The organism is Fructobacillus pseudoficulneus (genome assembly GCF_900108455.1).
GTDB lineage: Bacteria > Bacillota > Bacilli > Lactobacillales > Lactobacillaceae > Fructobacillus > Fructobacillus pseudoficulneus.
Genome location: NZ_FNWS01000001.1, coordinates 57672 through 428050 on the forward strand (window position 1 = coordinate 57672; position 370379 = coordinate 428050).

The following is a 370379-nucleotide window of genomic DNA, read 5'->3' on the forward strand; positions in this document are numbered from 1 at the left end:
ACTAACTCAGTCATGACTGTCCCTCAATTTCTTGCTCATCTGGAAAAGCAAAGTCTTGCCATGCCGTTCCTCGAACATAATGATCTGGTTCGATTTCTGTCAAAGTATCAGCAACATCTGCGTCAACCAACTTTTGGTCTAACCATGGTACACGTTGCAAGAACAAATCCTTGTGATGGTCCATTTCGGACAATGATGGTACCGTTCCAGGAATAGCATAGAGTTCACCACCCGCTTGCACATTTTCAGGATCTGCACGCAATAATGAACGTGTATATGGGTGCTTAGGATTATTAAATAGTCGTTCAACCGGCGCTTTTTCAACAATCTGACCGGCATACATCACGGCCACTTCATCCGCAATTTCAGCCACAACGTCCAAATTATGAGTGATTAAAAGCACACCAGCACCCTTCTTTTGTTGGATTTTTTTAATCAAATCCAAGATTTGTGATTGGATGACTGCATCCAAAGCGGTTGTTGGCTCATCAGCAATAATTAAATCTGGTTCATTAGCCAATGCCATTGCAATCATGACTCGTTGACGCATCCCACCAGAAAGTTCATGTGGGTACTGCTTTGCCACTCGGTCACTATCGGGAATACCAACTTCCGTTAACAAATTTAAAACATGTTCTGACACCGACTGAGCTTTTCCATTATGCACAGTTATTGCCTCGGCAATTTGTTCACCAATTCGCATCAATGGATTCAGACTTGATAAAGGATCTTGAAAGATCATACCAACAGAATTACCGCGATATTGATCATATTGTTCTTCTGTCAATCCAATTAGCTCTTCGCCATTCAATTGAATCGACCCCGTTACCTTAGTCAGTTCAGGATTATGGAGGCCCATAATGCTCATCGCAAAGGTTGACTTTCCCGATCCAGATTCACCAACCAGAGCTAAAACCTGACCACGGTCAATTGTCAAATTAACCCCAGCCAAAGCCGTTTGGTAAGTACCTTTAATCCGAAAATCAACGGAGACATCACGCGCTTCTAATAATTCTTCCGCCATTAAAACAATCTCCTTTGAGTTATTATTAGAAAATTATACATTATTTCTAATTTAACAATAACCCCCTATTGATTATTTTAATTTTTATTTAATGAGCGTGAAACTTACTTGTAACACAAAAATCCCGTCTGCTTTTTTAAACAGGCGGGACTACTTTTAGACAAAAAACAGCACTCCGAAGAGTGCTGGGTAGGTAGATAGATAAACTACCTCAGTTGGTTGCTCTTAGTATAACACCCTAACTTCAACCGGGCAAGAGCTGGTTAAAAAAATAACGATTAAAGATAGTAATTGAACTTTTCAATCCCAAAAGTCGAGCTTAGAAAGCGACTTCAGCAGCAGCACAAGCGCCAATTATTACACAGATTTCCAAACAAAACTTGATTTCAGTGCTTTTTTTCATTATTTGTTGAAAAATATGTTACAATGATGTCATAGATTTCAAGGGGAAATAATTAGAATGAATACAGAATTAATGCATAAAGCGCGTCACTTAATCGGCATTGAAGCACTAGTTTTTATTGTGATTGGTGCACTAATCACCTTTTTACCAGGAATGACTGCCAATATTGCCGCTTCAATCATCGCTACGATGATGATCATGATTGGCTTATTCAAAATAGTTCACGCCATCGAAAATGATTTAGCATCTAGTTGGAACAAAGCCGGTTCCATGCTGCTTGGTTTCCTTTATTTTTTTGCCGGCTTGATCATTTTCTTAAACCTGAGCATGGCCTGGTTACCATTTTTCATTTTGGTTGGTACCAGCGTCGGCCTGGCTTGGCTAATTGAAGGGATCCTTCAGTTATCATTTGCCAGCAAATTTGGTGAACATCAAGCCTGGTTTACCATCGCTGCGATTTTAAACATCATTGCTGGTATCATCTTGTTAATGAGTCCTTTGTTCGCCGGAACCTTCCTCTGGTTATTTGCCGGAATCACCCTGGTATTGCTAGGGCTCTACCACTTATTCTTATACTTCCGTTTGCAAACAAAATAAATAAAAATCCGGTCAACCATTGATATGACCGGATTTTTTTATATCATTTTATGCCCAACCTAATTCACTAATGGTGCTTTGAATTAAATCAGTTTGGAAATTTTCACCCAAAGCGAGGGTGACCAATGCTGACTGGAAGACTAGCCAAGACTCCATTTGATCTTTTGACAACAACCCCGTCATCGTCAAAACCAAACTCTTATCGCCTGCCTGATCCGCTAAATTAGCCAAAATCAATTCCAAATCGGCTAAGTCAATTTCTGCCAAAACATCCGTACTCATTTGCAAATTAATCACGGCTGCTCCTGTGGCTGAAGCGGCAGCAAAGGTTGATTGAATCGTATCTGGACTGGCATCGTAGACCGTTTTAGTCGCAATCACCGGTACACCGACCTTTTGAGCGACGGCAATCACCTTCTCCTGCAAATTTTCATCCAATTCCTCTGGTAAATAGACACCAGCAAATTGGTCACCACCGGCCTGCAAAGCAGTTGCGAGGAAATAGGCCTGGTCAGCATGGCTCAACTCCCCGCGACCACCAGCAGCCTTACTGGTGTAGGCCAACAGCATCAAGTGGTCACCGGCTGTTTCCAAGGCGTTGTTTACTAACTCGCCAACAATTTGCTGGTGAATAGCTGGCCAATTGCTCAAGAATTCCTGGTAAGCCTGGTCTAACTCGGCCTTCATCGAGGCTTTCTTCATCGCCGAAACATCGCGTTCATCAACTGCTTGTGCCCCACCGTCTTTGACTTGATCCCAAATAACTTCTTTTGAAAATTCATCCGCAATGGCGTCAGCCTGCCAGATGACTGCATCCGGATTTTTCTGATCAAGTAATTCCTTAAATGGCGTAAACTTGTCATTTGGTCCCAAGGCCATTGGGACTGCTAATGCAGATTGCGCAATTGGTTTCTTTTGTTCAAATAATTCTGTAATTTTCATTGTCTAATAAATCCGAAAGCCAGCTGGGTTAGCAGCTGGCTTATTTACTTTCATTAAGTCTTTGTTTAGAAAAAATTCATAGAATATGAGCCAGTGAACGTATCACCCGCAGCCAAAACATTCACACCAAACTTTTCCTTGAAATTACCGGTAGCATCCACCGTATCAGCAATTCCCCACCACGGTTCAACGGCAATAAAGGGAGCATCCTTCCCTGCCGGCGTCCAAATACCAACGAACTGGGCGTTGTCAATCGTCATTTCCATCCCATGTTGGTTGGCCAAGCGGGCGAGCAAGAATGTTGTTTTTTGCCGGTCTAGCTTCAAAATAATCGCGTCATCATGATAATCTTCCTGGCGCAACCGTAACGGAATATTTGAGCTAAATGGTGTCGGCACGTTTGGGTTAGAGTATGGGCCAACCAAACGAATCCGGTCGTAAACCTTTTCAGGAGTCACGGACAAGTAATAGTCCGAAAACTTTCCACCATCAAGTGGCAAATTAAAGGCTGGGTGCCCGCCGACTGAAAAGAACAGCGACTCTGAGCTAGCTGGGTTTTGCACCACGTATTCAACCTTTAATGATGAATCAATCAAAGTGAAAATCACATCAAAAGTAAAGGCAAATGGGTAAACTCGACGAGTCGATTCGGAATCCTCAAGTCGCAAGCGAACCGCATCATCTTGCTGGTTAATCACCATGAAGTCCATATTTCGAGCAAAACCGTGCTGGTTCATATAATAAGTTTGCCCAGCTAGTTCGTATTGGTCACCCTGTAGGCGGCCAACAATTGGGAATAAATTAGGAGCATGACGTCCCCAATACTTGGGGTCAGCATACCAAATATATTCCAACTCAGCCTCTTTATTCCAGGCAGAGACTAATTCAGCACCATGCTCGCTGATTTCAACCTTTAATTTGTTATTTTCCAGGATTATCATAACTTTATTTTACTATCTCTCAAAAAGAATAACAATTTAATTTCACAAACAGAATTGGTCAAAACGTCGGAGAAAAATCGCTAATCCTTACTTTCGTTTTGCCCGAGGAAAATAGTTCTGATAGGAATTTTGCAGCATCGCCTTCGAGACGTGCGTATAAATTTGTGTAGTTGACAGGTTAGCATGTCCCAAGAGCTCCTGAACCGTTCGCATATCGGCCCCGCGATTGAGCAAGGCGGTTGCAAAAGTGTGGCGTAGCATGTGCGGGTGAATCTTACCGGTCAAAGTCGTCTTCTCCATCAACTGGTTCAAAATATACGTGACCCCAGCCGGTGTTAGTGCCCCACCTTGAGAATTTAGAAAAGTATTTTGGGGCAAGTCTGCCCGCTTATTTTTAGCAAGTAATTCTGGCCGACAATTTTCCAAATAATCCGTCAACGCTTTCTTCGCATAAGAACCAAAGGGAACAAAGCGATCTTTGTTTCCCTTCCCATGAACCAAGACCAGACGCTGGTTCAGGTCAATTTGATCAACAGCCATATCGGACAACTCTGAGACACGAATCCCCGTTGCAAATAAAAACTCCAACAGCGCCGCATCTCGCCGCCATAGCGGATGATTATTTTGATCGTACGCCACTTGAAAAAGTTCCTGAATCTCATTATCGTAAAAGAATTCCGGCAAATGTGCCTGATGCTTTCTTAAAGCGACCCCATCGAAGGGATTATCCAAGACTAATCCTTGGCTAACCATGTAGGCATAAAAGTTCTTTAAACTTGACACTTTACGAGCAATAGTGGTCCGGGCTAGCACCTGGTCATACAGGCTGGCTAAATAGACTCGAACGTCCAGACTTTGAACGGCAGAAAAACCTTGAAAACCGCCATTATCAGCTAAATAAGCCTGAAATTCATGAATGTCCTTCAAATAAGCCTTAACTGTTTGGGCAGAATACCCCCGCTCAGCCTGTAGGTATTGTTGGTATTGTGCAATTGCGTTATCTTTCATAACTTCATTATACCGTTGCAAAAGTTAAGAAGACCTTAAGATGCTTATGATTCAGGTAATCTCGTCTAGTTTAAGCCAAACATCTGCAGACAAGTTGTATAGTAGAGGTCAGTTAAGGATTTCATACGGAGGCTTTTTATGAATTTACCAGTTACTTCAACATCAGATTACTTGCGTCATGTAATGTCATTGAAGCGGGTCAAATTTGACGCCTTCTTCTTACGTTTCCGTGATAACATTTTAAATAATCGTGACCAACGTGAAGCTTGGAAAAAGGGACAAGAATACCGACCAAGACATCATGAAGCACAAGATCTGTTAAATAAGCGCGTTGTCGCTAATAATGACCGCTATTCTTACGGTAAACGTGCTGAACACAGTCATGAACATATTCACTTTTAAAAAGACCCCTACTGGGTCTTTTTTCTTACTCAAATCACAGCAAAAAAAGAACAGCCCTTTGACGGATTCGTCATTTTGGCTGTTCTTTTGATATTAATTCTTAAATGAATGAATTGGTGCAGGGACATGGCCCCCACGGTTAATAAAGTCTGCAGAAGACTTATCGACAACTGGCATTACTGGCGCGGTTCCGAGCAAGCCACCATAATCAACCATGTCGCCAACCTTCGTCCCATTTGTTGGCAAAATCCGGACAGCAGTTGTCTTATTGTTTTGAATTCCAATAGCCGCTTCATCAGCAATCATCGCCGAGATAGTGGTTGCTTCCGTCTCACCTGGAATGGCAATCATGTCCAAACCAACGGAACAAACGGAAGTCATTGCTTCCAGCTTAGCTAATGACAAAGTACCAGCCTTAACGGCGTCAATCATCCCCGCATCCTCAGAAACTGGGATAAAGGCCCCTGATAAACCACCGACACCTTGTGAGGCCATCACGCCACCCTTTTTAACGGCATCGTTTAAGAGCATCAAGGCTGCCGTTGTTCCGTGCGTTCCAACCTGCTCCAAACCGATTTCTTCAAGCACTTCAGCCACAGAGTCACCACGAGCTGGTGTTGGTGCCAATGACAAATCAACGATTCCAAATGGCACACCCAAACGTTCAGAAGCAATCGTTCCGACCAACTGGCCAACACGAGTAATCTTAAAGGCCGTCTTCTTGATCGTTTCGGCAACGACCGTAATCGATTCACCCTTAACTTGCTCCAAAGCGCGCTTAACAACCCCAGGGCCAGAAATCCCAACGTTAATCACAACGTCTGGTTCTGAGACACCGTGAAAGGCACCAGCCATGAACGGATTATCTTCCACCGCATTGGCGAAGACGACCATTTTTGAGTTGGCCGTATCTGACTTATCGGTAATCACCTTAATGGTTTCACCCATCAACTTCACGGCATCCAGGTTAATCCCGGCCTTTGATGAACCGACGTTGACAGAAGACATCACCACATCAGTTTCCGTTAGCGCATTTGGCAATGACTTAATCAACGCCAAGTCGCCATGAGAAAAGCCCTTTTGCACGAGGGCAGAATAGCCACCGATAAAGTCAACGCCGACTTCCTTAGCAGCATCGTCCAAAGCGTGAGCTAAAACCAAGATTTCCTTTTCATCGGCATTACCGGCAATCAAAGAAACCGGCGTCACCGAAATCCGCTTGTTGGTGATTGGCACACCGTATTCGCGTTCAATTTGTTGACCAACCGCTACCAGGTCCTTGGCGTAAGTCGTAATCTTCTTGTAGACATTCTTGGCCGTTTCCTCAACAGAACCGCCAACTGTGTCTAACAAAGAAATGCCCATTGTAATGGTCCGGATATCAAAGTTATCCTCTTTGACCATTTGAATCGTTTCTCGAATCTGTGTTGTATCCATGTTATTTGTTTCTCTTATCCGTTTTACTTTAATTATTCAAAATTAAATGTGGGCCATTGTATCAAAAATCTCTTGGCGTTGAACGTGAACCGTCACACCAAGGCGAGCTCCCTCTTCCTTAACGGCCGCATAGATATCATCAAAGCTATCAGCAGCATCAAGGGCCACAAGCATTGACATTGTAAACGTTTCTGACATGATGGTCTGTGACATATCCAAGATATTCACACCATGCTTAGCCAGTGTCGTTGCGATTCCAGCAACGATTCCAGTTTGATCTTGACCAACAACGGTAACAACTGCTTTAATCATTTTTAACTCCCCTTAACTATCAAAGGCCCACTATCCAAACGAGTGGGCCTTGTTATTTTAACAAATTTATTAGATGACTTCACCATCATATGGCAATTTTGGCAAGGCTTCCAAATCATAGTCAGCCAAGTCTTCAATCTTGTGCAAATAGGCAGTCAAAGACATTGCCAGCATCAAGTTCAAAGTTACATCATCTTCTTTGATGATCACGATTGGCATTCCCTTAGCATGAGCGTAACCAATCTCCCATGCTGTTCCAGAATCCGTATCAGCGTTATCAAAGTCAGCCAAAGCCACGATCATATCAGCGGCATCAATCGCATCAACATCAGAGCCGTAGGCAGCGTGACGCCAAGGTTCTGAGAACAACTCAAATTCTTTGTGTTGATGCAATCGTGGTGAGAAAACATCCCCCACTTGTGGATGTGCTGCGAGCACTTTTTCTAAGCGTTCAGCCTTCGCAATTTGCGTGTCTGAAAAGAATGGGCCAGCTAAATAAATGCGCTTTGCCATGGGAATTTTTCTCCTTTATTTGTCCTATTGATTTATGTCTCTAGTTTACCAAAGCTAGATGACACTCGGATAACTTTCTCCATGAAAAAACGCCACAAAAGATGAACTTTTATGGCGTTTTGTTATTATTGTTTGCTTTTAGCTAAAACGGTAACGTCGTTGCCCGTCCTGCCAGCCGACAAATTGGCATAAGCCCGTCCCGTCAGGGGCATCACTTTCTTGATTTTTGCTTGAATCAAAGAGCTGAGACTGGAAGATGGCCTCATACTCGGCCACCGAAACGTTTTGGCGTTGGGCTAATTGCGCTAAGACGTCTTGTCCAGCAACAGCCTTGTCAAAGCCAGGTACCAATTCAAGCGAGAAGAGCTCCGCTTCCGCTCCAGAGCCATAGGAAAAGACGCCCAGTCGCTGACCATCGGTTAATTGCCCTTGTTGAAGCAATGAAAGTAGGGCTAAATAAACCGATCCCGTATAAAGATTACCGACCTGGCGGTTATAGACTTGTGAGGCGGTTAATTGCTCGCGTAAGAACGCCTGCTGTTGATTATCAGCCTGGTCCATAATTTGGTCCAAGGCCTTCTTCCCCATCTTCGTATAGGGCAAATGGAAGGCAAAGCCAGCAAAGTCGGCCAGCTCGTGCCCCGTTTGCTCTTGATAACGCTGCCACAAAGTCAAAAACATTTCCTTGTAAACATCCGTTGAAAGGTGGCCATCGACCAAGGCAGTGGTGGAGTCAACCGGCCGCCAAAAATCAGCAACGTCTCGACTCATATATACTGAATCGTCATTGATGGTGGCAATTGCTGGATCAGCACTAACCACCATGGCAATCGCACCGGCCCCTTGTGTCACTTCACCAGGCGTTTTTAACCCATAACGAGCAATATCACCGGCAATCACTAAGACCTTCTTATCCGGGTGCAGGGTGACAAAGTCCTTGGCCTGCATCAAGCCATAGGTTCCGGCATAACAGGCCTGCTTCATTTCAATTGTCCGAATAAAGGGTGACAAACCAAGAAGCTCCTGAGCAAAGACAGCCGCTGACTTAGAATTATCAATGCCGGACTCCGTGGCAAAAATCAGCATTTCAATCTTAGCTAAATCGTCCTCAGTTAAGATTTCTTTGGCAGCATTAACCCCCATCGTCACCACGTCTTCATAGTTTGGCACAACAGTCTGGACGGACTGACCAATCCCAATCGTATACTTGTCTGGCTCATCACCACGGGCCTTGGCTAATTCCACTAAATCTAGTGCCAAAGATGGTGTATAAAAGCCTAATTTATCAATACCAACAGCCATATCTAGTCTCCTTATCGCTGACTATAAACAAAAGGACGCTCGCAAGCGCCCTCTCTCTAGCTCTTTTACTAAGCTTAATCGTACAATGCTTTTACTTTTTCTTGGATACTGTCAGAACTAATGAACTCATCATAAGTCGTATCCAAACGATCAACAACACCCTTAGCTGATACTTCAACAATGTGGTTGGCCGTTGTTTCCAAGAATTCGTGATCGTGTGAAGTCATAATGACTGAGCCCTTAAAGTCGGCAACAGCATCGTTTAATGACTGAATTGATTCCAAATCCAAGTGGTTGGTTGGGTCGTCAAGCAACAAGACGTTGGCCTTAAGCAACATCAGCTTAGCCAAGACAATGCGGACTTTTTCGCCCCCGGACAAAACCTTAATTTGCTTCAAGGCATCATCACCCTTGAACAACATTTGACCGAGCATCCCACGCAAAGTGGTGTTATCCTTTTGCTCTTCTTCGGCGAAATCACGCAACCAGTCCAAAATAACCATTTCTTGGTCATCGAAGTTGTCGTTCAAATCCTTGGCCAAGTATGACTGACTAGTTGTCACACCCCAAGTAACCGTTCCTTCATCGGCTTCCATCGTTCCTGCTAAGATTTGCATCAAAGTGGTCGTTGCCAAATCAGACCGAGATAAGATAGCCAACTTGTCGCCTGGGCGCCCCGTAAAGGTAATGTTGTCCAAAACTTTTTCGCCATCAATCGTCTTTGAAACACCTTCCACTCGAACCAAATCATTACCGAGTTCACGGTTCAATGGGAATGAGATGTATGGGTACTTACGTGATGAAGGCTTGATATCATCAAGTGTAATCTTATCCAGTTGCTTCTTACGAGCAGTGGCCTGCTTTGACTTAGAGGCGTTGGCAGAAAAGCGCGCCACGAATTCTTGCAGCTGCTTAATTTGCTCTTCCTTCTTTGCATTTTGCTGTGAAGCCAAACGCTGAGCCAATTCGGCTGATTCACGCCAGAAGTCATAGTTTCCAACGAACGGTGTGATTTTACCGTAGTCAACATCCAAGATGTTCGTTGAGACAACGTTCAAGAAGTGACGGTCGTGCGAAACAACAATCACAAGGTTTTCAAAGTCTGCCAAAAAGTCTTCCAGCCAGGCGATCGTCTGAACATCTAGCCCGTTGGTTGGTTCGTCTAGCACCAAGATATCAGGGTTACCAAAGAGAGCTTGGGCCAACAAGACCTTCACCTTATCATTTTCAGTCAAATCACCCATCATGCTGTGCTGCATCGATTCATCGATACCCAACTTCGTCAGCAATTGTGCTGCTTCAGTTTCGGCATTCCAACCGTCAAGCTCTTCAAATTCAGCAGAAAGGTCCCCAACCCGAACACCATCTTCATCCGAAAAGTCGGGTTTAGCATAAATGGCATCCATTTCAGTCTTAACCTGGTATAGGCGTTCATGACCCTGAATCACCGTATCCATGACCGTGAAGTCGTCAAAGGCAAAGTGGTCCTGCTGTAAAGAAGACATCCGGTCATTATCGCTAATGCTGATGACCCCTTCCGTTGGCTCCAATTCACCTTGAAGCAACTTCAAAAAGGTCGACTTACCGGCACCGTTGGCACCAATAATCCCGTATGTATGGCCGGGAACCAATTTTAAGTTAACGTCCTGGTAAAGTTTCTTACCAGAAAATGAAAAGGACATGTCTGCAACAGTAATCACGAATGCTTCCTCCAAGGGGGTACAAAGTAAAAATTATTCTCTTAATAGTTTAACAGAAAAACGCCCCAATTTGGGACGCTTCGATTGGTTTCTTTATAGATTTTCATAGCCGCCATCAACTGGGACCAAGTTTTCATCTGGGTCAGACCGCGTATCCGACCAAAAAGTAAAGACGGTCAACACGAGATAAAGGCCAGCCAAATAGTAGCCGTACTCGTTATCAACCCATTCGCCAAGCCAAGTGGTCACGATGGCAAATAACAAAGCTTGAGCAAAAATCCAGTAAAAGCGCATCCCCTGCTTGCGAATTTGGTAACCAAAGTACAAAGCAAAGCCACCATTTAAGACAAAGAACAGCCAAACAACCTGGCTGATGTCTGACCAGTCAAACTGATCTGCCAGGTAAGGTAAAATGACTGTTATAACGACCATCACCAGCAAATTATAGAAGAGAGCTGAATGGCTTAATTTGTTGAGCAAGTTGCGCATTAAAAAACCTCATTATTGGAAATTGTTAAGTTAAATTATAGGCTGTTTTTCACATTTGAGCAAGTTTTTTCGAAAACTTAACAAACTTTGGCCTAGTCCAGTAACTCCCAAATAGTCGACAATGCAGCCAATGTGTATAGGGGTGCCGTCTCGGCGCGTAGAATTCTTGGACCTAAACCGGCCGGTTCGTAACCCGCTTGTGCCAGCTGATCGATTTCATTTTCAGACAAGCCACCCTCTGGACCAAAGACCGCCACAAAGTGGTCCCCCGCCTTTGCTTGTCGCGCCTTTTGAACCAAAGTTGCACTCTCACCGTGTTTCGCCGATTCTTCCCAGGCAACGATGCCTTGCCCTTTTTCTAGCGACAAAACCTCGGCAAATGTTCCCTGTCGAATGACCGGTACCTGCAGCCGGTGAGATTGTTCCGCTGCGTTTAAAGCGATTTTATGCAAACGTGTCAGACGCTTGTCGGCCTGCTTCCCCCAATCAACGACGGTCCGTTCCATTTTAGCTAAAATAATTTGGCTCACGCCCATTTCAGTCGCCTTTTGAACCAGCCAATCCGTTCGATCATTTTTAACTGGTGAAACCACCAGGGTCACAGCAACCGGCAGTTCAACGGCTTGATTTAATTCTTCAACAACGGACACAACGGCCTGTTGCTCATCTAAGGCCATCACTTCACCAACGACCAGCCGCTGTTGCTGGTCAACAAATTCCGCCTTCGTCCCCGCCTTTGCCCGCAAAACCCGGACTAAATGGTGATAGGTTTCCGATTCTGCTGGCAAAGTAAATTCTTCAGCAATTTCTTCGTTTAAAAAATAACGGTGCATACCGGTACTCCTCTTTCAACAAACTTTCATTCGATTATTCTTCCACTGGCTTTTGGGTAATAAAGGCATGCCAGGTTCCCTGATTCAAATGTTGAACGATATTTAGTCCCTGAGCCTTTAAGGCCGTCACAATCTCTGCTTGGACATCATCATAAATACCAGAAACCAAGAAATAGCCACCAGCCTTTAACCGTGGATAGACCTGCGGAATTAAGGGCGTAATCACATCAGCCAAGATATTGGCCAAAATCAAGTCAGCGTCTGACCAGTCCGGCCCCACTGCTTGCATCAAGTCGGAGGCAATCACCTTGACATCCTTAGCTACTGGATTCAGGGCAAGGTTGGCCTTCGCCGTCTCAACCGCTTCTTGGTCAATGTCGGTCGCCAAAGTTGGCCCGACACCAAGGTGTTTGGCCGCTACTGCCAAGACACCAGAGCCAGTTCCGACGTCAATCGTCTTCTCACCACCACGGACAACCGCTTCAAGCGCTTGAAGCATTAATGAAGTCGTGGGATGAGTGCCGGTCCCAAAGGCTTGGTCTGGATCCATGACAATCAGCTGTTCCTGCTCTTGGGCAGGCTGATAGTCTTCCCAGGCCGGTACCACCGTAAAGTGATTGGTTACTCGGCTGGCATGGTAGTAGTTTTTCCACTCATTAGCCCATAGACTGGCGTCCAAGCTCTCTTGCAAGATTGGCTTGGCTGTAACGGCTAGGCCGCGTGATGCCAATTCTGCCAAGGCTGCCTCATAAGCAGCCACTTGATCCTGCCAACCTGCAACCGATGTGTCTTGGTAGACCGTAACCGTTGGCTGCCCACTTTGGTCTTGCCCCTGTTCAGCACCATCAGCTCCCGCTGCCACTAATACAGCAATCACAATGTCTTGCAATTCACTTGGCACTTGCCAAACCACTTTTTGATATGTCAGCATCTATCTTCCTCTTTTACCACGAAAAAGCCGGGGACAAAGTCATCCCCGGTTGTTTCTCATTTTATCCTTACTCGACATCAACTATTGTTACCGGAGCAACATCGTTGGCGGCCGTTTGTTCAACTTTATTGGTCACCTGAGCATCGACCAGGTAATCAATGACGACCTTCCCCATCGTGTGATGGCCAGCCACATCCTGGTTAGCCAGACGCACATTTTCAGCGCTCAAGCCTTGATAAATCTTTGTGACTGTTGGTTGCAAAACGCCTTGATCTAACAAATCTGCCACAGCAGCCAAAATTGCGCCTTGCTCATCTAAGCGAACTTGTTCATTCCCACGAGCCAACATAAAGACCCAGGTAAAGGAAGCCGATTTTGACTTCAGATCACCTAGTTCAACAGGCGCTGTGCTTTCAACAATCGATGCAATAGCACCATAGGGCTTCAAGACGGCAACCATCAGGTCCCAATAGGCATTCGTGTCTTGCAAATTAGCAATGTAATCAACGGTTGGATAATCAATGGCAGCCATCTGTTCAGCTAAGTCCTCATGGTAATCCAAAACAAAGTCGGCACCAAGGTTTCGCACCCAATTCTTTGAGTCGGTATTACCAGCAGTAGCCAAAACCGTCAAGCCCAAGTACTTAGCGAGCTGAATCAAAACTGAACCAACACCACCGGCACCATTTAAAATCAACACCGAGCGACCGTCACCACTATTGCGTTCAACAGGCAAGTGAAAGCCGTGGTGCAAGATATCATGGGCAGTAATCGATGTCAGTGGCATCGCTGCTGCATCGGCATTATCCAAGTTCTTGGGAGCTGGTGCTACCAAATCAGCCTGAATCACTTGATACGTGGCATCAGCTCCGCTTTGGTGCTGAGTAGCTGCATAAAAAACCCGGTCGCCAATGAAGTAGTCCTTGACGTCCTTTCCAACAGCTTCCACAATCCCAACCACATCTAAGCCAAAGACACGAAAGTCACCAGTCTGAGCGTAACTAGCCCGCATCTTCGTATCCACTGGATTGACCGCCGTCGCTAAAATCCGCACCAAAACTTCATCCGGCTTTGGACTAGGCTTTTTGATTTCCCGTTCAGTAAAGGCATCTTCATCCGCCAGTGATCGGTTATCGGTGACGCCAACAGCCAGCATCTTTGGATGAAAATGGTCAACAATATTTTTAAAGACTTTTTTTAAGGACATGGGTTTTCTCCTTGGTAAAGTTATCGTAACCTTATCGTAACTTTTATCACCACTTTTTTCAAATTAAAGGGCGATTAGTTCCCACGAGCATACTTTTCATCATCATCCGTTTGTAAGACGGCCATAAAGGCTTCCTGTGGCACCGTTACGGTACCGACCGCCTTCATTCGGGCCTTTCCACGCTTTTGCTTATCCAGCAACTTCGCCCGTCGATCGGGGTCACCCGTGTGAATCTTAGAAGTAACGTCCTTACGGTAAGCTTTAATGTTGGTCCGGGCCAAAATCTTATTGCCAATGGCTGCTTGGACCGGAATTTCAAAGTTTTGTCGTGGAATAATTTCCTTCAACTTAGAAGTAATCACTCGGCCACGCTCAGCCGCAAAGTCACGGTGCACAATAAAGGACAGGGCATCGACCTTTTCAGAGTTCAGCAAGATATCAATCTTAACCAAATTAGCAGGACGATAACCGTCGATTTCATAGTCCAAGGAGGCGTAGCCCCGTGTTGATGACTTTAATTTGTCGAAGAAGTTAAAGATAATTTCGGACAATGGCAAGTAGTACTTAACATTGACCCGGTTTTCATCCAAATATTCCATCGTGTCAAATTCGCCACGCTTGCGCTGAGCCAGTTCCATGACTGCCCCGACGTATTCATTTGGCACCATGATATTGCCGTGAATAAAGGGTTCTTCAATTAGCTTGATTTGTTGACTTTCAGGCAATTCCGATGGGTTTTCAATCATCAAGACTTCCCCATCAACGGTTGTTACCCGATAGGTAACAGATGGAGCCGTCGTGACCAAATCAAGGTCAAATTCGCGTTCCAACCGTTCCTGAATCACATCCATGTGTAACAAGCCCAGGAAGCCAACACGGTAACCGAAGCCAAGGGCCTGTGAGGTTTCCGGTTCAAAGGTCAAAGCGGCATCGTTTAATTGCAGCTTCTCAAGGGCCTCACGCAAATCACCGTATTTGGCATTATCGGATGGATAAAGTCCGGAATAAACCATTGGGGTCATAGGCTGATAACCTGGCAATGGTTCGTCAGCCGGGTTGTCAACCAAGGTCACCGTATCACCGGAATGCGTCGTTTGAATGTCCTTAATCGAGGCTGTCAAATAACCGACATCCCCTGCCATCAAATAATCACGCTTTTGAGCATCGGGTGACATCACCCCGACTTCAGTTACTTCGTATTCCGCCCCAGTGTTCATCATCTTCACCCGGTCACCAGGTTTAACGATTCCTTCGCGGACTCGCAAATTGACCACAACACCACGGTAGGCATCGTACTGGGAATCAAAAATCAAAGCGCGCAAAGGTGCTTCCAGGTCACCATCTGGCGCCGGAAAATCAGAAACAATTCGTTCCAAAAGTTCAGGAATACCGATTCCCTGTTTGGCAGAAACCAAGACGGCATCCGAAGCATCAAGGCCAATCACGTCTTCAATTTCGCCCTTAACCTTGTCAGGGTCAGCTGCCGGCAAATCGATTTTGTTAATGACGGGCAAAATTTCCAAATCGTTATCGATGGCCAAATACACATTGGCCAATGTTTGAGCTTCAACACCTTGAGCAGCATCCACCACTAAAATTGCCCCTTCGGCCGCCGCCAAAGAACGGGAAACTTCGTAAGAAAAGTCCACGTGTCCCGGGGTATCAATCAAATGGAAAATGTACGTTTCACCATCATTGGCCTTGTAATGAACCTCGACCGCATTCAGCTTAATGGTAATCCCACGTTCCCGTTCCAAATCCATGGTATCCAGCAACTGGTTTTGCATGTCACGTTCGGCCACGGTCTGTGTCTGCTCTAAAATTCGGTCGGCAATCGTCGACTTCCCGTGATCAATGTGAGCCACAATTGAAAAATTGCGAATGTGCTTTTGCCGTTCTTGTAGTGCTGCTAAAGTAATTTCTGCCATGAATATCCTGCTTCTTATAAAGTGAGTTCTTACCTAACATTTTACAGGAAAAAGGCGGTGAAACCAAGCGGTTTACCCAACTAACAAAAGAAAAAGAATCGGTTTCATCCGATTCTTTTTCTTATGCAGTCACGATTTATCCAAATTAAAATTCATCAATTTCGTTATTCTCTTTTAATTCAGTTTCCTTAAAACGTTCCTTAACCCAGCGGCAAAAATGAACGATTAGCATTGGCATGATTGCCGGTAGAATGAATAAGATATACCAAGAAGAAATCTTCCCATTAGCAAGCATTTGGTAATCCATATAATTCTGGTAAAGAAAATACAAGACAAAAGATAATATAATCGTCCCGATAATTATCAAATAATTCTTGATTTTTTCGCTTTTTTTGGTTGTTGTGAAATCGATTGGTAAGATAGCCACCGCAATCAATGCCAATTCAAGGGAAACCATGCTATTCCCAGTTAAACCATCTAATTGATACTCGGGAATAATGATTGGCAAGAAAATAGCAGCGAAAAGAAAAATATATCTAGAATTTAACCGCACTTTTTCATCCCTCCAATCTAATTTAATAAACCAACATTAAAACATACTTTTGATTTCAGCGCAAAAAAAGACCTAGTTAAAAAACTAGGTCTTCTAAATCATCTATTTTAAAAATTAGTGCTTATTTTTCTTAGTCAAGAAGAATCCCGCTAACAAAGTCGAAATACCAAGTGTTAGAAATGCTTCCGAATTGTCACTTTTTTGCGACTTTGAACCAGTTTCAGGCAAACCACTAGCTACAGAAACAACATTATTACCCTGGCTTCCATCAGAACGGACATCCCCATTCGAATTTGTCTGACTTGGAGCAACAGCATCCTGTTGATACTCCACAATAATGTTCTGATTCGTATCTGCTGTTAAATCGTATGTCAACGTACCAGCCACAGTTGCTTGGCTTGGTGAGTGATACCCATCAATTGCTGGTGATGTAAAGCTATAATCAGCTTTTCCATTTTCAACCGAAATTGTTGGCGTTCCAACTGCTTTGCCAGTTTGAACATCGGTTGGTGTACTAATCGTGTAAGTAACCTCTTGCGACTGTGATGGTGCCAAAATACGACCATTCTGGTCTTGGTAATTAACAGTTACCTTTCTTGTCAAATGAGTAATTACATTTTGGACATCATCTTTCTGATAGGTCACAACAATCTTTTGATCAGTGTCCGCATTTGGGTCATATGACAATGTTCCTGCTACTGTTGCTTGACTTGGTGCGTGATAACCATCTACAGCTGGCGATGTAAAACTATAATCTGCCTTACCTGCAGTTACAGTAGTCGCATCATTAACTACAGCACCAGTCTGACGGTCCGTCTGTTTAGTATCTGTGTAAGTAACATCTTGACTTTGATCCGGCGCTAATGTCTTGCCCTCACTATCTTGATATGAGACGGTGATTTTACGAATCAAGGTGCTAGTAGTGGTATCAATATCATCTTTTTGATACGTGACAATAATGTGAACGTTATCCGGTTGACTTGGATCAAAGTTCAACGTGCCCGAAACCGTTGCTTGACTTGGTGAATGATAGCCACTTACTGATGGCGAGGCAAAACTATAACTGGCTGAACCACTTGCAACAGTTGCAGTTGAATCGCCAACCCAACCATTTGTTTGTAAGTCCTTTGTTCCCGTAATCAAATAACTTACATTCTGACTCACATCAGGTTTTAGTTGATTACCATTAGCATCCTGATATGAAACAGTCACAGAGCGATTAGCTGTTTTCGTGGCTGTTTCGTAACGTTTCACAACATGAATCATCCGCGAAACAGTGGTTGTCGAACCGTCACTATTGGCAACTTGATAAGTGATTTGATAATCACCAGCTGCCAAAGACCCTTGTCCGTTACTTGGATAACCATTCAAATTGGTGACAGTAATGTTGTCAGCCGAAATAGCGGAGTTATCCAAGCCATTAAAGGCTTCGATGCCAGACTTCGGATCAAAATTTATTTGTTGGTTTTGATCAAGATCAACCGTGACATCCGGTGCGACAAACCAGGCATGACCATTAGCATTCACAGGATTTAATACTGTATATGCACTCCCCTGCGAAATATATTGAGTATAAGTCTTGCCGTTATGAATCCAAGTCAACCAACCATAATTATAATTAGGCACCTGAGATAGGTTGGAAAATGGTTGGTAGGCAATCAACTTAACAATGCTATGCGTATAAGTCGAGTTGGAAAAATCAGCTGTCAACGTCAACCCATCAGCACTAACGCTGATATTAACACCATCTGCATGGGTAATGTCCTCAAAGGTTGTTCCGGTGCTAGAATCAGTTTCTTTATAGAAATAGACATTGTTAGCATCAAACGGAATATTTGAGCTCTTTAATTCAATTTTACTTCCTGAAAAGTTCTTATCCGCTGCTTGGTTGTAGACCGCTTCAGTCACAAAGTAAGGATTTCCTGCTGCGCTAAGAACAGTCGGATTATAGACAGAGGCACTCTGACCACCTTGTGTATTGGAGACATAGCCGGTCGATCCCTTTGGATAACTAGCTACGGTTGGAATCCCAGAATCCGCAATCCTTGTTGATAACCAGGTGTTGGATTATCTGTATTTAATTTCTCAGCCGTCGCCTTTGGAGTTGGTGCAATTGCAAAATTAAGATTACTTGCATTAAAGTTGCTAGTTAAGCTATTTCCTTGGTAAATGAACTCTGCATTTGCCGTAATGTTGAAATTATTAGGAGTTTCCTCATTATTAGAGTTATCCCAATTCCAACCAGGATCAGATAAATTAAAAATAGCTTGAAGATTTTGAGAACTTGGATACTGATCAGCAGTTGTTGTAATGGTTAATGTATTACCACTAAAATTGGCAGAATAGTTATTGGCTAAAGCACCTGCAGCATTTAAACCTGAGAATGACAATTCCTTACTTAAGTCTGTCCCAGCCGGACTGTTGAATGTAATTTTAATCACGGTTCCCTTGGGAATAATCGCACCATAGGGATTGTTATTTGTTAAATTGATATTATAAATTTGAGCAGAACCAGGATTTTTAACAGCTGCCCCTGCTTGACTAACACTAGCAGAAACAGTATCTACAGAAGCAGGGACTGCATTGATATTGATGTTACTCGAACTGCTGGTTGATGACTGATTTTCTCCATCAGCGCTCGCATAATGATCAGCAACCGTCAAGCCTCCAGCACCAAGAATTGAAAATGAAATCAATGAAACGGTGACCCAATTCTTCTTCACTTTCCTTAACTTCTTACGATCTACTAACTTAGTGGTAGCAACTTTTCGACTTCTCATAACGCAAAATACCTTCACTTTGTAATTATTTAAACATTCGTTCATAGGTATTATACACTATTTAGACATGTATGTGAAACAATATAGAAATAATTGGATATATAAAGGCATTTTGATTATTTTTATATCTGTTTTACAACTTTTTAACTTAATTTATGATTTATTCGACAAAGTTAAAAATAAAAAAGCATACCCTCGGTTAATTAATCCCGATGATACGCATTCTACCTTGTTATTAGTTCTTCTTATTACGCTTTGACAACCATACTGATCCACCAAATAAAGCAGCTGCGACACTTGCAATAATCCAATTACTGGATTGCTGAACTGCATGAATCGCGGCCTTTGGTAATTGGCTACCACTATCAGTCTTTGCTACAGTCGTCCCCTGCTTCTGAGTTGAATTGTTTGCAGCAGTGTTTTGACTAGCGCTACTTGTATCACTCGTCTGATTGTTAGCGCTATTATTATTTGAACTTGGATTTTCAGGTGTTGGTGCTACCTGAGTATTTTCAGCCTTTTGGATAGCACTATCCACTGAATTAGCAGTTTTAGCATAAGCAGTGTATGAAGCTGACGAATAATTAGCGGCAAGCAATTGCTGCTCCACCGTAGCCAGAGCTGTTAGCTTAGCGCTAACTTGATTAGCAGTCAAGCTAGTATCAGCCTTCACTCGACTAATCGCGGCATTTACAGCAGCTTTAATTTGTACTTCAGCTTGGTATTCACCCCGAATTTGACTAGTATAATCGAGAAGTTTCCCCCATACGGCACCATAATATTGATCCATATTATTGGTATAGTTGGCCGGATCAATTGACAAAGCACTATTAAAAAGGTTTTGGCCAGCTTGAAGCATCAGTTGCTTGGTTGAACTATCAAAAAGAACACTCCTATTAATCTCTTCCTGCGTCTGGGTAGAAATCAACTGAAACAATGTTTGCGTATACTGTTTTGCTGCTGTCGCATCCAGTCGCGGATCAGCTTGTTGATCAATTGTCGTCGCCTGATCCATTAATGACTTTGTACTCAATATATTGTCTATCTCATCCTTACTCTGCGCCAAGTCCACCAGCATGGAAAGGTAATCTCCCTCTTGGTTTAAACCAATACCTTGAAACAAACTAGCACTAGAATAACCATTCCAACGACCATCTGCAGGTAACTGGCTAATAGCAGTTTTGATTTCAGCCTGTATTGTTTTGATGGCATTAGTTTTAGCCGCACTTAAACCAGACAAAATTGTTTGCGCCTCTGTATAGGCAGCTGTGGCTTCGCCTGCCGTCGTTGCATTAGCAACTTTGGCCCGTTGTTGGGCAATAATCGTTTGGATTACTTTTTGCTGGGTATCATGAGTGTATTCTGGAAACCCAACAGAATAAGTTGTAATTGCATTAATCTCAGTGCTTTGTAAGGTGTCCAAGTTAGTATTGGCTTGTTCTTGAGCCGCTTGTAATGAACTGCTATCCTGATCATCGGCGGAAACATTGGTTTCGGTTAATGGATTAATATGTTGATCACTCGACATAGAAAATCCGCCAATCAACATAAATGCTCCAGCTGCAACCAACCAACTTTTGCTGGATTTATACATTTTGTCATCTAACATATTTTTACTCCTTGAAACTTTCGTATTTAAAATAGATTATATCGGCAACATTGTAACACAACATGTCAATAAAATCACTTAACCGTAAAATAAATTAAAATCAGAATAAAATAACTTATCTTTTAAAGTAATTTTTTTAATTACTCGTATGCCTAAAAAGCAACCAATAAAAGACTATCATCTTGCCTTTCAAAAAATAATTTTTCATTTTCTAAATCAAAAAAACATTTCAATAATTATTTTAATATGTTAAAATTTTGTTAAATCAGAAATGATTGAAATAAAAAGAGAAGTATCTCTCGTCTGTTAATTATTTTTCCCCACAAAACTCATATCTGCTTATAACATTTTTCGATAATGACAGGCGAGTCCCGGCGTGAGCAGGGCTTTTTATTTGAACATTTCTGCGATAACTTTTCTGCAAAAACAAAAAAGCGACCATGATTTTATCACGGTCGCTTTTAATGTTGACTTATAAGTCTACTTATTTAATAACAATCTGTTCAATGTCCCCTAGTCCATTAATCAAAGTGCTCAAAGCATTCAACTGAGCGTAGCGGTTATTCTTAACCGCCTTCTTTGGATCATTGACCAAGGTATTGTCAAAGTAAGCGGCGATTGGTGCTTGCAAGGCTGCTAAGGCTTGATACAAGGCTTCCGCCCCTTCTGCTTCCAAATTAGCCAAGTCCAAATCCTTGCTTGCTTCATACAAGGCCTTTTCCTGGTCGTTTTCCAGCAGGTTAGGCTTAACTGGCGCTTCGACTTTTTCCTTGCTTGCCAAACGGGTCACCCGAGACAAGGCTTCCATAACATCACGGAAGTTTGTGTCTTTAGCGTGCTTAGCCAAAACGTTCGTCCGGTCAGCAACATAAACCAAGTCACCAGTTACGACATTTGCCGTTCCAGCCGTCACAATGTCCGAACGCACACCGCTGTCAGCAGCTAACTTACGGACACGGTCGGTCAAGAAGTTAATAATTTGAGCCAAATCCGTATCAGCAACTTCCTTGTTTTGCTTACTAAAGTTGGCCAAAATGTCTAGCAAGTTCAAATGCCAGTCATGGGCTTCCAACGTTCGCACCACCCCAGTAGCTGCTCGACGCAAACCATAAGGGTCGTTAGCACCTGATGGAATCAAATCAGCAGCAAAGAAGGTCACGATTGAGTCAAGCTTGTCAGCAATTGCCAAGACAGCGCCAATCTTTGAATCTGCCACTGCCCCAGTCGCAGAGGTTGGCAAATAGTGCTCCAAGATTGCATGGGCCACTACATCATTTTCACCAAAGAGCTTGGCGTAGTGTTCACCCATCACACCTTGCAATTCGTCAAATTCACCGACCATTCCGGTCATCAAGTCGAACTTGTAAATTTCAGTTGCCCGGTTCAAATCAGACAATTCTTCGTATGAAAGGCCCAATGCCTGTCCCAATTGACCGGCCAAACCGCGGACACGCATCATGTGCTCGTAGACCGTTCCAATCTTTTCATGGAAGACAAGTTTCTTAACTCGTTCCATGTAGTCATCAATGCTCTTTTGTTGGTCTTCTTGGTAGAAGAAGACGGCATCTTCCAAACGTGCAACCAAAACCTTTTCGTTACCCGCAACAACGTTGGCCAAATTCTCTTCATTTCCGTTTCGAACTGAGAAAAAATGTGGCAAGAGTTCGCCTTCATCGTCCGTAACGAAGAAGAAGCGTTGGTGGTCACGCATTGAAGTAATCAAAACTTCCTTTGGTAAGTCCAAGTACTTCTTGTCAAAATTACCAGCAAAGGCAGTTGGCCATTCCACGATGTTATTGACTTCTTCAAGCAGGTCTTCTGCTTGGTCAGTCGTCAAATCCAAGTGCCACTTTTGGTCCTTAGCAATCTGTTCCAACTGCTTCGTGATGGTTGCCTTACGCTTTGTTGCATCAACAACGACAAAGGCAGCTTCTAGGTCTTTTTCATAGTTACTTGCGGCGGTTACTTGTACGTTTTCTGTTGACAAGAAACGATGACCACGAGTGGTATTACCGGTTTTAACATCCAAAACGGTGAAGTCAACGACTTCTTGGTCTAACAACGCGACCAACCAGCGAATTGGGCGAATGTATGAAAAGCTGTGGTTCCCCCACTTCATATAAGTTGAGAAGGTCATCTTTTCGACAACCTCTTCGCCTAACTTAGTCAAAATCTCAGCTGCAGATACGCCCTTAATTTCGGTCTTAGCCCACAAATAACCATCCTTTTCGACCAACTGTTCAGGGGTCGTCTTTTGGCCACGAGCAAATCCCTGGGCTGCCTTTGACCACTCACCATTATCATCCTTGGCCCGATCAATGGCAGGACCGCGTTTTTCATCTTGAACAGCTTCTGATCCAGCTGCCAAATCCGTCAATTGAACGGCCAAACGACGTGGCGTTGAAAATGGCTTAATTTCCTTATAACCAAGGCGATGGTCAGCCAAAAAGTCTGATACACGGTCAACCAACTGTTTTTCTGAGCTCGTTACCAAGTGGGCTGGCATTTCTTCCAAGCCAATTTCTAAAATAAAATCTGCCATTAGTCCTGGTCCTCCTTCTTGGCGTACTTCCCCTTTGCACCCAAGTACTTTTCACGCAAGGCTTCGTCCTTTAGCAATGGAAAACCAAGCTTTGCTCGTTCTTCGATAAAGACCTTCGATACCTGACGGGCCATAGTTCGAATCCGATGTAAGTAACCAGCTCTTTCCGTGACGGAAACCGTTCCGCGGGCATCGAGCAAGTTAAAGGTATGTGATGACTTCAAGATGTAGTCATAGGCTGGGTGTACCAAGCCTAGCTCCAAATTGTGCTGAGCTTCTTTTTCAAAATCATCGAAGTGTTGCAAGAGCATCTTCTGATTTGATTCCTCAAAGGCATACTTTGAGTGTTCGTATTCCGGTTCCTTAAAAATGTCACCGTACAAAACGCCGTGGCCCCATTCCAAATCATAAACCGTTGGGACGTCTTGAATGTATGAAGCCAATCGTTCCAAACCGTAGGTGATTTCGGCAGTCACAGAATCAACTTCGATTCCACCAACTTGTTGAAAGTAAGTAAACTGAGTAACTTCCATTCCATCAAGCCAAACTTCCCAACCGATACCGGCAGCACCCATTGATGGGTTTTCCCAGTTATCCTCGACGAAGCGGATATCGTGCTCTAATGGCTTGATACCCAAGGCTTCCAATGAGGCCAGGTAAAGTTCTTGGATGTTATCGGGTGATGGCTTCATCACCACTTGAAATTGGTGGTGCTGGAACAACCGGTTTGGGTTGTCACCATAACGACCATCGGCAGGACGCCGTGATGGCTGAACGTAAGCAGCTCGCCATGGTTCAGGACCATTGGCCCGCAAGAAAGTATAGGGGCTCTGTGTTCCCGCCCCAACTTCGTTATCGTAGGCTTGCATCAAGTTCGCGCCCTTTTCGGCCCAAAACTCTTGCAGTGTCAAAATAATATCTTGTACTGATAGTTTTTCACTAGACATTCGTCTTCCTCTTTATCTAAATCTAAATCTTTACAGTGGCAATCATCAAAGCTGGTTAAGATGATGATTTGCCGGACTCATCATCCGCTAAGTCAGCAAATTTGGCAATCATCGTTGGATTGTCCTTCGTCAGCCGCTTAACCGTCAAATCTTCCAACTTATTGTTGGCCAACCGGATTTGGTTCTCCGACGTCGTTAAGCTCTTTTTCACGTTTTCCATTTGGCTAATGGCTCGATCAATCTGCTCAATTGCCTTTTGAAAATTATTTGAATAAGAATTGTAGTTCTTGGCAAAGCGGTCCTTGAAGACATTGATATTATTTTCAAAGTTAGTAATATCAATATTTTGATTGCGCTCAACTTCTAATTCTTTTTTGTACTGAACTGAATTTAAGGCTGCATTCCGCAAGAGACCAATGAATTGAATAAAGAACTGCGGGCGAATCACATACATCTTTTCATAACCGTTCACTTGGACGATTCCAGTATTATATAATTCGCTATCGGCTTCTAGCATGGAAACTAAGACAGCATACTCTGTCTGTTTCTCTCGACGATCTTTATCGAGTTCCTTGAAAAAGTCTTCGTTTTTATGCTTCCGTTCCGTCCCATCAGCTTCGTTTTTCATATCAAACATAATGGAAATAAATTCTACGCCATCTTGATAATCACGAAAAATGAAATCACCCTTGGAACCACTTTCCTTGGAAACATCATTATCTTTTTCAAAATAAGCATTCTGAAAGGCAATCGACCGAACTTTTTCAAATTCCTGGTGAGCGTAAACTTCTAAGCTTTCACCAATTTCTTTCGTTGACTGCTTGGCCTTAAAGTCCTTATAAAGTTCAACTTGTTCTTGAGCAAGCTTTAATTGTCCCTCATACTCAGTTTTCACTTGAGTTACAGCCAATTGCTGATCGCGTTCCTGGTTTTGAACTTTATTTTTTAAATCAGCCAACTGCTTTTCTAGCTCAACCTGAGCCGCAGTAGCAGCCTCTTTTTCACGCTGGTAATCCGCTTGCAGTTTTTCCTTTTGCTGCGACAAAGCTAAGGCAGCTTCTGATTCCTGTTGCTTTTTAACGGCAGTTAAATCAGCCTTCATGGTAGCCAATTGTTCCTGCAAACGGGTTTTCTCTGCCTGAGCTTGGTCTTTTTCAGCCTGCTTAGCCTTTTCCAAATCAAGATCTGCTCGACTTTGAGCCTGGTCAAGTTGCCGCTTGAGATCAGTCAGTTGGTCTTGGAGCTTATTTTTCTCAACTTGGGCTTGGTCCTTTTCAGCTTGTTTGGCTTTTTCTAAGGACAAACTAGCCTTTTGCTGTTCCTGAGCTAACTGCGCTTGTAAAAGCTCTTGTTGATTCTTGTCCCAGTCCGCCTTTTCTTGGGCCAGTTTTTGTTCAATTGCTGCTTGAACGGCACTACCCAGTTGACTCGTGTCAACTTGTTGCTCATCTTTTAAATCAAGCGTATCGCCAGCCTGACCAGCCTCATTTAAGACTAAAACGGTATCCGATTCCAAATGGTACTTTAATTTGGCCATCACTTCCTCCTAACTAGACAAAAAACCGCGGCCAACGGCCTAATGTCAAAAATTGACATCAGGACGCTGACGCGCGGTTCCACCTGATTTCCAAAGGCAATTTTCATTGTCTTTGACACTTTCACGATTCAAAGCTCACCGGGTGCCAAACCGGGTCATTGCCTTAATTTATTCTACCCATATTATCCCTTTTTTCAGAAAAAAAGGCAAGAAAAAACCACCAGTAATCAAATTACTGGTGGTAAAGACAATTAAATCGTCAACAATTCTTTTTCTTTTTCAGCAACGATTTCATCAATCGCCTTCGTGTTGTCGTCAGTCAGCTTTTGTGCTTGATCTTCGGCATCATGAACTTGGTCTTCGGTCAATTCTTCGTCCTTCTTGATGGCATCCATAGCATCACGACGAACGTTACGAACAGCAACCTTTGACTTTTCGGCTTCTGCCTTGACTTCCTTCACCAATTCCTTACGACGTTCTTCAGTCATTTGCGGAATAGCCAAGCGAACAATGTTTCCATCAGACGCTGGGTTCAAACCTAAGTCTGACACGTTAATTGCTGTCACGATGGCTTCCAAAGCCCCTTTGTCAAACGGCGTAATCAATAGCATCCGTGCTTCAGGCACAGAAATTGACGCCACTTGATTCAAAGGAACCATAGCTCCATAATATTCGACTTCCACCCGATCCAAAATCCGTGGATTAGCACGGCCCGTTCGAATTTCGGCCAATTCACGACGCAAGGCATCTTGAGCACCCTGCATCCGTTCCTTTGTACTTGTAAAATCAAAAGCCATTATTTTTCTCCAGTCACTGTGGTTCCAATTGTCTCACCCTTGATGACCCGTTGAATATTACCAGGTTGGTTCAAGTTAAAGACAACAAGTGGCATGTTGTTTTCCATTGAGAGTGATGAAGCCGTTGAGTCCATCACCTTCAAGCCCTTTTTAATGATATCCAAATGCGTCAACGTTTCAAACTTTTGAGCATCAGGGTTAGTGTTTGGATCCGAGTCATAAACCCCATCCACACCATTCTTAGCCATCAAGATGGCATCAGCATTAATTTCATTAGCACGCAAAGCGGCCGTTGTATCCGTTGAGAAGTATGGTGAACCGGTTCCAGCGGCAAAAATGACAATGCGCCCCTTTTCCAAATGGCGAATTGCGCGGCCACGGATGTAAGGTTCTGCAATTTGTTGCATCGTAATCGCAGTTTGCACACGGGTATCAACACCAGCACGTTCCAAGGCATCTTGCAACACCAAGGCATTCATCGTTGTACCAAGCATTCCTGTATAGTCAGCTCGTGAACGTTCCATTCCAACACGGGCGGCTGGTTCACCGCGCCATAGGTTTCCACCACCAACAACGATGGCGATTTGGGTACCCATATCATGAACTGCCTTGATTTCCTTGGCGATTTGAGCAACTGTTTCTAGGTCAATTCCTTGTCCCTTTGGTCCAGCTAAGGCTTCGCCTGACAGCTTCATTAAAACTCGTTTGTATTTCGTATCCGTCATGGTTCTCCTCTTTCTTATCGCTATCTATTATAGCAAATTCGGCGACTTGATTCCGAAAAAAAAGTATCCAAATCAATGGATACTTAATTTTTAACTTAGTTGTTGATTTGCTTAGCTACTTCTTCAGCCAAGTTCGTCGTTTGCTTTTCGATACCTTCACCAACTTGGTAACGAACGAATGACTTAACCGTCATATCGTTTTGCTTAACGAAGTCAGCAACCTTTTGGTCACCATTCTTAACAAAGTCTTGGTCCAACAAAGTAATGTCAGCCAAGAACTTCTTGATACGACCTTCAACCATCTTTTCTTTGATATTGTCAGGCTTACCGTTCAAGTCTTCAGAAGCCAATTGAACTTCCTTTTCCTTAGCGATAACATCTGCTGGTACTTCATCATCTGAAACGTATTGTGGTGCAATGGCAGCGATGTGCATTGCTACGTCACGAGCAACTTCTTCGTTTGAACCAGTCAAAACAGCCAAAGCAGAAATTGAGCCACCCATGTGTGAGTAGGCACCGAAAACTTCGCCTGCAGTCTTTTCAGCAGTTGCAAAACGACGCAAAGTAATCTTTTCACCAGTGATTTGTGACACGTTAATGATCTTGTCGTTAACAGTACGGTCTTCTTCACCAGCAACTGGCAAAGCCAAAGCAGCTTCAACGTCAGCTGGTTGCTTTTCCAAGATTGTCTTCGTTACAGCAACCAACAAGTCATTAAATTCCTTGTTACCAGCAACGAAATCAGTTTCTGAGTTCAATTCGATGATGGCAGCCTTGTCACCGTCAGTCATAACATAAGTCATTCCTTCGGCAGCAACACGGTCGCCCTTCTTAGCGGCCTTTGCCATTCCCTTTTCACGCAACAAGTCGATTGCCTTCTCGATGTCACCTTCAGCTTCAACCAAAGCCTTCTTGGCATCCATCATTCCAACAGATGTCTTATCACGTAATTCCTTAACCAACTTTGCAGTAACAGCCATGCAAATGCTCCTTTAGCTTTCTTAAATTCACTATTAATATTATAGCATAGAAAAAGCCGCTCAGCGTCCCAAGCAGGTCCACCGGAACGGCAAATCATTTAACTAATCTGATTAGTTGTCTTTTTCAACAATCGTTGTAATTTCTTCGATTGATTCCGTGTTTTCGTCACCTTCGATGAAAGCATCTTCAGCAGCGTTATCTTGACCTTGACGACCTTCGATAACGGCATCAGCCATCTTAGCAGTGATCAAACGGATGGCACGGATAGCGTCATCGTTTGCAGGAATCTTAACGTCAACATCATCAGGATCGGCGTTAGTGTCAATCATAGCAACAACAGGGATGTTGAGCATGTTGGCTTCCTTAACGGCAATTTCTTCCTTCTTAGGGTCGACAACAAACAAAACGTCTGGCAAGTCTTGCATGTCTTCAATACCACCTAAGAACTTTTCCAACTTTTCGCGTTGCTTGTTCAACAAGACAACTTCCTTCTTTGGCAAACGTTCGAAAGTACCATCTTCGGCCATTGCCTTCAAGTCCTTCAAACGCTTAACACGTGTCTTGATTGTGTTCCAGTTAGTCAAAGTTCCACCCAACCAACGATGGTTGATGTAGAATTGACCAGCACGTGAAGCTTCTTCAGCAACTGCATCTGACGCTTGCTTCTTAGTACCAACAAACAAGATGTTAGCACCATCAGCAGAAGCATTACGCATGAAGTTGTAAGCTTCATCAATCAACTTAACAGTCTTTTGCAAGTCGATAATGTGAATGCCGTTACGTTCCGTAAAGATGTATGGTGCCATCTTTGGGTTCCAACGACGAGTTTGGTGTCCAAAGTGAACCCCTGCTTCGAGGAGTTCCTTCATTGTAATAACTGCCATAGTGGCCTCCTAGGTTTAACCTCCGGTAAATTCTTGGTCCGTACTGACAATTGCTTGCACCTGTACGTTCTCGTTTACCGTGTGTATTTTCGTTGTATTCACAACAGATACTAGTTTACTAAGATAAGCAGTAAAAAGCAAGCAATTTTCCCGGTTTTATCCTGAATTTGAGCAATAAAAAAGTCAAACAACAAATTTGCTTGACTGAGGGTGATCATTAATCTTGCTAATTCTTCTTCCAAATGGTTTTAGCGACCCCATGTTCCTGCAAAAAGAGTTCTTTTTGGGCCCGCGTTAAGTGCTTGAAGGTGGCCTCGGCCGACAAAGCCTCGTGTTTCGTTTGAAAAGTTTCTTGATAAATCAGTTGCAAGGGATGCCGTGACTTGACCCGAGTGAATTTAGCGCCCTTTCCAGCCTGGTGTGTTTTAAAGCGACGCTTGGCATCATCTGAAAAGCCACCATAAAAATAACCATCAGCGGTGTAAAGCACATAAAAGTCATATGTTTTTTCACTCGAATTCGTCATTTTCCCTCGCATCTCATCACCTGCCCTAACCTACTTATAGCTGCCAGGGTTGGCCATAAAGAATTTCTTGCACCTGATCCGTGTATTGATCATCTGCCGTATAAGCAATAATTGGTGGCAAAACCCGAACACCACCAGAACCGCCACCTTTAATTGCCTCCACTAAAACCATATTGGCCTCTCGCCCAGGTTTACCATAGACAAATTGCAGCCGCTTAACTTCTAATTTGCGGGCAGCCAAAGCCGCCATAATATCGTTTAACCGGTCAGGCCGGTGTACCAAATAAAACTTACCATTATTTTTTAGCAGCTTGTTAGCCGTTTGGGCTAAGCGCGGCAAATCAATCGCGATTTCATGGCGGGCTAATTGATAATGCTCATCCAAATTTTGCTTAGTCGTTTCGTTCACTGAAAAATAAGGAGGGTTTGATAAAACGGTGTCCACGGAACCCGGCTTAATTTGGTCGTAAATTGCTTGCATATCCGCATTAATCACCTTGACCCGGTCAGACAAGCCATTTAACGCAACCGACCGGCCGGCCATCTCGGCTAAGTCCTTTTGCAGTTCAACTAGGGCCACCTGCCCAGTTACCTTCTGTGCATAAAAAAGCCCGATTGCACCTGTCCCCGCACCCAAATCAACCGACAGCCCACGGCCCTTTTTACGGGGCTTAGCAAAGTAGGCTAATAGGACTGCATCTAATGAATAAGAGAACATATCCGGATTTTGAATAATTTGAATTTGCTGTGATGGAAGGCCATCTAGTCGCTCTCCTGGTTGAAGTTGAATATCTGTCATTTGCCTTTATTGCCTTTTATAAGTAAAATTATCCTGTTAAGTTAATTAGAAAGGGACAAGCAGATGTTATTCTATCGCTTTATCCGGGTCTTTACAGTGACCTTTGTTGCCATTATTAACGGGCGTGTCACCTACCTCCACAAGGATCGTCTTCCAAAGGACGAAAACTTTGTTTTGGTCGGCCCTCACCGTACTTGGTGGGATCCCGTTTGGTATGCCATGGCAGCGTATCCAAAGAAATTTATTTTTATGGCCAAGAAGGAACTTTTCAAAAATCCCCTTCTTCGCAAATTGATTGTGTCACTGGGTGCCTTCCCTGTTGACCGTCACAATGTTGGGACCGATACGATTAAGTATCCAATCAATGAATTGAAGAACGGTAACCGTTCCTTAATCATGTTTCCAACTGGGTCACGGCATTCACAAAAACTGAAGTCAGGTTCATTGGTGATTGCTAAGTTATCAAAAAAGCCAATCGTACCAGCCGTTTACCAGGGCCCCGTGAAGTTTTCGGACCTCTTTAAACGAAATAATACCACAATTAGTTTTGGTGAACCAATCTATATCAATCCAAAGGACCGACTGACTGATGAAAAAGTTGTTGAGTACAACGAAAAAATTCAGGCCAGCTTCGACGCCCTTGATAAAGAAATTGATCCTGATTGGGTCTACATTGATCCTAAAAAGCAAAAAAAATAAGCCGGTTGGCTTATTTTTTTTGTGCCTTAGCACTTTGGGCCTTCATTTGAGCCATCATCTGGTTCAACTTCTTTTGTGAAGGCTTTTGTCCCATTGACATCATCATCGACTTCATCATTTCTTCAGAAATTGGTGGGTTTTTTGCCAAATATGACTTCATTGTAAAGCGGGCTAGGAAAAATCCCCCCACTAGACCTACAACCAAGGCCAAAATTCCTACTAATACAACCATCACGGTCTCCTTTTGCTACGAAAATCTATAAAATATTATAGCACAAAGCCAACAATAAAAGTTGACTTTTCCCCAAGAAATTCTAAAATGGACGATAACTTCAAGAAAACTCCATCTTATTCACTTATTTTAAAGGTTTTCCACAAGAAGTAAAATTTTTTAAGATTTCTTAAGAAAATCTCACGAACATTTGTTTGCTTTCCCGAACAAAATCCGCTAAGATAAACATAGTAATAACAGGTAGGAAAGTATATATGGCAAGTTCTGATTCAAAACAAATACAAGTACTAAGATTCATCCACGAATACCAAGAAAAGAATGGGTTCCCACCAACCATTCGTGAAATTGGTGAGGCTGTGGGTCTTTCCTCTTCATCAACCATTCACGGTCATATTGCGCGTTTGATCAAAAATGGCTATTTGGAGAAGAAGGGCGAAGGAACCAAGGCCCGAGCAATCGAAGTGACGCCTGAAGGATTTGAAATCCTCGGTATCTCAGCGACTGCCGGTAAGATTCCAGTTCTTGGTCTCGTTACAGCCGGTCAACCAATTTTAGCGGTTGAACAAGAAGCAACGGAATTCTTCCCCATTCCAGAAAATTTGATTCCCTATGATGGCGATTTGTTCATGCTCAATGTCCGTGGTGAATCAATGATTAACATTGGTATTCTTGATGGTGACAAAGTCATCGTTCGCCGTCAGCAGAATGCCGATAACGGTGACATCGTTGTCGCAATGAACGAAGATAATGAAGCAACTGTTAAGCGCTTCTTCCAAGAAGGCAGTCACTACCGCCTTCAACCTGAAAACGATACAATGGCACCAATTATTTTGGATTCCGTTTCAATTTTAGGAAAAGTCGTCTCACTCTACCGAGACGCAATTTATTAAAAAACTTTAGAACCCCACTTGCCAGGGGTTCTTTTTTATTGAAAATTGCTAACAAAAAGGACGACCACTAATGGTCGTCCTTTTTTCTTGTTATTTTGTAAAGGCTGAATCGGCTGGTACTCGAACTAAGTCCATCTTGACCAATTCTTGAGCAATTTCAACCGTGTTCCAAGCTGCACCCTTCAATAAGTTATCAGAAACAATCCAGAGGTGGAAAGCACCTGGATTTTCCAAATCGGGACGAATCCGACCAACAAAGGTTTCCCGCTTTCCTTCTGCCAATAATGGTTGCGGATACGTCTGAGTGGCTGGATCATCTTGGATAACCACGTTATCGACGCTAGCAATGGCAGCACGAATTTGATCAGTAGTCACGGCTTCATCACCAGTATCAATATAGACACTCTCACCATGACCAATCATGACCGGTACACGGACAGCGGTACCAGTGACCTTGATTTGCTTGGCGTTCTTGTCCCCAAGAATAATCTTCTTGGTTTCATGAATCATCTTGTATTCTTCGTGGGTGTACCCTTCTTCTTCAAAAACATCAATTTGTGGCAACAAATTAAAGGCCAATGGGAAATGCTTCTTGTCACCCTTAACAGGCAAAACGTGAGCCAACTCCCCCATGTCTTCCCCCAACAAACGAGCCTGCGATTCAGCCAAAACCTCATCCATCGCTGCCTTACCAGCACCAGATGCGGCCTGATAGGTTGAGATGATTACCTGTTCCAAGCCAAATTGCTGAAAGACTGGGTTTAAAGCCATCACCAATTGTGTTGTTGAACAATTTGGGTTAGCAATAATCCCCTGATGGTCCTTCAACGCATCTGCGTTGACTTCCGGTACCACCAATGGCACTTGATCATTCATTCGCCAATATGAAGAATTATCAACTACGACCGCACCGGCCTTGACTGCTGCTGGAGCCAAAGCCTTAGAGGTTGAGCCACCGGCTGAGGCCAAGACAATATCAACGTCATCAAATGAGTGCTCGTTAGCCTCTTCAACGACTAATTCGCCATCTTGAAATGGCACCTTTTGACCAGCTGAGTGGGCTGAAGCCAACGCCTTAACTGAATCAAACGGAATCGTTGATTGCGCCAATTGTTCCAAAATTCGCCGCCCCACGGCCCCGGTTGCACCGAGGACGGCCACATTATAACTGTTTTTTGCTACCATAATAAATTTCCTCCTAAGAAATTAGACGAAAAAAAATCAAAATTAATTAATGCTTTAAGGCATTTTCAATAGTGGATTGAATTTGATCAGCACGAATAATGTCACGATGACGAATAGGCTGTTCAAATAACGTCTTGACCTGCTGTGGAATAGACGTCTTGGTGATAGCAGCCAAAGCTGTCAAACCACCGGCACCCGCCACCACTTCTTCACCCAACGCTTCCAAAACTGTTTGTGGGAACTTATAAGGGCTAGCGGTTGTGGCTAAGAGCGTCTGATGCTCACCATCATCTTGGTATTGATGGACAGCCACAGCGGTATGTGGGTCAAGCAAGTAAGCACTCTTAGTATAAGTTTCGGCAATGGTCTCTTCCACCTGCTTTTGACTGGTCCAGCCCGCTGAGAACTTAGCTAAGCCTTGGCGTGTCTTGTCAGACAACTGATAAACACCCTTTTCTTGCAAGGCCTGCATATCCTTGGCAATCAATTGACTATCTTGGCCACTAGCAAAATACAGCAACCGTTCCAAATTAGATGAAACCAAAATATCCATGGCTGGTGCATTGGTCACCTTAAAGTCACGGTTACGGTTATAAACTCCGGTTTCAAAAAGTTCAGTTAGAACATGGTTTTCATTTGAAGCCACCGTAAAGTGATGCACTGGCAAACCAACTTGACTGGCATAAAAGGCCGCCAACATATTACCAAAGTTTCCAGTTGGGACTAAGACATCGATTGGCTCCCCAACCTTGATTTGGCCCTTTTTCAATAGTTGCCCATAACCATAAAAATAATAGACAATCTGCGGGATCAACCGACCAATATTAATGGAGTTAGCGGATGAAATTTGTACGTCTTGCTCCTTTAAAAAGGCTCCAAACTTTTCATCACCAAGCAAGCCCTTGACCGCTTGTTGGGCATCATCAAAATTACCCTCGAGTCCGTATACATAAGTATTTTTACCGGGCTCTGAAACCATTTGCTGGCGTTGAATATCTGAAACTCCAACCTGTGGGTACAAAACTGCAATTTTTGTCCCGGCAACATCAGCAAAGCCTGACATCGCTGCTGTTCCAGTATCACCTGAAGTTGCCGTTAAAATGGCGATTTCCTTATTGAGGCCCATTTTACGAGCAGCTGTCGTCACCAAATGGGGCAAGGCTTGCAAGGCGATGTCTTTAAAGGCCAAGGTTGGCCCATGAAAGAGTTCTAAGTAGTGTAAGTTGCCATCATCATGGACGGGCACAATGGTCTCCGTATCCCACTGTGAGCCATAAGAGGCATCCACAACTTCTTGAACTTCCGCCAAGGTAAAGTCCGGTAAAAAGGCTGACAAAACTTTCACCGCTAGTTCTTGATAGGATAACTGTGCTAATTGATCTAAATCAAAATCAAGTGTCGGCCACTGATCGGGTACGTAGAGACCACCATCGGTTGCTAATCCCTGAAGAATCGCTTCTGCGGCTGATACAGCAGGCGCTTTTCCTCGGGTTGAGACATAATTCATGACGTGCTCCTTTAATCTCATAGTATTCTAATAATATTATAACAAAAAGATTCCTTTTTATGCAGGAAAATGTTAAGGTTAATAATAAATTATCCTTACTTGACAGTAAAAAACGATAGAAGGAGACCAAGATGACGATAAAGATTGGACTTTTTGGCTTAGGGACCGTCGGAAGCGGTTTATTAACCTTATTAGCAGAGCAAAATAACAAAATCAAGGCCAGCACCGGCTTAGATTTTACGGTTAAAACCGCACTTGTTTCCACCCTAACCAAAGACCGACCTGGTCTTGATCCCGCGATTCAACTCACAACTGATCCAAACGATATTTTAAATGACCCAGAAATTGACCTAGTAGTCGAAGTTGCCGGTGGAACTGGTTCAGCTAAGGGCTGGATTAAGAGCGCCCTTTCCAGCAAAAAACCAGTGATCACGGCAAATAAGGACCTGATTGCCACTGCTGGGCAAGAACTAATTGAATTGGCTAACAAGGCCCAAGTTCCCTTGTTGTACGAAGCTGCTGTTGCTGGTGGCATTCCAATCATTACCACCCTCCAAAACTATTATCGAACTGATACCATTCGTTCACTGGCCGGCATTGTCAATGGCACAACCAACTACATGTTGACCCAGATGGCTCAAAACGGTCTTTCTTACGAAAAGGCCCTCAAACAGGCCCAAGAATTAGGCTTTGCTGAAGCTGACCCAACCAATGATGTTGCAGGTTATGATGCGGCTTATAAGGCCATTATTTTAGCGCGCCTAGTATTTGGCTTGGAAAGCACCTTGGATGAACTGGCAATTACAGGCATTCAAGAAATTACAGATGATGACATTGCTGCCGTGAAAGTTCTTGGCGGTCAATTGAAGCTGCTCTTTACGATCAACCAGGTTGGCGAAGACTCAATTGCTCTTTCTGTCTCCCCTCAAGTCATTTTGCCGGACTCCCCACTGTCACAGGTCCACAATGAAAACAATGCTATCGTTGTTAATAGTGATAATCTCGGGCAAACGATGTACTATGGTCCTGGGGCCGGCGCACGTCCAACTGCTCAAGCGGTCTTAGCAGATATCCTACTGGCGGCCACAGCCACAAAAGAGAGCCATCAAGTCTTTTCATCAGAAAATATGAGATTAGCCGAGCCAAATGTGCAGGCCTACTGCTGGATTTTAAATAGTAAGACTCACGAAAGTATTGAATCTGCTGTTCATGAATTGGATGATGAACTAAACGGTTATATTGTGCGCCAAGGCAGCCATGAAAATAGTAATAACGGCAGCCAGTTAGTCTTATATACTAAGGAAATTACGACCGCTAACCACGATCGCTTACTCAAAGAATTGACTCAAAAAAGAACCTTAAATAAGGAGTTCGTAATTTATCCATGTTAACGATTACTGTACCAGCAAGTTCGGCCAATCTCGGTCTTGGTTTTGATTGTCTAGGCTTAGCCCTCGATTTAAACCTCACGGTAACTGTTGGTCAAAAAACTACTCAATGGGAAGTCATTCACCCATTTGGTGTCGACATTCCTGCCGACCGCCACAACCTGATTGTCAAAACCGCCTTGCTAGTTGACCCAGAAATCCAGCCCCACCAGCTGACCGTCACGAGTGATATTCCGTTGGCTCGCGGACTGGGTTCTTCTTCGTCTGCCCTCGTTGCTGGACTAGCTTTGGGCCACTTTTTAGCCGAAGGTAAAATTAACCGGCAACAACTTCTAGGAGAAGCTGCGGCCTTGGAGGGCCATCCTGATAACGTGTCCCCCACCATCTTTGGTGGTTTACAACTGACAAACGAAGACTTTCACGACGTGAAAAGTACCCGTTTACCGCTGGATGACGATTTAATTGCCTTTACCTTCATCCCAAACTATCCATTAAAAACGGACGAAGCCAGGGCTGCTTTGCCAGCCGAATATGGCCGAAAGACCGCTACTCTTCAAGCAGAACGGTTAGCTAACCTAGTGGTGGCTGCTTTTCAGAATGATTTAACTGCTTTTCAGCACTTAGTTGAAAAGGATCTCGTTCATGAACCCTACCGGGCCAAATTAGCACCGGAGTTTTTGACAATCCGAAAATTCGCCCATGAACACGGCCTGGCCGGTACTTATTTGTCAGGGGCCGGCCCAACCGTGGTTTCACTACAAAAACCAGCGGATGCAAAGCGCTTAGAAAGTGCCGTGCAAGCATTAAATCTGGATGGTGAAATTAAGCTTTTAAGCCTACAACAAAGTGGCTTTCAAGTTTCTGGTCATCTCAACTAAACGATAAAATGAAACAAATGAAAGGAGCGCCGGCCAAACGGTCGGCAGCGCTATGAAAGTAACAAAATTTGGTGGTTCCTCTTTAGCAACCGGTCAACAATTTGACCGTGTCATTAACATCTTGAATCAGGATTCTGATCGTCAAGTTGTTGTCACCTCTGCTCCTGGACGGGCAGCAGAGTTTCCAATGAAGGTAACAGATCTCTTAATTCGCTATGGTAAAGAGGTCATCGAAGACCGTGACAGCAGCAAGACAGTTCAAGATTTAAAGAAGCGCTACCAAGCAATTGCCGACTACTTTGCCCTCCCAACAGAGCAATTTGCCACCATTTTGGATCAAATTGATGACTTACCAAAGCACCAGTATCGGTCTTATACCTACCTGAGAGCAACCTTTGCTGCACACGGTGAATACCTTAATGCCCAACTGCTTGCGCTGATTTTGCAAGAAAAGGGTCAAAAAGCTGTGTTCGTAGATCCAAAGCAGCTCCACATGGTAACTGACGCCAACTTCCCAACCCTAGATGAAGATGCAACTTATCAAGAATTAGGTAATTTTGAAATTGAAGAAGGTACGCGTTACATCTTCCCTGGTTTTTTTGGTTACAACGACCGCGGCGAAATGGTGACGTTTTCCCGAGGTGGTTCAGACATCACGGGAGCCATCCTGGCTCGCGGCTTAATGGCTGATGTCTATGAAAACTTTACCGACGTTGACGCCATCTATGCCGTTAACCCCCGTTTAGTTAAAAATCCAGTTGCGATTCACAACATGTCTTACAGTGAAATGCGGGAACTTTCCTATGCCGGCTTTGCTGTCTTCCACGACGAAGCCATCATTCCAGCCATTCAGGGTCAGGTGCCAATTAACGTCAAAAATACGAATGACCCCGACGCACCTGGAACCTGGATTGGCCCAGCGGAACAAAATAAACCCGAACGACGGGTTACTGGTATTGCTGCCTCAGATAGCTTCTGTGCCCTTTACCTGCACCGCTACCTGCTGAATAAGGAAGTCGGCTTTACCCTCAAAATTCTTCAAATTTTGGCCCGCCATGGTGTTCCTTACGAACACATGCCATCTGGTATTGATGATTTAACAATTATCTTCAACAAGAAGAGCCTAAATAAAGAGCAAATTGAACAAATTCAGATGGATATCGAACGCGAGATTGCCCCCGATACCATGGCCTGGCATGAAGACTTTGCCATTGTGATGATCGTTGGTCAAGGAATGAAAAACCGCGTTGGAGCCTTCACTGAAATCGTCACCCCACTACGTGACGCAGGCATTTCACTGCAAATGGTGAACCAAGGGGCTTCCGAAATTTCGATCATGCTTGGGGTTGAGGTAGATGATGTTGATAATGCTGTCAAAGCCATTTATTATAACCTTTTCGACGATGAACAAAAATAAGCAAAATAAAAAGGGCTTGCGTCCTTTTTTATTTTGTCTTAATTATGCCTTTTGTGACTGAGCGTATGCTTCAGAAACTGGCTTCGTCACGATTTCGTTAATTTCACCAAGCAAAGTGTTCAACACTTGTTCAGCAGCCATCAAGTTCTTGATTTTTTCATTTTCTTGAACTTTCTTTGCCACGCCGTCCCACTCTTTTTCTTGGTCAGGTGTTGGCTGTTGCTGTGCTTGCATCATTTGTTGCACAGTCATTTGGATTGACTGGAATTGCTTGAACAAGTCCTTAGCTTCAGCATCGGCTTGAACAGCATCAAAGGCAGTTTGCCATGCTTGATATTGATCAGTTTCAACCAATACTTTTGCCATTTCATTTGCGTTATCGTAAATATTAACAGTCATCTGCTTTCCTTCCAAAATTACCTTACTGGTAACTTTTCACCTAGTTTTTATTAAATGCTCCGGTAATAGTATCCCATACTTTGGCAGCACCAGCAACAGTGGTATTTACCCCATTATTAAAGCTGTTGGCCGCGTTTTGGAACCAGTTACTATTACTACTATTTGAACTTGAATTTGTCGTACTGCTTGCCTGACTAGCATCCTGAACAGTAAATGAACTTTCGGATGTATTCGGCAAGATTTGTCCCAATGACGTCTTGACGAAGTAACCAATCGTTCCCATCAGACCAATTGGCAAGGAACTAGTACTATTGCTTCCTTCCAAACCTTCCCAAGAAACTTGGACAATATCCTTCGTATAAGCAACGGCCCATGAATCCTTTGAAGAATTAGCATTGTTTGGATCATTTGGATTTTCAGTTGTTCCAGTCTTTCCGGCAATCTTGTAGCCGGAAGGCGCTGCCCCAGTACCAGTACCACTGGTATAGGTTCCAAGCATCATCTTAGTCATGTTATCAGCAACCGACTTTGAGATTACTTGAGTCTGCTTGACCTTTGGTTGAGAAACAATCACCTTACCCGTTGAATCGACAATCTTGGTAATATAGTGAGCCTGAGACATCGTTCCATCGTTGGCAAAGGCCGTATAAGCCGAAGCCATTTGCTGAGGCGAAACCCCGTTGGTCAAACCACCCAAGGCCAATGAGAAATTCTTATCAGAGTCTACCAATGGCAAACCAAACTTCTTACCTGAGTTCCAACCAACGTTAACACCAAGCTTGTTTAAGAGATAAACAGCTGGGATGTTATATGAGTGTTCCAAAGCTTCATACATTGGCACATCATCGGTCTGAACGTTCAAGGCATTATTTGGTGAGTAGTTATTGGTACCAAAGTTCATCTTCCTGTTTGGCAACTTGGTGTCAATCTTATAACCAGCTTGCAAAGCCGGTGCATAAACAACCAACGGCTTAATAATTGATCCTGGCTGTAATTTAGACTGGGTTGCCCGGTTGAAGCCACGGAAGGTATGCTGCGTTTCACGACCACCAATAACGGCACGGACACCACCGGTTTGTGCGTTCAAGACAATCGAAGCAGCCTGAGCCTGTGACTGATTACCAAACAAACGACCCTGCTGGAAGTCCTTTTGCAAGTTTTCCTGGTCCTTTTGGTTCAAAGTCGTATAAATCTTATAACCATGGTTCATGATATCCTTTTCATCCAAACCATACTTATTAACGGCTTCGCTAATCACAGCATCGAAGAACCAAGGGTACTTATAAGAATCCTCACCCGTATAATTATCATTTAAGACAATATCGGTCGCTTGAGCAGCCTTTTCTTGGTCCTTGGTCAACTTCTTATTTTCATACATGGTCTGCAAAACCAAGTTACGACGAGCCTTTGATCGGACTGGATTATCAATTGGGTTGAAGCCAGCTGGGTTCGTCAACATTCCAGCCAAAGTTGCCGCCTGCTCAGTGTTCAAGTCCTTGGCATGGACACCGAAGTACTTTTCAGAAGCATCTTCAACACCCCATACACCGTGACCAAACCAGGCATTGTTCATGTACATAGTCAAGATCTGGTTCTTTGAATAAACCTGTTCAACCTGCATTGACAAGAAGATTTCCTTAGCCTTACGGGTGAAGGTTTGCTCTTGTGTCAAATAGGCGTTCTTAACCAGCTGCTGGGTAATTGTCGAACCACCACCAGAAATCACATGTGAGCCAGTCAAACGGTTACGAACAAACAAGAACGCTGCCCGACCCAAACCAGATACTGAAAAACCATGTTCTTTATAGAAGTTACGGTCCTCAATTGATAGAACAGCATCTCGCATGTTTTGTGAAATCTGGTCATACTTCACGTACGTTCCCTTTTGTGAATAAAGAGAACCCGCTTCCTTACCAGAATTATCGTAAATATTAGTTGTTTGTGACAAAGACGTCTCCAGCTTTTGCACATGAGACGTCTTGGCAATTGCTACCAAATAAACAGATGTCAGTAAGAAAATCGTCATAAAAGACAGAATCAATAACCGACCTAATTGGTACCGGTCCCAAACTGGCTGAAGTTTGCGCCAGAAAGAGCTATTTTTAAAAGAAGCTTTCGTTTTCATTCGTTTTCCTTCAACCATCAAAGCGGTGGCTGTCACTAATACGCATAGAGAGTGATTATCAAAAAAGAATTTTACATTTCTTCAGGTGCCTGTACCCCAAGGATAGCCAAGGCATTCGTCAAAGTCGTTGAAACGGCCTTTACCAACGCCAAGCGACCGTTAAGGTTTTCATCATCTGCCAAAATCTTTGAGTTGGCATAGTACTTGTTAAAGGCCCGAGCCAAAGTCAAAGCATACTTGGCAATCACAGATGGTTCGCGGTTAGAAAAAGCACGTTCAACCGTGGCTGGATAGTTTGACAAGGCCGTCACGATGTCCCAAGTTTGTGGGTCATCAAGAGCGATGCCGTTTTCATCAACCGCCACATTTGCCTTGCGCAAAATCGACTGAGCCCGCGCATTCGTATACTGCACGTAAGGTCCAGTATCACCTTCAAAGCGCACCACTTCATCTAACTTGAAGTCAAAGTTATTTGTTCGATCATTCATCAAATCGTGGAAGACAACGGCACCAGCACCGACCTCTTCTGCTACCTGGTCCTTGTTGGCAAGGCCTGGGTTCTTATCGTTGATTTGTGACAAGGCCAATTCATGGGCGTCATCCAAAACATCCTTCAACAAAACAACGTCACCCTTTCGAGTTGACATCTTCTTGCCGTTAAAGGTAATCAAACCAAAGGAAATATGTTCAACATCGTCAGCCCAATCAAGGCCAAGCAATGACAAAACTGCCTTCAATTGAACGAAGTGCTCACGCTGCTCACCACCGACAACATACAGTGACTTCGCAAAGTTGTATGTGTCCTTACGGTAAATAGCCGCAGCCAAATCACGGGTCATATACAAAGTGGCTCCGTCGGTCCGCTTAATCATAGCAGGCGTCAAGTTTTCGTTGATTGAACTCAAATCAACAATTTGTGCCCCTTGTGATTCTTGCAACAGGTCCTTGTCTTCGAGCATGTTGACCACTTTGTCCATCTTATCGTTGTAAAAGGCTTCCCCGTTAAAGGAATCAAAGGTAATGCCCAAACGATCGTAGATTTCAGTAAATTCCTTCAATGACTCTTCGCGGAACCAAGCCCACAATTTTTGTGCCTCGGGATCACCATCTTCCAACTTCTTGAACCAAGCACGACCTTCATCATCAAGTGATGGGTCTTCCTTGGCCTTGTCGTGGAATTCAACATAATACTTCAGCAAAGTTGCGATTGGGTCAGCCTTAACTTCTGCTTCAGATCCCCAAGTCTTGTAGGCATAAATCAACTTACCAAACTGAGTTCCCCAGTCACCCAAGTGATTGATTTTCACTGGTTGGTAGCCATTTTTAGCAGCCAAATTAGCCAATGCATTTCCAATCACCGTTGAACGCAAGTGACCCATTGACATTGGCTTGGCGATATTTGGTGATGACATATCCAAAGTAATTGTCTGTCCATGTCCGTCATCGTTTTGACCATAGTTTTGGCCAGCTGCCAAAACGGCCTTCAAAGTTTCAGCCGTCATGCTTTGCTTATTCAAAAAGAAATTGATGTATGGTCCGGTTGCAACAACCTTTTCAAAGGCGCTTTGGTCCATCTTTTCCACCAAATCAGCAGCAATTTGCTGTGGGGCCTTGCGCAAAACCTTAGCCAAAGTAAAAGTTGGAAAGGCCAGGTCGCCCATCTTAGAGTCTTTTGGTGCTTCGATTTTTGCTTCAATTTCTGCGGTGCTTAAATCTGGTAAAACCGCTTGTAAAGCGGAGGTAACTGCTTGGTTCGTTGCCATTTTTATTTCCTTTTATTCTATTAATTACTATTTTTTGTAAAAGAGGACTCGTCTCTTAAGAAAAACAAAGAGACGAGCCCTGCCCGCGGTACCACTCTAATAGCCATTTTGGCCACTTTTGTTATCAAATATCTGAGCAGAAAAAGCCGCGCGGGCCAGGTCCAACCCCCAACTCACACTATCGTTGAGGTCACTGCCAAGATGGGTACCTGCCTTCATTCTTTTTCAATTAGTCTTCCTTGTCATCATGAGGGGCTGCTTGAATCACTTCCACCTCTGACATCCGGACAATTGCTCGATGGTTCATTTCGTTGACTGCTGGTTGGTCAGCTGGGTCATTTTCAATGATTTCAACTAGCAATGAGTTTTCGTAGACCTTTTCGACTTTACCAGTAAAGGGCTGTTCCAAGTTACCGTAAGCAGGTGCAAGTAATACATCCCCCACGTGGTACTTAGATTCTTGTTCTTCGTCTGCCTTGCTCATCTCAGCCTCCCGATTTGTTTCATTAGATTTACATTATACCACAACTTGACCACTTGTAAGTAAAGCAGCCACCGCAGCAATAATATCTTCCGCTAATTCCGTCTTCAGCTTTGCTTCGACGGCAATTGGTTCATGATTATTGGCAACCAAGGTTACCTGATTTGTATCTTTGTTAAAGCCAGCCTTGTCATCCAAAACATTGTTGGCGACAATCAAATCGGCGTGCTTACTTTGCAGCTTCTTTCGCGCATTTGGAATTAAGTTTTCGGTTTCAGCCGCAAAGCCGACAACCACTTGGCCGGGCTTTTTCGCCTGACCCACCGTCTTTAAAATGTCAGGGTTTTGGACTAAGTCCAGCACCATGTGCTCATCCCCCTGCTTTTTGACCTTGTGATCAGCAATTTCTGCCACACGAAAATCGGACACCGCTGCTGCACCAATAAAGACATCCGCATGGTCCATGTTGGCAACAACGGCAGCCAGCATTTCTTGCGTTGATGATGCGGCAATCACTTTAATCCCAGCACTAACGGGTCGGTCCGTGGCCGCAACCAAAGTCACTTTTGCCCCAGCAGCCAAAGCCGCTTCGGCTAGCGCATAGCCCATTTTACCAGACGAGCGGTTCGTCAAATAACGAACCGGATCAATGGCTTCTTTCGTACCACCAGCAGTCACGACCACATGCTTACCAGCTAAGGACTGGGTAGCTGTTACGGCATCAACACTTCTTGCCAATTGTTCGGCCACACTGGCCAAAATTTCAGCCGGTTCGACCATCCGCCCCTTGCCTTCGTAGCCTTCAGCTAAAAAGCCGGTCGCCGGTCCGACAAAGGTCCAACCATCAGTAGTCAATTGCTGAACATTACTTTGAACGGCAGCGTTTTCCCACATTTGGTTATTCATGGCTGGGACCGCCACCTTTGGCGCTTGGCTAGCCATCACAGTCGTCGTTAAGGCGTTATCGGCCAAACCAAGGCTCAACTTAGCCAAGCTGTTGGCGGTAGCGGGTGCGACAATAATCAAGTCGGCCCACTGGGCCAAGTGAACATGGTCAACTGCAGCAGAAGCTTTCTGCCAGCTTTGATCGGTCAAAACCGCCGCCTTTGACAAGATGGCTAAAGTCTTAGCCGGAATAAATTCCTGGGCTGCATCAGTCATGACCACGCGCACCGCTGCACCAGCCTTAATCAAAGAGCGGGTGATTTCTGCCGCCTTATAGGCCGCAATCCCACCGGTCACCGCTAGTAAAACTTTTTTATCTTGGTAGAAATCAGTCATGGTTATGCCCCCGTTACTAAGTTCTGACCAGCAGCCAAAGCCGCTTGACACTCCTTTACCGCAGCGTAATCACCAATGTAGGGTGTATCAACGCCGTTAAGCTTTTGGTATGGGTCCTCACCCTTACCGGCAACTACCACCAAATCGTTTGGCCCTGCCGCATTAATTGCCTGGTGGATTGCCGTAATCCGGTCCATTTCAAAGTGAACCTGAACATGGTCATTGGTAATCCCGTCAGCGATTGTCTCGGCAATCACACGTGGGTCCTCATACTGTGGGTCATCGGCCGTCAAGAAGACCTGGTCGGCCTTGGCTGACAATACCTTGGCAAAGTCAGCTCGACGGGAAACCCCCTTATTACCAGGTGCACCCAACACCACAATGACTTGACCATCAGGTGACTGAGCCTTTGCAAAGGCCAACAGTGATAAGAGTGAGACGTAGTTATGGGCATAGTCCACAAAGGCCACCCCGTGTCCCGCTAGTGTCAATGATAACATCCGACCTGGAATCGTCACCTCATCTAGGCCAGCGACCATCGCCGGGTGCTTAGCACCGGCTAGGCCAACCATCATCAAAGCGGCGACCGCATTTTCCTCGTTAAAGTCACCAGGCAAATTCAACCGGTAAGTACCGGCGGTTTCCATTAAGTCGGGCACCGCTTGCCCTGGTGTCACCGTAAAGTGTGATTCATGCAAGGCACTCTTCTCACTGGTAAAACGCACCAAAGCCGGATAATCACGGTCAGTCCGACCATAAGTCAAGACCCGGTCGTGGTGAGCCGCTGCCCGTTGATAAATTTCATCAAAGTGGTCCATGCCCGAATTCAAGATAACATGGTCAGAATTGTCCAAAAGCATTTCCTTATGAGCCAAGTAATCGGCAAAGGTTGGGTGCTCATTTGGGCCGATATGATCGGGTGAAATATTTAAGAAGGCCCCAACATTAAAGCGCAGCCCGTATACCCGGTTACGCAAGTATGCCTGTGACGAAACTTCCATCACCAAATGGGTCATCCCATTATCGACCGCCCGGCGCATATCCTTAAAAAGCTCGTATGATTCAGGCGTCGTTAAATCAGATTTTTTCTTGTCTTCCGCCTTTGGGCCAACAATCCGGTCCACTGTTGAGAAAAGAGCCGTCTTACCGTCAGTATCCTCTTGCAACATCGTATAGGCAAAGTAAGCAGCGGTCGTCTTTCCCTTGGTTCCAGTAAAGGCGCCAATCCACAGCTTTTCTTGTGGGTAATCAAAATAGGCCATTGCCAAGATTGACAAAGCCTTTTGGCTATCCTTCACCAAAAATTGTGGCATTGGTCCAGCCAGACGCTGTTCCGTCACCAAAGCATCGACGCCACCAACGCCGTCGAGGTATTCAGCCTTAAAGGCTCCCTTTACAACAAAAAGTGTATGGGGCTTAACCTGACGGGTGTCATAGTGGACATGGTCAAAGGTTAAGTCGACCTTCGGTGCTTCCACCAATAGGTCGTGTTTTTCTAATAATTCAATTACTGCTTGTCTTGATAATTTCATAGATTCATTATAGCATAGCTACCAAAATTTGGACTGGGTAAAGTGTTGATTTGAAGCTGTTTTCTAGAAAAAAGTTAGAAAAAATTGGTTGACCACCTAAGGTTTCATCTGGCGCAAATGAGGCTTGAGCGCAATCGGTGTAAAAACCGTCGTCAACAAGATAACAAAGGTCAATAAGGCGTAATCTTGTTCGGACAAAGCCTTTGCCGTCAACGCCAAATCCGCAATCACAATTGCCATTTCACCCCGAGACACCATGCCAATGCCGACAATTTGAGCATCGACCGTCTTTAAGCCGGCCACTTTGGCACCCAAGAAAGCACCGGACCACTTTGTTAAAATGGCTAAACCAGTCAGTAAGGCAATCAGCCAGAGGTTCGCTAACTGACCGGCAAAGGTCACCTTCAAACCGATGTTGACAAAGAAAATCGGAATAAACAGGCTTTGACCAAGCAACTGGATTCCCCGTTCTAAGCCCTTTGCGTTTGGCTGGCGCGACAAGGTCACGCCAAACAAAAAGGCGACAATTGCCCCGGAGATTTTAACTAACTCGGCTAAGTCAGCGACCAATAGAATCAAGATTAGCGTTACTGCCAGGCTTGCCCCAGGTACCGACAGACGGCTCACTAATCGGAGCAGCAGCGGAACTACTTTGACCATCACAAGCAATACCACAAATAAAAAGGCCAACATCCAAATCAGGGTCAACCACAACGGCTGATTACTTTGCCCACCAATGCCAAAAACCGTTTGGTAGATTGTCCACATCAAAATGGCCAGGAGGTCATCCAAAACCGCCGCGCCCAGAATCGTTGCACCGGCATCGGATTGAATTTGGCCGGCTTCACTGAGAATTTGAGCGGTAATCGACACTGAAGTAGCCGAAAATAGCACGGACCAAAAGAGCGCTTTTTCATCGGAGATGCCAAACACTAGTCCAAAGAGCCAAAAGACCACAAAGGGTGTTACAACCCCAGCCAAAGCAACGGCAACTGATTGGCGCGCATGACGCTTTAACAAAGTTAAGTCGGATTCAATCCCAGCCAAAAACATCAGTAACAAAACACCAATTTCGGCCCATAAGTTCAAATCGTGTCCCGGCACCAACAAGTGCAGGGTTGCCGGTCCTAAAATCACCCCCGCCATGATTTGGCCAACCACCCGGGGCAAGGCAATTCGCTCTGCTAGCCAACCACCAATGAAGGCTCCAGCTAGTACGATAACAATCGTCAAAATGCTCATTTTCTTCCTCCTTTTCCAAACAACACACCTGGAAATGCCCAAAGAAAAAAGGCCCACTCCAAGTGGCCCTAACTCCCCCGTTAGGACGCGCCTTGAGTATGACCTCAACCAAAAAATTATTTTCAATAGTTTAATTATAACATACAGACAAATTGCTCCGTCAAATCAGTCCTCATTTGACGGCAAGCAAGTCGCCAACATGTTCTTCTAACAATGCTCGCACTTCAGCCGTTGTATGGGTTTCCATCAACAGCTGTCGCAACTTAGCCGCGTGCGAGAAGCCACGCAGGTAAATCTTGAAGTAGCGCTTCAAAGCCTCGAAGTTTTTCTTGTTGGCCGTTTGATTGACCTCATCGAAGAGGTCCAACTGCAATTCCAATAATGAAATTGATTCGGCTAGTGTATGATCGACAACTTCTGATTCGAAGGCATAAGGATTATTCAAGACACCCCGACCAATCATAATTCCATCAACGCCAGGATGGTCTTTAGCCAACTGCAAGCCGTGCTCGTAGTCCTTGATATCACCATTAATTTGCAACAAAGTATCTGGTGCAAGTCGGTCGCGCATGGCCACAATATCATCAATTAATTCAAAGTGGGCATCGACCTTTGACATCTCTTTGCGAGTCCGAAGGTGGATTGTCAACACTTGAATGTCCTGATTAAAGAGCATTTCCAGCCAATCATGGTATTCGTCCGTCTTATAAAAGCCAAGACGAGTTTTAACGGAAACAGGAAGACCGCTTTCCTTAGCTGCCGCAATCAAGGCGGCTGCTCGATCTGGGTGGCGAATCAAGTCCGAACCGGCATCATTTTTCACGACAGTCCCATCAGGACAACCCATATTCAAATCAACCGCTTCATAGCCCAATCCAGGCAATACTTTGGCAGCACCAGCAATTGCTTCGGGCTTTGATCCCCAGATTTGCGCAATCGGCATCTGCTCGCCGGGTGCAACGGCCAAGCGGCCCTGAACAGAAAACTTAGCTTCCGGATGCACCATTGAGGCGGCATTCGTGAATTCCGTATAGTAGACGTCTGGTCCGCCAGCCTGGGCAACTACCCGCCGAAAAATGGTATCCGTTACAGCTTCCATTGGTGCCATCGAGAAAAATGGTCGCTGGTTGCCATCCTTATCCTTGGCCTGATCAACAATCTTTTGCCAGTAGGCACTCTTTGCAGTGGTCATAAGCCCTCCTTTCGACCCTGAAATGGGTCCAGTAAAATCAACCTTACCATTTTAGCACGGTTATCTGTCTTTTTCAAAAATCGTTATTTTTTCGCATAAAAAAAGAGCTTAGCGCTCTAATGATTTTACTTCAATTTCTTTAACCAGTTGCGCCAGGGCCCGTGATCGGTCATGGTAATTGACCACTTCTTCCAAAGACATCTCAGACAAAGTCTTCCCGTTTTCGGCTTCCATGATGTCATCGAGACCACCAATCAAGTCCCCGGACCGAGCCTCCGTTGCCACCTTGATACCACCGCGGCCTTCAGCCGTCCAAAGCTCGCCAGCCGGACTAACAGCGGCCAAAACGGCTAAGAGATAAGCTGACCGATCTTGACCATCTTGATAAAGGCTCAAGATATAATCAATCTCCGCCTGGGTGCCCTTCACCCCCAATTGGTGAAACTCCCGTGAAGAAGTCACACCAAAGCGATCAGGATAGGCCTGCAAATACAGCCCAGTATCATCCGCCAAAATCCAGTGATTTGGCAGATGTTCATGCACAAATTTTGCCTTGACCTTGGCGTTTTCTAATTGCGAGTCGGTCGTTTCCGCTGGAAAATCCAGTTTTTCACCAAGAACCTCACGGTAATTAATGATTTGATGACCCATTTTTTGGGCCAAAACCGCCATTTCTTCAGTCTTAGCTGAATTATTCGAAGCAAAGATGAATTTCATTTTCCGCCATCCTAAAGGTTGAGATTTTCTAACAGCTTGACCTTGGTCACCTCACCAGCATAGAGCGTTTGGCTGCGACCCGTTTCCGAGTTTAGCAAGACTAAACCGCCCTGATCACTGATATCTTGCACCACACCAGTCAGCGTTTCTGTTCCAACTTTAACAGTTATCGCATGGTCAATCAAGATAGACAAATCCCGATACTTTCCTAGGTAGCAACCACTGCGGTAAATTTCAGCCATTTCCAGTAATTCAATTAAAATCTTGGCCAAAAGTTGGTTTAAATCAACGTTTTCTTCATCCTCGAGTAGCACGGAACCAACTTTACTGGCTAGCGCAGCCGGCCATTGTACCGGTAAAACATTGATGGCAAAGCCAATAATCACGGCCGAATATTGCTGGCTTTCAAAGTTAAAGACTCCTTCAGTAATCACACCACCAACCTTGTGTTGGCGTAAAATCAAATCATTGACCCATTTTAATTTAAAATCTTGCTGAGGAAAGAAAGCCTGCAAACCATTGACTAAAGCAACTGCCGCTGACGTCGTCAAGAGGCTCGGCACTAGGTCCTCACCCGTCTGAATTGGCAAAGCCAAAGACACATACAGCCCAGCATTCTTCGGCGAATAAAAGTCCCGTCCCTGACGGCCATAGCCGCCTGACTGCTCACGGGCAATAAAGGCGCGTGGCTGCAGGCTAGGATGCTTACCGACATACTCTTTGGCGTAGGTTTGTGTCGAATCAATTGTGTCAAATAAGTGAATTTCTGGCAATGGCAGTAACTGCGTGTCATACTTTTTCAGCCACTTTGCTAAGACGGCCTCCTCTAGTTGACCACTTTGCTGGTAGGCATAACCAGTCTTTTTCTTGCTTAAAATGTGATGGCCATCCGCCTTTAACTTTTGAATGGCCTTCCAAATTGATTCCCGGGAAACCCCGACCTGCTGAGCCAATTCATCCCCAGAGACGTAGTCACCATGTTGGTCCAACAAACGTGACAATACTTGTTCCTTTGTCGACAAAACCCGTTTTGTCATGGATACTCCTTAGTGCTGGTTGGCTTCAAATAAGGCCCGGCTGAGCAAAACTGCCAAGAAAACTTTAATTAAATCACCTGGAATAAAGGCAAAATTGGCCACATAGGCTGACCAAAAATCTAGTCCCTGATTAAGGTGTAGCCACAAAGCCCCAATGCCATAAACAATGATGATATCAACTGCCGCCAAAAGGACAAAGCCTTGCCAGCAGCTTGGTTCATCACCCAACTTCTTCTTAAAAATCAAACGGTTTAGGCCCCAGTAGGCTGATGGGAAAATCAGCCAAGACCAGAGGTAACCACCAGTTGGGCCAAACAAAATCGCTAGGCCACCACGACCGCCCGACAAAACTGGTAGGCCCATTGCCACTAATAACAAAAAGGCTGCCAGAACCAAAGTCCCTCGCTTAGTGCCTAAAATTAAAACAATCAACATCACGGCCAAATTTTGGACAACAATTGGTACTGGCAAAAAGCCAAGTGGAATACCCGGAATCATTGCAAAAACAATCATGAGGGCTAAGAAGATTGCCCCCTTGGTTAATTCTTGTAACTTTGAATTCGTGCTCATCTTACTTCTACTCCTTTAGTAACCTTTTCTATTTTATTACGGTTACTAAAAATTTTAGCAAGATTTATTTCGATTGTCAAAATAAAAAGGAAACCCTACACGGATTTTCCTCAGATTATTCTTCTGATTTGCGTTCCTTAATAGTAAAGTTACGCTTCTTTGGCCGACTTTGCTGACTTCTGTTGTTGGTGCCATCGTTCGCTTGTCGCCTTGGCCGCCGTTGGCGGGGCTTTTGACCAGCCTGGTTCGTACCTTTGTTTCCCTGGGTCTGATCGCCGGACTTGTTAGCACCTTGCTTTGTCAGGCTATCCTTAGCCTGCTTTGGCTTCCGTTGATTGCTTGTTTTTTTACTTTTACCTTGGCTTGGTTTTGCTTGCCCCTTCGGCCCTTGTTGCTTGCCTGCATTTGATTTTCCGGTATTTGCCTTCTTAGTTCCGGCTTGGGTCGTTCGTTCTTGTTGCTTAAATTGGTGCTTACGCTTATTACTGCCACCATTTTTCTTAGCACGAGTCCCGCTCTTTTGATTGGCAGCGGACTTTTGCTTACTCGTGTCAGCCGTTTCATTTGAATTAGACTTGCGATGATTAGCCGATTTTTTCTTATTATTTGTCTTATGATTGTTGCTTTTCTTTGGATGGTCCTGTTCCCAGTCAGCCAAGAAATCATGAACCTTCACCGGACGAAATGCCGGAGCATTGTTGGCTAAGACGAAGTAAGGCGCACCAAAGTTGACGTATTCGTACAAATAATCAGCTAAAGCCGTAATCTTTTGGTCAGCCGTAACGTCACGATCTTCCTGATAAAAGCCCCGCAGGCGCAACTGGTCAGCAGACAAGTCACCAACAATATAATCATATTGCTTGAGCAATGGCGTATAGCGGACGGCCAACTTAGTTGGGTCAAAGGCATCCTTAAAGTTTTCCTGTAAGGTCAACTTTAGGCCATCAATCGTAATTTCATCACCAAATACGCTGACCTGAAATTCCTTTTCCCGTTCAGCTTGTTGGTTAATTGTCCGTTCTTTAAGACTTTCGTGATCCATAAATCCTCTTATAGCCGTGCTTTCTCAACATTGACCGCTGAGTCACGGTGCTTTTGATAATATTGTGCGAGCAATTCTCGCAAAAAGATGTCGAGCCGAATCTTAGCCGGCGCCTCGTCCAAAACATCGAAAAAGTCCACCCACCGGTAATGATCCAGGGTTGCAATTTGGTACTTTTCAGACGCCACAACGATGCGACCATCATAGACGAGATCACCGGCTGCATTTCGTCCCATTCCCCGGACTAATAACTGCCCAAAGACTTGACCACGAAAGCCTGATCCCTTAACTTTTTGGTTGACCAATTTGGCCTGATCGCGTTCAAATTCTGACCACAATTCTTCTAATTCACTGCCGGTTAAAGTCACCACCATTGGGTGAATGGCGTGCGGCACTGACTCCAAAAAGTCTTCGGCCGTGGTCATCCCCGCTGGTAAAGGCTGCAAAAAGAGCCCCGAAGAACAAAAAGCAACCGGTAAATTAGTACTCTCTTGTAAGGCGGATAGGCAAGCCTGCCCTTGCTCTGCAACTGTTTGCATTTGATCAAAGTAAACCACTTGATGCGACCGTTCTAACGCAGCACCTTTGTCATGAATGGCTTTGATTGTGGCTGCATCACCTGGTTCAACCGCCAGTTGATCAAAAGGGATTGCCTGAGCAACTTTATCGACCACCTGGTGGTTGTCATCTAGCGTTAAATCAATTTGTCCGACATGGTCCCCATAGCGCCCTGCAGCGGCTAAGAGAGTCCCATTCTTTAATTCACCTTTTGGTAAAACATGGTGGGTATGGGCACCAATAATCACATCGATGTCGTATTCTTCGGCCAGTTCCCGGTCAGTTGGCAAACCCAAATGTGATAGTAAGACCACCAAGTCGGCTTGTGCTCGCAATTCTGGTAGAAGCTGGTCTAAGACCGGCTTGACCTCTTTGGGTTCCCAATTCAATGACCGGTAAGTCAGCTCGTAAGGAGCAGTCAGACCAATCACAGCGACTTTGGTACCAGCCGCGGTCGTAAAAATTTGATCAGGCTTCGCCCATTTTGGTTGGCGTTCACCTGGCATTTCTTTTAAATTTGCTAATAAAACAGGGTAATTGGCATCATCATAAAGGTGGTTCAAATCATCATGAGACATCCCCAGGCCTTCGTTATTACCAATCGTCACAGCGTCATAATGGACTGCATTCATATACTCAACATTTGCCCGACCAAGGGTCGCATCCGTTAAAGGATGAAACCGGTCGAGGGCATCGCCAATATCAAATTTATAAGTCGTGTCTGCCATTTTTGGTGATTGCAAAAAGCGAGACACCCGTGGCCACGATTCAAAGTGAGAATGTAAATCATTGGTATGCCGAATCTGAATGGTTTCCATATCTTTCCCCCGTTATCTTATCTTATCATCAAAGAGCCATTTTCAGAAAGCTTTTATTAAAAAAGTCCCCATCAAATGATGGGGACTTCTTTTAATTAAGAAACGACACGGTCAAACTCTCTTCTATTTCTTTTTTCATCATAACTTCTTTGCCCCCAAAACCACAAAAAAGCCGAACTCAACTGAGTTCGGCTTCACTATTTTTAATTGATATTAATCAACTGGCAAGACAATCAAATCTTTTGGCAAATCAGCCGTCAAAACTTCGTGACCGTCCTTTGTAATCAAGACATCGTCTTCGATTCGAACGCCACCCTTACCGGCCAAGTAGATTCCAGGTTCTACCGTCAACAAGTTACCGACTTCAACTTCGTCGCTTGAACGTGATGACAAATATGGTCCTTCGTGGATATCAAGTCCAGCACCGTGACCAGTTGAGTGTTGATATTCTTCACCGTAACCCTTTTCAGTGATGAAATCACGGGCAACGCGGTCAACTTCAGAAGCAGAAATACCAGCCTTTAGAATTTCAATCGTATTTTCGTTAGCTTCCTTGACGATTTCATAGATCTTCTTCAATTCAGGATCAACTTCGCCCATGGCAAATGTCCGAGTAACGTCTGAAGTATAACCGTCAACGTAGTAACCAAAGTCAACCGTCACCAAATCACCGGCTTCCAACTTCTTGTCACTAGCCATTCCATGAGGCATGGCTGAACGGTAACCAGAAGCAACAATCGTTTCAAATGATGGCTTTTCCCCACCAAATTCCTTTTGCAAAACATCCAAACGGTTAGCAACTTCGCGTTCCGTCATCCCAACTTTAACTTCCTTCAACAAAGCTTTGAAGGCCTTAATTGATGCCTGAGCGGCCTTGCGCAAAGCAGCTGCCTCTTGTTCGTCCTTGGTTTCGCGCAATGCTTCCACTGCCCCAGGAACCGCATCAAAACTAACGTTGGCTGGCAAAAGATCATCCAACTGTTCGTAGAATGAGTATGGCAAATCTGATTCAAAGCCCAACTTTTCAATACCAAATTCACGGGCAACTTCCACTGCCTTCTCATAGTATTGACGGGTAATCTTCAATGATACGCCGGCTGGCAAAGTACCATTGTATTCATTTTCATAACGAGCATCCGTGATAAAAGCTGCATCAGCCAATGAAACAACTAAAACACCATCACCGGGAACACCAGCAAAACCAATCAAATACTTCATATTTGAAGCATTCGAGATAATCATTCCTTGCAAGTCCAACTTCTTCAACAACTTTTGAAACTTTTCCAAACGTTCTTCGTAAAATCCCACGGTAAAGCCCTCCAAATTTTAATTTATCATGCGGCTATTGTAACACAATTTCGACTCCTTCTAAAAGAAAATTCTCATTTTTCTTTAAGAAAGTCAACTTTGCTGCCATTAGCCGATTTGGCTTTTTGAGCACAAAAAAAGCAGCCAAAGCTGCTTTTCTACAAAAAGTTAGGCGTTAGCAAGTAACTGATTGTATTCTTCCCGAGTATAAACGGAAACTTGGCGCTTGTCGCGTCCCTTGCGTTCAAACTTAACCACACCGTCAGTCAAAGCAAAAAGTGTGTCATCGCCACCCTTTTTAACGTTTTGACCTGGGTAAATGTGAGTACCGCGTTGGCGGTAAATGATTGAACCAGCAGTCAAAGATTGTCCATCAGCGACCTTCGTACCTAAACGACGACCAGCTGAGTCACGACCGTTGGCAGATGATCCCCCCCCCTTGTGGTGGGCAAAGAGTTGCAAGTTATCTTGATTCATCAACATAAGTCTATTCTCCTTTAACAGTGATGATTACGCGATGGAATCAATCTTCACGCGTGTATATGGTTGGCGGTGTCCCTGCTTTGTGTGGGAGTGCTTCTTAGGACGGTACTTAAAAGTAACAACCTTCTTTTCCTTACCCTGCTTTTCAACAGTTCCAGAAACCTTAGCACCTTCAACAAATGGGGTACCAATCTTTGAGTCAGTCAAGACGACTTGGTCGAAAACAACCTTGTCCCCTTCTTGTGCGTCCAACTTTTCAACAAAGATGGTATCGCCTTCAGCGACTTTGTATTGCTTGCCGCCAGTAACAATAATTGCGTAGGCCATTATTGGATTCTCCTTTTATACTTAGACTCACCATCCCTTGGTGACTATTTCTAGCTCTTAAGACCTGAGATGTGTGGTTGTAGCTGCGCTAACAACTAATTAAGTTTAACAAAAGTATTAAGAATAATCAAGTTTTCAGCCATTATCAGTGCAAATTAAGACTCAAAATCAAAGAGCAACAAACCAGTTTTCTTAGTACGCGTCATCGTTACTCGCCAAATTTCTCGGAATTCATCCAAAATTTCGTCATAGGTCAAAGCCATTGAATCGCGCAGCCAAAGAGAAACACAGGCCCAAAAGCCAGCCATGATGATTTCCCATTGATAGATTAAGTGCATTCGCGCCCGTTCATCATCAATGTCAACTAGCAACTGATTTCGTTGTTCGCGCAAAGCCGCCATTAAACCGGTCATCAGCTCTGGGTCTTGGTCGTCATTTAAAACAGCATTATAAAGGATTCCTTGCTCAGAAATCACTTCTAAGACTTGTCGAACCCGAAATTTACCAACCGTTTTTTCGGTTAACTCACGAATTAGTTCCTGATTCACATCGTCAATCAAGTCCGCTTTATTATTATAGTGTCGGTAGAATGTTCCTCGAGTGACATGCCCCTTTACCAACAGTTCGGCAATCGAGAAACGGTCCGTCTTAGCTAATAGTTCAATTGCTGCTGACCGCAATACTTGTCTTGAGCGCAACACCCGTGCATCTGTTAACTTTCTTGTCATCTGAAACTTCTCCAATCGGTTTTAAAAGGATAAAGTAAATCAACTTGTCTTGATTATAGCAACAATGACCGTCATTAGTTCAATTAACCGTTAAAAATAGCAAAAAAGGTTGGATTTTTGTCATAACTGACATTTTCCAACCTTTTTACAATAAATATTCTTATAACTACTCGCTACCCTCAGGCAGCAGTCTCTGATTTAGTTGCTCGAGACCAAGGTGAGAAGAACAAGCCAATCACATCGTTACCTAAATACAAGATGTATGTGGCAAACAATACCCAGTTGGCGTCACCTTGCAATGCCGTCAGTCCCCACAAAGAAACTGACATGACCCCTTGCAATGTCCACATCCAATATTGAGAATGGAACTTTCCAATCGTCAAGGTAGCCCCAGTCACACCAATGGCCGCTGAGAAAGCATCCATCCATGGCCGTGGTGAAATCAAAATGTGAGTATCCATCATGTACAACAAGAAGAACGCAACAACGAAAGTAATAATAGCCAACAACCAACCATTGGTATTCATCGCCTTGATTTTACGATTTTGCCATGCATTTCCAAAGAACATAAAGTTCAAATCAAGCGTGATTACATAAACCATCTGCATCACGATGTCCGAATAGTTCTTAGAATGAAAGGCCACAATTGAGATCAAAATAGCTGAAATGAAGCCAAGCAAACCATTAATTCGCTTATTGGCTGTAATGGCCAAAGTACAAGTGAAACCAATTGCCCCACCAATCATTGACAGAATTGACATTGTGTCTAATCCGTGCGGGAAACCGGTAGCCGCAATCACTACTAGACCAATTGCCAACCAAATGTATGATTGCTTATCCCAGCCAGAGAAACCTTCCTTGTAATAAGACCAAGTAAAAATCTGCTTGATGTTTGCCTGAACGTCTTGCCAACTATAACCAGACGTTGCGTTTTCGTGTGTCATATACTCTCCTCAGTGGCTCAAGAATAGGATTTCCCGAACCTTTTAATGTATGCGCCCAAAGATGTTAACCAAAACCACACCAAGGACTAAAAACATTAGTCCAAGGATAGTTTGCCAGTTCAAATGAACCTTGAAGAAAACAACGCTTAAGCACGTGATGATTAGTATACCACTTGCTGACCAGATTGCATATGACAGATAAACTGGAATCGTTTTAACAACAATTGCCAAAAGGTAAAACGACAAGGCATAACAGGCTAATGTTAAAATTGTCGGAATAATCTTCGTAAAACCGGCAGTGCTGCCAATCAGCGCTGTACCGGTAGTTTCGGCAATTACTGCTAGAAAAAGATAAAAATATGCTAACATTTTCCCTCTCCTTTCTGACTTCTTTCTCATTATCAATTGCTAAGCTAAAGATAGCAAGGTTTTTCAAGCAAAAAACAAGCTCGTGTTTGATTCATTTTTATCGAATTTTCAATAGTAATTCTATTCATTTTTTGCTATTCTTAATAGTGTTCTGCTAAACCTTTTTGCACCGGTAGCTCAGCTGGATAGAGCAGCCGGTTTCTACCCGGCAGGTCGTGGGTTCGACTCCCTCTCGGTGCACTAATAATGTTGATATATCAGCGTTTATAAGGATTTACAAGTAACTAAATAAAAACACTCCAGTTCATTTTGAGTTGGGGTGTTTTTTATTTTTTACGATGAATCGATTATCATTTCTCTCATTAAAAAGGTAAATTTAACTGCCTCCTGGCGGTCACTCTTATTTATCGATCAATTTTATTCAAAAATAGAATAATATTGATCGAATTTGGACCGATGCTACCCCCTATTTTCAAACCATCAATCAGCCAAAAACCCCTTCATACCAGTGATTACCCCTCTTTTTAGGACGTGCTATATTAAAGGCAGATAAGGAGGTGATAGGATGCAAAAGTCAAAAAATCATCAATTGCGTTCACCCAATTTCATTAACAGAAAATTACTACCTGTTCGCCTATCCCAACAAATTTCTTTTGTGTGGCTCCCTCTTCTCCGGTAGTCTCTACCAAGCAGACCTTGTCACACAATTATTTGGTAAAGGAGAAATGATGAACAATTTTAAAAAGTGGGGACAACTAAGTGTACTAACCTTAACCATGTTACTGGGCGTGCAAATGACGAACAACCATGCGGATGCCTATGTTTTCGACACCGCTAAGTTTCAAAAAGGACAGGTTCCCGATACAAGGCAAGCGCCTTTTTCTTCAATTGTGTTTATTGTCGATGGTGAAACGGGTGATTCAGCCAGTGGTGTCCTCATTGCCCCCGACACGGTTTTAACCGCCGCCCATGTCGTTTTGCGTGAACGCGATGGTGCAGCCGCAAACCCTTCTGATTGGCCACGACAGTTAATTAATCCTAGCTCATTATCAATTCGCCCAGCCTATGGTGGTGATTCTGGTGCCACAGCTGAGCGATACCCATTTGGTTGGTATTATCATGGTCAAACCGTTTCCATTCCGGCCGAATACTTTGAGGCAGCACTACGCCCCGGTGGTGATGCGGGCGATAACGATATTGCACTCATTCACTTAAACCAACCAGTACAAGGGGCTCCGACACTATCTTTAGCCGAATTTCGCCCTCAAGATGTCAATCGCGAAATTGTCTCAGTAATTGGTTTCCCAGCAACACTTGGACCTGGAAATAATGCTGAACCAGAAAACCTAGAAAATCGAATGTACGCTGATTATGGCACCGTTGCGACAATCACCGGCCGACAATTGTTAACCACTAACGTGAATTGGTCAAACGGTAATAGTGGCGGGCCAATGCTTAATGCATTTAACCAAGTCGTTGGCATTGTCAGTGCATCCAATTCTTACGGTAATTTTGCCACCCGAATTGACTCTGGCTTAAATTGCTGGATTCAAGAACGAATGCATGAACATGAGCAAGCTTTAGCGCCTGAAAATTCCAGCGGTCGTTGGCGTCAATTAGGCAATCAGCGTGTTTATTTTGATCAGAATGGTGAGGCAACAGCTATTGTTAGTCAAGAAAACGAGGACAACTTAGGCGTCTTAGACTTATCTCTTCCAGGTCGATCAAATCATTCGGACTTATAACATTGAAATTCAGCAGAGCTACCGAATATTTAACTTCTGCATGTTGAATCAAAAGGCTGGTCAGATATTTTCTGACCAGTTTTTTAAATGATGACCAATAAGCTGGCTCACTTTAATAATATGAAGCTTACAAAAGCAAAACATGTCAATCATTTCTTAAAAATCGACATATAAATGATGAAAGTGACTTTTGTAACTAGAATTATTTTACTTTCTTTAAAAAAAACAATACAATGTAAGCAGTGAAATATTTTTTTAATTCAAATACATTTAAGAACGAAAGGAATGCTCATGGTCCAATATAACTTAATTCTGGCCTCTGCTCGGGTAGAAACCGATGTTAAACTGCCCATCACCCCTCGTCGTGGTGATGTGATTTCATTAAGCACTGGTGTTAATACGCCGCATTACCTGGTACAGCGTGTGGAACTCTTCGCTGATTCCGACATCGTCAATTTACATGTCCAACGCTTCCCTGATCAACTTTCGGCCAAATTAGCAATTGATGGTTTCCGCAATACCCGTCAATTTCTTAAAGATGAAGAATAACTAAAAAAAGCTGGCATTTTGCCAGCTTTTTTATGTCCACTTTTTAGAAGTGAGCTTTAACTTTATAGATGGGTTGGCCCAATGCCATAAACTTTTGCTCGTACTCTGTTTCAACATTGCCTTCAACCTTGGCTTCATCAGCATGTAGGTCTAAGGTGTAGTCTTCAGGTGCCCAGCGCATACCAAAGTCCATGAATGAAACTAGAGAGTATTCAAACAAATGACGATTATCCGTCTTGAATTCAACCTCCCCATGGTCTGGCAGGACTGCCTTGTAAGACGACAAGAACGTCTTATAAGTCAATCGGCGGCTTTCATGTCGCGTCTTTGGCCATGGATCTGAAAAGTTCAAATAAATTTTTTGAATTTCAGCCTTTTCAAAGTAAGTTTCCACACCGGAACCGTTTCCATAAAGATAGCGTAAGTTAGGCAAAACACCAACCGCTTCAAAAGACTTCCGGGCAGCAATGGCCACGGCCGTTTCTTGAATCTCCATTCCGATATAGTTGATGTCTGGGTTCTTTTTGGCCATTTCCATGATGAACTGACCCTTACCAGAACCAATTTCAACATGAATTGGTTGGTTTTGATCAAAGAGGTCCTGCCAATGACCGCGCTGCTTTTGTGCGTGTTCTTGGTCAATCACCAAGTCAGTGTGTGCTTGAAGCCAAGGCTTTGCCCAGGGCTTTGAACGTAAATGCATAAGATATCCTTTTTTATTTCTAATATGATTGTTTCATTAGTGCTTTTGGTAACCAAATCCAATTCAGGATGGCCACCATCAACAGTCCCGCTAACAGAACCGTCAATGCAATGGCGATACTATCGATAATGACAAAGATGGCAAAAATTAGGCAAACAATTGTGACCGAGATTTCTGCCAATACCAGCCGAAAACGTTTACTCTGTTCAGCTTTGTCTGGCAAAATCAGCCGCGACCATAGGACGGACTGACTTTGACCAAAGACGGGCAAGAGCTGAAAGTTGACGAGGTAAATCAACAACAACATCCCCCCACCGAACCAGTACAATTCCTGCTTTGGTAGTGCCAATAAAATCAAAGTCCCCACGATACTAATCCGCACCGCCAAACTTAACTCATCGCCACCACGAAGAAGCTTAATCCAAAACAGACGCCGGACCGGGTCCTTTTGGAAACTAAAGTGAGCTAAGAGGTGGTCAAAGGCGCGTCGGCGTTTCAACATGACTCCCTGGCTAGGAACCTGAGCAAACAGACTGTAAAAATGCCAAATGGCCTGATCATGCTTGCGACTCATTTGCAAAGCCCGGTGCCAGTCGATGGTCTGTGCTTGCGATCCGCGCTGTTGCTCAAAGCGCCAGTAGCCAAAAACGCCGACCGTCACAACTACTAGCAAGGCTGTTAGGACCAGACGCAGACCCTGATTAGCAAAGAAATTCACTCCATAAAACAAGCCGGGAAAGACCAATCGAAAGCCTAATGGCCACCAGCGACTAGAAAAGAATGACCGCCATTGTAAGGGCTTTAGCCTTGCGCTAGCAAAGGTCAAATCTAACAGCTTAAAAGCTACCTGTACAAGCAAAATGCCCAGACAAGTCTGCCAGTCACCGGCACCACTCATTTGCAATAGTGGCCAAGCCAAAGCGACAAAGCCAATTTGCCATAAGCTGGCTAAGGCAAAAGACCACAACCAAGCTTGCTCTAAGTACCTGCCCGTCAAGAACCGGTCTGCTGCCGCCAAAAACAAACGATCAGCCGGCTGCAGGTAAGTCACCAAAGAACCAAATTGCAGGCCTAGAATCAGCCAGGCAACAGCTAAGATTGCTGTGTAGGCTGGCCAACCGGCAGGCGCTGAAATATTTTGCCGCTGTAGTGACTGCAGGGCCAAAATAACGGCGCCGGCCATCAGTAGGAGAAAAACAACGAAATGATCATTGAAAAGGAGGCGTAGGTAGCGTTGATTGCGCTTCTGGACACGACGAGCCCGATCTTGATACAAAGATTCGATATCAATTGTTCGTTCTTGTCCTGTCATTCAAACAACTCATCCATTTCCGACAGATTTAACTGGTGGCGCTCAGCCAAAGTAGCTGGACTCGCTTGGTCAACCACTTTGCCTCGATCAAGCAAGACGAACTGATCGACGTAATCAACGGCTGCAGTCACCAAATGGGTAGTCAAAAGAATGGCTCCCCCAGCTTGAGCGCGGTCGCGCATTAGCTGAACCAGTGATTTTTGAGCCAACACATCTAAACCGATAAACGGTTCATCAATCACCATCAAGGGCGCTTCCAGTGCAAATGCGGACACCAGCATGACCTTTTGTTGCATCCCCTTTGAAAAGTTTTGTGGTAACCAATGCAACTTATCCGTTAAGCGGAATGTTTGCAATAGTGCCATCACCTTCTGCCAGTGATCTTGATCATCGAAACCATGGCTAGCGAGCATTAAATGCAGGTGTTCTGCCAGGGTTAATTCCGGGTACAAAATCGGCTGTTCTGGTACATAAGCCAACTGTTGCTTGAATTCGGCTGGTTGCTGATTTAAATCGACATCATTTAACTTAATCGAACCTTGCAAAACTGGCCGTTCACCAATCACATGTTTCAGTGTCGTTGACTTACCCGCGCCATTCAGGCCAATTAAAGCCACGATTTGCCCATTGGTTACCGTAAAGGAAACATCTTTCAGGACGTCTTGTCCAGCATAACCACCATATAAATTTGTAATCGATAGTCCCATAAGCTTTATTATACCAGGTTCGAATGGTACGCGGCAGTTTGGCGTTAAATTTTGCTATAATATAGAATAAAGAAAACAGCAGGACAAAGGAGGCCACCATGGCAGATATTTTTGACAAAATCATTGCGGGAGAAATTCCCTCTTATAAGGTTTACGAAGACGACGATTTACTCGCCTTTCTCGATATTTCGCAAGTTACCCCTGGGCACACCCTCTTGATTCCAAAAAAGCACGTTGACGATATTTTCGCCTATGATGAAACGGCACAAAAAGTGCTGTTGAAGTTACCAGTTCTGGCCCGAGCCATCCGTGACTCTGACCCAACCATTACTGGGATGAACATTTCATCTAATAACGGTCCTTCTGCCGGCCAAACTGTCATCCACTCCCACTGGCACTTAATTCCACGCCGTGACCAGGATGGTCTAAATGACGCCTTGGCCCCAACCATTGATAATTCCGATAACTATGATGAAAGTCAGTATGAAGCGCTAGCCAATAAAATCAAGCAAGCATTGGAGCAATAAAATGGCCTTTACTAAAGTAAAAGAAACTTGGGCCGACATCAAAAAGATTGTTCAGCTAAGCCACCGGGCACAAAAGCAGGTCCAGGTGCTCCAGGCAAGTTTGGCTGAAAATCAAAAAGACCTGGCGGAATTAAGTCGCCACGCCAAAAAGATCCAGTATCAAAATCAAGCTCATTTTGACCGGATTGCAGAAGTCCGGGAAAAAATGGCTGAAGACCGCTCGGGCCATTCAAAACTATGATAGAATAGTCTTTGTATCATTTATTTCATATTGGAAGGAAACAAGATTCTTATGCATCGCAAAATTATCTGGGGATTCATCGCCCTTGTCTTCTTCGGTGGAATTGCTTACTTAGGATTCGCTACCACGAAGACGTTAGCTACAACGGACGCCGGTAAGATTACCCAAGAAGAATACATCGATAAGGTCAAGTCATCATCTGCCGGAAAACAAGTCTTTGCCCAAATGGTCATCGACAAGGTTTTGGAAAAGCAATACGGTAAGCAGGTTTCAAAAGCCGACGTCAATAATGCTTTCACTACCTCAAAGGCTCAATATGGTGACTCATTTGCCACGATGTTATCACAATCTGGCATGAACGAGCAGCAATACCGTGAATCATTACGCGAAAAGCTTGTGATGAATGCAGCGGTAAAGGCAAACTACACTGTGTCAAAGGACAAGTTAAACGATGCATATAATAACTATGTTCCTGACACAACGATTTCTTTGATCACTGCTAAGGACCAAGACACTGCCCAACAAGCAATCGATGCTTTGAACAACGGAACTTCATGGGATGATGTCTACAAGCAGTACTCATCAAAGAATTCACAGGCAACTAAGTCAGGTCAATTGCCTGCCTTTGACTCAACCAACACCACGGTTGATTCAGAAATCCGTAAGGCTGCCTTTAACCAAGATGCTGGTTCATACTCATCATCACCAGTTAAGGCATCATCTGGTTCAAACTACTACGTTGTTCGGACTGACAAGATGATTGATAAGCCAGCCGAAAGCAAGGTTGAACAAAAGTTGAAGGATAAGTTGACCAACGACTTTATCAATGATTCGAATAATTCAAGTGATATTCAAAAGATTATTGGTAAGATCTTACGCAAGGCCGATGTCAACATCAAAGACTCTGACTTGAAGACCGCCCTTTCAGCTTACCTGACTGCCGGTGTTTAAAATATTAAGCAAAGCAAAAGCGATTCCATTTAATGGAATCGCTTTTTTGTGTCTTGATTAAGCTAGCTTAGAAAAGCGAACTTGGGTCAACCGGCTGCTCGGCTGGTGCAGACTCATTTGAATCAGCGACTTGCTGACCGTCCTCAGGCCGATAAAAGGAACGATTGTCCAAAGCAAAGACGCGCTTTGACCACTCACCAGGAGCGGTTTGTTCCATTGCTCCAGTCATCATTTGCATCGAGGCATCCATTTCATCCAGTTGGTGTAAAATTTCAGCTTCCATGACCTGTGGACGGATTGGTGAGCCGTATTCTTGCAAACCATGGTGGGCCAAGACAACATGGCGCAACAACAAAACGTCCTCTTGATTCAAGTCCATGCCCAAGTCATGAACCGCCAAAACCAGCTGCTCATCAACCAAAGTAATGTGACCAATCAACTTACCAGCCGTTGTATACTCCGTTGCCACCGGTCCAGAAAGTTCAATCACCTTGCCTAAATCGTGCAACAATGCGCCTGCTAACAACAAGTCGCGGTTAAGTTGCGGATATAGGCCGCTCACTGCTTCAGCTAAGCGCGCAATCGATAGGCTATGAAAGGCCAACCCTCGCGCAAAAGCGTGGTGATTCACCTTTGCGGCCGGAAACTCCAAGAACTGTTCCTTGTACTGCTTGAATAAGTGCCGCACTAAGCGGTTCCAGGTTGGTTGCGTAATCTTAAATAACGTATCCGTTAATTCCGCCTCTAAATCATCCTTTTTCACCGGCGCACTTTTGATAAAATCGGCAGCACTAGTGGGTTCACCCGCTTCAGTTAGCCGTAATTTACTAATTTGCACCTGTGGTGTCCCCTTAAAGGAGCCACGGGTTCCCTCGACCTTAACAATTTGACCAGGTTGAAAGCGGTCAATATCAGCTTGACTGGCGTCCCAGAAATTCCCAGAAATATCACCAGACCGGTCGGCAAAGGTTAGCGCCAAAAAGTCCTTACCAGTTTTTGTCTGTCGCACTTCCGCCTTTTTGAGTAAAGCAAAGGCATCAATTGCATCATTTTCTTTGTACTGTAATAATAACTTAGCCATTTATCTCCCCTAACTTGATCTGTTGACTACCAGTGGGATTTGCTTCATCAAATGTCCAAAAAAGAACCTGTTGGTCGACTGCTAGTTCCTGAATTAAGGCTAACACTTCTTCCCTACGGCTGGCATCAAAATTAACAAAACCATCGTCAATCAAAATTGGCAGTTTTTCCTTTAGTGGCAAACTTTTCACCAAGGCGAAGCGGACGGCCAAATAGACCTGATCAATCGCTCCGGTCGAGAGCTCACCAATAGCAAATTCTTCGCCATTTGACTGGATTACCCGAACCTTTTTATCCGTTAAAATTAAGCGGTTATACTTTCCCTGTGTAAGGCGTGCTAAATAATCACCCGCTTGCTCAGTCACATTGGTACTTAATTCCACGTCTTGGCCGCTAAAGGCGGTTTTTAACGTTTGTGGCAACAAAGACGCTGTCAGGTACTGGGCAAATTGCTCCTGCAAATCGCTTTCAGCATTGGCGAGCTTTTGCGTTAAAGCTTGGTATTCTTCTGCAGAAACCAAGGATGCCTGGCGGACCTGGAGATCTTGTTGCTGCTTTTGTAGGTTGGACAATTCGTCTTGGCCTTGCTGGCGACTTTGTGCTAACTGGCTTTGCGCGGTTTCAATAGCAGCAAGGCTCTGATACTGGCCTAGTTTAGCCAAAGTCGCCTTCCCTAACTGCCCTTCAATATCCGCAATTCGCTGCTGCTTAGCGGCTTGACCACCCTGCTCTTGCAGCGTTTCTGCCAGTTGCTTTAAGTCAGTCAAACCAGTTTGGTGAAGCAGCTCTTGAATGTCAGCCTGCACCTGGTCCTTTTGCTTGATCAGCGTTTGCTGCTGGTGAAGCATATCGTCCAAACGAACCCGGTCCGAAACAGCTTGCTCCGGTCGCCGCTCTTCACTAGCCATTGCATCCTTAGCAGCAACCAAAACCCGGTCGATATCCTCGATGCCGCTATAAGTTTGCAAATAGGCAAATTTCTTGGCATCAAAGTCTTGCAAATCATGGACCAGCTCTTTAATCAATAACTGCTGTTGCTTGACGCCTTCATTTAGTTCGTTTTGTGCATTGGCCGCTTTTTGCACCTGATCTTGTGAAGATAAGATGGTGGCAACCGATAATGGTGCATAATCAGCCCGAATTTTATGCGCTTTTTGACCACGAACACTGGCCATAAAGGCAAAACCGATGGTGGCCAAGGCCAAGGGACTTTGAATCAAGACCGATTGAATAATCGCTGCACTCCCTAACAAGGCAACAAAGCTGACGATGGCCGTGGCTACCCAGGGGTTAGTTCGTTCTAATAAGGCACTTTGCCGGCGAGTTAATGGTTTTGGTATCGGACCAGTAAAATATTGCTGAAACCGCGTCAACTGACCAGTCAACTTATTAGCTTTTTCCTGGTTGGCAGCTAAAATAGCTGAATTAGCTCGAATTGCCTGCAGAATCCCGGCTATCTCGTCATCTTGCTGCACCGTCTCCCGCCGCTTTTGCTGTGCCTGTAATTGCTGCTGAATTTGTTCCAACTGCTGGTTGACCCAATTTAAATCAAGTCCTAACTTTTGGCCACGTTGGTAGTCCGCCTCGTTAACATTAGCAGCCGGTCGTTGCTGACCAACGCCGTGTCGAGTTGCCTGTAGCTCTTCAAAGAGTGGCCACGTTGCTTGTAAGGCCTTTTTTTCTTGAATTTCTTGATTAATTTTTTCAACTTCACGGCGCTTTTCCGTCAATTTGCCTTGAATTTGGCTCAATTGACGATCATTTTCAAGGTACTCAGCAAGCGAATCAGCCTGACTTTGTCGCTGATCCAGTAAGTCTTGGTACTCTTGGTTGGCAACGTTTAACGGGCGTTTCCCGGTTTTTTGCCTTGAAAATAACTGTTGACCTTGACTGGCTTCTTGGTCAGCCCAATTCAACCAGTTTTGAGCTTGAGGCTCCGTGTAAGTCAATAAGCGCTTTTCCAAATCAGGACCGGTCAGTTGGGACACCTGACTTAAATCTTGTTCATTAAAAGCAAAAATTTGCTCATAGTCCGCCTGGGTTAATGGATTAAACAGTTCAGTCAAAAATCCCTCTGCATCGGCTTCAACTTGACCGGTGTCAAGGTTGGTCACCGTTAAAGTAGACTTTGTGCGGTTAATCCGACTAATTCGGTACCGACCAGTCTTTGTCTCAACCACCAGGGCCCCACCGTATTGAGCACCAGAACGAGGAATATATTTTTGGTCACCACGAAGTGAAAAGCCAAAGAAAATCCCCAAAATAAAGGCTTTCAGCGTCGATTTACCAGCCTCATTGGCCCCAGTAAACACCTGCCAATCGGCTAAGGAATCAATGGTTGTATTTGTCCAGCGACCAAACCCAGTGATTTCGATTGTCCTAATTTTCATTTGGGTCCCTTTCTGCAATCAACCGCTGCAACCGACTTTGTAGATCCTCTTGTCCGGCTTTTGAATAAAAGTAATCACGCACCTCGATTGGCACCTGTTCCGACAACAATTGACCAATGTTTTCTGCATTGACAGTTGCCGCAATTGCTTCGTCCAGTGCCACATCAGCGGGCAACTGAACCGGTTTCACGTCAGCTTCAGTTGGCTTAACTAAATCAACTTTGATTGGCCAATACTTAGCCGATGACGGGCAACTCTGTTGCAACTTTTCCAGCAAGAGCCCCCAGGAATCATTTTCACGCAGTTCCTGACCGACCGTTCCCGTCAACTGGATGGACAAGAGCGTTGTTTCATTAAAGTCTCTTGCGCTGAGCTCTTCTTGTAGCGTTGCCAAATCTGGACAATCTGCAATTGCCAAATTTTCCCAGACGACGGGTGCTACCGAACGAAATTCTGCTTGCAAACCAAGGCCCGCTTCATCCGACACCAAATAAAAGCCCTTCGGACCGGTTTCGTTCCGGTTGAGTCCTTGAAGGTTACCCGAGTAAGCAACCATTGGGTTTTCATGCAAAACTTGCCGGATGTGAATGTGACCTAATGCCCAATAATCATAGCCTTTCGCCACCATTTCATCCAAGTTAAAGGCAGCGTATGCTTCGCCATTTTGACCGATAGCGCCATGATAGAGACCCAGATGATAATCTTCCAACTGGCTGTCTTTAACCGGAAAGTCCGGCAAAGCAGACTGCCGTTGAAAGCGATCACTATAGGAAAAACCAGTCAGGCTAACTCGGTCACCGGACCGAACCATAATCTCCTTGGTTTCAACCTTGGCATCAAAAACCATGACGTGGTCTGGCCAAGTCGGATGGGCCAGCTGGCTTTGCTGAAAATCATGATTACCAAAGGAGACGGCCACCCAAATATCAGCCTGGTCTAACTTGCGAAAGGCTTGGAGCAGTCGCTCTTGAATCAAGGCCGAGTTATCACTACCGTGAAAGAGGTCCCCAGGAAACAAAACCAAGTCGACCTTCTCAACAATCGCAGTCTCAACCAGTCGGTCCAGTGCAGTAAAGGTTGCTTTTTGGATGGCAGCCTGAAAATCAGTCCTCAAATGCTGACTAAGACCGGTAAATGGGTTACCAAGATGAACATCACCGGCATGAATAAATTTCAGCATCATAACCTCCTTTTTGACCAGTCGGCTGGCCTTTTTGTCTATGTTACTTATAGCTACAATTATACCGAAAGGCCGGCAAAACGAGCAAATAAAAAGACGACCTTTCGGTCGTCTTTTTGATTGTCAATACGATTGATTTTAATAGTTATTGAAGTAGTTATCCAATTCCCATTGTGAAACAAATTGACGGTATGAAGTATATTCAATCTTCTTCGCTTCAATGAACTTATCAGTGATGTGAGTACCGATAGCATCGATGATAGTATCATCATTAGCCAATTCTTCAAGGGCAGCCAGCAATGTATCAGGCAAGTTGACGATGCCTGCCTTCTTGCGTTCGTTTTCATCCATCAAGTAGATGTTCTTATCAACATGAGCTGATGGTTCCAACTTGTTATCAATTCCATCAAGTCCAGCAGACAAGATAGCAGCCAAGGCAGTATATGGGTTCGTTGTTGGATCAACTGAACGCAATTCCAAACGAGTAGCCAAACCACGTGAAGCTGGTACTCGAACCATTGGTGAACGGTTAGAAGCAGACCAAGCAACATAAACTGGCGCTTCAAATCCTGGTGTCAAACGCTTGTATGAGTTAACTGTTGGGTTAGCCAAAGCAGTCAAGGCTGGGGCGTGCTTCAAAACACCACCCAAGAAGTGCATTGCTGTATCAGACAAGCCCAAGTTCTTGCTTTCATCATGACCGTCAAAGACATTACCGTCCTTGTCAAACAATGACATGTTGGTGTGCATTCCAGATCCGTTAATTCCTGAAACTGGCTTTGGCATAAAGGTTGCATAGTAACCGTTTTGACGAGCAATCGTCTTCACAACCAACTTGAATGTCTGAATCTTATCAGCCATATCAACGGCATCAGAGTACTTAAAGTCAACTTCGTGCTGACCAGCAGCCACTTCGTGATGAGCTGCTTCAACTTCAAAGCCCATCTTTTCCAAAGTCAAAACGATTTCACGACGAACGTTTTCACCACGATCCAATGGTGCCAAATCAAAGTAGTTTCCATGGTCATTTAATTCCATGGTTGGTTCACCCTTTTCGTCCAACTTGAACAAGAAGAATTCTGGTTCAGTTCCAACGTTAAAAGCAGTGAAACCTTCTTTTTCGGCACGCGCAACAGCGTCCTTCAAAGCAATTCGTGGGTCACCCTTAAATGGCGTCCGGTCCTTTGAATAAACATCTGCAATCAAACGTGCAACCTTACCACCATGTTCATCAGTTGCCCATGGGAAAATCATGAACGTTGACAAGTCTGGGTACAAGTACATGTCTGATTCGTTAATGCGAACGAATCCTTCAATTGATGATCCATCGAACATGAGGTCATTATCTAAGACCTTGTCCAGTTGTGAAACTGGTACTTCGACGTTCTTGATTGCGCCCAAAACGTCAGTGAATGTCACACGAATGAATTCAACCTGTTCGTCTTGAACAATCTGCTTAATGTCTGCTTTGGTGTAAGAAGGTTTTGCCATTAGAAACTCCTTTACTTGGCTGCTATCTGGGTACATTTTATTTTTTCTTGGCCAAAGGCTCTCTTCGACCAAGTTCGTGTTAATTTAAGTTTTTAGGGATTATTGAAGCGGGCAATCTGAGCAAATTCGTCCTGCAAAGACCGGCGGAGTGAATTGTCTGTTCCTAATTGCGCCTGGTTCTTGCGTTCCGCCTTTGCAAAGAGCTCTTTAATGTCAGCAGTTGAATCGCCGGCATCGAGATAGTCCTTGATTTGGAGGAGGCGATCAATATCGTTGAGTGAAAAACGCCGTTGACCACCCTTGCCCCGTTTTGGAGTAATCAATTCATGTTGCTCATAATAGCGAATCTGTCGATCGGTTAAGAGCGTTAGCTCTCGGACGGTTGACATCGGTAAAACGGCTCGGTTACGTTGTAATTCTGAACTTGACATTGTTACTCCTTTCCAACGGTGGCAGCAGTTATTTGGCCTCGTACCAAGTTGGACCAGAATGGTCTTCAACCTTGAGCGGTACGGACAGTGAAACAGCGGAATCCATGACGGATGTGACTAACTCTCGGACTTGTTCTAACTCCTCTTGTGGACATTCAAAGACCAATTCATCATGGACCTGAACGAGCATTTTCGCTTTCAAATTTTGTTCTTCAATTGCTTGATTAACTTTAATCATCGCAATTTTAATAATATCGGCTGCCGACCCTTGAATTGGTGAATTCATGGCCGTTCGCTCTGCAAATGACCGACGGTTGAAATTTTTAGAATTAATTTCTGGCAAATAACGGCGGCGGTGTTCAATTGTTTCAACAAAGCCATCCCGATGAGCCTGTTCTTTAATTTGTTCCATCCAGTCATGAATCTTTGGGAACTCCCGGAAATAGGTTTCAATAAACTCTTTAGCATCTTTGCGAGAGATACCGAGATTTTTTGAAAGACCGAAGTCCGAAATCCCATAGACAATTCCAAAATTAACGGCCTTGGCTGTTCGACGGTGGTTGGCATCAACCTCTTCATCGGGCCCCAGGCCAAAGACGGCCCGCGCCGTTTCGGCGTGAATGTCGTCGTCATCCATGAAGGCTTTCTTCATGTTGGGGTCACCGGTAATGGCGGCTAAGACCCGCAATTCAATTTGCGAATAATCGGCCCCAAAAATCAAATAATCCGGTTGGCTTGGCACAAAGGCGTGACGAATTTTTCGGCCTTCTTCCGTTCGCATTGGAATATTTTGCAAATTGGGATCAACCGATGACAGACGGCCGGTCTGAGTCAATGTTTGTAAGAAACGTGTATGAATTTTTTGATCAACCGGGCTAACCACCGCCAGCAGACCGTCAACATAGGTTGACTTAATCTTAGCTAATTGCCGGTATTCCAAGATATGACTAACAATTGGCGCCTGCGGTGCTAATTGTTCCAAGACCTCAACAGCAGTTGAATAACCTGTTTTAGTCTTTTTAATCACCGGCAAGTTCATCTTTTCAAACAATAATTCGCCTAATTGCTTCGTGGAATTGATATTAAATTCTTCACCCGCAATTTGATAAATTTGATCCTTGAGTTGGGCAATCTTTTCGTCCAACTCTTGTCCCATCTTACTAAGGCGGTCTTCATTAACCATAAAGCCTTGGGCTTCCATCTTCGCTAACACAAAGGAAAGCGGCAACTCAATGTCATGGTAAAGATGACTTTGTTGGTGCTCCTCTAAGTCAGCAAAGGCCTGATCACGAAGCGTATCAATTACTTCCGCCTTATGGCCCAAATGGTTATAAAGCAGTTGATCATCGGTTGGAACCGCAAATTTGGCCCCCTTACCATAAACTTCTTCGTCTTCTGGTAAATAAGCACCAAACCGTGAGGCCAAGGTTGCTAAGACATTGTCATTGCCAACTGTGTCAAGCAGATAAGCCACGAGCATAAAATCAAAGTCAACACCGGCCAACTTAAGGCCTAAGCGGTGCAATAAGACCCAGTGCTCTTTCGCATTGAATAAACGAACCTTCTTGGCTGGGTTTTCAATCAAAGCTTTTAATTGATCATTTTCAAACCAAGAAAAGTCACGGCTGGCAAAATAACCAACCTTATCATTTCCAATTGCAAAGGCAATCAAATCTGCCGTGTGATAATTATCAGAGGTCGTATCGATTTGTAAGGCGAAGCTATCAACCGTTGCTAAGGTAGCGACTGCGGCATCATCTAGTTCACGAACTGGATGAAAGTTAGAGCTTTCAGCTTCCGCTGCCTCAACCGAAGTATCATCCTGGTCAACTAATTGGTGAGCCTTCAACTTGTTTAAAGCCTGCTTAAAGTGCAACGTCTCAAAGAGTTCGACCAAGCCCTTTGTCTTTGGCCCATCGTACGTCAAATCCGTTAGGCCAATTTCGAGGTCGGCGTCCGTAATAATGGTCGCTAACTTCTGGGCCCGATAGGCCACGTCCTTATCAGCAATCAAATTTTCCTTCATCTTGGACTTCTTCATCTCATCGACATGAGCATACAGGTTGTCCAAGTCATGGTATTCGGTTAACAGCTTCAAAGCTGTCTTCTCACCAACCTTGGTAACACCCGGATAATTATCCGAAGTATCACCCGTCAAGGCCTTTTTATCAATGATTTGTTCTGGTGTCAGACCAAATTTTTCCTGGATGTGAGCTGGTGTGTATTCTTCAATCTGAGTCACACCTTTTTTCGTAATCTTAACGGTGACATGGTCAGTTGCTAGCTGGGTTAAATCTTGGTCTCCGGTAATGATGAAGACGTCATAACCAGCAGCTTCTCCCTGTCGAGACAAGGTTCCAATAATATCATCGGCTTCTAAGCCAATTTGTTCGTAGTTATGCAGGCCGTGGGCCTCAACCATTTCACGTAAATATAGAAATTGTTCTTTAAACTCAACCGGCGTTTTATCCCGGCCACTCTTATATTCCGCGTATAAGTCGCCACGGAAGGTTTCCTTACCTGAACGTGCATCCCAAGCCACTAAAGCCAAGTCGGGTTGCATTGGTAAGATAATTGTCTCTAAAAAATTGTTAAAAGCCACGAGGGCATTGGTGTGTAATCCCTCTGGTGTTACCATTCGGTCTAGCTGTTGGTACATAGCGTAGAAAGCCCGAAACGCCAGCGAATTTCCATCGATTAAAAGTAGTTTTTTAGTCATTGGTTAGTCCTTATTTAACTTGTTTGTAGTTTAGCACAAAAAAAGCCCGCCGAAGCGAGCAATGTTAGTTTTTCTGACACGTTAATTTCGGTTATCGCCGAATAACTGAATCAAAGCATAGAAAATGTTCATGAAATCAAGGTAGAGCATCAAGGCACCAGAAACAGCTAAACTAGTTGTCTGTGTCTCACCTGCACCATTGGCTGACAATTGTACATATGCTTGACGCAAAGTGTTATTATCATAGGCCGTATACAAGGCGAAGACGATAACCGTCGCAATTGAAATCAGTGCTTGGAAAGCAGATGATCCCATAAAGAGGTTAATCACAGAAGCCACAATAATTCCAATCAATGCACCAAACAAGATTGGCTGCATTGAGGTCATTGAGCGCTTTGAGAAGTAGCCGTAGAGCGCCATTCCGCCGAACAAGGCAGCGGTTGAGATAAAGGCTGCTCCAACAGAGGCAGCAGTATAAATTGCCAATAGCAATCCTAACGTCAACCCTTGCACAGCTGAGAAGGCCATCAACAGTCCAAAAGACTTGGCGGGGTTACCGGCAAAGGAAGCGTTGCGAATCATTGCCACAATCACCAATTCGACTACCATCACGGCAGCAAAGCCGACCCAGCTACCGATAAAGAGGCGTGCTACTTGGGCCAAGAAGAAGTGCTGCACGATATAACCGGCAACAGCTGTTACGGTCAAGGCAATGGCCATGTAGCCGTAAACACGCTGGAAGAAGGACTTCATGCCTTCATCAGCACCCGTCACGTCGCGGCGAGCATTCATATCAAAATTATCCATCATATACCTCCAATAAATTGGTATTTAGAATCCAGTTTTCAATCCTTACTAAATTATAATTGAAAAAAATTAAATTAAGATTAAAAAAGTTAATTCAGATCAGGTTGAATTTGCCCTAACAACTTTTCATAGGCAAATTCATACTTTTGAATGTCCCCCGCTCCCATAAAGACCAAAACGGCATCATGGTGCTTGAGCAGTGGCGAAACATCCTCTTCTTTCAAGATACCGGCACAGGCTGGTAGCTCATCGGCAATATCTTGGGCCGAGACCGTTCCTTGCGTTTCACGTGCTGAACCAAAGATTGGCGTCAAATAAACCGTATCAGCGGCAGACAAGGCCTTAGCAAACTCATCCTTGTAAGCAATTACCCGGGTGAAGGTATGTGGCTGAAAGACTGCCACAATTTCCTTATCCGGATACTTTTGCCGGGCCGCATCAATCGTTGCTTGAATTTCCGTCGGATGGTGAGCGTAATCATCAATAATCGTGATGTCTTGAATTTGCTTCTCTGAGAAACGCCGCTTGACTCCCGGGTAAGTCAGCAAATACTGACGAACCAAAGCCAAATCAATTCCTTCAAGGTAAGCAATGGCGATTACGGCCGTTGCGTTGTAGACATTATGCTGACCAAAGATTGGAATAGCAAAGTCACCAAGTTCCTTGCCTTGGAAAGACACTTGGAAAGTTGAGCCCGTCGTGCTCTTTTGAATATCGTGAATCAAAAAGTCGTCACGACCATCCTGGTCGCCATAATAATACATTGGCACATCAACCTTGATGGCCTGCAAACTTGGGTCATCACCCCAGGCAACGATTCCCTTTTTCACACCCTTAGCGAAGTCTTCAAAGGCTGACTGAACATCGGCTAGGTCATGGTAGTAATCCGGATGATCAAAGTCAATATTCGTTAAAATCGCATAATCGGGATGGTAGGGTGCAAAGTGGCGGCGATATTCATCAGCTTCTAAGACAAAGAAGTCTGAATTAGCCACACCATGACCAGTACCATCACCAATCAAGTAGGAAGTCTTTTCCACGTTTTTGAAAACATGGGCCAACAGACCGGTTGTTGAAGTCTTGCCGTGAGCACCAGCAACGGCAATTGTCGTTGCTTGATCAATTTGTTGAGCCACCGCTTCCGGGTATGAAATCATTTTCACCCCGGCATCAAGCGCCGCCCGAACTTCAACTTGGTCATCCTCAAAGGCATTTCCACGGATAAACGTGGCGTCCTTATTGGCTAAGACGTTTTTAGCATCAAAGGGCAAAATTTTAATACCGGCTTTTTCAAGGGGAGCCTGCGTATAGGTAAATTGGTCAATATCAGAACCAAGTACCTGATTGCCTTGATCATGTAAAATTTGAGCTAACGGACCCATTCCAGTCCCCTTAATCCCAATAAAATAGTATTTTTCTGACATAATTGCCGTTCCCTTTTAGTAGTTTGTATCAATTAAGCCGTCCGCATACAAACTTTGGGCAGCAGCGAAATCAAATGCTTGACCAATTTGGCCAAAGTCGGCTGGCAAAACCAACGCTCCTGGCTTATCAGGAGCACCTGGTAATTGCAATTCCCGACCAGAAACAATCATTCCGGCAGAAGGAACACCACGCAAGGCACCATCCCAAATAATTTCGCCAGAAGGCATCATTGAACCCGGCTTAGCAACGACGACACGAATGCCCTCTTTCATATTGGGTGAGCCAGAAACAATTTGCAACTGGGCTGCTTCACCAACATTTGCCTGAGTAACGTGAAGGTGGTCCGAATCAGGATGTGTCGTCATTTCAACAACTTCTCCAACCACTAGGTTAGATGCTTCAACCTGAATTTTTTCTTCAAATCCAGCTGTTTGCAAGGCCTGGTTAACTTGAGCAACTTGGTCAGCGTCCAAGAAAACTTGACCGGCCTCTGCTGATAGGCCAAGGCTTTGACCAAGCCCTTGAATATTAAAAGCAATTAATTGCTTTGTCTCAGTGTCAGCGACCTTTGTCACTGGCCCGTTAGTTGTAATGGTAACTTTTCCGGCAGCCGGTGCGAAAGTTAACATCAAAATATCGCCGACGGCTGCTTGGTTATAAACTGCAATCATGTTTATTATTTCCTTACCTAAAATTTTATTTTTAAGATTCAAGACAAATCAAAAAATCAACTCTTACGCTTCTTTCTTTTCCAAATAAGATAAGAGTAACTGCGCTGATTGGCGACCAGCCTCGACAACGTATTCATCGAAGACGACTGAAGATTCGCCGTTAGCCAAATCCGAAACACCGCGCAAAACGATGAACGGTACCCCAAAACGATGAGCAACTTGGGCAACTGCAGCCCCTTCCATTTCGGCCACTAATGCCTGAGAAAAGTGTTCCTTAATTGCTTCTTTTTGCTTTTGTTGAACAAAGCTGTCACCCGAAACAATCAAACCAGATTGGCTAGACGTTAAGGCTGTAAATTCCTTTACCAGGGTTGCATCTGATTCAAACCGGGCTGGTTGACCAGGCAATTGACCAAATTCATAGCCAAAAACAGTCACATCGGCATCAGAATAGGCCAGTTCACGGCCAATCACTAAGTCACCAACGGCCAATTCTGGCTGCAAAGCCCCTGCTGACCCCGTGTTAATCACGACGTCAACTGCCATAACTTGAGTCAAAATCGTGGCTGCAGTTGCGGCAGCAACCTTACCAATCCCAGATTCCGCCAAAAAGACTTGGTGGCCAGCATAATCTCCTGTCAAAACAGACAAGTCACCAAACTTTTTTTCAACGGGATTTTCAATTGCCGCAATCAATGCCTTCTTTTCTTCTGGCATTGGGGTGATAATTCCAACCTTCATTTACAACTCCTCAGACAATTTATTAATTAAAATTCACAAAGAAAAAGAACAAATAAGTCGCAACAATCAAAAGGGCAACAAAAATCATCCCCCGGTTATAACGGTAAGCCAAACGATCAGTCCGACCCTTTTCAGTCAGTTGACCATCTGATCCTAATTCAAACCGGCCCTTCTTCGTCAAACGCATTTCAGCTCGATTTTCGGGCTGAACCACGGTGATTTCATCCGGGTGCTCCTTGGCATATTCTTTTTCAACTTGCTGGCGTAACTTCGCCCGCTTCTTTTCTTCTCGACTCTGACGAGAGCGAGTGAAAAAATTATTTTCTGCCATTTTTCAATCTCCAATTAGCCCAAAATAAGTAGGCCGTAATGGTTTTTTGGTCGTTTAACTGAGCCGACTCATACAAGGCGGTTAATTCATCAAAGGAAACCGTCTTAAGGTCCAGGGACTCACCATGGTCCCGTGGTAATTGGTCGGCATCGGTTAAAGGTGCCATATCACTTGCCAAATACAGGTTAATCCGTGAATCGGTGAAGCCAATTGCTTCATAACCAGAGGCAAACTCAATCAACTTACCAGGGTGAAAGCGAATCTCTTCATTCAATTCCCGAATGGCAGCGGCATGGGCCGCTTCCTGTTCGTTGCCGTGATCACGTTGATCAACCTTACCGGCAGGAATTTCCAAGACAAAGTCGTTAGCAGCAGCCCGCCATTGACGCACTAAGATGGCATGATCAGCATCAACTAAAGGCAAAACCCCAACTGCCAGCATGTGATGCACAACATCACGCTGAGCAGTTGTTTTATCTGCTAATTGCACTTTTCGTTGTTCCACCGAAAAAATTGGTCCTTGATAGACCGTTTCGCTGGTCAATAGCTGCTCTTTTTCCGCCAACCTATGCCTCCTCGTTCACCACTTGAACTTGAGCTGCTTGGAAGGCATCCTTGCCCTGCACCAAGACATACTCCACTCGTTGACCAGGTTTTAATGATTTAAAGCCATCCCCTGCTATCCCGTTAAAGTGGACATACACATCAGGCCCCTTTTGATCTGGTTCGATATAACCATAACCACGATCGGCCTGCCAAATTTTTACTGTTCCATATTTCATACCTATATTATAGCAAAAAACCAGGGCACCCGCTGATTAAAAGTCCCTGAGCCAGTTGAATCAACCTTTTTTGGCCATAAAAAAAGACGACATTCACTGTCGTCTTTTACTAGGTTTAAATAATGGCAATCAAGATAAAGTTAATCAAGAAGAAGGCCGTAATAATCAAGAGAATTGGTGACAACTTCTTAAATTGCTTTTGAGCAATCTTAACTACGATGTAAAAAATGAATCCGGCCGCAATTCCATAAGAAATTGAATATGAGAAGGCCATGAAAATTGACGTGAAGAAGGCTGGAATAGCAACTGCCGTATCCGCCCAATCAATCTTCTTAAATTCGGCCATCATCATAATTCCAACCACGATCAGCAATGGCGCAATTGCAGCAGTTGGGACAACGGAAACCAATGGTGCCAAGAAAAGCATCAAAGCAAAGCCAATTGAGGTCACAATGTTGGCCAAACCTGTCCGACCACCAGCAGCAACACCCGTGGCTGATTCAATAAAGGTGGTGGTGTTTGAAGTTCCAACAGCACCGGCCAGAGTGGTCGTAAAGGTATCAACAACCAATGCCTTATCCATCTTTGAATTGAAAGAGTTATCCGCCACGAAGGCTTCTTGATCTTCCTTTGAGAAGATCCCCGTTTGGTTACCAATCCCAATCAAGGTTCCGATGGCATCAAACAAACCAGTCAAGCCCATGGCAAAGATGGTGACAATCGCCAAAAGCGCCTTTTGCCAATCAGTAAAGAGTGATTGCATTCCTTGGTGGCCAAAGGTTGCCCCAAAGGTTGATGAAAATTCTGAAAAGGCATGTGGCAAAGAAGTTGCCGCTGACAAATGCGTATTGGTAACACCCATTGGAATTCCAATCAACGTTGTAGCAATCAGGGTAATCAAGAATGCTCCTGGCACCTTTTTCACCAACAAGAATGTCAGCAAAACCAAACCAATCAAGGCTAACAAGGCTGGTGATTGGGTAAACTTTGTCAATTCAGGGGTCACACCACCCGAAGCCAACAATGAGGTCAATGGGCCGTGAACTGTCCCACCATTATAACTCTGGTCATTCACTGTAATCAGGTTTTTACCATCAATGACAAAGTTAATAAAACCGGCATTCTTTAAACCAATATAGGTCACAAAGACACCAAGGCCACCACCAATGGCAGCCTTCAGTTCCTCAGGGATGGCTTTGACAATCGCTTGACGACCGTGTGTCAAGGTGATTAAGACATCTAAAATCCCAACCAAGAAGACGATTGCCAGGGCCTGCTGCCACTTAAAACCAAAGCCAAAGACAATGGTGTAAGTAAAGTAAGCCTGCATTCCAATCCCTGGTGCTAGAGCGAAAGGAACGTTAGCATACAAGCCCATGAACAACGTCCCAAAGACCGCCACAAAGATGGCCGCAATAAAGACTGACAAAGCTGGAATCCCTGTTTGACCCAAAATTTGTGGGTTCAAAAAGAAGATGTAGGCCATCGAAACGAAAGTCGTAATCCCGGCCACAATTTCACGTTTTACCGTGGTATTGTTTTCCTTTAATTTAAAAAATGATTGCATGGTATCCGGCTTCAAAAGTGCCGGCTCCTTTTCTTATTTTTTTGATAACTGCTGATATCCGCCACAGCAGGTCCTACATTATTCTAACTATCTCACGGTTGATTTTAAAAATCAAACAGTGACAACTGATTTTCATCCGGCAAATCCGAAATCACGGAATGCAAGGTCAAAAACTCAATAATCGTTTGTGATACCTTACCGCGCTTTTTCAAATCTTCCTTACTGATAAACTTCTTTTCGGCTCGAGCGGCCACAATTTGCTTGGCAACGTTATCCCCTAGCCCAGGAATTGTGGAGAATGGTGGAATCAATTCATTACCATCAATCACCCAATCCGTCGCTTCAGATCGGTACAAATCGACCATCTTAAAGGAAATCCCACGTTCCAAGGCCTCATTGGCCATTTCCAAAACCGTTTGTAGGTCCTGGTCACCCTTGGTAGCATCATTACCCAAGTCTCGAATTTTGGCAATAGCTGATTTGACGGCTTCCTTACCGCGAGCCATGGCGACCACATCAAAGGCAGAGGCCCGAACTGAGAAGTAAGTAGCGTAATAAACAGCTGGGAAATAGACCTTAAAGTAGGCAATCCGCAAAGCCATCAAGACATAAGCCGCCGCATGGGCCCGAGGGAACATATACTTAATCTTCAAACAAGATTCGATATACCATTCTGGCACGTCATGTTCTCGCATCAGGGCCTGGTACTCATCGGTAATTCCCTTTCCCTTACGCACCTTTTCCATGATGTTAAAGGCATCTTCGGAGGGCAAACCATAGCCAATCAAATCGGTCATGATTTTATCACGGGTTCCAATCACAGTCGCGATCGTTGCCGTCCCGTTTTCAACCAAATCATGGGCATTGCCCAACCACACATCCGTTCCGTGGGACAGACCAGAAATCTGTAGCAATTCCGAATAAGTATGGGGTTGGGTATCTTCGAGCATGCCCCGGACAAAGCCGGTTCCAAATTCCGGCAAACCAAGTGTCCCGGTCTTTGAATTAATTTGTTCTGGCGTTACCCCCAGGGCCTCCGTCGAAGTAAAGAGGCTCAAGACACCAGGATCATTGGCGGGAATTGACTGCGGATCAATTCCAGACAAATCCTTCAAAGTTCGCACCATAGTTGGATCATCATGCCCCAGAATATCCATCTTCAACAGGTTATCGTGAATCGAATGGTAATCCATGTGAGTCGTTTGCCAAAGCGCATTTTGATCATCGGCCGGATACTGAACTGGCGTAAAGTCATAAATATCGTAGTCAGCCGGGACAATCAAGATACCACCGGGATGCTGACCAGTCGTGCGCTTAACTCCCGTAATTCCAGCAGCTAACCGTTCGACTTCGGCCCCCCGATAATGTTTGTCATGGTCCCGTTCATAGGCCTTGACGTAACCAAAGGCGGTCTTTTCAGCCACCGTGGCAATCGTTCCCGCGCGGTAAACCTTCTTTTCACCAAACATCACCTTCATGTAGTTGTGGGCAATCGGTTGGTAATCGCCAGAGAAGTTCAAATCGATATCGGGCACCTTATTTCCAGTGAATCCCATGAAGGTTTCAAAGGGAATATTTTGCCCATCCCCAATCAACATCTCGCCGGGATGATTAGGGTCTTCTTTGTCCGGCAAATCGTAACCAGACCCGTACTTCTTTTCGTCGGCTAATTCAAAGTAATCCCCGTGGGCCGACCGGTAATGTGGTGGCAGTGGGTTAACTTCCGTGATTCCAGACATTGTCGCCACAAATGACGAACCAACCGAACCACGCGAACCAACCAGGTAGCCATCCTTATTGGACTTAGCCACTAGTCGTTGCGAAATCATGTAGTGTGGTGCGAAACCGTTCCCGATAATCGACTTTAATTCTCGGTCAATCCGCTCTTGAATCAATTCAGGCAACGGGTCACCATACATTTCCTTTGCTTTGGCAAAGGTCTTGTCACGCAGTTCATCCCCAGCTTCTGGAATTTGAGGTGGATACGAGCCTTCCTTCAACGGTGCAATGGTTTCGACTAAGTCAGAAACTACGTGCGTATTTTCAATCACCACTTTCTTGGCCAAATCTTCACCCAAAAAGGCAAATTGGTCTAAGAGGTCTTGTGTCGTCCGAAAATGTAAGTCAGGTAAATTTGTTCGATTCAGGGGGTTCCCTGGTTGTGACCCAATCAGAATACTCCGATAAATCTTGTCTTCCGGATTGGTGTACTTGACATCCCCAGTGACTACTACCGGCTTATCAAGTTCTGACCCGATTTGAATCATTTCCTTGATAATGCTTTCAAGCTTAGCCGGATTAGCAATTAATTGACTATCCAACATGGGCTGATAATTAGCCAATGGTTGAATTTCGAGGTAGTCGTAAAAATCAGCCTTCTTTTTGGCCGCTTCATAACCCTTTTCAATCAGAGTCACGATTACATCACCGCCAGTATCACCAGTTCCAATCAGCAAACCTTCACGATACTTTTCTAAGACGGACCGTGGAATCCGCGGTACCTTGTTAAAGTACTCAACATTTGAGGCCGAGACAAGGCGATAAAGGTTTTTCAGTCCCACTTCATTTTGCACTAAAATTGACACGTGAAATGGTCGGCCATGCTTCCAGGCCCCACCATCCAACATGTGGTCATTTAACTGATTAAAGTTCGTTAAATCATAGCGTTCTTTGGCTTCCTTCAATAACTTCCAAGCCAAGTGTCCAGTGGTTTCCGCATCATAAATCGCGCGGTGAGCCTGTTCCAGCTCAATGCTAAACTTCTTAGCCAAAGTCCCCAATCGGTAAGACTTATAATCCGGATAAAGCCAGCGAGTCAAGGTTAGCGTATCAATGACCGGGTTTTCAATTGGATGTTGTTGATAACGAGCATAAGTGGCATTCAAAAAGTCCACATCAAACGTCACGTTATGACCAATCAAAATGGTGTCCTTTGACCACTCACGAAAGGCTGCAATCACCTCTTCTTCGGGTTTAGCATTGGCAACCATCGCATCGGTGATTGAAGTCAAGTTAGTAGTAAATTCAGACAAGGGGAAGCCGGGGTTGATGTATTCCGAAAACTTATCAACCACGTTACCCAATTCCATTTTAACGGCTGACAATTCAATAATTCGGTCAGAAACCGCCGACAAACCAGTCGTTTCCAAATCGAAGGCAACATAGCTTTGGTCTTTGGCCAACAAGTCTAAGTCCTGTGAATTATAGGCAATCGGATCACCGTCCTCCACGACGTTACCTTCCATACCATAAATCATCTTCAGCTTTTGACTCTTAGCTGCCGCGATCGCCGTCGGATAGCCCTGCACATTACCGTTATCCATCACGGTCAACGTATCTTGGCCCCAGGCACTGGCTAAGGCAGCCACACCAGCAAAGTCGGTTACCGCGTCCATCCCGGTCATGTTGGTATGAACATGCAATTCGATGCGCTGTTCATCACCCTCATAGCTTTCAGCCCGCTTTTCATGGTCAACAACCTGCAAATCATAAATGTTGAGAGCCAATTCGCGCGCATAGGTATCCTCTTGGACATTCCCGCGAACTTTGACCCACATACCATCCTTTAATTCGTCAAAGACTGCCTCATCTTGTTCATTATTTGAAAACTTCTTAGCCGTAATTGATGATGAATAATCGGTTAATTTCAAAGTCATTAATTTGCGACCAGACCGTAATTCTCGGACTTCTGAGGCAAAAATATACCCTTCAACCGTAATCCGAGATTCTTCACCATCAATGTCTTCCAAACGAGTAACCGGCGTATCGGGGTTAATCGCCCGACCCAAGCGCAGGGCTACCCCACCAGCAGCCTGTTTTGGCTTAGCGGCGGCAGCCTTTTCAATCGCTTGGTTAATCGTGTTTTGTACATTTTGTTGGTGTGAATCAAACTGCTCACGCAATTGGTCTTGCATGGCCGAATCAACCGCCACGGAAAAGGTCAATCCAGTTAAGCCGCAACGATCGTAAGCTTTCGCTAGTTCGGTTAGGACCTCCTTGGTTAAGGATGCCGCCAAATTAGGTACGGCCATGGCAATCGTTGCCTGTCCTTGCCCTGTTAATGACAGCCGCGATGAAGCGGCAATTTGCTGGCAAGTAGCAAAATTTAGGCTAGTTTTAGCTAAGGCAAAGTGAAAATAAGCTTGCACATCGGCCTCGGCAAAGCCAGAATTTTGGGTTTGAACCACTAAATCAACTGCTTCAACATGTTGAAAATTAGCCTTTAAACCACGGTCAAAAGACAGGTAAGCCGCAAAGGGCAAAACCTGTTTGACAGAAACAACAAAGTGCCAAGACTTCTTTTGTGGGTTAACTTGCACTGCGACAAGTTGACCACCTCGAAAGTATTCCTTGACCTCATCTGGTTGCTTAGTCTGGTTTAACAGCTGATCCAATTGTTCTGCTGGATTAAGTGGCATAACTTACCTTTCTTTGACCTTAAAAAGCCGACTTCCATCGGCTTTTTAATCATTACTCTTCGTCTGTTTGTCCGTTTAACAAAACAGCAATTGATTCATTAACTTCAGATAGACGCATTTCAAAGTTTGAACCGTCGGCGCGAACAGAAACTTCAACAATTTCTTCACCCGCCTTTTTACCAACCGTAATTCGAATTGGCAAACCAATCAAGTCCGCATCAGCAAACTTAACGCCGGCACGTTCCTTACGATCATCAACCAAGACTTCTAATCCTTGGCTTGTTAGGGATTCTTCCAATTCAGCGGTAACCCGAACTTGGTCGTCATCCTTTACGTTCACGGGTACCAAGTGCACATCAAATGGTGCCACGTTAGCAGGCCAAACCAGTCCCTTGTCGTCGCTCTTTTGCTCGGCAATCGCTGCCAACAAACGAGAGATTCCAATTCCATAAGAACCCATGATCATATCGGTTGCGCGACCATTTTCATCCAACACTTGGGCCCCTAAGGCCTTTGAATACTTCGTTCCTAATTTGAAGATGTGACCAATTTCAATTCCCTTAGTAAATTGCAACTGTCCCTTACCATCAACAGCTAAGTCACCTTCGTGAGCCGTACGGAAATCTGCAATTTGTTCTTCGGTCAAGTCCACATCGCGGTTCCAGTTGACGTTTAAGTAGTGCTTGCCGTCTTCGTTGGCACCGGCGGCAAAGTTTACCAGGTCAGCTGCTCGTTCGTCGACCAGCAACTGGACATTTTCTGGTAGGCCAACAGGACCCAATGAACCAAATGAAGCACCAACAGTTGCCTTGACCTGAGCTTCATCGGCCAATTCAACATCTGAGTAACCAAGGAAGTTTTGTACCTTAACCAAGTTCACCTCAAAGTCACCAGTCGTGACAACGGCCACTAATTCGTTCTCAGGGGTGACAACCATAATGGTCTTCACCAAGTTTTCAGGCTTTTCGTCCAGCAAATTGGCTAATTCATCGATTGTCTTAGCGTGTGGTGTATCAATCTTTTGCAAATCAGCCAAGTCAATACCAGCTTGTGGGTTGTCCTGACGGACATAGAAATCCTTAGCCATTTCGAGGTTGGCAGCATACTCGCTCTTGTCAGAGTAGACAATGGTATCCTCACCGGCAGCAGCAGGAGCTGAGAATTCCTTTGAATCAGAGCCCCCCATTGCCCCGGCATCGCCAACAATCACTCGGTAGTCAATGCCAATCCGGTCAAAGATTTTGACGTAGGCTGCTTCCATCTTGGTAAAGGCAGCATCCAAGCCTTCCTGATTGGCTGAAAATGAGTAAGCATCCTTCATGATAAATTCACGAGTTCTCAGCAAACCAAAGCGTGGCCGACCTTCATCACGGAACTTAGCCTGGATTTGGTAAACCAGCAATGGCAACTTCTTGTATGACTTAATGTCATTAGCAAAAAGTTCCGTAAAGGTTTCTTCATGGGTTGGACCTAAGATAAAGTCACGATCCTGACGGTTCTTAAACTTATACAAATCTTGACCGTACGTTTCATAACGTCCTGACCGCTGCCAAAGTTCGGCAGGCAAAACTTCCGGCACCAACATTTCGTTGGCATCGATACTGTCCATTTCTTCACGGACAATTGCTTCAATTTTATTTAAAACACGCTTAGCCAAGGGGAGGTAAGCAAACATTCCAGCCGTAACGGGTCGGATGTAACCGGCCTTTAAAAGCAACTGATGTGATTTCACTTCAGCATCGGCGGGAATTTCTCGCAAAGTTGGCATGAAAAGCTGTGATTGTTTCATAAAATCCTTCTTTCGGTAGCTAAGTTTATGTACGGAGTGACAACCCCGTTATGAATGTTTTTATTTTTAAATCTTATTGACCTAAGTCCTTGATGGTTACTAAAATCATCAAAACGACCAGCAGAGCGGTTCCGGCACCAGTTAATGCCTTTGAAATCCACGCTGGTGCAGGCCGGCGGAAAATTCCCTCAATTAGGTCTAAAAAGATTTTACCACCATCGAGCGGTGGAATTGGTAAAAGATTAATTAAGCCAAGGTTAACTGACAACAAGCCAAGCAAAGCCAAGACAGTAATCCAACCTTGGTGAGAGGCCTCTGCCGTTGTCTTAGCCAACATCACTGGTCCACCCAGCTTATTAATTGAAAAGCCGCCTTGGAAGAGGTTGGCGATCCCTTGGCCAACCTGAGTAAACCAGGTTTGCGTATTGACCCAGGCAAAACGCAACCGTGAAGCGGGATCTTGGTAACCCTTCACCCCAACCCCGATGCGAATTTGCTTTTGACCAGCAACCGTAATCTTTTCTGGTGTGACGGTTTTAGTCAAAGTCTGACCATCACGGCGTAGCGTCACGGTCAATGGCTGATCAGCTTTCGCCGCTACTACCGTGGCAAAGTCGGTAAATGTCGACACCTTTTCCCCATTAACAGCCGTAATCTGATCGCCAGATTTAATCCCAGCCTTCGCAGCGGGCTCGTGTTGCACCACCTGACCAATCGTTGGTTCATTAAAGTGAACGGCAGGCAGGGCAAAACTCAAAACACCGGCGGCTAAAATGGCTAAAATAAAGTTCATCGCTGGCCCAGCAAAGCTAATCAAGAGTCGCTTCCAGACCGGGGCAGATTCCATCCAAGTTGGCCGTGGTGCTACTCGCGTCGTAATCCCGTCCTCACCAATCCGTAGGGCGTCTGGAGAAACCATTAAAGTCTCCTTTTCGGGCTGACTCTGGCGAAAACCAGTAACCGTCATTGTATCCACTAAGTCGGCTTGGTCAACTTGAAAGAAAATCCCCTCACCGTCTTGGTTAGCCCGCTCGTCAAGCGAAATCACCTGACCAGATTCGTTTAAAATCAGGCGCAAGCGCTGCCCTGCTTCTAATTCATCCTTTTCCAATTCACTGGCCATTCGGACATAGCCACCAACCGGCAATAAACGGATTGTATAGGCGGTTTGATTCTTGTACCAAGATAAAATTTTAGGGCCCATGCCAATGGCAAATTCACGGACAAGAACGCCCGATTTTTTAGCCACAATAAAGTGACCAAATTCATGAAAGCCAACCAATAGGCCAAAAACAATTAAAAATGCAAGAATTGCCGTAATGCTCATCATTCGCCCTCCACTTAATATTAGACGACTTTTAAGTATCGATAACTTACTTTAACATTCCTAAAACAGCCATTAATGGCATCACGACTAACATTGAGTCGAAGCGATCCAAGATACCACCGTGACCAGGCAAAATCCGACCAGAGTCCTTCACGCGGAAGTGACGCTTCAAAGCAGATTCGATTAAGTCACCAATTTGGCCGGCCAATGACAAAATCAAGGCAAAGATAGCCAAATCAAGGGCGTTATACTCCAACCAACCGGTTGAGACATACAAGATGACAACCACCACAATGGCAATCACAGAACCACCAACAGAACCTTCCCAGGTCTTATTTGGTGACAAACGTGGTGATAACTTATGCTGACCAAAAGCCTTTCCCACAAAGTAAGCAAAGGAATCCGTCAACCAAACCGTCAACAAACCAAAGAACAAGACTGGTAAGCCACGGTAATCAGCCTGGTAGAAGTAATGGAAACCAGTTCCGATATAAACCATTGCCAAGTATAAGGTTCCAGCGTCTTGGAAGTTGAAGCTCTTTTTAGCAAAGACCGTCCGGGCCAAGAACAAGAAGGCCAGCCCATAAATCACCGTCTGGCTGTTGACCGTTGAGGGCCAAAAATCATTGAGCCAAAAATTCTTCGGCAAAATAATCGCAATCACACCAATGTATGAAATGGTCGCTTCAAATGAAACCAACAACGTATGCGTCATCCGCAAAACTTCGCTCATAGCTACCATTCCTAAAAGGATTGTCAAAACCAACAATGGTAACTTACCAATAATCACTAACGGTACAAAGACCAACAAGGCCACAACGGCCGTAATAATCCGCGTTTTCATCGGAATTCTCACTTTCTCAATCTATTATTTAACTTTTCCAAAGCGTCGGTCGCGCTTGGTATAGGCATCTAAGGCCAATTCAAATTGTTCTTGGTCAAAATCAGGCCACAAAACCGGCGTGAAGTAGAACTCCGAATAGGCCGCTTGGAATGGCAAGAAATTTGATAAGCGCTCTTCACCAGAGGTCCGGATAATCAAATCAGGATCGGCTAAGTCGCCCAAAAAGCCAGTTGTTAATTTGGCCGCAAAAGCCTCCTTGGTGATGGCTTCAGGAGTTAAGGTCCCCTGTTGCACTTCAGTAGCCAAGGCTTGGGCCGCTTCGATAATTTCGGTTTGACCACCGTAATTCAAGGCAAAGTTCAAGACCATCCCGGTATTTTTGCCGGTCTGCTCCTTGGCGTCTAAGACCGCCTTTTTTGTTGAAGCTGGCAAAGCGTCAATGTCACCAATTGTTTCAACTCGAACATTTTCTTTGATCAATTCAGGGACAAAGGTATCGAAAAAAGTTACTGGTAACTTCATCAAAAACGAAACTTCATCCTGTGGTCGTGACCAGTTTTCCGTTGAAAAGGCATAGACTGTTAAGACCTGGACCCCAGCGTGCGAGGCTAACTTGGTCACCGTTTTAACTGTTTCCATTCCCTGCTTATGGCCGGCTACCCGTGGTAGGTGGCGTTTTTTAGCCCAACGACCATTACCATCCATAATGATGGCTAAGTGCTTTGGCACCTTTAAATCATTGAGCACCATATGGTGGCCAACTCGGTGCTTTTTTTGTTTTGAAAATAAGCTTGCCAAAAGGCTCATGCTACTGTCTCCATCCGACTTTTTACATTTTATTCATTCCCAACTATTCTACCAAAAATTAGGCAGACAAACAAAAAAAGCCGGCTAAATTAGCCGGCAACTTTTGTGGTAAAAGCTTTTATTCGTTTGAAATTATTGGACAGTCACTGACTTAGCCAAGTTACGAGGCCGGTCAACGTCCAAACCACGATCCAAAGTAGCATAGTAGGCAATCAATTGAGCCGGAATAACGGCCAAGATTGGCATCAACAATTCATTAACTTCAGGCAAAACGAAGGCATCCCCTTCCTTTGCCAAACTTTCAGAAGCCAAGATAATCGTATTGGCGCCACGGGCAGCCACCTGAGCGACTTCACCACGAAGCAAGCCAGCCGTCTTTTCTTGCGTGAGCAAGGCAAAGACTGGCGTTCCATCTTCAATCAAAGAAATCGTCCCGTGCTTCAATTCTCCAGCTGCAAAGCCTTCCGTTTGCACGTAAGAAATTTCCTTCAACTTCAAGGCCGCTTCCAAGGCCACCGCAGCATCTAGGCCACGGCCGATGTAAAAGGCAGACTTTTGTCCCTTCAAAGCCGTCTCAGCGATTTGCTTAAAGCTTTCCTTTTCATCGGTAATCGCTGAAATTTCAACCGCTACCTTGGCCAATTCAGCCTTCAAATCAAAGCCGGGATTGCCAAGGGCAGAAGCCAAAATTGCCTGGACCAAAACCTGAGCAGTATAAGCCTTGGTTGAGGCAACGGCAATTTCTGGACCCGCCAAAACTGGCAAGGCAAAGTCAGCTTCACGTGTCAAAGTCGAATTCATCACGTTGGCCAACGTCAAAGCTGGGTATCCCTGCTTCTTAACGTTATCCAACACTTCCCGTGAATCAGCCGTTTCCCCAGATTGTGACAAGAAGATGAAGAATGGCTTTTCTGACAGCATTGGTTGATCGTAGGCAAATTCAGAAGCGATATGCACTTCCGTTGGAATCTTAGCCCACTGTTCAAAGTAACGCTTACCGACCAAACCAGCGTGATAAGAAGTTCCGGCCGCAACAATGTAGAGGCGGTCAGCTTCTTGCATCCTATCAGTGATGGCACAACCGATTCCCTGAAGGTTACCATCTTCGTCAAAGTAGTGAGCGGCAATGTTGCGAGCAACAACTGCTTGTTCATCAATTTCCTTCAACATGTAGTATGGGTAAGCACCCTTATTCGTGTCTTCTGGGTCGATTTCTAGCGTAAATGTCTTGCGATCAACTGGCTTTTTATCAGCATCAAAGACTTCAACTGAGTCAGCCTTAACGATTGCCACATCCCCATCACGCAATTCGATAAAGTCCTTGGTAATATCAATCATGGCAGCGGCATCAGAGGTCACCACGTTGCCATGGTCAGAAACACCAACCAGCAAAGGTGACTTCTTCTTAGCAGCAAACAAAGTGCCCGGCTCCTGGCTATCAACCAACAAGAAGCCGTATGCTGAATTGCCGTCCAACAAAGAAATCATCTTGCGGAAGGCTTCCACATTTGACAAACCCTCTTCAGTAGCAAATTTGTCGACCAATTGGACAGCCACTTCAGTATCCGTTTCAGAAACAAAGTGAACGTTTGGCAAATATTCTGCCTTCAATTCTTGATAGTTTTCGATCACACCGTTGTGAACCAAGAAGAACCGGTCATCGGCTGACTTTTGTGGGTGCGCGTTTTCAACCGTCACGTTCCCGTGGGTTGCCCAACGAGTGTGAGCAATTCCGGCTGTTCCGATAAAGCCGTTGGCCTCTGCCTTTTTAGCCAGCATTGAAACCCGGCCCTTTTCTTTGATGTAGGCTTGACCGCCGTTGTTATCCATCAAATAAACTCCGGCAGAATCATAACCTCGATACTCAAGCTTTTGTAGACCATGCAATAAGCAAGGCAATGCTTGATCAACTCCGGTTACACCGACAATTCCACACATACTAATTTCTCGCTTTCAAATAAAATTGGTTTGGTAATACTTTTTAAGTTAACAATTGCTATTTTATCAGTTTTATCAGTGGTGTCAATGAAAATTGGTCTAATTGGTATAGACAAAAACAATAAGATTTTCTTCTGGTCTTTTTTAACAAGTAAAAGTCATTGTCGAGCCGAATCAGAAAGATCAAGTAATTTGTGCTAAACTGGATAAAATTAATCACTACTAAAGGAGTTAATCATGTCTCAAACAGTCGACTACCGACTTCACGGTGGCCAAGTATTAAATGTCTTTAACCAAGAATTTGTCAAAGAAGATGTCTGGATTAAAGACCAGCAAATTGTTTACTTAGGCGACGACAATGATGATTTAGTCGCTCAAACCACCATCGACTGTCAAGGACAGTTCATTGTGCCCGGGCTGATTGACGCACACCTTCACATTGAATCTTCCTTATTAACCCCATCCGAATTTGGGCGACTATCCCTGCAAAATGGGGTGACTCGGATCTTCGCCGACCCACATGAAATTGCCTCGGTCGCTGGTGTTTCCGGCATTCAATATATGCTTGATTCCGCTAAGAAGACACCTCTGCATATCCATTACATGTTGCCTTCTTCCGTACCAGCAACCCCCTTTGAACATGCCGGGGCGACTTTGGATGCCGATGCTTTGAAGCCTTTTTACCAACATCCAGAAATCGCCGGTTTAGCCGAAGTCATGGATTACCCTGCCGTAGCCAATGGCGATGCTGACATGCTACAAAAGATTCAAGACGCCCAAGACGCTCATCGCCACGTTGACGGCCACGGAGCTGGTCTTGGACCTGCCGAATTAGCCACATACCGAGCTTTTGGTATCGATACTGACCACGAAGCGACCAGCAAAGAAGAAGCCCTTGACCGGGTGAACGCCGGCATGGCTGTCTTCCTACGAGAAGGCACGGTGGAGCGCGATGAACTCGCCTTGTTACCAGCCATCACCGCCGCTAACCAGGGCCACTTTGCCTTTGCGACGGATGACAAATCAGCTGCTGATATCCAAAAAGAAGGCTCCATCAATTTTAACGTGGCCTTGGCAATCAAGAATGGCATGAAACCGGAATTGGCATACACCCTGGCCTCATATAACGCTGCCATGGCCCACCACCTACAAAACGTGGGTGCCATCGCCCCTGGCTTTGTCGCTGACTTGTTAATCCTAAACGACCCCGCCACCATTGATATTAAAGACGTCATGGTCGCTGGAAAATTCTTTCAAAACCAAAAAGAACCAGTCTTGCTCTTACCTGGTCAACAAATCAACCTGACCTTTAGCCAAGCAGATCTCGCCTTAGCACTGGATGCCAGCAAACCAGCCCACGTGATTGAAATTGAGCCCCACCACATCACCACGAAACACCAAGTCGAAATGGTACCAGTTAATGCTGAGGGGCGGTTTGTTGCCAATCAGACGTATGCCAAGGTGGCGGTCATCGAACGCTACCACGACCTCGGCCATGGCCTGGGAATTTTAAAGGGACTAGACTTAAAAGCCGGTGCAATCGCTTCAACCATCGCCCATGATTCTCACAACTTGATTGTGGCCGGAGTCGATGATGCCGACATGGCGCTGGCTGTCCAGACCCTAAAAGAAATTGGCGGCGGTCAAGTAGTCGTTCACCAAGGGCAAGTCACAACCTTACCCCTACCAATCGGTGGCTTGATGTCCGATTTGCCATTTGAAGAATTGATTCAAAAGCAAGATGAGTTAAACAGTGCTTTTGCGCAAATTTCAGACCTCGCCTTTGACCCCTTCCTAACCCTGTCATTTATGGCCCTGCCCGTGATTCCATCACTGAAAATTACCGACCAAGGCCTCTTTGACTTCGATCAGTTTAGCTTTATTAAGATTCAGGACTAACAATTATGCAAGCAATTAACATTACCCCCGTTGATCTCCTCAACGTCCTTGCCGGACAAGAGGTCACCGCTGACGAAAACATGACCGGACAGTTTCTCCTGGTCGCTAAAGAAAATAGCGAAAAGCACTTACCATCAGCCATGGCCGGCGCCATTGCGGACATCGCCTTGGGCCAAGTTCAACTGCAAAGCCTTGTTCATCCAATGAAGATTGCCGTTGATTTGCCCGACTGGACGCCCTACCAGGTCGAAGAAAGCTTTCTGACCAAGGAACCACACAACTGGTTTGGCCCGGAAGCCATTGTGATTGAGAAGCGCTTTGATGACTTTACCAAGGAATACTCCGGTAGTCGTGACGACAAGGGTGGCATCCCGCAAAGCCAGATTCCGAAAAACATCGCTGAACCGCTCTTAATTGAGGATGCCTATTGGGCCGCCTATAAAAACTTTGTCAATGATCCGGATGGCAGCTTTGCCGAACAAATTACGCCATTCTTCACCAAATAATCAAATAAAAAACACACGCTGCAACTTGAACCTCATTTTTGAAGTCCAAATCAAAGCGTGTGTTTTTTTATTCTTCTGGTTTTTTCGTCACGTTCACTTGACGTGGTCGCGCACCATCCGCCGGGCCAATATAACCCGCGTTTTCTAGGTCATCAACCAACCGGGCTGCCCGGTTATAACCAATCCGGAAGCGCCGTTGCAAAAGCGATGTCGATGCCTTTTGCTGGTCAATCACAAAGTCGAGTGCCTCGCCAAAGAGTTCATCATCTGAATCGCCACCATTGGCGCCGGCATCATCTTGAGCGATTTCTTCGTCCGTAACGGTCATTTGGTCATCGTAAGCAGCATCCTGCTGACTCTTAACAAAGTCAACCACCGCCGTCACGTCGGCATTGGAGATGAAGGCGCCCTGCAAACGCTTGTGAGGCTTTCCTGGTGGGGCGAAAATCATATCACCCCGACCAAGCAAGGTTTCAGCCCCGTTTGAGTCCAAAATCGTCCGTGAATCAATTCCAGAAGCCGTCCGGAAGGCAATTCGTCCCGGAATATTCGACTTAATCGTCCCGTTAATCACCTTCACATCCGGCCGCTGAGTTGCCAGAATCATGTGAATTCCGGCAGCCCGGGCCTTCGCTCCCAAGCGAGCAATCGAAACTTCAATTTCAGAACCGACCGTCGCCATCAAATCGGCAAACTCATCGACAATCGCCACAATGTAAGGCAGCTTTGTCATGACGGCATTGCCCGTTTCCTTGGCATGGGCGTTGTTTTCCTCGACTGCATCGTTGTACTCACCAATGTTTCGCTTACCAAATTGGGCGAGCAAATCATAACGGTTTTCCATCTCGTCTACCAGCTTTTGCAAGGACTTAGCTGCCTTGCGGGGGTCAGACACCACTGGCGTCAACAAATGTGGAATCCCATTGTAGATTGATAGTTCCACAACCTTAGGGTCAACCATCATCAATTTGACTTCAGATGGCTTAGCCTTCAACAACAGCGAAACAATAATTCCGTTTAATCCAACCGACTTTCCTGATCCAGTCGAACCGGCAATCAACAAGTGCGGCATGGCCGAAAGGTCGACCGAAACAATGTTACCAGTCACATCGCGCCCCAATGGCACCGTTAGTAGGTCTTGTGACCGGGTATCCGACTGTTCAATCATCGAACGGAAGCCGACCACAGCCTGGGTATCGTTTGGCACTTCGATTCCAACGTAAGGCTTCCCTGGAATTGGCGCCTCAATTCGAATCGACTTCGCTGCCAAGGCTAAGGCTAGGTCGTCCGCCAAATTAGCAATTCGATTGACCTTAACACCCTGACCCGGCTTCAACTCATACTGAGTCACTGTAGGCCCAAGGGAAACCGAAGAAACCGTGGCATCCACGCCAAAGGACTGCAAAGTATCATGAACCAAACGCGATTTAGCGTTTAAGCTTTGTGCTTCCTTGGATTGGTCCGTTGGCGTCGTCTTCGTCAGCAAATCCGTTCCCGGTAAGCGATAATCATCATCAGAAACTGAATCGTGGTTGAGTTCAACGTCATCGTTACCCTTCCGAACGCTCGGTACCGGTGGAACTGGCGTTGGGGCCTGCCAGTTAATCGTTGGCTCAACCGGGTCAGCGCCCAGGTTAGTTGCTTCTTCCACGGGCAAATCAGTGCCGTCTTCGGCCAAATTGTTGGCCGGATCACCAAAGAATGGATCGTCACTTGGGTTAGCCGCAGTTGGCTCAGTCTTACTGAGTCCAAATGGGTGATCGCCAAAGTCAGTCAAATCCTGCTGTTCTTTTTGTGCTAATAATTGCCGCTGATCACGCTTTTTTGCTTGTTCGACCTGAAACTCATTAAAGTTCTCATGGGCCTTGGTAATCCCCTTTTGCGCCATATCACGAGCAGGCACTCGGAAGGTCACAATTACACCAGCGATGTACAAGACGACAATGATGATTGTCACACCCACATTTGATAAGAGCGTGAAGGTCAGCTGGTAAAGCAAAGCGCCCAGCATTCCGGCCCCAACCGGCGTTGAGCTTGACTGATTCGTTAAATCTTGCGCGATTAAGCGAATCACTTGGGTACCATAACCGCCGCCGGGTAGCTCATTTTGTGTGAAAAAGAGCATCGAAGACAGCAAAACCGTCGCCAAGTACAGCATTGCCACCCCAAAATACACATGGGCCTTAATTGGGTAGGTTTTGTCCATCACCAAATAGATTGCCGCCCAGGCAATCAGAGGCAAGAGCGTGATTTGGTAAAGATTGCCAAAGAAGAAACGGACAATATCTGCCAAATAAATTCCAAACAAACCAATCTTAAAAATCGCAAAAATCGAAAGTAAGATAATTGCTAACAAACCAACAATTTGGCCAGCGGTCGATGCCCGGCTAGCCTGCTTTTTTTGACTACGGCGTTTTGCTTGTTTTGCCATTGTCCTCTCCTTAATTTAGGCCAGTAAAAGGACCTAAAAGTCTAGTCTACTTTATCTATCTTAGCACAGTCCTGCCGGGCGCTCTACCCTTGTCGAATCCTTTTCCAGACAACAAAAAAGCCGCAACCGAAGTTGCGACTTTTTTAGTAGCTCGTGAGAGAATCGAACTCTCGATTCCGCCGTGAAAGGGCAGCGTCTTAGCCACTTGACCAACGAGCCATGGTCAGTTGTTGCAAGAACTCTCGCTCAAACAACTATATTAGTATAGCAAGGAAGACGAAATCTGACAACCCTTTTTTCAAAAAATTATTTTAATTTATCCTGCTCATAGGTATGAATCTTATCCAAATGAGCAAAGTCCTGCTGGCGCAAGGCTTCATACAGAACAATGGCAACCGTATTTGACAGGTTCAGTGACCGGATATGGTCATCATTTTGTGGAATTCGGATAGCCTTTTCTGGGTTTTGCCGCATGAAGACTTCAGGCAAACCAGTCGTTTCTTTTCCAAACAAGAAATAATGGTCGCCACTTTCGTCGGCATAATTTGGGTCAGTATAGTCTTGATTGGCAAACTTTGACACCAAATACAGCTGATCGGTTGGCTTTAAGGTTGCCAAAAAGTCTGGCAATGACTTGTGCATCACCAAGTCAACATGGTCCCAATAATCCAAGCCAGCGCGCTTAACCGTCTTATCTGAAATTTCAAAACCCAAAGGTTCAATTAAATGTAAAACAGCATTCGTTCCAGCTGTAGTTCGAGCGATGTTACCGGTGTTAGCGGGCATCACGGGTTCAAAAAGTACAACGTGGTTCGTCATTCTTTTTCTCCTAATTCTTCTTTAAATAACTTGGAATTGGTCCGCCACCAAGTATAGAGGTGCACGACCAAAACCTTCAACACAGCATAGCCAGGCACCGCCAGGATAAAGCCAAGTAAACCAAAAATCTTACCAGCAGCCAACAAGACAACAATGACTGTCACTGGATGAATGTCTAAGGCATCCCCCAAAATCTTTGGTGTAATCACATGTCCTTCCAGTGGTTGCTCAATTACCAAGACAATGGCTGCCAAAAGGGCCATCTTCACCCCACCGGTAACAAAGGCCACGGCAAAGACTGGAACTTGGGCCAAAAATGAACCCAGGTAAGGAATCAAGTTCAAAACCCCAGCCAACAAGGCCAACAAAATACCAGATGGCAAGCCAATAATCGTATAACCAATGGCAAACATCAGCATCACAGAGGTTGCTACCCCAAGTTGCCCCCGGATATATTTCGAAATCTGGCCAGAAAGTTCTGCTAACAATCTCTTGGTTGATGGTCGTGCCTTTGGTGGCAGCTTATCAATAATGAAGTGTGGTAACCGACCACCATCGACTAGAAGGTAGTAAAGGATGAAAGGAGTCGAAACCAAAACGACCCCTGCTTCACTCAAACCAGCGGCGATTTGGCCCACACTGGAAATACCAGCACCAAGGTGCGACTGCACCCAAGTAATGGCCGCATGGTTAATTTGGTCGTTCGAAGTGACCAAGACATTGCGCAATTGATCATACTGATCACCCTTAAAAGTATCGCTAATCCAGTTCTGCCCTTCTTTCAAATAACTTGGCCAGTGCTTGAGTAATTCCGTCACTTGCAACGTCACCACCCGGCCTAGTAAGAAGATGGCCAAAGCCAACAAGGCAATGAAAATTACCAAAACGCCCAAAACAACGTAATTACGCTTCCAGTTCAAGCGCTTTTCAACGGCCGTCACCAACGGATTGAGCATGTAGTAAAAGACACCAGCAATGATAATGGGGGCACCAACAGCTGCCACAAATGACTCAATTGGACCAAAAATAAAGCGAACTTGGTAGCCAAGCCAAATAATCAGCAAGACCAGGACAATGGCCGTGAGCGCCTTTAGCCCCCTTGTCGAACTTAGTCCGCTTGTCTTCGTTTTATTTTTTTCAGACATAACTGCTCCTTTTATCACAAAAGATTAATTCTTCTTATTTTACCATAGGCCGGCTTTAAAAAGGTTCTGGCACAACAAATCAGGCCATTTCCCGCAAGTAATTCCTACCGTAGTCATTCGAGGCCCTTGGCAAAATGTGCTACAATGACCCTGATTAGAATTTAAATAAAGGAGTGATTTGAACATGACCGTTCATCGCGTACTATTTGGTACTTACACCCGCCAAAGTTCAAAGGGTATTTATGAAGCTAATTTTGATTCGGCCACAGGACAACTCGCCGATCCTAAAGTCGTCTTCGAAGGAACCAGCCCCACTTACCTCGCTATTTCTGCGGCTAACAATGTTTACGCCGTTGAAAAGCGTGGCGACCAAGGTGGCGTCGTTGCCTTGGATAACGCTACTCGGCCAATGGATGAAATTGGTGTTTATTTAACCGAAGGGTCATCACCCGCCTATATCGCAATCGATGAAGACCGTCATTTTGTCTTTGCTGGCTACTACCACCGCGGTACTGTTGAAATTTACAGTATGCACGAAGATGGTGCGCTCACATTAAAAGACACTTGGCATAACAGCGGTTCTGGTCCCCGTCCCGAACAAGACAGTTCCCACGTTCACTACGTTAACTTAACACCAGATAACCGTTTGGTGGTTGTCGACCTCGGAACCGACGAAGTCATCACTTTAGACATTGATGACGAAGGTCTCTTGACTGATGTTGCCCGTTACAAGGCAGAAGACGGCTTTGGCCCTCGCCACCTCCGCTTTTCACCGGATGGTCAGTATGCTTACGTGCTGGGTGAACTTTCATCACTGCTTTCCGTGCTGAAGTACAGCGCTGAAGATGGTACATTTGCCCACGTGATGACCATCTCAACGATTCCAACGGATTGGGACGAACACAACGGTGCCGCTGCTATCCGCCTATCAAGTGATGGCCGGTTCATCTATACCTCAAACCGGGGACATGATTCCGTTTCGGTTTACCAAACATCAAACCTCGGTGCTGAAATCGAATTAATTCAAACAATTTCAACAGAAGGTTCATTCCCTCGTGATATGAACTTTGACCCTGAAGAAAAGTTCTTGGTCGTCGCTAACCAAAAGACTGACAACGTTTCCGTCTTTAGCCGCGATACTGAGACCGGTGAATTGACCCTTGTCCAAAAAGACTTCCCAATTCCTGAAGGTGTCCGCGTTAAATTTGAAGGTTAAGACCACGAAGCTGCTAGTCAGCTCCTTTTTCTTTGACAATTGACGACAACATAAAAGCGCCACCACTAGCAACGACTAGTAGTGACGCTTTTTCAATACAAATAATTAACGAGCCATCCGCCGTTCCACAAAGCCCAAGGCCCGTGAAATTGTAAAGGTCAAAACAAAGTAAATCATTGAAGCGATGAACAAAGGCATAAATGGTTCAAAGGAAGCCCCCTGAACGACCCCTGTTTCATACATCAATTCCCCAACACCAATGACCGAGATCACCGATCCCTCCTTGATGACGGAGACAAATTCATTTCCCAAGGCTGGCAAAATTGTCCGAACCGCTTGCGGCAAAATAACCAGACGCATTGCCCGACCATTCGACATTCCAAGCGACCGGGCCGCTTCCATTTGTCCCCTATCAACTGATTCAATTCCAGAACGGATAATTTCAGCCACGTAGGCAGCTGAATTCAAGCCCATGGCCAATGAGCCCGCTACAAAGGCGGACAAATGCAAGCCCATGGCCTGCGTTCCAAAGAAGACCATAAAGGCCTGCACCAACAGTGGCGTGCCCCGAACATATTCAACGTAAATGTTTCCAACCGCCCGCAACAGGAAGGCAGAAGATAACTTCAAGAGGGCAAAGACAGTCCCCAAAGTTGTTCCAATCAAGACCCCAATCACGGCCAAAGCCAAAGTAATCCAGGTTCCTTCAATAAAGTAGTGGCCATACTTTTGCCAGTAGCTCTTGTCTTTAGAAGCAAACATCTGCTTTTGTGCCTGCTTCTTCCAACCATCAAACTGGCCGTTGGTTGTCACCTTGTCAATCACCGAATTAATTTGGGCCACTAAGGCTGGTGAGTTTTTTGACACGGCAATTGAAGACGTTCCAGTCGAGTTAGACGAAAACTTAGGTGTCACCACGGCAAATTTTGAATTCTGGTCGGCATAGGCCTGTGCAATCGTCTTTTCGGCAACAACGCCGGCCACGACCCCTTGTGACAGTTGTGAAATCAAATTAGGGTACTTTTGTAGCGAAACGACCATAGCACCCGGGATTGACTTAGCTGCATCTTCTTGTATCGTTTGAGTCTGTGCCCCAATTTTTTGCCCAGAAAATGCCGATAAATCACCACTACGGTACTTACTTTCATTGGTCTTCAAAACCAACATGGTTTGCGGTGACCGTAAGTAGACGTGGGAAAAATCAACCTGTGATTCCCGCTCCGGCGTGTCAGAAAAGCCAGAAGCAATCATATCGATTTTCCCGGTCTTCAAAGCACCAAGCAAGGCATCAAAGCCCATATCTTGAATCTCGAGCTTAACACCTAACTTTTTGGCAACGGCCTTAGCCAAAGAAACATCAAAACCAACAATTTGGTCTTTACCATTAATCTGGCTATGGAATTCATAGGGAGCGTAGTCGGCTGACAGACCAACAGTTAACGTTCCCTTCTTTTGAATCCGTTCCAAAGCCGGATCCGTTTCAGCCGCAGTAACACTGCTTTTAAATGAAAAAGCCGTTATTAATAATAGCGGGAGCACCAAGGCCAACAGTGTCCCCCAGGTCAAAGCTTTTTTAATCAATTTTGTCACCATGAATTTTGTCCTTCATAACGGTTTGACCGTTACTTATTTTATATCTAGTAAATATTTAGTAATGATGCCAAATGATTCGGCCTCACCAATTTTAATCTTTCTCTTTTGGAGCTTCTCCAAACAGCAATATCCATTTTACCAATAAATGACCATAAAAAAAAGCCCACACAAGTGTGGACTCCCTGCAGTAGATACCTGTAGGCCATGTTTTGTTCCAGTACTTAACAGGGATCAAGTACCTTCAGTAATCATCTATCTAAGCGTTACCGCCATACCAACCATCGTTTCAGTTCACTAGGTTAGCCGCCCCTACCAAAGTTTGGGTTGCCCGCTTGTGGGGTTTACCTCGTCTCAAGCCTTAAGCTTTCGCCTAAGAATACGTTTCTATGGCACTTTCACACCTATTTTGGCATAGCAAAGCCGTAGCCATTTCAGTTGCCGTAGTAACTTTCGTTACCCCTGGGTTTATTCTTTATCCCAGCACAAACACTACACCCATCGCAGAGTGTGCGAGCATGGACCTTCCTCACATGAGAAATATCATGCGCAATTACTCAGTATCTACCATTAGTATTCTAGCACGTTCTGCTAAAATTTACTGATAAAAATTGTCTTAGTTATTGGCGTTATTTTCAGTTCCGAAAACGGCCCGTTCCAAGTTAGCAACGCGCTTAATCAAGTCCAAGTTAGTTGGTGTCGCTGGTTCTTCGACCACTGGGGCAACCGGTGTTGGAGCTGGTGTCGATACTGGTTCAGCTTGACGAACTGGTGCTTCAGCTGACAATTCTTCTTGTGCCTGCTTCAAAGCATTTTGCAACTGACCAACTTGGCTTTGCAATTCTTCAATCCGCTTTGAGAAGACACCATAATCAGCGATGATGTCATCCAAGAAACCATCAACATCTTCTGGGTCATATCCCTTACCAACGCGCTTTTCTTTGAAAACGCGGTTATAAATGTCTTTTTGAGTATATTTCACTTGTGCCACAAGAAAACTCCTTTGAATTCTTTGAATTAAGCTAATCATACCAGTAACAACTGGTAATAGCAAACTAAGTAGTCATGCTAGTAACATTACTGTAACCGGCTAAGATTAAACTGACGTTAATTTTTTTATTTTCAGTCAAAATATGTTCTTAATTAGTTTGATTTTCCTGGTAGTCATTCGCAAATTCTTGCAAATCATCCATCCCCACTAACTCCAGTGGGTACGGCGACTTCTCACGTAAAAGCTGGATAGCTTGGTAATCGTACTGTGATTTGCCTTGATAATCCAAGTCATAAAACATCACGGCACCATCAGTATGGCCAAGTAAAAAGTCTTGGTACTGGCGCAATTGAAAGGGTCCTTGATAGTCTTCACGGTGGACCTCGGCACAGAAATCAACCTTTTGTTTTAACTCGGCCAACCGTGTCTGGCTTGCCTCTTGCCACTGAGAGCCAAAGTGGCCAAAGGGTAAGAGCATTGCCACCTGTAATTTCGGATAATCAGCCTTCAGATCCAGTGCCACCTCTGCCGTCCAAGTTTCAACGCCAAGTTGACCACCTGTGATGACCCATTGCAGGCCCTGCTCGATTTGTTCAATCATTGTTTTTTTTAAGGCGTACTTTAGAACCTCAACCTTAGGATCTTTTTCTTTAAAAACTCCTAATTCATAAGTCCGATAGCCCGTAAACCAAATCCGGCTCATGATTAAAGCCTTCCTTTTTGCCTTCTAACATCATCACTTGGCTGACCGATGCGTTTTCCAGTCGTTAAATCTGCTAAGTAGGCATCAACGGCCGTCAAGTAATCCAAACTAGGTGTTAAGGAGGGCGAAACTGGATACCCCTCCGCTACAATCACCTGATAGGATAGGGACTTATGTCCTCCTAACCTTTGCCAGTCACGCACCAATTCCGGTGCTGGATATAAGTAAGTTTCGTTTAAAACCGTAAACTTAATCAAGACAAAGCCAACCCCACCCTGAGCCACAATGTTTGCTAAGTGGTGAACTTGATGTTCATGAAAGTTTTTCATCGGAAAAGTCGTCTTATTTTTGGTTTCCTTGGCATCAAAGTCCAGGTACCGTCCTTGATAAACGCCATTGTAATCGGTCGTTGACGGTTTTTGAAAGTAGGCTTCTGTAATTTTAGCCGCCGACCGGGCCGGATAATCAACGTTGACGATGGTCACCGGGGTTGGTTTTTTATAGATAACTGCCAAGTGATTGGCCAAGTAATATTCATTGGCTTCATTAATTTCACTTTCTAAGCCCATCCCTCTTCGGCCAAATAACAAACCTTTTTGCGTCGTTTTACCCGTTTTGATTTGATTTTGGATTGGGCCGGCTTCGCCGTGAACGCCCTTTGGATAATTGACCATAACTGCATCCTCAATATCTAAACTGTTTTTAACTTTTCCCTATTTTATCATATTGGCCAAAAATCCGATTTCAATAAAAGAATGATAATCCCCTTGACTTTTTCTCATTTTATTCTAATATAATAATTAACAAATAAGTGAAAGAAGGAATTTGATGATGACCAAAACAAAAAAAGAAGACCTCGACTTTAATAACCTAGGCTTTGCCTATCATGATTTGCCCTATCGCTATAAGGCTGAATATCATGATGGCCAGTGGCAACCAGGCGAATTGACAACGGACTCAACTGTGCAATTGAGTGAATCAGCCGTTGTCCTTCACTATGGGCAAGAAGTTTTTGAAGGATTGAAGGCCTACCGCCGCAAGGACGGTGGTGTGAACATCTTCCGCCCTGACCGCAATGCCCATCGAATGCATAACTCTGCTGAGCGCTTGCTGATGGCGCCATTCCCCGAAGACGAATTTGTGAAGGCAGTCAAGGAAGTCGTCAAGGCCAACCAAGACTTTATTCCTCCTTACGAATCAGGTGGATCACTTTATTTGCGACCATTGTTGATTTCAACTTCACCTGAAATCGGTGTCCATCCGGGCCATGACTTCCTCTTTACAATCTTTGCCATGCCCGTTGGCGCCTATTATCCAGGTGGTTTGGCACCAACTGCCTTTGTTACTTCGGAATTTGACCGGGCCGCTCATGGTGGAACTGGTCAAGCCAAGGTTGGTGGAAACTATGCTGCCTCAATGCTCCCTGGTGATAACGCCCATAAGGCCGGCTATTCCGACGTCGTTTACTTGGACCCACGCGAACACGAGTTTATCGAGGAACTTGGTTTCGCTAACTTCTTTGGAATTACCAAAGAAGGACAGTTCAAGACGCCAAAATCACCTTCTATTTTACCTTCTGTCACAAAATACTCACTTTTGGCTTTGGCTGAAGAAATGGGCATGAACCCCGTTGAAGAAGCCATTTCCATCCATGATTTGGACCAATTTGCAGAAGCCGGTGCCATGGGTACGGCCGCTGTCATTTCACCCGTTGGCTCAATTACTCATGAGGGAAACAAGCATGTCTTCTTCTCTGAAACTGAGGTTGGTCCAAAGACCCAAGCCCTTTATGACCGCCTGATTGGTATCCAATACGGCGACGAAAAAGGACCTGAAGGCTGGGTTCAAGACGTTCCATTGCAGTAATCGTCATCTTTCAAATATTAACAAAAGTCGTTAAAACAAAGTTTTAGCGGCTTTTTCTTTGCAAAAAAAGAGCTGAACGTCAGTTCAGCTCGAATACATCATATTAAACCTTGGCAAAGGTGGTTCCGTCAGGCGTGAGGCCTTGTTGGTCTTTAATCTTCAAAACACCAAAGCCAGTTACGTAGACTTTGTTGTCCCGAATGGCATAGTTACTTGAGCCAATCAGTGTATTTTGGACAGTAAAGCCAACATCATTCCCAGAAAAGGTAACCTTAATTCCCCCCGCTCCAGTCATGTTGGGGTCGGTGTAGTCAAATGACCCCGATATTTGATCAGCAGCCTTAAGTTTCTTGCTACTGTTAAAGACAACTGGGATGTTGGTCTTTGGGTCTATTAAAATAATATTTTTGTGAGTGCTATCAAATGAGCCGTCCATGGTATCGGAACCCAGTGTCACCTTAAAGGTACCCTTCTTAGTGCTCGTCATTTTGTAAGTACCAGTCTGACTATCCTTGGTCCCATCGGCCGTTACGACAACCTTCTTGTTGCTAGTAAACTTCATGTGTTGCGTCACGTTATTCGCACTACCATCTTGGCGGGTTAAAACATAGGTTCCAGTGGGATTCTTTGGGTATTGGCTGCTTTGATAACCCACCGTCGCCATACCAGCGATTACTATCACCAGCACAACAACCGTAATCCAAAGACCCTTGTGATTAGCAATTTTATTCAACATTGATTTACTCTCCATCCACGTTTTTCTCAATCTGTGTCATATTCTATCACAAATCATGAAACCAGTACCTTTACATTCTTTGGCTGGTCAATCTGAATTTGAGGGTGTGCCAGCAAATAGTTAGCAATCAACTCGGCCACGTCCGTTTGGACTTCACGAACAATTTTGTCATGACTGAAGGCAGCATTTCCCGCCCCACCAGCACGGTAATTATTGATCACGACTTCGTATTCAGCCGTTAAGTCTAATGGCTCACCGGCCACTTGGACGTCTTGAATCCGGCTTCCCTGTTGCTTTCTCAAATCAAGCGTGTAAGAAACCCCACTCCAAATATCATCATTGTAGTGTTCCGTCTTTGGAAAAAGATACTTGTCATTAACAGCAGGTTGGCCATCTTTGACATCGAAATAAGCGGCATTATTTTCCAGTGCCTCTAACAACTGCGCACCAGTTAGCTTTTCCACCACCAAAGTGTTCGGATAAATGTAATTGGTCATCACATCACGGACCGTTACCACATCATCGAGCCCCCGCATTTCATCATTAAAAATCGCGTTTGCTGAAATCGATGCCCCAGTCGCAGCCATCTGAACCTGATTCACTAGCTCGGTAAAGGAATGGCCATATAAGCGTGCCTGAAAATGATCGGTAATCCGCATATTTGTCCCAACATGACCAACCGGCTTGTCTAACCAGGCGTTGACCCGTTCATACATTGGCTTCACGATTCGACTGATTTCACTGTCTTCAGCGGCGGCTGCCGTTGGCAAAACAGCTGCTTCATTTTTGCCGTCTTCATCCAAAATGATTCGGCCAACATGGTCGCCTCGATAACCGGGCTGAGTGGTTGGTTTGCCAGCGACTAGGTCCGCCAATGTCCGGTGCTGGTGCCCCGTAACCAAGGCATCGACCCCATCGATGGCTAATAAATCAGTCCCCTGATTTTCAGTAGTGATAGGCTCAATCGCCTCACCCGTGGCTAAATCACGGTTAAAACCACCATGATAAGCAACGACAATTTGATTCACTTTCCCCTGCAAATGCGCAACTAAATCACGGACGACAGTGACCGGGTCTAAAAAGTTCAACCCCGGAATGTTTGCCGGCTTTTCCCAGTGAGGAATGTATTGCGTCGTCACACCAATGACAGCAACCCGTTCACCATTTTTCTCAAAAATACGGTAGGGTTGACCAATAAATGGTTGTTTTGTTTTTTCATCCACGATATTCGCATTTAACAGTGTTTGATTGCCGGCAAAAACCTTTTCAAGATAATCCCGCCCATAATTGAATTCGTGATTACCAAGGATGCGGACATCATAGCCGACCGCTTCGGCCAGTTCGTTGTATAACACAGCCTCATCGGGTACGACTTTTTCAATGTAATTCGTCAGCGGAGAGCCCTGGATAAAGTCGCCATTTTCAATTGTAATCACCAGTTCACCGTCACCAGCCTTTTCTCGTTCGCGACGAATAACCGTGGCAGCTTTGGCCAGGCCAAAACCCAAATCTTGCAGCGGCCGGCGAAAATCATCTGCTAAAAAATAACCATGGACATCTGATGTTGATAAGATTGTTGTTTTCATTTGGCTTCCTTACTTAACAAATGATAGTGAAAAGGTGGCATGCTATGCACACCACCCTCACTTGATCATTAAACTAAACGCTTACGAATTTGCCCTGAGATGAAATCAATGGCCGTCACCATCACGACAATTCCAATGAGGATAATGCCGACTCGTGGCCATGAACGCGTCGAGAGCGCAAAAATCAATGGCGCTCCGACCCCACCAGCACCAACAATTCCAAGAATTGATGCTGATCGAACCGAAATTTCAAAGCGGTACAACGTGTAGTTCATAAACTCTGGCAAAACCGCTGGGAAAGTGGCCATCGTCAAACCATCTAAGGCAGAACCGCCGGCAGCAGCAATGGCCTCATTTGGCCCGCGATCAATGTTTTCAATCGCTTCAGAGAAAAGCTTTCCCATCATTCCAACCGAGTGAAAGCCAAGGGCTAAGACACCGGCATAGGCACCAGGACCAACCGCCTTGGTAAACATGATGGCCAAAACTAATTCTGGGAAAACACGGATAACTGTTAAGAGCAACTTACCAGTTGCTGACTTTGGTGAAAAGAACTTCCGTGTCGTCTTAGCAGCCCAAAAGGCAAGCGGAACGGCTAAGATTGCTGAGATAAATGTTCCCAAAAAAGCAATTGCCAAGGTTTCAAGCAAAGCCGTAATCAAATCTTCGCCATCACCTGAATACACATAGGACCAATCTGGGTGGAATAAACCATTTAAAATTGATCCCAAAACTTGACCAGCCGTTGACTTGATTCCATTCAATGGAATACCAGAAAATCCCCAAAGGAAGATTCCTACGACAACAATGGTAATCACCCAAGGTTGAGATTGCTGCCATAAACTTTTTTTCTTAATCATTATGCCAGTGCCTCCCGTAGTTGATTTGAAATTGTATCAACAATCACGACCACCACCAAAATAGACAAAATCACAACGGCTGTCCGGTCGTAGCGGAACAATTCCAATGTTGTATTCAAATACAGACCAATACCTCCGGCACCTAAGTAACCAAGCACAGTCGAGGCACGAACGTTGATTTCAAGGGTGTATAAGAAGAAACTCAAGAATTGGTTAAAGACCTGTGGAAAGACGGCAAAGGCAATCACCTGGATACTATTAGCACCAGCGGCCCGCATGGCGTCAATCGGTCCTTCGTCAATCGTCTCAATCGCTTCATAAAGGAGCTTGAAGACCATTCCAAAGGAGAAGACTGCTAAGGCACAGACCCCCGAAAAGGCACCAATTCCCACCACTGCGACAAACAAAGCGGCCAGCAGCATTTCTGGCAATGACCGCGTCAAATTCATCACAAAACGAACAAGGCCGCGGACAATTTTACTTTTCACAATGTTGCTAGCAGCTAACAGAGCGACCGGAATCGCGGCTACCCCACCAATCAAAGTCCCAACAAGGGCCATTTGTATGGTTTGCGCAATTGGATTCAGGATAGCTGGTAGGTAACTCCAGTCAGGATTAGACATCTTAATCCAAAGGTCAAAGAACTGATCCCAAGAAAAGTTCTGGCCAACACCGGTCTTCTGACCAGATAACATCATTAAGATAATAAAGAGCAAAAAGAGGGCAAAGCCGATAACGTGCCATTCCTTTAATGCACTACGCTTTGGCAAATTTGGCATCATTGGTCACCAACTTCCGCATAAATGTCTTTAAAGTCGTCCAAATTGACTTCAGAGATTGGCTTGTCATAAACCAGCTTACCGGCTTTCAAACCAACAATCCGAGTGGCATAGTCCATTGCCAGTTCCATTGAGTGCAGGTTAGCGACGACGGTCAAGCCATCTTCTTCATTCAAACGCTTCAAGTCATCCATGACCACCTTGGTCGTTTTTGGATCCAAACCAGACACTGGTTCATCAGCCAAAAAGACCTTTGGTTCTTGCATCAAGGCACGGGCGATTCCGACACGTTGTTGCTGACCACCCGATAAATCACGGGCACGCGTATAATACTTGTCCAACAAGTTCACCCGCTCCAGACTTTTGGCTGCCCGTTCCTGGTCTTCCTTGCTAAACAAACCAAGCGTTGACTGCCAGGTTGAATAGTAACCTACTCGACCAGACAAAACATTTCGTGCCACTGTTGAACGCTTCACTAGGTTATAGTTTTGGAAAATCATCGCAATATTGCGGCGCAACGTGCGTAATTCCTTACCTGAAGCCTTGGTGATGTCTTCACCATCGATTAAAATGTTACCCGATGTGACATCGTGGAGTCGGTTCATTGCTCGTAACAACGTTGACTTTCCGGCACCGGAAAGCCCAACTACCACTACAAACTCACCGGACTCGATTTCGAGGTTAATATTATCTAATCCAACGACGCCGTTTGGATAAACCTTCGAAACGCCTTCCACTTTAATCGTGCCCTGCTTTGACATGTACAAATCCTCTTCTTGTTCCTAATTTAAAATTATTCCATTATGTAAAAATCGCCACCATCACAAGATGGCGGCGATTTCTGTTATAGCATGGCTAGATTACTTAATCTTTGCCATTGTGCTATCGTAATCACGAATATCATCAAAGTTTGAATCCTTTGAGTCGGTTACACCGGCCCATGAATAAACATCGTTAAAGACTTTCTTTCCTGCATCAGTCTTTGAAACTGCGATGATGGCTGCCTTGATCTTGTCTGAATCAGAACTTGAGATACCCTTACGCAAAGTAATTGTATCGTTTGGAATACCCTTGGTGTAGTAAAGAACACGTGTGTTCTTAAATACATCAGGTTGATCCTTCTTGACCACGTTACGTGCGTCATCGAAGATAAAGGCTGCATCAGTGTCACCGTTTAATACTGACATGACACCTTGGTCGTGACCCTTAACCTGAACAAGGGTTGAATCCTTCACGACGTTGACACCCTTCTTGTACAATTCAACAGTTGGATAGATATATCCGGCTGATGAAGTTGCTCCTTGAACGGCAATCTTCTTTCCCTTCAAGTCCTTGATTGACTTGATTGATGAATCTGCGCGTACAAGAACCATTGACTTGTAGCTATTTACTAACTTATCAGTGTTAGCACCTGTGTTATCATCCTTCATACCCAAACGAGTAGATTGCAAGATAACCTTTGCCCCATACTGCTTGTGGGCTGTTACATAACCATCAGGTGGCAAGAATCCCATGTCCACCTTCTTTGATCCCATCGCTTCAATCACGGTGTTGTAATCCGTTGAAATTGAAACGTGCACTGGGATTCCCAATTGCTTGCTCAACAAGTCTTCCAATGGCTTTGCCTTGGCCAAAATAGTATCAGCCTGTGATGAAGGAACAAACTGAATGTTCAATTCCTTCATAGACATCTTGCTACTGCTTGATGAGTCGGTCGATGAGTTTGAATGCTTTGATCCGGTAAAGACAAAGAATCCCCCAATTACGACCACTAGCACAACAACTGCTGCAATGATCTTCTTCATAGCGCTATTTTGCATGATGCGTTCTTTCACTCCTCTTTACGACGATACGATAATAGTGCAACTGCTGATTGTTTGTTGACGATTAAGTAACTGGGCAAAAACCTAATTAACTTGTCCGTAACAACTAAATTATCACTTATATTAAATGAATATTCAAGTATTTTTGTACATTTTGCTGCTGAGTTTTCTAAAACCGAACAATTCCCGAACAAAAGGTCAATAGTTGTCCTTATAGTTTTCAATTAGTCTAGACAAATTAGACCATTTTGTCTAACAAAACAAACCGCTGACTTAAAATTATTTGAACATAAGAAAACCCCGAAACTTGGTTTTATCCAAATTTCGGGGTTTAAATCATAATATTCAGTGTTTTTTACTTCACTAGAAAAGCCCTATCAACTTATTCCCATTCAACCGTTGCCGGTGGCTTAGCCGTAATGTCGTAGACGACGCGGTTAATGTGGTCCACTTCGTTAACGATTCGTGAAGAAACCTTTTGCAAAACATCCCATGGCAAGCGGGCAAAGTCAGCTGTCATTCCATCCACTGAGGTAATGGCACGGACAGCGACAGTGTACTCGTAAGTACGGTAGTCACCCATCACACCAACAGACTTGTTGTTCGTCAAAACAGTAAAGTACTGCCAAACATCGCCTTCCAAACCAGCCTTGGCGATTTCGTCACGCAAGATGAAATCTGATTCACGGACCGTCTTCAAGCGGTCTTCCGTGATTTCACCCATGATGCGAATTCCAAGACCTGGTCCTGGGAATGGTTGACGCCAGACCAACTCATGGTCCATTTGCAACTCTTCACCCAAGGCACGAACTTCGTCCTTGAACAACTTGTTCAAAGGTTCAATCAAGGTAAAGTTCATTTCTTCAGGCAAACCACCAACGTTGTGGTGTGACTTGATTGTTTGGGCCGTGTCGGTTCCTGATTCAATCACATCAGTGTACAAAGTACCCTGAGCCAAGAAGTCAACGTCCTTCAACTTGATGGCTTCATCGTTAAAGACTTCGATAAATTCGTTACCGATAATCTTACGCTTTTGTTCTGGATCAGTAACACCGGCAAGCTTTGACAAGAAACGATCCTGGGCGTCAACCTTGATGATGTGCAAACCAAACTTGCCACCCAACATGTCCATCACTTGTTGGGCTTCATTCTTCCGCAACAAACCGTGGTCGACAAAGATACAAGTCAATTGGTCGCCAATTGCCTTTTGCAACAAGACACCAACGACAGATGAGTCAACCCCACCTGACAAACCAAGCAAGATCTTCTTGTCACCAACTTCGGCGCGAATTTTTTCAATTTGTTCATCAATGAAACCAGCCATTGTCCAAGAAGCATCTGCTCCAGCAATGTTGATAACAAAGTTCTTAATAATTTCTTTTCCGTGCTCTGACAAAGTCGTTTCAGAGTGGAATTGCACGCCGTACAAACGATCATCATCATTGGCAATTGCTGCAATTGGTGTCTTTTCAGAACCAGCAGCAACAACAAAGTTGTCGGGCAACTTCGTTACGTTGTCAGAGTGTGACATCAAGACAACTTGCTCTTCTGGTGTACCAGCAAAGAGCTTTGAAGGGGCAGTTTGCTTGATAACAGTCTGACCAAATTCACCGTTTCCAGGGTTGGCTTCAACCTTACCACCCAAGTGTTGGGCCATCAGCTGCATCCCATAACAAACACCCAAGACAGGGATTCCCAACTTGAACACTTCAGGGTCAATTGAGTAAGCATCATCGTCATAAACTGACTTTGGTCCACCAGAAAGAATAATTCCCTTTGGATTGTATGCCTTAATTTCGTCAATCGTCATCTTTGATGACTTCAATTCGGAGAAAACTCCGAGTTCTCGGACACGCCGAGTAATCAATTGATTGTATTGTGACCCGTAGTCCAATACTAAGATTTTGTCATTACCTGTGGTCATGGCTTAGTCTCTTTCTTGTTCAACGTAGTTTGGTGCTTTTTTGGTAATTTCCACATCGTGTGGGTGTGATTCTTTCAAGCCATTATCCGTGATTTGGACAAACTGTGCTTTCTCTTTTAAATCAAGTACCGTATGTGAACCAGTATACCCCATTCCGGCCCGTAATCCACCATCAATTTGGAAAACAGCATCGGCTGGGACTTCTTCTTTCACCAAATAATCGGATACCATCACCAAATCGGCACCGGCAGCCAAAGCCTTGACCACGTCACCAGAATAGTGAATGCCGCCTTGAGCAACCACCGCCTTTTGCAATGGCGTAGCAACAGCAGCAACACCCATAACAGTCGTCAAGAATGGAAAGTGAATGTCATCGGCTTGCTTTGAATTAATTGAACGACCAGCAATTACGGCATCAACGCCAAGGTCATACAACTTTTCGGCAACTGCTGGGTCTTCAACCGTTCCAACAGCTAAGGCAACTGTTGGGACAGCAGCTTTGAGGTCCTTAATTTGAGCAGCAGCTTCATCGTTAAAGTCGCCATTCAAATACAAGAACAAGGCAGCCACACCGGCATCAACCAAGGCCAAAGCGCGTTCCTTCACATCAGCAGTCAACCAGATTTCAGCCCCAAGGGCGTAGCGACCAGCGGCATCAGTCAAAGTCTGTGGGTTCTTGTCCAAATCAACCGCAGATTGCTTCACTGCTTCCACGGCGGCAACCTGGTCAGCAATCTTTTCACTGGCAGCCACTAAACCAAGTCCACCAGATTGAGCAATCGCTAAAACAAGGTCAGTAGCGTTAGCGTCAGGGTTCAAAGTTGCCCCAGCTAATGGGTTATTCAAGGCTAAATCACCAAGACTAGTCTTCAAATCCACCATATGTGGCAAGACATTTGAAGCGGCTGGAACCAACAATGTTTCATCGTAACCCAAGCCGTGTTGTACGTTTGTATCAGTCATCATTTCTCCCAATCAATCTTTTATCTCAATCAGTTTTAAATACTACTTACTGCTTACAAAGAAGCTTGGTAATCAAAGACAGTCGTTGTTCTTTGAACATTATCAGCTTGGTCAATGGCTTCTTGAACATTCTTGACGCCGGCTTCGGCCATTTCATTCTTCAAATGATCCAAAATTGGCAACAAGATATCAGCCAAAGTTCCCTTATAAGCCACGCGGGCTTCGATACCTTCTGGTACCATCTTCTTGGCTTCATTCACTTCACCTTGGAAGTAACGGTCCTTTGACCCATTTTCCATGGCAGCAATTGAACCCATACCGCGGTAGAACTTAAACTTCTGACCGTTGTCTTCAAAGACTTCACCGGGAGTTTCCTTGGTTCCTGAGAACATTGAACCAAGCATAACGGCATTACCACCCATGGCAATTGCCTTCATGATGTCATCAGGTGTCTTGGCTCCACCATCGGCAATAATTGCCTTACCGCGGCGCTTAGCTTCCTTCGCAGCATCACGAATGGCTGACAATTGTGGCACACCAATTCCGGCAACCACTCGAGTAGTACAAATTGATCCAGGACCAATTCCAACCTTAACCACGTCAGCACCAGCATCATATAAGTCAGATGCTGCGCCTTCAGTAGCGATGTTTCCAGCAATAATGTTGACGTCAGGGAAGGCGTCTTTAACTTCGCGAACCTTACGCAAAACCCCTTCTGACTGTCCATGAGCAGAATCCAAGATAATCGCATCGGCACCGGCATTCACCATGGCAGCAGCCCGATCAACCGTGTCATTAGTTACCCCAACGGCACCAGCGACAATCAAACGCCCCTGTGCATCAGTGGCTGAATTGGGAAACTTAGCCAAATCAACGGCAGCTGCCTTGACCTTAGCAACTTCCGCTGCCTGATCAGCAATCGTCATGTTCTTGTGAATCACACCAAGTCCACCAAACTGAGCCAAGGTAATGGCAAAGTTCGCTTCCGTAACCGTGTCCATTGCGGCTGATAGCAAAGGAATCTTCAGCTTTAAGGTGGGTGTCAACTCCGTTTCTAAAGAAACAGCATCAACTGATACTTCGTCATGCTTCGTGTCTGCCATTTTCATGTCATCAAATGTCAAACCCATTGGGACGAACTTATTTTTAATATTAAATTCTGCCATGATTCTCCTCACCATCCTGCAGATATAGGCAAAAAAAGAGCATTTTGCAGCCACACAGCTCCGCAAAATGCTCCCTAAAAATACTTTAGTTGGCACTCACGGATAGTCACGACTTTTGGGGCGTGGTAGAGACTGCTGGCCATTTTCCAGCGATATATCTGTAAATTTCTGTTAAATTGTTATTCACCATTGTACCCGGTTTTTTCTCATTAAGCAATAGAAAAATCCGAACATTAAATAAGAAAAAAATGAGGAATTAATCCTCATCTTTTAATTGATTCAATTGGTCTGCCAACTGCTGTTCTGCTTCCAGTTGCGCATCAATCGTAATAGCCTTTGGCGCCATTGATTTCTTCATTTGAAGCTGACGGTCAGCATCCCAGAACTCACCAGCAACTGAAACCGTCGACAAGAAATTGATGAAGGCTTTGGGGTCTTCATGACGGACCGTTTCTTGCATTTCAAAGAGTTCAAACCGCGAGATAACCATCATCAAAGTCGTTGACTCACGCTTAGTATAAGCCCCCTCAGATGGCAAAATTGTAATTCCCCGAATTAAGTCACGGTGCAAGGCGTCGATCACCTCGGGACCCTTGGTCGTCACAATCATCGCCGTTAACTTCTGGTAACCAGTATAAATCGCATCAATTACCCGACCAGTAGCGTAAATCCCAATTAGGGTATAAAGGGCATTTTGCCAACCAATAAAGGAACCGGCAATCAAAACAATCACAAAGTTGACTGCATTGTTAAATGCACCGATTGACTTCCCCGTTCGCTTTTGAACTACCATCGAAATGATGTCAAAGCCACCCGTTGAAAAACCATAACGCAAAGCAACACCAACAGAAGCCCCAACCAAGAGCCCACCAAAGAGCGAAGCTAAGAGTGGCTGAGTTGTAAATGGGTGCACGGGCACGAAAATCAACATGAAGGAAACGACCACCGCGTTGATGAAGGAAACAATGGTGAACTTACCACCAATCATCTTCCAGCCCATGATTCCAATTGGAATGTTAAAGATTAAGAAAAAGAGTCCAGTTGGAATCCGAAAATGCCAGATATTAAAGACTAATAAAGAAAGTAACTGAGAAATACCATTAATTCCAACAGAAAAAATATCGTTGGGAATTAAGAAGTAATTTAGTCCAAAGACTTGCAGTCCAACCGAGAGAATAAAGACGGCAACCGTTAAGGTATTTTTACGCCAATTTTTTTTCCGAGATTGCATAGCAAACCCCTCTTTCACAAAGAATTTATCACTGACCTTCATCATATCACAGAAGACAGCGACAATCAGTCTTGCGCTGCATTTTTTTCGAATAAGTGACAACAAAAAAACCAAGGCTTTGACCTTGGTTTTTGTAAAAATTATTCACTCTTTGTATTTGGCCGTTGTCCGCGGGACAAAACTTGCTTTAAAAGGCCAAAACGGCGGTATAAGACAAGCAAAACAACCAGACCGGCTAGGACAGCCAAGCCCGTCGAAAGTCCGGCTCCGACCTTGCTATCGGCTGCTAAGAGATAAGTTTCTGACAGCCAAGCCACCAAATAGGCGACTAAGGCCATTGCAATTGATGCCAAATACGTTTTTAACAGCGTACCGTGAATCGTTGCAAAAGAGACATGGTAGTTGTTCTTGAGAAAACGCAACATCAAGCCTAAGGACCAGCCTAAACCAATAGCAGTAGCAATCAACGCCCCCATTCCCTGGAAGAAGTACAGCAACGGTGCTTGGATAATCAGCTTGATCAAAAATCCCCAACCAAAGGCCCGCATCACCTCTCGTCCATGAGACAACGCCTGTAAAACAAAGGCGAGCAACATGAACAAAGACATAATAATCGTCAAAATTGCCGAGAATTGGAGCAAATAAACCCCTTCTTGGACGGTGTGATCAATTGGATAGAAGAACCGGTACAAAGGACCTGCAACGGCGTACATCCCCAATGCCGCTGGAATCAAAACCAACGACGTTAAGCGTAGAACGGCAATTAATTGCGTCCGTAATTCGGTGAAATTCCCCTCTGCCTTTTTGGCCGCTAAAATTGGCAAGGCTGTGGCGGCAATACTAGTAGCAAAGGAAATCACAATCATCACCAACTTATTTGGGTTGGCCGAAAAAAGGGCAAACTGTATTTGCAGTTCACTTAAGCTTGTATGAAAGAAAGCTTTCATCAAGGGGAAGAAAGTGTACTGATCAACAAATAAGAACAGGTTGGTTGAAGAACCAATCACCACAAAGGGCCAAGACTCCTTCAAAATGTTGCCAACCATGGCTAACGTCCGGCTGCCAGTTGCCTGTTGGTCAACATGGCGGTGCCGGCTTAACGTCGTTGCTTGACTGTTTGAATCATTCAAGTTTTGTCCCGGGACTCCGGAGGCCGCTGGATGAATCAAGCGCGCGTAGCGCACCCAGCCATAGCACAAGACGGCTAAGGAGAATAAGGCCCCAATGAAGGCGGCAAAGGTCGACTGAACGACGGCCCCGGTCCAGTTGCTGCTATCATGACTCAAGACCAACCAAGTCGCCGCCAACAGATAAATTACCCGGCCAACCTGTTCTAAGATATCGGACAAAGCCGAGATATGCATCAACTGGTGACCCTGAAAGATTCCCCGGATCATTGACATGACCGGAAAGACGAGGACGGCCGGTGCCAATGAATGCAAGACTGGCACCACTTCGGCGTTGCCATTTGATAACCAAGGGGCGGCCACATACAATAGCAAAGAGAAGACCAGGCCAAGAACAAGGCCAATTTGTAGGGACTTTTTCGTCAAAGACCACAGGCCTGCTTGATCTTTTTTAGCAATCAACTGGGCCATTACCTTTGAAATCGCCGATGGGAAACCAAAGGTCGCAATCGAAAGTAAAATCGCATAAATGTTGTAACCCTGTGAGAAAAGCGCATTTCCCTGGTTAGCGGCCGCACCCAGCATGGCGAGCCATGGCAAAATGTAGACCGCCCCCAAAAGCCGGGACACAATGTTTCCCAATGAAAGCCAAAAAGAACCCTTAACCAGGGCGTTATCCCCCGCATGAGCATTTTGACTTTGATCAATTGCCTGGCCGTCGCTAGCAGACTGTCCGAGGTTCGCCACCGTTTGATCGGCTAGCGCACTAACATCCACTTCTTGGTCGGCCAAAGTACTGAGATCAACTTTTTGTTCTTTCCAGTCGCTAACGACTGGTTGGTCAGTGGCTTTAGCCTGGCTTGAATTGTCCAAATGAGCAACTCCGGCTGGTCGCTTGAACTTTGATGTAGCAGCCTGGCGCTGCTGCTTTTGTTTGTTATTCGCTTCTTTTTTCTGATTAGCAGACCAAAAACTCTTGGCCTTCTTACCCCGACTCCGTGGGCGTAAGTTTCCCTCGAGCTTAGCAAGCAATTCATCGGCTGTTAAATAATCTTCAGCCCGTTGACTATCCTTTGACAAGTCCCCTTGTCGCTTTGAATCATGGGTCATGACGTTCCCCTTTAAATATGTACCCCACCAGCCGTCATTTGCTGGTGGGTTGTCTTGGAAAATTTAGTCTAAATCAGCTAAACACCAAGATAACACGTTCGCCCTTACTTGGCAACAATATTGACGAACTTCCCTGGAATGGCAATAATCTTTTTCACATCAAGCCCTTCCAAGTTCTTTTGAATTTTTTCATCTGCCTGAGCAGCCGCAATCAAGTCATCTTGGCTGGCATCGGCTGGCAAGACCTGCTTTGACCGCACCTTACCGTTTACTTGGAAAATAATTTCCTTTTGGTCATCAACGATGGCCTTTTCATCATAAGTTGGCCAGGCAACATAAGTGATTGATTCCTTTGAGCCCGTCAACTTTTGCCAAAGTTCTTCTGCCAAATGTGGCGCAAATGGTGCCAACATTTGAACAAAGCCTTCCATGTAGGCAGCTGGCAAATGGTCAGCCTTGTAGGCATCGTTAACAAAGATCATCAACGTGGAAATAGCCGTATTGAAGTGCATGTTTTCCAAGTCTTCTGTGACCTTCTTGACCGTGGCATTGTATTCCTTCTTCAAGGTGTCATCGTCTGCCTTGTCGGTCAACTTGTCCGTGATTGAACCATCATCTTGCACAAGCATCCGCCAAACACGGTCCAACCAACGACGGGTTCCGGTTACCCCTTCTTCAGACCAAGGCTTGTTTTGAGTCAAAGGACCCATAAACATTTCATAAATCCGCAAGGTATCGGCACCATATTCGTTCACGATATCATCAGGGTTCACCACGTTACCCTTTGACTTTGACATCTTTTCATGGTTGGCTCCCAAAATCATTCCCTGGTTAACCAACTTGTGGAATGGTTCCTTTTCCTTCACCACGCCAAGATCGTACAAAACCTTGTTCCAGAAGCGAGCGTACAACAAGTGCAACACGGCGTGTTCAGCACCACCAACGTACAAATCAACATTCTTCCAGTAAGCTAGCTTGTCAGTGTCAGCCAGGGCCTGGTCGTTTTGAGCATCGATAAAGCGCAAGAAATACCATGATGAGCCGGCCCACTGTGGCATCGTGTTGGTTTCACGGCGGCCCTTGACACCGTCTTCACGGGTCACTTCCAACCACTCCTTGGCATTGGCCAATGGTGATTCACCAGTACCAGATGGCTTCAACTGTTCTTCCGTCATCTTTGGCAAGCGCAATGGCAATTCATCTTCCGGTACCAAAGTTTGTGTACCGTCTTCCCAGTGAATAACAGGAATTGGTTCACCCCAGTAACGCTGGCGTGAGAAAATCCAATCCCGCAAACGGTAGTTAACCTTCTTTTCACCGGCATCGTGTTCTTCCAACCAATCAATCATCTTATCAATGGCTTCTTGCTTGTGCATGCCATCAACAAAACCAGAGTTGATGTGAACGCCTTCACCGCTATAAGCTTCCTTGCTGATGTCACCACCTTCAATGACTGGTGTAATCGTCAAATCAAACTTCTTGGCAAAGTCGTAATCACGTTGGTCATGGGCTGGCACACCCATCACGGCCCCAGTTCCATAAGATGCCAAAACATAATCGGCAATCCAGATTGGCAACTTCTCACCGTTAACCGGGTTAGTAGCATAAGCACCGGTGAAGACCCCTGACTTATCCTTGTTCAAATCAGTTCGTTCCAAGTCAGACTTCGTTGCAATTTCTTCTTGATAAGCTGCAACGGCTGCCTTTTGGTCTTCAGTAGTGATTTCATCAACCAAATCGTGTTCTGGTGACAAAACCAAGTATGAGGCCCCAAATAAAGTATCTGGACGAGTTGAGAAGACCTCAATTTGCTTACCAGCATGGTCTTGGACGTCAAAGCGAATTGATGCACCAACTGAACGGCCAATCCAGTTTCGTTGTTGTTCCTTGATGGCTTCAGGCCAATCCAAGTCATCCAAGTCATCAATCAAGCGGTCGGCATAGGCTGTAATCCGCAAAACCCACTGCTTCATTGGCTTACGATAAACGGGATAACCACCACGTTCTGTCTTACCATTGATAACTTCTTCATTGGCAACGACTAAACCACCACCCGGGAAATCAGGCGCCCAGTTAACCATGATTTCGTCTTCATAGGCCAAGCCCATTTCATAGAGTTTTTCAAAAATCCATTGGGTCCACTTGTAATAGCTAGGATCCGTCGTGTTAATTTCACGGTTCCAGTCATATGAGAAACCGAGTGACTTAATCTGGTTCTTAAAGGTTTGAATATTTTGGTTCGTAAAAGTAGCAGGGTTATTTCCTGTCTTTAAGGCATATTGTTCCGCTGGCAGACCAAAGGCATCCCAACCCATTGGGTGCAAAACGTTGAAGCCGCGAGCTCGCTTAAAGCGTGATACGATATCCGTGGCAGTATAGCCTTCTGGGTGCCCAACGTGTAGTCCCTGACCTGATGGGTAGGGAAACATGTCTAAGGCATAAAACTTTTCCTTTGCTGAGTCGTCTGGTGCTGCAAAGGTTTGGTCTTCATCCCAAAACTTTTGCCATTTCTTTTCAATCTGTTGATGATCGTATCCCATTTTTAATCCTCCATGTACTAAAAAAGCCCTATGTTAAGCCAAAAAAGCCTAACATAGGGCGATAATAATCGCGGTACCACCTACGTTCGTTCAATTACTTGAACCTCGAAGTTGCCTTAACGCAGCAAGACGTACCGACTACTTCGATTCACCGGTAGGGGTTTCAACCGAGTTCGTGATTTTGGTTGGTAAGCTCACAGCCCCGCTTACTTTCTGACGCTCCGCCATCATTACTAGTTGTTGAAAAGTACCCTTATTATAGCACAAGCACGGCAAAGTTCGCTATACTATTAGTAGTAGAAAAGAAAAGGAGTTCGTATGCAAATTTCGAATCGTCACTTTATTCAAAGCACACTTGAAAGTCTCATCGAGCCGGGCAACCTGGTCCTCGACGGTGCTGCCGGAATCGGTATTAACACCCGTTTTTTTGCGAGCCGAGTTGGTGCAAACGGTCACGTACTTTCATTTAACGAAAGCAAAGAAGACGCAAATAAAACGGCTTCTTCCCTCTTTATGGCTGGCCTACAAGACCGAGTCGACGTCATTAACGGGGCAGTCACTAAGGACAAATTAGAAGCCGAGATTGGTAGAGTTACCAAGGTCGATGTAGCCATCTTGGACTACGGTTCTGACACCGGTACCTCCTTACCCACTCGGGAAACTTTAAACGAGCAAATTAATCTCATTTGGAACCAAATTAAAGATGATGGCCTCCTAATTGTTAATCTGACTCGCAATCAGCAAGCGGCCAACTTTGATGTGTCCATCACTGACGATACCAATAAGGCCAGTTATCAAACCTCATCAGACCTAACGTATTTGTTGGAACGTAAAAGTGAGAACTAAAAAGTACAGATAGAAAAACCAACATGGTATAATAAGCGCAAGAAATGAATGGAGGTGGAGAATATGGGACGAATCGTAAACCAAGAAGAACACATCAATACCCCTTTAGAAGAACTAATTAACATGCCAACTGTTGATAGTGAACAGGATAAAGTTGACCGTGCTAAGGCACTAGGCCAAATCAAAAAGAACTAAAGATAGCAAAAAGGTGCCGAACCATTACTGGTTCGGCACCTTTTTTGTTAATTAATTTAAGCAAAAGAAAAAAGTCCACCGAAGTGAACTTTTTGAAAAATAATAATTATTCTTCGATTTCAGTAACAGTTCCGGCACCAACAGTGTGGCCACCTTCACGAACAGTAAACTTCAATCCCTTTTCAATGGCAACTGGTGCGATCAATTCAACGTCGAACGTTACTTGGTCACCAGGCATAACCATTTCAACACCTGCTGGCAATTCTACGACACCAGTAACATCAGTTGTGTGGAAGTAGAATTGTGGACGGTAGTTAGTGAAGAATGGAGTGTGACGTCCACCTTCTTCTTTAGTCAAGACATAAACTTCAGCCATGAACTTCTTGTGAGTCTTGATTGAGCCAGGAGCAGCCAAAACTTGACCACGTTCGATCTGGTCACGATCAACACCACGAAGCAAAGCACCGATGTTATCACCAGCTTGAGCTTCTTCCAAAGTCTTACGGAACATTTCGATTCCAGTAACCGTAGTCTTTTGGATTTCTTCCTTCAAACCAACGATTTCAACTTCAGTACCAGTAGTCAAGACACCACGGTCAACACGACCAGAAGCAACAGTACCACGACCAGTGATCGTAAATACGTCTTCGACAGGCATCAAGAATGGCTTGTCATCTTCACGGGCTGGAGTTGGGATGTATGAGTCAACAGCATCCATCAATTCCATGATAACCTTAGCTTGTTCAGGATCACCTTCCAAAGCCTTCAAAGCTGAACCCTTGATAACAGGAATGTCATCGCCTGGGAAATCGTATTCTGACAACAATTCACGAACTTCGATTTCAACCAAGTCGATCAATTCTTCATCGTCAACCAAGTCAGTCTTGTTCAAGAAGACAACCAAGTGTTCAACACCAACCTGGCGAGCCAACAAGATGTGTTCGCGAGTTTGTGGCATAGGACCATCAGTTGCGGCAACAACCAAGATGGCACCATCCATTTGTGCGGCACCAGTGATCATGTTCTTAACGTAATCCGCGTGACCTGGGGCATCGATGTGGGCGTAGTGACGAGCATCAGTCTCATATTCGATGTGAGAAGTGTTGATCGTGATACCACGTTCCTTTTCTTCAGGAGCGTTATCGATTTCAGCGAAATCAGTAGCAGTTCCACCATCTTTTTCTGCCAATACCTTTGAGATAGCAGCAGTCAAAGTAGTCTTTCCGTGATCGACGTGACCGATCGTACCAATGTTAACGTGGGGCTTATTGCGAACGTAAGTTTCCTTAGCCAATGTAGTTTCCTCCAATTTTGTCTCTCAGTTTTTTGTCCCGAGAAAATCGTATGTTTATATTTTACAACGCTTGGGCCATAAAGGCAACCATATTCAGCGTTTTTCTGGCACTTAAGCCGACACTTATTATACTAATTCCCAGGTTCTTTGTAAACACCCTAGGATTATGAATTTATTCCACTCCTAATTGCAACAATGCTTGATGAACTTGCCCGTGAATTGCTTGTTGCTCAGCGCTTTCAGTCACAGCGTCTTCTTGATAAAAAGCAGCGACATCTGCCTCAATCCAGGCCACCGGATCAACCACACTTTCTGCCAATCTTGGGAAAATCAGCATCGTTTCCAGACGGATTTGGTCAAATAAAGCCTGGTAAGCGACCGGATCTTCTTGGCCAACCTGTTCGTCCAGCGCCGCCATCATGGCCACGAAACGGTCATCAGCAAATGCCGTAGCCAATTCGGTTAAATTAACTTGATATCGTTGACCGTCCAGCCATTGGTATTGAACGGCTTCCTTAACGGCCAGTTGCTGCAAATCAGCCAGCAAAGTGGCCCGCATTAGTGGTGTGGAAAAAGGGTCCACCAAGAGGAACTTTGCCCCCGTAATAAAGGTAGCCACCGGCAAATGAAAGGCCTGTTGATAACGTTCTTGTTGTGCTGACAGATTTTCATCGCTCAAATGGTAAAACTGTTGGGCGATTGTCTTAAGTGTTTGACTTTGCTGGTCTTCTGCCTGCTTTTCTTTGGCCCGAATGTCTTCCAGCAATTCCTCCCGGTCACGCTCGCCTTGTCTTTGCATTGCCCACTGTTGCGCAAAAACAAAGTTTTGCGTTTGTAGGAGCAAGTTAAAGTAAAGCAAAAAGAGATTTTCATGTTGGGCATAGTCTGACAAAAAATCACTAGCGTATTCTCGAGCCAGTTGGTATTGCTCATCAGCCTGCAGAGCTAAAACGAGCTGGCGGTTCAAAGCCAAACTCTGCTCTTCTTGATAAACGACCGCAAATAGTTCGGCAGCCTGGCGGTAGTTTCCCTGGTCAAATTCAGCCTCGGCCCGTTCTTTTTGTTCCTCAATCGATTCTACCAAATGCACTCTCCCTTATCTTTGTTCATTATTCTAACAAATTCTAATAAAAAAAGCCCTTCCGGGTCTTTTAATTATCCTTTGGCTTAGGAGCCTCGGTTGCTTTTTTCTTACCTTGGTTAGGGTTCTTAGCTCCCTTTCCCTTAGCTTGATTCTTTTGGTTACTCTGGTTCTTTTGGTTTTTCTTACCGTTGTTACCAGTGTTTTTCTTATTATTCTTGTTGTTTTGCTCTTGTCCCTTACCGTGGTGCTGTGGCCGACGGTTTTGGTTGACTTCCATCACCACTGGCATCACCATTGGGCGACGGCGCGTTTCGTTGAACAAGAAGCGTGACAACGATTCCCGCACACCATTTTTTAATTCATTCCAGTCGAATGACTTTGAATTCTTCAAATAGTCTTCAATGGCATCAATCGTTAGCTTACCGGCTTCCTTCATCAGGTCGCGGTTGGCTTTCACGTAGACGAAACCACGAGAAGTCATCTTGGGCTTTGAAACGACCTTACGCTTCTTGCGATCAATCGTCACCACCGTGACAAAGACGCCGTCTTCCGATAGGATGCGGCGGTCACGCAAGACAACGTTACCAATATCGTTTAATGAATCCCCATCAATCATGGTTTCACCAACGGTAAAGCCATTCTTCTTTTCAAAGGTTTCGCCATCATAAACGTATTGGTCACCACGCTTAGCCAGGATAATCTTGTCGCTTGGAATGTTAACTTCCTCAGCGGCCTTCTTAGCCGTGACCATCACACGAAATTCTCCAGAAACTGGGAAGAAGAATTCCGGCTTCATGAAGTTAATCATCATTTGAACGTCTTCGGCTGAAGCATGTCCCGATGACCGCAAATCAGCTGAAATTTGCTTAACGTCAGCTCCCTGACGGAAAAGCAAGTTTCTGGTCTGCGCCACGTAAGATTCGACTGCAAACGATGGTGTCGTGGCGATAAAGACCAAGTCAGAGTCACCCAAGGTGATATTAGGGTTTTCACCCTTCGCCATCTTGTGCAAGTTCTTGACTGGCTCACCCATCTTACCAGTTTCCAAGACCACGATTTGGCCGGCTGGCAAAGTTTCCAAGTCAGACAACTTGGCAAACAATTCCTCCGTAGGCAGTGGCAAGTTCAACTTTCCCAACTTCAAGGCTGAATGGACGATTTGTTCCACATCTTGTCCTGAGAAGATCAAGCGACGGTGCGTCTTGGCCGTTGCGTCGATAACTTGCTGAACACGTTGAATGTTCGAAGCCACAACGGCAACAATGATCCGCTTGCCCTTCGCACTGACAAAGGATTCCTGAACGTACTCATGAATCCGCTTTTCGCTTACCATTGGCTTACCGGTATCTTCGGTGCCAGCAGAATCAGCCAACAAGGCCAAAACTGGCTTAGAACCAATTTCAGCCAAACGAGCATAGTTTGTTTGGTATGCATTTTCAGCCGTTTGATCAAACTTAAAGTGACCAGTGTAAACGATTTGACCTTGGTCCGTCCCTAAGACAATTCCCAAGGCTTCCGGAATTGTGTGTGTCACGTTGAAGAATGAAACCTTTACCGTGCCAAAGTCAATTTCAGTATTTTCATTAACCGTGTGGAAGTCGTCAAAACTCTTGAGCGACTCCTCTTCTTGGATGGCCAACTTAGCCAAGTCAATCGTTAATTCTGAACCAAAAATTGGCACCTGTAATTGCTGCAACAAGTAAGGCAAGGCCCCAATTGAATCGGCATGGCCGTGCGTCAAAAAGATTCCGGCGATCTTGTCTTGGTTGGCAACGAGGTACTCAAAATCAGGGATGACAACGTCAATCCCGAGTTGTTCCGTTTCGGGGTACTTGAGTCCTGCGTCCAAGATGAAAATTTCATCGTTGACTGAAACGGCATAGATGTTTTTGCCGTTTTCACGCACTCCCCCAAAGGGAATGATACTTAAATCTGTCATGTTATTTCCTTTAGTAGTCGATTTTTTAAAGTGAATCATCTTGAGAAAACGGTACTTTGACCAATGTTTTCTCTTGTCTCGATTTCAATTACATCTATCTTAACATAAAAGGCTGGTGCTTTGCAGGCCAGAGAGGAATCTCTTCGAAAAAAATCAGATTTAAGCCACAAAAAAAGACCTGGTTAATACCAGGTCTTTTTTTAAGACTAGCTCAATCGAATTAACGATCAACCTTAACAGTCTTTTCAGTAGTTGCTGCGTTACGGTCTTGGACCAAAACTGAACCCTTTGACAAAGCGTCCTTTGCTTGTTCAGCAATCTTAGCAAATGTGTCAAAGTCAGATACGGCCAAATCAGCCAACATCTTACGGTTCAAATCGATACCGGCCAAGCTCAAACCGTGCATCAACTTTGAGTATGACAAACCGTTCATCCGGGCTGCGGCATTGATCCGTGCAATCCACAACTTACGGAAGTCGCGCTTGCGGTTCTTACGATCGCGGTAAGCGTACAAGTATGACTTGTAAACTTGTTGCTTAGCAACCTTATAATTGATGCGACGTTGACCACGGTAACCCTTAGCCAACTTGATAAACTTTTTGCGACGTGCGCGTGAAACTGTACCACCCTTAACTCGCATGGGTAATTCCTCCTAAAAATAGTATTAATTAAACGACCCTTTAAATTAGAGGGTAGACAACAACTTAGCGTACTTCTTGATGGTTGTCTTGTTCATCATCCGAGTACCACGCAACTGACGACGTTGCTTCTTTGTCTTACCGTGGAAACGGTGTGATGTGTAAGCTGAGGCTGACTTAAAGCCACCCTTAGCTGTCTTCTTGAAACGCTTTGCTGAAGCGCGGTGAGTCTTCATCTTGGGCATGAGTCCATATTCTCCTATCGTTTTTCAAGTATCCTAGAAACCAACTGTTATTGGCTTAACCCTTTTTAGGAGCTAAGACCAAGAACATTTGCCGGCCATCCATCTTAGCGCGTTGTTCAACCTTGGCAATATCGTCCAATTCGTTGGCCATCCGTTCTAAGACTTCTCGTCCAATGTCTTGGTGAGTGATCATTCGACCACGGAAACGCAAGTTCAACTTCACCTTGTTTCCCTTTTCAAGGAACTTGATAGCAGCCTTCTTTCGCGTTTCAAAATCACCAGAATCAATCACTGGTGACATACGAACTTCCTTCACCTGGACAACCTTTTGGTTCTTGCGTTGTTCTTTTTGTCGCTTTTGCGCCTCGAACTTTGCTTTTCCCCAATCCATGATTTTAGCAACCGGTGGAACAGCGTTGGCCTGAACAAGCACCAAATCTTCTCCCAAGTCATCGGCAATGTTTTGAGCATCGCGCGTTGACATTTCTTCTTGCTTACCGTCATGAATTAATAGAACCCGACTTGCTCGGATATTATCGTTGACTAAATCAACTTGTCGTGGTTGACGTGCTATGGCTAGGTACCTCCAAAAATATTTGTTGTGAACAACGAAGAAAAAAGTGAGTGAACCGAAGTCCACCCACTTTACCTGACTGTACAATTAAGTACAACGTGTATCTGCCTAGCAACAACAATCGTCACGAGGCGAGAAGCGGGTGCTCCTACTTGTTCAACACATAGTACTATACGCACTTTGCCAATAATTGTCAAGCATTCCCCGCTTATTTTTATTTTGATAAAAGACTATTTTTCAAAGTTTTGCCCCTGGATAGCCAAGTTGGCCAACAGCCGCCCACCAAAGTGGTAAACGACTAGGATGGCAAACTGTGCTGCCGCAAACAACAAAACAAAGGCGACCATGTGAGCCGAGACGGCCCCTTCCATATAGGCCAAGACTAATTTGAAGTTCGTGAAGACATCCCAGGAATTCAACCGCAAGAAGCGACCAAGATAAATACCAAAGGAAGAAATCAGTGAAACCACGCCCAAAGTAAACAAGACCATCAGGGTTCCCTGCTTTGGTAGGAACTTACGCATCATGATCTCCAGAGACAAAATTCCCAAGAAAACCCCTACAAAGATTCCAGCGGCCAGGATTGAGTAATTAAAGTACTGGAAACGAACATCTAACGAATCACTAATGTACTGTAAGTGGATAAAATCTGTAATCATGTACATGGTATTAGGGAAGAAAAGAAACCACAAGAAGGAAAAAACTGCCTGAAGAATTTTTGGCTTTGAGATTAAAACGAGTAAGGCAAAGTCCAATGGCAACAAAGCCAAGAAAACATTCCACATCAAAAAGTCAAAATGAGTGGGCGCCACCAGGACAAACAAAATAAAGGCCAACACAACTAAGTGCACCATTACCATACTTTTAATATTTTGCTTGACCATCTGCATCTGCTCACCTTTTTATCAATACCCTAAGTGGCCCTAACGTCAATTAAAGCCAGCTATTCATACCATCTATTCTAACAGAATTTACCCCTTTCGTTAAGCCTTCGGCCGGCATTATTTGCCAAAACAGTCAAAGGAATCTTTGCATTATTATTGACATTCATTCATAAGTTCGATAAACTTAACTAGTTGATAAATTGGACCGAAAGGAGGTGCCAGCATGGCTACCCCATCAAACAAGAATTCTAAGTCTCACAAGCGTAACCGCCGCGGACACATCGGTTTGAACGTGCCAAACATTGTTTTGGACAAGACTACCGGTGAATACCGCGTTGCTCATCGCGTCTCCCCATCAGGGATGTACAACGGTAAGCAAGTGACCGAAAATAAGTAATTGATTGAAAGCCTCGCTGAAAAGCGGGGTTTTTTGTTGTCTTTTAAAGAGACTGCCCCTGCCACTAGTGGCTTGCTTCCGTTATAATAGAATAAACATCCCTTTTTAGGAGGAACTCCCATGCCCCTTGACGGCCTCTTTGTCCATTCCTTGGCCAAAGAATTAAATGAACAATTATCTGGTGGTCGTATCACTAAAATCCACCAACCCTATCCAAACGAAGTCATTATGGTAGTCCGCAATAATAGTAACAACTACCCTGTTTTATTATCTGCTAACCCCGCCTATGCGCGGGCTCAGGTAACTAAGATTCCCTACCAAAACCCTGCAACTCCACCGAACTTTGCCATGTTCTTGCGGCGGAACTTAGAGGGAGCTCGGTTGCAGTCGGTCAGTCAAGTGGCCAATGATCGAATTCTGAACTTTGCTATTAGTACCCACGATGAATTGGGCGACGACCAAACTTTGGTCTTAACCCTGGAAATGATGGGTCGGCACTCAAACCTCTTTTTGATCCGCGAAAAAGACCAACGAATCTTAGAACTCATCAAGCATGTGCCCGCTGACCAAAACCGAGTACGATCGTTAATTCCCGGGGCAACCTATGTTCAGCCACCGGCTCAGCACTTAATTGACCCCTTTGACACCGACTGGCAGGCATTAGCGCCAATCTTGCTCGACCAAGATCGAGATGATTGGGCAAAAGCTATCCAAAAGACTTACCAAGGCTTTTCCACGGTGGCGGCCGGTCATCTGGCTCAAGCACTCGAAACCGGTGCCGATTCCATCCAGACTGCTAAGGACTGGTTAGCCAACTTTGACCATGCCAAACCAACGCTCTACCAAATGGACAAAAAATTTGCTTTTGCTGCCTTTGATTGGGCACCAGAAGAAAGTAGCCAGTCTTTTGCAACTTTGGGAGACCTACTCGATGCCTACTTCCAAGGGCAAGCGGAAGCAGACCGAGTGAACCAACAAGCGAGTGCCCTCGTTCGTCTGGTTAAAAATGAACTAAAGAAAAATCAAAGTAAAGAAAAGAAGCTACAACAAACCCTGACTGATTCTGAAAATGCTGAATCTTTCAAGATTAAGGGTGACCTCTTAATTACTTATCCGCACTTAGTTCATAAGGGAATGCAATCAGTAGAAATCGAAAATTACTATGATGATAACCACTTACTAACGATTGCCCTAGACCCTCGTTTTGACGGCCTACAAAACGCCAACCGCTACTTCCGTAAGTATCGCAAGCTCCGGTCCGCCAAAGACTATGTCCTAGAACAACTTGAAGCAACCAACCAAGAAATTGATTACTTCAACCAAATTAGCACCCAGCTAGCAGTTGCCTCGCCAAAGGATGTTGCTGATATCAAGGTCGAATTGATTGAACAGGGCTATCTTCGCGAAAAAACAAAGGTTAAAACCAAGGGAAAGCAGACTAAGAAGCCTAAGCATGTCTTATCAACACCGGACCAATTTACCGCCAGTGACGGCACCTTAATTGAAGTCGGTAAGAATAACTTGCAAAACGACAAGCTCTCAATGAAAAAGCCCAACCGACAAAACATCTGGCTTCACGTGCAAAAGCTACCTGGTTCACACGTCATTATCCATTCTGATAATCCATCTGATGAAACGATTGAAGAAGCCGCTAAGTTAGCCGCTTACTTCTCTAAAGCCCGTGACTCAGCCAACGTACCAGTCGACTATTTGCCCGCCGGTAAACTCAGAAAGCCCAACGGGGCTAAACCTGGCTACGTGATTTTTGAAGGCCAATCAACCACTTACGTCACGCCGGATCCAATTTTGGTGCAAAAATTGAAACATTAGTGTTACAATAGATCCATTCGAAGGAGGAGAATTTTCCATGCATTTTGTTCAAGATTTTAAAGACTTTATCAACCGTGGAAATATGATGGACCTAGCCATTGGGGTCATCATTGGTGGTGCCTTTTCAGGTCTGGTTAAGTCATTAACTGTTAACCTGATTAATCCCCTCGTTGGTCTCTTCACCGGTAAAGGTAGCACCCTTTCAAGCATGAAATGGGTTGTATCAAAACACCTGACCTTCACCTATGGGGCCTTCTTAAACGACTTAATTAATTTCTTTATCACGGCACTCGTTGTCTTTTTCCTGATTAAGTTTATTCACAAATTTGTCATTCAACCTAAAAAGGAAGCAGCCCCAGCTCCAAGTGACGAATTGCTCGTTTTACAAGATATTAAGAAGTTGCTCGAACAACAAAGCCAAAGCAAGTAAAAAGATCTCCTCTAACGAGGAGATCTTTTTTTATTGCTTATTAACGTAATTCCTGCAAAGCCGTTTCGATTTGTCCCAAGACAATCTTTTGGTTTTCAGGATCTTCCAGGTCATACTTTTGCAAGTCAACCCGAATCTTTGGTGATTGGTCATAGCTATCAAACCAACCTTGGTAAGCTTCCCACATCTTGCGGTAGTATGACTTCAATTCGTCATTATCTTCGAATTGCTCGTAATCACGACCACGCTTCTTGATTCGCGCCAAAATCGTATCAAAGTCGGCATCAGCATAAACCATCAAGTCTGGTGCCTTCTTTGGCAAGGCATGTAATTCATCCATCATCCGCGTCAACAAGTCATGATAAACGTCCATTTCCATATCAGAAATGTTGCCATCCTTATGGTTTTCTTCCGTGAAGAGTTCATCTTCATAAATTGACCGGTCCAAAACGTTATTATCGTCTGCCAAAGCCTTCTTAATCATCTCAAACCGGCGGTTTAAGAAGAAAATTTGCAACAAGAAACCGTATTGCTTAGGGTTTTCATAGTACAAAGGCAAAACCGGATTATCACCAACTGGTTCAAAAAAGGCCTGTGTGCCAAAGTGGTCTGCAATTAATCCTGTCAACGTTGTCTTACCGACACCAATCATTCCTGCTGTAATTATCACCATACCTGCTCCTCTACAGTTTTATCTGAGTGTCAAACACTCTCATGCGCTCTTTTTGAACAACGGTTGCTTTCACCGTTTGGATACTTTGTCCGTTTTGGTTAAGAAACCAGCAATGCCAAGGCCTGTGAAATCAGGTCTTCGGTCGCAGCATTGACACCAGCCAACGCCTTCTTCACCTTTGTAATATCCTTTTGGGCATACCCCAAGGCCTCTAAGGCCGCCAAGGCATCGGCTAAGTTTTGATTGTCAGCGGCAGTCAGTGTCTTCTTTTCCCCAGCTAACTGAGCTTCAGCACCTTCAGCCAAATTAGCAAAGTCGCCCATCTTCCCCTTCAAGTCCAAAATGATTTGCTGGGCGGTCTTTTTTCCAACTCCTGGGAACTGGGTTAAGTAGGTCACCTCATCTTGATCAATTGCAGCGACCAATGAGGCTGGGTCTGCCCCTGCCAAAATTGCTAAAGCCGACTTTGGACCAATCCCGGAAACGTTCAATAACTTGTTGAACAATCCCTTCTCGGTTAGTGTCGCAAAACCATACAGGGCTTGTTCAGTCTCGCGGACAATCTGTTCGACATAGACCGTTGCCGATTGGTCAACCACAAAGTGGTAAGGATTCGCTGGAAAAATCTTATAGCCAACGCCATCCTTGCTTTCCAAAACAATATAACCGGGCCGCACGTCAGTGATCAACCCCTTTAAGTATTCAAACATTGTTACTCCCGTTTATCTATTTTAACCGCTAAAAGATTACGGTGCTAAGTTAATTTTTTGACTTTTTGTATCAAAATAGCTCACTTCAGCGTTACTTGCGTCGGCCCAGTCATCAAAGCCAACGAACTTAGCACTGGTAATAATCCGCTTGGTGGTATCTGGGAATAGGCAAGTCACAATTGTTAGCTTGGCCTTGTCTTCATCCCGGGCATTGGGATCAAGAACTGAGACGTCATCTTGTGAAACACCATCCTGACCCGTAATTTGATAACGGAAAACCCCGTCGCCATTTGCCAAATAAATGGTTTGCCCATTTAGCCAATCAGAACTACCAAATTGACCATTGGCATAGTACGGCGCATTTTGCTTCAGCTTTTGTTGGAGGGCTGAAAACGCAGTGTAACCGTTGTTCCAGTTGTGAGCCGCTAAGGTGTAGTTTCCCTGGCCCATCGTAGGGACGGGTGTCCCCTTCTGGGCAGTATTTGCCCCAAGGTTCAAGGCCTTGGCTGAATAGGCATTATCATAAATTGGCAGTAAAATTGATAGTTTTGGAATGGCCACAAAACCTTGCTTCGTCAAACTATTAGCTGTTTGATCCTGGGCAGCAATCGTTCCTGCAATTTTCTGTCGGTCTGTTTGACTATATATCTTAGCCTGACCAAATAATTGCTTTGGCACCGTTTTAACCGGACTGAGGGCCGGCTGCGACATCGACCAACGGTAACCCAACCAACCCAATAAAACGACTAAGACTAAAATTAAGACGCGGCGAATCCACTTTCGCATGCGATTTGTCATTTGAAACTCCCTCCTGACGGCTAATTTATCCCGTAAATTTATACTATAAACAGTCGCTTTTAGCATAAATCCTAATGCATTTATTATAGCATAACCGACACGAACTCTAATTTCTTTCAATGCAGGTAAACTGACACAAAAATGCCGGCCAACACGATTGGACCGGCATTTTATTATCGATGCATTACAAAATATCAGCTAAAATCGTCTTCAAAACACCATCATGATTCGAATCCGAAATCGCCACTTGGTAATCCCGTGTCAATAATTCCGAATCGGAATTTGGCATGGCATAAGGCTGGCCAACTAGTTCCAGCATTTCCAAGTCGTTTAAGCCGTCACCAAAGGCAGTCATTTCTTCTGGCTGAATCCCAAGTCGTTGACCCAAGTCCTTCAATGCCACTCCCTTGTTCACCGTTGGATTGACTAAGTCAATCGCTCCGTAACCAGAAGTCGTCACATGCACCGGCAAATCTTGCTCCGTGATGGCCGACATAAATTCGGGTTCATAGTCTGGAAAATCGGCCGTCATCTTCAAAATTGGCTCCGAAATTTCAGCTAAGTCATCAATCATCACCAAATCTTTAAAGTAGAACTGAGCCTTCCGCTCACCAAGGCCAAGAGCCGCCATCTCCTTCAGCATAAAGGCCTTAGTGATTCCAGTAAAGACCAAGCCCATTGAGACGTGGTCTTGGTGGGCTTTCACCGTCTGAACCACTGGGGCAAAGGCACTAGGGTCAATCGCATAGGTTGTTAAAATCTCTCCCTGACTAACAATTTCTGCGCCATTATTCGCAATCAAAATGAAGTCCTGATTGGCCCCTTCAAAATATTTTTTGACCTTATCCGGATGGTTACCAGTAGCCACCACAAAGGTAAGTCCCCTTTGCTTGGCTAAATTCATCATCACATCATAGGCCTGTCGGTCAAATGTTTTATCTGCCCGCAAAAAGGTGGCGTCTAAATCGGTTGCAATTAGTTTAATCGTCATCGTTTTTCCTATCAGTAGCTTCGTCTCTAAACCGGATAGCCAAATTCACTACCCCTCCCTACTAATTTAACGCATCAGCGGGAAATTCAAAAATTTTCGTTATTTTTGCTAACTATTCACAATCGAATCGTCTATTTTTTACCACGTTTTTTCTTTAATTTTTTCACCTTACGAGCAGCTTGCTTCATGGCAAAATTTTGAACCTTTTGACCAAAATTACCTGTTGGCATACCACCCATGCCGCCCATCATGGCGTTCATGTCCATCCCAGTTTGGCCCATCATTGATTCCATACCAGAGAAGTTTCCATTTGATGCTTGATTCATCATCTTGCGCATCTGGTCAAATTGCTTAATCATCTTATTAACTTCAACAATTGGCCGACCAGCACCGGCCGCTAAACGGCGGCGACGCGATGGATTTAGTAAATCAGGATCTTCTCGTTCGGCCTTGGTCATTGATGAAACAATCGCCTCCATGTGAGTAAACTGCTTTTCATCAATTTTCAAGTTGGCCAAAGCAGGATTGCCGGCCATTCCAGGAATCATCTTAATCAAATCTTCCATCGGTCCCATGTTTTGGACCTGGTGAAGCTGTTCGATAAAGTCATTGAAGTCAAAGGTGTTCAAGCGCATCTTTTCGAGTTGCTCGGCCTGCTTCTTTTCATCCGTTTCGCGCTGGGCCTTCTCGATTAGGGTCATGATATCACCCATACCAAGAATTCGTGAGGCCATTCGATCAGGATAGAAGACATCTAAGTCCGTTGGCTTTTCTCCCTGTCCAACAAACTTAATTGGCTTTCCTGTCACATCGCGAATTGAAAGGGCAGCCCCACCACGGGTATCACCATCCAACTTGGTCAAAACGACCCCAGTTAGGCTTAATTCATTGGCAAATCCTTGAGCGGTTTCCGTGGCGTTTTGTCCGGTCATCGCATCGACCGTCAGCAAAACTTCGTCTGGCTGGGCAATCTGCTCGATGTCCTTTAATTCGGCCATCAATTCCGCATCAATTTGCAAACGACCGGCCGTATCAATCAAGACATAGTCGTTCTTGTTGGCCTTAGCTTCTTGCAAACCGGCCTTAACGATTTCACGCGGATCAACGTCCGTTCCCTGTGAAAAGACTGGCACGCCCAAGTCCTTCCCCAAGATTTCCAACTGATCGATGGCAGCTGGACGGTAAACGTCGGCAGCAATCAAAAGTGGACGGGCATTGTCTTCTTTCTTCAACTTATAAGCCAACTTCGCAATGGTCGTTGTCTTACCAGCCCCCTGAAGTCCGGCCATCATAATTGTTGTCGGAATCTTCTCAGACTTATTCAGTGGAACCGCTTCTTCACCCATCAAAGCCGTTAATTCATCATTAACAACCTTAATAACCTGTTGGGCCCCGTTCAATCCATCAAGGATTTCAGTTCCCTTAGCCTTTTGGCGAATTTGGTCGATGAACTTTTTAACCGTTGAGTAAGAAACATCGGCCTCAAGCAAAGCCAGGCGGATTTCACGTAAGGAAGCTTGGAGGTCTTCCTCGTTAATCTTGCCCCGGCCTGTTAAGTTTTTCAGCGCTTTCGATAAGCGTTCTGTCAAATTTTCAAAAGCCATTTTAGCTTATTAGCCGTCTTGATGAATCACCAAGGCGACTGCCTCCTTAATTAATTTCTTCGTTAACCAATTGGTCTAAGATGGCCCGCAAGTGTTGGTCATCTTGATAGTGCTGACTGACATAGTCCAGCAAATCCTGCTCTTGTTGCTGCCGTTTCAGCGAGTCACGATAGAGAAAAAGCAAACTTTCGTAGTGTTCTAGGGCTTCGACCCCTCGCTTCAGGTTATCAGATACCGCTTGGCGACTAACCACCTCAGCTTCGGCAATTTCAATGATTGAAAAATCATCTTCAAAGTAAGCGCGCAGATAACTTTGCTGCTTCTCCGTGAGGAGTGGCTCATAAAAAGGCAGCAATGCGTTGACCTGATTCTTTTTATCGAGGTCCATTATTTGTTAACAACCAAGTCCTTAAACATGCCATAAACAAAGTCTTCGGCGGAAAACGGCCGTAAATCGGTCGCCTTTTCCCCAAAGCCAATCCACTTCACTGGCAAATGTAGACTATCACGAATGGCAAAGACAATTCCACCCTTTGCCGTACCATCCATCTTGGTTAGGACAATTCCGGTCACTTCTGATGATTGCTGGAATAACTTCGCCTGTTGCAGGGCGTTTTGCCCAGTCGTCGCATCCAAAACAAGTAAGACTTCCTGGGGTGCATCCGGCAATACCTTTTGCACAACCCGATTAATCTTTGACAGCTCTTGCATCAGATTCACGTTATTTTGCAACCGACCAGCCGTATCAACAAAGAGCACATCAAAGTTTTCATCCTTCGCCTTGGCCACCGCCGTATAGACGACAGAAGCTGGGTCAGCCTTTTCCGGTCCAGCAACGACGGGCACATCCGCTCGGTCGCCCCATTCTTGGAGCTGCTTAACCGCTCCGGCACGGAAGGTATCGGCCGCAGCCAATAGGACCTTCTTGCCTTCTTTTTTGTAAGAGCTAGCGAGCTTACCAACGGTTGTTGTCTTACCAACCCCGTTGACACCAACAAAGAGAACCACAGTTGGCTGACCAGCCGGTGCAAAGTGCATTGACTGGTCTTCACCTTGCCCCTGTTGATCATATTGACTCACCATTTGTTCAATGATTAAGTCGCGAATCTGGTCCTTGTCCTTGATGTTTTTCACCTTGACGGCTTCTCGGACCTGGTTTGAAATTTGGATTGCCAATTCAAAACCAAGGTCAGCACCGATTAGAGTGTCTTCTAACTGTTCAAAGAAGTCCTCATCAACAGAACGAAAATTCGACAAGAATTTATTAAAGCGGTCCGCAAAGCCCTGCCGGGATTGGGATAAACCTTGGTCATAAATCGCTTGGTTATCCGCTGTTTCACTAGCGGCCTCTGACTGGTTGGCTTTGTCTTTGGTACCGGCAGCACTGGCATTGTCAGTAGCGGCCTGCTGGGCAGCTGCATTTTCAACCGACTTGTCTGCCTGAGCTGGTTGGTCCTCTTGTTGGACAGCTTGGTCTGACGTTTCTTCGTCACTTTTTTTCTTAAAAATATCAAAAAGTCCCATCGACTACTCTCCTTTTATGCGAGTTGCTGGTGTGCTTCTTCCAGGTTAACCGCCACCATCTTGGAAACCCCAGCCTCTTGCATCGTGACCCCGTAAAGAACTTTGGCAGCGACCATTGTTCCTTTACGGTGAGTAATGGTAATAAATTGCGTATCACCGGCAAAGTTTTTCAAATAAGCGGCGAAACGATCCACATTGGCTTCATCCAGCGCGGCTTCGGCTTCATCGAGCACCGCAAATGGCACTGGGCGAACCTGCAAAATGGCAAAGAGCAGAGAAATGGCCGTCAAGGCCTTTTCCCCACCGGATAGCAAGGACATCTGCTGGAACTTCTTGCCAGGCGGCTGGGCCTTAATGTCAATTCCAGTTGTGAGCAAATGCTCTGGTTCGGTCAATTCAATCTTGGCCTGACCACCAGCAAACATCTTCGTAAAGACATCAGAGAAGTTTTCAGCTACCGCATCAAAGGTTTCCTTGAAGCGGACTTGAACTTCTTGATCCATCTCATCAATCGTATCCTGCAGCGTTTGCTTAGCATCTTTCAAGTCGTCGGCTTGCTTGGTCAAGAAATCATGGCGGTCTTTAATCTCGTCATACTCTTGAATGGCCGCAATGTTAACCGGTCCCAAATCATCCAATGCCCGTTTGTTGGCCGACAACTGCTGGTCAACTTCACTATCCGTCAACTCGGATTCAACCAAATCAGCTTCGGTCGCAACAGTCAAACCATAGGCCTGACGCAACGTTGAAATCTGCTTAGCAAGTCGTTCTTGACTCGTTTGTAACTGGTGGTTAACCGACGATTGGTCAACCAGGCCAGTATTCAAGGCCTCTTGAGCCTGAGCCAATTGATTTTCTTTTTCCTTGACCAGGGCAGAGAGGCTCGCCCACTTTTCGGCGAGGCCTTGAGCTTCCTGCTGGGCCTTGTCTAAACCAGCCGTCAAATCCGTCACAGCCTGGCCAAGCTCTTCGGCACTCTGAGCCTGGTCCAAGGTTGCCTGCATTTGTTCTGCTTTCGCAGCCAAATCGGTTAATTGAGCCTGGGCCTGCGCCAAAGTTTGAGTCAACCGTTCCTGGTTTTCTTCTTGAGCAGCCTTTTGTGCCTGAACCTTGGCTAATTCCGCTTGAAATTCGGCCTTTTGGTCCTGGTAAGCCTGGTGATCTTGGTTCAATTGTGCCAATTCTTCAGTTAAATCAGCACTTTGACCTTCAGCAGCGGCCTTTTGTTCTTCACTTTGGGCCAAGGCTGCTTGAGCCTGATCTTGCTCACTTTGCCCGTCAGCAATCGCCACCTGCAAGTCAGCAATATCCAAAGACAGCGTTTGCACCTCAGTTTGGTACTTCGCTACGGTGTCCTTAAGGCCGGCCAATTGATAGTCAACTTGCTGCCCTTGGGCAACGAAATCACGACTCTTTTGCTGCAAGTCTTCTAATTCAGCCTGCAGGGCAGTCACCTTGTCTTGTTGCTGGTCGCGCTGACCAGCCAAGGCAATCACTTCTGCCTGCTGCTTTTCTAAGGCAGCTTCTTTTTCCTTCAAATCATTTTGCCGTGACAAAACGGAAGGTCCCTGACGGAAGTTGGCACCACCGGTAATTGATCCACCGGCGTTGACCAACTGGCCGTCTAAGGAAACAACCCTCAGGCGGTTTTGGCAGGCTTTGGCTACTCGAGTCGCCGCATCCAAATCTTCGACCACCAAAGTCGTCCCCAATAGGGCCGAAAGAATATTATCCATTCCATTTGGCATTTTGACCAAATCGGCCGCCACACCAATGTAGCCCTTTTCCCGGCTAGCAGCAGCGATATCACGAGCCGACCGGGGCTTAATTGTATTGATTGGGAGCAGGGTCACCCGACCCTTCTTGTTTTTTGTCAAATAAGCAACGATGCTCTTAGCAGTCTGGGTAGAATCAACCACCACCTGCTGTAAAGCCCCACCCAAGACAGTTTCCACCGCCTTGGTATAGTTCTTTGGCACCGTCAGTAATTCGGCGACCACGCCCTTAATCCCAGGGAAGTTCTGTCGCACCTTAGCGTGCATCAAGTTTTGCACACCCTGGTAGAAGCCAGCGTAGTCATCCAAAGAAGCTTCCGCTTGATAACGGGACTGCGCTTGTTCTAAGGCGTAGGCTGCCTGCTGCCAGGCCTTTTGCTTGTCCTGGTAGGATTGCTTAGCCGCTGTTAACGCATCCTGTGTTTGTATTGTTTGACCCTCAAATGGGTTCTTGCCATCAACTTGACTAGGATGCTCTTGTTCATAAGCAGCTTGAGCTTGCTTGGCTTCGTCCAACTTCGCTTGAGCCGCCGTAAAGGCCGCTTGCTTTTGCTCTAACTGGACCTGATTTTGTTCCAAGGCCTTTTCTTGGTAGGTCAACTTGTTATGCAAGGAAGCCAATTCCTGCATTGTCGTCACGTAAGCATTACGGTTCTCGTCCAATTGACTCTGAACGGCCGTAATCTTGGCCGAACCGTGTTCTTGGTCGATTTGATGTACCGTCTGCTGCAATGTTTGCTCTTGTTCGATTAGAGCGGCTAATTGTTCTTGGACACCGGTCAAATCAGTCTGCGCGACTTCGGCCTGATTTTCTTCATTGGCTTGTTGCTCTTGCAAATTAGCCAGGTCACGAACCAACGTAGCCTGCTCCTGTGAGGCCAACTTTTGGTTTCCAATTAACTGCTCTTTTTCCTGAGTCTTAGCAACAATGTCGGCCTGTAAGGCATCGCGGTCCTGTTGCAAGTCGTCCAAATCTTCACGCGTTTGATTCAAGTCGGCTTGTGTTTGGCTCACGGCTGCCTGCTGGTTAGCAACGGCTTCCTTGGCCTGCTGGGCTTCTTCACCCTGCTTTCCGACCTGACCCTGCAAAGCCAAGATTGACCGGGTCAGACGAATTTGATCCAACTTTTCAAAGCTTTCCCGCTTCGCCAGGTAGTCCTTGGCCTTGACAGCTTGGTCAGCCAATGGTGTCAACCGGCCTTCAACTTCTTGAATAATATCATCGACACGGGCCAAATTATCTTCGGTCGCAGCCAAATCCTTTTCGGCCTTGTCCTTATTTTGCTTGTACTTGTAGACACCGGCGACTTCTTCGATGATTCCCCGCCGTTCTTCTGGCTTGGCAGAGAAAATCTTTTCAACTTGCCCCTGCGAAATGATTGAAAAACCATCCCGGCCGAGACCAGTATCCATAAAGAGTTCATGAATGTCTTTTAACCGGCATTCCGTCCCGTTTAATTGATAAGAAGATTCCCCGGTCCGGTAGAGACGGCGGGTAATCCGAATCTCAGAAAAATCTGAGGCTATGTAGTGGTCCGAGTTATCAAAAGTGATTGATACTTCGGCCCGGTTTAAGGCTTTCCGATTATTCGTTCCACCAAAAATAACGTCAGCCATCTTGTTTCCACGTAAGTCTTTGGCTGACTGTTCACCCATCACCCAGCGGATGGCTTCAATAATATTTGATTTTCCCGATCCGTTTGGGCCGACAATACCAGTCATTCCTTGCTGGAAGTCGATCACCGTTTTATTGGCAAATGATTTAAAACCAATAATTTCCAGTGTTTTTAATTTCATAGGCGAATTTTATGCTCTTTATTCTTATTTTGCTGTCAAATCTTGGTAAGCCTTTTGGGCAGCCGCCTTTTCGGCATCCTTAATTGATTGACCAGACCCGTGGGCCAAAACCTTGCCGTCAACTGCGACCGAGACCTCGAAGAGTTGACTATTATCCTCATTGCGAATTTCGTTTTCAATCGTGTAGTCAATATCAACTGACCCTTGTGCCTGTAACTTTTCTTGTAAGCGTGACTTAAAATCGATGAATTGATCAAAGAAGTTTTCGTCAATGGCAGCAAAGACCGTCTGTTGTAGTAGTGAAACCACGGCAGCTTGGCCTTGGTCTAAGTACAAGGCCCCGATAAAGGCTTCCCAGATGTCTTCTAGCAATGATGGCCGTTCACGGGCCCCATTCATTTCTTCCCCTTTTCCAAGGCGAATTGCTTCATTCAAATGAATCACGCTTGCAAAGTGGGCAAAAGACTTCGTTTGCACCATCGTAATGCGCATTTCGGTCAATTGACCTTCATCCCATTCGGGATAGCGCTTAAACAGGTATTCCGTCACGGTGGCCTGCATGATGGCATCCCCAAGGAATTCCAAACGCTGGTAGTCGCGGCCCTTTTCCTTTGGATGCTCGTTTAAGTAGTTTCGCTGGGTTAACGCCTCTTGCAATAGAGGCAAATGATTAAAACTAATTTGGAAGTTTTCTTCTAAATAGTTTCTAAAGTCAGATGGTGACAAGGTAGTTTCCTTTCCAAAATTCAGTTGTTTTTATTATAACAGATTTGACCGACTGCTTTTAGAGCAAATCACAATAAAAAATAGCGTAAACATGTTCTGTTTACGCTATTTTAAATTTACTTTTCTTGGTTAACAACAGCGACGATGCTGTCAACATAAGTATCAACCAATTCCTCGGTCTTAGCTTCCGCCATGACCCGGATAATTGATTCCGTCCCAGAAGGACGGACCAGCACTCGGCCGTCACCAGCCATTTGCTTTTCGACTTCTTCAATCTTGGTCTGCAAAGCTGGATTTTCCATCATGGCGTTCTTATCAGCCACCTTGATGTTGACCAACTTTTGCGGGTAAAGGGTTACGTCACTGGCCAATTCAGACAATGGCTGACCAGTTTCCTTCATAACGTTTAACAACTGCAGGGCGGTTAACAAACCATCCCCCGTCTTGGCCCAATCACGGAAAATAATGTGACCGGATTGTTCTCCACCAAGGTTGTCATCATCCGCGACCATCTTTTCCATAACATAACGGTCACCAACTTGCGTCTTAACGGATTGGATGCCTTGCGCCTCCAACGCCTTGTAGAAGCCAATGTTTGACATCACCGTTGAAACCACCGTTTGGTGCTTCAACCGGCCCTGCCCATTCATAAAGCGGGCAGTAATGTACATAATCTTGTCACCATCGACAATTTCACCATTTTCATCAACCGCAATCAGGCGGTCGCCATCGCCATCAAAGGCCAAGCCGGCTGAATAATCACCGTCTTTGACCATTTGAACTAAGGCTTCTGGGTGAGTAGAACCCACTTGATCATTGATGTTCAAACCATCAGGTTCCGTTCCCATGGTATCAAAGTCCGCCCCTAAGTCGGCAAACAACCGTGGCAACAAGTCATAGGTGGCACCATTCGCACCATCTAAGGCTAATTTGTAACCAGACAAATCCGTTGGGATTGTCTTTTGCAAGAAGGCCAAGTACTTTTGGGCCCCTTCTTGATAGTGTGAAACCGTACCCAGTCCCTTGGCGCTTGGACGTGGCAAATCATCATCTTCATCATCTAAGATTACTTCGATTTCAGCTTCTAATTCATCTGAAAGCTTGAAACCATCGTTACCAAAGAATTTAATCCCATTATCCGCTGCCGGATTGTGAGAGGCCGTAATCTGAATACCGGCATCGGCTTCTAGACTTTCAACGAGGTAAGCCACCGCTGGCGTAGTAATTACGCCCAAGTTTAAAACATCAACTCCAACAGAAAGTAAGCCAGCAATCAAAGCTTCTTGCAACATTTCTGAGGAAATTCGGGTATCCTTTCCAACAACAACGACCGGTTGACGGTCTGGGTTGTCGTTATGTCGGGTCAAGATGGCCCCACCAGCCCGGCCTAATTTCAAGGCCAGTTCCGGTGTCAAACCTTGGTTAGCAATGCCGCGAACGCCATCGGTACCAAAGTATTTTAAGTTTGGTTCTGTCATGTTAATCTTTTCTCCAATAATGGTTGACCTGCCAGCAAACTAGTCCGTCAACTACTTCGGACTAATCGTGACTTGCACGCTTTGATCCGATAACGAGTCGACGCCAGAAGGCTTGGTTAAGCCAATGGTCTTGGTCACTTTTCCAGTGATATTTGAGACATCAATGTTCACTGGAATCGAGCTGATGCTATTAAGTGTATCACTTGAACCATAAATTGTCACCGTGTTCGGACTCATGGTAATCGTGTAATTATCAAGCGAACCAGAAGCTGCTTGGGCTACTAGGTTAACACTTTTACTGGTGCTGCCCGAAGACGAAGAAGAAGAGCTGCTGCCCGTAATCGTCAGGGAAACCTTCGTGGTTTGCTGTGACAAAGTCACTTGAACGGGCTCGTTATTCTTGTCGTAAGCCGTTAATTTGGCAGTCTGGTTAACATTGCTCTTGGTGTTTTTATCCAAGCTAACATCCGCGCCAACGTGGTCGACCGCATCAACATTATCCTTTGGTCCAGTAACCGTGACCGACTTCACGTCTGCCGTCGCATTACTTACTTGGTAACCAGAAGCAATCTTACTGCTGTCGTATTGTACCTGAACGTCCTTCTTAGCTGAATCCTTTTCAGCCAAGGTGACCGTCACGGTTTGTGGGTTGACAGTCGCCGTTAGCGAAGAGCTCACGCCGGTCAAAGCAACGTTCACCGTATGCTGACCAACACCTAATCCGCGCAAATCGGCTACAGCCTGAATTTCATTATGTCCTTGCGCTGCGGTAACCAAGGCAGATGAACCTTGCAGGCCAACACTAACGGCGCTTGGTGCCCCGACAATCACATAATCATCTGAATTAAATTGGACAGTCAACGGTGCTGAGATTGTTGCCTTCTTTTCGGGTAACAAAGAGCTGTACTGGTTGCCACTATTTGACCCAGAATAACTAGGCTTTGTTGATAGGACATAGGCGGCAATCAGCAGAGCCATCAAAAATGAAAACATGAGGTTGACTGCTTTTGATGAACTCCATTTTTTCATAATTTCTTCCCCCGGAATAGGAAGCGAAGAATTGGATACTTCCGCTTCTTTTGTACTGGTTCAATCCACTGCTTCTCAAAGAAGTTTAGGTATGAATCGCGATCCATGTTCCGTAGTAAGTCGCCGCGTTGCGTAATCGAAATCTCACCAGTTTCTTCTGAAACAACGACCGTCACGGCATCCGTTGCTTCTGAAATTCCAACGGCAGCACGGTGCCGGGTTCCTAACTCTTTTGGAATGCGAGTCGATTCTGACAGAGGCAAGTATGCGGCTGCCACCGCAATTTTATCGTTATTGATGATTACTGCCCCATCGTGCAGTGGTGTATTTGGAATAAAGATATTAATCAAAAGCTGACCAGTCACCTGGGCATCCAGGACAATTCCAGTCTTAATGTACTCTTCCAACGTATCTTTTCCGTTGATGGTAATCAAAGCTCCGATACGGCGCTTCGACATATATTCCAAGGCCATATCCAAGCCCTTAATCAGTTCATGCGCCTGCTCATTATCCAAATGATGGCGACGAACCGTTAGACGCCGGCCCAGGTTTTCTAAACCGCGGCGGATTTCTTGCTGGAAAATCACCACCAAGGCGATTGGCGCCCAGGTAATCAACTGATCCATCAGCCAAGAAACAACCACTAAGCCGGTATACCAGGCAACGACTTTAATTAGGAAAATCGCCCCAACACCAAACAGAATTTGCAAAGCGCGCGTGCCTTCAACGAAGGTAATTACTTTGTATAACAAAAACCAGATAATCAACACGTCCAACAAATGAACTAAGTTCGTACTGGTCATGTAAGCCCAAATACCCATTTTTTACTCCTCTTACTCCTCATTACGGCCAACTAAGACCCTCGTCTCCGCGTAATTAATCACTTGTCGCAGATTGATACTAGTCTGCCGCGAAATTCGCTTCTGCTCATAGAGCTGCTGCGTAAAATCACGTTCGGCATTCAACGCCTTTAACTCTAATTCAAGGCGCATCCGATCATCCTCCTCCTGCTGATCAAAAGTTGAGACCTTTTTAGTTTTCTCAATTTGAAAGCGGTAGATTGTAATCAAATTATACGCTTCTTGGCGCAAAATGCGCTGCATGACCGTGTCACCAACCTGCATGGCCACGTAATTTGAAATCGCCTTAATGGCGTCCTTCAACATTTCACGCTTGGCAAAGTTACTTTCTTCTCGGACCTTATCTGATTCTTCATCCGCCAGCCAAATGCGGAAATTAGCCCACAACCGTCGGTAGAGCCAGAGCAGACGCTTCTTTGCAAAGAAGGCCTGACTCGAGCCCAAGTCCGCCTCAAACTGGTCCAAATAACGAGCCTGCAAGGTGTAGGTGATTGGTGAAATTTTTTCGTCCACCAATAATTTGCGCAACTGGTCACGTTGCGCCCTGAGGGAAACTTCCTGCAACTCAAGGTCTTTTTCAGCAGCATAATCCTGTTGATTTTGGTTTTCATGCAAACTTAAGCGCAATTGGCGCACCCGCTTTTGCCGGCGCGCGACTAATTCGTGGACAATCCGCCGATTTTCATCCGTTTGCAAGTCACGCAGCTGTTGGATGCCGACTCGGGTGACCCAAAGTCGTGCCCGTTCTTCCGAGACATCCCCCGGATGCCCCTCTGGCAAATCGTCATCAACTTCCGTGGTTCCCTCTGGCTGGGTAAAGTCGTGCTTAGTACTTTGCTTCGTGACCGAGGGTAACATGACTGAGGCCACCAGCAGTGAGAAAATCACGACTACCGCGGCAATAAAAATCACCAAATCTCGGCCAACAAAGGCATCACCCTTGTCCGTCACTAAGGGAATCGTTAGAACCGCAGCCATCGTCACGGCCCCACGAACACCAGTCAAGCCCGAGACAATCGCTGATTTAAAGGAAACCACCCGGTCTTGGTGTCGAACCTTTTGACCCCATTGAATGGCATAGGCCCATAAGACCCGCAGGGCAAAGACAATCAACCAAACCAAGAGGCCATAGCCCAAAGCCTGCAAATTTGAAATGTTGGTATCTTGCAAAATGTTGTGTAGCGCATTTGGCAAGGTAACCCCGAGTAAGACGAAAATCAAGCCGTTTAAGACGTAGACAATCACTTCCCAGGCGTGAACGGAAACAATCGTTGCTTCCGCCGATAGCATGCCAACATGACGGTCATTCATCAACTTCGCCGTAATTCCACCCGTCACAACGGCGATTAAACCAGAAGCGTGCAGTGGGAATTCGGCAATCCAATAAATAATAAATGGTAGCAAAACCGTGATGATCGTATAGAAAACCACGTCAGCGAGACCAAAGCGCGATACCGAATCTCGCAGCCAAATGATGGCTGCTCCGACCACGATTCCAATCGCAATCCCGGCCAAAGTCATCCAGGCAAAATTGAGGATGGCATCCGACAGCAAGAACGTTCCTGCCACCACGGCCTTAATCGCCGTGTTAAAGGAAACCAAACCGGTGGCATCGTTAACCAAACTTTCACCTGTCACAACATGTAGCAGGTTTTCCGGCAACTTCACCCGCTTGGCAATCGCTTGCACGGCCACCGGATCGGTTGGTGATAAGACAGCGGCCAGGGCCAATGAAACGGCCAATGGCAGCTCCGGAATCAACCAGTGAATGGCAAAACCACCCACAATCGTGGTCACTAAGACCAATAAAATTGCATTTCCCAAAATGGGAACGCGTAACTTCCATAACTCTCGTTTTGGAAAACGCCAGGCATCATTAAACAAGATGGGCGCCACAAATAACATCATAAACCAATGCGAATCAACTTCGACATAGGCACCGCCAATAACGGCTAGTAAAAATCCGATCAAAATCTGAAAAAGCGAAATTGGGATGGCTGGGATGAAGTGTGAGATGATGCTTGAAAGCGCCACCCCAATCACTAAGACAATCATTAACTCAATTATATCCATGGGTTACCGGTCTCCTAAAATTCGTACTTCGGGTTCTAATTGAACTTGATACTCCTTATAAACTTTATCTTGGACAAGGTGAATCAAGTCCTCATAATCATTACCAGTCCCATGATCAACATTGACCATGAAACCAGCATGCTTGGTGGAAACTTCAACGCCGCCGACCCGGCTCCCCTGCAAGCCAGCATCCATGATGAGCTTACCTGCAAAGTGGCCCGTGGGGCGCTTAAAGACAGAACCATTGGATGGCCATGACAGCGGCTGCTTGCTAGCCCGAGCGTAGTTGACTTCATCCATCTTCTGCTGAATCAAGTCTTGGTCCCCTGACGCTAAGTCAAAGGTTGCCTGAGCAATAATTCCACCATTGTCTTGAAAAACAGAATGGCGGTAAGCAAATGCTAGCTCGTCTTTGGTAAAGGTCTGCATTGACAAATCCGGCATAATCGCCGTCACTGAGGAAACGACCATATCCGCCTGGCCACCATAGGCCCCGGCGTTCATGAAGACAGCTCCACCAACTGATCCAGGGATTCCTGCCGACCATTCTAAGCCGGATAAGCCTCGTTCTTGGGCGACAGCAGCCAACCAGATAATGTCACAGCCTGCATCAGCAATCAATTGCGTTCCGTTTTGTTGGACAGCCTTTAACTCAGTGGTTAGAATCACTAAGCCACGCAAACCACCAGAACGCACGACCAAATTCGACAAGCGACCAAAAACATGGACCGGCAGCTGACGCTCCTTGGCCCAGGCTAATAGGTCTGTCAATTCTTCTAAGGAATGTGGGACCGCCAAGTAATCAGCAACACCACCGGCCTGTGTATATGCATAGGGTGCAATTTCTTGCTGTTCTTTTATCAGTGTCTTTGCAATTTGCATATCATTCTCCATTTGTATCCTATCCCCTCTATCATAACAAATTTAAACCTACTTATTATGACGAAAACAGACGACCATAGTGGTCGTCTGTTTTAATAGGTCGGTACTCTAAGTATTTTGATCGACTTAACCGCGATATTTTTTGCCCATTCCTGCTAGTAATTTACGCAAGTAACGGTCACCGGCAGGCCGGTAATTACGGTGATCTGGCCGACGCAAAATTGCCGAAAGTTCCCCATTAGAAATTTTAGCTCCGGCCAAAGCTAACAAGCTTTGGATATCATCTGAGGTATAAGACATGGCAATTTTAATTTTCTTAATCGCCACATTGTTGACCAAATCAGCCGCAGTCATATCAAAGGTTGGCGCTACCACTCGGCCATCCTTATCAGTCCGCTGGCCACGCTTATCAATGACCAAGCCATTCAAAAAAGCTTCCAAATCATGGGCCGACAAGTTTTGGTCGGGCTTGTCATCGTCTTCTTGCTTGGTCAAAATCTTGTCTAATTGTGCCTGGTTAATCTTTTGACCACCAAGGGCAAAGATGGCTTCGATTTCTTGGTTTGATAACGAGAGCGCATAGCGCAATCGAATAATCACATCGTTATAATTCATAGTTATTCCTAAAGAACTCTTTCGTAGCTACAGTCGTTCATATTTAGAATGGGTGGGTATCATAAGTTTGCCAAGATTCATGTGAATCTTGAATCCGCTTAAACATCCGTTCCATTTCAGTCAGGGTAAAAGAAGTCAAAACTGGGCGACCATGCGGACAGTTATACGGGTTTTCCGCCTGAGCCAGGCCGTGCAAAAGGGCCTTGGCCTCTTCTGTTGAAATGTGCCAGTTAGCCTTGATGGCCCGCTTACAAGACATCATGATAGCGGCCTTCTCGCGAAAGGCTGCTACCGTTAGCTTACCATCATGTAAGACCCAGTCAATCATTTCTTGGATTGTGTCTGCCGCCTGGTCGGCTGGAATCCAGGCTGGGTGCTCATAAACTGCAATCGTATTCGGACCAAACTCTTCCACGTTCAAGCCAACCCCGGTCAAAACGTCTTGGTAATCGGCGATTTTTAGCATATCAGCCGTGGAGTAAGTCAGCGTAATCGGTGCTAATAATTGCTGCTGATTATCGCCGACTTCACCGACAATCCGCCGGTAATATTCATAATTAATGCGCTCTTGAGCGGCGTGTTGATCAACCAGGTACAAATGGTTTTGATCCTGGGCAAAAAGAAAGGTTCCATGCATTTGACCAATATAATCCAAAGTTGGAAAGCCATGCTGTTCGGCCGTTTGGTCTTCCAAATCTAAGTCCTGGTTGACTGGTTTAGGTTGCTTTGCCGTTGGCTGATTATTTGTTGGTTGACTATTTGAATGAAGCACGTCGTTTTCCGCTGCCACCATTGGCTCAACCTGGTTGTCAGCCGATAGTGTCTGATCAACAGCGGCTGAACTGGCTGCCGTTGGATAATCCATGGTTGGTTCAGCAGCCTTGGCTTCATCAGTGAAGGCTGGCTGATAGGATTCGGCGGCATAGCGGTCAGCAAAGCTTTGAACGGGTTGTTCTGCCAATTGATCTTCGGCATTAATTTCAATCACGTGTTCTTTGGTATTGGCCACCTCAACTGCAGCCGGTTCGCCAGGTTTGACCACCGGTTCTACCTTTTCTGGTTCTGTCGCTGCAGCTTGCGCGCCATCCGCTTCTTCCCGGCCAAGGTTATCCAGGGCCTTTGGAATCAAGTTTTCTTGACTCAAACGGTCACGAATCACCGCTGTGATAAGGTCTGTGAGCTCACCCTCTTCACTGAGGCGAATTTCAGCCTTTTGGGGATGAACATTGACATCAACCAGCAAGGGGTCCAATTCAATGTTAATCGCCCCAATTGGGAAACGACCGACCATTAGCTTGGAACCGTAACCAGCCGTAATGGCATTTGAAACCGAAAAGTTCTTAACAAAGCGGTGGTTCACTAGGACGGCAAAGTAAGACCGTGATGACCTCGTTTGCTCCGGTAATGACAAGTAACCATTGACGCGGAAGTGCTCGGAAGCGCCCTCAAAGCCAACCATCTTTTCAGCGGTTTTGCGGTCATAAACAACCGCCAACACTTGGCGTAAATCACCGTTTCCAGACGTTTTCAGTAAGGTTTTCCCGTTATGAGTCAACGACAGCGCCAAATTAGGATAAGCCATGGCCAAGTGGTTGGCCGTTTCGACAATCAGCGACATCTCGGTCTGAGGCTTTTTTAAATACTTTAACCGGGCCGGTGTATTGTAAAACAAGCTACGAACCGAAACAGAAGTACCAAAGCGACCAGCTGCTGGCCCTTCTTGAGTCACCTGGCCTCCCTTAATTTGGTAGAAAAAGCCAGTGTCGGCTGTCGCCGTACGGGTCTGCAAGGTCACATCCGCAACGGCCGCAATCGATGGCAGCGCTTCACCACGAAAGCCAAGGGTTAAAATTTTAAATAAATCATGGCGGTCTTGTATCTTAGAAGTCGCATGACGGACAAAGGCTAGCGGCACCTCATCACTGGTAATCCCTTCCCCGTTATCAATCACTTTGATTAAATCTAAGCCACTATTTTCAATAACCACGTCGACCTGAGTCGCATGGGCATCAATGGCGTTTTCGACCAGTTCCTTCACAACCGAAGCTGGCCGTTCGATCACCTCACCGGCTGCAATCTGGTTCGCCAGTAGTTCGGATAACTCATGAATTTTGGCCATCATTTGACCTCATTTCTTGTAATTTTGCTACTAAGTTCAAGGCAGCTAAAGGAGTTAATTGGTTTAAGTTCACGCGGTCCAGTTCATCCAAAGCCTTTTGGTCAGCTGGGTCCAAACTAGCTGCGACCGTTGATACAGGTGCTTCAACTGGTGCTGGTCCGATGTTAAAGAGCGGTACTTCTTGGGCAAGACCATCCGTGATTGGTGCTGCGACCGTTTGGCTTGACGAAACAACAGCATCCCCCTCAACTTGTCCGGCGCCCTGAGCCTCCAAGGCCTGCAAAATCTGCTCGGCGTTATGCAAGAGCGACTTTGGCAAACCAGCGAGAGCCGCTACCTGAATTCCATAAGAACGGTCAGCCGCCCCTGGCTGGACTTGGTGTAAGAAGTGCAGCTGACCGTCAGCGGTCAACTGGGCCCCAACATGGAAATTTTGAATGGCCGGATGGTTGTTGGCCAAGGCCGTCAATTCGTGATAGTGGGTCGCAAAAATCGTTGTGGCATGCAGGTTGGTATCAAGGTATTCAATAATTGCCTGAGCCAAAGCCATTCCGTCGTAAGTAGCCGTTCCCCGACCTAATTCATCAAATAAAATCAAGGACTGGGCAGTGGCATCCTGCAAGGCCAAATTGGCTTCCGCCATTTCGACCATGAAGGTTGACCGACCGTTTACCAAATCATCGTTCGCCCCAATTCGGGTAAAGATTTGGTCAAAAATTGGCAAGATGGTCTCATCGGCCGGCACAAAGGAACCCATTTGCGCCAAAACGACCACTAGGGCAACTTGACGCATATAGGTTGACTTACCAGCCATGTTTGGCCCAGTTACCAACTGAATCTTCGTGTCATCGGCAAAGGTAACGTCGTTTGCCACGTATTCCCCAGGACCTAACAGTGATTCAATCACCGGATGGCGGCCCTGTTTAATCATCAATGACCGGTCTTCACCTTCTTTGAAACTTGGCTTAGTGAAATGACGATTTTCCGCTACATCAGCCAAGGCTGCTAGGACATCCAAACGGGCTAACTTCTGTGCCAGGGTTTGCAAACGGGTAATTTCTTCCTTGACCTTGGCCCGGACTGACAAGAACAACTCGTATTCCCGGTCAAAGCGCTTGGTTTGCGCAGCGAAGATTAAATCTTCGTGCTCCTTTAACTCTGGCGTCGTGAAACGTTCCGCATTGGTTAACGTTTGCTTGCGGTGGTAACGACCCTCTTCCAACTTATCCAGGTTAACCTTGGTGACTTCGATGAAGTAACCAAAGTTCTTGTTATACTTGACCTTCAAATTGGAAATTCCGGTCGCTTCTCGTTCCTGCTGTTGATAGGCAGCCAGCCAGTCCTGGTTATCCGCCAAGGCTTGGTTGTATGAATCAACTAGCTCATCGTAGCCCGGTTGGATCAAATCACCGTCTCGAACTGAAATTGGTGGTTCAGGCACAATCGCCTGGTCAATCAAACTGGCCAAATCCAAAAGTGGGTCAATGGCCCGACCTGCTTCTTGCAAAATTGGATTGACATGCTCTGCTAACAAAGCCGCCTGCAAATCAGGCACCGCCTGCAATGACCGCTTGAGCTGAACCAGATCACGGGCGTTTAACGTGCCCAAAGCCGCCTTAGCCGCCAAACGTTCCAAGTCATAAACATACTTTAATTGATCTTGAACCGTTCCCCGGGTGAAAAAGTCATCTTTAAAAGCAGCCACCGCATCCTGCCGTGCCCGAATCGCTTCTAAGTTTTTCAAAGGCTTAATCAACCACTGCTTTAATAACCGGCCACCCATGGCAGTTTTGGTTTCATCCAGCAGGGCAAAAAGCGAACCTGCCTTTTGCTTCGTTCGCGCATTTTCGACCAAATCCAAGTTGACCCGAGTCACCTGGTTAAAGACCAAATAAGCCTGACGCTGATAGGTCTGCACCGGCATAATATGGTCCAAAGACCGCTTTTGCGTATCAAATAAGTATTGGAGAAGTAAGGCCGTGACATCCTGTCCCGCCGCGCTTTTCAACTCCTTGGTCAAATAAGTAATCGTCGCTGATGGCTGAACGGTTCCTTGATAAGAAACGACCCAGCCGCGTTCACCGATGGCATCAGCCAAAGCCGGCGTAGCCCGTTCACCCTCACGGGCTAAGACAACCTCTTTAACCTCCAAAGCCCCTAATTCATCGATGACGGCATTCTGCTCGTCTAATTCGGTTGCCTTTAATTCCCCAGTCGAAAGGTCAATGTAAGCCAAGGCAAAGGCGGCCTGGTCCGCATCCCCTGGCCGTGCACCGGTGGCGACAACCGCCGCCAAAAAGTTATTTTCCTTTCCATCGCCAGTCTTACCAGACATTTTGGTGCCGGGCGTAATCAACTGAACAACGTCTCGTTTGACCATTCCCTTGGCCGTGGCTGGGTCTTCCATCTGTTCTACGATGGCTACCTTATGACCGGCATCAACCAAGATATCGATATAGGCCGCCACCGCGTGATGCGGGATTCCCGCCATTGGGATTGGGTTTTCTGAATTTTTATTTCGGGCCGTTAAGGTCAGTTCAAGGATTTTAGCACCCTTAATCGCATCATCTTCAAAGAGCTCGTAAAAATCCCCCATCCGGTAAAAGACAAAGGCATCGGGATATTGGTCCTTAATCTGATGATATTGCACCATCATGGGTGTCTGTTCTTTTGTCGCCATGGGGAAACCTCCAAATTTACTCTTGATTAATTTTAGCCACCTTGTCTGCTTACTCAATTAGACGGTGCTGGCCAAGATTTTTCATGCCTTATTCATGAATTTGGTAGCCGTTTTGAAGCATTGTAGCAAATGGAATGACGGGCTCTGGCTGATCTGGATGTTCTGTCAATGACTTTTCCATCCAAGCCAAGTCGTACCAAGTACCAAACTTATAGCCAATCTTGTTGAATTCACCGACAAAGTGGTAACCCAAGTGCTCGTGAAAATCACGGCTATTATTAGTTAAATGATCGTCTTCGACCTTTGGAACGGCAATGCAGGCATTCAAATTAATCACGTTTTGATCGTAGGAAACTTGCTCAATCAACTGGTACAAACGTTTACCCAGACCATGGCCACGCTCATCTTGGCGCAAGTAAATCGAAGTCTCAACGGACCAATGGTAGGCCTCTCGTGATCCCATGGCACTGGTGTAAGCATAACCTAAAATTTGACCATCCAAAACAGCCACGATGTAGGGATACATGGCCAAAGTCTTTTCAATACGCGCTGCGAATTCCGCTACCGTTGGCACCTCATATTCAAAGGTGATAGCCGTTTCTCTGACATATGGCGCATAGATGGCCACTAACTCGGCGGCATCGGCTGGCGTTGCTGGGCGAAATGTAATTTGATCTGTTGTCATACTGCCTTCCCTTTCTAGTGACAAAAGCCTACTTGTCGTTTTGACAACTAGGCTTTCTTCGTAAATACTGCAACTGCTTCCACGTGGGTGGTTTGTGGAAACTGGTCAACGGGCTGGATTGGCCCATCAATTTGATAACCCTGGTCTAATAACCCTTGGGCATCGCGGGCCATCGTCGCTGGATTACATGACACGTAAACCAAACGCTTTGGGGACATCACCCCGACCGCTTCAATAAAATCAGCCGTCAAACCCTTTCGTGGTGGATCAACAAAGACAACATCCGGCTTCAAATCAGCTTCAGCCCATTCGCGCATTTGGCTTGGGGCATCGGCCGCAATAAAGTGGGTGTTGCCCACCTGGTTTAACCGGGCATTTTTCTTGGCATCCTCAATGGCAGCATCAACGACTTCGACTCCGTAAACTTCGGCAACAGCGTCCGCCACGGTCAAGGCAATCGTTCCAATCCCACAATAGGCATCGATGGCAATATCAGTTGGTTGCAACTGAGCCTTTTCCTTGGCCAACTGGTACAACTTAGCAGTTGTGACCGGGTTGACCTGATAAAAGGAATTAGGGCCAATTAGGTACTTCTTACCCAATAAGACGTCTTCAATCGCATCTTTTCCCCACAAAATCTGGTTCGTGCGGCCCATAATCACATTGGTTTGGGCAGAATTGACATTTTGCACAACCGATTGCAAATGTGGCAGACGTTCGCGCAAGCGAGCAACAATTTCATCCGCCTGTGGCAACTTCTTGGTCTTAGTAACCAACACAACCATTAATTCACCGGTAGCTTTGGCAATTCGGGCCATCACGTGGCGGACAACCCCGCGGTCGCTTTCTTCATCATAAGCGGCAATCTGCAAGTCTTGCAGAATATCCCGGGTCACCCGGACCGCTTCATCGACGGCTGGGTCTTGAATGTAAAAAGAATCGGTTGGAATCAACTTGTGTGAACCACGGCGGAAAAAGCCAGTTTCCAAACGGCCATCAACCATTCGTGCCGGTACCTGGGCCTTGTTACGGTAATGAGTTGGATCATCCATCCCCACCGTTTCGACAACCGTCACATCCAACTTCGCTTTTTTAAACAATTCCTGAACTTGGCGCTGTTTCCAGGCCAATTGCGCTGGGTAGGCTAAATTAGCTAACGGCGCAATTCCAGTCGTCAAAGCCAGTTGATCAGCTAGGTCAACTCGGTCGGGTGACTCTTCTAGCAGAGTCTGAACCCGGGCAAAACCATAGTTTTTCAAGACCTTTGTCACCAAAATTTCGGCTTTTTCACCGGGTAAGGCATTGGTCACAAATAATGGAAAACCATCAATCTTTGCCACCCCTAGGCCTTGGTAGGTTAAGTCCGTAATCTCGGCTGTGACAAGCTCATTCTTGTGAACCGGCGCAGCCTGTTTAATTGTGCGATTGGCTTTGGCCATTCTTAATCCTTTTCTTCTTGGTCGCTGTCACCCTTGTGGGTAGAAGCTTCCATTGCTTCAACTTGTTCAACAAATTCTTCTTGAATCTTAGCCGTTGTCGCATCAACGCTAATGGCTGAGAGATCAGCAACAAACTCAATGTGTTGCTTCAAGTTGTTAAAGGTCATCGGTGCATCCCCACCGTATTCCCCATCCAAGTTTACCTTGATTGGGTGGTCTTCTGAGAGTGGCGTGATTTCAACCTTTGACGTCTTCTTATAAATCAATTGTGGGTTATTAATGTGAGAACCGTTTAAGACCTGGGCAGCCAATTGGGTAATCTGCCAGAGGTTGGCCTCCTTCACAATCAGCAAGGTGAACTCACCATCATCTAATTTGGCATCGGGCACGATTGATTCAAAGCCACCAACTGAATTGGTCAAGGCCAAGAAAATCATCGAAATATTACCATCGTACTCCCCATCGTCATAAACGACTTTGGCTTTAACGGGTTCCAACCGGGTCAATAACTCGGCGCCCTTCACCAAATAAGCCAAGTAACCGTAGAGTGACTTCATCAAAGATGGCACGGCATAGGTTACCTCAGAAAGGGTTCCCAAGGCGGCAATGTTAATAAAGTAGCGGGCATCAGCAGGCGCCACAATTTGCCCTTCTTCTTCAACCCAACCACCACGCATTGAGACCTGACCAATATCCATCTTAATGGTCTGCCCCTTCAAAATCACCTTAGCCGCTTCCAAAGGATCATCACGCGAAACCTTTAGGGCCCGGGCATAATCGTTGGTTGTTCCGGCTGGAATAATCGCCATCTTTGGTCGGCGCCTCAAGGGCGCAATCCCATTAACCACTTCATTAATGGTACCATCCCCACCTGCCGCAACAATCAAGTCAAAGCCTTCAAAGGCGGCCCGAGTGGCCTCATTTTGTGCTGATAACGGTTCTGGTGTTGTGGCAAATGTTGATGTTTCATAACCAGCCTGTTCATAAACTCGGATAATGTCCAACATTTCCCGCTTAACGGCCTCACGACCAGAGCTAGGGTTATAAATAATACGTGCTCGTTTCATGCTTCATCAGTGGAGAACCCGACTCATCCACGCCGGTAATCCCCAACTTCCTCCTAAAAAATATGTACGAAAGGCCAAAGGCCCTCCATTTAAGTTAGCGTGATTAGTCGTTGAACACAACCAACAATCAGCCGAACTTTATCGCTTATTTAATTCAGCCATCAACAATTTGTTCAAGACACCAGGGTTGGCCTGCCCCTTTGACTTCTTCATCAGTTGCCCAATCAAGAAACCAACGGCACGGTCCTTACCACCCTTAAAGTCTTCAATTGACTGTGGGTTGTCGTCCAAGACTTCGTTGACCATTGGTGTCAAAACTGCTGGATCTGAAATCTGAACCAAACCTTGAGCCTTGGCGTAAGCTTCAGGTTCTTCACCTTCCATGATGGCCTCAAAGACCTTCTTGGCTTGCTTGGTTGAAATGGTGCCATCTTCAATCAACTTGACCATACCGGCCAAATTTTCTGGTGACAACTTCGTGTCCTGCAACTCCACCTGGTTTTTGTTCAAGTAGGCGTTCACATCACCAATCAAGTAGTTGGCCACACGCTTAGCAGCGCCCTTTGAATCAGCCCCTGCCAAAACAGCGGCATCAAAGAAGTTAGCCATCGCCAAAGTCTGCGTCAAAACTTCGGCATCATATTGTTCCAAACCAAGGTCAGCCACATAAGACTTTTGCCGGTCTTCAGCTGACTTTGGCAAGTCGGCTTTGACACGGTCAATCCAGTCTTGGCCAATTTGGATTGGTGACAAATCAGGTTCTGGGAAGTAACGGTAATCATCCGCCACTTCCTTGACCCGCATCAAGACCGTTGACTTGGTTGGTTCGTCATAACGACGCGTTTCCTGGCGGACCTGGCCACCAGAACGGATGACCTTGGCCTGACGCTTTTCTTCAAATTCCAAAGCAGACTGCACGTAGTGGAAGGAATTGATGTTCTTCATTTCCACTCGGGTACCGTAGGTGTCAGAACCATAAGGGCGAAGTGAAACGTTGACGTCGGCACGCATTTGTCCCTCTTGCATCTTGGCTTCTGAAACACCAGTAAACAAGATTACCCGGCGCAACTGTTCCAAATAAGCGTAGGCTTCTTCTGGTGAAGCTAAGTCAGGCTTTGAAACAATTTCCACCAATGGTGTTCCCTGACGGTTCAAATCGACGTATGAGTAACCGTCATCCCCGTGGGTGTTCTTTCCGGCATCTTCTTCGACGTGAAGTTCTTCGATTCCAATTCGCTTGACCGAACCGTCGGGCAAATTAACATCCAAATAGCCGTTACGGCCCAATGGGGTTTGTTGCTGAGTCGTCTGGTATGACTTTGGGTTATCCGGGTAAACATAGTTCTTCCGGTCCCAACGAATTTCTTCTGTAATATCGGCATGCAGGGCCAAAGCAACGCGCATCCCATAGTCAATGGCCCCCTTGTTTGCCACTGGCAAAACCCCAGGGTAACCCCAGTCAATCACGTTCGTGTTGGCGTTTGGGGCATCCCCATAGTGAACGGGGGATGGTGACAAAAGCTTTGACTTTGTCTGCATTTCAACGTGGACTTCAAGTCCAATGGTGGTTTCAAAATTTTCGTTTCCCATTGTGTCCTCTCCTTAGTCCGCTACCGCTGGGTGTTGTTCAAAGAAACGGTTTTCTTGTTCGAACGCATAGGCGGCCTGGTAAATGGTCGCTTCATCAAATGGCTTTCCAATCATTTGCAAACCGATTGGCATACCACCGTTAAAGCCGGCGTTAATTGAAAGTCCTGGCAAACCAGCCAAGTTAACAGGAATGGTCAAGACGTCACCCAAGTACATTGCCTTTGGATCATCGATTTCTTCCCCAATTCCATAGGGCTGAGTTGGTGTGGTTGGACCAACAATCAAGTCGTAGTTTTCAAAGACCTTGTTAAAGTCATCAATAATCAAAGTTCGGACCTGAGCGGCCTTCTTGAAGAAGGCATCGTAAGCACCAGCTGACAATGAATAAGTTCCCAACATAATTCGGCGCTTGACTTCATCACCAAAACCGTCCGTCCGAGTGTCCTTGTAGACTTCTTCGAGGGACTTAGCTTCTGGTGAACGGAAACCGTAGCGGATTCCGTCATAACGCTGCAAGTTTGATGAAGCTTCTGAGGCCATCAAAACGTAGTAAGCAGCCACCCCATACTGAGTGTGTGGCAAAGAAACCTGGTCCACTTGGGCACCCATAGCTTCTAATTGCGCAATCGCTGCCTTGACCTGAGTGGCAACTTCCGTGGCAATTCCTTCTTGGAAGTATTCTTCAGGAACGGCAATCTTCATCCCCTTGATGCTTTCACCCAACTTGGCAGTAAAGTCTGGTACTTCAAGTTCGGCTGAAGTAGAATCGCGCTTGTCAAAACCAGCAATCGCATTCATCACCAAAGCGTTGTCCTTGACTGTTCGCGTTAGTGGACCAATTTGATCCAATGATGAGGCCATCGCAAAGAGACCAAAACGAGAAACGCGACCATAAGTTGGCTTCATGCCAACGATTCCGTTAAAGGCTGCCGGCTGGCGGATTGATCCACCAGTATCAGAACCCAAGGCATAAGGAACTTGCCCAGCGGCAACGGCTGCGGCAGACCCACCTGATGAACCACCGGGAACTTTAGTGTAGTCCCAGGCATTCTTAGTCTTCTTGTAGTAAGAAGTTTCGGTTGAACCACCCATGGCAAATTCATCCATGTTGGCCTTACCAACCACCACAGCACCAGCTTCGTTTAGCTTAGTCGTAACGGCAGCATCGTAAACCGGCTTGAAGCCTTCCAAAATATGTGAAGCACCGGTTGTTTCCAAACCGTTCGTGGCAATATTGTCCTTCATTGCCATTGGAATCCCAGCCAATGGGTTTGAAAAGTCACCCTTTTCGTCAATGTCACGAGCTTGGGCCAAGGCCTCTTCTTCGTGCAAACGAATAAAGGCTTGCAAGTCAGCATCAGTAGCAGCAATGTTGGCAAAGGTATCCTTGGTCAACTGTTCGGCCGTCACCTTGCCTGATTGCAACGCTTCGTGCAAATCATCCAAGTTTGTATCGAAATAGTTAAAAGCCATGCTGATTAGTCCTCCCCGTTCAAAATAGCGGGCACCTTGATCAAATCAGCCGCCTCTTCTGGCGCTTGTTCAAGTAACGCCTTCTTTTGATGCCAATCTTCCGCAACATCTTCGCGCAAATGGTTCACATTTGCCGTAACGGAAAAGGTTGGCTTGACACCTTCTGTGTCAACTTCTGCCATCTTTTCACACAATGCGACGATTTCCTGGAGTTGTCCGGTGAAGTGTTCAAGTTCCTGGTCTGAAAAGCTGAGCTTTGCCAAATCAGCAACGTGGGCCACTTCTTCTTTTGAAATTGATGTTGCCATGGGTTCACCTGCCTGAAAAAGCCTTGTAATCACGCCTTTTTCACGGCTATCCTTTCCAATGTAATTACTTATCCATTCTACCATACATCCCCAGTCTTGCCCCTTCTAAATGGCAGATTCCATTCCCTAATTTGGCTAAGTCTTTGGCAAATGTGCCCCGTCGAATTGCCGCCCTTGATTTTTCCTGAAAATCCCGTATAATTAGGCTTGTTGTCAAAACAACTGTCCAAATCCTTAGATTTACGTCTCACCGTCGTTTTTCTCAGCATTTGGAGACATTTAAGAAAGGTGGAAATGATTATGGCCCTTACACAAGAACGTAAGAACGAAATCATGAAAGAATATGCCCGCCACGAAGGCGATACTGGTTCAGTGGAAGTTCAAGTTGCAGTTTTGACTGCTGACATTAACGAATTGAACGCCCACATGGAAGCACATAAGCATGATTTCCATTCACAACGTGGTCTTTTGAAGAAGATCGGTCGCCGTCGTAACTTGCTTCGTTACCTCCGTGGTACTGATGTTCCTCGTTACCGTGAATTGATCAAGCGCTTAGGTTTGCGTCGTTAAGCTTTTGCTTACAAATAACCAGAATCAAATTTAAGGAGACGGACATATGCCAATTATTGAATCATCAATTCAACGAGTTCGTTTGAGTGCTAAGCAGCACGATCGTAACGAACCACAAAAGTCAGCTTACCGCACTGCCGTTAAGCGCTTCTTGAAGGCTGCTAAGGCCGGATCTGCTGATACTGCTGAAATGTACAAGCAAGTTTCATCAGCAATCGATCATGCCCAATCAAAGGGATTGATCAAGAAGAACAAGGCTTCACGTCAAAAGTCACGTTTGGCTAAGTACGTAAAGTAATCAATTATTATTGATAACGAAACACCCCCAATTCGAAAGAGTTGGGGGTGTTTTTGTTTATCGATTAATCTAAAAGTTATTTAAATGCCGCAAAGGCTTGGTCAATGGTCTCAAACTCAACTGCGCTAAGCGTCACGTCAGTAGCCTTCAAATTAGCAGCGACCTGGTCCGCATTGCGCGCACCTGGAATAACGGCCGTAATGGCTGTGTTCGCCATGTACCAAGCCAAAATAGTTTGGGCCACCGTCACTTGGTGTTCATCGGCGATTGCCTTCACTTGGTCCAAAGCTGACAAAACTGCCGCAAATTGTTCCTGACTGTACTGCTTTTCAAACTTTGAATAGTCAGCACTCGTATACTTACCAGTTAACAAGCCAGAAGCCAATGGGAAGTATGGGACAAAGGAAATTTGGTGTTCCTTCAAATAAGCCCATTCTTCTTTTTCGGCAGCGCGATATACCAAGCTGTAGTGATCTTCCACAATATCAACTTGATTATTCTTGTTGGCTTCCTTAATTTGATCAAGGCTAAAGTTTGAAACACCAATCGCGCGAATCTTTCCTTCTTCCTTCAACTCGTTCAAGGCCGCCACCGCTTCACCCTTTGGCGTGTCCTGGTCTGGGAAATGAATGTAGAAGATATCAATATAGTCCGTCTTTAAACGCTTCAAGGAGTCCTCAACGGCCTGTTTCAAGAAAGCAGGGGCATTGTTCGGCTTGTTGCCGTTATTGGCATCCTGGGCCCCTTTAGTGGCAATCACAATCTTTGATCGGTCATAGCCTTGGATAACGTCACCAATGATTTCTTCTGACCGCCCTTCCCCATACATATGAGCTGTATCAATTAATTGAACGCCGGCATCCAAGGCCTGCTTGACCAAGGCGTAACCATCTTCGTCCTTTAATCCTGGGAATAAGTTGTGTCCCCCGACCTTGTTGGTTCCTAAACCAAGCTTGGTCGTTTGAACGTTTGTCTTACCAATTGTTACTTCTGAAGTCATATTCTTCCTCCTAGAATCAATAGTTGTAACTTTAAAAAATCACTTTACTATATGATAACGAATTTAAGAGAGAATTTAAAGAACGATTATAAAGAACAAAAAAAACATAGCCACGAGAATTCGCAACCATGCCTATTTTGTAAATATTTTACTTTAATGTTGGAGTACAGATTAACTTCACACAGTTGGCTTGTTTCTCACTGTAAATAAAGTTGAACAATTCTACTTAAAACGATTTTTAAATCGGTACGTCCTCATTTCAGGCGCATTGGTTACATATTCATTGTAAGTACTTTTACCGCCGTTCTCAGCGATTAATGAAGACGAATAAGTCTTTTCGGAAGCCTTCTTCAAACGTTTAATTGTATTTTTGACTGAATAATTATATGACTCTGGTTTAATTTTCTTAAAGCCATCTGCGTTATAAAACTTTAATAAGTTTTCTGTATTTAATCGATCTGAAACTGCTAACTTTAATTTTGCTTGTTGATTATATGTCTTTACAGCCGCCTTTTGACTAGCCGTCAGTGTAGTCAATTTTTTACCTGTTTTGACATCCCAAATTGCATTTGAAGTCGAAGCTAACTCGGGGGTAACCCAATCACCATTTCTCATGACCACTAATTGTGAACGGTTTTTCGATAGTAAATCTTGCCCTAGCTGCAAATACTGATCTGTTGAAATCCCTAATAAATGTTCCAAAGTTGGTGCGATATCCACTTCGCCACCATACGTATGGTCAATACCCCCATTAGTCATACCTGGAATATGAATAATAAACGGCACCTTCTGTAGGTTTTGAGTATCGAATCCTGTCCAATCGGTTTTACTCTTAGATATAACCGTTGACAAAGCTTTATAATCAGTTTGAGAAATACCATAATGGTCACCATATAAGACCACCACTGTTTTGTCATATAGACCCGATTTCTTTAGATAATCAAAGAACTCTTTAACAGCTTCATCCAGATAATGGTTAGTAATAAAGTAATTGTCCACTAACTTACTTCCTGAATTACTGGTTTTGAAATTGGAATCTTGGTCTTTTTTGTCAAGTAGGTATGGAAGATGATTTGTCACAGTTAGATATTTCGCATAGAACGGTTGTGGCAATCTTTCCAAATATGGTACTGATTCCTTCAATAGTAATTTATCTTTAATCCCAAACGTTGCAATATTTGCTTCAGAATTATCAAAGTAGTCAGAGGAAATAAAATTCTGATAACCCATTCGCTTATAAACAGTATCTCGATTATAAAAGAATGGATTATTAGCATGGAACACAGCTGAGGAATAGCCTGCTTGCTGATTTAATATACCAGGTAAGGCTTGAAAAACTTGGTTGGAACCATATTGAGAAAACAAAGATCCTTGTGAAAGTCCATAAGTTGACGTTTCGAACAGGTTTTCAGCATCTGATGTTCTTCCCTGGCCAACTTGATTATAAAAGTTATCAAAAGAAATTGAGCTATTGCTTTTATATAAACAATTCAAAAAAGGAGTAACTTCTTGTCCATTAATTTTCAAATTAATGGACGAGAATTGCAACGATTCAAGATGAATGACAACAACATTTTTACCCTTAGCAACACCAGCATAAGTTGGATTTAAAGCTGGCTGATTTTGTTGATATAATTCTGCACACTTTTTATATCTTGCTTGATTTCATGTTGACTTAAATTATTTCGCGTTTTGTTGAACTCATGTGAATTGTAAGTATCAGCAACAAAAAATGGAAATAAACCGATATTCCGCACAATATAAAAGCGATTAAAATTCTTACCGTAATTATCCGGTTTAGCTATAAACGAAATTGAAAATTGTAATAGAAGGCACAAAGCCCCAATGCCAGCCACACTAAATATGGGCCACCTTGGTGCTTTTATTTCCTCTTTTTTTCTGAAAAAGACAATTGCACTCACCAGCACAAACGTATCAAAACAATAAATGAAATCATACCACTTAATGGTTAAAGTTTGCGCTAACGCCCCAGCCTGGCTAACCGGAGCATATAGAATTGTATTAATGGATAAAAAGTCAAAAAAAGCACGAAAATATAAAACAAATGCATATAAAAAATAGAAAGTGCAATCTGCATAATGACTAACACTAAGTTAGCCACTTTCTTTTTTTTAATCAAAAACGGAATGGCAAAATAAACCAATAAAAAGCTAAAGGGGGTAACCAAAATAATCAAGTGTTGCCAAAAATTAGTCACTTGCAAGCTATTAAAGGTTCTTGCATATGCCACTTGCGTTTTCGCCCAAAATAATAATACAGTTAACCCATAGAGATATATTTTAGAATTACCATTGTAAATCTTTTCTTTAAGAGTTGTAAAATATTGTTTGACCATTGTTTTTTAATATTATGTTATTTAAACCCCAAAAGCAAGCACTTTTGTAAGTTACATCAAAACAAAATAAAGACAATAATAACGACACTATATTGCCCGCTAAAATAGAATATTCGAATTAGTAGACCGCCAACAATCCTTATTGATTGCAAGATTAAATCAATATCGCTTTAAATTTAAAAACGGAACTTAGATCAATCTTGATCCAGGTTCCGTTCGGAAGCAACATCAACACTTAAAGTGCTGATGTATTAATTATTCGTTTAATTGTAGCTTCAAATTCTGAATTGCTCGGCGACCACCGACTTGGTTAACATAATTCAAGACCTCTGGAATTGAAGCCCGATACTGTTGATCATTCGCCTGACTAAAGCTAAGTGGCTTTGGATCAGATTGAGGGGCCGCCGAATTAGACATATCAAAGTGGTAATAAGCACCAGCAGTGCTTGAGCTGTCCCCTGTCGCTTTGGCAACAAAGGTTGGACCATTCTGACTAGTAACCTTTGACATGACAATTCCCTTCTTTTGAACGGTGTTCAACCGTTGCCAGGCACCATCTCCATGAGCTAGGCCATACAAAGCTATAGACCGATAAGCGACATCATCACTATCCCGAAAATCATCCTGAGTTAAAGTATTACTCGATGCATTCGATTGCCCCTGGTTACTCGTATCAGTTGTTTGACTTTGACTCTGAGTACTTGCTCCACTTTGGTTTCCAGTTACTTGATCGGTGCTAGCAGGCTTCGCGTTATCTTGGTCAGTTGACTGGGCCGCCTTACTTTTTTTCGTTGGTGATTTTAACTGTTCTAAAACAGAGCTGTTACTAACAGCATTTACGATAAAAGTGGTGGCCCCAAGGCTTAAAACGGTAGCGATTGCTACCGTCGTTAGCAAGATTTTCTTGTTAGCAAACATCTTGCAAACTCCTTAATTAAATTCGATTTATCTTGTACATTTCTCCTCATACGAAATTGTAATGTAACTTGACGTGTCAAGTATATAGCCTTTATTACAGCAGGTCAACGTCTATTTAGCAATTTTAAAAAGAATTTTCTGCGCCTTCTAAACAAAATAAAAAAGCCTAGAATTCTAGACTTTTTTGTGACTATTTGTTTATTTTAACCTTGATTGATTCAATTTTAAGTAAACGACTAATAGTTACTTAATTATCTAACTTTTGTGCTTTGGCACTGAAATATTTCTTATTATCAGTCAAAACACCCTGACCCAAAACTTTATTATTAATCATTGTGGTTTGGTCACCATCAATTTTCAATAAGTAGCTTGGCGCAAAAGTACTGTTTTTCTCAAATGAAGTCACGACAAAGCGATCATTTTTATCATTACCGTTTGGTACGACAAGATAAGAGTACGTGAAACTGGTTGGATTAACACTCTCACCCTGACCAGCAATTACTAAGCCATTTGAGTTCAATGGCTTATACGTCCCATTAATGCCCTCATCTGAACTGAAACCTAGCAAATAGGAGTTCTTTGTAATCTTTTCATTATCGGTTGCCATGTGGAAGCCCCAAGTTGAAGTAAAGACGTACCAGCGACCATTATGCTTAAACAAATTAATTCGCTCCAACTCATCGTTGGTTGCGTTTCCGGTAACCATTGGTTGCATCACCTTCTTAATCGAAAAGTCTTTATTCAATTCAACTTTCCCAATGGCGCCATTAGCAAAGTAAGTTTTTTCATATTCTGCTGTATTTTTATTGGCCTGTAAACGTGCAGCATCCTGCCTAAAGAAGGCAGAACTGCCATAGTACGCTTGGTTGGTGAAGTTGTTTTGCCCTTGATAATTATGTTCAGGACCGGTATTGCCTTCAAAGGCCAAGTAGTACTTGTCTCCATCTTGAACAAAGTGTGGGTCACGAAGCGTGATATCATCACTGAAGTAAGTACCCTTGCCTTCACCCTGCGCGGCAGTTTGATAGATCTTACCATCACCAGAAAAGACCGTTTTTCGATCAGTAGTCTTCGTATGATCAATCGTTAGACCTGATGACCAGTTTTTACTATCCTTCGGATTAACTGTGATTTGAGCGGTTGTTAGAACTTGAGCTGTTCCGCCATTACCTCGATATGCATTCGCATAGAAGACTCGCAGAGTATTATCCTTAGTACTCATCAAAACGGTTGAACCAGACCATTCACCAACAGAGTTTTGTAAATATTGATCATAATCTTTATCAGCAATTCCCTCAATCTTTGAATTAAAGACATAGCCAACAAATTGCCAAGTACTCAAATCATCTTGTTCGGCATCATTTTTCTGTAGGAACAAGCCCATCTTCGTTGGAGCACCTGAATAGCGGCCATTTTTGGCTGTTAAACCAACCACTAGACGGTAACCATGATAATTAGCAACTGTACCGTCAGGGTTCGTTACGGGCCAAGAATCCCAAGCGTCCATTGGTACCGTTTTGCCAGTAGCTGTATCATAAACCTTGGCTCCAGGAATTTCTTGTTGTAGGAATTGATGATCAATGGTCGGAGCAGAATATTTTTTATTACCCAATAATTCCGCAATTTTATTCATATTGGTTCGAGTGTAGTGAGCTACTTCTCCAATTTTGTCATCGGCTTTCGTAACTTTTACCACCTCATCCTTAGGTTCAAGGAAAATAAAAACGGCAATTCCTGTACCAATAATTAGGAAAGCAAAACCCAGTAAAATCAATAATTTTTTTCTTTTAGTCATAGTTAATTATTTAATGTCCCATTTTAAATGGGCCTTTCGTAAAAAATCACACAATAATCATGATAACAGCAATTATCAACATGCATTTTCATTATTTTGTTACAAATATTAAGTCTGATGCATGAAATATAGTGATTTGATAGATTAATACTAATACAGTAGATCAATTCACTTTAAAAGAATCTTCTTTCCCTTGTATACAAAATAAAAAAGCCTAAAATTCTAGACTTTTTAAAAAATTATTCATTAATTTTATCTTCAATTGCTTCTTCAACTTCTTTAAAGATATAGAGTTTACTTAAAACATAATTCGAAATAATAACAAAAATATTTTGAATTCCATTCCAAATCAGATCATTTTGATGCAGCGTATGCACACCGAACATCAAAATCAGCCATCCAATCACGCCAGTTACAATTCTCGCTAAATAAAATTGCCAAACTTCTCGGACAAGTCCCTGAAAATCAGTTACCTGTGAACGAAAAACCCAAATTCGATTGGTGAGATAAGCAAACAGTACTGCTAAAAACCACGATGCCACATAAGATAAGGTTGGGCCCCACTGCAAAGCGACTGAAAAAAGAGCATACGTTACCACTGAAACAACAAAAGTTGCTCCTCCGAAGAAAAGGTATAAAATTGATTCTCTATAGCGATTAAAAATTGCTAATATCTTATTCATATCATTCCTACTTTCATTAACAACATCCAAAATTGATTCTGAAAATATTTATTTCTAAAAAATAAATATATAGCGACCAATACACATTTGAAACTACAGAATCTTGAAAAAATACTTGTAAAACACTCTTTGATTATAATGTTTCTTGATTATAAACAAATTCAATATATATAATAGTTCTTAAAAATTAAAATAAAAATAACGAATTTTAGCTTTTAAATATTTATTATTTAATTTATTTTATCAATCATATCTGGCTTACTTTTTTAAACATGAAAATATTAAAATAAAAATTTAATGCTAAAGTCGCTATTTTTATCAATATTTTAAAAACATTATTTACTCTTAAGCATCCTTTGTTTACTGAATGTTAATTTGATGAGAATCAAATAGAACAAAACTGCAACTATACTACATAACGAAATCACCAATAATAGGCCATTTTCTGATCCTACGGAAGCCAACTCAATTTCATGTGTTCCAGATGATAAGAATAATTTTACGACGTTAACAGATTCACTCGATACAGACTTTCCATCTAATGTAATCACATATTTGAAATGATCATACATAACAGCTGGTAATGTAACAACCTCTCCTTTGTTTACATTGACAGTATATTTAACCGAATTCGGAGTTCTGTCTATTTCCGTATACTTTCCAACACTGGTTCTTTCGTATGTCAAACCATATACATAACCATCAGATTTGGAAACTGGTCAATAATCATGTGTATTCGACTTATTAGTTATAACATATTCATAATTTCCAGATGTTAATTTTTCATGATTATCAGTGTTAATGTAATTTTGATGGGTTTGATAAAATCCAAATAATGAAAAAAGACACATAAACAAGCTAATAGTCAAAACTGTTGATTTTCTTAGTAACGATTGATTAGCGTATAGGCAAGCTCCAACAGCTAACATCAATACTATAATTAATTCTAAACGACCCAAAAACTGAATCAATGATGCAGACGTATTCAATAAGTTATCCCAAGGTAACCAATTGAACATTAACAATGTCAAAATATTTGCACCTAAAACCCAGCTTTTCCACTTATAATTTCGGGTCGTTTTAACGGCTATTACAGTCAATACTATCTGAAGTATAAAAAGTGGCAATCCATATGTCCAAGCTGGTTTTTCATTTAAATTATTTTGTAACAATGAATCAAAAAACAAGCCTGGATCCAATGGAACTAAAATTTTATCCGGAGCCAAAATTTTAGCCTTCGTATATACCGAAAAAATATTAAATAATGAATAGGACCCGATAATTAAAGATAAAAAGACTGCTTTCCCTAATTCAACAAAGTTTTTAAAACGAATACTTTTATTAAAGATTTGCACCAAAATATACACTATGATAAAAACGAATGCCATAATCAAAGAAAGAACATGACTATTAGCAAGCATGCCCATTGCAAACCCCAGCACCCAAGCACCCAAGCACCCATTTTATCTGACTTACCTATTTTTACTAGTCCTAATACAACCAGGGGCATCCACGCAAAGCCAAATGATTCACCTACAGCCGTTCGTGTATATAAATCAATAAAATGAAAATTATTAAATTCATAGATAATTATGCCTAACCAAATATACAACTTTTTATTGGTGAACTCCTGCAAAAGGAATTTCATATTAAGCATAGTAATTGCATTTAGTATGTAGAAACCAATAGCTAATGCTATTAACTGATTTTTAATAATCACTTGTGGAATAATAAAAATCAATCCGGATATCCATGGGTACATGGAATTAATTGCTACTCCCGGTTGACTGTTGCTAGGATCATACAAGAAATTAAATACAGATGGCCATTCACCATGCTTTAATGATGCAGCAACGTTAGCAAATCTTTCTAAATGAAAAGCCCCATCAATTGATAAATTATAATACTTTCCAGCAAATGCTGGTACAATAGCGAGAAATGAAAAAAGAATAATCAAAACAAAATCAGAACTTAAAAACCTTTTACTCTTAATAAACGTTGTATAAACAGCTGAACTCATGAATCTCTCCCAAATAAAATTTATCACGAATAATATTCTACATTATAATGGAAGGCATAACTATCCCATAATGTATTAAATTTAATTTAATACTAACCTTTATTTTAAAAATTAAAAAAACCAGAAAAGTATTTCTGGTTTTAATTAATTCATTAATTAATATCTCTTTAATTTTAACATTACTAACGTTGTAATGATAATTGATAACATCGACAAATAAAACAATGCATAATTTCTTGAATCAACAGTCTTCAGAACCAACGTATGCTTTCCTTCACTGACATTAATTTTAACCAAATTCGTCATTTGACTATTAACATTTTTTCCATCCAACAAAATGTCATACTTAAATCCATCATACATTACCGCCGGCAAAGTTACAGTTTGACTTTTACTTGTAGTAATCAAGTACTCTACTGAATCAGAAGTACGCTTAATTTCCTTATAATTGTCTGTAGAGAATGTCTTAACCGAATCACCAACTCCCATTGGCTTACCAGTTGCTTTATCCACTGGCAAATAATCAATGGCCGTCATTGCCGTATTTAGTGTGTGATAATAATTTTTAGACGTTAAATTATAGTGTGGAGGCGTTTGAACATAAGCTCGGTGCATCTGATAGGTACCTACTAGTGAAAACAAACAAACAAAAAGTTCTAAAATTAAAATTTTATACTGTTTATTTTGTTTTGATCTAGCAAAGTAAATAACAATAGCAACTGTCAGCAATAAAACAATTATTACTTGTAGACGTGCTAAAAATTGCAAAAGAGTTAATGGTGTGCTTTGTAACTTATCCCATGGCAACCATGAAAACATTAGCAGAGTAACAATGTTAGCACCAACTAACCAAGATTTCCATTCTGAAAATTTATCTGTATTCCATGCAATAACAGTTAATACAAGTTGAACAAGTACTAAGGGTAATCCATAAGTCCAATAGGGTTTTTCACTCATATCATTTTGTATTAGAGCATCAAAAAATTGTACAGGATCAATTGATACCAAAAAATGACCAGGTTCTAAGAATTTTGCATTCAAGTAAAGCATAGCAATATTATATAGCGTATACCCACCAATTAAAATTGCTACCAGCACTGCTATCAAGAGATTCTTAACATGTGTTAAATCAAAATTCCGCTTAATGATTTGTAACAGTTCAAAAAGTCCAATAAAAATAACAGCAAAAACAATTGATAGAACATGACTATTAATAATCATTCCAACAGCAAAACCTAATATCCAAGGCCCCACCTTTGAATGTTCTTTAATCTTTAATAGTCCCAATAAAACCAAAGGCATCCAAGCATATCCAAATGCCTCACCGATGGCTGTTCTAGAATAAAGATCTACAAAATGAAAATTATTAAACTGATAAACAATAACACCAAGCCAAATATATAAATCTCTTTTAGTAAAGAAACTCATTAACGCCTTCGCATTGATAATTGTTAAAGCGTTCATAAAAAAGAAGCCAATTGCTAAAGCTATCAGCTGATTTTTAACAACCAACGCGGGTACAACAAAAATTAATCCAGATACCCAAGGGTACATCGCGTTAATAGCCACCCCAGGTTGGCTGTTAACAGGAGCGTAAGCAAAATTAAATAAAGACGGAATCTTTCCTTCTTTAAAAGACTGAGTAACATTCGCCAATCGATCTAGGTGAAAAATACCATCAAATGAAAGACTATAAAAATGCCCAGCAAAAGCTGGAATAACTGAAATTCCAGCTAGTAAAATAATTAATAGACCATTAAGTACTCTTTTATCTATTTTTTTACCGTGAAAAATTTTTTCTAAATAAAACACACTATTCCCCTAACAACTAAGCGTTAACCATTTGTTTCTTTTTTCTTATTACTAAATACCATCAACATTAACACAAATGGCATCACAGATACGATTCCTAGTGTATACCGTTCAGAATTTGCAAGTGGAGACATTGCAGAAATTGCAATTTGCAAAGCAGCTGGAAGAACTAATGTAAACCGAGAAAATGATGTCATAAAAGCAGGAACCATTAAAAGTAAAACAACAATCCAAAAGTTTCCATGCAATAAGTAACCGACATACTTATTATTAAATAATTTAAAGACCATCTCAATAGCTTTTGTTCGAACCTTATTATGGTATAAGTGATATGTCCATTTAGCATCTGTCATGCTACCATAACCATGGCCAATAGTATCGCTAGGCATTGTCAATGCATAATCGGCTAAAGGTATACGTGATGGAACGACATATGACCCAACTTGTGCCACTGTCGCATCAATTGCAATCTGGGGATTTCGTTTAACAACAGACAACCAAATTTTATTAAAGTTTTTCCAATCCGATTTTTTAACAGTACGATAACGATACCCCAATTTACTAGTATCAGTGAAATTTCCACCTCCTGATGATTTAACAGGATCAGAAATAGCCGGACTATATAAATTACCAATATTATTCATATCAAAAATTTTATTTAACTCTTGATATTCTGATTTAGTTAATACACTTGGATCATCATGAACATAACGTGCTATTTGCTGTATTTGTATTCCTTTTGATTCGATTGGATCATCCTGCAACACAACACCTTGGTGAACCAAAACCATTAATGATATTTTTAACAAAAAAATTGGTAAAAACATTGATATAAGAACAGGCTTTAATGCAACTTTTCTATAAATAACTAAGTAAATCAATGCAATAATTGCATATACATACAGCGCCCATTTAACAGCAACTACACCGATAAAAACAGCGGTAAACATATTAATCATCCAACTCTTGCTTACTGCACCATTCGAACGATAAATTTCAAACATTAGAACGAAAAATAATACAAATGAACTAACAAACAATGGATTTTTTGAAAGAGAGATTGTGTTCAAAAAAATCATAGGATTAAAAATAATTAGAGCAAGACCAACTATTTTTATGATTAAATTGTTAATATTTTTTTGAAAAAATACAATTGCCTTTGTATAAGCATATACTGCAAAAGAAAAATGAAATAATCCTAGAAAAAGGTAGCCTGGCAAATAGGACTTAGTAATAATCCAACTATACTTAATTGTTAGTCCATAGAATGCCGTTAAGAATGCCCCATGCTGATTCGTCCACATGGTTGTTGATCCATCTGTTAAATAATTTGCAATGGGATAGATATTGAAAATATTTTTTGCAAAATCTGCAGAACGTGTATCGATAACCTCATGCATCGACCCAACAATGTCCCAGCCTGATACCACTGGGAAAAATGGCAAAAGAAGCACCCCCCAAAAAATAATTAGGAAAAGAGCCGTTTTTAAGGGGCTTTCAAAATATGTAGATATTTTTATAAAAAAACCACTTTTGAATTCATTCTTCTCTGAGCTAAACGAACGAGAAACGAAAATTAAGAAAATTGACGCCACACTAAATAATACAAATAAAATTATAAACAATAAAAGGTGTCTTACAGTGAAGGTCCCGTTCATTGTACCCCAACCACCATCATTCAAAACAGACAAAGCGAAACTGTTAAAGAATGACAAAATAAGACTAATTGTTATTAAAGAAACCCATTGCACAACATTAATATTATTTATAATATTCTTCATATTTTTAATCATTCTTCAACACCTTCTCTTGATTTTCAGCATCTATCAATGCTAGCTCAAAATTTCTCTTATCATTTGTTTGAATAGCTCCTAAAATAGAACCCGAAAAGAAAGTGATGAAAGACAAAACTAACAAAATCATCGACACAATCAATGACGGAAAATTAGGAACAGTATGATCAGCAGAATAAGGTAGTATGACACGCCAAACAAATAAAATCATAGACATAAGGAAAAAGCAGGATGAAAAAACTGAATAAAAAGCAAAGGGATGATAACTTCTGAAAAGATTAATCACTGTCTTAATAACCCGAAGACCATCACCATAAGTATCCAATTTAGATTCAGATCCCTCAGGGCGATCACGGTAGGTAATGACTTGGTTTTCAACTAACATTCTTTTTTCAGTTGCATGAATTGACATTTCAGTTTCAATCTCAAAACCTCGTGATAAAACAGGAAAAGTTTTCACAAAACGATATGAAAATGCTCGATAACCAGTTAAAATATCACGGATATTTGTTTTAAATAAGAAATTAATTAATCCGCGAACAAGACTATTTCCAACATTATGAAAAGGTCGCTTATTTTCTTCAAAATATGTTGAAGATAGCCGATCACCAACCACCATGTCAACTTGACGATCAATAATCTTATGATACATTTCTGGTATTGCTTCTACTGGATAAGTATCATCAGCATCAATCATAATGTATGCTTCTGCATCAATTTCTCGGAACATTCTACGAATTACTGCACCCTTACCTTGTGCATATTCATGACGCACAACAGCACCAACTTTTTTGGCTAATTCCGCTGTATTATCCTTCGAATTATTATCATACACATATACAACTGAACCAGGAATATTCTCGATTACTCCCTGCACATCTTTTACAACTTTTTCTATAGTCTGTGCTTCATTGTATGCCGGTATTAAAATTGCTAATTTATCCATTGCCCTTTATACCTTTTCTCACTTTATTTTTTCTTGGATGTATCCGCAAATTCAATAATAGGATTGAAAATTTTTCCTGCTTTCATTCCTTTTTTCATTACTGCTAGCTTTTCAGACTTTCGATCTGTTTTAGAAAGCTTAATTTGCCAGTATTCAGCCAACGTGCGAAGACGTGCACGATTCTTTCGATACCAGTCTCGCTTACGAATATAATAACCTTTATTTCGATATGAGTAGAAATAACGTGGTGTCCGTTCCGGCCCATCATTTAAAAGGCTTGATCCGACATTTGATCCCATCTTATGCGTTACTTTAGCAGATGGTACGAAGTACCCTGGGGCCACACGACCAGCACGCTCAGTATATTCAATATCATCTCCCCAGATAAAGAAATCAGTAATTGGAAGACCAATCTGAGCCACCACACTGCGACGTACTAGAAGCGAAACAAAAGTTGCATTCTGCAAACGAATTGGTTCAACTTGATTCTCAGGAATAACTTTCAATCGATTCATAGGCGCAGGCTGATTCATCTTTGCCCGATGTCCATCGGTCCAACGAACATCTGATGCCAAAAAACCAAAGTTTGGTTCAACGTTAGCAAATTTTAGTAAGTTTTGTAGAGTATCTGGATGAACAACAGTATCATCATCCATCACCCACACAAAGTCATCATCCGTATTTTCCATGAAATATCGGATACCTCGGTTGAAACCTCCCGCTCCACCAAGATTTTCCCCAAGACGGACATAATCGATTTGGTTTCCAAGTGATTCCAAATATTCTTTCGTATCATTTTCACTAGCATTATCAACAATAATAATGTGACTAACTGGTTCAATTTGCTTTTGTAAACTTTCAATTACTTCTTTCAAAAGTGTAAGTCGATTGTATGTTACAACGACTGCTGATACTTTTTTAGTCATTTTTATTTCCTAATCTCAATTATTTTTTTTCTTTAGCAATATAAATTGGTCGACGCTTCGTCTCCATAAATATGGCAGCAATATATCGGCCAATCACACCAAGACTCAACATCTGGATTCCACCAATGAATAACATAATGGTAACCATTGACGGCCAGCCAGCAACCGAACTATTTGAAATTAATGCACGAATAACAATAAACAGGCCACCAATGATAGAACCTCCAAAAGAAAGCAATCCTAAGAAAGTTACAATAGTTAATGGCATCGTTGAAAAGGAAACAATCCCTTCAATTGCATACTTAGCAAGATTCCAAAACGACCATGATGTTGACCCAGCAACTCGTTCGCGGTTTTCATACGGAATGTACTTAGTTTTGAAACCAACCCAAGTAAAAATTCCTTTTGAAAAACGCTGATTTTCAGACAATGACAAAATTGCATCGACCATTTGCCGTGTCATAACACGATAATCACGTGCACCATCAACCAGGTGTGTCTGTGAAACTTTGTTCATCCACTTGTAAAATTGGGCTGAAAACCAAGAACGTAATTTAGCTTCACCTTTTCGATCTGCTCGACGAGTACCAACAGCATCAAATTCACCACTTTTAACATCTGTAAGCATCTCTGGCAATAGTTCAGGTGGATCTTGCAAGTCCACGTCCATGACAGCTACATAGTCACCTTTGGCCTGTTGAAGGCCAGCATACAAACCGGCTTCTTTACCAAAATTTCGTGAAAAGGAAACATAATGAACATGACTATCTACGTTAGCCAACTCACGTAAAATAGTTAATGTATTATCTGTTGATCCATCATCAATAAAATGAAAGTCAATTTCAGCATCAACTTCAGGACTCACCTTTTGAATTGCATCATAAAAAATCTTGATTGTGTCCTCTTCATTATGGACGGGCACAACTAATGATAATAGAGCAGGTTGATTATGTTCAGCCATTGTTCTTCTCCCCTTTTTAAGTTATGTACGATGCCTTTTTACAAGCATCTTATCGTATTTTTTACTTCACATCATCATGCGCGAAGTTGAAATCATCTGACACACCAAATTCCTGGCGAACAGTGTTAAAGGCATCATTGAAGACTTGGTCCATATCGAAGTAACGATACTTACCCAAACGACCACCAAAGAGCACTTCAGAAGCCTCTTCACGAGCAGCCTTCACATATTGCTTATACAATTCTGTGTTTTTATCATCGTTAACTGGGTAGTACGCTTCCTTTGAACGGTCCCAGTCCTGTGGATATTCACGTGTGATGATTGTCTTACCTTCATCAGCTAGGCCATCAAAATGACGCCATTCCATCTGACGAGTAAATGGTGTTTCAGCATCCGTATAATTGATAACAGCATTACCTTGGTAATTATCAGAATCAATCGTTTCGCTTTCAAAGCGCAATGAACGGTATTCCAATTCACCAAACTTGTAATCAAAGAATTGATCAATCATTCCCGTGTAAAGAACACGTGGAAATTCTGACATGAATTCATCTTTGTGGTCAAAGAAATCTGTGTCAGTCAAAACATCGATCAAACCATTTGAACGCTCAACCATGTTTTCGAAAATTTGAGTATAACCACCCACAGGAATTCCCTGGTAACGATGGTTAAAGTAGTTGTTATCGTAAATAAAACGAACTGGCAATCGCTTAATAATGAAGGCTGGCAATTCAGTTGCCTTACGACCCCATTGCTTTTCTGTATAGCCCTTAATCAAGGCTTGGTAAATGTCAGTTCCAATCAATGAAATAGCTTGTTCTTCCAAGTTACGTGGTTGACGATCACCTAGTTCTTGCAATGCTGCAGCCTTTTGTTCTTCAATCTTGGCCTTGGCTTCTGCAGGAGTCTTCGTTCCCCACATTTGGTAGAAAGTATTCATGTTGAATGGCAAGTTAAACAACTTACCGTTGTAGTTAGCAACCACCTGGTTTTGGAAGTTATTGAATTCCGCAAAGTTTTGCACGTAATCCCACACTTCCTTGTTATCCGTATGGAAGATGTGTGCACCAAAATCATGAACAGTGATTCCGTTTTCAACGTGGGTATGGGTGTTACCACCAATAAAACCACGCTTTTCCACAACTAATGAACGCTTACCGCGCTTAGCTGCTTCATAAGCAAAGGTCATACCAAATGGTCCAGCCCCTACTACCAAGTAATCATAGTTTTTTGTGTTAAATTTATTTGCCATTAGAAATGTACCTTTTTCTTAGAATTTGGAAGAAACTTCCGCTTCAAAAATTGTGTGCCCTTGTCAAACCAGTTTGTTTTTTCCAAACTAATGACTGGCACATCAACGTGTGAATAATTACGTGTATTCAGCCATGTATCCATCAAACGTTCTGATAAGAAACCAAAAACCCGTGAGTCTTGTCCATGTAAGGTGGATAAGTCAACTTGTTGTTCAACCTTATCCAACACACCAAAGACAAAGGCAGCATAATCATTAAAAGCATCTTTCTTCATAATAAACATATTAAAAAGATGAGCCTTCGTTGATTGTTCCATCCTCTGAAAAGCTGGATAAAAGTCTGCGTAATCCTCACGAATTAACTTTTCCATTATCTCATAAGGCTTATGTGCGTGCGCATGAAGATAATGATTACGCTGATTTTCAATGAAATAATTCCGCTGTTTGGGCAAAATTACGTCGTAATTTACTAGCAAATCATGAATTTGTTTTTCATTCAAACGCCCTGCAAAATCATGTCCACCCTTTTTTCCTAGATAACGACGATAATGAACCAAGCCAGTGACCTCTTCAGTGGAATTCTTCCACATCCAGTATAATCCGGTTAATTCGTTAAAATTAGGATTTTTGGCAGAAATGTTATCGTTCTGATCGTCACGTTGATAGCCAGTTGGCACTTTATCACGTAATGTAGCACCAACCATCAAAGGTTGGTACAAGTCATCTTTTGGCATCTCATATTTTCTGTGAGTTGCAATATAAATTTTCATTATTTCAACTCCTCTTCCAAACGAATGATGTGCTTCCGATAAAAGAAGAACATTAACAAGTACGGCCACAAAAATACTTGAATAACAAAAATTGATGAAAAAGCCTCTAAAATAATCATGGTGATAAACGAAATAATAAGTCCACGATGCCAGGCCATCTGATTTTCAGATAATTCAATCTTTTCTAATTGATGTTTCACCAAAAAAGTACGAGCGATCAAACGGAAAAATAGCCACATGGCCGGAATCATAATAATTAATCCAAATGAAGCAAACCATCCAAGAAAGTCCGAAAGATTTGGATATCCAAACTGTGAATATACATGCTGAAATTCAAAGTTATCAGTTGTAGAGATTGGAACATTTTTTAATATGAAAAATGAAGTAAAACCATAACCAACACCAAAAATGGGATGAGTTAAAAAGGTCAAAGCCAAAGCAATTGTTCCACCTAAACGATTATCCGTTCCCTGTTTAGCAAACAAAAACTGGTTCAAAGTATTATGAATTACTCCTACCTTAAGGTAGGCAACTGCAATTAATATGACACCCACTATGGCCAACAAAACCAAATTGCGACGTAATTTTTTATTAGCAAAAACAGCCCACAAAACATAAGCAATCCCTGCCGTTAAAATTCCCGTAGTAGTTTTGGCTAAGAACAAAACGACAAAAATCACCAAAGCAAAAACGGTATTCACTACTTGATCGGACATTTTAGACTTTGTCCAGTTCCAAAATTTTTGTCCTGTCGCCGTTAATCCGATTAAAATTGGAAGGTAAACAACTCCGATTAGGTTGGCCAAAAAAGCTGCTTCTGGTTCAAATCCGTTTACTCTTCCTTCAGTAGTAACGTATGATCCATTTGCATAAAAATTATATCCCTGATGAGTCCGCCAATGCCGCTCAAAAAGCTGAGCAATTTCATTAACATAGCCCTTAAGTCCTGCAAAGTGAAAAGTAACAAGAATCTGTGGCAAAACGGTTAGCAATAAATAAATGGCTAGAGCAATTAAGCCAGACTTCAAGAAAGACCTTTCATCTTTTTCGGAAATTATGGTTAATTGTATAATTGCCCATGCTACATATACTGTTACCGTCCAGCCAGCCAGAATAATACCCGAATGAATAATTCCAGTGGTAAGAATCGTTTCACCAGTGACACTGTAGGACCATGCCATTGTTCCCAACTGAATTAACCAAAAAAAGCCAGTCAAACCTATGGCCATTTTTGAGGGCACAATTAGCTTTAACCGGTCTGGATAACGATATAACTGAATCAAAATGATGGCTAGAAAAGTTGGAAAAGCAATCATCGCCACCGTTTCAGCTAATGAGTTAGTATAATTTTTCGAAAAAAATGTAATTGGTAAGAGAAAATTAACCATAATCCCTCAGATTATCCTTGTTCTTTTGCTAAACGATAATTTTTCTGAATTCCTGAAATCAAAATGATAACTGAAGCTACCACAAAGCCAAATACAGCGCCGAACACCGTTAACTTTTTAGCATTCTTCAACGCGGACTTTGTTACATCAGAACCTGTAGCCTTTGACAATACATCTGGTTTTCCCATATCTGGATAAATAGTGGGACCAACTGAAGCAAAAGTTTCAGCATAAACGTTTGCTAAAGTTTTAGCACGGTAAGTATTTTCACCGGAAGCCTGAAAATTTAGTGCTAATGTACTATCAGGATTTTGAATTTTAACCGCAGAAATAATGTCACTTTTACTCATACTAAAAGGCAATGCTGCCTGCACTGCTGAAACAACCGCATCATCTTGAGCAACCTTTTCATAGGTTGGAATCAATAATTTATCTGCTTGAATACGTGAATTTGGGTCTTTAACATCAGTATTATTTTTAGCAATCAAAACAGTTCGACTGGCAGAAAAATTAGTAATTACTTTACCCGACTTAGCATAAGTAAAGCCCGCTCCCGCAAAAACAATAACTAACAAAATAATTAACCAAGCATAACGCCAAAAACGTTTAACCAAATCAGTTAATGAAAATTCCATTTTTATTTCTCCTCGTTGGAAATGTATTTTTTAAAAGGCCCCATCACCCTTGAAAATGGCAACCACTGTTAAAAACATGATTTTAAAATCGAGTCCCAAGTTCGCACGATCAACATAATCTAGTTCAATTTCAGCTCGTTCAGGATAGCCAATATTTGAGCGACCAGATGCTTGCCATAAACCAAAAACGCCTGGCTTTACCGAAAGAAATTTATCAATTCTTTTTTGATCACCATACTCAACCAGCTCACTTTCCACCACTGGTCGTGGACCAATAATGGACATATTACCAATCAGAGTATTCCAAAATTGTGGTAGTTCATCCAATGACGTTTTACGAAGAACTGCTCCGATTTTAGTAATGCGGGGATCCTCCTTCGTCGGTAATTTGTAACCATTATCAATGAATTTTTGATAGAGCGCATCGTTAGAACGTAAAATCTGATCGGCATTGTCAATCATCGATTGAAACTTATAAATTTTAAAGTGCTTACCCCCCTGGCCTACTCGGTCCTGGGTATAAAAGACATGGCTCGTCCCCTTGTTGCATTTAATAATAATCATAATCACCAAAAAAACAGGCGAAAGAATAACTAAAGCACAAAGTGACACAACAATGTCTAAAATTCGTTTGGGAAGGCGATAAAACAGAAACTGTTTCAAAACCCCATCCTCCAATATTTCAAAATTTAGTGCATAACAATATTTATTATACCAGACAACTCAGGTTAGCGAAAGGAAGCCCTGTCTAATAGCTTTTTTAAAATTGGCGCGCGCAAAATAAAAAGTGCAATTGCATATACCAAAACACCAATAACGGCTTCCATTAAGGTACTTTTGATGCCGACACTATGCGTTTTAACAAACACATTCACAGCAAAGTACATTAACACTCCAGCAAGCAGATAACGCCATACCCCCTTAAAATGAGCCATAACATTCATATCCTTGCGAGTGACTACTAATTGATAGGCAATAACAGCAAACTCAGAAATAGCGGTTGCAACAGCAGCTCCTTCAACTCCCCATAGAAAGATTAAAAAGAAATTTAGGAAAACATTCAAGATTGCTCCAAAAGTAACCGACCACGTATACTCACTTAACCGTTTAGTCGGAATTAAGAATTGATTGCCAATCACATTGGACCAACCAATAAAAACAATAATCGGTGTCAACAAAACCAATGCCGATCCAACGTCACCCCATGATTTTCCAAGGAACCAAAGCATTGCCGTGGGCCCAACTGCCGCAATTCCAAAGGCTAAAGGTACAGCAATTGCTGAAACAAAATCCATTGACGAATGAATCGCCTTCTTCATTTGATCATGCTCACCAGCCGCATAATGCGCTGACATTCGTGGCAACATCACCATTCCGACTGAGGTAACTAAGGCTAAACAGACTTTGATAATCTTATCTGCATTGTCATAAATACCTGACGATGCAGTCGCACCCGTAATAAAGGGCAGCATCGTTTTATTTAATTGCAAATAAATCTGCGTAGCAATTGTTGGCAAAAACATCATAAAAACGGGATGCCAATGTGGCTTCAAGTTTAAATTTTTTAACTTTGGTAAATGAAAATGGCCAATCAAATAAAACCACATTGATAGATTTCCAAAAACCTGCGACAAAGCTAACAACAAAATGTAAGCACCAATATCATTTGGTGTCTTAACAACAACAAAGATTAAGACTGTCATCGCTAGCTTAATCATCATATTTCGTAAGACAGTTTTCTTAAAATCTTCCAAACCAATGAAATACCAGGAAATATCAAAAATACCGGAAAAGATGACCCAAATTTGATACCACAAAAAAAGTTCATTTTGATGAATTCGATGATTAAAGGCACCACCAGCATAAATAAATGCTATATACAAAATCAAAGCTACAAATCCAGCGATAAAGTGAATCGTTTGAATTTCCCAAAACTTTTTTTGCCTTAATGATTCATTTTTATGAACGTAAGCGATTTCTCGAGAACCATAGGTAACAATCCCTAAGCTCGCAATTAATAGAAAGTAGGTGACCAGAGAGTTTGTCCATGAAGCAACACCGACACCATTTTTACCTAGCACTCGTGCTAAATACGGTAAGGTAATGATTGGTGCAATAATATTTAGCAACTGATAGGCTGCATTATAAAGATAGTTTTTCGCAACTTGCATGCTTAACAAAACTCACTTTCAATTAATAATTTTTGACTAAACTGTACGACGCAAATATGGTATTTTTCGAATAATTACTACTATGAGGAGACTAGCCAGCCAAACAAATATCGGCATAATTAATATGTGTTTCAAAGAATTAGGCGCTAAGTGATATCTTTTTTCCAAAGTATCAATAAAAAAGTAATGAATAACGTATACATCTAAAGATGCAGATGCCCATCTTCTTAACAAATTTTGGACTTTTTCACTAGGATTCCAATTTATAAAGTGTTTTTGAAAAAAAGTATAAATTGCAGCCGACCAAGTCAATCCGAAAATTCCCCAAATGCTGTAAACTTGCCGCTGATACTGACCACGATTATGTGACAAAAGGATAGTCATGGCAATCATAATGATCAAGGATATGATGCCTCCCACGTACAGGAGTTTTTGAATTTTATCGTTTAACGGGAAATGCTTTAAATACCAACCCAAGACAAAGAAACCAATTGATCCTGAGACACCAATGCTGATGCCACCAGAAAAAGCAGCATCCGGTTGATTTTTTAATCCATAATAGTAACCAAGCAAAGCCACAAAAATTAAGTTTATTAAAAGTAAATATTCAACTGTCTTTTTTTGCTGAACAGTAGTTATTTTGGATAACAGAGGTGCTGACAGATAAAAACCGATTATTACATAAAAGTACCAAAAAATTGGTTGGGCAGAACCATGCATTATTGAGTCAAACAATCGTAAATATGTATTTAAAGAGCGCCATGGATGATGCCAATATTGAATATTATTATAGAAGAACCATACTATCGACCAAAAAATGAACGGAACAACTACCCTTGAAAATCTTTTTTTAAAAAATAAAGAGGTCTCTTCACGTTCACGATAATCCAAAATATTTGCACCAGAAATCATAAAAAAAATTGGAACTGCAAAAATGAAAGCAACTTGAATTGCAACGGTTAAATCCCAGCGGAATCCACCAATATTGCTAAATGCTAAATTAGATGAATGCAACATGACAACTGCAAAGGTAGCCAATATATTTAATAAATCCATATAATGATAACGCTTCATAACGAAAATACCACTCCTACATTAAACTTAAATTATTTTTCAGATAGATTCATTTTACCTCATTCCACTCAAAATAAAAAAGCTTTTACACCTTTTGATGCAAAGCCTTTTTATTTTTAGTCTGCTTGTTTTATCTTAGATAATAGGTTCCGTCATTACCAAAGTTATATACCCTCCCATTGATAATTTGACTACCTTGAACGGCACGACCATCGCTATCCGTCCAGTAAGTATAACCCCAAGCTTGACGCCAACCTTCATTTTGACGCACACCGTTCACAAACCAATAATAAGTTCCCATATAATACCGGAAACCTGTAAATAATTGTCCATCTTCATACCAACGATAACCGCCATTATACTGTGAACCATCCCAAATATAGCCAGACCAAGGTACTAATTCACCCGTATTGTCATCACTCCGGAATTCTTGATTGTTAAAATTGAAAATTTGGCCCTTACGTAGGAAATATGTGCCATCATCACCAAAGTAATATTTTTTTCCATCAATTGTCTGCCAACCTTGAACAGCACGACCATCACTATTTGTCAAGTAGGTATAACCCCAGGCCTGACGCCAACCTTCATTTTGACGCACACCGTTCACAAACCAATAGTACGTCCCATAATAAAAACGGAAACCTGTAAATAATTGCCCATCTTCATACCAACGCCAACCATATGATGAACCATCTGCAATATAACCTTGCCATGGCTTTATAACACCACTATCGTCTGCCTTAAAGTGTTGATCTCCATTTGAAAATACTTGATTTTTACGAAGATAAAATGTATTATCATCGCCAAAATAGTAGCGATTACCATCTATTGTTTGCCAACCCTGGACGGCCCGACCATCTGATCCAGTATAATAATCATTTCCCCAAGCTTCATGCCAAGCATTGTTGGAACGTACCCCATTTTCAAACCAATAATACGTTCCCATATATGATCTGAATCCAGTGAAAATTTGGCCATTTTCAAGCCAACGCCAACCCGCCATCGTATTGACATAACCGGAAACAGAACCCAAATCGTAGTTTTGATAATTATCAATAAAGTTGCTTGGATTATTTCGGATAGCCGAAGTAATTTTTTCACCAATTAATTGATATGTGGCATTCGTTGGGTGAACGCCATCTGGAATTGTTTGGGTATGATTATCATCCGTAACAACGCCCGCATCAATTACGGTTAATCCTAAATTGTTCCCAATTTCTTGGAGGGTTTCCTTTAACTGGTTCATGGAAAATCCACCAGGACCGATGCTATCATTATTTTTTCCTTGCCAGTAGTCGCCCTGTGGCAACAGAATGAAAATTTGCGCATTTGTATTAGTAAAATGAAGTCGACGAATATTATCTTGGAAAATTTCGGCTAATTTATTTAAAGGAGCGGTTCCCCCAAAATTAATATCGTTTACACCTAACGCAATCACAATCCTTGTTGCTTTTTGAAATAGGGGGTCAGCAACTGCCTTATCAGTCATCCAACCCATATCAGCTTGAATCTGAGTCCCGGAAACAGCCGAATTATTCAAATACTGCATATCGAGATTTTCTGCAGCGTAATAATCATAAGATTTACTGTTATCATTGTAGGAATTCCATCCAACAGTAGTTGAATCACCAAATCCCCAAATTACACCGTTTTTAGCTGTTAATTTCCCTTGACTGTCAGCACTAAAAGTCACATTATCAATCTTTTGATTAGTAAAATTAGTTTGCAGAATATTGCTTTGATTATCAAAGTAGTATTCATCAGAACCAATTACTTGGATACCCGAGACCGCTTTGCCATCGCTCCCAAAAAAATATGTCACACCATTAATTGTTTGCCAACTATTTGTCACTTTCAAACCATTAGCATAGTAAAAAGTGCCCTGTTGGCTAACTATTAAACCATTTTTAGCAGTCACAACACCATTTTGATCAGACGTATAATCTAGGCTATTAGTAGTAAAATTAGCATTTTTTTGTAAAGCATAATCAGATCCAAAATAGTACTGATTACCATTAATTGTTTGTAGACCAGTTACAGCCTTACCATTTGCATCGAAATAGTAACTATTACCACTTGAATCTGTTGCAAAAGTGCTTTTTTGCTGGACTCCATTGATTAGATCGACTAATTGACCATTGATTTGTTGAACACCATTGTTAGCATTTTGCTGTGTGACATCTGCTGCATCTGCCAAAGAGCCTTGATTACCAACAGCAGCCATACCAAGTGCCCCGGCGATAATCATAAAACCAATTACCCAAGTTTTACCACTTTTATACATTTTAAAACGCATTATTCTCTCCCAAACAGTTTTATGTAGTAAAAAAAGGCACAAACTAATGTACCTTCTTTAAATTACCGTAAATAATAGGTGCCATCATTGCCAAAGTAATAGTTTTGGCCATCAATATTTTGCCAACCTTGAACAGCACGGCCATTACTATCTGTCCAATACTTATAACCCCAGGCACTACGCCAACCGTCATTTTGACGCACACCATCTATAAACCAATAGTAGGTTCCCATATAATAACGGAATCCCGTGAAGGGTTGTCCATTTTCATACCATCGCCAACCTGCTGATGATCCATCAGCAATGTAGCCTTGCCAGGGACGCAAAATGCCCGAATCATCTGACTTATACTGTTGATTACCATCATTTACAATTTGATTTTTACGCAAATAATAAGTGCCATCATCACCAAAATAGTACCGCTGACCATCAATTGTCTGTAGTCCCTGAACAGCTCGTCCATTATCATCGGTCCAATATGAGTAGCCCCATGCTTGACGCCAGCCATCATTTTGACGCACACCGTTTACAAACCAATAATAGGTACCGTAATAGTAACGGAAACCAGTATATAGTTGTCCGCCTTCATACCACCGCCAACCATATGATGAACCGTCTGCAATATAACCTTCCCAAGGTTGCATCACACCCGTATCATCAGATTTATACTGCTGATCACCATCAGTAAACACTTGGTTTTTTCTTACACTAAATGTTCCATCATCGCCGAAGTAATAACGTTTACCATCAATTGTTTGCCAACCTTGAACAGCTCGACCATCAGAACCAGTATAGTAAAGATTACCCCAAGCCTCATGCCAAGAATTGTCGGAACGATAACCATTATCAAAGTAATAGTACGTGCCCATATAGAAGCGGAAGCCTGTGTATGGTTGACCATTCTCTAACCAGCGATAAGCGTGTACAGATGAATCCCATACATAACCCGTTGGCAACGTAGCCATTCCAACGTAATCAATGGATACATCAAATGTTCCACTAATACCCCAGAAGCCAGCATTCGAAGACCATTGCCACATTCCATACTGAGTATTCCACAGATCGCTAGACGAAGGGGTATAAGGATATTGAGCCATCCAAACACGGTTATTACCAATAAAAGATGTATCTAAATTTGTACTATTTTTATAATACAAATAAGTGTACAACGCACCGTTTGAATATCCTCTGTTTTTCAGTTGATCATTAAAGGCCGAACTATTAGCAGAAACGCCACCATTACGAGTGGAAGACGCTTCAAGGTCGTTAACCATTAAATCAGTACTTGAAAATCCTAATTCGTTAGCATAATCCGCAAAATAATTGGCTTCTGCACGAGCACTATTTTGATCAGTATATGTTGAATAGTGGTAAGCAGAAACTTTCAAACCGGCCGCCTTTGCATTAGCAATTTGACTACCAGCATAAGGATTTCGATAATATGTTCCTTCCGTTAACTTAACATTGATTCCTTTAACACCATTGTCACGCATAATTTGAAAATCATTAGTGGAAAGATAACCATTGTTCGATGAAACGTCTACAACGTCCATTCTTGGCAAACCGATCTGACCACCAGTCACCCGCTCAATATCGGCAGCATGTACATTCATATGTCCTTGATTAGCCACAACACCAAAGGCAGACACCGCAGCTAACGTTAATAACGTATTTCTTAAATTCATGGTTCTATTCGTCCTTATGAATGATAATTCTGTTTAGCATAATCAACCGGTGAAATCCCTTGTTGTGACGCCTGTGTAATGATTTTAGTAATGTCACTTGGTGCCCACTGGTCAGCAGGCAATCCAGCAGCCTTCAATTGAGCAGTCACCTGCTGAATCATATTCGAATCAACAGTCTGACCGCTTAATGTTTTATTAGGATCATAGTTACTAGAATCCTGTGGATTAACAGCCTTTTGAGAAGTCGATGAAGATGCTGAAGAGCTTGAATTATCATCACTAGTAGTACTCGTTGTCATCGATGACGAAGAACTTGTTGTATTTTTATCACTTCCATGATTAGTACCCAAAGCGAAGCCACCAAAACCAACAACAGCTGCTGCAATAATAATTCCGACAATTGTTCCAATTTTTTTCATGAGTTTTCCCCTTGATTGCTCATTCTGAAAATAGCCAAAGTAAACTTGCAACTTTAGCCTACCATGAAACATTCTACAACATTACGACTTTTTTTTCAGTAATATTTCATCACAATAGCTGAATTTAATATTGATTTAAACTGATAGAGTTAGAAAACAACAAACTTTAATCTATTTTTTACTTTTCCACAAAAAAAAGAACAAAACAATTAATTTTGCTCTTAAAGTCGATTAACTTTCACTTATTATCTTAAATAATAAGTACCATCATTTCCAAAATTATAGGTTTTTCCATCGATGACTTGTGTTCCCTGAACAGCACGTCCGTTATCATCTGTATAGTAAGTATAACCCCAAGCTTGACGCCAACCAGCATTTTGACGAACACCATTAACAAACCAATAGTAGGTGCCCATGTAGTAACGGAAGCCAGTAAATAGCTGACCATTTTCATACCAACGATAACCACCATTTTGGCTCGAACCATCATAAATATAACCTGTTAGGTTTCGTTCATAATACGTTCCATCATTACCAAAATTATAAACCTTGCCATCAATCGTCTGAATTCCCTGAACAGCACGCCCATTGTCATCAGTATAGTAAGTATAACCCCAAGCACTACGCCAACCAGCGTTTTGGCGAACACCATCAATAAACCAGTAATATGTCCCCATGTAATAACGGAAACCAGTAAATAGCTGGCCGTTTTCATACCAACGATAGCCGCCGTTTTGACTGGAGCGATCAAAAATGTAACCCGTAGAACGCAAGTAAAAACCGCCATCATTACCAAAGTCTAAACTTTGGCCATCAATGTTTTGCACACCTTGAACAGCACGCCCGTTTGCATCAGTGTAATACCAATGTCCCCATGCTTCATGCCAAGCATTATCAAAGCGAACACCGTTCTCAAACCAATAATAGGTGCCCATGTAATAACGGAAACCGGTATATCGTTGACCATTTTCAAACCAATACCATTGACCGTCAGTATCTAATAAATAACCTGTTTTTGCATTGGCCATGCTGACATAATCAGATGAAACATCAAAATTTCCAGACACACCAGGGAAAGAAACTTTTGAAGACCACTGCCACATACCATAGTCAGTATGCAACTGGCTAGTAGGATTGTCTGGATAATCCGCAATCCAAGTTCGGTTTTTCCCAATAAAGGAAACATCCAAGCCCGAAGAATTAATGTACCACGGACCAGTATAAAGGCCGGTGTTTGCAAACCCGCGAGCATGTAACTGGTCGTTGAATGCTTTGGCATTATCTGTAATACCACTAACCTTGCTATCACTTGATTCCAAATCATCCACTAATAAGTCGCTACTAGTAAAACCAAGTTTTGCTGCACGGTCTGCAAAATAATTTGCCTCATCACGTGCTTCACTTTGACTAGTGAAATGAGCATAATGGTAGGCTGAAACCCTCATTCCTGCCGCACGGGCATTATTAACCTGAGTTGCATCGTAAGGGTTTGTATATGACGTACCTTCCGTCAACTTAACAACAACACCCATCACACCCTTGCTACGCATTGCTTGAAAATCTTGGACAGAAAGGTTGCCTTGATAAGAAGAGACGTCCACAACATCAGTTTTTGGTGTATTTGATTGTCCAGCGGTAATATAAGGTTCCGCATGTGCGATAATTGATTGCTGTTCAGCAGCCACTCCAAACACCGAAACTGCGGCTAATGTCATCAGGGTATTTTTTAAATTCATTGTTTTCTTGTTCCTATACCTTCTCTTATTTTAAATAGAAAAACTTTTAAATAGAAAAATGATTAAAACTTTAATTCATTTTTTATAAAAATTTTTACTCGTACAATATTTATCTTACAGGATATGTTTTCTTTTTTCAGCATCAGTGTTTATTTTAATAAAAAAATTATAATTACACATTAAATAACTAAAAAAGATTAGCCAAGAATAGCTAATCTTTTTATTTTCCTACAAAACCATCCAACATCCCCGCCGCAATCGCGAAGTAAATCAAGATGGCCAGCCAATCACAGACCGTTTGGACCAACGGCCCATTCACCACGGCTGGATCAACCTTCATTTTTTCAAGTACAGCTGGCACAATGTGCGCTAACAGTGAAGCAACCAGAATTGAAGCCGCCAAGGCTAAGCCAACAGCAACAGCCAAGCCACGGCTGCCTTGCCAGAAGTAGACAATGCCAGCCAATAGCAAGCCTGCTATCACCGCCAAAGTCACTGCCGCTATCAATTCCGCTACCAAAGCCTGACCAACTGATCGGTCACTTCCATTACCGAAGCGCCGAACTGCCAAGGCCAATGACTGGGTTCCGGCGTTACCAGCCGTCCCCGCAATCAATGGGATAAAGGCCGCCAAAATCGGTGCCTGACGGATGGTTGGCTCAAAGGCGACTACTAAGGCGGTTGATACCAATCCAAGCACCAACAGCGCCAATAACCATGGCAAGCGCTTTAAGACCGATTGCCAAGGGGAATCGTCCGGATCAGAGACATCAACTGCCGCCAAACCAGAATATTCTTCCACCGCCTCTTCATCAATCACGTCCACAATGTCATCGACTGTGATGATGCCCAGCAAATGTTGGCCATCATTTGTGACCGGAATCGAGAAGAAGTTATAGTCGGCCACGACCTGGGCGACGTCCTTTTGGTCATCCCCCGCCTTCACCGAAATCACCCGGGTATTGGTGATTGATTCAATCGTCATTTCATCCGGATGCGTTAACAAGTCCCGCAACGAAACAATACCGACCAAGCGGTTTTGCCCGTCAACCACATAAACATAAATGATTGACTCGGCTTCTTCCGCCTGCTTTTTCACCTGGGCCAAGACGTCCTTGACCTTGGCGCCCGCCTGGACTGCCAAATATTCGGTGGCCATTAATGAGCCGGCCGTCTGTTCTTCATATTTGATCAACGAATGGATTTCTTGTGCTTCCTCATTTGGCATCAAGGCCAAATAAGTCGCCACCAGCCGTGATGGCATCGCCTGGAACAAATCGGCTTCGTTGTCCGCAAACATTTCCATCAAGATGTTGGCACCCTTTTGTGGTGGCATTTCCTGTAGTAAGTCGACGATTTCGTCGGGGTCAATCTCCAGGTTATCAAAGACGGTGGCCAGCGTTTCGTCATCCATTACCCGCCAGGCCACTTCACGAATGTTTTCAGCGAAGCCGGCGTAGACTTGGCCCTTTTCGAAATCGTGTAGGGCGGTAAACTCGGTCATAAACTCGTCGTCTTGCCCATTTTCCAAGCGGTCCGTTAAAGACTGCACGGCCTGTTTGACTTGTTGGTCATGATCTAATTCCATCGAAAAATTTCCCTTTCGCTTGACTATTCTTCTTTGAAAATACTACAAATAAAGTTTTCGTTCAACCGCAACGAAGGACTAATCAGCCTTCAATGTCCTTCAACGCCTGCAAATCTTCTGGTAGGTCCGTTTGCAAATGGCGGTAATCCTCGATAAAGGGGTCGTAGAAGGTCATTTGGTAGGCGTGTAAGGCTTGCCGCTTTAATCCATACCAAAGTGGCCCACCGTACAAATCATCCCCCACCAGTGGAAAGCCAATGTGGGCAAAGTGGACCCGGATTTGGTGGGTCCGACCCGTATGCAGCTGAACCTTCACTCGGGTCATCGGCTGGTTTTCATCGTTCGTATAACGATGTTCGACCCAGTACTCGGTTTTAGATGCCTTACCGTCCGGCGTCACCGTTCGCTTGATAAAGTCACCTGGCAACCGGCCAATTGGTTCTTCAATGATGCCGTGGTCCTCTGGCAAATGCCCTGAGACATAGGCCGTGTAAAACTTTTCAACCGAGTGGTCCTGTAATTGCTGGTCTAAAACAGCATGAGCAAAGCGGTGCTTGGCTAACAAAACAATCCCGGAAGTATCACGGTCAAGTCGGGTTACCACGTGCGGCACCAAGTCCTCGGCACCCTCATCAAGCAAGTGCCCCTTCACCTGGTTAACCAAGGTGTGCAACCGGTCGGCATGGCCGGGAACGGTCGTCACGCCATAAGGCTTATCAACAGCCAAAAAGTGGTCGTCCTCGTAAATCACATCCAAAGGGGTAAAGTCGGGCACCACTAAGTCGTTTCCCTCTTCAACTGGCATGACAATCGTCACCAAGTCGCCATCCTTAATATAGTCGGATGTATAGACCTGCTTATCGTTGACTAAGATTGCCCCACCGTTGTGCTTCATTTGGGAAAACATGCGGTGAGAGACGCCGTGTCCCTGCAAAAAGGAGCGAACCTTGCGGTCTTCATCACCCTGGTATGTCCAAGAAAATTTCATATACTACATTTGCCGGCCATTAGCAGCCGGCCTCCTCATTCTTCTAATGAAAACAGCGCCCTCTATCAAAGCGGTCGCTGCTTAAAAATCGTCAAACAACTTTGTTAGTCCATTGGGTCGGAGATAAAGGCCTGTTGGACCCGGCTCCAAAACTCCAAATGACGGAAGGAAGCAAAGTGAACTTCCTTTTTGGCGACTTCAAATTCCACCGCCACCACGTCTTCTGCCAAAATTTCCAGCTGATCACAGGTCAGCAAGAAAGAATTGTGCTTGGGCTTAATCGTAATCTTTTGCCCGGACGGCACAATCAAAGGCGACCCTAACGTTCGAAAGACGCGGTTATTAATCGAGGCAATTTCAGACATTTGAATCGCCTTGAGCGATGGGTGTAAGACTGCCCCACCGTTCGCCTTATTGTAGGCCGTCGATCCGGTTGGCGTGGCAATTGCTACCCCATCCCCTCGGAAGCCTTCAAATGGATGACCACCCAGGCAAATGTCGGCCACCAATGTCCCGACTGGCTGCTTGATAGTGGCTTCGTTTAAGGCCAGGTATTCTTCACGACTACCGTCGGCCGCCACCGTGGTCATCTTCAACAAGGGGTAAGAAACCTTTTGGCCCCGATCAGCCACTAAGCTGTCGACCAGTTCCTTGACTTCTGTCCCGAGCCAATCCGTGTAAAACCCTAGATGACCGGTGTGCAAGCCAACAAAGCGTAGGTCGTCATGACCATCAATGTATTCATGAAATGCGCCCAAAAGCGTACCATCCCCACCAACGGAAATGACTACCTCCGGATTAATGGCATCCAGGGTAAAGCCCCGGGCCAGCAATTCCGCTTTCAGGTCGGCCACAATCTTGAGCGACTGAGCCTGGTCATTATTGTATAAGGCAACTCTCATAGCCTTCCTCTCTAACATCCATTCTCGTCTGGTAAGGAAAAGGCCGGGTTTCCCCGGCCCCCTCGGTTAATCTTGTTCTTTAATTTCGGACAGCTCCTGCTCCAAAGCAAAAGTCTGTTCTGAAATTTCAGTTAACTGCTCTGCCATCTTTGGCGCGATTTCACCATGCTTATAGCGCAAATCGTGTTCGATGGTCGACCAGAAGTTCATCGCCAAAGTCCGAATTTGGATTTCAGCCAAAACCTTGTGCTCCCCATCCAATAATTGGACTGGGTACTCAATCACCATGTGGTATGACCGGTAGCCCGAAGGCTTGGCGTTCATCACATAATCACGTTCTTCTAAAATCGTAAAGTCGGTGCGCTTACGCAGTAGTTCCACTACCGCATAAATGTCATCGATATACTTGGTCATAATCCGCAAACCAGCGATGTCTTGCAAATCCAAAGCCAGTCGGTCCTCATGCAGGTGCCGACGAACAATTTTTTCTTCAATTGATGCTTGGGATTTAACCCGACCCGTTACATATTCGACCGGCGTAGCTTGCCCGGCCTTTTGATATTGTGCGCTGAGATAATTCAGCTTCACCTTTAACTCTGCGACGGCCTGGGTGTATGGTTCAAAAAAGCTTTCCCATTCCACTACTTGGTCCTCCTTGAAACGTTGGCAATTCACTTGCCAAGATCACCTCCTATTTTACCATAAGTTTTTTACATGTCTTTAGACAATAAAAAACAAACAACCAGGAGTTGTTTGTTAAAAGTGTTTTTTTAGTTAATTTGTTCGTAAACTGCTTACTTTGCCAATGAAGCGGCACCGATAACACCGGCATCATTACCCAATTCAGCCAACTTAACAGAAGTTGAAGTCCGAACTGTTGGGAAAGCAAACTTTGTCCAGTTCTTTTCCACGCGTTCGCGCAAGAATTCACCGGCTGCAGCCACACCACCACCGATAACGATAGCAGATGGGTTCAAGATGTTTGAAATAGTAGCAGCGGCATAACCCAAGTAGTATGCTAACTTATCAACAGTTTCGTTAGCCAAGTAGTCGCCTTCCTTAGCCAAGTCAAAGATAATCTTTGAAGTGACTTCGTCACCGTTATCAATCATCTTCTTCAAACGTGATTCACCAACGTATTGTTCAGCGAAATCTTGGGCCAAGTGAACGACACCAGTGGCAGAAGCATATTGCTCCAAGCAACCGTGGTTACCACAAGTACACAAGTAACCATTTGGTTCCACGATCATGTGGCCAACTTCACCACCAGCACCGGCAACACCATGAATCAATTGGTTGTTGGCAACCAATCCACCACCAACACCAGTTCCAAGCGTGATGAATGAAACGTCGGCATCGTTGTTTCCGGCACCCTTCCAGGCTTCACCCAAAGCAGCCACGTTGGCATCGTTATCGATAGTCAAGTCGAAGCCAGTTCCGGCTTGGATTGGTTCCTTAACGGCTTGTTCGTCAGCCCAGTTCAAGTTGTAGGCACCCTTAACTGTTCCAGCTGTGCGATCAACTGTTCCAGGAGTTCCCATTCCAATTCCAATCACACGGTCCTTATCCAATTGGTAAAGGTCCAAGTGATGGTTAATTGATTCAATAATGTCAGGGACAATGTGCTTACCATCTTCCAAAATGTTGGTCTGAATTGACCACTTTTGTTGCACTTCGCCATCCTTAGTTAAGATTGCAAACTTAATGGTGGTTCCACCAAGGTCAACTCCGATTAATTTATCTTTTGCCATGATTTGATTTGGCGTGTGGCCAGATACAGCACACTGCCATCCTCCTGTGTCTTAGATTACTCAATTATTTTAACAAAGTTCTTCACGTTTATGCAAGCGTTTACAAAAAACTTTTCATTTGCCTTGTGAATTTGTCGAAGCAAAGGCCGCTCGGTCAGGCTGGCCGACCTGACGGCCTTTTTACCGACCCAAATCCGCTCGCACCAAAGTTTTTTCACCAGAAAAATCCTGGGTCAGCTTAGCTTCTTCGGCATGTTCCTTGGCCAAAATTTTCTTCATCGTTTGGTAGTCATCATCGCTGATGACATCGGCCCGATACAAGTTGTCGACCTCCAGGGCAGCCATTTCAATGTCCCACAACCGTTTTCCAACGTGAATAAAGACATCGTAAGTCTTCAAATACTGGAGAATATCATAAAAATTTTTCATTACATTGGCTCCATTTCGACCAGTTACTGGGTGAATTTTGGCAGCAAGGCGAACCTGCTACCCTACTTTTCTGCCATTATACGCTGCTTTATCCCCTGACAAAAGGGCGAGTCACCATCAAATCACCAGCAGCTGTCGGCCAGCCAGCAAAATCAAAGTTGGCGCTTGAATCATATAGTCCGGGTACTCCCGCTGCAAAGCCTGCTGGTATAAGCGGACTTGACCGGTATATTGCCGGCGGATTTTAGCCAAGCGCTCCTTTTGCCGCGGACCAGCAGTTCGAGGCAGGTAGTCCGTCTTGTAATCAAAAAGCGTAATTGTCTTACTACTTTCATCCAGGTAGTAGCCATCGATAATTCCATGAATCAAGATGGGTTCCTGGTCGGCCAAATCGGGATAGACCTGATTGGCCGGTACCAGCATGGCAAAGGTGGCTTCCCGGTGGAGCGTGGCCGCATGTTGGGCAATTTGCTGGGCCATTTCACCCTGCAAAAAGTCTAAAATTTCGTCCAAATCAACCAGGGCCGCCACCGCTGCTTCAACCTTGCCCTGGTCAACCAGGTTAGTGAGGAGGACCTGCAAATCAGCCAGTGTCTGCAGCTTGGTAAAGTCCACCAGTTGCAAGATTAAATGGGTTGCAGTTCCAACCGCCGTCGGTGCTGGCTTACTTTGTCCGTCTTGGTCAAAGGCTGGCATTGGCAATTGATTGGTCGTGAGAACGTGAGCTCGCGGATTGAGCACCTGATTGGCTTGGCTCGGTTCCTCCGCGGTGTTGTCACTAATATCGTCCCGGCTAACTTGATGATTGGCCGGTGAAACTTGCTCAGCTGACAGCACTTCTTCATCAAGCTCCGGGTCCCCAGCTGCTCTGGCCCGACCACTATCATCTAGGCTCAGTGTTGCCAATCGACTTTGGTCGGGATCTTCAAATAACGATTTAATTTCTGAAACCGATTGATAGGCAGCCGTTCGGGTACCACCCTGGTTAGGGTACTGGTATGACAGCTTTTGGCTCAAGTCAGCGATTGTTGCAGTAGAAGCAGACGGTGTCACCACAGCCTCGGCCTGGCTAGGCGTCACTTCTTCAGCCTGCGCCGGCTTTGACGACCAACTCTTTTTCAAAGCTGGAATTTCCTCTTCCGCCAGCAGTTTTACCTGAATTTTCCCGTTCTTTGGTGTTTGTGCCGATGGCAGGTATGGTCGGTCAACATCCCCCAACCAGTCCGTTAGTTCCGGCAAATTCAACCGAGCCAAGGTAATCAGGAGCCAGTCAAGGTAGGACTTTGACCGTAGCCGAAGGTCTTTGGCCAGATACTGCCCCTCCATGCCACGGGCATCGTGAAAGAGACGCTTTTGGGCTGTCGTGTCCTTTTCTTGGCTTGGCACGGTGGCCAGCAAGAAGAGCTGTTGCTTGGCCCGGGTCAAAGCCACGTAAAAGAGCCGCATTTCTTCAGACCACGCCTGCCGTTTCAGTGCTTCTTTGACGGCATACTTTGGCAAAGTCGGCAACTTGACCTTGGCATGGGGCTCAACAAAGTCCAGCCCCACTCCGGCATCCTTTTGCACTAAAAAGTCGCCCTTCAAATCCATGGTGTTAAATTCTTTTTCCAGTTCGGGCAGAATCACAATTGGAAATTCCAATCCCTTGGAGCCGTGGATGGTCATCAAAGCCACCGTTTCATCGGCCGCTTCTTGGGCAACCTCACCGACCTTCTTGTCGTTCTTTTGAATTTCTTCAATATAACGGATAAAGGCGTACAAACCGGCCTGACCGTTATCCTGAAAGGCTCCGGCCTTTTCATAGAGGGCGTGCAGGTTGGCCTGGCGCTGAGCCCCGCCTGGTAGACCGCCAACATAGTCCAGCCAGCCAGTCTTCTGGTAAATCGCCAGCAAGAGACCGACGAGGTCATTTTGCCGGGCAAATTGGCGCCAATGGCGCAACTGACTTAGCACAGCCTCGGCCCGCTGGTCGGTTTTAGCATAGGCTTGCAAAGCCGTGTAAAAATCATGTTGCTGGTCGGCTAAGCGCACCTTGGCCAGGTCGTTTTCCTTAAAGTCAAAAATTGGTGACCGTAAGACTGCGGCCAGTGGAATATCCTGGTGCGGGTTATCAATCACTCGCAAGAGGTCCAGGGTCAAATAAACTTCCATCACCTGATAATAATCACCAGCTCCGGCTGCCTGAATGGGAATCCCGGCCTGATTACCCATCCGAACCATGTCAATGTAGCCCGTCTTTGACCGGGTCAAAATCGCAATATCCGAATACTTAACCGGCCGCATCATGCCAGCTTTTTGGTCATAAACTTCGCCGTTTTTCACCAAGTCTTGGATCTTTTCCACCAAAAAGCGGTACTGGCTTTCCCGTTTTTCAAGTTCTTGAGCATCCTTGGCAGCCTGGTCATCAGCGCTATCACTGCCACCATCACTGGCACCAGCTGCGCTACTATTAGCCGCCGGTTGCTCGATCAAGTCCAATTCAAATACTGCCGGCACCTGGTCAGGATAAGACGCCGCCGCAATCAACTTAGCGGAATCCTGATAAGGAATATCGCCCAATTCCTCATCCATCAACTGGGTGAAAATTTGGTTAATCACCGTCGTCACATTGTTTTCGGATCGGAAGTTTTCGGCTAATTCAATTCGCTCATCCTGATTGTCTTCTTTGGCAAAGTCAAAGTACTTGCCCGTGAAGAGCGAAGGGTCAGCCTGACGGAAACCATAGATACTTTGCTTCACATCCCCGACCATGTACATGTTGTGCCCATTTGACAGCCGCTTCAAAAAAGTTTCCTGGAGACGGTTAATGTCCTGGTATTCATCAATTAAAATTTCTTCAAATTGGCGCTGCACCAAATCCCGGACGTCATCCTTTGCCAACAGTTCCAGTGAAAGGAGTTCTGCATCAGCAAAGTCCAGCAGGTTGTCGGCCCGCTTTTGGGCAGTAAAGGCGGCCAAGAAGGCCTGGGTCAGTTGGACCAGGGTCGTGACCAGGGCATCGCCGCGCTGGTTGACCAACTGCCACTGCTTTTCCGTTAAGCGGAACAAGCCATCCTTCAGGGTGCTAATCTCACCCTTTGAGGCAAAGTAAGTATTCTGGACCGCCTTCATTTCATCCAGCAAGTCCCCCAGTTCGGGTTCTTCTTTAATCTTACCGGCCTTACTTTGAGAACTTTTTGGCCAATCGTTGATGATCAGGGCCCGAATGTCATCGTAAGTCGCCTGTTGATCAATGAAAGCCGCTAAAATTCCCTGCAGCCGTTCCTGCCATTTCAATAAGACAGTGAGGGACTTGTCGAGTTCAGCGACCCCCTGCAAATCATGGGCAGCTTGGTTCGTATCCTTTAAAGCCCGCTGAAAGAGTTCCACAATCCCCGGCTGGATTAACTCGCGGTAATCTAGCCGGTCACGCAGCCCTTCGTTAGTAGCCGAGCTCTCTGCCTTGAGCTGTTCAAGCCACTGGTTGCCATCTGGGCGAGCCAGGGCAAAGTCGGCTAACTTCAGAACCTTGTCCTTCAGCGCGCCATCATGGTTTGGGTCTGCAAAGTTATTGACCAGATTCAAAAAGGCCAAGTGGTTGGGATGTTGCTGGTCATAAAATTCGGCAAAAACCGCATCAACGACTGTATTTTTCAACAAAGTCAGTTCGGCTTCATCCGCCAACAAGCGGTAGCTCGGGTCCAAACCAATTTTGTAGTAGTAAGTATCAATTAACTTAAGGGCAAAACTATCGATGGTCGATACATTTGCTACCGGTAATAGGGCCAACTGATCCAGCAAGAACCGTCGTTGGTCGCCTTCTGCCACTTGAATTTGCTCGTTTAAGGCAACTTCCAAACGTTCCTTCATCTCGGCCGCCGCCGCACTGGTGAAGGTCACAATCAAAAACTGATCAACTCGGGCACCGGCTAAAATTTTGCGGACCAAACGTTCAATCAAAACGGTTGTTTTTCCCGAACCAGCGGAAGCAGCCACCAGGATATTATGACCACTATGAGCAATGGCCTTACTTTGGTTTTCGGTATACTGTCTAGCCACGGTCATCCTCCTTTGCTGCTGCCTGTTCACGAATTTTCTTCATCACGGTGCTATTCTTCCCGGTAAAGTCGGGCAAGCGGTAGCGGTCCCCCAGCACCTTGTCAAAGCGAATCACGTCTTTAAAGGGTGAGTAGGTCAAGGCACTTTGGACCGGTCGAATTGGGAAATGACCGGCCTGAATTTGCTGGGCCGCTTCTTGCAAGAGCGACCGGTTGCGGGCCGTCAATAGATCAAAGTCAGCCGGCGCAATCACATCTGCATTACTATCTGGCTGGCCATCGGCCTTCGTTTTCAGCTGGTAGTAGCGAGCGCTTTCCTTGGGCGCTAACCGCTCCAATTCGTCCAGATAGTCGGGCTGGTTGACCGCCAAACCGCGGTATTTGAAGGTCTGACTAGCCTCCTTACCGGCTAACAAATCATCAATTTCCCCGGTAAAGTCGGACAAATTAACCGTCTTGGGCGTAATTGGGGCAAAGAAGGCCCCACCAACACTCTTTATCCCCAGCTTAGCAGCATTTTCCTGCGCCGCCTGCCAGTAGGTCAACAGCTGCAACTGCAGTCCCGACCAGGCGTCACTGTACTTGAAAGTTTTTTCCCGGGTCTTGTAATCAACCAAAGTCCCGTACTGACCCTGGCCATCTTGGAGGTCAAAGCGGTCAATTTTTCCACGGACAACCACTTCTGAATCACCGGCCGCCAGTGTCAAAGCTTCTAGGTCGCCTTGCGGGAAACCAAAGAGGGTTTCGACTCGTTCTGGTCGACTCTGGTTGGTAGTGGCTCCTTGCTTGAGCTTCAACAAAACCGCCTCGGCAATCTCAGCCAAATAATTGCCAATCGCTTGGCCTTGACCTGGTTCTTGCAGTTTAGCAAATTCGGGTTCGGCTACCATCTTGGCCAACTCCGCCGTGACAAAGTCTTTGGCTCGGCTATCATCCAAATCACGCAGCGATTCCTGCTGATCAATTAGCTTTTGCACGGCCTTTTCAAAGAGGTCATGATAAATAATCCCCGTTTGCGCCGCATCCAATTCGGCACTGGGCCGTTCTTGTAGGGCTAAGCCATAACGAAGGAAGTACTCATAGGGATTTTTGTAATACGTTTCAATCTGAGAAATCGAGACCCGCAGTGGCAAATGGAAGAGCTGGCGAGCCACCGCCGGTTCCAGGCTTTCGGCTCGGTTAACATAGGTCCGGCCCGCTAAGACCCGGTCCGTCTTTTCGCCAAGGCCTGCTTGGTTCAAGGCTTGCTTGAATGCAATAAAGGTCGGATCATTCTCAGCGATATCCGTCAACTTAACCAATTCGGACAAAGTCGATGACGGACTACCCAGGTAATTTTGACTAAGGTCCGTCAAGTTTTCGGGCCGCCCGGTCACCGTTTCTAGTTCAACACCAAAGTGGTTCAATAACCGGCTATAGTAGGGTGAAATTTCATTAGGCCGGCCATCCTGGTTTAACAATGGATACGACAGGACTACTTTGTCGCTGGCCGCTTGCAGGGCCCCATAAAAGACCAAATTTTCCTCGGCCATTTGCTGGGCCGCCGTTTGTCGAAGGTAGCGTGGCTGGTCTTGGTCAGCCAAGGCTGGCTGAACCAACAACCGGTCCTGGTCGGTCAAAACCGTCTTGTTTTTCACCTGAGCCGGCAAAGCATTCCGCGTTCCGCCAATGAAGTAAAGCACCTTGTACTGCTGGCTTTGGACAATTCCGGCTTCTGACACCGTCAACTGGTCCAACTGGTTGGGAATTCCGGTAAACTTACCCCCGGCAAAACCAGCCTGCAGGGCTGCCAAAAAGACCTCGCGGTCGAAATCCTGGTCACCAGCCACCTGGACTACCTGGTCTAAAATATTGACAAAGAGTTGCCAAACTTCCATGACCTGCTGGGCCTTCACCAATTCACCACTGTCGATTAACTGGTCGCGCTGCTGCAAAACCGCCTCGGTCACCTGGTACTTTTGCAAAAAAGATAAGAGGAACCGGGCTCCGTCAGCAAGGGTGTCTGCTCGGTCGAGGCCAGCCTTAACATCGTCAAAGGCCTTCGTGACAAAAGCTTTCAAATAGTTCAACCGGCGGTTAATTTGGGCATCGTGAGCAAAACTTGGGTGATCTGGGTCACCAGCCAGCTGAAATAGTTCAAACTGCGCCTGATCATCATGCCAAACCCGGGCTGATGGTCGGTGCCCCGCCAGGTAGTTATCTAAGTAAGCCACAATTTCAAAGTATTCATCGTCGCCCACCAACTGCCCGGCTTGGATTGGTCGCAAAAAGCCGGTCTTTAAGACCGTTAAAACATTTTGTGACTGAAAGAACTGGTTAGCCGGCCCCAAAAGTTTCGTGACCAGCTCAACCAAGGGGTGGTTCCCCATTTTAATATCATTATCTAGGAAGTAAGCCAGGTCAAATTGGTTCATCACCGCCGGCAAATGTTTCTCATACGGACCCAAGTCGCGGGCCAAAACCAAGATATCGCGCAGATGGAGGTCCGGATTACTTTGCAGGTCCTGACGAATTTTACGAGCAACAGCCTCGAGCTCAGCGACCGTGTTCGTCGCCACAAAGCCCTTCAAGGCTAATTTATCCTTGACTGATGCTAACTGGCCGTAAGCACCAAGTTTTTCCCAGGCAGCCAGGATGGCTGGCCGAACGGCTTGCCCCGCTTGCTTGCCGGTCTCAACGCCAGCCCCTACTGCATTTTCCGCCTGATTACCAGCTGGTTGACCATCCTCCAACTTTAAATCAGCCTCTGATTGTTGGGCTTGGCGCATCAAATTCAGCGCCGTCGTCAATGGCTTTTCAAAGACATCCCCCAGCTGGAAAGTCCGCAAGTCGCCCTGGCTACCAAGCATAGCAAAGGTCACGTCGGCCTTGCGTAACAGCAGGTTCACCACGGCCCACTCGCCCGCGGTAAAGCCGGTAAAACCTTCAAAATAGAGGATGCTGTCGCTCAGGTCTAAGTCCTGACTTTGCTCCACAAAGTATGGCAGCGATTCCTGAGCCAAAATATAGTCATCTGCCAGGGCCTCGTTAAAGGCATCGGCGACCACCGCCAAGTCGCGTAATTTTTGACTCAAATTTTGTACTAGGAGTGGACTCTGGCCACTATCCTGACCAACCTGATCCAAGATGGCCAACAGGTCTTGCGGAGTGATTTCTGCTCCCCGTAATTCAGCTAACTGCGTCACCAAATTTTGCACGAAACCGCGCTTGGCCTGCATCCGCGCAAAGGTTGGCAAAACGGCGGCATGTTCCTTTAAGATTTGGGAAACCAAAACAAAGAGTCCCGCCTCACCCAAAACGGGTGGCTGGATTTTTCCTTGTTGCTGTAAGAAATGCCAGGCCAACCGGGTGAGCGAGTAAACCTGAACCTGTGACTGGGCGTAGGTATCAGCGGTGCTAAAGCCTTGAATGGCCCGCAACCGCTTCAACACGTCGACTTCGGCATCGAACTTAACGTGGTTGGGGACAACGTAAAAAATTGACCGCTTTTCACCTTGGTCAAGTTGCTTTTTAATCCTTTCAACCAGCATTTGCCGGCTATCAACCTGCCCCGGGTTAAACAAGATTGTTACAGCCATACGTCTCCTACCTTCTCGTGTGATTTACAATCATTATACAAAAAAAGGACACGTTTTACGTGTCCTTCTTTGTTAGTCAACGACGATCTTTTAACCGCTGTTGCATCAAATATTGGTAACGAGAATACCAAACATCAACATACCCCTGAGAAAAAGGTCCATCCTGATTGTTAATCCAATCAACCAAAATTTTGACATGTTCCTTCAAAATCTTATCGATTTCTTTGGGGTAGTGCCATTTTTTACTGTGCGCAGCGTACTCGTCAGCATCCAGTAGATGCCTTTCGCCGTCCGGGAAGACCTTCACATCCAAATCGTAATCGATGTACTTCAGGGCTTCCTTATCCAGCGTGTATGGCGAGGCCAAGTTACAGTAATATGATATTCCGTTATCGCGAATCATCGCGACGATGTTAAACCAGTACTTTTTATGAAAGTACAAAATGGCAGGTTCTCTGGTCACCCAGCGTCTACCGTTATCTTCTGTCACTAAAGTATGGTCATTTAAACCAATAATAGCGTTCTCGCTAGTCTTTAAGACCATCGTATCCCGCCAGGTTCGATGCAGCGAGCCGTCATGCTTATAGCTTTTGATCGTGATGACATCCCCTTCGCGCGGTCCGCGACTTGGCTTATCAACAATCATGCTCGTCCCACTTTTCTGACAAAAATTCCTTTTCGATTATATCATATTTTCATAACAGCGACTGCAAATTTGTCAAAACTAGGTTAAAACATGACGAGAACAAGCCACAAACCACCTTATTCCTGGTCATCAAAGTCAATTTGCTCTAAGGCCCAGTCAATTACCTCACCCCGATAGCCCTTGGCATACAAATTGCTTTTCACCTTATAATAACGGTCCTTAGCGGCCAAACGGCGGTGGTGGTTCGCTAGCTTTTCAGCCTGGCGCAAGGCGTTTTCCTGCTCATCTTCTGGGTCATTTTCCAGGTCTAATTCGTTAATCACCTGATTGGCTAAGTCAAAGGAGAAGCCCTTTTGGACCAACCCCTGGACAACTTTTTGTTGGCGAATTACCGTCGAATCACGGCGGTGGGTCTTGGCCATCTTCTCGGCCATTTTTAATGCCACATCAAACTGACTTTCCTCGCTGTAGTCCAACAAGGCCTCGTCCACGATTTCCTCGGCCACCCCGGCCTGCTTCAATTCTTGGGCAATTCCCCGCGGTCCCTTGGGATTAAAGACCTGCTTGGTCGCGACAAAGTGCTTGGCATAAACCGCATCATTTAAGAGTTGTTGCCCTTGCAAATGCGCCACGACCTGGTCGATGACTTCTTCGTCAACCTTCTTTTGCTTGAGTCGGTCACGGACTTGCTTTTCCGTCCGTAAGGCCGGGCTAAGATAATTTAAGGCAATCTTTAGCCCCTGGTCAACCAGCTCGGCCGCCTTAATGGTCTCAATCATTTGGGCATCGAGTTGCCGCCCTTTAATCAGGCCAAATTTGGCAATGATATTTTCGGACACGCCAAAGGCAAAGTGGCCATCGAGGTCCAGATTGTAACGGCCAGCCCGTTTTTGGGTGGCAATCTTCGTAATCGTCTTCATGCCTCTATTTTACGAATGACGTCATTAAATTGCTAGGAGTCATGTCAGAAAATTAGAAAAAACTTAAATTGTTTAGAATGAATCTATTTTTCTTCTCTTTTGCTAGTCGTTAGCGTATACTAAAGAAAGCAAAATTAGGAAGTGAGGATTTATTACCATGCCAATCAACCCGAAAGTAGCCCAGGATGTCTGGAAAGATATCGGGCAAAGTGTACAGTTTACCGTTTTAAAGTTCAAGGACTTGCCACAGGCTGACTTACACGATGCCATCGTGGACTTCGCCGACCGTTCCCAAGCGATTATCCGTTCTTTGCGGATTCGCGACGGTCAAAACGACGGTTCCCCTTCAACTTTAAAAGTTGCCTTTGGTTTTTCAAACCATGCTTGGGACCTACTTTTCCCAAATTCACCAAAGCCTAAAGAATTAGAAGACTTTACCGGTGTTAAGGGACCAAAGTATTCGATGCCAGCCACAGAAGGCGACTTATTCTTCCACATTCGCGCCAACAACCAAGCCGTTGTCTTTGAAGCCCAAACTCAATTTATGAAGTTTTTGGAAGACATCACTGAAGTGGTGGATTCAACTCAAGGATTTCGCTACTTTGAAGGTCGTGCCATCATCGGCTTCATCGACGGAACCGAAGCCCCCGCCCCAGAAGACGCTGCCGACTACGCCATCATTGGTGATGAAGACGCTGATTTTATTAACGGATCATACGCCTTTGCCCAAAAGTGGCGTCACAACATGGACTTCTGGAACAAGATGAAGACCGAGCACCAAGAAAAGGCTGTTGGTCGTGAAAAGTTTTCTGATTTGGAATTAGAGGATGAAGACAAGTACGAAAACGCCCACAACGTGGCATCTAAGTACGAACCTAACGGCGAAGAACAAAAGATTATTCGAATGAACGTTCCTTACTCTGACCCCGCCACTGGCAATACCGGAACCTACTTCATGGGTTACGCCCGCCACTGGGAAGTCACAAAGGGAATGCTGACCAACATGGTTGACCGTTCTGACTTCTTATTGACCTTCTCAGAATTGCTGAGTGAACAGCTCTTCTTTATCCCATCACGCGATACCCTTGGACAAATTGCCGATGGTGAATTCAACTAACAAATTAGCAACAAAAAGACCGCCGCTTCTAATACGAAGCGACGGTCTTTTTTTATCATAAGTTACTACTGTAAGAATTGGTTGGCACCAACTAAAAATTAACCATGAATTCTTCAAAGAGAAAGACTGGGTCAACCGTTTTTGATTTCATCTGAATTTCCATGTCTAAGATCGACAAAAATCCGGCTCGAATCTTGGTTGGTTGGTAGCGGCCCAACGACTGCCGGGCTAACTTAACCCGGTAAGGATGGACCTTTAACAACTGGCCAACTTCCTGGTCACTGCCCTGAGACCCGGCAACCTGCAAAAGTAAGCGGAACTGGCCGAGCAAGAGGGCGTTTAAACGCAATGGCACTTCACCGTTCTTAATCAAATCATGGTAAAGCTCGAGTGCCGCGCCCTTTTGCCCCTTGAGCACTAAGTCAGCCAAGTCAAAGGCCTGCGCGGTTGATTCCTTGGGAACCAGACCCATCACGCCGGCTAGGTCAATCGTCTGACTTTCCTTGGCATAGGCTAACAATTTCGGTAATTCCGCCAAGACTTTGGAATAAGAGGCCTGAGTCCGCAACAGTAATTCCGCTTCAGCAGCGTTGTCCATCGTTACCTGCCGCTGCTGCAAAAACTGTTGGATGGCCTGCTTGGTTTGCCGTTCGTTGAGGGCCGGCAGGTCCAAGAGTTCGGCCTCCTTCATCACCGCCTTGGTGACCTTCTTGCGCTTATCTAAAGTCGCATCATCCGCAAATAAGACCAGCAAGTTGCCGGGTACAGGCCGCTCAATCGCCGAGAGAAAGGCCTTTTCTTGATCGGCATTCAACTTCGAACCGGCCGTTAAGAATGTCGGGTTTTCCACCAGAACCAGCCGGTGGTCCCCAAAAAACGGGGCACTAAGGTAGTCGGCTAAAATCGGGTCGATGCCAACTTCGGCAAAGTCATAACTAGCCTGGTTCATTTCCTGTTCGGCTGGATCAATAATCGAACTAAAAAGACGGTGGGCTTTTTGAATTAAGGCGGTCTCAGTTCCAGTCACCAGGTACATAAAAGGTAGGGCGCCCTGGTCAATTTGTTGTTTCAACGTTTGTAAGGTCATGGTTGCTGTTAACTTGGAAGTATCCTTTTTTCGAGCTGTAATATACATATCTTAGCATACCTTGCCGCCGAGTATCATAAACAATCATCCGGTTTTTAGCGGCTGTTTCCAGGGTCTCCTGGTTGGGATGACCATAGCGATTTTCCCGCCCTGCCGAGATTAAACCATAGCGCGGTTGCCAGAAAGCAAAGGCCGCTGGCTTGGTCGAGGTCTTGGACCCGTGGTGACCAAATTTGACCAGATTTGGTCGGAAATCCGGGTACTTTTGGCGAATTTTTTCCTCCCCCGCTTGGTCCAAATCACCGGCGGTAAAGAGGGTTAATGGACCAACCCGACCCGCTAAAGCAATCGAATCCTCATTTTCACCGATTCCTGGTTGAAACGGATGTAAGACCACTAGTGGCAAGTTCTTGACTCGACTGTTGTCGGTCACCTCAATCACTTTTGTCCCCTGCAAATACGGTTGAATTTTCCTTTGAAAGGCAGGTTGCCCCCGCATTCCCGCTGGCACCAGCAGCTTATCAACTCGAAAATTTTCTAAAATAACGTGAGCATCCCCGATGTGATCCTGATCTTGGTGAGACAAGGACAAGGTTTGCAAATGACTCAGTCCACGGGCATGCAGGTATGGCACAATCACCGACCGAGCCTGCCCCTCATTGGTCCGCGAATCTACTGCGGTCGCTCCAGCCTTTGACCGTAAAAAGCCCCGGCGCTGAAAGCTCACCTTCCCGCCTGTATCAATTAGGGTCGCCGTTTTGTTGCCAGGTTCAAGCAACAAGGCGGCATCCCCCTGACCAATATCAAAGGTGGTATACTCACCCGGCTGAAACCAGTGTACCCTGACAAAGCCAAGACAAAGGGCGATCAACCAGACCATTGTCAATCGCTGTTGCACCTGTCTACTGGCGCGCAGGATAAACCAAGGCAAGACAAATAAGACTAAAAAGATTGGCCATGTTAAATCGCCGATGACCACCTTTCCTGGCCATGACCCAACCCAGGCGACCGCAGTATCAAAGACTCTCACCACCAGATTGGTTAGTTCAGTCAACGGAGCCAGATGAATGAAATAGCCAGACAGAACAACCGGGAGGATGACTGTTCCAAAGACGGGTACCGCCAACAGGTTGGCGGCACTTTGCCAAATGTTCCAGGTATATTGCTGGGCCACAATCAATGGAAAGGACAAAACCGACAAGAAAAGTCCTTTTTGCCAGTTAGCCCAATCGGTCGGTACCAGAGTCAACGCCAGGGTTAAAGCAAAGGATAATTGGCCGCCAAGCGTTAATAGAATCAAAGGCTGAACAAAGAGGGTCCCTAATAGGGCGGCCGACCAGACTCGTAACGGACTGATGCGATGATGAAAGGCCTGACCGAACAAGCGTAGTTCACCGGCAAGCACTGCCCGCACCAAAATTGGTGGACAAGCCGTCAGCAAGTAAAAGCTCGGCAAAGCGACGACTAAAATCGCCAGGGTGACTTCACGATAAAGTCCTAACCGTTTACCAAACCAAGCCAAACAGCCCGACAAGAAGGCAACGTGAAAGCCAGATAACGAAAAGAGATGAATCAAACCCAGTTCTTGAATTTTGGGATTATCGCTGTAGAGACTTTGGTCTTTGGCCCCTAACAAAAGGGCCAAGGCATAGTTCGCTAGCGGGTTGGGCAAGTGGTGGGCCCACTGTTCACAGGCAAAATGCCAGGTCCGAAAGCGAAAGTTTACCGCTTGCCAAAGATTTTTCGACTGGGCCGGCTCCAAATTAGCCTTTTTCAAAATCAACTGGTGACTAATTCCCTTTGTCTGTGAAAAAGCTTGAAAGTCAAACTGGTAAAAGTTAGTCGCCGGTAAAATTCGTCGGTCATCACCCCTGCCCCGGACTAAAACTGGCCGGCGAACAATCTGCCAAGCCTGAAAGTCACCGATATCCTTGGCTTGGTAAGAAAACCAAACCTTCTCCCCACTCGATAGAGTTCCCTGCCCGCGAATCCGTCCCGTATCCGTTAGGACCAGATCATCTGGGTAAATTAACAACTGAACGGCGACATTTTTCTGCCCCGGTCGGCTCTCCTGTTGACTTAAGAAGTGTTGGTGGCCGGCAAAGCGCAAAGCAAATAAACAGACTAAGGCGAGCAACCACAGCCACTCTCGCCGCCCTTTCAGCGTTAATAAACAGCATACCAGCAAGACAGCAAGCGTGATTGTCAAAGCGTTCAACCGAAAAAATAGCAGTGATAAGGCGCCAACCGCTAATGACAGTAAGAACTGGGTTCGCACCGATATCATACCGTCACTTGATCCTTTAACTGCTCAAAGCGCTTGGGGCCAATTCCACCAACCTCCTTCAGGTCTTCGATTGATCGAAAGGGATGTTGCTGCTCTCGAAAGGCAACAATTTGCTCCGCTTTCTTCGGCCCAACCCCATCCAAAGTCTCTAGCTCCTTGGCACTTGCTTGGTTGAGGTTAACTTTGGCACTGTTGCCGCCACTGCTGGGCAACTTTGCTCCACCACCAACGCCGACGGCCGCTGCCAGAGTTGCTGGAGGCTGCTCCCCCGGTCGCACAATATAAATGACCTGGCCATCTGCTAAAACTTGGGCTAAGTTAATCGCATTGACATCTGCTTCTGGCGACAGCCCACCCGCCTTTTGGATGGCGTCCTGCAAACGACTTTTAGCCGGTAAGGCCACTAATCCTGGCTGATGGACCGCTCCCTTAATATCAACCATAATCGTCTTGGCAGCTGGTTCCCCATTGCTGGCTTCACCACTACCCGTTGACCGGCCACTTCCCTGACTGCTGACTGGCAGAGTCGGATTATCCAGCGCCGGTGTGCCGGCACTTGACCGACCGTGAAACAGCCCTAACTTCCACAGCAACACCACCAACGCCAGCAAGCCCAGACTAGCTAGCAATAGATAACGCCAATATTGCCGGGCTAGTTCTTGTACCTTTTGCCAATTCAGATTTTTTAGCATTTCATCACCTCTATTGGATTAGACGAAATACCAACAAAAAAAGCTCACCGCAGTGAGCTTTTTAATTAAGATTGGAAATGCTTTTGTAGGGCTTTGACAACTACCGGTGGCACAAAGGCGTCGAGTTTGTCCGAACCAAATTTGGCAATTTCTTTCACCATTGATGACGAAACGTTTTGATTTTCCGGCTTAGCCAGCAACAAAACCGTTTCGACCCCAGACAAGACCGAGTTCACCTCAGCAATGTCGCGTTCATACTCAAAGTCCTTGGTATTCCGCAACCCACGAACCAGGTATTGGGCGCCAATTTCGTGCATGTAATCAACCGTCAAGCCTTCGACCTGACCGATTTTCACGTTTGGCAAATGACCAACCGCCTCTTGCACTAAGGTCAACCGTTCGGCCGGACTGAGCAAGCCACTTTTGTTCGTGTTGATTCCAACGGCCACGACCACTTCATCAAACAAGACAGAAGCCCGTTGAATAATATCTAAATGTCCCTTTGTTAACGGATCAAATGATCCGGGAAAAACTGCTTTTCTCATCAAGCAACCTCGCTTTACTGTTACGGACGGTATTGGTACAGCGATACACGGGTAATCCCGTAATCTTTTTGCTTTATCAATTCTAAGTTATGACTAGGTTCTGGTAAATCGGCCACCTGATCGGATTCAATCATAATCACGGCGCCTTCGGCTAAGAGGCCACCAGTTTCCATTGCCAACAAATCAGCCTTCAGCTTTTCTTTGGCATAGGGTGGGTCCAGCAAGATCAAATCAAAGACCGCCCCCTGGCTTGCCAATCGCGTCAAAGCTGCCGCTGCCGGCACCTTCAAGACCGTAAAATCATCCTCATGGTGCGTCTTGGCAATATTTTTTTCAATAACTTCGATTGCCGCCTTTTGCCGGTCAACCAAAGTCGCGTGGTCCATCCCCCTAGACACGGCTTCAATCCCTAAACCACCGGTTCCGGCATACAGGTCGAGGACCTGACCGCCATTCAAATATGGCATCAACATCGAAAAAATGGCTTCTTTAATCTTATCAGTCGTTGGCCGAGTTTCACGCCCCTTAACCGCATCTAAGCGTAAGCCACCAAAGTTTCCTGCAATCACCCGCATTAGGCCTGCCCTCCTGTTGAATCGGCAGACGCGTTGTCCTGAGCCTTGTCTTCTTCAACCACCAAATTTTGGTCAGCTTCTGACGATGCTTCACCATCTTGCGCCTGGTCATAGGCTTCAAAGAAGACATCATCATGAACGTCACCCAAATCCGGATCAATCTCAGGTCGGGGCGAAGTCTTCACGATTTTGACAAAGCGGTATTGATTTAACTTTTCAACCACCGTTGCCACCTGATCCTCATCAACGTACAGCTCCACGTATTGCATCTTCTTGGAGATGTAGGAAATGTCACCAAATTTCTTCATTTGTTCCAAATGCTTCAGGCCTCGTAAATAGACAAAGATGGCCCGGCGTTCTTTCATTGTAAACATCTAACGTTTCAGTTCCCTTCGTGCCGTATAATCCAGCGGGTTTGGTTGGGCGGGTTCCACATCCTTGGCCGAAACATTCAAGGCTAAGCCAACGGCTGCTGAGAAAAAGACAAAGGAGGAACCACCACCCGAGATAAAGGGGAAAACCACCCCGGTAATCGGTAGTAATCCCAAGACCCCACCCAGGTTAACAAAGGACTGCATCAACAGCAGGCTTGCCAACCCGTATAAGAATAAGCGATTATATTGGTTCTTTTGTTTAATACCAACGTAAACCAGCCGACCAATCAAAATTAGCAAGAGCAACAAGACGATTGAGACAAGGACTGCCCCAAGTTCTTCAGCCGCAACGGCCATAATAAAGTCGGTATTAGATTCTGGCAAGTAAGGCTTGAGCAAAGAATTTCCCAAACCTACCCCAAACAAACCACCATGGGAGATGGCATAGTAGGCGTACAAAAGCTGCCGGCTCTGGTCAATATTATACCAGGGATTCACGAAGTTCGTCAGCCGTCGAACGGCATAAGATGATGATTCACCAAGATGAAAAATTCCAATGATATTTGGCAAAAAGAGCAAGGTCAGGAAGAAAAAGAGCAGCCAAATCAGACAGGTCTTAAACGACATCCCCGATGCCATAAACATCATTAGTAAGACAGCCATGGTAATAAACATATTACCCAAATCGGGCATCAAGAGGTTCATCGCCAACATGACCACTGGTAAAACGAGCTTTTGCCACATTCCTGGCGCTATCCACTGCCGAATTTGCCGGCCGAGACCTGCTCGAGGAACCCAAGGCTTCTTTTCGAGCCAATGGGCAAAGTACAAAATCAAGACAATTTTGGATAATTCAACCGGCTGCAAGGTCACCGGACCCAAGTTAATCCAACCGTGAGCCCCGTTAATCGCTGGCGCCATCCGGGCCACGATTAACAATCCTGTTGTAATGACCATCAATGCGTTCAAAACGGATTGCGACCGCAAAACCGACCGGTTCAAACGAAAGGCCAAAAAGGCCACCGCCCAACCCACAATCACGAAAATTGCCTGCTTAGCAAAGGACATCACGGGGGCCAAATAGGCATTTTGCGTCGCTGAAAAAACCATCACGATTCCGATGGCTGATAAGGCGGCATATGGGACCGCAATCCAGTAATCTAGGCGTTGAAGTTTTTTAAACATTACCGCTCCACAATATCTTTATAAGTACTTTCATCCAGCGACTTGGCAATGGCAACTACCAAAGCCTTCGCTGCTTCAAAATCAGGAATTGACCAAACTGTTTCGTGAGTGTGAATGTAGCGTGAGGCTACCCCAAGGGCAACTGATGGTAAACCAGCGAACTGTCCCTGGACACCACCAGCATCCGTTCCACCCTTTGAAACAAAGTACTGGTAAGGAATATGGTTATCTTCAGCCGTTTGGAGGATAAATTCCTTCAAACGAGGTGAAGTGACCACTGTTGGATCAAAGACACGAATCAACGTTCCCTGATCCATCACACCCTGGCGGCCGACAGTGCCATAAACGTCATTGGCAGCTGATGAATCAACCGCAAAGAAGATGTCTGGCTTCAATTGGTTAACTGCTGGCTTTGAACCGCGCAAACCAACTTCTTCTTGAACATTGGCACCAGCAATCAGAGTATTGGGCGTTTCAACTCCTTGCAACTCTTCGAGGGCAGATAAGATTGTCACAACGCCAAAGCGGTTATCATAAGCCTTGGAAACCGCCCGGTTCGGGTTGGCCAATCGCTGTGTTTGCGTCTTGGGCACAATAAAGTCACCTGGGCGAACACCAAAGCTCTCGGCCTGTTCCGCAGAAGCAAAACCAGCATCAAAGAGAATGTCGTCAATCGTTAATTGTCCCTGTCCTCCAGCCTTGCCGCGGAGCAAATGTGGTGAGACGGAAGATGAAACAACCGGATATTGACCGTTCTTAGTGAAGAGGGTGAAACGATGAGCTGACACCGTCATTGGATTCCAGCCACCCAGGGCAACAACCTGCAAGGCTCCCGTTGGCAAAATACCAGAAACCATAAAGCCAACCTCATCCATGTGAGCAGCAAACATTACTCGCGGTTCGTTTGAGGCTTCATTTTTGACCCCAAAGACACCACCCAAGTTGTTCTGATAAACTTGGTCAACTAAAGGTGTCAAATCCTGCTTGAAGGCAGCGCGCACCTGGCCTTCTTGCCCTGAAGTCCCCTGAAGTTCCGTATATTTCACCAATTGTTCCCACGTATGCTGATCCATAACATCCTCCTGATTACTATTAATATGTACAAAGTTACTTTATTATAGCCCAGTTGCTTAGAGCTGGCAAAAATTGCTCTTCACAATTTTAATGAAAAATAACGATTAAAATATTTGCACCGAGATTTCAGCAGTTTTGCGACCTGTTTTAAACAAATGACAAATGATTGCCACTTTGTAACTAAAATTCATTCTAAGTAACCGTAAATTAACGTTCATCAAATTAAACCAGGATTAAACTTAAGCTGTTCTTAAGATTTAGAAAGTTACATATAGGAGAAACATTATGGATCGTAAAACATTGTATGCGAAACCAAATAAGAAGCGTTCATATAAAAAATGGGTTGCAATGGGAACTATTGGGGCCTTATTCGGATCAGTGGTGGCATTCGCTGATGCACCGAAATTGAGTGACTATTTTGACAATGGCGCTAGTAGTCTAGTTAGTATCATTAATAACATTGATCAACAATTGCAAACTGCTACAACTCAATTGAAGAGTGCAACAACTGCACTTCAACAAGAAAAAGCTGCTCACGCTTCTGATAACAACAAGGCTAATATGGCAGTAGCAAATATTAGTGCTGGAGCTTCTAGTGCCTCAAATGATGCCCAATCAGCATCATCTGCCGCTAAAGCTGCCTCTACTGCAGTGGGCAATGATTATGTATTCGGATCTGACGGAAGCACTCCTGTCGTTTCATCGGCAAACTCATAAGATTGACACTTTGTTTGAAAACTTTTGTTCCACAACCGTTGCCTTTTATTAAATTAATTTAACGCATCTCAGTAAGAAAGCATCCGAAGTTACATCGGATGCTTTTTTCTATTTCATTCTTTCTTAAATAACGTCTGATAATCGTCTACCACAGTTAGTCTGTTTTACAAATTTTTCACACTTGCATTTTCACAAAACCAACAACTCCCCTGATTTTCGTTTTTATTTAGAAGCACAATAATTGTCTCCCCGTCTAACAACCTTTTTCCGATTTTATTTAGAATTAGAACCATTCGCGTTAATGTTAAATAAAACGTGAACTTTCACTTTTACTTTGATTTAATGTTCGGTTTTCTAGACAAGAATTTTAATTTTATCTCGGACACCCTCTTTTTTTCCTGCTAAAATATTCATGTAGGAAAAATATTATAAGGAGACTCTTATGTCCTTCATTTCATCATATTTCCAGTTTGATAAACTGGGCACTTCTTTCCGTAAGGAAATTGTTGCTGGTTTGACGACTTTTGTCGCCATGTCATACATTCTGTTCTTGAATCCAACCGTTTTGGGTGATGCCGGCATGAACAAGGGAGCGGTCTTCACGGCCACTGCCATTGCTTCTGGTATCGCTACTATCTTCATGGGATTGGTTGCTCGTTACCCAATCGCCATTGCCCCAGGTCTTGGTGTCAACGCCTTCTTCGCTTATTCCGTTGTTATCGGAATGGGTGTTAAGTGGCAAACGGCCATGGCCGGTATCTTGATTGCCGCCGTTATCTTCTTGCTCTTGACGATGTTCAAGATTCGCGAAAAGATTATCGATGCTATCCCTTCTGATTTGAAGATTGCCATCGCTGCCGGGATCGGACTGTTCATTGCCTTCATCGGTTTGCACAACGCCGGTTTGGTTGTCGCTGACAAGTCAACGATGGTCGCAATGGGTAACTTGACGAGCCCAACTGTCTTGTTGGCCATCTTTGGTATCATCTTGACTTTGGTTTTGTTGTCAATCAACACCCCTGCCGCTATCTTCGTTGGAATGATTGGAACAACAATTGTTGGTTTGATCTTCGGGCAAATCAAGATGCCAAGTTCAATTATTGGTGCCGTTCCTTCTTTGAAGCCAACTTTTGGTGAATCATTTAACTACCTTGGTCACATCAACACCTTCCAAATGTGGGTTGTGGTTTTGACTTTCTTGATTGTTACTTTCTTCGATACTGCCGGAACTTTGATTGGTTTGGCTGAACAAGCTGGCTTCATCGAAAACAACAAGATGCCACGTGCCGGTAAGGCTTTGATGGCCGATGCCGTTGGAATGACTGCCGGAGCTGTTTTGGGAACTTCACCAACTTCAGCCTACGTTGAATCATCATCAGGTATCGCCGTTGGTGGTCGTTCTGGTTTGACTTCAGTCGTTACTGGTTTGCTCTTCTTCGCCGCCTTGATTTTCTCACCATTGTTGACGGTCGTAACGGATGCCGTTACTGCCCCAGCCTTGGTTATCGTTGGAATCATGATGGCTAAGAACTTGAAGAAGATCAACTGGGATGACTTTGCGGTTGCCGCTCCTGCCTTCTTGGTCGTTGTGGGTATGCCATTGACTTATTCAATCTCAGATGGAATCGCTTTGGGATTCATCGTTTACCCAATTACGATGATTGCTACTAAGCGTGCTAAGGACGTAAACTGGTTGATGTACCTATTGGCCATCATCTTCGTCTTCTTCCTTTATTCAACACACAGCTAAAATTATGAACCAAATAAAAACTGCCGGAATTTAATTCCGGCAGTTTTTTATTGCTTTTGCTAAAGCATATCTACTTGATAGTGTTCCTTTAAATCACTGAAAATCGAATAATCCAGATAATGATCTTTTTGCAGACGTCCTAAAACAATACTTGGCAATGTCTCATTTTCACTAGCAAAACGTTTAATCGCGACTTCCGTAAAAGTATTCTTCTGAACAAATTCTTGATAATTGTCCTCTGAAATCAAGTGACTTTGTGCAAATTTATCTGCTCGTTTCTCTTCTTGATTATATTCACCTGCATCTGTATGTGAATAAAAATCTTCATAATAGATATGACCAAGTTCATGGAAAAGTAAAAACCAAAAAATATCCAATTGCTTATTTCGATCTGTAATAGTTAAGAGCACCGACCCATCTTTGAATTTCTTCGTTGCACCATTTAAGCTAGCCCCTGCCAGCGTCGGCATTCCAACCAAAATAATACCGGCTTCTTGTAGCAATGATTGTAACTCTTTATATGGATTATCAGCGTTTTGTCCAACTAATCGCTTTAATCGAGGTAAAATTGCTTCCAACTTTTTCCGATTGTATGGCTCAGTATCAACAGACCGTGCTTGATTACTGGCAATTTCAAGCGTAACATTCGAATTCACTACTGCCTTGGACGTTTCTCTACTTCTACGATAGCTAACCAATGGGTTAAATTCTGTTAGTTTGGCTAAATTTGTCCAAGCAAGTAGCTCGCGTAAAGTAGCAATTTTTTCCTCTTGTGTATACCTTTTATTTTCAACAAAACGATATTTTTTCAGCGTCTGAAAATCAATCATTTTTGCCACTGACAGCTCATCTTCCGCCATTTGATTATTAATTTCAATGACCTTGCCATCATATCTTCCTTGAAGATTTAGCCAAGTCATCACTGATATACCAGTTAGCTTGGATAGTTTATTAGCTAACTCATTGCTTAATCGGTCTTCGCCACTGATTAATTTACTAACAGACTTAGCAGTTGTTCCTAACCGTTCTGCAAATTCTGCCTGCGTAATATTCAACTCTTCTACTATTTCTTCAACATACGTTCCAGGATGAAAAGCAATCAAATCCTGGTATTCAACACTTTTACTCATAATGATTACTCACCTCCTTTAAAGAAATCACATGAATCGCTGCTGCCTCACTAACAATGTCACTTTGACTTTGTTCATCAAATTTAACAATGAGCCTGTAGGAAGAGTGCCGTCCATCAATATCCATCGCATAATATTCTTTAAGCGTTCCTCGTAAAGAATGAAAGTGTAGTGGTGGATAGCGAATAATGTCTCCCAGGTTTTCAACTGTTTCCAAAAGATTAATTACTGAATGTAATTTTCGAGCAACCTTTTCTGGAAAATCTTTTTTAGCAATCGTCAGTTTGGTGCATTGTTGTTCAATTTTTTTATTTAAGTAGACAATTTCCATGCGGATTCCCCCGACGTGTAAAATTACCCATTTGGTAATTTCATGATAATATCAGAAGACTTCCTTGTCAATCAAAAAAAGTCGAAATTTTAACAAAATTTCGACTTTTTTTATTTTATTAAGCAATCCCTTTAACTTTGTGCCTTTGCCCGCAGATCCTTGGCATTGGCCAAGGCTGCATCCGTGACCTGGTTACCAGACAACATCATCGCAATCGCAGCATCACGGCGGTCTTCCGGCAGGTCATGAACCTGGGTCGCCGTCCGCTCATTTTGGTTAAACTTCTCGATCAAGAAGTGGTGGGTCGCAGCGGCCGCAACCTGTGGCAAATGCGTAATCGCCAGCACCTGGGTCTTCGCTGCAATTGTCTGCATCTTAGCGGCAATGGCTGAACCAACTCGACCTGAAACACCCGTATCAATTTCATCAAAGACCACCGTTGGTAGTCCTTGCTGAGCAATAAAGATGGTCTTCAAAGCCAACATTAGTCGAGAGGCTTCTCCACCAGAGGCAGCCTTTTCTAACGGCTTGGTGCCTTCACCCTGGTTGGTTTGAACAAAGAAGGCAACTTTATCGGCACCAGAAGCCAAGTACCCGTTAACGGGCGTGAACTGAACCTCAAAGTAGGCCTGCTCCATCAAGAGGTCAACCAGCTCGCGGTTAACGGCCTGTTCCAATTTGGCAGCGATATCCTTGCGCGTCTTAGTCAACGTGGCCGCAGCCTGCTCAATTTGCCCCTTCACGGCTTCTTTTTCCTTGGTGAGGGTTGCAACATCAAATGAACCCCCATCGAGGTCAGAAAGCTCCTGGTCGACCTTAGCCTGGAAGGCCAAGATTTCTTCGACCGAGTCGCCATACTTGCGCTTCAGATTATGAATCACCTGCAAGCGATCATCGATAGCCACCAGGGCCGCCTCGTCAAAGGACAGGTTGGAAACCGCCTCATCCAACTCGCGGCCTGCATCCTGAGCGGCATAGTAGGCTTCTGACAGTGACTGTTCCAAATTAGCAAAGTCATCATCGTAGCTCGCTGCCTGGGTCATCGCCTGGTGGGCCGAAGCTAAGAGGTCAATCGCCCCGCCATCTAAGCCGGGGTTGAGAGCCTGCTGTGCCTGGTCCAAGGCATCGGCAATCTTCTTATAGTTAGCCAACTTAGTTCGGTCAGCGAGCAACTGCTCTTCCTCGCCCGCTTGCAAATTGGCTTCCTTCAGCTCCGTTTGCTGAAAGGACAAGAGGTCCAGGCGCTGGTTAATATCCTGACGCCGGTTCTGCAAGTCATCAATTTTCTTGGTTAAGTCGCGGTAACGGTAAAAGACTTCCTGATAGGCTGCCTGAGCCTGCTTTAATTCCTTCCCACCAAAGTCATCTAGCAAAGACAAATGATGGTCTGGATTGAGCAACAACGAAGTGTCGTGCTGCCCTTGGATTTCCACTAACTGTGAACCCAAATCAGAAAGCACCTTTAAGGGAACAATCACCCCATTAATCCGGACGACCGACCGACCCTTTTGGTTGAATTCACGGTAGATGACAACCTGGTCGTCTTCTAATTCAATGCCGGGTGCTTCAAATTGGGCCCGCAGGGAAGCGGCTTTGTCACCAGTAACCGAAAAGACGGCCTGCAAAACCGCTTTGTCAGCACCCTTACGAATCATTTCTGTACTAGCTCGGCCACCAGTGACCATGGCGAGGGCATCGATAATAATCGACTTTCCTGCACCGGTTTCACCAGTTAGCACTGTTAATTGGTCATCAAAAGACAAGTCAACTTGGTCAATAATCGCAAAATTTTGTATGGTTAATTGTTCAAGCATCATGCATCCTCTCTACCGTTTTTAATTTAATTGCCAGTCTGGTCTAGCTGGCTGTGGGCCTCTTGCACTGTTTGGGCCATCGAAACGGCTGGGTCAATCATGGCGTCATCCGTCCGCTCAAGCCAGGCCAAAAATTCAATGTTTCCTTGGCCACCCTTGATTGGTGAGAAGGTTAGTCCCTTCACCGTAAAGCCGTTCTCGACCATCATTGGCAGTGTTTGTTCCAAAACCTGCTGGTGCACAGCGGGGTCTTTAATAATCCCGTGCTTCCCAACCGCCTCTCGGCCCGCTTCAAATTGGGGCTTAATCAAGGCCGCAACCTCGCCGCCCTGGGCCAAAATATCCTTTAGGGTAGGCAAAATCAGGCTCAGTGAAATGAAGGAAACGTCAATCGTTGTCCGAGTTGGCTGCCCTTCCATGAAGTCAGCCAATTTGGCATAACGGAAATTCGTATTTTCCATGACCGTGACCCGGTCGTCAATTCGCAACTTCCAAGCCAATTGGTTGGTCCCAACATCCAAGGCATAGACATGCTTGGCCCCATTTTGTAGGGAAACGTCGGTAAAACCACCAGTTGAAGAACCGATGTCTAAGACAATCTGATCCTGCATGGTCATTCCAAAGGTTTCAATCGCCTTCACCAGCTTGTAGCCGCCGCGGGAAACGAAGGGTAAGGGTTCACCCTTAAAGTGTAATTCAGTTGTGACAGGGATTTTTTCCCCTGCCTTATCGAGACGCTCCTCGTTGGCTCCCAGGATTTGGCCGGCCATAATGGCCCGCTTTGCCTGTTCGCGTGAGGTAAAGAGTCCCTGTTGGACGAGTAACACGTCCACCCGTTCTTTTGCTACTGCCACAATTTACGCTCCAATTTGAGACAAAATACTTGTTAATAGTTCTGGATCAAAGCTGACTTCGCTTTCAACCAAGCCAGCCAAGGCCGTTTCTGCTTGAATTTTTAGCTGCATCACCAAATCCTGGGCCTGGTCCAGGCCAACGAGGTGAACCAAGGACACAACGCCTTCGGCAGCATCCTGGTCATAGTCATCCAAATCGTCTTGTATTTGGAAAAGCAGACCAAAGGCTCCGGCAAAGTCAGCCAAGTGGCCCAAGCTCTTTTGGTTCAAGCCCAGGTACTGGCCACCAATCAAGGCTGCCGCCTGCAAGAGGTCGGCCGTCTTCTTCTGGTAAACCTGGTCCAAGACCGCGGCTAAGGCGACTTTGTCTTCATTGACGGCATGATTATCCATGTCCAAAACCTGACCCAATACCATACCGTTGGCGCCAGCCTTTTGCGACAGGGTGGCAATCATCGCCACCTTTTGCTCGGCCGACACTTCAGTCAAACCAGCTAACAAAGAGAAGGCCCCAGCCTGAAGGGCATCCCCCACCAAGACCGCACTGGCCGGCCCATACATGGCATGAACCGAAAGTTGGCCTCGCCGGTAGGCATCGTTATCCATCGCTGGTAGGTCATCGTGGACCAAAGAATAGGCGTGCACCCATTCCAAAGCCGTCGCCGCCTGAATGGCATCCTCATCAATTGACTGACCAAAGGAGTCAATCACTGCCAAGGCCAACAGTGGCCGCAACCGTTTACCCGGCGTCAGCAAAGCATAGGTCAGCATTTCCTGCCAAACTTTCGGTGCTTGTTGGCCCGTCTGCTCAAGCACTTCCGCCTGCAAATCCTGGTTAACGCGTGGCTGATATTCTTTTGCAAATTCTTGAAACTTAGTCATTATTCGTCAATTCCAAATCCGTCAAACCACCGTCATCATCCATGACCTTAGCCAAGGTCTTTTCGGCATCCTGCAAAGTCTTTTGCAGGTCCTTTACCAAGGTTACCCCGGTTTTAAAGTCGGTCAAAGCCGTCTCCAAAGGACGGTCACCCTTTTCTAGGGCAGAGACGATTTCTTCTAATTGTTTTAACTTATCTTCAAATGATACTTTTTCAGCCATTTTACTCTCCTCTAATCTGGGCAGGGACATCCCCGTCAGCAAAGGTCAACTGCACCTCATCGCCAACCTTCAAATCGCCCTTCTTCTTAATGACTTTGTCAGCCGGTCCCCTAACAATCGTGTAACCGGAAGCCAAAATCTTCAAAGGCGACACGAGGTCTAGCTTGGCAGATGCCAAGGCCAAGGCCTCCTGGTAGGGCCGCAAAATCTGTTGTTTTTGCTGCACGAGGCGGCCGCCTGCCTTCGTAAAGCGGTATTGTTTTTGGTCCAACTGCCGTTGAAAGCCCCGCGACAACCGGTCGACCAGCTGGTCAACTTCCTGTTGGTAGGCCGCGTACAACCGGTCTGGTTGCTGCATAATTGGTCGGTTCAAGATTTGATCCAGCCAATTCTGCCGGTCTTGTACCGTTTTCTTTCCCGCGACCACCAACCGTGTCTCGAGCTCAAAGAGTCGGTCGACAATGTTTTGCCGGGTGACTGGCGTGGCCAATTCAGCCGCTGCCGTTGGCGTCGCTGCCCGACGGTCAGCTACCAAGTCAACGAGGGTATTATCTGTCTCGTGACCAACCGAGGAAATAATCGGTGTTTTTAAGGCTGCCACCTTCCGGACTAAGGCCTCGTCATTGAAGGCCCAGAGGTCCTCAATCGAACCACCACCACGGCCAATAATCGCCGTGTCAAAGCCTAATTGGTCAACCCGGTCTAGCTGCTTCAGCAAGGATGGCACAGCCCCCTCACCCTGAACGACGGCCGGTAACAAAATCACCTGCGCCTGTGGCAACCGGCGCTCCACCGTCTTCGCCACGTCTTCGACGACAGCCCCAGTTGGCGAAGTAATCACCGCGATTTTCTTGGGCAGTAGTGGTAACTGCCGCTTTGGCTGGGTAAAGAGTCCTTCTTTGGTCAGCTTTTCCTTTAGCTGAGTCAGCGCCATGAAGAGGTCACCGACACCATCCGGGGTCATTTGTTCTAGAATAATCGAATAAGACCCTGAGGGCTCATAGACCTGGACGCGGCCAATGGCGAGGACCTTCATCCCCTCCTTTGGCTCAAACTTCAACCGCGACGAATACGAAAACATCGTCGCCCGGATGACGGCCTTGCCGTTGGGGTCCTTAATTGAAAAGTAGAGGTGACGGCCCTTGCGATTACCTAAGTTGGAAATTTCACCCGTCAAATAAACCTTACCAAGGTAAGGATCCTGGTCAAATTTCGCTTTTAAATAGCTGGTCAAAGCGCCAACCGTTAGGTACTTGGACGATTCTGCCATCAAGGCCTCCCGCACTACATTCTTATTCAATATTATACCAGAGAATCAGACCAATAAAAAAACAGCTAACCGAAGTTAGCTGCTTAGTTTGGCATGCCAGATTCGCTCTGACGGGCGACTTGAACAAAGTCCAAGTAAGTCTCCGTCACCACAGTCAAAGACTGTTAGTCATGGTGAGGTATCGGAATTCCACAATACCGGTACCACCTACGCCAAATCCGTGGCTTGTAATTAAATACAGTAGGCCGTGTGTGCGTCCTAAAAGACGCGTTCGACTCATCGCATACTTCTATTATGACAGCTTGCGGGACAAAAAGCAAGTCAGCCCCAGAACAAAGCACCTTTACAGCCTCAGCCCGACCCCGTATAATGAAGCACATGATTATGATTGAAGCTATTAAAACCAAAGAGTTGGTCCAAATGGGCCCCGCCAAGGACCGCGACTGGGAAGACTTGGCCCTACCAGACTTAGGCCAAAGTCCAAAAGAGCTGGTCTTGGCCGTCATTGCGGCCTATGACCTCGGCGAACTTATCAGCCAGGCCCATACTTCTAACCCAAAGGTGCTCAAGGCCACGGTGGAAAAGGACGGCACTTCCTATCACTTATCCGCCAAAATTCATTTCGACTAAAAAAACAGCCATCTCTGGCTGTTTTTTGTTTGCTTTTAGTCGTTATCTAATGGTCAGTCTTTCTTCTGGTCTTGACCATCGGTATCAGCAGCTTCATCTTCAGCCTCAGCCGCTTCTTTTTCGGCCTGAACCGCGGCTTCCTGGTTTTCTTGGATCACCTGCAATTGGTCATCAAACCAGGCAGCAGCCTTGGCCATTACCCCATCCGGGTCGTCAAGCAAGGCGGCCAAAGAAGATAGCTTGGCAATCTTCAACTGTGACTTGGACACGTGTGGGTTATCGATAATCGTGTAAACCTGCAAGTCGTAGTCTTGATCTGTATAAACCAACTTCTTTTCCTGGTTAGCGTAGCGCAATGGCAAATTAATCACATTGGCTTCCAGTGACAAAGTCGTTCCCCCGGCTTCGATACCGCCATCCACGAGCAAGGCAGCCCGGGCTAGATTTTCCTTCTTTGCCAGTGGCAAAAAAGCAGTTAGGAGCGCTTCCAAATCAATCGTTTGCCCGTCTTTGGCATCGAGGCTTTCTTGTGCGTAAGTTTGTTCTTCAATTTGTTCCACGATGGCTTGGCCATTGATTTGCATAGTGCGTTGATCTCCTCTTGTCTCAATAAAAAAAGTATAGCATAGGCCATACTTTCACAAAAGTTTTTCTTGATAAATTAAACGAGTGGCAGGCGCCGTTGTAGCGTGTACTCGATTGATGGGAAGACATAAACCAGGTCGTTAAGTTGTTCCTTGGTCATCTTCATTTGGATGTAAGGCACAATGGCGTTGATGGTATTGTCGGCGTTATTTGACTTTTCTGCCGCACCAACCAACTGGTCGGTCTGCTTGTCAAAGATTAAGGCTAACTGGCCGCCCTGCTCGTTTTCCACTTGACGGAACCAATCCCCATCATAGGAGGCTTCGGCCACTTCATAACGGTCGCTATCGGCCAAAGCAGCATCCAAATGAACCCCCACTTGGGCAATCCGTGGTGAGGTAAAGACAATTTCTGAGATGGCTGGGTACTTGATTGGCTGGTCGTTCGTCCCCTTGAAGCGTGCCGTCAAATAGCGTGATTCAAAGGCAGCGGTTGGCGTCAACTTTGGAATCGTCTTGTCAATCGCATCCCCCGCAGCGTAAATATTTGGCACTGAAGTCTGCAAATATTCGTTGACCTCAATCCCGCGGCTATTTGCCTTGACCCCAATGGCGTCCAGGTTCAACTGATCGTGGTTTGGTACGCGACCGGTCGCATCCAAGACGTAGTCGGTCGTCAACGTAAATTCGTGGTCACCGGTTAAGGTAATTTGGCCATCAGCCGTCTTGGCGGCTGAGTGAATATTCATATCTGGAATAAAACGCACGCCCCGAGCCTTCAGGTCAGCCTTAACAGAATCAACGTAACTGGCTGGGAATTGACGCAACAAACGATTTGAGCGAGTAATCACGTCCACTTGGGCACCAACGGCGTTGGCAATCGTTGCAAATTCGATGGCCACAAAACCTCCACCAAGTACCGTCACATGTTTTGGCATATGGGGTAATGATAAGAAGTCCGTTGAGTTGGCAAATAATTCATTACCGGGCACGTCCAAAACGTGTGGACGCAAACCGGTCGCAATCACGATGTTGTCGGCCGTATACTTTTGGCCGTTGACCACTACCGTGTGGCTATCAACAAATTCCGCATGGCCAGTAATCGTGGTAATTCCGACGTTGTACAACCGTTCCTTCCCGTGTGCATCCTGGGGAACAATCAGCTCATGCTTATGAGCCATCAGGTCTTCCCAGTTGACACTTGGCACACCGTCCAAACCGCGGCCCTGCATGTCCTTGACCCGTTCAATCAATTCCAGTGGCTTGTCCAAAATAATTTTGGCGTTGCAGCCCTTGTTCGAACAAACACCACCGTATTGACTTTCTTCGATCACGGCCACTTTTTGGCCTGACTTTGCCAGAGGAACGGCTCCGTTCCAACTTGCTTGGCCACTACCGATGTAGAGTACTGAAAAATCCATCGACTATCTCCCTTTCATTTACACAAATTACCGTGCCCTGATTTTACCTTCAATCAAGTGCTTGTGGTTCATTACCATCTTACCACCATCGGTTGGTTCACAGTTTATCGCAACGGTCAGTTCCTTTTCAACCTTGACGACCATGGTGACAGCCACCTTCATACCTACCTGGCGTTTACCATCAAAGTGACTCCGCCAGTTTTCAAAGAGACCTTCCTTGTCCGCTAACAATATTGGTATAGTTGTAATAATACAATTAAAATTATATCTAAAAACAGTCAAATTAGCAAATTATCCAAAAATTATTGGAAAAATAAAAAGGATAGGTTTCCCTATCCTTTTTTGTGGGGCATTCTATCCCAAAAATCATCTTTATTACTTTGCCGGCTCCGAGCAATCCCCATTTGGTGGAAGGCCACGTCGTCTGTGATGGTCGAACCAGCAGCGGTGATGCTTTCATCCGCCAGGTTCACTGGTGCAATAATCTTGGTATTGGATCCGATAAAGGCCCGGTCACCAACCGTTGTGTTGAACTTATGAACGCCGTCATAATTGACAAAGATTGTCCCGGCCCCGACGTTAACGTCCGCCCCAAGGGTGGCGTTACCAACGTAAGACAAGTGGCCAACCTTGGTATTCAAACCAATCGTTGCCTTCTTAACTTCAACAAAGTTACCCAAATGAGCCCCGTCCAAAACCTCGGCTTCAGGACGTAAATGAGCATAAGGACCAATGGTCGTTTGATTGTGGACCTTAGCGCCTTCCATCTGAGACGAAGTAATCACGTTACCGTCACCCATGATGGTGTCTTCCAGCCGTGTTCCAGCGGTCAAAACGTTGTCAGAACCAATCACCGTGTTGCCCTTAATCGTGACGTTGCCTTCAATCAAGGTATCCTTACCAATTTGCACGTCGGCATCGATATAGGTATTATCCGGATCAATCAGTTCCACGCCATTGCGCATGTGGTAGCGGTTAATGCGGCCCCGCATGATTTTATTGGCCGTTGCCAAGGCCACGCGGTCGTTAACCCCCATTGATTCCGAGAAATCCATGGTCTGGTAGGCGCCAATTTGCTGGCCCATTTCGCGCAAAATGTCCAAAGTATCTGGCAAGTAGTATTCCTGCTGGACGTTGTCATTACCGACTTGGGACAAAGCCTCAAAGAGTAGCTGGTTATCAAAGATATAGACACCCGTGTTGATTTCTTGAATACGGCGTTCCGTCACGGAGGCATCCTTTTCTTCAACAATCTTCATCACCATGCCATCTTCGCCACGGACAATTCGGCCATAACCCGTTGGGTTTTCGGCAAAGGCGGTCAAGACCGTGACGGCATTCTTGGTGCGGTCATGTTCGTCAAGCAAGGCCTGCAAGGTTTCAGAAGTGAACAAAGGCGTATCCCCTGACAAAATCAAGGTTGCCCCCTTACTCTTCGCCAAGGCCTTCTTGGTCTGCAAAACCGCATGCCCAGTTCCCAGTTGTTGTTCCTGGACAACAAAGTCGGTTTTTCCAGACAAGTGGTCCTGCACTTGTTCAGCACCAACACCGGTCACCGTTAAAATTTTAGTTGGGTTCAGTGGTAAAACGGATTCCACTACCCAATCAACCATCGCCTTACCAGCGACTTGATGAAGGACCTTTGGCAAGTCTGCCTTCATCCGTGAGCCGTTTCCGGCCGCTAAAATCACGACATTCGTTGCTTGCATGACTTATTCCTGACCTTTGTAAATTTCTTCAAAGTAGTTTCCTGGCTGAACATTGATTGCTTGACCAGAATCCAAATTGGTTTCAACGTGCAAGAGAGAAGTATAGTCTTCAAGCAAACGCACATTTGACCGACCTTCGGCAAAGACGGCTGTTCCGACAACCGTTCCACCAAATTCGCGGACCAAAGTCTGCATTCCTTGAATGGTTCCACCGGCCTTCATGAAGTCATCGACAATCAAGACCCGGGCGCCAGCCTTCAAAGACCGCTTTGACAGTGCCATCTTTTCCACTCGCTTTGATGAACCAGTCAAATAGTTCACTGAAATCATTGACCCTTCCGTTACCTTGGCGTCGTCACGAACGATCACAAAAGGAACGTTTAATTGGTCAGCGACCGCTTGGGCCAAAGGAATCCCCTTGGTTGCGGCCGTCATCACGGCATCGATTTCTTCACCAACATACTGAGTGGTAATCAAGCGGCCAGTTTGGCGCAACACATTTGGCTGGCCAAGCAAATCAGACAAGTAAACGTAACCACCTGGCAAAACGCGAGAATCATCATTGACAATTTCACAAATGCCATTAACGAATTCCTTGGCTTCGTCGGCAGCCATCATTGGTGTGTAGTAAACACCACCGGCGGCACCGGGATAAGTCTTGACTTCACCGGTCCCACGGGCCTTATAGGTCCGCCGGATAATCGACAAATCTTCTGAAATTGATGACTTAGCGGCCTCATAGCGGTCTGAAAAGAAGTTCAATGAGATCAATTGGCGGGGGTGGTCCAAGAGATAATGGGACATGTCAACCAAACGGTCAGCTCTGCGTGTTTTCATAATGTTTTTTTGGGTAAAACAGCTACCCTTCCTCCTTTTAGAAGTAAAATTTTATCTTGACCAGTATAACACAAAACCGGAGTCAAAAACGAACATTCGCCTTTGGCTCCGGTATTTTTTAATAATACGATTTAATCCGGTCAGCTAGCCCCACTTAATCCTTAGAAAGCCAGATAGAGACTAGATAAATTCCAACCTCAATCACGGCAATAAAGACAGAAGTCGGCAAATTTGTCAGATAGGCCAAGGCCAAACCGGTCCAAGTTCCGAACAAAGCAAAGAAAACCGAGAGGGCCATCAGAGCAGATACCGAACCTTGGTAGTAGCGGGCCGAGGCGGCGGGCAAAGTGACTAAGACAAAGATTAACAATGACCCCACCAACTGTGACGAAATCGAAACCGAGAGCGCCATTACAATTAAAAAGATAATTTTCAAAGTCGTTTTCTTGGAATTACGCACCAACAGGCCGGCCTCATCAAAGGAAAGCAGGCGCAATGGCTTGTAAAATAGGAAAATCACGACCAAGACCAAGACGGCCATCCCCATCAAGATCAGGATATCGGCGTGCGAAATCCCCAAAACCGAACCAAACAAGATGCCGGTCGCGGCCGAATTAGAGGTGTGACCCAAGGCAAGGAACAACACCCCTAAACCAATGGCCAGAGCCGACACCGCTGAAGTCACGTTATCCTGACGGGCCTGGGCGTTTTCCAAACCACCAATCGCCAGCGCCGCTAGAATCGTGAAAATCACCATCCCCAGCAGTGGTGGCCAACCGGCAAAGAAGCCAAAGGCCGCCCCCGCAAAGGCAATTTCACTCAAAGAATGACTCAAAAAGTTATAAGAACGCGCCACCACGAAGGTCCCGACGATCCCAGCCACCACCGAAATCAAGGTACCGGCAATGAAGGCGTTTTGCATAAAAGTTTCTTCAAACATGGTTCACCTCCTGGTGATGGTGTGAGGAAGCGTGGTCCGGCAAGTCTTTAGCCAAGCCAAAGTCGACCTGACCATCGTGCAGCCACAAGTAATCATCCGCAAAGTCTTTGACCCAAGAGGTATCATGCGAGATCCACAAAACGCCAATTTGCCGGCTTTGTTGCAAGTCTCGAACCCGCTTCACCAAGGCTAGCGCGTGGTTGGCATCCAAAGCAGCCGTTGGTTCGTCCAAAATTAGCAGGTCCGGGTTTTGAACCAAGGCTTGGGCAATATAGGCCCGTTGCTTTTGACCACCGGAAGCATCAGCTAGTCGTTGTTTTGCCAGGTCAGCTAAGTCAACTTGTGCTAAGGCCGTCTGAATGGCTTCTTTTTCTGTTTTGGTCAACCAGGGACGCAGTCCCTTCTTCAAACCCAGGGCCACAAAGGATGCGATTGAAAGTGGATAATCATCACCAAGGTCACGAAATTGTGGAACGTAGGCCAGGTTTTGACTGTTAACCCGAATTTGTTCATGATGACTTTGACCACGACCAGTGGTCTTGGCACCAAGGACTGTTTGAATCAGTGCTTTAATCAGGGTCGTCTTCCCGGCCCCATTTTCACCAACGATCACCGTAAACTGGTGGGCTGGAATACTAAAAGAAACGTCATTTAAAATTACACGGTCTGAGAAAGCAGCAGTAAAGTGACTCACTTCAACTTGTTGCGCCATTTTGTTTCTCCTTTTTAGTTATGTCAGCGAACAAAAAAAGCCCTTGCGGGCTTTTTTATGTATTTTCTTAATCGGCAAACGTGATGTCCACGTTGTTCGTTAAGATGTCTGTGTAGCTGTATGAAGCGCGTTCGAAGTTTGCTTCTTCATCCAATTCTACAACAAACAATGATGGAAAAGTAGAACTCAAAATTCCGGAACGTTCCGTGAATTTCTTTCGTCCTGCTTGAGAAACTACAGTAACTGATTCACCAAGGTGCGCGTCTAATCGCGACTTAATATCTTCCAAAGTTGACATATTGACCGCCTTTCTCATTAAACAAGAATTATTATAACATGGCAGTAATAAAAGTTCAACCTTTGGTAATATTCAGTCATCAAATGCGACATTTATCATCTATAGAAATTCTCTTCCATCAGGGCTAAATACAAGTCCGTCAGCTGGTTTAGGGTTAATCGCTCGGCGCGAATCCCCGGTTCAATTTTTGATTGGTCTAGAGCTCTTGTCAAACGTTCTTTAATTTTCTCATCTTTTCCAAATTTTTGGAGCAGGTTATTCCAAAGTGACTTACGGCGGTGAGCAAAGGCCGCTTTGACCAACGAAAAAAGTTGGTCTGGTTTTTCAACCGGTTGGTCTGGTTGCTTTGGCGTCAATGAAACGACGGCCGAATCCACATTTGGTGCCGGGTTAAAGGCAGTCCGTGGTACCTTCAAGGCAGTCGTCACATTGGCATAATAGGCCAGCATAATTGACAAGACGCCGTACTCCTTGGTCCCCGGTTCAGCAGTCAAACGGTCGGCGACTTCTTTTTGCATCATGACCACCAGGTTCGTCCAGTTAATCTTAGCCTGCAATAGGGCCAAAAGAATTGGCGTGGTGATGTAATACGGCAGGTTCGCCACCACTTTGACGGAACGGTCAGCACCAAAGTGCTTGGCTAAGTCCGCCTGCAAATCAACGGCCAAGACATCTTCATTTAAGATCGTCACATTGTCATATGGCGACAAAGTTTCACTCAGCACCTTGACCATGTCTGGGTCGATTTCAAAGGCGAAAACCTGGTCGGCTGCCTGGGCCAAGTATTCGGTCAAACCACCGATTCCGGGCCCGATTTCCACCACCGCATCTTCTTTGGTTAACTCAGCTGCAGCCACAATTCCCGTCAGGATATTGGCATCCGTCAAAAAGTTTTGACCAAATTTTTTCTTAGCCCGCAGGCCGTACTGGTTTAAAATCGCTTGCGTCCGCATTGGACTAGCAATCTTAATCGATTTTTCCATCAAAAGTTCCTTTCAAGGCGGACAACACATCAGCCTTTTGTATGCCATAGGCCTGCAAGCGTTGGTACAGTTGCTTACCATTGGCGTAGCCAATTTGCAGTTGCTCACCCAAATACTGCCGCTTTTCTACCGCCTGGGCGCCACCGATCAAGCCCAAGTCAATCAAAAAGTCACGATCAACATCAGAGCTTGGTCGGTCTTTGCCAACCCGGGCATCCGCTTCTTGCAAGCATTGCGCCAAAACGGCCAGCGGAGCGTGTTCCACGCCCAACGACTTGTGCGGGTTATCCTTGCTAGCCCGTCCCTGGTCTTGGCTAATCGTCGCTTGCGTCACTTCCGGCACGGCCGCTGAAATGAGCCGCCGCAGGCGGTTCCCATTAAAGTCTGGATCCGTGAGGACAATGGCTCCCCGGTCTTTGACGGCTAGACGAATTCGTTGCAGCACCTCGGGTCCCAAGGCAGAACCCCGAGTCTCAATCGTGTCGCAATCAACCGCTTGGCTTAACCGCTTGGTGTCCGACCAGCCTTCCACCACGACCATCGCCTTAATTTTTGGTCGGTCAGTCATGGTTCAAAAAGATCCGGTGAGCATTTTGCTTGGTTTGCCCGGCCAAGTCATCGGCCGTCATGCCCAGCGTTTCTGCCAGGCTGTCGATGACGTACTTGGTCCAGCCAGGTTCATTGGTCTTGCCTCGGTTAGGGACCGGTGCCAAATATGGTGCATCCGTTTCCACCAAAATCTGCTCCAGTGGCACAACCTTGGCTGCTTCCCGGACTTCTTCCGCCTTTTTAAAGGTGACAACACCGGAAAAAGAAATGTAATAACCAAGGTCAGCAAAGGCCTTGGCCTGTTCTGGCGTGCCGGAGAAAGAATGAATGACCGCCTTTTTAACATCGTTTTCTGTCAAAATTTGGTATACATCATCGAAGGCTTCCCGGTTATGAATCACAACCGGCAAATCGTTTTCTTTAGCCAACTTGATTTGAGCTAAGAAGGCCGCCTTTTGTATCGCTGGATCCGTATCCCAATGGTAGTCCAAGCCGGTTTCACCAACAGCGACCACCTTATCTTCGTGTAATTGCGCTGCCAACACCTTCAATGCTTCTTCATCGAAGTCTGGCGTGTCTTCTGGTTGGTAACCCAAAATGGCATAAACGCCATCATTTTCTTGGGCAATGGCCAAAGCGCGTTCGTTACCGACTTGGTTATAGCCAACGATATTCATTTCCAAAACCTGAAATTCGTGGGCCCGGCCCAGGTAAGCTGGCACATCAAAGAAAAGTTGGTCATCGTTTAAGTGGGTATGACTGTCATAAGATGGTGCTGGTTGTTCATTTGGATGATAAATCGCCATAACGGCCTCCTTATATTCCCTTTATTCTAACATAGCCCTTCTTTTTCAAGGCAAAAGGCCGTCATATGTCAGAGTTTTCATTCAATCTTTTCATAAAAAAAGACTGCCACGGCAGTCTTCTTATGCACCAACCGGCGCATAGTTTTTCAAAACACCATTGACGAATTGTGCATCCTGTTGGCTCGCAAATTCCTTCGCCAGTTCAACAGCCTCATCCACAACCACCTTGTAGGGGGCCGGTTCTGCTAGCTGCAATTCATAAACCGCAATTCGCAAGATGACCAAGTTGACGCGGGCAATCCGGTCAATCTTCCAGCCAAGGGCCAAGTGCTTCGCGATATCAGCATCTAAGTCCTTCTGTCGGGCTAAAACACCGTTTACCAACTGGGGCAAAAAGGCGTCATACTCAGCATCGCCAACAACCAAGTCGTACACCTGGTCAAGTTCTGCTTCGTCTGGCATTTGCTTGGCTGCGGCAAATAAAATTTGCACGGCCGCTTGCCGTTCTTCGTGTCGTGATAATTGAGTCATTAGCTGGGCTCCTTTGCCAGGTCATGATCAAACAAATGGTTTGGGTCAAGAGTTTCATTTTCGTGTTCAGGCATCAAACCGGCAATGGTCACATTGACTTTCGTCACTGTCAGGCCAGTTAAGTCAGCCAAATTCTTCTTGACTGATTGTTGGATGGCAAAGGCGACCTTTGGCACAACCACACCATATTTCAAGACAACGGCAATATCAAAGACCAAGCCGTCGCCTTCTTGATGCAAAGTCACACCCTTGGTCTTTGACATGGTCGTCAAAGACTTTGGAAAGTGGTCATACACCTTTGATTGCATGGCAAAGACACCAGCAACTTCTTCGGTTGCTGCCTGTGCGATTAATTCCACCGCTTCTTTTGCCACCATTGTTTGGCCATCTGCTTGTGCTTCAGCGGTCAACAAAAAGTTCTTATCAGTTAGTGTAGCTTGCTTAGCCATGGACTCCTCCAATCAGCCGAATCGTTTCGACACCAATTAAATACAAAAGACTGCTTCGTTAAACAAAGCAGCCTAAGAAACCTTAGGCCCGACCCTTGTAGGACCCATCTTCAGTATTAACGATAATTGTTTCACCTTCGTTGACGAAGTCTGGAACAGTAATTGTTGCCCCAGTTTCAACAGTTGCAGGCTTACCTGAACCAGTTGCTGTTGCACCCTTGATACCAGGTTGCGTTTCAATAACCTTCAACGTGACAGTTGATGGCAATTCAGCACCCAAAACTTCTGAACCATACATCGTAATCTTAACTTCCATACCTTCAAGCATGAACTTCAAAGCGTCTTGCAAGTTATCATCTGAGATGTTGATTTGTTCGTATGATTCCGTATCCATGAAGACACGACCATCATTTTCAGCGTACAAGTATGACATTGGGCGAGTTGAAATCTCGGCCTGTTCAAACTTATCACCAGGACGGAAAGTTACTTCGTTAACTGCACCCGTCCGCAAATTCTTCAACTTAGAGCGAACAAAGGCCGCTCCCTTTCCAGGCTTCACGTGTTGGAATTCCAATACACGCCAAATTGAGTTTGAGTATTCAATCGTCAAACCTGTTTTCAAATCATTCATGCCAATTGCCATGAGTATATCCCTCGTTCATTTAGTAATTATTATTTATTATAACAAAAATTCACCTAGGACGCACTGTTCTTTCACAAAAGAATATTCTCTCTTGCTAGTGGCAGTCGTGATTGTCCAGTTAATTTGCACAAAGTAGGACCAATTATCCAACAACCAGGTTCGTCAAGTGACGACTAGTGATTCCTATTGGTCCTCTTCTCGGTCTGCGAGCTGATATTTTTCAACCGCTAAGACACGGACCAGCATTTCAACAGCGAGGCCTAATAGTAGGACATCAATCAAGACGATGGCCCACAGTGGATAATCATGATTATTCATATAGAACAAAGATCCCATTAAAATCAGTACGAGTGTTACCCGAACGATTAAACGTTGTGATTTCATTTGCAGCCCCCAATCGATTGATAAGTGGCTCCCAGTGTAACAAGCCCGCTTATCCTTGGCTGCTAAATCCAACGACAATGAGATAACATTTTATTGAAAGTATTGCGTTTTGATTAGCACCAACACGGATTAGCCAAGAAAGTTTCAAATCATTTCATGGAGATGAAAAAAAGATTAACCGACAATCTTTTTGAGCAAACTTGCCGTATTAAATCAACCTGTAGCAAATGTGCCGACAATTGAACAAAGCATTTGGCCAGTTTTCTTGCCGGTCAGTCAGCCTCTCCTTTTGAACAAAACAAGGAAAAAGGAAATTGTTGGCCGAGGTTTTGGAAAAGACCAGCAAGCCGGCTCTGGCTGTGGTAAAATAGAAGTTAAGGTTTTCGTTCGTGATCAATAAAAAATTAAACTTGGAGGAACACATGGTTTACAAAGTTTACTATCAAACAAGCAAGGACCGCAATCCAAAGCGGGAAGATACACACGCCTTTTATATTGAGGCTGAATCACAACCGGCAGCACTTGCCGCCGTACAAGCAAACACAGATTTCAACATTGAAACAGTTGAAGAACTTTCTGACGCAGCACTGGTGTACGAACAGGCTAGTCCAGAATTTAAGTTAACGACCTTCGCCTAATGTCAGCAGTTGATATTAAGCCCAACGAAGTCGGCGTTTATGCCCTTGGTGGACTTGGCGAAATTGGAAAAAACACTTATGGAATCGAATATCAAGATGAAATCATCGTCGTTGATGCTGGAATTAAGTTTCCAGAAGATTCTCTTTTAGGAATTGACTACGTTATTCCTGACTACTCGTACTTAGTCGAAAACATTGACAAGGTTAAAGCTCTGGTAATCACCCACGGACACGAAGACCACATCGGGGCGATTGCTTATTTCTTGCAAGCCGTCAATGTTCCAGTTTATGCCGGCCCTTTGGCAATGGCCCTCATTCGCAACAAGCTCGAAGAAAAGCAGATGCTTAATCGAGTGGAGTTGCATGAAATCACGGATGGTTCTGTGATTGAATTTGACAAAACTTCTGTCGAATTTATCCGGACCACCCACTCAATCCCAGACGTTTTTGCCGTTGCGGTGAAGACACCAGTGGGAACAATTGTCGAAACGGGTGACTTCAAATTTGATTTGACCCCCACGACCAAGCAAAAGCCAAACCTTTGGTCAATGGCTCGTGTTGGTGAAGAAGGCGTTTTGCTTTTGATGTCAGATTCAACCAACGCTGAACGGCCCGAATGGACCAAGTCAGAAGCTTGGGTCGAAAAGACGGTTCAAAAGTTATTTGAGCAATTAAAGCACGGTCGGATTATCTTTGCGACCTTTGCTTCCAACATGAACCGAATCAAGATGGCCACTGATGCCGCTATCAAGCACAATCGTAAGATTGCCGTCTTTGGTCGGTCAATGGAATCTGCGATGGCAAACGGTCGCGCCCTGGGTTACTTAAACATCCCAGATGACGCCTTGATTGAACAGTCACAGATTAAAAACATCCCAGATGATGAACTCTTGATTCTTTCAACTGGTTCTCAAGGGGAATCAATGGCTGCCTTGGCTCGAATTGCCAACGGTACCCACAAACAAGTCCGCTTGAAGCCAAATGATAATGTGATTTTCTCTTCTTCACCAATCCCCGGTAATACCGCTTCGGTTAACGCCGTGATTAATAAGCTTGAAGAAGGTGGCGCAAACGTCATTCATGGAAAGCTAAACAACATTCACACTTCTGGTCACGGTGGCCAAGAAGAACAGAAGTTGATGATTTCTTTGATGAAGCCCGAATACTTCATGCCAGTCCACGGTGAATACCGGATGTTAAAGGTTCACGCCGGCCTCGCTGAAGAATTAGACGTGCCAAAGGATCACACATTCATCTTGGAAAATGGGGACGTCTTGGCACTCGATGGTGTTAACCCACCACGGATTGCTGGACACTTCCCTGCCGAAGATACTTATATCGACGGCTCTGGTATTGGTGACATTGGTTCAATCGTCTTGCACGACCGGTTGAAGTTATCGCAAGATGGTTTGGTAATTGTGACCGCGACAATCGATTTGAAAAAGAAGGAAATTCTTTCTGGTCCCGATATTCTATCACGTGGTTTTGTCTACATGCGTGAATCCGGTGACCTGATTAACGATGGTCGTCACGTCATTTTCAATACCATTCGGAAGGCCATGGCAGCCAAGAATGCTAACGAATCTGATATTCGTCAGGCAATCATTGATGACTTATCAAAGTATTTGCATAAAGAAACGGCTCGAAAGCCAATGATTTTGCCAATGCTAATTATGATTTAATAATTTTTTTAAAAAATGTTGACACAATTTGCTGTGTCAGCGTTTTTTTTCGTTCAAATCTGCTATTATTAGATAGTAACGTTAATAATTAAGATTGTTTTGCATTAAATGTTCGTATTTTACGAAGCAACAGGAGTTCAACCATGCCAGACCGAAAAATTCCAGCCATTATGGGAACCCAACATCCCGATAACGCCAATGCCCCCTTCTGGGACACGGCCCAGCAGCCCTTCATCAGTGCTTACCGGGAAACCGATGAGGCCTTCGCTAACTATCAAGTTTTGGATGTTGATGAGTATATGTGGGACTGGGAAGGCAAGCATGCCGATGCTGCCGTTCTCGACCGGCTTTTTTCTACCCACTACGACTATTTCAAGGAAGAACAGCTTGGTCGCGATAAGTTCTTGACCTTCCGCTTTCCAAATATTTGGGAAGAAAAGGGCTACAACTTAATGCAGGCGATGACGGCCTTCTTGAGTTCGGAAGACTTTGCCCATGACCTTGGCTTTGACCAACGCCCCCTCTTTGAAGCCATCCTTCCAATGGCCCAACGCGCTGATCAAATTTTGGAAATGCAACTGTTGTTTGAAAAGTTGGCGACTTTTAAGGATACTACCTTTACGCCAACAGAAGAAAACAAGACTTATATCGAAATGATTCCCCTTTTTGAGGAATTTGAAACCCAGTACCATGCACCAGAAATTCTAAAAGAATACCTTGACCTCCATGAGCAACACTTTGGTTTTCGACCAAAGTCACTGCGGGTCTTCTTGGCTGGGTCTGACTCTGCCCTGTCTGCCGGCTTCATGTCTTCGATTATTGGGAACAAATTAGCCCTGGCCCGTCTGCACCAATTTGCTAAAGAAGAAGGAATTGAGATCTATCCAATCTCTGGAACTGGGTCTGCCATCTTCCGCGGTGGTTTGTCACCCCTGCGGGTCGAGCGCTATGTTCGTGAATTTGCCGGTGTCCGCACGGCCACGGTCCAATCCGCCTTCCGCTACGACTTTCCGCTTGAAGAAACCAAGGCCGGCATCAAGTACCTCAAGGAGCACCTGCCAGCAGCTAAGCCAATTGAAATCGACGCAGCGGATGAGACTGTCCTATCAGAAATTGCGCAAAAGTCTGCCGCCTTTTACCAGGACACTTTGGAGCAAATCGTGGTGGATGTGCAACCAATTTTCAAGGCCTTTCCAAAGCGCCGCGACCGCCGTCAACACGTTGGTTTCTTGGGCTACTCACGATCCGTTGACAATGTTGAATTGCCTCGTGCCATCAACTTCACCGGTGCCTTTTATTCAATTGGTTTGCCACCCGAATTTATCGGCTTCGGTCGGGCCTATGCGAGCCTGAACGATGACCAGCTCGCTGTCTTAAAACGCTACTACCCAAGTATGCAAGAAGACTTCAACGAGTTGTCCCACTACGTCAATTTGGACTCCTTGGCCATCTTAAAGACACAAAGTCCCGCCTGGGCCGAGGTCGAAGAAGACATCAACATCCTCAAGGAGGCCTTCGATCTAAAGATTGGTCCGGAAACACTGGCGCAAGAACAGCATTTTGAGATTGCCTCGCAGGTTGTCCAAATGAAGGAAGGCGCACCAATTGCCATCACTGCCTTGATTAACCGGATGGCGCAACTACGTCATTTCCTCGGCTAGACTGGGTCTAAATGGCCTTTTTGCGAAATTTCTGCTATAATTGTCATATTCAGAAAACAAAAGAATTTTGTTAACCTTTTAAGAGTTTTGACTCGGGGCATGCGTAGGCATGCCTTTTTTATCGACAAGAAGCAGATTTGAAAATTATGACACAAGCACATTTTATTATTGATACCACCATTATTCGTCACAAGGACCTGGGCGCACTCGATCAAATTCAAGGGCAACTCACCCAAAGCAACTTGGTTGAAAGCTTTCAAAAAGTCACCAAGCAAAACCCGGCCTCAAACCTCGCTAAGCGACTCGTCAAGACGATTAACTCTGAAGAAGTGGTACCCCTTGTCATCATTGGTAACCAAGCCACGATGAACGCGATTTTAAATGGCCTTTTGGCGGTTGATGAGAACATTCGCTGGCCTTTGCTGCTGATTGACTGGCCGGCTAAGGACGTCAAAGCTGAACAAATTTCCGGACAAATCCTTGCCTCATTGCACCAAGAACAAATTCAGCAGGTCCGACTCGGACGCCTTGATGGCCTGGTACCAAAGCAAGGTAGCCAATTTTTCTTGGATAACTTCCAAATTGGCCCAGACTTTTTCGCTGTGATGCCTAAATTTGACCAAAAAATTTCATTACGAAACGCCAGCCACCAATTATTGCACTTCTGGAGCGACCGTTCTCGGAACCAAAGCAAGGTGACCTTCTCCTGGACCCTACGCTTTGGGGCTACCTATCAAAATCATAGTAACAGCCTTGGCTTGCAAATTATGCTTGGTGAAAATGATCAGGATAATCAAGTCCGGATCATTAACCAACTGCCTTGGCCAAGATTGTTCATGACCTACCTCCGTGGTAAAAAAGGGGCCGATAATCCCGGTCGTCGTGGCTTTACTACTTTGACGTTGGGACAAAACGAACCGGCCGACTTTCACATTAAGGATATCCAAACCGTTAAGGCCGACAGCCGTCTCCTACCTTCCGGAGCCTACTCCTTTACATTGACTAGTCACGACCACTACCCAATCTTAGTGGCTGCTACTAGTACTCAAATTAGCAAATAAAAAAATGCTGCCTCATTAATTTGAGTCAGCTTTTTTGTTTTAATTTAGTACTTTTAGTCAAGGGCAGCCTTGATGTCTTCAACCCGGTCCAACTTTTCCCAAGGTAGGTCTAAGTCAGGGCGGCCAAAGTGACCATAAGCAGCCGTTTGCTTATAAATTGGACGACGCAAGTCCAATGTATTGATAATGGATAATGGTCGGAAGTCAAAGAGCTTTTCAACCACCGCTTCAATTTTATCCTCGGCCACTTTGGCAGTGCCAAAGGTTTCAATGTTTAATGAGACGGGCTTGGCCACACCAATAGCATAGGCAACCTGCAATTCAATCCGGTCAGCCACACCAGCCGCCACCAAATTTTTAGCAACGTAGCGAGCGTAATAGGCAGCAGAACGGTCGACCTTAGTAGCATCCTTACCAGAAAAGGCCCCACCACCGTGATGAGCGGCCCCACCATAAGTATCCACAATAATCTTTCGACCAGTCAAACCAGAATCTGCTTGCGGTCCACCCAAAACAAAGCGGCCAGAAGGGTTAATGTAGTACCTGGTTTGTTCATCAACTAGGTCAGCAGGCAAAACGGGATCAAGAACCAGGCGCTTGATGTCTTTTCGTAATTGGTCCAAGGAAACCGTTTCATCATGCTGCGTTGACAAGACAACGGCCGCAATCCGCTTAACTGAGCCATCATCCTCTAATTCCAAGGTAACTTCGCCTTTGGCATCGGGACGCAAATAAGGTACTTGAACTTCTTGGCGAACCTGCTTGATTTGACGCATCATTTGATGAGACAAGTCTAGGGCTAGGGGCAAATAGTCGGTCGTCTCATTGGTAGCATAACCAAAGACCATCCCCTGATCGCCGGCACCCAGCTGGTCCGGGTCATCTTCGGCAGCATCGACCGCCTGTGCGATGTCTGGTGACTGTTCAACAATCTTATTTGAAACGTTGATTGAGTCGGCTGAGAACCCATATTCTGGTTGGTCATAACCAATCTCTTTGATGGTGTCGACCGCGATTTGACGGACGTTGACGTAGGCTGAGGTTGATAATTCACCAAAGATGGAAACATCACCAGTTGAAGTCGTCACCTCAATGGCAGCCCGGGCCTTCGGGTCTTCCGCCAAAACCGCATCCAAGATGGCATCGGCAATTTGGTCAGCTACCTTATCGGGGTGGCCATTAGCGACTGATTCTGCAGTAAAAAATTTTGTCATTTCTTTTTCTCCTTTAAATTAACTAACAATTAAGAGACAAAAGAAAAGCGCTCAGGGACAACCCAAAGCGCTTTGCAAGTTGCCTATCTTACAGAATTACCACCGTGCGAATGCCGGTTGGTGCAGGTTCACCGTGCTGTATCACTTCCCTGCTCTTGATAGTTATGTAATTTATAATTTATATTCTACATGATAGAATAAGAAATAGCAATTATCCTCGAGGTTCTAATGACAAAAGAAGAGAACACACAATATGCTGCCGACCAAAGCAATTCGGGTGCAAGCCCCTCGGCAGAAGAACATTTACAAGACAAAACGGCCGATTTCTTTTCCAGGTCCAACCGTCGCCAGCAAGCAAAAGGCGGCGGCAGTAATGCCAGGAACCAGCAGCAGTCGGCAACGAGTATTCCAAGTCCAAGCCCTTATACCATTCCGGCGGTGACAATCGGGCTCAACATTGTCTGGTGGCAGCAACCGCTGATTTACCACCAAGCCTGGCAAAATGCACAAAACTGGCACATTTGGTCATTAATTGCCTACTCACTACTAACCGCTCTAGCACTAGCCTTTCAGATACAAAACCGCTTTGGTAAGACCGACCACCGCGCCTGGTTGGCTTTGGCCGCTTCACTAATTGTCGTGGTCAATTCACAACTGCGGTCACGGTTTGAAATTCTCTTTTTGCTTCTGCTCTTTATCGCTTTTTTGCTGATTTTGCCAATCCGCTCACTGCAGCTGCAAAACGCCTTGGGGATGTTTGGGCTGAGCGTCCTTTTGACCTTTACGGTGCCAATTTGTATTACTTACTTGGCCAACAACTATGTGTCACCGGAGTTTTTGCAACAATCTTGGCTCTTAGTCTTTGCCAGCCTCTTTTATTTTACCCCGCTCTTTCTACCATCGGTAAAGGGCCGGCAGTTGGAATTATTGACGGCGCCACTCTTCTTAATTGCCCTTTTTTGGTCACAAGGCTTTGGCATCTTGGCCGGTCTGGCAGCTTTCTTTGCTATCGCCGCTTTCTTGTTAACCTTTATCCGGCCGCTAACCTATCAGTATCAGCCCATAATGGCGGTCTTAGGCCTGATTGCGACAACCATGCTCTTTTACCACTAAACAAAACAAAACCCGCTAATCAGTTGATTAGCGGGTTTTATCTTGCTTTAGTAAAGTCGAGTAATTGTATAAGACTTATCATCCGACTTACGGACCAAAATAGCTTGAATTTCGTTAGCCGTTTGCACCTTAATTTGTACCGGTGCCGATGAAGGCAAGAACTTCAAGGCAGAGGCTGAAATATAATCGGTAAAGGCGTTGATTTCAGTTTGTGAATAGAACTGGGTTGTCACCGTGACGTTCATCGATGACAGCTTGTTATTCGTAAACTTCGCCACGGCGGTTGCACCAGCGATATTTGGGAAGAAATTCGTAATATCGTTCTTAAAGTTGGTAAAGCCAGAATTTTCATCCGAACCAAGGGTTGATGTATCCGTTGATTCCTTTGGTAAGACGATTGACTTTTCATTAATGCTTGACCAGTCACCCAAGTCCGTCCCGGACTTAGAAGTGGCTTCGGCGTAGAATGATCCTGGAGCCAAAGAATCCTCTGGTGCCGTATCATACATCGCCAAGACAATCGGAATATTCTTACCAACACCCTGTTGTTCACGAATCTTCTTGATCAACTTGGGCGCTATCTTTTGCCCATAAGCAATCCGGTCTTTGTCTGAGATGGTTTGATAATAAGTCGTACCATACTGTTCCTTTTGGTAGGCATCCTGGCTGTTCATCGCCACACCAACAACCATACCGGCCAAGCGCAAGTTATTGCCATCCTTGGTCATGAAGTCTTGTTCCGTTAGCGTCTGAACGTAGATTGGGTTACGACTATCATCCGTCTTGCCGTTATCCTTTGGATTCAAACCATCGGAATCGCTATCCGTTTGCCGAGCCAACAAAGAATTCACAGTATCAGCATCCAAATACTGGCCTTCCTGGAAAATGTAGCGACCAGTCTTAAAGTGTGATTTTGATAGGTTCAACAGTGAAGATTCAAAATCCTTTGTGTCGAGCGTGTTATTTAACGAGGTCGCCGTGATTCCACGGGCAGCCGACGTCAAATAATGACCATCCTTAATCACCGTTTGGTAATCACCAGCTGAGTTTTGCGTCAACTGGATTCCCTTGGTCTTTGAGGTACTCGTCCCCACCTGACCTAAGTTAATAAAATAAAAGAAGGCCCCTAAGATGATGATGACCGCCAGGCCAATCATCAGATAGCCACGTTTTGAAATCCGTTTTAACATTGTTCTTCCTCTAATTTTGCCTCAACCGGCCGACTAAGCCGTGAAACAGCAGTCAGCAAACTGAGACGAAGTCAATTTGACTCATCTTGTTGCGCATTGATTAAATCTTGTTCACTCCAGACGGTGACCCCGAGGTCTTCCGCCTTTTGTAACTTTGATCCAGCATCACTACCGGCAATCACCAAGTCCGTTTTCTTGGAAACGGAACCAGCTACATTGGCGCCATGAGCCTCCAACCAGTTAGCTAGCTCACTTCGCGAGCTCTTTTCTAGTTTACCAGTCAAGACAATCTTTTTACCATAGAAAAATGAATTTTCATCGACTGAACCATTATCCGACTTGTACGCCAGATTCACACCGGCATTGGCCAACTCGGCCAACAAGGCCTGCGATTGTGGCTCATCAAAGTATTTTACCACGGAATCAGCAATTGCTTGGCCAATCCCGTCAATGGCAACGATTTTTTCCACATTTGCCTGGGCTAAAGTTCCCAAATCGTTCAATTCGGCCATCATCGTCTTCGCTGCTTTGGCACCGACAAGGCGGATACCAAGGCCAAATAACAGACGGTCAGCCGAGTTTTCTTTGGAATTTTTGATAGCCTGAACCAGGTTATTAGCAGACTTTTCCTTGAACTTATCCAGGGTCAGTAGCTGATCGACTGTCAGTGAATAAATTGAGGCAACGTCGGTCACCAACTTTTTCTCAAGCAGCTGACTGACAATCTGTGGTCCCAAGCCATCAATGTTCATCGCATTTCGGGAAGCAAAGTGGGTCAACCCTTCTTGCAGCTGGGCTGGGCAGGCGGGGTTAATGCAGCGCAAAACGACTTCACCCTCAACATGGACCAAGTCCGCCCCGCAGGATGGACAAGTCGTTGGAATTGGATACTTTTCCGCAGTGGCTGCTCGTTTGTCCAGAATCACTTGCCCAATTTCTGGAATAATGTCCCCGGCCTTGTGCAGCGTAACCGTATCGCCAACCCGAACATCCTTCATTTCCAAGTAATCGGGGTTATGCAGCGAAGCCCGTTGCACCGTTGTTCCGGCCAACAAAACGGGATCCATCACGGCGGTTGGGGTCACCGCCCCAGTCCGACCAACGGTCCATTCAATATCGCGGACAACCGTCTGCTCTTCTTCCGGTGGAAACTTATAGGCAATTGACCAGCGCGGCACCTTGACGGTATTACCCAGATCAATTTCTGAGTCGATTTCATCAACCTTCACGACCACCCCATCAATTCCATAGGGCAGGCTATCCCGCTTTTCCGTGTACTCGGCAATATAGTCAGCAATTTCTGCCATTTTGCCGATTACCCGGTTATCGGTGTTGGTTGGCAAGCCTAATTCAGCAAAACGCCGCAGCACCTCGGATTGCTTGGTCACACCCAAGCGGTCCGCTTCGGCTGTGTAGTAAATAAAGGCCGACAACTTGCGCTTCTTGGTTTCTTTAGCATCCAACTGGCGCAAGGAACCAGCCGCGGCATTCCGCGGATTAGCAAAGGGCTCTTGGCCCTGGTTTTCGCGCTCTTCATTTAAGCTGGCAAAAGAAGCCTTGGGCATGTAGATTTCACCCCGGACCTCAATCGTAAGGGGTTCGTTCAAAGTCTTTGGCACGTCGTTAATCGTCCAAACGTTGGCCGTCACGTCCTCACCGATTGACCCGTTACCACGAGTCGAGGCTTGGACTAATTGACCCTCTTCATACTTCAAGGAAACCGCCAAACCATCAATTTTCAATTCCAAATTATAACTGGGCTGACTACCAAGGGCCTTGACCGTCCGGTCTTCCCATTCCTGCAATTCTTCAAGCGAAAAGACATCCCCCAACGACAGCATTGGAACCGGATGTTGGACCTTGGCCAAACCAGACTTGGTTTGTGCTCCACCAACGTTTTGCGTTGGCGAATCCGGTGTCACAAATTGAGGAAAGGCCGCTTCTAAGGCCACTAACCGGGCATACTTAGCATCGTAGACGTGGTCCTCGACTAAGGGCGCGTCCTTTTCATAATAGGCAATACCGTCATCAATCAGCTCATCTTGCAACCGACTGATTTCAACCTGGGCTTCCTTGGTCGAAAGCTTTGAAATTTCTGGATTATCTGCCATGCAAAATCCTTTCTCACCTGACTGTTCAATACATTAATTTATTTTTTCAATTGGGGCAAAGGCGGCCAAAAGCTGCTTGATTCCGTCTTCTGGGAAGGCAACCTTTAGTTCTTGATCCGTGGCTTCACCCGTTACCGAGACCACCGTTCCGACTCCCCACTTTTTGTGAGAAACCTTATCACCAGCCTGCCACATGACCCCTTCGGCACCAGTGGTGTTCGCCGTTTTCTTTTGCACTGGACTAGCCGTTTTTGCCCCACCTTGGTAAGTGGTACTGGTTGCCCGCAAGAACTTTGACGACAAGCCGGCTTGCACGCCAGAACCACCAGCCGGATAGGCTTGATCAATCAATTTTGGCGAAATTTCGTCAATAAATCGTGACGGCTGGTTGGCCTGCGTTCGGCCGTAAAGCAAACGAGAGAAAGCGTTCGTCAAATACAGCTTCTTTTCTGCCCGAGTAATCCCAACATAGGCCAAGCGCCGTTCTTCTTCCAATAAATCCTCGTCTTGAGCCGACCGGCCTAATGGGAACAGCCCCTCTTCCAAGCCAATCAAAAAGACAATTGGGAATTCCAGTCCCTTGGCCGCGTGCAGCGTCATCAGGGTCACTGACCCACTATCTTCCTCGACATTGTCCAAATCAGCCATCAAAGCCGTCGAACCAAGAAAGTCGGTCAACGGATTAACTGCATCCTCGGCCTGGGCATCATACTTGTCATCAAATTCCTTGGTAACCGACAGGAATTCGTCCAAGTTTTCCAAACGAGATTGTGATTCTGGGTCTGATTTGTCCTGCAATTCCTTGCGGTAACCAGACTGGTCCAAAATCAAATCAGTTAATTCAGAAACGGTTAAAAACTCAGCCTGTTGCGCAAAGTTATGCACCATTTCGGCAAAGGCCAGCAACTTTGTCACCGCCGCCGGGCGAATGTCCTGGGCCAATTCAATTTGATCGATGGCCGCTAACATTGGCAAATCCATCTGGTTAGCAAAGCTAAAGAGACGGTCAACCGTTGATTGGCCGATCGCCCGCTTGGGCACGTTGATAATTCGTTCCAAGGCCGCGTTATCGGCTGGGTTGGCAACCAAGGACAGGTAAGCCATGATGTCCAAGATTTCCTTACGGTCATAGAACTTATGACCACCAACAATCGTATAGGGCATATTGGCCTTGACTAAGGCTTCTTCCATTGCCCGCGACTGCGCGTTGGTTCGGTACAAGATGGCAAAGTCAGATAGCGACTTCTTGTCTTCGCGCTGCCCCTTTTGAATTTGGCCCAAAACATAGTAGGCTTCATCCTGGGCTGACTGGGCCCGGTAATAGGTAATCTTATCGCCAGTCCCATTTTCCGTCCAGAGCTTCTTTGGCACCCGTTCGTTATTATGGTTAATCACATCATTGGCGGCATCCAAAATCGACTGCGTTGACCGGTAATTTTGTTCCAAGAAAACCGACTTCGCCTGTGGCCAGTCTTTTTCAAAGTTCAAAATATTTTGCATGTTGGCCCCACGCCAGCCATAAATCGACTGGTCGGCATCCCCAACAACCGCCAAATTCTTTGAGCCCTGGGCCAGCATGTTGACAATCTTATACTGGGCATCGTTAGTGTCCTGGTACTCATCAACGTGAATGTAGCGGAACTGGTCTTGGTAGCGTTGCAAGACCTCCGGCGCTTTTTCAAACAATTCGATGGTTAACATAATCAAATCATCAAAGTCGACTGATTGAGCCTGACGGAGTGCCTTTTGGTATGAAAAATAAACTTCCGCCACTCGTTCTTCATAAAAATTAGCGGCTTGTTCTTGGTAATCCTTCGCCGTTAACAAGTCGTTCTTAGCATTAGAAATCGTTCCCAAAATCGTTCGTGGATCATACTGGCTGGTATCCAAATTCAAATCATTGATAACCCGCTTCACTAAAGTCTTTTGAGCCGAGCCATCTAAAATCGTGAAGTTCTTACCCAGACCAATTTGCTCGCCATCTCGACGTAAAATGCGGACGGCCAAGGCGTGGAAGGTCGAAACCCAGATTGACTGGGCCAATTCGGCATCCACCAGTCGACCAATTCGTTCACGCATTTCACGGGCAGCCTTATTGGTAAAGGTGATGGCCAAAATCCGCCATGGTGCCACGTTCAAATCTTCAATCAAGTGGGCGACCCGGTGGGTCAAGACCCGGGTCTTACCAGACCCAGCACCAGCCATAATTAAAAGCGGCCCTTCCGTAGTTGCGACCGCTTCGGCTTGCTTGCTATTCATTCCCTGTGTTAGTTCTTCAACAGTCATTTTGCCATCCTAAATCGTTTTAATCACTGGTCCTATTCTATCATAATTGGCCGCTATTTTTGTGGCCGGACCCGTGCTAAGAAAAGCAGTTCATGATTTACTTTTGCGCCAATTTCCGTTATTTTAACAGTAACTGAAAGGGTTAAAAAATGGCAGATACAGTACCAACAATCCAACTTGGCAAAACATTTTACTTGAAGCGACCAATTAACGCTACAATCGACCAAATCTTTGCACCGCACTTGCTCCTGGTGGGCCAAACTGGTGCCGGTAAATCAACCACGCTCAAGCAAATTAGTCGACAACTCTTCGCCAACAAGGCCGGGCAAATTATTTTTGACCCCACTGGCGAATTTGCGGCCCAAGAAAGCCAGCAAATCAAGTATATTTTGGGTGACAACGTCTTCTTTGACCTGAGCCGACTGAACGCTAACGAATTAATTGCCGCCCTCGACCTACACTGGGATAATTCTTTGGCCGACCGCCTCAGCCATGCTCAATCAGGATTACGAATTGCCCGCTACATCCTCGCTGGTCAAGAGACCCTCTGGGATGGACAAAAGCATACCAATGCGGAGTTCTTTGACCTCAAAGAACAACTCTTTGCCAGTCAATGGGATTATCCCCTTCATCTTCTCGCTCAGCAAATGCAGCAAGACCTAGCTGCCGACCAAGCTCAGAACCGACTGACCGAGCAGCAATCGCGCAACTGCCAACAAGAAATCAACCGCCTCGCCGACCGCTTGAGCGACCCTCGTTTGAAAACGATTGCACCAAACCAAGACCAATCAAAAACCAAGTACGACCTGGTTTATCTCTTACAGTTAGCCGCCGCTAAAGCCAACTATGGCGCCAAAATCACCATCAACTTAGCTCAACTAAAGGAACTCGGTCCCCTTCAGGCAGCCATTATGTCTGCCGCTTGGCAACAGCTTTTGCTTTTCCAAACAAAGGCCAACAAGAAAAAGGCCGTTTACCTTCTGATTGATGAGGGGCACCGCTTTTTAACCGCTGACCAAGAAGACCGGCAAAACGGCTTAGCCCAAATTTTGCGAGAAGGGCGTAAGGAACAACTCTTCGTTGCCTTTGCCTCCCAATCACCGCTCGACCTGCCACCAGCTTTATTGGGACAGTTTTCCACCCTGATTTGCCATCGCCTGGTCAACCCAGCTGAATGGCGGCAATTGCCGCTACTATGGCCAACGGTACGCTTAACAAAAAAGATTGCCCGCCTCGAAACCGGTCAAGCCTTGATCAAACTCGGCCGACAAAAAGAAAAGTTCGGACAAATTGAACTCTAAATCAAATAAAAAACACGTTGACAGCCAACTTGAACGCAATCACTTTGCTGGCAAAACGTGTTTTTTATTTACTTTTCCGGTCAGTCCCCATTTTTTCAGCTAAATCAAAGCGCTGCAGGTACCAATGCTCAATCACTTGTACCAATTTTTCAGCATAGGACGGGTCAGTGGCATAACCATCCTGAACCAGAGCCGCAGCGGCGGCCTTATAGTCCTTGGCGGCAATCACATGCTCATATTGGTTGGCATTCCACTGTGTGCCCTTGGAGAGCAGCTGGGCATGGGCCTCCATTGACTGTTGCCAAGTTTTGTAGCTGGCAAACTTTTGATCAACTTCAATCCATTTGCCATTTTCATATTCCTTCGTTGGCACCACGACACCAGCTTGGTCGGCCGAAGCCTTAATCCCGTAAAGATTATTATTGTCTTTCGCTAGCGATGACTGGTTCCAGTCCGATTCGAGGATTGCCTGGGCTAAAGAAATTGAGGCAAAAATATGGTATTTGTGCTGCATCTTTTGGGCATAGGGTGCCCAGGTTTGGATTTGCTTTTCTTTTTGTTGAGTCTGAATCACAATTTGGTCTTTTTTCGCCGTCATCGACTGGCTTAAGAGGACAGTCGAGCCAATCAGGCCGGCAAAAACCAAGAGGACCATGTAATGAATCCGTCGTTTTTTCTTCGCCTTTGGCAAAGAAAACCACTTTCTCTTTTTTCGCTTCTTCGCCAAAAGTGCCTCCTAACAATTAGAATGATTTTATCGTGAATAGAATATAGCTAGTATACCCCTTTCTAAAATTTTTGCCAAAGTTTAGATTCAAAGAAAAAATCCAACGAAAATGTTGGATTTACTCATCAAGATTATTTGGAAAAATCTAGCAAACGCGCACCAGTCTTAAAGCTCTTTCAACTGGCCGCGGAAGTCGTCCAAGGTCTGATAACCCTTAGCGGCCATGATTTCCTTTAATTCGGCTGCTAGGCGGTCGTAGACGCCAAGTCCTTCCTTCATCACCTGAGTTCCCACCGAAACCAAGTCCGCTCCACACAAAATGTGGGCAAAGACGTCGGCCCCAGTCGTCACCCCACCGGTTCCCAAAACCTTAATGCTTGGGTTTAACCGTTGGCGCAAAGCGCGAACATTGGCTAAGGCAGTTGGCAAAACCATGGCCCCACCAAGGCCACCAAAGCCGCCCTTGGCCTTGGTCACCACTTGTTCCTTTTCAACATCGACCCACAGCCCATTCCCAACGGAATTGATGGTATTGACATGGGTCAATGGGTACTTGTTCAAAACTTTAGCAATTTGATCAAAGTGAACTAAGTCAAAGTATGGTGGCAACTTGACCCCAAGGGGCTTCGTGTAAAAACTAAAGACCTCGCTCAAGACCTGATCAGTAGCCTCAAAGTCATAGGCCAACTGCGGTTCCCCAACAATGTTTGGACAAGAAAGGTTTAATTCGGTTGGCCCTTGGTAATCCGAAGCCTGCAACTTCTTTAGCAAGGTAATCGCATCGGCAGCAGACAGAGCAGCAACCGACAAAATCGTTGGCTTTTGCTGGTCTTCTAGGACATAGTCCAGGTAAAAGTCATAACCCAAGTTAGGCAAGCCCATTGAATTAATCGAACCATTGGCCAAATCATGGTAACGCGGATTTGGATTTCCCTCACGAGCTTGGAGGGTGGCAGACTTGGTCACCATCGCCCCCAAATTACTGGTATTGGCCAGGTCGTTTAATTCTTCTTTGGTTTGGCAGTGCACGCCAGAAGCGTTCAACAATGGGCTCTGTAAACTTTGGCCAAACAGGTCGGCACTCAAATCAATTTCCGTCATGGTTTATTCTCCCAATGCTTTTACAAAGTGTGTTTCTTCTGGTAATTCGAGGACAGTCAGGTAGGCATCAATTGTATCCATGGCCGTAAAGAGGGCGACTTCATTGACAATCGCTGCTGCCCGGACTGGGCTTTCCCCAGACAAAGCCTTGTCGGCCTGGTCCAAAGTATTGACCATTACCTGAATTTCTTCTTGGGCCATTGCGGCCGGTAAATCAGCTGGTGCAGCCGTAGCGGCCACACCATTTTCCTGCAAGAAGGCCAAATTAGCGCCGGTAGCAACCAAGTCAAAGCCAAGGGCAGCAAAGCGCTTGGCAAAGGCTAAGCCTTCTGCCTGGTCAGCTTCAGCCAAATCCCACAAAACCTTGCTTTGGTGCAAGATTGGTAGTCCCGCTCCGACCATCGCCTTAGCCAATGCCTGATCATAGCTTGGTGCGGTCCCCATCACCTCACCGGTTGACTTCATTTCTGGGCCAACCGTTGAATTCAGACCGGCCAACTTCGCAAAGGAGAAGACCGGTGCCTTGACGTGGACTTCGGCTGGTTCTGGTACCAAACCAGGTTGGTAACCGAGGTCTCGCAAGGACTTACCAAGCATAATTTGGGTAGCCACCTGAGCCATCGAAATTTCCGTGACCTTTGACAAGAATGGCAACGTCCGTGATGCTCGTGGGTTGACCTCGATTACATAGGCAATTTCATCATGAATCACATATTGGATGTTCATCAAGCCAATCACGTTTAATTCCTTGGCCAACTTCTGGGCAGATTCAACGATTTGCTGCTTGACGTTTTTAGACATTTGCTGGGTTGGGTAAACCGCAAATGAGTCACCTGAATGAATCCCCGACCGTTCGATGTGTTCCATCACACCCGGAATCAAGACATCAGTCCCATCGGCAATTAAATCAACTTCGGCTTCTTGCCCCGTCAAATAATCATCAATCAAAACCGGATGGTCATTTGAAACTTTAACCGCCTGCTCCATGTAGGTCTTAAGGTCTTCATCGGAGTCAATGATGGCCATTGACCGACCACCAATCACATAGGATGGTCGAATCAAAACGGGATAGCCCAGGTCGTTAGCGGCCTTCAAGGCCCCTTCTTTGGTGGTGGCCGTTTCACCCTTTGGCTTTGGTAACGCTAATTTGTCAATCACCTTAGCAAATTCGTCTCGATCTTCCCCGCGGTCCAAGTCAGCGACCGTGGTCCCCAGAACTTTAACACCAGCCTTTTCCAAATCCGCTGCCAAATTAATCGCCGTTTGGCCACCAAATTGCACAACCACCCCAATCGGTTGTTCCAAGTCAATAACGTTCAAAACGTCTTCCAAAGTGAGTGGTTCGAAGTACAATTTGTCAGAGATGGCAAAGTCGGTTGAGACAGTTTCTGGATTCGAGTTTTGAATAATGGCTTCATAGCCGGCCCGTTGGATGGCCTTAACGGCGTGAACCGTGGCATAGTCAAATTCAACTCCCTGACCGATCCGAATTGGGCCAGATCCAAGCACGAGAACGGATGGACGGTCACTCACAATCGACTCATTTTCATTCTCATAAGTCGCGTAATAGTATGGCGTCTTCGATTCAAATTCTCCGGCAACCGTATCGACCATCTTAAAGGTTGGTAGTAAGCCCTGGTCCTTCCGCCAAGCGCGGAAGGCTGCTTCACTTTTACCGGTCAACTTAGCCAACCAAGCATCCGAGAAGCCGTATTCCTTGGCCTGCTGAATCGCTGACCAGTCAGTTGGGTTCGCCTGAACCGCCTGTTCAATTTCGACAATGTGCAAAATCTTATCAAGGAAGAAGAGGTCCATCTGAGTAATCTCATGAATTTCTTCAATCGTGACACCCCGGTGAATCAATTCAGCAATGGCAAAGAGGCGGTCATCCTTGGCTGGCATCAACTGAGCTTTCAAGTCAGCCGTTGAAACGCCATCAAAATAGCCGGCGGACAGGTCCTTTTCGTCAATTTCCAACGAGCGGACGGCCTTGAGCAATGATTCTTCCAAAGTGCGGCCAATCGCCATCACTTCACCAGTTGCCTTCATTTGCGTTCCAAGCGTCCGGTCAGCGTGTTCGAATTTGTCAAAGGCAAAACGCGGAATCTTCGTCACGACATAGTCGAGGGCTGGTTCAAAGGCGGCCCAGGTCGTCTGCGTCACGGGGTTTTTAATTTCGTTCAAATGCAAACCAACGGCAATCTTAGCGGCCATCTTGGCAATTGGGTAACCCGTCGCCTTTGAGGCCAAAGCGGATGAGCGGGAAACCCGTGGGTTCACTTCGATGATGTAATACTGGAAAGACCGTGGGTCCAAGGCCATTTGGATGTTGACCCCACCCTCAATTTTCAAAGCGCGGATAATCTTTAAGGCAGAGTCCCGCATCATTTGATAGTCACGGTCTGACAAGGTTTGGGTTGGGGAAACCACGATGGAGTCCCCGGTATGAACGCCGACAGGGTCGATGTTTTCCATCCCCGCCACAATCAAGGCGTTATCGGCGGCATCCCGCATCACTTCAAATTCGATTTCCTTATAACCGGCAATCGACTTTTCAATCAAGACTTGGGTCACCGGTGACAATTCCAAACCGTGAGCCGTAATCTCTTCCAATTCGGCCTGGGAGTAAGCAAAGCCACCCCCAGTTCCGCCCAAAGTATAGGCTGGGCGGACAACAACTGGGTAACCAATTTGTTCAGCAAATGCCTGGGCCTCGGCGACCGTCGTGGCAATCTGTGATTCTGGCACGGGCTCGTTCAATTCTTCCATCAAATCCTTGAACAATTCGCGGTCTTCGGCCTGTTCAATCGCTGGCAACTTTGTTCCCAGCAATTCAATTCCTAATTCCTGCAAAATGCCAGAATCAGCCAAATCCTTGGCCATATTCAAACCGGTTTGCCCACCTAAGGTTGGCAAAATGGCATCGGGCTTTTCCTGGTAAAGGACTTCCTTGACGAAATCTAAGGTAATTGGTTCCAAGTAAACCTTGTCCGCAATCTTCTGGTCCGTCATGATGGTGGCTGGGTTCGAGTTAATCAAAACCACCTGGTAGCCCTCTTCCTTTAGGGAAAGGCAGGCTTGTGATCCTGAATAATCGAATTCAGCCGCTTGACCAATAATAATTGGCCCTGATCCAATCACCAAAATTTTCTGAATGTCATTTCGCTTGGGCATCTTAGGCTCCCTTCTTTTCCATCAATTTTCCGATGAAGTTGTCAAAGATATACTCGGCATCGTGTGGTCCTGGTGAAGCGTCCGGGTGGAATTGGACTGAAAAGGCTTCCTTATCCTTCAAGCGGACCCCTTCGACTGTTTCGGCGTTAATTTCTTCGTGGGTCACTTCCAAATTAGTACCGGCCAGTGACGCACGGCCAACAGCATAACCATGGTTTTGAGAAGTAAAGTACTTGCGTTGGTGGTCCACATCCGTCACGGCGTGGTTAAAGCCACGGTAGCCAAACTTCATCTTGTAAGTCTTGGCCCCGTTAGCAATGGCAAAGAGCTGGTGTCCAAGGCAAATACCCATGATTGGATAACGATTTTGCAATTCCAAGATGGTCTTCGAAGCATAACCATACTGGGTTGGATCGCCAGGGCCATTTGATAGCAAAACCCCGTCCGGGTTGCTGGCTTCAATCACCGAAGCTGGTGTTTCTCCTGGGAAGACGGTCACGGTTGCGCCGCGCTTTTGCAAGGCCTTAACGATTGAGCCCTTGAGGCCAAAGTCAAGCAAGGCAATCTTTGGTCCATCAACGGCACCCGCAAAGGTTTCAATCGCCGCTTCCTTCTTGGCCCGAGCCAACAAGAGTGATGGATAATCCTCGGCAAAGAGAGCGTCAATCTTTTCTTGATTTAATTCTGATACCAAGACGGCGGGCATTGAACCGTGGTCTCGAATTTCCTTAGCTAATTTGCGCGTGTCAATGCCAGTCAAGCCTGGCAAATCTTGTTCCTTGGCAAAGTCTTCCAAGGTCATCACTGAACGGAAGTTGGCTGGGCGACGGGCCAAATCCTTGACGATAATCGCATCGACGGCGGGCTTACTGCCGGCACCTTCGTTATCGTCGAGGTTAATGCCGTAATTACCAATCAGTGGGTAAGTAAAGACCATCGTTTGCCCAAAGTATGATGGGTCAGTCATTGTTTCCTGGTAACCCGTCATCCCAGTTGAAAAGACGACTTCTGTTAACAAATCTTTGTCGGCACCAAAACGCTCACCGGCGTATACGGAACCGTTTTTCAATACTAAGTAACCCTGCATTGCCTTACTCCTTCTTTGCTTGATAAACCAGGTTGCCATCCACAAAGGTCTTTAAGACCTTGCCGTAAACTTCCTGGCCGGTAAATGGGGTGTTTTTCCCCTTTGATTCAAATCTTTCTGGGTCGATTTGGTAGGGATGAATTAAGTCAAGCAACGCGATGTCCGCTTGGTCACCTACCAGCAACTCACCGGCATTTTCCAAGCCAAAGACTTCCTTTGGCTTTTGGACGAGCCACTTCAAAGCCGTTTCCAAGTCGACCAGGCCACTTTTGACAAAGTGGGTATAGACAAGTGGGAAGGCCGTTTCCAAGCCCACAATGCCAAATGAGCAATCGTGCATCGAACCAGCTTTTTCTTCCTGGCTGTGAGGCGCGTGGTCGGTTGCAATCATGTCAATCGTGCCATCCAGCAGCCCCGCAATCAGAGTCAATCGGTCTTCCTTTGACCGAAGTGGTGGGTTCATCTTGAACATTGGATTGTCGCTTTCAATCATGCCGTCATCCAAAAAGAGATGGTGGGGTGAAACTTCGGCTGTGACGTTTAGCCCCATTTGCTTGGCCAAGCGCACCTGGGCGACCGATTCCTTAGTTGAAATGTGTGCCACGTGGTAGCGGACGCCTGTCTCCTTGGCCATTACCAAGTCGCGCGCCAATTGGGTTGACTCCGACAAACCTGTCATGCCCGGTAAGCCGAGCCGGTCAGCCGTTGGACCCGCATTGATGACCCCACCCTGAATCAAGCTATCATCCTCTAGGTGCGCTGAGATTACTCGGTCAGCAGCCTTGGCCGCTCTCATGGCCTCCAGCATTGTTTGAGCATCTTGAACACCATGGCCGTCATTGGAAAAGGCCATCGCACCGGCCCTAGCCATCGCCTTTAGGTCAGCCGCCCCCTGGCCAACGAGGTCGGCTGATAAAGCACCATACTGGGCAATCTTGACCAGGCTATTTTCCTGGTTCAAAGCAACCTGGGCCGCAACTTTGTCGACGGTATCGACCACCGGCTTCACGTTTGGCATAGTCATTACGGTCGTAAAGCCACCATGAGCGGCCGCGTGTGACCCAGTTTCAATCGTTTCCTTGTAAGTCAAACCGGGTTCACGGAAGTGCACGTGAACATCAATCAAACCGGGAATGGCAGTAGCTCCCTGCGCGTTAATTTCTTCATCGGCGGCCGTTTCGATTCCGCGGGCAATCTTTTGAATTTGCCCATCTTGGATCAAAATGTCTTGGCAGCGGCCATTGATAACGGCATGTTTAATTAATGTTCTCATTTTGTTTCCTCCATCAAGCCGCGACTCTGCAAGACCTTCGTTAAGATGGCCATTCGGGCGTAAACACCGTTTTTCATTTGGGTGAAAATTCGTGATTTTGCACCATCAACCAAGTCTGAAGCAATTTCGACATTGCGATTCACCGGTGCTGGGTGCATGATAATGGCCTTTTCATTCAAGAGCTTGGCGCGATCCGCTGTTAAACCACACTGCTGGTAATAATCAACGGCTGTAAAGGCATCGCGGTTCGCTTCGTCAAACCGTTCCAACTGAACCCGCAACATCATCACCACGTCTAGTTCAGGTAAGATTTGGTCCAGCTCACCGTAAGTACCAAGGTCATCAAAGTCTTCGCTGTACCAAGACTTTGGTCCACCAAAGTAGAGGCTGGCCCCCAACTCCTTTAAAATTTTCGCATCGGACTTGGCCACCCGGGAGTGGGCCAAGTCGCCAATAATGCCGACCTTCAGGCCCTTGATTTGGCCAAATTCATTTTGAATCGTCAGCAGGTCAAGCAAGGTCTGGGAAGGATGGACACCCGCCCCATCACCGGCATTCACCAACGCTAAGTTGACATAAGGGTTTTCGACCAAGTCCTGGTACCAACCGGTTTGGCTGTGGCGGATGACCGTCAAATCAATACCAATCGCTTGCAAGGTCCGGACCGTGTCAGCCAAAGTTTCACCCTTTTGAACGGATGACGTGGCTGGGTTCACCTCGATTAATTCGATACCAAGCTTCTTTTCCGCCATCTGAAAGGATGTCTTGGTTCGAGTTGAATTTTCAAAGAAGAGGTTGGCGCCGTATACCGGCCGGGTCAGCACTGGTGCGCTAGCCCCTTGCTGGTAAGCCGCGGCTAAATCAATTAGTTCTTGCAATGCCGGCGTTGACAAGTCAGCAAGGTCTAAACAGTTTTCCCAATTGGTCATCTTTTTGCCCCTTTTTGCTTCTGGCTGCAAAGTTTCCAATAAAAAACGCCCTGATCTTGCGATCAGAGCGTCAGTGGTGGAGGTGGTCTGGGATCCTTGCGTGTGCTTAGAACTTTAGACCGTCCCCTTATTAACAAGGCTATCCAGGGTCTCGCCCAGGGGTCGGTCTTCACCGGCCATTGCCTTGTTGCATTTTCCACCTTAGCGACTCTCCGGTCGGCTTTAAAGGATTGCAACTTATATTTGCTTGTTAATATCTTATCACCGAATATAATCTCTGGCAAGCAATATTTTTGAAAAAAGCAACCAGCTTTCAAAACAAAAAAGACAGCCAATCCTGGCTGTCTTTTGCTTAATTAAAGTTTGAATCATCGTCCAAAAAAGTATTCAATACTTCTTCGACCATGTTCCATTCTGCATCATCTTCGATTGGCAACAAGTCTTCCTCTGTTGCATCCCCATCTTCTGTTGGGTTAAAGATGTAAGCTTGAACATCAACCTGTTCATCTTCTTCGACACCATCTGGTACCAACAAGATGTATGAACGATCAAATTCCTCTGAGTGGAACGTAAACAAAACTTCGTATAAAGTTTCGTCACCGTTTTCATCAACCAAGGTAATCTTATCGATTTCTGGGTTTTGCTTTGCCATAAAAAATCCTTTATTTCTCTTAATTGGCCTAGCAACGAATCATTAAAGCTTCGTTAGCTTGCCGTTTGCATCTAAATAGTTTTGTAAGATAAACTCGGCCGCAATTTTATCAATCACTTTCTTGCGTTTCTTACGGGAAACGTCCGCCTCTTCAATCAGCATCCGTTCCGCCTGAACAGTCGTTAACCGTTCGTCTTGAAAGTCAGTTGGTAAAGAAAAACGTTCTTCCACCATTTGCGCATAGGCCCGTGAAGCTTCCGCCCGCGGTCCCTCAGTATTGTTCATATTCTTAGGTAGACCCAAAACAACGGCCTTGGCCCCCGTTTCTTGAATAATTTCACCCAAACGGTCTAATCCAAAGACTTTTTCGTCCTCATTGATGCGAATGATTTCGACCCCTTGAGCCGTCCAGCCCATTGGGTCAGAAACCGCTACACCAACAGTTTTTGAGCCTACATCAAGTCCTAATATCCGCATTACTTATTCAAATAGGTGTGCACGAGCTCCTCGATGATTTCATCGCGCTCATGTCGCTTGATTAAGTTACGGGCATCATGAAGGCGAGGAATATAAGCCGGGTCACCAGACATCAGGTAACCAACAATTTGGTTGATTGGGTTATAGCCCTTTTCTTCCAATGCAGCGTATACCAAAACCATCGTTTCATGGATATCTTTGGGCGCTTGGTTACCAAAATCAAAAATTGCTGTCTTATCATTTACAGTCATCGCACACACTCCTTTCTTTCTGAAATCTAACTTTCGCGTAACTCTAGTTTACCACGGTAACCCAGAAAATGCTGGTCACCAGTCCGTGAGTTAAAGTTAGTCTAACACAACTTGGCCAAACTGTCAGGCAAATTGGTCTAGTTAGTTATTTTTGTGCCAAAATTGCCTTTGCTTGATCCAAGGCTTCTTGAATTTTGGCCTGGTCTTTTCCACCGGCTTGAGCCAAATCAGGGCGGCCACCACCGCCACCGCCAACAGTTGGGGCAATAGCTTTGACAACATCCCCGGCTTTCACACCAGCAGCATTGGCAGTCTTATCAGCGGCCACTAACAAGTTGACCTTTTCCCCAATTGCAGCAGCTAGGACCAAGACGTTTGATGCAGCCTTATCGCGCCAGACATCGGCCATTTGACGCAATCCCTGTGCGTTTTCAACCTTAACCTGGGCTACAACCGCAGTCAAATCACCGAATTCTTCTGGCTTGGCAAACAACTCACCAGCCTGCAAGGCAGCCAATTGTGATTGCAAGGCTTCAATTTGTTGGTTCGCTGCCTTCAAATCTGCTTGGACTTCTTCGACTCGGTCTTTGACGGCCAACAGGTTTGGCACCTTCAAATTAGCGGCTACCGCGGCCAAGGTCTGTTCCTCGGCCTCAAAGCGGGTAATGGCCGGAATTGACGTCAAGGCTTCAATTCGGCGAATTCCAGCACCAATTCCTGATTCGGAAACAATCTTGAAGACACCCAATTCTGCCGTTGATTCAGCGTGGGTTCCCCCATCGAATTCTTGGTTGTAATCACCAATGGAAACAACTCGAACGGTGTCCCCGTATTTGTCATCAAAGACAGCCACGGCACCAACCTTCTTGGCCTCGTCAATCGACATTTCCTGCCAAGTGATTGGCAAGTTCTTGGCAATTTGTTCGTTCACCTGGTCTTGAATTTGGTTCAAGGTTGCCTGGTCCACTGGGCCTTCATGGTTGAAGTCAAAGCGTAAGTATTCTGGTTCCACTAATGAACCGGCTTGGTGGACATCCCCACCAATGATATTGCGCAAGGCTTGGTCCAACATGTGTGTGGCCGTGTGGTTCAATGAGACGGCCCGGTTGCGATCCAAATCAATCGCCAAATCAACTACCTGGTCAACCTGCACATCGGCCAAAACCTGGACAGTATGGATGTGTTGCCCATTTGGTCCGTTTTGCACATCCGTCACTTCGGCCAAGATGTTATCTTGCTGGTCTTTCACCGTACCAAAGTCGGCCACCTGACCACCCATTTCCGCGTAGAAAGGCGTCTTATCAAAGACCAACCAGGCAGTTTGCCCAGCATGAGCTTCATTGGTTAACTGCGCAACACCATTTTCATCATGGACCAAAACCGCAACGACTTTGGCACCCAAGACGGCCTTATCCGTCCAACCGACATAGGTTGATGGTACCTGCAAATCTGTCAAAGCGGCATTTTGAACACCCATGGCATGGTCGTTTGAGCGGGCAGCGCGGGCACGATCACGCTGTGCCTGCAAAGCCTCTTCGTAAGCTGGCAAGTCAACTGACAAACCAGCTTCCTCGGCCTGCTCTTCCGTCAATTCGATTGGGAAACCGTACGTATCTGACAACTTAAAGGCATCGGCTCCAGAAATTCCCTTCTGACCCTTTTCCTTGGCTTCAGCAATCACTTCATCCAAAAGTGACAAACCGGCCTTCAGCGTCTTATTGAAGCGCTTTTCTTCTGCCAAGATTGTCTTTTCAATCGTTGTTTGGTTTTCCTTCAATTCTGGGTAATAAGAATCCAAAGTCCCGATGACGGCCGGAACTAATTTGGTTAAGAAGTCACCTTGAATCCCGAGCTTTTGTCCGTGCAAGACGGCCCGACGCAACAAACGGCGGATAACATAACCGCGTCCTTCGTTACTTGGCTTGGCCCCATCAGCAATCGCAAATGAAATGGCACGAATATGATCAGCAATCACCTTGAAGGAAATGTTTTCAGTCGTATCCTTCGTTTCATCATAGTGATAGCCGTTGGCCAACTTTTCCGTTTCATGGATAATTGGCAAGAACAAATCCGTATCAAAGTTTGTGCGACCGTTTTGGAAGACAGAAACTAGTCGTTCAAGACCCATCCCCGTATCAATGTTTTTATGTGGCAATTCAGGGTAAGTACTATTATCCGTCAAACCAGGCAAATGGTTAAATTGTGAAAAAACGATGTTCCAAATTTCCAGGTACCGTTCATTTTCACCACCAGGATACATTTCAGGATCATCGGCTGGCAAGTCGGCAAAGGCTTCCCCACGGTCGTAGAAAATTTCAGAATCGGGTCCAGAAGGTCCTTCCCCAATATCCCAGAAGTTATCCTCGACTTCATAGACATGGCCAGCTGGCAAATCAGTCTTTTCTTCCCAAATCTTACGAGACTCTTGGTCCTTTGGGTAAACCGTCACGTAAAGCTTTTCCTTGTCCAAGCCGTACCATTCAGGGGACGTCAACAATTCCCAGGCCCAAGGAATCACTTCTTCCTTGAAGTAATCACCAATCGAGAAGTTCCCCATCATTTCAAATAGGGTATGGTGGCGGGCCGTCTTTCCAACGTTTTCAATATCGTTGGTTCGGATGGCCTTTTGGGCGTTGGTCAACCTTGGCTTTGGTGGGACAACAGAGCCATCAAAGTACTTTTTCAAAGTGGCCACCCCTGAGTTAATCCAGAGTAATGATGGGTCATTGTCTGGGATTAATGACTTGGGTGGGACAACCAAGTGATCTTTACTAGCAAAAAAGTCTAAGAACATTTGCCGAATTTCGGCTGATGACAATTCTTTCATGAAATCTCCTCTAATCATGATAAAAACAAAAAAAGACCAAAACAAAGAGCGGACGCGTGACCGTGGTACCACCGCTATTTGTAATGATCTTTGCAATCTTTACCTTTAAAATCCTGATAACGCTCGGAAGCGGCCGATTCATCGGCATCATTCACTGGGAGCACAAAGTCACCGCCCTAGTGCTTTTCATCAACCAACACCTTGCTAAAAGGACTAAATTACTTTGCATATCCAGTTGCTAAGGTCAATTATAACACAATTTTTTCAGGGGAAACTAGGCGATTACCAGCCAATTGCTCGGTCCTTTGGTAGGTCTGGCAGAGTCCCTGCATCCGCTTCGGCAAAGACCTGGTCAAAGGCATCAAAGACTTGGTTCAATTGCTCATCGGTGATGACCAAAGGTGGCTGAAAGCGCAAAATGAAGCCCCGCAGCGTAATCATCACTACCCCAAGCTCATAAAGGCGGAAAATAATCTGGCTGGCTAATTGGCTGTCACCCTGACCATCGGGCCCAACAATATCAATCCCGCCATCGAGACCATAAATCCGCACATCACCAAGACAAGCAAACCGCTCTTGGGCGCTGTCAAAGTAATCACGGACCCGGTCCCCCATTGTTTTCGACCGTTCGACCAAGTTTTCTTCTGCCAAGACATCCAAACCAGCCATGGCCGCCGCGGCCGCCACCGGGTTTCCCCCGGTAGTAAACAAATGACCGGGAGCAGCTAGTGAGTCAACGATTTCGGCCCGGCCAACGACAGCAGACAGTGGCAGCCCAGAAGCAATCGACTTGCCAATCGCCACTAAATCAGGCACGATGCCGAAGTGATCAATCGACCACATTTTTCCTGACCGGCCCAGTCCTTGGTTCACTTCGTCAACCGCAAAGACAATCCCGTGGTCACGGGTAAACTGATAAAGCATGTCCATATACTCTTGTGGCGCCTTCACGATGCCACCATCACCCTGAATTGGTTCAATCAAAATGACGGCCGTTTCATCAGCCGGCACATAACTTTCAAAGATTTGTTCCAATTCCTTGAATTTTCGCACTGAAAAATCGTGGTCCGACTCACCTTCAAAACGAGCATGAGAATCCGGAAATGGTGCCTTGTAAAAGCCGGGCATCAACGGTCCGATTTTGCGAACCTGGTTCAAGGAGATTGCTGAAGCCGTCGCTGCAGCAAAGGTCGACCCATGCATGGCGCCAGTAAAGGTCAGCACATAGGGCCGTTTTGTATAGGCCCGGGCAAACTTAATCACCGCTTCGTTGGCATCTGAACCAGAATTGCCTAGCGCCACCTTCTTTGGAAAGTCTCCAGGTGTGATTTGTGACAACCGGTCTAGCAAGGCAGCGGTCGTCGTATTGGCAAAGTAAGCCGGCGTATACAAAATCAATTTTTCAGCTTGGTCCTTAATCGCCTGAACGACCTTCGGGTGACAATGGCCAAAGTTAATCGCTGAGGCCGAAGCCAACAAGTCCAAATAAGTTTTACCGTCAGCATCCGTAATCGTTGCACCACTAGCTGAGTCCACAACTAAGTCAAAGTACTTAATGCGGGCAGACTCATTTCGACTTTGATCTTCCTTTGCTAAAATGTCTTGATTCTTACTCATAGGCGCCTCCGGCACTTTCTCTCATTTATTTTTAATCATTATACAATAAAAGCCCGGGAAAATCCCGAGCTTTCAATAAAATCTATTAAAATTTTTACTTATGAATCCGTGAGTGGCGTGAGCCATAGGCCATATAGACAATCAAGCCCAAAACAAACCACAACCCGGCGTAAACACGTGCTTGAACATCCAATGACCAGAAGATGTAAACGGCACCAGCTGCACCTAAGGCAGGCAAAACTGGGTACCAAGGCATCTTGAAGCCTGGCTTTGGCAAGTCCTTGCCTTCACGAGGACGCAAGGCATAAACTCCGATTGAAACCATGATAAAGGCAATCAAAGTTCCTGCTGAAATCAGACCAGCCAATTCGTTGAATGAGAAGACAGATCCAACCAAGACAGCAATCACTGTCAAAACAAGCAAAGCATTGTTTGGCAATCCCTTACCATTAACGTCACCCAAGAACTTTGGTAGCAAACCATCACGACCAAAGGCATAAAGCAAACGTGAACCAGCCAACATCATGCCGATAATCGCCGTAAACATACCAGCCAAGGCAACCACTGACAAGACGTTTGAAACCACTGGATGTCCAGCCTTTTCCAAAGCCCAAGCAGCAGGCGCTGCGTTGTTAGCATATTCAGTATAGTGGAACATTCCAACCATAACCATCGCAACCGTCACGAACAAAGCCGTCGCAATCAACAAAGAACCGATAATTCCACGAGGCATTGTCTTTTGTGGGTTCTTAGCTTCGGCTGAGTTCGCAGCAATGGAGTCAAAACCAATATAAGCCAAGAAGATTTGTGAGGCACCAGCTGAAATTCCTTGCCAACCACCAAATGTTGTACCGGCCTTGTGGGCAGGAATGAAGTTAGCATAGTTAGAAGGATGGATAGCTGTTGCACCAACCACGATGAAGAGTAAGATAACCAAAACCTTCAAAACAACCAAAGTATTTTCAACCTTAGCAGTGGTGTTGGTTCCCTTCCAAAGCAGGGTTGCCACAATCAAAACCGCCAAAAGTGAGAAGAGGTCAATCACACCACCGTTACCGGCTGCAAAAGATCCGTTTAGGGCCTTTGGCAAAGACAAACCGAAGTTTGCCAAGAATTGGTGGAAGTTGGCTGACCAACCTGAGGCAACGAAGGCCACGGCAATAAAGTATTCTGCCAACAAAGCCCAACCGGCAATCCAACCAAAGACTTCACCAAAGACCACGTTTGCCCATGAGTAAACGGAACCAGCAAATGGCAAGACCGAAGCAAATTCCGCATAGGCAAAGGCCGTCAAACCAGACACAATGGCGGCGACGACGAATGACAAAGTCACGGCCGCACCGGCATGGTTAGCCGCCACGATACCTGGCAAGGTAAAGATGGCCGTTGAAACAATCGTTCCAACCCCCAAGGCCAACATTTCTTTAACACCCAAAGTTTTCTTTAGATGGGCATCACTTTGTTCAAATGCGGATGGATCAGCTCGGCGGAACCAACCGCTCATCCCACTTTTCTCTGACATAGGCAAATCTCCAATGTAAATTTTTTGTTTTAAGAAACTATCAAAAATATTAACATTTTCTCATTTAAATGTCAAACCCCTATTGATACAACATTTTCATTAAAATTATCTTCTCATTTAGACCCTTTTATTCAGAATATTATAAAATAAAAACAAAAAAGAACCGGATAAATCCGATTCTTTTTCTTTAAACGAACATTAAAGTTCACGTTAGTCGACTTCAACCGTATCATTGATACGCTTTGCCCGGCGAAAATGCTTGGTAACCAAGCGTGATCCGGTTCCCCAGAAGTAAAAGCCTAGGGCAACGATGATAATCATGACAAAGTCCAATGGGTACTTAACCAAGCCAATTCCATTAAATTGGTGTGAACCAATATAAGATTCAATTGACAAGGCAACAAGGTACCAAAGCAACCATGAAGATCCCTTTAGTTGTGCCTTGGCACGGTCAAATGACCAGCCCTGCTTCCATTCATAGAAGAAGTAGAATGGCAAACCAAGAACAATAATCAAAATAACTTCAATTGTGGTTGGCCACATTGCCCAGTAAGTGGCCAATGAAGCCAAGACGAAGGCCAATGGTGCCATGTACTTCATGCTCTTTGACTTAAATGGTCGGTTAAATTCCGGCGCCATCTTTCGCAATGACATGACCGTCACCGGACCAGTCAAATAGGCAATCAAGGTTGCCGTTGAAATCACGGCTGCCAAGGTTCCCCATGAGCGGAAGACCGAAACCATAATCATCGATAAGATTGCATCGGTAACCATAGCCATTCGTGGAATTCCATACTTTTCATTAATCTTACCCAAGTATTGAGGAATGTGCTTGTCGCTTGCCATGGCGGCCAAAACGCGACCCGTTGAGGCGGCAAAGGAAACACCCGTTCCAAATGGTGAAACAAAGGCATCCGTATACAACAGAATTGATAACCAGTTCAAACCAAGTAAGATCGCCAAGTCGGCAAATGGTGATTGGAAGTCGATTCCGTGCCAACCAAACTTTGCAATTTCTGATGGTTCAATAGCCGTAATAAAGGTTGATTGAATCAAGATGTACAAGATGGCGGCAATTCCAAGTGAAATAACAATTCCCCGTGAAATATCCTTGGTTGGGTCCTTAACTTCCGATCCAAAGTTAATAATCGTTTGGAAAGCGTTAAAGGAGAAGATAATTCCAGAAACGGTTGTGGCAGCAAAGATTGGTGCCGTACCGTAAGGCATAAACTGATGAACAGTTGAACCATAGTTTCCGGGGTGGAAACTTGAAATAGTCAACATCAAGATTGTTAACAACGGTACCCCAATCTTCAAGAATGAGATAGCTGAAGTAAAGCGTGTCAACAAAGTCACGGACCAGTAGTTCAACAAAGTGAAAATAAGAATGAAGCCAAAGACGACTAACAAACCTGGTGTCGTAATTTGACCATTACTGAGGAAGTGGTGCGTCCAGTTCGCCCATTTCCATGGCCAAGTTGACATATACTGAACAGCAGCCACCGCTTCAATAGGGATTAAAGTAATTAATGAGACCCAGTTCGCCCATGAAGCAATAAAGCCCAAGAGTGAACCGTGGGTATACTGAGCGAACTTTGACATTCCCCCAGACTGTGGGAACATTGTTCCCAATTCGATGTACGTGTAGGCAATCACACCAATCACAACCGCCCCAATTACCCAAGAGATAATTGCGGCAGGTCCTGCGACCCGTGTCGCTTCCCAAGAACCAAAGAGCCAACCGGAACCGATTAGAGACCCTAGTCCGAGAAGAACAAGCTGTAGTAAACCAATTTTATGAGATTTCATAATATCCTTCCATGCATTTGTTAAAAGTGACCACTCGTAAGTGTTCTACCAATGGTCACTATTGTACCAGAATGATTACAGATTGCAACTCTATTATACAAAAAAACTGCCGGTTGTTAATAACCAGCAGTCTTAAAATATTTAAACGAACAGCGCCGTCAAAATCAAGATAATAATCAAACCAGTAATTGAAATTACTGTTTCTAGTACCGTCCAAATTTGGAAAGTTTGCTTAACAGTTAGGTCAAAGTATTCCTTAAAAATCCAGAAACCAGCATCGTTAACGTGTGATGCAATCAATGAACCAGAACCGATAGCCAAAGCTACCAAAACCAAGAGCAAGTCACCATGTGGGTTAGCAGCCAAGATACCGTTCACAACCCCAACGGCCGTGATACCGGCAACTGTAGCAGAACCAACGGCGATTCGAAGCAATGAAGCCACTGCCCAGGCAAACAAGACAATTGTCACGGGTGACATTGAACCAGATGATTGGAACAAGTCAGCGATTTGCTTTGACATTCCTGATGTCACCAAGACACCACGCAAGGCACCACCACCACCAACAATCAACAAGATACCGGCAACGGAGTTCATTCCTTCATTCAAAGATGCGCCAACGTCCTTCATGGTCCGCTTCTGGCCAAGACCCATCGTAAAGATGGCCAAAACCAATGAAATGGTCATCGCAACGGCTGGGTTAGCCAAGAAGTCAATTACGCGGTAGAAGGCATCAGGGTTAGCCGGTGCCTTACCACCTGAAACAACCAACTTATAAATCGTAGCGATAATCATGAAGACCAATGGGAAGACAGAAGTCAAAACAGACATCCCAAAGCTTGGTGACTTGTCTAGGTCGTATTCCTTGACGTCACCAACGGCTTCGATGTGTTCCTTGAATTGGAAAGCATCTGGTGCATACTTTTGGGCCAACTTAGTGAAAAGTGGTCCGGCAACCACAGCCGTGATGATTGATACGAACAAACCAACCAACAACATCAAACCGATGTTAGCACCCAATTGTGAGGCAACAGCAGTTGGTGCTGGTTGTGGTGGCAAGAATCCTTGAGCTGATGACAAGGCAGCAGTCATTGAAATTCCAAGGTAAAGCAATGGCACACCGGCTTCAATCGCAACCGCAAAGACGATTGGGATCAACAAAACCATTCCAACTCCAAAGATCATTGAAATTCCAATGATAAATGAAGCCAGCAAAACTGCCCATTGCAACCGCTTCAAACCGAACCAAGCAATCAACGTCTTGGCGATTCGGTAAGATCCACCAGCATCGGCAACCAAACGACCAATCATTCCACCAAAGATGAAGATGACGGCGTTAGAACCCAGGATGTTTCCCATTCCTTGCGCGCCTAAGACGGCATCTGGAATCTTTGAAGGGTTCATGCCCAACAAGAGGGCCAAAACGAAGGCCGTAATGACCAACGATACGAAGGTGTTCAACTTAAACTTGGTGATCAAAATCAGCAAGAGCAAGATGGACACGAATAACATAACAAATTCCATTTATCCATATGAAGGCCAGCGGCCCTCTACTCCTATTATCTCTGTGCCTTACTTCATGTGCTTGCGCTGGAAGTCGGCAATGTTATCATATTCAGTTTGCAACTGTCGTGACAAACGAATAAAGATTGGGGCTAGTTCACGGTAAGCTTCAAAGTTTTCTGGATCTGGTTGGTAAGTATTTGACTTACCAACATACTTTGAAATTTCGTACAAATCATCGATTTGTCCCAAGGCCTTTTGTGCAACCACAACGGCTGCCAAGGCACCTGATTCGAAGGCTTGTGGGACTGTTACGGGTTGTTCAAAGATATCCGCAAACATTTGTCGCCACAACGGTGAACGAGCGAAGCCGCCAGTGGCTTGAATGGACTTCAATGAGCCAACCACTTCTTCTAGGGCCAATGACACCATGTAGACGTTGAAGGTAATTCCTTCAAGGACGGCACGGATCATGTTGGCACGGGTATGTGAGTGGTTCAAACCGAAGAATGAACCACGCGCATTGGCATCCCAGATTGGTGCTCGTTCACCACCCAAATAAGGATGGAAAAGCAAACCATCAGAACCGGCTGGAATCTTAGAAGCGACTTCCGTCATCAAGTCATAAGCGTCTTGGCCAAGCAAAGCAGCCGTTGACTTTTCGGCATCAAAGAGGTTGTCGCGAGCCCAACGGAAGACATCCCCACCGTTGTTCACCGGTCCACCAACTACCCAGTGATCCTTATCCAAGGCATAGGTAAATGTCCGGCCCTTTGGATCGATAACGGGCTTGTCAGAAACAACACGGATGGCACCAGAAGTACCAATCGTAATCGCTGCTACACCGGGCTGAACTGCGTCCACCCCAAGGTTTGACAATGGTCCATCACCAGCACCGTAAACAAACGGTGTATCAGCAGGAAGACCAAGTACCGTTGCGTAATCGCTCTTCATGTTCGTTTCATATTCATAAGGTGAAACGGTCTCTGGCAACTGGTCCTTTGTCACACCGGTCACTTCCAAAGCCTGGTCATCCCAGTCCAAGCTGAAGATGTTAAACAAACCAGTTCCTGAAGCAATCGAAATATCCATCTTGTTTGCACCAAACAAACGGAAGAACAAATATTCCTTAATTCCCAAGTAATGCGCAGCATTCTTGTAAATTTCCGGACGGTCGTTCTTTAACCAAAGTAACTTTGACAAAGGTGCCATCGGGTGAATTGGCGTTCCAGTCTTTTGGTAGATTTCCATTCCTTGCCCAGAAGCCTTGAGCTCATCGGTATAATGAACGGCACGCGTATCGGCCCAAGTAATTACTCGAGTCAATGGCTTCCAATCCTTATCAAATGCAATCAATGAGTGCATTGCTGATGAGAATGAAACGGCAGCAATCTTATTACCCTCTGACAACTTAGCCTTGCGGACAACCGCAGCTAAAGCGTTTGTAAAGGCAACGAAGATTTCTTCCAAATCTTCTTCGGCCATGTCCGCTTCATCACGATAGAGCGGATAGCCAACGTTGGACTGAGCCACCACTTGGTTTTGATCATCGAACAAGACGGCTTTTGTAGAAGTCGTCCCCAGATCGATACCAATCATATAATCCATGATTATTTCTCCATCCATGCGGTCAGTTGTTCATACTAAACAACTAACCATGGTTCTAAATGATGATTATTCCACAATGGAATAATCCCTTCTTCATAGAAAAAGCCCCCTAGAGCGGGAGCAATTTTTAAATCAAATGTTTAATTACTTGGCAGCATCCATGGCGTGTCCACCAAAGCCGTTACGCAATGCTGAAACAACCTTTCCAGTGAACGTGTCTTCTTGCAATGAACGGTAACGCATTGCAAGTGACAAGTAGATAACTGGTGCGGGAACTTCCAAATCAAGTGATTCTTCAACTGTCCACTTTCCTTCACCAGATGAGTGCATCCGGCCAGAAATCTTTGACAACTTTGGATCCTTGGCGAATTGTTCTTCGGCCAATTCCATCAACCATGAACGAACAACTGAACCGTGGTTCCACAACTTAGCAACGGCTTCGTAGTCGTAGTCGAATTGTGAGGCTTCCAATACTTCGAAACCTTCGGCGATGGCTTGCATCATACCGTATTCGATTCCGTTGTGAACCATCTTCAAGTAGTGACCTGATCCCAAACGACCAGTGTAAAGGTAACCATCTTCAAGGGCGATTGAAGCAAACAATGGTTCGATAACCTTCCATGCTGCTTCGTCATCTCCACCAATCATGAAGTTTCCACCGTTACGTGCACCTGACATTCCACCAGATGTACCGGCATCGAAGAACTTCAAACCAGCTGCAGTAGTGCGCTTGTTTTGTTCCAAGTTGTCCTTGTAATTTGAGTTTCCACCATCAATGATGATGTCGCCCTTGTCCATCTTTTCAATCAAAGTGTCGATTGTTGAGTTCGTTGGTACACCGGCTGGGACCATTACCCAAACAACCTTTGGTGATGGCAACTTAGCCAACATGTCATCGATTGTGTTAACACCTTCAACCTTGTCTGAGTAAGCATCTGCTTCTGCAACAAAGTCTTTGTTCAAGTCGAATGCTACAACTTCGTGACCATTGTCAACGGCGTTCTTAACCAAGTTAAGACCCATCTTACCAAGGCCGATCATGGCAAACTTCATGTGTATTACCTCTTTTAGATTTTCTTCTTTATCAGTTACAAGTTCTATTATATGAAAATCATTTACATCATGCAAGTGATAATTGAAAATAAATTTCAGGTCGGGTATAGTATTCTTATCAAGAGGCTTGACGCCAACATTCAGAGAGAAAATTATGAAAAATTCTATTTTTGCAAAACTTGGGCAAAATCCGGCTGGCTACAACCAAACCGAGACAAAATTAATTGCCTACATCAGAAAAGAGCCTGATCAGGCCGCCGGTGGGACCATTCGAGAAATGGCCGACCATACCGGCGTTTCGACCGCTTCCATTTCACGTTTCGTCAAAAAAATTGGCTTTGAGTCCTACCGCGACTTTTCAGTCGCCTTGGCTTCCTATAATCAAAGTCGTCCACCGGTGGACCTCTTTGGTGAAATCGAGGATGCCGATAATACGGAAGCGATTACCAAAAAAGTTTTCGCTGGTGCGCAAAATGCCCTCTCAATGACCATTCAATCACTCGACGCCAGCCAGCTCGACTTGGCAGTCAAGTGGTTAACTTCGGCTAAGCGCGTTGGTTTTTTTGGAATCGGTGGTTCATCGATTGCCGCTTTTAACGCCTACCACAAGTTTTTGCGAACCCCAATCGACGTGATTTCCCATCCCGATTACGACATCCAATTGATGCAAGCCGTTAAGCTAACCCCACAGGATACCGCTGTGGTCATCTCCCATTCCGGCCGAAACGAAGACACCCTCTTCGTGGCCCAAAAGCTCAAGGAAAACAAGGTCCCCTTCATCGCCATTACTTCCTTTGCCAACTCACCCCTGGCAAAGATGGCCGATATCGTCTTCTTATCTTTGGCTGAAGAAATTAACTTCCGTTCGGAATCGATGTCTTCTTTGGTTGCCCAATTAACCATTATCGATACCCTCTTTACGCTAGCAGGATCTAAGATTCCGACGCAAACCCAACACGTTGTTGATACCATGCGTGACGTGATCGAAAGCACACGAAAGCACTAAAAAAGGCTCTTAACCAAAATGGTTAAAAGCCTTTTTTCCTTACTTTTCTTCTTTTTCAACCATGGCAATGGCCTGATTCATCAACATATCGATGGCCACGAAGTTTTCGCCACCTTCAGGAACGATAATGTCAGCATAACGCTTGGTTGGTTCAACAAATTGGTTATGCATTGGCTTAACCGTTGCCAAATACTGTTCAATCACACCTTCAACAGTCCGGCCACGTTCGTGAGTATCCCGTTGCAAACGACGGATAAAACGGATGTCATCATCCGTATCAACGAAAACCTTTAAATCCAACAAGTTGCGGACACGCGCATCATTGAACAGCAAAACGCCATCAACAATAATCACGTCTGCCGGTTCGATGTGAACCGTTTCGTTTGATCGCGTGTGTTGGGCATAGTCATAAACGGGAATATCAACTGCTTGATATTTCATCAACTTTTCCAAATCAGCGACGAAGCGGTCGGTTTCAATCGAGTCGGGATGATCATAGTTGGTCTTAACCCGCTCTTCCATCGGCTTTTCGGATTGGTCTTTATAGTACACATCTTGTTGTAACAAGATTGGCGTATTTGCACTGAGGCGAGTAATCAGGGCCTTTGAAACGGTGGTCTTTCCTGAACCAGACCCACCGGTAATCCCAATCAATAACGGTTTCTTTGCCAAAATTGCCTCCAACGGGCATCCCGTGCCCACTAAATCATTTTTCTTATCTCGTCTATTTTACGTGATAATCCGGGGAAAAGCTAGTCTAACTTTGTTTCGACAAAAAAACAGCGTTACCGCTGTTTTTTCTTTTATTCTGCTTTTTGAACCTTAATCCGACTAGCCAACAAGTAACCAGACAATGGAATTAAAATAAACCAAGCAGCAGTTTGATTTAACGAAGCACCGTATGAAACGGTTTTACTAAAGATACCAATCAAGATACTAGCCACCAAAATTGAGCTGGCTCCAATCACCTGGCGCATCGTGGTGATAATCGCCGTTCCGTGTGAAACCAAGTGTGTTGGCAAAGCATTGTTAGCTGCTGTAACGGCTGGCATCATAATAAAGGCATTGCCACCTTCAAGCAACATCGCCCCCAAAATAGCTAAGAGCAAGTACCGGGTTCCAAAGACGGCCAGATCCAAGTAACCCAAGACCATCATCGTTGATCCAAGCAAGACCAATGGACGCAAACCAATCTTTTCAAGTAGGCGACCAGCCCGTGGGTTCAATGATGAAAGGAAGACAGCCGCTGGAATCATCAATAACCCTGACAATACCGGCACCAAACCGTAAACCTTTTGGAAGTACAAAGGCATCAAAACCGTTGCGGTAATCAAACCAGAGTAGGACATCCCCGTCAATAGCATTGCTGGCAGGTAGCCCGCATGGCGAAAGACCCGCAGGTCCAAGAATGGTGTTTTTTCTTTCAACTGACGAATCACAAAGATGGTCAAAAAGAGAATGGAGACAACCAACGTTGTAATCAAAATCCAGTTCCAACCAGTGGCTGGTAGGACCGAAATCGTGTACAAGATACCGGCAAAGCCAATCAGCAAGAAGGCCGAGAGAAAGTCAAAACTGCGCGGTGCCAATTTGTGCGTATTTTCAATCTTTGATTGCATCGACATAATCAAAACCAGCAAGACCACAAAAAACAGGCCAAACAAAATCCGCCATGAACCCCATTGCAAAACAATTCCTGACACGATTGGACCAACTGCTAAGGCAGATCCCATGACCAGGCCAACCGTTCCCATGGCTACCCCACGGTCTTCGGTCGGCGTATTTTCAATGATGACCGCCTGATAAGTTGGGAAAAGTGCACCAACCGCAATTCCTTCCAGCAAACGACCAATCACAACCCCGATGAAGTTTGGTGTCACCATGGCATATAACGTTCCAGCAAGAAAGATACCGACAATTAAATTCAGTAGTTTTTTTAATGGAATGTTATCAAGCAACCAGGGAGAAAGTGGCATGATTAAGGTCATCGCCACCATGAAACCAGAAGTCACCCATTGGACGTTCGCGGCGTTAATCCCAAATTGCTTCATCAAAATCGGATAAGTCGTCGTCATCGTTGATTGTGAAATCGACATCGTAAAGGATGTAAATAACAAGACCAGCGAGAACGGCGACAAGCTCTTAATATTTTTCAAGGAAATCCCCTCCTCTTGTAATTATCCTTTTATTTTATAGAAATAATTGTCAAAAATCAAGTAATTTATAATCATTCTAAACAAAAAGAGAAACCTTAGAATGGTTTCTCCTGCTTGTTAATTTTTTCTAGTTGAGCCCCGACTGATCAGAGTATATGGCAATTTAATTTGTGTATCGTCTAATTTTTCGCCATTCATGAGCTTGGTTAACATCCGCATCGCTACCGCTCCAATATCATACTTAGGTTGGTCAATCGATGACAACTCTGGCCGAGCCATCAACGCATAATTGGTATTATTGGATGTCACAATTTCCAAGTCATCTGGCACCTTGTAGCCATGGTCTTGGTAGTAATTCAAAATTGAAACGGCCAGTTCATCATCATAAGCCAAAACGGCCGTGACTTCTTGGGCCATTAAATCGGCTGCCTGAATCGTTCCGGCCGCATAGGTCCGGGCCTTCGCAAAGACTAAGCGGTCATCAAAGGCCATTCCCGCCTTTTCCAGGGCATTCTTGTATCCCAGCAAACGAAAATCTTGGTCAATGGCTCGGTCGGTCGAACCAATCACCAGGGCAATCCGTTGGTGACCGCGGTTAATCAGATTAGTGGTGACCGCTTCAAAGGCTGCCACGTAGTCAATATTAACAGATGGCAACTGACCGGCATGATCAACAGAACCAGCCAAAACAACCGGAGCGCGCAAGGCCGAAATAGCCGACATAACGGGCTTGGATAGCTTAGTACCCATGTAAATAATGCCATCCACCTGCTTGGTCAATAGGTTTTTCAAAGCAGTCACGGCTCGATCTTGGTCGTCATCCGTATTGGTTAGCAAGGCATCGTATTGATACATTTGAGCGATATCATCAACACCTCGGGTTAATTCCGAATAAAAAACATTGGTTACATCTGGCATGACCACCCCGATGGTGGTTGTTTTCTTGGAAGCCAGTCCTCGGGCAACCGCATTTGGCTGATAGCCTAATTCATCAATTGCTTGCAGGACCTTTTCTCTGGTTGTCTGACGAACATTGTTATTCCCATTCACCACCCGAGAAACGGTTGCCAGTGAAACACCAACTTTTTCGGCAACATCATAAATTGTTGCATTCTTTTTTTGTTCCGCCATGGCCGCCGACTCCTTGATATATGTCTACTCTAAAGTATTATCATAGCAAAAAAAGACCGGTACTACAAACGCTTACACCGGTCTAATTCTAAATTATGATTTTGTTTCTCGGTGGTCTTCCGTCAGACTCTCGCGCTGATAGTGAAGATACGTCAACAACATAAAGCCTAAACTACCAACTACCAGCAAGGCAAAAGCCGCTAGCATGGTGACGCGCACCGGCCAACCATGGTTTGCCGCCCATAACAGGGCGACTGGATATGATGCTAGAATCAGAAAAACCCAAGCAAAACGCATTGCCATTGTTTATGCCTCCTCTTATTCTCACCACCCATATTGTGCCTGAATTGGTACTAATCTTCAAGCCCCGGCACCATTTTTTCGACTAGGCGGAGTCGACTCCGGCACTGGCCACAGCGATAACGGTCAGTATCAACCCGCCGCTTCCGGTAAAAATCATGACCATTTGTACACTGATAATGCCAGCGAAACGGTTGCTGCTTAGCAGGTCGAATCGCTGGAGCGTAGCGTGAGCCACCCACCTGGGCTAAGAGTCGTTTAAAGTCGGCATCCCGGTGCTGGTAGCCGCGCTGAGCCAAATGCAAATGATAATGCGTCAGCTCATGCTTCACAATCCCAATGAAGTCTGAGCGGTGGGCCATCTTGGGGTTAAAGTCGATGTGATGATCTTTTAAGTGATAGCGGCCACCAGTTGTTTGCAAGCGGCTGTTATAAACAGCTCGATGACGAAAGGGTTGACCAAAAAATTCAAGGGACACTCGTTCAACAAAGGCTTGCAAATCTGCTTCATCCAAATTGGCTAAAGCACCCGTCTGAACTTCTCCAGCATTTTTGACTGCTGCGTGCTTGTGCGATTGGGTTGGCTGTTGTTTACGCTTGATGAACATACACGTAATCAACTAATTCCTGCATCGTTGCCAATGAATCCAGTTCATTATCAGGAATTTCTAAGTTGTATTCGTCTTCAATTTCAAGGACGAGTTCAACGACATCGATTGAGTCAGCACTCGTGTCCTTGGCAAAATTTAAGGCTGGCGAAATTTTTTCTTTTTTCAATGAGAAGCGATTGGCCGCTTCCTTTGCCAGCTGTTCGTAAATTTGCTCTTTTGTAAAAGCCATCAGTAACTCCCTCAGCGATTGCTACTTGAACGACAAGCAGCAGGCTGACCATTTATTTTTCAATTTTCTTTGCTTTCAAAGAATCTGCGTTTTCCTTAATGAAGGCAGTGGTCTTGCCAACCAAGTCTTCTTGAACCATCTTTTCAATTTGACCCATTGTATTAGCAACGGCATTTGCCTTAGCAGAACCGTGGGTCTTGACTACTGGTGCCTTAACACCCAAGACAACGGCACCACCCTGTTCGTTAAAGTCCATCTTATGCTTCAATGAGCGCAAAGCGGGCTTCAACAACAAGGCACCCAAAATACCACGGAAGCCAGTCAATTTAATAGAATCCTTCAATTGATCCATCATTGTCAAGGCAGTCCCTTCCATAGCCTTCAAAGCGGCATTTCCAGAGAAGCCATCGGCAACGACAACATCAGCCGTTCCCTCCAAAATTTCACGAGATTCAACGTTGCCCAAGAAATTAAAGGCTGTGGCTTGCTTCATCAATTGGTGAGCTTCCTTGTGGGTTTCATCCCCCTTGTCTTCTTCACCACCGTTGTTGAGCAAACGAACACGTGGGTCCTTGATGCCCATCACTGATTGGGCGTAAAAACTACCTAAAATACCGTATTGGTACAAATGGCTTGGCTTGTTTTCTGCATTGGCCCCCAAGTCCATGAAGACAAATGAATCATTTGGTCCACCAAATGAAGGAATGGCAGAAGCCAAAGCTGGGCGATCAACCCCCTTGATGCGACCAACAATAAAAATGGCCGATGACAGGATGGCCCCAGTGTTTCCAGCTGAGAACAAGGCGTCGGCGCTACCTTCTTTAACAGCTTGAGCGGCACGAACCAATGAAGAATCCTGCTTGTTCTTCATCGCTTTAACAGGTTCTTCACCCATTTCAATCTCTTCGGTCGTTGGAATTAAGGTAATGCGGTCATCGTTTTGAATCAATGGACGAACCTTATCGGCAGTTCCAAATAACTGGAATTCCAATTCAGGATAACGGTCACGGGCAATCTCTACCCCCTTGACGATTTCATCAGGGGCAAAGTCCCCACCCATCGCATCAATAGCAATCTTAATCACAATTTTTCTCCTCGTTTTTCAATAGTAATTAATCATTTTTAATCAAAATGGCGGAACTGCGCCATCGTTTGGGATAAGTAAGCCACCAAGGCCTGGTTATCCTCTTCTTGGTCCCAGCCACTTTGACGGACCAAGGCTAATGCCTCTTGCTGCGCAATCGTCAGCATCGTTAGGTCCTTGACCGGGTCACCCACCTGAAATTCGGGCATCCCCGACTGCTTGGTTCCAAGGATATCCCCGGCACCACGAAGCTCTAAATCTTTTTGGGCTAATTCAAAGCCATCCGTCGTTTCAACCAAAGCGTTCAGGCGCTCTTTTCCATATTCCGTTTTCGGGTCTGCCACCAAAACGGTGTAGGACTGGCGGTCGCCTCGCCCGACTCGGCCACGCAGCTGATGAAGCTGCGCCAAACCAAAACGGTCAGCATCTAATATTAACATAATCGAGGCGTTTGGAACATCGACTCCCACCTCGACCACAGTCGTTGCCACTAAGACCTGAATTTGATTTTCCTTGAAGCCTTGCATCAAGGTGTCCTTATCTTCCTTTGGCAGGCGGCCATGTAGCAATCCGACCGTGTAATCCGGCAAATCAGCCTGCAGGCTTTGGTAAACCTCCGTGACATTGCGAACATCCAGGGTTTCGGACTCTTCAATCAGCGGGGTCACTACATAGGCCTGGGCTCCCTTGGCTAGCTCAGCTTTAACTAGAGCCAAAGCTTGATCAAATTGCCGCTCCGAGAGCTGGCTGGTAATAATCTGCTTCCGCCCTGCCGGCAACTCATCAATAATCGAAACTTCCATTTCGCCGTAAGCAGTAATCGAAAGCGTTCTGGGAATTGGCGTGGCCGTCATCGCTAAAATGTCTGGGTTCATCCCACCTTCGCGCAACTTTGATCGTTGCTTAACCCCAAAGCGGTGTTGCTCATCAATCACCGCCAAACCAAGGTGGTGGAAAAAGACGTCATCTTGGACGAGGGCATGCGTCCCGACGACAATGTCAATCTCACCGGCTTCTAGGTCAGCCAAAATTTGCCGGCGTTGGCTTGCCTTGAGACCCGATGTCAGTAATTCCACCCGCAAATCGATGCCGGCCTGATCAAATAACTTAGCCAAGCTCTTGGCGTGTTGCTGGGCCAAAATTTCGGTTGGTGCCATCATCGCTGCCTGACAACCGGCCGTCACCGCTGCATACATAGCAATCGACGCGACCACCGTTTTTCCAGAACCAACATCACCCTGAAGTAGCCGGTTCATGTGCCGGGGAGCGGCCTGGTCGGCCAAAATTTCACCAACGACCCGGTCTTGGGCTGCGGTCAACTGGTATGGCAGGGCCTGAATCAGTTGGTCCACGGCTGCTTGCTGATACTGGAGTGGTTGACCGCCAAAGGATTGGTCGGCTTGTTTCAACAGCTGGAGCCGCATTTGGAAAATAAAGAACTCTTCAAAGGCGGCTGACCGGCGCCCTGCCTTGGCTTCGGCGGAGTCTTTTGGAAAGTGCGTCCATTCGACTTGTTGATTTTTGTCCAACAAACGGTACTTCTCGCGCAAAGTGCTGGGCACCAAATTGGGCAGCTGGCCCCGAAATAGTCCCCAGGCCTGCTCAATCAAATCGGCGATGGTTTTCGCCTTAACCGACTTGGTGGCCGGATAGATTGGGTCTAACACATTCGTACTAGCCGGTACTAATTTGATAGCCGTTAAGGCTGCTTTGGCGGCGTTATAGGTACCATAGACAGCGACTTCCTGGCCAACTTCGATATTTTTGGCCACCCACGGCTGGTTAAAAAAGGTCACCCGGATATTCTCGCGGTCAATCAACAACCCTAAAACGGTCTGCGACCGCTTACCGTAACGCCGCACAATCGCTGGAGTGGAAACAATCCCTTTAAAGGTTACCTTTTCCCCATCAAGGGTTTCAGATGGCAGCCGGGCGCCTAAATCCTCATAACGAAATGGATAATAGGTTAATAAGTCTTCAATTGTAAAAATTCCTAGCTCGCGCAAGGCATCCTGCCGTTTTTGGCCAACACCCTTCAGCGTGGCAACGGAATCCGTTAAAGCCAGTGACATCAACCCATCCTCTCTTTTTGATAAATGTTATTTTACCACCATTGCCCCTTAAAATAAATATTCTAGTCACTGCTGAAAATGGCAAAAATGATCAATAAAAAAACGCCCATAATGGGCGTTTTACAAATTTTTTTAGTGAATGAAAACCGTGACAAAGGTCAGCATCCCGAAGAAAATTCCGGGGATGTTTGAGATGATGATTGGCCAATCCTTATAGGTCTTCAACCAACCATAACCAGTCCACAGCGAGGCATTAATCATCGCAACTGCGGGCTGCAATGGATTAACGGGATTACCACTGAAGTTTGAGATAATCTGAGGGAAGTACGATACATACATCAAGATGTTCATCACTGTTGCAACCTTCGAAAAGATTTTCAACATCTTAATTCGTCTAGCATCGACCTCCTTTTTTTCTTCCGGTGAAACATAATTATCAACACGCATGCCCATATTTTGTATCTCCTATTCCATTATTCGCTGAATAATTGTGTCAATTATAACACACTCAAATATTTTGCAAGGACAATACACCACGAACTGTTGGATAAGACGGGCTTATCGATAAAAAATAAAAAAGTCCTGGCAAAATGTCAGGACTTTTTATCAGAGATGGTAACCGGAGTCGAACCGGCGATCAGGGTGTTGCAGACCCGTGCCTTACCACTTGGCTATACCATCAAAAGGCGTTAAACAACGCTTTTAATTATAAAGAAAACCGTCACAAAATACAAGGTTATCCGAGCAAAAATCCGATCAACCGAGTTTATTATCAAGCAAGATTTGCTCCATTTCTTCCTCAATTTCGGCTGGTTTCACCCATTCATCAAAGTGATCCGCTTCCAAGGGCAAGAAGTCAAAGTGTTCGTTGATATACGCCTCGACCTTTTCCACGTGGGAAGAGCGCGGAATATTCATCTTTAAAATTCGAACAGACTTGATGAAACCGTGCTCGGCAGCATACTCCGCCCGTGAATTTTCAGAAATATTGCCCAACTCATAGTAAATTGACCCGTCATTGCGGGTAATTTCCTCAATCAAATTAAACATCTGATTCATGAAGTAGTTTCCGTCCTTCCCGTTGATAACCCCGTTCTACCAAGAAAGTTGAGAACCAGATTGACAGTAAAATCCCAATCATCCCCAACAACATCGTCGCCACTTCCATTACCAGAAGCTTGGCATTGATAAATTCAGCTAACGTATAGTGCAAGCGCAAATACCAAATCAATAAGGGAATATTGGCACCAAGCATCCCAAAAAACAGGGTATTGATGGCAGTGCCCAAAATCTGGCCCCCAATGGTTTGAGCGTGATCGCTCAGCGATTCAACCGTAATGTTTGGTGAACGTTCAATCACCTCAAACAGGTCTGCCGTAATCGCCATTGAGGCTTCCGCCACCGCTCCCAAAGCCGAAATAATCATCACGATAATGACTAAATGGCTAAAATTCAAACCAATGTTCAGGGACAACCCCTCTAACTCGTCCGAGTTTTCCAAAGTATAACCTTGAACTTGTGCAAAATACTGCGTGAAACAAGCTAAAAGGCCGACCAAGATTATCACAACAACCGAGGTTTGCCAGGCAATCGCCATCACCCTGGCCCGGCCGGCTGACAAATAAATCGCCACCGATAAAATCAATAATGAAATCACGGCCGTCACCAAATACGGATTAAAACCCCAATTGACCAGGATGATTAAGACAAAAATTAGGGCAAAGTTTAAAATCAGACCCAAAAAAGTTTTGAGCCCCTGCTTGCCCGCTACAACCAGTAAGGAAAGCAGCAATAAAATGATCAATAATCCAATCGCATTCATTTGACTGCCTCCTCTTCATCACGGTGTTGCAACAACCAAGCCGTCATTACTGACGTCACTGGGACCGCCCAGACGATTCCAATGGCTGAAACCACCGTCTGCAAGATACCCAGGTTCATCACTTGGTCCAAAATGTAGGACCAATTGTTACCATTTCGCAGCATCAAAATCACCATTGGAATGGTTTCAGCAATGAAAATCATAAACAAAACGTTCGTCAGTGTTCCAAGAATTTCCCGACCAACCGACAGTCCGGCACGCCAGTAGTCCTCAAAGGGACGATGTTGTGATTCCCGGTGTAAGCCAAAGAGACCGGCGACGATATCGGCCGCCTCATCCATGACCGCCCCCAGGACACCGATAATCGCCTGAGCGTAAAAAATTGGCGCCGGTACTTGGGTCACAAAGGACATTGTCTCAAAATGAACCCCGAGTCCGCCGGTTAACTTTAAGGCTAACCACATCACCGAAACGGCTAAGGCTGTGGTCACAATCGTTGCATACAAAGTAATCCGGGCCTGCTTGGTACGCCCAAGCACTAAGCCAAGCGACAAGGCCGACAAGACTACGGCAATCAGAATAAACCAAGGTACCACCGGCAAATTTTTAACATGAACATCCACAAATAAGGCAAGGACAAAGAGGACAGCATTGGCCAGCAGTGATAGCATCAAAAAATTGGTTTTTTTGCGCTTCACGTAGACTCGAACACTCGTAAGCAGCATGACCGTTAGGGCCAACAACGTTGAGTCTCGCTTAATCGTATCAATTTGATAGTCACCGCCCTGCTTTTTTAACAGAATTTGGTCGCCCACCCGGTAATTGGTTGTCATCGTTTGAGACTCCATTACCTGATTTTGTATCTTAATTGTTTGATTTGACCGGTTGAGCAGTTTAATTGTGAGGTCTTGCGTCTTTTGTGCATCTTGGTTATCAAACTCATCCGTGGTTGCTTGCTCGGTTGTTTGGTGGATTGACACCACCTGGCCCACGGGATTTTGATATAAAAAGCTGTCAAAACGACCAATAAAGTAAGCCAGGACCGTCGCCAGTAAAATAATAGCGATGCGGCCTAATTGTCTTTTCACGATACGCATCCTTCCATAAACATCATTCGCCTGATGTCAGCCACTTAGCGAATGAAAAGGCTGCGATCCTAGTGGTTCACAGCCCTCAGCTTTTCATTAACGTTGCAGGCGAAGGTTCTTACCAACCATCGCCACTGGTTGAGCCAGAAACAAGAAACGTTGCATCAACCTGGCTGCCTTACCAGGCTCTTTTCCTTCCTTGGTCTGTCCTAAATACTCCTCTAACGAGTTTAAATCAAAATTAGAAGTGAAACAAGTTGTTAGCTCATTTTGCATCCGGTATTCCAAGATGACCGACAAAACTGAGTCACGCGACCAGGCAGAAAGGTTGTCCGTTCCCATATCGTCTAAAATCAGGACTTCCACGTTCTTGGCTTGGTTCAAAATATCATCCGATTGGTCATCACTATTCCGATTAAAGCTGGCCTTTAATTGCTCGATCATCGAGGTCCAATGAATCATCGCCACGGAAATTCCATTGGCCGACAAGGCATTGGCCAAAGCCCCCATCAAATAGGTTTTGCCGACACCAAAGTCACCATAAAGGTACAAACCAGAGACAAAGTTATCGCTTTGGTTTTCATGCTTTGAAGCCAGGGCATCAAAAAGTTGCACGGTTCTGGGCACGGCTGGTCCACGGTCCCCGCCAGCAGCAATTACTGCCTTTAAATCAGCTTGGCGCACGTCCTTGGGTACTGAAATAAATTGCAGGTGCTTTTTTTGCAGAAGGGCTTTTTGAGTCGCCTCGTCTGCCTGATAGGCCACGTGTGGATAACCCTTTTCCAGTGTTAGTACTGGAAAATAACCAGGATAGAGGGCTGACTTGGGATCGTTTTGCTTGTTTTTTTGCACGACAAATTCATACAAATCCATCATCGATACCGTCAAAGCATCGGGCTGAAGCTGACTTTGGTTTTCCTGCCAAAAGTTGCGAATATCCGCATCGGCTTGAATGGCTTCCAGTGCCTGAGCCAACTGGCCATTTGACATTTCTGGATGCTTTTCTTGGAAGTCCTTTAAAACAGTTCCTAAATCTTTCATCTTTATCCTCAGTTTTTAGTCCGGCGGTTCTTCAATAGGGCCATCAATTCATCTGCCCCTACTGATGCGCTGGTTGCTTGCTGAATCTCATCATTCTTTGCCATCTTCGGCTCGGTCTTGGTTGGCCGGCTCTGCCAATTTCGGTTAGCAGACCGGTTATTATTGTTGGCTGGCCGCTGGCGGTTTTGGTGCTTTTCAATGGCAGCAATCGCCTCTGGTGCCGTCTTCACCTGACTTTTAGCCCAGTCATTGGCAATCGAATCCATTAAGTTCCGTTTCAAATCCGGATTGTCCATGTTAACGAGGACTTGCCAGACCAAAATGTTCAAGACGGGTACCGGCAAGATGTTCTTACTCAACAAATCAGACAAAATCTGATTTTCCGCCTTGGTAACGTACCCATGGTTATTTTCTTTAATTTGCCGCAAAAAGTCAATTGGGCTCAATTGATTGGCTGCCTGGTAAAGGCTAGCCAACGCTTTCGACTTCCGGCCAGTCCCGGTTGTAGCAGCATCGTTGACGGCTGCTTCGTCTGGCTGAACTTGCCCCTGGTCAGGCGTGGTTGCTGACAATTTTTCCTGCTTATTTTGGGCCCAGTTGTTTTGCAAATAGGTCAAAAAACCAGCGCGATTCAAGTCATGGTTATCCAAATTAATATTGCGCGTAATCGCAGTCGCCAATTCCGCCTCGTTCAATTGGTACAAAACCTGCTGGGTCACAATCAATTGGCGGTGCTTAGCGAGCATCGCTGCCGTCGTCCCATGCGTCAAGGCCACCATCGCCTCAAAATCAAAGCTGGTTTGCTTCAAATCAAGGTCAGCTGGTTTGACTGCCTCATCGATTTTAACTTCCGGCCGGACAGTCTTCGCACTGGGGTTATCAAAGAGTTCCAGGAAACTAGTCGATAGGTCCTGGACGTTGGCCCCCTGTGCAACCTGGCTGCCGCGCCCTTGATAGCGCTTCGTCAAATCCAAGAACCGGTCTTCACCGGCATAATAAAAGAGCAAACCAGCCAGCAAGTCTTCCTCAAAGAAGGCCTTCGCCGACATTGGTGGCTGAATTTGATATGTATACCCCCGCTGAACCCCTTCTGCTTGATAATAGGTCTTCAACAGGCCAACGGCTTCTAAGGCTTTACGAGCATGTACCAAATCTGGCAGTGACAGCGTCAGGGTATCGAGCAGTAGGTAATGGTTGCCCCACCAATCAACCCCGGCCTGCACCTCGTCAACCAAAAAATGGTACAACGAGTAAGACTTTGGACCTAAAAATGGTAAGTAGAGGTTAAAAACCCGGTCCAAGTCGGCTAAGGTCATCGGAGCAGTCAAATTCAAATAAGCCGGTTCTTTTGCTTGAAATTCAATTGTCCCTGCATCCATTGCCATAAATTATCCTTTTTTTAGTTCATCGAGGTAAGCACGAACCTGCTTGGCTAAGTCTTCCTTGCTACCATTATTATCAAAGACTCGGTCGGCTAATTCGACCTTTTTTTCAATCGAAATTTGTGACTTAATGCGACTCTGGGCAGCATATTCGTCCAAATGATCACGGGCCATCAACCGGTCCAATTCAATTCTTGGGTCAGTGGCGACCACAATCACTTCTGAGAGCCAGTCCGACTTGTCATAGCCTTGTTCATACAAAAGTGGAATGGCAACAAAGACAATCTTTTCGCCCTTCATCTTGAAAAAGTTCAGTTTATCTTCAATCGTGGAATAAATAATCGGACTCGTAATGGCCGTGAGCTGCTTCAACAAGGTTGGATTGCCAAAGACCAGCTGGCCTAATTTGGCCCGGTCTAAGACACCGTTTTTAACGACACCATTGCCAAAAGTATCCTTAATTTTTTCCAAGGTAAACGTACCGGGTTCAACGACTTCTCGGGCCACCTGGTCGGCGTCAATCACGCGGTAACCCGCTTCGGCGAGTTGCTTCGTAACGGATGACTTGCCCGTCGCGATGCTTCCAGTTAATCCAATAATTTTCATGATACCCCTCCCTGTAAAGCTTGTGCAAATACTTGGCTGGAATAAACCACCCGACAAGTATTCAAATATGGCACGATGAAAATGTAGCCCAGACCAAGAGTCACAATGCCCAACAAATGCCAGCCAATGAAGGACAACTCAAGGTTAAATAATTCCATCTTCCGGCCATTCATCACCCGTCGTGAAATCGAAATATAGTCGGTTAATGACTTTTGCTGGCGGTCAAAGAGCAAATCCATCTTATAGGCATAGTAGGTTTGTGAATATGAAAAGGGTTTAACAAAGGCTGGAATGACTAGCAATGACCACAAAAAAATCAGAATATTTTGGACCAAGGCCAGCATGGCCGTGGCAAAGAAGTGGGCCAGTTGAAAAGCCTGAACGCTTTGACGCCAGCGGATCTTTGCCTTTGGCTTTTGAAAATAATCAATAATTGTCCACTTAGCCGACCAGGTAAAAATCATCGCAATAGTGCTGGTAATCACTGTGGAAAAAAGACTACTTTGCTGGTTGAAATACAAAATTTGGCCGTCCTGTAAGTAGGCCACCGTCAACAAGTAAGCGTGCAGCAGCAACAAAAATGTTTGGAAAACAGTATATAAAATCACAATGATATTGGCCTTAATGGCATCCAAAAAATGACCGGCCAATTGTTTTTTAGCAGTAAATTTCACTCGTTTGCGCGAAATTGGTGTTAAAGTTCCCATGATATCCTTTCACAGCCAGGAAGCAAATCCGGTTGCTGGGGGTTAGATTCCTATTTTTTCACTTGGCAAACGGGGCAATAGGTCGTTCCCCGTTGGGCGACCTTGATTTTCACCAAGGTTTCGCCGCAGCGCCGGCAAGGTTCGCCAACCCGACCATAGACGTCTAATTCGTTTTGAAATTGTCCGACTTCACCAAAGACGTTCGAGAAAGAATGAACAGTCGTGCCGTGGTGGTCGGTGGCGCGCTTAATTTCGGCAATGATATTGTCCCGCAACCGCTCAACTTCACTTTCATTGAGTTGATCGGTCAACGTTTCCGGATGGATTTGGCTTTGCCAGAGCACTTCATCCGTATAAATGTTGCCGAGACCGGCCAAATTAGCCTGATCAAGCAAAAACGGCTTAATCTTGCGGTGACTTTTGGCTAGGATGCTCGACAAATAAGTTACATCCAAGTCGGCCTCGGTTGGTTCCGGACCGATTTTGCTCAAGCCAGACACCTGCTGGTATTCCGTCCCGGTTTCGACCAACTGCATCCGGCCAAAACGGCGGGTGTCGTTGTACATCAGATCCCGCTGATCAGCCAAAGTGAAGATCACTTCGGTATGCTTATGTGGCGTGTCCCCTTCCGGTTCGACCGAATATTGGCCCTCCATCCGTAAGTGCGAGACCAGCGTCTTTTGATTCGAGAAACGAAAGAGCAGGTACTTGCCGCGCCGATCAATTTTTTCAATCACGGCACCAACCAGGGCTGTTTTAAATTCCTGCAAATCAGAAACGATGGCCTTTGGATACGGCACCTGAATTTTATTCACCTGTGCACCCTGCACAAGAGCGGTTAGGCCCCGACGGACCGTTTCCACTTCGGGCAATTCTGGCATAATTTCCTCCAAACTTTCATCAAGAATTTAGATTAACGCGGGCCTCAGCAAACTTCTGAGACTACCGCTCCTCACGTGGCCCCTGAGCCCACTTTGGCTTACCCTTATTCTTTTTCTTCCGGGCTTGGTGCTTCTTCTTGGCCTTCGCAGCCTGCTTGGCATCCATCACCGTTTGTTCGGCTTTCTTAGCCCGTGAGGCTTTCTTTTGACCGGTCTTTGGACCGCGAGGCTTTGAACCAGCTTCCTGATTTTCTGGCTGGTCAGTTGCCTTCTTTGGCAAATAAGCGTCGATCACCTGAGCATCTTCTGCCAAATCATCTTCTTTGATTAACCGTTCCGCAACCTTTTGTACCGTTGGTTTTGCCCATGAGAACTTTGACAAAGACATTGTTTCAGGCAAATACTGCTTCAACTTCCGAATGTCATGGTCATTTCCCAAGTTCAATACCTGACCAGGCAGACCAGCTCGACCAGTCCGGCCAGTTCGGTGCAAATAGGTCGTTAAATTATTTGGAATTTGCGCGTTGACGACCAGGGGGAGCCCCTGAATATCGAGGCCACGGGCAGCCACGTCGGTTGCCAGCAATAAGTCTAACTTGCCCGACTTAAAGGCTTTAAGGGCATCCGCCCGCTTCAAATGTGACTTTTCATTGTTTCCAACAGACATCACCGAAGCATGCTCGTGACGCAAGGCGGCCTGTGCGGATACCAAGGCCCCAATGGTATTGAAAAATACCAGTGCCTGCTGGTGGCGCCGGGCTAACTCAATCAAAACCTTGTGGTTGGCGCGGGCATCGACGTGCAAATAGGTATGGTCAATGCTTTCGGGTGCGTGGTTGCCGACCGAAACCGGCTTGACGGACTTGCCAAAGAGCCGTTCCAACCAGGCCAAATCAACACCGGAAGTAGCTGAAAAAAGGGCCACCTGGTCTAAGTCAGGCAAAGCAGCAGCCAAATGCTCCAAGTCCTCGGCGTGTTCTTCGACTAAAGTCGCATCGGCTTCATCGACAATCAGCGTTTTAAGGTACTTCGTCTTCAAGGCCCCACCATCAATCATGGTCAAAACCCGGCCCAAAGTACCAACGACGACCGCTGGCTTTTCCTTCTTTAATTTGTCGGCCTGACGCTTCCCGTTGGCTCCACCAATCAAAGCAGCGACCTTTACACCAACCTTGCTGGCATAGGGACGGATAACTTGGGCGAGTTGGGCGCCCAGCTCCTGTGATGGTGCCAAAATCAAGACCTGACTTTGCTTGGCCGTCAAATCAATCCGTGACAAAACTGGCAAGGCAAAGGCCAAAGTCTTCCCAGACCCCGTTGGTGCCAGGCCAAAAACGGATTCGCCATCAGCCATTCGCTCAAAAAGCGCTTCTTGGATGGGCGTCTTTTCCTTAAATTGTTCGTTAAAAGCTTCGATTAAAGCTGGTAAAATCATTTATTTTTCCTCATGTGGTAAAAAATCTACCCGTGGCATTATCTCTTCTATTATAGCAAAAGCCCAGCTGGCTGTTCACCAAGCAGGGCTTTTTTTCTGAATAAGAAAAGCCTGACTAGCAGGCTTATTCTGAATATTCAAAGACAAAATTAGTATTGTTAATCCGGACGTCATCGCCATCCTTCGCACCAGCTTCGCGCAATTTGTCATCAACACCCATGTGGCGTAACTGACGGGCGAAGCGCATGATAGTGGCTTCACGTTGCAAGTTGGTCATAGCGGCCAACTTTTCAACTTCTGGTCCAGAGATCAACCAGCAAACCAGTTCATCATCCCATTCAACTGAGACTTCTGGCTTTTCTTGCTTAAACTTGTAAATCTTTTCTTCGATTGTCTCTTCTTCTTGCTGATAAGCCGTTGGTACCGGTGCTTGATCAAGCAAATCGGCGGTCTTACGCAACAAGTCATCGACACCCTGGTGGGTCACGGCTGAAATTGAGACAATTTCAGGAACCGCAGCCAAACCAGAATCGGCCTCAACCTGCTTTTTGAATTCTTTAAAGAGTTCAGCAGACTCTGGCATATCCATCTTGGTTGCGACGACAATTTGTGGCCGTTCCAAGATAGTTGGGTCGTATTCTTGCAATTCGGTCAAAATCTTCCGGTATTGTGTATAAGGGTCTTGCCCTTCAATCCCAGACATATCCACCAAATGCAAGATCACCCGCGTCCGTTCCACGTGACGAAGGAATTGGAAACCAAGGCCAACACCCTGTGAGGCCCCTTCAATCAAACCAGGCAAATCGGCCATGACAAAGTCACGGTCATCCCCCAACCGAACCATTCCGATATTGGGGTCAATGGTCGTAAAGTGATAGGCTGCAATCTTGGGCTTGGCATTTGACACGACCGAAAGCAAAGTCGACTTACCAGCAGACGGGAAGCCAACCAAACCAACATCCGCCAAAACCCGCAATTCAAGCTTGATTTGACGAACTTGTCCCGGTTCACCGTTTTCAGACAGTTCCGGTGCCGGGTTGGCAGGAGTAGCAAAGCGGATGTTACCACGACCACCACGGCCACCTTTGGCAACGAGCAATGTCTGATCAGGGCGCACTAAATCACCCAGCACTTCACCAGTATCGGCGTCGGTAACGATTGTTCCTTGGGGAACCTTGATAATCCGGTCTTCGGCTGAAGCCCCAGTCATCCCCTTGGTACCACCCTTACCACCGGCCTGGGCCTTAAAGTGACGGTTATAACGGAAGTCCATTAGTGTGCGCAGTCCCTCATCAACTTTTAAGATGATTGACCCACCATGGCCACCGTCCCCACCAAAGGGGCCACCCATGGCCACGAACTTCTCATGACGGAAGGAGACGATTCCGTCGCCACCCTTTCCGGCTTTTATTTCAACTTGTGCTTGATCAACAAATGCCATATATTCCGCGCCAAAACGGCGCTCACTCCTTTTTTAAAACAAATAAATCTAGACATTTAAGTCTATCACAGAAAGATTACTTTCACCACCGGCAAATTGGCATTTCTAACAATTTCAAGACTGTTGCTCCGAAAGTGACCAATGAATCAATTGCGCCACCTTGCTCGAAATTCCCAGTGATTCGATTTCTTCTGTGCTGGCTGCCTCAATCTTAGTAATAGAACCAAAATTAGTCAAAAGCTTCTGCCTGGTCTTAGGGCCAACACCCGCAATCGCATCCAGCCGTGATGCCAAGGACTTCTTTGACCGCGACTGGCGGTGGAAGGTAATGGCAAAGCGGTGAACCTCATCTTGGATTCGCTGAACCAAGAAAAAGCCCTGCGACTTATGGTCTAAGACGACCACCTGCTCGGTTTTGCCATCAATCAAATCGGCGGTCTTGTGCTTATCGTTTTTGACCATGGCCGCAATCGGAATATTTAGTCCCAACTCATCTTCCAGAACTTCTTTAGCCGCATGGAGCTGGATAATTCCCCCATCCATCAAAATCAAATCAGGAAGGTCGGTTCCTTCTTTCAGCAAGCGTGAATAACGGCGGCGGATGACTTCTTGGGTTTCCAGCCACTCATCGGCGTGGTCCGTCGACTTAATCTTGTACTTTCGGTACATATCCTTGTTTGGCCGGCCATCTTCAAAGACCACCATTGCCGAAACAATTTCTTCTCCCTGGGTATGAGAGTGGTCGAAGGCCTCAATCCGGTGGCCCATGGAAATCCCGAGGGCATCGGTAATTTCCTTCATCGCCCCGGAGGTCTTTTGTTCGTTTAGCTCCATCAAACGGAATTGCTCATCGAGGGCAATTTTAGCGTTCTTCTTCGCCAAATCCAACAAGGCCTTCTTTTCACCACGAACCGGTGTCCGTACCGGCACGCCCAAGGCTTCGGACAAAATATCGTCATCGATATTCTTTGGTACTAAAATTTCTTTTGGCTTTTGGATATTCTTTTGCAAATAAAACTGTTGGATATAGGTGGTCAACTCATCAACACCATCGCTAACAACCGAGAAGGTCTGCTTGCTTTGCCGGATTAACCGGGCCTGGCGAATAAAGAGCACCGAAACCGTAATCCAGCCCTTATCAAGGTAAAAGTTAAAGATATCGCGTGGCGTCGAATCATTCGATAAGATTCGCTGGCTCTCAACCGTTTCGTCAATATACTTAAGCTGGTCGCGCAAGTCGGCCGCCCGCTCGAATTCCAGGTTTTCGGCGGCCTCATCCATTTCTTTTGTTAACCGGCGCTTGACCACTTTGGTATCGCCGGACAAAAAACGCTTAATCCGTTCAACTTGAGCATCGTATTCCGCTACTGGCACCGTCTTAAAGCAAGCCCCAAGGCACTGCCCCATCGAATAATAGAGGCACGGCCGTCCTTGATGACCCTTACAGCGGCGCAAGGGGTAGTTTTTTTCCAAGAAATGCAACGTTTCCTGGGCGGCATAGACGTTGGGATAAGGGCCAAAGTAAAAGGCCCCATCCTTTTTGACTTCGGAAACCAGCGCCATCCGGGGGTCGCGCTCACGCGTAATCTTGATATAGGGATAGCCGGTTCCATATTTCAACCGAATATTATAGTAAGGCTTATACTTTTTGATCAATTCATTTTCGAGCAAAAAGGCTTCCTTATCGGAATTGGTCACAATAAAGTCAAAGTCGACAATATTGGCCACCAATTCGGCCGTCTTACCGGTATGGTCTTGCTTAAAGTATGACCGCACCCGATTTTTCAAATTTTTGGCCTTACCGACGTAAATAATTTTACCGAGGCGGTCCTTCATTTGGTAAGAACCAGGTTCGTCAGGTAAGAGGAGCAGTTTTTGTTCAAGATGTTGTGATAAATTGGCTAACATAATTTTATTATAACTCCAGAACTTCTATGTACGAAAAGGCCGCCAAGACTTTGGCGACCTTTTTATTAAACAAATGTGAAAGCAAATTACTTTTCGTTGTAGGCTACAGCAGCAGTGATGAAGCTGTTGTACAAACCTTCTGGCTTATTTGGCCGTGAGATGAATTCTGGGTGGTACTGAGCAGCGATGAAGAAGTCATTCTTTGGATATTCGATTACTTCCATCAACTTGTTGTCAGGTGATGTGGCTGAGAAGACCATGCCGGCCTTTTCAAATTCATCGCGGTACTTAATGTTGAATTCATAACGGTGACGGTGACGTTCTTCGACTTCAGGCTTGTTGCCATAGGCGGCAGCCGTCTTTGAGCCTTCCAACAAGCAAGTTGGGTAGAAGCCGAGACGTTGCGTTCCACCCAAGTCTGTCACTTGGTTTTGGTCATCCATCAAGGCAATGATTGGATGAGTCGTTTCGGGGTTCAACTCGATTGAGTTGGCATCCTTGTAACCCAAGACATCGCGGGCAAATTCAACTGAGGCCAACTGCATTCCCAAACAAACACCCAAGAATGGGATGTTGTTTTCACGGGCATAGCGGATTGCTTGAATCTTTCCTTCCGTTCCACGAGGGCCAAAGCCACCAGGAACCATGATACCGTCCATGTCCTTCAACAATGAGGCAACGTTTTCTTCCGTCACTGTTTCGGAATTAATGTGGGCGATTTCAACGTCCGTATCCTGTGAGTAACCACCGTGCTTCAAGGCTTCGTTAACTGAGATATAAGCATCTTGCAAATCAGTATACTTACCAACAACGGCAACATGGATGGTCTTCTTTGGATGCTCGATGGCATCAACCATGGCCTTCCATTCCGTCATGTCGGCTTCTGGCACATCCAACTTCAACTTATCCACAACCACTTGGTCCATCTTTTGTGCTTGCAGGTTCAAAGGAATTTCGTACAAAGTGTCCACATCGCGTGATTCGATAACAGCTTGTGGGTTAACATCCGTAAAGGTTGCCAACTTGGTCTTCATTTCATCTGTCAATGGGTGTTGTGTTCGCAAGACCAACATGTCTGGTTGGATACCCAATGAACGCAAAGTCGTCACAGAGTGTTGCGTTGGCTTGGTCTTAGCTTCACCAGCCGCTTGCAAGTAAACAATCAATGAAGTGTGCAAATAAAAGACATTTTCGCTACCAAAGTCTGACTTCATTTGGCGCAAAGCTTCAATAAATGGCAATGATTCGATATCACCAACCGTTCCACCAACTTCAACGATAACCACATCGGCATCCGTTGATTCACCGGCCTTGACAATCTTATCCTTAATCGCGTTGGTGATGTGTGGGATTACCTGAACGGTTGCCCCATTATAATCACCCTTACGTTCCTTGGCCAAAACTTCTGAATAAATCCGACCAGTCGTCACGTTTGAGTACATGTTGGTGTTGATGTCCATAAAACGCTCGTAGTGGCCCATGTCCAAATCAGTTTCAAGACCATCACCGGTTACGTAAGTTTCTCCGTGTTGGTAGGGAGACATTGTACCTGGGTCAACGTTGATGTAGGGATCCAACTTTTGTATTGCCATCTTCAAGCCGCGGTTTTTCAACAAGCGACCCAAAGAAGCGGCCACGATTCCTTTTCCAAGGGATGAAACGACCCCACCCGTGACGAAAATGTACTTGGTTTGCTTCTTTGCCATAATGCCTCCTATATTTTGCCTGACACAGCGAATTTTCCTATGGTTTTAGGACAAATTCATTAAATAAAATAGAAAAACTCCCAAGCAGAGCTTGGGAGAAATAAAAGTGTTTCACATTAAATGTGAGCCCTAATATATATTACAGACTACCCCTGTTAATGTCAACACTCGATCGCAAAAACATCTAGACCAAAGGCAGCTTAATTTTGTTAGTTGTTCTTTGCATCCCGACGGTGCGTCCAGAAGTACAAAAGCCCCATGAGGAATAGGAAGGCAAAGCCAATGGCCAATGGTACTCGAGTCGTTGGATTAATCACCATGAAAACCAGGGTAATTAATAAGAAGAAAATTGCAAAGTAATTTGACCATGGCGACAAGGCCAACATGAATGGGTGGCCCTTCATCAAATCAGGATTTTGCTTGCGGAACTTAATTTGCGAAATCAAGATGACAAACCAAGGCACCATTCCTGGCAAAGTCGAGGCGGAATAAACCAAGACAAAAATGTTTTCTGACCCCTTCCAGAAGAGTGGCAAGACCGCATTTAAGATGATTCCAAGTAAGATTCCAACCGACATGGCCAAAACCGAAACATCTGGGACGCGGTTCTTTGACAACTTCAAGAAGACAGGTGGCAATTCCTTTTGCTGGGCCAGTGTGTAAAGCATCCGCGATGATGAGAACAGACCTGAGTTCAAGGCTGATGCGGCGGCCGTCAACATCACAAAGTTAATAATTCCAGCCGCAGCGGTAATCCCGACCTTAGCAAAAGTTTCAACGAATGGTGAACCAACCGTATCTAATTTGTCCCATGGATAAATTGTCACGATCACGAAAATCGCTCCAACGTAGAAAATCAAAATCCGGGCAACGATTGACTTGATTGACTTCACAATCGCTTCTTGTGGGTGGGCCGCTTCACCAGCAGTAATCCCAATAATTTCAATGGCCTGATAAGATGTCACGACAATCGACAAGTCGAACATGAAGCCCTTCAAACCATGAGCAAAGAATGGTCCGTGTGACCAGAGGTTTGAGAAGCCAATGGCATGACCATGGTTACCAAAGCCAAAGACAATCATCAATAGTCCCAAAATGATCATAAAGACAATCGTCAACACCTTAACGATTGAGAACCAGGCTTCCAAGCGGCCATAGGCCTTAACCGTGACCAAATTCGTCAACGTCAGTAAGATCAGCACAATCACACCCGTTACCCAAGTTGGTACACCTGGCCACCAGTAGTGCATGTAGTCCCCAACGGCAATCGTTTCGGAAATCCCAACCGTCAGCCACTGGAAAACATTGGCCCAAACGGTCAGATAGCCGGCAACCGGGTGAATGTATTTCGTAGCGTAGTTGGCAAATGATCCAACGATTGGCTTGACGTAAAGCATTTCACCCAATGCCCGCATCACGATATATAACACTAGCCCTGCCAGTAGGTAGGCCAGGAGGACGGACGTTCCCGTCCACTTGATGGTGGATGATGAACCCAAGAAAAGTCCAACACCAATTGTTCCACCAAGCGCAATCATTTCCATTTGAAACGATGACAATGATCGCTTTAATTCTTTTCCATTTTCCATTTGTTTCTCTCCTTACGCGGCTGGCCAATAAAAAAGCGCCCCTAGAAATCTCTAGGGACGCTAAATTGCGTGGTACCACCCGTGTTTTGCTCAAGTAAAAAGACTCGAACAACACTCTTATGCCAGGATAACGGCTGGCAGCCGGGCTTCATTTCACGCATTACTCAAAGGCCACAACTGAGGGAGTTTTCATCGCATTAGCCCGCCACTTTCACCAACCGTGACGTCTCTTTTCAACTAGTAGCAATTACTCGTTCTCATGAATAGTGTTAATTTTAAGCGCATCTTTTCAGAAATGCAAGCCTTTTTCGTCAAGACAGGTCTAGACAACTCAATCAATTCACAACAATTGTCCTAACAAATGCGGTTTAAGACTTAATTTGGTCGTACTGTGACAGGTTCATCACCTTCCAAATGAGTAAGGCCACGGCCCATGCTAAGATGAAAATGGCCACCAAAATGATGCCTAATTCGTTAAAGTCGAGGCTAGCCGCCCAATGGGTTAAGAAGTTATCAAAGTGGAACATGGCACTCAACGACTGAATCAAGTCAACTAAGCCGATAAAGCCGGCCGCGATGATCGAAATGCTCGTCAAAATCAGGTTAAAGTAAACCTTGCGGTAGGAAGTTGAAATAATCCAGTTATAAGTTGATGACATGAAAAAGCCGTCTAAGGTATCCATCAGGCACATCCCCGCCGTAAAGAACAGAGGCACAGACAAGATGGCATACCAGGGCACCCCAGCCGAGGTAGCGGTGGCTGAAGTGGCCAAGACCGCTACCTGCGTGGCGGTATCGAAGCCAAGACCAAATAAGAAACCGACAATGGCCACCTGCCAGTTGTGCTTAATCATCCCGAGCAGCTTCATAAACAGTCGATAAATCCGTGATTCCGCCGCCAGCTGCTGGTTGTCTGGATCAAGCGTTTTTTGCTTCATGTGGCGAAAATTTTTCCAAATGCCCCGCAGGATAAAGGTATTAAAGCAAGCTAAAAGTAAGAGCATCACGGCAGCAATCATCGTACCAAACATGCCACCGACGGACTCTAGGATTGGCAAGGAATGGTCAGCCCATTCCACAAACAAAACCGTCAACAGTGTCAGTAAAACCACCACCAAAGAATGGCCAAACGAAAATGAAAAACCAACTCCCCGGGTATTTTTGTGGTCGTTCAGCATTTTCCGGGTCATATTGTCAATGGCGGCAATATGATCGACATCAAAGGCGTGCCGAAGTCCAAAAGTAAACGAAATCCCCGCCATCCCTACTAACTGAGGGTACTTGGTCATTCCGGTACTTAAAAATCCGGTTCCCAAAATTAAAATTCCAATAATAAAGGCGCCATAGCGGCTAATATCCAACTTCCAACTGTGACTGTTTGTCATTTCCTACTCCTTTTTTTATTTTAGCTAGCTGAGACCAAGCATCGCTTTGGCATATGGCGTCATTCGTGCCACCGACCAAGCCGGATCCCAGCAATATTCAACTTGAACGGTATTTACCCCTTCAATCTCCTTGACTGCGTCGCTGACCATTTCTTCCAGCGTGCCCATGATGGGGCAACCAATCACGGTCAACGTCATGTTTAGGGTACATTGGCCCTGGTCATCTAAGTCAACGTGATTGATAAAGCCCAGGTTCACAACATCAACGCGAAAGTCCGGGTCAATCACTTGACTCAAAGAACTCATAATTTCTTTTCTTTTTGCTTCGTCCACTGATTTACCCCACTGATCCACTCATTTCAAACTTCATTAAGCGATTGAGTTCAACTGCATATTCCATTGGCAACTCTTTGGTAAAGGGCTCCACAAAGCCCATCACAATCATCTCGGTTGCTTTTTTAGCGGAAATTCCCCGACTCATCAAGTAATAGAGTTGGGCTTCTGAGACCTTGGAAACCTTCGCCTCATGTTCCATCGAGACATTCCCATTCAAAACCGTATTGTACGGAATCGTATCAGCCGAAGACTGATCATCAACTAGGATGGTGTCACACTCCACGTGAGCAAAAGACCCATCCGAATCACGGCCAAACTTCACCGTTCCCCGGTAATCGGTCGCTCCACCATCGTGAGCGATGGACTTGGAAACAATCAAAGATGAGGTATTTTTGGCGTTATGAATCATCTTGGCCCCGGAATCCAGGTGAACACCGGCACCGGCAACCGCAATCGAGAGCATTGTGCCCCGGGCGCCCTCCCCGTTCAGATAAACGGACGGATACTTCATGGTCGTCTTTGAGCCAAAGTTACCGTCAACCCATTCCATCGTTGCATTTTCTGCAGCCGAAGACCGCTTGGTCTCCAGGGAATAAACGTTGTTAGACCAATTTTGGATGGTGGTATAACGGCAGTAACCATCCTTTTTAACGATGACCTCGACCACCGCGGCATGCAAAGCGTCGGCCGAATAGGTCGGTGCCGAGCAGCCCTCGACATAGTCAACGTGGGCACCCTCATCAACAATAATCAGGGTCCGCTCAAACTGCCCTTCCCGCTCCGTATTAATCCGGAAGTAAGACTGGATTGGTGTCGTCACGTGAACTCCCTTTGGCACATAGATAAAAGTCCCACCAGACCAGACGGCCGAATTCAAAGCGGCTAATTTGTTATTGGTAGGTCGCACCAACGAACCCAAGTATTCTTGCACCAACTCTGGGTATTCCTGGACCGCCGTATCCGTATCCGTAAAGATAATCCCGGTTTTTTCAAATTCCTCTTTCATCCGATGGTAGACCACCTCGGATTCGTATTGGGCCGATGACCCGGCCAGCCACTTCCGTTCTGCTTCCGGGACACCCAACCGGTCAAAAGTGTCCTTTAAGTCCTGAGGCACATCATCCCAATCCCGGTATTTTTCATCGGTGGGCTTGTTATAGTAGTAAATCCCATCAAAGTCCAAGTTGGACAAATCGGGTCCCCAAGTCTGCATCGGCATGGCCAAATAAGCCTCGTAGGATTTGAGCCGAAAATCTAACATCCACTCGGGCTCATTCTTTTTAGCAGAAATTTGCCGAATGGTTGCTTCGGTCAGACCCTGCCCCGTCGAATAAACGGCTTGATGGTCATCGTGAAAGCCATGGGCATATTCTTCATCGGCACCAATCGCGGCCCTAGTATTATCTAAAGCTTCCTGACGGTCAATTTCCATTGGTCTCTCCTTTCTGGTTTAAGTCATCAAATTCATCGAGAACATCCGTCACCACATGACCGGCCAATGTGGCACACTTAATTCGCGCCGGAAAGGACCGAATACCGGCCAGCAACTCCAACTCACCCAAAGAATCCGATTGCCCCTGATTTTCCGCGCCCAAAATTAGGTTTGAAAAGTCAGCCAAAAGTGTTCTGGCCTCCGTCAAGCTTTGTCCGATTAGTTGGTCTAACAGCATCGAAGTTGCGGCCAGCGAAATCGCACAGCCCTGACCGTCAAAGCTTGCGTCGCTAATTTTCTCCTGGTCAATCACCAACTGAATTTGCAAAACATCACCGCAGCTGGCATTAAACCGCCGCGCCGAAAGGGCTTCTTCTCCTAAATCTTGGCGAAAGTGGTGCGGATTTTTGGCATAATCAACAATTACTTGCCGATAAAGCTGATTTAGTTCCGGATTAGTCATTTGGAAAATACTCCTTCACCGTCTTGAGCGCCTGAACCAAGCGAACAATGTCTTCTTGGTTGTTATAAAAAGAAAACGAGGCGCGCACGGTCGCCGCCTGGCCGAGGTAGCGCATCAGTGGCTGGGCGCAATGGTGCCCGGCACGAACTTCAACGCCCGCTTGGTCTAAAATCGTGGCCACATCGTGGGGGTGAACGCCGCTAATGTTAAAGGACAAGACCCCGTGGCGGTCCGCTGGATCAACCGGGCCATAGATTTCTAGGCCCGGAATGGTCGACAACTCGGCGATAGCGGTTTTCATTAAGTCGCTTTCCTTGGCCGCGATTGCAGCCATTCCCAGGTGCTCTAAATAATCAATGGCCGCACCCAAACCGACTGCGCCAGCAATGTTGGGCGTGCCGGCTTCAAAGCGCCAGGGTAATTCCTGGTAGGTTGACGATTGCAGTCCAACCTCTTCAATCATTTCCCCGCCGTATTGGGCTGGCGGCATTTGTTCCAATAACACTTCTTTGCCGTAAAGAACACCAATTCCTGTTGGTGCCAGCATTTTGTGGCCAGAAAAAGCATAAAAATCAACGTCCAAGTCTAAGACATCCACTGGCAAATGCGCCACCGCCTGAGCACCATCCACGACAACTGTCGCGCCGACCTGATGGGCCAATCGTGCCATTTCCTTCACCGGTGCCTCCGTTCCCAAAACATTAGAAACATGGGCAAAACTGACGATCTTGGTCTTGGGACTCAACTGCTGGGCAAAGTCGGCCAAATCGATCTGGCCATCCGCCGTTAACTTGACGTATTTCAGGGTCGCCCCAACTCGCTGTGCCAGCACCTGCCAGGGAACGATGTTGGAGTGGTGCTCCAGGTAAGTTAAAAGGATTTCATCCCCCTGGCCGACAACCGTCGGCCCGTAGGCCTGCGCCAGCCAATTCAGTGACTCAGTCGTTGACCTGGTAAAGATAATATTGCGGCTGCTTGGCGCATGGAGAAAGTTTTGGACCTTTTCCCGCGCCCCCTCGTAACTTTTGGTAGCTACTTCTGACAGGGTATAGACTCCACGGTGCACATTGGCATTTTCCGTCAAATAATACTGTTGCACAGCATCCAAGACCGGCCAGGGCTTTTGGCTGGTCGCAGCACCATCCAAATAAGTCAGTGGCCGACCATTAATTTGCGTATTTAAGATTGGAAAATCATTGCGTACCGTTTTCATCATTCAACTTTCTTTCAATTGCGGCCACGACCCGGTCCAACAGCCTTTGGTCGGGAATGGCTGCCAAAACTTCACCGACAAAGCCGCGCACCACGAGACGTCGAGCCAAAACTTCCGGCAGGCCGCGACTCATCAGATAATACAGTTGCTGGTCATCGACCTGACCAACCGAGGCTGCGTGCCCAGCTGTAACATCACTCTCGTCAATTAAGAGCAGCGGGTTGGCCTCACCGCGACCACGCCGTGAGAGCATCAACACGCGCGATTCTTGTTGGGCATCGGATCCCTTGGAACCCTTAATAATCTTGCCTAATCCATTAAAAATCAGGTTGGCAGAGTCCAAAATCACACCCCGTTGGAAAATGTGGCCAACGGTGTGTCGGCCAACATTTTTGACCTCGGTATTAAAGCCCTGCGTCTGCCGACCGTTGGTAAAGCTAGCGACTTTGACATCACTTTGAGCACCTTCGCCCAATAAAGTACTGGTCAATTGATTCAAAGTTTGTCCATCACTAAAGCTGGCGTTAACCCAATCGACCACAGCTCCCTGGCCAACTTTGGCCTGGCGGTTTAAGTAGGCCGTTGTGTTCTGGTCAAAATCATCAAAATTAACGTAAGTTAACTTGCTACCCGGACCCGCCACGACCTCGCTGAGCAGTGACACTTTACCGCCATTGACACCGACCGTCTGGCTTTCTGCTAACAAAGTCAGCTCGCTATTTTGCTCGAGATACACCAGAACATGGGCCACCGTATCTTGCTCATTGGCCAGATGATTTAAATATAGGTGGAGCGGTTCCGTGAGTCGGATATTTTTTGGCACATAGATAAAGGCGCCGGTATTGTACTGGACAAAATTGTCCGCCACTAATTGGTCACTACTTGGATTAATCACCCTTCCTAAAACCCGGTCCACTAGCTCCGGATAGCGGAGCTTGGCATCACCAATGTGCATGATTAAGACGCCAGCCTTCTTTAATTCGTCTGACAAATAATGATAGTTGACACTTTGGCCATTAATTTCAATCCCGTTTTCACCTTCATGGGCCGAAAAGGTAGCGGCACTAGATTCACGGCCAGCCGTCATTTCTGTTAAGCCCCAGCGATCAAAGCGGACTTTGTCAAAAACAGGTAAAGGGAGTACTTCCGTTTTTTCCATCACTTCCATCTCACCACCGCCTAAACATCTTCATCAGTCAGGGCAATTTGCAGGCCAAGTTCATCGCGCAAGGCCGCATAACCTTCACCTTCCAACCGCTTGGCCAAGGCCGGCCCACCGGTTTTTACAATTTTGCCACCCATCATCACATGAACATAGTCCGGCACAATGTAATCGAGCAAGCGCTGATAGTGGGTAATCATGAGGGTCGCAAAGTTATCCGAGCGCATGCTGTTCACCCCTTTGGAAACCACTTTTAGGGCATCGATGTCCAGGCCGGAATCGATTTCATCCAAGATGGCGATGGTCGGCTTGATCATCAACATTTGCAAAATTTCATTGCGCTTCTTTTCACCACCGGAAAAGCCTTCATTCAAATAACGGCTCGACATTTCGACACTCATCGAAAGAAACTCTCGATTTCGGTCGAGGTCCTTCATGAAAGTCATGACATCGACCTGGTCGTCTTCTGGGCGGCGGGCATTCACCGCAGCTCGCATAAATTCAAAGTTCGTGACCCCTTGAATTTCAGCCGGATATTGCATGGCCAAAAAAAGTCCTGCTCGGGCCCGCTCATCAACCGTCATTTCGGCCAAATCCTGCCCATCTAGCTCAATGGTTCCCCGGGTAATTTGATAGGCCGGGTGACCCATAATCGTTTGTGAAAGGGTCGATTTTCCGGTTCCATTAGGCCCCATGATGGCGTGAATTTCACCGGTATTGACGGTCAAATTCACCCCTTTGAGGATCTCCTTTCCCTCAATTTCAACATGGAGGTCTGTTATTTTTAACGTCTTCATTTGTCTTCCATTCTCCAAATTTGCCCCATTTTTCAGTAAATAGAGACACGAAGAGCCACATTTCTTTGATGGTGGACAACCAGCCAGGAAAGCTCTGTGGCTCTTTTGGTAAGTATTGATTTCGCCTTTAGCCTAGCGAACGAGCTTGTCCCAAATCACAACATCACCGCTGGCCAATGACTTTGGCACATCGATAATGCGTTGATTGGCACTCCCGCGGAATTGCAGGGTCAAATCCTTTTGGTCTTCCAAAAAACGACCGTCGACGAGGATGTCGATTAATGACAATAATTCCAATTTGTCATCCGTTTCTTGTTGCAATTCATCCCAGGTATAACCAGTCCATGACCAAATGTCCTTGGTGTGACCGAATTCTTGGCGAATTCGCTTGGCCAACTGGATGCAAACTTGGGTATTCAAGAAAGGTTCCCCACCGAGCAAAGTCAGGCCCTGGACATAGTCCTGGCTCAAATCTTCAATGATCTGATCTTCCAACTCCTGTGAATAAGGGTGGCCGTAATGAAAGTTTTGCGCCACAACGTTATAGCAACCCGGGCACATAAACTTGCAGCCAGATACATACAAAGAGCAGCGAACCCCTTCCCCATCGACAAAGTTAAAGGCCTTGTAGTCGGCGATAAAGCCTTGACTAAGCTCTTTCGCGGTCCATTCTTTGGGCATCGGATTGTTTGGTTTTCTGGTAGCTTGCGACATCTGTAATCATCTCCTGTGTTAAGTGCTTTGCCCGTGAGGCAATTTCAACGTGACGGCCGTGAACCATTGGTCGTTGCTGAGGATTTCCCAGGTAGCCACAAGTTCGCTTTACCACATCACACATCTGGGGATCATGGTTCCCACATTCAGGACATTCAAAGCCCTTAGCGGTTGCCTTAAAATCGCCAGAGAAACCACATTTGAAACACTTATCGATTGATGTGTTCGTTCCAAGATAGCCAACATGGTCATAGGCCCAGTCCCAAACGGCTTCTAGAGCCTGTGGGTTTTGACGCAAGTTTGGATACTCACAGTAGTGAATAAAGCCACCAGCAGCATACTTTGGAAAGGCTTCTTCAAAACTAATCTTGTCAAATGGTGTTGGGTGCTTGCGGACATCGTAGTGGAAACTGTTCGTGTAGTATTCCTTGTCGGTGATGTCGGCCACCTTACCAAACTTTTCGATATCGGCTTCGCAGAAGGTATCGGTCAACGATTCGGCTGGGGTTGAGTAAAGGCTGTAGTGGTAACCACTTTCCTTTTCCCATTCGACACAGTAATCGTGCATCCGCTTGACAATTTCTTCAGCAAAGTCGTGCGCCTCTTGGTTTTGTTCCCAATGTGAGCCATAAAAGGCAGCGGCGGTTTCGTAGAGACCGATGTAGCCAAGTGAAACGGTAGCGCGGCTATTCTTAAAGACTTCATCAACGCTATCCGTCTTCTTCAACCGCTTACCAAAGGCCCCATACATATAAAGCAAAGGCGCATTTTCGGGCACGGCTTCCTTAGTTCGTTCAATCCGGTAGGCCAAGGCTTCGTGCGTCAACTTGATTTTTTCATCAAAAATCTTCCAGAACTCTTCCTTGTCGCCGTGGGCAAAAAGAGCAACTCGTGGCAAATTGACGGTGACAACACCCAAGTTCATCCGGCCGGAATTAACTTCCTTGCCGTTTTCATCCTTCCATCCCTGCAAGAATGAGCGGCAGCCCATTGGCGTCTTGAATGATCCGGTGATTTCGACAATCTTGTCATACATCAACAAATCCGGATACATCCGCTTGGTTGAGCATTCCAAAGCCAATTGTTTAATGTCATAATTTGGATCGATTGGGGCAAAATTTAAGCCCTTCTTCACAGTGAAAATCAACTTAGGGAAGATGGCCGTCCGTCGTTCCTTGCCGAGACCCTTAATACGGATTTGCAAGATGGCCCGTTGGATTTCGCGTTCAATCCAGCTCGTTCCCAAACCAAAGTTAATAGTGGTAAAGGGCGTTTGTCCCTGTGAAGAATACAAGGTGTTGATTTCGTATTCCAAGGCCTGCATGGCGTCGTAGATATCCTTCTTCGTCTTGGCCTTGGCGTATTCTTCTTGCTTTGCTTCAGTCACCCAATTTTTCGCATCAACTAGGTGCTTGTCATAATTTTTTTGGGCAAACGGTGCTAAGAGTTGGTCAATCCGGTTGGCCGAGCAACCACCATACTGTGAGGAAGCGACGTTAGCAATAATTTGTGACATCTGCGCCGTGGCTGTTTGAATTGACTTGGGACTGTCGACCCAGGCATTTCCAATCTTGTAGCCGTTGTTCAACAGGTTGTCAAAGTCGATCAAGCAACAGTTAGTCGCCGGCGTAACTGGGGAATAGTCCAAGTCGTGCCAGTGGATATTCCCACGCATGTGCGCCTTGGCCACCAATGGTGGCAACATCTGCATACCCAATGCCCGACTAGCGGCTCCAGCTTCCAAGTCCCGCTGCGTATTGAAGACCCGACTGTCCTTGTTGGCATTTTCGTGGACAACGTCCTCGTCTTTGTCGAACAATTTTTCGATACGTTTTTGAACATTGGAGGCATCAGCGAACTTTTGTTTGTCCTTCTGATAATAATTTTCGAAGCGGTTAGCAGCAGCTTCAAAACCAGCATTTTCTAAATAAGAAATCAGCAGGTCATGAATGTCTTTTGCCAAAACACTTTGGCGGTGGCTCAGGTCAGCGACCAATTGATCAAAAATCGCATCTGCTTCTTCATCCGCTAAACCAAGCTGATGGAGGGCAAATTCAACTTTATAATCATAAAAGGGCATCTCCTCACCGCTGCGCTTCACAACGGTCAAATTTGATAAACGATTTGCTTTCATTGCTTCTACCATTCTAAATTATTTCCTCCTGTTTTTTTGTATTTGTGTAACTCAAATAGTACAACGATTTATTTAGAAAGAACAGATGTTCGATTTTAAAAATACAGGCCATTACAGCCAAAACCCTTGTCAGAACAACGGTTCTAAACTCCATTACTTTTACTTTACAATCAGAAAAAATTAGCAACATAGCGACACCAAAATGTTAATTGACATTTGAAAATCCCGGCTACCCCTAGGGGCAATTGATTAGTATAATGGTATGAAAAAGGACATTCCTATGTATACTGACGATTCACTGGTGCTGCACACAGACGCCTACCAAATTAATATGATTTATACCTATTGGAAGCAAGGCATCGACCAAAAGCCGGTCGTGTTTGAGGCCTACTTCCGCAACATGCCCTTTGATAACGGTTATGTTATCTTCACTGGACTAGAACGGATGGTCAAGGCCTTAGAAGGATTACACTTCAGTCAAGACGACCTTGACTACCTTCGGTCACTGAACTTATATGAAGAAGACTTTTTAACTTATCTGAAAAACTGGCAACTCACCGCCACCATTCGGGCCGCCTATGAAGGGGAAGTGATGTTTAATCACGAACCAATAGTCCAAGTCGACGGCCCCCTCGTGGATGCCCAATTGTTGGAAACATTAATTTTAAACATCATTAATTTCCAAACCTTGATTTCAACCAAGGCTGCGCGGATTGCTTCGGTCACTAACGGCCAGCCCCTATTAGAATTTGGAACCCGCCGCGCCCAAGAATTAGATGCCGCCCTTTGGGGCACTCGGGCCGCCTTTATTGGTGGCTTTGATGCCACTTCAAATGTCCGGGCCGGCAAACTCTTCCACATTCCCATTTCTGGGACCCATGCCCACGCACTAGTGCAGGCCTACCAAAGTGACTACGAAGCCTTCAAGGCTTATGCTAGCACCCACCATGACGTCGTCTTTTTGGTCGACACATTTGACACCCTGAAATCTGGTGTACCAAATGCGATCAAAGTCGCTAAAGAATTTGGCGACAAGATCAATTTCCAGGGTGTTCGGATTGACTCCGGTGACATGGCCTACCTGTCAAAGAAGGTCCGGGCCATGCTCGATGAAGCCGGCTTTACCGATGCCAAGATTTACGCTTCTAATGACTTGGACGAAAACACGATTTTAAACCTCAAGATTCAAGGTGCTAAAATCGACGTCTGGGGGATTGGAACCAAATTAATTACTGCCTATGACCAACCAGCCCTCGGGGCGGTTTACAAGATGGTTAGCATCGACGGGCAAGACACCATCAAGTTGTCTAACAACGTCGCTAAGATTTCGACACCTGGTAAGAAGCAAATTTGGCGGATCACCGATAAAAAGGATGGCAAGTCTGAGGGTGACTACTTGACCTATGCGGATGAAAATCCAAACGACCTGCAAAGCCTGCACATGTTTGACCCCAACCATCCGGTGATTTCAAAAGAGGTGACCGACTTCGTCGCCACCCCAATTTTGCATGACATTTTTGTTGCTGGTCAGCTCGTCTATGATTTGCCGGACATTTTTGCCATCAAGGACTACGCCAAGAATTCTTTGGCTAACCTTTGGGATGAATACAAGCGAATTTTGAATCCAGAAACCTATCCGGTTGACCTGTCTCAAAGCCTTTATGATGCCAAAACCAAGCTAATTCACGACATTCGTCAAGATATTAAGGAGATGCCAAAACAATGAGAGCCAAACAAGCTGAAATCATTGCAGACCTACACGTACAGCCAATCATCGACCCCCAGGAAGAAATTCGCCGGTCAGTCGATTTGCTAAAGCAGTACCTGACACACAGCATTTATACCGGCCTAGCCATCGCGGTTAGTGGTGGTCAAGATTCAACTTTGGCCGGCAAGATTGGCCAGATTGCCATCGACGAGTTACGGCAAGAAACCGGTGCTGACTACCAATTCGTCGCCATCCGCCAGCCCTATGGTGAACAAAAAGATGAGGCCGATGCCCAAGACGCACTGGCCTTCATCAATCCCGACCAAACAGTGACAACCAACATCAAAGACGCAACGGATGCGATGGTCGCATCATTACGTTTGGCCGGTTTAACCGTCGATGACATGAGCCGCGGTTCCATTAAGCCCAAGATGCGGATGATTGCCCAATATGCGGTTGCCCGCGAGCATAATGCCGTGGTCATCGGAACCGATCACGCGGCCGAAGCCTTCGCCGGCTTCTTCACCAAATACGGTGATGGTGGCACAGACATCAACCCACTCTGGCGTCTTAACAAGCGCCAGGGCCGTCAAATGTTGGAAGCCTTGCAAGCACCCGCTCACCTCTATAAAAAGACGCCTACGGCCGATTTAGAGGACGACAGACCACAATTACCAGACGAAACAGCTTTGGGTGTCTCATACAAATTAATCGACGACTATTTGGAAGGCAAAGACGTCCCTGACGCAGCCGCCGAACAAATCGAATCATTGTATGCTGACAGCCAACAAAAGCGTCATGAGCCGATTACGGTTTACGATACTTGGTTTTATTAAAATAAAAAACAGGACCTTTCTTTGATTGAAAAGGTCCTGTTTTTCTTTATAAAAATTTGCAAACAAAAAAGCAGAGCTTGTATAAGTTCTGCTTTTTTTGGAATCACCCAAGGTCGCCTGATTAACTCAGTGCTCCCGCTCGGATTCGAACCGAGGACCTTGGGATTAAAAATCCCCTACTCTAACCAACTGAGTTACGGAAGCAATCCTGTGCTCTAGCACATTTATATATATTACCGAAGGAAGGGCTAAAAAGCAATACTTTTTCGAAAAAATATTTACTAATAAATTAGTCCTCATCCCCGTCAGATAAGTCATCCAAATCATCTGAGCCAGCTAATTCTGTCAGATTATCTTCGATGGCTTCATCCTTTTCTGCATCGTCGTCATCATCTGCATCATTACCGTCACCGGTTTCTGCATTGTGACCTTCGATATCATCAAAGTCATCATCTTCAGGGTCATCATCGTTATAGTCAATCACGTCATCATCAGCAGCTGCTGAATCGGCAAAGACGTTGACCTTCTTTGATGCCTTTTTCTTCTTTGGCTTTTCTTCTTCATCATCAATTTCATGAATTGATTCGTCAATGGCATCAACTGGATACCACAAACGCAAGGCCCATTCATTATTTCCCAAAGAAATAAAAGAACCATCCGTGTTCAAGTCAGTATAAAATTGTGATAGGCGGGTACGGAAAGTTTCCGCATCAATTTCCAAGTAATCTTGGATAGCCGATACTAGATCAGTAAAGGCCATTGCCTGCTTTTTCTCAGCTAAAATAGCCGTAGCGATTTCGACCAAGGACATTTCTTCCTTGAGTTGACCGTTTTCTAAATTTGACATGGCTCTCGTCCTTTCGCGCTTCTAACTAGTTGAGTATACTGGATTTTGGTCCAAATTGCAAGGCGACCTGGTACTGGCCGACAACATCCCCGTTAGCCGTCAAAGAATAAGACAAATCTAACTGACCGGTTCCAGTTGCTTCATCAAATTCAATTTCCATTTTTTGGGTATTGGTCGCTAAAATCATCATCCCCGCCACTGTTTGATACGGCTGGTGATCAACCAAGCCCATTTCAAAAACCATCCGTGTCTTCGTGACGTTATGCCGGTTAATGGTAACCTGGTCACCCTTGAATTTGAAGACGACCTTGGTATCCGGCTGTTCCGGCAAAGTTTCAGTATAAGCCAGATAAAAACTTTCGCCCTTGGTGGTTAAAACACCATCGGTCGCTACCTCATAGCGTTCGTCGCCACCATCCTGGAAAACCTGGTTAACAATCTGCAATTGGACCTCTTGTTGGTTCATTTGAATAAAATCACTCCTAAAAAATGCATAAAACACCTAGATACATTATAATAAGAAACAACACGAAGGGAAAGGTCAAATATGTCGGAAAAATTAGCACACGAAAAAGTCCTCCGCGATCCAATCCATCAATTCATTCACATTCAAGATCAGTTGGTCTTGGATTTAATTAACACCCCTGAGTTTCAACGCCTTCGTCGTGTCGAACAACTTGGCGTGACCGCCTTTGTTTTCCACGGCGCTGTACACGACCGCTTTGGTCACTCAGTCGGGGCCTATGAACTTGCTCGGCGGATTACTGATTACTTCAATCAGTATTACCAAAGCCAAACAGAAGGCGATGGCCTTTGGAATCCTGAAGAGCAAATGGTCACGATTGTGGCCGCTTTGCTACACGATGTCGGTCACGGCGCTTTTTCTCATACTTTTGAGCACCTCTTTAATACCAACCATGAAATGATGACTCAGGCCATCATCACTGGAGACACCGAAATTAACCGAGTCTTGCAGTCCTACAGTCCCGACTTTCCGAATAAAGTCGCTTCGGTCATCGCTAAGACTTACCCCAACCAGCAGGTTGTTCAACTGATTTCCAGTCAACTGGATGTCGACCGGATGGATTACTTACTCCGGGACGCCTACTACACCGGGGCCGCCTATGGTGAATTTGATATTGACCGCATCATGCGGACGATGAAGCCTTGCGCAACCGGAATCGGCTTTGACATCTCCGGAATGCATGCGGTCGAAGACTACATCGTTTCCCGTTATCAGATGTACTTGCAGGTTTATTTCCACCCGGTATCTCGGGGGATGGAAGTAATCTTGGAGCACTTGCTTGGCCGCGTCAAAGAACTATTGGTCGAGGGTCATAATCCTAGCGACCTAGTTGGTCCGCTCTTGGCCCCCGTCTTTGAAGCCGACCATGACTTAACGGTACAAGAATACTTACGTCTTGATGATAACCTCTTCATGACGGCTATCAATGGCTGGCAGGACTATCCGGACCAAATCCTGTCCGACCTGTCTTCCCGCTTCTTAAACCGCAAGCCATTTAAGTCAATCCAGATTAACGAACAATCAGCGCCTTACATCGACGAGCTGGAACAAGTCGTTAAGGATGCCGGCTTTGATCCAATCTACTACACGGCCCAAAACGACGCCTACGACCTGCCCTATGATGACTACAAACCAACCGCCAAGAAGCCTCGAACTCAGATCGATTTGATTTTGGGAGATGGCAGTCACCGGGAATTGTCGGACTTGTCCGCCTTGGTCGCCTCCATTAAGGGACGGGCTTCCTTGGACCAGCGTTTCTTCTTCCCAAAAGAGATGCTCAATAACGGTCCAGACGACCTCTTCTCCCAGGTTCACCAGAACTTCCGTTCATTAATCAAAAATGACACCTTTATTCCTGGTGAACGCTAATTCATGCACTAACACAAACAAAGACCGGCCTAACAGCCGGTCTTTTTATTCACCAAAAATGCGTCCACCAGTTGGTGGGCGCATTTTATTTTGCAAAGCTTTTTAATTAGAAATTAGGCAAAGTTCTTTGCCAACAAAGCGACGGCACGAGTGACCGCATCCTTTTGAGCTGCAATCGTCTTGACCCGGTTATCAATCACCGCTTGATCAATCACAATTTCACGAGCCAAACCTGGTTCGGCCTTCTTAGGCGTAAAGAACTTTTCAAAGTCGGCCAACTTTTCTTCCGTCTTGAAAATTCTTGAAATCACCGTCACGTAAGACGTGAAGGACATGTCGCCACCAAGACGGTCTTCCAACCAATCCCAGTTGTTCTTTGCCCAATTCCAGGCCAAGTCTTGTCCCTTATCGTTACCAAGAACTCCTTGGAACCAACCGCGCAAGTCTTGAGGCTTAATCACATCGGCGTTTTGGTAGTTAGCCACCAAAGTTTCCAACTGACCAGCTTCTGGGCTCGTAACCAAGGCTGCTTCCAAGTCAGACTTCAAGGCGGCGTTTGCTGTCTGTTGGTAGTCCGTCAAGAATTGGTTGAACTTTTCCTGGCTGTTAAAGTTTTGAATTTCATTCTTCAAAACGACAGCACGGCCATCGGCTGCTAGCTTTGTTACATCGCCACCGGCAGCTTCAAAGACACCGTGAGCATGAGCAACCAAGTCAGCGTTCTTAGCAAAGAGTGCGGCAGACAAAACCTGAGGACGAACCATTTCATCATCGACGTTTTCGCCAGCCTTCTTATCGTAACCAAGACGAGCCAACTGCTTCTTTGACAGGCCATCAACGAAGACCTTCAAGTCCTTTTCAAGGGCTGAGCCATCGTCGGCAAAGGCCTTCACTTGGTTAATAACTTGGTAAATCAATGATTGAACCAATTCAGAGTTTGATTCAGCCAACTTTGGCAAGACCCAAAGCAAGTCCGCAAATGAACCTTGGCCGGCCTGAGCCAGCAACAAGCAGTTTTGTACGAACTGAGCCTGCGTAATTGCATCTTGTTCTGACAAATGCGCAACCTGTTCTGCCAACAAAGTATCGTCGTATTGAACAATATAGTGACCGGCGTTACCAACATTCAAGACAAAAGCGCCATTGCTTTCAGCCTTCAATGTTTCATAATCACCCAAGTCCATGCTCTTTTCAGTCAACAAATCCGGAGCTGATGGTGCTGAAGCAGCCAATGGTACCTGCCACAAACGTAAATCCACATTTGGCACGGCAGACTTGTCGCCGCCAAAGTAGAATGGCTTTTGGCTGACCTTAACGCGGCCGTCTTCAACTGTCACTGACAAAACTGGGTAACCTGGTTGTTCCAACCAAGAGTGCATGATTTCGCCAATGTTCTTGCCAGAGGCTTCACCAAGAGCTGACCACAAGTCATCACCAGTGGCGTTACTGTACTTCTTCTTAGCAAAGTAGGCCTTCAAACCATTCCGCAAGGCATCATCACCAATCAATGAACGAACCATCACGAGCAAATGACCACCCTTGGCGTAAACGATGGCTGGATCAAACAAGGCATCGATTTCTTCTGGGTGTTGTACTTCAACGTGGACAGGTTGTACGCCCAAGATGGCATCACGTTGCAAAGCCTTTTGTACTTCAGCAGCGTTAAATGATTCCCAAATGTGCCAGTCTGGTTCCAAATGATCAGTTGCCAAGTATTCCATCATGTTGGCAAATGATTCATTCAACCATAATTCGTCCCACCACTTCATCGTGACGAGGTCACCGAACCATTGGTGAGCCAATTCGTGGGCCACAATCGTTGCCACGTATTGCTTGGTTGCCATTGATGAATTCTTTGGGTCGACCAACAGGCAAGCCTCTCGGTAAGTCACGACACCCCAGTTTTCCATCGCTCCAGCTGAAAAGTCAGGCAAAGCCACTTGCCATGAATGTGGCAATGGGTATGGCGTTTGGTAAAAGTCTTCAAAGAATTCAATTGACCGCTTGGCGATATCAAGGGCAAAGTCCAAGTTATCGGCAGGGTGAGCCTTGGTAGCAAAGACCCCAATCTCAACCCCTGACGTCGTCTTTGTCTTCTTATTTTGCAAGTCACCCAAGGCAAATCCTAGCAAATAAGTTGACATCTTAACGGTTTCATCAAAGTAATGCACACCCTCTTCAACCTTGGCTTCAGGCATGTTTGAAATAACTGATTCGCCTGGCTTTTCGTCAAACTTAATCGCCAATGAGAAAGTGGCCTTTGCTTCTGGTTCATCAATACCAGGGAAGGCTTGGCGGGCAAAGTAAGTTTCAAATTGAGTGGAAACCAACTGCTTGGCTTGGCCGTCAACATTATAATATGAAGGATAAATTCCATTCATGTTGTCCGTCAAAGGAGCATGGTAGGTCACCTCAACGGTGATTTCGCCTGCTTGATCGACCTTAAAAGTTACTTGATCTTGGTCGTTATTGACTTCAAAATCAACAGCTTGTCCATTTACCTTTAAAGTTTCAATCACCAAATCATGTTGGTGAATTGCCACATCCGTGGTCGTTACCTGACCATGAATTTTCGTTTTTCCGGCAATTAATTTATTTTCACGCGAAATATCCAAAAACAAATCATAATGATCAGGTTGGAAAGTTTCATAGAGACGTTGAATTGAAGCCATGAGGCACCTACCTTTTATTAAAATTTAATTAATATATAATTAACAATAAAATCATTATAACTAAAAAATTAGAAAAAAGATAGCAATAGAAACCGAACATTCCAACGCTTGCCAGCCACTTTTCAAAGCTCTATAATTATTGATAAGCCGACTCATTTGAGTCAAAACTATTATGAGAAAGAGATGTCCATGTCGATTTTATTGCTGATTGCATTGTTGGTGGGGGCAGTTATTACCGCCAACATCGTGCAACCCTTTTTCAAGCGAATTCCTGAAGCCCTCATCTTAGTAGCCATTGGGGTTTTGTTTTCGATTTTACCAATCTTTCACGGTTTCAAAATCAACCCTGAATTCTTTATGTTCTTAATTATCGCGCCAATCATGTTTCAAGAAGGGCAAAGCCACTCCTTTGCCACGATTCGCAAAAATTCCAAGAACATTATCCAACTCTCTGTCTTTTTAGCCATTTTTACGGTAGCTTTGGTCGCCTTAGTGAGTTCAAACTTTCAAACGAAGTGGCCGCTGGCTTTGACCATTGCCCTGGCAGCCATCATCGTCCCAACCGATGCCGTGGCTGTGAAGTCGATGACCTCTGGCTTAAAGATGCCAAAGGGGCTCAACAAGTCATTGGAATTGGAATCCCTTTTTAACGATGCGACTGGAATTGTCCTCTTAAACCTGGCCCTTTCTTTCTTTGCTAAGGGAACTCTGAACCCAGTGGCTGGAATTAACTACTTTTTGTTTGTTGCCATCGGCGGATTGGTGATTGGTTTTGCCCTGTCTTACCTAATGGTCGGGCTGGGCTTGTACTTAAACTTCCACGCTAACTCGGCCCAAGCCACAACGATTCCACTTAATCTTTTGACCCCCTTTGTCATCTATATCATCGCCGAGCACATGGGGACATCTGGCATTTTGGCCGTTGTCGCCGCCGGCATCGTTCACAACTGGGAACGGTCACGGCTACAGTTGATTTCGACTGAAAGCCAGGTTGTCACGGCCACTATTTGGCAGACCTTAACCACCTTATTAAACGGAATCGCTTTTGTCATTTTAGGGCTGGCGCTGCCTGCCGTCTTTAAGACGATGGCCACCTTTGGCTGGGCTGGTTCTTTGATCTTACTCAGCTTGGCCTTGGCCATCTATTTGGCAATGTTTCTCTGCCGGTTCCTGTGGGTTACTTTTCAAGGCGGTCAGCACTTAACTGAATTTTTCGGTAAGAAGCATACTAAAAATCGTCAACATCGGGCCCGCATCTTCGGTCTTTCCGGCGTTCACGGGGCCGTCACCTTGGCTTTGGCAATGTCCTTACCAGAAAAAGTGAATGGCCACCCCCTTCCTTTCTTAGATGAAATTCAAATTGTGGCAGCACTGGTCATCCTGATTTCGCTATTGATCGCTAGTGTTGCCCTGCCACTGATTTTGCCAAAAGAAAATCAAGCCTATAGCCAAGAAAAACTAGAGTCTACCCGCAACAAAATGATTGACACAGCCATCTTATCCGTCGAGCAACAGGCAATCAGCCACGACCTCAAGAAGGCCCTCAGTCAGACACTGCAAACGCAAAAGTTCACCAACGGTCGCCGGTTAGGACAAAAGGACTTCTCCAATGACTTCTTGCCACTGGTCGCGACTTTGGTTGACGAATTAAACGACTATATTGACAGCGAGAGCACGCAGCAACGCTTTGGCGATGGCGCCGTGACGATTTATAGTAAGATTATTCGCCGCGGTTTAACCAACCCCGCCACAAAGCGTCACCCGCTAATGAATTTTGCCCGGCAAATCCGTCGTGCCCAAGCCGAGCTACGGTTCCACACTCGCACGCGAACATTCACCCGTAAGCAACGTGCCCGCTATCAGAAGCAATATCTAGCAGAACATCCAAATGAAGCCCAGAAGATTGCTAGCTTCCGTGACAACCGTCAGGCGGTTTGGGCTCTCAATAACGATGTCCAATCCTTTGCTGACCACCTGCTCGCCAAGCATTTGGCCGAGAAGATGATCAGTGGTGAGGATACAGCTGACATCGATCGCGTTCGCGTCCTGCTGGACCGTTTCTTCCAAACAGTGGCTCACGACTATCAAAAAGTTGCAGTGACGGTCCCAGCCGACTTGTATATCCAAGCCTTTGGTGCTGAATACCGTTTTGTTTCGCAGTCACTCGATCAAAAAAAGATTTCTTCATCTTTGGCCGATCAGCTCTACCACGAAATTAATCAAGCGCAAACCTTGCAGTTAATGGATTTAACAACCGAAACTGAATAAGAAAAAGAAAAGCCCCAGGAAATTTCCTGGGGCTTTTGTATTGCTAAAATGTCGACTAGCAGACTCAAACCAATTTGCCTGCCTAGAGAAGCTTTTAACGTAATTTTTGGTAAAGCGGAATCAGACGCTTCAATGCAGTTAACAAGACGTCAAACTGGTCATCAGCACCAATTAAAGGCGAATCGGACGCAATCTTAATACCAACCAAAACTTCAGCTTTTTTCACCTGTTGGTAACGGGCAACCGCCTCAGCATATCGAGCAGTTGGCTGGTTGGCATTCACCATGTGATCTAAGGACAGGGTGTAGTCAGCTGGCAAAGCGGCGACGTCGGCGGCAATCGCCTCTAGCTTTGGCATGATGTCGGCCAAGTCCTTTGGCTTCATGTTTTCTTCCACTGCCAAATACAGGTAAAGATTATCCGCCCAGAGACCAAGTTCAAAGTGCGGCATCATCTTGTAACCGCGCTTATTTGGTGCAAAGGCTACCCAGGTATTATCCGGAGCATATGTTTTGCGCATCTTATGTTTGGCAACATGCGCATACCAATCCTGTCCATCCTCTTTTAGGATTGGCAAGGCCAAGTCTGCAAAGGCCTCGAACTTGGGGTCCACCACTCGCCGAATTTTATCCATCCGGCCGTCTAGGGTTGGGTCATTAAAGACCGCAAAGTCCTCTTCATTAAACATCTTGTTTCCTCCTCTTAAACATTGGAAACTCTGATAACCAAGTCATCAAAACAAAACCAATCACTAAAATCGAAGCCAACAAATCAAGCCAAATCAAAAAAACGGCAATCGAGGCCAAGGATTGATAGACCCCTGAGCGGTGGAATTGGATATCGGCAAACCAAACAAAAACCTTGTTCAAGACAGTCAGCAAGCCAACATCAACCAACGAACCGATTAAGACTGCTGGAAATGATGGACGAGCGGCCTTGACCGGCAAACGGTAGTTGACCCAAATCAAGAAGATCCACATACTGATAATCACTAATAACCGAGTTGGCGACCGCCAAATAATCCCCGTCCAGTCGTAAAGCAATAAGGCAAAAAGATTTCCAACAATCACCAGTAAGGCCACCGCAGCCACCATCACTAAGAGCCACAAAAAGGCCCACACCCGTGTTAACAGTGGCAAACCCTTTTCAGCCTTATGAGCGATGTTATTAAAGGTGCTCCGCAAAACGGCCATCACCTGTGACAAGGTCCAAACAATGAAGACTAATGAAAAGGAAAGGTAAGATTTATTATTTGTATGCGCCACCGAGTTAACGATTGGTGTCAAAAAGTTCGAAATTGATGCGGGCAACATTTGCGACATCACCGCAACAACGTGGTCTGTACGTAGATTCAAGGCTGCAATCGTCAAAACAAACATGATTAGCAAGGGAATCAACGTCAAAACCACATAGTAAGCAAAGCTCGGCCCCACCAAAGTGATTTGTGAGCGACCAAAATAGGTAATCAATGAGCCCAACCGGAACCGACGGTCCAAGCGCGCCCAGGATTGTTTAATACGTTCTTTCATAAACTCTATTATGACATATTTAATTAGAAAAAGGCCCCATTATTTTGTGGCCTTTTTACTAATTATTCTAATATCCAGCTCAGCTTAGACGGATGGAATTTCACCCAAAGCGGTCTGAGCTGCCAAATTCAAAACTGACCACTGACGGTCATAGCCTGGTTGGAAGAAGAAGTCAGCTTCGGCTAAGTCTTCCAAGGTCATCTTGCCCTTAATCGCCAAGGCAATTGTATTAATATGGGCAGTAACGTCAGCCTTTGACAAAACTTGCCCACCCAAAATTGCATGGGTTTCGGGGTTAAAAATCAACTTAATCAAAATTTCAGGATTGCCATCTTTGACAAATTCAGGACGAATTGTTGCCTGATACAAAGAAGAAGCGATTTTCAAGTTCATCTTTTCGGCATTGTTGGCATTGACACCAGTAGTTGCCAAATTGTAATCAAAAACTGGCAAAGCAGATGAGCCGTTGACACCGGCAAATGACCGGGCCGGCTTTTCCATCGTCATCGTTTCAACCACGTAGCGTGCTTCGCGACGAGCAGTTGATGCCAAAGCAATTGGTGCCGGTTGGCCAGCTGGTGCAAACAGTGGCAAGATGGCGTCACCAATGGCATAAACATCGGCAGCTGAGGTCCGCAAATATGGATCGGTCTTAATCCAACCACGTTGGTCAAGGTCGATTGTACCCTCCAAGTACTTAGTGTTTGGCTTAACACCCGCAGCAACAATTGCCAAGTCAGCGTCGAAGTTTTGACCAGCATCGTCTCGAACGGCAGACAAAGTGCCATCACCTTCAAAAGCAGCTACTGTGTGACCAAGGTGCAAGTTAATTCCATTCTTTTCAAGTTCGGCCCGAACCTTTTCAGCCAATTCGGCATCAAGGTAATTGCCCAAAGGACGGTCAATCAAATCAATCACCGTCACCTGCTTGCCAGCCTTGGCAAAGACTTCAGCGGCTTCGATTCCAATGTAACCAGTTCCGACAACTACAACTGACTTCACGCTATCATCGTGCAACTTGTCGTAAATCTTTGTTGCCCAGTCACGACCACGCATCAAGTAAACGTTTTCCAAATCGGCACCGGGAACAGGAATGGTTGCTGGTGAAACCCCTGATGACAAAATCAACTTGTCATAGCTGTCTTCCAAGACTTCACCGGTCGCCAAGTTTTTCACCGTCACCTTCTTAGCATCAGTATTAATGCCAGTGACTTGGTGCTGTGTCAAAACTTTTCCACCGAACTTTTCTAGGTCAGCAGGTTTAAAGTTGCGCACATCATCACGTTCTGTGACCTTATCTTCTAGGAATAACTGCATGCCGCAAGACATAAATGAAACAAAGTCTCCTGCTTCATAAACAGTTACTTCAGCATTTTTATAACGAGTTAAGGCTTCATGGGCAGCTTCATGACCACCATGAGAGGCACCGACAACGATTACTTTCATCTTTATCCTCCAAAAAAATATGCAAATGTTCTGCCTTAATTATAGTGGAAACATTCACGTGTGCCAAGTATTTTTCGAAAAATTTAAGTCATACCACTTTTTAAACATTCCCCTTTAAAACAGCTTACCAATGGTAAAGTGAATTAAAATTGTTAATAGCCCAATCCAAATATTTCGCCAAACAGCCCGCTTAACCATCCCCTGTGAGAGGATGGCAGAAATCAGACCAGTTAGCGAAACCGCCACCACAGTCGCCAAAATTGCGGCCGAATATTGATAGCGAATTGGTGCTAATAAGAGGGCCAGCAATGGCAAGGCACCACCAAGAGCGGCTGAAAAAGTCGAAGCAAAAGAAGCCTGAATTGGTGAAACGTAGTGACCAAGGGTCATATCATACTTGACCGTCAAAACGGTCTCTAAGGGCTTGCTGGTAAGGAGTTCGCCGGCAATCGCTTTGGCCGTCTCGGCCGAAACACCCCGATCTTCATAATAGCCTTGCACGGTTTCAACCTGCTCACCAAATTCTTTGTCTAATGCAGCCTGTTCACGGCCAACCGCTACCCGTTCGCTATCACTTTGAGAAGAAACAGCGGCAAATTCACCTGACCCCATCGACAGGGCACAGGCTAGCAAATCAGACAAACCGGCAATCACAATCACTAAGCGGTTCGTTGTCGCCGCAGCCACCGAAAAGACAACGCCGACAACCGTTAAAATCCCATCATTTGACCCTAAAATTCCAGCTCGAATGGCATTTAACCGTTCTTCCATCGTCTGTTTGCTTTGCTTTTCTTGACGCTGATTGCGCCAATTATTCAAAAAATCTTTCATCGTCTTCTCCCCTTATCGAAACAGCGAACCAATTGCCAACGTGACTGCCATCGTCAAGATTCCTGAGACAAGGTTACGTAAGGCACCCTTTACCCTGTTGGCCCCATTAATGACCGCAGCTAAATAGCCCGTCAGTAATAGTGCCACTAAGACAGCTAAAAACGTTGCCATGATTCGCCATTCTGGTTTTGCTAAGCCCATCAATACCATTGGAAAGGCCGCTCCGGTTGGGAAGGCGAAAAAAGAGACGATAGCGGCACCACCAGCGGAAACCCTAGAATTCAACGAAAAGCCATAGCGCTCACGCACTAGCGTTTCCAAAGGATCCTTTGTCATCATTTCTTTTGTCGCCTGCAAAGCCATATCAGCAGAAATCCCATCTGCTTGATACTTTTCTTTGACAAAATTAAACTCTTTGTTGTAATCTGCTTCTAGTAAGGCCGACTCTTCCTTGCGCGCTCGATCCTGAGCATCTCGCGAAGATTCGACCGAAACATACTCACCCATGGCCATTGAGACCATGCCGGCGAGGGTTCCCGCAAAGCCTGACAGCATCACTGCTGACAGGCTTTGCCCCGCACCAGCAACACCAATAATAATCCCGGCAACCGATAGGATGCCATCATTACCACCCATCACACCGGCTCGCACCAAGTTGTTTTGAGCCATTAACGATTTCTTTTTCATTAGAAAAATCCTCCTCAATTAAGAATCGTTCTAATATAGTTTAGCAAGTTTTTACTACTTTGTCAATATTTTTCAGTTATATTTCATTTAGGGCTTGAATAATTCTAAATGGATGTTATAATTGTAATGTATTCGATACATTAGGAGGGTAACAATGCTCGATCAGCTGAAATCAGTGCTTCAGGAGCACAAACTAAAAGCCACTAACCAACGCCTAACGTTGCTGGAATACATGATGAGTCACGATACCCACCCAACGGCTGAGATGATTCATAATGATTTACCAGACATTTCGTTGGCAACTGTTTACAATACCTTGGAAAAGTTTGTTAACGCAAAGCTAGTGGTGGTAATCGAAGGAATCTCAGACGGTAAGCGTCATTATGATGCAGCGGCTCATCCCCATTATCACGTGATTAACACCAATACAAATGAAATTATCGATGCGGCCAACTTTGACCCAGCACCCTTGATTAAGGCTGCCCAAGCGGCAACCGGCTTGAAGATTACTGAATATCGAATTGATTTGTACGGCGTTAAACCTGAAGACTAATAAAACAAAAAAACCTTGGTTACGATTAAATCGTAACCAAGGTTTTTTATTTTGCTGATTAACTAGGCTTGTTCAAAACAATATCCCAGAAGGCATTAATGATTTGTGATGAAATTTTACCAGTCGTTCCATCCAAGTAAGAATTCAAACCTGGAACGGCCAGTGACATCGCAAATGGTTGTCCAGGCACGTAGGCGACCACCGAATCGGTATAAGTCGTATGACCGTTGGTAATCGTTTCGGCCGTACCGGTCTTAGCGTAAACCTTTGGATTTAAGTTATGCAATCCAGAACCGGTGTTGTGCGAGTCGGTACCGTTGGCAACCCGGTACATTCCATTCTTAATAATGTTCCACTCATCCGTGGTCAAGGAAACTTGACCTTGAAGTTGTGGCTGAGCTGACCAAACCGTCTTTTGGTACTTACCACTGACATCGTTTTGCAAAATCGAGCCGACCAAATGCGGCTGAACGAGGTAACCACCGTTCGCAATGACTGAAACATAACGAGCCAGCTGCAAGGTTGTATAAGAATCATACTGACCAAAGGATTCATACAGGTACTTACCTAAGTTAGCCCCCGTTGTTGGGCCACGGTAACCAGCTGTTTCACCCTCAATATCAATTCCCGTCTTAGTACCAAGACCAAATTGAGCCAAACCATTTCGCAAGGTCTGGAAGGCATCAGAACGCAACCGCAACTGCTCTCCTGGTGAATAAGTCTGTCCACCAATCTTCATTCCTAATTGAACGAAGTAAGTGTTGGAAGAACGCTCCAAAGCGGTATCAGCATCAACAGCTACTGGACTTCCACCCTGGTTCCAGTATGACGTAATCGTTGGCGTTCCTTGAATTTTAATCGCTTGATCGTACATTGTGTTGCTGGTTGGTGTCACAACGCCACGTTGGAATCCAGTCGCCAAAATTGCCGGTTTCACAACCGATCCCATAACGATTGCCGCGTTGATGTTTCCCAGTGGGTTAGCCGTCTTTTGTCCGGTTGAGCTATTCCGGCTAATACCACCCATGGCATAAATCCCACCGGTATAAGGGTTAATCACTGTTGCGTAAGCACCCTGGGCATCCCCACCAGGAAGGTTATCTTGCAAAATTTGTTGCACCTTCTTTTGGAAGGCAGCGTTAATCGTCAACTTCAAGGAATCACCGGCTTGACCAGCATACTTCAAGTTAGAAGTCTTGACCCCATTCAACGATGAAATCAAGGTCTGAGAAGGTGAACCCTTCAGCAAAGATTCGTATTGCTTTTCCAAAGCAAAACCACCAACCGGTTCATTTTGTGAATAACCTTGGGCCAAAAGCGTGTGCAAACGGTCGGCAGGCAAACCAGTGGAAGTATCGGATACCTTACCAACCAATGGCTCGAAGTCGTCCCCTTCAGGATAATCACGGGAGAATGACTCGCCAATCTTAACCCCAGGCATATCGGACAATCGTTCCCCAATTTCTGCCTGAGCTTGGTCAGAAACACCAGACTCTTGGATATAGGTCGTCGACAGCGCATATGCTCCAGACATCTTTTGGAAAATCATCGCTTGATTTTCATCAATGTCCTTATCCAAATTATGGTTCATCACATAGCGAGCTTCTAAGGTACTTAACTGTGTCGTTGACCAAGCTTCCGCCGTCTTAGCACCATATTGCTTTTCCAAGATTGCTTGAATCTTAGTAGCCTGCTTAGAATTTGAAATCAAGTAATAGTCGGCCTTTGACCGATCACTCAACCGACTCGTGTCAATCGAAATATACTTGGATAGCGTCTTGGCAGTCTTGGCAATTTCCAAAGCAGTCGTTGACTTACCACGCGTATAAGTAATGGCAGTTTGAGGCTTATTTCCGGTAATAACTTTACCGGTACTGTCGTAGATTAGACCTCGTTGGGCATTTCCCTGCTCAACGGTTTCATCAGACTTATTAACTTCCGCTTCAAATGAAGCTCCCTGTTTAATTGTCAAAAAGGCCAATTGAAGAATTAAGGCTAAAATCAAGGCGATAACCACTCCCAAAAGGAGCTTTAACCGGGTCGGCAAATTAGCACGGGCATCATTCTTGTCACGGTCTTCAAGGTAAGGATTGCGGTTCATGTGAATTCTTTCCGTTTAACTTAAGTATTATTCTCTCTACTTTACCATAAATTGCGAATTCATCGCTAAATTTGAACCGAATTTTGTTATTCTATGGTTATGAAAAAACTCGGAAAAATTTGCAAACAAACTTTTATTTCACCAATCGCGCTTTCCTTTTGGATCCCTGTCATTATCATGACGGCCTACTTTGCCGGCAGACACATGGCACCCTTTGGTTCATCAACCATTTTAACCGTTGATTTAGGGCAACAATACTTGGATTACTTCGTCCAATTTAAGCACACCCTGCTCTCGGACCCATCATCTTTTATCTATTCCTTTTCGTCCGGCCTCGGTGGTGACATGGTCAGTGAGTGGTCCTATTATTTGATGTCACCATTCAACCTGATTTTCCTCTTAGCCAGCCCAAAAACAATTCCCGTCTGGATTTTGCTGGTCACGGTGTTAAAGATTGGTTTTGCCGGTTTTTCAATGGCCTGGCTCATCCAAAAGATGGGCTGGTTATCCAACTACTGGATTCCACTATTTGCCATCAACTACCCGCTATCAGCCTGGTTTATCGCTAACGACTTAAACCTGTTGTGGCTGGATACGGCAGCAATCTTGCCCCTCTTAATTTGGTCATTGGAGCGTCTCTTAGCCGGTAAGGGCTGGACTTTGTTTGCGACCTTTCTAACGGCAACCATCATTACCAACTACTATATTGCCTGGATGATTGCCCTTTTCTTGTGCCTTTACTTACCCTGGCGCTTGTTGGATACCACGATTGTGGTGCGGCGGCTCCAAGCGATTGCCCAAGCAGCCAAAGCGGCTGCAATCAGCGTTTTACTGACGATGTGGCTTTGGTTACCAACCTACGTTCAATTAAGGCTTGGTAAGACAACCCACAATTCAAGCTGGTCGCTTCACTTTGACAATAATCCGATTTTTCTCCTATTAAAGTTAGTCCCCGGCTCATTTGACTTCGACCAAATGCAGACTGGCCAGGCCAACTTTTTAGTGGCACCGATTATCATCCTATCTTTGTGGGCTTACTTTGCTAAACGACAGACAAAAATCTTTGAAAAAATTTTTGCCTTGGTGATTATCGCCATTTTGTTCTTGGCCACCTGCTTTGCTCCCTTAACTTTGCTTTTTCACGGTGGACAATACCCTGTTTGGTATCCCGCCCGTTTTTCTTTCATTATTTCGTTTTTCTTCATCCTCTTGGCCGCCAAGGGCTTCACACCCGACTGGCAACCAGGTCTCATCGCCAGAACAGTCTTTTTGTTAGCCGTTCTCGCACTGACAGTCTGGGCCAGCAGCCAACTGCTCAAGGTGACTTACCTAGATAAGCTGGCCCTTTTGGTCTTCTTATTCTTTTACTTGGCCACCGTTCTCGTCTTAATTACCTTCCAAATGGGTCCCGCTAAGCTCATCTTATTGACGCTAACGACTGCTGGCTTTTTGACGATTAACGTCGCCAAAACACTGAATCACCTTTCGTACCTGACAAATGCAAGCTACCAGGCCGGCTCAAGCCGACTCCTAGCCGCTAGTTCGGCCGCTAAGCAAAATGATCGCTCATGGTATCGCATTAGTCAGGGAATGAGCAGAACCTACAATGACGGCTTCTTAGCTGGCTTTAAGGCCGGCAGCCACTTTTCATCACTGCTACCAGCCCAAAGCTCTTCACTCTTTCAAAACTTGGGACAGGTATCCGGTGATTCACGGATTGCCTACTTAGACGGCACCACCGTTTCCGACTCCTTGTTGGCCTTCAAGTATTACCTCCAACCAACTAATGCCCTGAGTGGACAAAGCAGCTACCTCCGTCAAAGTAATCGACCAGACTATGATCAGGCCAAAATTGTTGCGAGCGGTAACGGCTGGAACTTACGACAAAATTCAACTGCCCTCGCACCGGTGTATGCCGCTTCCGACAAGGCCCTTCAGTCACCATACTCAGTTCGTTATCCCTTGGGTAACCAAAAATATCTGTTGGGTAGCTTAGTGGGTAATCCCAGCCAGGACTTGCTCTACCAAGCACCGTTGCAGGTTGGTGCGCTCGATAACCTCACGATTAGTAACCGAATCACCGGTGGTACGATTCAAAAGGTTAATAAGAAACAAAATGGAACGGTTGCCTTTACCTTCACCCCAACAACCAACGATTCTTACTACCTCAATATCGGTGGTGCCCTTGACCTTAATCAGGTTGATATTCGTTTGAACGGGGAAAAGTTAACCCAATCAACCGCTTTCCAACATACAATTGATTTGAATCTGCTGCGCAATCAAGCAAACAAAGAACAAATTCTGACTGTCACGCTGAAAAACGGTGCCAATTCTCGCTATTTGGATGACTTTACCTTGTATTATTTTGACGAAAAGGCCGTTAATCAGGACTTAGCCAAATTACAACAGCATCCACTGAAAATTACCCAGTCGAATTCTCGACGAATTAGCGGTACAATCACTACGACAGCAGATCAGTCATTGATTATGACAAGCATTCCTGCTGCGCCAGGCTGGCAGGCTAAGTTAGATGGCAAAGTTGTGACAACTAAAACCGTCATGAAGGGATTCTTGGCCGTTCAAACCAAGCCCGGCATGCACCACCTCACCCTCACGTATACGCCACCATTCTTCCTCTTGGGAGTAATCGTTTCCGCTTTTACTGCCACATTTGCCTTATTGAGGCACTTTTTCAACAAGAATCGAACCGGAGTATTGCGCCAGAGGTAAGTCCGTGATATATTCATCTTGCTGTATTTTTGTGCCAAGTAGCACTGGAAGGAAGAAAATCCATGGCAGAAGAAAAAACATTTCCAATGACCGCCGCTGGTCGTGATAAGTTGCAAGCAGAACTTGATGACTTGATTACGAACCAACGTCCTGAAATCACCAAGCGAATTCAAATCGCACGTTCTTACGGTGATTTATCAGAAAACTCTGAATATCAATCAGCAAAGGATGAACAAGCCTTTGTTGAAGGTCGAATCGTCACGGTACGAAAGATGATCGAAAATGCTGAAATCATTTCAGCAAGCGATTCAGACGCTGACGAGGTTACTCTTGGTAAGGCAGTTACCTTTAAGGAATTGCCTGATGAAGAACCAGAAACTTATACAATCGTGGGATCTGTTGAAGCTGATCCCCTCGCAGGTAAGATTTCAAACGAATCACCAATGGCTGCCGCCCTTTTGGGTAAGCACAAGGGCGAAACTGTGAAGGTTCCGTTGCCTAACAACGTTGAAATCGAAGTTGAGATTTTGTCAGTCGAAACCAAGTAACACAAAAAGATCTGCCAATCGGCAGGTCTTTTTTGATGCAGTAATCAGCCGTAAAGCACAAAAAAGCAGTCACCAATTGGTGACTGCTTTTAATTTTATATTCAATTTTTTATTTAAGCGAAGGCGTGGATATTTCCAATCAAGATGGCACCAACCAGAACAAAGATCGTTCCTAGGATGATGAACTTCATCTGAACTGAAGTCTTCTTTTCATGCAAGATGTAAATTCCACCGAAAGTACCAACAACGATACTCAATTGTGACAAGGCAGTGGCGATTGTCTGACCAACTGCTGGGTTGGCAGAAGAGATAAACATGAAGATGTTTCCAAATGCCCAAACCAAACCAGTCGCAACGTTCTTCCAAGTTGGTTCTGCAAACATTTGCTTTCCTTCACGGAAGACAAAGAGCACGATAATCAAGGCACCGATAACTTGACCGATGGCCTGAGGGCCAACAATCGCCGTCATGTAGTTCAAACCATGACCAGCAGACTTAATGTCTGAGCTGATGTAACCAATCTTTGACAAGAAGTTTGGCAAAACAAAGTAAAGCATGAAGCCGGCAGTTGACATTACCAGGTAAAAGACACCCTTAGCATCAATCTTTGAAGGCGTAGCAGCCGTCTTATCAGGCTTTGAAATAAAGGTTGCTCCGGCGACAACCAAGGCGATTGAGACAACACCGACAATCCACATGGCGGCATTCTTCCACTCACCCAAGAGTGTTGCAGCCAAAAGAGCGTTCATGATAATCTGACCGGCGGTTGACAAAGGCATTCCCAATGAAACACCCATTTGCTTGAAGAGCAAGAACTGGAAAACCATTCCCATTGCCCAAACCAAACCTGACAAGATTCCAACAACCCAGATTTCTGAACCGAGGTAGAAGCCGTGTGGCAAAACGAAGCCAAACAATGTTAATAGTCCAAAGACCATGGCTCCAAGTGACATTCCAAAAGTTTGTTGAGCGGCTGAACCACCCATCTTAGTTGATACAAGCCCAACTGATCCCCAGAACAAAGCTGGAAGAAGGGCAATTAAAATTGCAAAATTCATCTGATTTAAGTTCCTTTCACTTATCTTACAAGCTATATTCTACACGAATGTAAACGGTTACACAACACTTTTTTTCACAAATTTTTTAAAGCAATGGAAAAAGCCCAACAAAGTGGGCTTTTACTTTACTTATCATACTGTGACAAATTCCAATTCTGAATAATTTGAATAATCAACTTTGGATAATTTGGATCAGTGGCGTAACCATCAGTTGAGAGTGCCTGAGCGGCATCTTGATAGTTCTTTGCTGCCAAGACATCAGCAAACTGGTTAGCATTCCAACTATTACCATTTACCAAGGTCTTTGCATGGGCCTTCATTGAGTCTTTATAGGAATCATAAACCGCAAAACGGGCATTCTTCGTCACCGTTTGACCATTCACTACTTCTTGAGTCTGCAAAACAACTGATTTTCCTGCAGTCGTATCATCAGTCTTAACACCGTAGTAGTTATTGTACTTTGAAGAGAGAGCAGAATCATCCCAATTGGACTCATGAATCGCTTGGGCGATTGAAATTGATGGCAAGATACCATACTGACTTTGCAAGTCCTGGCTATAAGATGCAATCTTCTTAATAAAGGCTAAGCGGCGGTCAAATTCCGTCTTGCCACCGTTTTCGGCCAGTAAAATGGCCGTTGAAGCTGGCATCTTATTTTGCTGTAACTGAGCATAATAAGGCTTCAAAGTTTGATTGGTATGCTTGAGCAGTGTCAAAACCAAGTCATCGGCTGACTTTGCCTTCTTAAACTTATAAATTCCTGGGTAAACCAAATCATAAAGCGTTAAATTGCTTTTAGCGTTCAAGAATAGTTGTGGATAAAGCATCTTCGCCTTCGCTTGCAAAGCACTATCTGAATAGGCTGATAGCAAGGCAGATTTTGAAACACCAGCAGCGTCAGCAATTGTTGAGGCAGTCTGGTCGGCCGTTTTATTATTTGAAATGAAGGTATAACCGTCAGACAAGACCGGTTCAGCACCGGCTCCCTCCGTTAATTCTTGATAAATTTGGGAAATATCTTGTACTGGTGAAAGTGGATAAGTACCGGCAACTAAACTCTTAGCGCCATACTTTTTCGTATAATTAGCAAAGTAATTTGCGCCGCGAATAATCCCCTTCTTTTCCAGTTGTTGACCAATTTCTTTTGCACTGTCACTACTCTTGATGGTAACCATCGTCACTGTCGTATCATTAGGGTTCTTCGCCTCATAGCCACGGTGATTTAAATACAATGCTACCGCTGCTCCAATTAAAATTAATAAGACAAGTCCTAACAAGCGCTTCCAAATCGAACGCTTTTTCTTATCTGACGATGACCGTCGCCGCTTTTCAAATTCCATCAATCTTTTCCAATCTTAAATTCATATTCTAGTGCTGAATAACCCTTAATGTTTTGACGGGCGACCATCAGCATTACCTAGTATACTCCCCTTTGTTAATTTCTAATAAAAAAAACATAATGATTTTACTCATTATGTCTCCCTAAGTATCAAAATAAACGAATTAGGCCATCAATGCCTGTACATCACGAGCAATCATTAATTCTTCATCGGTTGGGACAACCAATGTCTTAATTTTAGCAGTAGCCGCAGAAACATCCGCTTCTTCACGGCAACCCGTGTTCTTATCACGGTCGATATCAATGCCAAAGTAACCAAGACGGTCAACGATTTCTTCACGAACCCAGTCGGCGTTTTCACCGATACCAGCTGTAAAAACCAAGGCATCTGCCCCACCCATTTCAGCAATGTATTGACCAATGTAGCGAACCACACGATCGACAAAAATCTTAATTGCTAGGTCAGCTTGTTCATTGTCTTGACGGGCTGCAAGCAAGTCACGCATATCACTTGAAACTTGAGAAATTCCTTGAAGGCCTGACTTCTTGTTCAAGATCGTCAACATGTCTTCGTTTGACAAGTTTTCCTTCGTTTGAATGAAGTTCACCAATGATGCATCAACATCACCTGAACGCGTTGCCATCGTAACCCCAGCCAATGGTGTGAAGCCCATTGAGGTGTCAAATGACTTACCATCCTTGATGGCAGTGATAGAAGCCCCAGCACCCAAGTGCAAGGTAATCAACTTCAAATCAGCTAAGTCGCGACCCAAAATTTCAGCAGCGCGACCGGCAACATAACGGTGAGATGTTCCGTGAGCACCATACTTACGGGCACCATACTTTTCATAGTATTCATATGGCAAAGAGTATAAATAGTTAACCTTTGGCATTGTTTGGTGGAATGAAGTGTCAAAGACCGCCACCGACGTTGCCTGTGGCAACAACTTTTGGAAGGCACGAATACCCAAAGCATTGGCTGGGTTATGCAAAGGAGCATAATCAGCTAATTCATCAATTTTAGCCAAGACATCGTCATTAACCAAGACTGACTTGTCAAAATATTCACCACCGGCAACAACTCGGTGACCAACCCCAACAATTTCATTAAAGTCGCTAATAATTGCCAAGTCTGATAACTTTTCCAACATCAAGTTAATGGCAACTTGGTGATCTTTAATGGCTGTTTGTGTCTTAAACTTAGCCTTTGATCCTGAAACTTCGACTTCTGAATTTTGACTTGCTTGATCGTTGGCCGTGAACTTAATCGTTACAATTGCATCGTCCATTCCAATTCGCTCAATCAACCCTTGGGCGATTACTTGTTCTTGGGGCATCTCCAAAAGCTGAAACTTTAATGAAGAACTACCAGCGTTGACCGCCATAATCTTTGCCATGAATCAATCCACCTATCTTTGTCTTTTTTATAGCTTTTCTAACTTACTTTAGTTTACCCCAGGCTTTAATATCTTGCAAAAATTCTTGCAAGGCCTCGGGATTTTTTACGGATGGGTACTGCCCCATCAACACTTCTTGTTTTGGCCCAACACCAGGCTTTCGCAGCACCAAAAGTGCCTTGGCACGTTCTTGGTTCTTGAAATATTCGGCCGGTAACGGTAAGAAGGCTTTTAGTTGTGCCTTTTGCGAGAACAACTTTAAAATCGCTTCGTGATTTGCTGTTGTTAACAAGTCGGCTGGTACAACCAAATAGACCCAACCGTCGTCTTTAATCAAGTCCAACGACTTCTCAATCATTAAGAAGTGGGCATAAGACTTACCCGCTTCTGATGAAAGGGTTGTCACAAAATCAGCGGGTCCAACACCGGGATAGTAGCCAACCGGTAAATCACCAATTACCACATCAACCGGATCAACGGCATCTGGTGCCAAGTCAACAACATCCCCCCAAAACAGTGGTGTCTGTTCTTGGTGCAAAGCCTCACCCGTCACTGAAGCTAGGGCTAATTGCGTTTCGGCGTTATCAATCCCCGCCTCATGCACCGTCAAGTCATAGCGTTTCAATGTTTCTTCAACCGTCCAGAGAAGGTTCCCAGTTCCAACGACCATGTCCATGATGGTGCTTTCTGCCGTTAGATTTGCCGTTTGGTACAACAAGTCACCCAGAAGATAACCAATTCCATCAGGCGTTAATTGGTCATTAGCTGACACCTGATCTTGTCGGTCCGCTTTTAGGAGCGTTAACTGTAAGACATTGCGCTGATCACTAAAAGAAAGATCTTGCCAATTGATGCTTTGCAGGCTGGTTAAAGCACTTTGGCTTGCTTCACTTAACTGCTCTTCATCGGCAGCCGTTACATCACCCGCTACTAGCGTCGACAGAACTTGAACCAAGGACTGCCGATAAGTTGTTTTTTCTTCGTTTTGAAGCTTTTCAACAACAGCAAAAATTTTATCAAAATATTCAGGAATTTGTTGATTAATCATGGTCCTATTTTAGCCTTTTTTGACCAAGTAAACAAGACTAAAGGTACAAAAGTGGACGGTGAAAAACCCGGTGATGGTAGTGAATGGCCAGGTCTTGGTCTGTTTCGTTTAACCGCCATTCTTCAGTATCAAAAAGGCCACCCTTTTGTTGGTGCTGATAGTAAGCTAATGATGCTAAAATTTGGCGCTGATCAATCACTAAAATTTGGTTAGCCTCCATTTGCGCTCGGACCTTTTGCTGAAAGATTTGCGTTTGAATATAGTAAGCCAAACCAACAATAGCTAAAACTAAGATTGTCGGCAGTAATAGATAAGCCGGTTTTCTATTGGACATGGCGCCTACCCTTCTTTGACCTTGATTGGAAGTACCGGTGAATTTTTGGGTATAAAGAGTGGCACCGTATAACGGTAACCCTTGTCAAAGGTGGCGGTTAGTTCTTGGTAACTGCCCATATCTTGAACATCTAAAGAATGCACGCCCGGCATTAAAACCTCTTGGCCATGGTGTTTGCCCGCTAAAACTAGTTGATGATTTTGTACTTTTAGAGTAACCGGATCGCCAATGGCCTTTTTAAGACCACCGACTCTTGATCAACACTGCCCAATTCGTATGGCTGCTTGCTGAGTTGATTGATAGCCGTTTGTAAGGACAAAGCTAGTTGCTGGCGGTTATGGTGAAAAAACTTTTTCGGTATCAGGCTAATAAAGGATTCGAAAACCAGCGCAGCAATAATTAAAGAAATTATGGACTCAATCAAGGTGAATCCCCTTTGTTTAAGCTTCATATTTTCCAACTTCCTCTCGTTCTGCCACTTGGTTTAGATAACGTTGCCAATTAGCCAAAGCGTGAATTTGCTGGGTGATTGCTCGTTGGTTGACTGCTAATAAACGTTGCTGATTTTCCTGATATTGTTGAAAGATTGTCAGTTCAAAAATAACTGCAGCCGTGATCAATCCAAGCGCTAAAATCCCTTCTACCAGGATAAAACCCGGCTGTTTTTTAAGTTTTAAAGCGATATGCACCACCTCCTAATTGCATAATGAGTCGATACTTCTTACTACCGTTTTGCCAAGTAACATGGTCGGGCGCAACATAGCCGGTTGGCTGAACAAACCAATCTTTAACAGTCAGCAAGCGATAGTTATCGGGATACAGTACCTTTTCGCCTAAGGCAGCCAAACCATCTTCTTGAAAGGAAAGGGCTACTTTCTTTTGCTGCGATTGTGCTTCCAAACGAGCCCGTTGATAAAGACTGGCAAATTGCCCTTCAAATTGGCTAACTGTCTGACGGTGAGCTTGCGGACGGATGGCCAGGCCAAGGCCAAGCAACAAAGAAAAGATTCCAAGGGCAATGACCGCCTCAACCAAGGTAAAGGCCTCAACCTTTGGCTTCATGGCCCACCACGTGAATCTTCAAGGCCTTCACCTTGGTCACTTGTTGCGCCGTTAAGTAATGCTCCTTGGCCAGGTCATCAATACTGACCTGTTGCTTGTCCGGGTGGTCATTGAGATACAAGTCAATCTGTGTTTGTACCGTTGCCACCATCGCCCGGGCGTGAGTTTGCTGCGCCTGGTCCCTTTGTTTCGTTAAATTAGGCAAAATCAACAGCATTAGTAAACCAATAATAAAAAGCACGATTGTCGCTTCAATCAAGGTAAATCCTGCTTGCTTGTTTAACTTCTTCATCATGAAACAATTCCTCCTAAGTTACGATAAAGTGGTAGCAACATCGCTAAATACAACAAAACAATGGTTAAACCAATCAGACCAAAGAAAAGTGGCTGCACCAAGGCTAACAGCGAGGACATTTGCCGTTCAAATTGCCGGTATTCTCCTTGAGCATAAAAGGTTAAGTAGGCTCCCAAATCTTGGCTTGGCAAACCACGATTAAAATAGGCCGCTAGGGTTGGTTGCAAAAAAGGTTGCCTACCAAGCCATTCGGTTAAGCTCTCACCCTGCCCTAGTCCCTGCTGAGCTGATTGAGCCAGGGCAACCGCCAGACCGCCTTCTTTGCCAGCTTGATTTAGATTAGCAAAGCGCTTAATGACATCCGGTACCGTTAAACCCGCCGCCAGCAAAAGACCGAGGTTTTCTGCTAACAAATAGGACAGCAATCGTTTGGTGAGCGAGCCAATCACCGGTAGTCGACTCAGTAGTCGCAAGCGCTTAATGGCTGACTGCCGTGATAAATAAACAAATAGTAAAACCAAAGCCAACGAGACAAAGACAACGCAGGCAAAGAGACCGTGTAGGTAAAGTAAGGCAAGGTTTTGCTTGCCGGCCGTCGACTGACCATTTGCCCCTGCCAGTGTTGTGAAAATTGGATACAAAACCGTTTCCATACCAAACACTAAGGCGAGCAAAAAGACTAATAAAAGGAGTGGATAGGTCAAAATCTGTTTAATTTTTCGCTTGTAGGTCAGTACCCGCCCCAAATTCACGGCAATCGCCGACAGCGTTTGCTCAAACCGACCGTGGTTTTGCCCTAAATCCAGGTAAATTCCCAGGCTAGCATTCAGCAGAGGTAACAATGCCGCACTTAACCCCTGACCACTCGCTAACCGTTGTTGACATTGTTTTAATCGGTTCGCCCAATTCGGATGGGTACTCACTAAGACATCGATACCAAAGGCTAAGGAATAGCCGCTAGCCGTTAGCTCCGCCAGTTCCGTCAAAAACAGCACCTGATCTGCCTGGGCTAATTGCTGCTTCCGCTTTTTCTTCATTTGCGTCACCCCCTTTGAGTAATTTCTGATAAATTTTGGCATAGGGCTGGTGGTCAGTCACCTGTCCGTCCTGCCAAGTCGCAACCCCACTAAGACGCCCACGGGGCCAGTTCCTATTTTTAATAAGCGTTGGTAGACCGTCTTTGACAACGCCTCCCGAACCCGTCTTTCATCAAGGCCGAGATTAACCAACCGAGACAAAACGCCAATTTCAGAATTCGCATGGAGGGTCGTCAAAACTAAATGGCCGGACAAGGCGGCATCCAAGGCGGCTTGTGCCGTCTTCAAATCACGAATTTCCCCAATGACTAAAATATCGGGCCGGTGACGCAGGGCGACTTTGATCAGGTCCGGATAACCAATTCCCGCCAATTCGTTGACTTGTAGTTGCAAAAAATCTGGCTGGTGGATTTCAACTGGGTCTTCGACTGTTAAAACCATTTGCCGCTTGGCCCAACTTTCAAGCAGCCGATAGAGGGTTGTAGTTTTACCAGAACCCGTTGGCCCAGCAATCACTAACAGGCCATTTTCAATTTTTTGCGTGACTAAGTCATGCCACTGTGCCGGGAAGTGCCAGAATAATTTACCCAACTGCGGATAAATCAGCCGTAGCACCAGACTTTCCCGGTCCAAAAAGTCACCAACGGTTGAGACCCGAATAAAGCCGGCTTGAAAGTCGAACCGGCCTAACTGGGGCCGGCGGTCTTCCGTCAAATACAAGGCGGCCCGATACTTAATGACTAATAGGACCCTCTTGGCAAAGTCATTGGCTAATTCATCCAAGAAGAACAGCTCTTCTTGCTGCTTACCAGTTAAACGGTAACGTTTTCCTTGAGCAACAAAGTAAAAGTCAGAAAAATACTCAGCCTGCCCCCAAGCCAGAATCGCTTCGAGCCAAGCCGCCGGGTCTGCCCGATTTTGCGTCGGCCAATCTCTGTTAAATTTTTTCATCTCCTTATCCTCCTTGCTGGATTAGACGAGCAAGGAACTAGGAAAACACAAAAAAATCGAACCCAAACGGATTCGATTTCATCATTTTTTGACTGCTATTTTTTACTGTTTATTTTGATTCAAAGCTGCTTGATAGGTGTTTTCAAGCAAAGTGGCGATGGTCATCGGACCAACCCCACCCGGAACCGGGGTGATGAAAGAAGCCTTATCGACTGCTGAATCAAAGTCAATGTCTCCAGTTGCCTTGCCATCAACAACGTTCATCCCAACGTCAACCAAAACGGCACCGTCCTTAATTTGGTCGCCGGTAATAAAGTTTGGAATACCAACTCCGACAACCACTATGTCCGCGTCTTTGAGTTCAGCCAACAACATCTCACGCGGTGTATAGCGGTGAGCCAGGGTAACCGTGGCATCCGCGTTGTTCAACAGGGCAGCCATTGGTCGACCAAAGAGTTGTGATCGTCCTACCACCACGGCCTTCTTGCCATAAGGGTTGATGTCGTAATGTGCGAGCATCGTCATCACCCCCTGTGGGGTAGCGGCCACGGCATATTCACCTTGCTGGTCGCCAAAGAGCATCCCCTGGTTATAAGCACCCAGGCCATCAACGTCCTTTGCTGGAGCAATTGCTGAAAAGATTTCTTGGTCATTCACCGCTTCTGGTAAGGGAGCTTGAACCAAAATACCGGTCACCGTGTCATCGGCATTCAAATCTGCTACAATTTTCAAGACAGCTTCTGTGGTCACGTCAGGGTCAACCGCAATATCTTCAGTTGCGATACCAACCTTAGCAGCAGCTCGTTGCTTCATCCCAACGTACAAACGAGAACCATCGTTAGTTGGATCAAAGACGACCGCCAGCTTTGGCTCTAGCCCAGACTCCTGTACCTTGTCTCCCAAGGCGAGCTTCAAATCCTTTGACAAGGCCCTACCATCTAAAATCGTTCCCATGTTTTCCTCCTGAACGGTGTATTTCCGAACGTTTTATTATAAAATAACTTGTAATAACATTTTATCAGAATAAAACTCGTTTTTGTTTACAGAAAGGTAATTTTTTATGTCTGACAACCGTATTTCCTGGGACCAATACTTCATCGCTCAGGCCGCCATCCTATCGACCCGGTCAACTTGTACCCGGCGCCATGTTGGTGCCATCCTAGTCAAAGAACACCGCATTATTGCCTCTGGCTACAACGGTGCCGTTTCAGGTACCCCGCACTGTACTGAGGTTGGTGACTACATCGTTGATGGTCACTGCATCCGTGCCGTCCATGCCGAACAAAACGCTTTGATGCAAGCAGCCTCAATGGGAATTGCTGTTGAAGGAGCCGAGGTTTACGTTACGGACGTTCCCTGCGTCCAATGTACCAAGCTCTTACTCCAGGCCGGCATTAGTAAAATCAAGTTTATGCGTGACTACCGCAACGATGAATTTGCTGAGTCACTCCTCAAGGAAAAACATGTTGACTTGGTTCAAGTGCCCTTTGAAAGTCAGACAGCCGAGCAAATCGACTTAGCCCAATTTGTTCAGAATTAATCCAAAGAAAAAGTCCGATGCCAACTGGGCTTTTTTTGCTATACTGAAAGAAGTAAATTTTTGAAAACAGAGGGAGCATCCATGAGCCAAAACGAACAGACTTACCTAGATATGGCCGCCAAAATCCTGGAAGAGGGCCACTACAAAGACGATCGCACCGGGACTGGAACCTATTCAATCTTCGGTACCCAGATGCGTTTTGACCTGCAGGAAGGCTTTCCACTGTTGACGACGAAGAAGGTCTTCTTCAAATTGATCAAGTCCGAATTGCTGTGGTTCTTGCGTGGCGATAATAACATCCGCTTTTTGCTTCAAAACAACAACCACATTTGGGATGAATGGGCCTTTAAAAACTGGATTGAATCAGATGAATATACTGGCCCTGATATGACCGATTTCGGTCTGCGGTCACAGACTGACCCAGAATTCAACGCCTTGTACCAGGAACAAAAAGACATTTTTGTCGAAAAAATCCTAAACGACGATGACTTTATGGAGAAATTCGGTTATATCGGTGAAGTCTACGGTAAGTTGTGGCGGGCATGGGCCTCAGTTTTGCCAGACGGACAGACTACTGACCAGGTTGGCAACTTAATTAATCAAATTAAGAACAACCCGAACTCACGTCGAATGATTTTGTCGGCATGGAACGCCGAAACAACGCCACAGGCACCGCTCCCTTCATGCCACGTCTTGTCGCAATACTACGTCAGTGATGGCAAGCTATCAGCACAGTTGTACCAACGGTCTGGCGACTTCTTCTTAGGGGTGCCCTTCAACATTGCTTCTTACTCTTTGTTGATTCACATGTTGGCCGCCCAAACCGGTCTTGAAGTTGGTGACTTTGTTCATACAATTGGGGACACCCACATTTACAAAAACCACGTTGACCAGGTCAAGGAACAACTTAGCCGACCGATGCACCCATTGCCAAAGCTTTGGCTCAACCCAGAAGTGAAGTCAATCTTTGACTACACCATGGACGACATTAAGATTTTGGATTACGAATCAGAACCCGCCATCCGTGGTGCGGTTGCCGTCTAAACCAAACAAAAAAAGCAGCGCCCATTATCAATGGGTGCTGCTTTTTGCTTACTTGACCGCTGCTTCGTCCCGTTTTTCCCGGGCGATATCGCGTTCCATAATTTTCTTTAAATACTTGGCAGTGTATGATTCGGTATTCTTGGCCACCTTTTCGGGTGTTCCCGTCACCAAAATCTTACCACCACCGGCACCACCTTCTGGACCCAAATCAATCAACCAGTCGGCCGACTTAATCACGTCCAAATTGTGTTCGATGACCACCACCGTGTTGCCGTTATCAACCAAGCGGTTCAAGACCTCCAGCAAACGAGCAATATCATCCGTGTGCAAACCAGTCGTTGGTTCATCCAAGATGTAAATTGTCTTCCCGTTCGTCCGGCGGTGTAATTCGGAAGCCAGCTTCATCCGTTGCGCTTCCCCACCAGACAATGTCGTGGCGGACTGTCCTAATTTGACATAGCCCAAACCAACATCATTGATTGTCTGCAAACGACGGGCAATCTTTGGAATTGGCGCAAAGAAGTCCAAGGCATCCTTGGCCGTCATATCCAACACTTGGGAAATCGTCTTGCCCTTATAGGTTACTTCCAAGGTTTCGGAATTGTAGCGGGTTCCACCACAGACCTCACAGGCCACGTAAACATCGGGCAAGAAGTTCATTTCAATCTTAATGACCCCATCACCACGACAGTTTTCACAGCGGCCACCCTTAGTGTTAAAGGAGAAGCGTCCCTTGGAATAACCGCGCAACTTTGCCTCATTGGTCTGGGCAAAGAGGTCACGAATATCATCAAAAACACCGGTATAAGTGGCCGGATTTGACCGTGGTGTTCGTCCAATTGGCGACTGGTCAATATCAACCACCTGTTCGAGGTTTTCAACCCCCTCAATGGCACGATAGGCACCGGGCTTATTACTGTTTTTATTTAGCTTTTGCTTCAAAGCCCGCTTCAAGATCATGTTCACCAAGGTCGACTTCCCTGAACCAGAAACACCAGTCACGGCCACGAACTTTCCTAGTGGGAACTTCGCCGTAATGTTCTTCAGGTTGTTTTCCTTGGCGCCGCGAATCACAATCTCTTCGCCATTCCCCTTCCGCCTTGACTTTGGCACAGGAATGTAGCGTTTACCGGACAAATACTGCCCAGTCAAAGAAGCCGGATTAGCCTCGACTTCCTCTGGCGTGCCAGCGGCCATAATTCGACCACCCTGGGCACCAGCACCGGGACCGACATCAATCAGGTAGTCCGCCGCCGCCATCGTGTCCTCATCGTGTTCAACCACGACCAGGGTGTTGCCTAAGTCACGCATCGACTGCATCGAATCCAAAAGCTTATCGTTGTCGCGCTGGTGCAAACCAATCGAAGGTTCATCCAAGACGTACAAAACGCCGGAGAGGTTGGAACCAATTTGCGTAGCTAAGCGAATTCGTTGGGATTCCCCACCAGACAAAGTGTTAGCCGAACGTGACAGGGTCAAATAGTCCAGACCAACAGACTGGAGAAAGCCTAACCGATCTTGAATTTCCTTCAAGATTGGTTGCGCAATTTCTTGGTCCTGGGGGCCAAAGGTCAAATCGGCGAAATAAGCCAATTCATCATCAACTGGCAGGTTGGCCACATCCCCAATATTCTTGCCACCAACCTTGATTGACAAGGCTGCTTTGTTCAAGCGGTACCCGTGACAAACCGGGCAGGTCAACTGTGTCATATACTGGGCCATCTGGTCCCGGGTAAAGTCGGAGTTGGTTTCCTTATAGCGGCGGGAAATGTTTTCCAAGACTCCTTCAAAAGGTTGGTCAACATCGCGGACACCACCGAAATCATTTTGAAAATGGAAGTGGAATTCCTTTTCCCCTGACCCGTACAAGACCAAGTCCTGGTCCTTTTTAGGTAAGTCCTTGAAAGGAACGTTTTGGTCGATGCCAAATTGTTCACAGAACTGACCCAACAGTTCAGGATAATAATTAGATGAAATTGGGTTCCAAGGCGCAATTGCCCCTTGCTTGAGAGTCAAACTGTCATCTGGCAAGACCAAGTCAATATCAACTTCTCGCGTTGAACCAATCCCCTGACAAGCCGGGCAGGCCCCCATGGGCGCGTTAAATGAAAATAGCCGTGGTTCTAGTCGACCAACCTTAAAGTCCTTTAAATCGCCCAAATAATGGTCTGAGAACCGCAGTGGCGGATGGACTTCTTCTCCATCGCGGGCCACCGGTTCCAAGACTACTAAACCGCCGGCTAAGCCAGTCGCCGCTTCGATTGAATCAAAGAGTCGTGACCGGGCATCTGCTCGCAACACCACCCGGTCGACTAAGACATCGATGTCGTGGTACTTGTTGCGATCAAGGGCTGGGTCATCAACCGTGTCCAATTCGATGATTTCGCCATCGACACGGGCACGGAGATAGCCCTGCTTTTGCATCAGGCTAAAAGCCTTTTCGTGCGTGCCACGTTTGTGCTCGATAATTGGAGCAAAGACCTGCAGACGGGTTCCCTCTGGCAAATGTGCCTGGGCAAATTCCACCATTTGGTCAATGGAATGCAAAATTTTGGTTCCGTCGGCCGGGTCATCCGGCTTTCCCACTCGGGCAAAGAGCAAACGGAAGTAGTCCGAAATTTCCGTCACCGTTCCCACGGTTGAACGGGGGTTATTGGAGGTCGTCTTTTGGTCAATTGAAATTGCCGGAGACAGGCCATCAATCGAGTCAACGTCTGGCTTATCCATCTGACCCAAAAACTGCCGGGCGTAAGCCGACAATGATTCAACATAGCGCCGTTGTCCTTCAGCATAAAGCGTATCAAAGGCTAGCGAAGACTTCCCTGAACCGGATAATCCCGTCACTACCGTCAATGATTCTTTGGGAATATCCACATCAATATTTTTCAAGTTGTGGGCTCGCGCACCACGAATCTCAATTTTATCTTTTGCCATGCAATCCTCTTTCGTTACCGGGCAAAAAATTCACCCGCCGTTTGGCTATCACCACCGTTTTACCACAGTCGTGACAAAAGGCCAACCTTAGCGGCCAGCCTGTTTCTTTAATTTCATAATGTTGTCACGAATCTTAGCAGCCGTTTCAAAGTCCAGCCCCTTGGCTGCGGCCTTCATTTGGTTAGCCATATTTTCCAAGATTTCGGTTTGATCCGACTTTGGCAAATCGGCAAAGTCAACCTGAGTCAGGTCAACAGCCTCGACTTCTTCGGCGGCCTTGCTTGCCCGAATCAAATCACGAATCTCTTTTTTAATGGTCTGTGGCGTGATGCCATGTTCCTTGTTATAGGCCATTTGAATTTCACGACGACGAGCCGTTTCATCCATCGCTTCCTGCATCGCCTTGGTGGTCTTATCCGCATACATAATCACGTGACCGTTGGCGTTTCGGGCTGCTCGACCAATGGTTTGAATCAGTGAACGTGGATTACGCAAGAAGCCTTCTTTATCGGCGTCCAAAATGGCCACCAAAGAGGTTTCTGGTACATCAATTCCCTCTCGCAGCAAATTAATGCCGACCAGCACATCATACTTACCCAAACGCAGGTCACGAATAATCGCTGTTCGCTCCAAAGTCTTAATGTCAGAATGGAGGTAAGCAACCTTAATCCCCACATCCTTCAAATAGTCGGTCAAATCTTCGGACATTCGCTTGGTCAAAGTGGTAATAAAGACTCGTTCGTTCTTTTCAACCCGCTTGTTAATTTCACCGACCAAATCATCAATTTGACCCATAACTGGCCGTACTTCGATTTCTGGATCGAGCAAGCCGGTTGGCCGAATAATTTGTTCGACGACGTCCTTCTTCGGTACCCGCTCTAATTCATAATCACCCGGTGTCGCCGACATATAGATGATTTGGTGGACATGGTCCTCAAATTCCGGCAAACGTAGTGGCCGGTTGTCCAAAGCTGATGGCAAACGGAAGCCGTAATCGACCAAGGTTTGTTTCCGGGCCCGGTCTCCGTTATACATCCCGCGAACCTGTGGCATGGTCACGTGACTCTCATCAACGACAATCAAAAAGTCTTCAGGAAAGAAATCCAGCAGGGTAAAGGGTGGCTCACCCTCTTTGCGACCATCCATCCAACGTGAATAGTTTTCAATTCCAGAAGTGAAGCCCATTTCGTTAAGCATCGCCAAGTCGTACTCGGTTCGTTGCTTAATCCGCTGTGCCTCAAGCAGTTTTCCCTCCGCTTCAAACTTCTTAACCTGGTCTTCCATTTCCTCACGAATACCAACCAAGGCTTCGCGCATCCGGTCATCATCGGTCATAAAGTGCTTGGCCGGGAAAATCGAGACGTGGTCGCGTTCGGAAACAATTTGCCCCGTCAAGGCATTAATTTGGCGGATTCGATCAATTTCGTCACCGAAAAATTCAACCCGCATGGCAAATTCGTCCTGAGAAGCCGGGAAAATTTCGACAACATCGCCGCGCACCCGGAAAGTTCCACGCTGAAAATCAATATCGTTTCGGGTAAACTGAACGTCAATTAAATCGTGCATCAATTGGTCGCGGCCATATTCATTACCAACTCGTAGCGAAATCACGTGGTTTTGGTACTGATGGGGATCCCCCAAACCAAAGATTGACGAGACAGAAGCCACGACAATCGTATCATTACGCTCGAAAAGGGCCGAAGTCGCCGAGTTTCGTAGCTGATCAATTTCATCATTAATCGCCGAATCCTTTTCAATAAAGGTATCCGATGATGGCACGTAGGCTTCAGGCTGATAATAGTCATAGTAAGAAACGAAGTATTCCACCGCATTATGTGGGAAAAATTCCTTCAATTCTGAATATAATTGCCCCGCCAAAGTCTTGTTGTGAGACAAAACCAGGGTAGGCTTATTATTTTGGGCAATCACGTTGGAAATCGTAAAGGTTTTTCCAGTTCCAGTTGCTCCTAAAAGCACCTGCTCTTTGACACCGTTTTTGAGTCCTTGGACCAACTTGTTAATCGCATTGGGCTGGTCTCCGGTTGGCTTGTACTTTGATTCGACCTCAAAGGTCTGATCTTTTTGTGGTGTAATCAAGACAATCCTCCTCGCTTGGTTAAAAATGATTTACAGTTATTATAACAAATATAACAAAAAACGAACACATGTTCTCCCTTGAGAACGTGCTCGTTTTTTTGTTTACTTTAATTCAGGTGCATCGGTCTTATAATCCGATACAGTCGACTGCCCGTTACGCAAGGCCAAAATCGACGTTGGGTTTGAAGTTTGACTAGACTTCAAGGCCTTCAATGTATCAGCCTTGGTATAATCATAGTTCTTTTTATTGATCTTATGGAAGTTCCAACGGTTTTTATCAAAACGCAGGAGGTCTCCCGTAATGACCTTATCCGAATTGGACAAGGAATCATCGACATAGGCCTGGACCCGTTCAGCCGTTGACTTCAACGCCGGGTTATCCTTCATATAGATTCGCTGACCCGTCTTACTATCAAAGTATTGGTTTCGATACTTAGTGTAAGTTGGCGTGACCCAATCACCATCACGGAAGGCCACAATTTGCTGGTTTTGCTGTGACAGTAAGTCATGACCAAACATCGTCATGCCGTCGGTTGAAACGCCCAACAAATTCATCAAGGTTGGCATCATGTCAATTTCACCACCATAGGTATGGTTAATACCACCCTGCAAACCAGTAGCATGAATCATGAATGGCACCTTTTGGAACTGGGCCAAATCATAATCCGTTACCGAGCTCTTACCCAAAAGTTGGGCAATCGCTGGCTTATGGTTTTCTGAGATACCATAGTGATCACCATACAAGACAAAGACGGAATTATCGTACAAACCGGCCTGCTTCAAATAGGCCATCAATTCACCAAAGGCTTGGTCCAAATAGTGAGCCGTTTGCACATAACCATCAACCGTACTATCACCAGTCTTTGTGGCTGGGAAGTCGGTATCTTCCTTATCGATTTCGTAAGGATAGTGGTTCGTAACCGTAATCAACTTGGCATAGAAAGGCTGTGGCAACTGCTCAATATATTGGGCAGTACTCTTCAAGAAAATCTTATCCTTCATTCCATAGCCGACGTTGTAACTTGGCTTATCACTATCCTTGTAGAAGTTCTTTGAGAAGAAGTAGTTATAACCAAAGGACTTGTAGGTATTATTTCGGTTCCAGAAAGTTGGCACATCACCGTGGAAGGCAGCAGAGGTATAACCCTGCTGACCCAAGATGGCCGGTGTTGCCTCAAAGGTGTTGCTGGTTCCGTACTTAGTCATTGCTGATCCAGTTGACAACCCGTAGAGGGAGTTTTCCTGCATCATTTCGGCATCGGATGTCTTTCCCTGCCCAACCTGGTTATAGAAGTTATCAAATGACAACGTGTTTTGATCGTGATAAAAAGCATTCAAATTAGGCGTTACTTCCCGACCATCGACCTTGTAATCAATCAAGAATTGCTGGAAAGATTCCAAGTGAATCATGAAGACATTCTTGCCCTTTTGCGTTCCATAATAAAAAACGTTGGCCGGCACTGAATTTTGTTTCAAGAAGTCTTGGACCTTGGTCAAGTCTTCTGCCGTTGCTTGCTTTCTCGAGTTCGTTTGGTTCCGAGTTTGCCAGGCGTTAAAGGCGGCATATTCATTCAAACCTAAGTACTTAACGATGTAATTATTATCAAATGACCGGGTCAACAAGCCAGACCGGTCAACAGAAGCCACCCCGAAGTCGACCAGCATCAAGACAATTCCCAAGATGGTGGTCAAAACCGCATAGCGCTTTTGCAAACCACTCTTATCGATTGGCCAAAATTTGAAAAGCAGGACAACGGCTAAAATAATCAAATCCAAGAACACCAAGTAATCCGTTGGACGAATAATGGCCGCAATCGACTTACCTAGGTTGTTTCCAGTTGATGATCCAGATCCCAGGATTCCCATTGACAAAAAGTCGGAGAATTCACGGTAATAAAGCATGTTGGCAAAGAGCCAAATTGTCTGAATCAGGTTCATCACCCAAGCCAGTATGTAAGCCCACTTACCGCGGAAGTATAGGGCGATTCCTAATAGGATAATCGCCGTTGGGATTGGATTCAAAAAGAGCAAGAATTGCTGAATCGGTCCCTGCACCCCAAGTGAAAAGTTGTAGTGATAGTTAATATAAGTCTTTAACCACACCAAAAATAAATTCAAAACAAAAAAGCCAGTGACGCTCGTCCAAAAAGGACCAGTTCCTTTCGCTTTATTGTAAAGATTTTTAGGCGCCAAAATTGCTCGTAAACGAGATAACATAATCGTTTTCCTCATAACACTTTAAAAAGTTAATTGCACATCGAAAAGCAAATCGTAAATTTCGATGGCTACCAAGTCAATATCATCGAACTGATACTGCTTGTTCATTCGATGCTCTTCAATCAACCACACTTGTTCGTCTTGGTCATAAGTTACTTTTAAAACTTCCAAACCATAGGCATCAAAACGGCGCACCTGATAACGTTGATCAGTTGCGGCCTGCATTGCAAAGAGTCGTTTTAAAATTGAAGTCAATGCACTTTGTTTTTCCATTTCATTCATAGATTAATTACTCCTTTTCACGCACCGGGATCACATAAGCAATGATTCCAGCAAAAAGACAGAAATAATAAGTAATCAACCGCCAAATGAGGATCACCAGGATTAACGTCGCTTGGTTTTTAACAAATGGCGTAAACAGCAGTTGAAAGGACAATTCCGCCCCACCAACTCCACCAGGAATTGGGAAAAGCGAAATCACCATGACAATCATAATGTTCATGGTCAAAATCAACCAAGGGTTCACACTGGCATAGCCAAAGGCTCGAATAACAAAATAAGGGACCAGGTAAAAGGCCATTAATTGCAAAGCCGTATAAATGGAAGCCACCGTCAGCGACTTGGTCGAGCGGGCAACCCGCTTTGACTCTCGATGAAAATTATTAACTTTATCCTCAACCTTGTCAACTAATTTGTTAACTTTGTCCTGTTTCCAGAACTTCCCTGCCAATTTTGCCGTCCAATCAACCACTTTAATCGTCAACGCAGGCCAAAACATCACCAGTAACAAACCAATGATCACCACGGCATGAATCATGATGGCAAAGGGAATAAAGGTTGCAAAGGCGGGGTCAACGTTTTGGTAAATAAACGAATCCGCCGCAAAGTAACCGATAATAAAGAAGAGAACCACAACAATTTGATAAACTAAAAACTTCATCAAGGTCACCGATAAAGCTCGGCCACCGTCAATCTTACCGCGGGTTAAGGCATACAACTGTGCTGGTTGTCCACCCGAGGCAAAGGGCGTCAAACCAATTCCTAATTGATTCAACAGTGGTACCCGAATCAAGGTTCCCCAGCTCGTATTTTTGCGGTCCTCTTGGTTCAACAAAGCCCGCGTTGCCAAGGCCTCTAGCCCCAATGAGACAATCATCGTCAGCAAGCCTAAAACCAAAAAATGCCAGTCCAACACCTTTAATGCGGCTTCCAACTGCTTTTCCCGCCCCGCTAACTCACGAGTTAAGTAATAGATTGTTAAGGCCGTCAATAAAACAACTATCAGGGCTGATACTTGATTTTTTCTGGACTTCAGTGCGTTCATGCATATCTCCTAGGACTTACTGCTCGACCAGGCCGATTGGGGCGCCCCATCAAAATTTTCTGCCAATGATGAAGCGCGATCAGTTAAAACCGCTTGGTAAATTTCTGCTAATACTTGGCCGACCTGCTTCAGATCGCGTTGTTCCGCTACCTGGTAGCCAGCCGCCGTCAAATCCGGCTTGTCGCCAGCCAAAATTTCCTGCATTTGCCGGTCAAAGTCGGCTAAGTCCTTGGCCTTATAACTATTTTGACCATCATAGAGCCACGAATCGTAGACCGGAATATCCCGGACAAGCAAACGTTGCTTCGAGGCCAAGGCCTCCAGAACAACAATCCCTTCGGTTTCTTCATAAGAAGGATACAAGAACAAATCTGCCCCAGCAAAGGCACCCAAAATCACATCCCCTGACAAATAACCAGGGAAAATCAAGTTTTTGGGATGCCGCCCAGCCAAAATTAAGTGGCGGATTTTAGCCGGCAATATTAATGGATTCGTGTGGCCAAACCAAATAAAGGTCGTTTCCGGATGGCGCTTGGCCAGCTCCACGAAGTCAAAGATTCCCTTGCGTTCAAAAAAGAGACCAACAGACATGACCACCTTTCGTTCAGGCTTTAGGTGAAAGTATTCCCGAAAGCCCTGAATCTTGGCTGGATCATAGGCGTACTTACTTAACCGAATCCCATTTGATACCGGGTAAATTGGTTGTGTCAAGCCATAACCTTCCAGCAACGACTTCGAATAAGGGGTTGGCGTAATTAAAGCATCGGCCTGACTATAAAGGGACACCAAATACTTCTTGTAGAATGGTGCCAGTAAATTTGAAGCAAAAAAGGAATTACGAAAGTCTTCGTAAGTCGAGTGGGCATGGTAAATCACCTTTTTGCCCATTTTATGTGCCTTTTTAACCATGTACATCGACTTAACACCATAAGTGTTAATGTGCAAAACATCGTAGTCCGTGCATTTCGGGTCGGTTGTCACCGTGACGTCATCGACTGGTGCCAAGGCTTCTTGCTGCAAACGCAAGGCCCGACCAATACCAGATTGAGCGATTAGTTTTTGATTTTCAAAGTATAAAAGGACTTTCACTTAACTTCTCCTAAAGGGATTGCGCAAGAGGCGTTTGATATAGCCAATCTCTTCATCATTCAACTGATCACTGTCGTCAGCATTATCATCATGATGGTAATTATTTAATACCTCGGTATAAAATGCAAAAACTCGCTTACCAAAGGTGGTTGCGTCAACATTTTTAACGGCTGCTGCGCGCTTTTCTTCGTCTTGTTCCGTATTTTGGTGCTGCAAGTAGTACAAAACAGCGGTTAAGAACTCGTCATAATCGTCAATTAGAGTTCCAATGGCCTTGTCTGTCACGATTTCTTCCAAATATGGTGAGCGAACCGCTACAAATGGCCGGTCTGCGGCCAAGGCCTCAATAAAGGTTAGCCCTTGCGTTTCACTATCTGAAGACGAGACAAAAACATTGGCCATGCGGTAGTAATCACCAACCTGGTCATGATTAATCATCCCGGTAAAAATAATCGAGTCTTGCAATTCCAGGTCTTCGACCTGTTCTTGCAAGGACTTCTTGGCAGGGCCATCCCCTGCAATCAACAGTTTCGCATTTGGTAGCGTCTGTAGTAATTCGGAAAAGGCCGAAATCGTTAGGGCCACGTTCTTTTCAAAGGCCAATCGCCCCAGAGATAAGATGACGGGTTCGTCAGCTGCTAGACCATATTCCTGCCGCAAATTGCGGTGGGAGCTGCTCTTTCGAATCGCCACACCCGTTGGAATAATTGGCATCGGTAAATCGACGCCATAACTAATTAAGCTGTCTTTGACCCGTTCGGAAGGAGCAATCAACCCTTCCATCCCCTTCAAATACGCCTTAACCAAATGTGATACCGCACCTGGCTTGATTAACATTCCCTTCGCCACATAGTGGGTGTAGTCTTCATATTGGGTATGGTAAGTATGAATCACCGGGATCTTCAAACGCCGAGCGACGTACTTGCCCATCAAGCCCAGTGAAAATTCCGTTTGGGTATGAATGATATCCAGCTTTAAGTCACGGGCAATTTCGACGGCCTGAATCAAGCCACGAAAAGTTAAGCGCCGATCTTTGAAACCAAAATAAGGCAGAGAAGAAAACCGATAGATTTGCTCCTCTGGCTGATGTTTATCGACCTTAGGGTCGGTCGTTGTAAAGATGTAAACGTCGTGTCCTTGTTCTTCCAAGGCGTTCTTTAAGGTTTGAATTGAGGTTGCTACTCCAGATACTTGTGGAAAATAAGTATCCGTAAATAAACCAATTTTCATAGAAAACTCCATAAATGATTGCGTACGCTGGGTACATTAACAACTATTATACCATCTCAAGTGTTTCCCTAACAAATGCGGCCGACCAAGATGGTCGACCGCTCTCTCTAATTGAATTAAATTATTCTAACACCAAATGGCCGATAAACCTAGTCAAAGACCATTTGATTTGTATAAAGTTCAGCATAGAAGCCCTTTTGCTTGAGCAATTCGGCATGAGATCCACGCTCCAAAACCTGACCATCCTTCAAAACCACAATTTGGTCAGCAGACAAAATTGTCTTTAGGCGGTGGGCAATCACAAAGGAGGTCCGACCAGACATGACGTTGTCCATTGCTTCTTGAATTTTGGCTTCCGTCACCGTATCGACGTTCGATGTTGCTTCATCCAAAATCAAGAGGTCTGGATCTGTCAAAATTGTCCGAGCAATCGAAAGCAACTGCTTTTGTCCACTTGAGAACAAATCACGCTCTGGTGAAATTTGGGTATCGTATTGCTCTGGTAAGGACATGATAAAGTCGTGAATTCGCGCCTGCTTAGCGGCTTCTTGCACCTCTGCTAGCGTTGCCTCCGGCTTACCATAGCGAATGTTATCTAAAATTGACTTGGAAAAGACAACCGATTCCTGCAAGACAATTCCAACCCGGTCACGCAAAGAATACAGGTCAAAGTCTTGCAACTTGGTTCCATCATAGGTGATTTCACCAGCCGATAAGTCATAAAAACGATTCAAGAGGTTCATCACCGTCGTCTTACCTGAACCAGTTGGTCCAACCAAGGCCACCATTTGCCCCTTCTTGACTTCAATCGAAACGTCCTTCAGGATCTGGCGGTCTGGGTTATAAGAAAAATCAACATGGTCCAAGACCACGCCTTGTTGCAGTGGACCGGCAATCTTCTTACCGTTGTTGACTTCATCGTCTTCCTTTTCAACCGTGGTAATCCGTGAAGCACCGGTAGCAGCAAGCTGCAAGGCATTATAAATCGTAGTCAACGAAGTAATTGGTTGGAACAATTGCTGTGAGTAGTTCACAAAAACAACGACCAAAGCCAATCCAGAGGCCTTGTCCATCCCATTGTGCAAGACCAGCCAAGAACCAAAGAAAATCACAATCGCTAAGTTCAGCAATGAAAATCCTTGCATCAACGGGTTCAGCAAGCCTGAATAAAACTGTCCGTTTTGGCTCGCTACCTTAACGCGATCATTAAATGGCGCAAATTGGGCCAAAGAATCGGCCTGACGGCCTTCCGTCAACAGAACCGTTTGCCCTGCCAGCTGCTCGTTAATGTAACCGTTCATGTCAGCTGTTGCCGCCTGCTGGTGGTTAATTTGTGTTTGAGCATAGCGGACAATCACTAGGGCCAGGATAATGGCAATTGGCGTTGAGGCCATCGTCACCCAGGCCATCGTGGCCGACTTTTCAAACATCATCCACAGCACACCGACAAAGAGCAAGAACTGTGAAAAAATTTGGAACACGGCGTTGTTCATCGCCGTAAAGATGTTGTCCAAATCCGAGGTGAAGAGTGACAAAATTTTTCCGTCTTGATGGGTATCAAAGTAGCGCACTGGCATCCTTTGCAACTTAGCAAAGAGACCCCGGCGCATCACACCAACTGAATCAGAGGAAACGCCCGCCGAAATCAAACTTGAAATCAACAAGGCAAATTCCGTCAAGAGATAAAAGGCAATCATCGATCCAACCGCGACATAGAAATCATGCAACGAGGCATGACCGCCGGGTGTAAAGGAAGCCACCAAGTAGTGGGTCAAAGCGGAAATGGCATCCCCAAGATAAAGCGGTGCCTTAATTTGCGCATAGGTGGCAATTAAGATGAAGAATAAAGCAATTAACAACCCGCGCCAATACTGCTTTAAATTCCGGACAAAGTAGCTTAACGATGTTTTAAACTCAGTCATGGCTTTCCTCCTTTCCCTTTTGGCTTTGATAGATTTCACGGTACATTTCAGAGTTCTCTAAGAGCTCGTGATGACTTCCCTGGCCAACAATCTTTCCGTGGTCAAGGACTAGAATCTGGTCCGCGTGAATAATTGAAGCAATTTTTTCGGCAATAATCACCTTGGTTGTCTTGGCAAAGTCGCTTGCTAAAGCATCCTGAACTAAGCGTTCAGAACGGGCATCCAAGGCCGATGTTGAATCATCTAAAATCAACAAACTAGGGTTCTTCACCAATGCTCGGGCTAACGATAAACGCTGCTTTTGCCCACCGGAAAGGTTTGAAGACCGTTCCGAAACCTCATGTTCAAACCGGTCTGGGTATTGGTTGATAAACTCACTGGCCTGGGCCTGTTCAGCCGCCTTTTCAAGGTCGGCTAAGCCGGCATCTGGCCGACCCATCTTGAGGTTGGCTGCAATCGTACCTGAGAACAAAACAGGTTTTTGCAAGACAATTGATAAGTTTTGGTGCAAGGTTTCTTGGTCAATTTCCTGCAAATTTTGGCCATCAATTAAAACTTGACCAGCTTGCGGCTGATATAAGCGCGCCAGCAACAAGGCCAAAGTTGACTTTCCAGAACCGGTTGAACCAACGATTCCCAATGTTTGTCCGGCCGGCAGATCAAATGAGATATCCGTTAAGACCTGCTTATCATCATTTGGATAGGCAAAGGACAAATTGTTCACCGAAACACGGCCAGCAAAGCGGTCAACCTCGCCTTCCTTAGCGTTTTCATGAATGTTAACGCTACTTGGCTCCGCCATCACAGCGCCGATTCGTTTCAATGAAACCAATCCACGAGAAGCCATATTGGAAACCATTCCCATCATCAACAATGAAAAGAGAATTTGGTTTAAATAGGTAATGAAGGGTGTAATCTTAGCCAATTCGCTTGGATTTTTCAAAATCGTGTGCGAAACCAAGAGTAAGGCAGCCGCAATCGCGATATAAGAAATCAACATATAAACTGGCGTCATCAAAGAAAAGATATAAGCAATCTTTTGGTTTAAATCCGTCAATTCCTTCGTACTTTTGGCAAAGTTTTCCTCTTCTTGCCCCTCTTGGTTAAAGGACTTGACCACTCGGACAGCGGAAAGGCTTTCCTGCGTCAGCGTGTTATTCTTATCCAAAATCTTTTGGAACTTACCAAACAAGCCACCCATTTGCCCAAAAATTCGCCCCGTCGTCAATAAAATCAAGACAATCATCAAAACGATGACCCACCAGAGGCTAGGAATCGTCCAGATTGCTAAGATCAGACCACCAACAAAGAGAATCGGTACACGCAAAATAATTTGCAATAATTGCATGGCAAAGCGCTGCACCTGGTTAATATCGTTCGTTAAGCGAACAACCAAATTGGCGGAAGAAAATTTTTGAATTTGGGTCAATGAAAAAGTCTGAATTTTTTCATATTCTGCCTGGCGCAAATCGGCGGCAACCCCCTGTGATACACGGGAGGCAAAAAATGTTCCTGAAACACCGGCAATCATCCCCACGACCGCCAAAGACAATAACCAAATTCCGTTGTGGAAAACAGCAGACGAATTATCGGCAATAATCGCTGACATCATCCGTTTTAAAAATTGCGGTTGCAAGAGCGTTGCCAGGGCCATGGTCGTCACCGCCAAAACGGCTAGGCTAATCTGTCGCCAATAAGGTTTCGCATAATGTAATAGTAATTTCATTCATTATTCCTCATCATTTTCAGGTAACTACTTTGGCAAATTCGTCGGTTCGTCCCTTTTTCTTGGAAAAAAGGCCCTCCCGGCAAAACTGGGAGGGCCCGAGATTTATTAATAACCGGCGAGGCCAATTAAAAATTAATCTTCTTTTGTTTCTTCTTTTGCATCAGCTGCTTCTTCAGCGGGCTTAGCTTCTTCGGCAGGCTTAGCTGCTTCAACTTCGGCGTCCTCTTTTTTAACAGCACGGATAGCAGTTGCATCGAAAGTCAAAATGACACCTTCGGCATCCAAATCAACAGTCTTGTCTGCTTCGTTAACGCTGTCAACAACGGCGTGCATGCCGCCGATTGTCACAACTCGAGCACCCTTCTTCAAGTTTGAGCGCATTTCTTGTTGCTTTTGTTGTTGCTTCTTAGTTGTGCGTGACATCCACCACAACATCAAAACAATAATCAATAGTGACAAAATAGTAGTAATATTCATGATTCGATAAACATCCTTTATTTTATTTCTATATATTGTAACAAATTTTTAGAACAAACGCGCGTTCTCTTTATTATAACCGTATTCTTCGAGCACTCGTTCGCGGAATTCCAATAATTGGTCATTTTCAATCGCCGTACGCATCTCTTCCATTAAGTTTAGCAAATACCGCAGGTTATGCTCAGAGGCAATTTCGGCGGCCAGCAATTCGTTGGCATTGAACAAATGGTGGAGGTATGACCGCGATAGGTTCTGATATGGGCTATAACCCGGCACATCATACTGAGCGAGGTTGCCAAACTGTTCCGTGCGGATTGGATTCTTTGAATAATATTCCAAATCAGGATCAATTGGTGAGAAATCCTTCTTGTACTTGGAATTCTTAATCACCACCCGACCGCGCCGGGTCATCAAGGTTCCCTTGCGACCAACCCGAGTTGGTAAGACACAGTCAAACATATCCACACCGCGGATAACGGAATCAATCAACGAATCCGGTGCCGCCACGCCCATCAGGTAGCGGGGCTTATCTTCCGGCAACAATGGCATGGTGAAGTCAAGGACTCGGTTCATTTCCACCTTCGATTCCCCAACGGACAAGCCACCAACGGCATACCCCGGCAAATCCATCTTGACTAGTTCCTGAGCCGACTCCGTCCGTAAGTCACGGAAACCAGCTCCCTGAACGATACCAAACAAAGCCTGGGTGTCAGTCTTTTTGTGATACTGCTGAGCCCGGTCGGCCCAACGAAGTGACCGCTGCATTGAGTCTTTAATGTAGTCATAAGTCTCAAAGTACGGAATCGCCTCATCCAACTGCATCATGACGTCAGAACCCAAGTTGTTTTGAATTCGCATCGCTACTTCTGGTGAGAGGAACATCTTGTCACCATTGACGTGGTTACGGAAGGTTGCACCACTTTCATCCAACTTACGTGAGTCGGACAACGAAAAGACTTGAAAGCCACCAGAATCGGTCAAAATCGCCTGATCCCAACCCATGTACTTGTGCAAACCACCGGCTTCGGCAATCAGTTCGTCACCGGGACGAACCCACAAATGGTAAGTATTGGCCAAGATAAACTGAGAACCAATTTCCTTTAAAGTCTTATTATTAACCCCTTTGACCGCTCCTTGCGTCCCAACGGGCATAAACATTGGCGTTTCAAATGTGCCATGGGGCGTGTGGATACGTCCACGCCGCGCCCCAGTATGTTTTTCAGTATGAAGGTGTTCGTACCAAACGGCACCCTTTTGCTGCGTCATATTTCACCTGCTTAAAATTTAATCTAAGCCCATTATAACACGGCCGCTAGTAAAGCTTGGCTTTCTGCGGCAAAGTCACCCGTCACTACCCCGCTGCAAGTGTTATGATAGCAGGGCAAATAAATCAACAAAACATTTGAAAGTGAGCAAAACAATGGAACAAAATTATATTGCCCGGATGCGAGCTAAAGTTGGCCATGAAGGCATGATTTTCCCCTCAGCCTGGGGTGTTTTATGGAATAAAGACCGCGACGCCATTCTTTTGGAAAAGCGCGGCGACTCAAAGAAAGGCTACGGCTTTCCCGGCGGTTTCCTCGAATACGGCGAATCACCAATGCAAGCGGTCGTCCGTGAATTTAAAGAAGAAACGAATTTGGATGTCCGGGTCGTCCGCCTGCTTGGCGTTGCGACACATGTGACTGATTTGAATTCATGGGGTGATGCCCAAGAAACCTTGTCAATGGGCTTTGAAGTTGAACTCGTCGACCCAGACCAAGTGGCAGAACTCAAAGTAGACGGTGATGAAACCCTCGATGCCGGTTTCATTCCACTCAATCCACTGCCCGAGATGTTTGTACCAGCCGCCCAACAGACTTTGGACATGGTCATGCACGAAAATGAAGAGAGCAATCAGCCTTGGCTCCGCGAGTCACACAGCTAAACTAGTCATATTTTTGTCATTTTTAGCAAATCCTAGGCAAATTCAGGTTGATTTGTATAACATTTTTTAAATATTTACAATAATTTTAAAATATGTTATAATTTATTTGCTAAGAAAATGTAGTGCCTTAAGAATCCTTGTCTTAACTTCTACTTCTATTTATTAAGGCCCAACAGTCAAGTTCCCTAGTAATCAGACTAGTTCCTTATTTAATTTCTACTACGTTTCCCTGAAATGATTGTAAATTCTCACTTGACTGGGTATCCGATTAATTTAATGTTGACTACAATTTCCTAGCTTTCTTTGGACTGGTTTACCAGTCCTTTTTTAATGTTTAAAATTTCAACAGTAACCTGACAAAATTTAATAAGACTGTTAGACTGATATTAATGATTATTCACTTTTTAGTCAGCCTGCCCATATCCTTGTGGTCCGACTGCAATTTTTTTGAAAGTAGGTTTTTTTGTCATGATTACAATTTTTTATGGTTTTTTGATTGGTTGCTTTGTCACCATTATCGGTGGCGGCGGGGCGACCTTCTATTTGGGTGTTTTGACCTCAACCCTAGGGCTTTCAACAGCAGTCGCCGTACCGACTTCACTTTTAATTGCCGTGCCCGCCCTCTTTTCTGGTCTGGTCACCCAATGGCGGTTGAAAAACGTTGAAACCCGGTTAGGCAACCGGTTAATCTTAGCCGCCATCCCCGGCATCATCATCGGAACGGTAGTGGCACGCTTTATCCCGGGCCAAGTTTACAATATTGCAGTCGGCGTCATTTTGACCACAATGGGACTAATCGTCGTCATTAAAAACTTCCGCAATCGGAAAAACGTTGGCGAACCCGAGGTCAATGAGAAAAGCAAGGTCGCTCCAATCTTTGGTCTGATTTCTGGCTTGATGGTTGGCTTTGGTGGCTTGTCAGGTGGATCTGCCACCGTGGCCGGCCTGTCAATCCTGGGGGTCCCAGCCGTCAAAGCTGCTGGTACAACCACTTACGTCCTCTGGACTCTTGCCGTCGTTGGTCTTTTGACCCATTTGATTGGCGGCAGTCCAATTTCTTGGACTGCTGGTCTTTACCTGATGATCGGTGGCATTATCGGTTCTATCCTGACCCCATTGGTGATTAAGCTCTTTGATCCAAAGAAAATTAATAAATTCCTGTCACCATTTATTGGCTTTGTCATTATGTACTTTGGTATTCGCCTCTTCTTTTAATTCAAATTTTAACGAAACAAAAAGAAGGCAGCTTAATCGCTGCCTTCTTTTTAAATTGCTGCTTTAATGGTTGCAGCATATTCCTTTAATTTAGCGGGCGCTTGGCGACCATACTCAGCCACAATCTTGACACAGGCCGAGCCAATGATGACCCCGTCGGCTAACTGCGCCATATCATGGGCCTGACTGGCAGAATGCACGCCAAAGCCAATCGCCACCGGTACCGTTGTGACCGCCTTAATTTCCGCCGCAACGTCCGACAAATTTGCCGCAAATTGCTCACGTTCACCCGTCACACCAAGCGAAGAAACCAGGTAAATAAAGCCTTCCGCCGCTTCCGCAATCATCGGAATCCGCTGGGCCGAGGTCACGGTAATCAACGGAATCAAGTCAATTCCATGGGCCTTAGTAATTGGCGCTAGTTCATCCCGTTCTTCGTAAGGCAGGTCCGGAATAATCAAGCCATCCACACCAAATTTGGCACAGTCAGCCGCAAAGGCTTCATAGCCATACTGCAAAACAACGTTTAAATAAACCAAAAATACCAGGGGAACGTCCGTCTGTTCACGAATTTTGCCAACTGCCTCAAAAATCGTAGCAATCGGCAAATTCGGATCCCTCAGCGCCCGTAAGTCGGCTGCCTGAATCACCGGCCCATCAGCGACCGGATCCGAAAAGGGAATTCCAATTGCAACGATGTCCGCGCCGCCTTCGGCCAGGGCAACCACATTGGCGACCGTCGTCTCCAAATCCGGATCGTTGGCCGTGACAAAGGCGATAAAATTTTTCTGATCTTGGAAACTAGCTGCTAATCTACTCATTAATTTCTACCCCACGATACTTGGCAATCGCCGCAACATCCTTATCACCACGGCCAGAAAACGTGCAAACAATCACCTGGTCTTTTGGCAAAGTTGGTGCCAGTTTTTGCACATAGGCCACAGCGTGGCAACTTTCGATAGCGGCAATAATTCCTTCCTGCTTGGCAATGTATTCAAAGGCCGCCACCGCCTCATCATCGGTGATGCCGACATATTCGGCCCGCTTTTCCATCGCCAAAGCCGCATGTTCGGGTCCGATGCCGGGATAGTCCAAGCCAGCCGAAATGGAATAAACCGGATTAATTTGTCCAGCTTCATTTTGTAAGAAAAGCGACTTCATCCCGTGAAAGACCCCAAGACGACCCTTTTCAATGGTTGCGGCCGTCAAATTGGTATCAACACCCTTGCCGGCAGCCTCCACCCCGACCAAATGGACACTTGGTTCTGCCAAATAATGGGCAAAACTGCCAATGGCATTGGAGCCACCGCCGACACAGGCAACTACATAGTCCGGCAGTTGACCAATTTGGTCTTGCAGTTGGGCCTTCGATTCTTCGCTAATCACACTTTGAAAGTCCTTGACCATGGTTGGATAAGGATGTGGCCCAGTTGCCGAGCCCATCACATAAAAGGTATCGTCCGGCCGAGCCGCAAAATCTTGCAGGGCAGCATTAATAGCATCCTTTAGGACCATTGAGCCAGAAGTCACGGCATGAACTTTGGCACCCAGCAATTCCATCCGGTATACATTTAGACGTTGCCGGTCGGTATCTTCCTTTCCCATAAAGATTTCACATTCCATGCCGAAAAGAGCGGCAATCGTGGCCGTGGCAACCCCGTGCTGGCCGGCGCCTGTTTCAGCAATCAGCCTGGTCTTACCCATCTTCTTGGCCAAGAGGGCCTGCCCAATCACATTATTAATCTTGTGAGCGCCAGTGTGGTTGAGGTCTTCACGCTTAAAATAAATCTGAGCGCCACCAAGGTCTTTAGTCATGTTCTCGGCAAAGTATAACAAGGATGGCCGGTTGGCATAGTCCGCTAATAAAGTCCGAAAGTCCGCCTGAAAGTCTGCATCATCCTTGGCCTCTTCGTAGGCAGCAGCCATTCGATTGATTTCATTCATCAAAGTTTCTGGGAGGTACTGCCCTCCAAAGCCGGCAAACCGACCCGCTTTTGTCTCTGTTTCCATCTGTTACTCCTGATTCCGGTGAGCAATTGCCACCAATTCTTCTATTATTGCTAAATTTTTCTGACCAGCTAGTTCACTACCACTACTAATATCAACCGCATAAGGTGACAGGGTCTGAATCGCTTGGGCGAGGTTGGCTCGGTTGAGTCCCCCGCAACAAATAAATTTTCTTTTTTCAAAGCCGCAAACTGGTCCCAGGCTAAGGGTCGGCCTGACCCTTGGCCACTATCGATCAACCGGTAGGTCGCTGTACTTTTCGCTGACGAAAACTCGCCTTGCAAACCAACCTCAATCACTGGAAAAGCCGCCGCTTCAATTTGCGCAACAGTCGCTGAACTGCTTTAACCGTGCAGCTGAACTAGCTGAATAATTCCAGCCTGAGCAATCGCTAAAATTTCTTCGATTGGTGTGGCCACAAAGACCCCAACCAAGGGAATCGACGGATTGAGGGCCGCCCGAATCATCCTGGCCTGGTCCTGGTTAACCTGATGACGACCCGGGGCAAAGACAACTCCGGCATAATCGGGCTTCGCTTGAATGATAATGGCTGCATCCGCTGCCGTCATCAATCCGAAAATCTTAATCTTGGTCATGGCCCGTCCCCACAACAGTTGACTCTGCCAGAGCTTCTTGCACAAAGGCCCGGCGGTTCGTCGCCGTCATCAAGGCCTCACCAATTAAGACGCCATTCACGCCAATTTTCCTCAGTTTTCGAACATCAGTCGGGCTTTGCACCCCACTTTCGGCAATGAAGGCCACCGTCTCGGGCACCAATTGACGCAAATTTAAGCTATTCTCAAAAGAAACCGAAAAGTCCTTCAAATTGCGGTTGTTCACCCCAATCATTTGCGCCCCAACCCGTAATGCCTGCTGAATCTCACTCTCATCATAGGCCTCAACTAAGACTGCCAGTCCCAGTTGGTGGGCCAGCTGTAAGTACTCTTGTAGCTGAACTGGCGTCAAAATGGCAACAATCAACAAAATGATTTTGGCCCCGGCAACTTTGGCCTGGTAAATCATGTACTCATCGATAATAAAGTCCTTGCGCAAAACCGGTAAGTCCTGCTGCTTAGCGACATCCTCCAGGTAGGCAATGTCGCCCAAGAAGTAGTCCGATTCCGTCAAAACCGAAATTGCCGTCAGCCCAATTTGTTCGTATTCGGCCGCAATCGCCTGGTAGGGAAAGTCGGTCACAATTTGCCCCTTCGAGGGTGAGGCCTGCTTTAATTCGCCAATCAAATGCAGACCGGGCGCCAAAAATTCTTGATAAATTGCCTCTGCCTGACCGACCGGCAAGTCCTTGATGCGATCAACTAAAGCCGTTTGGGAAACTTGTTGTTTTTCTTTGGCCAGCCGTTTTTGCGTAGCCGCCACTAAGTCATCTAAAATCATAAGGCCAACTCCACTCCAGCAACCAAGTTATCCAAGAGCGCTTCAGCTTTGCCACTATCAATTGCCTCTTGAGCCAGTCGAACTCCCTCCTGTAGCGAAATCTGCTCATCAAGGACGTTGAGGCCCAGAGCGGCGTTCAAAACAACAATATCTCGCGGTGCTCCGGCTTCGCCCGCCAAAACTGCCTGGGTAATGGCGGCATTTTCCGCCGCAGTGCCACCAATAATTTCCGCTTTGTCCGCTTCTTGGAGGCCAAAGTCGGCCGGCCGAATCGTCTGATAGGTGATTTGATCACCACGAAGTTGAACAACCTTGGTTGGTGCGGCAATCGAGGCCTCATCCATACCATCGGTCCCGTAAATCACGTTGGCCGATTCAACCCCCAATTGGTGCAAAACTTGCGCCATTGGTTCCAACAGACTGGCATCGTAAACGCCGAGCACAACCTTCTTTGGCCCGGCCGGATTTGCAATTGGCCCAAGCAAATTAAAGATGGTCCGGATGCCGAGCGCCTTACGCACTGGGGCAACATATTTCATCGCTTGGTGATATTGCTGGGCAAAGAGGAAGGTAAAGTGGTACTTGGCCAACATTGCCTCGCTTTCGGCTACCGACTGGTTAATCGGAAAGCCCAAAGCTTCCAAGACATCTGCCGCCCCACTCTTCGAAGAAGCGGCCCGATTGCCGTGCTTCACCACGTCATAGCCAAGACTAGCAATCACCAGCGCCGCCGTTGACGAAATATTAAAGGAATTCGAATGGTCGCCACCGGTCCCAACAATGTCTAATGCCTGGGGCTGGCTGGGAAAGGCCACGGCTGCCGCACGCATTGCTCGGGCCGCCCCAGCGATTTCAGCGGCCGTTTCCCCCTTGCTGGAAAGAGCAGTCAAAAGGGCTGCAATCTGAATATCCTGGGCCTTCCCCGTCATAATTTCTTCAACGATCGTGCTGGCTTCCGCAGCAGATAGGTCCTGACCTTCGGTAACGTTCTTAATAGCTGTTTCAATCATGGTGTTTTTCCTCCGTGTAAGCTAAGAAATTTAGAAAAATTTGGTTGGCCGCTTGGCCTTCCGTCATAATCGATTCTGGGTGAAACTCTACTCCGTAAACATGGTTGGCCTCGTCGGCAACCGCTTGAACCGAACCATCATCAATTGCCCGAGCCGTCACCAACAAATTGGCCGGGATGGTCTGTGGGTCAAGCATCAACGAGTGGTAGCGTCCAACCGTAAAGGTGGCCGAACAGCCGGCAAATATCCCCGTCTGCTCACCCGCCCCCTGGCGCACCGGTGACGTCTTGCCGTGCATCAAAGGGGCATTAATCACCTTTGCCCCGTAAACCTGGCCAATCGCCTGATGGCCCAGGCAAACACCCAAAATTGGCACTTTGCCAATCGCTGCTGCTAAGACGGTATTCATGTTGCCAGCATCTTCTGGCCGCCCCGGTCCCGGTGACAAAATCAAGCCGGTCAAATTCGGATTGTTTAGGTCGGCAACGGTCACCTGGTCATTTTTGACCACTCGAATCGCCTGCTTGGTCCGGTTGCCGATTTCTTGGTAAAGGTTGTAGGTAAAACTGTCGTAATTATCAATCAACAAGAGCATCTGCCTTCTCTCCCTTCAACAAATTCATCATCAACCGACTTTTGTTTTCAAATTCCTGATATTCCTGCTTGGCTTGGCTATCCGCCACAATTCCGGCGCCCGAGTGCACCACCAGTTGATCGTTTTGCTGGTAGGCCAAACGAATCCCAATACATAGGTCCATATCACCATCAAAGCCAATCGTGCCAATCCCACCGCCGTAGATGCCGCGCTTGCGGTCCTCTAACTTGGCAATGATTTGCATAGCCGAAAGCTTTGGCGCCCCAGATAAAGTGCCGGCCGGCAGAGTGGCAGCCAGAACGTCAATTGGCGAAATCCCCTCCTCGGCCTGGCTTTCAATAGTCGAGCCCAAATGCATCACATTTGGAAAGCGTAAGAGCTGGCGGAGGGCAGTTACCCGGACTGTGCCAAAGGCACTAACCCGACCTAAGTCGTTGCGACCAAGGTCCACCAACATGTTGTGTTCCGCCTGTTCCTTGGGGCTGGTGACTAATTCCTGGGCAAAAAAATCATCTTCAGCCTGCGTTTTTCCCCGCCGCCGGGTCCCGGCTAGTGAATAGGAAAATAATTTTTGTCCCGTTTTTTTGATTAGGGTTTCGGGTGAGGCCCCGACCGCCTGGTAAGAACCATTTTGAAAGTAAAAGTGATAGGGACTGGGTGCCTCTTCTTTCAACCGCGAGGCAATGGCGGGAAGCACTTGTTGTGATTGCCCCTTTGCCAAATACGGATTCGACAATATTAATTGGAAGATGTCACCGGCATAGATGTGATTTTGCGCTACTTGAACTCGGTCGGTAAATTCTGCCAGAGAGAATTGCTTGGTAAACGTTGGCTGGGGCAACTGACTCACAGCTTTTTCGGCCAGCGGCGCTGTCATCTTGGCCACAATCTCGGCGGCCTGAGTAGCCAAAGCCGCCCTGGCCGCTGCAATTTCACCTTCATCGGCCACTAACTGGCTCAGTGATAACTCCTGCCGGTCGGCCGCATAATTAATCACCACGTCCGTTAAGAAAAGGTCGAAATCTGGTAAATCCAGTTCATCTTTGACGGCTGGCAGGTCAACATCCTTGGCATACCCCACAAATTCGTAACTAAAATAACCGATTAATCCAGCAACAAAGGCTAAGTTTTCTTGCTTTGAAATCTGATACCGGTCGACTAAGCGCCTTAGGTAATCTAAAGGGTTTTCCTCGATGATGGTTTGGTTCCCATCAGCCCCGGTGATGGTGATTTGACCATCACGACCCCAGATATTTTGCTTTGGCGACAGAATGACGGTTGTCACCTGCGATCGGGTAAAAACCATTTGCTGGTTGGCGCTGTCATTAAGCAGCCGGTCAGCATCAAAGTGGTCTAATGGGATGGTCACAATCACTGGCAGAAAGGGATGGGTCTGGCTTGATTGCTTTAGCTGTTCTTGATTCAATTTTTGGTCACCTCACGTTTCCTTGCATTTTTTGTGCAATTAAAAAATTCGCCCATAACAACGCAATTTCTGCTTTGTTAAGGACGAATTTCTCCGCGGTGCCACCTTAATTTGATTAGCAAAAGAGACTTGTCCACTAAAAAAGTCGACAAAGTTCTTTTCTAATCCCTCCTTAGCGAGATACTAACATATCCCCGGCAACTGACGTATGCCTCACGTTTCCCGTACTCAAGCAAAAGCTCTTTCAGACGAACCCTCCGTGGTCCATTTAACTGCCTGCGTTCCACCGCCTTCTCAGCATCGGCGACTCTCTTAGCGTGCACAACAATCTTGATCTCCACATCATTGGTTTTTATGGACGAATATTTAATTGACCTAAGCATAATCATCAAATGAAATTCTGTCAAGAAAAATGATAAAGTTTTTCATTTTTAGGATTCAATCGCAATCAATTTCAAGACAAATATCTTTAATAAATACCAATAACTTACATATAATGCGCCATTTAATCCAAAATTTATTTTAAACAAAAAATGATTTTTATTAAATTTAACTCATAAAGTTCTTGCGCAAATCCAATAATTGTGTTTTAATAAAAACAACTTAACGGAAAGGGATTCCAACGATGAAACAGCACTCAACACTTACGATGAATCGTTATTATGGCTTTTATTACTTTAGATAGCACGTCCGGATTTGGATGCGGACGTGCAAAAGCGTTCGCGTCTAGGTAATAAAGTCATCTTTGTGTTGGCCGACTAGATGTGAAAACACCTAGTCAGGTAAACCATGTTGATCATGATGGAATCTTTTCTTTCTCACTGAGACAACAGCCGACTAGGTTTTCCCTAGTCGGCTTTTTTATTTGTCAGAAAGGATTAAACTCATGACCAGAATTGATGGACACACCTACTTAATCGGCTTGATGGCTTACCCCATCCGCCACTCCATGTCACCAACCATGCACAACACCGCCTTTGAAGAACTTGGTTTAAATTACGCCTACCTCGCCTTTGATATCGACGGGGACCACTTAAAAGACGGCGTTCAAGCCATCCGCACCTTAGAAATGCGTGGGGCTAACATCTCGATGCCAAATAAGCAAAACATCATCCCCCACCTCGACAAGCTAGACATCTCAGCCAAAATGAACCAAGCGGTCAACACCGTTGTCAACGACAACGGCGTCCTCACTGGTTACACCACCGATGGTGTTGGCTTCGTCAACGACTTGAAGCGCAAGGGCCACGATGTCAGTGGTCAAAAGATGGTGGTGGTTGGTGCCGGTGGCGCCGGTACACCCATCGCCACTCAGTCGGCATTGGATGGTCTGAGCGAAATCAAAATTTTCAACCGACGCGACGACCGCTTTGCCAACGCTCAAAAAATTGTTGATTTGATTAACCAGGAAACGGATTGCCAAGCCAGTCTCCACGACTTAGCCGATGATGCCGCCTTCAAAGACGCCTTGGCCTGGGCCGACATTTACTGCGACGCTACCGGCGTTGGGATGAAGCCCCTTGAAGATCAAAGCTTGGTCAACGACCCCAGCTGGTTGAAACCGGATTTGGTCGTCTACGATACCGTCTACGCCCCCCGGCAAACCAAGTTAATGACAATTGCCAAGGACGCCGGCGTCAAAAATGTCTACAACGGCCTGGGCATGATGATTGAACAAGGAGCAGCCGCCTTCAAGCTCTGGACTGGCCAAGACATGCCAATCGCTGCCGTTGAGGCCGCCATTAACGAAAAGGATGGCCAAGCATGACCCCTCTCACCATCAAAGGTCTGACCCTCGGTCAAGGCCCAAGTAAAATTGCCGTCCCAATCACCGGAACAACTGCCAACGAGGTTGCCCGTCAGGGACAGGTTGCCAGGGCTAACCAGCCGGACCTAGTGGAATGGCGGCTTGATTTCTTGGAAGAAGAACTTTCAGCAGCAACCATTCAGGCCATCAGCCAGAATCTCAGCCAAGAATTAGCCGGCATCCCAATCATCGCCACTTTTCGAACCAAGGCCGAGGGTGGTCAACGGGCCATCAGCGATCGTGACTACGGTCAGCTACTCAAATTACTGGCCGATAGCCAAGTCGACCTAATTGATATCGAAGTCAACCGTGAGGCGGCGGTCGTTAAAGCAGCCATCAATACTTGCCAGGCCAAAGGCAAGGCCGTTATTGGCAGTTATCACAATTTTGCTGAAACACCAAGCGACCAAGCTTTGCACGAACAATTTGCCAAGATGGCCGACCTGAACGTCGACCTAGCTAAAATTGCCGTGATGCCAAAAACGGCAGCCGACGTCTTGCGCCTGATGGCAGCGAGCCAAAAAGCCAACACAGAGCTCGACCAACCCGTCGTCACCATGGCGATGGGCGGCCTTGGTCAGCTTAGCCGAATTAGCGGCCAACTCACTGGCTCAGCGATTAGCTTTGCTAGTCTCGATGCCCAATCGGCATCGGCCCCCGGCCAATTTACCGTGCAAGAATTAACCAATATCTTTCAAATTATCGGAGGAAATCACCATGAATCTCACTAGTGCCCGGTTAAAAACTGGCCTGTTCTTAAATTACCTTGTCCATGGTTTTGGGATGATTATTTTAACCCAAAACTTAATTCAATTAGCTCACAACTGGGGCAGCACCCTTACCGTTGCCTCCTTCATCCTTTCCGGAATTGGGATTGGCCGCTTGGTGGCCTACCTAATCATGGGCTTCATCTCGGACCAATTTGGCCGGAAGACCACTTTGTTAATCGGAATCAGCACTTACTTGATTTTCTTCGTTCTGACGCCGCTCAACACCTCCGTTCCACTGGCCTACGCCCTCTCAATCGTCGCCGGAATTGCGAACTCATCACTGGATTCCGCCACTTACCCACTCCTAGCTGAAATCAGCAAAAAAGGAACAGCCAACAGCGTTCTGCTGAAGGCCTTCATCTCGGTTGGTGAATTCATCTTGCCAATGATCGTCCTCTTCTTGTCAGATCACAACCTTTGGTTTGGCCTTTCCTTCATGGTGCCAGCCATCATCTTGTTACTGAACCTAGCAAATGTGGCAACCTTACCAATCAAGGACATCGCTAAGCAGGAAGCTGAAGAAGAGCAAATCCAAGGATTAACGATTAGTAAGGGAAAGAAGTTAGCACTCTCCTCTGGCCTCTTTATTTACGGCTACACTTCAATGGCCGTGATGATCTGGTTTACCCAGTGGGTGACCATTTTCGCCGGCAAGATTGGCTTTACAAAAACCGTTGCCCATCTCTTGCTTTCCCTTTACAGTATCGGTTCCATCACCGGCGTGATTGCCGTGGTTATTTTGCTCAGCCGCTTCAATGTTAAGAAAGAACTTTTCTTAGCTTTGAACGCGATCTCATTGATTGCCATTACCACGATTACTTTGAGCCAAAACCAACTCCTCTCAAGCATTGCCGCCTTTGTCTTTGGCTTAAGCGCTGCCGGTGGCCTGATGCAAATCGCCTTGAATACCCTTTTGGCTATCTTCCCTAAGCACAAGGGCATGTTGACTGGAACCTTCTTCATCTTTGGTTCCTTGGCTTCCTTCTCTGTACCGATTATTACCGGAATCTTGATTAAGACTAGTGGCGTCAACATCATGGCCGGCGATATCTTAGTTGCCTTGGTTGGCCTCTTGGTGGCCATCGTGATGTTTGTCACTCTACCAAAGGAAATCAACTCGTTAGAAGACGCCCGCCAGTCAATCAACCAAATTGACCGACAACTCATCCACCTCTTAGAAGAACGCTTTGCGGCCGTTGACGACGTTCACCGCTTCAAGCAGGTTGGCCAAATTGCCATCCAGGACCTTGACCGCGAACAACAAGTCTTGCAAAACGTTGCCAAAGAAACCCAAAACAAGGACTTGGTGGTTTACAACCAAAAGATTATCCAAACAATTATGGATAACTCCCGCCAATACCAAGCCTCATTGAAATAACCCATCTCGAACTAAAAAAAGAAATAAGGATAACAAATTATGCTGACATACTTAACTGCTGGTGAATCACATGGGCCAGAACTTTCAGGAATTTTAACGGGCATCCCCGCTGGTTTAACCCTGGACATCGATGAAATCAACGCTGCTTTAGCGGCCCGTCAGGGTGGTTATGGCCGCGGTAATCGGCAAAAAATTGAACATGACCAAGTCATCATCACCGGTGGTGTCCGCCACGGCAAGACCCTTGGGTCTCCAATTGCCCTGACGATTAAAAACCGAGACCACAAGCAATGGTCTGAAATCATGAATCCCACCTCACCAGAAACCCCGGAAAATACTCTGCGGAAGGTCAGCCGCCCACGTCCTGGCCACGCAGACTTGGTTGGGGGAATGAAGTACGGCCACCGCGACATGCGGAATGTCTTGGAACGGTCATCGGCCCGAGAAACCGCCATGCGGGTTGCAGTTGGGAACATCTGCAAACAGGTTTTGGCAGCCCTTGGCATTAAAATTGTCGGTTACGTCGAGTCCATTGGTGGGATTCACGCCGAAGGGAGTCAGCCAACCGACGTTGCTTTGATTGAAGCAGCCATCGCCAAAAACGACCTCCGCCTTACCGAAGATAATCAGGTTGTCGCCATTCATGATTTGATTGATGAAGCCAAGCGCAACGGTGATACCTTGGGTGGTGTCATCCGCGTCGTAGCCGAAAAAGTACCGGCCGGCCTTGGTTCTTACGTCAGCTGGGATACCAAATTAGATGCCAAATTAGCCGCAGCAGTCATGGGCGTTAATGCCATGAAGGGCGTTGAAATCGGCGACGGCTTTGAAAACGCCGAGCACCCCGGTAGCCAGGTAATGGACGAAATTGATTGGGCGGACGGCCAAGGCTTCTCCCGTAACTCCGACCACCTCGGTGGCTTTGAAGGCGGGATGACCAACGGCATGCCCGTCATCGTTAAGGCCGCTATGAAGCCCATTCCTACTTTGTACAAGCCACTGCAAAGTGCCGACATCAACAGCAAGGAAGTCAAAAAGGCCACGGTGGAGCGTTCCGACACCACCGCTATCGTGCCGGCTTCCATCGTGATTGAAAGCGTCGTCGCCATCGAATTGGCCAAGGCCATCACCGACACATTTGACGGCAGTAACATCGACCGGTTAAAGCGCCAGGTCGAGGACTACCGCGAAGAACTCAAGAACTTTTAAGGACAAGATTATGGCAGAAACGAGCACCGCCGGTTTGACCGGTACCATCACCATTCCCGGTGACAAAAGCATTTCCCACCGCAGCATTATCTTTGGGGCCATCAGCACCGGTACAACTACCGTTAAAAACTTTTTGCGGTCAGCCGACTGCCTCTCAACGATGCAGGCCTTTCGCGACTTGGGCGTGAACATCGATGACCAAGGCGACCAAGTGACCTTGCAAGGCGTTGGACTAACCGGCCTCAAGCAAGCTAGTGCCGCCCTGGATATGGGTAACTCTGGGACCTCTACTCGGCTAATCAGCGGCCTGCTCGCCGGTCAGCCATTCGAAAGTCGATTAGTTGGCGACGCCTCCCTTTCCAAGCGGCCAATGAGGCGGGTCAGCGACCCACTCAGCCAAATGGGGGCCAAAATTGATAGCGTCAACGGTCACTTACCAATGACGATTAATGGTGGCTCGCTAGCCGGTATCCGCTACGAACTACCGGTGGCCAGCGCCCAAGTCAAGAGCGCCATCATTTTAGCGGCGCTGCAAGCGAGCGGTCCAAGCACGATTATTGAACCGAGCCCATCGCGGGACCACACTGAACGGATGTTAACCGCCTTTAGCCCTAAGAGTATTGAAAAGCAGGGGCAGCAAATCGTCATTCATCCCGGTTATGATTTGCAGGGCCAGGCCATCACCGTGCCTGGCGACATCTCCTCAGCAGCCTTCTGGTTGGTGGCCGGGGCCATCGTCCCCAACTCCTCCATCACGGTGAAAAACGTCGGCATTAACCCCACGCGCACTGGAATTTTAACGGTTCTCGAGCAAATGGGCGCTAATTTGACCATCACCAACCGCCAGGACCAAGCCGAACCAAGTGCTGATATCACCGTCACCAGTTCGGACCTGCGCCCCTTTGAAATCGGCGCAGAAGCCATCCCCGCGCTGGTCGACGAGGTGCCCCTCTTAGCCCTCTTAGCCGCCCGGGCCAATGGGATAAGTAAGATTACCGGGGCCGAAGAACTCCGCTTTAAAGAGTCCGACCGACTTCAGGCCATCAGCCAAGAGTTTACCAAATTGGGCATCACCATTGAGGAGCTACCCGATGGCTTAGTGATCGATGGTCGGCCTAGCTGGCATGTTGCCAATCCAAACTTAGACAGCTACCAGGACCACCGGATTGCCATGACACTCAAAATTGCCTCTTTACTGGTTGATGAACCCGTCACCATCAAAGACTTCGACAGTGTCCGCATTTCTTACCCAACTTTCCTCACTGATTTAGCACAACTAAGGAGCTGATATTTTGAAATCTGTCTTTATCAACGGGTTAGGCCTGATTGGTGCCACCATGGCCAAAATCATCAAAGCGTCTAATCCGGATACAATTATTACTGCCCACGATACCAATCCAAACAACATCGACTATATGGTTCAGGAAGGAATTGTCGACCACGGGGTCGATTTTGCCACCGGGGCCAAACAGGCTGATTTAATCTTGTTGGCGACGCCGGTCTCCATCATTTGCCAAAGTCTGGCCGATCTGACCGAACTAAAGCTCAAAGACGGTGTTTTGGTTACCGATGTCGGCAGTAGCAAGCAACCCATCATGGCAGCAGCCCACCACCTCATGGACCAGGGCGTTCACTTCCTGGGTGGCCATCCGATGGCCGGCTCTCATTTGACAGGGAGCCAGCACAGCGACGTTAGCCGATTTATCAACCACAGCTTTTTCTTGGTAAACGGTAACGCCAGCGACTCGGAAATCACTGCTTACAAAGACTTGTTAAAAACAGGACAACTTTCATTTTCCGCTTTGACTGCGGCCCAGCACGATCAGCTAGTCAGCGCCACCAGTCACCTACCACACCTGGCAGCCTTTGCCTTAGCCAACACCATCATCCCCGAGGTTGACGCGATGCCGATTAACCCCGGTATCCCGTCTGGTGGACTCTTAGACACCACCCGGGTGGCCAAGGCCGACCCAACGATGTGGACGGCCATCTTCACCAGCGAGAGTGAAGAATTATTAGAACAACTCGACCACTTTGAAAAGCAATTAAATATTCTCAAAGAGGCGATTCAAAAACAGGACGGGCAAACTTTGCAGACCGAACTAAAGGCCGCTAACCAAGCCCGTCTCAAATTGGAGGAATTCAAATGAAAATCACCTTAATCGGCTTCATGGGTTCCGGCAAAACCACGGTCGCCAAGGAGCTTAGTCAGGCCCTGAGCCTGCCTCAAGTCGACCTCGATCAGTTAATTGAGGACCGAGCCGGCTTATCGATTCCGGCCTACTTTCAACAATTTGGCGAAGAGCGTTTCCGCCTACTCGAACAAGAATTGTTGGTGGAAGCTTTGACTGGGGATGGCATTCTGTCAACCGGTGGCGGGACCCCAGTTCAAGCCGCCAACCAGGCCATTTTTCAAAGCCATACCCAACCGATTATCTTTTTAGATGCAAGTAATGCCACTATCCAAGACCGTCTGACCGCTGACGGTTTGGCTGGTCGGCCCCTCTTTGAAAAGCTCGGCCTGGAAGGAATTATTAACCTAAAGCATAACCGCCAGGCCTGCTATGAAAGCCTGGCAAGCGACGTGATTACCGTCGATGGCAAAACACCCCAGGAAATTGCTCAAGAGATTATCAACAAAATTAACGCAACTGTATAGGAGAACAGCAAATGGCAGTGATTCATACCCTCGGCCCCAAAGCAACCGATAGTTATCGGGCCGCCAAGCAAATGCAAGATGAGGACCCTGCGTATCAGGGCCAAGCAATTATCCTTCATGATAACTTCGAGGAAGTTTACCAACATTTGGCCGACTTCCGCGGTGACTTCTTTCTAGTCCCAACCGCCTACCAAACGGGGGATGGCGCATCCTGGACGCGAAACAATTACCGCTACCTCGATCAGTTAACCATCGCCAAGGTCTTTCACGCTAAGACCCTGCCAATGCTTTTGACCGAAAATACGAGCTTGGCTGATCACACTGCCATCACGCACGCTGCCACCATTGAATTGCTCCACCAGTTTATGAATCACAGCAATCAGGAACTAACGATTGACTATGCCCCTTCCAAGCCCTTGGTTCAAGCCGCCTTTGAAAGTGGGCAATATCAGTACGCCATTTTCAGCAAACAAGACTTTCAACCAACGGATACGCTCAAAATCATCCGTGAATACCACCCCGAGATGGTTTGGTGCCTCTATCAAATCAAATAAAAAGACCAACCCACAGGTTGGCCTTTTTTAGTGTTTGCGGTGGCGGTAAAAGGAATAAATTTCCCAGCCAAATAAGAAAATGATAAAGAGAAAGAGCATTGTCCAAGTCCCTGTCACCACGTTTGAAATCGATTGAGAATCCATTTCTGTTTCAATCCGGATACCTAGGGCAGTCAAAGTCGTGCCGCTTTTACTGACATTAAAGATTGCCACAAAAAAGTCGACGGCCAACAGCCCCAAAAAGGCTAAACTACCGGACAATAAATAACGTAAAAATTGATTCATACTGATACCTCGCAATTTTCTTTTGAGTGTTTGTTCAGCATTATTATAAGAAAAATACCGCGGCCAAATTATGATGATTCATCATAATTTGACTACGGTAAATGTTGTAAAATAAAGGTTTATTGACCCTGGCGGTCACGAACTAGCTGGAAGAAATCCAAGAACAGTTGCTCTTGTTCAGCATGGTCCTGCCAGAAAGCTTCCGGATGCCACTGAACCCCAATAATCGACTGGTCTTCATTTTCGATTCCTTCGATGACATCATCATTGGCACGAGCCGTCACATGGAAACCGGGTGCGACTACTTTGACCGCTTGGTGATGCTTGGAATTCACGAAGGGATGAGTTCCCTGCGATTGAGCCATAAAGCTGTTTTCTTCAACGTTAATATAGTGGGTCGGGAAGGCGGCATCCGGCACCTGTTCATGACGGATAGCTGCTCCATCCAGTTGACTATTCAAGTCCTGGTAAAGCGTCCCACCAAAGGCGACGTTAATAATTTGCACGCCACGGCAAATGCCCAATACGGGCTTTTTTTGTTGGACACTCTCACGGAGCAACGCCAATTCAAATTCATCTCGGGGCAAATAAGTCATTCCAATCCGTTGATGAAGGTCTTCGCCGTAGAGGGCTGGTGAGACGTCAGGGCCGCCGGGAATAATGATGGCATCCACCATTCCCACTAACTCCGCCGCCATTTCCGGCTTGGCAATGGGCAAAATCACTGGCGTGATATCATTTTTCACCAAAACATCAACTAGACTTTTACGGACATAGGGGGCCAACCGTAACCGCGGTGCAGTTGTTGGCTGCATGTTTGCATCAGCAGTAATACCAATTCTCATCATTGTCTCCTTTTCCCTTGTAGAATAAGTAATTTGATTATAGACCACTTCAATCAAAAAGGAAAATAAAAAAGCCTAACAAATTGCTAAGCTTTGTCAAAATTTTATTTTAATCGGCCCAATAAGTAGCGACAATTGAACCGGATGCGTTCACGCAAGTTTGAATTCCAATAGCATGTTGTGAGGCCATTGACACCACAGTATCGTATGAATTTACTCGATCCATATTTGGTAAAATTTGCGTCACGTGCAAAGTCCGACCGTTCACAACAACTTCAGAACCAATGTGCAATGACTTGACAGCATCCCCAGCCTGGCTTTGTGCTTCGGCAAGGTAGTAGTTTGAAATTTGACTCCATTGGAAGATATAAGGCGTCCAAGAAGGCGTCTTTTGACCATCAACACCAGAGAAAGTTCTGATATCAAAGTGCTGCCCGTTGAAATTCATCCCGTCAGTCCGGGTCTAAACAGCTGGTGTTGCAGTGGCTACCGGTGTTACGGTAGCGGTTTGTTGCGTTGAAGCAGTTGCTACTGGCGTCGCTGATGATTGTGCGGCTGACGCTTGTTGGTCTTGATTAGCCGTTGCTGCAGCTGTATCTTGACTAGCCTTTGCTTGCTTCTTTTTGTCGGCTACGACTTCAGCAGCCTTACGAGCCAGTCGATCACTTGACTTAGTATTTAAATGTTGGTCGGCTAGGGCGTATGTATTGAAGCCAGTTAACACCATTGCAGTTGCTAAGACTTCGAATGACATTCGAACCGTACGGGATTTAGAAAAATTTCGCATCGGGAGGGGTTCCTTTCTAGGTAAAACATACCCAAATTTTTTTGGATAAATTTCAGGCAGTTACAAGATTATTCTAGCATTAAAATCTAGTCTAGAAGGCCGATGTCGTTGAACGGTAAGTAAGATGCAAAAATGTTTTCTTTCTGTATATTTTTGTTACACTCTCGTATTACAAAACTTTCTTTTTTGTATAAAAAAAGCCTATATGAGTACTTTTATTTTTTTAATTAAGAATTTTTCTAAACTTTGTATTAGATTTAATATAAAATAAATAAAAAAGTTGCACGCGTAATCATCGGATTTAAATTAGAATAATTCGGTTTGGTTGACTAATTTTCAGCTTAATGTTCGCCCAAATAACCACGATGTATCTCCTGAACAATCACATTAACAGAATTAAAATATTATTTTCCATCAAAAAAATCAACGCCCGAATGATTCTTGTAGCGTTGTTTTTCTTACTGAATTTTATTTAATTTTCATTCTAAATTATCCGTAATATGGCCCTTTTATAGTGATCGTTAACAGAAAAAACCATTAATCTGACATACATGTAAAGCCTAGATATGGACCGTATTAAAAATATTCATGGAAGAAACCCCATTAATCTGACATGCATCTAAAGCCTTGACCTTATCATTCATTGAATCAAGTTTTGGAAGAAACCTCATTAATCTGACATACATCTAAAGCCATTTGCTGTAATCATAATCGGTAGCATTGGGAAGAAACCCCATTAATCTGACATACATCTAAAGCAGTCTGTCTTCCATATTTCGACGTTAATTTGGAAGAAACCCCATTAATCTGACATACAT

Annotated in this window: 334 protein-coding genes, 4 tRNA genes, 1 other RNA gene, 2 riboswitches and 2 other annotated features (1 of these 343 only partly in view); of the genes, 54 read left to right on the forward strand and 285 right to left on the reverse strand. The window is 45.4% G+C overall.

Annotated elements, in window-relative coordinates; translation table 11 throughout:
* Both BLW39_RS00285 and BLW39_RS00290 read right to left on the reverse strand, forming a co-directional pair.
* Window positions 1–14: the 5' portion of an ATP-binding cassette domain-containing protein gene (locus BLW39_RS00285; RefSeq protein ID WP_059375217.1), read on the reverse strand. It extends 973 nt beyond the left edge of the window; the window shows 14 of its 987 coding nt (coding positions 1–14); it begins with the start codon at window positions 12–14; its stop codon lies beyond the left edge, outside the window.
* Window positions 11–1024 carry an ABC transporter ATP-binding protein gene (locus BLW39_RS00290; protein ID WP_059375220.1) on the reverse strand — a complete coding sequence of 338 codons (1014 nt, stop codon included), beginning with the start codon at window positions 1022–1024 and terminating at the stop codon, window positions 11–13. Before BLW39_RS00290 ends, BLW39_RS00285 begins: the two co-directional genes overlap by 4 nt.
* 460 nt (window positions 1025–1484) lie before the next feature.
* Here BLW39_RS00290 and BLW39_RS00295 point away from each other — a divergent pair, with 460 nt between their 5' ends.
* Complete coding sequence (locus BLW39_RS00295) at window positions 1485–2024, forward strand: HdeD family acid-resistance protein (RefSeq protein ID WP_059375223.1); 540 nt, start codon at window positions 1485–1487, stop codon at window positions 2022–2024.
* A 48-nt stretch (window positions 2025–2072) separates the two neighbouring features.
* Here the strand turns inward: BLW39_RS00295 and BLW39_RS00300 are convergent, their stop codons facing one another.
* The 3 genes from BLW39_RS00300 to xerC form a co-directional block, all read right to left on the reverse strand.
* Window positions 2073–2966: a hypothetical protein gene (locus tag BLW39_RS00300; protein WP_059375226.1), complete on the reverse strand. Its 894-nt coding sequence runs from the start codon at window positions 2964–2966 to the stop codon at window positions 2073–2075.
* A 65-nt stretch (window positions 2967–3031) separates the two neighbouring features.
* Window positions 3032–3907: an aldose 1-epimerase family protein gene (locus BLW39_RS00305; RefSeq protein WP_059375229.1), complete on the reverse strand. Its 876-nt coding sequence runs from the start codon at window positions 3905–3907 to the stop codon at window positions 3032–3034.
* A gap of 87 nt (window positions 3908–3994) precedes the next feature.
* The gene (xerC, locus tag BLW39_RS00310; protein WP_059375236.1) at window positions 3995–4915 is read right to left on the reverse strand and encodes a tyrosine recombinase XerC; all 921 of its coding nucleotides are present in this window, start codon (window positions 4913–4915) and stop codon (window positions 3995–3997) included.
* A gap of 138 nt (window positions 4916–5053) precedes the next feature.
* Between xerC and BLW39_RS00315 the strand changes: the two genes are divergently transcribed.
* Complete coding sequence (locus BLW39_RS00315) at window positions 5054–5317, forward strand: hypothetical protein (protein WP_059375244.1); 264 nt, start codon at window positions 5054–5056, stop codon at window positions 5315–5317.
* 93 nt (window positions 5318–5410) lie between these two features.
* On the opposite strand, the gene BLW39_RS00320 is transcribed toward BLW39_RS00315, so the two are convergent.
* The 23 genes from BLW39_RS00320 to BLW39_RS00430 all read right to left on the reverse strand — a co-directional run bounded on the left by BLW39_RS00320 (window position 5411) and on the right by BLW39_RS00430 (window position 30649).
* Entirely contained in the window at window positions 5411–6754 is a 1344-nt protein-coding gene (locus BLW39_RS00320; protein WP_059375251.1) for a PFL family protein, read from the reverse strand.
* Between the two features lie 42 nt (window positions 6755–6796).
* Entirely contained in the window at window positions 6797–7066 is a 270-nt protein-coding gene (locus BLW39_RS00325) for an ACT domain-containing protein (protein ID WP_059375254.1), read from the reverse strand.
* A 69-nt stretch (window positions 7067–7135) separates the two neighbouring features.
* A complete protein-coding gene (locus tag BLW39_RS00330; RefSeq protein WP_059375257.1) occupies window positions 7136–7579 on the reverse strand; it encodes a nucleoside 2-deoxyribosyltransferase in 444 nt (147 codons plus the stop codon).
* A gap of 138 nt (window positions 7580–7717) precedes the next feature.
* Window positions 7718–8881, reverse strand: a complete 1164-nt coding sequence (locus BLW39_RS00335) for a hydroxymethylglutaryl-CoA synthase (protein WP_059375259.1) — start codon at window positions 8879–8881, stop codon at window positions 7718–7720.
* A 74-nt stretch (window positions 8882–8955) separates the two neighbouring features.
* The gene (locus tag BLW39_RS00340) at window positions 8956–10581 is read right to left on the reverse strand and encodes an ABC-F family ATP-binding cassette domain-containing protein (RefSeq protein WP_059375262.1); all 1626 of its coding nucleotides are present in this window, start codon (window positions 10579–10581) and stop codon (window positions 8956–8958) included.
* A 93-nt stretch (window positions 10582–10674) separates the two neighbouring features.
* Window positions 10675–11070 carry a hypothetical protein gene (locus tag BLW39_RS00345; protein WP_059375265.1) on the reverse strand — a complete coding sequence of 132 codons (396 nt, stop codon included), beginning with the start codon at window positions 11068–11070 and terminating at the stop codon, window positions 10675–10677.
* A gap of 92 nt (window positions 11071–11162) precedes the next feature.
* On the reverse strand, window positions 11163–11903 hold the full coding sequence (locus BLW39_RS00350) for an RsmE family RNA methyltransferase (protein WP_059375268.1): 741 nt from the start codon (window positions 11901–11903) through the stop codon (window positions 11163–11165).
* 34 nt (window positions 11904–11937) lie between these two features.
* Window positions 11938–12834, reverse strand: coding sequence for a 50S ribosomal protein L11 methyltransferase (gene prmA, locus BLW39_RS00355; RefSeq protein ID WP_074717647.1), 897 nt, complete (start codon window positions 12832–12834; stop codon window positions 11938–11940).
* A 67-nt stretch (window positions 12835–12901) separates the two neighbouring features.
* Window positions 12902–14041 (reverse strand): zinc-binding alcohol dehydrogenase family protein, encoded by a 1140-nt coding sequence (locus BLW39_RS00360; protein ID WP_059375280.1) that lies wholly within the window; start codon window positions 14039–14041, stop codon window positions 12902–12904.
* A gap of 74 nt (window positions 14042–14115) precedes the next feature.
* Complete coding sequence (lepA, locus tag BLW39_RS00365; RefSeq protein WP_059375284.1) at window positions 14116–15969, reverse strand: translation elongation factor 4; 1854 nt, start codon at window positions 15967–15969, stop codon at window positions 14116–14118.
* 145 nt (window positions 15970–16114) lie between these two features.
* On the reverse strand, window positions 16115–16522 hold the full coding sequence (locus BLW39_RS00370) for a hypothetical protein (protein WP_059375289.1): 408 nt from the start codon (window positions 16520–16522) through the stop codon (window positions 16115–16117).
* A gap of 114 nt (window positions 16523–16636) precedes the next feature.
* On the reverse strand, window positions 16637–18430 hold the full coding sequence (locus tag BLW39_RS00375) for a mucin-binding protein (RefSeq protein ID WP_059375293.1): 1794 nt from the start codon (window positions 18428–18430) through the stop codon (window positions 16637–16639).
* A gap of 107 nt (window positions 18431–18537) precedes the next feature.
* On the reverse strand, window positions 18538–19347 hold the full coding sequence (locus BLW39_RS00380; RefSeq protein WP_082138796.1) for a KxYKxGKxW signal peptide domain-containing protein: 810 nt from the start codon (window positions 19345–19347) through the stop codon (window positions 18538–18540).
* A 190-nt stretch (window positions 19348–19537) separates the two neighbouring features.
* Window positions 19538–20830 carry a hypothetical protein gene (locus tag BLW39_RS00385; protein WP_143404243.1) on the reverse strand — a complete coding sequence of 431 codons (1293 nt, stop codon included), beginning with the start codon at window positions 20828–20830 and terminating at the stop codon, window positions 19538–19540.
* Between the two features lie 565 nt (window positions 20831–21395).
* On the reverse strand, window positions 21396–23453 hold the full coding sequence (glyS, locus tag BLW39_RS00390; RefSeq protein WP_059375303.1) for a glycine--tRNA ligase subunit beta: 2058 nt from the start codon (window positions 23451–23453) through the stop codon (window positions 21396–21398).
* Window positions 23453–24400, reverse strand: a complete 948-nt coding sequence (gene glyQ / locus BLW39_RS00395) for a glycine--tRNA ligase subunit alpha (protein WP_059375304.1) — start codon at window positions 24398–24400, stop codon at window positions 23453–23455. Before glyQ ends, glyS begins: the two co-directional genes overlap by 1 nt.
* 55 nt (window positions 24401–24455) lie before the next feature.
* Window positions 24456–25937 carry a DUF2130 domain-containing protein gene (locus BLW39_RS00400; RefSeq protein ID WP_059375306.1) on the reverse strand — a complete coding sequence of 494 codons (1482 nt, stop codon included), beginning with the start codon at window positions 25935–25937 and terminating at the stop codon, window positions 24456–24458.
* A gap of 251 nt (window positions 25938–26188) precedes the next feature.
* Window positions 26189–26734: a ribosome recycling factor gene (frr, locus tag BLW39_RS00405; RefSeq protein ID WP_059375312.1), complete on the reverse strand. Its 546-nt coding sequence runs from the start codon at window positions 26732–26734 to the stop codon at window positions 26189–26191.
* Entirely contained in the window at window positions 26734–27459 is a 726-nt protein-coding gene (pyrH, locus tag BLW39_RS00410; RefSeq protein WP_059375317.1) for a UMP kinase, read from the reverse strand. The genes frr and pyrH overlap by 1 nt, the downstream gene beginning before the upstream one ends.
* Before the next feature lie 95 nt (window positions 27460–27554).
* Complete coding sequence (gene tsf / locus BLW39_RS00415; protein WP_059375323.1) at window positions 27555–28439, reverse strand: translation elongation factor Ts; 885 nt, start codon at window positions 28437–28439, stop codon at window positions 27555–27557.
* Between the two features lie 111 nt (window positions 28440–28550).
* Window positions 28551–29324, reverse strand: coding sequence for a 30S ribosomal protein S2 (gene rpsB / locus BLW39_RS00420; RefSeq protein ID WP_059375327.1), 774 nt, complete (start codon window positions 29322–29324; stop codon window positions 28551–28553).
* Between the two features lie 226 nt (window positions 29325–29550).
* Window positions 29551–29850, reverse strand: coding sequence for a GIY-YIG nuclease family protein (locus BLW39_RS00425; protein ID WP_059375653.1), 300 nt, complete (start codon window positions 29848–29850; stop codon window positions 29551–29553).
* Window positions 29851–29884: 34 nt separating this feature from the next.
* Window positions 29885–30649, reverse strand: a complete 765-nt coding sequence (locus tag BLW39_RS00430; protein ID WP_059375334.1) for a tRNA1(Val) (adenine(37)-N6)-methyltransferase — start codon at window positions 30647–30649, stop codon at window positions 29885–29887.
* A 63-nt stretch (window positions 30650–30712) separates the two neighbouring features.
* Between BLW39_RS00430 and BLW39_RS00435 the strand changes: the two genes are divergently transcribed.
* Complete coding sequence (locus BLW39_RS00435; protein ID WP_059375338.1) at window positions 30713–31348, forward strand: lysophospholipid acyltransferase family protein; 636 nt, start codon at window positions 30713–30715, stop codon at window positions 31346–31348.
* 10 nt (window positions 31349–31358) lie between these two features.
* On the opposite strand, the gene BLW39_RS00440 is transcribed toward BLW39_RS00435, so the two are convergent.
* The gene (locus tag BLW39_RS00440) at window positions 31359–31580 is read right to left on the reverse strand and encodes a YneF family protein (RefSeq protein ID WP_059375347.1); all 222 of its coding nucleotides are present in this window, start codon (window positions 31578–31580) and stop codon (window positions 31359–31361) included.
* Window positions 31581–31834: 254 nt separating this feature from the next.
* On the opposite strand from BLW39_RS00440, the gene lexA reads away from it, so the two are divergent.
* A complete protein-coding gene (gene lexA / locus BLW39_RS00445; RefSeq protein WP_059375352.1) occupies window positions 31835–32470 on the forward strand; it encodes a transcriptional repressor LexA in 636 nt (211 codons plus the stop codon).
* Between the two features lie 90 nt (window positions 32471–32560).
* On the opposite strand, the gene BLW39_RS00450 is transcribed toward lexA, so the two are convergent.
* Both BLW39_RS00450 and thrC read right to left on the reverse strand, forming a co-directional pair.
* Window positions 32561–33655 (reverse strand): aspartate-semialdehyde dehydrogenase, encoded by a 1095-nt coding sequence (locus BLW39_RS00450; protein WP_059375356.1) that lies wholly within the window; start codon window positions 33653–33655, stop codon window positions 32561–32563.
* A gap of 46 nt (window positions 33656–33701) precedes the next feature.
* Window positions 33702–35162, reverse strand: coding sequence for a threonine synthase (gene thrC, locus BLW39_RS00455; RefSeq protein ID WP_059375362.1), 1461 nt, complete (start codon window positions 35160–35162; stop codon window positions 33702–33704).
* 131 nt (window positions 35163–35293) lie between these two features.
* On the opposite strand from thrC, the gene BLW39_RS00460 reads away from it, so the two are divergent.
* Genes BLW39_RS00460 through BLW39_RS00470 form a run of 3 tightly spaced genes read left to right on the forward strand, consistent with a single transcriptional unit; the run spans window position 35294 to window position 38845 of the window.
* A complete protein-coding gene (locus BLW39_RS00460; RefSeq protein WP_059375368.1) occupies window positions 35294–36553 on the forward strand; it encodes a homoserine dehydrogenase in 1260 nt (419 codons plus the stop codon).
* Window positions 36547–37428, forward strand: a complete 882-nt coding sequence (gene thrB / locus BLW39_RS00465) for a homoserine kinase (protein ID WP_059375376.1) — start codon at window positions 36547–36549, stop codon at window positions 37426–37428. Before BLW39_RS00460 ends, thrB begins: the two co-directional genes overlap by 7 nt.
* A 52-nt stretch (window positions 37429–37480) precedes the next feature.
* Window positions 37481–38845, forward strand: coding sequence for an aspartate kinase (locus tag BLW39_RS00470; protein ID WP_059375378.1), 1365 nt, complete (start codon window positions 37481–37483; stop codon window positions 38843–38845).
* Window positions 38846–38887: 42 nt separating this feature from the next.
* On the opposite strand, the gene BLW39_RS00475 is transcribed toward BLW39_RS00470, so the two are convergent.
* The 19 genes from BLW39_RS00475 to BLW39_RS00565 all read right to left on the reverse strand — a co-directional run bounded on the left by BLW39_RS00475 (window position 38888) and on the right by BLW39_RS00565 (window position 57761).
* Window positions 38888–39244 (reverse strand): YlbF family regulator, encoded by a 357-nt coding sequence (locus BLW39_RS00475; RefSeq protein WP_059375381.1) that lies wholly within the window; start codon window positions 39242–39244, stop codon window positions 38888–38890.
* A 40-nt stretch (window positions 39245–39284) separates the two neighbouring features.
* Window positions 39285–41369 carry a PBP1A family penicillin-binding protein gene (locus BLW39_RS00480; protein WP_059375384.1) on the reverse strand — a complete coding sequence of 695 codons (2085 nt, stop codon included), beginning with the start codon at window positions 41367–41369 and terminating at the stop codon, window positions 39285–39287.
* 71 nt (window positions 41370–41440) lie between these two features.
* Window positions 41441–43132 carry an arginine--tRNA ligase gene (gene argS, locus BLW39_RS00485; RefSeq protein WP_059375387.1) on the reverse strand — a complete coding sequence of 564 codons (1692 nt, stop codon included), beginning with the start codon at window positions 43130–43132 and terminating at the stop codon, window positions 41441–41443.
* A gap of 229 nt (window positions 43133–43361) precedes the next feature.
* Window positions 43362–43616: a hypothetical protein gene (locus BLW39_RS00490; RefSeq protein ID WP_059375395.1), complete on the reverse strand. Its 255-nt coding sequence runs from the start codon at window positions 43614–43616 to the stop codon at window positions 43362–43364.
* A 33-nt stretch (window positions 43617–43649) separates the two neighbouring features.
* Complete coding sequence (coaBC, locus tag BLW39_RS00495) at window positions 43650–44894, reverse strand: bifunctional phosphopantothenoylcysteine decarboxylase/phosphopantothenate--cysteine ligase CoaBC (protein WP_059375398.1); 1245 nt, start codon at window positions 44892–44894, stop codon at window positions 43650–43652.
* A 2-nt stretch (window positions 44895–44896) separates the two neighbouring features.
* Window positions 44897–46426 carry a UDP-N-acetylmuramyl-tripeptide synthetase gene (gene murE, locus BLW39_RS00500; RefSeq protein WP_059375402.1) on the reverse strand — a complete coding sequence of 510 codons (1530 nt, stop codon included), beginning with the start codon at window positions 46424–46426 and terminating at the stop codon, window positions 44897–44899.
* Between the two features lie 96 nt (window positions 46427–46522).
* Entirely contained in the window at window positions 46523–47668 is a 1146-nt protein-coding gene (locus BLW39_RS00505) for a cation:proton antiporter (protein ID WP_059375406.1), read from the reverse strand.
* A 172-nt stretch (window positions 47669–47840) separates the two neighbouring features.
* Window positions 47841–48860 (reverse strand): tRNA dihydrouridine synthase, encoded by a 1020-nt coding sequence (locus BLW39_RS00510; RefSeq protein ID WP_059375414.1) that lies wholly within the window; start codon window positions 48858–48860, stop codon window positions 47841–47843.
* Window positions 48861–48968: 108 nt separating this feature from the next.
* Window positions 48969–49577: a non-canonical purine NTP pyrophosphatase gene (locus tag BLW39_RS00515; protein ID WP_059375420.1), complete on the reverse strand. Its 609-nt coding sequence runs from the start codon at window positions 49575–49577 to the stop codon at window positions 48969–48971.
* 11 nt (window positions 49578–49588) lie between these two features.
* Complete coding sequence (locus BLW39_RS00520) at window positions 49589–50614, reverse strand: biotin--[acetyl-CoA-carboxylase] ligase (protein ID WP_059375426.1); 1026 nt, start codon at window positions 50612–50614, stop codon at window positions 49589–49591.
* Between the two features lie 9 nt (window positions 50615–50623).
* Window positions 50624–51184, reverse strand: a complete 561-nt coding sequence (locus BLW39_RS00525) for a biotin transporter BioY (RefSeq protein WP_059375432.1) — start codon at window positions 51182–51184, stop codon at window positions 50624–50626.
* A gap of 115 nt (window positions 51185–51299) precedes the next feature.
* Window positions 51300–52226 (reverse strand): YutD family protein, encoded by a 927-nt coding sequence (locus tag BLW39_RS07185; protein ID WP_074717651.1) that lies wholly within the window; start codon window positions 52224–52226, stop codon window positions 51300–51302.
* An 8-nt stretch (window positions 52227–52234) separates the two neighbouring features.
* The gene (locus tag BLW39_RS00535; protein WP_059375440.1) at window positions 52235–53602 is read right to left on the reverse strand and encodes a bifunctional metallophosphatase/5'-nucleotidase; all 1368 of its coding nucleotides are present in this window, start codon (window positions 53600–53602) and stop codon (window positions 52235–52237) included.
* A gap of 213 nt (window positions 53603–53815) precedes the next feature.
* Window positions 53816–54910 (reverse strand): aminopeptidase P family protein, encoded by a 1095-nt coding sequence (locus tag BLW39_RS00540; protein ID WP_059375446.1) that lies wholly within the window; start codon window positions 54908–54910, stop codon window positions 53816–53818.
* Window positions 54911–55078: 168 nt separating this feature from the next.
* On the reverse strand, window positions 55079–55393 hold the full coding sequence (gene rpmA, locus BLW39_RS00545) for a 50S ribosomal protein L27 (RefSeq protein WP_059375452.1): 315 nt from the start codon (window positions 55391–55393) through the stop codon (window positions 55079–55081).
* Between the two features lie 27 nt (window positions 55394–55420).
* Window positions 55421–55720, reverse strand: a complete 300-nt coding sequence (gene rplU / locus BLW39_RS00550) for a 50S ribosomal protein L21 (RefSeq protein WP_059375457.1) — start codon at window positions 55718–55720, stop codon at window positions 55421–55423.
* 13 nt (window positions 55721–55733) lie between these two features.
* Window positions 55734–55809, reverse strand: a sequence feature (ribosomal protein L21 leader region).
* 66 nt (window positions 55810–55875) lie between these two features.
* On the reverse strand, window positions 55876–56448 hold the full coding sequence (locus tag BLW39_RS00555) for a TetR/AcrR family transcriptional regulator (protein WP_059375462.1): 573 nt from the start codon (window positions 56446–56448) through the stop codon (window positions 55876–55878).
* Window positions 56449–56627: 179 nt separating this feature from the next.
* Complete coding sequence (pnuC, locus tag BLW39_RS00560; RefSeq protein ID WP_059375465.1) at window positions 56628–57392, reverse strand: nicotinamide riboside transporter PnuC; 765 nt, start codon at window positions 57390–57392, stop codon at window positions 56628–56630.
* 42 nt (window positions 57393–57434) lie between these two features.
* Complete coding sequence (locus tag BLW39_RS00565) at window positions 57435–57761, reverse strand: DMT family transporter (protein ID WP_059375475.1); 327 nt, start codon at window positions 57759–57761, stop codon at window positions 57435–57437.
* A gap of 166 nt (window positions 57762–57927) precedes the next feature.
* Between BLW39_RS00565 and BLW39_RS00570 the strand changes: the two genes are divergently transcribed.
* The 3 genes from BLW39_RS00570 to BLW39_RS00580 all read left to right on the forward strand — a co-directional run bounded on the left by BLW39_RS00570 (window position 57928) and on the right by BLW39_RS00580 (window position 60055).
* Window positions 57928–58001 (forward strand) — tRNA-Arg (locus BLW39_RS00570).
* A 488-nt stretch (window positions 58002–58489) separates the two neighbouring features.
* The gene (locus BLW39_RS00575) at window positions 58490–59506 is read left to right on the forward strand and encodes a trypsin-like serine peptidase (protein WP_059375479.1); all 1017 of its coding nucleotides are present in this window, start codon (window positions 58490–58492) and stop codon (window positions 59504–59506) included.
* A 291-nt stretch (window positions 59507–59797) separates the two neighbouring features.
* Window positions 59798–60055, forward strand: coding sequence for a hypothetical protein (locus tag BLW39_RS00580; protein ID WP_059375484.1), 258 nt, complete (start codon window positions 59798–59800; stop codon window positions 60053–60055).
* 43 nt (window positions 60056–60098) lie between these two features.
* Here the strand turns inward: BLW39_RS00580 and trmB are convergent, their stop codons facing one another.
* The 3 genes from trmB to BLW39_RS00595 are packed head-to-tail and all read right to left on the reverse strand — an operon-like array spanning window position 60099 to window position 62777.
* Window positions 60099–60758 carry a tRNA (guanosine(46)-N7)-methyltransferase TrmB gene (gene trmB / locus BLW39_RS00585; protein WP_059375489.1) on the reverse strand — a complete coding sequence of 220 codons (660 nt, stop codon included), beginning with the start codon at window positions 60756–60758 and terminating at the stop codon, window positions 60099–60101.
* A 19-nt stretch (window positions 60759–60777) separates the two neighbouring features.
* Window positions 60778–62070 (reverse strand): ABC transporter permease, encoded by a 1293-nt coding sequence (locus tag BLW39_RS00590; RefSeq protein ID WP_059375494.1) that lies wholly within the window; start codon window positions 62068–62070, stop codon window positions 60778–60780.
* Window positions 62067–62777, reverse strand: a complete 711-nt coding sequence (locus BLW39_RS00595) for an ABC transporter ATP-binding protein (RefSeq protein ID WP_059375505.1) — start codon at window positions 62775–62777, stop codon at window positions 62067–62069. The genes BLW39_RS00590 and BLW39_RS00595 overlap by 4 nt, the downstream gene beginning before the upstream one ends.
* Window positions 62778–62875: 98 nt before the next feature.
* Between BLW39_RS00595 and BLW39_RS00600 the strand changes: the two genes are divergently transcribed.
* The 3 genes from BLW39_RS00600 to BLW39_RS00610 are packed head-to-tail and all read left to right on the forward strand — an operon-like array spanning window position 62876 to window position 64496.
* Window positions 62876–63304, forward strand: a complete 429-nt coding sequence (locus BLW39_RS00600) for an HIT family protein (RefSeq protein ID WP_059375515.1) — start codon at window positions 62876–62878, stop codon at window positions 63302–63304.
* Between the two features lies 1 nt (window position 63305).
* Window positions 63306–63545, forward strand: a complete 240-nt coding sequence (locus BLW39_RS00605) for a hypothetical protein (protein ID WP_059375520.1) — start codon at window positions 63306–63308, stop codon at window positions 63543–63545.
* Window positions 63546–63596: 51 nt separating this feature from the next.
* On the forward strand, window positions 63597–64496 hold the full coding sequence (locus BLW39_RS00610; RefSeq protein ID WP_059375523.1) for a peptidyl-prolyl cis-trans isomerase: 900 nt from the start codon (window positions 63597–63599) through the stop codon (window positions 64494–64496).
* Between the two features lie 67 nt (window positions 64497–64563).
* Here the strand turns inward: BLW39_RS00610 and BLW39_RS00615 are convergent, their stop codons facing one another.
* From BLW39_RS00615 to glmS, 20 genes are all read right to left on the reverse strand, one after another.
* A complete protein-coding gene (locus BLW39_RS00615; RefSeq protein WP_074717654.1) occupies window positions 64564–65577 on the reverse strand; it encodes a 3'-5' exoribonuclease YhaM family protein in 1014 nt (337 codons plus the stop codon).
* On the reverse strand, window positions 65570–67966 hold the full coding sequence (locus tag BLW39_RS00620) for an ATP-binding protein (protein ID WP_059375526.1): 2397 nt from the start codon (window positions 67964–67966) through the stop codon (window positions 65570–65572). The genes BLW39_RS00615 and BLW39_RS00620 overlap by 8 nt, the downstream gene beginning before the upstream one ends.
* Entirely contained in the window at window positions 67956–69146 is a 1191-nt protein-coding gene (locus BLW39_RS00625; RefSeq protein WP_158705819.1) for a metallophosphoesterase family protein, read from the reverse strand. Before BLW39_RS00625 ends, BLW39_RS00620 begins: the two co-directional genes overlap by 11 nt.
* A 138-nt stretch (window positions 69147–69284) precedes the next feature.
* Window positions 69285–70637, reverse strand: a complete 1353-nt coding sequence (gene glnA / locus BLW39_RS00630; protein WP_059375530.1) for a type I glutamate--ammonia ligase — start codon at window positions 70635–70637, stop codon at window positions 69285–69287.
* 92 nt (window positions 70638–70729) lie between these two features.
* Window positions 70730–71068 (reverse strand): MerR family transcriptional regulator, encoded by a 339-nt coding sequence (locus tag BLW39_RS00635; protein WP_059375537.1) that lies wholly within the window; start codon window positions 71066–71068, stop codon window positions 70730–70732.
* A gap of 28 nt (window positions 71069–71096) precedes the next feature.
* Window positions 71097–73787, reverse strand: a complete 2691-nt coding sequence (gene polA / locus BLW39_RS00640; protein ID WP_059375542.1) for a DNA polymerase I — start codon at window positions 73785–73787, stop codon at window positions 71097–71099.
* An 81-nt stretch (window positions 73788–73868) separates the two neighbouring features.
* The gene (locus BLW39_RS00645; RefSeq protein WP_059375548.1) at window positions 73869–74594 is read right to left on the reverse strand and encodes a Bax inhibitor-1/YccA family protein; all 726 of its coding nucleotides are present in this window, start codon (window positions 74592–74594) and stop codon (window positions 73869–73871) included.
* A gap of 89 nt (window positions 74595–74683) precedes the next feature.
* Window positions 74684–76018 (reverse strand): UDP-N-acetylmuramate--L-alanine ligase, encoded by a 1335-nt coding sequence (gene murC, locus BLW39_RS00650; protein ID WP_059375553.1) that lies wholly within the window; start codon window positions 76016–76018, stop codon window positions 74684–74686.
* A gap of 15 nt (window positions 76019–76033) precedes the next feature.
* Complete coding sequence (gene ytpR / locus BLW39_RS00655) at window positions 76034–76690, reverse strand: YtpR family tRNA-binding protein (RefSeq protein ID WP_059375556.1); 657 nt, start codon at window positions 76688–76690, stop codon at window positions 76034–76036.
* 63 nt (window positions 76691–76753) lie between these two features.
* Complete coding sequence (locus BLW39_RS00660) at window positions 76754–77431, reverse strand: 5'-methylthioadenosine/adenosylhomocysteine nucleosidase (RefSeq protein ID WP_059375563.1); 678 nt, start codon at window positions 77429–77431, stop codon at window positions 76754–76756.
* 22 nt (window positions 77432–77453) lie between these two features.
* Entirely contained in the window at window positions 77454–77762 is a 309-nt protein-coding gene (locus BLW39_RS00665) for a hypothetical protein (RefSeq protein ID WP_059375566.1), read from the reverse strand.
* Window positions 77749–78327 (reverse strand): NUDIX hydrolase, encoded by a 579-nt coding sequence (locus BLW39_RS00670; RefSeq protein ID WP_059375575.1) that lies wholly within the window; start codon window positions 78325–78327, stop codon window positions 77749–77751. The genes BLW39_RS00665 and BLW39_RS00670 overlap by 14 nt, the downstream gene beginning before the upstream one ends.
* A 1-nt stretch (window position 78328) precedes the next feature.
* Window positions 78329–78544 (reverse strand): cold-shock protein, encoded by a 216-nt coding sequence (locus BLW39_RS00675; protein ID WP_059375583.1) that lies wholly within the window; start codon window positions 78542–78544, stop codon window positions 78329–78331.
* Window positions 78545–78659: 115 nt separating this feature from the next.
* Window positions 78660–80111, reverse strand: coding sequence for an NCS2 family permease (locus BLW39_RS00680; protein WP_059375659.1), 1452 nt, complete (start codon window positions 80109–80111; stop codon window positions 78660–78662).
* 104 nt (window positions 80112–80215) lie between these two features.
* Entirely contained in the window at window positions 80216–84529 is a 4314-nt protein-coding gene (locus BLW39_RS00685) for a PolC-type DNA polymerase III (protein WP_059375587.1), read from the reverse strand.
* A 52-nt stretch (window positions 84530–84581) separates the two neighbouring features.
* The gene (locus BLW39_RS00690) at window positions 84582–86318 is read right to left on the reverse strand and encodes a proline--tRNA ligase (RefSeq protein WP_059375591.1); all 1737 of its coding nucleotides are present in this window, start codon (window positions 86316–86318) and stop codon (window positions 84582–84584) included.
* A 73-nt stretch (window positions 86319–86391) separates the two neighbouring features.
* Window positions 86392–87648, reverse strand: a complete 1257-nt coding sequence (rseP, locus tag BLW39_RS00695; RefSeq protein WP_082138799.1) for an RIP metalloprotease RseP — start codon at window positions 87646–87648, stop codon at window positions 86392–86394.
* A 43-nt stretch (window positions 87649–87691) separates the two neighbouring features.
* Window positions 87692–88489 carry a phosphatidate cytidylyltransferase gene (locus BLW39_RS00700; RefSeq protein WP_059375594.1) on the reverse strand — a complete coding sequence of 266 codons (798 nt, stop codon included), beginning with the start codon at window positions 88487–88489 and terminating at the stop codon, window positions 87692–87694.
* Between the two features lie 24 nt (window positions 88490–88513).
* Window positions 88514–89296, reverse strand: coding sequence for an undecaprenyl pyrophosphate synthase (locus BLW39_RS00705; protein WP_059375597.1), 783 nt, complete (start codon window positions 89294–89296; stop codon window positions 88514–88516).
* Window positions 89297–89428: 132 nt separating this feature from the next.
* Window positions 89429–91234, reverse strand: a complete 1806-nt coding sequence (gene glmS, locus BLW39_RS00710; RefSeq protein ID WP_059375604.1) for a glutamine--fructose-6-phosphate transaminase (isomerizing) — start codon at window positions 91232–91234, stop codon at window positions 89429–89431.
* Window positions 91235–91471: 237 nt separating this feature from the next.
* On the opposite strand from glmS, the gene ade reads away from it, so the two are divergent.
* Both ade and BLW39_RS00720 read left to right on the forward strand, forming a co-directional pair.
* Complete coding sequence (gene ade, locus BLW39_RS00715; RefSeq protein WP_059375609.1) at window positions 91472–93133, forward strand: adenine deaminase; 1662 nt, start codon at window positions 91472–91474, stop codon at window positions 93131–93133.
* A 5-nt stretch (window positions 93134–93138) separates the two neighbouring features.
* A complete protein-coding gene (locus BLW39_RS00720; protein ID WP_059375617.1) occupies window positions 93139–93639 on the forward strand; it encodes a hypothetical protein in 501 nt (166 codons plus the stop codon).
* A gap of 67 nt (window positions 93640–93706) precedes the next feature.
* Here the strand turns inward: BLW39_RS00720 and BLW39_RS00725 are convergent, their stop codons facing one another.
* The 4 genes from BLW39_RS00725 to BLW39_RS00740 all read right to left on the reverse strand — a co-directional run bounded on the left by BLW39_RS00725 (window position 93707) and on the right by BLW39_RS00740 (window position 98034).
* On the reverse strand, window positions 93707–96070 hold the full coding sequence (locus BLW39_RS00725) for an FtsK/SpoIIIE family DNA translocase (RefSeq protein ID WP_059375619.1): 2364 nt from the start codon (window positions 96068–96070) through the stop codon (window positions 93707–93709).
* A 147-nt stretch (window positions 96071–96217) separates the two neighbouring features.
* Window positions 96218–96289 (reverse strand) — tRNA-Glu (locus BLW39_RS00730).
* Window positions 96290–96376: 87 nt separating this feature from the next.
* Entirely contained in the window at window positions 96377–96889 is a 513-nt protein-coding gene (locus BLW39_RS00735) for a tRNA (cytidine(34)-2'-O)-methyltransferase (protein WP_059375629.1), read from the reverse strand.
* Window positions 96886–98034, reverse strand: a complete 1149-nt coding sequence (locus BLW39_RS00740) for an AI-2E family transporter (protein ID WP_059375632.1) — start codon at window positions 98032–98034, stop codon at window positions 96886–96888. The genes BLW39_RS00735 and BLW39_RS00740 overlap by 4 nt, the downstream gene beginning before the upstream one ends.
* A 184-nt stretch (window positions 98035–98218) precedes the next feature.
* Here BLW39_RS00740 and BLW39_RS00745 point away from each other — a divergent pair, with 184 nt between their 5' ends.
* Window positions 98219–99250: a lactonase family protein gene (locus BLW39_RS00745; RefSeq protein WP_059375635.1), complete on the forward strand. Its 1032-nt coding sequence runs from the start codon at window positions 98219–98221 to the stop codon at window positions 99248–99250.
* Window positions 99251–99355: 105 nt separating this feature from the next.
* Here the strand turns inward: BLW39_RS00745 and BLW39_RS00750 are convergent, their stop codons facing one another.
* From BLW39_RS00750 to recU, 5 genes are all read right to left on the reverse strand, one after another.
* Window positions 99356–100843 (reverse strand): ABC transporter substrate-binding protein/permease, encoded by a 1488-nt coding sequence (locus BLW39_RS00750; RefSeq protein WP_059375638.1) that lies wholly within the window; start codon window positions 100841–100843, stop codon window positions 99356–99358.
* Window positions 100844–101036: 193 nt separating this feature from the next.
* Window positions 101037–101405, reverse strand: an RNA gene (rnpB, locus tag BLW39_RS00755) — RNase P RNA component class B.
* A gap of 51 nt (window positions 101406–101456) precedes the next feature.
* Window positions 101457–101831: a cell division regulator GpsB gene (gpsB, locus tag BLW39_RS00760; RefSeq protein ID WP_059375641.1), complete on the reverse strand. Its 375-nt coding sequence runs from the start codon at window positions 101829–101831 to the stop codon at window positions 101457–101459.
* A gap of 148 nt (window positions 101832–101979) precedes the next feature.
* Window positions 101980–102534 carry an SLOG family protein gene (locus tag BLW39_RS00765; protein WP_059375644.1) on the reverse strand — a complete coding sequence of 185 codons (555 nt, stop codon included), beginning with the start codon at window positions 102532–102534 and terminating at the stop codon, window positions 101980–101982.
* A 2-nt stretch (window positions 102535–102536) separates the two neighbouring features.
* On the reverse strand, window positions 102537–103208 hold the full coding sequence (recU, locus tag BLW39_RS00770; RefSeq protein ID WP_059375647.1) for a Holliday junction resolvase RecU: 672 nt from the start codon (window positions 103206–103208) through the stop codon (window positions 102537–102539).
* A gap of 154 nt (window positions 103209–103362) precedes the next feature.
* Here recU and BLW39_RS00775 point away from each other — a divergent pair, with 154 nt between their 5' ends.
* On the forward strand, window positions 103363–104400 hold the full coding sequence (locus BLW39_RS00775; RefSeq protein ID WP_322788000.1) for a branched-chain amino acid aminotransferase: 1038 nt from the start codon (window positions 103363–103365) through the stop codon (window positions 104398–104400).
* A 103-nt stretch (window positions 104401–104503) separates the two neighbouring features.
* Here the strand turns inward: BLW39_RS00775 and BLW39_RS00780 are convergent, their stop codons facing one another.
* From BLW39_RS00780 to leuS, 12 genes are all read right to left on the reverse strand, one after another.
* Window positions 104504–105136, reverse strand: a complete 633-nt coding sequence (locus tag BLW39_RS00780) for a hypothetical protein (RefSeq protein WP_059375650.1) — start codon at window positions 105134–105136, stop codon at window positions 104504–104506.
* Between the two features lie 53 nt (window positions 105137–105189).
* Window positions 105190–106722, reverse strand: a complete 1533-nt coding sequence (locus BLW39_RS00785; protein WP_074717660.1) for a bifunctional metallophosphatase/5'-nucleotidase — start codon at window positions 106720–106722, stop codon at window positions 105190–105192.
* 68 nt (window positions 106723–106790) lie between these two features.
* On the reverse strand, window positions 106791–107585 hold the full coding sequence (gene phnE, locus BLW39_RS00790) for a phosphonate ABC transporter, permease protein PhnE (RefSeq protein ID WP_059375668.1): 795 nt from the start codon (window positions 107583–107585) through the stop codon (window positions 106791–106793).
* Window positions 107582–108364: a phosphonate ABC transporter, permease protein PhnE gene (gene phnE, locus BLW39_RS00795; protein ID WP_114666307.1), complete on the reverse strand. Its 783-nt coding sequence runs from the start codon at window positions 108362–108364 to the stop codon at window positions 107582–107584. Before phnE (BLW39_RS00795) ends, phnE (BLW39_RS00790) begins: the two co-directional genes overlap by 4 nt.
* The gene (gene phnC, locus BLW39_RS00800) at window positions 108361–109122 is read right to left on the reverse strand and encodes a phosphonate ABC transporter ATP-binding protein (protein WP_059375673.1); all 762 of its coding nucleotides are present in this window, start codon (window positions 109120–109122) and stop codon (window positions 108361–108363) included. The genes phnE (BLW39_RS00795) and phnC overlap by 4 nt, the downstream gene beginning before the upstream one ends.
* Window positions 109123–109221: 99 nt before the next feature.
* Window positions 109222–110166 carry a phosphate/phosphite/phosphonate ABC transporter substrate-binding protein gene (locus BLW39_RS00805; RefSeq protein WP_059375718.1) on the reverse strand — a complete coding sequence of 315 codons (945 nt, stop codon included), beginning with the start codon at window positions 110164–110166 and terminating at the stop codon, window positions 109222–109224.
* A 400-nt stretch (window positions 110167–110566) separates the two neighbouring features.
* Complete coding sequence (guaA, locus tag BLW39_RS00810) at window positions 110567–112108, reverse strand: glutamine-hydrolyzing GMP synthase (RefSeq protein ID WP_059375676.1); 1542 nt, start codon at window positions 112106–112108, stop codon at window positions 110567–110569.
* Window positions 112109–112111: 3 nt separating this feature from the next.
* Window positions 112112–113071: an IMP dehydrogenase gene (locus tag BLW39_RS00815; RefSeq protein WP_059375686.1), complete on the reverse strand. Its 960-nt coding sequence runs from the start codon at window positions 113069–113071 to the stop codon at window positions 112112–112114.
* A 53-nt stretch (window positions 113072–113124) separates the two neighbouring features.
* Entirely contained in the window at window positions 113125–114237 is a 1113-nt protein-coding gene (gene guaB / locus BLW39_RS00820; protein ID WP_114666308.1) for an IMP dehydrogenase, read from the reverse strand.
* 83 nt (window positions 114238–114320) lie between these two features.
* Window positions 114321–114417, reverse strand: a riboswitch (purine riboswitch).
* Between the two features lie 76 nt (window positions 114418–114493).
* A complete protein-coding gene (locus BLW39_RS00825; RefSeq protein ID WP_059375701.1) occupies window positions 114494–115468 on the reverse strand; it encodes a YitT family protein in 975 nt (324 codons plus the stop codon).
* A gap of 140 nt (window positions 115469–115608) precedes the next feature.
* Window positions 115609–117705: a putative polysaccharide biosynthesis protein gene (locus BLW39_RS00830; protein WP_059375708.1), complete on the reverse strand. Its 2097-nt coding sequence runs from the start codon at window positions 117703–117705 to the stop codon at window positions 115609–115611.
* Between the two features lie 104 nt (window positions 117706–117809).
* Complete coding sequence (gene leuS, locus BLW39_RS00835) at window positions 117810–120245, reverse strand: leucine--tRNA ligase (RefSeq protein ID WP_059375711.1); 2436 nt, start codon at window positions 120243–120245, stop codon at window positions 117810–117812.
* Between the two features lie 318 nt (window positions 120246–120563).
* Here leuS and BLW39_RS00840 point away from each other — a divergent pair, with 318 nt between their 5' ends.
* Both BLW39_RS00840 and BLW39_RS07150 read left to right on the forward strand, forming a co-directional pair.
* On the forward strand, window positions 120564–121091 hold the full coding sequence (locus tag BLW39_RS00840; protein ID WP_059375715.1) for a hypothetical protein: 528 nt from the start codon (window positions 120564–120566) through the stop codon (window positions 121089–121091).
* 63 nt (window positions 121092–121154) lie between these two features.
* Complete coding sequence (locus tag BLW39_RS07150; RefSeq protein WP_275936408.1) at window positions 121155–121286, forward strand: hypothetical protein; 132 nt, start codon at window positions 121155–121157, stop codon at window positions 121284–121286.
* 106 nt (window positions 121287–121392) lie between these two features.
* On the opposite strand, the gene tuf is transcribed toward BLW39_RS07150, so the two are convergent.
* The 7 genes from tuf to BLW39_RS00875 all read right to left on the reverse strand — a co-directional run bounded on the left by tuf (window position 121393) and on the right by BLW39_RS00875 (window position 127944).
* Entirely contained in the window at window positions 121393–122580 is a 1188-nt protein-coding gene (gene tuf / locus BLW39_RS00845) for an elongation factor Tu (protein ID WP_059375723.1), read from the reverse strand.
* A 172-nt stretch (window positions 122581–122752) separates the two neighbouring features.
* Window positions 122753–123664: a hypothetical protein gene (locus BLW39_RS00850; protein ID WP_059375726.1), complete on the reverse strand. Its 912-nt coding sequence runs from the start codon at window positions 123662–123664 to the stop codon at window positions 122753–122755.
* 67 nt (window positions 123665–123731) lie between these two features.
* Window positions 123732–125603, reverse strand: a complete 1872-nt coding sequence (locus BLW39_RS00855; RefSeq protein ID WP_059375728.1) for a ribonuclease J — start codon at window positions 125601–125603, stop codon at window positions 123732–123734.
* A gap of 220 nt (window positions 125604–125823) precedes the next feature.
* Window positions 125824–126243: a 50S ribosomal protein L20 gene (rplT, locus tag BLW39_RS00860; RefSeq protein WP_059375730.1), complete on the reverse strand. Its 420-nt coding sequence runs from the start codon at window positions 126241–126243 to the stop codon at window positions 125824–125826.
* A 45-nt stretch (window positions 126244–126288) separates the two neighbouring features.
* Window positions 126289–126486 carry a 50S ribosomal protein L35 gene (gene rpmI / locus BLW39_RS00865; RefSeq protein WP_047974238.1) on the reverse strand — a complete coding sequence of 66 codons (198 nt, stop codon included), beginning with the start codon at window positions 126484–126486 and terminating at the stop codon, window positions 126289–126291.
* A 55-nt stretch (window positions 126487–126541) separates the two neighbouring features.
* A complete protein-coding gene (gene infC / locus BLW39_RS00870; RefSeq protein ID WP_059375922.1) occupies window positions 126542–127060 on the reverse strand; it encodes a translation initiation factor IF-3 in 519 nt (172 codons plus the stop codon).
* Between the two features lie 34 nt (window positions 127061–127094).
* Window positions 127095–127220: a sequence feature (ribosomal protein L20 leader region), on the reverse strand.
* 70 nt (window positions 127221–127290) lie between these two features.
* Window positions 127291–127944: a DUF1361 domain-containing protein gene (locus BLW39_RS00875; protein WP_059375925.1), complete on the reverse strand. Its 654-nt coding sequence runs from the start codon at window positions 127942–127944 to the stop codon at window positions 127291–127293.
* 223 nt (window positions 127945–128167) lie between these two features.
* On the opposite strand from BLW39_RS00875, the gene rpmF reads away from it, so the two are divergent.
* From rpmF to mscL, 3 genes are all read left to right on the forward strand, one after another.
* Window positions 128168–128341: a 50S ribosomal protein L32 gene (rpmF, locus tag BLW39_RS00880; protein ID WP_047974236.1), complete on the forward strand. Its 174-nt coding sequence runs from the start codon at window positions 128168–128170 to the stop codon at window positions 128339–128341.
* Between the two features lie 120 nt (window positions 128342–128461).
* Window positions 128462–130171: an Rqc2 family fibronectin-binding protein gene (locus BLW39_RS00885; RefSeq protein WP_059375733.1), complete on the forward strand. Its 1710-nt coding sequence runs from the start codon at window positions 128462–128464 to the stop codon at window positions 130169–130171.
* 37 nt (window positions 130172–130208) lie between these two features.
* Window positions 130209–130601: a large conductance mechanosensitive channel protein MscL gene (gene mscL / locus BLW39_RS00890; RefSeq protein WP_059375743.1), complete on the forward strand. Its 393-nt coding sequence runs from the start codon at window positions 130209–130211 to the stop codon at window positions 130599–130601.
* Window positions 130602–130641: 40 nt separating this feature from the next.
* Here the strand turns inward: mscL and BLW39_RS00895 are convergent, their stop codons facing one another.
* From BLW39_RS00895 to gatC, 23 genes are all read right to left on the reverse strand, one after another.
* Window positions 130642–131274, reverse strand: coding sequence for a deoxynucleoside kinase (locus tag BLW39_RS00895; protein ID WP_059375748.1), 633 nt, complete (start codon window positions 131272–131274; stop codon window positions 130642–130644).
* A gap of 98 nt (window positions 131275–131372) precedes the next feature.
* Entirely contained in the window at window positions 131373–131984 is a 612-nt protein-coding gene (gene ruvA, locus BLW39_RS00900; RefSeq protein ID WP_059375751.1) for a Holliday junction branch migration protein RuvA, read from the reverse strand.
* Between the two features lie 36 nt (window positions 131985–132020).
* A complete protein-coding gene (locus BLW39_RS00905) occupies window positions 132021–132782 on the reverse strand; it encodes a class A sortase (protein ID WP_059375754.1) in 762 nt (253 codons plus the stop codon).
* 184 nt (window positions 132783–132966) lie between these two features.
* The gene (locus tag BLW39_RS00910; RefSeq protein WP_059375757.1) at window positions 132967–133773 is read right to left on the reverse strand and encodes an HAD-IIB family hydrolase; all 807 of its coding nucleotides are present in this window, start codon (window positions 133771–133773) and stop codon (window positions 132967–132969) included.
* A 131-nt stretch (window positions 133774–133904) separates the two neighbouring features.
* Window positions 133905–135377, reverse strand: coding sequence for a signal recognition particle protein (ffh, locus tag BLW39_RS00915; protein ID WP_059375760.1), 1473 nt, complete (start codon window positions 135375–135377; stop codon window positions 133905–133907).
* 46 nt (window positions 135378–135423) lie between these two features.
* The gene (ylxM, locus tag BLW39_RS00920; protein ID WP_059375761.1) at window positions 135424–135765 is read right to left on the reverse strand and encodes a YlxM family DNA-binding protein; all 342 of its coding nucleotides are present in this window, start codon (window positions 135763–135765) and stop codon (window positions 135424–135426) included.
* On the reverse strand, window positions 135765–136901 hold the full coding sequence (gene ftsY / locus BLW39_RS00925) for a signal recognition particle-docking protein FtsY (protein ID WP_059375763.1): 1137 nt from the start codon (window positions 136899–136901) through the stop codon (window positions 135765–135767). Before ftsY ends, ylxM begins: the two co-directional genes overlap by 1 nt.
* 14 nt (window positions 136902–136915) lie before the next feature.
* Window positions 136916–140473 carry a chromosome segregation protein SMC gene (smc, locus tag BLW39_RS00930; protein WP_059375765.1) on the reverse strand — a complete coding sequence of 1186 codons (3558 nt, stop codon included), beginning with the start codon at window positions 140471–140473 and terminating at the stop codon, window positions 136916–136918.
* A 24-nt stretch (window positions 140474–140497) separates the two neighbouring features.
* Window positions 140498–141199, reverse strand: a complete 702-nt coding sequence (gene rnc, locus BLW39_RS00935) for a ribonuclease III (RefSeq protein WP_059375767.1) — start codon at window positions 141197–141199, stop codon at window positions 140498–140500.
* 116 nt (window positions 141200–141315) lie between these two features.
* A complete protein-coding gene (gene glmM / locus BLW39_RS00940; protein WP_059375771.1) occupies window positions 141316–142677 on the reverse strand; it encodes a phosphoglucosamine mutase in 1362 nt (453 codons plus the stop codon).
* A gap of 51 nt (window positions 142678–142728) precedes the next feature.
* Window positions 142729–143706, reverse strand: a complete 978-nt coding sequence (locus BLW39_RS00945; RefSeq protein ID WP_059375776.1) for a CdaR family protein — start codon at window positions 143704–143706, stop codon at window positions 142729–142731.
* Window positions 143703–144527, reverse strand: a complete 825-nt coding sequence (gene cdaA, locus BLW39_RS00950) for a diadenylate cyclase CdaA (protein ID WP_059375783.1) — start codon at window positions 144525–144527, stop codon at window positions 143703–143705. Before cdaA ends, BLW39_RS00945 begins: the two co-directional genes overlap by 4 nt.
* Window positions 144528–144539: 12 nt before the next feature.
* Window positions 144540–146639 carry a cation:proton antiporter gene (locus BLW39_RS00955; protein ID WP_059375786.1) on the reverse strand — a complete coding sequence of 700 codons (2100 nt, stop codon included), beginning with the start codon at window positions 146637–146639 and terminating at the stop codon, window positions 144540–144542.
* A 3-nt stretch (window positions 146640–146642) separates the two neighbouring features.
* A complete protein-coding gene (murB, locus tag BLW39_RS00960) occupies window positions 146643–147521 on the reverse strand; it encodes a UDP-N-acetylmuramate dehydrogenase (RefSeq protein WP_059375789.1) in 879 nt (292 codons plus the stop codon).
* Window positions 147522–147647: 126 nt separating this feature from the next.
* The gene (locus BLW39_RS00965) at window positions 147648–148136 is read right to left on the reverse strand and encodes a YehS family protein (RefSeq protein WP_059375791.1); all 489 of its coding nucleotides are present in this window, start codon (window positions 148134–148136) and stop codon (window positions 147648–147650) included.
* A 43-nt stretch (window positions 148137–148179) separates the two neighbouring features.
* Window positions 148180–150255, reverse strand: a complete 2076-nt coding sequence (mutL, locus tag BLW39_RS00970; RefSeq protein WP_059375928.1) for a DNA mismatch repair endonuclease MutL — start codon at window positions 150253–150255, stop codon at window positions 148180–148182.
* Entirely contained in the window at window positions 150239–152935 is a 2697-nt protein-coding gene (gene mutS / locus BLW39_RS00975) for a DNA mismatch repair protein MutS (RefSeq protein WP_059375795.1), read from the reverse strand. The genes mutL and mutS overlap by 17 nt, the downstream gene beginning before the upstream one ends.
* Before the next feature lie 88 nt (window positions 152936–153023).
* Complete coding sequence (locus tag BLW39_RS00980) at window positions 153024–153620, reverse strand: GNAT family N-acetyltransferase (RefSeq protein WP_059375798.1); 597 nt, start codon at window positions 153618–153620, stop codon at window positions 153024–153026.
* A gap of 47 nt (window positions 153621–153667) precedes the next feature.
* A complete protein-coding gene (gene rlmD, locus BLW39_RS00985) occupies window positions 153668–155059 on the reverse strand; it encodes a 23S rRNA (uracil(1939)-C(5))-methyltransferase RlmD (RefSeq protein ID WP_059375801.1) in 1392 nt (463 codons plus the stop codon).
* A gap of 2 nt (window positions 155060–155061) precedes the next feature.
* Window positions 155062–156126, reverse strand: coding sequence for a diacylglycerol kinase family lipid kinase (locus BLW39_RS00990; protein WP_059375805.1), 1065 nt, complete (start codon window positions 156124–156126; stop codon window positions 155062–155064).
* A gap of 138 nt (window positions 156127–156264) precedes the next feature.
* On the reverse strand, window positions 156265–157716 hold the full coding sequence (gene gatB / locus BLW39_RS00995; RefSeq protein ID WP_059375808.1) for an Asp-tRNA(Asn)/Glu-tRNA(Gln) amidotransferase subunit GatB: 1452 nt from the start codon (window positions 157714–157716) through the stop codon (window positions 156265–156267).
* Between the two features lie 12 nt (window positions 157717–157728).
* Complete coding sequence (gatA, locus tag BLW39_RS01000) at window positions 157729–159189, reverse strand: Asp-tRNA(Asn)/Glu-tRNA(Gln) amidotransferase subunit GatA (RefSeq protein ID WP_059375810.1); 1461 nt, start codon at window positions 159187–159189, stop codon at window positions 157729–157731.
* A gap of 5 nt (window positions 159190–159194) precedes the next feature.
* Window positions 159195–159497, reverse strand: coding sequence for an Asp-tRNA(Asn)/Glu-tRNA(Gln) amidotransferase subunit GatC (gatC, locus tag BLW39_RS01005; RefSeq protein WP_059375811.1), 303 nt, complete (start codon window positions 159495–159497; stop codon window positions 159195–159197).
* A gap of 300 nt (window positions 159498–159797) precedes the next feature.
* Here gatC and rpsO point away from each other — a divergent pair, with 300 nt between their 5' ends.
* Together rpsO and rpsT are read left to right on the forward strand one after the other, a co-directional pair.
* Window positions 159798–160067: a 30S ribosomal protein S15 gene (gene rpsO / locus BLW39_RS01010; RefSeq protein WP_059375813.1), complete on the forward strand. Its 270-nt coding sequence runs from the start codon at window positions 159798–159800 to the stop codon at window positions 160065–160067.
* Between the two features lie 46 nt (window positions 160068–160113).
* On the forward strand, window positions 160114–160365 hold the full coding sequence (gene rpsT, locus BLW39_RS01015; protein ID WP_047974211.1) for a 30S ribosomal protein S20: 252 nt from the start codon (window positions 160114–160116) through the stop codon (window positions 160363–160365).
* Between the two features lie 76 nt (window positions 160366–160441).
* On the opposite strand, the gene BLW39_RS01020 is transcribed toward rpsT, so the two are convergent.
* The 33 genes from BLW39_RS01020 to recX form a co-directional block, all read right to left on the reverse strand.
* Window positions 160442–161365, reverse strand: coding sequence for an aldo/keto reductase (locus BLW39_RS01020; protein WP_059375816.1), 924 nt, complete (start codon window positions 161363–161365; stop codon window positions 160442–160444).
* A 222-nt stretch (window positions 161366–161587) separates the two neighbouring features.
* Complete coding sequence (locus tag BLW39_RS01025; protein WP_242975623.1) at window positions 161588–162892, reverse strand: LTA synthase family protein; 1305 nt, start codon at window positions 162890–162892, stop codon at window positions 161588–161590.
* 1084 nt (window positions 162893–163976) lie between these two features.
* Window positions 163977–164639: a hypothetical protein gene (locus BLW39_RS01040; protein WP_059375828.1), complete on the reverse strand. Its 663-nt coding sequence runs from the start codon at window positions 164637–164639 to the stop codon at window positions 163977–163979.
* 247 nt (window positions 164640–164886) lie between these two features.
* A complete protein-coding gene (locus BLW39_RS01045) occupies window positions 164887–166434 on the reverse strand; it encodes a glycoside hydrolase family 68 protein (RefSeq protein WP_082138803.1) in 1548 nt (515 codons plus the stop codon).
* A 239-nt stretch (window positions 166435–166673) separates the two neighbouring features.
* On the reverse strand, window positions 166674–167117 hold the full coding sequence (locus BLW39_RS01050; RefSeq protein ID WP_059375832.1) for a GtrA family protein: 444 nt from the start codon (window positions 167115–167117) through the stop codon (window positions 166674–166676).
* Between the two features lie 719 nt (window positions 167118–167836).
* Window positions 167837–168544 (reverse strand): hypothetical protein, encoded by a 708-nt coding sequence (locus BLW39_RS01060; RefSeq protein ID WP_059375837.1) that lies wholly within the window; start codon window positions 168542–168544, stop codon window positions 167837–167839.
* Window positions 168508–169137: a hypothetical protein gene (locus BLW39_RS01065; RefSeq protein WP_059375839.1), complete on the reverse strand. Its 630-nt coding sequence runs from the start codon at window positions 169135–169137 to the stop codon at window positions 168508–168510. The genes BLW39_RS01060 and BLW39_RS01065 overlap by 37 nt, the downstream gene beginning before the upstream one ends.
* 156 nt (window positions 169138–169293) lie before the next feature.
* Window positions 169294–170949: a hypothetical protein gene (locus tag BLW39_RS01070; RefSeq protein WP_059375844.1), complete on the reverse strand. Its 1656-nt coding sequence runs from the start codon at window positions 170947–170949 to the stop codon at window positions 169294–169296.
* A 23-nt stretch (window positions 170950–170972) separates the two neighbouring features.
* Window positions 170973–172742 carry a DUF6020 family protein gene (locus BLW39_RS01075; RefSeq protein WP_059375847.1) on the reverse strand — a complete coding sequence of 590 codons (1770 nt, stop codon included), beginning with the start codon at window positions 172740–172742 and terminating at the stop codon, window positions 170973–170975.
* Entirely contained in the window at window positions 172735–173688 is a 954-nt protein-coding gene (locus tag BLW39_RS01080; protein WP_059375857.1) for a glycosyltransferase family 2 protein, read from the reverse strand. The genes BLW39_RS01075 and BLW39_RS01080 overlap by 8 nt, the downstream gene beginning before the upstream one ends.
* A gap of 23 nt (window positions 173689–173711) precedes the next feature.
* Window positions 173712–174614 carry a glycosyltransferase family 2 protein gene (locus BLW39_RS01085; RefSeq protein WP_059375866.1) on the reverse strand — a complete coding sequence of 301 codons (903 nt, stop codon included), beginning with the start codon at window positions 174612–174614 and terminating at the stop codon, window positions 173712–173714.
* A 19-nt stretch (window positions 174615–174633) separates the two neighbouring features.
* The gene (locus BLW39_RS01090) at window positions 174634–175575 is read right to left on the reverse strand and encodes a glycosyltransferase family 2 protein (protein WP_059375868.1); all 942 of its coding nucleotides are present in this window, start codon (window positions 175573–175575) and stop codon (window positions 174634–174636) included.
* A gap of 61 nt (window positions 175576–175636) precedes the next feature.
* Complete coding sequence (gene glf, locus BLW39_RS01095; RefSeq protein WP_059375871.1) at window positions 175637–176827, reverse strand: UDP-galactopyranose mutase; 1191 nt, start codon at window positions 176825–176827, stop codon at window positions 175637–175639.
* Window positions 176827–177597 (reverse strand): DUF4422 domain-containing protein, encoded by a 771-nt coding sequence (locus tag BLW39_RS01100; RefSeq protein ID WP_059375874.1) that lies wholly within the window; start codon window positions 177595–177597, stop codon window positions 176827–176829. The genes glf and BLW39_RS01100 overlap by 1 nt, the downstream gene beginning before the upstream one ends.
* Window positions 177597–178985: an O-antigen ligase family protein gene (locus tag BLW39_RS01105; protein WP_059375877.1), complete on the reverse strand. Its 1389-nt coding sequence runs from the start codon at window positions 178983–178985 to the stop codon at window positions 177597–177599. Before BLW39_RS01105 ends, BLW39_RS01100 begins: the two co-directional genes overlap by 1 nt.
* 11 nt (window positions 178986–178996) lie before the next feature.
* A complete protein-coding gene (locus BLW39_RS01110; RefSeq protein ID WP_059375880.1) occupies window positions 178997–179620 on the reverse strand; it encodes a Wzz/FepE/Etk N-terminal domain-containing protein in 624 nt (207 codons plus the stop codon).
* 30 nt (window positions 179621–179650) lie between these two features.
* Window positions 179651–180283 carry a sugar transferase gene (locus tag BLW39_RS01115; RefSeq protein ID WP_059375883.1) on the reverse strand — a complete coding sequence of 211 codons (633 nt, stop codon included), beginning with the start codon at window positions 180281–180283 and terminating at the stop codon, window positions 179651–179653.
* A gap of 65 nt (window positions 180284–180348) precedes the next feature.
* Complete coding sequence (locus BLW39_RS01120; RefSeq protein WP_059375885.1) at window positions 180349–181791, reverse strand: flippase; 1443 nt, start codon at window positions 181789–181791, stop codon at window positions 180349–180351.
* Between the two features lie 36 nt (window positions 181792–181827).
* On the reverse strand, window positions 181828–182865 hold the full coding sequence (locus BLW39_RS01125) for an acyltransferase (RefSeq protein ID WP_059375888.1): 1038 nt from the start codon (window positions 182863–182865) through the stop codon (window positions 181828–181830).
* 130 nt (window positions 182866–182995) lie between these two features.
* A complete protein-coding gene (locus BLW39_RS01130) occupies window positions 182996–185161 on the reverse strand; it encodes a GDSL-type esterase/lipase family protein (RefSeq protein WP_059375891.1) in 2166 nt (721 codons plus the stop codon).
* 62 nt (window positions 185162–185223) lie between these two features.
* The gene (locus tag BLW39_RS01135; RefSeq protein WP_059375893.1) at window positions 185224–186846 is read right to left on the reverse strand and encodes a GH25 family lysozyme; all 1623 of its coding nucleotides are present in this window, start codon (window positions 186844–186846) and stop codon (window positions 185224–185226) included.
* Window positions 186847–186860: 14 nt separating this feature from the next.
* A complete protein-coding gene (locus BLW39_RS01140; protein WP_059375896.1) occupies window positions 186861–187265 on the reverse strand; it encodes a hypothetical protein in 405 nt (134 codons plus the stop codon).
* Window positions 187266–187510: 245 nt separating this feature from the next.
* Complete coding sequence (locus BLW39_RS01145) at window positions 187511–189001, reverse strand: GH25 family lysozyme (RefSeq protein WP_059375899.1); 1491 nt, start codon at window positions 188999–189001, stop codon at window positions 187511–187513.
* A gap of 220 nt (window positions 189002–189221) precedes the next feature.
* Window positions 189222–190589 (reverse strand): magnesium transporter, encoded by a 1368-nt coding sequence (mgtE, locus tag BLW39_RS01150; protein ID WP_059375901.1) that lies wholly within the window; start codon window positions 190587–190589, stop codon window positions 189222–189224.
* 82 nt (window positions 190590–190671) lie between these two features.
* Window positions 190672–191577 carry an RluA family pseudouridine synthase gene (locus tag BLW39_RS01155; RefSeq protein WP_059375904.1) on the reverse strand — a complete coding sequence of 302 codons (906 nt, stop codon included), beginning with the start codon at window positions 191575–191577 and terminating at the stop codon, window positions 190672–190674.
* Window positions 191578–191681: 104 nt separating this feature from the next.
* On the reverse strand, window positions 191682–192479 hold the full coding sequence (locus BLW39_RS01160; RefSeq protein WP_059375909.1) for an NAD kinase: 798 nt from the start codon (window positions 192477–192479) through the stop codon (window positions 191682–191684).
* Window positions 192480–192545: 66 nt separating this feature from the next.
* Window positions 192546–193121: a GTP pyrophosphokinase gene (locus tag BLW39_RS01165; protein ID WP_059375912.1), complete on the reverse strand. Its 576-nt coding sequence runs from the start codon at window positions 193119–193121 to the stop codon at window positions 192546–192548.
* Window positions 193122–193273: 152 nt separating this feature from the next.
* Window positions 193274–194230, reverse strand: coding sequence for an ROK family glucokinase (locus BLW39_RS01170; protein ID WP_059375916.1), 957 nt, complete (start codon window positions 194228–194230; stop codon window positions 193274–193276).
* A 180-nt stretch (window positions 194231–194410) separates the two neighbouring features.
* Window positions 194411–194659, reverse strand: coding sequence for a YqgQ family protein (locus BLW39_RS01175; RefSeq protein WP_059375919.1), 249 nt, complete (start codon window positions 194657–194659; stop codon window positions 194411–194413).
* A gap of 117 nt (window positions 194660–194776) precedes the next feature.
* Window positions 194777–198697, reverse strand: coding sequence for a helicase-exonuclease AddAB subunit AddA (addA, locus tag BLW39_RS01180; RefSeq protein ID WP_059375930.1), 3921 nt, complete (start codon window positions 198695–198697; stop codon window positions 194777–194779).
* The gene (locus BLW39_RS01185; protein ID WP_074717666.1) at window positions 198690–202274 is read right to left on the reverse strand and encodes a PD-(D/E)XK nuclease family protein; all 3585 of its coding nucleotides are present in this window, start codon (window positions 202272–202274) and stop codon (window positions 198690–198692) included. Before BLW39_RS01185 ends, addA begins: the two co-directional genes overlap by 8 nt.
* Window positions 202275–202350: 76 nt before the next feature.
* Window positions 202351–202920 carry a nucleoside tri-diphosphate phosphatase gene (gene ntdP, locus BLW39_RS01190; protein ID WP_059375933.1) on the reverse strand — a complete coding sequence of 190 codons (570 nt, stop codon included), beginning with the start codon at window positions 202918–202920 and terminating at the stop codon, window positions 202351–202353.
* A 116-nt stretch (window positions 202921–203036) separates the two neighbouring features.
* Complete coding sequence (gene recX / locus BLW39_RS01195; protein WP_059375937.1) at window positions 203037–203840, reverse strand: recombination regulator RecX; 804 nt, start codon at window positions 203838–203840, stop codon at window positions 203037–203039.
* 157 nt (window positions 203841–203997) lie between these two features.
* Here recX and BLW39_RS01200 point away from each other — a divergent pair, with 157 nt between their 5' ends.
* Window positions 203998–204957, forward strand: coding sequence for a Dyp-type peroxidase (locus tag BLW39_RS01200; RefSeq protein WP_059375952.1), 960 nt, complete (start codon window positions 203998–204000; stop codon window positions 204955–204957).
* Window positions 204958–205048: 91 nt separating this feature from the next.
* Here the strand turns inward: BLW39_RS01200 and holA are convergent, their stop codons facing one another.
* The 8 genes from holA to pepA form a co-directional block, all read right to left on the reverse strand.
* Window positions 205049–206044 carry a DNA polymerase III subunit delta gene (holA, locus tag BLW39_RS01205; protein ID WP_059375958.1) on the reverse strand — a complete coding sequence of 332 codons (996 nt, stop codon included), beginning with the start codon at window positions 206042–206044 and terminating at the stop codon, window positions 205049–205051.
* Complete coding sequence (locus BLW39_RS01210; RefSeq protein ID WP_059375969.1) at window positions 206013–208331, reverse strand: DNA internalization-related competence protein ComEC/Rec2; 2319 nt, start codon at window positions 208329–208331, stop codon at window positions 206013–206015. Before BLW39_RS01210 ends, holA begins: the two co-directional genes overlap by 32 nt.
* On the reverse strand, window positions 208328–209023 hold the full coding sequence (locus BLW39_RS01215; RefSeq protein WP_059375972.1) for a helix-hairpin-helix domain-containing protein: 696 nt from the start codon (window positions 209021–209023) through the stop codon (window positions 208328–208330). The genes BLW39_RS01210 and BLW39_RS01215 overlap by 4 nt, the downstream gene beginning before the upstream one ends.
* Window positions 209024–209088: 65 nt before the next feature.
* Window positions 209089–209568 carry a pantetheine-phosphate adenylyltransferase gene (coaD, locus tag BLW39_RS01220; protein ID WP_059375976.1) on the reverse strand — a complete coding sequence of 160 codons (480 nt, stop codon included), beginning with the start codon at window positions 209566–209568 and terminating at the stop codon, window positions 209089–209091.
* Window positions 209569–209588: 20 nt separating this feature from the next.
* Complete coding sequence (gene rsmD, locus BLW39_RS01225; protein ID WP_059375981.1) at window positions 209589–210143, reverse strand: 16S rRNA (guanine(966)-N(2))-methyltransferase RsmD; 555 nt, start codon at window positions 210141–210143, stop codon at window positions 209589–209591.
* Window positions 210143–210517, reverse strand: a complete 375-nt coding sequence (locus tag BLW39_RS01230) for a YlbG family protein (RefSeq protein ID WP_074717669.1) — start codon at window positions 210515–210517, stop codon at window positions 210143–210145. Before BLW39_RS01230 ends, rsmD begins: the two co-directional genes overlap by 1 nt.
* Window positions 210518–211702 carry an FtsW/RodA/SpoVE family cell cycle protein gene (locus BLW39_RS01235; RefSeq protein ID WP_059375989.1) on the reverse strand — a complete coding sequence of 395 codons (1185 nt, stop codon included), beginning with the start codon at window positions 211700–211702 and terminating at the stop codon, window positions 210518–210520.
* Window positions 211702–212775, reverse strand: a complete 1074-nt coding sequence (pepA, locus tag BLW39_RS01240) for a glutamyl aminopeptidase (protein ID WP_059375999.1) — start codon at window positions 212773–212775, stop codon at window positions 211702–211704. The genes BLW39_RS01235 and pepA overlap by 1 nt, the downstream gene beginning before the upstream one ends.
* Window positions 212776–213061: 286 nt before the next feature.
* On the opposite strand from pepA, the gene BLW39_RS01245 reads away from it, so the two are divergent.
* Window positions 213062–213493 (forward strand): hypothetical protein, encoded by a 432-nt coding sequence (locus BLW39_RS01245; RefSeq protein ID WP_059376007.1) that lies wholly within the window; start codon window positions 213062–213064, stop codon window positions 213491–213493.
* A gap of 442 nt (window positions 213494–213935) precedes the next feature.
* Window positions 213936–215243, forward strand: coding sequence for an NCS2 family permease (locus BLW39_RS01250; RefSeq protein ID WP_059376012.1), 1308 nt, complete (start codon window positions 213936–213938; stop codon window positions 215241–215243).
* 59 nt (window positions 215244–215302) lie between these two features.
* Here BLW39_RS01250 and BLW39_RS01255 read toward each other — a convergent pair whose 3' ends face one another.
* The 7 genes from BLW39_RS01255 to xseA all read right to left on the reverse strand — a co-directional run bounded on the left by BLW39_RS01255 (window position 215303) and on the right by xseA (window position 221744).
* Entirely contained in the window at window positions 215303–216373 is a 1071-nt protein-coding gene (locus tag BLW39_RS01255; protein WP_409359999.1) for a HigA family addiction module antitoxin, read from the reverse strand.
* On the reverse strand, window positions 216366–216704 hold the full coding sequence (locus tag BLW39_RS01260) for a type II toxin-antitoxin system RelE/ParE family toxin (protein WP_059376018.1): 339 nt from the start codon (window positions 216702–216704) through the stop codon (window positions 216366–216368). The genes BLW39_RS01255 and BLW39_RS01260 overlap by 8 nt, the downstream gene beginning before the upstream one ends.
* A 131-nt stretch (window positions 216705–216835) precedes the next feature.
* Window positions 216836–218518, reverse strand: coding sequence for a DNA repair protein RecN (gene recN, locus BLW39_RS01265; RefSeq protein WP_059376147.1), 1683 nt, complete (start codon window positions 218516–218518; stop codon window positions 216836–216838).
* Window positions 218519–218544: 26 nt separating this feature from the next.
* Window positions 218545–219375, reverse strand: a complete 831-nt coding sequence (locus BLW39_RS01270; RefSeq protein WP_059376021.1) for a TlyA family RNA methyltransferase — start codon at window positions 219373–219375, stop codon at window positions 218545–218547.
* Window positions 219376–220254 (reverse strand): polyprenyl synthetase family protein, encoded by an 879-nt coding sequence (locus tag BLW39_RS01275; RefSeq protein WP_059376023.1) that lies wholly within the window; start codon window positions 220252–220254, stop codon window positions 219376–219378.
* Window positions 220247–220474: an exodeoxyribonuclease VII small subunit gene (locus BLW39_RS01280; RefSeq protein ID WP_059376026.1), complete on the reverse strand. Its 228-nt coding sequence runs from the start codon at window positions 220472–220474 to the stop codon at window positions 220247–220249. Before BLW39_RS01280 ends, BLW39_RS01275 begins: the two co-directional genes overlap by 8 nt.
* Before the next feature lies 1 nt (window position 220475).
* Window positions 220476–221744, reverse strand: a complete 1269-nt coding sequence (xseA, locus tag BLW39_RS01285; RefSeq protein ID WP_059376030.1) for an exodeoxyribonuclease VII large subunit — start codon at window positions 221742–221744, stop codon at window positions 220476–220478.
* Window positions 221745–222128: 384 nt separating this feature from the next.
* Here xseA and BLW39_RS01290 point away from each other — a divergent pair, with 384 nt between their 5' ends.
* Window positions 222129–222374 (forward strand): hypothetical protein, encoded by a 246-nt coding sequence (locus BLW39_RS01290; RefSeq protein WP_059376033.1) that lies wholly within the window; start codon window positions 222129–222131, stop codon window positions 222372–222374.
* Between the two features lie 53 nt (window positions 222375–222427).
* On the opposite strand, the gene BLW39_RS01295 is transcribed toward BLW39_RS01290, so the two are convergent.
* From BLW39_RS01295 to BLW39_RS01360, 15 genes are all read right to left on the reverse strand, one after another.
* Window positions 222428–222958: a hypothetical protein gene (locus tag BLW39_RS01295; RefSeq protein ID WP_059376036.1), complete on the reverse strand. Its 531-nt coding sequence runs from the start codon at window positions 222956–222958 to the stop codon at window positions 222428–222430.
* Window positions 222959–223035: 77 nt separating this feature from the next.
* Window positions 223036–224379: a dihydrolipoyl dehydrogenase family protein gene (locus tag BLW39_RS01300; protein ID WP_059376040.1), complete on the reverse strand. Its 1344-nt coding sequence runs from the start codon at window positions 224377–224379 to the stop codon at window positions 223036–223038.
* A 27-nt stretch (window positions 224380–224406) separates the two neighbouring features.
* On the reverse strand, window positions 224407–224541 hold the full coding sequence (locus BLW39_RS06990; RefSeq protein ID WP_114666309.1) for a DUF1541 domain-containing protein: 135 nt from the start codon (window positions 224539–224541) through the stop codon (window positions 224407–224409).
* A gap of 170 nt (window positions 224542–224711) precedes the next feature.
* The gene (glmU, locus tag BLW39_RS01305) at window positions 224712–226088 is read right to left on the reverse strand and encodes a bifunctional UDP-N-acetylglucosamine diphosphorylase/glucosamine-1-phosphate N-acetyltransferase GlmU (RefSeq protein WP_074717672.1); all 1377 of its coding nucleotides are present in this window, start codon (window positions 226086–226088) and stop codon (window positions 224712–224714) included.
* 3 nt (window positions 226089–226091) lie between these two features.
* A complete protein-coding gene (gene purR, locus BLW39_RS01310) occupies window positions 226092–226925 on the reverse strand; it encodes a pur operon repressor (protein ID WP_059376046.1) in 834 nt (277 codons plus the stop codon).
* Between the two features lie 154 nt (window positions 226926–227079).
* The gene (locus BLW39_RS01315; RefSeq protein ID WP_059376055.1) at window positions 227080–227865 is read right to left on the reverse strand and encodes a metal ABC transporter permease; all 786 of its coding nucleotides are present in this window, start codon (window positions 227863–227865) and stop codon (window positions 227080–227082) included.
* Window positions 227858–228577, reverse strand: a complete 720-nt coding sequence (locus BLW39_RS01320; protein WP_059376063.1) for a metal ABC transporter ATP-binding protein — start codon at window positions 228575–228577, stop codon at window positions 227858–227860. Before BLW39_RS01320 ends, BLW39_RS01315 begins: the two co-directional genes overlap by 8 nt.
* A 67-nt stretch (window positions 228578–228644) precedes the next feature.
* Window positions 228645–228875: a Veg family protein gene (locus BLW39_RS01325; protein ID WP_059376069.1), complete on the reverse strand. Its 231-nt coding sequence runs from the start codon at window positions 228873–228875 to the stop codon at window positions 228645–228647.
* Window positions 228876–228970: 95 nt separating this feature from the next.
* A complete protein-coding gene (rsmA, locus tag BLW39_RS01330) occupies window positions 228971–229858 on the reverse strand; it encodes a 16S rRNA (adenine(1518)-N(6)/adenine(1519)-N(6))-dimethyltransferase RsmA (RefSeq protein WP_059376073.1) in 888 nt (295 codons plus the stop codon).
* Window positions 229842–230426 (reverse strand): ribonuclease M5, encoded by a 585-nt coding sequence (gene rnmV / locus BLW39_RS01335; protein ID WP_059376077.1) that lies wholly within the window; start codon window positions 230424–230426, stop codon window positions 229842–229844. The genes rsmA and rnmV overlap by 17 nt, the downstream gene beginning before the upstream one ends.
* Window positions 230419–231213: a TatD family hydrolase gene (locus tag BLW39_RS01340; protein ID WP_059376085.1), complete on the reverse strand. Its 795-nt coding sequence runs from the start codon at window positions 231211–231213 to the stop codon at window positions 230419–230421. The genes rnmV and BLW39_RS01340 overlap by 8 nt, the downstream gene beginning before the upstream one ends.
* 120 nt (window positions 231214–231333) lie before the next feature.
* The gene (gene nusB / locus BLW39_RS01345) at window positions 231334–231744 is read right to left on the reverse strand and encodes a transcription antitermination factor NusB (RefSeq protein WP_059376092.1); all 411 of its coding nucleotides are present in this window, start codon (window positions 231742–231744) and stop codon (window positions 231334–231336) included.
* Window positions 231744–232193, reverse strand: a complete 450-nt coding sequence (locus BLW39_RS01350; RefSeq protein ID WP_059376096.1) for an Asp23/Gls24 family envelope stress response protein — start codon at window positions 232191–232193, stop codon at window positions 231744–231746. Before BLW39_RS01350 ends, nusB begins: the two co-directional genes overlap by 1 nt.
* An 82-nt stretch (window positions 232194–232275) precedes the next feature.
* Window positions 232276–232836 carry an elongation factor P gene (gene efp / locus BLW39_RS01355; protein WP_059376101.1) on the reverse strand — a complete coding sequence of 187 codons (561 nt, stop codon included), beginning with the start codon at window positions 232834–232836 and terminating at the stop codon, window positions 232276–232278.
* Between the two features lie 183 nt (window positions 232837–233019).
* The gene (locus BLW39_RS01360) at window positions 233020–233220 is read right to left on the reverse strand and encodes a hypothetical protein (RefSeq protein ID WP_059376107.1); all 201 of its coding nucleotides are present in this window, start codon (window positions 233218–233220) and stop codon (window positions 233020–233022) included.
* A gap of 422 nt (window positions 233221–233642) precedes the next feature.
* Here BLW39_RS01360 and BLW39_RS01370 point away from each other — a divergent pair, with 422 nt between their 5' ends.
* The 4 genes from BLW39_RS01370 (at window position 233643) to BLW39_RS01385 (ending at window position 238262) form a co-directional block, all read left to right on the forward strand.
* Window positions 233643–233858, forward strand: a complete 216-nt coding sequence (locus tag BLW39_RS01370) for a DNA-directed RNA polymerase subunit epsilon (protein ID WP_059376114.1) — start codon at window positions 233643–233645, stop codon at window positions 233856–233858.
* A complete protein-coding gene (gene rnjA, locus BLW39_RS01375) occupies window positions 233858–235540 on the forward strand; it encodes a ribonuclease J1 (RefSeq protein ID WP_059376119.1) in 1683 nt (560 codons plus the stop codon). Before BLW39_RS01370 ends, rnjA begins: the two co-directional genes overlap by 1 nt.
* Window positions 235541–235683: 143 nt before the next feature.
* The gene (gene ppcA, locus BLW39_RS01380; protein WP_059376123.1) at window positions 235684–237201 is read left to right on the forward strand and encodes a phosphoenolpyruvate carboxylase; all 1518 of its coding nucleotides are present in this window, start codon (window positions 235684–235686) and stop codon (window positions 237199–237201) included.
* Window positions 237202–237347: 146 nt separating this feature from the next.
* Window positions 237348–238262 carry a hypothetical protein gene (locus BLW39_RS01385; RefSeq protein ID WP_114666310.1) on the forward strand — a complete coding sequence of 305 codons (915 nt, stop codon included), beginning with the start codon at window positions 237348–237350 and terminating at the stop codon, window positions 238260–238262.
* A 53-nt stretch (window positions 238263–238315) separates the two neighbouring features.
* Here the strand turns inward: BLW39_RS01385 and metK are convergent, their stop codons facing one another.
* Window positions 238316–239476, reverse strand: coding sequence for a methionine adenosyltransferase (gene metK / locus BLW39_RS01390; protein ID WP_059376129.1), 1161 nt, complete (start codon window positions 239474–239476; stop codon window positions 238316–238318).
* Between the two features lie 80 nt (window positions 239477–239556).
* Window positions 239557–239641, reverse strand: a riboswitch (SAM riboswitch).
* 63 nt (window positions 239642–239704) lie between these two features.
* On the opposite strand from metK, the gene BLW39_RS01395 reads away from it, so the two are divergent.
* On the forward strand, window positions 239705–240589 hold the full coding sequence (locus BLW39_RS01395) for a hypothetical protein (protein WP_059376133.1): 885 nt from the start codon (window positions 239705–239707) through the stop codon (window positions 240587–240589).
* Between the two features lie 47 nt (window positions 240590–240636).
* Here BLW39_RS01395 and BLW39_RS01400 read toward each other — a convergent pair whose 3' ends face one another.
* The 3 genes from BLW39_RS01400 to pcrA all read right to left on the reverse strand — a co-directional run bounded on the left by BLW39_RS01400 (window position 240637) and on the right by pcrA (window position 246176).
* Window positions 240637–241779 carry a CamS family sex pheromone protein gene (locus BLW39_RS01400; RefSeq protein WP_059376137.1) on the reverse strand — a complete coding sequence of 381 codons (1143 nt, stop codon included), beginning with the start codon at window positions 241777–241779 and terminating at the stop codon, window positions 240637–240639.
* Between the two features lie 71 nt (window positions 241780–241850).
* Entirely contained in the window at window positions 241851–243890 is a 2040-nt protein-coding gene (gene ligA, locus BLW39_RS01405) for an NAD-dependent DNA ligase LigA (protein WP_059376140.1), read from the reverse strand.
* Between the two features lie 33 nt (window positions 243891–243923).
* A complete protein-coding gene (gene pcrA, locus BLW39_RS01410) occupies window positions 243924–246176 on the reverse strand; it encodes a DNA helicase PcrA (protein WP_074717675.1) in 2253 nt (750 codons plus the stop codon).
* Window positions 246177–246325: 149 nt separating this feature from the next.
* On the opposite strand from pcrA, the gene BLW39_RS01415 reads away from it, so the two are divergent.
* Window positions 246326–247477 carry an ATP-binding protein gene (locus tag BLW39_RS01415; RefSeq protein ID WP_059376153.1) on the forward strand — a complete coding sequence of 384 codons (1152 nt, stop codon included), beginning with the start codon at window positions 246326–246328 and terminating at the stop codon, window positions 247475–247477.
* Between the two features lie 64 nt (window positions 247478–247541).
* Here BLW39_RS01415 and BLW39_RS01420 read toward each other — a convergent pair whose 3' ends face one another.
* The 16 genes from BLW39_RS01420 to gnd all read right to left on the reverse strand — a co-directional run bounded on the left by BLW39_RS01420 (window position 247542) and on the right by gnd (window position 269087).
* The gene (locus BLW39_RS01420) at window positions 247542–248204 is read right to left on the reverse strand and encodes a glycoside hydrolase family 73 protein (protein ID WP_059376156.1); all 663 of its coding nucleotides are present in this window, start codon (window positions 248202–248204) and stop codon (window positions 247542–247544) included.
* A 165-nt stretch (window positions 248205–248369) separates the two neighbouring features.
* On the reverse strand, window positions 248370–249305 hold the full coding sequence (locus tag BLW39_RS01425; protein WP_059376160.1) for a dihydroorotate oxidase: 936 nt from the start codon (window positions 249303–249305) through the stop codon (window positions 248370–248372).
* A 3-nt stretch (window positions 249306–249308) separates the two neighbouring features.
* Complete coding sequence (carB, locus tag BLW39_RS01430; protein WP_059376163.1) at window positions 249309–252479, reverse strand: carbamoyl-phosphate synthase large subunit; 3171 nt, start codon at window positions 252477–252479, stop codon at window positions 249309–249311.
* A gap of 1 nt (window position 252480) precedes the next feature.
* A complete protein-coding gene (locus BLW39_RS01435) occupies window positions 252481–253566 on the reverse strand; it encodes a carbamoyl phosphate synthase small subunit (RefSeq protein ID WP_059376166.1) in 1086 nt (361 codons plus the stop codon).
* A 4-nt stretch (window positions 253567–253570) separates the two neighbouring features.
* On the reverse strand, window positions 253571–254839 hold the full coding sequence (locus tag BLW39_RS01440; RefSeq protein WP_059376169.1) for a dihydroorotase: 1269 nt from the start codon (window positions 254837–254839) through the stop codon (window positions 253571–253573).
* Window positions 254836–255768: an aspartate carbamoyltransferase catalytic subunit gene (locus BLW39_RS01445; RefSeq protein ID WP_059376172.1), complete on the reverse strand. Its 933-nt coding sequence runs from the start codon at window positions 255766–255768 to the stop codon at window positions 254836–254838. Before BLW39_RS01445 ends, BLW39_RS01440 begins: the two co-directional genes overlap by 4 nt.
* A gap of 352 nt (window positions 255769–256120) precedes the next feature.
* Window positions 256121–256420, reverse strand: coding sequence for a DUF1292 domain-containing protein (locus tag BLW39_RS01450; RefSeq protein WP_059376175.1), 300 nt, complete (start codon window positions 256418–256420; stop codon window positions 256121–256123).
* Window positions 256421–256462: 42 nt separating this feature from the next.
* Window positions 256463–256897: a Holliday junction resolvase RuvX gene (gene ruvX / locus BLW39_RS01455; RefSeq protein WP_059376178.1), complete on the reverse strand. Its 435-nt coding sequence runs from the start codon at window positions 256895–256897 to the stop codon at window positions 256463–256465.
* On the reverse strand, window positions 256897–257148 hold the full coding sequence (locus BLW39_RS01460) for an IreB family regulatory phosphoprotein (protein ID WP_059376182.1): 252 nt from the start codon (window positions 257146–257148) through the stop codon (window positions 256897–256899). Before BLW39_RS01460 ends, ruvX begins: the two co-directional genes overlap by 1 nt.
* Window positions 257149–257293: 145 nt before the next feature.
* On the reverse strand, window positions 257294–259975 hold the full coding sequence (gene alaS / locus BLW39_RS01465) for an alanine--tRNA ligase (protein WP_059376185.1): 2682 nt from the start codon (window positions 259973–259975) through the stop codon (window positions 257294–257296).
* A 282-nt stretch (window positions 259976–260257) separates the two neighbouring features.
* Complete coding sequence (locus BLW39_RS01470; RefSeq protein WP_059376188.1) at window positions 260258–261592, reverse strand: aspartate aminotransferase family protein; 1335 nt, start codon at window positions 261590–261592, stop codon at window positions 260258–260260.
* 94 nt (window positions 261593–261686) lie between these two features.
* On the reverse strand, window positions 261687–263114 hold the full coding sequence (locus BLW39_RS01475) for an APC family permease (protein WP_059376190.1): 1428 nt from the start codon (window positions 263112–263114) through the stop codon (window positions 261687–261689).
* A gap of 210 nt (window positions 263115–263324) precedes the next feature.
* Complete coding sequence (locus tag BLW39_RS01480) at window positions 263325–264923, reverse strand: APC family permease (protein WP_059376194.1); 1599 nt, start codon at window positions 264921–264923, stop codon at window positions 263325–263327.
* 141 nt (window positions 264924–265064) lie between these two features.
* Window positions 265065–266447 carry a gluconate:H+ symporter gene (locus BLW39_RS01485; RefSeq protein WP_059376197.1) on the reverse strand — a complete coding sequence of 461 codons (1383 nt, stop codon included), beginning with the start codon at window positions 266445–266447 and terminating at the stop codon, window positions 265065–265067.
* 48 nt (window positions 266448–266495) lie between these two features.
* Complete coding sequence (gene gntK, locus BLW39_RS01490) at window positions 266496–268034, reverse strand: gluconokinase (protein WP_059376201.1); 1539 nt, start codon at window positions 268032–268034, stop codon at window positions 266496–266498.
* Window positions 268035–268178: 144 nt separating this feature from the next.
* Window positions 268179–269087, reverse strand: a complete 909-nt coding sequence (gnd, locus tag BLW39_RS01495) for a phosphogluconate dehydrogenase (NAD(+)-dependent, decarboxylating) (protein WP_059376204.1) — start codon at window positions 269085–269087, stop codon at window positions 268179–268181.
* A gap of 154 nt (window positions 269088–269241) precedes the next feature.
* Here gnd and BLW39_RS01500 point away from each other — a divergent pair, with 154 nt between their 5' ends.
* Complete coding sequence (locus BLW39_RS01500; RefSeq protein WP_059376211.1) at window positions 269242–270093, forward strand: MurR/RpiR family transcriptional regulator; 852 nt, start codon at window positions 269242–269244, stop codon at window positions 270091–270093.
* Between the two features lie 39 nt (window positions 270094–270132).
* On the opposite strand, the gene udk is transcribed toward BLW39_RS01500, so the two are convergent.
* From udk to nrdD, 32 genes are all read right to left on the reverse strand, one after another.
* A complete protein-coding gene (gene udk / locus BLW39_RS01505; RefSeq protein ID WP_059376216.1) occupies window positions 270133–270765 on the reverse strand; it encodes a uridine kinase in 633 nt (210 codons plus the stop codon).
* Between the two features lie 131 nt (window positions 270766–270896).
* Entirely contained in the window at window positions 270897–272249 is a 1353-nt protein-coding gene (locus BLW39_RS01510; protein ID WP_059376218.1) for an MFS transporter, read from the reverse strand.
* 117 nt (window positions 272250–272366) lie between these two features.
* A complete protein-coding gene (ccpA, locus tag BLW39_RS01515) occupies window positions 272367–273380 on the reverse strand; it encodes a catabolite control protein A (protein ID WP_059376223.1) in 1014 nt (337 codons plus the stop codon).
* Window positions 273381–273473: 93 nt separating this feature from the next.
* Entirely contained in the window at window positions 273474–273683 is a 210-nt protein-coding gene (locus tag BLW39_RS01520) for a hypothetical protein (protein WP_059376231.1), read from the reverse strand.
* A gap of 50 nt (window positions 273684–273733) precedes the next feature.
* Window positions 273734–274195 carry a SprT family protein gene (locus tag BLW39_RS01525; RefSeq protein WP_059376331.1) on the reverse strand — a complete coding sequence of 154 codons (462 nt, stop codon included), beginning with the start codon at window positions 274193–274195 and terminating at the stop codon, window positions 273734–273736.
* 76 nt (window positions 274196–274271) lie between these two features.
* Entirely contained in the window at window positions 274272–274520 is a 249-nt protein-coding gene (locus tag BLW39_RS01530; RefSeq protein WP_059376238.1) for an acyl carrier protein, read from the reverse strand.
* 52 nt (window positions 274521–274572) lie between these two features.
* A complete protein-coding gene (gene plsX, locus BLW39_RS01535) occupies window positions 274573–275601 on the reverse strand; it encodes a phosphate acyltransferase PlsX (protein WP_059376334.1) in 1029 nt (342 codons plus the stop codon).
* A 41-nt stretch (window positions 275602–275642) separates the two neighbouring features.
* Window positions 275643–277676 carry an ATP-dependent DNA helicase RecG gene (recG, locus tag BLW39_RS01540; protein WP_059376240.1) on the reverse strand — a complete coding sequence of 678 codons (2034 nt, stop codon included), beginning with the start codon at window positions 277674–277676 and terminating at the stop codon, window positions 275643–275645.
* A gap of 132 nt (window positions 277677–277808) precedes the next feature.
* The gene (locus BLW39_RS01545) at window positions 277809–278123 is read right to left on the reverse strand and encodes a SemiSWEET family transporter (RefSeq protein WP_059376337.1); all 315 of its coding nucleotides are present in this window, start codon (window positions 278121–278123) and stop codon (window positions 277809–277811) included.
* Window positions 278124–278286: 163 nt separating this feature from the next.
* Window positions 278287–278357 (reverse strand) — tRNA-Cys (locus BLW39_RS01550).
* A gap of 75 nt (window positions 278358–278432) precedes the next feature.
* A complete protein-coding gene (locus BLW39_RS01555) occupies window positions 278433–278735 on the reverse strand; it encodes a hypothetical protein (protein WP_059376244.1) in 303 nt (100 codons plus the stop codon).
* Window positions 278719–279498: a YibE/F family protein gene (locus tag BLW39_RS01560; protein ID WP_059376247.1), complete on the reverse strand. Its 780-nt coding sequence runs from the start codon at window positions 279496–279498 to the stop codon at window positions 278719–278721. Before BLW39_RS01560 ends, BLW39_RS01555 begins: the two co-directional genes overlap by 17 nt.
* Window positions 279495–280595, reverse strand: coding sequence for a YibE/F family protein (locus BLW39_RS01565; RefSeq protein ID WP_059376251.1), 1101 nt, complete (start codon window positions 280593–280595; stop codon window positions 279495–279497). The genes BLW39_RS01560 and BLW39_RS01565 overlap by 4 nt, the downstream gene beginning before the upstream one ends.
* 87 nt (window positions 280596–280682) lie before the next feature.
* A complete protein-coding gene (gene dnaI, locus BLW39_RS01570) occupies window positions 280683–281627 on the reverse strand; it encodes a primosomal protein DnaI (RefSeq protein WP_059376254.1) in 945 nt (314 codons plus the stop codon).
* Window positions 281628–281635: 8 nt separating this feature from the next.
* A complete protein-coding gene (locus BLW39_RS01575; RefSeq protein WP_059376257.1) occupies window positions 281636–283012 on the reverse strand; it encodes a DnaD domain protein in 1377 nt (458 codons plus the stop codon).
* Between the two features lie 3 nt (window positions 283013–283015).
* Window positions 283016–283615 carry a dephospho-CoA kinase gene (gene coaE / locus BLW39_RS01580; RefSeq protein ID WP_059376260.1) on the reverse strand — a complete coding sequence of 200 codons (600 nt, stop codon included), beginning with the start codon at window positions 283613–283615 and terminating at the stop codon, window positions 283016–283018.
* Window positions 283612–284322, reverse strand: a complete 711-nt coding sequence (locus BLW39_RS01585) for a DUF975 family protein (protein WP_059376265.1) — start codon at window positions 284320–284322, stop codon at window positions 283612–283614. The genes coaE and BLW39_RS01585 overlap by 4 nt, the downstream gene beginning before the upstream one ends.
* A 50-nt stretch (window positions 284323–284372) precedes the next feature.
* Window positions 284373–285203, reverse strand: coding sequence for a bifunctional DNA-formamidopyrimidine glycosylase/DNA-(apurinic or apyrimidinic site) lyase (gene mutM, locus BLW39_RS01590; RefSeq protein WP_059376267.1), 831 nt, complete (start codon window positions 285201–285203; stop codon window positions 284373–284375).
* 61 nt (window positions 285204–285264) lie between these two features.
* Window positions 285265–286638, reverse strand: a complete 1374-nt coding sequence (locus tag BLW39_RS01595; protein WP_059376270.1) for a DEAD/DEAH box helicase — start codon at window positions 286636–286638, stop codon at window positions 285265–285267.
* A gap of 124 nt (window positions 286639–286762) precedes the next feature.
* Window positions 286763–288079, reverse strand: a complete 1317-nt coding sequence (obgE, locus tag BLW39_RS01600) for a GTPase ObgE (RefSeq protein WP_059376273.1) — start codon at window positions 288077–288079, stop codon at window positions 286763–286765.
* 114 nt (window positions 288080–288193) lie between these two features.
* On the reverse strand, window positions 288194–289987 hold the full coding sequence (gene uvrC, locus BLW39_RS01605; RefSeq protein WP_059376276.1) for an excinuclease ABC subunit UvrC: 1794 nt from the start codon (window positions 289985–289987) through the stop codon (window positions 288194–288196).
* An 86-nt stretch (window positions 289988–290073) separates the two neighbouring features.
* Window positions 290074–291693, reverse strand: coding sequence for a CTP synthase (locus BLW39_RS01610; RefSeq protein ID WP_059376279.1), 1620 nt, complete (start codon window positions 291691–291693; stop codon window positions 290074–290076).
* Between the two features lie 209 nt (window positions 291694–291902).
* The gene (locus BLW39_RS01615) at window positions 291903–293282 is read right to left on the reverse strand and encodes an amino acid permease (RefSeq protein WP_059376282.1); all 1380 of its coding nucleotides are present in this window, start codon (window positions 293280–293282) and stop codon (window positions 291903–291905) included.
* 368 nt (window positions 293283–293650) lie between these two features.
* Entirely contained in the window at window positions 293651–294667 is a 1017-nt protein-coding gene (locus tag BLW39_RS01620; protein WP_059376285.1) for a HoxN/HupN/NixA family nickel/cobalt transporter, read from the reverse strand.
* 24 nt (window positions 294668–294691) lie between these two features.
* A complete protein-coding gene (locus BLW39_RS01625; protein WP_242975624.1) occupies window positions 294692–295000 on the reverse strand; it encodes a metal-sulfur cluster assembly factor in 309 nt (102 codons plus the stop codon).
* A gap of 4 nt (window positions 295001–295004) precedes the next feature.
* Window positions 295005–296435 carry a Fe-S cluster assembly protein SufB gene (sufB, locus tag BLW39_RS01630; protein WP_059376291.1) on the reverse strand — a complete coding sequence of 477 codons (1431 nt, stop codon included), beginning with the start codon at window positions 296433–296435 and terminating at the stop codon, window positions 295005–295007.
* Entirely contained in the window at window positions 296425–296898 is a 474-nt protein-coding gene (gene sufU, locus BLW39_RS01635) for a Fe-S cluster assembly sulfur transfer protein SufU (RefSeq protein WP_059376294.1), read from the reverse strand. Before sufU ends, sufB begins: the two co-directional genes overlap by 11 nt.
* Window positions 296891–298111: a cysteine desulfurase gene (locus tag BLW39_RS01640; RefSeq protein WP_059376338.1), complete on the reverse strand. Its 1221-nt coding sequence runs from the start codon at window positions 298109–298111 to the stop codon at window positions 296891–296893. The genes sufU and BLW39_RS01640 overlap by 8 nt, the downstream gene beginning before the upstream one ends.
* Window positions 298092–299279 carry a Fe-S cluster assembly protein SufD gene (gene sufD, locus BLW39_RS01645; RefSeq protein WP_059376297.1) on the reverse strand — a complete coding sequence of 396 codons (1188 nt, stop codon included), beginning with the start codon at window positions 299277–299279 and terminating at the stop codon, window positions 298092–298094. The genes BLW39_RS01640 and sufD overlap by 20 nt, the downstream gene beginning before the upstream one ends.
* An 11-nt stretch (window positions 299280–299290) precedes the next feature.
* Window positions 299291–300070 (reverse strand): Fe-S cluster assembly ATPase SufC, encoded by a 780-nt coding sequence (sufC, locus tag BLW39_RS01650; protein WP_059376300.1) that lies wholly within the window; start codon window positions 300068–300070, stop codon window positions 299291–299293.
* A 132-nt stretch (window positions 300071–300202) separates the two neighbouring features.
* Window positions 300203–300784 carry an anaerobic ribonucleoside-triphosphate reductase activating protein gene (gene nrdG / locus BLW39_RS01655; protein WP_059376303.1) on the reverse strand — a complete coding sequence of 194 codons (582 nt, stop codon included), beginning with the start codon at window positions 300782–300784 and terminating at the stop codon, window positions 300203–300205.
* Window positions 300720–302930, reverse strand: a complete 2211-nt coding sequence (gene nrdD, locus BLW39_RS01660) for an anaerobic ribonucleoside-triphosphate reductase (RefSeq protein ID WP_059376311.1) — start codon at window positions 302928–302930, stop codon at window positions 300720–300722. Before nrdD ends, nrdG begins: the two co-directional genes overlap by 65 nt.
* A 250-nt stretch (window positions 302931–303180) precedes the next feature.
* On the opposite strand from nrdD, the gene BLW39_RS01665 reads away from it, so the two are divergent.
* A complete protein-coding gene (locus BLW39_RS01665; RefSeq protein ID WP_059376312.1) occupies window positions 303181–304644 on the forward strand; it encodes a nicotinate phosphoribosyltransferase in 1464 nt (487 codons plus the stop codon).
* Window positions 304641–305462, forward strand: coding sequence for an ammonia-dependent NAD(+) synthetase (gene nadE, locus BLW39_RS01670; protein WP_059376316.1), 822 nt, complete (start codon window positions 304641–304643; stop codon window positions 305460–305462). Before BLW39_RS01665 ends, nadE begins: the two co-directional genes overlap by 4 nt.
* 130 nt (window positions 305463–305592) lie before the next feature.
* On the opposite strand, the gene BLW39_RS01675 is transcribed toward nadE, so the two are convergent.
* The 3 genes from BLW39_RS01675 to BLW39_RS01685 all read right to left on the reverse strand — a co-directional run bounded on the left by BLW39_RS01675 (window position 305593) and on the right by BLW39_RS01685 (window position 306775).
* Window positions 305593–305666: transfer RNA gene (locus BLW39_RS01675), tRNA-Lys, on the reverse strand.
* An 85-nt stretch (window positions 305667–305751) separates the two neighbouring features.
* Window positions 305752–306309, reverse strand: a complete 558-nt coding sequence (gene rpoE / locus BLW39_RS01680; RefSeq protein ID WP_059376319.1) for a DNA-directed RNA polymerase subunit delta — start codon at window positions 306307–306309, stop codon at window positions 305752–305754.
* Window positions 306310–306334: 25 nt separating this feature from the next.
* Window positions 306335–306775, reverse strand: a complete 441-nt coding sequence (locus tag BLW39_RS01685; protein ID WP_074717679.1) for a YwiB family protein — start codon at window positions 306773–306775, stop codon at window positions 306335–306337.
* Between the two features lie 81 nt (window positions 306776–306856).
* Here BLW39_RS01685 and BLW39_RS01690 point away from each other — a divergent pair, with 81 nt between their 5' ends.
* The gene (locus BLW39_RS01690; protein WP_059376329.1) at window positions 306857–308203 is read left to right on the forward strand and encodes an HD domain-containing protein; all 1347 of its coding nucleotides are present in this window, start codon (window positions 306857–306859) and stop codon (window positions 308201–308203) included.
* A gap of 113 nt (window positions 308204–308316) precedes the next feature.
* Here BLW39_RS01690 and BLW39_RS01695 read toward each other — a convergent pair whose 3' ends face one another.
* Complete coding sequence (locus BLW39_RS01695) at window positions 308317–310875, reverse strand: M1 family metallopeptidase (protein WP_059376340.1); 2559 nt, start codon at window positions 310873–310875, stop codon at window positions 308317–308319.
* Window positions 310876–311064: 189 nt separating this feature from the next.
* Here BLW39_RS01695 and BLW39_RS01700 point away from each other — a divergent pair, with 189 nt between their 5' ends.
* The gene (locus tag BLW39_RS01700; protein WP_059376342.1) at window positions 311065–313143 is read left to right on the forward strand and encodes a cation:proton antiporter; all 2079 of its coding nucleotides are present in this window, start codon (window positions 311065–311067) and stop codon (window positions 313141–313143) included.
* Window positions 313144–313237: 94 nt separating this feature from the next.
* Here the strand turns inward: BLW39_RS01700 and BLW39_RS01705 are convergent, their stop codons facing one another.
* From BLW39_RS01705 to BLW39_RS01725, 5 genes are all read right to left on the reverse strand, one after another.
* Window positions 313238–313831, reverse strand: a complete 594-nt coding sequence (locus BLW39_RS01705; RefSeq protein WP_059376345.1) for a DUF1054 family protein — start codon at window positions 313829–313831, stop codon at window positions 313238–313240.
* A complete protein-coding gene (locus BLW39_RS01710; RefSeq protein WP_059376349.1) occupies window positions 313824–314672 on the reverse strand; it encodes a YihY/virulence factor BrkB family protein in 849 nt (282 codons plus the stop codon). The genes BLW39_RS01705 and BLW39_RS01710 overlap by 8 nt, the downstream gene beginning before the upstream one ends.
* 84 nt (window positions 314673–314756) lie before the next feature.
* Complete coding sequence (locus tag BLW39_RS01715; protein WP_059376351.1) at window positions 314757–316118, reverse strand: FAD-dependent oxidoreductase; 1362 nt, start codon at window positions 316116–316118, stop codon at window positions 314757–314759.
* 114 nt (window positions 316119–316232) lie between these two features.
* A complete protein-coding gene (locus BLW39_RS01720) occupies window positions 316233–316949 on the reverse strand; it encodes a VIT1/CCC1 transporter family protein (protein ID WP_059376352.1) in 717 nt (238 codons plus the stop codon).
* Between the two features lie 12 nt (window positions 316950–316961).
* On the reverse strand, window positions 316962–317636 hold the full coding sequence (locus BLW39_RS01725) for a VIT1/CCC1 transporter family protein (RefSeq protein WP_059376355.1): 675 nt from the start codon (window positions 317634–317636) through the stop codon (window positions 316962–316964).
* A 154-nt stretch (window positions 317637–317790) separates the two neighbouring features.
* Here BLW39_RS01725 and BLW39_RS01730 point away from each other — a divergent pair, with 154 nt between their 5' ends.
* Window positions 317791–318189, forward strand: coding sequence for a Fur family transcriptional regulator (locus BLW39_RS01730; RefSeq protein WP_059376357.1), 399 nt, complete (start codon window positions 317791–317793; stop codon window positions 318187–318189).
* Window positions 318190–318247: 58 nt separating this feature from the next.
* On the opposite strand, the gene BLW39_RS01735 is transcribed toward BLW39_RS01730, so the two are convergent.
* Window positions 318248–320290 (reverse strand): penicillin-binding transpeptidase domain-containing protein, encoded by a 2043-nt coding sequence (locus BLW39_RS01735; protein WP_059376358.1) that lies wholly within the window; start codon window positions 320288–320290, stop codon window positions 318248–318250.
* A gap of 99 nt (window positions 320291–320389) precedes the next feature.
* Here BLW39_RS01735 and BLW39_RS01740 point away from each other — a divergent pair, with 99 nt between their 5' ends.
* Both BLW39_RS01740 and greA read left to right on the forward strand, forming a co-directional pair.
* Window positions 320390–323020, forward strand: a complete 2631-nt coding sequence (locus BLW39_RS01740) for a YfhO family protein (protein ID WP_074717711.1) — start codon at window positions 320390–320392, stop codon at window positions 323018–323020.
* Window positions 323021–323082: 62 nt separating this feature from the next.
* Entirely contained in the window at window positions 323083–323568 is a 486-nt protein-coding gene (gene greA / locus BLW39_RS01745; protein ID WP_059376362.1) for a transcription elongation factor GreA, read from the forward strand.
* A gap of 113 nt (window positions 323569–323681) precedes the next feature.
* Here greA and BLW39_RS01750 read toward each other — a convergent pair whose 3' ends face one another.
* From BLW39_RS01750 to BLW39_RS01805, 13 genes are all read right to left on the reverse strand, one after another.
* A complete protein-coding gene (locus BLW39_RS01750) occupies window positions 323682–324626 on the reverse strand; it encodes a GRP family sugar transporter (protein WP_059376364.1) in 945 nt (314 codons plus the stop codon).
* A 125-nt stretch (window positions 324627–324751) separates the two neighbouring features.
* Entirely contained in the window at window positions 324752–325966 is a 1215-nt protein-coding gene (locus tag BLW39_RS01755) for an endolytic transglycosylase MltG (RefSeq protein WP_059376365.1), read from the reverse strand.
* Window positions 325967–326129: 163 nt separating this feature from the next.
* On the reverse strand, window positions 326130–327362 hold the full coding sequence (locus BLW39_RS01760; protein WP_059376368.1) for an acetate/propionate family kinase: 1233 nt from the start codon (window positions 327360–327362) through the stop codon (window positions 326130–326132).
* A gap of 43 nt (window positions 327363–327405) precedes the next feature.
* The gene (locus BLW39_RS01765) at window positions 327406–328410 is read right to left on the reverse strand and encodes a class I SAM-dependent methyltransferase (RefSeq protein WP_059376375.1); all 1005 of its coding nucleotides are present in this window, start codon (window positions 328408–328410) and stop codon (window positions 327406–327408) included.
* A 37-nt stretch (window positions 328411–328447) separates the two neighbouring features.
* Complete coding sequence (locus BLW39_RS01770) at window positions 328448–328744, reverse strand: hypothetical protein (RefSeq protein WP_059376377.1); 297 nt, start codon at window positions 328742–328744, stop codon at window positions 328448–328450.
* A gap of 5 nt (window positions 328745–328749) precedes the next feature.
* Entirely contained in the window at window positions 328750–328896 is a 147-nt protein-coding gene (locus tag BLW39_RS07010; protein ID WP_158705822.1) for a hypothetical protein, read from the reverse strand.
* 56 nt (window positions 328897–328952) lie between these two features.
* Window positions 328953–329195 carry a prepilin-type N-terminal cleavage/methylation domain-containing protein gene (locus BLW39_RS01775; RefSeq protein WP_059376378.1) on the reverse strand — a complete coding sequence of 81 codons (243 nt, stop codon included), beginning with the start codon at window positions 329193–329195 and terminating at the stop codon, window positions 328953–328955.
* The gene (locus BLW39_RS01780; protein WP_059376381.1) at window positions 329185–329433 is read right to left on the reverse strand and encodes a type II secretion system protein; all 249 of its coding nucleotides are present in this window, start codon (window positions 329431–329433) and stop codon (window positions 329185–329187) included. The genes BLW39_RS01775 and BLW39_RS01780 overlap by 11 nt, the downstream gene beginning before the upstream one ends.
* Window positions 329411–329806: a type II secretion system protein gene (locus tag BLW39_RS01785; protein ID WP_059376384.1), complete on the reverse strand. Its 396-nt coding sequence runs from the start codon at window positions 329804–329806 to the stop codon at window positions 329411–329413. The genes BLW39_RS01780 and BLW39_RS01785 overlap by 23 nt, the downstream gene beginning before the upstream one ends.
* Entirely contained in the window at window positions 329790–330098 is a 309-nt protein-coding gene (comGC, locus tag BLW39_RS01790; protein WP_059376460.1) for a competence type IV pilus major pilin ComGC, read from the reverse strand. Before comGC ends, BLW39_RS01785 begins: the two co-directional genes overlap by 17 nt.
* A complete protein-coding gene (locus BLW39_RS01795; RefSeq protein WP_059376386.1) occupies window positions 330098–331138 on the reverse strand; it encodes a type II secretion system F family protein in 1041 nt (346 codons plus the stop codon). The genes comGC and BLW39_RS01795 overlap by 1 nt, the downstream gene beginning before the upstream one ends.
* A gap of 57 nt (window positions 331139–331195) precedes the next feature.
* A complete protein-coding gene (locus BLW39_RS01800; protein ID WP_059376390.1) occupies window positions 331196–332089 on the reverse strand; it encodes an ATPase, T2SS/T4P/T4SS family in 894 nt (297 codons plus the stop codon).
* Window positions 332090–332191: 102 nt separating this feature from the next.
* Window positions 332192–333043, reverse strand: a complete 852-nt coding sequence (locus BLW39_RS01805; RefSeq protein ID WP_059376393.1) for a bifunctional 5,10-methylenetetrahydrofolate dehydrogenase/5,10-methenyltetrahydrofolate cyclohydrolase — start codon at window positions 333041–333043, stop codon at window positions 332192–332194.
* Between the two features lie 106 nt (window positions 333044–333149).
* Between BLW39_RS01805 and BLW39_RS01810 the strand changes: the two genes are divergently transcribed.
* Both BLW39_RS01810 and BLW39_RS01815 read left to right on the forward strand, forming a co-directional pair.
* Window positions 333150–333629, forward strand: coding sequence for a deoxycytidylate deaminase (locus BLW39_RS01810; RefSeq protein ID WP_059376396.1), 480 nt, complete (start codon window positions 333150–333152; stop codon window positions 333627–333629).
* A gap of 81 nt (window positions 333630–333710) precedes the next feature.
* Window positions 333711–334673: a thymidylate synthase gene (locus tag BLW39_RS01815; RefSeq protein WP_059376400.1), complete on the forward strand. Its 963-nt coding sequence runs from the start codon at window positions 333711–333713 to the stop codon at window positions 334671–334673.
* A gap of 48 nt (window positions 334674–334721) precedes the next feature.
* Here the strand turns inward: BLW39_RS01815 and uvrA are convergent, their stop codons facing one another.
* The 11 genes from uvrA to tgt all read right to left on the reverse strand — a co-directional run bounded on the left by uvrA (window position 334722) and on the right by tgt (window position 350958).
* Window positions 334722–337607, reverse strand: a complete 2886-nt coding sequence (gene uvrA, locus BLW39_RS01820; protein ID WP_059376405.1) for an excinuclease ABC subunit UvrA — start codon at window positions 337605–337607, stop codon at window positions 334722–334724.
* Window positions 337608–337694: 87 nt separating this feature from the next.
* On the reverse strand, window positions 337695–339704 hold the full coding sequence (gene uvrB, locus BLW39_RS01825; protein WP_059376408.1) for an excinuclease ABC subunit UvrB: 2010 nt from the start codon (window positions 339702–339704) through the stop codon (window positions 337695–337697).
* A 102-nt stretch (window positions 339705–339806) separates the two neighbouring features.
* A complete protein-coding gene (locus BLW39_RS01830) occupies window positions 339807–341921 on the reverse strand; it encodes an LTA synthase family protein (RefSeq protein ID WP_059376414.1) in 2115 nt (704 codons plus the stop codon).
* A 21-nt stretch (window positions 341922–341942) separates the two neighbouring features.
* Window positions 341943–342203 (reverse strand): YkuJ family protein, encoded by a 261-nt coding sequence (locus BLW39_RS01835; RefSeq protein ID WP_059376418.1) that lies wholly within the window; start codon window positions 342201–342203, stop codon window positions 341943–341945.
* Between the two features lie 7 nt (window positions 342204–342210).
* The gene (locus BLW39_RS01840; protein ID WP_059376421.1) at window positions 342211–343245 is read right to left on the reverse strand and encodes a lysylphosphatidylglycerol synthase transmembrane domain-containing protein; all 1035 of its coding nucleotides are present in this window, start codon (window positions 343243–343245) and stop codon (window positions 342211–342213) included.
* 9 nt (window positions 343246–343254) lie between these two features.
* Entirely contained in the window at window positions 343255–344334 is a 1080-nt protein-coding gene (locus tag BLW39_RS01845; protein ID WP_059376422.1) for an LTA glycolipid anchor biosynthesis glycosyltransferase, IagA/BgsA family, read from the reverse strand.
* The gene (locus tag BLW39_RS01850; RefSeq protein ID WP_059376427.1) at window positions 344335–345564 is read right to left on the reverse strand and encodes a glycosyltransferase family 4 protein; all 1230 of its coding nucleotides are present in this window, start codon (window positions 345562–345564) and stop codon (window positions 344335–344337) included.
* Window positions 345565–345713: 149 nt separating this feature from the next.
* On the reverse strand, window positions 345714–347486 hold the full coding sequence (locus BLW39_RS01855; protein ID WP_059376430.1) for an ABC transporter ATP-binding protein: 1773 nt from the start codon (window positions 347484–347486) through the stop codon (window positions 345714–345716).
* Window positions 347479–349212 (reverse strand): ABC transporter ATP-binding protein, encoded by a 1734-nt coding sequence (locus tag BLW39_RS01860; RefSeq protein ID WP_059376435.1) that lies wholly within the window; start codon window positions 349210–349212, stop codon window positions 347479–347481. Before BLW39_RS01860 ends, BLW39_RS01855 begins: the two co-directional genes overlap by 8 nt.
* A gap of 135 nt (window positions 349213–349347) precedes the next feature.
* On the reverse strand, window positions 349348–349692 hold the full coding sequence (yajC, locus tag BLW39_RS01865; RefSeq protein WP_059376438.1) for a preprotein translocase subunit YajC: 345 nt from the start codon (window positions 349690–349692) through the stop codon (window positions 349348–349350).
* 48 nt (window positions 349693–349740) lie between these two features.
* Window positions 349741–350958, reverse strand: a complete 1218-nt coding sequence (gene tgt, locus BLW39_RS01870; RefSeq protein WP_059376444.1) for a tRNA guanosine(34) transglycosylase Tgt — start codon at window positions 350956–350958, stop codon at window positions 349741–349743.
* 154 nt (window positions 350959–351112) lie between these two features.
* Here tgt and BLW39_RS01875 point away from each other — a divergent pair, with 154 nt between their 5' ends.
* Both BLW39_RS01875 and BLW39_RS01880 read left to right on the forward strand, forming a co-directional pair.
* The gene (locus tag BLW39_RS01875) at window positions 351113–351619 is read left to right on the forward strand and encodes an NUDIX domain-containing protein (protein ID WP_059376447.1); all 507 of its coding nucleotides are present in this window, start codon (window positions 351113–351115) and stop codon (window positions 351617–351619) included.
* A gap of 468 nt (window positions 351620–352087) precedes the next feature.
* Entirely contained in the window at window positions 352088–352834 is a 747-nt protein-coding gene (locus tag BLW39_RS01880) for a sulfite exporter TauE/SafE family protein (protein ID WP_059376450.1), read from the forward strand.
* Between the two features lie 50 nt (window positions 352835–352884).
* On the opposite strand, the gene trpA is transcribed toward BLW39_RS01880, so the two are convergent.
* The 8 genes from trpA to BLW39_RS01915 form a co-directional block, all read right to left on the reverse strand.
* Complete coding sequence (trpA, locus tag BLW39_RS01885) at window positions 352885–353655, reverse strand: tryptophan synthase subunit alpha (RefSeq protein WP_059376453.1); 771 nt, start codon at window positions 353653–353655, stop codon at window positions 352885–352887.
* Window positions 353648–354844, reverse strand: coding sequence for a tryptophan synthase subunit beta (gene trpB / locus BLW39_RS01890; protein WP_059376455.1), 1197 nt, complete (start codon window positions 354842–354844; stop codon window positions 353648–353650). Before trpB ends, trpA begins: the two co-directional genes overlap by 8 nt.
* Before the next feature lie 3 nt (window positions 354845–354847).
* Entirely contained in the window at window positions 354848–355042 is a 195-nt protein-coding gene (gene trpF, locus BLW39_RS07175; protein WP_082138811.1) for a phosphoribosylanthranilate isomerase, read from the reverse strand.
* Window positions 355043–355185: 143 nt separating this feature from the next.
* Window positions 355186–355437 carry a phosphoribosylanthranilate isomerase gene (gene trpF, locus BLW39_RS06960; protein ID WP_082138809.1) on the reverse strand — a complete coding sequence of 84 codons (252 nt, stop codon included), beginning with the start codon at window positions 355435–355437 and terminating at the stop codon, window positions 355186–355188.
* Complete coding sequence (trpC, locus tag BLW39_RS01900; protein WP_059376458.1) at window positions 355424–356236, reverse strand: indole-3-glycerol phosphate synthase TrpC; 813 nt, start codon at window positions 356234–356236, stop codon at window positions 355424–355426. Before trpC ends, trpF (BLW39_RS06960) begins: the two co-directional genes overlap by 14 nt.
* The gene (gene trpD / locus BLW39_RS01905; protein WP_074717682.1) at window positions 356233–357246 is read right to left on the reverse strand and encodes an anthranilate phosphoribosyltransferase; all 1014 of its coding nucleotides are present in this window, start codon (window positions 357244–357246) and stop codon (window positions 356233–356235) included. Before trpD ends, trpC begins: the two co-directional genes overlap by 4 nt.
* Window positions 357239–357841, reverse strand: coding sequence for an anthranilate synthase component II (locus BLW39_RS01910; RefSeq protein WP_059376466.1), 603 nt, complete (start codon window positions 357839–357841; stop codon window positions 357239–357241). Before BLW39_RS01910 ends, trpD begins: the two co-directional genes overlap by 8 nt.
* Window positions 357825–359267 (reverse strand): anthranilate synthase component I family protein, encoded by a 1443-nt coding sequence (locus BLW39_RS01915; RefSeq protein ID WP_059376469.1) that lies wholly within the window; start codon window positions 359265–359267, stop codon window positions 357825–357827. Before BLW39_RS01915 ends, BLW39_RS01910 begins: the two co-directional genes overlap by 17 nt.
* Before the next feature lie 886 nt (window positions 359268–360153).
* Here BLW39_RS01915 and BLW39_RS01925 point away from each other — a divergent pair.
* Genes BLW39_RS01925 through BLW39_RS01960 form a run of 8 tightly spaced genes read left to right on the forward strand, consistent with a single transcriptional unit; the run spans window position 360154 to window position 367644 of the window.
* Window positions 360154–361035: a shikimate dehydrogenase gene (locus tag BLW39_RS01925; protein WP_059376477.1), complete on the forward strand. Its 882-nt coding sequence runs from the start codon at window positions 360154–360156 to the stop codon at window positions 361033–361035.
* Window positions 361032–361805, forward strand: a complete 774-nt coding sequence (aroD, locus tag BLW39_RS01930; RefSeq protein ID WP_059376480.1) for a type I 3-dehydroquinate dehydratase — start codon at window positions 361032–361034, stop codon at window positions 361803–361805. The genes BLW39_RS01925 and aroD overlap by 4 nt, the downstream gene beginning before the upstream one ends.
* Window positions 361792–363222 (forward strand): MFS transporter, encoded by a 1431-nt coding sequence (locus BLW39_RS01935; RefSeq protein WP_059376488.1) that lies wholly within the window; start codon window positions 361792–361794, stop codon window positions 363220–363222. Before aroD ends, BLW39_RS01935 begins: the two co-directional genes overlap by 14 nt.
* Window positions 363223–363261: 39 nt before the next feature.
* Entirely contained in the window at window positions 363262–364431 is a 1170-nt protein-coding gene (aroC, locus tag BLW39_RS01940) for a chorismate synthase (RefSeq protein ID WP_059376490.1), read from the forward strand.
* A gap of 10 nt (window positions 364432–364441) precedes the next feature.
* Window positions 364442–365719: a 3-phosphoshikimate 1-carboxyvinyltransferase gene (aroA, locus tag BLW39_RS01945; protein ID WP_074717688.1), complete on the forward strand. Its 1278-nt coding sequence runs from the start codon at window positions 364442–364444 to the stop codon at window positions 365717–365719.
* 4 nt (window positions 365720–365723) lie between these two features.
* On the forward strand, window positions 365724–366581 hold the full coding sequence (locus tag BLW39_RS01950; protein ID WP_059376493.1) for a prephenate dehydrogenase: 858 nt from the start codon (window positions 365724–365726) through the stop codon (window positions 366579–366581).
* Entirely contained in the window at window positions 366578–367090 is a 513-nt protein-coding gene (locus tag BLW39_RS01955; protein ID WP_059376494.1) for a shikimate kinase, read from the forward strand. Before BLW39_RS01950 ends, BLW39_RS01955 begins: the two co-directional genes overlap by 4 nt.
* A gap of 11 nt (window positions 367091–367101) precedes the next feature.
* Complete coding sequence (locus BLW39_RS01960; protein ID WP_059376497.1) at window positions 367102–367644, forward strand: hypothetical protein; 543 nt, start codon at window positions 367102–367104, stop codon at window positions 367642–367644.
* 27 nt (window positions 367645–367671) lie between these two features.
* On the opposite strand, the gene BLW39_RS01965 is transcribed toward BLW39_RS01960, so the two are convergent.
* From BLW39_RS01965 to BLW39_RS01980, 4 genes are all read right to left on the reverse strand, one after another.
* Complete coding sequence (locus tag BLW39_RS01965) at window positions 367672–367929, reverse strand: hypothetical protein (RefSeq protein ID WP_059376500.1); 258 nt, start codon at window positions 367927–367929, stop codon at window positions 367672–367674.
* Between the two features lie 119 nt (window positions 367930–368048).
* Window positions 368049–368774, reverse strand: coding sequence for a gamma-glutamyl-gamma-aminobutyrate hydrolase family protein (locus tag BLW39_RS01970; protein WP_059376503.1), 726 nt, complete (start codon window positions 368772–368774; stop codon window positions 368049–368051).
* Window positions 368775–368883: 109 nt separating this feature from the next.
* Entirely contained in the window at window positions 368884–369222 is a 339-nt protein-coding gene (locus BLW39_RS01975; RefSeq protein WP_059376504.1) for a hypothetical protein, read from the reverse strand.
* Window positions 369223–369237: 15 nt separating this feature from the next.
* The gene (locus tag BLW39_RS01980; RefSeq protein ID WP_059376512.1) at window positions 369238–369561 is read right to left on the reverse strand and encodes a hypothetical protein; all 324 of its coding nucleotides are present in this window, start codon (window positions 369559–369561) and stop codon (window positions 369238–369240) included.
* Between the last annotated feature and the right edge of the window lie 818 nt (window positions 369562–370379).

What these genes read in the sequence shown, in the direction of transcription:
- BLW39_RS00290 (WP_059375220.1), bottom strand. Translation starts at nt 1,024, where the DNA reads ATGGCGGAAGAATTATTAGAAGCGCGTGATGTCTCCGTTGATTTTCGG.
- BLW39_RS00295 (WP_059375223.1), top strand. Translation starts at nt 1,485, where the DNA reads ATGAATACAGAATTAATGCATAAAGCGCGTCACTTAATCGGCATTGAA.
- BLW39_RS00300 (WP_059375226.1), bottom strand. Translation starts at nt 2,966, where the DNA reads ATGAAAATTACAGAATTATTTGAACAAAAGAAACCAATTGCGCAATCT.
- BLW39_RS00305 (WP_059375229.1), bottom strand. Translation starts at nt 3,907, where the DNA reads ATGATAATCCTGGAAAATAACAAATTAAAGGTTGAAATCAGCGAGCAT.
- xerC (WP_059375236.1), bottom strand. Translation starts at nt 4,915, where the DNA reads ATGAAAGATAACGCAATTGCACAATACCAACAATACCTACAGGCTGAG.
- BLW39_RS00315 (WP_059375244.1), top strand. Translation starts at nt 5,054, where the DNA reads ATGAATTTACCAGTTACTTCAACATCAGATTACTTGCGTCATGTAATG.
- BLW39_RS00320 (WP_059375251.1), bottom strand. Translation starts at nt 6,754, where the DNA reads ATGGATACAACACAGATTCGAGAAACGATTCAAATGGTCAAAGAGGAT.
- BLW39_RS00325 (WP_059375254.1), bottom strand. Translation starts at nt 7,066, where the DNA reads ATGATTAAAGCAGTTGTTACCGTTGTTGGTCAAGATCAAACTGGAATC.
- BLW39_RS00330 (WP_059375257.1), bottom strand. Translation starts at nt 7,579, where the DNA reads ATGGCAAAGCGCATTTATTTAGCTGGCCCATTCTTTTCAGACACGCAA.
- BLW39_RS00335 (WP_059375259.1), bottom strand. Translation starts at nt 8,881, where the DNA reads ATGGCTGTTGGTATTGATAAATTAGGCTTTTATACACCATCTTTGGCA.
- BLW39_RS00345 (WP_059375265.1), bottom strand. Translation starts at nt 11,070, where the DNA reads ATGCGCAACTTGCTCAACAAATTAAGCCATTCAGCTCTCTTCTATAAT.
- BLW39_RS00350 (WP_059375268.1), bottom strand. Translation starts at nt 11,903, where the DNA reads ATGCACCGTTATTTTTTAAACGAAGAAATTGCTGAAGAATTTACTTTG.
- prmA (WP_074717647.1), bottom strand. Translation starts at nt 12,834, where the DNA reads ATGCTGACATATCAAAAAGTGGTTTGGCAAGTGCCAAGTGAATTGCAA.
- BLW39_RS00360 (WP_059375280.1), bottom strand. Translation starts at nt 14,041, where the DNA reads ATGTCCTTAAAAAAAGTCTTTAAAAATATTGTTGACCATTTTCATCCA.
- lepA (WP_059375284.1), bottom strand. Translation starts at nt 15,969, where the DNA reads ATGGCAGAAATTACTTTAGCAGCACTACAAGAACGGCAAAAGCACATT.
- BLW39_RS00380 (WP_082138796.1), bottom strand. Translation starts at nt 19,347, where the DNA reads ATGAACGAATGTTTAAATAATTACAAAGTGAAGGTATTTTGCGTTATG.
- BLW39_RS00385 (WP_143404243.1), bottom strand. Translation starts at nt 20,830, where the DNA reads ATGTCGAGTGATCAACATATTAATCCATTAACCGAAACCAATGTTTCC.
- glyS (WP_059375303.1), bottom strand. Translation starts at nt 23,453, where the DNA reads ATGGCAGATTTTATTTTAGAAATTGGCTTGGAAGAAATGCCAGCCCAC.
- glyQ (WP_059375304.1), bottom strand. Translation starts at nt 24,400, where the DNA reads ATGTCTAGTGAAAAACTATCAGTACAAGATATTATTTTGACACTGCAA.
- BLW39_RS00400 (WP_059375306.1), bottom strand. Translation starts at nt 25,937, where the DNA reads ATGGCCAAATTAAAGTACCATTTGGAATCGGATACCGTTTTAGTCTTA.
- frr (WP_059375312.1), bottom strand. Translation starts at nt 26,734, where the DNA reads ATGGCTTTTGATTTTACAAGTACAAAGGAACGGATGCAGGGTGCTCAA.
- pyrH (WP_059375317.1), bottom strand. Translation starts at nt 27,459, where the DNA reads ATGACGGATACGAAATACAAACGAGTTTTAATGAAGCTGTCAGGCGAA.
- tsf (WP_059375323.1), bottom strand. Translation starts at nt 28,439, where the DNA reads ATGGCTGTTACTGCAAAGTTGGTTAAGGAATTACGTGATAAGACATCT.
- rpsB (WP_059375327.1), bottom strand. Translation starts at nt 29,324, where the DNA reads ATGGCAGTTATTACAATGAAGGAACTCCTCGAAGCAGGGGTTCACTTT.
- BLW39_RS00425 (WP_059375653.1), bottom strand. Translation starts at nt 29,850, where the DNA reads ATGACGAATTCGAGTGAAAAAACATATGACTTTTATGTGCTTTACACC.
- BLW39_RS00430 (WP_059375334.1), bottom strand. Translation starts at nt 30,649, where the DNA reads ATGACAGATATTCAACTTCAACCAGGAGAGCGACTAGATGGCCTTCCA.
- BLW39_RS00435 (WP_059375338.1), top strand. Translation starts at nt 30,713, where the DNA reads ATGTTATTCTATCGCTTTATCCGGGTCTTTACAGTGACCTTTGTTGCC.
- BLW39_RS00440 (WP_059375347.1), bottom strand. Translation starts at nt 31,580, where the DNA reads ATGGTTGTATTAGTAGGAATTTTGGCCTTGGTTGTAGGTCTAGTGGGG.
- lexA (WP_059375352.1), top strand. Translation starts at nt 31,835, where the DNA reads ATGGCAAGTTCTGATTCAAAACAAATACAAGTACTAAGATTCATCCAC.
- BLW39_RS00450 (WP_059375356.1), bottom strand. Translation starts at nt 33,655, where the DNA reads ATGGTAGCAAAAAACAGTTATAATGTGGCCGTCCTCGGTGCAACCGGG.
- thrC (WP_059375362.1), bottom strand. Translation starts at nt 35,162, where the DNA reads ATGAATTATGTCTCAACCCGAGGAAAAGCGCCTGCTGTATCAGCCGCA.
- BLW39_RS00460 (WP_059375368.1), top strand. Translation starts at nt 35,294, where the DNA reads ATGACGATAAAGATTGGACTTTTTGGCTTAGGGACCGTCGGAAGCGGT.
- thrB (WP_059375376.1), top strand. Translation starts at nt 36,547, where the DNA reads ATGTTAACGATTACTGTACCAGCAAGTTCGGCCAATCTCGGTCTTGGT.
- BLW39_RS00470 (WP_059375378.1), top strand. Translation starts at nt 37,481, where the DNA reads ATGAAAGTAACAAAATTTGGTGGTTCCTCTTTAGCAACCGGTCAACAA.
- BLW39_RS00475 (WP_059375381.1), bottom strand. Translation starts at nt 39,244, where the DNA reads ATGACTGTTAATATTTACGATAACGCAAATGAAATGGCAAAAGTATTG.
- BLW39_RS00480 (WP_059375384.1), bottom strand. Translation starts at nt 41,369, where the DNA reads ATGAAAACGAAAGCTTCTTTTAAAAATAGCTCTTTCTGGCGCAAACTT.
- argS (WP_059375387.1), bottom strand. Translation starts at nt 43,132, where the DNA reads ATGGCAACGAACCAAGCAGTTACCTCCGCTTTACAAGCGGTTTTACCA.
- BLW39_RS00490 (WP_059375395.1), bottom strand. Translation starts at nt 43,616, where the DNA reads ATGAGCAAGGCAGACGAAGAACAAGAATCTAAGTACCACGTGGGGGAT.
- coaBC (WP_059375398.1), bottom strand. Translation starts at nt 44,894, where the DNA reads ATGACTGATTTCTACCAAGATAAAAAAGTTTTACTAGCGGTGACCGGT.
- murE (WP_059375402.1), bottom strand. Translation starts at nt 46,426, where the DNA reads ATGAAATTATCAAGACAAGCAGTAATTGAATTATTAGAAAAACACGAC.
- BLW39_RS00505 (WP_059375406.1), bottom strand. Translation starts at nt 47,668, where the DNA reads ATGAGCATTTTGACGATTGTTATCGTACTAGCTGGAGCCTTCATTGGT.
- BLW39_RS00510 (WP_059375414.1), bottom strand. Translation starts at nt 48,860, where the DNA reads ATGACCACTGCAAAGAGTGCCTACTGGCAAAAGATTGTTGATCAGGCC.
- BLW39_RS00515 (WP_059375420.1), bottom strand. Translation starts at nt 49,577, where the DNA reads ATGAAATTCATCTTTGCTTCGAATAATTCAGCTAAGACTGAAGAAATG.
- BLW39_RS00520 (WP_059375426.1), bottom strand. Translation starts at nt 50,614, where the DNA reads ATGACAAAACGGGTTTTGTCGACAAAGGAACAAGTATTGTCACGTTTG.
- BLW39_RS00525 (WP_059375432.1), bottom strand. Translation starts at nt 51,184, where the DNA reads ATGAGCACGAATTCAAAGTTACAAGAATTAACCAAGGGGGCAATCTTC.
- BLW39_RS07185 (WP_074717651.1), bottom strand. Translation starts at nt 52,226, where the DNA reads ATGGATCACGAAAGTCTTAAAGAACGGACAATTAACCAACAAGCTGAA.
- BLW39_RS00535 (WP_059375440.1), bottom strand. Translation starts at nt 53,602, where the DNA reads ATGGAAACCATTCAGATTCGGCATACCAATGATTTACATTCTCACTTT.
- rpmA (WP_059375452.1), bottom strand. Translation starts at nt 55,393, where the DNA reads ATGTTGATGAATCAAGATAACTTGCAACTCTTTGCCCACCACAAGGGG.
- rplU (WP_059375457.1), bottom strand. Translation starts at nt 55,720, where the DNA reads ATGGCCTACGCAATTATTGTTACTGGCGGCAAGCAATACAAAGTCGCT.
- BLW39_RS00555 (WP_059375462.1), bottom strand. Translation starts at nt 56,448, where the DNA reads ATGACAAGAAAGTTAACAGATGCACGGGTGTTGCGCTCAAGACAAGTA.
- pnuC (WP_059375465.1), bottom strand. Translation starts at nt 57,392, where the DNA reads ATGACACACGAAAACGCAACGTCTGGTTATAGTTGGCAAGACGTTCAG.
- BLW39_RS00565 (WP_059375475.1), bottom strand. Translation starts at nt 57,761, where the DNA reads ATGTTAGCATATTTTTATCTTTTTCTAGCAGTAATTGCCGAAACTACC.
- BLW39_RS00575 (WP_059375479.1), top strand. Translation starts at nt 58,490, where the DNA reads ATGAACAATTTTAAAAAGTGGGGACAACTAAGTGTACTAACCTTAACC.
- BLW39_RS00580 (WP_059375484.1), top strand. Translation starts at nt 59,798, where the DNA reads ATGGTCCAATATAACTTAATTCTGGCCTCTGCTCGGGTAGAAACCGAT.
- trmB (WP_059375489.1), bottom strand. Translation starts at nt 60,758, where the DNA reads ATGCATTTACGTTCAAAGCCCTGGGCAAAGCCTTGGCTTCAAGCACAC.
- BLW39_RS00590 (WP_059375494.1), bottom strand. Translation starts at nt 62,070, where the DNA reads ATGACAGGACAAGAACGAACAATTGATATCGAATCTTTGTATCAAGAT.
- BLW39_RS00595 (WP_059375505.1), bottom strand. Translation starts at nt 62,777, where the DNA reads ATGGGACTATCGATTACAAATTTATATGGTGGTTATGCTGGACAAGAC.
- BLW39_RS00600 (WP_059375515.1), top strand. Translation starts at nt 62,876, where the DNA reads ATGGCAGATATTTTTGACAAAATCATTGCGGGAGAAATTCCCTCTTAT.
- BLW39_RS00605 (WP_059375520.1), top strand. Translation starts at nt 63,306, where the DNA reads ATGGCCTTTACTAAAGTAAAAGAAACTTGGGCCGACATCAAAAAGATT.
- BLW39_RS00610 (WP_059375523.1), top strand. Translation starts at nt 63,597, where the DNA reads ATGCATCGCAAAATTATCTGGGGATTCATCGCCCTTGTCTTCTTCGGT.
- BLW39_RS00615 (WP_074717654.1), bottom strand. Translation starts at nt 65,577, where the DNA reads ATGGCTAAGTTATTATTACAGTACAAAGAAAATGATGCAATTGATGCC.
- BLW39_RS00620 (WP_059375526.1), bottom strand. Translation starts at nt 67,966, where the DNA reads ATGAAAATTAGGACAATCGAAATCACTGGGTTTGGTCGCTGGACAAAT.
- BLW39_RS00625 (WP_158705819.1), bottom strand. Translation starts at nt 69,146, where the DNA reads ATGCTGAAATTTATTCATGCCGGTGATGTTCATCTTGGTAACCCATTT.
- glnA (WP_059375530.1), bottom strand. Translation starts at nt 70,637, where the DNA reads ATGGCAAAACCTTCTTACACCAAAGCAGACATTAAGCAGATTGTTCAA.
- BLW39_RS00635 (WP_059375537.1), bottom strand. Translation starts at nt 71,068, where the DNA reads ATGTCAAGTTCAGAATTACAACGTAACCGAGCCGTTTTACCGATGTCA.
- polA (WP_059375542.1), bottom strand. Translation starts at nt 73,787, where the DNA reads ATGACTAAAAAACTACTTTTAATCGATGGAAATTCGCTGGCGTTTCGG.
- BLW39_RS00645 (WP_059375548.1), bottom strand. Translation starts at nt 74,594, where the DNA reads ATGGATAATTTTGATATGAATGCTCGCCGCGACGTGACGGGTGCTGAT.
- murC (WP_059375553.1), bottom strand. Translation starts at nt 76,018, where the DNA reads ATGTCAGAAAAATACTATTTTATTGGGATTAAGGGGACTGGAATGGGT.
- ytpR (WP_059375556.1), bottom strand. Translation starts at nt 76,690, where the DNA reads ATGATTGCAGTTTATAACCAAGCAGCCGTCGGCGATATTTTGATGTTA.
- BLW39_RS00660 (WP_059375563.1), bottom strand. Translation starts at nt 77,431, where the DNA reads ATGAAGGTTGGAATTATCACCCCAATGCCAGAAGAAAAGAAGGCATTG.
- BLW39_RS00665 (WP_059375566.1), bottom strand. Translation starts at nt 77,762, where the DNA reads ATGGCAGAAAATAATTTTTTCACTCGCTCTCGTCAGAGTCGAGAAGAA.
- BLW39_RS00675 (WP_059375583.1), bottom strand. Translation starts at nt 78,544, where the DNA reads ATGAAATATGGAACAGTAAAAATTTGGCAGGCCGATCGTGGTTATGGT.
- BLW39_RS00680 (WP_059375659.1), bottom strand. Translation starts at nt 80,111, where the DNA reads ATGCAATCATTTTTTAAATTAAAGGAAAACAATACCACGGTAAAACGT.
- BLW39_RS00685 (WP_059375587.1), bottom strand. Translation starts at nt 84,529, where the DNA reads ATGCCACTTAATCCAGCAGAACAATTGGATCAGCTGTTAAACCAGACT.
- BLW39_RS00690 (WP_059375591.1), bottom strand. Translation starts at nt 86,318, where the DNA reads ATGAAACAATCACAGCTTTTCATGCCAACTTTGCGAGAAATTCCCGCC.
- rseP (WP_082138799.1), bottom strand. Translation starts at nt 87,648, where the DNA reads ATGATGAGCATTACGGCAATTCTTGCATTTTTAATTGTTTTTGGCCTA.
- BLW39_RS00700 (WP_059375594.1), bottom strand. Translation starts at nt 88,489, where the DNA reads ATGAAAACGCGGATTATTACGGCCGTTGTGGCCTTGTTGGTCTTTGTA.
- BLW39_RS00705 (WP_059375597.1), bottom strand. Translation starts at nt 89,296, where the DNA reads ATGAGCCTTTTGGCAAGCTTATTTTCAAAACAAAAAAAGCACCGAGTT.
- glmS (WP_059375604.1), bottom strand. Translation starts at nt 91,234, where the DNA reads ATGTGTGGAATTGTCGGTGTAACCGGAGTTGATCAAGCATTGCCTTGC.
- ade (WP_059375609.1), top strand. Translation starts at nt 91,472, where the DNA reads ATGTCTCAAACAGTCGACTACCGACTTCACGGTGGCCAAGTATTAAAT.
- BLW39_RS00720 (WP_059375617.1), top strand. Translation starts at nt 93,139, where the DNA reads ATGCAAGCAATTAACATTACCCCCGTTGATCTCCTCAACGTCCTTGCC.
- BLW39_RS00725 (WP_059375619.1), bottom strand. Translation starts at nt 96,070, where the DNA reads ATGGCAAAACAAGCAAAACGCCGTAGTCAAAAAAAGCAGGCTAGCCGG.
- BLW39_RS00735 (WP_059375629.1), bottom strand. Translation starts at nt 96,889, where the DNA reads ATGACGAACCACGTTGTACTTTTTGAACCCGTGATGCCCGCTAACACC.
- BLW39_RS00740 (WP_059375632.1), bottom strand. Translation starts at nt 98,034, where the DNA reads ATGTCTGAAAAAAATAAAACGAAGACAAGCGGACTAAGTTCGACAAGG.
- BLW39_RS00745 (WP_059375635.1), top strand. Translation starts at nt 98,219, where the DNA reads ATGACCGTTCATCGCGTACTATTTGGTACTTACACCCGCCAAAGTTCA.
- BLW39_RS00750 (WP_059375638.1), bottom strand. Translation starts at nt 100,843, where the DNA reads ATGGTGACAAAATTGATTAAAAAAGCTTTGACCTGGGGGACACTGTTG.
- BLW39_RS00765 (WP_059375644.1), bottom strand. Translation starts at nt 102,534, where the DNA reads ATGAGCCGGATTTGGTTTACGGGCTATCGGACTTATGAATTAGGAGTT.
- recU (WP_059375647.1), bottom strand. Translation starts at nt 103,208, where the DNA reads ATGGTCAATTATCCAAAGGGCGTTCACGGCGAAGCCGGCCCAATCCAA.
- BLW39_RS00775 (WP_322788000.1), top strand. Translation starts at nt 103,363, where the DNA reads ATGATGACCAAAACAAAAAAAGAAGACCTCGACTTTAATAACCTAGGC.
- BLW39_RS00780 (WP_059375650.1), bottom strand. Translation starts at nt 105,136, where the DNA reads ATGTTGAATAAAATTGCTAATCACAAGGGTCTTTGGATTACGGTTGTT.
- BLW39_RS00785 (WP_074717660.1), bottom strand. Translation starts at nt 106,722, where the DNA reads ATGAAAACAACAATCTTATCAACATCAGATGTCCATGGTTATTTTTTA.
- phnE (WP_114666307.1), bottom strand. Translation starts at nt 108,364, where the DNA reads ATGATGCCAAATTTGCCAAAGCGTAGTGCATTAAAGGAATGGCACGTT.
- phnC (WP_059375673.1), bottom strand. Translation starts at nt 109,122, where the DNA reads ATGTCAAAGCAGGGCACGATTAAAGTGGAAGGCGTTTCGAAGGTTTAT.
- BLW39_RS00805 (WP_059375718.1), bottom strand. Translation starts at nt 110,166, where the DNA reads ATGAAGAAGATCATTGCAGCAGTTGTTGTGCTAGTGGTCGTAATTGGG.
- guaA (WP_059375676.1), bottom strand. Translation starts at nt 112,108, where the DNA reads ATGACCACAGGTAATGACAAAATCTTAGTATTGGACTACGGGTCACAA.
- BLW39_RS00815 (WP_059375686.1), bottom strand. Translation starts at nt 113,071, where the DNA reads ATGACTGATACAAACGTACAACACGGCTTGGGTTACGATGAAACATTG.
- guaB (WP_114666308.1), bottom strand. Translation starts at nt 114,237, where the DNA reads ATGGCAGAATTTAATATTAAAAATAAGTTCGTCCCAATGGGTTTGACA.
- BLW39_RS00825 (WP_059375701.1), bottom strand. Translation starts at nt 115,468, where the DNA reads ATGCAATCTCGGAAAAAAAATTGGCGTAAAAATACCTTAACGGTTGCC.
- BLW39_RS00830 (WP_059375708.1), bottom strand. Translation starts at nt 117,705, where the DNA reads ATGACCCATGATTCAAAGCGACAAGGGGACTTGTCAAAGGATAGTCAA.
- leuS (WP_059375711.1), bottom strand. Translation starts at nt 120,245, where the DNA reads ATGGGATACGATCATCAACAGATTGAAAAGAAATGGCAAAAGTTTTGG.
- BLW39_RS00840 (WP_059375715.1), top strand. Translation starts at nt 120,564, where the DNA reads ATGCAAATTTCGAATCGTCACTTTATTCAAAGCACACTTGAAAGTCTC.
- BLW39_RS07150 (WP_275936408.1), top strand. Translation starts at nt 121,155, where the DNA reads ATGGGACGAATCGTAAACCAAGAAGAACACATCAATACCCCTTTAGAA.
- BLW39_RS00855 (WP_059375728.1), bottom strand. Translation starts at nt 125,603, where the DNA reads ATGACAGATTTAAGTATCATTCCCTTTGGGGGAGTGCGTGAAAACGGC.
- rplT (WP_059375730.1), bottom strand. Translation starts at nt 126,243, where the DNA reads ATGCGAGTTAAGGGTGGTACAGTTTCACGCGCACGTCGCAAAAAGTTT.
- rpmI (WP_047974238.1), bottom strand. Translation starts at nt 126,486, where the DNA reads ATGCCCAAGATGAAGACTCACCGCGCTTCAGCAAAGCGTTTCAAGAAG.
- BLW39_RS00875 (WP_059375925.1), bottom strand. Translation starts at nt 127,944, where the DNA reads ATGGTCAAGCAAAATATTAAAAGTATGGTAATGGTGCACTTAGTTGTG.
- rpmF (WP_047974236.1), top strand. Translation starts at nt 128,168, where the DNA reads ATGGCTACCCCATCAAACAAGAATTCTAAGTCTCACAAGCGTAACCGC.
- BLW39_RS00885 (WP_059375733.1), top strand. Translation starts at nt 128,462, where the DNA reads ATGCCCCTTGACGGCCTCTTTGTCCATTCCTTGGCCAAAGAATTAAAT.
- mscL (WP_059375743.1), top strand. Translation starts at nt 130,209, where the DNA reads ATGCATTTTGTTCAAGATTTTAAAGACTTTATCAACCGTGGAAATATG.
- BLW39_RS00895 (WP_059375748.1), bottom strand. Translation starts at nt 131,274, where the DNA reads ATGGTGATAATTACAGCAGGAATGATTGGTGTCGGTAAGACAACGTTG.
- ruvA (WP_059375751.1), bottom strand. Translation starts at nt 131,984, where the DNA reads ATGTTTGAATACTTAAAGGGGTTGATCACTGACGTGCGGCCCGGTTAT.
- BLW39_RS00905 (WP_059375754.1), bottom strand. Translation starts at nt 132,782, where the DNA reads ATGACAAATCGCATGCGAAAGTGGATTCGCCGCGTCTTAATTTTAGTC.
- BLW39_RS00910 (WP_059375757.1), bottom strand. Translation starts at nt 133,773, where the DNA reads ATGACGATTAAACTAATTGCAACCGATTTAGACGCCACCTTTTTGCGG.
- ffh (WP_059375760.1), bottom strand. Translation starts at nt 135,377, where the DNA reads ATGGCTTTTGAAAATTTGACAGAACGCTTATCGAAAGCGCTGAAAAAC.
- ylxM (WP_059375761.1), bottom strand. Translation starts at nt 135,765, where the DNA reads ATGGACCTCGATAAAAAGAATCAGGTCAACGCATTGCTGCCTTTTTAT.
- ftsY (WP_059375763.1), bottom strand. Translation starts at nt 136,901, where the DNA reads ATGGGACTTTTTGATATTTTTAAGAAAAAAAGTGACGAAGAAACGTCA.
- smc (WP_059375765.1), bottom strand. Translation starts at nt 140,473, where the DNA reads ATGAAATTAAAAACACTGGAAATTATTGGTTTTAAATCATTTGCCAAT.
- glmM (WP_059375771.1), bottom strand. Translation starts at nt 142,677, where the DNA reads ATGACAGAACCAAACTTAAAATACTTTGGTACCGATGGCGTTCGCGGC.
- BLW39_RS00945 (WP_059375776.1), bottom strand. Translation starts at nt 143,706, where the DNA reads ATGAAAAAATGGAGTTCATCAAAAGCAGTCAACCTCATGTTTTCATTT.
- cdaA (WP_059375783.1), bottom strand. Translation starts at nt 144,527, where the DNA reads ATGGGTATTTGGGCTTACATGACCAGTACGAACTTAGTTCATTTGTTG.
- BLW39_RS00955 (WP_059375786.1), bottom strand. Translation starts at nt 146,639, where the DNA reads ATGGATATAATTGAGTTAATGATTGTCTTAGTGATTGGGGTGGCGCTT.
- murB (WP_059375789.1), bottom strand. Translation starts at nt 147,521, where the DNA reads ATGCAAATTGCAAAGACACTGATAAAAGAACAGCAAGAAATTGCACCC.
- BLW39_RS00965 (WP_059375791.1), bottom strand. Translation starts at nt 148,136, where the DNA reads ATGAATTATAACGATGTGATTATTCGATTGCGCTATGCGCTCTCGTTA.
- mutL (WP_059375928.1), bottom strand. Translation starts at nt 150,255, where the DNA reads ATGGCCAAAATTCATGAGTTATCCGAACTACTGGCGAACCAGATTGCA.
- mutS (WP_059375795.1), bottom strand. Translation starts at nt 152,935, where the DNA reads ATGGCGACAAAAGAACAGACACCCATGATGGTGCAATATCATCAGATT.
- BLW39_RS00980 (WP_059375798.1), bottom strand. Translation starts at nt 153,620, where the DNA reads ATGACAACAGATCAAATTACATTTCGCCCAGCAACGCCAGCCGATGCC.
- rlmD (WP_059375801.1), bottom strand. Translation starts at nt 155,059, where the DNA reads ATGGCCAAAGCCAATCGCACAATTAAACAGGCTGCGCCGGTTCACAAG.
- BLW39_RS00990 (WP_059375805.1), bottom strand. Translation starts at nt 156,126, where the DNA reads ATGAAACGAGCACGTATTATTTATAACCCTAGCTCTGGTCGTGAGGCC.
- gatB (WP_059375808.1), bottom strand. Translation starts at nt 157,716, where the DNA reads ATGGGAAACGAAAATTTTGAAACCACCATTGGACTTGAAGTCCACGTT.
- gatA (WP_059375810.1), bottom strand. Translation starts at nt 159,189, where the DNA reads ATGGCTTTTAACTATTTCGATACAAACTTGGATGATTTGCACGAAGCG.
- gatC (WP_059375811.1), bottom strand. Translation starts at nt 159,497, where the DNA reads ATGGCAACATCAATTTCAAAAGAAGAAGTGGCCCACGTTGCTGATTTG.
- rpsO (WP_059375813.1), top strand. Translation starts at nt 159,798, where the DNA reads ATGGCCCTTACACAAGAACGTAAGAACGAAATCATGAAAGAATATGCC.
- rpsT (WP_047974211.1), top strand. Translation starts at nt 160,114, where the DNA reads ATGCCAATTATTGAATCATCAATTCAACGAGTTCGTTTGAGTGCTAAG.
- BLW39_RS01020 (WP_059375816.1), bottom strand. Translation starts at nt 161,365, where the DNA reads ATGACTTCAGAAGTAACAATTGGTAAGACAAACGTTCAAACGACCAAG.
- BLW39_RS01040 (WP_059375828.1), bottom strand. Translation starts at nt 164,639, where the DNA reads ATGTTTGCTAACAAGAAAATCTTGCTAACGACGGTAGCAATCGCTACC.
- BLW39_RS01045 (WP_082138803.1), bottom strand. Translation starts at nt 166,434, where the DNA reads ATGACTAAAAGAAAAAAATTATTGATTTTACTGGGTTTTGCTTTCCTA.
- BLW39_RS01050 (WP_059375832.1), bottom strand. Translation starts at nt 167,117, where the DNA reads ATGAATAAGATATTAGCAATTTTTAATCGCTATAGAGAATCAATTTTA.
- BLW39_RS01060 (WP_059375837.1), bottom strand. Translation starts at nt 168,544, where the DNA reads ATGGGCATGCTTGCTAATAGTCATGTTCTTTCTTTGATTATGGCATTC.
- BLW39_RS01065 (WP_059375839.1), bottom strand. Translation starts at nt 169,137, where the DNA reads ATGAGTTCAGCTGTTTATACAACGTTTATTAAGAGTAAAAGGTTTTTA.
- BLW39_RS01075 (WP_059375847.1), bottom strand. Translation starts at nt 172,742, where the DNA reads ATGATTAAAAATATGAAGAATATTATAAATAATATTAATGTTGTGCAA.
- BLW39_RS01080 (WP_059375857.1), bottom strand. Translation starts at nt 173,688, where the DNA reads ATGGATAAATTAGCAATTTTAATACCGGCATACAATGAAGCACAGACT.
- BLW39_RS01085 (WP_059375866.1), bottom strand. Translation starts at nt 174,614, where the DNA reads ATGACTAAAAAAGTATCAGCAGTCGTTGTAACATACAATCGACTTACA.
- BLW39_RS01090 (WP_059375868.1), bottom strand. Translation starts at nt 175,575, where the DNA reads ATGGCTGAACATAATCAACCTGCTCTATTATCATTAGTTGTGCCCGTC.
- glf (WP_059375871.1), bottom strand. Translation starts at nt 176,827, where the DNA reads ATGGCAAATAAATTTAACACAAAAAACTATGATTACTTGGTAGTAGGG.
- BLW39_RS01100 (WP_059375874.1), bottom strand. Translation starts at nt 177,597, where the DNA reads ATGAAAATTTATATTGCAACTCACAGAAAATATGAGATGCCAAAAGAT.
- BLW39_RS01105 (WP_059375877.1), bottom strand. Translation starts at nt 178,985, where the DNA reads ATGGTTAATTTTCTCTTACCAATTACATTTTTTTCGAAAAATTATACT.
- BLW39_RS01110 (WP_059375880.1), bottom strand. Translation starts at nt 179,620, where the DNA reads ATGGAATTTTCATTAACTGATTTGGTTAAACGTTTTTGGCGTTATGCT.
- BLW39_RS01120 (WP_059375885.1), bottom strand. Translation starts at nt 181,791, where the DNA reads ATGCAAGTTGCGAAAAACTATCTTTATAATGCAGCCTATCAGTTGCTA.
- BLW39_RS01125 (WP_059375888.1), bottom strand. Translation starts at nt 182,865, where the DNA reads ATGAAGCGTTATCATTATATGGATTTATTAAATATATTGGCTACCTTT.
- BLW39_RS01130 (WP_059375891.1), bottom strand. Translation starts at nt 185,161, where the DNA reads ATGCGTTTTAAAATGTATAAAAGTGGTAAAACTTGGGTAATTGGTTTT.
- BLW39_RS01135 (WP_059375893.1), bottom strand. Translation starts at nt 186,846, where the DNA reads ATGAATTTAAGAAATACGTTATTAACGTTAGCTGCGGTGTCTGCCTTT.
- BLW39_RS01140 (WP_059375896.1), bottom strand. Translation starts at nt 187,265, where the DNA reads ATGAAAAAAATTGGAACAATTGTCGGAATTATTATTGCAGCAGCTGTT.
- BLW39_RS01145 (WP_059375899.1), bottom strand. Translation starts at nt 189,001, where the DNA reads ATGAATTTAAAAAATACCCTGATGACATTAGCCGCAGTTTCGGTGTTT.
- mgtE (WP_059375901.1), bottom strand. Translation starts at nt 190,589, where the DNA reads ATGGAATTAGATCATGACCAACAAGTCAAACAGGCCGTGCAGTCTTTA.
- BLW39_RS01155 (WP_059375904.1), bottom strand. Translation starts at nt 191,577, where the DNA reads ATGAAATTTTCTTGGACATACCAGGGTGATGAAGACCGCAAGGTTCGC.
- BLW39_RS01160 (WP_059375909.1), bottom strand. Translation starts at nt 192,479, where the DNA reads ATGAGAGTTGCCTTATACAATAATGACCAGGCTCAGTCGCTCAAGATT.
- BLW39_RS01170 (WP_059375916.1), bottom strand. Translation starts at nt 194,230, where the DNA reads ATGGCAAAAGATAAATTAATCGGAGTTGACCTTGGTGGAACCACCATT.
- BLW39_RS01175 (WP_059375919.1), bottom strand. Translation starts at nt 194,659, where the DNA reads ATGAAAAATTTTTATGATATTCTCCAGTATTTGAAGACTTACGATGTC.
- BLW39_RS01185 (WP_074717666.1), bottom strand. Translation starts at nt 202,274, where the DNA reads ATGGCTGTAACAATCTTGTTTAACCCGGGGCAGGTTGATAGCCGGCAA.
- ntdP (WP_059375933.1), bottom strand. Translation starts at nt 202,920, where the DNA reads ATGATTGTTGATAAGCCAAGTCGCGGACCGCGCGAAGGGGATGTCATC.
- recX (WP_059375937.1), bottom strand. Translation starts at nt 203,840, where the DNA reads ATGAAGACGATTACGAAGATTGCCACCCAAAAACGGGCTGGCCGTTAC.
- BLW39_RS01200 (WP_059375952.1), top strand. Translation starts at nt 203,998, where the DNA reads ATGCCAATCAACCCGAAAGTAGCCCAGGATGTCTGGAAAGATATCGGG.
- holA (WP_059375958.1), bottom strand. Translation starts at nt 206,044, where the DNA reads ATGACCTTACAAACGTTGAAACAACAAATTGACCAGGGCGCCCTACCT.
- BLW39_RS01210 (WP_059375969.1), bottom strand. Translation starts at nt 208,331, where the DNA reads ATGATATCGGTGCGAACCCAGTTCTTACTGTCATTAGCGGTTGGCGCC.
- BLW39_RS01215 (WP_059375972.1), bottom strand. Translation starts at nt 209,023, where the DNA reads ATGCTAAAAAATCTGAATTGGCAAAAGGTACAAGAACTAGCCCGGCAA.
- coaD (WP_059375976.1), bottom strand. Translation starts at nt 209,568, where the DNA reads ATGAGAAAAGCAGTTTTTCCCGGATCATTTGATCCGTTAACAAAGGGA.
- rsmD (WP_059375981.1), bottom strand. Translation starts at nt 210,143, where the DNA reads ATGCGGGTGATTGCAGGAAACTTTGGTGGCTTACGCTTAGATGCGGTT.
- BLW39_RS01230 (WP_074717669.1), bottom strand. Translation starts at nt 210,517, where the DNA reads ATGTTTACAATGAAAGAACGCCGGGCCATCTTTGTCTATTTACGAGGC.
- BLW39_RS01235 (WP_059375989.1), bottom strand. Translation starts at nt 211,702, where the DNA reads ATGTTTAAAAAACTTCAACGCCTAGATTACTGGATTGCGGTCCCATAT.
- pepA (WP_059375999.1), bottom strand. Translation starts at nt 212,775, where the DNA reads ATGGATCAGCATACGTGGGAACAATTGGTGAAATATACGGAACTTCAG.
- BLW39_RS01245 (WP_059376007.1), top strand. Translation starts at nt 213,062, where the DNA reads ATGGATCGTAAAACATTGTATGCGAAACCAAATAAGAAGCGTTCATAT.
- BLW39_RS01250 (WP_059376012.1), top strand. Translation starts at nt 213,936, where the DNA reads ATGTCCTTCATTTCATCATATTTCCAGTTTGATAAACTGGGCACTTCT.
- BLW39_RS01255 (WP_409359999.1), bottom strand. Translation starts at nt 216,373, where the DNA reads ATGAGTAAAAGTGTTGAATACCAGGATTTGATTGCTTTTCATCCTGGA.
- BLW39_RS01260 (WP_059376018.1), bottom strand. Translation starts at nt 216,704, where the DNA reads ATGGAAATTGTCTACTTAAATAAAAAAATTGAACAACAATGCACCAAA.
- recN (WP_059376147.1), bottom strand. Translation starts at nt 218,518, where the DNA reads ATGCTTGAACAATTAACCATACAAAATTTTGCGATTATTGACCAAGTT.
- BLW39_RS01275 (WP_059376023.1), bottom strand. Translation starts at nt 220,254, where the DNA reads ATGACTAAGTTTCAAGAATTTGCAAAAGAATATCAGCCACGCGTTAAC.
- BLW39_RS01280 (WP_059376026.1), bottom strand. Translation starts at nt 220,474, where the DNA reads ATGGCTGAAAAAGTATCATTTGAAGATAAGTTAAAACAATTAGAAGAA.
- xseA (WP_059376030.1), bottom strand. Translation starts at nt 221,744, where the DNA reads ATGGCAGAATCGTCCAAGTACCTAACGGTTGGCGCTTTGACCAGCTAT.
- BLW39_RS01290 (WP_059376033.1), top strand. Translation starts at nt 222,129, where the DNA reads ATGATTGAAGCTATTAAAACCAAAGAGTTGGTCCAAATGGGCCCCGCC.
- BLW39_RS01295 (WP_059376036.1), bottom strand. Translation starts at nt 222,958, where the DNA reads ATGCAAATCAATGGCCAAGCCATCGTGGAACAAATTGAAGAACAAACT.
- BLW39_RS01300 (WP_059376040.1), bottom strand. Translation starts at nt 224,379, where the DNA reads ATGGATTTTTCAGTACTCTACATCGGTAGTGGCCAAGCAAGTTGGAAC.
- BLW39_RS06990 (WP_114666309.1), bottom strand. Translation starts at nt 224,541, where the DNA reads ATGAAGGTGGCTGTCACCATGGTCGTCAAGGTTGAAAAGGAACTGACC.
- glmU (WP_074717672.1), bottom strand. Translation starts at nt 226,088, where the DNA reads ATGCAAGCAACGAATGTCGTGATTTTAGCGGCCGGAAACGGCTCACGG.
- purR (WP_059376046.1), bottom strand. Translation starts at nt 226,925, where the DNA reads ATGAAAACACGCAGAGCTGACCGTTTGGTTGACATGTCCCATTATCTC.
- BLW39_RS01315 (WP_059376055.1), bottom strand. Translation starts at nt 227,865, where the DNA reads ATGTTTGAAGAAACTTTTATGCAAAACGCCTTCATTGCCGGTACCTTG.
- BLW39_RS01320 (WP_059376063.1), bottom strand. Translation starts at nt 228,577, where the DNA reads ATGGCGCAACAAGTTGAAGTGAGTCACTTTACTGCTGCTTTCTCAGAC.
- BLW39_RS01325 (WP_059376069.1), bottom strand. Translation starts at nt 228,875, where the DNA reads ATGTCAACTTTGGAAGATATTAAGTCGCGATTAGACGCGCACCTTGGT.
- rsmA (WP_059376073.1), bottom strand. Translation starts at nt 229,858, where the DNA reads ATGGAAAAATCGATTAAGATTGCTAGTCCAATGCGGACGCAAGCGATT.
- rnmV (WP_059376077.1), bottom strand. Translation starts at nt 230,426, where the DNA reads ATGACTGACCGACCAAAAATTAAGGCGATGGTCGTGGTGGAAGGCTGG.
- BLW39_RS01340 (WP_059376085.1), bottom strand. Translation starts at nt 231,213, where the DNA reads ATGGCGATTTATCATCCAAATGAACAACCAGCACCATCTTATGACAGT.
- nusB (WP_059376092.1), bottom strand. Translation starts at nt 231,744, where the DNA reads ATGACTCAATTATCACGACACGAAGAACGGCAAGCGGCCGTGCAAATT.
- BLW39_RS01350 (WP_059376096.1), bottom strand. Translation starts at nt 232,193, where the DNA reads ATGGCTAAGCAAGCTACACTAACTGATAAGAACTTTTTGTTGACCGCT.
- efp (WP_059376101.1), bottom strand. Translation starts at nt 232,836, where the DNA reads ATGGCAATTGGCATGAATGATTTGAAAACAGGTTTGACGATTGAATAC.
- BLW39_RS01360 (WP_059376107.1), bottom strand. Translation starts at nt 233,220, where the DNA reads ATGAAATCACAACGTTTAATCGTTCGGGTAACACTCGTACTGATTTTA.
- BLW39_RS01370 (WP_059376114.1), top strand. Translation starts at nt 233,643, where the DNA reads ATGGTTTACAAAGTTTACTATCAAACAAGCAAGGACCGCAATCCAAAG.
- rnjA (WP_059376119.1), top strand. Translation starts at nt 233,858, where the DNA reads ATGTCAGCAGTTGATATTAAGCCCAACGAAGTCGGCGTTTATGCCCTT.
- ppcA (WP_059376123.1), top strand. Translation starts at nt 235,684, where the DNA reads ATGCCAGACCGAAAAATTCCAGCCATTATGGGAACCCAACATCCCGAT.
- BLW39_RS01385 (WP_114666310.1), top strand. Translation starts at nt 237,348, where the DNA reads ATGACACAAGCACATTTTATTATTGATACCACCATTATTCGTCACAAG.
- metK (WP_059376129.1), bottom strand. Translation starts at nt 239,476, where the DNA reads ATGACAAAATTTTTTACTGCAGAATCAGTCGCTAATGGCCACCCCGAT.
- BLW39_RS01395 (WP_059376133.1), top strand. Translation starts at nt 239,705, where the DNA reads ATGACAAAAGAAGAGAACACACAATATGCTGCCGACCAAAGCAATTCG.
- BLW39_RS01400 (WP_059376137.1), bottom strand. Translation starts at nt 241,779, where the DNA reads ATGTTAAAACGGATTTCAAAACGTGGCTATCTGATGATTGGCCTGGCG.
- ligA (WP_059376140.1), bottom strand. Translation starts at nt 243,890, where the DNA reads ATGGCAGATAATCCAGAAATTTCAAAGCTTTCGACCAAGGAAGCCCAG.
- pcrA (WP_074717675.1), bottom strand. Translation starts at nt 246,176, where the DNA reads ATGACTGTTGAAGAACTAACACAGGGAATGAATAGCAAGCAAGCCGAA.
- BLW39_RS01415 (WP_059376153.1), top strand. Translation starts at nt 246,326, where the DNA reads ATGGCAGATACAGTACCAACAATCCAACTTGGCAAAACATTTTACTTG.
- BLW39_RS01425 (WP_059376160.1), bottom strand. Translation starts at nt 249,305, where the DNA reads ATGACGGAAATTGATTTGAGTGCCGACCTGTTTGGCCAAAGTTTACAG.
- carB (WP_059376163.1), bottom strand. Translation starts at nt 252,479, where the DNA reads ATGCCCAAGCGAAATGACATTCAGAAAATTTTGGTGATTGGATCAGGG.
- BLW39_RS01435 (WP_059376166.1), bottom strand. Translation starts at nt 253,566, where the DNA reads ATGCAGGGTTACTTAGTATTGAAAAACGGTTCCGTATACGCCGGTGAG.
- BLW39_RS01440 (WP_059376169.1), bottom strand. Translation starts at nt 254,839, where the DNA reads ATGAGAACATTAATTAAACATGCCGTTATCAATGGCCGCTGCCAAGAC.
- BLW39_RS01445 (WP_059376172.1), bottom strand. Translation starts at nt 255,768, where the DNA reads ATGACCAATTGGGAAAACTGTTTAGACCTTGCTGACTTGTCAACGCCG.
- BLW39_RS01450 (WP_059376175.1), bottom strand. Translation starts at nt 256,420, where the DNA reads ATGGCAAAGCAAAACCCAGAAATCGATAAGATTACCTTGGTTGATGAA.
- ruvX (WP_059376178.1), bottom strand. Translation starts at nt 256,897, where the DNA reads ATGCGGATATTAGGACTTGATGTAGGCTCAAAAACTGTTGGTGTAGCG.
- BLW39_RS01460 (WP_059376182.1), bottom strand. Translation starts at nt 257,148, where the DNA reads ATGACTGTAAATGATAAGACAGCAATTTTTGATTTTGGTAACCAAGCG.
- alaS (WP_059376185.1), bottom strand. Translation starts at nt 259,975, where the DNA reads ATGAAAGAATTGTCATCAGCCGAAATTCGGCAAATGTTCTTAGACTTT.
- BLW39_RS01470 (WP_059376188.1), bottom strand. Translation starts at nt 261,592, where the DNA reads ATGAGTAAGAATCAAGACATTTTAGCAAAGGAAGATCAAAGTCGAAAT.
- BLW39_RS01475 (WP_059376190.1), bottom strand. Translation starts at nt 263,114, where the DNA reads ATGTCAGAGAAAAGTGGGATGAGCGGTTGGTTCCGCCGAGCTGATCCA.
- BLW39_RS01480 (WP_059376194.1), bottom strand. Translation starts at nt 264,923, where the DNA reads ATGAAATCTCATAAAATTGGTTTACTACAGCTTGTTCTTCTCGGACTA.
- BLW39_RS01485 (WP_059376197.1), bottom strand. Translation starts at nt 266,447, where the DNA reads ATGGAATTTGTTATGTTATTCGTGTCCATCTTGCTCTTGCTGATTTTG.
- gntK (WP_059376201.1), bottom strand. Translation starts at nt 268,034, where the DNA reads ATGGATTATATGATTGGTATCGATCTGGGGACGACTTCTACAAAAGCC.
- gnd (WP_059376204.1), bottom strand. Translation starts at nt 269,087, where the DNA reads ATGAAGTTTGCCATGATCGGCCTTGGTAAGATGGGTCTTAACTTGGTT.
- BLW39_RS01500 (WP_059376211.1), top strand. Translation starts at nt 269,242, where the DNA reads ATGAAAAATTCTATTTTTGCAAAACTTGGGCAAAATCCGGCTGGCTAC.
- ccpA (WP_059376223.1), bottom strand. Translation starts at nt 273,380, where the DNA reads ATGGCGGAACAAAAAAAGAATGCAACAATTTATGATGTTGCCGAAAAA.
- BLW39_RS01520 (WP_059376231.1), bottom strand. Translation starts at nt 273,683, where the DNA reads ATGGCAATGCGTTTTGCTTGGGTTTTTCTGATTCTAGCATCATATCCA.
- BLW39_RS01530 (WP_059376238.1), bottom strand. Translation starts at nt 274,520, where the DNA reads ATGGCTTTTACAAAAGAGCAAATTTACGAACAGCTGGCAAAGGAAGCG.
- recG (WP_059376240.1), bottom strand. Translation starts at nt 277,676, where the DNA reads ATGTCACTGGCTTTAACGGATTCCGTTGCCACGCTGAAGGGTGTTGGC.
- BLW39_RS01545 (WP_059376337.1), bottom strand. Translation starts at nt 278,123, where the DNA reads ATGCGTGTTGATAATTATGTTTCACCGGAAGAAAAAAAGGAGGTCGAT.
- BLW39_RS01555 (WP_059376244.1), bottom strand. Translation starts at nt 278,735, where the DNA reads ATGAATCAGATGTTTAATTTGATTGAGGAAATTACCCGCAATGACGGG.
- BLW39_RS01560 (WP_059376247.1), bottom strand. Translation starts at nt 279,498, where the DNA reads ATGAATGCGATTGGATTATTGATCATTTTATTGCTGCTTTCCTTACTG.
- BLW39_RS01565 (WP_059376251.1), bottom strand. Translation starts at nt 280,595, where the DNA reads ATGCGTATCGTGAAAAGACAATTAGGCCGCATCGCTATTATTTTACTG.
- dnaI (WP_059376254.1), bottom strand. Translation starts at nt 281,627, where the DNA reads ATGAAAGATTTAGGAACTGTTTTAAAGGACTTCCAAGAAAAGCATCCA.
- BLW39_RS01575 (WP_059376257.1), bottom strand. Translation starts at nt 283,012, where the DNA reads ATGGCAATGGATGCAGGGACAATTGAATTTCAAGCAAAAGAACCGGCT.
- coaE (WP_059376260.1), bottom strand. Translation starts at nt 283,615, where the DNA reads ATGAAAATTATTGGATTAACTGGAAGCATCGCGACGGGCAAGTCATCC.
- BLW39_RS01585 (WP_059376265.1), bottom strand. Translation starts at nt 284,322, where the DNA reads ATGGGAACTTTAACACCAATTTCGCGCAAACGAGTGAAATTTACTGCT.
- mutM (WP_059376267.1), bottom strand. Translation starts at nt 285,203, where the DNA reads ATGCCAGAATTGCCCGAAGTGGAAACGGTCCGTCGGGGCCTAACCGCT.
- BLW39_RS01595 (WP_059376270.1), bottom strand. Translation starts at nt 286,638, where the DNA reads ATGATTTTACCAGCTTTAATCGAAGCTTTTAACGAACAATTTAAGGAA.
- obgE (WP_059376273.1), bottom strand. Translation starts at nt 288,079, where the DNA reads ATGGCATTTGTTGATCAAGCACAAGTTGAAATAAAAGCCGGAAAGGGT.
- uvrC (WP_059376276.1), bottom strand. Translation starts at nt 289,987, where the DNA reads ATGTTAGCCAATTTATCACAACATCTTGAACAAAAACTGCTCCTCTTA.
- BLW39_RS01610 (WP_059376279.1), bottom strand. Translation starts at nt 291,693, where the DNA reads ATGGCAAAGAAGCAAACCAAGTACATTTTCGTCACGGGTGGGGTCGTT.
- BLW39_RS01615 (WP_059376282.1), bottom strand. Translation starts at nt 293,282, where the DNA reads ATGGAAAATGGAAAAGAATTAAAGCGATCATTGTCATCGTTTCAAATG.
- BLW39_RS01620 (WP_059376285.1), bottom strand. Translation starts at nt 294,667, where the DNA reads ATGACAAACAGTCACAGTTGGAAGTTGGATATTAGCCGCTATGGCGCC.
- sufB (WP_059376291.1), bottom strand. Translation starts at nt 296,435, where the DNA reads ATGGAAATTGACCGTCAGGAAGCTTTAGATAATACTAGGGCCGCGATT.
- sufU (WP_059376294.1), bottom strand. Translation starts at nt 296,898, where the DNA reads ATGACTAATCCGGAACTAAATCAGCTTTATCGGCAAGTAATTGTTGAT.
- BLW39_RS01640 (WP_059376338.1), bottom strand. Translation starts at nt 298,111, where the DNA reads ATGAAAACGGTACGCAATGATTTTCCAATCTTAAATACGCAAATTAAT.
- sufD (WP_059376297.1), bottom strand. Translation starts at nt 299,279, where the DNA reads ATGGAAGTGATGGAAAAAACGGAAGTACTCCCTTTACCTGTTTTTGAC.
- sufC (WP_059376300.1), bottom strand. Translation starts at nt 300,070, where the DNA reads ATGAAGACGTTAAAAATAACAGACCTCCATGTTGAAATTGAGGGAAAG.
- nrdG (WP_059376303.1), bottom strand. Translation starts at nt 300,784, where the DNA reads ATGTCGCAAGCTACCAGAAAACCAAACAATCCGATGCCCAAAGAATGG.
- nrdD (WP_059376311.1), bottom strand. Translation starts at nt 302,930, where the DNA reads ATGGTAGAAGCAATGAAAGCAAATCGTTTATCAAATTTGACCGTTGTG.
- BLW39_RS01665 (WP_059376312.1), top strand. Translation starts at nt 303,181, where the DNA reads ATGAAAAAGGACATTCCTATGTATACTGACGATTCACTGGTGCTGCAC.
- nadE (WP_059376316.1), top strand. Translation starts at nt 304,641, where the DNA reads ATGAGAGCCAAACAAGCTGAAATCATTGCAGACCTACACGTACAGCCA.
- rpoE (WP_059376319.1), bottom strand. Translation starts at nt 306,309, where the DNA reads ATGTCAAATTTAGAAAACGGTCAACTCAAGGAAGAAATGTCCTTGGTC.
- BLW39_RS01685 (WP_074717679.1), bottom strand. Translation starts at nt 306,775, where the DNA reads ATGAACCAACAAGAGGTCCAATTGCAGATTGTTAACCAGGTTTTCCAG.
- BLW39_RS01690 (WP_059376329.1), top strand. Translation starts at nt 306,857, where the DNA reads ATGTCGGAAAAATTAGCACACGAAAAAGTCCTCCGCGATCCAATCCAT.
- BLW39_RS01695 (WP_059376340.1), bottom strand. Translation starts at nt 310,875, where the DNA reads ATGGCTTCAATTCAACGTCTCTATGAAACTTTCCAACCTGATCATTAT.
- BLW39_RS01700 (WP_059376342.1), top strand. Translation starts at nt 311,065, where the DNA reads ATGTCGATTTTATTGCTGATTGCATTGTTGGTGGGGGCAGTTATTACC.
- BLW39_RS01705 (WP_059376345.1), bottom strand. Translation starts at nt 313,831, where the DNA reads ATGTTTAATGAAGAGGACTTTGCGGTCTTTAATGACCCAACCCTAGAC.
- BLW39_RS01710 (WP_059376349.1), bottom strand. Translation starts at nt 314,672, where the DNA reads ATGAAAGAACGTATTAAACAATCCTGGGCGCGCTTGGACCGTCGGTTC.
- BLW39_RS01715 (WP_059376351.1), bottom strand. Translation starts at nt 316,118, where the DNA reads ATGAAAGTAATCGTTGTCGGTGCCTCTCATGGTGGTCATGAAGCTGCC.
- BLW39_RS01720 (WP_059376352.1), bottom strand. Translation starts at nt 316,949, where the DNA reads ATGAAAGATTTTTTGAATAATTGGCGCAATCAGCGTCAAGAAAAGCAA.
- BLW39_RS01725 (WP_059376355.1), bottom strand. Translation starts at nt 317,636, where the DNA reads ATGAAAAAGAAATCGTTAATGGCTCAAAACAACTTGGTGCGAGCCGGT.
- BLW39_RS01730 (WP_059376357.1), top strand. Translation starts at nt 317,791, where the DNA reads ATGCTCGATCAGCTGAAATCAGTGCTTCAGGAGCACAAACTAAAAGCC.
- BLW39_RS01735 (WP_059376358.1), bottom strand. Translation starts at nt 320,290, where the DNA reads ATGAACCGCAATCCTTACCTTGAAGACCGTGACAAGAATGATGCCCGT.
- BLW39_RS01740 (WP_074717711.1), top strand. Translation starts at nt 320,390, where the DNA reads ATGAAAAAACTCGGAAAAATTTGCAAACAAACTTTTATTTCACCAATC.
- greA (WP_059376362.1), top strand. Translation starts at nt 323,083, where the DNA reads ATGGCAGAAGAAAAAACATTTCCAATGACCGCCGCTGGTCGTGATAAG.
- BLW39_RS01750 (WP_059376364.1), bottom strand. Translation starts at nt 324,626, where the DNA reads ATGAATTTTGCAATTTTAATTGCCCTTCTTCCAGCTTTGTTCTGGGGA.
- BLW39_RS01755 (WP_059376365.1), bottom strand. Translation starts at nt 325,966, where the DNA reads ATGGAATTTGAAAAGCGGCGACGGTCATCGTCAGATAAGAAAAAGCGT.
- BLW39_RS01760 (WP_059376368.1), bottom strand. Translation starts at nt 327,362, where the DNA reads ATGGCAAAGATTATGGCGGTCAACGCTGGTAGTTCTTCATTAAAGTTT.
- BLW39_RS01765 (WP_059376375.1), bottom strand. Translation starts at nt 328,410, where the DNA reads ATGATTAATCAACAAATTCCTGAATATTTTGATAAAATTTTTGCTGTT.
- BLW39_RS01770 (WP_059376377.1), bottom strand. Translation starts at nt 328,744, where the DNA reads ATGTCCAATAGAAAACCGGCTTATCTATTACTGCCGACAATCTTAGTT.
- BLW39_RS07010 (WP_158705822.1), bottom strand. Translation starts at nt 328,896, where the DNA reads ATGCCGGGCGTGCATTCTTTAGATGTTCAAGATATGGGCAGTTACCAA.
- BLW39_RS01775 (WP_059376378.1), bottom strand. Translation starts at nt 329,195, where the DNA reads ATGAAGCTTAAACAAAGGGGATTCACCTTGATTGAGTCCATAATTTCT.
- BLW39_RS01785 (WP_059376384.1), bottom strand. Translation starts at nt 329,806, where the DNA reads ATGAAGCCAAAGGTTGAGGCCTTTACCTTGGTTGAGGCGGTCATTGCC.
- comGC (WP_059376460.1), bottom strand. Translation starts at nt 330,098, where the DNA reads ATGAAGAAGTTAAACAAGCAAGCAGGATTTACCTTGATTGAAGCGACA.
- BLW39_RS01795 (WP_059376386.1), bottom strand. Translation starts at nt 331,138, where the DNA reads ATGAAGAAAAAGCGGAAGCAGCAATTAGCCCAGGCAGATCAGGTGCTG.
- BLW39_RS01800 (WP_059376390.1), bottom strand. Translation starts at nt 332,089, where the DNA reads ATGAAAAAATTTAACAGAGATTGGCCGACGCAAAATCGGGCAGACCCG.
- BLW39_RS01805 (WP_059376393.1), bottom strand. Translation starts at nt 333,043, where the DNA reads ATGGGAACGATTTTAGATGGTAGGGCCTTGTCAAAGGATTTGAAGCTC.
- BLW39_RS01810 (WP_059376396.1), top strand. Translation starts at nt 333,150, where the DNA reads ATGTCTGACAACCGTATTTCCTGGGACCAATACTTCATCGCTCAGGCC.
- BLW39_RS01815 (WP_059376400.1), top strand. Translation starts at nt 333,711, where the DNA reads ATGAGCCAAAACGAACAGACTTACCTAGATATGGCCGCCAAAATCCTG.
- uvrA (WP_059376405.1), bottom strand. Translation starts at nt 337,607, where the DNA reads ATGGCAAAAGATAAAATTGAGATTCGTGGTGCGCGAGCCCACAACTTG.
- BLW39_RS01830 (WP_059376414.1), bottom strand. Translation starts at nt 341,921, where the DNA reads ATGTTATCTCGTTTACGAGCAATTTTGGCGCCTAAAAATCTTTACAAT.
- BLW39_RS01835 (WP_059376418.1), bottom strand. Translation starts at nt 342,203, where the DNA reads ATGAATGAAATGGAAAAACAAAGTGCATTGACTTCAATTTTAAAACGA.
- BLW39_RS01840 (WP_059376421.1), bottom strand. Translation starts at nt 343,245, where the DNA reads ATGAACGCACTGAAGTCCAGAAAAAATCAAGTATCAGCCCTGATAGTT.
- BLW39_RS01850 (WP_059376427.1), bottom strand. Translation starts at nt 345,564, where the DNA reads ATGAAAATTGGTTTATTTACGGATACTTATTTTCCACAAGTATCTGGA.
- BLW39_RS01855 (WP_059376430.1), bottom strand. Translation starts at nt 347,486, where the DNA reads ATGACTGAGTTTAAAACATCGTTAAGCTACTTTGTCCGGAATTTAAAG.
- BLW39_RS01860 (WP_059376435.1), bottom strand. Translation starts at nt 349,212, where the DNA reads ATGAAATTACTATTACATTATGCGAAACCTTATTGGCGACAGATTAGC.
- yajC (WP_059376438.1), bottom strand. Translation starts at nt 349,692, where the DNA reads ATGAATATTACTACTATTTTGTCACTATTGATTATTGTTTTGATGTTG.
- tgt (WP_059376444.1), bottom strand. Translation starts at nt 350,958, where the DNA reads ATGACGCAGCAAAAGGGTGCCGTTTGGTACGAACACCTTCATACTGAA.
- BLW39_RS01875 (WP_059376447.1), top strand. Translation starts at nt 351,113, where the DNA reads ATGGAACAAAATTATATTGCCCGGATGCGAGCTAAAGTTGGCCATGAA.
- BLW39_RS01880 (WP_059376450.1), top strand. Translation starts at nt 352,088, where the DNA reads ATGATTACAATTTTTTATGGTTTTTTGATTGGTTGCTTTGTCACCATT.
- trpA (WP_059376453.1), bottom strand. Translation starts at nt 353,655, where the DNA reads ATGAGTAGATTAGCAGCTAGTTTCCAAGATCAGAAAAATTTTATCGCC.
- trpB (WP_059376455.1), bottom strand. Translation starts at nt 354,844, where the DNA reads ATGGAAACAGAGACAAAAGCGGGTCGGTTTGCCGGCTTTGGAGGGCAG.
- trpF (WP_082138809.1), bottom strand. Translation starts at nt 355,437, where the DNA reads ATGACCAAGATTAAGATTTTCGGATTGATGACGGCAGCGGATGCAGCC.
- trpC (WP_059376458.1), bottom strand. Translation starts at nt 356,236, where the DNA reads ATGATTTTAGATGACTTAGTGGCGGCTACGCAAAAACGGCTGGCCAAA.
- trpD (WP_074717682.1), bottom strand. Translation starts at nt 357,246, where the DNA reads ATGATTGAAACAGCTATTAAGAACGTTACCGAAGGTCAGGACCTATCT.
- BLW39_RS01910 (WP_059376466.1), bottom strand. Translation starts at nt 357,841, where the DNA reads ATGCTCTTGTTGATTGATAATTACGACAGTTTTACCTACAACCTTTAC.
- BLW39_RS01925 (WP_059376477.1), top strand. Translation starts at nt 360,154, where the DNA reads ATGACCAGAATTGATGGACACACCTACTTAATCGGCTTGATGGCTTAC.
- aroD (WP_059376480.1), top strand. Translation starts at nt 361,032, where the DNA reads ATGACCCCTCTCACCATCAAAGGTCTGACCCTCGGTCAAGGCCCAAGT.
- BLW39_RS01935 (WP_059376488.1), top strand. Translation starts at nt 361,792, where the DNA reads ATGAATCTCACTAGTGCCCGGTTAAAAACTGGCCTGTTCTTAAATTAC.
- aroC (WP_059376490.1), top strand. Translation starts at nt 363,262, where the DNA reads ATGCTGACATACTTAACTGCTGGTGAATCACATGGGCCAGAACTTTCA.
- aroA (WP_074717688.1), top strand. Translation starts at nt 364,442, where the DNA reads ATGGCAGAAACGAGCACCGCCGGTTTGACCGGTACCATCACCATTCCC.
- BLW39_RS01955 (WP_059376494.1), top strand. Translation starts at nt 366,578, where the DNA reads ATGAAAATCACCTTAATCGGCTTCATGGGTTCCGGCAAAACCACGGTC.
- BLW39_RS01960 (WP_059376497.1), top strand. Translation starts at nt 367,102, where the DNA reads ATGGCAGTGATTCATACCCTCGGCCCCAAAGCAACCGATAGTTATCGG.
- BLW39_RS01965 (WP_059376500.1), bottom strand. Translation starts at nt 367,929, where the DNA reads ATGAATCAATTTTTACGTTATTTATTGTCCGGTAGTTTAGCCTTTTTG.
- BLW39_RS01970 (WP_059376503.1), bottom strand. Translation starts at nt 368,774, where the DNA reads ATGAGAATTGGTATTACTGCTGATGCAAACATGCAGCCAACAACTGCA.
- BLW39_RS01975 (WP_059376504.1), bottom strand. Translation starts at nt 369,222, where the DNA reads ATGAATTTCAACGGGCAGCACTTTGATATCAGAACTTTCTCTGGTGTT.
- BLW39_RS01980 (WP_059376512.1), bottom strand. Translation starts at nt 369,561, where the DNA reads ATGCGAAATTTTTCTAAATCCCGTACGGTTCGAATGTCATTCGAAGTC.